Here is a 450,318-nt window from a genome sequence, read left to right as displayed (position 1 = left end):
ACTGTCCCCGAATTGGTCGGTTCGACATATAAATATTTAATACAGTTACCAAATACCACGGATCATGGCAACACGAGCCAATGGTGCTAGCGGAGGGACGAATCGTGGTGGCGACTCGAAACCAGGACTCTTCGAACGGGCCGGAAAAGGGCTCGCAGACGTCGTCGAACGGTGGATGCCGAGTCCGTTCCTGTTCGCGATTCTCCTGTCGTACATCGTGTTCGTCGCCGGCATGGTTTTCGAGGGATCAGGTCCACTCGAGATGACCACTTACTGGTTCGAGGGGTTCTGGGCGTTCCTCGGGTTCGCGATGCAGATGACGCTCATCCTGATGACGGGCTTCGTGCTCGCGTATCACCCGCGAGTGAACGCGTTGCTCAAGGGTCTGACCCAGCTTCCAAGTTCCGGGAAACAGGCCGTCGTCCTGGTGGGCGTCTTCTCGATGGCCGTGGCGTGGATTCACTGGGGATTCAGCCTCATCCTCGGGGCGATTTTCGCTCGAGAGATGGGGAAGACGGCCCATCGAAACGGAATGCCGGTTCACTACCCGCTGCTGTGCGTCGCTGGGTACATGGGCCTCGGCCTGACCTGGCACTGGGGGCTGTCGGCGTCGGCCCCGCTGTTGCTCAACACACCCGAAAACGAGTTCATCGAGGGGGGCTACATCGACGGAATCGTCCCGGCCAGCGAGACCATCTTCAGCAGCTACGCCCTCTTGCTGACGATTTCCTCGATCGTCGTCGCTGCCGCGTTCTTGTACCTGCTCGCGCCAGGGGCGGGGCGGACGCGCTCGATTACGGAATTCGTCGACGAGAAGAACCTGTTCGACGAGTCGGGGTCGGGCAGTGACACCGTCCCCGACGGCGGTGTGAAGACGTACGAAACGCCGGCAGAGAAGATCGACAACAGCCGACTCCTCGGCGGATTGATCGCCTTCGGCGGTGTGTTTATGGTCGGCTACCTCCTCGCGAGCGAGGGTCTTGACGCCTGGAACCTCGATCTCGTGAACTTCGCGTTCCTGTTCGCCGGCCTGCTCGTCTTCTTGCGCCCCGCCTACTATCGCGAACGGTTCGGCGAGGCGGCGGAGGCCGCCGCCGGCATCATCCTCCTGTTCCCGTTCTTCGCTGGTATCCAGGGAATGATGAACGCCTCCGGCCTCTCGTCGTCGATCGCCGAGGGCCTGTTCGCCATCTCAGAGCCGGCGACGTTCCCAATCGTCGCCTGGATCGCCGGCGGCATCGTCAATCTCTTCGTGCCCTCCGGCGGCGGCGAGTGGATCGTCCTCGGTCCCTCGGTCGTCGAGGCGGCACAGGGCCACGGCGTCCCCGTCGGCCAGGCCACCATCGCCTACGCGGTCGGCGACGCACACACGAACCTGTTCAACCCGTTCTGGGCGCTTCCGCTGCTCGCGATCACGGGGATCAAGGCGCGGGAGATGTTCGGCTACGCGATCGCGATGATGCTCCTGCTGACGCCGTTCCTCGCGCTCGCGCTCACGTTCATCCCGTACTGACTCGAGACGACTGGGCCGAGCGAAACGGTATCTTCTCTTGAGTTCGAGACCGAGAACCGCGAGGTTGGCTCGAGCGATCGGTGAGGAATTCGCCGCCCGAGGAATCGGTCCGTCCGACGACGAATCCACCGAGGCGGCGATGCCTGCTATCGACGGCACAACACGCTTCCGTGTCACCACCCCACATACTGATGATCTGCTTCCAACTGGTACAGATGGGACCACGGAGGCAGATCGTGTATCGACTCGAGAGACAGCGAGCGAGTGAAGCGAACTCGACGGCGATCACACGGACACGCGCGATCCCCAACGGACGCGATCCCCCACAGACACACCTTATCGCACCACGTGCTGGAACGGAGTGCGATACAATACTTTTCGCGGATCAATCTCCGAGAGAGGTCACACCATCGAGACAGCGTGATCGGCCGGACACGACCGGGACGGGCCAGAGGACCGAAACCGGCCGGCAGCCGATAGTATAAGAGACTCGAGTCCGACCCCACGTGTATGCGCCACGCACGGGGTCCACTGCTCACGGTCGACGTGAGCAACCGGACCGCAACTACGACCGACATCGACGACGTGCTCGAGCGAACCGTCGGCGGTCGCGCGACGGCCACCGCCCTCGCCCACGACCGCATCCCGTTCGACGCCGATCCGTTCGGCCCCGAGAATCGCGCCTACCTCTCGACGGGGCCGCTCCAGCAGAGCCGAATGTCCTTCACCGGCCGGATGAACATGACCGGCCTCTCACCGCTGACGGATGGCCTGGTCTCGACCAACGCCGGCGGCTACCTCTCCCGAAACTTCGTGGGAACGGGCATCAGCGTCCTCGAGGTCGTCGGCGAGAGCGACGAGTTGCTCGCGGTTCACGTCACGGACGGCGATAGCGACGGCGAGGGCGGCGTCGAAGTCGCGTTCGAAGCAGTGCCCGAACTCGAGAACGCGCTCGTGCCCGAAATCTCCGACTACATGGCCGACACCCGGGACCTCGGCCCCGAACACTGCATCGCCATCGGCCCCGCCGGCGAGAACCTCGTGCGCTTCGCGAGCGTGATGACCTTCGACTCGCGAGCGTTCGGTCGGGGCGGGCTCGGGGCCGTGCTCGGGTCGAAGAACGTCAAGTGCGTCACCTTCGAGGGCGACTCCGCGCCCGACGTCGAGTTCCCGCCGGTCCAGATGGACGTTCACAAAGAAGCCGCCGAGTCCGACGACCTGATGAAACGCCAGGGGACGACTGGCGGCACCGAGTTCATCAACGACAACTTCTCCTTGCCGACGCGGTACTTCCGGGACTACGAGTTCGAACACGTGGCCGACATCGGCGGCAACGCCGTCGAGGAGAAGAAGTACAAGCGCGCAGCCTGTTCGGCCTGCGCCTACGGCTGTAAACTCCCGACTCGGGACGAGGAGACCGGCCTCGAGACCGAGGGTCCGGAGTTCGAGACGGTCTACTCCTTTGGCTCCCTGCAGGGTGTGGGTGACGTCGTCGACGTGATGAAGGGGAACGAACTCTGTGACACGCTGGGGATGGACACCATCTCCGCCGGCGTGACGGTCGCCGCCTACCTCGAGAGCGAGGACGCCTTCGGCGACGCCGACCTCGCCCACGAGATCACCGAGCGAATTGCCTATCGCGACGGCATCGGCGACGTACTCGCCGAGGGCGTCCACCGCTGTCACGAGGAACTGGGCGTCGACGACTACACCGTCAAGGGGATGGAGTTCGCCGCTCACGACGGCCGCGTCCTCCACGGGCAGGGCCTCTCCTACGCCGTCGCCAACCGCGGCGGCGACCACATGTACGCCGGCATGCTGAGCCTCGAGTACAGCGGTGAACTCGACCCGGAGGGTACACTCGGGAAAGCCGAGACGCTGGTCGACGAGGAGAACTCGTCGGCGTTCCGAGATACGGGAATCGTCTGTGCGTTCGGCGGCGACTACGTGACCGACGAGCGACTCGAGGAACTGTTCGACGCCGACTACGACGACCTCATGGCCATCGGTGCTCGCACGGTCGAACGGGAGCGCCACTTCAACAACCAGCGCGGGTTCGGCGTCGACGACGACCGAACCCCGTACGACCTGCCGGACCTCGAGGCCGCAGTGGATGAGTACTACGAGGCTCGCGGCTGGAACGACGACGGGACGGTTCCGGCAGAGCGAGTCGATTCGGTCGCTCCCTCCGCGGACTGATCGTCCGCGGGTTCCGTATTCGGTAGGTGATCGACGAGGCAGAATCGATCTCGCCGTCAGCCCCCGTACACCGACGGCACGAGCCGATACACGTCGCCGTCCTCGAGTTCCGTCTCGAGGCCGTCGAGGTGTCTGACGTCCCGCTTGTTCTTCGTCACGACCGTCTTCCCGGCGAGGGATCCCTCCTCGTCGTCGAGCAGGCGGCCCTCGAGCACCGGATAGGCGGCCTCGAGTTCGACGAGCAGGTCGCGGACGGTCTCGCCGTCCGGCTCCCACTCGGTCGCCGTCTCGTCGGTGTCCTCGCGAAACGGTCCGAAGAAGACACACTCGAGTTGCACGTCTCGAGGGAGGGGCCGTTCGTTCTTGTACGTACGGGTTTCGGTGCCCGTTCGTCCGATCGTAGCCGGAGCCACTGAGTCGTATCCGGAGTCACCAGGTCACAACCGGAACCACCGGATTGGCGTAGCGGCGCCCTTTTAGTGATCTACGCGCAATGGAGTCTATGCGCCACGCGATGGAAGCGGCGACGGGGACGGTGCTGGCCGTCGGCACTGCGTCCTGGCTCGAGGGCATCGGCCCACCGGCTGAATCCGAGAGCGAGCGGACGTGGGCTGGCGAAGACGGGAGCCAGCGAGCCGATCACTCCGTTACCGTTTACGGCCCGGTTTCGGCCGTCGACGAGCGGCCGCCGGAACTCGAGTCGCTCGAGGCGGTCGACTGCGTCCTTACCGACGCCGTCGAGACCGTTTCGGCCGCCTCCGCAGCACTCGAAGACGTCCCCGTGGTCGTCGGTCCACCAGCCGATCGATCGACCGTCCCCGGCCGCAGTCGGAACCGAGACGGCGACTCGCTGGCGGCACACCTCGAGGCCGCGCTCGACGCCGGTGCGAGCGACGTCGTCGACGTCACGACGGCCGCCCACCCCGGTCTGTTCCGACGACGCCTCGCGGCCGTTCTCGAGCGCCAGCGAGCGACGGCGGCCGCAGAAGAAGCGAACACGTGGTGTCGGACGTTGATCGAGAAGTCGCAGTCGCTGTTCCTGGTCCTGGACGACGGCGGGCGAGTAACCTTTGCCGGGCCGTCCACGCCCCACGTTGTCGGCGCCGACCCCGATGCGCTCGTCGACCACCCCCTCGACGAACGCATCCACTACGACGACCGTGATTCGTTTTACCGGGCGTTCGAGGCCGTTCGCGATGCAGACGCTGGCACGTCGAAGACCTGCGAGTATCGGTATCGTCACGCCGACGAAACCTGGCACGTCCACGAGGCGGTCCTCACGAATCGCCTCGAGGACCCGGCCGTGGACGGAATCGTCGTTTCGGCGCGAGACATCACGGACTACCGGCGGATCGAACGCGAGCTAAACGAGTCGTTCGACCGCGTCACCGACGCGTTCTTTTCACTCGACACGGACGGAGAATTCACGTACCTCAACGACAGGGCCGAAGAGCTCCTCGAGACGCCGAAAGAGGAGACCCTGGGACGGTCGTTCGTCGACGTCTTCCCGGAAGCCGAAGGCGGTGACTTCCAGCGAGAGGCGATTGCAGCCCTGCAATCACAGGAGGCGCGAACGATCGAGAGCTACTACGAACCGTTCGATCGGTGGATCGAAGCCCGGATGTACCCGTCACCGACGGGGTTGTCGATTTACTTCAGAGACGTGTCGAGACGAGTTCGGCGCGAACAGGCGCTGGTCGAGCGGTCCGAGCGGCTCCAGGTGCTGGTCGAAAACGTCCCCGTCGTCCTGTTTGTCATCGACGACGACGGCACGTTCACCCTCTCGGAGGGGCGCGGCCTCGAACGAATCGGGGTCGAATCCGGGTCGGTCGCCGGCCAGTCGATATACGACGTGTACGCGGAGCATCCGTCGGTCATCGGCGACGTCAACCGAGCGCTCGGCGGCGAATCGGTCCACAGCTTCCAGCGGATCAAGGATCGAATCTTCGAGACCTGGTATCGACCGGTAGTCACCGGTGGAACGGTCGAACGGATCATCGGCATTGGCGTCGACGTCACCGAGCGCCGCCAGTACGACGAAACGCTCAACACGCTGTACGAAGCGACCCAGCACCTACTGACGGTCGAATCGAAACAGACCGCCTGTGAGTACATCGTCGACGTCGCCACCGACGTACTAAACCTGGAGAACGTCGTCGTGTTCCGGTTCGACGACCGGGAGAACGAACTCGTTCCGGCCGCGTACACGACGGACCTCCTGACTGACATCGGCTCGCCACCACGGTTAGGGCCCAACAAAAGCATCTCCTGGCAGACGTTCGTCGACGGCGAAGCGAAGGTCTTCGACGACATTCGAACGTCGCCACACGTCTACGACGAGGAGACCGCCGTCAGAAGCGGACTCTTCGTCCCACTCGGTGAACACGGCGTGCTGGCGACGCTGTCGACCGATGAGGGCCAGTTCACCGACGAAACGGTCGACCTCGCGCAGGTGTTCGGCGCGACCGCCGAAGCCGCTCTCGACCGGATCAGTCGAACCCAGCGACTGCACGAACGCGAACAGGAACTCAAACGCCAGAACGAGTACCTCGAGCGCCTGAACGAGGCCAGTTCCCTCCGCGAAGAGATCGAGTCGCTCCTGTTACGCGCGAGTTCGAGGGACGAAATCGAGACCGGGCTCTGCGATCGACTCACGGACCTCGAGGACTGTTCGTACGTCTGGATCGGCGAACCAGATCCCGGCGGCAACGAGATACTGGCTCGTCACGAAGCCGGGTACGGCCGCGGTTATCTCGAGTCGGTGACGGTGACGGCCGTCGACGATCCGGCCGCCGAACCGGCTGGTCGAACCGCTCGCACGCTCGAACCGACGAACGTCGACAACGTCGCCCAGGACCTCCGTCACGGCGCCTGGCGAACCGAAGCCCTCTCGCGGGACTTCCAGAGCGTCTACGCCGTGCCGCTCGTCTACGACGACTTCCTGTACGGCGTTTTGACGCTCTACAGTACGGACCGAACGGGGTTCGACGAACCCATCCGGTCCGTCCTGGACGACCTCGGCGAGACCGTCGCCTACACGATCAACGCCGTGCAGCGAAAACAGGCGCTCCTGGGCGGGGCAACGACCGAAGTCGAACTCGAGGTGACGACCGAGACGCCGCTGGCAGCGCTCTCCCGCGTCGCAGACGCCCGCGTCGAACTCGAGGGGATTATTCAACAGGACGACGGCACGTCGACCGTCTTCGCGAGCGTCGATAGTGACGTCGACCCCGACGACCTGGACTCGATCGAGACGGTCACCGACGGGACGATCATCAGTCGAACCGACGACCGAACGGTGATCCAGCCCGAGCTGACGGAGCCGTTCCTCGTCGCCGTCGTCGACGGCCACGGCGGCCTGCTTCGATCGTTTACGGTCCACCCCGAGACGGGAACGCGAACGACGCTGGAAATACCGAACTCCGTCGCCGTCCGCGAAGTTCTCGCCGAGATGAATCGACGGGGGTTCTCGGCGTCGATGGTCGCCCGCCGGGAGCGGTCGGGTGAAAACGAACGCCTGGCCGGGGACCCGAGGACGCGCGAACGTGACCAGTTCCTGTCGCTGTTGACCGATCGCCAGCGAGAAGTCGTTCAGACCGCCTATCACGGCGGCTTCTTCGAGTGGCCGCGAGAGACCACGGGCGAGGAACTCGCCGGGTCGCTCGGGATTTCGCCACCAGCATTCCACAACCACGTGCGATCGGCCGAGCGAAAGCTCTTCACCGCCGTTTTCGATCACGAGTGGAGTAGGGTTAACTGATTAACCCTCTTCCTACGACTTCGTTATAGAGTTAACAGCCAGACTCTTTACCCACACCTGCAAACGGTAAATTGTCTTCCCATCTCTACGGGGGGTTGAATTCACGATGACTGAAACATCTTCGCCACAAATTCGCGCTGGAACGACTGAATCGTACTCGGTTCAATTCGATCGACTCGACGACGAGCCGCTGAGCGTCACCGTCGCCGACGCCGTAGCGACATTTACTGGACTCGACGTCACGGAACTCGATCCGCTTCACTACGCGATCGACGCCGACGCGCTCGAGCGCCTCTTCGAGCCGCGCGCGGAGGGGCTTCGATCTGACGGAACGGTCTCGTTTGCGTACAACGAGTGTCTCGTAACCGTCTCTGCTGGCGGCGAAATCAACGTCGAGTCGCTCGACGACTGATCGGTTTTGGATTTTCTCGAGCGAGTGAGACGGGGAGCGACGCCATCGCTGTCGGAGAGCGAGTACCGAGTAGCACCTTACGAATACCGAGGAGTAGCAACTGACGAGAAACGAACAGCATGTAGCGAGTAATCGCCGCACTCAAAATATAGTGTGATATTAACACACTATATTGTATTCATTCCCCATAGGAAACGTCTTTATAGGACGTCTCGCTACGTCTGTGCATGTCATCGAAGACCCCCACATCCGAAACGATGAAAGACGTTAGCCACACCCCGCCAGCAGGAGACTCCGTCACGAACGTCTGGCACCGCGGCCGACCAGACGACGAATCGGACGAGTAAAAGCAACTGGCGTCTATCCGCTAACCTGGATCCATTCTCGCTCCGAAAACGAAACCACTGCCTTCAGAGCGACCGCCGTCTCCCCTTCGGAATCATCGACCTGAGTTCGCCGTGCAGGTAGAGTCCGACGCCGATCGGTTCGCGGTCGCCGTCGACCTCGTGTGCGGCGATGAGATACCCCCAGTCGCCGTCCCACTCGAGCAACTGGTCCTCGCCGTCGGCGAATCGGGTCGCTTCCACGTCCGAAAGGTCGACAACACACCGGGTGGCGTGACGCCCGAACCGCTGTACGAAATCCGTCGTCGGTTTCCAGTGCTCCTGTCGCGTTCGCAGACAGGTCATCCCCAGGGCCTCGATTTCGGCCGGTGACGGGCTTTCCCCACTGTATATCCAAATTTTCCCAGACCCTTTCTCCCAGAACGTGTGTTCCTCGAACGTCTCCGGCGGGATGCCGAAGCGGTCCTCGAAGTACTCGAGCACCGCTTCTCGCGAGGCCCGACGCTCGACGCTTCGGTCGGCGTCCGTCGCCGGGAGCCGATCGAACTGCTGACCGACGTTCGCCTCGAGGCCGTCGGCCATCAGGCGCCCACCTCCAGTTTCGCGACGAAGAAGCCGCCGGTGTCGTTGTGGTGGGGATAGATGCGGATCGCCCGCTCGAGGCTCGAGTCGTAGGTCTCGTCGTTCCACTCGGTGACGCCGGGAGCGTACTCGAGGTCGGGGTCGAGATCCACGTCGACGACGCGACAGTCCTCGGCATCGAGGGCGTGCTGAACGACCGCTTCGTTCTCCTCCGGCGCGAACGTACACGTCGAGTAGACCACGGTGCCACCCGGCCGGGTCGCCTGTACCGCTCGCCTGAGAATGCCCTTCTGAATGCCCGCCACCGAGTGCACGTGGTCCTCGGACCACTCCTCGAGCGTCGTCGGATTTTTGCGAATCGTCCCCTCACACGAACAGGGGGCGTCGACGAGCGCGTGATCGAACTGGTCGACCGCCAGCGGCGCGAACGAGAAATTCCGCGCGTCCTGGTGGGTGACCGCCAGCGACGTCGCGCCGAGACGCTCGGCATTGAATCGAAGCGCCGAAAGGCGACCGAGGTTGCTGTCGTTGGCGACGACCGTGCCCCGGTCGTCCATCAGCGCGGCCAGCTGGGTCGCCTTGCCGCCGGGGGCTGCACAGGCGTCGAACACGGTCTCATCGGGCTCGGGGTCGAGGACGACGGGCGGCACCGCGGAGACCTCCTCTTGCGTGTGGATGAACCCGTGAAACGAGGCCCACGTCGACCCTGGCGAGTCGGTCTTGAGGCGGAGTACCCGCGGATTCCACGCGGCCTGCTCGTACTCGATGTCGTCGTGCTCGAGGGTCGCTATTGCCCGTTCGACGGAGGCCTTGATTGTGTTCACCCGGACGGCGATTCCGAGCGGCCGCTCACAGGCCGCCCGAAACGCCTCGAAGTCGTCGACGATCGGCCGGTACCGCTCGAGTGGCTCCATTGAGACGTGATTCGAGGGCGCTTCGTTTGTGGGTTTCGAAGCGGTTGGCGCCACGGGGCTGGTGCCACAGGGTCGGCGCCTTGGGATCGACGGCCGCGGGCGCCTGCCGCGGCCGGTTTTAAGTCGTCGGACGGCGTCACCTCGACTATGTCAGAGATCCGTAGACAGGGGCCGGAAGCCGAACTCGAGGAGCCAGTGCTCGTCGAAGGGTTTCCCGGCATCGGTCTCGTCGGGAAAATCGCAACCGACCACCTGATCGACCAGCTTGAGATGCGCTACTACGCGAGCGTCCACTGCGACGGGCTCCCCCGAATCGGGATCTACCGCGACGGATCGACGACCATCCAGCCGCCCGTCCGTCTCTACGTCAGCGAGGACGAGGACGTCATCGCCCTCCAGAGCGACGTTCCAATCAGCACGCAAGCGCTCGAGTCGGTCGCCGGCTGTCTGACCAGCTGGGCGGTCGACCACGACGCGACGCCGGTGTACCTCAGCGGCTTGCCCTCCCAGCGAGACGAACCGCCCCAACTGTTCGGCGTCACGACCGGCGACGCCGACGCCGTCGACACCTACGACATCGATAGCCCGACGGAGGACGGCGTCATCAGCGGTCCGACCGGCGCCCTGCTCAACCGGGCGGCCGAACTCGGTACCGATTCGTTCGGACTCGTCGTCGAGTGCAGCCCGCAGTTCCCCGACCCCGAGGCAGCGAGCGTCCTTCTCGAGGACGGCATCTGTCCCATCGCCGATGTCGAACTCGACGTCGAGGCGTTGATCGAACGGGCGGGGGAAATTCAGGAACAGCGCCAGGCGTTCGCCGAACGGATGCGCGAGGTCGAATCCGCCGAGAGTACGCAGGCCCAGCCGTTGCGGATGTACCAGTAGCCGACGCATCCACGCCCAGCCCGTCACGAGAGGTGGCACCCGCAAACCCAACGCCTTTTCGACTCATCCGCTAGCGCTCGAGTATGGCTTCCGACACAGATCTGACCCCCGCTGACTGCCCTGCAGCGAACGGCATGCCCATCCTCGGCCTCGGCACCTGGCAGAACACCGATCCGGACCAGTGTGCGGACTCGGTTCGAACCGCCCTCGAGATGGGGTATCGCCACGTCGATACCGCCCAGGGCTACGATAATGAGGAGTACGTCGGTCAAGGGATTGCCGACGCCAACGTCGACCGCGAGGACGTCTTCCTGGCGACGAAGGTATCGACCTCCAATCTCGCCCACGACGACGTCCTCGAGACGACCGAGGAGAGCCTCGAGAAACTCGGCGTCGACGCCGTCGACCTGCTGTACGTCCACTGGCCGGTCAACACCTACGACGCCGAGGAGACGCTGGCCGCGTTCGACGAACTCTACGACGACGGCCTGATCCGCAACGTCGGCGTCAGTAACTTCGAGCCTCGTCACCTCGAGGAAGCGATCGACCTCCTCGACGCGCCCCTCTTCGCGAACCAGATCGAGTGTCACCCGCTGCTCCCCCAGGAGGAGCTTCGCTCGGTCTGTGCCGACCTCGACGTCGAACTCGTCGCCTACTCGCCGCTGGCTCGAGGCGAGGTCTTCGACGTGCCCGAGATGCAGTCCGTGGCGGAGAAGCACGATGCGAGTGAGGCCCAGGTCAGTCTCGCCTGGCTCCGAGAGAAGGGCGTCACCGCGATTCCGAAAGCGACCGGCGATGATCACATTTCGGACAACTGGGCGTCGTTAGGCGTAGAGTTGGACAGTGAGGATCTCGAGAGGATCGACGGGCTCGAGGAAGTGCATCGAGAGGTCGATCCGGGTATGGCGCCGTGGAATTGATCTTAATCCATTAATTCTTAAATGATATGGAGAAGACAGAAAGCGTCAATCGCAAAGCGAGCTACTCTATCGATATTTCTTGTATCTTGACATCGAAGAAGACGAACTCAGATGCACGAGCGAATCGAGGGTCTACGCCGTCTTCGGTGAGGAGTTGTTCGTCAAAGTAGATCCCACTGCCGCTGTCGAGCGTGACCTGGTTTCCAATGACTGCTCCGTATATCGCTGCCCCGTCGTGGATTTCAACTGAGCTATCTCGAGCATCGACGAGTCCAACGAAATCCTCGGAGATACTCACGGTATTCTTACTGTTTTTCTCAGTTTCCTCCACGATTACCTCAATCGCAGTCGAATCGTACGGCTCGTGAGGTCGCTCAACCGATGCCCCCGACGCGAGCTCGAAGTCCCCGGTAATATGAAGGATGATCACGCCATCGCTGGTGTCCAGTTCCAATGTGCCGTCATTTTCGACCACAAGCGAGTCTGCTTTGTAGATCCCGGACTCTACTGAACAAGTATCACCACCTTTCACAGAGATGCTTTCCGAATCGGTACATTCGTCCGGCAATTCGTCGTATTCGCCCTCAGTTGGATACCATCGTGTGCCCGGCTCTGATTGGATTTTGTCAGTTGGTTCTTCTGTTTCAGCGTCTTCAATTCCCTCCGAGGCATTTCCCTGGACTCCATCAGTTTCGCCGGTGATTTCGCCGGTAACGTACACATCGCCAGTGACGTTCGTACTAGCGTCAATTTCGAGATCGCCGTCTACTCGGACATCGCCACCGATTGTACTGCCCGACGTGATTATTGCACCATCGATGGCGTGAACATCTCCACCGACCGTTCCTCCGTCGATAGTTAAGCCGCCTGTAGTTCCAGTGGTGTTGATGAAGAGTGATCCTTCGACCGTCGCAGAACCAACGTCGAAGAGATAGTCGCTGTGGACGTCACCAGTGATTACTGCATCATCACCGAGTCGGATTTCGTCCCCCGAACCATTGGAATGCTGGCCGAGTGTGTTGTAGAAATCACCGCCGAGCGTGAAGGACATGTCCGAATTTTTCGCGGTACCGGACCAGGTTGCGACACTCGTGCTATTGGTGAAATCGGATCCATTTGGCGCCGTGTTGCCGGCCGTTGCCGAGTTGTAGCTGTTAATCTCGCTTCCGTTTTCGAATGCGACTGGCTGTGACCCTGCCTCAGAACTACCGATACGAGCGGAGTGAACCTCGGGAATAGAGTGGTCGATGTCCACTTCGAGTATCATCGTCTGCGTCGCGTCATCGACTTGTACTGAACCGATTTCGCCCTCTTCTCCTTTTTCAATTCCATCCTGGTTGGCAAAGTAATCGGCCCACCCGTCGTAGTACTCCGATTGGATTTCGAGTGTCATCGGGCCCGCAGGTAGTCGATCAGGTAAGCCAAGAGCCGTTTCGTTGAGACCATCCGATGTCGCCTTCAAATTATTCGATTGGGCCTCAGTACCACGCACGCTCGTCACGTCGACTCGTATACTCGAGAGCCCCTTCTCTGTCGTCTCGATCTGGATATCCGGGCTACTGACGAGTTGAGTTCGACCATCGGTTCGCTTCCAGACGCCACCGCCCTGGTACGCAACGTGAGATCCCTCGTGTTCGTAGATGATCGAACCCAGTTGGAACGATTCGTTTGAAATGGCGTCAAATCCTTCCACTGATATAGTCACCGACCCCGCGTCCGGCTCAACTCGCGTATCCCGTTGAATCGACTCACTGAACGTGAATTCTCGAGTTTCTCCAGTTTGAAGTGAGGCAAACTCCATTTTCGCCTGATCGAGCGATTGTGTGGCGGCCTCGTCGCGACTCTGTGATTCGAGTTGTGCGAGGGCGGTTTGCCCGACCGCAACGATGCCGATCGCGGCGATAATAACGAATCCAAGCAGAACAACAACTGCAATGACTTCGGCCTGTCCACGGGAATATCCCTTCGGCAGTAACGTATCGTCTCCGTGGTCAGCGTCGTCGCTCATACGCGTATTCGATAATCAGGCAATATGATAGTATCGGCCGATTTGGGGTACTATATCGTAGAACCAGTCTCGAAAGCACGTCAAAATACGAAACTCGAGAGCCCGCGTTACGCAACCGTAGCCATCACTCGCTCGGTGAGTAGTTCGGCGCCTCGTCCGTAATCACGACGTCGTGGGCGTGCCCCTCGGCCTGACCCGCCGAGGAGACACGAACGAACTCCGCTCGCTCCTTGAACTCGGGAATCGTCTCGGCACCGACGTACCCCATTCCCGACTGCATCCCGCCTGCGAGCTGGTGGAGTTCTGACTGGAGCGTTCCCTTGTACGGCGTCGCCGCTTCGACGCCCTCTGGGACGTACTCCTCGTCGTCCTCCGGATCGTCCTTCAGGTATCGGTCGCCGTCACCCGACTTCATCGCTCCGACCGACCCCATCCCGCGGTACTGCTTGTAGCGCTTGCCGTTCATCGTCACGACGCGACCCGGGGCCTCGTCAGTGCCCGCGAAGTACGACCCGAGCATCACGGCGTCGGCACCGGCGGCGATCGACTTGATCGCGTCGCCGGAGTACCGAATCCCGCCGTCGGCGATCACCGGGATGCCGTGCTTGCTCGCGACGTCTGCAACCTGTGCGACAGCGGTGATCTGGGGCATACCAGCGCCGGAGACGACCCGCGTCGTACAGATCGAGCCCGGACCGATGCCGACCTTGATGCCGTCGGCGAAGTCCACCAGGTCCTCCGCAGCCTCTCGCGTGCCGACGTTTCCAACGACGACGTCCGCGTCGACGGACTCTTTGATCTCGCGGGCCCCGTCGATGACGTTCAGGTTGTGTGCGTGGGCGCAGTCGATGAAGAGCACGTCCACGTCCGCCTCGTCGGCCGCAACCGCGCGGTCCGTTTCGAACGGACCGACGGCGACGCCACATCGCAAGCGACCGGTTTCGTCTCGAGCGGCTTGCTTGTACTCCCGGCGCTGTAAGATACCCTGCATCGTGACCAGGCCGACCAGCAAGTTCTCGTCGTCGACGACGGGAACGCGCTCGATCTTGTGCTCGTACATCAGGTCGAACGCGTCGCGCGCGTCGATGTCCTGGGGCGCCGTGATGACCTCGTCGGTCATCGCCTCCGTGACCGGGTCGTTCTCGCCGACCTCAAGGTGCGGGCGGATGTCCGTACTCGAGATGATGCCCAGCACCTCGCCGTTGGTGTTGACGACGGGGGCGCCGCCGACGCCCTCCTTGACCATCATCTCGTCGACTTCGCGGACGGTCATCTCCGGGTCGGCCGTCACCACGTCGTCGAAGGGGATGATGAGTTCGTCGGCGCGCTTGACGCGACTGATCTCCTCGACCATTTCATCGATATTCATGTTCCGGTGGAGGACGCCGAGTCCGCCGTGACGGGCCATCGCGACCGCCATCTCGCTCTCGGTGACGGTGTCCATCGCTGCCGAGATGATCGGAACCGAGACCTCGACGTTTCGAGACACTCGCGAGGTGAGATCCGCCTCGTCGGGCTCGACACGACTCTCCTTCGGCCGGAGCAAGACGTCGTCGAACGTCAGCGCTTCCGGTACGCGTAATTTCGCAGAATACGGCTCGTGCTCGGGAACGTCGTTCGCCATGTAAACTGTCCGGAACCGTCGGTAAAAAGCGTTCCGAGACTCCCTCGAGTGTGTGGTACTTATTGGCGTTCTCGATGGTCGACACCGATACCAGCGCTAACACAATTCGACGTTTCAGGTTCTGACGGGCAATTATTGCCCCTCGAGGACGGCCTGTGTTGAAAACTCTCATCCAATCACTCGTGCCAGGAACTATTCGTCGATACTACTCGCGTTTCAGTTACGATTTCACGGTTCGTGTTCAGCCATCTCACACAACGTTTAATAATACAGGTCCACTCGATTCGAGTATGCACGCTGTGAACTTCCGCGATTCCCGACTCGCCGGCCGGACGACGTTCGACTCCGTAGCCGCGATTTTCTTTGGGAATTGCCCACTCACAGCGCGAGGTCTTCGGTTCGGGCGGAAACGCTCCTCGTCGACGTCGGCGCCGACGCCGATGCCGATGGACTGGCTTCCGCTCCAGCAGTCGCTGCGGGACCGTTCACCTCGTTACCCCCATCCCCAGGCCTCGGGTCACGGCCATCGTTCGTGATCGATGAGTACGTCACAACACCCCGTCGCCCTCCGCCTCGAGCGGTTAGTCGGCGGTGACGCCAGACTCCTCGCCCTGGTGATGGCCCTCCCGCTGGTCGACGGCATCTTCGTCGCCCTGATCCTGGCCGGCGCCCTCGAGACGCCGACGAGCGCCGTTCAGGTCGGCCTCCTCATCTTCGGTGGCAGTGCGACCCTCGCCGTCATCCTCGCGGAGATGCAGGGGACCGTCCGCGAACAGGTTCGCGTCGTGCTGATCGTCGGCATCCCGCTGATCGTGCTCGCGGCTATCCAGGCCGCGCTCGCACCGGCGATCGAGAGCGTGATCGAGACGGCCACCTTCGAGCGATTCGCCGCGCTGGTCATCCTGGCGATCGCCGCCAAGACCGCGAGCGCCACCGTCGGCGAGTACCTGCCGAGCCCTGGCGTCATCATCGGACTGGGACTCGTCGCCAGTCTCGAGCCCACGGGTGCGGAGTTCGCGCTCATGGACGACCCGCAGTTGGTCGCCAACGCAACGCTGGCTGCCGTGATCGGCGTGGCGTTCGCCCTCTCCGTGGCCGTCAGCGGCCCGTACTTGCGCGAGTACATGGACCTCAACCGGTTCCGGTTCGGGAGCGCCGTCGCCCTCGGTCTGTTGCCCCTCTCGATTATGGGGATGGCCTTCGGGCAGGCCCCACTGGCTGCGCTGGTCGTCGCCGCGTTGTTCGCGCTGGATCCCGACACTGATGACGAAGCGTCCAACTCGTCAACCAGCTCCGGAACGCGGGCCGATGGCGGCGTCAGTTCGGAATCGGCGGCGGAAGCGACCGACTCCGAACACGAGGACGCGGACGTGACCGTCGACGAGTCGAACGGCGACACCGATCCGTACCCGGGCGACGACACGACGTCGACTGCTGGACGTGCCCCCTGGCTCTAGGCTCGAGTCGGATTTCGCCTGATGCTGAGCGCTCGAGTCGCTTGTTCGGTCCGGTCGCAAACTCTCACCTGAATCGTAACTGCTTTAGGCTGGATCACCCAACGATTGCTCGAGGGGTCGTGGCCAAGCCAGGCATGGCGACTGACTCCAGAGGTCCCGCGCCCGGGACGACACTCCAGACTGATATACTGATCGGGCACCTGATCAGTGTCCGTGTGATGACCCTCTGGAGTTCCGAGGCGCACCGGAGATATCAGTCGATCGGGGGTTCAAATCCCTCCGACCCCATCCTCACCTTAATTATATCTTAATACTGTGGATAGAAGGGGGCTTAGTACAAACCCTTCTACTACCACATCCATTATCTAATTCGACTACCCTGGCTCGGTTTTGGGTACCGAGGTGGTCGGCGTGACCGATTGGCATCGCCTCCAGAGCTACCGCTGTCGGAGCTGCCGATCTCAATGTCTCAACTACCTCGACGAGAGCTGCACACAAGCGGGCAAGTGTCGATACTGTCACAGTCCCGCTGACCTCGAACGCACCGATCACGAGCCCGGTGACCAGACTCACTCAGGGAACACTCCGGCGGTCACGTCCCGAAGGCGGTCTGTTTCCAGCATCGACCGAGAGGCGCGAGTGCCGGATGGGCAGATGCCCGGAACGCGCAGCGCTGAAAGCGCGAGCGGAAGCCCGGAATGCAGGGAGCGCAGCGAAGCGAGCGACCGGCCTCGTTCCGGCCAGGGAGCGCCTCGAGGGTGTTCCGTTTCTGTAGCTGACCAACCGCTAGCTGATGGCTGGTGGTCACGATGACACGGATCACCTGGGATCCGTCTCCTCGGTGGTCGTGTCCATTCTGCTCTTCGGTTAATCTACTCCGTGATCGAACTCGCCCTTGGTACTGTGAAACCTGTGGGTACCACGATCGCGACGTAGAGCTTCAGCTCGAGGTAATCGACCTGGCGGATCACGCCCCGCCCTTGAATCGTGACTAATGTCGGGCTCAAACGAGTTCGAAGCGGCGGGAGAGCTATCAGCATCTTCCGAAGGGCAGGGTACTTCGCGGTCTTGGCCTTCCCAGATTAACTGTGTAACCCACGGAGACGGCGCGACAACCGGAAGCGCCGTCGCGGCGGAGCCTGGTGTTACACCCTCTGGTGACTACCGCCCGACACCCCTCGATCGTGCCGAGGAGTTCGCGGAGGTTTACCCACACCTGGCGCACCTTCCGCTGACCAAAAAGCACGGTCGATCACTCCGTCGAGAGGTGACTGAAGCCGACTACGAACCGGAGTACGTCGAACCAGAACGCGAATGGGAGAACGGTTTCGTCACGTACCGCCTTCGCGAACGGCGCGCCGCGACATGGCAAGACGCTGTATTCGCGTTCCTCGATGCACACGAACGGTATGAGAAAGGAATGAGCGTGCGGTTTTCGGGCATCGACGATTCCGGCGAAGAGATCGAATTTGAGGTGCCGCTACAAGATAGCTGGGGGGAAGAGTACGCGAATAAGGAATACGCCAGGGCGATGGCGTTCGAACGACAGTTGACGGGCGGCAAACACCCTGACGGAACGGAAATCGAAGGAGAATGGGATAACCTCGTGACGGTGATGCTCACCAATACGGGATCGAGCATTCCGGATGGTGAACGGGTTGCTCCGGTCGACCACTTCGATGCCGTCTCAGACGCCTGGAGTTACGGCGCGACTCGTGATACAGTACGCAACATCTGCGAGACTGACCTTGGTCTTGAATCGCACGAATGGGGGTATCTACGGTTTGGTGAGCCACACGGAGTCGGTGCAGCTTCTGATCCAGACAAAAACCCTGGTCCGAACGCCTGTTATAGCCACAATCATATCGGCGTCTATCTCAATCTCGATCTCGAAGAGCGGTACGGAAGCGACCTCGAGCACGCAGAATTCAAGATCGAGAAGGCATTTCGAAAGGCGATAGATAAACACGTAGAAGTGTGCGATTTCGCGACGATTGAAGCCCACAACTACACCCATGAAAACCCCGATGAGCGCCCTATTTCAGTAAATTCGAATGTGGCAAACATGGGCTCCTATCTGAGCGCCTACGCACAGACGTACGGCGATGAAGACCTCATCGAGCGCCCGATTGAGTATGTCGCGTGGGGTGCAGTGATCTGGTCGATGAATCGCCAACGGATGGGCCGATCGAAAGTTCTGAACGAGGCCATCGCGGCTGATCAATGCGCGGCGGAGTACCGTGACTCCAGAAGTGAGCAGGAACACAATCACGGAGACCGTTTGAAACACTCGTCTGGTCGGGGATCGCAGATCGTCTGTGCCTGCTGTGGTAGTGGTTTTGGTATTGACCAGACCTCGGAAACGATTTCCGAACTCCGCCTCGAGGGCGATCGCGTCGATCGTGCCACCACCAACGGCGGTGACCAGCTCGTCGACGACGATCAAACGGACTGGAACGGCCTCGAGAAACGACCTGATACTGCCGGAGCGCGGTACGGTGAACCGGTCGTTGATGCAGATTTGAGAAACCAAATTGAACGCTATGTGGACGTACACGGAAGCGATACTACACCAGCTCATCTTCTCGGTGCGCTAGATCTCAATCCGAAACATCTGCCACTTGTGAAACAAGTGCTTTCAGGAGACTCGCCAGAACCGATACGAGATAGCTTTTCGGTTCCTGAAGAAAGTGGAAAATGGAAAATAGAGGCGTTCATCGACGAAGATGGGGAAGAACATTCACCTTCCTCGAGCGGTGGCGTCGATCTCGTCGAGACTCATCTCCCGATCACCAATATTCTCGAAACAACCCGGTTACAGTATTACGATGATATCGCGTCACCGAAAACACGCTGCCGACGCTGTAACGTAGCGTTATACGGGGCTTCCTCGATTGCGGGTCATTTCTATCATAAACACAATATTGAAGACCCTGCTATGGTTGATCATCTGGTGCAATTTGAATGGAACGGGAAACCGGTCCCTGAGGAATTTGAAACACCGGTTGTACCGGTTTCCGAATCATGACCGTTCCGTTTGTCGCTTTCACTTTCACCCAGGGTGTTTCAGGTTTATCACTAGATTCCTAGAATATCTAGCTGCATGGCAACGGAACCAGCCGAAGTCCCTGAAGGCTTCACGAAGGTTACTGCACCGCAACAGAACGACGACGACTTCGACACCGAATGGGTCGATCGCCCTGCGCTCGGCGAGCTGGTCCAGGGAACGCTCCTGAATCTCAAGCCGGACTGCGGCGATCACGACACGACTGTCATCGAAATGCGCCTCTCCGAACCGTACGGCGAGTTCGAAGATGGCGCACTCGTCTGCTTCTGGTCGACTAACGGCATCGACGCCGCCCTCGAGGAGAACGATATCTCTCGAGGCGAGGAGATCGCCGTCGTCTGTGATGACACGTTCGAGATCGACGGGGAAAGCCGGCGCGGCTACTCCGTCTACACTCGCGAATAACCGCTGCTGCTGACACACCACTTCATTACCCATGACTCACCGGAGCTACGGACGACAATCGATGAACGGACTGCTCAACGACTACGCCAACATGAGGACGCTCCCGGCGGCGCTCGGGATGTTCTTCGGACTGCTCTCGCTGTTCCAGTTCGGCGCAATCTCGGGCGACATCACGTTCGCCTGGATCGACTACACGCTGACCACAGAACACGCGGCGCTCGGCTCGATCGTCATCTACGCGGTGGCGTTCATGTCGTCCGAGACGACTTCATTCGATCACTACCAGGACTGGGAAAAGGCACTCATCGCTGGCTCCCCGATCGTCGTGCTCGGCCACGAGTACGTCCAGCCCGTTACGGACCTCGTGAACACCTCGGAGCCGCTGACGCAGATTCTCGCGTTCCTGATCGCGATGGGCGGATTAGCCGTCGCGACTCAATAAATTATGATCGGGAAACGCACCGTCGCCGCGCTGGTCGTGCTCGTCGCGCTCGTCGCGACTGGCGGGATCGTCGCTGCGGCAGAACTCCTCAACGAAACCGTTGACACGACGAATGACACCGAGTCGATCGACGTAACGATCGACGCGAACGAGACGTTCGCGGGCGCCGCAGCTGGGCAGAACTCGACCACTGCTGACGTGACGTTCTACGACGCCGACGAGTACGCCAACGACTCGGCGAATGCCACGGCGCTGCTCACTGACTCGATCTCCGTCGACGAAGGCGACTCGAACACGACGGCGTACGTGCTCGAGGACGAATCCGCGCTCGATCAGAACGCCTCGTATCAGGTCGTCGTCGACGGCGACGCTAATGACATCGCCAGCGCCTCGGTGGCGCTGAACGATGGCTCCTCGGGCGGTCTGCTGTTCGGCGCCGATGGTGGCCTCACGGGCACGGCGATCGTGCTCGGCATCATCGTCGGTGGCGCGATCATGTTCAGTGGAAAGAACGGCTCGAACGGAGGCAGCAGAGGACGTAGCTGATGGTCCCACTTCTGGCGCTCCGCGTACTGCCGATCAAGAAACTCATTGGCCTCGCGCTGATCGCCTACGTGGCGATCTCGTACGGCCTGATCTAGCGATCACTATGCAATTTTTCACGAAACCACAATCGAAAGCAGAGTGGTACAGCAAGACAATCACTGGCTATAACGTCACGGCCTCGGCGCTCGTCGTCGTGCTCGTCGGCCTCCGCGCAGCGGGGGTGATCTGAGTGTCTACCGACGCGTACGATCACGGCTGCACGCTGACGCGCCGACAGGCGCTCAAGGCAGCGTCAACGCTCGCGCTCGCGACGGCCACCGGGGCGGCCTCGAGCGGCTCGGCGCTCGCGGCTGATGGCCTCGTCGATGGCGTCGTCTCGTCGATCGCTGGCGCGGCCACGTCCGAAGGCGCTGGAGCTTACGCGGTCGCCACGATCTCGCCGGTCGGCTTCTTCGGCCTCGTCGGCTACACGCTGCTCAAAAACGACGTGAACGAGTCGCCGAGTGGCGACGAAGCAATCTTACACAACCTCGGTGTGTCCGAGTACGAATCGCTCACGACCCACGAGGTCACGTTCTCGAACCGGCTGACGGATACGCGCCCAGTCGCCTCGCTCGAGGCGCGTCACGGGATCGCGTCGGCCTGGGAGGATGGCGATAGCTCCAGTGTCGCCTACGACCGGGCGATGCAACGTATTCGCCAGTATTACGAACTCCCTGAGTACAACCACTACCATGTCACGGCTAAGTCGCTCCTGCAACTCGGTTTCGCGGCTGGAGTTGCGAAGGACGACCTCGACGACGACTCCTGGGCTGCCGCTGTCGGGACTGACGACGGCGGTAACACGATTCAACTCCGGCTACAGAGCACGACCGAGGCTGCCGACATTTCGCTCCACGATGGGACGGCCATCTGGAATGTCTCGCCGTCGGAGGAGGAAATCGAACCGGTCCTCGGCGACGGTAGCAAAACGCCGTATGAAATCCCTCGGGTCGAGTTCTACGACACTTCGAGCAGCACGGTGCTCGAGGAGGCGCCGATTCTCGACCAGTCGGTCGTCGACTCCTGGGACGCGACGAACGAGGAGGTCACGTATGAACTGAGCGACGGGACGACTGTCTCGACAGACCTGGACTTCACAATCAAGAGCGTCAGTGCTGCCGACCTGCAATCGGCTCGCGTGTTCGACGGACGGGAGTTCTTCAAACTGCTCGACGAAATCAAGTCGCTCTCGGATACGGTGACGGGCAACTACTCTGAGTCGTTCGTCTCCGACATCTACGCCGAGCTGGACGCTGGTAACATCACGCCCGACCAGGTACGTTCGCCGGAAGGTATCGCACGGTTCCTCTCGGGGACGGATGACGTGTCGGATGAACGATTCCGCATTTCGATGCTTCAGCAACTCGGGATGGTGCAACCGGACTTCTCGAAGATTCGTGGAATGTCGGTCAACTGGACGGGCGCGACCGAGACCTGGGTCGACCCGGACCCGAATCTCTCTGACCGCCACGCACACCCTGATGGATTCGTCGAGAACGAATCGTATTCTGGTGTGCTGTTCGGGGCCGATCTCCCTGGCTCCGGGTTCCAAACTGGTGGCCGGTACTACGTCGGAAACTTAGTTTACGGCGTTGGAGACGGTGAGATTCGGGCATACGACCATCACTCGTTGGAGTTCAAATTCGCGATCCAAACCGCCTATTCAAACGATGTGGCGGTCGGAGACGGCGTGATCTACGCGGCTGGTCCCGACGGTGTCGCCTGTTACAATATCTCCGATGGTTCCGAGGTGTGGACGAGTGCGGATACGACGGCTGTTGATCAGTTGGTCTATTCGGCCTCGACCGGCACGATCGCCGCTGGTCGGAGCACTGACAGCACTGTAGCCATAATCGGTGATGCAGATGGGTCTGTTCAGCAGACGATCAGCGCCGGGAACGTTGACGCTCTCGAGATGACGCCCGATGGTTCGATCGTGTACGTCTCGAACCAGGGTACGAACGAGGTGGAGGCATACGATACCTCTGATGGTTCTACAATTTGGATCAGTAATAGAAATATCTATTACGCGAGTAATCTCGCGTTGTCTCCTGACGGGAATTACCTCGGCTGTGACGGTCTCTCGAACACGACTTACCGATCCTATGCCGTCCTCGACACCTCGGACGGGACGGAAGTCTTCGGCAATGATGGTGCGGGTACGCGGAATGCTGTGGCACTAACAAATGACACTCTGTTGGTGAACGGTGACAGTCTCAGGGCTTACGATTTCACCAACACGTCGCTATGGAATGACGCCGATGCGCCGTCGGGGGGTCTGACGGTATCACCTGACGGCTATCTGGTCAGTGCGTCTGGTTCCAGTATCTCCGTCCGGGATATCACCACCGGCGAAGAACTCCGTTCGGGTAACTCTGGCGCTGACTCTCCAGCTTACCAACGGGTCGATGACCTCGACGGCATCGCGTCGAAAGCGATCATGTTCGATGAGTCGACCGACAAGACGAACGGCCAGGGGCCGGTCGACCTCTGGCACGGCGTGCTCGAGGTCACAGAGATGTGGGACGCTGGCAACGCCACGATCACCCACGTCGACGACCAGACGATCTCCGACCTCGAGGCGCTGTCTGGCACGCCGGACTCGATCGACACGATCGTCTCCGAGATGGACCAGTTCGACAGCGTTGATGATATCAAGTACACGAAACACGTCCTCGCGATTCTCGAGCACTACGGGATCGAGGACTCGACGAGCGTCGGCGAAGACGACTCGAACGACGTGGTAGTCGTCGAACCGGACTGGCGGGAGCCTGAGTATGATACTTATAATTCTGCCGAGTTCGCAGAGTACCTGAACAAACTTGAGACGTACCTCGAACAACTCCGAACGGAGGAAGACGATACGTCGTCTGGAGATGGCGACGGCTTCTCGTGGCCGTGGTCCGACTGGGGCGGTGGCAACACCGGCATCATCGTGATGCTCCTCGCGGGCGCTGCTGGCCTCGCGATGCTGTCCGACGACGGCGACGGCGGTCGCACCAACACCCGCAACTAACCATGTCTCGAACATTTCTTTCGCTGCTGCTCGCCGTAGCGATGGCGCTCGCGCTGCTCGCTGGCGGCGCAGCCGCACAAGAAAACAATTCGACGCCCGTCGATGACGATCTTCCCGGCGACCCCAACGGACCGGACGCTGGCGCACCCGGCCTCGAGGACGATCGCGACGACGACCAGAACGAGAACCGATCGGAGACGTACACCGAGATCGACCAGTACGCCTGGGTCGAATCGTGGTCGTACGATGACGGTCGCTTCACCGTCACCGTCGACGCCGACGAGGCTGTCGACGTGATCGTCATGGAACCACTGGACTCCGAGGACCAGGACTCGGGCACGCTGAACGCTCGCGTCATCGCCCTGGACGGCGAGAACTCGCGCACGGTCACGATCGAGGCTGACGGCGACGTGATGGTCGTTACCGAGAACGTCTTCACCACTCAGGAGTACGCCACGCTGGACAAGGGCTCGGACGCGCTGATCGGCGGCCCCTGGACGCACAAGGACTCGCAGTACTCGGCGATCGGCGCCGGGCTCGCTGTGATGAGTGGTGTGATCTGGAAGGTGTTGAAACGAAAGACGGGACTCGATCTCGATCCAAAGAGGTTGGCCTAATGACTGAACAAACTCAATCCACCGACTCACCGGGCCCGGATGATGAGCCGTCGCGCCTGAAGGTGTTCCGATATATCTCGAATAATATATTTAAGATACTATCGGTGCTCCTGCTCGGCGTCGCCGTGCTCATCGTGCTCGGCTACACGCCGTCGCTCGAACGGTGGCACAAGATTGTCGGGCTGGCGTTCCTTGCGTTCATCTTCCCTGGTCTCTATACTGGCGACGTAGTCAAAGAGCAGATTGAACCAACGTTCGTCTACCTCGTGGACGTCGAACGTGAGCTCACCGACGGTGGACTCATCGAAATAACGCCCAGTGATTTTCAGGCGATGACTTGTACGGATGGTTCTCCGCACCAGGCGGCTCCCATGTTGTACTGGGTTCGTGGTGTCGATCTCGACGAAAGTACATATGAAGGAACGTGGGTCGGAACGCTCTCCGATCGCGAGCTCCTGACTGGACTACAGGCCGTGGCTGAGTGTCGCGGAATGCTCGAGGAGGACGCTCGAAAATTATTCGCGCTCGAGGCTAACCTGTGGTCGATCGTCTATCGGGCGACGAAAGACGCGACCAAATCCGTCGTCGAAACCTTCGAGGAAGGGACGCTTCCCGATCGGGGCGAAGGCGTCGACGTGGCGGTCAACGACGCACTCGAAGACTTCGGCCTTCTCGAGAAGATGAACGAACTCGATCAGGACGACCTCGACCTCGAGGCTGACCTGGACGACCTCGATTTTGAGCAACCCGAAGAAACGTTACCGAGGCCTGCCGATGACTGATCTCGTTTCACTCGCGGCAATGCTGACAAATCTCGGTGACTATCATGTTTTGGTCGCTATCTCGATCGCGTTCGCGCTCGTGGTTCGTCCAGGAGACGTTCGGCCTCTGGTTTTGACACTCGGTGCTATTGTGCTGGTGACTGCACTTAAGACCCACTTCGCAGTCCCACGGCCTCCAGGTGCGACGGCTGGCGGCTACGCCTTTCCGTCCGGTCACGCGACGGTTTCGCTCGTGACCTATGCCTCGATCGCACTGCTCGAGGACCGATCGATCGGTTGGCGAACCACGATCGCGGCGCTGCTCGGTTCGTCGATCGCGCTCACTCGCGTAATCATCGGTGTGCATTACTGGAGTGATATCATCGCTGGCCTGCTGCTCGCGACGGCGGTGCTCGGCCTCGCGTTCGGACTGTCTCGGTACCTGAAACCGAAATTCACCCATGACTGATACCGACGAAAACCTGCTCACGATAGCCAAATTACAAGAACAAATTGCTGGTCGCCTAGACGGCGGTGACGATATTCGTCCGCACGCGGCCTACACGACTGAACACACGGCGGCGCTCTCATTCGTCGAGGACGTGCTCGCCGATGCCGACCAGGTCCAGTTTCGTGACTCAGATCTCGGGAGTGTCGTACTCCCGAATCTAAAAACGCAAGCGGCAACGCAGGCGGTGAAATCGAAAGACTTCGCGCTCGCATCCTACCTGGTCGGCGTAACGGAACAGGACCTCGACGCCTCGTCGGTGTCACTTCCTTCGAGGATCATCGCGCAGCTCGAGGCTGACGGCGCACTGGCGACGATTCTCGCTGCTGGAGCTCCGAACTCTGGTAAGACGAATAGCGTTTGGTTGCTCGGGGAGATCGCGAAGGCCTGGTGGTCGGACCTCCTCGTTATCTCGAACGCACGGGCAGATATCGTAGATCATCGCGTGACCTCAGCGCACGATCTCGTCATTACCCTGCTCGAGCATCGCGACGTCCCGAAAATGGTCGTCGTCGACGAAGGATCGACGCACTTCGACGCCCGAACGTATTCTTACGAGGTGGCGAATCAGTGGTCTCCGCTGATCAAGCGAATGAGCAAACTCGGTGTGGAGGTTTGCGCGGTGATCGGCCATACGGGAAAGGACGTCGACCCAGAAGTGAAGCGATTGACGAATCTGGCGCTGTTTAAGTCGGCTCCCGAAACGGCTGAGTTCTTCTCTGAGTGGCCTGCTGAAAGCGATTTCCCGGCTGATCGTCTGTTCGGTGGTTCGCTCGAGAACCTTGAGGCGACCTCGACGGGCTATGACCCGGATGAACCTGCACCCTGGGCGTGGAACCTCCGCGCTGGGCTGTTCGCTGAAGACTTGAACTGGAACGAACTGCTCGAATTGCTTCACGAATCGGGACCGGTTGACTCCTGATTGACCTTACTTAGATATTTACCCATATACCGGGAAAGCGAGCCAATATAACGGAGATTTGTTGGAACGCACCTCAAAGTTCGGAACTGATTGCTGCTGTTCACTGTTTCAGGAATGCGAGGATTCATATCGTCAGGATAGAATGTTTCGAGAGATGGCGGACTCTAACCGATTAGTTGATTTAATATTTGAGAAAAAGCAACCGGAGTCCGTTGATTTCGAGATAGCGTTCACTGCCTTAGTCGCAACAGCTACTCTTGCTTCCATCAATTCGGAAACAAGACATTCGTTGATAATTACCCTCTGTGCTCTTTTTTTGCTTGTGTTAACTCTCGTTCGTAGGATGGGAATTATTGGAAAATTTGCCGAAGAAGAGTCAATCCTAAACGGAACTGTACGACTGGTTGAGCTGTTAACAATCGTATGCGTGCTTCAGATTAGCACCACGGTTCTAAGTGTAGCGGGGGATTGGGCGACAAGGCCCATTGTGGTTTCCCTCATACTGATAGGGACGGTCTTGTTCGTTGTAGTGCTACAGGAACTTATTTTCAGAGACTATCGAATCTGGTGGGGTTCAGCGTTTTTCACGAAAGGATTGGCCGTTCAGAATGGGAAGGAGAAGACCGATAATCCGTTATATCACCTGTCACTGTCTGTACTGGCAACTTTTTACTATAAGTTTGCATACCTCATTTTGAAGGAACCCGGCGTTATCCCTGAGAAGGACATTAAGAAGTGGAATTCTCTTCGTGAATTTGTCGAAGAAATGGACAAGGATGAACAGTCGCACCCGAGTGCGGCTCGGATGTTTTTTGCAAGCGGAATTATACTCGTTACGGGATACGGTACGGTGAGTTGGATATTGTCGTTCACTGGATTCCCTATAGTAGGTGGTCTACTGTTACTGACCGCAATTATGGCCGTTCGACATCTTACTGGGTTCTGGTATCTGGCATACGGGTCTCAATCGCTCAGTCGGTTTCTCCAAGGAAACACACACCATCTTGCAACAATGGGGGTTTATGGAGGTGTCAGCTATTGGCTGTTCTTCTATGTATCATAGCGACGGAGAGACTTTTTCGATATTGCCGAATTTATAGAAATTCGACACGGAGAAAACTGCAAGACGCGCCCTGTATTCAGCACAATCATAAGAAACTATCACCGATTATGGACTTCAACAGAGTGTCCTGATTCGGTGTGGTCCCCTCCAGATTTTCTTGCGATATCCAGTTGGCCTCGACCACGATCGGCGCGCTTCCCTCCAGGAGCCACCCACCAACCCACCGACCCACTTCGTCGGTGTCGATCGTCAATACTGATCGAATCTAAAGGCCGAATTTGCGGCCGAAGTCCCTCCTTGTGGGGGCTGAGGCCGTTTCTCAAATGGTTTCAATCAACTGAAGTGATTCTAGTAGTTGTACCGGCTTTGTTTATTCCAATAACACCATCACCTGACTCACATTCGAATGATGATCCGGTACTTGTCCCTCCATTAACGCCGTCCTCGATGTCTGAAACGCTTTCTACGTCTGCGCTGCTACAGAATAGTCCATCTGCGTTTCCGAGGTCGGTTATAGTAACCGTGTTTCCGTCTACACTCGCAGCTGCGTTTACATGCTCTTCTTGAGGCTCGTCTTCGCTTTTACCTCCGTTTCCTTCATCTGTATCTCCGTTTCCTTCCTCCTCGTTTTCACTGTTATTGTCTTCGTCACTGAGACAACCTGCTAAGGAGCCAAGGAAGCCGCAGGCACCGATCAAGAGTGTTCGTCTTCGAACCATGAAATAACGGTATTCCAACAATACATGAACCCGTCGATTTTGCCCTCAACCAACTGCTTGTTTAAAATAGAAATAAACATTCGACCATATAATTTAACTCACGATATTAGAGCAGAGACGGTATTCGATATATAAAACCAATGACGAGAAATAGCGACCCAAATATTACATCAATCGTCCGATTAGTATCCCTTTCAACACCTAAGTCATTAACTCGCCAATTCCCATCTTCATCTCTTGTATTTACTGTAGATCTTGATTTCTGTTTAATTACATCATCTCCCTGAAATAGCCCGCGTGCAATGATCAAAGATCCTACTACTCTAATTGATAGAGCGGCCGTGTCTGTGTACCCAGGTAGTAACGACCCGGCTATGATTATAAATATTAACACTGATGCATATAGACAAAACTTTTTATGAAATGATTGAAGAAAAATCGTCCTAGGACTAAGACCTGAATCTTTGGTCAGCACGTTTCCGCCAATTGTGTCATGTTTTCTATTGAGAACTCTTATCAGAAACGTCCCTATTCGGTCGGTCAACCATTTTGAACCATCATATATTGAAGATCGAAATTTGAGTAAATAACCTACGCCATGATTCTTTAGACCCATTATTGTAGAGAGGTTGGAATTAGATTTCAATAAACATCTACGTTTCTCGTCCATTTATAAACGGGTTCTAAGTAGTTCGTCCAATTTAGTTCATTCAGCTTTTGAATCAATGATAGCGTAGCAGCTGCCTGAGTCTTGTAGTACCCTGATGTGGGATTAGAATCTTTATCTGAATACTTAGATATCATCCCACAGGGCTTCAGTGTCAGTTCTAATTATATCTCTTTTAATAACTCGTCCTGTGGGTTAAGAGTCATTGTTGGTTTTTGGCTTCTTGATGCTTTATAACCCGCACACCAAACAGTGTCTTTAAATGATTAAAGTTCAATGGATCAATCATTGGGAGACAACATGAGTTCCACAAGATCTGCTGTTCACAAGCCAAACCCAGATAATTCCGTAGAATTCGGTCAAGAAGAGCTAGGGGAGCAGATTGCTCAGCAAGTCAAGAAGGATCCTATGATTCATATTGCTGTCAATGGGCCATGGGGGACCGGAAAAACCACTATATTAGACTTAGCTCAGGAAAAATTCGATGAAGAGAATGGCGATATTATAACTATTTGGTACGAGCCGTGGCGATATGGACCTGATCAAACAACCCTACGCCGAACATTCCTAAAAACCTTAGACAACCAGGTAGCAGATGAAATTAACAAAGATCCGATCTTAGAGACAACCCAGTACCATTTTGAGTCTTCTAGGTCAGAACTGAAGTCGATGAGCGAGTTTCTCATTGACTTCTTGAAAACACTTCGTGCACAACTCACTTTTATTGCGACGTTCTCATTTATCATATCTGTATTTTTTATTGCCGGATTGCTTGTATTCTCTCTAAATTCAGGTATCTTAACCTCGGTTGGAGGAGGACTGCTTTTATTCTTATCCTATCTCCTATTTACTTCGCTTATCGTATACTCTCGAAACGATTTAGGTTCCGAATTGGCATCAAAAACCACCTTTGACGTTAAAGAACCAAAAATTAGTGAAATCGATCTGTTTGAAGACCGTTACAAAGAAGTTCTGAACAGAGCAGGAAATAACAACAAGAAGGTCGTCGTGTTTATTGATGACATCGATCGTTGCAGTAAGCAGGAAATTCGTGAAGTCATCACAGGATTATCAACTTACCTTAATCCAGATAACGGAGGTGCAGAAATTGCATTTGTCGCTGCAATTGACGGGCCAAAGGTAATCAGAGCCTTTGACTCAAATGTAGAGGACGAGATTGATCCTAATATTATTTATAAAACGTTTCAGGTTGTCATACCTGTGCCTCCTCTATCTCGAGAGAATATAGTGGAGTTGATTAATCACACCACACAAGAGATTGATTATAATATTACAGATGCTGAAGCTGAACGCATAGCAATGGCATCTGCTGCATACGCTGATTCCAATCTTAGGACAATTCGTTCGGCTCTTTGCGACGCCCAATGGATGAAAGAACTAGGCTCAGAGTACCTAGATAATTTCGATCTCGAGGATAGTCATTCGGTCAATGAGATTTTGGGCAGTGATTCTGCCCTTTATCGAATTGCATTGATTAAATTGCTGAGTGATGATAAAGACTTGAGGAATTTTGTTACTGATGCCTCAATGTGGGTCAATGAGAAACGGGAAGGCAACATAAGGTGGGGTCTATTTGATTTACAACCAAAATTTGATCGTAATGAGCTGGATCCGCGCCCATTCTTAGCTCTGAATTCTCCAAGCGATAGCGTGGCGGGAGTGGATGATATGAGGGATATTTTGAACCACATCAATAATGGCAATCTATCCAATGCAAGCAGACTATGTCAAAAATACGATTCACCAACTCGTCTGGATATATGCTATCGCATATTAGATAGTGTGACAACCAATGATACTGATGAAGACATCGCAAATGCTTTAACGTTTGTTATAGGGCGAATGCAAGAATCCTCGAGATCACTTGATTCTCGAAATAACGATATTTTCGAAGAGTGTCTGAATTTGCTTGATGATGGTGGGATAATTAATAAAATTAACAAAAACAAGTATCCGCAATGGCTCGAGGTAGCATCAATTATTGGTGACAGTGCATTGGACGAGATATTGGATACTAGGTCGGTGTTTATGAGAAGGGACAAACAACCCTTCCTTCAACAGTTAAGTAAAGTGGCTACTCAATATGACCATGAGATCGTAGACCGTATCTTGGAACTTGAAATTAGCGAATTATCCAACGATCCATTACGATCCTCTCAAAGAGTATCAAACATATTCAAAGATGATGTGGTAATGAAATCTAACAAGGCCCCGGACTATTTACTTAAACTCGTAGAGAACTGGGACTTTGATAATAGAGATCAGGGGCCAAACAAATCAATTTTTGTTGATGAAGTTGTTGGAAAACTACATAAAGAAGAGTATTCAGAGGAAGCCGAGAAGATCTATTCAACATCTGTCCCTCATGGCCTGGAATTCAAAAAGGATCTATACGATCTGAAATGGCCGGGAGCTCGCACTTCTGAGTATCAGGAAGAGTCTGAGCAGGATAATACGGAATAATTAGAATTGGCCTATTTCTCAATTATAAAATCATTCAGTGATATTTGCTTCAGGCCATCTGTTAGTTGCTGGTCATTATATTCACCGTTTTACCCTTCACTTATCTGAATAGAGTTACGAGAAGGTTTTGGGCGAAGCTGCATATCAATACATCCACTAAGATAGTCTGAACCATCCCCTGTGATCTCATACATATTACTTCCTTCGAAGATTGGGGCTACAAGTCCCACTTGAGTTAACATTGAGCAACGTTCAGCTACTCGCCTACGGGATGCATTGAATTTCATTGCTTGGGACATAACATAAGGAGTAGACCAATCTTCTTCTTCAAGATGTTCTAATATTCGCTCATCTAGTGTACACATCCATCTGGCAGATTTCCGTCCACTCATGATTTCGATTTCCCTCTAGCCGTTGGCCCATCGTTTGAACTGTTCTCGTTCAAATAGACCTCATTTTCTGCGTCATATTCTTCATCGAGATACGCTCTACCTCGATCTGTGATAGTGTAAACCCCATTTCCGAGAGGAGTGAGAAGCCCATGTTCAGCTAATTTTTTACAGCGTCTCGATACAGATGATTGAGAAATTCTGATACTATTCCGTTCAGCCAGATCGCCGACCCTCCCAGCATCCTCGCTTCTGATAATTTCTAGAATTCGGTCGTCCCAAATCGTCATCCATGTCCCAGATTGTCTCATTACTCCCGTATTAGGATAGTCTTACCTAACACTCCGCAATTAGCTACTTTGGTTCAAATATGGTAAGATCGAATAACCGATGCATTTATGCAATATTCCTCTAATCATGGTAATCGGAGCTACCAAATCGGCTGAAGATGACTCTCATTGTCATCTAAAGTCGAGCGGCGCTGGCACGCCGCTCAGAAAATAGCTCCGTTCGAACCATGAAGCACGGAACTATTGCGGGGCATCCGCCCCACAGACGGCAAGAGGAATCGCGCACCCATAATTTTGCTAGTTTTACGTCAGAGGCTACGTGCGCTTGCGGTGCTCGAGCACGCGGCCTCGACGCTCGCCTCGAGGAGCCAACGTGCAAGCGCTGCGCGAAACTCCAATCGAATAGCGTCGTTCGTCAACTCCTCCAGGAGCCCGCGCCGATCGGCCCGAAAGGAGGTGTCGATTCGTGAGCCACCGTTGCATCATCTGTAACGTTCTCGGTAATGCTCGACTCGCGGTCACTCGAGAATACGGCGCGTGCTGGCTCTGCGAGGAGTGCGAAGCTCGCGAGTACCCGAACGAAACGCCGATCGTGGAGGTACAGTGATGGCACCGAACCATCGCGATGCCCCCGACCTCGACATTCGCGAGGCCACGGAACTCTTCATCACTCGTCAGCGACCGAACTGGAAAGGCGAAACGGCTCGGTCGTACCGGAAGGGACTCGATTCGTTCGAGGACTTCGCCGCGGACCACGATCTCGAAACCCTCGACGACCTTGACCTCTGGGAGGTCGGCAAGTACACCGACTGGCTGGTGCAAACCGACTACGCACGCGCAACGATCTACAGCAAGCAGAAGATGGCGCGTACCTGGCTCAAGTGGCTCGAGTCTCAGGGTCTTGTCGATGTCGGGACTCACCTCGCCATCGAAACGCTGCGCCTCGAGGACAGCTAGCAGACCAGCTCGGATATTCTCCGACCGGACACTCTTCGCGAGTTCCTGGAGTTCTACCGCGACTCGATTCAGTGGCGGGCAAAGCGATGCCATGCGCTCCTCGAGGTCATCGGTCACACGGGCGCGCGGCGATCGTGCATCCGAGCGCTGGACGTCCAGGACTACGACCCGGAGACTCGAACGCTGAAGTTCATCAATCGACCCGAATCAGGAACTCGATTGAAACGCGGCGACACTCACCAGCGAAAGGTAATCCTCTCGGAAGAACCCAATCGCGTTCTGAACGAGTACGTGCAGCGTGACCGCTACAAGAAGCGAGACGATAACGGACGAAAGCCGTTGTTTTCGAGTATTCGAGGTCGACCCTCGAAGAGTACGATCACGAACTGGCTGTACGTCGCGACGCTTCCATGCGTCATGCAGGAGTGTCCGCACGGAAAACAGCGCCACAACTGCACCTGGACGGAACAAACCCACGCCAGTAAGTGTCCGTCGTCAACGTCTCCGCACCCGATTCGTCGAGGCAGTATCACCTGGCAGTTGAATATCGGTCGGTCGATGCAGGACGTTGCCGATCGGGCCGCAACGACTCCCGATGTGATTCGGCGGTACTACGATCGGCCCGATCTCGACGAGGAGCTGCGTCGACGGATCACGAAATTCGATGGCATCGATATCTGCGTTCATATGGATCCGACGGATTTCGAGGAGGTGGACGCATGATCGCCCGCTGTGTAGTCTGGGTTTGGCGAAACCTTCTCCCCAACGCCCTCCGACCCCATCCCTCTGCCGCGAACAAACACGTGAGCGGCAGGTATGTGATTTGGAGGGATTTGAGCCAGAGAGCAGCTTTTCTGCGACCGTGGTTCAAATCCCTTCGACCTACTTGATCCTCTCAGCGGTAATTTCATCCAAAATTATATTTCTCCTGGGTTATATCTTTGCTCGCATGGGTGTTGTACGTCGCGAAGGGAATTGGCGTCTGGAGAAAAAGGATAACGGCCTCTATGAAGCCACTTACAAAGAGAGAACAGAGGCAATTATTACCACGCCAAAGTACGACCCGGGAATGTTCGACGATCGAAACGCCGCTGGCGTTCCGATGTATGAGGCCGATTCAGCAGCAGAAGCCCGATCGGTCTTTGAAGATATCGTCGAAACCGATTCGGCATCCGTTCTCCCGAGTCTCGGGCTATCTGATGCTGGAATTGGACTGGGTTATCCGTCTGGTTCGACTAATGAGGGGCAGTCTGGTGTGGATAGTAAACTTCCGCCTGGTGGGATAGCGTTAGTAATGTTGCTCGCTGGTGGATTGTTTCTTTTCTCGTCTTCGTTCGACTTTGGAACGCCAGTGTTCTACATAAGCTCGGCGCTCCTCCTTGGAGGTCTTGCAATCTTCGGCTGGGCGATCGCGCTTTACAATCAAGAGGGGGCCGCCGAGGCTTGGACTTTTCTCACCACAGTAAACTCGAACGACGAATCAGATACCGCTGGTGACAACGAGGATAACGTTAAGCGAACACCGCCCGCTCCACAATCGTTGAAAGATGAACTGTATTTTGATCGTGCGAACCAGCATTGCGAATGGTGTGATAACCGGACGGATCACCCGGAGGTCCATCACATCAAGCCTCGTAGTGAAGGCGGTCCAAACGACCCTTCAAATCTGATCGTTCTCTGCCCTGACCACCACCGGAAGGCCGATAGCGGAGGAATTTCACGGACTAAGTTGCGAGCTAAGGTTAGACGACAGGCCAAATCAGCCACGTAGAATCGGCGTTGATCCCCAGTTTGAATTATTTTACTTGAGTTTGTGATACACACTGAGAACAGGAGGAGAAATCTATTTCCAACGTGGTAAGGGGCAGTGCTGGTATCTACTCGAGCCAAAACTTCGCCTCATTCTTCCGGTTCTTCCACTATCTTTGCGATTGTGAGCAGGGCATCGAATTCCTCGGGTGAACCCTGGACCTGGATGAGCCCCTGTTCCCGATCGTACTGGATGAAATCCACTTCAGCAGATTTTGGCAGGTGGACGTGTTTCAGATCGAGAGCGATCTCTTCGAATCGATCAAGACTCCCATCAGCCTCGGGCGGGTCATCTTCCCACGTCTCTATTTGTTCCACCACTTCAGAAACGGCTACTGGGCCGTCTTTTTCGTAGAGACAATACAAAGCATATCGCCGTCGTTGATCTTCCAACAGTTCAAAGATTTCGTCCAACGTAACCATATGCAATATTTGCCGTGTTAGCATTTAACGCTCTCCACCACCACCCTCTCACGTTATTCTCGTACAATTACATCCGATCGACCCACCTGCGTCGAATCAACTATTCGCCAGACGTGGATCGGGCAAAAATCGAGAGCTGGACTATTCGTCGCTGACGACGACCTCGTCTCCCTCGATCTGGACGTCGTAATCGGCGACAGAAAAAGAGATCGAAACGTGATCAGAAGCGGAGACGAGTGTATCGAGAGCGTCCGGATCGACTCGTTCGTACAACGTCGTATCGAGAGCGGACGAAACGTCGGTTATCTCGACGTCTTCAGCGTGCGCAACGGCGTCGATTACGGCGATGCTCGGCCTCGTCACCGACCAGTCGTACTCCTCCCGTACTGAACCGTCATCCGCATTGTGACCCCCCATGCATCTACTTGCGACTTCAGAGGGAAATATTTGCCGTCAAACGACAGAAAACGGCACTCTCAGCCAGGTAATACACAACTTCTAAACGATACTATTGCTACAGCTGGTCTCTTCTTTGCGCCTTCGCTACGCTCCCGACGAGTAGGTTCCGCACCAGTGCTCGGCGGGCGTCTCGCGAACCCGGTGTCAGTTTCCGTCACATGCGAAGTGCTGTCCTGGCAGCGGTCTCGACGTCCCGTACGCAACGCCCAGGGTGCGACGTCCTCGTGCGAGACGTCGAGAACGTCGTGCGACCAGAACCCACAGCGGCGCTCAACGAATAGGCGAGTCGCTGCTGGGTGCTGGTGGCAGCCGCGAGGAGCTATGCACCAGAAGCAGAAAATAACGCATCTGGATCGAGGCTCGAGTCGTCCGTCGCTCGACGGCACCAGTATTGACAGCACACAGAGTACTGCGCCCGTTACTTCACGAGCGACACGAGCACGAGCACCAGTCCGCTCGAGACGATCGCCGACTGGATGAGTCCGGCCGAAAGAATCGAGAAGCCGAACGTGTGATAGATGAGTCCCTCACAGATCGCCCCGGCGGCAATGAACACGAATCCCGCCGAGACGTAGAGCATCGGCTGACTCTGGTTCCGACGGTAGCCGTGGTACGCGAGCAACGCGACTGCCAGTCCCAGGATGAACGTGATCAGTTTAGCGGCGACGAGCGATGGCCCGATCATCGTGATACTCGCATATCGTCCCAGAGTTCCGTGAAATTGTCCGCCAACGTATCGCAGGTATCGACGGTGAGCGTAAACTCGCCTTCCGAGAGGTCGACGTGGAGTCCCTCGAGGACGGTTTCGAACTCGCGTCTGTGCGTTCCATCCGAATCGATCGACGTTCGCTCGTCGAGAAGTCCGTGGTCCTGTAGCGTAGAGACCCGACGGTACACCGTCGCGAGCGAGGCGTCACAGGCGTCACTGAGCGCTTTTGCGGTCATTGGCCCGTCGTCAGCCGCGACGAGGATTCGACGGGCGTAGTCGTCCGCCAGGACTTGAAACATATCCGATGAATCTCCCATTGCCTCCTGGTTCACGGCCAATCGGTCACCCAACGTCGGCAAATAAGCTGCGATTTTCCAGTCCAGCAAAAGACCACGGGTGTTTTGTGTGTCTCTCGATTCGGTACGAGTATCGAAACCAGTCGCCACCATGACGGATTATCTACTCGCATTTAAACCCGCGATCGGACTGTACGGCCAGCACGATCCCAGTGCGGTCCTCTTCGAGAACGGGGTCCCCGTATTCGGCGTCGAGGAAGAACGCTACACGCGAGAGAAACACGCGACGGAAACGTTCCCCTCCAATGCCATCGAGGCGTGTCTCGAGTACCGCAACCTGGATATTACCGAACTCGATCGTATCGTCTTGCCCTACGATCCGACGCTCCGCGGGAAGATCACCGCTCACTACGTGACCGACGCAATCCGTGCACCCGGATTCGGCCGGACGCTGTCTGCGCTCGAGGAGGCGCTCGTCACGCAGGTTCGGAGCCGATTCTTGCCGACTCGACAGATCGAACGTCGCCTCGAGGCCTTCGGTACGCCGTTGCCGCCGGTCGAGACGATCGCTCACCACCGCTGCCACGCGGCGAGCGCGTTCCATCCCTCGGGGTTCGACGAGGGGGTCGTTCTCACGATCGACGCGAAAGGCGAGTACGACTCGACGGTCGTCTGGCACGCCACCGAGGACGGCCTCCGACGGGCCCGGACGTACGAACACCCCAATAGCCTCGGACTGTTTTACGCCATCATCACGGAGTACCTCGGCTACCGCATGTTCAACGGCGAGGGGAAGGTCATGGGACTGGCACCGTACGGCGAGGACAACACCGAAATCGAACACACCCTCCGTACGCTGATCGAAACGGGCGTCGACTACGACGTGACCAGCCTGACGAAACGCTGGGGGACCGGTCACGGCGTGGAAGCGCTCGAGGAGGCGTTCGACCGCCCCCGAAGCGAGACGTCCGGCGAGTTCGACCAGTGGGAGAAAGACCTCGCTCACACGGCCCAGAAGTTGCTCGAGGAGACCGTCGTCGACATCGTCGAAGCGGCCGTCGACCGCCTCGGGACGAGAAAGGTCACCATGGCCGGGGGCGTCGCGCTCAACTGTAAGCTGAACCAGCGCGTTCGCGAGTTGCCCGTCGTCGAAGAGACGTTCGTCCAGCCAGTCGCTCACGACGCCGGCCTCGCACTGGGGGCTGGCTGGGCGCGTCAGCGACCAATCAACGTCGACCGGCAGACGCACGTCTATCTCGGCCCCGAGTACGAAACCGAGGAGATCAGGTCGACTCTCGAGACGAACAAACTCTCCTACGTCGAACCCGACGACCTCGAGCGCTACGTCGCCGAACGGATCGCCGATGGCGACCTGGTTGGCTGGTTCCAGGGTCGCATGGAACTCGGGCCGCGAGCCCTCGGCGCCAGAAGTATCCTCGCCGATCCGCGAACGGCAGCCTCGCGCGACCGAGTCAACCGGTTCGTCAAACACCGCGAGGAGTGGCGTCCCTTCGCGCCGTCGATGCTCGAGTCGGCCGCCGAGGAGTACCTGGTCGATGGGGAACCGGCCCCGTTCATGATCGACGCGTTCGACGCAAACCCGGAGACAATCGAGGACCTCGAGGCGGTCTTGCACCCCGCCGACGATTCGACGCGACCGCAAACGGTACGGGAAGACCAGCATCCACGATACCACCGGCTCATCTCCGAGTTCGCCGACATCACGGGCGTTCCCGTCGTCCTCAATACGTCGTTCAACGACCACGCCGAACCGATCGTCAGAACGCCGACACACGCGATCAAGGACTTCTACGGAATGGGACTGGACGTACTCGTCCTCGAGGACCTCGTCATGGAGAAAGAGTCGGCGTAGAACGCGAGTCGCCGACTACCGCACCCACGTCGGCAATCGAACGACCGAGAGCCAGAACGTCTCGAGCGACTGGATCGCCTCGATGAACTCGGTGGGATCGACCGGTTTGGTGACGTAGGCGTTCGCGTGGCGTTCGTACGATTGGCGCATGTCCTCGCGGCTCTCCGAGCTGGTGAGTACGATCACCGGAATCGTCATGAGGTCGGGGTCGGATTTGAGTTCCTCGAGTACTTCCACGCCGTGTTTCCGAGGTATATTGAGGTCGAGTACGACGAGATCCGGGCGCGGTGCGTCCTCGTACGCACCGCGCCGGTGACAGAACTCGAGCGCCTCGATTCCGTCTTTCGTGACGTGGAGCGTACTCTCGCTGTCGCCGGTCGCGAACGCCTCGGTGACGAGCCGAATATCACCCGGATTGTCCTCGACGAGGAGAATGTCGGCCGAGGGTTCGCCTTCTTTCATCGTTTCTAGTCGGTAGATGGGGTAAATGAGTATATCGGCCCGAATCGGGGAGTCGGCCAGGTGGAATACGATCAGGGACGCGTCGCCGCGGTCATCTACCATCGATGGAAGGAACTCGAGCAACGTAGGGGGATTGATCTGATCGATTCCTCTTCGACCTGCGTATCCTCAACACGGACTCTATCGATCGTGAAGAAAATTAGCGTCGAAACCGTCGGGAGAAATCCCGGTTCTCACAACAGCTATCATTGGCGACGTCATCGGCGGGTTCAACGTTGATACGTGAGCGGAGACGCTTCTGGCGAAGTAGTCTCATGAACAGTGGGTGGTATCGATCGGCTGCTCACTGGCCAACTGGAGGTCGGATGTCGGTCGGCACTGAATTTTGAGAATGCATTGACGGGTCACTCAACAGTATTCCTCAAAATATACAGGTAATAGATTATATACTACTGTAATGAGTCGGTATATGCATTATGCAATTAAAGATGCTGAAAGAAAGACTGTCGCGACGAACCGTATTGAAAGCGAGTGCAGGCGCACTCGGCCTTGGATTGCTAGGCAGTACTGGAAGCGCGCAGGGTGGTCGAGAAAAGGACCGTGGATCACGAGACGGGCCCTACATAACGGCCCACCGAGGGTACAGAGACGTGTTCCCCCAGAACACGCTTGCGGCCGTCGAAGGCTCGTCGCGGCTCGGCGCTGATAGGATCGAAATCGACACAGAGGCGACGAGCGACGGGGAAATCGTCGTCTTCCACGACGCGCGTCTCGATCACCTCACGGACAAAGAAGGGCTCGTCAGCGAAACGCACTCCGACACGGTCCTGGAGGCGGAAGTACTCGACTCCGGGGAGACGATCCCGACGCTGGCCGAAACGTTCGATGCGGCCAGACCAGACGTCACGATCAACATCGAATTCAAAGATCGAGGGCCCCTCTCCTGGGAGGAGTTCGCGGAGCGGACACTGCGTATCGCGTCGCGATATCCCGGCGACTACTACGCGTCCTCGTTCGATCCGGACGCGCTCAGAGCGGTTCGTAACGTCGACCCGAGCGTCGCCGTGGCACCGATTTTCGGGCGGAACAAGGACGAGAATCTGGCGATCGCTAGGGAGCTGGATGCTGAAGCAGTCAATCCATCGACCGGCGTGCTCGACCGTGACCTCGTGGAAACCGCACACGCGGAAGGTCGCGAGGTCAACGTCTGGACGATCGATAGCTGGCGAGAGGCACAGGAGCCAATCGAGTTGAACGTCGACGGCCTCATTGCGGACTATCCAAACATGGACACCTTCGCGACCAACAACTAACCCGGTCCTCGAGAGGTCACGATTACCGACCGAATTTCGATTTCGAAGGCATCGAACCTCGTAGACGCAAGTTTCACTCGAGTGGTGCGACTCGTCGATTCAAATCCAGAGCGTGTGCGTTTGGCTCCCTCGCAACACTCGGTCGAGTAGTGCTCCGTCTGGGATTTGAACCCAGGTCATCGGCTCGAAAGGCCGAAATGATTGGCCGGACTACACCAACGGAGCGGGTCGCATCCAATCGTTTCCCGGGGCTAGTAAAAAGCGTTCCGTTCCGCGGCGAGGGTGATAGCCCGTGACGAACGCCTCGAGTCCTCCGCTATCGTGTCGAATCATCCGCTGGCGCCTCGAGTCCCACTTCCGCCGGGAGCCTTCGCCACCTTCTCAACGCTTTTCGTCCAGGCGCGCGAGCACGCACGTACAGCATGAAGTTCGTCAGATTCCGCGACCCGGCCGGAGCGATTCGACGCGGCCGACTCGAGAACGACCGCGTCCAGTTCGGATCAGACAGTTACGACCTCGAGAGCGACGAAATCGACGTTCTCCCGCCGTGTGAGCCCTCGAAAGTCGTTTGCATCGGACGCAATTACGCCGACCACGCCGCAGAGATGGACTCGGACGTTCCCGATCGCCCGTTGCTCTTTCTCAAGCCGCCGAACACTCTGGCGGCCCACGGCGATACTGTCACCGTTCCCGGCGGGAAGGAGCGAATCGACTACGAGGCCGAACTCGGCGTCGTCATCGGCGAGCAGTGTCGCCACGTCCCAGTAGAGGACGCGATGGACGTCGTCGAGGGCTTCACCTGCGTCAACGACCTCTCGAACCGCGACGACCAGCGCCAGGAGAAAAACTGGGTCCGCGGGAAAGCGTTCGACGGCGCCGCGCCCATCGGTCCCGTGCTCGCGACGCCCGACGAGGTGCCCGCGGACGCGTTCGTCCGCTCGCGCGTCAACGGCGAGCTGAAACAGGACGGCTCGCGGTCCCAACTCATCTTCTCGATTCCAGAACTCATCGCGGAGATCACGACCTACCTCACCCTCGAGGCCGGCGACGTGATCGCGACCGGCACCCCCGAGGGCGTCGGACCGCTCGAAGATGGCGATACGGTCGAAATCGAGGTCGAGGGTGTCGGGACGCTCGCACATGACGTCCGGATCCCTGACGCGCCTCGCTGACGCTGCGCACGATGCTATAAATTTTGTAGTGTACACATCCGAGTCGGTGCCGCCGAGTTCGATTCCGGATCGTTCGCCGTCCGACCGACATTTATCGTCCCCGGGAACGAACTGAGACGTATGCGACGAGACACGGCCCCGAACTCGAGCCCGTTCGCTCCGAGTCGAGACGTGAATTCACGTGCGACGACGGAGGCGTGCTAATGCCGATAACGTTCGACGGCCCCATCCTCGTTCCGGTGGCCGACCCCGACGATGCCGAGCGAACGGCGAGGGCGCTCGCGCCGCGTATCGGCCCGGAAAATACCGTCCTGGTCGTCCACGTCGTCGAGAAGGCAGGCGGTGCGCCGGACAAGGCGCCACTCGAGGCTCGCCGGGAGTTCGCCGACGACGTCTTTTCGCGAGCGCGAGCCCCGCTCGAGGAGACGGGTGCCCGTGTCGAGACAGAGGTCCTGTACGGGACGGACGTGGTCGACGCCATCTTCGAGGCCGCCGACGACCGCGGGGCCGACGGGGTCGCGTTCGTCCCGCGCAAGGGGAGTCGGCTGGTCGAGATGCTGAGCGGCGATACGAGTCGGCGGCTGATCAGAGAGGCGACGCTCCCGGTGCTGGTGTTGCCGGTCGAGGAGTGAGTTGGCTCGCAGTCGGCCGCTGTCGGTCCACAGTCGGCGTCGAAACCTAGAGATACCCGTTCTCGAGCAACAGTTCGCCGTTCAGCACGCTCGCACCCGCCGCCCCGCGAATCGTGTTGTGAGCGAGGCAATTGTACTGCAGGCCGAAGGTCGACTCCTGGAGCCCGCCCACCGAGATTGCCATTCCCTCCCCCAGGGTACGGTCGAGACGAGGCTGAGGTCGCTCGAGGTCCTCGAAGACGTGAATCAGCGGGTCCGGCGAGGAGGGGAGGTCGAGCGAGGGGTACGCCTCGAGTGCCTCGGCGGCGGCTTCGGGCGTCAGGTCGTCGCCGGCTTCGACCCAGATGTTCTCGAGGTGGCCGTCCAGCGTCGGAATGCGGTTACACGAGGCGCTGACGTCGACGCCGTGGAGGTCGAGTTTCGCGCCGTCGAACGTGCCCAGGAGCTTCTTCGATTCGGTCTCGAGTTTCTCCTCCTCGCTCCCGATGTGGGGGATGGCGTTGTCGATAATCTCCATCGAGGTGACGCCGTCGTAGCCGGCCCCCGACACCGCCTGGAGGGTGGCGACGTGGACGCGCTCGAGGTCGAACTCGGCCAGGGCGGCGAGCGTCGGGACGAAGGTGATCGTCGAGCAGTTCGGGTTCTTGACCAGCGCGCCGTCCCAGCCGCGCTCGTCGCGCTGGACCTCAAGCAGGTCGAGGTGGTCGGCGTTGACCTCCGGGATGATCAGCGGGACGTCGTCAGCCATCCGGGCGTTCGAGGAGTTCGAGGAGACGACGTAGCCCGCCTCGCAGAAACCGGGTTCGACGGCGGCGCCGACGCTCGAGGGGAGCGAGGAGAAGAGGAGGTCGACGTCGTCGGGAACGGCGTCAGGGTCGGTTTCGGTGACGGTCGCGTCGGCGACGGCGTCCGGAATTGGCGTGTCGACGCGCCACTTCGCGGCCTCGCGGTAGGGTTTGCCCGCGCTCGCGTCGCTGGCGGTGAGCGCCGCGATTTCGAAGTCGGGGTGGGGCTCGAGGAGCTGGATGAGTCGTTGTCCGACGGCGCCGGTGGCGCCGAGGATGCCTGCTCGTACGGTCATTGTCGGCCCTGGGAACCGGGCGCGCAAAACGGTTTGGATGGTGTCACGGTTTGCAGTGGTTCGTGGGGTGTCACCTTGCAGTGGCTACAGTGATGTCACCGTTTGCAGCGACTCGAGGGGTGTCACGGTTTGCAGTGGTTCGGGGGCGCGTGACGTGGACGGCAGTCGCTCGAGGCGGGGAAATTCGCCGAGAACGAGTCACGAAAACGAGACAGCCGGGTCGCTCAGTCGTCTGCCGGCGCCGCTCGCGACTGTACCTCGAGGTCGCCGTCGTCGAGCCGTTGTTCGACGTTGCGGGCGGCTTCGACCATGTTCTTCATCTTGCCGTAAGCGACCTCACGGGGGAGGAGTTTCACGCCGCAGTCGGGCGAGACGACCAACTGTTCCGGGGGGACGATCTCGAGGCCCTTCTCGATGTTGCGCTCGATGTTCTCGACCGACTCGACCTCGGCGTCGTGGACGTCGACGACGCCGAAGGCCAGGTCCTTGGTGAACTCGGGGTCTTTGAACACCTCGAGCTGGTCGTAGTCGCCGTTGGCGAGTTCGAGGTCGAACTCGTCGACGGGGAACTCCAGTATTTCGGGGTAGATCCTGGAGTAGTCCCCGTAGCAGACGTGGAGGCCGATTCGCACGTCCTCGGGGATGTCGGCGACGATGCGCTCGAGACACTCGCCGACGATGGCGTGGTCGTCGGGCGTGGTCGCGAGGGCCGGTTCGTCGATCTGGATGTAGCGAGCGCCAGCCTCGACGAGCTTTTCGATCTCTTCGTTGACCAGGTCCGCGAGGTCGTACGAGAGCGACTCTTCGTCGTCGTAGGCTTCGTTGAACGACCAGTTCGCGAGGGTGTACGGACCCGTGATGGGGACCTTCACCGGGCGGTCGGTCGCCGACGCCGTGAACTCGTACTCGTCGACCAGCCACGTCTCGTCGTACTCGACCTCACTGACGACCGACGGCTTGTCGAAGTAGTTGTGGCCCCAGACCTTGACCGGGCCGTTGAACTCGTAGCCCTCGATTCGGTGGGCGAAGTACTCGACCATCTCGTTGCGTCGCATTTCGCCGTCGACGACCACGTCGAGGCCGGCGCGCTCGTGTTCGTTCGTGATGAGACGCGCCGCGTCGTCTTTGGCCTCCTGGTAGTCGTCGGCGTCGAAGCCGTGCTCCGGGTCCCGGTACAGCTCTTTCGCCCGGTTGAGCCACTTGGGCTTGGGGTAGCTGCCGACGACCGTCGTCAGCAGGAAGTGCTCGGCCGCGTGGTCCTCGGGTCGGAACTGGTCTTTGTTCGCGTTCTGGTGCTGGCTCATGCGTGGGTCACCTCCGCGAGCGCGGCGGCCTCGGCCAGCGCCTCGAGTTTCGACTCGAACTTCGCGTACGGCAGGTAGAACGTCTCGGTGTTCGTCGTCAGGTACGTCGTCTCGAAGTCGGTGACTGGAATCTGGTCGAACACCCAGTCGACCCGCTCGCGGATCGCTTCGGGCTCCTCGAGGAGGGTGTTCTGGCCGTCGGCCAGTCCCAGCGAAACGTCGTCGGTCGCGCCGTACTCCTGGATGTTGTAGAGGTTCTGGTCCTGTTCGGTCACGAAGTCGAACCCGAGCGCGTCGAAGTCGGCGTCGAGGAGGTGGGCGTAGATCTTCTCCTCGAGCGCGCCGTAGAACGGCTGGACGATGACCTTGGCGTCGGTCGCGTTCGCGACGGTGTCAACCGCCTCGCTCGCGAGTTCGTCGAGGCCGTCACCGGGTGGATTCTCGACGAGCGACGGCTCGAGCAGGAAGAGCGTCTCGTGGGCCGGGAACGCCTCGACTTCCCCGGCTAAGAAGTCGGCGACGGCCGACAGGAACGTCTCCTCGTCGCCGTAGTGGTCGTCGGTAGCCAGGTCGAAAAGCGAGTACGGGCCGGGGAGGACGGCCTGGAGCGGTTCATCCGTCAACGCGGCGGCGGCCTCGAGTTCGCCTGCGACGTCGCCCGAGAACGTTAGGTCGTCGGTGACGACGGGGTCGCGATAGAAGTTGTTGTTGTCGTAGTAGCGGACGATGCCCCCCGTGTCGACGGCGTCGTGCACGGTTAGCGGGTGAGCGAGCATGTCGTCCCAGCGAAGCTGGCCCTCCGAGATCAGGTCCAGTCCGGCCTCGACCTGGGTCTCGACGACCTCGGCGCGTGCCTCGTCGTAGATGTTCGTGACCGTCTCACCCTCGTCGCCGCTGATGAGGTCGTGTTTCTGGTGTCCTTTCGCGTCGGATAAATCGTCTTTCGCCCAGTCCGGGAGCGGAAACAGCCCCGGCGTGGTCGATACGTACTCGGTCATGCGTAGACGAGGCTAGGCTATGCCGGTGCTTAATATTTTCCATACACTCGTATGCCTACGAGTTATCTGAAGTGGGCTTGAGAAGGCATTCGATCTATTCGAGGACGGCGTCGAAACGGCGGAACTCTCGCTCGATGCAGTTACCTCGAAACGCGAATGGCCACAGAAGATACATTCCGGACCCAATTACCGAACCAGTTCGAGTACCGTCAGTGTCTCGAACGGGAACGACTCGTCAGCGACGGCGACCGCACTGAACCCCTCCTCGCCCGCGCGTTCGACCACCGCGTCGACCCCCGTGAGACTGCTGACCAGCAGGAGGACGACGCCGCCGCGGGCCAGTACCCGGGACACCGTCTCGAGGAACGGGTCGATCACCGCCCGGCCGTCCTCGCCACCCGAGAGGGCGCGCTCCATCCAGTCGTCCCACTCGTGGTCCGGGTCCGTGGGCAGGTACGGCGGGTTGAACGCGACGGCGTCGAAGGTGTCCGCTCGGAACGGCGAGACGAGGTCCGCCTGTACCGCCTCGAGCCCACGGTCGCGCGCGTTCCTTGTCGCGTGCGGATTGACGTCGGCGGCAACGACTCGAGCCCCTATCTCGGTGGCGATCCGGTCGGCGACGTATCCCGAACCGGTGCCGACCTCGAGGACCAGGTCCTCGCCCTCGAGTCGGTCACAGGCCGCGTCCGCGAGCAGTTGCGAATCCTCCGCCGGCTGGTAGACGTCGGTCTCGAGGCCGCGACGCTCGGCGAGATCCTTTCCCATCAGTCGTCCTCCGACGGTCGACTGGAGGCCGTCCCTCGAGCTGTCGTTTCGTTCACCGGTTCGTTCACTCGCATTCGAAAGCCGTCGGTCTCCTCGCGTCCGCTCAACTCCCGCTGTGGGTACGGAATCTTGACGTCGGCTTCCTCGAACTGGGTCTTGATCGCGCTGATGGCCTTCGTCCGGGCCGTCCAGCGCCGTCGCGCGCTCGGCCGATCGATCCAGAAGCGAACGCCCAGGACGACCGACGACTCGCCGAAGTGCTTCGTGACGACCATTGGCTCTGGGACGTCCATCACCTCCTCGATCGGCTCGAGGGCATCTCGAGCGAGGGTCGCCGCCTGATCGACGTCGACGCTGTAGTCGACGCCGACTTCGACCTCGATGCGAAGACGCCCCTTCTTCGAGCGGTTCGTCACGATGCTCGTCGTGACGACGTCGTTGGGAACGACGATGTACTCCCCGTCGAACGACTGAATTTGCGTATTGAAGATCGAGATGTTCGTGACCGTCCCCTCCCGGCCGTCGATCTCGACCCAGTGGCCAATCTCGAACGACCGGGAGAACATCAGGACGAACCCGGCGAGCAACGCACCGAGAGTCTGCCTGGCGGCCATACCGACGACGATCCCCAGGAACCCGGCCCCGACGAGGAGCCCGCTGAGGTCGTCGATCCAGATACTGAGGACGATTACGAGCGTGACGGACCAGATGAAGACCTGGATGACGCGATTCGACACCTCCTCCTGGTGTTTCGTAACCGTCGTCGAGGAGGCCACCACGTCGTGTAACAGCCGCCTCACGAATCGCCAGACGATGTAGGTCAGTACGACCATCACGAACGAGGCGGTCATGCGAGGAAGGAACGTCCCGTCCGGGTCGAACCGCGAGAGGACCGTCGACAGTTCCTCGGTCGCCCCCCAGACACCGACGGCCACGTATAGCGCCAATCCCCCCGTCCCGAAGAGGAGAATCGTCGCGACGATATCGGCGTACAGCGCCCTCGAGCGGTCGGAAATCCAGGACTGGAGTCGTCGATGGAAAATCAACACGAGCAGGAACAGCCCCGTAACGACGGCCGTCGCCACTCCCTTCTGGATCTGGGTGTGGAACGTGTTTTCGAGCCACTCGAGCCCGGTGAACGCGTCTACCACGGATTCTCACCCCTCACCCGAACGGCCCACCTCGTCGGCGAGGGTCGCCAGTTCGGCGAACTCGGTGGGCGTGACGGCCCCCGCCCGTTTACCCAGCAGATCCTCGTCCGCCGCCTCGACGACGGCGTCCGCGTCATCGAGCCCCGAGATGTGAGCCGTATTGCGAATCGCGTTCCGTATCGTCTTCCGTCGCTGGGTGAACACCGCCTTGACGAACCGCAGGAAGAACGCCTCGTCGGCGACCTCGTAGTCGGGCGTCCGCGGGGTCGACCGGACGACTGCACTCTCGACCTGCGGCGGCGGCGAAAACGCCTCCTTCGGGATCGTCTCGACGATTTCGACGGCCGCGAAGTGCTGGGCCGACACCGACAGCCGCCCGTACTCGGGCATCCCCGGCTCGGCGACCATTCGCTCGGCGAACTCCTGCTGGAACATCAGGACGAGCGGGCGCTTTTCGGGGAGGAGGCGAAAGGCAATCTGGCTCGACACGCCATAGGGTAGGTTCGAGACCGACGCCGAAAAGGAGGGCAAGTCGACCTCGAGGGCGTCGCCCTGGATGACGGTCAGGCGGCCAGCCGTGACCTCCTCGGCGAACTCTTCCTCGAGAAACGCGGCCAGCCGCCGGTCTCGTTCAACGACGGTCACTTCGTCGGCAACGGCGAGCAGTCGGTCCGTGAGCGCACCTGTCCCGCCGCCGATCTCGAGGAGGTGGCTCGTCACCTCGCGGGTCGATTCGATCGAATTCTCGCGCGTGTCCGGTGGGTCGTCGAGGTCGATCGACTCGAGATACGTCGGCAACCGGTCGAGGACGCGATCGTCGACGAGAAAGTGTTGATCGCGGTCGGGATCACCGCGAACCCCCGCCCTTGCGATTAACCCGTCTGGATCTCTCATTGCCCGGGCATAGGTGGCAGGGGGCCGTAAACGCACCGTCTCGAGAGCGCGTTACTCGCGTGAATAGTCGTTGGACAAAAGCTATCGCGTGAATAGTCGTTGCGTGAAGTCGTCGCGTGAATAGCCGTTGCTCGCAACCGGCAGTGAAGACGAAAAGGAGAGCACGCTACTCGTCGCGCTGGTCTCGGCCCACGAACGTCCGATACTTGAGGTCCTCGTCCCGCAACTCCTCGAGGATCCGATTCGCCAGCACCTCGTCGGGGTCGTGCAGTCCCGAAACCCGATCCTCGAGGTCCTCGAAGCTCTCGAAGGGCTTTCGCTTTCGCTGGTCGAGGATGTTGTTCCGGAGTTTCTTCCCGATGCCTGGCAACAGGTTGAGCTGGTGGAGCCGAAGCGTGATCGGCTGGGCATCGTTGTAGAAGTCCACGAACCGCTGTTCGTTCTCCTCGATGAGGTCGGCGATGACGTACTCGAGTTCCGACTGGGCACCCGAGGAGAGGTCGTCGTACTCGACGGGGTGACACTCCTCGACGACGTCGCGCTCTGCTGAGGGCTCGACGACGACTCGGGTGCCAATCGTGAGCCGAGCGTCCTCGTCGAAGGCGACCTGGTACAGCGTGAAGTCGTCCACGCCGAGGGCGTAGCCGGCCGGTGACTGCTGGTAGCGACGGCGGCCACCCGAGAGCCCGTGGGCCAGATAATCCAGCACGACCGCTCGGCGCACGTCCACGTCCGTCTCATCGCTGTCGGCTTCGCTCATTGACTCGCAGTACGGCGACGGAATACTTAAAGAGTCGGCTCAGCGACGGTTCGCGCGAACGACGTACAGCGAGCCGAAGTCGGACACGACGACGCCCTCGATGGGACCGTCCTCAGACGTACTTCGCGATGACGTTGAGAATCTCGTCGAGTTCGTCACCCGAGACGGAGTAGCGCTGCTGGGCGAACACGGTTCGAAGCTCCTGTCGGTCCCGCGGGAGCAAGTTCACGATCTTGTACGCCGTTGGCTCGTCGACCTTCTCGAGGTCCTGGAGGTCCTCGACGAGGGCGTTCGCGTCCTCGGTCTCGAGGATGGCGAAGCGGTTGACGTGCTCGATGGCGCGCGCGAGTTCGTATCGCAGCTCGCGCTCGTCGTCGAGCGCTCGTTCGGTCTCGATGTCCTCGAGGAGGTCCTTCGTCTCCGAGACCGTCAAGTACTCCTCGTCGACGATCTCTTTGAAGATCGTCATTCCTGGGCGCGGAGGTGGGCAGCGGTGACGATCAGCGTCTTCGCCTTCCCGCCGTCGGTGATCTCGACTTTGAAGGCTTTGCCCTGTTTGCCGACGACCTCACCGGTGTGGCCGTCGAACCGTGGGTGATAGCGCCCTTTCGGAACGCTCGGGTCGATCTTGAGGTGGACCTTCTGGCCCACGTCGTACTCCTGAATCGCACGTTGCGGCGGCGAGGTCCCACGATCGCGGGGATTGTTCGAGAGCTTTCGCCGGGTTCCCTGACGAGGTCCGTTCGAGTTCGGCATAGTCGTACGACGCTCTTGACCGGTGACGGTTATAAAACGCACGTTCTCGACCCGTCTCGTCTCGAGTCACGGCTGCCGCTCGAGGAAGCTACAGGTGAGGCAATTCGTAATCGAGGAGTCGGGAATCTCGACCGAGAAAGGGAACAGTAATCCCGCCGGCGGTTGCCTCCGTACGTATGAGTGACGATCGCGGTACCGACGATGGCAACGGTAATAGTAACGGTGCCGGTGACGGTGAAGATAACGCCACAGGGACGTTCCGCTTCGAGACCCGTTCGATCCACGCGGGCCAGGAGCCCGACGACGAAACCGGCGCTCTCATGACACCGATTTTTGCGAACTCGACGTACGAACAGGACGGCCCCGGCGACCACCGCGGCTACGAGTACTCACGAACCGGCAACCCCACGCGTGACGACCTCGAGGCTAACCTCGCGAGCCTCGAAGGTGCCGAGTACGGCCGCTGTTTCTCGAGCGGCATGGGTTCGATCAACACCGTCTGCAACCTGCTGGAGTCCGGCGACCACGTCGTCACCGGAAACGACGTCTACGGCGGCACCCACCGCATCTTCACCCAGGTCTACGAGCAGTACGAGATCGAATTCACCTTCGTCGACATGACCGATCTCGAGGCGATCGACGCGGCGTTCCAGGACAACACCGAACTCCTGTGGCTCGAGACCCCGACCAATCCGCTCATGTCCATCGTCGACATCGAGGGCGCTGCCGAGATTGCCCACGACCACGACGCCATCTGCGCCATCGACAACACATTCGCCACGCCGTACCTCCAGCGCCCGCTCGAGCTGGGCGCCGACGTGGTCAGTCATTCGCTCACCAAGTACCTCGGCGGCCACTCCGACGTCGTCGGCGGGGCGCTCCTGACGAACGACGCTGAGCTCGACGAGCGCTTCGGCTTCTACCAGAACTCCGTGGGCGCGACCCCCGGCCCGTTCGACGCCTTCCTCGTCCTCCGCGGAACCAAGACCCTCCCCGTCCGGATGGATCGCCACTGCGAGAACGCCCGCGTCATCGCTCAGTGGCTCGACGAGCACCCCGACGTCGACCGCGTCTACTACCCCGGCCTCGAGAGTCACCCCGGCCACGAGATCGCGGCCCGGCAGATGGACGACTTCGGGGGCATGCTCAGCTTCGAACTCGACGGCACGCTCGAGCAGGCCAGCGACGTCGTCTCGAACACGGAGGTGTTCACCCTCGCCGAGAGCCTCGGTGGCGTCGAGAGCCTAATCGAACAGCCCGCGCCGATGACTCACGCGGCGATCCCCCGCGAAGAGCGCATCGCGGCCGGTCTGACCGACAGCCTGATCCGCGTCTCGGTGGGCATCGAGCACGTCGACGACCTGATCGGGGACCTCGATCAGTCGATCGAAGTGGCGCTCGAATGAGCCAATCCGAATGAGCCAACTCGAACGATCACTCCCCATAGACGAATCCACCGCCCGACGTGTCGTCGCCGTCGCTCGAGAGAACGGCTTCGCTCTCGTCGCCGCGGGCGTCGCGTTCTACATCTTCAACACCCTGATCCCGCTGGTCATCTTCGTCCTCATCGGGATGACGACCGTCGGCTGGCTCGAGAGCATCCTCCAGCTCGCGGCACCCGCGTTCGGGGCCGACCCGGAATCGCTGATCTCCACGATGGACGGTATGATCGGCGAGGGGTCGGGTCGAGGGCGGGCCGCGGCGATCGCCGCCGCCATTCTCGCCTGGAGTTCGTTCACGACGTTCCAGTCGATCAACCGCGCGTTCGGTCACGTTTACGGCGTCCAGGCGGAACGGTCGCTTCGCCAGACCGCTCGAGACACCTGCCTGGTACTCGTGACGGTCGCCCTCGCCCTCGTCTCGATAATCGTCGTGCAGGTCGGCCTCCTGACCACTGCTGGCAAGACGGTGGCCCTAGTGGTGAGCCTCCCGCTCCTAGCAGTTGCACTGTTTGCCGTCTTCTTCCCGATGTTCTACCAGTTTTCGCCGTCAGCCGTGACGTTCAGGGAAGCGCTGCCCGGCGCCGTCCTCGTGGCGGTGTCCTGGACCGTGGGTGCGTTCGGCTTCCGGCTCTACCTGACGACCGCCGAAAGCGTCGAACTGTACGGCGTCGCCGGCGCCGTCATGTTACTCCTGACCTGGCTGTACCTGGGAGCACTGGCGCTGCTCGCGGGAATCGTCCTCAACGCCGTCAAAGCAGGCCGGGCCGAAGCCGAGGATCGATGGACGATCGATTGATCGCGCGATCACCGGCGCACCCTCTGCTGTAGTGGACGAACTATCTATTCTATAGTAAAATCGATTTGTGACGGCCAGTCGAAACGATCCGATGGGACCGCGCTGAGCGGTCGCTGACTCGAGTACACCGAGGCACACTCGCGCTCGGCGGTCATCGGTCGCGACGACACGAATCAATGGACGAACGTCGTCACTCGAGGTGGAGGCGATGGGACGAAAAATCGGTAAACGGGTCCTACTCAGATACGCCCGACGTTCTCGACGTTGACGCTCTCGACGCCCTCGACCTCGCTGAAGGCCTCTTCGACGCCCTCGGTGCCACCGGCACCGTCGGGGACGATGACGGTCGGGTAGAGCGCGACGAGGCCGAACGCGACTTCCTCGCGCTCGACGCCATTGATCTTCGCGCCCTCTGAGAGGGCGGTCTCGAGGCGCTCCTGGAGCGCGTCGAGGTCGATATCGGGACTCTGCGGCATGACTTTGATCTTGGCGGCTACTTTTCCCATGGTATCAGGGGCCGAGGAACCCACAGTCGGGGCACTCGTAGAGGTTGCTCTGTTTGCGACACTTGGCACAGCGGTAGATCTGTGCGCCACAGTCGGGGCACTTGAACGACGCGGCGTTCGTGCCCGCGATGTTGATCCCACAGGAGACGCACGAGCGAGTCTCCCGTCGGTCCGTGGAACTCATACTCGCTTCTTCCCGCCCGTCGCTTTTAACGGTTGTCTTTCGGATTACCGGCGGTCACTCACCCTCTCGAGCCTCGTCGCTTCTCAGAGCCCGGCGAGAGCTAACGGACCGATCAACACGCCCATCAGGTGGACGCGCCTGGCCTGCAGGCGGACGGGAACCAGCCCGACGACGGTGGCCACGCCGAACGTGAGAACGCCGATCGGACCTGCGAACAGGAACGCGAGACAGACCAGCATCGATAGCACCGCCGCCGAAATCCGCCAGTACTCGAGTCGACCGACCAGTTCGAGGTAGGCGTCCCCGACGACGATCACCAGCGCGAACCCAATGACGCCGGCCAGGACGATGCCGGAGAGGAGGATGGGAAGTTCGAGCGGTGCATCGACGCGTTGAAAGGCGACCATGACACCCGAACGTGGCTGGCCGATGGCGACGAGCGCGAAGAGCGCGAAGATCGTATTGGCCGTATCGACGCCGCTCGTCGCCACGATGTAACTCCGGGCAGTGGCCCCACCTGGGAGGACGACGAGAACGGCGACTGCGGCGATAGCCGCGGAGATGCCGGGGAGGTAACCGACGACGGCACCGGACAGCGCGCCGGCGACAGCTGTCACCAGAAGTAGCGGTCGGGACATCCGGAGAATCGTTCCTCCCTGTGGCGGGACGCCGCCGCCCCGAACGGCGTCGATCAACACCGGCGCACCGAAGAGGCCGGCGAACAGCGGCGCGAGCATCCCACCGGCCTCGAGGGGTGCATCGGGCGACAGATCGAGCGTCGCCCACCCGAGAGTCGCCGCGAGCGAAAACGAGAAGAGACCGGCGAAGCGACGCCGCCACGTGGACTCCGAGAGTACGAGAGCGAGAACGATCACCACGAGCAACACCGAGAGGTTGGCTCGTAGTTGGGGGTAGACGGCCGTGACGGCGGCGGTCACGGGAATCGCCAGCGGAATCGCCACGAGGACGGCCAACAGGCTCCCGACCGCCGAGAGCCGAATCGCCTCGAAGCCCCGGCCCTCGAGTACCAGCTGGTGGCCCGGTAGCGCCGTAACGGCCATCTCGGCATCGGGGACTCCGAGGGCCATCGCCGGGACGGCGTTCAGGAAGGTGTGGACGACGCCCGCCGAGAGCATCGCACAGCCGACGAACAGCGTTGGACCGGGAACCGACGGGGCGACGCCTGCGAGCAAGAGGGCGAAGTTGTTCGCGTGCAACCCGGGAATGAGGCCGCTGACCGAACCGAGGGCGGCACCGCCGAGGATCCAGCACAGGAGGGCGGCCGTGAACGTCGGATTTACGGTCACCTCGAGGAACGCCTGTGCCATTGGTCGCGTCTGGGCGCGTTTCAGTACTTAAACTCGAGTAGACCACTGGTCGTTCCCCGATCGGACTCCAGATAACGAAATTGTCTGAGTCTTTGTGGCAGAAAATCCCCGGACTCGAGTCTCGACCTTCCGATCAAGACGGACACGTACGAACCGGGTGGCGTTGCCTGTACCACCGAAGTGTCTCACGACAGGTATGGTCTCTCGACCACCCTTTCGACGGAACTGAATCGAACTTATCTCACCCTGATTGGTGTTCATATCGATTACGAACATACGTGGGCTGTGATTCTTGGATGGCTCGAGATTACCATCTCGAGGTCGAAGTTTGGTGTCACTCTCACCGGAGGAGCGAGTTGGAGACTCTACGAGGCGACGGGCCCGTGACCGATTGAGTTGATCTCGACGGGTGCAACGGAGGTCGCTGACTTAGACGTCGGTTTCGTAAAATAAATCCTCTTTCAGATATGGATAAACACATGGCTCAAACTGAGAAGTACCGAACGTACGTCATCCTCGTGATGGTGTGCGTCCTCGTCAGTATGAACGGATTCTTGCTCTATTACCAACTTGGATGGGGAGCCACAGTGGCAGCGGTCGTCGTCGGACTGGTTCTCGCGACCGGCGTGACCAGCCTGACGACGCCGCTTGACTGAGGCCTATCGTCGGCCAACGGTTTTAGGCAGTAACGGTGCTGTGGCTCTCACGTTAGTTTGACTCCGAAAAAATCAGTGTGAAACGTCGAAACCCGATTTAGCCGAAGAGTTCGCCGAGGCCCTCGCCGCTGGCCTCCTCTTCCTCGTCATCGTCGTCGTCCGTCGTGTCCGGCACGTCGCTGGTCTCTTCGGCTTCCTCGGCCTCGTCCTCGTCGGCGGCGGCGGCCGCACCGCCGGCGGCAGCGCCGGCAGCGGGGACCGCAGCGGCCTCGGAGACGGCCTCGTCGATGTCGACGTCCTCGAGCGCGGCGACGAGCGCCTTGACGCGGGATTCCTCGACTTCGACGCCGGCGGCCTCGAGCACGCCGGTCAGGTTGTCTTCGTTGATCTCTTCGTCGGTCTCGTTCAGGATGAGTGCTGCGTAAACGTATTCCATTGGTGTAATCCTCGTAGTGTGTTTGTGTCTGTGTTATCCGAACATTGCGCCGAGTCCTTCTGCGCCGTCACCGTCGTCATCGTCCTCGTCTTCGTCATCATCAGCGGCCTCGGACTCGTCGCCGTTCTGGTCGTCGCTCGATTCTTCCTCAGACCCTGCCGCACCCGCGTCCGCGGCGGGGGCCTCGACGCCCTGGAGTTCCTCCGGGAGCGCCTCCTCGTCGTCGATCTGGGCCGCGATCGCGCGCAGTTGCGCGTCGGCCTTGCGGACGAGGTCGGGCATGAGGTCGTCGTTCTCGATCGCCGCGTGGAGGCCGAGGCTCTTGGCCTCGCCCGTCGCCTTCGCGATGATCGTCGGCACGGTCTGGGCCGTCGGGTAGCCCGCGTTGATCGAGAGGTTGCGTGCGAAGGCCGCGGCCGTCTGCACGTCGCTCTCGTAGGCCTCGACGTCGATGTCGAGGTCCTCGGGGTCGAACAGCACGCCCTCGGAGAAGACGGCGCGCAGGTCGAGACCCACTTCCTTGGGCTCGATGCCGAGTTCGTTGAGGACGTTCGCGAGGTCCGCGGACACTTCTTCGCCGGCCTCGAGGACGGTCGAGTCCTCCATGACCTGGATCGAACCCTCCTCGATCCGGGCATTGGCCCCGACCTGCTGGAGTTCGCCCACGAACGGCCCGGGGTCGACCCCGGTGTCACCCTCGGGGATGACGATGTCGTTCGGGGCCACCTCGCCGGCGTTGATCGGCGCGGGCGTCTTCGAGGCCTCGAGTTCCTTGTACAGGGCGAACGGGTTCGCGTTCGTCGCGACCAGGCCGACCTGTCCGTCGACGTGCTCGACGAGGTCGTCGAGTCCGCCGGACTCGAGCGCGCGCGTCTGCAGGGTGTTGCGGCTGACGCGGACCACGGCGGTGCCGTGGAGGCCGCGACGCATGTCCTGCAGCTGCTTCGAGGGGATCCCGGTGATGCCGATGACGCCGACGCTCTCGTAGTCCTCGATGAGGGTCTCGAGTTCGTCGACCTCCTCGCGCTTCCACTCGGGAAGGTTCTCGGTCTTGCGTTCGGCTTCCGCCTGTGCTTCGGCGCTCATCTCAGGCCACCTCCACGGACGGCCCCATCGTCGTCTTCACGTAGACGGAGTCGATGTTCTGTGGGCCTTTCTCGAGGTCGGCGTGCAGACGCCGGAGGATGACGTCGATGTTGTCGGCGATGTCCTCGGCGCCCATGTCCTCGGCACCGACGCGCGTGTGGAACGTGCGTCGGTCCCGCGAGCGAACTTGCACGGTGTTTTTCAGTCGGTTGACCGTCTCGACGACATCGTCGTCGGGCGAGAGCGGGTCCGGCATCTTCCCTCGCGGGCCCAGGATCGTCCCCAGGTGCCGCGCAATGTCCTGCATCATCGCCTCCTCGGCGATGAAGAAGTCGGTTTCGTCCGCCAGATCTTTGGCGTCGTCGTCGTCCAGATCGGCCACGTCGCTCCCCGAAAGCACCTGGTCCGCGACCTCCTCGGCGCGGACGGCGGTCTCGCCTTCGGCGATGACGATAATTTGGGTCTCCTGGCCGGTTCCAGACGGCAACACGACGGACTCGTCGACACGATTCGACGGTTCGTTGAGGTCTAGATCGCGCAGATTGATCGCAAGGTCGACCGTCTCGGTAAAGTTCCGATCGGGCGCGTCCTCGAGTGCGCGAGTGACTGCTGTTTCGATATCCGAATTTGCCATCGTTCACCTCCGTAGTACGCAGGGTATGCTCCTACGGGTCAGTGAAACAGGCCATGCCTGTCTCGCTTTGAGAAAGTGTCATGGCGAACTTAAACCCGTCGAACTCCGCGCCTCGAGGAGCGAGGAGTTTCGTGGCCTCGAATTGGCCCAGGCGGTCGACGCAATTCGAGCGCGTGGTTCGCCCCGACCGATTCAGAAAAGACTACCAATTAGAAATTATGAATGTGCAATTGACCGAAATATACATTATCGTGGCAGATGTAGGACGCGACAATGGGGCCGATAGATTTATACGCTATCGTTGGGGGCGTCGGGGGAGAGGGCGAGAGCGGGTCCGTTCACGTGTACGAACAAGCGGTCGCGGCGTTTATCGGGCTGTCGCCGCTGGAGCAGGCCGTCATTCAGGCCGTCGCGATCGTCTTGGTCGGCGGGGCTGCGCTCGGAATCCTCCGGTATTCGGGGACGAAGACGCTCGAGGTTTCCAGACGGAGTCCGGTCATCTCCCTGTGTATCGGTCTTCCAGGTGCGCTCGTCCTCGGCGGCCTGTTCTACACCGGCATCCTCCTTTCGTCCTCGCCGGTCGGGATTTTCTTCGCGATTCCACTCGTCGGCATCGGCGTGATCGTACTTCCGGTGAGTGCGGCACTCGGCTACGTCGCCATCGGGGCGACGATTGCGACCCGAGTCGGCCTGTCTCGGACCGCCGTCTGGGTGATCGCAGGCGGCCTCCTCGGTGGGGTTTCCGCGCTCGTCCCGGTTCTCGGAATCGCATTCGTCACGATAGCCACCGCGCTGGGGGTCGGTGCCGGTACTCGAGTGCTCGTCGGGAACGGTGGCGTTCGCCAGCCAGAGGAACGGGTCGTTCCACCGGCGAACAAGGTGTAGGCACTCGAGCGATTGTTGCAGCATTCTGGACGTAACGGACAGTTTGACGCGGTGAGCCGAATTGGACGTGACTAGGCAAGGTGGACGTGGTGAGCCGAATTGGACGTAGTGAGACGAAGCGAGGACGGTAGCGGCTGCTACTCGAACCACCGAATGTGATGGAGAAGTGGGTGACAGCTCGGTGCTCGAGTCGTCACTCGACGAGAACGTCGTCGTACTCGCCGTCGTCGACTTTCGCTTTGAACTCGCGAGCGTCGACGCCTTCGATGGTGACGCCCATTGAGGCGCAGGTGCCGACGACCTCTTTGGCCGCGTTCTTCGTGTCGTAGGCGAGCAGGTCGGGCTTTTTCTGCTCGGCGATCGTTTTGACCTGATCGATCGAGAGGTCGGCGACGAAGTCCTTCTGCGGTTCGCCGCTTCCCGTGTCGAATCCGGCCTCGTCCTTGACGAGGGCGGCCGTCGGTGGGACACCGACGGCGATCGAATAGCTGCCGTCGTCTTCGTACTCGATGGTAACCGGCACTTCGGTGCCGTCGAAGGCCGCAGTCTGTTCGTTGATGTCGTTGACGACCGCCTGTACGTCGACGGGCGTCGGTCCGAGCTCGGGACCGAGCGGCGGGCCAGGATTGGCCTGGCCACCCGGTACGAGCGCTTCGATGGTTCCAGCCATACCCGAATGAATCCTCGCTCGAGTTTTAAGGGTTGCCATTCGGTCCAGTCCGGCCCGATAAACGTGTGAGAGGGTAACGTAGCGAGTGAGACGAGACGAGTAATCCTCAATGAGACCGTGCCGAGTCGGATCGAAGGGGAGCTACTCGACTTCCGTGACTCACCCACCCCACTGTGTCGAGTGTTTCCCTGCGTCGGCGGGGAACGGTCAGAATAGGAGAAGACGTCTAAAATATTCGGACATCTGGGTGACCTACCCCACCGTGTCGAGTGTTTAATCGGGCGACCGTCCGTCTCGGATCGCATTCAGGCGAACGAGAGTGAATATCCGTTGGCTCGAGGACAGGGGGTCCTGAAGATTACACCCCCACCCCACTGTGTCGAGTGTTCAGCCAACGCTAGTGGAGGGTCGAACGGAGGGCGACTCAAGAGACGATGGAAGATGGGAACAACTCGGCTGGCAGGTCGATGGAAAACGACAACTCGACGACTGGGATCAATGGAGGTTGACGGCGACTCGAGATAGCGAACTATTCGACCCGAACGGACGATTAGTTCACGATGGTGTAGCTTTCGTCCAGGCGGTTGTCGATCACCGTACCCTCGCAGTCACCGTACCCTCGCAGTCACCGTAACCCCCGCAGTTTCGCACCACGAACGGCCTCGAGCGAGATGTCGACGTCCTCGAGTTCGTCGACGACGTCGAGGGCCAACTCGAGTGTCACGTCGAGATCGTACTCGTAGTACTGCCCACCAGACCGACCGTGGTTGCGGGCGTACCGCTTCAAAATTCCCTGCATGGCCAGATCGGAGAGGTGATCGTGCATCCGTCGACGGACGAGGGGCTTCGTCCCGAACCGTTCGGCGATCGCCGAGTATTCGGGGTAGATTTCGCGAACGCGGGCGGGCGTCTCGTCACCGATCGCGATGCTGAGCACCGCCGCCAGCGCCAGGTGACCGTGTCGGGTCAACTCCATCATTCCCTGGCGGATCTGTCCGCGCTCGAGCGCCTGCTGGGCGTCGCGCACGTGCGATTCTCTGATGGTCGTCTCGTCCGCCGCACGCGTGATATCTCCGGCCTTGTAGAGCAGATCCAGTGCCTGCCTAGCACTCCCCGTGTCCTGGGCGGCGAGTGCTGCACACAGCGAGAGCACGTTCGTCTCGTAGGCGGTTTCGTACAGCGCGTTCTCCGCTCGCTGCTCGAGAATCGATCGCAACTCGCCGGCGGTGTACGGCGGAAAGTGAACCTCCTCCTCACAGAGCGTGTCCTTGACCTTCGGGGAGAGACTGTCGTGAAAGCTCAGGTCGTTACTGATGCCAATTATGCCGGGTTTGACCGACGAGAGGTAGCCGTTCGCTCGAGCGCGCGGGAGTTCGTAGAGGATGCCATCATCGTCGCCGATGTGGTCGATCTCGTCGAGGACGATCAGGACGGTACCACCGATGCTCTCGAGTTCGGTGTAGAGCATGTCGAAGACGGTCTGGCGCGGGTAGCCGGTAGTACTGATCTGTTGACTCGGCGGTCGCAGTTCGTTGACGAGGTTCGCGGCGACCTGGTAGGAAGAAGAGAGATTGTTACAGTTGAGCCAGACGACGGTCAGCGCGACGTCGTCGTAAGCATCGACGTCTCGCTCGAGGTGGGAGAGGAGATAGCGAGTGACGGCCGTCTTCCCGACGCCGGCCTTGCCGTAGAGAAACAGGTTCCGTGGCTGTGCTCCGTTGATGACGGGCTGGAGAGAGGCCATGTACGTGTCGATCTCTTCGTCTCGTTCCTGGATCGACTCCGGTTGATAGTCCTCCCGTAGCACGTCCTCGTCGGAGAAAATCGACGTGTCCCGATCGAACAGCGGCATTAGTTGGACTGCTCGCTGCAAGATATATAAAACCACCGTGTCGAGTGCGTCGAGTGTTCGGACGGATCGTCCTTGGTTGTCTCTGTCGTCCCCTGATGAGGCGGACACCCCACCGTGTCGAGTGTTTCGGCACGCCTCGGGATTTTGACCTGGTCGCCCTTTTGAGTCAAGTTCTGGCGCGTCGAGACGGGTCGTATCGAGATCCCAGATAGCCCACCTCGATAGCTGAATTCACACCCCGTCGATAGTCGAGTTCACACCTCGAGTTTTCCACCGCACGTGTAACCCGAAGACACCTTTTCAGTGACGTACACTCGATTCGAACCTCTCACTCGGCGATTCTGCTGAGGCGGTTCTGATGACGCATCCGAATCGCCGGTTTTGTTCCTTTGACGGGAGTTTGCGTTCGACAATAACTATCTTTTCGATATTCCAATATCGACGTGATTTTCTTCTCCGGTGACGTCATTATCCTACTCTTCTGCCAGATGCTCACCCTCGAGGCACCGTTCTGTCTCGAGTTTACTTCCTAAAGCTGCTTCGAACATCTTCCTGCTCCGGAGATGTCCCGAGGCTATCCTCCCGAAGAGGTCACAAGTCTCCCTTCCCGAAGACACCACTATCCCTCCAGCCCGAAACACTCGACAAAGTGGGGTCTCTCACCCCTCCACCCCTCGGCCGACCACCGCTCCCCACTCCCAAAAACACTCGACACGGTGGGGTGGGACACCTCACGAAAGGCCTATCGAACGGACAGACCACGAATTGGCCCCACTCTCTCTTTAAGTCATCTAGACGAACATCTTCGTTCGTATTCCCAGCGGTTAAGAACTGGCGTGGCCCGCTATACTACGGGAGTTCATACGGTCAAGTGTACATGACCGATCACATCGGAGCCCCTGGAACTGGCATCTCGCGGCGCGAATATCTGGCTGCAACCGGCGGAACTGGCGCTGCCGTCCTCGCCGGCTGTCAGTCACCGATGAACCTGAATTCGAAAGCCGCTGCCCAGTCAGATCTCCCGACGACAAGTTCGCCGTCGGTCGTCCAGGTCGACGAGCAGGGCGGTGAAGTCACGTTGCGGAGTGTCACTTCACGACATCCCGTCCACCCGCTCGAGTCGATGGGCGGCCCCATTGAGTTCCCGCAGGTCTGGGCGTTCCAGGCCGACGATCGCGAACCCAGCGTCCCGGGGCCGATCCTGCGGACGACCGAGGGCAACGACATGGAAGTGACGCTCGACAACACGGACGGGAGTCACCCCCACACGCTCCACTTCCACGGCTCACACAAGACCTGGGAGAACGACGGCGTACCGACGACGACGGGTATTCGCGTCGACCCGGGCGAGAAACACACCTACACGATCCCGGCGAACGTTCCGGGGACGCACCTCTACCACTGTCACTACCAGACGAACCGGCACATCGACATGGGGATGTACGGCATCTTCCGCGTCGATCCGAAGGGGTACGAACCAGCCGACAAGGAGTACTTCATGACGGTCAAGGACTGGGACTCGCGCGTCCCCAGGCAGATGAATGGTGAGGACGTCGACTACAGCCCTCGCCAGCGTAACCCCGACGTGTTCACGATCAACGGAAAGAGCCTTCCCCGGACGCTCCACCCCGAAGACGGCTCGCCGATGATCGTCGATTCGGGCGACACGGTCAGGCTCCACTTCGTCAACGCCGGGTACATGTCTCACCCGTTGCACACGCACAACCACCGTTTCCGTCTGGTCGAGAAGGACGGCGGCCAGATCCCCGAAGCGGCGCAGTACGAGCGCGACATCACTAACGTCGCGCCCGCGGAGCGCCACACGATCGAGTTCGAGGCGAACGCCGATCCCGGTATCTACCTGATGCACTGTCACAAGGTCGACCACGCGATGAACGGGAACTTCTATCCCGGCGGCATGGTCAGTGCGATCGTCTACCGAGACGTCATGGATACCGACATCTTCAGCGAACTCATGGGGCACGCAGGCTACGAGGGCTGAGCAAGTCGTGGCCTGATCTCAGACGCTCTTTCCTGTATCTACTCTTCCTGAATCGACTCTCCCTACATCTACTCTCACTGCATCTACTCTCACTGCATCTACTCTCTCCTCGAGTTCAACTCTCGCCCGAGTCTGGCTCTCCGCATCCTATTCAATCACCGACACCGCTCGAGACTGTTTCTCGAAGAAAAGGATCACTACCTCGACGAAGCCTCGATTACCCACCGTAACAGTCGCTTCACGTTATTCCGGTATCAGGAGTTGTTCTCGAAGGGACATGAAACCAAACGACAACGGACGGGCACCTGACAACGAGCAGGCGTCCGACACCGCACGGACGACACTCGAGAGAGAATTACGCGACGGGACGAGTCGACGAACGTGGCCGTCACGGCGAACCTTTCTTCGGGCGACCGCTACGGCGGGCGCCGTAGCCAGCCTCAGCGGACTTACCGTCGCCCAGGAAGAAACCACGATCGAACTCGGCGGCAACACCTCCGGCTGGGAGGGGCGGTCGCCAACCGATATCGAAGGGGAGACGAACCCGACGCTGACGCTCGAGGCCGGACAGACGTACTCGATAACCTGGGAGAACGTCGACGGCTTGCCTCACGACATCATCATCCTGGACGCCGACGGCAATGACATCGTCGGGACGGAAATCATGAGTGAGCAAGGCGAAACCCAGACCCTCGAGTTCGAGGCGACCGAGGAGATGGCCGAGTACTACTGTTCGGTCCACCCGGGGACGATGCGCGGCGACATCCAGATCGGAGAACCAGCCGACGGTGACGACGGCGAAGATACCGAGGAGGAGACGACCGACGTCATCGGCGAGGGACCCACGATCGGACTCGAGCGCGTCGCCGACGGGTTCGTCTCGCCGGTCGGATTCGAGGTGGCGCCCGGTCAGCAAAATTGCTACTACGTGCACGATCAACCAGGCCAGATCTACCACGTCGACAGCGACAGTGGCGAACCGACCGAGTTCCTCGACCTCAGCGATCGGATGGTCGACGTCGGCGCCGCGACGGATGCGGGATTCGACGAGCGCGGCCTCCTTGGACTCGCGTTCCACCCCGATTACCAGGAGAACCGTCGACTCTTCGTCTACTACAGCGCCCCACTGCGTGAGGACTCGAGCGATGGTGGCGTCGAGGGTGAGTCCGAAACCGGGGACGACTCGAGTGACGAGGCCAACGAGACCGACAGTACTACCGACGAGAACGCGAGTGACGACAACGACAGCGAGACCGACGACGACAACGGGACTGACGATGCCAACGGGACCGACGAGGAGAACGGCAGCGAAGACTCGAGCGAGGAGGACGAAGCGGAAGAGTCCTACGACCACACCGCCGTCCTCGCCGAGTTCCAGGCGACGGAGGACTTCGCGTCGGTCGACCTCGATTCGGAGCGGATTCTCATCGAGGTAGACGAACCGCAGTTCAACCACAACGGCGGCCCCGTCGTATTCGGGCCGGACGGCTACCTGTACTGGGCATTAGGCGACGGCGGCGGAGCGGACGACGTCGGCTTCGGCCACCTGGAAGACTGGTACGACGAGAACGAGGGCGGCAACGCCCAGAACACGACCGAAACCCTGCTCGGCGGGATTCACCGGATCGACGTCGACAACGAGGGCGAGGACGGGAAACCCTACGCCATCCCGGACGACAACCCGTTCGTCGACAGCGAGGACGGCTTCGACGAGTACTTCGCCTGGGGGCTTCGCAACCCGTGGCGGGCCTCGTTCGACGGCGAGGGTCGTCTCTTCGTCGCGGACGTTGGGCAAAACCTGTACGAGGAGGTCAACATCGTCGAGAACGGCGGCAACTACGGCTGGAACGTCAAGGAGGGCATCGAGTGCTTCTCGACGGCCGATCCGAGCCAGTCGCCCTCGGAGTGCCCGTCGCAAACCCCCGACGACGTTCGCGGCGGCGAACCGCTGCTCGATCCCGTCATCCACTACCCTCACCAGGTCGGCGACGAGACGCTCGGCATCTCGATCACCGGCGGTTACGTCTACGAGGGCGAGGCGGCACCGGCGCTCGAGGGTCACTACGTCTTCGGCGACTGGAGCGACGCGTTCGAACGACCTTCGGGGGCGCTCTTCGCGTCGCCGCTCGAGGAGTACGAACCGATGGCCGATCGAAGCGAGGAGGACCTGTGGGACATCAACCGACTTTCGGTTGCCAACGCGCCCGAGAACGCGATCAACCGGTTCATCCTCTCGTTCGGTCGGGATCACGACGGCGAGCTGTACGTCCTGACGACGGCACGGTACACTGACGGCGAAACGGGCGAAGTGTTCCGCATCGTCTCGGAGGAGGACGGTGAGGAGATCGAACCGCACGAGGACTCGATCGCACAGGAAATGGGTGAGGGAGAGGAAGGCAACGGAGAAGGTGAAGAAGGCGAAGGAGAAGAGGGCGACGGAGAAGAAAGCGAGACGGACGACGGTGAAAGCGACGCGGGTAACGATACGGAGCAGAACGAAGGAACGGACGACGATAACGAAACCGCCAACGATAACGAAACCGACTCCAACGGGGGTGACGGGAACGATACCGCGTGATCGTGATGGTTGCGTAACTTCGTCTCGGTAGGTGACGCAACTCAACGTTCGCCCCGGAGGACGGTGACGCAACTTCGTCTCGAGACCGGAGACGAAACGCTGCATCAGTAACGGCGACGAACCTACCTCGAGTTGGGACGACCAGGCTCGAGACGGTCTGTGAGCCCAGCACAACGATCGGGGAAATCTCGACCTGTACGACAGTATATCTGCGTGGCAGTTGAAGCGCCTGTCCATCAATTCCACCACGTCTGAAGAGGCAAGCCTGGGTATTACACAGCGGATTCCCATGGGAGAGAATATGCCGGATACCTTCTCGATCGACGCAGACTGGAACGCACTCTTCATCGGCGGCGAATGGGCGGAACCAGACGGCGACGAGGGGATCTCGGTCGAGGACCCCTCGACTCGAGAGGAGGTCGCCCGCGTCCCCGCGGGGACGGAAGCCGACGTCGATGCCGCGTTCGAGGCAGCCGCAGCGGCCCAGCACGAGTGGCGAGAGGCCCCACCCATCGAGCGCGAGCGCGTCGCCCTCGAGGTGGCGAACCTGCTTCAGGAGTACGAAGACGAAATCGTCGATCTCCTAGCGCACGAGGCGGGCGGGTCCCGGATCATGGGCGAAACGTCGGTCCAGATCGCTGCGGACCAGGCGATGGAGGCGGCCACGCTCCCTCGCCGCATGAAGGGCGAGCAGGTCGACTCGAACGTCCCGGGCAAGGAGAACCTCGTCAGGCGGGAACCGCAGGGCGTCGTCACGGTCATCTCGCCGTGGAACTTCCCCCTCAATCTCTCGGGGCGGGCCGTCGCGCCCGCCATCGCGACGGGCAACGCCGTCGTGCTCAAACCCGCGTCGAACACGCCGATCACGGGTGGGCTCCTCATCGCGAAACTGTACGAAGAGGCGGGCTTGCCGGACGGCCTGCTGAACGTCGTCACCGGGAGCGGCTCAGAGATTGGCGATCCGGTGGTCGCCCACCCCGAGAGCGACGTCGTCGCGTTCACCGGTTCGACCCCGGTCGGCCGTGGCGTCGCGACGACCGGCGGCGAGAACCTCTCCGTGATCGCCCTCGAGTTGGGCGGAAACAACGGACATATCGTGACCGCCGACGCCGACCTCAAGGCGGCCGTCGATTCGGCGGTCTTCGGGACCTTCGTCCACCAGGGACAGGTCTGTATCTCCATCAACCGCCACATCGTGCACGAGGACGTCTACGACGAGTACGTCGACCGACTCACCGACCGCGCCGAGTCGCTCCCGGTGGGAAGCGCCCACGACTCCGACACGGTGGTCGGTCCGGTCATCGACGAATCCCAGCGCGATGAGATGCTGGGCTACGTCGATGAGACGGTCGAGGCCGGGGCAACGCTCGAGACGGGCGGCGAGACGGTGCCGATGGATAGCGGCGATGGAGGACCTGACGAGCGCGAATACGAGACCAGCGACTCCTTGCTCGTCGCCCCGACTGTACTCTCCGGCGTCACGAACGACATGGCCGCCGCGTGCAACGAACACTTCGGCCCGATTGCACCGGTGATCAGCGTCTCGAGCGTCGACGAGGCGATCGAAGTCCACAACGACACCGAGTACGGCCTCTCGGGATCGGTCCACGCCGGCGACGTCGGAACGGGAATGCAAATCGCCGAGCGGATGGAGACGGGGATGGTTCACGTCAACGATCAGCCGGTCAACGACGAGGCCCACGTTCCATTCAGCGGAACGAAGGCGTCCGGCGTCGGCGGCTACAACAGCACTGACATTATGGACGAGATGACTGAGAAGAAGTGGATCTCGCTCCAGCACGACCGCCGGGAGTATCCGTTCTAATACGTACGCGTGAGCGACCTTCCGCTCGGGTTCGGTGCGAGCAATATTTCTCGAATCCGTACGCAGTCACACACTTCTCGACCCCGAACGCAGTCACAGAAAGGAGTGTCTCACTCGAGCGTGACACGACCGTCGGAGTGGACGGTGACGGCGTAGCCACGGTACTCGAAGCTCACCTGCCTGAACGGTGCCGCTGGTCCACTCTCCGGAAAGATTTGGTCGAGAGCGGACGGATCGACGACGTCGTTGAGCGGTGGATGACAGGCTTCCGGATCGATTCCATCGGCCTCGGCGACGGTTTCGATGACGCGCAAACTCGGATCCGTCGCCCACGAACCGGCTGCATCGTCTGGTGTCGTGTGCACGGTTAGACCAGCAGCTGGATGTCCGACTCGGCCATATGCTGGAGTGCCGTCGCGGCCCCGACGCCGGTCGTCACGCCGTCGTAGAAGTCGTCCTCGTCGTAGTCCATCAGCTCGATGGTCATCTGGCAGGCCTGGAGGTCGACCCCGGTCTCGAGTGAGAGGTCGATGAGCTCTTCGATGGTGGCCGTGCCGTTCTCGTCGATTTTCTTCTGCATCATCTTCGTCGCCATCGAGTCCATCCCGGGGAGCGCAGCGAGGGCGTTCGGCATCGACATGTTCGGGTTTCCGACGGCGCTCAGCTTGAGGTTCTGGGACTTCTCCTCGTGGAGAATGTCGAGCCCCCAGAACGTGTGGAAGACGACGACGTCCCAGCCGAAGGCTGCTGCCGTACTCGCGAGGATCAGCGGCGGGTACGCCATGTCGAAACTGCCCTGGGTCGCGACGATCGTCATCTTCTTCTGGTCGTCGTCCAGGTCGGCGACGGTGTCCTCGAGTTCCTCGACGCGCTCGAGCAGGGCCTCCACGTCGGCGGCGTCGAACTCGGTGTCGTCGATGGACGGGGTTGCGTTGTCGGTGCTCATTGTATGCTCACGCAGTCTTCTTCACGTAGTGCGTGTAGAGATCGTCCGATTCGACCTGGTCGAGGAGTTCGACGCCGTCGGTTCCCTCGGCCCAGCCTCGAATGTCGCTCATGCTACCCGAGTCGGTCGCCACGACCTCGAGGACGTCGCCGTCGTCGAGGTCGTCGATGGCCTGCTTGGTCTTCACGATAGGCATTGGGCAGGACTGTCCTTTCACGTCGAGCGTCTCCGTAACGGTGTACTCTGAACTCATTGATGATTGTGTGCTCTGTATTGGAGCTATCCCACAATACCGATTGGGAGAATAAAAGAGTATCGATTATTGCCCTGGTGATGAACCACCGCAATGCAGGGGTGATGGCTATATCTGCTTGTGCGCACTGCCACGTGCGTTATTCGAGATATCGTCGACCAAACGACGGAGGCAGTATTGCACAAATATGGAACTACCATACAAACCCTTAAGTGGGAGCACCCGGTACAGAGGGATGTACACCATGAGCGAAATGGACTTTCCAACGCCCGACGTTGCAGTCGATTCGATCACGCCTGCGGAGTTGAAAGCCAGCATCGACGAGGGGAATTCGGTCACGATCCTTGACGCTCGCATGCAATCAGATTACGACGAGTGGCGTATCGAGGATGACATCGTCGAGACGATCAATATTCCGTACTTCGAATTCCTGGACGACGAAATCGACGACGACGTGCTTGCACAGATTCCGGACGACCGCGAAGTCACCGTTCTCTGTGCGAAAGGCGGCGCCAGCGAGTTCGTCGCCGGGGCGCTCGAGGAACGCGGCTACGATGTCAACCACCTCGAGGACGGGATGAACGGGTGGGCGCGCATTTACGAAGCCCACGAAGTCACGAACTACGACGGCGCCGGTACCCTGGTCCAGTACCAGCGCCCCTCCTCGGGTTGTCTGGGCTACCTGCTCTACGACGGTGACGACGCCGCCGTGATCGACCCGCTACGTGCCTTCACCGACCGCTACCTCGAGGACGCCGACGACCTCGGCGTCGACCTGACGTACGCGTTCGACACGCACGTACACGCGGACCACATCTCGGGGCTTCGATCGCTCGCCGAGGAGGGCGTCGAGGGCGTTCTCCCCGTGCCCGCAACCGACCGCGGGGTCACCTACACTGACGACGTGACGCTGGCCGAGGACGGTGACGAATTCGCGGTCGGCGACGCCACGATCGAGGCGGTCTACACGCCCGGGCACACCTCCGGGATGACCTCCTACCTGATCGACGACGGCCTGCTCGCGACCGGTGACGGCCTGTTCATCGAGAGCGTCGCCCGACCGGACCTCGAGGAGGGCGACGACGGCGCGGAAGACGCCGCACGCACGCTGTACGAATCGCTGCAAGAGCGCGTGCTGACCTTACCCGAGGACACGCTCGTCGGCGGGGCTCACTTCAGCGACGCGGCCGTCCCCGCCGAGGACGGGACGTACACGGCGCCGATCGGCGACCTCGTCGACCGCATGGACGCACTCACGATGGACGAAGACGAGTTCGTCGACCTGATCCTCTCGAACATGCCGCCTCGTCCGGCTAATTACGAGGACATCATCGCGACGAACCTGGGACAGCAGACCGCCGAGGACGACGAGGCGTTCGAACTCGAGCTCGGCCCGAACAACTGCGCCGCCAGCCAGGATTCCCTGGCTGACGACTGATCCAGATACCCGTGATCGCTGAACTCCTGCCCCTACAACTGTACCCGCAACTGCCCTTACAACTGCACCTGCCACTGCAATTGGCGCCGCCCGCCAACCTCTTCCCGAACGGCATCTCGCGGTACGCCATCGGGGGATTATTCGTCGGTCTCGGCGCGGTCATTATCTACCTCGGGACGGGCATCGCCGCCGGTGCGAGTACGTTCCTCGAGTCGACGCTGTCGTACGTCTCGGACCAGTCCCGGTTCCAGCAGTATCGGGCGTCTCGAGACTGGCGCGTCGTCTTTACCCTCGGAATCGTCCTGGGGGCGGCGGTCTACGCCGTCGTCTGGCAGGGCAGTGCCTGGACGACCGACGTCCAGCCGTGGCGACTCCTGGTCGGCGGCGTGTTCGTCGGCATCGGCACGCGCGTCGGTAAGGGCTGTACGTCGGGCCACGGCGTCTGCGGCGTCGGCTCGGCCTCGAAGACCTCGATCGTCGGTGTCGTGACGTTCCTGGCGGTGGCAATCGTGACCGCACAACTGGTCTCCGCACTGGGGGTGAGCCCATGAGCGCGAGTGCACCCGAACGACACCCGCTGTTCATGCCGCTAATCCTCGTCGGCGGCCTGATCTTCGGGTTCGGTCTCGCCTACAGTCACATGGCCCGGCCGGAGGTCGTGCTGGATTTCCTCCAGTTCGACGACTTCGGACTGCTGTTCGTGATGTTCAGCGCGGCGATCATCTCGGGCATCGCGTTCTGGGTCACGCCGCGGCTCCGCGAACGGGCGCCGCTGACCGGCGACACCTACGGTCGCCGCCTGAAGTCGTTCGATCGGAACGTCCTGATCGGCGGCGGTATCTTCGGCGTCGGCTGGGGCCTCTCCGGAATCTGTCCCGGCGCGGCCTACGCCAGCCTCGGGATCGGGAACGTCACGATCCTGTGGGCGATCGTCGGGATGTTCGCCGGCGCCTACCTCCAGGGGGTCTGGCAGAGCCAGCGTGCCTCGAGCGGGACGACACCGTCGAGTGCGGACTGAGAGGCGACGACTGACGACTCACTCGAGTGAATGAGCACACTTTTTCCAGTCAACACGACACCAACGATGGACCCCACAACGATTGCGCTCTTCAGCGTCGCGGCACTCGCCAGCCTGTTCATGGCCTGGGTGATCGGCGCCGGCTCGAGCGGCGCGACGCCGTTCGCCCCGGCGGTCGGCGCGAACGCCATCTCGACCATGCGGGCGGCGTTCGTGGTCGGTCTCCTCGGATTCGCTGGCGCGGTTACACAGGGCGGAAGCGTCTCGGACGCCGTCGGCCGCGGCCTCGTGCAGGGAGTCACGCTCCCGCCCAGCACCGTCATCGTCGTTCTCCTGATCGGCGCCGGCCTGATGGCGATTGGCATCGTGACGGGGTATCCGATCGCGACCGCGTTCACCGTCACGGGCGCGGTGATCGGCGTCGGATTCGCACTCGGTGGACAACCCGTTCCCTCGAAGTACGCCGAAATCGGAGCGCTGTGGGTCCTGACGCCGTTCGTCGGCGGTGGGATCGCCTACGGAATCGCGAGCGTCCTGCCGCGCGCTGACGTCCCCGAACGGGTGAGCGTGCCGATCCTGGCCGTACTCGTCGGCGCCGTCGTCGCGAACCTCGAGTTCGCGTTCCTCGCGTCCGCAGGTGGGACGCTAGCGGCGGCCGGAAGCCGGTTTATCCCGCTCGAGGGACTCGTCGGATCGGGGGTCGCATCCGCGTTCGTCGCGATTCCAGTGGGCCTGCTGGTCCGCTGGGACGTCAGCCGTGACCAGGCCGGGGGCCTTCGCCGGTTTCTGCTCGCGCTCGGGGGACTCGTCGCCTTCTCTGCGGGGGCGAGTCAGGTCGGACTCGCGGTCGGCCCCCTGCTTCCGCTGGTCGAACAGGAGGCGGCGATGACCGTCTCGACCACGGCGATCCTCACCGGTGGCGGACTCGGGATCCTCGTGGGCTCCTGGACCGGCGCGCCGCGAATGATCAAGTCGATCTCCCAGGAGTACGCCTCGCTCGGCCCCCGGCGGTCGATTTCGACGCTCGTCCCCTCGTTTCTGATCGCCCAGACGGCCGTCGTACTCGGTGTTCCCGTCTCGTTCAACGAGATCATCGTCAGTGCGATCATCGGCAGCGGACTGGCTGTGGGTGGGAGCGGCGGAGTCAGTCCTCGAAAACTCGGCGTGACGGTCCTCGCCTGGATCGGGTCGTTCGTCCTGGCGTTCGGCCTCGGGTACGGAGTCGTCGTCCTGTAGCGGAGGTTCAACCCGTCCACCGACGTTCTCGAGCTTCTGGAACTGACGATTCGACTGACAAAATTGGGTTCGCGGCATTAGCGACTCGATTGACGGACTCGAGGAGCAATCGACACGAGGGCGTGCTCGAGTTCGACCGTGCCTTCTGAAGCGTCCGGCTGCCAGGTCGCTTCAGCATCATCGCTGCTAATCCAGTCAGCGTCATCGCCGCCAATCCAGGTCACTGTCACCACCTCCGGGCCGAACACAGCTACCGCCGTCGCGTCTCGACTGCGGTACCAGAAAGGTTGACCCAGAGCATTCCCTCGCCCATCTCCTCGTAATCGAAGGATGCGCCGACGATGCCGTCCGCACCGAGTTCCGCTGCGTCCGCTCGCACGTCCGCGATCGCCTCCCGGCGTCCCGCTTCGATCTTCTTCTCGTAGGACCCGCTCCGTCCGCCGACGACGTCGCGGATTCCCGCCGCGATGTCGCTGATCACGTTCGCGCCGATGACGGCTTCCCCGGAGACCACGCCCAGGTACTCCGTTACTTCCCGTCCCTCGAGTCCGTCCGTCGTCGTGATGGTGATGTCAGACATACGACTCTATCTTGGAATTGGACCGACAAGAAACTCACTCTCTCCATCGAACTCGTCACAGCATCCGACCCTACCCGATCGTCAGCACGCGGTCGGCGTCGGTTACCATCTCGAGTAAGTCGCTCATCGTCGAGACCGGACACACGTCGCTCCCCTCGCTGTTTCGGATCTCGAGACAGGTACCGCAGGCGAGGAGGTTGCCGCCGGCGTCGGCGAACGCCTCCATTCGCTCGCGGACGTCGAACTGCCCCCCGGAGATCGTTTCGGCCTCGACGCCCTCACCGAGGAGGAACACGGAGACGTCGTGATCGTCCTCGAGAGCGGTGATGCCGAATCGAAACGCGTTCCACGCCCGTTCGGGGTCGGCGGTCTCGAGGACGATGCCGATTCGATCGGCTGCGTCGGTTCGTGCGTGTGCTCGCTCGTTTTCGTCACCTGTATCGGACATAGTAGTGCATTATTTTCCCAATCCTATAAAACACTCGTTCCAGCACCTCACTCGTCGTTTGTGTGCGGCACACTGACGCTAGATGAACGCCAGGGGGACCATCACCAGAACCCCCGCGACGAGCCCGCCAGCTAGCTCCGGTTTTCCGCCACGTGGCAACGCCGAGCCGATGTCGAGCGCCTCGGGGATGAATTCGCTCACGACGAGGTAGATCATCGCTCCCGCGGCGAACCCAAATCCGAACGGGAGGAAGTCCCGGGCCACCTGGACGAACGCGAAGGCGATGACGGCGCCGATGGGTTGTGGGAGGCTCGAGAAGACGGCCCACCAGACCATCTTCCAGCGATCGACGCCCATGGCCTTCAGCGGGATCGAAATCGCTGTCCCCTCCGGGATGTTGTGGATGGAGATGGCGACCGTCATGAACACTGCCAGCAGCGGAACGGTGAATCCCAGGAATCCGAACCCGCCCTCGAGTCCCAGATCGGCGAAGGAGACGCCAACGGCGATACCTTCCGGAAAGCTGTGTACCGTTAGAATGCCGAGGATGAGCACGAGCTTTTTGAAGTCGGCCTCCTCGTACTCTCGAGGGTCGAGATCCGCGTCGAGGAGCACGTCGTGGGCCAAGACGACGAGGACGACCCCGACCGCCATTCCGACCGCAATCTCGAGGGCGGTTCCCTCGGCCAGCCCCTCTTCGATGAGGCCGAACACCGACGCCGAGACCATGATCCCGGACGCGAGTCCCCAGAGGACGACGTTGTGCCGGTTGCTAATCTCGTCGAAGAAGAAAAACGGGAGTGCCCCGAGTCCGGTTGCGAGGGCAGTCACGAATCCGGCGACGAATACCAGCGTCAGGTTCTCGAGGAGGCTCATCGTCGGTGATCGGTTCGGATTGGAGATACGTACCTGTTGTGTCTACTCGCCGCCGCGGGCGCGCTCGAGGGCGCGCTTCGTGGACACGGCGGTCGAGATTCGTACTATCTGTATCTACTGGTCATCGATCGAACCGGGACGTGACGTCGTGAGCACCGGAACCGGCGTAATCCGAAGCACGCGCTCGGTCCTGGAACCGAGCAGGCGTTGATCGAATCCGGATCGGCCGTGTGTCCCCATCGCGATCAGGTCGACCCCGTGCTCGACCGCATACGAGCGAATTCCGCGCGGAACTGATCCCGATTCGACCGCCGTCGTCACCTCGTCGACACCGGCCGCTCGCATCGTCTCGGCGGTTTCGGCCAGCGCGTCTCGAGCGCGGTCACGCGACGCCGTCGCGTTTTCGTCCGACGAGTCCGTTCCAATGGCGAACAGCGAGTCCTCGAGGACCGAGAGGACGTGGAGCGTCGCACCGTGCTCTCGAGCAATCTCGCCCGCCAACTCGAGGGCTCGTTCCGCGTGGTCGCTCCCGTCTGTCGGCACGAGCACGTCCTCGTAGGGGTACGGTTGGCTCGCGTCGCCGGCCGCTCGAACCGCGAGAACCGGCTTGTCGCTGGCGTTGACGACGTGTTCGGTGACGCTCCCGAGGACGTGTTCGGTCAGACTGCGTTCACCGCTCGTCCCCATCACGACCAGGTCGACAATGTCCTCGGCGGCCACCTCGGTGATGACCGTCCGCGGTTGCCCCTGTATCGTGTCGGTGACAGTCGAGACGCCGCGGGCCTCGGCCCGTTCGCGCGCGTCCTCGAGCACGTCCTCGCCCTCCTCTTCGAGCACGTCGACGACGTTGCCCTCGTATCGAACGAGACTCGGTTCGTTCGTGTCCGCGACGTACAACAGGTGGACCGTCGCGTCGTAGTCGACGGCGATTTCGAGGGCGTACTCGAGCGCGACGGTCGACCCGTCGCTCCCGTCGACCGGGACGAGGAGGAAGTCGTACATGGGGCGGAGTTCCACCGGGCCGACCATAATTGTGAGGCGTTTTCAGGCCGGTTCTGGATCGACGTCGACGAAGGGCTACTGAAGTCTGAAAACTACTAACCGATGTCCAGGAATTGCTGCAGAGATCCGACGAACGGCTACCGATGTCCGAGAACGGCTATCGGCGTGTGGCGGACTGGACCGCTAGAGCGAACGGACCACCCCAAACCCAGTGACGCTATTCGTGCCACTACTCACGTCTCGATTCGCGTCTACGCGAAGAATCTGGGTCGCCGGCCTGGAACTCTTCCGTCTCGAGCGGATCCTCGAACGCCCCGACGATTGCCTCGAGGGCGTCGGTCGCGGTCATCAGGCCGACGATCTGCTGGTCCGTCTCGGGATCCTTCCCGCCGCCAACGGAGTCGCTCTCTCGAGACGCACGTTCGTCACCTGCAGATGAGCTGGCCTCGGCCGACTCCTCATCGGACTTGACGGCCGTCTGAACGAGGCCCAGTTCCTGGTTCTCGGCCTGCAACTCGTCGATCGCCTCGCTCACCGGGGTGTCGGGCGCCAGCGACATCGGCGGCGTCGAGATGTCCTCGAACGAGGTGTCGCCCGACCGAAGCCCATCGATTCGATCGACGACCGTCGGCACGTAGACGATCCCGACGTATCGCTCGAGGTCCCCTTCGACCAGCGGGAATCGCGTGTGTGGGCTCGATCCCATCCGCTCGAGGTTCTCGGCGACCGAGACGTCCGTCGAGAGGAAGACGATGTCCTCTCGGTCGGTCATGACGTCGCTTACCAGCAGTTCGTCGACGGCGAGAGCGTTGAAGACCTCCTCTCGACGTTCCCTGGACAGTTCGCCACGCTCGAGGACGGAGCCGAGCTCTCGGTGGAGTTCGGCGCGCGTCTCGATCCGCTCGGTTTCGGCCTCGAGCCAGGCGCCGGTCATCTCGACGCCGAAGAGCTTGAGCGTCGCCTTCGCCACCCAGTCGCCAACGGCGATCAGCGGGGAGATCACCCACGCGAACCAGTACAGTGGCCCAGCTCCGTACCGTGCGACCTGCTTCGAGCGTTCGACGCCGAGGTAGGTCGGCGTCTGCTCGCCGTGAGTGAGGTGGATCATGTTGATGATGAAGAACGCCAGCAGGGAGCCGGCGCCGACGGACGCGAGAAACGAGTTCTGGAAGACGGGTTCGAAGATGGCCGCCAGCCCCGGTTCGGCGACGATGCCGAGTGCGATGCTGGTCCCCGAAATCCAGATCTGACAGGTCGTCAGGTAGAACTCGAGGTCCTCCGTCATCTCCCACGCTCGTCGCAGGCCTGGCTTGTCGAACTCCGATTCTGGGAACTGCCTGACTCGAGTGAGTGCAAACTCGGTGGCGACGAAGTAGGCGTTCACCAGAATCAATCCAGCCCCGGCGAGCAACCTGAGACCGATCTCGAGACTGTTCACTCGAGGACGGTTCAACGAGCGCGTACAAACGTCTTGGTGCCGCGACAGCCGCGGAGTGGACGGTCAGAGTGGTCAGGTGGGTATCCGATTACACGAGTCGGCCCGCTCCCGTTTTTTCGTTCGAGATACTGACGACGGTACCGTTTGCTCGACGGATTGAAAGGCGAAGCTGGCAGTACCCTTCCAGACTGATCGAACACGAGACTGCCTCCTCGAAACGAACGAACTCGAGACTGCCTCCAGAAGAGGGGGTGAAACGGTAACCACGGCATCTGAAGCGAAATTCAGCGATCGATAGCTAAAACTATTTGTCCATCCACTTTGTTTAGATACTGACGATACTATGGTCGCAATTCAAATAAATTCACTCACACGACGGTTCGGCGACGTCACGGCCGTGGACGGACTCGACCTCGAGGTCAGGCGAGGTGAAGTGTACGGCTTTCTCGGTCCGAACGGTGCCGGGAAGTCGACGACGATCAACATGCTCCTCGGGTTCACCCCGCCGACGTCCGGAACCGCGACGGTTCTCGGTCACGACATCGTGGACGAATCGCTCGCTATCCGACAGGCGACCGGGGTCCTCCCGGAAGACTTCGGCATGTACGACCGGTTGACCGCGCGAAAGCACGTCCAGTTCGCGATCGACACGAAAGGCGCGAGTGACGACCCCGACGTACTACTCGAGCGAGTCGGACTCGAGGACGCCGCTGACCGGAAGGCGGGCGGCTTTTCGACCGGGATGAAACAGCGCGTCGCGCTCGCGATGGCGCTCGTCGGTGAGCCCGACCTCCTCATCCTCGACGAACCCTCGTCGGGACTCGACCCGAACGGCGCCCGGGAGATGCGCCAGATCATCCTCGACGAAGTCGACCGCGGCGCGACGGTGTTCTTCTCGAGTCACATCATGGAGCAAGTTGAGGCGATCTGCGATCGGGTCGGGATCATGCGCGACGGCCAACTCGTCGCCGAGGACACGATCGACACGCTAAAAGATCAGTTCGACGCCGAATCACGGCTTGTCCTCACCGTCGATACGGTGCCGGACGGGATCCTCTCCTCTCTCCGATCCATGGCGAGCGTCTCCGACGCACAGGTCTCGGGAACCGACATCGTCGTCAGCCTGCGGGACTCGGACCAGAAGGCGGCCATCATCAACGCCGTCGAAGAACGGGGCGTGAAGATCACCGACATCACCTCGAAGGAACCGTCGCTCGAGGAACTGTTCGCCGTGCTCACGACGTCGGATTCCGGCCGACTCGAGAACGCCAATTCGGCGGAGGTCAACGCATGAGCTGGATGCACGTCGCCAGCAAGGACTTCGCCGACGCCGGTCGGTCGATGATGTTGTGGGCGCTCACCGTCCTGTTAGTCCTGCTCGTCGCCGGCGTGTCGGCGATCCCGTACCTGCTTGCTGAAGAGACGACGCCGACGTTCGAAGCGGCGCTTTACTTCCTCTTTACGCCGATCGGCTTGCTCATCCCGATCATCGGATTAGTCGTCGGCTACCAGGCGATCGTGAGCGAACGCGAATCGGGGAGCATTCGCTTCCTTCTTGGTCTCCCAAATACCCGTCGCGACGTGATTCTCGGGAAAGTTATCGGGCGCGCCGGCGTCGTCGCCGTTCCGACCCTGATCGGCTTCCTCGTCGGTGCGGTCGTGATCGGCGCGTTGTACGACGGTTTCATCGTTTCAGATTACCTCGGTCTCTTGGTCTTCTCGCTGGTTATGGGTCTCGTCTACGTGTCGGTAGCCGTGGGTATTTCGGCCAGCGTCAGTTCTCGAGCGAAAGCACTGGCGGGCGTGCTGGTGTTCTTCGTCATCTTCGACTTCCTCTGGGAGTTCGTCTTGATGGGCACGTACTGGGCCCTCGAGGGGAGCTTACCTGGACTCGACGGACTCCCTGCCTGGTACCTCTTCGTTCTTCGACTGAGCCCAGGGCAGGCACTGGGGGCGATCGCGCTGACCCTCATCGAGATCGCGGGGGCGGAGGATCTCGACCTCACCGCTGCTGGTCGCGTCGCGGGCGAAGTCCCGTTCTACCTCGAAAACTGGTTCGCGTGGATCATCGTGGTCCTCTGGATCGTCGTCCCGGTCAGCCTCGGGTATCTCCGCTTCAAAAACGCGATCCTGAGCTGAGCGTCGACTCGCAAAAACCGTGAATCGTCTCACCCGTCTTCTACTGGTCTTGCAGTTCGCCCCGTGAAGTCTTGAAACCGTTCTCCGAGCGGCCGAAGCCGATCCTCAATTGAGATGAGTCCACCTCAAACGCACAAATCCCACGTACGTCGGGACGGCGATCCACATCGTGATCGGGACGACGCAGATCCTGTCTTGCAGATTGGACGAATCCGATTCTGGGAAGAAACACACCTCGACGCAATTCTCTCGAGGTACGAAGCTACAAATACGCCTGTTCGACCATCTCGAGGGTAGCGGGACGAATTGACTACCTACGGACTCCTCGGAGCCCTTCCTTCCTCACCGACTCACTCGTAGAGTGGATTCGCCGCACACAGCTCGTCGACCGACTCGCTCACGTCGGCGATCACGTCCTCGTCGTCGGGCGAATCGATTACGCGCGCGATGAGGTCACCGACGGTTCGAAGGTCGTCCTCGTCGAAGCCTCGGGTCGTCAGCGCCGGGGTCCCGGCCCGGATGCCGCTCGGGTTGAACGCCGAGCGCGTCTCGCCGGGGACGGTGTTCGCGTTGAGGACGATGCCGGCGTCCTCGAGCGCCTCTTCGGCATCACCGCCGGTCGTTTCGGGATGGGACTCCCGGAGGTCCACGAGCACGAGGTGGTTGTCGGTGCCGCCCGAAACCAGCGAGAACCCGTGGTCGGCGAGGGTCTCGCCGAGGGCCTTCGCGTTGGCGACCGTCCGTTCGGCGTAGGTCTCGAACTCGGGCTCGAGCGCCTCGCCGAAGCCGACGGCCTTGCCGGCGATGTTGTGCATGAGCGGACCACCCTGGCCGCCGGGGAACACGGCGGAATCGACGTCGTCGGCGTACTCCTCGTTCGTCATGACGATGCCGCCCCGTCCGGAACGAATCGTCTTGTGGGTCGAACCGGTAACGAAGTCCGCGACGCCGACGGGCGAGGAGTGGACGCCCGCGGCCACGAGACCCGTGATGTGGGCGATGTCGGCGAGGTGAAGCGCGTCGGCCTTCTCGGCGACGTCCTGGATGCGCTCCCACTCGACCTCGCGCGGGTATGCGGAGTACCCCGAGACGATGACGTCCGGTTCGAACTCGGCGGCGTGGTCGGCGAGGCCGTCGTAATCGAGATACCCCGTTTCGGGGTCGACCTCGTACTGCTCGACCTCGTAGAGCTGGCCGGTGAAGTTCGCCGGGTGGCCGTGGCTGAGGTGGCCGCCGTGGGTCAGGTCGAGCGAGAGAATTTTGTCGCCGGGCTCGAGCATCGCGAAGTAGACGGCCTGGTTGGCCTGGGTGCCCGAGTGGGGCTGGACGTTGACGTGCTCGGCGCCGAAGAGTTCCGTCGCGCGGTCGATGGCGAGCTGTTCGACCTCGTCGGCGTACCGACAGCCGCCGTAGTAGCGCGCGCCGGGGTAACCCTCGGCGTACTTGTTCGTGAGCGCGCTCCCCTGGGCGTCGAGAACGGCGCGGCTGACGTGGTTCTCGCTGGCGATCATCGACAGCGTGTCCTGCTGTCGTTCGAGCTCACCTTCGAGCGCGTCGGCGACGGCGGGGTCGACCCCTCGGACGTGGTCGTGGTCCATATTTCGAGTGGCGCCCGGACGCTGTATAAGTGTACCTTTCCCCGGCAACGTGGGCCGCGAACGTTCGGAACCGTGCAGCAGAGCCGAGGCACAAAAATGAAAGATATACAACTACTAAGGCGATACAACTAACTTCACGGGCAGAGATTCAATAACTCGAATGATAGAGTGGGAGGTGGCCGACGATGACACCCACCTGCGAGTCGTCGACGCGGACAACGCCGAACTCCGCGTGCAGGGAATCGGTCTCGACGTCGAAGGCCCCGGCCCGGACATCTCGCGGCCCGTTGACAACACGGTCGCGGTGACGGCGACCGCCTTCCGATTCCCCCACGCCGTCGTCTACGCGTTCTCGCTCGGCCGCGACAAACGATTCCACCTCGAGCCGGATCAACACACGATGACGCTTCCGCCCGGGGAGTACGTCCTCGACATCGACACGGGCATCAAGACCTACCTCCGGCTCTCGGGGGAGGCGGTCGTCCAGCGCGCGCCGGACTATTCATCGCTGATCGTCTCCTTTCCCGAGCGCACGCGAACCATCCTGGGCTTCCGGAGCCGTCACGAACTACCAGCCGAGACGATTACGATCCCCGATACGCCCGCCGGATTCGCTCGCGGACTCTCCGCGCTCTCGTCGTCGATCAAGACCGACTCACCTGATCGGACGTACCCGACACTCCGCGGTCATCCGCCGCTGCTCGAGACCGGGCCCACGTTTTCGGCACCCGACTCAGTCCTCGAGCAGGCGACTCAGTCCGGCATCGAACTCGTCGTCCCGCCGTGTTACGATACGCTGTTCGTGACGGCACCGCTCGCGTACTACCTGCAGGCGACGGTCAGGACCGAACCCGACGCGACGCCACGGATTCGCCTCCCGTCGGTCGCTCGCGAGCACGAACTCGCGCCGATGCCCGACCTCGAGCGCGACGTCGAACAGTGCCTGCGTCAGTGGTTCTTCCTGGACTGTCTCGTTCGCAACGCCGGTCCCTACGGCACCACGCTCGCCGAATCGAGCCTGCTCGACGTCCTCGACCTCGATGCGGAGCGACTGTATCAGGCGACGCCTCAAGAACGGCTATCGACGTACCTCGACGTTCCCTACGCCGCGATCAAACATCGCCTGCCGGAGTGGCACCTCTCGACGTACGTCGAGCCAAACGCGGCGAGCGTCGAGGGGATTCCCTACCTGCTCGACCGCCTCAGCCTGATCTTCACGCCCAGGACGTCGACGCTCGAGGGGCGAGAACTGGTCGAACGCTCGCTCACCGACTTCTACCGCAGCGGGTCGTCAGGAACCGGGAAGGTCGCCTCCGTCAACATCGTCAAACCGGAACTCCGCGGTGGACGCGTCCACGGCTGGCTCGCAGATGGCGTCCCCATCGACGTGTTTAAATCGACCGTCGGCGCCTACCGGAATCGCCTCCGGTTCCTCGAGCGCGACACCGAGTCGACGTCGATCCGCGTCGTCCTGAACGATCCCGAGATGGCCGGCGAACGCGAACGGGTCGCCGAAATCTATCAACAGCGAGCGGAGGAACTCTCTCTCGACGTTCGCGTCGAGGAACACCTCACGACCGACGCGCTCGCGCGATTGCTCGAGGACGACCACGCGTTCGTCCACTACATCGGCCACTGCGAGACCGGCGGGTTCCGGTGTCCCGACGGATCGCTCTCGGTCTCGAGTCTCGAACAGTGCCGCGTCGAGACCTTCTTCCTGAACGCCTGTGGCTCCTACTACGAGGGAATGGAACTCATCGAGCGCGGGAGCGTCGCGGGGGCGGTGACGTTCACGCAGGTGCTCAACGACCACGCGCTGAAAGTCGGTGCGACGTTCGCGAAACTCCTCGTCCACGGCTTCAGCTTCGAGCGTGCGATGCGACTCGCTCGCCGGCGAATTATGATGGGGAAAGACTACGCCGTTGTCGGCGACGGCACGCACGCGCTGACGGGCGGCAACCTCGAGTTGCCGACGACGGCGACCATCGACCGGCTGGAGGACGGCCGGTACGTACTCGAACTCGAGTGTTACTCCACGCGGGTCAACGGCCTCTACTACTTCCCGCACGCGGCCGACAACGAGTACAGCTACCTCTGTGGGTCACCAGCGACGTTTACGCTCGATCGAGCAGAACTCGCGGCGTTTCTCGCGGAATCGAACGTCGCGGTCATCTACGACGGTGACGTCTACTGGTCGACCGAACTTGCCGGCGAGTTCGGCGGTCAAGGTCCTCCGTAAGTGCTGATTCGGCTGGACGCGTCGGTCGTCGTCTCGTGATCCTGAATCGGCTGTTCGAAGGATCCTCGCTCTCGTCTCCACGGTCGCGTATCCGTGACACCCATACGACAACAGGAATGGCATTCAGGGGAGTTAACTGTTGCTATTGTGTGACTATCTAGCATAGATGAGGGACTATCTGTCACTGTCGATGGAATTTCGGTACGGACCGGTGCCGGACGGCTTTCTGTATGTGGATTGCTAGCTAAACTCTCTGACGATCGGGAGAAATGCCGAGAAAACCGACAAAAATCACCTCATCTGGGCGTTAACCACAAGGTCTGGGGGAATTTGGGCCAATAATATTAAGTAGTTGGCGATCAATTACTTGTGTATACGCATGGCTTCGAATTTACTCAACCACCAGATTGACGATATCCTCGAGTCCGTTCTCGAGGAGACGACAGGCGACGTATACATGATCAACCCGTCCTGGGACGCCATCGACGAGTTCGTCACCGTCGCGACGGCCTTCGACGGCGACCTCCCAACCGTCCACATGCTCGCAGACGACCGCACGCTCAAGGACGTCATGGACGACTTCATCGTCGCCTCCAACGCCGCTGACCTCATCGCCGACGGCGCCCTCGAGCTGCGCACCCTCGAGCAGGCCCCCGAAAACTCCCTGCTCATCACCGAGGACAGCGTCGTCGCCGTCGTCCACGCGGGCGACCGCGTCGGCGGCCTCGTCACCGAAGACGAGGAGTTCGTCGAGGCCGCGTTCGACACCTACGCCGGCCGCTGGGAGGAGGCAGACGCCTTCAACCTCCGGACGCCGCCGATCACGCGCGTCCGTGAGACGCTCACTGACGAGATCAGCGCCGAGGCCGAAGAAGACTTCACGGCGATCCTCAACTCGCTCGAGACCGCCCGCGGCGACGGTGACGGCCTGGACGAGGTCACAATCTCGCTGCTCGTGGCCGCGAAGAACGAGGCCCTGCTCTACGACATTAGCAAGTGGGGCGAGGACGTCGGCATCGCCAGCAAGGCGACGTTCAGCCGAACGAAGACCAAGCTCGAGGACATGGGCCTGATCGACACCGAGAAGGTCCCAATCGACGTCGGTCGTCCGCGCCTGCGCCTCAAGATCGGCGACGAGCGCCTCGACGAGGCTGACAACGGCCAGCTCGCGACGGTCGCTCAGAGTATTCTGAACTAGAGCACCCACCTTTTGCGCTGCGGTCTTGCTTCGCTGACGGCTTCGCCGCCAGCGAAGCGTCCCTCGGCAAAAGCTGGACCAAAAACACTCCTCCTTCCGTTCGGTGAGCAAACTCACCTTCACATCAGTCGTCGGTCCGCTCGCTCACTGCGTTCGCTCGCGCTACAAACTGGTGTGGGGCCTGCCCTCCCCCGAAACGCGGGGCTCTCGCAGTGCTCGAGCCCCGCGTCCGGCCACGCCGGTTGTCCGGGGCTGTTCTCATCGGTGGCAATTCTCCACGTATACGGTCGCAAACCACAAGTCACCACCGTCCCTCGAGACGCGTATGTACGAGGCCGTTCGCGTAAACGCCGACGCCGATGGAGTCGAGACGGACGCCGAGGCCGTCTCCCGCGTCGTCGAAACTGCCGCAAGCTACGGCTTCGAGGGCGTGGTCGTTCGAAATCACGACGGCGCGCGACTCGAGTTCGATGCCGACGAACTCGGAGAGGAGCACGGCATCGACGTCGTCGACGGCATCGAAATTCGGGCCGACGACCCGCACCAGGCCAGCGGTTCGGTGGGGAACTACCGACCGCAGTACACGATCCTGGCTATCCACGGCGGCACGAACGCACTCAACCGGTTCGCCGTCGAAACCGACAAAGTCGACGTGCTCGCTCACCCAATGGACGGCTCCGGCGACGTCAACCACGTTCTGGCGAAAGCCGCCGCGGCCAACGGCGTTCGCCTCGAGTTCTCCTTCGGGGACGTTCTCCGAACCACGGGCGGTCGGCGGGTTCGGGCCATCCAGTCGCTTCGCAAACTCCGGGAGATCGTCGACTACTACGACGCGCCGTACGTCGTCAGCGGCGATCCCGAGGGGTCACTCGAGGTACGGGCGCCGAGAGAACTCTGTGCGCTCGGCGTCGAACTCGGCTTCGATCGGGAGTGGATCGTCGACGGCCTCGAAGCCTGGAAAACCCTCGCGGCGCGCAACCGACGGATCCAGTCCGATTCGTTCATTGAACCGGGGGTCGAACGTGGACGATATGAAACGAAGCGTGGCGGATCACGCGGCTCGATTCGACGAGAAGGCGAGTGAGTACGACGACTCGAAGAGCGACGAATACCGCGCGTGCGCGAATTTGGTTATCGAACACGCGGCCCCCGAATCCGACGAGACGGTCCTCGACCTCGGCGCCGGAACCGGGGCGATCGCCCTCGTGCTCGCCCCCGACGCCGAGGCTGTGATCGGCCGGGACATCAGTGAAGGCATGATGGACGAAGCACGCGCGAAAGCCGAGGAACGCGGCCTCGAGAACATCTCCTTCGACTACGGAACCTTCCGCGAACCCGACATCGACGACAGCGTCTCCGTCGATATCGTCACCTCGAACTTCGCCATGCACCACCTCGCGGACGACGAGAAGCGCGAAGCGATCGACGTCATCGCCGCCCTCGAGCCCCGACGATTCGTCCTCGGGGACGTGATGTTCTTCAGCGAACCGGACCCGAGCGAGCCGTTCTACGACCCCTCGGTCGACGACCCGGCGACGGTCGGAACGCTGGCAGACGCGCTCACCGACGCCGGCTTCTCGCTGACGGCCGTCGAGCGCGTTCACGACCAGGTCGGTGTCCTGGTCGCCGAGCGTGCCGAGAACCAGGAGTCGTGAGCCGCTGTACTTGCCCATGAAACACCTCCCCAAACACCTCCGGCCGCGCTGGCGATACCTCGCCGTCGCCCTCGAGACTCGGCCCGACGACGCTATCGGTCGGCGGGCCTTCCAGCGGGAGGTCTGGTACGCCGGCCAGAACCTCCTCGGCGATCCGGGGAGTGCGGACGCCGACCTGGCGGTCGTCCGATTCCGATTCGACGCCGATACAGGAAACGGGAAGGCGATAATTCGCGTTCGCCACGGCGAGGTCGAACGCGCTCGAGCCGCAGTCGCTTGCGTCCACAGCGTCGACGACGCGCCGCTGGGTCTAATCGTTCGGGGGGTGAGTGGGACGATTCGTGGGGCCGAGTCGCACCTGTGATGGGCCGCTCGTCGACGAGGTCCCTGTTTCTCAAGTTCGACGCTCGAGCCCGACGCTTGAACCCGACGCTCGGGACGAACACTCACGACGAATACGTCCCCGGACCGCGGTAAGCGAGGCCGGAGGAAGAAAACTATTTAGGACGCCGCCGGTAAGGTCGGGTAGAGAGATTCGTCGTGTTCGACATCGCTGACCGAGTCGTCGGGCGAACGAGCGTCGTTTCCATCCTGTGGCGATGACTGGTGCCGATAGCGGTCATCCGGGGGCAGTCACCCGTCCCGATGGAACCGGTGCCGACGCCGTTTCACCACGACTCGATGACGCGACCGTCACCACGACACCCCTCGATTCCGATCTAACGTTAACGTGATACTATGCAGGGACAAGCCCAACAGCAGGCGTACGACCGCGGCATCACGATCTTCTCGCCAGACGGCCGACTCTACCAGGTAGAGTACGCCCGCGAGGCGGTCAAACGTGGCACCGCGAGCATCGGCATCCGAACGGCTGGCGGCGTCGTCCTGGCCGTCGACAAGCGGATCCCGTCGCCGCTGCTCGAGGACTCGAGCGTCGAGAAGATCCACAAGGCCGACGACCACATCGGCATCGCGAGCGCCGGCCACGTCGCCGACGCCCGCCAGCTCATCGACTTCGCCCGCCGGCGCGCGCAGGTCAACCACCTCCGCTACGGCGAACCCATCGGCGTCGAGAGCCTCACGAAGGAGATCACCGACCACATCCAGCAGTACACCCAGGTCGGCGGCGCCCGCCCGTTCGGGGTCGCGCTCATCGTCGGCGGTATCGAGAACGGCGAACCCCGCCTCTTCGAGACCGACCCGTCGGGAACACCCTACGAGTGGAAAGCCCTCGCCGTCGGTGCCGAGCGCGGCGAACTCCAGGGCTTCCTCGAGGAGAACTACGACGAGGAGGCAGACCTCGACAGCGGCGTCGCGCTCGCGCTCGAGGCGCTCGCGTCGGTCAACGACGACTCCCTCCTCCCCACCGAAGTGGGTCTAGCGACGATCGACGCCGAGACGGAATCGTTCGTTCAGTTCGACGACGACCGCATCGAGGAGTACCTCGTGGAGAACGAACTGCTCGACGAAGGGGACGACGAAGCCGAAGGCGACGGCGACGAGTAACCTTCGCAATCGCGACCGCGACCCAGGACACGAAGGACGTTGCCCCGCCCCGCTCCCGCCCCCATCCCGACATCGCCACTGCCCGACGGGAAACACTCTTGTAACCGCCCGCGGATATCTTCGGGTATGATATCGCTCGACGAGGCAGTCACCGCGCGACTCGAGTCACACGGCGCGCGCTTCGAAGTGCTTGTCGACCCGGACGCAGCACTAGCGATCAAACGCGGCGAGTTCGACGGCGACCTTGAGGACGTCATCGCCGCGGAGGACGTCTTCGACAACGCCTCGACGGGCGACCGGCCGGCCGAGAACGACCTCGAGGACGTGTTCGACACCACGGACCCCCTCGAGATCATCCCCGAAGTCATCAAGCGCGGAGAAATCCAGATCACGGCCGATCAGCGCCGCGAGATGCAAGAACAGAAGCGAAGGGAACTGATCACGACCATCGCGCGAAACGCCATCAACCCGCAGATGGACGACGCACCCCATCCCCCCGAGCGGATCGAGAACGCCCTCGAGGAGGCCGGATTCACGGTCGATCCGATGGAACCGGCGAGCGAGCAGGTCGACGACGCCCTCGACGCCCTCCGTCCCGTCATCCCGATCCGGTTCGAAGAGATCACCATCGCCGTCCAGATTCCCCCGGAGTACGCCGGGAGCGCCCAGGCGAAGATCCGTCAGTACGGCGACCTCGAGCGCGAGGAGTGGCAGCCCGACGGCTCCTGGATCGGCGTCATCACGTTCCCGGCGGGGTTGCAGAACGACTTCTACGACGTCGTCAACGAGAACACGAGCGGCGAGGCCGAAACGCAGATCGTCAGCGACAAGGGAGAGTTGAGCACGCGGTAGCGATCGTTCGACGAATGAAATTCGAAAAAAACAGTTATCCGCGTCGGAACCCGATCAGGAAGCCAGCCGTGAAGCCAGCCCCGACGGACATCGTCGAGATGAACGACTCAAGGTAGGTCGGGTCCGCGTGTTCTGTCGTGTCGATCAGGCCAATCGAGAGGGCCTCCCAGTCGACGATGAGGATACCCTGTGATTCGAGGTACCGGAAGATGACCAGTTGCACGCCGATGATGACGGCGATGAGTTTCGCGATTTTCTTCGCGGCGAAGCCCATGAGAGCGCCGATGGCTGCACCACCACCGAACTCGAGTCCGAGGGCCGTTGGATCGATATTGACCATGATAGAGAGAATTCGAGTCGGTTACCATGACTTTTGTGGTAGGTGGATATTCTCGGGAATCAGATGGACGACCGCAGAGGGGATGGACGGCGACCACATTGCGGACTGGCAACGTGAATTACCGTTTAATACTACCAGCGTGAACTACCGTTCGAAACTGGTACCGCGAACCACCATTCGAAACTGGAACCACGAACTACCGCTCGAGCTCGTGTGCGTGACCGGCGTAGAGCGCCACCAGGTGGACGGCGAGCAGGGTGACGAACAACCCCGTTCGTGTCCCGTCTGAACCGATGGCCAGTATCGGTAGGTACGCGATCGGCAGTACGATTGCCGTCCAGAAACTCGCGACGCGAAGGCGGTCGACGAAACTCCCAGTCGTGGATCCGCGCTCGCCTTCCTGTCCGGGCGTGGAACCGGCTTCTTCGGGCGTTTCCTGGTCGGTTGCGAGGCGACTGTTCTGTGTCGCTCGAGGCCCTGGCATTGGTTACCTGATCGCCAATCCCTTCACCGCGGACGCGTAAATATCGGATACTGCGTTTCAGTGGAATCGGTTCAGTTCACTCGTGTAAGCCGTGATTACCGGGCCGAGTCGATTCGATGCCCGCGAGAAAGAACCGATTACGACCGGCAGGCATCCGAATTACGCCGGTCGTACGATCGTCCGTTACTGGAACCCGATACGACTGCCCCGGCGACCCGTGCCAGGTTCGACCCGGTTTCCACCGCCCTTGAACTGCTGTTCGATCTGGTCGTAGTACTCAAGGATGTCCTCGTTGATCGTCGGGCGCACGTTTTCCATCGCTTTCCGGAAGTGACGCATCTCGACGAGGTCGGCGTCGTCGTCCTCGCGAAGGGCCTCGATGGCCGCCTCCCGACCGATCGACTCGAGGTCGCTGCCGACGTATCCCTCCGTGATCTCGGCGATCTCGCGCAGGCTGACGTCTGCCGCCAGGGGCGTGTCGTCGGTGTGGATCTCGAGGATGCGTTCGCGACCCTCGGTGTTTGGTTCGCCGAGCATGACCAGCCGGTCGAAGCGACCCGACCGGAGGAGGGCGGGGTCGATCATGTCCGGCCGGTTCGTCGCGCCGATCACCATCACGTCCTCCATCTCCTCGAGGCCGTCGAGTTCGGTCAGGAGCTGGTTGACGACTCGTTCGGAGACGTTCGACCCGACCTCGCCGCCGCGGCCGGGGGCGAGCGAGTCGAGTTCGTCGAAGAAGATCACCGTCGGGGAGACCTGCCGGGCCTTCCGGAAGGTCTGACGGATGGCCTTCTCGGACTCGCCGACCCACTTGCTGAGCAACTGCGGGCCGCGCACGGAGATGAAGTTGGCGTTGGTCTCGTTGGCGACGGCCTTCGCCATGAGCGTCTTTCCGGTGCCCGGTGGCCCGTACAGCAAGACGCCCGCGGGTGGATCGATGCCCATCCGCTCGAACTTCTGTGGCTCGCGCAGGGGCCACTCGACGGACTCCTTGACCTGGTCTTTCGCTTCGTCGAGACCGCCGACGTCGTCCCAGCTAACCTTCGGCAACTCGACGAGGACTTCCCGCATCGCCGACGGTTCGACCTCGGCGAGGGCGCCGCGGAAGTCCTCGCGCTTGACGATCATCCGGTCGATCAGGCTCGGTGGGATGTCCTCTTCGTCGAGATCGATCTCCGGGAGGTACCGCCGCAAGGCCTTCATCGCGGATTCTTTCGTGAGCGACTCGATGTCCGCGCCGACGAAGCCGTGGGTCTCGTCGGCCAGATGCGAGAGGTTGACGTCGTCGGAGAGGGGCATCCCGCGGGTGTGGATCTGCAGGATCTCCTCGCGCCCGACCTCGTCCGGGACGCCGATCTCGATCTCGCGGTCGAACCGGCCTGGTCGTCGGAGGGCGGGGTCGACGCTGTCGACGCGGTTGGTCGCGGCGATGACGATCACCTGGCCGCGAGCCTCGAGGCCGTCCATCATGGTCAGCAACTGGGCGACGACGCGGCGTTCGACCTCGCCGGTGACGTCCTCTCGCTTGGGCGCGATCGAGTCGAGTTCGTCGATGAAGATGATCGCGGGTGACTCCTCGCTGGCGTCCTCGAAAATCTCGCGGAGCTGTTGTTCGGACTCACCGTAGTACTTCGAGATAATCTCGGGGCCGGCGATGGAGAAGAAACTGGCGGAGGTCTCGTTGGCGACGGCCTTCGCGAGCAGCGTCTTGCCCGTCCCCGGCGGGCCGTGCAGGAGCACCCCTTGCGGGGGCTCGATTCCCAGCTTCTTGAAGATCTGGGGATGTTTCATCGGCAGTTCGACCATCTCGCGGACGCGCTGGATTTCGTTTTGCAACCCACCGATATCCTCGTAGGTGATCCCGCCACCGGTCTTCTCGAAGCCCGAGATGGGCTCCTCGCGGAGTTCGACGTCGGTATCCTCGGTAATGAGGACGACGCCCTCGGGATCGGTTTCGACGGCGATCAGCGGGATCGCCTGGCCCGGCGAGCGCATGAACGGGTGGTTCGTCGAGCTCATCACGGGGACGATGTCGTGACCGACGACCGGCCGCTTGAGGATCTGGCGTTTCACCATGCCGGCGGCGTCGGAGCCGAACTGGACGGAGGCCTCCTCCGGGGGAGCGAGCACCAGCGTGTTCGCCTTCGTGGCCTCGGCCTTCCGGATCGTGACGCGTTCGCCGATGCCGACGTCGGCGTTCTGGCGGGTGAACCCGTCGATCCGGACGGTGTCCGTGTTCCAGTCCTGTCGGTCTGCACGCCAGACCTTCGCAGCGGTCGTCTCCGACCCTTCGATCTCGATGATGTCGCCCGGACTCAGCTTCAGGTGAAGCAAGGTGTCCGGGTCGAGACGGGCGATGCCGCGGCCCGAGTCGTTCGGGTACGCTTTCGCGACCTCCAGTTGCACTTCGTTCATGGTTTGGGGTAGACGGGGATGTTCCTGACTCCGACTCGGTGTCGGATAGGTGTTTTGCTCACAGCAGACGCATCGAACCGCAAACGCACCTGTGCTAGCGCCTGTCATATGAGACTGAGTCAGGGAGCTACATAGATGTACCGGCCTCGGTCGTTTTCCGAGACGGAACGACGGCCTTTCCCTGCGCGGGAGTGCGTGGGTTTTTGGTCACGCTGCCCGCCGTCCTAGCTATGACCAGGAGACTGCTCGCATTCGACGGCCGAATGGGTGCCAGCGGCGACATGCTGCTCGCCGCCTTGCTCGCCGCCGGTGCCGACCGGGCGGCCCTCGAGCCTGTCGAGCGCGCACTCGACGTCGAGTATCGTATCGGACGCACCTCGAAGTGTGGGATTCACGCGACGACGGTCGACGTCGTGATCCCCACCTCCAGCAGCCAGGATGCCCACCTCGAGGCGGCCCGTCACGACGATAGAGAGCGCGGGGACGAGCATAAGGACGACGGTGTGCACGAGCAAGGTTCGGAAAGTGAGGTTGCAGATGGTCACCGTCACCACGGCCACGGAGACGAACACAGCCACGCCGCCGATAATGGCCATGGTCACGATCACAATCACAGCCACGGTAACGGCCACAATCACAGCCACGACCACGGAGACGACGATCACGTCCACGCCGAAGGTCACGGCCCCCACCGGAGCTACCTCGAGGTCTGCGACATCGTCCGAACCATGGACCTCGCGGAGGCGGTCGAAGCCGACGCCCTCGCCATCTTCGAACGACTCGGCGAAGCAGAGGCGGACGTCCACGGAACCGACCTCGAGTCGATTCACTTCCACGAGGTGGGCGCCGACGACGCCATCGCAGACATCGTCGGTGCCGTCCTACTGATGCACGACCTCGAGGTCGACCGCATCGTCACGACGCCCATCTCGGGCGGCGGCGGTACCGTCTCGATGAGCCACGGCGAGTACCCGGTCCCTGCACCGGCCGTCCTCGAGCTCGCGGAGCGGGCCGACTGGGAACTCTCCGGCGGCCCGGTCGAGGCGGAACTCCTGACGCCGACGGGGGCCGCTATCCTGGCTCACGTCGCCGAGGGAGTCGAGACCCTGCCGACGATGAACGTCGAAAACTCGGGCTACGGAGCCGGTGGGTACGACCTCGATTCGCACCCAAACGTGCTCCGCGCGCTGGTCGGGACGACTCGCGGACGCCTCCAGCGCGAGGACATCGCCGTCCTGGAGACGAACCTCGACGACGCGACCCCCGAAGTGCTCGGCGGCCTCCAGGAGACGCTCGAGGACGCTGGCGCGCGCGACGTATCCGTCGTTCCGGTCACGATGAAGAAGTCCCGGCCGGGCCACCTGGTCAAGGTGATCTGCAGACCCGCCGACAGGGAACGCGTCGCCCGGCGACTCGCCGAGGAGACGGGAACGCTCGGCATCCGCGACGCCGGCGTCACTCACCGCTGGATCGCCCAGCGTGCATTCGAGACGGTAACGCTCGAGGTCGGCGGCGACGCCTACGAGGTAACGGTCAAGGTGGCCAGCGACGAGGCCGGCGACGTCTACGACGTGAGCGCGGAGTACGACGACGCCGCAGCCGTCGCCGCCAAAACCGGCGAGCCGATTCAGTCGATCGTGGCTCGAGCGGAGCGGGCGTTCTGGGCAGACAATTCGCCCTGACGACGAAACTATAACTGCTATAGTAAACGATGCATATATTGTATCAATTCACTATTTATTTTATATCATTGAGTGTGAGGGCTCTATACGTGACCTCGAGCTACGACTTCGAGCCACGACCTCGAAATCAGTTCGCGTCGCCGCTATCGCTGTCGTCTCCCCTGTCGCCGCCGTCTCTCCCGTCTCTCCCGTCGACATCGTTTCGATGCTCCGCGAGCGCCTCCTCGACCGTCAACTCCCCGCTCGCGACCCGCCTGGCCAGGGTCTCGTCGATCGCCCGGTTCGTCTCGCTTCGCTCGCGCGAACGGTCCTTGATCACCTGGAGCTCTCCCGGCGTCGGTTCGATCTCGCGCGTGTCGATCGCCTCTCCCTCGAGACGGGCGATGTTCACTGCCGCGAGGACGTCACCCATTCCCCTGGCGCCGGTGCCGAGGTACGGCGTCGTCCCCGTCTCGTCGACCATCTCGACGCGGACATCCTCGAGTTCGTTGATCAGTTTGGCTCCCTCGAGGCGCGACCCGTCGCCGATGCGGACGACCGGGTCGACGGCGTCGTCGCCGCGGACCTCCTCGAGGACGACGTCGACGGCGTCGCCCAGCGGCACCTGGAACGCGGCGACGACGGTCTCCCCTGCGAGCACGGCGATGCCGGGTTGGCGTCCAGGATCGACGCCGACGACGGTTCGGCCGTGCTCGCCGCGGATGGTCGCGAGCGCCTGATCGACCGCCTGTCGGCTGTCATCGGGGTCCACGACGATGGTCGGCGCGTCGGCGTCCCCGAACGACTCGGCGTGTTCCGCGCCGGTGAGGACGACGGCGGTTTTCGACGGGAGCGGATCGTCGGGCTCGATCGTCGTGAACGTCGCGCCTCGCTCGCGAAGGTCGGCGACGACCTCGTGATACACTTCGAAGTCCACGGTGGCGACGACGATCATAACCGTGCTTCGACCGCCACCGAATAAATTGCTCCGTCTCCGGACGAGCGATCGGTTCCGGGGGGTTTTTGCCCGTTACCTCCCAACTGAGCGCGTGAACGACGAGGCGATATCGACCGGTTGTCCCCCAGTCGACGCGTTGCTCGAGGGCGGGTTCGAACGCGGAGCCGTCACGCAGGTGTACGGCCCGCCAGCGTCGGGGAAGACGAACCTCGCGCTGTCGGCCGCCGTCGAGACGGCCGCCGACGGTGGGACGGCCGTCTTCATCGACACCGAGGGCGTCTCAGTCGACCGATTCGAACAGCTCCTCTCCGCTCGCACCGACGACGTCGAGTCGGTTGCCTCCCGGATCATCATCGAGGACGCCTACGACTTCGACGAGCAGGCCGAGGCGGTCCGCGACGCCGCGGACTTCGCGACCCAGGCCGACTTGATCGTCCTCGACAGCGCGACTGGCTTCTACCGAATCGAGCGCGCCGAAGACGGCGAGGCGGGCGACGCCCTCCGGCAGGTGGCCAGCCAGATCACCCACCTGCTCTCGCTCGCGCGCAAACACGACCTCGCGGTGGTCGTCACGAACCAGGTGTTCGCCGACCCCGACAGCGACCGGACGCGTCCGCTCGGGGGGAACACCCTGGAGCACTGGACGGGCGTGGTACTTCGACTCGAGCGATTCCGCGGCGGCAATCGACGGGCGACGCTCACGAAACACCGTTCGAAACCGGCGGGCGAGTCGGCGACGTTCCGGATCACGGGGTCGGGACTCGAGGGCGCCGACGACGCTCGGCCGTAGCAGCTTATGCCAGTCGCCGTACGACGACGAGCACGGTGATGGCGGCGACCACGACGCCGATGATCGTCGGCACGAGCTGGCCGGATCCCCACTCCCACCCGAGCACCTGGGTACCAACGATGGCGACGACGGCGGCAAGTAGGCTGAGCACGCCGACGAGCGAGGACTGGTCGCTGTATGCGGGCATAGTACCTGAGACGACGAGCCCTAACGTGATAAAAATGTATAACGTCTGCCGGTTCCGGCCGAGCTTCTACTGTACTCCGATCCTACAGTTCGTTCAACTTCCGGAGTAACTGCCCGCGGTACTCCTCGTCGCTCCGGACGCCCTTGAGCTCCAGGACGTTTCGCTCGAGTTTGTCCAAGGCGACGCGGAACGAGTTCTCCGCACCGTAGCCCTCGCCGGAGCCGGCGACCTGCGATTTGTTCGTCCGGAGGCGGATCTGACACTGGATCAGGGGTGTGCCGCGGAGCTTCTCCTTGTGCTCGTGGAATCGGACGTGGGCGTGGTGGACCTGCATGTCCGCGTACTTATCAGAGACCTGTTCGATGCTCTGGACGATGGACTCCCGGGAGATGGTGTCCATGAGCGAGATGTTCGTAATCTGGACGTCCATGTGCTCTTCCTCGGTGAACGTCAGCGCCCGGAGCACGTCGGTCTTGGTGACGACGCCGTCGATGAGGCGATCGTCGTCCGTCGGCGTGACGACGAGCCCGGCGTAATCGTCCTCGAGCATGGTTTCGACGGCCTCTCGGGCGGTCTTGTCGGCCGTCGTGGTGACCACGGGGCTGTTCATGATGTCGTAGATCGGGACGTCGAGCATCCGCTGGTTGTCGCCGACGCGGTCGCCGGTCGTCATGCGCTCGTTCTCCCGGATGACGAAGTCGGCGATGTCGTGGGTCGTCACGACGCCGGTCAGGTAGCCGTTCTCGTTGACCACGGGGAGTCGAGAGATGCCGTGTTCTCGGAGGTGATTGATCGCCTTGCCGACGCCGTCGTCCTCCGCGAGCGTGATCGGGTCGGTGGTGTAGATGTCGCCGACGGTGATCGCGTCGAGGTTCTCGAGGACGGCGGTGAGCAGGTCGTCCTCGGTGATGACGCCCCAGAGGTTGTCGCCCTCGAACACCGGCGCGACCTTGGTGTTGCCCTCGACGAGCATGCGGGCGACCTCCCGGACGTCCTCGTGCCGATCGACTTTCGGCGCCGGGTCGTTGCGACTCGGCTTGATCAACGCTGCCACCTTGGCGTCGTCTTCGACGTGTGACTGGAGTACCTCGCGTTCGCTGATCACGCCAGCGTACTCTCCGTCGTCGGTTACGATCAGGCCCTTGGGGTTGCCGTCCTCGAAGGTCGAACGGACTTTCCCCATTCGCGTCCCGACGTCGACCTCGATGTACTCCGTGGTGGCGATATCGGCGATATTCATCGTTCCACCTGCCCCTTCTCTCGCTGGACTATTTAACGTACCGCCCGCCCATGTAACCCGTGACTACCTGGTGTTTTTATGTACCGCCATCCTGGTCGTGACATGGCTCGAGACATTTCCGTCTTCGGTCGGTACACCTACCTCGCGACGGAGATTTTCTGGGGTGCCGTCGCGTTCGTATTGCTGCGACGGGTCGGTGCGCTCAAACGAGCCGCCGTGACCATCCTCGCGCTGTACCCAATTGCCTATTTCTGGGACTGGTACACGCTCGAGGTCGGCGTCTTCGACATCCAGTTGCGAACGGGCTACGAGGTCGGCGGCATCCCGATCGAGGAACACCTGTTCATGGCCGTCGTCCCTGGCCTGGTCATCGCGTTTCACGAGACGATTTTTGGCTCGAGTGCGGCCACCCGTCTCGAGGACAACCCATCGTCAGCCGAGCGGTAGTCCGCACGTCGTCGCGAACGACCGCCTCGGCGCGACCTATCTGGCCAGACGACACTCACAATCGGTAGTTAGTTACTGTCGTTCGTGGAGGTACACCTGTACCCATGAGCAGACGCGGTCGTCGCCTCGAGCGGACGAAGTCCTACAGCGAGCGCCAGACGAACAGAGCGAATTTGAACCTCACGTCGCTCGTGATGACCGCGGTTCTGATCGGTGCGCTCGTTCTCGCGGGCGTCGTGCTCGCCCCGCAGGTCATCGCGTTCGTCCAGGACGAACTCGGGCCCTCCGTCGAGCCACCGGAACCGGGCGACCGAAATCCGCCCGTCACCGATCCCGACGACCCCGGCCGGTCGAGCTACGAAACCGATACTGAACGGGTCGACTCGAGCGTCGTCGAGGACCGGGTTCACGAACTCATCAACGAGCGACGCGCCGAACACGGCCTCGAGCCGCTCGCGTGGGACGGGACGGTCGCCTCGGTGTCCCGCGCGCACAGTCGAGACATGCACGCGGACGATCGGTTCGCCCACGTCAACGCCGACGGCGAGTCGCCATACGACCGATTCGGCGACGTCGCCGACTACTGCCGAGCGTATGGGGAGAACATCGCGCTCACGAGCGTCGGGACGACGGTCGAACGCTCTCACGACGGCGAACACGTCGAGTACCAGACCGCGGACGAACTCGCCGAAGGGCTCGTCGAGCAGTGGATGCATTCCGACGAACACCGGGCGACAATTCTCGAGGAGAGCGACGAGATCGAGGGCTGGGACCGGGGCGGCGTCGGCGTCTACATCGACGACGACGGGCGGGTGTTCGCGACCCATAACTTCTGTACGGTGCGCAAACCGTTCGACTGGTAACACCTTCGTCGTCGATACTTCACATACTCTTAAGTTCTGCTCGTGGAAGCCGACGGCATGAGCCACCAGTCGGACCGCGACGTTCGTACCATCGTACGAGGGGTCGTCGGCACCGCGCGAGAGCGAGAGATAACGTTCCTCGCCGCCGGATTCGCCTACTACGCGTTCGTCTCGCTCTTTCCGATGATCGTGCTGGCGCTCGTCGTCGGCACCCTCGTCGGCGGCCAGCAGGTCGCGGAGGATTTGGTCATGCTAGCCGGCGATTTCCTCCCCGACGCCGGCGAGGACCTCGTGCTCGAGGCGCTCACTGCCGAGTCAGGACGAACCGAGGCAACCGTCGTCGCCCTCGCCGTCTCGACGTGGGGCGCGCTGAAGGTTTTCCGCGGGCTGAGCCTCGCGTTCGACCGCGTCTACGACACTGTCGCCGAAAACTCCCTGCTCGAGCAGATTCGCGACGGGATCACGGTCATCCTGACCATCGTCCTCGCGCTCTTGCTCATGATCCTCGTCGGGGCGGTGATCGGCCTCCTCGCCGGGCGGGTTCCCTACGTCGGGGTCCTCAGCTGGCTCGGCTTGCTCCTGGGGCTCGTCCTGGTGTTCCTGCCGCTTTACTACGTGTTGCCCCCGATTCCCGTCGACATTCGTGAGGTGATTCCGGGCGCGTTCTTCGCAGCGATCGGCTGGGTACTCCTCCAGGCCGGCTTCCAGCTCTACGCCGCGAACGCCGGGCAGTACGAAGCCTACGGAGCGATCGGCGCCATCCTGTTGTTCGTCACTTGGCTCTACTTCGCCGGCATCCTGATCCTGCTGGGGGCAGTCATCAACGTGGTGATGTCTCGACCGCGACTCGTCCCGACGTAGCCGCGACCGCAGGCTCAACAGGCTCAACAGGCGAACGAGAGGCGAGTTTCGTCCCCCTCGAACGGGGAAAATTTATGCCGACTCGAGCGCCAGACGTGAGCGATGAGCGAGCACGACGGCGCGGACGACGACTCGGGGGAGCAGGGGGCCGAAAGCGAAGACGACGACCCAGGGGAGCAGAGGGGCAAAAGGGAACACGAGGGACCTGGCGGCGGGCCGAAACGGGTCGTCTCGAACACGAGCGTCGACGACATTCTCAATTCGCTGAACGAGACGAACGCCGGCGACTCGAGCCCTCGACCGACTGGCGATACTTGCGCTCAGTCCGGGCCGTCCGCTAACTCGAGGGGGCAACTCGAGGACGAGGCGACCCTCGAGGAGGACGAAGAAGCCGAAGAAGCGGGTGCGGAGAACGCCGACGGAAACGGTGGAGAATCCGAACAGGCCCAGACCGCCGAAGGGGCCGATGGAGAAACGGAACCCGAGCAAGCACACCACGACGAACCGACCGAGAATACCCCGACCCCGGACGACCTCTCGAGTCGCATCGAACACGGAACCGTGACGGGCGCCGACGTCCGGGCCGCCGAAGCCGGCGAGGGTCGCGAGCGAACCCCCGATATCGACGAAATCGACCTCTCGCTCGACGACATCGAGACAAGCCAGGCGTCCGAATCCGCGGCGGTCGGGACGACGGCATCGCCCCCTTCCGACCGGGTCGACGACGCTGCTTCCTCGAGCGACGAAGCCGACGACCAGGCGGACTCGAGTGGACTGCTCGCTCGCCTACGCGACCTGTTCTCGGGGTGAGTCGACGTCCGCGGGTCGCGCGGCCTTCGAGATTTTCATTCAGGAACGCTCGACTGTCGCCTCCAATTCGTCGCCCTCGATTGTTGTTTTCGTCTGTTACCTCCGACTCATCGCGTCGGCTCGTCGCTCTCGATTCCCTATGCAACCGTATCACACCGTTCGGCTCGTACGAACCGTTAGGTTCCTCGAGCGACGACGTCGACCATGACGCGAATCGCACTGGTGTGCGTCCAGAACGCCGGCCGTAGTCAGATGGCGACCGCCTACGCCGAACGGGAGCGTGCGGTCCGCGGCCTCAAGAACGAGGTCGAGATCCTTTCCGGCGGAACCCGTCCGGCCGACGAGGTCCACGACGAAGTGCAAGAGGCCATGACCGAGGAGGGCTTCGACCTCGCCGGGCGGACGCCGACGTCTATCAGCACCGACGAACTCGAGTCCTGTGACGTCGTGGCGACGATGGGCTGTTCGACGCTCGACCTCGACGCGGAGGTCGACGTTCGCGACTGGGACCTCAAGGATCCTCACGGGAAAGCACCCGAGCGAGTGCACGAGATTCGCGAGGACGTCCGACGACGGGTCACCGCGCTGTTCGACGAACTCGAGTCGGGGCGGGATCTCGAGCCCGTCACGGAGTAGGTGCAAAAGCTCTGTTGAACCCTCTCTGATAGGTTTGTACTGCTGTGCTGTATTCAGAGAATATTACCGGTGGGGTAGCTGCACACCTCACGTGCGTTTACCGGTGCGGGTAACCATCCACCCCACGTGCGTACTGACCGTGCCATAGTATCGATTTATTATGTCACACGTGAAGCACTCAGATATCGAATCGCCAGTAGGTTCTCAGGCTTCTTCGGGTTCCTCTTGAATGAGCGCCATCCAAAACCCCTCGATTTCCTGGACGAATTCGATATAATCCTCTGGTTCAACTGGCTTTTGGACAAAGTGATTCACATCGAGCCCCTTCGATTTGAAAATGTCCGCTCCAACCTCCGAACTCGTGAGGACAACAACCGGGATCTCACGGAGTGAGGGTTCGTTCTTCAGTTCAGCTAGGACGTCCGTACCACTTCTTCCAGGTAACTTCGGTTCGAGCAGGATGAGGTCAGGACGCGGTTCGTCTGCATACTCTCCTCGCTGATTGACGAAATCGAGGGCTGCGTCGGCATCAGCGACGGTGTAGAGACTATTCTTGAGTTTCGCATCTTTGAACGATTCCGTAAAGAGGCGGGTATCCCCGGGATTTGGTTCGACCAGTAATATGGTTACCAGCCTCCCCTCGTGCTCACTGTCTGAAGCCATTGTAGATGATTTTAGACGAACAGTGAAAAGGCTGCGGCCAATTGGCATCGATCTGTGATTTCCCTGTATTAACCGCTCACCACGACGAAGCTCGAGCAAACTCTCGTGCCGCATTCGCGCTGTGCGTTCAGCACGCGACCCCTGTCAGGGTCGAAGAGTTTCGACAGAGGCGTGCAAAAACATCGGCAAGCGCGTAGCAACTATTCACGACCCAGCGTGTGAAACTCCTCGTTCGGGCGCATGTCCGCGAGCTGGGCCATCCGGTTCGAGAGGTTGAAAAACGCCGCTACCGAGCCGATGTCCCAGATCGCCTCGCGGCTGAACCCGTGGTCCTCGAGGCGCTCCAGGTCCGCCTCCTCGACGGTCGCCTGGTCGGTCGTAAGCGCGACCGCCAGGTTGAGCATCGCCCGGTGGCGGTCACTGACGTCGGCGTTCCGGTAGTTCGAGATGAGCTGATCGGCCAGCAGCGGATCGTCTCCGTAGAGGCGAACGAGCGCGCCGTGGGCCGTGTTGCAGTAGTAGCAGTCGTTAGCGCCGCTGACGGCCACGATGATCATCTCAATCTCGAAGCGCGTGAGTTCGGTGTCCTCGACCAGGGCATCGTAGTACTGGAAGAACGCCCGGAAGTGGGAGGGTCGGTAGGCGTAGGCGAGGAACACGTTCGGCGTGAAGCCGGCGCGTTCGGTCTCCTCTTCGATACGCTCACGGAGGTCATCGGGCAGGTCTTCGACGTCCGGTACTGGAAATCGCGTCATCGGATCGACGTTAGCCATGGTCTCGAGGACGGGCGCCTCGAGGAAAACGTTCCGGGTCCGCTGAGTCCGAGTCGTCAGGATGGTACCTCGAGCGCTCTCGATCATCGAACACCCCGAGCCGATCATTCGGAAACACGAGTCGGATCGAGAGGAAGGTTCAGAAAGATTATGCCACGGCTGTACGTGCCCTCGAGTAGAAGTAAATGTACCAACTCGGCCACTACGGCGTCGCCTTGCTCCTCTACGCACCCGTCGCCGTCTGGCTCGGTCTCGCCGGCGAGGAGTTCGTCGCCCTCCTGGGGGCCGTCATCTGTCTCTCCTTCTCGACGCTTCCGGACTGCGACCACAGCCTGCCGTTCGTCGCCCACCGGGGGATCACCCACACGATTGGGTTCGTCCTCCTGGTCCCGGCCGTAGTCGCCGGCGTAGCGTACGCGGCCCTCGAGGTGACGATGGGATCGCCCGATCCGACCGCCGTGGGGTTCGTCTACGGCGTTACCGCACTGTCGCTCGGCTCACACCTGCTGGCCGACGCGCTGACGCCGATGGGAGTCACTCCCTTCTGGCCACTCTCCTCGTACCACGTCTCGCTCCGGGTTACGACTGCGAAGAATCCGATCGCCAACTACGCCCTGTTCGCGCTCGGAATCGCCGCGAGCGTTGCGTCGATCGTCGTCGTGACGGGTGGCTGGTAGCCGATCCGGCAGGACAGATTCGTCGAGTCGGTTGTTCTGGTGCTCGGACTCGTCGACGATCGGTGACGCCCTCTCCTCGTCGACCCCCGACACCTTTCACCGCGGTTGTCGGAGTACACGCGGGATGAGCGCCTACGAAATCGCGTTGATCGTCGTCGCCTTCGCCATAGTGGGCGCTGTGTTGCTCCCGCGGTTTCTGACGGACAAACCGCTCTCGCTCCCGATGATCTACGTCGGGTTCGGCGCGGCCCTGTTCTGGCTCGTCCCCGGATTTCCGACGCTCGATCCGGTCGCCAACTCCGGCGTGACGGAACGACTCACCGAACTCGTCGTGATCGTCGCGCTGATGGGGGCCGGGTTGAAAATCGACCGCCCGTTCGACGTGCTGGGGTGGGGATCGACCTGGCGACTCCTCGCGATCACCATGCCGGTGTCGATCGCGCTGCTGGCCGTTCTCGGATGGTACGTCGCCGGACTGCTCGTCCCGACGGCGATTCTCCTCGGCGCGGTTCTCGCGCCGACCGACCCCGTTCTGGCGTCGGACGTCGAGTCCGGCGCCCCGCTCACCGAACTCGAGGAGGAACGATCGGACGAGCACGAGTGGGGATCCGTTCGATTCTCGCTCACGTCGGAGGCGGGTCTCAACGACGGGCTGGCTTTTCCGTTCACGTACCTCGCGATTGCGACCGCGTCAGCGAGTACGGCCGGGTACGGCTGGCTGGCCGACTGGTTCCTGGTCGACGTGCTGTACAGGATCGGCGCGGGACTCGTCGTGGGATACGTCGTGGGACACGTCATGGCCCGGGTGGTGTTCTACGCGCCGTCGCTGTCGCGGCGAGAGGAAGTGATGGCCGGATCGGAGGCGCTCGCGGCGACGCTCTTCGCCTACGGCCTGGCCGAGTTGCTCGGCGGATACGGATTCATCGCCGTGTTCGTCGCTGCCCTCGAGCTCCGCCGGTTCGAGTGGGAACACGACTACTACCAACACCTGCACGACTTCGCCGCTATCGTCGAACGGCTCCTCATGGCGACGGTGCTGGTGTTGTTCGGTGGCGCGATTGCGGGCGGGCTACTGACGCCGCTGACGTGGGATGGCGCAGCGCTCGGCCTCGCTTTCCTGTTCGTGATCCGTCCCCTCGCTGGCAGTATCGCCTTTCTCGGCTCCGACGCACCGACGGCCGACCGCGCCGTCGTCTCGTTCTTCGGCATTCGCGGTATCGGCTCGTTTTACTACCTGTCCTTCGCGCTGGCCCACGCGTCGTTCGAGGAACTCGAGTTGCTCATCGCCGCGGAGTGGTTGTGGGCCTTCGTCGGCTTCGTCGTCCTCGTCTCGGTGTTCGTTCACGGGTTCGCGGCCAGTCCCGTGATGCGGGCCGTAGACGAACGCCGCCCCGCGGATGGATAGTGGCAATCTCGAGCGTCGGTTTCACGCCCTCGTTCCGCGTATCCATCCCGTGTCCCGAGGAGCGTGCGCCCACGATCCACCGCTTTGCCGGTGGCGACTCACTCGAGGCTGACACTCTCGGCCAGGAGTTCGTGAGATCGCAATACGTCTTCGTGATCGGCGACGAGATTCTGGACCATCACCTCGGAGACGCCGACGCGGTCGGTCAGTTGCTCGAGGAGCCCCGCCAGCGTGTCCGGATCGCCCGAAATCGCCCGCGGCCACTGTCCGTCCTGGAGTTCTGCCGGCGTTGGCTCTGGTACCCCACCGAGCTCCGAAATCGCCGTCTCGACCGACGGCATCGAGCCGACGACGCCGCGTTGCATCCGTTTGTAGGAGGCTTCCGCGGTCGCTCGCAGACGGGCCGCCTCCCGATCGGTCTCGGCGCACGCGGCGTTGATCGCCAGTATTCCGTGGGGGTTGTCGGGTCCGGCACCGATCGAGGAGGGCTCGAACGCGTCCCGGTAGACCTCGAACGCGCGTTCGGCCAACGTCGGCCTGATGAACGCCGCGAAGCAGTAGCGGAGGCCCAGTTCGCCCGCGATCTTCGCGCTCGAGGGACTCGAGCCGAGCACCCAGAGGTCGGGCGGACCGGCGCCGGATCGCGCCAGGGTGAGGTCGGCGTAGGCGTGGTCGTCCCCGAACCCGTCGTAGAGGTGGTTCGCGACGGCCTCGATCTTCTCGGCGTGGTCGCGGTCGGGATTCTCGCTCACCCGCGAGGTCTGGAGTGCACTGTCGGCGGCTGGGATTCCGGTCGCGCGGCCGAGGCCGAGGTCGATCCGGTCGGGGGCGAGCGAATCGAGGACGCCGAACGCCTCGGCGACCTTGAACGGGCTGTAGTGATTGAGCAGGACCGTTCCGGACCCGAGCCTGATCTCCTCGGTTCGGGCAGCGAGGTGGCCGATCAAAACCTCGGGGGTTGTCCCTGCGATGGAATCGGCCATCCCGTGGTGTTCGGCGACCCAGAACCGCTCGTAGCCCACTCGTTCGGCCAGCTTCGCGAGTGAGACCGTGTTTTCGTAGGCGTCGGTTGCCGTCTCTCCCTCGCGAATGGGCGAGAGGTCGACGATGGAGAGGTCCATGTCTCGAGGCTAGCGAGCGCGGTGGAAAAGGGTTCTCGAGGCGGAAATCCGGACGTGCCAGACTCGGACGTTCGGACGCTCGGACGCTCGAAGTTCGAACGTTCGTCTACGGAAACGGCGAGAACGGCGCGAATCAACTCGAGCGCGGCACACCGGACCGTCCACCTCGAAGCTCCCTTCGACTCACCCAGGCGCCGGCGAGGAGCGTCACGATCAGGGCCCCCGCGGCGAGCACGTAGAGCAGATCGAGCGCCGGCGAGACGGTCATCACGGACTCGCGGCTAAGGAACAGCGTCACCGCGGTCAGCACGACGCCGGAACCGATCGCCACGCGAGGGAGCCGGCCCTCGAGAACGGCGCGGCCGACGACCGTCGCCAGCACGACGGCCCCGACGAGCGTCAGGAGCAACACCATCTGGATCGTCAGGGTCGTGGGCGTGTTCTGCGAAATGAACAGCGGGCTCAGGATCACCTGGGCCGGGACCGTGAGGGCCGCGACGACGAGCGCGGCGACGAGGTGTCGACCCTCGAGACGGTGTCCCAGGGCGATGACGAGCGCAAGGACGAAGCAGACGAAGATCACGATGGCCGTCCAGAAGTGGAGGTTGAGGATTTCGTACTCGTAGGTGAGGACGGTCTCTCGGCCGAGCAGTACCTGGATCGGCGTCAACAGGGCGCCGGTGACGACGAGGCCCGTGATCCGTCGGTCGACGGCCTCGTCGAAGAACCCGACGAGCGCGGAGGCGACGATGGCGAACCCGGCGAACATCGCAACGAGACGGTGGAACCACTCCCAGAAGCTCGGCCGTCCCTGCGGGAGCAGGTTCAGGAAGCCGCCGTCACAGACCGGCCAGTTGGCGTCACAGGCCAGTCCGGAACCGGTCGTTCGCGTGGCGACGCCGAGAACGATCGTTCCCGCCACGAGCGCGACCGTCACGGTGAGCAGGGCGGAGAACCCCCGTCGACCGAGGTCGATCGGCAATCGCGAGGAATCGGACGTGTGAGTATCGTACGACACGGTCTCTAAGCGGAGGTTGGGTGCGCCCGTATTTGAATCGTCCGCGTTCGTCCCACCGCGTGGGAACCGGGCCGAACGTCATCGACGCGGCGCGTCAGCGACACCGAGACGCGCCCTTCGTCGGATTCAAGAACCCGCCACCCGACCCACCGGCATGGAAAAACTCGAGCGACTGGACGCACTTCTCGAGGCGAAGGACCTGGCGTCGGTCTGGTTCGCCCGCCCGAACTCGTTCGCGTGGCTGAGCGGCGGTAGTTCGGTCGTCGACCGCGAGGGCGACCTCGGCGTCGGAGCCCTCGGCTACGACGGCGACGAGGTGACGCTGCTGGCCGACATCATCGAGATCGACCGTCTCTACGAGGAAGAACTGCTCGACCTCGAGGCCGCAGGTGTATCGGTAACCCGGGAATCGTTCCCCTGGTACGAACGCTCGCTCGTCGAGGCGATTGCCGAACGCGTGGAGGGCCAAGCAGCCGCGGACGTCGACGTCCCCGGCCTCGAGCGCTTCGACCCCGCAAGGGTTCGCCAGCCCTTGACGGCGACCGACCGCGAGCGTTACCGCGACCTCGGCCGGGAGACGGCGGCGGCCGTCGAGGCCGTCTGCCGGGAGCTCCAGCCCGACGACACGGAAGACGAGGTCACCGCGGCGCTCACGGTTTCGCTCGCCGCCCGCAACATCGAGGCCCCGGTCGTCCTCGTGGGTGGCTCTGAGCGCGCGCAGAAATACCGCCACTACACCCCCAAATCTGCCGAGTTCGGCGACTACGCGCTCGTCTCGGTGACCACCCAGCGCCACGGCCTGCACGCCAGTTGCACCCGCGCCGTCGCCTTCGACCCGCCGGAGTGGCTCGAAGAGCGCCACCGTCACGCCGCCCGGGTCGAGACGACGGCGCTGGCCGCGACCCGGGACGCTGCCGCGGCGGGCGGCACCGCCGCCGACGTCTTCGCCGAGATTCGGGCAGCCTACGACGCCCTCGGCCACGCTGGCGAGTGGGAACGCCACCACCAGGGGGGCGCCGCCGGCTTCGCAGGCCGCGAGTGGATCGCGACGCCAGACCACGAGGCGCCCGTGACCGCGCCGATGGCTTATGCCTGGAATCCGACCGTCCAGGGTGCCAAGAGCGAGGACACCGTCCTGGTCTCGGACAATGGTTTCGAGACGCTGACGGACGCCGGAACTGGAAACGGTACCGACGACGACTGGCCGACCGTCAAGGCCGAGGCAATCGGCGAGTACGACCTCGAACTCGAGCGGCCTGCGGTGCTCGGTCTCGAGTGAGTTGCGTCCGGTTCTGATTTCGATTTCGCTCTCGAGTGACCTTTAACTGGCTTTCCTCTCGAGCAAGTAGCCTCGCGCTTCGACGCAGATTCAGGTCATTATTCGCCGAACTACCGGCTCGGGCAACGCCTCGAACAGCCACGCGACCAGCCGCCAGCGCCGGGTGACGTAGACGTGCGAGCGTTCCCGACGGATCGCTCGAGCGATCTGTGCGGCCGCCGTCTCCGGCGAACTGACCCAGAACGGGTCGTCTGCGAGCATGAGGTCGGTGTCGACGAACCCGGGTTCGACTGTCGTGATCGTCACGTCGGCCGACCGTTTCGATTGCCGATACCGGAGTCCCTCGAGGTACGTCGAGACGAAGGCCTTCGAAGCGTTGTAGGCAGGCGAACTGGGGTTCCCGAACCGGGAGGCTACCGACGAGATGCCAACGAGGTGGCCGTCGCGCTCGCTCTCGAACGCCTGGCGGCTCTCGAAGTGCTCCATCGCCGCTGTCGCCAGCGCGGTGAATCCCCGGACGTTGACGTCGATCGTCTCCCGTTCGTGGTCCCACTCGAGACCGTGATTAGGGCCACCGACGCCGGCGCTGAGGACGACGAGGTCGACCGGGGGCATGGCCTCGATCAACTGGTCGAAGCCGGCCCTGGCGTCCTTGACGTCGGTGACGTCCATCGTCGCGACGTAGGCGCTCGTCGGCAGGGATTCGCCGATCGACGACAGCCGTTCGGTTCGCCTCGCCGCGAGGCCGAGTTCGTACCCTTCCGCGGCGAGTTCGCGGGCGAGCGCTTCTCCGATACCGGAGGAGGCGCCGACGACGATCGCCCCTCGAGTCGTGGACATGGGCGTGCATTCGGCGTAGAGGGTATAGTCGTGTTGACTCGAGCGGTCACTGACCAACAATCGATGCTTCCACCGGCCGTACCGACGTCTGGCAGTGGACGGCAGAAAGCGCTCACGTCTCAGGGGCCGGGAGCGTAACCGAGAACGTCGCCCCTTCTCCGGGTTCGGCATCGACCCAGATGTCGCCGCCGTGACGCTCGACGATGCGCTTACAGAGCGCCAGGCCGATACCGGACCCCGAGTACTCCTCGCGGCTGTGGAGCCGCTGGAAGACCTCGAAAACTCGACTGTCGTGTGCCGGGTCCAGTCCGATCCCTTCGTCGCAGACGGACACGACCCACTCCCTCCCGTCTCGTTCGGCCGAGACGTGTATCTGTGGCGGTTCGTCGCCGCTGTAGGTCATCGCGTTGTCCAGGAGGTTCTGGAACAGTTGGCGGAGTTGCGTACGGTCTCCTCGGACCTGGGGAAGTGAATCAGACGTGATGGTGGCGTTGCTCCGTTCGATCTGTCCCTCGAGATCGTCGAGTACGTCCTCGAAGACGGCGTCGAGATCGGTCGGCTCGAGCGGCTTTCCTCCCGTCTCGATACGGGAGTACTCGAGCAATCCCTCGATCATCGCCCGCATCCGGTCGGCACCCTCGACGGCAAACTCGAGGTAGTCCGTCCCGTTTGCGTCGAGGTCGTCTTCGTAGCGCTGTTCGATCAACTGGAGGTAACTCGAGACCATCCGAAGGGGCTCCTGGAGGTCGTGGCTGGCCGCGTGGGCGAACTGCTCGAGACGTTTGTTCGACTGTGTTAGCCGCTCGTTCGCTCGTTCGAGTTGTCGTTCCCGTTTTTTCCGGTCCGTGATGTCCCGGATAACGCCGGTGAAGTAGCGGTCGTTCTCGTAGACGATTTCGCTGAACGTGATCGACAGCGACACCGCCGAGCCGTCGGCACGCTGGCCCGGAATCTCGACGTAGTCCCAGTCGAGGGTTCGCTCGCTGGTCTCGAGATACTGCTGTAGTCCCGCCCGATGACGAGCCGCGAGGTCGTCGCGCATGAGCGTCGTAAGCGACTCACCGACCAGTTCGTCGGGTTCGTAGCCGAAGACGTCCTCCACAGCGGGGTTCACCGATCGGATCGTGCTCTCCGCGTCGATTGTCACGATGACGTCGTTGGCCGCCTCCGTCAGCGCCCGGTATCGCTCGAGTTCCAGTTCGTACTGTTTACTCTCGGTGATGTCGCGGAAATAGACAGAGACGCCCGTTTCGGAGGGGTAGAGGTTCGCTTCCACCCAGAAGTTGAGCGGGTCGAAGTACAGGTCGTAGCTGGTCGGCACCTGGTCGTTCAGCGCCGTGTGAAATGCGTCCCAGACCTCGTCCACCTCCGCCGCTTCGGGGAACATCTCCCAGAGTTTCTCCCCGAGTAACTCCGCTCTCGGTCGCTGGAGCAGTTCCGCGGCGCGCTCGTTGACGTGCGTGAACCGGAACTCGTCGTCGACGGCGTAGAACGCGTCGGTAACCCGCCCGAGCATCTCCTCGAATTCGCTCTCGAGGCGCTTCTGGTCGGTGACATCGGTAAGCGCGAGAACGGCGCCGGTCGCGTCGCTGCCGTCGCCATCGGCGTCCAGCGGGGCGCCGTTCACCGTCACCCAGATGCGCTCGCCGTCGGGACGGCCCAGGCCAATCTCCATGTCGAAGATCGGCTCACCGGTTTCGATTACCCGCATGAACGGTGTTTCTTCTCCGGAGAGGGGGTTTCCATCGGCATCGGTCAGCCTCCAGCGCGGATCGTCGTACGCGACCGACTCGATCTCTTCGCGGTCGCGTCCGAGGATGTCCTCGGCGTGTTCGTTCGCGAACTGCAGGTCGCCCTTCGCGTCGAATACCACGATTCCGACGGGGCTGGTCTCGACGATCTGTTCTTTGACCTCCTTTTCCGCCTCGACGGATCGCTCCGCTCGCCTGGTTTCGATAGCGGAGGCGAGTATGTTCGCGATGCTCTGGACGAAATTCACGTCGTATTCGGTGAACGCTCGGCGTTCCGTCGTGTGCGTGCCCAGTACGCCCCACGGGTCCTCGAGCGAGCCGATGATGACGCTGACCCCGCTGACGACGTCGTGATCGACCAGCAGGTCGGGCCCGGAGAAGCGGTCTTCGGTCCGCAGCTCGTCGACGACGATTGGCTCTTCGGAGAGGAGCGTATAGCCCGCTTGCGAGTCCAAGTCGGTCGGCGCCGTCGCGGTTCCGACGAGTCCGTCTTGCCAGCCGACCCCCTGCCGGAGGAGGACCTCGTCGCCGCCGGGGAGCAATTCGAGCACCTTACAGTACTCGGTCTCGAGCGTCTCCGCGACGGCGACCGAGGCGTCGTGCAGCAACCCATCGAGGTCGTCGGTCTCGAGCGCCTGCTGGCCAAATTCGGCGACGACTTCCTGCTGATGGACCCTCGTGCGGAGTTCGCTGTCCGCACCCGGACTCGATTCCATTGCTATTGAACTATTTGCGTCCGTCTGTAAATCCTTTCGTTCGGTACGACTGTCTTATAATACTGGACCGAGACGAACGATCAGTTGACGCTCTCGCTGATCGTCGAGTGTACCGTCGGCCGGTCGTGGGCCCTTCCCCTCGACGATACCCGGTCGACCCTATCCTTCGACGATACCCGGCCACCGTCACTCGTCGCTGCAAACAACGTCCTCGACGACGCGCCGCGACCGATCGCCGTCCTCGTCCGTCTCGTACACGTAGAGTTCGTCGGTTCGTTCGTCTCGCGTCGTCCGGTGGGTCCCGTCACAGAACGGGTACGTCTCCGCGAGTCCACACTGACAGATCGCGACGTTTCCTTTCTCGGGATCGATGTCGTCTTCATCGAGCTTTCGTGGGCCGGTCGCGTCGTGGCGGACGAGTCGTGCCATGTCGGGAGAGACAACCGTATCGTACAAAACGGTGGCCACGTCAGCCAGACCGAGCGCTCGAGCCGCGAAATCGGGAAATCCGTTACACGGCAGGCAATACGTCTTTCCCCCTGCCGAACGACTATCGAGCCATGGTCGACGCCCTCACTGTGCTCGCGGTCGTCCTCCTGGTCGGCGGCATCGCCGGCACCGTCGTCCCGCTCGTTCCCGGGGGTGGGCTCTCACTGGCCGGACTCTTCCTCTACTGGTGGCACACCGGGTACACCGAACCCGGCGTCGTCCCGTTCGTCGCGTTGACCGCGCTCGGCCTGGCCACGCTGTTCGCGGAGTTCTTCGCCGGGTCGGTCGCCGCCCGCGCCGGTGGCGCTTCCTGGCAAACGACCGCGCTCGCTGCCGCCGTCGGCATCGCACTGATGATCGTAACCGGGCCGCTCGGCTTCCTGGTCGGCCTCTTCGGCACCGTCTTCGCCCTCGAGTTCGTCGGGAACCGCGACCTGGAGAACAGCCTCCGGGCGGCCGGCTACGCCACCGCTGGAACGCTCGCGTCGACGGCGGTCCAGTTCCTGCTGACGAGTGCGATCCTCGTCGGATTTCTCCTCGCCGTGTTCGTCTTCTGACCGCCTCGACTGCGTGCCGCATCGCCGACCACCGAAACGATTGTGTCACTGGACCGCCCAGAGTCGGCATAATGCGCTGTAGCGAGGACGGCTGCGACCGGGACGCCGCCGTGGAGTTACACATCCCGTGGGCCGAAAACCGCGTCGTGTGCGCGGCCCACGCCCGCGTGCTGGGTCGCCAAGACGGTGTCGTCGCCGATCCGTTTCCAGACAGCGGGCCGGACCTGCTCGAGGAGTGAGGTGCTTCGACCGAAAGCGGGTCGCTCGAGACGTTGACGCCGATTACGGGTGGGCGTAGTAGGCAACGACCTCGTCGTCGACCTCGTCGATCCGGGCGAAGCCCACCCGCTCGAACTGGACGAGGTCGTCGGGAGAAAGGTCCCCGACCTCGGGTTCGGCTCGTCCCTCGACGTCGCCGTCCTTCGTTCGCAGCGTGAGCGGGACGCTCTCGGCCGCCGGTGCCCAGTGGATCACGTCGACGTCACCCTCGCGGACCACATCGATGGAGTCGCCCGTGTACTGCAGGACATCCCGGGTGTACTGGAAACAGCCGAGTCCCTTCAGCCAGATGCGCTCCTTTCGCTGGGGGAAGTCGTCCTGCTCGAGGACGACGGCGTCGCCGACGGGGATGTGGCGCACGCCGCGATCCTCGTGGTTCGGGTGGAGCGGCGGCGTCGCTTCGTCCGGTGGACTCCCGGCTAGCCCGACTTCGGCGCCCTCGCGAACGAAGAACCGCCGGTCGGTCTCCTCGTCGATCAGGTCTCGATTGGCCGCGTAGATGGAACTCATCGCGAGGTCGACGTCGCTCGTCGAGGTGCCGAGCTGGATCATGGCGTCGGTGATCGCTTCGCCGCGTATCCCGCGGCGCCGGAGGCTCTGGATGGTTGGCGCCCGCGGGTCGTCCCAGCCGTCGAGGTGACCGGCCTCGATCAACTCTCCGATTCGGGAGGTACTCATCTTCACGTCGTAGGCGTCAACCTGGACGTGGCCCCAGTGGACGACCTCGGGGTACGTCCAGTCGAAGTACTCGTAGAGGAACCGCTGGCGCTTCGCGGAGTCCTGGAGGTCGATTCCCCGGATGATGTGGGTGATGCCGATGCGGTGGTCGTCGACGCCGGACTGGAAGTCGAGCATCGGCCAGCACCGGTAGTCGGCGGCCCGTTCACGCGGGTGGGGCGTGTCGACCATCCGGAAGGCGACCCAGTCCCGAAGGGCGGGGTTCTTGTGTTCGATGTCCGTCTTGACCCGGAGGACCATCTCGCCGCTTCCGTACTTGCCTGCGACCATGTCCTCGAACTCCTCGAGGACCGTCTCCGGGTCCTTGTCGCGGTGGGGACACGGTTCGCCGCTGTTCTTCAGGTCGCTAAACTCGTCGCCTGGACACGAACAGGTGTAGGCACCGCCCATCTCGATGAGCACTCGAGCGTGGTCGTAGTAGCTCTCGACCCGGTCGCTCGCGCGGTAGACCGCGTCTGGGTCGAACCCCAGGTAATCGATGTCCTCGAGGATCCAGTCGTAGGCCTCGAGGTTCGGCCGCTTCGTCTCCGGATCGGTGTCGTCGAAGCGAACGCAGAACCAGCCGTCGTAGCGCTCCTTGTAGGTCCCGATGACGGCGGGCATCCGCGCGTGGCCGATGTGCCAGGGGCCGTTGGGATTCGGCGCACAGCGCATCCGGATCTCGTCGTACTCGTCGGCGTTCGGGAGATCAGGCAGGACCGTGTCGTCTTCTTCGTCCTCGGCCTCGAGTTCGGCCAGTTCCTCAGGTGCCAGTTCCTCGAGTCTGGCGCGGCGCTCGTCGGGGTCGAAGCCGTTGACTCGAGACACGACGCCACCGACGACGCCGGGGACGTCGTCGGCGTGTTCGCGAAAGTCGGGGTTGTCGCCCATCAGCGGCCCCATGACGGCGCCGACGTTGGCCTCGCTCCCGTGTTTGACCGCGTTCAGCAGTGCGTGTTTCTCGGCCTCGCGCTCGACGCGGCCTCGTAACTCCTCGTCCATGTTGGCGAACAGTTTCGCCCGCGCGTTCAAAACAGCCGCGGTGTGCGCCCGAGTTCGTGCTCGAGCGTGTCGACCAGTCCTCGGAGGCATCGATCAGTCCTCGAACGCTCTAATCTTCGAACGCGCTGATTAGTCCTCGGAGACGTTCGACGCCTCGGCAACATCCTCCTCGTACACCATCATCTGCTGGATGTTCATCCACAGCGCCATCTGCTGCATCTCGCCCTCGTTGTGGGCCTCGAGCCACTCGTTTTTGACGCCCCAGCCGTAGGCCTGCCCCTCGAGCGGGTTGACGATGTCGCCGACGAGCATGCCGTAGTCGCTGTCGCCGTTCGCGACGACGGTCTGGTTGTACGCCTGGACGACGACACCCATCTCGTCGAGGGTGGTCTGGTAGAGGTCGTGGTCGACGCTGGTCGCTGGCGGGTCGTCTGACTCGTTGGCGGATTCGTCGTCCGACGAGTTCGAATCGCCCTCGAGGTCGTCGCCGACAGTCGACTGATACTCGAGGATGAGGTCGCCGTCGTTCTCGTAGAGTGCTTCGACGGTGATGTCGTAGTCCTGGATACCGTTCTCGAGGACGTAGTAGAATTCTTCGGGCGTGCCCTGTGGCGGGTCGGATGGTTCGGTTGGTCGAATGTTCTGACTGGAACTGCCGAGAAACGAGCCGAGACAGCCGGCGAGGCCGGCCAGCCCCGCCGCCCCGACACCGCCTAGCAGACGGCGGCGAGAGAGCGAACCGTTCGAGTTGTCCATACCCTTCGTAGCGACAACACGGGCAAAAACCTCCGTTCCATTTCGAGCCGTGAGTCGTCGGCCAACTCGAGTGCTGAGTCGTCGATCAACTCGAGCAGCGAAAAATCGCCGAGGGACTACCCAACCGACCGGTTCAGTAACCGCGCTCGATCAGATAATCGGCGACCTGGAGGAGCAATTCGCGAGCCTCGTTGTCGGGGAGCACCTCGAGGCGGTTCTTCCCGCGGTCGACGAGGTCGCGCGCCTTGTCGTTCGCGTAGGAGATCGACCCGGAGTCCTCGAGCGTGGCGACGGCGTCGTCGATCTCGGCCTCGGTAACGGCGTCGACGTCGGTGGTGTCGACCAGCGACTCGACGTCGACGCCCTGCTCGCGGGCGTGAACCGTGATGAGCGTCTGCTTGTTCTCGACGAGGTCGCTCCCGCGTTGCTTGCCGAGCTTTTCGCTGGGGACGGTCAGGTCGAGCACGTCGTCCTGGATCTGGAAGGCACGCCCGACGTCGAGTCCGTAGCCGTAGAGTGCGTCGACGGTGTCCTGGTCGGCCCCCAGCAAGATTGCCGGGAGCGCCGCCGAGGCTGCGTAGAGGACGGCGGTCTTCTGCTCGACCATCTCGAGGTACTCTTCGGGCGTGACGTCCTCGCGCGATTCGAAGCTCACGTCGAGTGACTGTCCTTCACAGATCTGCGTGCAGGTGTTCGCGAGGACGTCGAGCGCCTGCACCGTTCGATCGGATTCGGCGCCCGTCTCGAGCATGATCTCGAAGGCCTTCGAGTACAGCGTGTCGCCCGCGAGAATCGCCGTCTCGAGGTCGTAGGCCTTGTGGACGGCGGGAACGCCACGGCGGAGGTCGTCGTCGTCCATGATGTCGTCGTGAATGAGCGTGAACGACTGGATGACCTCGACGCTGACCGCGGCGGCCATGAGGTCGACGGTCGACGGTCCCTCGACCGTCGGGAACTCCCGGTAGGGCGTCGACAGCGGCTCGACGTCGGTGAGCGCTTCCCCGGTGGCCAGCAGGACCGTCGGCCGAAGCCGCTTGCCGCCAGCGTCGAGCAGGTATCGGGACGCCTCGTAGAGACGTTCCGGCCGCGTGATCGGTAGCTCTTCGGGGATGGCCTCGTTGACGAGTTCGCGTCGCTCGCCGACGGCCTCGAGCACCGCTTTCTCGCGTGCCTCGGGTGATGTCATATCAGTCGACAAGCTGGATCAGGTTGCCGTTGCGCGAGACGTGGACGTCACGGCCCATATGGTAGCCCTCGCCTTCACAGAGCTTGACGTAGCCGGAAAGTCCCTTGAGGTCCTGGTGAGCCGGGACGATGTGCTGGGGCTGGAGCGCGTCGAGCATCGCGTAGTGACCCTCCTGGTTGAGGTGGCCGGAAACGTGGATGTCGTCGTAGATGCGCGCGCCCTGCATGCCCAGAAGCTTCTCGGCCTGGTAGCGCTGGCCCTCGTTGGTCGGTTCGGGGATGACGCGAGCGGAGAAGACGACTTTGTCGCCGTCGTCCAGTTCGTAGGGGGTCTCGCCGCGAGCCATTCGCGTGAGCATCGCGCGGGGTTCGCCCTGGTGGCCCGTCACGACTGGCAGGAAGTTCTCCTTGCCCTCGTTCATGATTCGCTTGAACGTCCGGTCGACGGACTTCCGGTGGCCGAACATTCCGAGGTCCGACGGGAAGTCGATGAAGTCGAGTCGTTCCGCGGTGCCGGAGTACTTCTCCATCGAGCGTCCGAGCAGGACGGGCTGACGGCCGATGTCGTCGGCGAACTCGACGAGGCTCTTCACGCGAGCGATGTGTGAGGAGAACGTGGTGGCGACGATGCCGCCGTCGTAGTCCTCGATGCTGTAGAGGACATCGCGCAGGTGCTCGCGGGCGACGTTCTCGGAGGGGGTTCGCCCCTTCTTGTTCGCGTTGGTGCAGTCTTCGATGTAACACAGGACGCCCTCGCCCTCGCGCCCGATCTCGCGGAAGCGCTTCATGTCGATGGGGTCGCCGATGACGGGCGTGTGGTCCATACGCTTGTCCAGGCCGTAGACGATGGCGCCCTCGGGCGTGTGCAAGACCGGGTTGATCGCGTCGATGATCGAGTGGGTGACGTTGACGAACTCGAGTTCACACCCGTGGTCGCCGATGGTCATCGACTCGCCGGGGTCCATCTTGACCAGGTCGTTCTCGACGCCGAACTTCTGCTCGCTCTCGATCTGCTGTTTGACCAGTTCGATCGTGAACGGCGTCGCGACGACTGGGGCGTCGTAGCGGTGGGCGAGTTTCGAGATCGCGCCGATGTGGTCGAGGTGGCCGTGGGTCGGGACGATCGCCTGGACGTCGCCCTCGAGATCGCTCATGATCCGATCGTCAGGGATGGCGCCCATGTCGATCAGATCGAGGCTGTGCATGCGTTCGGTTTCGACGTTGTCGTGGATGAGAACCTGCGAGAGGTTCAGACCCATGTCGAAGATGACGACATCGTTTCCTGCGCGAACGGCAGTCATCTGCCGTCCAACTTCTTCGTAACCGCCGATGGTTGCAATTTCGATTTCCATGGTTGTATACACTGAGCGCGGTGTGCGCGCTCGTCGAAACGGTCCGCGGACTCCCGGGTACGAAAGACCGCCACGGTGTCGCGTCGGTCGGGGTCCCGCTATGCGTTCGGGATCGATTCCGGACGTCGAACACGGCGAGGCCGTGTCCACGTCGCGCGAACGCACTTGCCCGCGGGTTTCGCTACCCCCGTCTACACACCCAGGTAGTATAAAGTCCGTGGGTTCGACGACCGGTCGGTGCAGGCACGTCACTGACTGTCGATGAACGCGACCACTGTCGCTCGAGTAGAGGGTTACGGATATCTTTGGCCGTATCTGAAATACACTCATTCAGGCGAACAGATAGAATAAACGGCTCGCACGTTGTCCCGAATGTTATTCTACTTGGACACTCACAATAACATTAATATTCAGGTGCATTGAAGCACGACCTATGCCACCACGACGCACGAGTGACGATGGCACGACCGATCGACCTGTTTCGCGACGAACTATCCTCCGCGGTCTCGGCGTCTCTGCCGTCGGTATTGGCACGCTTGGCGCGGCGACGTCGTCCGTCCAGGCGGGGAAAAGCGATTCCTGCGAGGACCCGCCGATGGACTTCCCGCGCGTGAGCACTCGAGGCCACTTCGACACGAACTGGTACGGGAGCGTCTACGTCACCGACGGAAACACCGAGACGAACTACGACCTCGCGGGCGATCCAATCCCTGGACTCGGCCGGCCGGCGAGTGGGGAACTCCTGATCCACGCCCACGGCTGGAACAACGACCGCGAGGGCGGCGTCTGCTCGACCAGCACCGCCGCGAACACGTTCGACCTCGAGGGCTACGACCACCCGGTCGTCGGCTACACCTGGGACGCCGACTACGGCTGGTACAACGCAACGGAAATTGCCGAACGAAACGGAGCCAAACTCGCGAGCTTCCTGGTCGATTACCGCGCCCAGAATCCCGACGTGACGGTCCGGCTGTGTTCGCACTCCCTCGGCGCCCGAGTCGCCCTCAGTGCGGTCGACGCGCTCTCGTCGTGGGGGTACCACGACCTCCTCGAGAGCGTGACGCTCCTGGGTGGCGCCGCCGACGACGACGCACCGTCGCTCGAGGGGAGTTACGGCTCCGCAATCGCAAACGCGACCGGCCGCCTCGACAACTTCTGGATGAACGACGACGCCGTGCTCGACTGGGCCTACGGCACTGCCGAGATGGGGACCGCGATTGGTGCGACGACGATCGATGGCACACCGCCGTGGAACTACACCGACCACAACGTCGACTACGTTCCGGATCACTTCACCCACTACAAGCCCGACGGCTGCATCCACGAGGTCGTCGCGACGTTCTGAACCCGTCCGCTTCGCTTCGTTTTCTCCAGCTGTCTGAGCGCCGCTGGGCGGTGAATTGTCTAGCTGCTAGTCGTACAATTTTAATTACTTATAGTCTAAAGTACCTTATTTCTTAGATGTTTCTCTCAAAACCCATCAAAACTTGAATATTGCTCAATACGGCGTTCTAATGCCCATACACGACAACAATAGGTGGCTATTTAGAAATAGGCTATGAGGCGGGGTGAAAAGATCGAATCCGCCTATATTGGTAAATTACGGGGGCATACCCGTAACATGGCTTCTTCAGTTCGAATATAGTTAACAACTAACATATATTTTTAGAGTATAGTTGTCTACTGAGAGATGCGTTCGGGATATCGTTGTACGTCTGCTCGAGGATACGCTTCTTTCCACTCCTTTCCCACGGTCGTCGCCAGGTGGTGAATCCGCTCGAGTTCTGCGACTGCGTCGTCGTGCTCGTCGACCCGGAGATCGTGAGCGAGACGGGGTTCGTCGGGGTCGAATACGCACAGGGCAGTGCTCTGGACGTGTTCGCCGCGTTTGTCGCCCCCGGCGTCCTCGCCCGCCCGGAGGGCGTCCAGGAGTCGCCGGTCTAGTGGACTCCCGCTCGAGGATTCGAAGGTGTCGGCCATAACCGCCAGTACGTCCGCCGATTCGAGCATGTTGCCTGCGACGGTGTATCCCTCCCCCTCGAGGTCATCGGCGACGGGTACGCACTCCGAACCGGTCACCGCGACCGTGTCGCCGCCAGCGTCGATGCCGTGAACCTGCCGAACGGCAGCGTGTGTGTCGTCCGCGAGCTGGGACTCGACGGCGTCCTTGATGGTCGTTCCTACCTCGAGGGCCCGGACCGCCCGCACTCCGAGAGGCGTGCTGGTCGTCGCCTGCGTGCAGACGGCGCCTCGCCGGCAGACGAACGGTGCGGTCGATCCGACGGCGATGGCCTTCGTCGCGACCGCGACGCCATGGCGACCGTCGACGGTCGCACAGATCGAGAACGTCACGGTTAGTCCGTCTCCGACGGTGCGGGTGACCAGCCGTGTACCGGGTGGCTCATCTCCTCGACCGAGAGGTGGCAGGCGATCCGGTGATCGCTCTCCGCGGTGACCGGCTCGGGGAGCGGCTCGTCCGTTTCGCACACCTCGCCGATCTTCTTCGGACAGCGCGTGTGGAACGGACAGCCGGTCGGCGGATCGATCGGGCTCGGAACCGTCCCCTCGAGCAGGATACGCTCGGTCTCCCGGTTCGGATTCGCGTGTGGGACCGCCGACAGCAGGCTCTCCGTGTAGGGGTGATACGGCGGCTCGAACACCTCCTCGACGGTGCCGAACTCGGCGATCTTCCCGAGGTACATCACCGCCACGCGGTCACAGAGGTGCTGGACGACGCTGATGTTGTGGGAGATGAACAGGTACGAGAGACCGAACTCGTCCTGGATGTCGTCGAGCAGGTTGAGGATCTGTGCCTGGACGCTCACGTCCAGCGCGGAGACGGGTTCGTCACAGACGATGAGGTCGGGTTCGACTGCGAGCGCGTTCGCGATGGCGATTCGCTGTTGCTGGCCGCCCGAGAACTGGTGAGGATACTTGTCGGCGTCGCTCGCCGAGAGCCCGACGCGCTCGAGCAACTCCTCGATCCGGTCGCGCTTATCGTCCCCCGTCGCGATGCCGTGTTTCGCCATCCCCCGGCCGATGATCTGGGCGACCGTCTTGCGCGGGTTGAGCGAACTCTTGGGGTCTTGGAAGATGATCTGCATCTCCTTGCGGAGGCTCCGAATGTCCTTCTTCCCGAGTTCGTGCAATGGGTGGCCGTCGAAGTAGACCTCGCCACCGGTGGGCTCGAGCAGTTGCATCACGGTCCGGGCGACCGTCGACTTGCCACAGCCGCTCTCGCCGACCAGACCGACCGTCTCGCCGCGGTCGATCGTGAAGCTCACGCCATCGACCGCCTCGACGTAGCGGCGCTCGAGCGTCAGCCCGCCGCTCTCGGTTCGGGCCAGCGAGAGATTCCCGAAGAATCCGTCCCCCGCCGAGAAGTGCTTCTGCAGGTCGCGAACCTCGAGCAACGGCTCCGTATCCGTTCGCGGCTCGCGCTGGCGACGCTCGACGCCCTCCTCGACGGCCGGCTCCGAGAGGTCGAGTTCGTCGGTTCGAATGCACGCCGCCTGGGCGCCCGGCGGGGCACCAGCGACCGGCTCGAGCGGCGGGTCACGGCCGGAACGGCACGCCTCGACGGCGTGTGGACACCGGTCGGCGAAGTTACAGCCGTCGGGCAAATTCTTCAGGTCCGGCATCGATCCACCGAGTGCGTAGAGTCGGTTCCGGTCCGAGTCGACCGCCGGAATCGCGTCGATGAGCGTGCGCGTGTAGGGGTGTCTCGGCTGCTCGAAGATGTCGTCGACGCGGCCCGTCTCGACGAGGTTGCCGGCGTACATGACGCCGACGCGGTCGCAGGTCTGGGCGACGACGCCCAGATTGTGGGTGATCATCAGGATTGAGACGCCGCGCTCCTCGCGGAGGTCGTTCAGCAGGTCCAGGATCTTCGCCTGGGTCGTCACGTCGAGTGCCGTCGTTGGCTCGTCGGCGATGATCAGGTCCGGCTCGCAGGCCAGTCCGATGGCGATCAGCACTCGCTGGCGCATCCCCCCGGAGAACTCGTGGGGGTACTCGTCGATGCGCGACGCCGGGTCCGGAATCTCGACTTCCTCCATCGCCTCGATGGCGATTTCGCGCGCCTCGCTCTCACCGACGTCCTGGTGGAGCCGGATGGTCTCGACGATCTGCTGGCCCACGGTGAGGACGGGGTTGAGCGAGGTCATCGGATCCTGCGGGATCAGCGTGATCCTGTTCCCGCGGACGCTGCGCATCTCCTTCTCGGTGAGCGTGAGAAGGTCCGTCCCGTCGAAGGTGACCGACCCGGAGACGATTTCTCCCGGATAGCGGATCAGGCGCATGATCGACTTCGCCGTCACGCTCTTTCCCGCCCCCGACTCGCCGACGATGCCCATCACCTCGCCGCGCTCGAGGTCGAACGAGACGTCGTCGACTGCGGTAACGACTCCGTCCTCGGTCCGGAACTGCGTGCGGAGGTCCTCGACGGCGAGGAGCGAGTCGCTGGCGATACCGTCGGCGTCTGTCGTCGGCGTGGTGTCGGTGGTCTGTCTCGAGGTCATTCGATGATCTCCCCCTTGGGATCGAGGACGTCGCGAAGGCCGTCACCCAGCAGGTTGAACCCGATGACGGCGACGGCGATCGCTCCCGCCGGGAAGAACACGAGCCACGGCGCGTCGCCCATGAACGACCAGCCCTGGTTGATCATCAGGCCCCACGAGGGGGTCGGCGGCTGGACGCCCAGCCCGAGGAACGAGAGGCTCGCCTCGAGCAGCATGGTGAACGCGACGTTGATCGACCCCTGGACGAGCAACGGGCCGACGCAGTTGGGCAGCACCTCCCGGAAGATGATGTAGCCGTCGCTCTCCCCGCGGGCGACGGCGGCTTCGACGAACGATTCGTTGCGCACCGACAGCGCCGCGCTGCGGGCGACCCTGGCGATGAACGGCGTATAGACGAACGCGAGCGCAAGGATCACGTTGTTGAGACTCGGCTCGAGGACGGCGACGATGGTCAGCGCCAGCAGGATCGGCGGGAACGACATCATCGCGTCCATGCCGCGCATGAGCCCCTCGTCGATCAGCCCCTGGTAGTAGCCGGCGACGACGCCGATGGTCGTCCCCATGACCATCGCCGCGCTGATCGAGGTGAACCCGACGTACAGCGAGATCCTGGCCCCCATTATCACGCGACTGAAGATGTCGCGGCCGAGGTCGTCGGTTCCCATCGGGTGCTCGAGCGACGGCGCGATTTCGCGGTCCTGGACGTTCGTCGCCTCCGGATCGTGGGGAACGACGAACGGCGCGAGTATCGCCGTCGCGAAGAGCGCGATGACGATGAGCAACCCGATCATCGCCTTCTGGTTCCGGCGGAACTGGCGGGCGAATCGGCCGTAGTGGGCCTTCTTCTCGTCGGTCAGCCGGAAGCGTTCGGTCGACATTACTCGGACCCTCCGTAGCGGATTCGCGGATCGACGTACGCGTAGAACGTGTCCGCGAGGAAGTTCGAGACCATGTAGATCAGTGCGATCACGATGATGCACCCCTGCAAGAGGGGGATGTCGCGGTTCTCGATGGCCGTCAGCGTCAACTGGCCGATGCCCGGCCAGGAGAACACCTGCTCGAGGACGACGACGCCCCCGAAGGCGTAGCTGAACTGGAACGCGATGACCGTGATGACGGGAATCGCAGCGTTTTTCAGCGCGTGACGAACCACGACCGCCCGCTCGCTGAGCCCCTTCGACCGGGCGAATTCGACGTAGTCCTCGCTCAGCTCGTCGATCATGCTCGAGCGAGTCATGCGCATGATGTAGGCCGTCAGTGCGACGCCCATCGCGCTCGCGGGAAGCGCGAGGTGGTGAGCCGCCGCCACGGGATCTTCCATCGGCGAGACGTACCCGCGGGTCGGGAAGCCGCCCAGGGTGAGCGCGAACACGTAGATGAACACCAGCCCCCACAGGAAGATGGGGAGCGAGAGGCCCACGAACGCGAGCATCGACGCCGTCAGGTCCGTCGGGGTGTTCTTCTTGACCGCGGCGATGACGCCAAGTGGGATCGAGAGGGTCACCGACACGATCGTCGCGGAGATGGCGAGCAGCAGCGACCGTGGCAGTCGGACGCCAATCAGGTCGACGACCGGCGTCCCGTACCGGAGCGACGTGCCCATGTTTCCCTGGAGCAAGCCGACGACCCAGTCGACGTACTGCAAATACAGCGGCTGATCGAGCCCGAGCTGCGCCTCAAGCTGGGCAATCGATGCGTCGTTCGCGTTCGGACCGAGGATCAACAGCGCCACGTTCCCGGGCAGGATGTTCGTGAGGCCGAAGGTGATGAGCGACACGAGGAACAGCGTGATCGCCATGAACCCGAGGCGCTTGGCCAGGTAGCTAACGAACGCCATCTATGCGAGTGATCTGTGTCGCGTGGGATTGGTCGTAGTGAGCACGTGAACTCACGGATTACTCCATCCAGGTGTTTTCGAATCTGAAGGTCGAGCCGTCGGGCGACATGACCTCGCCCTTGTAGTTGGGTTGACGGGCCATCAACGTTGGCATCCAGTACAGCAGAATGTGGCCCGACCGGCGCTCCTGCAGGATCTCGGCGGCCTCGTGGTACAGCGGCGCGCGCTCTTCGATCTCGTAGAGCTGGCGTGCCTCGTCGATGAGGTCGTCGTACTCCTCGTCCTCCCAGCCGGTGAAGAAGAACGCCCCCTCAGAGTGGAGCGGTCGGTGGAAGCCGGCGTCCGGGAACCACAGCGCCAGGTACGAACTCGTCGTCGCCTGGAAGTTCCGGTCGGTGTAGACGTCGCTGAGCCAGTTGCTCCAGGTGATGAGCTGAATGTTGAGGTCGATGCCGACCTCGGCCGCCTGGGATTCGATGACCTGCGCGGCAGTCACCTGGTCGTTGTACTGCTCCGGGATTTGGAACGTCGCTTCGAACCCGTCCGAGTACCCGGCGGCGTCGAGGTGCTCCTGGGCGAGTTCGTAGTCCTGCGGCCGCGGCTCCAGGTCCGGGTGTTCCCACTCGCTCCCCGGCGCGGCGGGACTGGTCGCGACCTGCCCCTGGCCGTACAGCGCCGCCTCCATGACTTCGTTCTTGTCGATGGCGTACTCGAGGGCCAGTCGAGCGTCCCGGCTGTCGAACGGCTCCTCCGTACAGTTGACGCCCAGGTAGACGAGCGACTTCGGGAACCGGCTGATGAAGTCGACGCTCGAGTCGCCCTCGAGGGACTCGGCGTGTCGCGGGGGGACGTCATTGATGAAGTCGACCTCGCCGGCTTCGAACGTGTTGAGGCGGTTGTCGTCGTCCGAAATCTCGGACTTGGTGACCCTGTCGAGGTAGGGGAGTTCGTCGTCCCAGTAGTCGTCGAACGTCGTCATCACGAACTCGGAGTCGAGTTCCATGCTCTCGAACTGGAACGGACCGCTCCCAATTGGTTCGCTGATCGAGTCCTGTTCGGCTTGCTCGGCTGTGAGGACGTGCATGTGCGAGGTCGCCATCCGCGAGAGCATCGGTGCGAACGGCTCGCTGAGTTGCATGACGAACGTGTGGTCATCCGGCGCCTCCATCGAGTCGACCAGCGCCATGTAATCCGCGGCCAGTCCCTCGTTCTCCTCGATCCGGGTAAAGGAGGCGAGCACGTCGTCAGCGGTCAGTTCGGTGCCGTCGTGGAACTGGACCCCCTGGCGGATAGTGAACGTCAACTCGAGGTTGTCGTCCGAACTCTCCCAGTCCTCGGCCAGCAGCGGCTCGAGTTCGTAGTCCCAGTTCACTCGCACCAGCCCCTGCGTGATGTTCTCGAGGACGCGTGCGCTCGCCGCTGCGCTCTCGAAGTGCGGATCGAGACTCTGGACGGGAACGCTGCCACCCCAGAGGAGTTCCCCGCCCTCGACCGGGTCGCCCTCCTCGGCGTCGGGTCCTGTCTGATTGCCGTTCCCGTTGCCGATGCCGTTTCCGTTTCCATTCCCATCGCCACCGCCACCGAGGCACCCGGCGAACGCGATCGGCACCCCGGCGGCGGCCGCCTTCACGAAGAGTCGACGGCTCGGGCCCGTCGACGAATCGGCAGTCTCCGGGCTACTGTTATGACTTGCCATGCCTGTTTATGAGTACCATAGTCATCACATATAAATGTACGCATTTTTGCGTTCGAATCCCATAGAAGGGCGTCTCGGCCACTCGAGACGTGGATTCGCTCGGCCACTAATTCACACTTGCACCTCCACGCGTCGGCTAAACGAGCGATTTCACGCGTTAGCCAGACGAGCAATCGTCTCGGCGAGGACGGCCGTCGCTCTGGCACAATCCGTCCAGTCGGTCCACTCCTGGGGGTTGTGGGAGAGCCCACCTCGAGACGGGGCGAACAGTAGTCCTGCGTCGGTTACCCGCGCCACGTTCATCGTGTCGTGGGCCGCGCCGGAGTGCATCCGGACGGTCCCGACGCCGGTCGCCGTTCCCGCCTCGAGCATCGCGTCACGACACCGAGGAGCCATCGGCTCTGGCGGGATGTCGTACGGCCGGGTCACCGTTACGTCGACGTCGCGCTCGGCCTCGACCCGACGCGCGCTCTCCTCGAGCGCCTCGACGAGTGCTTCCATCGATTCGAGTTCGACGTCCCGGACGTCGACCCCCAGTCTGACTGACCCCGGAATGACGTTCGTCGCGTTCGGCGAGACCGACGACTTTCCAACGGTGGCGACCGCGGACGCCGAGTCGTCGGCGACGATTCGATTGGCTGCGTCCTCGACGTCGAGGACGATCTCGCTCGCGGCGGCGAGAGCATCGCTCCGGTCGTCCATCGGCGTCGAGCCCGCGTGGTCGGCTTCGCCGGCGACATCGACGTAACAGTGGGTAATTCCCGTGATAGACGTGACGACGCCCGCCGACGCCCCCGCCCGCTCGAGCTTCGTCCCCTGTTCGACGTGCAGTTCGAGCCAGGCGTCCCACGCGGCGGCGTCGAGGCGACCCGACCCGCGATAGCCGATGTGCTCGAGGGCGTCCTCGAGCACTGTCCCCGAATCGTCCTCGAAGGTGAGCGCCTCGTCGACGCTCGTCCGACCCGTCGCGACGGACGAACCGAGCAATCCGTTGCCGAATCGCTGTCCTTCCTCCTCCGTGAAGCACACCACGTCGATCGGCTGGCCGAGTGATCGGTCGGACTCCTGGATCGCCCGGACGGCCTCGAGCGCCGCGTAGACGCCGAGTGGGCCGTCGAAGATGCCGCCGACTGGCACCGAGTCCAGGTGGCTCCCCGACGCGACGGGAGCCGCCGACGAATCGGCTTCGGGCGGGTCCCACCGGCCAACGACGTTACCGACGGCGTCGATTCGCACCTCGAGACCCGCGTCCTCGAGACGATCGACGAATCGGTCACGCGCCAGTTCGTTCGCCTCCGTTCCCGTCAGTACCGTTCGCCCGCGGCCGTCGACGTCCGCTAACGCGCCGAACTGGGCGTTCGCTTCGATGTCGGCCCGAAGCCTCTCCTCGGAGACCATCATGTACACCTGACCGATGCGAAGCCTGCTGTGTTAAGTGTTTGCGTTTGACAGCACCTTGGTTCCGATCCGAACGATTCGACGACACCCGAACAGTTATGCGACGTTCCGTTAGAACGTTGCGTACGCTCGAGCCCCCGACAGTCGGTCGAGCCGTGAATCCAAACCCGGTCGGCGTCCACGAGAGTGGACCGTCACCGGCCGTCGCGGGCCGGTCTCGAGACGAATTCGAACGCCCACCATGAGACTCGCGTGCATTCAACCTCCGAACCGGTTCGACTACGGAACGGCGATCCAGCGCATCGTTACCGATCGATTCCCGGACGTCGAGTTTCGCGTCCTCGATCCCCGACACGATCGGTTGCACCCGATCGTGACCGCCGATGCGGTGATCATCACTGGCTCACACGCACGCATCAACCGACGGCCCCCGTTCCTCGTCCACCTCGAGGACGCGATCCGCGCCGCCATCGCCGAAGCGATTCCGATCCTCGGCGTGTGCTTCGGCCACCAGGTCCTCGCGTCGGTCCTCGGCGGCACGATCGAGACGCTCCCGGAGCGTTCGGCCGGTTTCGAGGACATCGACCTGACCGCGGCGGGGTCGAATCACGACCTGTTCGCCGGTTTCGACCACACCTTCACGTCGTTTTGCTGGCACCGCGACCACGTCCGGGAACCGCTCCTGGACGCGCGAGTCCTCGCGACGAATCGAACCGGCGTACAGGCGTTCGAATCGACCAGGGTGCCCGCTTTCGGCATACAGTTCCACCCCGAATTCGACCAGTCCATGGTCGAGACTATTCTCCGCGACCGGTTGGCTTCGGATCGGTGTCGCCAGCAACTCTCGCGTTCGACCACACCCGACCGGTACGCGAAGGCACAGGAGTCCAGACGACTCTACACGCACTTCCTCGAGCGGTACGTGGTGGACTGAGTCGTCGCCGGCTGAACCATCGATATCGTCGGGTCGACCTCGACCGTCGCTTCCCTCGAAATGAGAACGTCGTCGTTCGTTTGATGGGAGCGTTATCGCGAGCGTGTGCACCCGAACCGTTCTCCGGATTGAGCTGACCACTGGCTAACGCTACCGGTGGTTCGCCAAATGCGAACAGTTTTGAGGTATGCTCACCAGTGACACATATGGACGACCACGAAACCGGTTCCGCCCGGACCCTCGAGACGGTCGCTCGAGCCTGTGACGTGATCGAAACGCTCGAAAAACGCGACGGCGTCGGCGTGACCGAACTGGCGACGGCGCTCGACCTCTCGAAGAGTTCGGCCCACTCCTACCTCAACACGCTCCGCGAGAAACGGCTGGTGGTCAAACGCGGCGACACCTACCACCTCAGCCTCGAGTTCCTCTATCTCGGCAAATCAGTTCGCCATCGGCACGTCCTCTTCGAGCACGGCAAGTCGACGGTCGACCGCCTTGCCGAGCGGAGCGGCGAGTACGCCCACCTGATGTGCGAACAGCACGGCCTCGAGCGGAACATCTACAAAGTCCCGGGGGAGAACGCCGTTGGCGACGACTACCACACGGCGAAAGAGCAGAAGCCGGACTTCCTCCACTTCACGTCGACCGGGAAGGCCGTTCTCGCCCACCTCCCCGAGAATCGGGTCCGATCGATCGTCGACAGGTATGGGCTCGTTCGGAAGACGGAACACACCATTACCGACGTGGACGCGTTGCTCGCGGAGCTCGAGTCGATACGCGAACGCGGATACGCGGTCAACGACGAGGAAGAGATCAAGGGAATTCGTGCTGTCGGCGCTCCAATTCGAAGCGCGAACGGCGAGGTGCTCGGGGCGATTAGCGTGTCTGGTCCGACCAGTCGACTCAACGACGAGTACTATCACGACGAACTGCCACGGATGGTCACGGAGAGTGCGAACGTGACCGAAGCGAGCGTCAACATGTCCACTGCCAGCGAGACGCTCTGAGACGTTACTTCGCTCGACTCGTCTGGGCATTACACGCTTAAGATTGTAATGGAGTGTAACGAAGCTCTCTGTTCTCATTTCGGGAACGACGATCGGTGAACGTGTGAGCCGACATCTGATCACGCTCGAGCGGTCACTATTCTATATCTTAATTCTGATCATATAGGGTTAGTATGTTATTTCTGTTATTTAACTCGTCGAAATGTTCAATTGCACACTCAATCATTTACGTGTTCTTAGTGCGAATAAAATCGTTTAAAGCTAATATTTGTGCTTTTGTTACGCATATTTGCATATATTGGTGATTTGTGGGAGGGAACATGACGAATTTAGGGTAGGGTGAACGAGATTATGTAGTCTAAATTTTTATAGTTTTATAGTGTCTATTTTCATCACACGGCACTGTCTAGTTTAGCATCTCCGTTGGTGTCTGTCCGGTGAGTGACTGGTACGGTTGATGTCGACCGACGTGATCGAGCGTATCACTCGCCGAGGCGGTCGCCGCCGAGCACGAGCTCTGGCTCAAGGTCTCCCTTTCGCAGAGTATATGAATACAGTTTTTCGTCACCCGGAAATCACAGCACCATAATAAATATGTGCCAACACAAAGGCTTTGACTAATACATCTAACACATAGGTATGAACCGGAGAACTATCCTCGTCAAAGCCATTACTGCCTGTTCTGTAGCGTCTGGTGGGTGTCTGAGTGGCCCCTCCAATGATTCAAAACCCGATCAGAACGGTTCAACAGACGGACCAGTCGAAGGTCGAGTAGATTCTGTGTTCATTGAGAATCTTAGCGAAACCGAAGTACGTGTGGGGATTGTTATCCACGATGAAAATAATAATAAGGAGATATCCAATCGATATAGGATTCCAGAAAAGACCGGAATTGAAATCCCGGAGGTTGGGATAGAAGGGGAAGAGTATGAAACTGCTGTTCAGTATGATGGTGACCTGGAAGAATATGAGTGGTCTGTACAAGATACCTGTGTCCATGAAAACGAATCGACAGACTTCTCAATACTCATAGAAGAAAACAGAACTCTTGTCCTATTTGCAGAAGGATGTGATGAGAAATCCACTGGAATTCGCGCAGGGATAGAGTACTTTGATCACGAGGAATACATTATTTGATCAGGAGAACTATCTAGTTTAACAGCTCTGCTGGCATCTGTCCGTTGAGTGATTGGTGCGGTCGTTGTGTGTTGTAGTAGTGTACGAACTGTTCAAGCCATTCTCTGACACTCGCCCGACTGCCCACCCACGAAGTGTGGAAGCGGTCAACTCGCATCTTCAGCGTGTGAAACCACTTCTCGATCAGATTTCGCTCGACGTAGTCGAGCTGACCGCTTAACCCTAACCGAGAGAGGACAGTCAGATACCCATAGCCATCGACGAGATACACGGTGTCGGAAAGATCATGTTTCTCGGTCAATTGATGCAGGAACGCAGCAGCTGGATCGGTACCCCGTCGTCCGAAGACTGCGACATCGAGGAGTAATCGAGAGTCGAGATCTATACCCGCATACACCCAAGACCAGTTGCCGTTGATCTTGACAGCGGTCTCATCAACCGCGACCCGCGAGGGCTTCGCCGATAGCGGATCTGGCACGCTGTCAGCCAGCCGATGCACCCACTGCCAGATGGCCTGATGAGAGCGCTTGACACCGATCAAACGAAGCATCGCTCGTGTCTCTCGAAGCGAAAAACCACTCGTGTGGAGGCGGACAGCGAACACCCTGACAGGCGTCGCCGTCCACTCACGCTCTCAACAACATCAAATTCCGCTGCGTAGGATTCGCTGAGCAGGTCTGCAAGCATTGTTCCAAACTATCTCCACGACCTACCCGTTCCTCAAACTGACCTAACAAGACACTGCCCACCATACCTACTGAACTCGAGCCACCAGGCCCGGTCAAATTTCACCAACACTAACTCGACTCCTCCCAAACGGTGGCCATGATCCGATCTTTCGACGGCCGAGAACCGACGATCGCGGATTCGGCATACGTCGACGAGCGCGCGGTCGTCATCGGCAACGTCACGATCGAAGCCGATGCCAGCGTCTGGCCAGGGGCCGTGCTCCGGGGCGACCACGGCGAAATCGTCCTCGAGGAAGGCGCGAACGTCCAGGACAATGCGACGGTCCACGAGGGGTCGACGATCGGCCCGTACGCGACCGTCGGCCACAACGCGATCGTGCACGCCGCGACGGTCGGCGAGCGGGCGATGGTCGGGATGGGGGCGATCGTCCTCGATCGGGCGACGGTCGGCGCAGAGAGCCTGGTCGCTGCAAATAGTGTCGTCACGGAGGACGCGACGGTCCCCGAGTCGGTGCTGGTCGTCGGCGCTCCCGCAGAAGTCAGGAAGGAGGTCGAGGATTCGCCGCGGGCAACCGCTGCGGACCACTACGTGGAACTCGCGGGGCGGTACGCCGAGACGTCCGAGGTTCTCGAGCGTGGGACGCTCGAGCCCGATGTCGGTACCGATACTGAGACAGATTCAACTATCGATACCGATTAGGTCGAATCCCCGATTACGTCGCCGGTGAGACGTCCGTCACCGTCCCGACGCCCTTGCTTCGACCCTCGCGGAAGACGAACTTCTGGCCCTCCTCGACCAGGTACGAGCGGAACTTGAACCGTACTCGGGTTTTCCCCTTGTCGCCCGGCAGGAGGCGACCGTCCTCGGGATAGAACGCCGCGGCCTCGCCGATGGTCTCGAGGTGGACGACGGGTTCGTAGCCGTCGCCGATTCGCGTGGGGTGGTTGAGTACCATCACCTCGGCCTCGAACTCCCTGACGGGCGTGGGATCGGCGTCGCCGGGCAGGAGGACCATCCCGCGCTCGATCTCCGCCTCCTCGACGCCCTTGAGCGCGATGCCGACGATCCGCCCGGACTGGGCCTGATCGACGCGGTGGTAGTGCATCTCGATGGATCGAACTTCGACCTCGCGGAACGAGCCGTCGGCCATCGGCCCGAGCAGGAGTTCGTCGCCGGCCTCGACCTCGCCGCGCATGACCGTCCCCGAAGCGACGGCGCCGACGCCGGTCACGGCGTAGCTTCGGTCGATGTACATCCGGAACTCGCCGTCGTCGCTGGCGGTCTTCGGCAGTCGGTCGAACAGTTCGTCGAGGACGTCGAGGCCGTCCATCGTGATCGCACTGGTTTCGACGATGGGGACGACGGTGTCGCCGATTTCCTCGACGGCGGCGTCGACACCGTGGCGGCCGACCCGGAGGGGAGACTTGCCGACGTCCCGGAGGAGGCGCTCGACCTCGAGGACGACCTCCTCGATGCGGTCGTCGTCGACGAGGTCGGTCTTGGTCAGCGCGACCACGGTGGGGAGTTCCGTGGCGAGCAACACTCCCAGGTGTTCGCGGGTCGTCCGCGTCGGCCCGTCGTCGGCGGCGACGACGAGCAGGCCGTAGTCGAGTTTCTGACCGACGAGACCGCGGATCGTGGTCCGGAGCCAGGGTTCGTGACCGACGGTGTCGACGAACGAGACGAGGCGGTCGGCCTCCTCGACGACGGCCGCCCGGTCCTGTTTCCGGTTCGGGTTCGTAACGTGCACCGGCCCCTCTTCGTCGAACCCGTAGACGGCGTAGGAGAGGTCCGCGGACAGCCCCCGCTCGACCTCGTGGGGCTGGACGTCGAGGAAGGCTCGCGTCGCACCGTCGCCGTCGTCCGGGCGGCCCGTGACGAGCGAGCCGACCAGGGTGCTCTTTCCGTGGTCGACGTGGCCGGCCGTCCCGACGACGACGTGCTGGTCGTCCGTCTCGAGGACGGCGCCCTCGCGGATCAGGGCGATGCCGACGACGCCGCCCTCGATGCCCCAGGTCTGGACATCCTCGATGTGACACTCGGCTTCCTCGGCGAGCAGCGAGAGCACGTCCATCGACTCCGAAAAGGTGTCGACGTCGATGCCGGCGAGGCCGCCGTCGTCGGTGACGCCGACGACGTACGTCGCCTCGCCGTCGCCCGAGAGGACGCGGTGACGGAGCTGTGCGGCGAGACTCTCCCGTCGCCCGCCCTCGAGGTGGATCGACTCGAGCAGCCGTTCCTTGAACTCGACGTTCCCACCGTCCTGTTCGCCACGTTCCAGGGCCCGCTCCAGCAGGGCCCGGTCACGGCTCATATCCGGTGATAGCGAGTCACACGGCAAAAGCCTTCCTGCCGAATGTCAACGTGTGTCTCTCGAGAGCGACTGTGACACAGAGTGTCATGTCTTCACTCGCGGAGGCGATCGTAGGCCGCTGTCACCCGCTTGAACTCCGCCTCGTCGCCGCCGCGGTCGGGGTGGACGTCCTTGACGCGGTCTCGATAGGCCCGTTTGATCGCCGCCTGGTCGGCCGTCGGATCGACGCCGAGCACGCTCCGGGCTTCGGCGGTCGTGGGACCGCTCGAGGTCGCGGACACTCGATTTCGGGGATCTTCGCCGTGCCAACCTGTGGGACCGGCTTTGGTTCCGGGTCCGCCCCCACCAAGACTGGCACCGAATCGAGCTTCGCGCTCCGCACGCGTTCGCGGGCCGCCTCGAGCACGTGGGCCTGCCCCGAAGCCGCCGCGGCCGTCCCGGGCGCGTCGCGTCCGCTCGCGTTGACGTTGCTGACTCCGTACCTCGCGACGGCGAAGTCGTTCCACGAGCTTCCCGCTGCCGTGGTAGTACATGAAGTAGGCCGTCGCTCCGAGCGGAACCGCGACGACGAACGGGATCGGCGAGCGCGAGACGAACGAGCCGATCACGAGCAGGGCGGTCATGCCCGCGAACAGCGCGGCGACGAGCAACACAATCGGTGACCGTTGCACACTCGAGATAGGGACTCGAGCGGCCTAAAGGATGCGGCGACCGAACACGCGTCAGTCTCGACTCGCAGTGTCGTCCGGCCGCCGCGTCGAATACGCGACCGTTTGTGTTCACCGAGGGATGCGGCCCAGAGTTGGTGAGGCGAGTAGTGGCGGGCCGAGGGGTGACGACGTGTAGCCGGGACGCGGCCTCGAGCTAAGAACGAACGGCCTTCAGTTCAACCTTCCGTTCAAACTGATCGTTGGGGCGGTCTGGCGGGCATTTCAGCCCATTGAGCACGGGAGCAAAACCGTTCACAAACGATTCTGAATCTCCAGAACGAACGGCACTGCTTTACCCGGTTCCTGTCTGGAAGGAGTAATGCCAAACGACCGAGCAAGCGACGAGTCGAGGCGGGCGAACTACCAATCGAAACCCGGCGTGGGACGCCGAGCGTTCATCGCCGCCGGCGGTAGCGTCGGTGCGACGGCACTCGCCGGGTGCACCTCCGGTGACGGTCCGGAGCAATCAGGCGACGATGGGACGCCCGACCAGGACACGCAGTCCGACGACGGGGCACAGACGGATGGCTCCGAGGAGAGCAGACAGCAGGGGAACTTCAGACTGCTGGTCAGCGACATGCCGGCCGACATCGGCGACTTCGAACGGCTGGATGTCACGCTCGATTACGCCCGAATCTTCGACGGTGGTGAGGGCGAGGGTGACGACGAGGACTCGACCGAAACCGATGGCGAGGACGGAGGCGAGGAATCGAACGAAACTGAAGAGGACATCGACGATCAGCAGAACTCGAGTGACGATGGCGAGGACGATGTAGACGCGGACGGGGAATCCGACGGCGACGAAGGCGACGAAGACGAGAACGACACCGCCGACGGCGTCGAACGAAAGCGCGGGTTCTACATCGTCGACCTCGAGGGAAGGACGGTCGACCTCACGGAGCTGGTCGGCGAGCGGGCAGTCTCCGTGTTCGAAGGAGAACTCTCTCCGGGAACGTACGAGAAGATCGAACTGCACGTCTCGGCGGTCGAGGGTATCGTCGATGGCGAGCAGGCGAACGTCAAGCTCCCGAGCGAAAAATTACAGATCACGCACCCCTTCGAGATCGGTGCCGACGACCCCGTCGATTTCGTCTTCGACATCAACGTGGTCAAACGTGGACAGGGGTCCGATTACAACCTGAAACCCGTAATCTCCGAAAGCGGGGTCGCAGGCAAGGATGTCGAGGTCGAGGAAGTAGAACGCGAAGACGAAACTGACGGTGGAGAAGAGACGGACGACCAAGCGGACGAGGAGGAATCCAACGAATCGGAAGACGCCGACGAAGATACCGGAGAGGAAGCCAACGAATCCGAAACGGACGGCGACGGGGACAGCGAAGACGAGTAGCGACGGACGAGTCCCTCGAGGGAACTCAACTTCGGCTCTCAGCGCCTCGCCAGCCCTCAGCGTTCCTGGGCCTCAGTTCCCGCCGGGAATCACCTCTCTTCGGGTCAACCTCGAGCGAATCGAACCGAAATCTCATCTCCTCGCGGATAATGGTGCACTTTCTGAAGTTGCTATAGAACGTGCACCATTGACCGTTTCTCCTGCTCGAGCGACGTCGCGTCCCCAGTGCCGGCACCGGTTTGAAGCCACTCGAGTCCGTACCTCGAGTATGAGCGTCAGCGGCCTCTGTCAGATCTGTGAAACGCGGTCGGCCGAGGAGCGGTGTGACAACTGCGGCGCCCTCGTCTGCCAGGTCCACTACCAGGAGGGGGTCGGCCTCTGTGCGAACTGCGCCAACACGGTGAATCCGAACGACCCTGACGACGTGGACATCAACCGTCTCTGAACCGATGACGTCGATTCGCGACCTGGTCAGCGGTTCACTCGGCATCGGGGAGCGCTACTGCCTCGAGGTCACGAGAGCCGACGACGGAACGCTGATCGCCGCGCACCCCTCCGATCGGAGCCCGATGGACGTCGTGGTCTGTGAGGGGCTCGAACGCCTCGATTCGCCGACGGAGACGTCCGAGGGACCGCTCGAGGTCGAAGTCGAGATACTCGGCCGCGTCGTGGACGGTCGTCTCGCCGGACGAGTCGTCTCCCCGTCGTGTGCGTCGCCGGAGAACGTGGACTGACACAGGTTCGGTTTCGAGACGAGTCGACAGCCAGGTCCGTGTGACGAGGAAGGTAGTTAGGTTCGACCTCGGGGCAGGCAGTTAGGCCCGTCTGGCCTCGAGGACCTCTCGCAACACGGTCCGGTGACAGCGCTTCTTGCCCGTGTTCTCGAAGCAGACGAGCGCGATCGATTCGCCCTCCTCGAGCCGTTCCTCGAGTTCTGCAAGCGCCTCCCGGGCTTCGATCTCGGTCTCGAGGTGCTCCCGGTACCGGTCCTCGAAACCCACCTGCTCCCAGGACGCGTTGTGGGCGCCCTCGTCGCACATGCCGGCCATCTTCAGGTCCTCCGTGGCCGTTTTGGCGTCCTCGAGCAACGTCGACGGCGGCCCGAGCGCCGGCAGGTTCTCGTCGACGGCGGCGTGAAACCAAGAGGTCGGCTGGCGAACGACGCCGACGAGCGTGGTCCCGGGCTCGAGGTCGACCAGGTCGTGCTGGAGGGCGGCGACGTAGGTGTCGGTGAACATGCTGTTCGCGGTGCCCGCTGTATCAGAGAGCGTCCGCTCCCCCGTGTCCGCTTCTCCGGTAGCGTTCCCCTCCGTTCCGGGTTCCGCTCCCGCCCCGGCGTCCGGATCGGTGCCCATACGCCCCGTACGGTCTTCCAGCATTTATATACAATGGCGCGACTATTCTCGAGTCTCTATGGCCGGCGACAGCGAAGACCCGAACGCCGACGTACAGTACCACCTCGAGGTCGCGGCCGACGACGTGGCCGACACCGTCCTCTTGCCGGGGAATCCTGAGCGTGTCGAGAAGATCGTCGCCCACTGGGACGACCACGAGGAGCGCGCACACCACCGCGAGTACCGCACGGCGACAGGTACCTACGACGGGACGTCGATTTCGGTCACCTCGACGGGAATCGGTAGCCCCTCGGCGGCCATCGCCGTCGAAGAACTCGCCCGCGTCGGCTGCGAGACGTTCATCCGGGTGGGGTCCTGTGGGGCGCTCCAGCCCGAGATGAGCGTCGGCGACCTCGTGATCACGACCGGTGGCGTTCGCCAGGAGGGGACGAGCGACGAGTACGTCCGTGAGGACTACCCGGCCGCGGCTGACTACGAGGTCGTCAGCGCGCTGGTCGCCGCCGCCGAGCGCCTGGACTACGACTACCACACGGGGATCACGATGAGCGCCGATTCGTTTTACGCCGGGCAGGGTCGACCCGGATTCGACGGCTTCGAGGCCGCCGGTGCCGACGACCTGATCGACGAACTCACCGAGGCCAACGTCGCCAACATCGAGATGGAGGCCAGCGCCATCCTCACCATCGCGAACGTCTACGGCCTCCGGGCCGGGGCGGTCTGCTCGGTCTACGCCAACCGCGTGACCGGCGAATTCCGCACCGAAGGCGAGTCTCGAGCCGCCGAAACCGCCTCGCTGGCGACGCACCTGCTGGCGAAGATGGACGCGGTCAAGCGCGAGGCCGGCGTCGACCGCTGGCACGCCGGGCTCAGCCTCGAGTAGGGTTCTATTACGAATCCGCCGACCCCCGCATCATCGTCAGTTACTTTTCAGATTGAATCTCGGTCGATTCCTCGTAGCGAACGCCCTCTAGCTGCTTGGTGTCTCGAAGAATGAACGGGCCGATTGCGAGCGTTCGTTTCATCACGGTGAGAACACGGAGCAGGTAGGCGAGAAGGACAGCAAACGGGATGAGCGTCAGTACGTAAACGGCGCTAACGACGAGATAGGCCGTACTAATGCCGGCGATAGTGCCGGTCATCTTTGCGGCGTCAAATTCCAGGACCATGTACCCCGCAACCGCCAGCGTGGGCATTGCTCCGTACAGCACTCCGCGCGAGATATTGATGATCTCCCACTGCACGTAGAGCGTCTTGAAATGTTCTCGTGCCGGACCGAAAAACCGGAGCGAATCGAGTAGCCTGCCGAACGCCTCGTCGGTGTCTTCCGAAATCGATTCGGCGTATTTGTTCCGAAGCGTTCGGGCAGCGAATATCTTCCAGGAATAGTTGTAGTTCAGGACGGGCAGTAGCGTCTGGAACGATCCGAACTCCGCTTCTTCGAGGTCGGCGCTAATCTTCTGGCTGTGCTCGACGAGACCGTCTACGAATTCTGTGATTTCATCGAGTTGGTCCGCGTTCGGACTCTCGGAAACGGTGTCGGCGATCTGTCGTGCGTGCGTATCCGAAATCTCGATAAGTGTTCGAAGGAACCGAGCCGGGTCCGCTGGGGCGACGCCGATGTCCCCCGTCTCTTCGACGGCTTCTCGAAAATCGACCTCGTTCGACATGCGGTCGCGCTGCTCTCCGAGGGGGCCAATTTCTTCGGCAAGCACGTACTGTGAGATCGTCAAAACGAGCGTGACGCTCGTGACGACGGCGATTACCATCGACCCGAATAGCGAACTGATCACGTTCGTCGAGATGAGTTTCTGCGAAGAACTCGGACCGAAAACGTGAACGAGAAGCATAACGAGATACGCAGCCACCAGTATAACTCCGGTAACGAACCACCGGTTTGCGTTGATCAAAAACCAGACCTTGACACGGGTTTCGCCGACCCGTTCTCGCATCGTATCTGCTGGGCGTAGGAGAGTATCTGACTCGCTCATGTGGCTCTGTGTTGCATTTTCGCTTTTTTCGTTAACCGACTTGAATCTGTATCTCGAGTGGCCATCCTGGCCACCAACTGAAGCCTCCGTCTAACTCGTCGTTTCCCTTTCCACTCGCTAGCTACTATACGTCTGTCCCTGTACTCTCCGCCGAGGATCATCGACGAGGTCGCTTCTGAAACGATTTTCGCGTCGAAAAACGACCATCGTCTCGGCCTTTCGAGCTTCGAATCGAAACGCATAGGTCGCCCGTGGCGAATCCACACTCGTGAGCAGATACCGAAACTTCGCCCTCTTTCTGGTACTAGCGGCCGTCTGGGGAACCGCGTTCGTCGCCATCGGGGCCGGACTCGAGTACTTCCCGCCCGTGCTCTTCGCCGCGCTTCGATACGACGTCGCTGGCGTCATTATGCTGGCTTACGCCGCGTACGTCGTTGACGGTGGTGACTTTTTCCCGAGCGGGCGCGACCAGTGGCTCCTCGTCACGATCGGGTCGGTGCTTCTCATCGCGGCCTACCACGCCTTCCTCTTCGTCGGTCAGCTAAACACGACGGCGGCCGCCGCCGCAATCGTAGTGTCGCTCTCGCCCGTCCTCACGACCGGGTTCGCCCGCGCGCTCGTCCCGTCGGACGCGCTCTCGGCGGTCGGACTGGTTGGCGTCGGGATCGGCCTCTGCGGAGTGATCGTCATTGCCCAACCGGATCCCAACGACTTGCTCTCGGCGAACGCCATCGCGACCGCCCTCGTCTTCCTTGCCGCGGCGTCGTTTGCCCTCGGAAGCGTCCTCACCCGTCGGCTCGACGCCGAGATGCCAATCGAGACGATGGAGGCCTGGTCGATGATCGGCGGCGCGATCCTCATGCACCTGCTGAGCCTCGGGCTGCGCGAACCGATCGAACCGGCGACGTGGCTCCACCCGAACGCGTTCTGGTCGCTCGCGTACCTCGCACTCGCCTCGAGCGCCTTCGGCTTCCTCCTGTACTTCACCTTGCTCGAGCGCCTCGGCCCGATCGAGATCAATATGGTGTCCTACGTCGCGCCGGTCTTCGCTGCGATTTTCGGCTGGTTGCTCCTCGACGAGGTGATCACCGGGACGACGGTGTTCGGCTTCGTCCTGATCGCGATCGGGTTCGTGCTGGTCAAGCGCCGGGCCATCCGCGACGAGTTCGTGAACCTGCGTGCGACGACCGGGAGCTAACGCTGGCTTTTGCTGGTTCTCAATGGCTCTCGTCACGACAGCCGGTGACCGTTGAATCGTTCACTGTCGCGGTCGAAGCTGACTGCTGACGACGTCGCGAGTCACGCACTCCATCACGAGGTAACAGAACGAACGGCTGCCGCTCAAGTCCGAAGAGTCCAAAGAGTCCCACGAGTGCGACGGGAGCGATCTGGAAAAGCGTACGTCCGAACCTCCACAACGTCGAATCCTCTATCAAACGGTGCCGAGGTATTCGCCCTCGAGGCTATCCGAACTTACCGGTGATGTAGTCCTCGACGCGCTGGCTCTCGGGGTTCTCGAAAATCTTCGTCGTGTCGTCGAACTCCACGAGTTCCCCGCCGGTGAGGAAGACGGCCGTCTTGTCCGAAATGCGAGCCGCCTGTTGCATGTTGTGGGTGACGATGACCACGGTATAGTCGTTCGCCAGCTCCTCGATCAGGTCCTCGATTTTCGAGGTGGCGACGGGGTCGAGCGCGCTCGCCGGCTCGTCCATCAGGATGACTTCGGGATCGGTCGCGATTGCACGGGCGATACAGAGGCGCTGTTGCTGGCCACCCGAGAGGTCGAGGCCGCTCGAGTCCAGTTGATCCTCGACTTCCTCGAGCAACGCGGCGCGCTCGAGGGCGCGTTCGACGCGCTCGTCGACGTTATCGTCGATGCCCTGGACCTTCAGGCCGTAGGCGACGTTGTCCCGGATCGACTTGGGGAACGGATTGGGCTGCTGGAACACCATCCCGATCTTGCGGCGCAGGGCGACCGGATCGACGTCGTCATCGTAGACGTTCTTGCCGTCGAACAGCAGTTCGCCTTCCACGCGGGCGGCGTCCACGAGGTCGTTCATCCGGTTGATACACCGGAGGAACGTCGACTTCCCGCAGCCAGAGGGACCGATAACCGCGGTCACCTGCTTCTCGGGCAGTTCCACGGAGACGTCCTGGAGCGCCTGGTCGTCGCCGTAGTAGACGTCGAGGCCGCGACTCTCGAGGATCGTCCGGCCGTCGGTGGTGGTCGACGAATCAGCGTCGGTGCCCCGGTCGGCCAGGCTGTCGGTCTTCGGCGTCGGGGAGGCGTGGTCGTCGCTCGATTCGGTCTTCGAGGTGGTCATGGGTTCTCGGGTCATTGGTCGTGCTGGTAGTGGTTCCGGATGAGGATCGCGACGGAGTTGATCGACAGCAAGACGACGAGCAGGGTGACGACGCCGGCGGCGACGACCCCGTACTGGAACTCGGCTTCGGGGTATTGCGCCCAGGTGTAGATCTGCATTGGCATCGCGCTGACCTTGCTGAGGAGGCTGTTCGGAACGCCGAAGACGGTCGTCGGCGCGCCGATCATGATGAGCGGGGCCGTCTCGCCGATGGCTCGACCGAGTGCGAGGATGGTTCCGGTCAAGATCCCGGGCATCGCCCGCGGCAGGACGACGTTGCGGATCGTCTGCCACTTCGTCGCGCCCATTCCGTATGAGGCCTGTCGCTGGGAGTCTGGAACGGCCCGGATCGCCTCCTGGGCGGAGATGATGACGATGGGCAGGATGAGCAGGGCGACGGTGAACGCGGCCACGATCAGGGTCCCGAAGCCGAGGCCGATGAGGCTCACGAACAGTCCAAGTCCGAGCAGGCCGTAGACGACAGAGGGGACGCCCGCCAGGTTGGCAATGTTGATCTGGATGAACGTCGTGAGTGGCCCGTCGCTCGCGTACTCCTCGAGGTAAATCGCCGCGCCAACGCCCAGCGGGAAGGTCACGAGCGCGATCAAGAGCATGAGCGCGATCGAACCGACCAGCGCCGGGAGGATGCCCGCCTCGAACGGGTTCGGGTGGGGCGGGCTGGTGAGGAACTGCCAGTCGAGCCAGCCGATCGCGTCGACGGCGACGTACGCCAGCAAGATCGCGAGCGAGAGGATGCCGACGAGCGCCGCCGCGAGAGTCAGCCAGCGGAAGGCGACGTCCTTCGTTCGACTCACGCGTCCGAACCCGGAGTCCTCGACCGACTGGTCGTTGGTGCCGGTTTCGGCCGCCATCACTGGTACACCTCCCGGTAGCGCGAGGCGATAAATTCACTCACGAGGTTCATCACGAAGGTGATCACGAACAGCGTCAGGCCGACCGCGAACAGGCTCTTGTAGGCCACCGACTGGCCGACGACGTCGTTCGTCCCGATCTGGACCATCGCCGCTGTCATCGTCTGGACTGATTCGAGAAACAGCCCGGCCGGATCGGTCAGGTCGATCAGCTTGGGCGTCTGCCCCGCCGCGATGGCGACGACCATGGTCTCGCCGATCGCTCGCGAGATGGCAAGGATGAACGACGAGAAGATGCCCGACAGCGCCGCGGGGACCACGACGGACGTGGAAACGGTGAACTTCGTCGCCCCCAGCCCGTAACTGGCCTGTCGGAGCGAGTCCGGCACCGCGCTCATCGCGTCCTCGCTGATCGAGGAGACCATCGGGATGATCATGATGCCGACCATGATCGAGGCCGACAGGGCGTTGAACGTCGATAGCTCCACGAACGGAATCGCGTCCAGCGCCGGCGTCACGTACACGAGCGCGAAGTAACCGTAGACGACCGTCGGGACGCCTGCGAGCACCTCGAGGGCCGGCTTCAGGTACGCTCGGCGGCGACTCGAGGCGTACTCGCTGAGGTAGATGGCCGTCAGCAGGCCGATCGGCAGGGCGATGGCGGCGGCCCCGAACGTGATGGTGAGCGTCCCTGAGATCAGCGGCAACACGCCGAAGGCGACGGGCTCGTTCGTCGGACTCCAGCGGGTGCCGAAGAGGAAGTCGATCGGCGAGACGGCGGCGAAGAAGTCCACCGCGTCGAGCAACAGCGTCAGGACGATGGCGACCGTCGTCAGGATCGACAGCAGCGCACACAGCGTGAAGAGGTATTTGAAGAAAACGCCACGGGCCGTCCGACTCCCGTCGTGGGAGAGGTCCATCGCGCTCATTCGGTCACCTCGTCGATGGACGCCTCGAGTTTCTCGAGGTTCTCGTCACGCACCTCTTCGGTGACGGGGACGTAACCGACCTCCTCGACGAGGTCGGTCGCCGACTGCTCGATGTAAAAGCGCAAGAAGTCTTGCACTTCGGGATCGGTGAGCGCCTGGTCGGACGCGTAGATAAACAACGGGCGCGATAGCGGGGTGTACTCCCCCTCCATGGCCGTCTGGAGCGACGGTTCGACGCAGCCGTCGCCGCTATCGATTCCGACGGCCTTGATCAGGTTTGGGTTTTCGGCGTAAAAGGAGAAGCCGAAGTAGCCGATGGCGTGTTCGGAGCCACGAACGCCCTGGACGATCGTCCGGTCCTTCTCGGTTCCGTGATAGTCGCTCCGGTGATTGGCGTCCTCGCCGATGATCGTCTCGACGAAGTAGTCGAATGTCCCCGAGGTGGTGTCGGCCCCGTACAGTTCGAACTCCTCGTCGGGCCAGTCGTCTCGCACGTCGCTCCAGCGTTGAGCGCCGTCGGTGCGCCAGATCTCCCGGAGCTCTTCGACGGTGAGACAGTCGACCCAGTCGGCGCCGGGGTTGACGACGACCGTCAGTGCATCCGTCGCGATGGTGAACTCGATCGGTTCGATTCCGTTCTCGCTACACTGTTCGCGTTCGATGTCCGCGACCTCGCGACTCGCGTTGTTGATCGCGGTCATGCCTGGACAGAAGAAGTTCGAGAAGCCGCCACCGGTCCCCGTCTGACTGATAGAGACGTTGACGTTCGGTCGTTCCTCGAAGTACGCCGCGGCGACGGCTTCGGTCACGGGAAAGACCGTGCTGCTTCCGGCGATCGGTACCTGTCTCCCCTCTTCAGCCAGTACGTCGGTACAACCGGCCAGCCCGGCGGTCGCCGCGACCCCCGTCGCGGCGAGCAGTTCCCGTCTCCCGAGAACGGGCGACGGCACGCCAGAGGCGTCTCTCGACATCACTGGATGGATACCCCAGACGAGGTAAATAGTCTACTATGATTGGAACATAGTGCTATATAGTCATACGTGGCGAACGGCGAATCTCCACGTGCCGAGCGCGTTCGAGGGTCGTACTGGCAGTGTGGGTCTTCTGTGAAAATGCCGAACTGTGACTCGAGGCGGGAGCGATCTCTGAACTCCCGAATACGCGGCCACGCTATATATGCCCGGATCCATCTGTCGCGAGTTCGACCTGGCGCGCTCTCGACGACGGATGGAACCTCGAGGGGAGCCCCGAGATGAGTGGTACTCGTCGATGCCGTCGTTTTCGGCGTGTCACCGTGCCGAACGTCTAACGGTTGTCGCGGTTCCATCGATCCCGGTTCCATCGCCCACGGTTCCGTCGAGCGCAGTTCAATCGACCGCACCGCCGTCGAACGCAACGAACAGGTTACCAGCGAGGTTCGAGACTGGCCTCTCGTCACTACGATCACCGTTTCTCGAGGCGGTTTCGCAGGATAATCGCGGCCGCGTTCATCCCCAGCAGGATGACGAGGAGCGTGATGACGCCCGCCGCCACGACGCCATAGCGGAAGTCCGGGTCGAAGTAACTCCGCCAGGAGAAGATCTGAAGCGGCATCGCGGTGACGGTCCCGAACAGCGAGTCGGGCGCGCTCGAGACCGAGGTTGCGGCGCCGATCATGATGAGCGGTGCGGTCTCCCCGATGGCTCGGCCGAGTGCCAGGATGGTCCCGGTCAGGATGCCGGGGAACGCCTCCGGGAGGACGACCTCTCGCGTCGTCTGCCAGCGACTCGCGCCCATTCCGTAGGACGCCTGCCGAACCGAGTTCGGTACCGAGCGGATGGCCTCCTGGGCGGAGATAATGACGATCGGCAAGACGAGCAGCCCCACGGTCAACCCCGCCGTGATGACCGTTCCCCGCCCAAATCCGAAGCGGCGGGCGATGATCGCCAGACCGAGCAGGCCGTAGACGACCGAGGGCACGCCCGCCAGGTTAGTGAGATTGATGCGAATGAGGCGAGTGAGCCAGTTGTCCGCGGCGTACTCCTCCAGGTAGACCGCCGCACCGACGCCGAGGGGGAACACGGCGACGATCATCACGATCAGCATGAATATCGAGCCGACGATCGGCGGGTAGAGGCCAGCGTTTTCCGGCGTCCGAGACGGACCTTGCTGGAAGAACTCCGGCCGAAGCCAGGAGTTGGGCATCGGCACGCCGAGCAACCAAGAGGCGGCAACGGCCGCGACCGCGGCGCCCAGGAGGATCGGAATCGCGAGGAGACCGATCCTGGCGGTGGGGCCGCGACGGTAGCCGTCCGCGAGGACGACTGTCGCCGGCACGACGAACCCGAGCGAAAAGACGATCGGGGCGCCGGCGCTCTCGAGCGCTCCGACCTCGACGAGGAGGCCGAGTCCGACGGTCGCCACGACGGTCAGTGCGGCGACGACGCCGGCCGCCCGGTCGTCTCGAGTCCTCGCCCACCAGAAGAGCGCACCGGCGACGGGGACGGCCGCCGTGAGCAGGTACAGGACCCACGGCTTCGCCATTTCGAGGACGGCGGTGATCGGGCCCAGCAGGGCGGTCGCGACGATCACGCCCAGCACGACGATCGCCATCACGAGCGGGCCGGAGTCGTCGAGTCGCTCGAGGCGGTCGCCGTACCGCGCTGCCGCGACAGTGGGCGCGACCGCCAGCAGAACGTAAGCCGCCCACACGTAGGGGGTGACGATCGTGAACGCGACGATCAGGAAGCCGCCGAGGCCCGCCGCGAGCAACACGCCGCCGACGCTCGTCTTCGCGACGTCGGCCGCTGTGGTCCCCCAGATTCGCCAGACGAACAGTGCGAACGGGAGGACGAACGTCAGCCCGACGATGGCGAACCAGGCGGGGTCGGCCTCGCGCAACTCGATCGCGTCGACGGTCACGTACGCGAGCAACACGAGGAGCGTGACGATGCCGAACAGAGCGGCGCCGAGGCAAGCGTACTCGAACGCGGCGCCGCGGACGCTCGCCAGGGTGCTCGAGCGGCCGACCCACTCGCGTTCGCCGGTGCGGGTTCCCATCTAGTACACCTCCCTGTAGCGACGCTGGACAGCGTCGGCGACCAGGTTCATTGCGAAGGTGACGACGAACAGTGCCATTCCGAGGGCGAACATCGACCAGAACACCGGCGTACCACCGGCCGTGTCGGAGCCCGCAGCCTGCACCATCGCGGACGTAATCGTCTGGATCGAGTCGTACAGGTTCTCGTCGAGCCTGCTCGGATCCAGGATCAGCATCTTCGGGTTCTGTCCGGCCGCGACGGTAACGATCATCGTCTCGCCGATCGCTCGCGAGATGGCGAGGATGAACGACGAGATGATCCCCGAGAACGCCGCGGGGACGACGACGCGGACCGAGACGTCGAACTTCGTCGCCCCCAGGCCGTAGCCCGCGTGTCGAAGCGAGTCCGGAACGGCACTCAGGGCGTCCTCGCTGATCGAGGAGACCATCGGGACGATCATGATCCCCATCATGATAGACGCCGACAGCGCGTTGAACGTCGATAGTGGCAGGAATCGGTCGAGGAACGGCGTGACGTACGCGAGCGCAAAGTAACCGTAGACAATCGTCGGGATGCCCGCCAGCACCTCGAGGGCTGGCTTCAGGTACGCCCTCGTCGTCGGGCGAGCGTACTCGCTCAGGTAGATCGCCGCGCCGAGGCCGCACGGGAGTGCGATGGCGGCGGCAGCGACAGTGACGACGATCGTGCCGCTCAGCAGCGGCAACAGGCCGTAGGCGTACGGCCGAATCGTCGGTCGCCAGTTCTTTCCGGTGACGAACTCCGAGAGGGCCTCCGTAATCGAGCCGTCGAGCAGCCCGGCGTACGCCTGAAAGAAGAACAGCGCGTCCGAAAAGAGGGTGTAGAGAATGCCGACCGTGATCGCCACGGTCAGGGTCGCACACCCGAGGAGCGCGTACTCGTAGAGTCGTTCGCGGCGACGGTCGGCCGCCGGGCGTTGCCACTCGTGCCTCGAGACGTCGCCGTTCATCGGCGTGCCCTCTCTTGCTGTGGTGTCGAAAACATTGGAGCGTTCTGGAGACGTGTCGACCGGTCAGTTCGCCGATGGAATCGCCGACTCTTCGCTAATGTCACCGTCGATAGCCGCCTGCAGGCGGTCGAGGTTGTCCTGGACGTCCTCGTCGCTCATCGCGACGTAGCCGATCTCCTCGGAGACGACCTCGAAGTCCCCCGAGAGTTCGATGGCGAACTCCACGAACGCCTGCACCGCTTCGTCTTCCTGGAGCTTTTCCTGGTTGACGTACCAGAAGATCGGCCGGGTGAGCGGGTATGATCCGTCGGAGGCGGCCTCGAGGCTCGGCGCCGTACACCCGTCGCCGCCGTCGATCTCGAGGGCCTTGATGCCCTCGGGGTTGTTGTCGTAGTACGCGTAGGGGAGATAGCCGTGCGCGTAGGGATTTCCGGACACGCCCTCGGCGATGAGGTCGTCTTCCTCGGTTCCCTGGAAGTCCTCGCGGATGCTCCGGAAGTCGTCGAGCACCTCACCCGTCCAGTAGTCGTACGTCCCTGACGTCGTGGCGGGGCCGTGGAGTTCGATCTCCTCGTCGGGCCAGCTCGAGTCAACGTCGGCCCACGTCTCGGGGGCACTGTCGGGCAACCAGATCTCCTGCAGGATGTCGAAGTCGGCGCAGTCCAGCCAGTCGTTTTCGGGGTTGACGATTACCGTCAGGGCGTCGCCCGCACACTGGAACTCGATCGGCTGAAAGCCGTTGTCCCGACAGTTCTGGATCTCCTCTTCGAGAATCGGCCGGCTCGCCCCGGTAATGGCGCTCTCACCGGGGATGAAGAAGTTCTCCATCCCGCCGGTGCTCCCGTCGCTCGAGAGTTCGTACTCGAACCCGTCGTGCATGGTGGAGAACTCTTCGCCGGCGGCCTCCGAGACGGGGAAGACGGTGCTGCTTCCGGAGATTCGGACGGTTCCCTCGACGGAATTTCCGCCGTTGCCGTTGCCATTCCCATTCCCATTTCCGTTTCCGTTGCCGCCGTTACCACCGTTTCCGTCGCTGCTCGCTTCGTTCTCTGCACATCCGGCAATCAGACCTGTCCCCAGGGCGCCAGTTGCCGCGATGAACTTCCGTCGCGTTGCCAGACTGCTCACCGTTCGAAGCTGGTTGTCGACCATCGAGTGAGGGATTTGCCTATCTCCGTAAGTACGATGCTATGACCGGTATATACGGCTACAGAGTCGTCAATACCGGTATCACTGAGACCGTAATCGGACGTATTGGACGTATCGGACATATCGGACATATCGGACATATCGAACGGAACTCGAGGGCCATCGTCAGTGTCGCCTCGGGATGCCTCCACCGGTGCCGATCGCTCGAGCGAACGTCGCCGGGACGGGTGGCTCGAGGCGCCGATCCGAAGAGGTGCATTCAAGTATGCGCCGCGACTTCGTGAGCGTATGAAAGATCAGGGACGCTCTACGCGCAAGCGCACCGGCGGACGACTGAAGTCCTTCAACAACCGGCGAAAACACCAGCTCGGTCGCCACCCGACCGAGACCCAGGTCGGCGAGCCTCGCTTTCGCACCATCGACGCCCGCGGCAACGGCGAGAAGACTCGCGCGCTCGCGACGAACGTCGTCAGCGTCAGCACGGGCGAGGAGACGGTGACCGCCGAGATCACGGACGTCGTCGAGAACGACGCCAACCCGAACTACGTGCGTCGAAACATCATCACGAAAGGTGCCGTCATCGACACGAGCGAAGGCCAGGCCCGCGTCACCTCGCGACCCGGGCAGGTCGGCCAGGTCAACGCCGTCCTTCTCGAGTAAGCGCTCGATCGTCGATTTACCGCCACTGTCACCGCATCTCCTCGAGGTCGACGAACACGTCTGCGTTCGCCGTGAGCCACGTCGTCATCGTGTCGAACCCGTCTTCCGCTGCAGACGCTTCCCTCGGTGCGATCGTACAGCGGTCGGGACGATCGTCGTAGCGGACGATAATTGCAGTGTACATCGGTGGTGCCGTCTTTCTATTGTCGGGCTCGGTCGCCGTTCGCGTCTCGGAACCGTTGGACACAGTCGTCATTGGCGTACCAGCGTCCTCCTGGGACCCTGTATTCGGAGCCTCGAGCGACCTCGTAAAAATCGCTGCTAATTGTACTCCCGACGCGGTCGGACGGCTACGTATCGCTATTGAGGGCTGGCGAGAACCTCGATCAGGGACGGGGCGCCGCCTTCTGGAGCGCCGTCTCCGCGATGTTCCCGCCGTAGTCGGCGCTTCGAGAGAGCGAGTCGACGATCAGGCCGAGCGACTGGGCCTGGACCGAGTCGAGGTCACGGAGCATGTGGTCGATCGATCGCGTGTGTTCGTCGATCTCGAGTACGGCCTCGAGCGCGTCGTGACCCAGCTCCGTCGCCTCGTCGCTGTCGTCGGCGAAGAGCGCGTCGAGGGATTTCTCGAAGACGTCGAACGTCTCGTCGTACAGCTCGACCAGCGCGTCGGCGACCTCCTCGGAGATGTCCTCGAGCTTCATCGCGAGTTTGCTGATCTTGACCGCGTGATCGGCGACGCGCTCGAGCTGGCGGGCGCTGGAGTGGTAGTCGAAGCAGTCCTCCCGCGAGACACCGAGTTCCTCGGAGGCCCGGGGCGAGCGGAGCGTCGCGCGAAAGATACGGGAGACGACGAGCCAGAGTCGGTCGACGTCGTCGTCGCGCTCGATAACGTCGCGAGCGATGTCGTCATCGTTCTCGATGAGCGCCGTGACGGCGTCCTCGAGCATGGAGGCGGCGATCAGGCGCATACGATTGACGGCGTTGACGATGGACAGCTCCGAGGAGTCGAGCAGGTCCTGGATGACGACGCTGTTGGTTGTTTCCTCGAGGACTTCGACGCCGACCAGTCCCTGGGTCGCGCTCCTGATCGCCCGGCGCTGGTCGGTCGTGATGCGGCTGGCCTCGAGTGCGATGATGTCGAAGCCGCTGACGTACATCGTCATGACCGCCCGCGTGAGGCGCTCGCCCTCGAGGTTGGAGATGTCGAGGGTCCCCTTCTGGCGGTCGCTCTCGCGCTGGGGCGTCAATAGGAGGGCGTCGTCCTCCGGGTAGCACTCGACGACCGATCCGGCGCTGACGTCGTTCGCGGTTGCCCAGGACTTCGGGAGCGAGACGGTGTACGTCGACCCGCCGGTCACCTGGACTTTTCGCGTCTCCATACCGGAACCACGCAATCACGAACATATAAATCTATACAAATCTATAGATCGTGCTCGTCTCAACAGTACACCCCCCGGTAGATTCGTACCGCCTGTGTGAATTTCGGCAGGCGTGCGTACGGAATAGGGCTGCCGGAAACCGTCACTTGTCAACCCGAGATTCTATACCGGACTATTTTGATCGTGAGGAGATACTCGAGAATACGTCACATACGTAGTGATATATAGACTGATGCAATCTATATTCTCTCGAGGAATCCGACCAGCGCTTCGTTGAACGCGGTCGGTCGCTCGAGCATCGAGAGGTGGGCTGCGTCGGGGATCTCGACCCCGTCGGCGTCCGGAATCTCCTCGACGAGGTACTCGTGGAACCATGGCGGCGTCAGCTGGTCGTGTTCGCCGTAGATTGCCCGGACGGGAACGTCGATTTCGTGGAGCCGGTTCCTGACGTCGAACTCGTGGCACGTGAGGAAGTCCCGTCGCGTGACCGTCTGCCCGCACTCGCGCATCGTCTCCATCGAGATCGTCCGCAGGCGCTGGTCCGGGTCGTGAAAGAGCCGATCCGGTTCGTGCAGGAACTCGATCGCCCGCTCGAAGTCGTTTTCGAGCCACCACCGGAGGTCCTCGAGCACGCCCAGTCGTGCCCCCGTTCCGGTCAGTATCGCTCCGTCGAGGTCGACTTCGTCCGCTCGCTCCAGGAGGACGTGCATGGTAATAGCCCCACCCAGAGAGTTGCCGACGAGCACGCGAGCGCCCGTCTCCTCGAGGACTGTGATGACGTCGTCGGCGTACGCCGAGAGCGTCGTGTAGCCCGCATTTGCCTCGACTTCTTCGGAATCTCCGTGACCGCTCAGGTCGAGCGCGACGATGGGTCGCTGGCTACCGAGTCGGTGCTGGGACTTCCAGACGGCGCTCGAACCGCCGCTTCCGTGAACGAAACAGATCGGATCCCCTGATCCGTCGCGGTCGGCACGCACGTATGCCGTTTCGCGTCCTTGGTGTTCCACCGTGTGCATGCGTAGATACACGACGGGCGCCCTGATAAGTGGGGATGACGGTGATCGTTCGCCCCGTCACTGTCGTCGTCGGTTCTCGTCGACCAGACGAAGTGGGGACCGCTACACCATCGGTATAGGGTGCTTCTACTCACGTATTGCGATTCCTTTGCGGAAGGTATTTATAGTAGCACAGCTTACCTGGGGTTAGTTACAATGAAAATAGCACAACTTGCTCGCGACGACGATCGGCTGGTCCGTCGGTTCGAGAACGACGACGGATCGAGAATCGTCATCGACTTCGGCGGCGACTCCGCCGACGCATCCGTCGAGGTCGTCGACGGGACCGTTCTCGTCGTCGCCGGTGACGACCAGTACGAACTCGAGGTGCCGGCACAGGCGAGTGACGCGCAAGCGTTTATGAAAAACGGCGTCCTCACTATCGACTTGGAGGCATCCCAATGAAACTCACCGTCAGACCCCTCAAGCAAAAAGACGCAGGTCGCGGACTGGCCGCCATCGACCGCTCGTCGATGAGCGAACTCGGCCTCGAGAACGGCGATTACATCCTGATCGAGGGCAACGGCGAGGACCGGGCCGTCGCCCGCGTCTGGCCAGGGTATCCCGAGGACGAGGGCCGAGGCGTCGTCCGCATCGACGGTCGCATCCGCCAGGAGGCCGGCGTCGGCATCGACGACCGCGTCACTGTCGAGAAAGCCGACGTGAAACAGGCCTCGAGCGTCACCGTGGCGCTTCCTCAGAATCTCCGGATCCGCGGTGACATCGGCCCGCTCGTACGCGACAAACTGAGTGGCCAGGCCGTCACCGAGGGCCAGACGGTGCCCTTCTCGCTCTCGTTCGGCCCGATGGCCAGCTCCGGTCAGTCGGTCCCTCTGAAGATCGCCTCGACGTCCCCGAAAGGGACAGTCGTGATCACGGACTCGACGGAGATTCAGATCTCCGAGACGCCTGCCGAACAGATCAGCGCCGGCAGCGGCCCTGGCCAGGAGGGAATCCCGAACGTCACCTACGAGGACATCGGTGGTCTCGACAGCGAACTCGATCAGGTTCGCGAGATGATCGAGTTGCCGATGCGCCACCCGGAACTGTTCCAGCAGCTCGGGATCGAGCCGCCGAAGGGCGTTCTCCTGCACGGCCCGCCGGGAACGGGGAAGACCCTGATGGCCAAAGCCGTCGCCAACGAGATTGACGCCCACTTCCAGACCATCTCCGGGCCGGAGATCATGTCGAAGTACTACGGAGAATCCGAAGAGAAGCTCCGCGAGGTGTTCGAGGAAGCCGAGGAGAACGCCCCGGCGATCGTCTTCGTCGACGAACTCGACTCGATCGCGGCCAAGCGCGAGGACGCCGGCGGCGACGTCGAACGACGCGTCGTCGCCCAGCTGCTTTCGCTGATGGACGGCCTCGAGGAACGCGGCCGCGTCACCGTGATCGCCGCGACGAACCGCGTCGACGCCATCGACCCCGCCCTCCGACGTGGCGGCCGGTTCGACCGCGAGATCGAGATCGGCGTCCCGGACAAGGACGGCCGGACGGAGATCCTGCAGGTTCACACCCGCGGGATGCCCCTCTCGGACAGCGTCGACCTCGATCAGTACGCCGAGAACACCCACGGATTCGTCGGCGCCGATCTCGAGAGCCTGACGAAGGAGGCGGCGATGAACGCCCTCCGGCGCATCCGCCCCGAACTCGACCTCGAACAGGAGGAGATCGACGCCGAGGTGCTCGAGCGCCTGCGCGTCACCGAGAAGGACTTCAAGGAGGCGCTCAAGGGCATCACGCCGTCGGCGCTCCGGGAGGTCTTCGTCGAAGTGCCGAACGTCACCTGGAACGACGTCGGCGGCCTCACACAGACGAAAGATCGGCTCCAGGAGACCATCCAGTGGCCGCTCGACTACCCCGAGGTCTTCCAGGCGATGGACATGGAGGCTGCGAAGGGCGTCCTCATGTACGGTCCGCCGGGGACTGGCAAGACGCTGCTCGCGAAGGCCGTCGCCAACGAGGCCCAGTCGAACTTCATCTCGATCAAGGGTCCCGAACTGCTGAACAAGTACGTCGGCGAGTCCGAGAAGGGGGTCCGCGAGGTGTTCGAGAAGGCCCGGTCGAACGCACCGACCGTGATCTTCTTCGACGAGATCGACTCCATCGCGACCGAACGCGGCAGCGGCCAGATGGACTCCGGCGTCGGCGAGCGGGTCGTCTCCCAGCTACTGACCGAACTCGACGGCCTCGAGGAACTCGAGGACGTGGTCGTCATCGCGACGACGAACCGGCCGGACCTGATCGACACGGCCCTGCTCCGGCCCGGACGGCTCGACCGCCACATCCACGTGCCCGTCCCGGACGAAGAAGCTCGCAAGAAGATCTTCGAGGTCCACACCCGCGACAAGCCGCTGGCCGAGGGAATCGACCTCGAGTGGCTCGCGAGCCAGACGGAGGGCTACGTCGGCGCTGACATCGAAGCCGTCTGCCGTGAGGCGTCGATGGCCGCGACGCGCGAGTTCATCGAGACGGTCGATCCCGAGGACATCGGCGACGCCGTCGGGAACGTTCGGGTCAGCGAGGCCCACTTCGAGCAAGCGCTCCAGGAGGTCCCGCCGAGCGTGACCCAGGAGACGCGCGAGCGCTACGAGGAGATCGAATCGCAGTTCCAGTCGAGCGAACCCCAGCCGAAAGAAGAGCAGGTCGGCCGAACGTTCCAGTAAGCCGACTGCTCTCCTTGCGAGCCTGAAGGCTGAAACGCGGTTTTGCGGCGATTTTTCATCGATTCACTGATGAACTACTGAGCGGAGTTACAACACACCTGCCGCGAATCAGGGTCCCTTACAGCACACCTGCCACGAACCCGAGTCCCATTACGATAAGCACTGCCGCCGAGAACGCCGGCAGGTACGGCGTGTACTTCTCGACCGTCTCTTCGTGACGTTCGTAACCCGCGACCAGGAGCATGGTCAGGGTGACAATCCCGATGATGACGGTGATCGCGTAGGCGGCCATCAACTCGAGGCAGTAGTTCGACCCCGAACAGAGGGCGATGATTTCGAACTCCTCCTCGTGGGCGAATCCGAGGAGGAAGGCGAACCAGGCGATGCCGAGGAGTCCACGGTCGGCGGCGTCCTCGAGGTTGCCGTGCCCGTGCCCGTGGTCGTGAGTGTGGTCGTGGTCGTGGCCACCGACGAACGGGAGTGCGCGTTTCAGTCGGGTCAGTGGTCCGGCGCTTTCGTGGTGGTCGTGTGTGTGGTCGTGGTGATCGTGATTGTCGTGAGTGTGGTCGTCGCCTTGGTGGTGCTCGTGATTCTCATGGTCGTGATCGGGGTGATGGGACTCGTGTGAGTTCCCGTGTCCATGACTGTGCCCGTGACGATACTCACGAATGCCGAGCCCAATGAGCAAGATGCCGGCGACCAGACTGACCGGACCGCCGATCTGCACACCACCAAGTATCGTCAGCGGTTCGTTCACCTGCGTGAGTTCGAAGTACGACTTCGCGTAGAAGAACGCCCCCACCATCGCGATGCTGCTCACGAGGTGGCCGACGCCGAGAATGAAACTCGCCGCGAATCCGTACATCCACTTGTTCGTCTGATCGAGGGCGTACGACGCCGCCACCGGCCACCCGTGCCCTGGCTCGATGCCGTGTATCGCCCCGAGGACGACCGCCCCGAGGAACAGCCCTGTCAGATCGGACGGAATCATTCGTGTCGCATATCGCAGGACCCCCTGCTTAACCGTTGTTACTACCGGAACGGGGGATTCATCATACGCGGTGCGCTTTTTCCACCAACGAATTACCACCATGCGAACGAGTTTTAGCATTCCCGACGACGTCGTCGACGCGTTCGACCAGGTCTGGCAGGACCAGGGACTGGACAACCGCTCTCGAGCCGTCAGAGAGGCGATGCTCGAATATATCGAGTCTCACTCGCGACTCGAGGAGACGACCGGCGAGGTGGTTGCCCTGATCGGCTTCGACTATCGCCACCACGAAGTCATCCGCGAACTCCACACCGCCCAGCACGAGTTCCAGGACGTCATCCTCAACACGAGTCACACCCACCAGCAGGAGTGGTGTCTCGAGTCGCTGTTCTGCCGGGGGAGCGCGGACCGCGTTCGAGAACTCACCTATCGACTGCGCGACTTCGACGGAGTACGCCGGGTGAAGGTGATGGTGATCCAGGACCAGGTTGACTGACTCGAGTCCAGAACGACGTTCCGACGGTTCACACTACGTCGGAACTCGAGGCACGAGACAGCAGGTAGACGGCGACGGCACCGAACGCGAGAGCCAACCCTGCCAGGACGGCGACACCGGGGACGACGGCATCGAGAGTTCCGTCGAACCAGGTCACGTCGATCACCGTCATCACGTCCCGATCGAGCATGAGCGAGCGCGCGGTATCGACGCCGTAGGTGACGGGGTTGTAGCGCGCGAAGGTCTGGATCCAGTTCGGCAGCACCTCGAGCGGGAGAAACGCGCTCGACAGGAACAACAGGGGAAACTGCAACAGGTTCGCGCCGATGATCGTCGATTCCTGGTCCCTGGTGAGGAGCGCCAGCGAATTCGAGAGGGCGACGAACCACAGCGAAAATAGAACGCCCACGGCGACGATGCCGACGGCACCAACGAACCCGGTGACGATTTCCGCCCCGAGGAGAACGCCGAGACCGAGGATGATGGTGATCTGGAGTGAGATTCGAAACACCTCTGCAGCGGTCTTGCCGACGAACACGGCCGTTCGGTTCATCGGCGTCACGAGGACCTTCTCGAACATCCCGTTCTCGATGTCGTTGACCAGGCCGATTCCCGAGGTGACCGCCGCGGCGAGGGCCACCTGGATAGCGATCGCCGGCACGAGGAACGTCTCGTAGTTGATGCCCGGAATGCCGCGGTCGACGGCGCTTCCGGCGACGTTTCCGAACACCTCCGTGAACAGGACGAGGAAGATTATCGGCTGAACGAGGGAGACGACCAGGACGAACGGATTTCGGACGGCCTTGAGGTTCCATCGCTTGAAGTTCACCCAGACGTCCCCGACGAACGTGTTTCCGGATTTGGCGGGCTGTTGCGCTTCAGCCGTCCCAGCAGAACCGTCGGTCTCGGAGGTGCTCACCGTGACACCTCCGTTCGCGCGGCGTCGCTCCCGTCGGAATCGACCGCCTCGCCGGTGATCGCGAGGAACACGTCGTCGAGCGTCGGCGCTCGAATGTTGAACCCCGTAACGATCAACTCGGCGTCTCGGAGGGCGACCAGGAGATCCGTCCCGTACTGGCGGGCCGATTCGGCGGTGACGCTGATCCCCTCGTCGTTTTCCGTGACGGCGGCGTCCGAAAAGGCGTCGAACGCTCGAGCGATCGTCGCGGCCCGTTCTCGACTGGCGGGTCCGCCCTCCAGTTCCACGTCGAGGACCTCGCCGCCGACCCGTCGTTTCAGCTCGGCGGGGCTCCCCTCGGCGACAATCTCGCCCCCCGAGATGACCGCCAGCCGATCGCAGAGCTGGTCGGCCTCTTCGAGGTACTGCGTCGTCAGGAAGATCGTCGTCCCCCGTCCATTGATGCGTCGGAAGTAGTCCCACAACCGGTTCCGAGCCTTCGGATCGAGCCCGGTCGTCGGTTCGTCGAGGAAGACCAGCGGCGGCCGGTGAACGAGCGCGGTCGCGGCGTCCAGGCGCTTTTTCATCCCGCCGGAGAACTCTTCGGCCCGCTTGTCGGCGACGTCCACGAGATCGACGAGGTCGAGTAGCTCGTCGACTCGTTCGGATCGCTCGCCTCGAGGGACTCCGTAGGCCTCGCAGGCGAATCGAACGTTCTCCTCGGCGGTGAGTTCAGGGTCGACGCTCGTCTCCTGGGCCATGTACCCGATGGTCTCTCGCACGCTTCGCGGTTCTGTTCGAACGTCGAACCCGTTGACGCGAGCGCTCCCGCTTGTCGGCGATAGGAGCGTCGCGAAGACTTTGATCGTGGTCGTCTTGCCGGCGCCGTTCGGACCGAGAAACCCGAAGAATTCCCCTTCCGGGACCGTCATGTCCACCCCCTGTACGGCGGCGGTCCCGTCGGCGTAGACGAGCTCGAGCCCCTCGACCTCGATAGCCGCTGGTGGGCTGGTTCGCCCGTCGTGGCGCGACTCGATTGCGTCGTCCGATCCCGACGATGGCATACCCGTACTAGTGGAGATAGCGTGATATAGGTTCGACCAAGAAGCGAAGGCTGGCTCGTTCGGAAAGGTGGTGGGAGGATGGGGGAGATCAGCCAGCAACGGGATCACCGTTTCATTGCTAGGCTGCTGTTTTGTCGTTTCTCACTAGCCCTGAACACAAACCACACGCGAAGAACCGATCTCCAAAATTGCATCTCCGCTGTTCCGCGTGTACTGACGTTGCCGAGTCTTACGCTGTTTTCACTTCGTTCAGGTGACTGAAATACCGTGAAATTTTAGCTAAAAGAACGTACTTGAACGACGACGGTCCCTCTCTAAAATACCTCCCGCAGACCGTGGGACGACTCGCACGAAACCGCCTGAAGATCGATACCGTCGATATCATTCACCCACTCGTGAAATCGGTGTGCACAAAACGGCACAAGAACTGTCAGTCTGTTCGGCCGTGCCGGCTGTCGAGCAATTCTGAATCCGCCCTGACCGAGTTGTACACACGTTCGGCCCACTCCATTGCAATCGGAGAATCAGTCTCGACGAACACCTGCATGAGCCCCGTCGTCTCGTCGTATCCTCCTATTCCGACGCACTCGTTGAAGAGAGCGAGTCCATACGGCAGGCGGTTGCGCGTTCGAAGGGCGAGGTAGCCGTTCTCGATCGCCTTCTGAGCACGCTCGGGATACGTGTCGAAGAGCTTCTCGGCGATGTGGGGGAGGTAGACGATTTCGGTGTCGGTTGCATCGAACAGTTGCTCGTGGAATCCACCGAGAGCAAGTGGTGCCATGTGTGTCGTATTGAACCCACGGAACGTCTCCGACTCCCGAACGAGTGAGATAAACCGCTCGACAGGCCGGTACGGGTCATCTGGTTCTGCGACGGTCACAGTCGCATCCACGAACGGCTCGACGACGAATTCCCGGTGATCCTCACAGATCACGTCGAGCAGTGGTGTCAGTTTCTGTGCAGTATGTACGTTCGCCTCGAACCGGAGCACCTCCTCTGCGACGACTTCGCCGCGACCGGTCAATTGCAATCGCCCGTCGACTTTCTCGGCGAATCCCTGTTCGTCGAGCCACTGTGTGAAGCGGTGACTCGTCGCTCGAGAAACGTCGAGACGGTCCTCGATCTCTCCCCGGTCGAGCGGTTCTTCCAGGAGCGCCTCGAGGACGGGGCCATGCCGGACGATATCGCCGAGTCGGTCCGTATCTATGCGATTACCTGCTGTGTTTAAGCGGTGGCCGAGCTGGCGACGGTTTCGCTCGTTTTCCAGAATGGCCTCGAAGATCGGCGAGCCTGGTCGGAGGCGACTATCGTCATCGTATCTGTCGTATTCGTCAGGCGCCATCTGGCTCACTCCTTAGAGAATTGGTGGCAACGACAGTAACTCTATCCCGTTCGTGCTTCGTAACTCCTCTCACGGTCTGAAACGGCACTCACTCCATCGAACAGTGCTCGACAGGTGAGGCCAACGACTGTGACGTCGTACAGGTGGGCATGACACGACAGAAGGTCGGCGACGATCAGATCGAACAGTTCGAAGGAGTATTCCACGGGTACTTGATCCGACCCGTTGATCCCACCTACGACGACGCACGAGCCGTCTGGAACGGGATGATCGACAAGCGACCCGCACTCATCTCGCGGTGTCGTGGAGTCGCCGACGTCATCAGCGCGGTGAACTTCGCCCGCGAACACGACCTGGCGGTGGCTATTCGTGGCGGCGGCCACAATGTCGCCGGGACTGCCGTCTGCGACGATGGGCTCGTTATCGACCTGTCCGAGATGAGGAGCGTATGGGTCGATCCTGACGAACGGACGGCGTGGGTTCAAGCCGGCGCTACGTGGGCAGACGTCGACCTTGAGACGCAGGCGTTCGGGCTGGCGACTCCCGGCGGCGTCGTCTCGGATACGGGCGTCGGAGGACTCACCCTCGGCGGTGGCATCGGCCATCTCCGGTGCAAGTACGGGCTCAGCTGTGACAACCTCCGCTCCGTAGACCTCGTTACCGCGGATGGCGAGTATCTGACTGCCAGCGAGGACGAGCACGAGGAGCTCTTCTGGGGCCTTCGCGGGGGCGGCGGGAACTTTGGCGTCGTCACTGGCTTCGAGTTCGAGCTCTACCCGGTCGGACCCGACGTGGCGGTCTGCCTGGTGTTCTATCCGAGTGACCAGCTGGCCGATTGCCTGCGAACGTACCGTGAATACGCCGAATCGGCGCCCGATGCGGTTAGCACGCTCGTCTTTGCGGGCGAACTGCCCGACGAAGAACTGTTCGAGGGCGACGACGTTCATCGGCAGAAATTCGCCATCATGGGGTGCTACGCCGGGCCCGTCGACGACGGGACACGAGTGCTGTCGGCCCTGCGTGAACTCGCGGAGCCGATCGCCGATTTCAGCGGGGTGGTGCCCTACACCGAACTCCAGCAGATACTCGACGAGGACTACCCCGACGGGATGCGCTACTACTGGAAGTCGCTGTATCTCGACGGCCTGTCGGAGTCCGCTATCGATCGCATTGCCTACTGGGCCGACGTGGCGCCCTCCCCGCTTTCGACGGTCGACGTCTGGCAGTTAGGGGGCGCAATTGCCCAAGATGGTGTCGAGGATAGTGCGTTCGCGGGGCGGCACGCTCCGTTCTTGCTCGGCGTCGAAGCGAACTGGGAACGTCCGGAGGCCGACGATGCCAACGTCGAGTGGGTGCGTGACTGTCTCGACGACATGCGACAGTTCTCGGACGGGTCGGTCTACCTCAACTTTCCGGGATTCCTCGAAGAAGGTGAGGACATGATGCGGACCACGTTCGGACCCTCGTACGAGCGATTAGTTGCGTTGAAGGACGAGTACGACCCGACGAATTTCTTCAGCCGTAACCAGAACATCCCACCGTCTGGAGTCGCCAGGGCTGACGAGCACGTTAGAGAGTGAACCAGTGGGAACCTTACGGCGATAATTGATCGTCTATTCCTCCTCCATTTTGTTCAGGTTTCGGACTGCGGTTACAGACTCCGTCTATATTGCCGATTTCTCCATAGCGCCCGAAATGGCAGTCGATACCGCGAATGTTCTCTCGTGAACCTACGCTGGAGTTCTTCGTCCGAACGCCAATTTAACCCCGAATCCGACGAGGGCGCTTCCGCTGGCCACACGAAGGACATCTCTCACGAGTTCGCGGTCAGTAATGACTTGTCTCGCTTGCGCCGAGAATACCGCGAGCATTGCTTGATAAAGGAATCCGAGACTCGCAAACAGCACGCCGAGCGTGAAAATTTGGAGGGCGGTAGAACTCCCTGGTCGGACGAACTGCGGCAGGAAAGCGAGGAAGAACACCGCCACCTTCGGATTCAAGACGTTGATCAGCAGAGCACTTCGAAACGACTCACTCGGCGTGTAGGTAGTGCTCTCCGACGAAATCTCGAATTCCTCCGAATTTCTCAACGTCTGCACGCCGAGATACACGAGATACACCGCACCGACGAATTTGACGACGGTGAATGCCAGCGCGGACGTTTGGAGAATTGCCGAGAGTCCGAGCATGGCCGCCGTCGTGTGTACGACACTCCCCGCCGAAGATCCTAATGCGGCGGTGACACCGACGGTGCGTCCGTCGCTGATACTCCGGGTTAGCGTGTAGATACTATCCGGCCCGGGTGAGACGATGAGGGCGATTGCGACGGGAACGAACGCAAGGACGGCACCTGGTACTAACATGCACTAGTGCTCGAGGATAAACACCTTATACCCAGACGCTAAGTGACATGTTACCGAGACTCGCGCTGTTCTACTTTGTTCAAGTCTCAAACTGACGTTCCAGATTTCGTCTACTTTGCCGCTTTCGGAGGAAGAGTCGGCGGAGTGAGTGACTACTCTCCACTCTCGAACTGCGGATTCCAGACTACTTCCCACAGGTGTTCATCCGGGTCTTGGAAGTGACCTGAATACCCGCCCCATTCGCGGTCACGAGGAGAGTCGGTAATCTTCGCACCGGCTTCTTCCGCCGTCTGCATTACGTCATCGACTTCTTCTTTCGACGCGACGTTGTGGCCGATAGTGAACTCCGCAGGACTCGACGCAGTTTCGTCGACGTTTGCGTCTTCCGCGATTTGATGTTTAGGGTAGAGTGCGAGTTGCAAGCCGTTATTCAGAGGGAAGAAGGCGACTGCTCCTCCTTCAAACTCCGTTCCGACGATTCCCTCTGTTGGCCATCCTAAGCCATCACGGTAAAAAGTGAGGGATTTTTCTAAGTCACTGACTCCCAAAGTAACGACGGTAATGCGTGGTTCCATGGTCACTGGTCTAGCGTGGGCTGAGAACCAACCGCTGACCAGTATCTAGATGGGAGGGTGATGAAATAGGCTTTCGTAAAAATTGGAGAGCTGTAACGTGGTTCATCGATCGGAAATCTAAAGAGCAACTGCCGGAAGATGATCTGACTAACCGACCGGCGATAGATGCTCTGTAGCGCCCGAATTCGGCTACCTGCTTTCGCGCTGTTCGACCTTGTTCAGGTAGCTGAAATCCGTAACACATTCGAGTGAAAAAAGGAGCTTTTCGAATCTGAAACCCACAAATACAGCAAGTAGAACCAATTACTCGCCGCCGCACATAAATAACAGAGTCCAGCGGTTAGCGGTCCGCCGCAAACTACTCTCAGAAACGCCTGTCGACCTACCGGCGATCTTACCCACGATGGTACGAGCTGTGGCTCTGTAGAACCTCTCAAACGGGGATATCTTTCGACACCCGTGCCGAATGCATGGTGCGTATCGAACGGACGCCAGAAATGCTGGTGTGATCAGTCGCCGATGGTTAGCTCTTTTTACGGATGAATGCAAGCATCTCGTCGATGAAGCGATCTGGCGCGGTGAGCATCGCTTCGTGTGCGTACCCATCGAAGGTAACGATCCGGTTGTTCGGGAGCGCGTGGTTGACCGGGGGCGTCGCATCTTTCATGAGTGGAGGGCTCTCGCTGCCGGATAACAGCAACGTCGGCGTCGTCACGTTGGCGAACCGGGCCGCGTCGAAACTCGTACTCGCCGACCGCTGATAAGCTGCGGGGCCAGACGTGTCCCGCGTCCACGAGATCCTGCCAGTCCGGGGCCGAGCGTTGCGCATCGATTTCTTCCGGCGTGGATTGGGCGATTTCTCGCAGAAACAGGGCGAGCATCTGCTCGTTCTCGCCGTTTTTCAACAGCCGCTCCATTTCAACGAGTACTTCATCGGAGTAGAGTTCGTGATCGCCGAACACAATCGGTGGTTCGTACAGAACGAGTTTGAGTAGGTCGTCGGTTCGCAGGGCCGCCTCCAGCCATAAGAGCGCCCTCGATGAGTGTCCAAGGAGGGTTACAGGTTCGTCGATCGCCTCGACGACCGCAGCCACGTCCTTGAACTCTCGTTCTAATGCGTACTCGTCGGCATCGCCGCTCTCGCCGACGCCACGACAATCCATCGCGTACACCGTATAGTGGTCCGCAAAAGCGGAACGAACCCCGGAGAGTTCCCAGAACCGGTGGTCGCAGGCGCCCCCGCGGACGAGCCCGAGCGGTGGTCCGCTCCCCGTCCGTTCGAATGCAATTGTGGTTCCATCTGCTGACGTAACTGTTCCCCTTTTCTTACCCGTGTCTGGTGTTGCGTTGACCATGGGACGGCTCACCACCATTCCCCTACGAACCGCAATGACACAGCGTCATCTCGTGAAAAACCTGCACGTCCCGCACAGAGAGCGTGACACGCTAGAAATTAGCCAGCGAATTTTAACCGTACTTTGGTTGCCTGCTCTGCGAGGCAGTTCTCGCTTCCAGAGACGAAGGAAAGAACAACTGCCGGAAGGAGAATCGGCTACCTGACCCGCAATAGGGCCCTTATACGCCTGAATTCGGTGTAGCCTCCCCTTGGCGAGATTGAGTTTCTGGCATGTGTGGACCACCACGTCGAGGTGCTCGATGCGATCTCGTCGTACGGCAACACTGCGTAGCGCACGTACGCCTCTAGAGAAGGCTCTAGTCACGCTTTACAGTACATGGGTGCAATTCTCGTTGTATCATATGACGCCTGATCCTGAGCGCAGCATCACCGGCGAATCGATATCGAACAACACCGACTTGATCGGCGATACGATGACTTGGTGGGAATCGCTCGAACAGTGGCGTGCGACGCTGTTTCTGATCGGCGGTCTAATTTTACTCCTCGACGTGCTCCCCGTAGTGGCAAACATCAGAACAGGCGCCGCCGATTGGCTGATACTGGGACAGACGTTTGTCGGTGCTGGATGGACCGCCGCCCTCGTCGGACTGCTCGGGTTATATCCAGAATTTGCCGACCGGAGTCGGTGGCTCTCCCGCGTCGGTGCTGTCTTCGCCGTCATCGGCGTGGTGACGTTCGGCGTCATGGCTATGACGTCGCTCCTCTACTACGTTGGGATTCCATCCGGGGATTACGATGCAATTAGCTGGTTCTTCCTCCCAGGAGTACTCATTGGGAGTGTGCTGGGGTTCGTCACGTTCAGTACTATCAGTCTTCGTACTGGTATCCCGTCACGGACCGTCGGCGTTCTCCTGGTGGTACCCGCCATCCTCGTTGTCACGAATATCCTCCGATTTATCGCCGGGATGGAATCTGCGACGATAACCCTCGGTATCGTCATCGGAGACGCGCTGGCGATGCTGGCCATCGGGTACGTCCTCCGTACTGAAGGTGTTCCGACCGACCGTGCGGAACCAACGCCAGCGGAGGTACGTCATGACTGATCGAGCCACTGGGACGTCGCGGTGGGGCACGCTCGAACAGTGGAGTCCAACGCTATTCATCGTCGGCTTCGCGCTTGAACTCGTCTTCGCCGTGAACCACGGGTTAGCGTATCTGGTAGAAGCCATCTCGTTCATTGATTGGCTTTATCCGACTGTCCTCCTCGGTCGGTTAGCTGTCCTCCTCGGGTTAGCAGGCCTCTCAGTACGAGTTGTGAACACCAATCCCCGATTTGGGAAGCTGAGCCGTGGGGTGGTCTCGGTCGCGGCTCTGTTCACCGTCGGATTGTTGGCGTTGTCGGTACTGGATATCGTCGGAGTCACCACCTCGATTATCGCAGTGTTCGGGATTGGAACGGTCATACTGACAATTCTCACGTTCCTTCTGTTTGGTGTGGCGGGACTCCGTACCGATGCATATCCCGCCGTTGTTGGAGCGCTTTTGCTGGTGGCCACCCTCGCCGTGATCGGCGTGTTGGTCAGCCAAGGAGTCTTCTCTACGAACGTGAGAGGGGCGGTCGGTGAGGGGGTGAACGCCATCGCCTTCCTTGCAATTTGGCGTTTCCTCAACGCCGAGTTGAAGGAAACCAAGAGAGCGGAGCCAGCACCGACGGAGGCTCGCTATGGCTGAGACAGCTCCCGACACGACGCGGTGGGAATCGCTCGAACAGTGGAGTCCGATTGCGTTTCTCGTCGCCGGGGTATTATTGGTCGTCTTCGCGGCGCTCCTCGGCTACGAGGCGTTCACGGACATGCCCGCCCCGGAAGACCTCTTTGGACCTCCCGGATTTTTCTTGGCGATGGTCGGGTTGCTCGGGCTGTATCCGGGCTTCGCTGACCGGGCCCCTCGGCTGGCGCGCGTCAGTGCCGTCGGAACAGGGATCGCCGCAGTGGGATGGTTACTAATCACGGTGTACGCTCTTATCGAGGTCGTTGGAAGCCTCCCCGCCCTCGAAGAGATGGGCGTGTTCGGATTTACTATTATCCTCGCCTCAGGTGCAGCGATGATTCTGGCGTACATTGGGACTGGTGTTGCCAGCCTCCAGACCGGCAACCACTCGCGGTATCTCGGCCTGCTTATGCTAACCCCACCAGCCGTCTTCGGCGTAATGCTGTCACAGGCAGTTCTCTTTGCCCAGTTCGGGCTGTTCTCGGAGACCTTCATGGCATGGTCGGCTGTCGGCCTGGCCGGGGGACAGGCACTCGCCCACATTGGCATCGGTTATTTCCTCCGGACTGAGGCTATCTCGACCAAACGGACAGAGCGAGCGCCGGTGGAGGTTCGCCATGACTGAGACGGCTACCAGCGTGACTCGGTGAGAAATTCTCGAAACTCGGTCGCTGATGGGTTCTCACGACTCGCCTCTTGCTTTTTATAGCCTTCGACGGGTTTCACGAATCAGCGGGGACTGAACGTTAATACCCATGCTAACGAATACCACGATATGGCAAACGCAGCCGAAATCGGTTGGGACGGAGAGCAAGTGTTGGCTGCGTCGATGAACCCGATGGCCATCATCGATGGCGAACAATACGTGTCGGTCAACCAGCCGTTCGCCGATCTGTACGGGTTTTCGCGCCCGGACGAACTCGCTGGCGAGTCGTGGGAGTACTGCCTCGCCGAGAACGAGCGCGAGCGCTTTGAAAGGAAAATCCTCCCGATGTGTCGTGCAGACGGACAGTGGCGCGGCAGGGTTGCCGGGCGCCGACGAGACGACGGTATCGTTTCGCAGGAACTCACAATAGCCCGTTTGGATGACCACTTCATCTATACCGCTCGGGAGATCGATAGCAACGGGCAAGCGGAAAATGAGCTAGCGGATTGCCAACGGCTTCTTAGGCGGGAACGCGAGTTGGAACGGTACAAAACCACCATCGAAACCGTGGATGATGGTGTCTACGCGCTCGACGAAGACCTCCGGTTCTCGTTCGTCAACGATAGACTGTGCAAGATGACTGAAATGTCTCGAGAGGATTTGGTCGGAACTCCCGTCACAGAGTTGTTCGAGTACGACGACGAGGTCGCAGCTGCCGCGGAGATCCGCCAGCGCGTCCTCGAGAGCGACACTAGCGTTGGAACTATTCAAGGGACGTTACCAACGTCCGACGGAGAGCGTATTCTGGAAGCGCGGTACCGACTTCATCCCGAACCTGACGGCGAGTACCGCGGGAGCATCGGGGTTGTCCGCGACGTGACTGAACGCGAAGAGCGTGAACGACAACTCGAACGCCGGCGCGACGAACTTGAGACGCTCAACCAAATCAATGAACTCCTCCTCCAGATAGCCCGTGACCTGTTTTCGTCACCAACACGGACGGAGATCGAGCAGATGGTCTGTGATCGCTTGGCTACTTCCCACCTGTACCAGTTTGCTTGGATCGGTGCCCCCGACTCGGTTAGGCAGCGAATCGCTCCACGCGCAAGTGCTGGAATCGACGAGGGCTATGTCGAGTCGATAACGGTTACGGCGACGGAAACCGAAACCGGTCAAGGACCCGGCGGTCGGGCATTCCGCACGAGAACGTGCACGTGTGTCAGGACGTCCGCACGGACCCGGCGTTCGAACCTTGGCGTGAAAAGGCTCTGGACCGTGGCATCAAATCGGCTGCTGCGATTCCGCTGGTTAACGGTAATACGACGTACGGAGTCTTAGCCGTATACGCGTCCCGCCCACTCGCATTTAGCCACCGCGAACAAGCGGGGTTTGAAACCCTCGGTAAGGCCGTTGGATTCGCCATCAACGCCATTGAAAACCGTAGGCTCCTGTTCGCCGATTCGATCGTCGAACTTGAATTCGGGGTCACCGATCCCAGATTAGTGTTCGTCCGGGCATCTGAACAGTTTGATTGTGAGCTCAACATCACTGGCTACGTCGAGTCGGAATCTGGCAATTGGAGTGTGTACCTCACCGTCGACGGTGCTCCACCGGCAACTGTTTGCGACGTCGCAGCTGACGATTCAGACGTGGACGAAACTCGGGTTATCGCCGACGAGGAGGACACCGGAGTTCTCGAGTTCGTCATGAAGGAACCAGCCCTGAACAACATCACCGAACACGGGGGTATCCTTACTTCAGGGCATGTCGATGACGGGCAAGGGCGGTTCTGCATTGAAGCACCTCAGACCTCAGATATTCGCAGGTTATCTGACAGACTTCAAGCCGAATACCCTGACTCGACGTTGATTGCGCAACGTGAATTCGACCGCCCCGCCCAGAAAGCGCATGAGATACGCCAATCAGTCAACGATCAACTGACTGATCGGCAACTGGAAGCGCTCATGCGCGCGTATCACGCCGGATACTTCGACTGGCCGCGTCAGAATACCGCGGGCGACATCGCTGCATCGATGGATGTCGCAGAAACCACGTTCCACTATCACCTGCGTAATGCCCTCGAAACACTCTCGTCGGCACTCATCGGCCTCGAAAAGGACTGGGAGGTTTGACTGGATCGGCGTGGGACACAACAGGGACGTGATGCAGCGAACGATCCGTCGTTTTTAGAGTTCTTCGAGCGTCACGTCTGAAAACGTCAATAGATGGTGGTCCTACAGCGAATTGTGGTTGCCCTGTTGATTTCGCAGCCGGTCGAGGGATTGCGGTTGACGCTGGCCGGATTCTTCAGTGCCTGCGCTGGTCATTGGTGGACCCCTTCCGGAGAGGGCGAGTCCCGATACACGCGGTGTTAATGAAAAGCACCTCCTCAAACCATCTCTAAATAAATCGGTAGTCGCTCCGATTTCGGTTCTCACTAACCGAGCGGCGGAGGGAAGAACTGCTGCCGAAAGAAAATTTAGCTAACCAGTCGGTGATAGAAGCCCTGAAACACCCGAATTCGACTACCGCTTGCTCCTTTGCTCCACCTTGTTCAGGTATCTGAAATCCGTGACACAAACTAATGGAATAAATTCATTTTGGTAAATTCAGCCTTCCGAAAGCAACCGATGTGGACGTTTTCACGAGCCCACAAATAAACAAGCGTGTGCCACCGGCGGTGAAACATCGTCGAAACCCTCAGTCGACTGGACATTGCCGCAGTGATGCTGAATACACGGTCTGCATTCATGGCAGATTTTGGTCGATTATTTACTGAATGAGGCGCCGGAGGCATCGATGATTACGCAAGACGTTCGCTCACCTCATCTGCCGCTCGGTTGCCTGATCGAATCGCGCCGTCCATATAACCACACCACTGTGTTGCCGTTTCCGTCCCCGCCCAGTGGATACGGCCTACAGGTTCACGGAGTACTGATCCATAGGCGGTCATCGTCCCTGGCGTCATGTTTCCGGCGTAACACCCAGCCGACCACTGCTCGTTCGACCACGATTGCTCGACGTACTCGACTGGTTCCACAGCCCGATCCCCGAAATAGCGGGCGAAATCGTCCAACACACGTTCGCGTCGGTCGGTCGCGTCTCTCTCACTCCACGTGCGTGCCTGGCTCCCCACGACGAAGCCGACCAGGGCCCCAGTCGTACTCTCGGCGGCCAAATCGTCGAATACGAAACCGACGACAGCGTCTTCAGTGAGGACGAAGCCGGAGTAGCCGTCGCTCCTCCAGAACGGCTCCTCGTACGTCGCGATGCATTTGATAGTCGCGCCCATCGGCATCCGCTGTGTGAGCGCGTCCCGTCGGGCCGGGAGTGTCGGAGTGTAGGCGATTCGCCCGGCGAGCGTCGGTGGAATCGCCACTATCGCGAACGTCCCGGTGTACGTCCCACCATCGGATTCGACGGTCACACCCGACTCGTCCTGTGTGATAGCTCGGACCGGCGCTTCAAGATGCACGACATCGGCCAATTCGTCAGCCATCAGTTGGGACAGTTGCTGGGCTCCGCCTTCGATACGGCGTTCCTGGGCACCCCCCTCCACGCCGGTTATCGTCTCGATCCCGCCAGCGGCGTGGATGTACGAGAGGAAAAACAGGAGCGATATTTCGGATGGCTCGGTGGTGAACAGTGCCCGCAGGACCGTATCGAAGGCTGCTCTCGCCGCCGCCGTCTCGAGCGTCTCTCGTTTCCACGATTCCACGGTGGTCGCGTCCCACTCCTCGGCGTTCGGTGCGTCGTACGGTGCCTCGAGTGGAATCTGCGCTCGAAGCGTTTCGATCGTTCCGAACGCCTCCATCAGTTCCGAATACGACTTCGGTGGTAACGCCTGGAGTGCATCGTCGTGTTCGCTCACAGTGCCATCGATGGAAAGCTGGTCAAGTCCGTCGTCGAACTGTGGGACAGTGTCGAGGCCGAACTCCGCAACGAGTTCGTTCACCCTGTTCTGTGTCGGACCGATCCACTGACCGCCGAGGTCGACGTGTTCACCGCTCGCCAACCGGTGAGTTACTGTCCGACCGCCGACTCGGTCCCGGGCTTCAAGTACTGTTACTCCGTGACGGTCGTTCACGAGGGACCGAGCCGCGCTAAGCCCTGCTAGGCCAGCACCGACGATGATGGCGTCGAAACGCCCATATTGCCGTTCTGTCATGGTTGCTCCTCTTCGGTCGTACTCATCTCACCGGTTCTGGAAACCGCTATGAAGACAATGAATACAAATCCCTGTTCTACGCCGCCCCTGTTAACTGTTCACACTAACCACTGATCGAATGTCTACCAGATGGCAGATGTGAGACAGTGGTGACCCGCCCTCGTGGCCAAGTGATATCCTCCATACACGGCGCGCATTTTACAATTTTCTCAGTCTTCTGCGGACTGTCCGGAGGTGCGTTTTATGAATTTGGGACGTGTATAGTTAGCATGGAACATACTCGATTCACTCCCGATCTCGAACTTAACGAGCTTTCCCCGGACGAGGCCTTCGCCACGTTGGGGAACGAAATACGGCTAGACATCATCCGCGTACTCTGGCGGGCAGGTGCCACCTACGAATACGACGACGGCTCTGACGCCGTCGAGACGGTGTCGTACTCTGAGTTACAAACCGAGATTGAGATCGACGATAATGGGAAGTTCAACTACCACCTCTCGAAACTCGCACCCCATTTCGTCCGACGAACTGACGACGGATACCGGCTGAGCAGTGCGGGTAAGCAAATCGCCAGAACGGTGATAGCCGTATCCGGAGCGGGGCGCCTCGACTTCTCTCGGGAACTCGACGAGAGCTGTCCGTTATGCGGGGCAGCCGTTGCGGTCACCTACGAGGATCAATGGCTCCGAGTCAGGTGTACCGAGTGCTACGGATTGTTCGGCGATCAGGCACCGGCTGGGACGCTCTTCCTCACGAGCTATCCAGCAGCAGGTCTGACGACCCGTGACTCTGAGCAAGCACTCGCAACCGGACTCTATCGGTGTGCCCTGGACATAACCTATCTGATGTATGGTATCTGTCGTGAGTGTGCAGGACAGGTCTCGTCGTCGGTGACGGTCTGTGACGTGCACGAAGTGAAAAACGGTCTGCCCTGCGATACCTGTGGAACACCGTTCCCGGTTTGGGCAGACATGAAGTGTGATACCTGTGGGTTCGCCAAGCGGTTACCGGTCGAGATGTTCGCGACTGGTCTCGTCTTGGCGACCGAACTGACCGGCAATCCCGAGTTGGACATCGACTCACCGGCGGTCGACGAGGCCATCGAACTGCTTCAGAACAACGTCGAGACCGATGTCTCGACGAAGCCCCTCCGCGTATCGCTCTCTATCGAGGTCGAGACGACGGTGTTCACTCTCACGTTGGACGACGAGATGAACGTCGTCGAGTTCGATCGGGAGCCACGGACTGACACCGTTATTTCGTAATCCGGAGACGTCTGGCCCTGTGAGAGAAATGTTGTTCTCCTAACACATAAGTTCGATCTCAACGCTAGCACTAGCTGCTCGGATCAGAGCACGATCCGGCAACGTGGCGTCCGTTACGTGGAGGTGCCTCGAGCCGACACGAGCGGTGGAACGGACGACACAGAAGGTGGTGAATGACCATGACAAGCAACTCGATGCCGATCAGTGGGTGTACCACGGGGATAACTCCATGACCGTAGTAGATCACGGCAAGCAGAATCGCGTCCTCGATTGGGGCGGTTTCCCTGGCCGCTGGGAAATCACGCGTTCGACGGCGGACACGGACGGCGAACTGTTGGAAATGCGATTCGAGATCGAAACCGTCCCGGAAGAAGGCCCGTTCGTCCACACCCATCCACACGCCCAGGAGCGCTACGAAGTGGTTTCAGGTGTGCTGGAAGTGTACGTAGACGGGGAATGGATGGAGGTAACGGCTGGTGAGGAGCACACCGTCCCTCCAGGCACGGCCCATACGTTCAGGAACGCGACCCCCGCCGAGATCATAAACGTCCATGAGCCCGCCCTACAGCACGAGGTGTTCTTCCGCCGGTTCCATCAGCTCGTCACGGAGCGGGGTGTGTCGTTGCCTCCGGAGGGATTCAACGACATCCTGCTGTTAGCGATGCTGACGACGGAACACGAGGACGATATCTACGCGGTGAGCCCGCCGCATTGGGTCTTCAAGGCCCTGACTGTCCTCGGACGGGTGTTGAGATACCGTCTGCCTGACTAACCGACACCACAGATAACACCAGTGACTTCCAGTAATGCGATTCGAAATCGACAATGACACGATCATCAGATCATCGAACGGAGAAACCAGACGAGTCGAACAGTCAACCGATCTGCCGACGCAGAACCGTCCTCAGAGCCACCGGACTCGGCGCGACACTCCCGATATTCGGAGAAGTTGCTACGGCGAAAGAGAGTGCCTCTGAACCGCCAAACGAGCGGGATGAGGCCGATACTGCCAGCCCACCGACTATCCACTCCCACTTCGGCTATTCAGGGACGACTGATGACGAGATTCCGAACCGTTTAGAGCCGGACGAAACCGTCGAACTCCACGCCGACGAGGACAAAATCGACGATTCGAATCTCCCGGCCCTGACGGTTGAGTTCGGTGCGTTCCACTTCGCTCCCGTGGGGCTTCACGTGGAGCCGGGGGCAATCGTCGAATTCGTATTCAACACTCCGGAGCACACGGCGACGGCGTACCATCCGGGTCAAGAACGTCAGCAACGCGTTCCCGACGGCGTTCCGGCGTTCTCTTCGACGGTCAACGAGCATCACGGGTTCTGGCTCTATCGCTTTGAGGAAGAAGGCGTATACGACCTATTCTGTGCCCCGCACGAATGGGGTGGGATGGGCATGCGAATCGTCGTCGGGGACGGTCCGGGTGGTGTCGTGCGGGCTCCCGGCCGTCCACCGCTTCCGATGACCGCCGCACTCCTCGGGACGGGACTAGGCGGAGATATCGGCCATCCAGCCCTGGAGCCGCAGAACATCATCGACAACGGGCCGATCTCTGGGCACGACTTGGGTATCGATCTCGAGGTGACGATAACGGCCCCAAGTCCAACCTGATATCTCGCCTATTTTGACTGCTGCTGTCTATAAACGAGTTGGAATGGGGTGAAGGATACAGTCACCGTATGCAGTACGTGAGGCCTGTCTGCTGAAAGATGCCTGTGTTATCGATGGTCGATCGACGACCGAAAGGGCAACTGTCGGAAGCAGAAACAGCTACTCAAACAGCAATAGAAGCCCTGAATCTCCCCAATTAGACTACCTGCTTTCCCGTTGCTCCACCTTGTTCAACTCTATCAGCAACCGAAAGATCGCCTTGACGAGGTTCGCGTCGACGTCGAACCGATCCGCGTTTTCGCCCGCTCGCTCCATCACTCGAGCCTCTTGCGTTTCGTCTGTCGTGGGTAAGTCCTCGGCGGCTTTTACTTTCGCAATGGTGTCTGCGACGTAGGTTCGACGCGCGATCAGCTCGACGAGGTCCTGGTCGATCTCCTGGATCTCCTCGCGTAGCTCCTCGAGGTCCATCTCCTCGGGCACCCGTCCCTCGTCGTCCGGTTCGTCGGCCGTTGTTTCTGAATCGTTCGTCATAACGTTGTGGCTCCCTCGGTTCGCGTTCGAACCAATCGCGTCGTCCCCGGTCTGTCTCGCCACCGCTCACTCACCGTCTCGAGTGCGTCTCGATCACCGACGGCCACGTAACTCGGGCCCGTCCCGGAGAGTGAGACGCCCGCAGCGTCCGGAAGCGCCTCGAGCATCGGTTGAGTCGAACACTCGAGGGCGCCACAGAAGGCGAAGCCGTTGACGGTCATCGCCTCGGCGTAGCGGCCGTCGAGGGCGAGTTCGGCGACGAGGTCGGCCATCGAGTCGATCCGTTTGCAGGCGTCGACGTCGGCGTCGGCGCTGAACGACTGTTCCGGTGGGGTGTAGATGGCGGCGTGCCGTGCGAAGTCCGATCGGTCGTGCTCGAGCAAGCGGTCCTCCGTGTTGTCGGTGATCGTGACGCCCCCGAGCATGCTCGCGCTCGCGTCGTCGAGCGCTCCGGTGACGGTGACGCCCGCGTCCCTGGCGGCCTCGACGCCGACCAGGCAGGCCTCGAGTCGGTCCACGTCGTCGGCGAGTCCGAGGGCGTCGAGCGTCGCGAGCACGGTCGCGTTGGCGGCGGCGCTCGAGCTCTTGAGCCCCGAGGCGAGGGGGACCTCGCTCTCGGTCGCGACCGTTCCGCCCTGGATCGACTCCTCAATATCGGCCGCCTCCCGGTAGTGCTCGAGCGTGCGTTCGACGCAGCGTTCGATCAGCGTAGTGTCGGCGTCGGGAGCGCTCTCGATTGTTCCGGAGACGCCCTCTGAACCGTCGAGTTCGACCGTCGCGGTCGTCTCGAGGTCGATCGCGAACGCGGCGCCCGTGCCGGTCGCCAGGGCGTTGAGTATCGTCCCAGCAGCGGGTGTGGTCGCCCGGCCGTCCATACGGTGTCTCTCTTGCACGGACTATTTACGGCTGATGGTCGGTGCGGTTCTGGCCGCAATCGCCGAGTCGCCGGTATCGGTCGGTAGCAGTACCATCGTGCGTCGCCAGTAGCAGCGTCTGGGTGCATCGCCGGTAGCAGCGCCATCGTACCGCCCTCGAGGGCCACGGGCAGTCCGTGGTGCTTTTGCCGCCCGCCCCCAAGAGGTGCGTATGAGCACGCGAAGCAACGTCGCCCCGAGCACGCTGCCGGTCGAACTGGTCGACGGTGGCGTCGTCGTTCGCTACCTCGACGGACGGGAGACGTTCTACAACGGCGTCCCGGAACCGAAGGCGGGAAGCGTTCGGTCCCCGCCGGGAAAGGAGGTGCACGTCCTGGTCACCGATCCCGACGGCGTCGAAGGCGTGATGACCTACGTCAACGATCGAAATACCCACGAGGACATCCTCGAGGCGACGGGTGTCGGGCGAGTGATGCTCGAGTCGACGGACGAGGAGGAGTTGTTTCCCGGGGTTACCGTGACGACCGAGGGGTACTCCGTTCGCGTCGAGGCGGATCACGACGTCGTCGACGGCCGGGTGTTCGTCTTCGCCGAGGACGAGATGAGCGAGCACGCGTACGAACTGGTCGAGGGAGACGGTCGAGACGAGCGAGGCGGGCCAGACGAGCGAAACGAACGAGACAGGTCCGAGTGATGCCGCTACGAAAACAGTGGCAACCCCTCGAGCGCTCGACCGTCGCGCAGGCGCCGGATCGTCCGGGTGTCTACGAACTCGGCGACGCGGACGGCGAGGTCCGAACGATCGACTCGGGCGTCCTCCAGGACGAACTCAAGACGGCGCTCGCCTACGAGAGCGCCGACCGGGTGCGCTGGGAGGCGACGCACACGCTCGAGGAAGCCGAGAACCGAGCCGCCGAGCACCGCGCTCGAGCCGGTCTCGAGGAGTAAGCGACGACGTCACTGCTGGCCGAGCGTGACTCGTACCAGACTCACTGGATGTACGACGGACCTTCGGCGTCGCAGTGTCGTTCGTGTTCCTCGGCGTCGTCCTGGAGGTCGAACAACAGGCCGCACTCCTCACACTCGTACCAGGTGGCGTCGTCGCGCTGGGTAGTGACCACCATACCATACCATGGCACGCGAAGGGGGAAAACCGTTACTCCGGCAGTGGGTCACGGACGGCGACCAATTATAGAATTCTAGCGCTCTTCATTCGAGCGGCCGGCCCGGTCCGCCGCGGTCTCGAACCCGAGTTCGGACTGCTCGAGCGACCGACGACCCTCGCGTTCGGCGAGTGCCTCCGGATCTGGGGCGACGTTGTCGGTGATCCGCGCCCACGAGTTGTGCACCTTCGCGTGACACCACCGACAGAGGTAGATCGTAATCTCGTGACCGACGGTCTCGCCGTCTCGAGCGTAGGATAGGTGGTGTTCCTCGAGTAGCGGGCGCTCGCCGGAGATGGTCGACTCGTCGGGAACCTGGCCGAGTCGGCGTTCCTCAAGCCCGCAGCGAGCGCACTCGCGTTCGGTCGTCCGGGACCGGAAGTGGGGACACGCGGCCCAGGAAGAGGGTTGGCTCGCGTCGCTCGCCTCGCCGTGATCGTTCGCGTCGAGCCCGTCGATACCATCGCTCGCGTTCGACGTCGGCTCGCTCGCACCGTGACATCCGATACGGTCGCCTTCCGCGTCGGCGACCACGCACGCGTAGTCGGCCTCGGCTCGCTCGCGGGCGAACTCGGGGTCGTGCTGGTAGTGATCGAAGGCGTACCGGCACTTCCCGTCGCTGGTGAGGTAATCGCAGACGCCGGCGAACGCGTAGGGATCGTCGACACCGACTGAGGTGCCCCGTGGCGTCTTCTCCATACCACTGTGTACGCTCGAGCGAAGTTGAATCTGTGGTCTGTGCCCACCCTCGGTGCCGATACGCCTTTTACCCTGCCGCCACCACTCGAGTCCGTGCCAGTCGTGTACGACCCCGATGGTGCGGCGCGGACGCTCGCGACGACCGTCGACATTGCCGACTCCCTCCTCGAGCAGACTCGCGGGCTGATGTTTCGTCGCTCACTGCCCGACGACTACGCGCTCGCCTTTCGGTTCGAGCGGGCGAAAACCCGCGACATCCACATGCTGTTCGTGTTCGTCCCGCTCGACGTAATCTGGGTCGCGGACGGCGTCGTCCAGCGGGTGGAAACCCTCCGGCTGTGGCGGGGTTTCGCCCGGGACCGGGCCGACCTCATCCTCGAGTTGCCGGCGGGTGCCGCCGACGTCGTCGAACCCGGCGAGCGACTCGTTCTCGAGGCTGATTCCAACCGAAACTGATCCGCCGTCGTGTCAGCCCGCCAGCGACGATTGGCAGGTAGTGCCGTGACCGGCGCCTTTAACCACCGACGGGGCCACGGCTGAGATACAATGACACGAGACTCGTTCTCACCGTCAGAGGATAGAGGAAGTCGGGGCGACCCGGCTGGCCGCGAAATTCGCCGATAACGCCTTTTCGACCGATCCTATGACCCGCCCACCTACCCCGATTACGGACACGTCCGTCGAACTGCTGGATACGACCCTCCGAGACGGCGAACAGGCCCCCGGTGTCTCGCTCTCGCCGGACGAGAAAGTCGAAATTGCCCGTGCTCTCGAGCGCGCCGGCGTCGGCGTCATCGAGGCCGGGAGCGCCTGTACGGGTGCTGGCGAGCGCAAAGCCATCTCGCGCGTGACCGACCTCGGCCTCGAGGCGCGCGTGACGAGTTTCTGCCGCGGCGTCAGGAACGACGTCGACCTCGCCCTGGAGTGCGACGTCGACGGCGTCCACCTCGTCGTGCCCGCGAGCGACCGCCACGTCGAGGGCAAGGTCGGAAGCACCCGCGAGGACGTCCTCGAGACGACCGCCGACCTGGTCGGGTACGCCGCGGATCACGGCCTCTGGGTCGAAGTGATCGGTGAGGACGGCTCGCGGGCCGACCTGGACTACCTCGAGACGCTCATGGCGACCGCCCTCGAGGCCGGAGCCGATCGAACCTGCTTCGCCGACACCGTCGGCCACACGGGTCCGGAGCGAACGGCGGAGGCCGTCTCCCGCTTGGCCAAACTCGGGCCGGTCAGCGCCCACACCCACGACGACCTCGGGCTGGGCGTGACCAATGCACTCGCCGCCGTCTCCGCGGGCGCCGACCTGGTTCACTGCACGGTCAACGGCCTCGGCGAACGCGCCGGGAACGTCGCCCTCGAGGAGGTTGCCATCGCGCTCGAGCACGTCTACGATGTCGAAACGGTCGAACTCGAGGAGCTCTACGACCTCGCCCAGCGCGTCGCCAGGGCGACGGGCGTGGAACTGGCGCCGAACAAGGCCGTCGTCGGGCAGAACGCGTTCACCCACGAGAGCGGCATCCACACGGACGGCACCCTGAAGGACGACAGGATGTACGAACCCTACCCGCCCGAGACGGTCGGGCGAGAGCGACGACTAGCGCTCGGCAAGCACACTGGCCGGGCCGGCGTCAGAGCCGCGCTCGAGGAACACGGCGTCGACGCGACCGACGAGCAGGTCGGGACAATCGCCACCCGCGTCACCGAACTCGGCGACCGCGGGCGGCGGGTGACCGACGCCGACCTCCTCACGATCGCCGAGGACGTCACCGGCGCCGACCGCGACCGGACGGTCGAACTGCTCGACCTGAACGCGACCAGCGGTGGCGCAGTGCCCACGGCGAGCGTTCGACTCTCCGTCGCTGGCGAGGAGCGCATCGCTTCGGGAACAGGGTCCGGTCCCGTCGACGCCGCCGTCTCCGCCGTTCGCGAGGCGATCGGATCCGCCGCGGACGCCGACCTCGAGGCCTACCACGTCGACGCCGTCACCGGGGGCACGGACGCGGTCGTCACCGTCGAGGTCACGATGGCTCGAGACGACCGCAGCGTGACGGTCGCCCGGAGCGAGGCCGACATCACCCGCGCGAGCGTCGAGGCGATGGTCGACGCGCTAGATCGGTTGCTCGAGGACGAAGACGAGCGGCAGGTCGTGGCGTCGGCCGACGACTGATCGACGTTGCCTGGCCAACTGGGCAAGGCTGGCCGTCTTTGCCGGGCAATGGAGCCGCGTCGTAACGGGTGACGAACGGGATCGAGTCGCGTCTCAGTAGATCCGATCCAGGTCAGACTGCTCGTAGCTGTGTTCCTCCGCGGGGAACGCCTCGCCCTCAACGGCTTCGACGTAGCCCTCGACGGCCGATTCCATCTCCTCGCGGACGTTTCCGAACTGCTTCGAAAACGAGGGACTCCACTCGCTGATCCCCACCGCGTCGTGGAACACGAGCACCTGTCCGTCGCAGTCTGGCCCCGCACCGATACCGATCGTCGGAATGTCGATCGCGTCCGTGACCTGCGCGGCGACGTTCGAGGGAACGTGCTCGAGGACGAGCGAGAACGCGCCAGCGTCCTCGTGGGCCTGAGCCAGGTCGACGATCGCTCGGGCGGACTCCTCGTCGGTTCCCTGGCGGGGGAAGCCACCGTACTGGTTGACGTGCTGGGGGGTCAGCCCGAGGTGGGCCATCACCGGGATGCCGAGCTGGACCATCTTCTCGGTGAGGTCGACGGTGTGTGGCCCCGACTCGAGTTTGACTGCCTCGGCGCCTTCCTCTTTGAGCATGCGTCCGGCGTTCTCGAGACTCTCTTTCTCGTCGACACCGAAGGAGAGAAACGGCATGTCAGCGACGACGAGGGCGTCCTCAGTCGCGCGGGAGACGGCGCCGACGTGGCTGGCCATCTGATCGACGCTCACCGGGAGCGTCGTCTCGTACCCGAGGGTCGTGTTGCCGACGCTGTCGCCGACGAGAATCACGTCGACGCCGGCTCGATCGACGATGCGGGCGGTGGGCGCGTCGTAGGCGGTGAGCATCGTGATCGGTTCCGTTCCGGCCTTCTCGCGAACATCACGAACCGTTGGCATACCACGACGGTCGCCCTCGAGCGAGTAAACGTCACTGTTTCTGGGCCAGAGCGGGCTCGAGACGGTCAACCGAGTTCCGAACCGAGAACTCGAAGCAGGCGCCGTCGAACCCGTTTCGTCCGCGTTCGCTACACTCGACGGTCCAGCCGTGTGCGTCGGCGATCTGGGTAACGATCGAGAGCCCGAAGCCCGTTCCATCTGCCCCGGTCGAATACCCCGAATCGAACACGCGTTCCCGTTCCTCCGGTGGTATTCCGGGCCCGTCGTCGACGACGTAGAAGCCCTCGTCGCTCGAGCCGACTGCGACCGATACCGTCGGTCCGGCGTGTTCTACACAGTTCCGAAAGAGATTCTCGAGGACCCGAAGCAATCGATCTCGATCAGCCTCGAGCGGCCGATCGTCGACGACCGTCAGCGTCGCCGCACCCGTGTCGACGCCATCCCAGGCCTCGCGGGCGACGGCCTCGAGCGACAGCGTCTCGGTCTCGGTTTCGTCGACGGTCGATCCCTCCCGTGCCAGGGTCAACGCGTCGTCGATGATCGCCTGCATTCGGTCGTGTTGCGTTCGAACGACGTCGAGGGTCTCCCGTTCGTCCTCGTCGACGGACGACTCGAGGATGTCGAGATACCCGGCCGCGACGTTCAGGGGGTTCCGGAGGTCGTGACTGACGACGCTCGCGAACTCGTCGAGGCGAGCGTTCGTCCGCTCGAGTTCGCGTTCGTGTTGCCGTCGGTGGGTCACGTCCTGGATCATCACCAGCGTGGCGTCCGACCCGGTCGTGATCGGTTCGCTTCGAATAGCTACGTGCTGTGTGGTTCCCGCCCGTTCGATGGCGAGTTCGTCACGACCGGTTTCGACGATCGCTTCGACAGTTTCGGTGCCGAGTCGGACTCGGTTGGCAGATGCGCCGATGAGGTCTGCATCAGGGTTGGACCCCTCGAGCATGCGCTCGGCCGTCGCGTTCACGTCGACAATGCGCCCCTGTCCGTCGAGCACGATGACGCCGTCGCGCATCGTCTCGACGACGGATTCCCGGGCGACTGGTACGATCTCGAGCAATTGATAGCGAAAGATGCTTCCGGCGATGGCCGCGCCGGTAACGGCGAACGCAACGGGTGTCCAGTTGACCATCTCGGATCCGGTTACCTGCGTGTAGAAGACGTTCACCAGGAACGGAATGAGCACGGCGGTGACGATGACGGCCGCCTGTTTTCGGTAGAGTCGACGGGAGGTGTAGGCAACGTGTGAAACGAGGGCGATTCCGGCGAGAACCAGGCCGTACGCGTAGACGAGGTGGAGGTCGTACGCCCACCCGGCAGTGAAGGTGATGAAGACGCGTCCCTCACCGAGACCGACGTCAGTCATGAACCAGCCGTGGTATCGATTCGTCAGCATCGCCAGGAACGCGAACGCCGGAACAGCAGCGAGCCAGCCAATCGTCCGCCGGGTGAGGTGTCGCCCGTACCCCGCGTACTGGGCAGCGAAGGCGAACCAGGTCAGGGGTAGCGCGAACGTCGAGAGGTAGCTCACGCCAATCCAGAACCAGGTCACTGACTCGCTCACGCTCGTGTACGCCCCTAGCGATCCGAGCGCCCAGACGCCGATCACCGACATCATCGCCGCCAGTAACGTCGGCAGTCGGTCGCTACGTTCAGAGCGGCTCCGAAGGGCGTACAATGCGACGCCGGCCGAAAGCATCGCTGCGACGAGAAGCGCGATCACGTACGCGATTCGCTGTTCACTCATCCGGGGCCCCGGCCGGAGTCGCCTTCATACCGATACGATTCACCGCCACCACATGAACCCGCTGGCCGTCCGAGGAAGAAGGGCGAAGCCAGTATCGTTAAGCCCGCTCACTCGAGACGTCCGCGTGTGCCTCAACGCGTCGAGACGAGTTCCCCGGAGGGCGTCGATTACGGCTGGGTGATGCAAGTCACGTTCGTCACGACGATCGTAGTCGGTGCCCCGCTCGTCGCCCTCGCGTCCACGACTGTCGACCTGCCGACGTGGAACGCTCGAGCGGAGTTCGCCATCCGGGTCGGCGCTGTCGTCTGGGTCTTCACCGCGCTCGCCGTCTTCGTCTATGCGAAGCGAGTGCAGGGTCGGTAGGCTGTCGGTGCAGGGTCGGCAGGCTGTCTGGACCTTTCCCATCCGTATTTTGCCGACTTCCCTCTGCGCAAACCGTCGACCTCGGGGGCTACCGACCGTCGACCTCGAGGGCTACTGACCGTCGACGTACTGAAATCTCGCACCCGCTCGGTTCGCCGTCTCTTCGTCGCGCGGAGAGTCGCCAATGAAGAGCGTCCGCGAGGGTACCGACTCGAGCGTGTCGATCACCGTGAGCAATGGGTCCGGGTGGGGTTTTCGCGTCTCGACGGTGTCTCGGCCGACGACAGTGTCGACGGCAGACGCGAGCCCGTGTTCCTCGAGAGCGATTCGACACGCCGCTTCGCAGTTAAGCGAACAGACGCCGACAGGGACGGACTCGGCTCGCCGCTCGAGGTCGTTGGCGTGAGCCAGTCGCGTGGATCGGCGCGCACCCTCGCGTTCGTGGTCGGCGATCGTCGACTCGACTTCGGCCGCGAGTCCGACGTCGGGCGCACTGGCCAACAGCGACCACAGGTTGGATTCCGGCGGGTTGACGTCCGCCGCGAGGTACACCTCGCGTACGTCTCGGGTGACTACGGCCCAGTCGACCATGAGGTGGACGAGCGTCCCGTCGAGGTCGTAGACGACCGCGTCGTATCCATCGGCGTTCACGAACGACGAGAGGAACGAGAGGGGGATAGTGGCTTCGGTCGCCGCCGGCACCCTGGATCGAGAACGGTGTTTCGAGGGGTGCTCGAGGGCTACTCGACGGCCATTCGGAACCGCCAGGAGAACGCCTTGAGGGCTGTGAAGGCTACTCGAGAACGCTGGGGGAACGCCTCGAGGCCAAGTCAGAGGCTACTCGAGCAGGTGACGGGCGATGATCTTCTTTTGTATCTCGGTCGTCCCCTCGTAGATCTCGGTGATTTTGGCGTCCCGGTAGAGGCGCTCGACCTCGCCTTCGGTCACGTAGCCGTAGCCGCCGTGGATCTGGACGGCCTCGTTGGTGACGGACATCGCCGACTCGCTGGCGAAGTACTTTGCCATGCTCGCGAACATCGCCGCGTCGCCCTCGTTCGCGGCTCGCTTGCGGGCCGCTTCCCGCGTGAGCAGGCGCGAGGCCTCGATTCTGGTCGACACCTCCGCGAGCTTGTGCCTGATCGACTGGATGTCGCCGATCGGTTGGTCGAACTGCTCGCGCTCCTGGCTGTAGGCGATGGCCTCGTCGAGGGCGCTCTGGGCGAGTCCGACCGACTGGGCGGCGATGGCGACGCGGCCGCCGGTCAGGATTTCGAAGGCCGCAGAGAGCCCCCGCCCCTCCTCGGTCAACCGATTCTCGGCCGGGATTCGAACGTCGTCGAAGTGGAGTCCCGTCGTGTCGCTCGCCCTGAGTCCGAGTTTGTCCTCCTTCTCGCCCACGGTGAGTCCGTCCGCGTCGGCGGGAACCAGGAACTGCGTGACCGTCGAGGGGTCGTTTCGATCGGTCTTCGCGAAGAGGACGATCACGCCTGCTCGCTGGCCGTTCGTGATCCACTGCTTGTCGCCGTTGATGACGTACTCGTCCCCGTCTCTGACGGCCTCGGTCGTCATCTCGGCTGGGTTCGACCCGGCGTGTGGCTCCGAGAGGGCGAAGGCGCCGACCGGTCGCCCGGTAGCCATCTCCGGTAGCCAGCGATCCTTCTGCTCGTCGTCGGCGAACGTGGCGATACACGAGGTCGCCAGACAGTGGACCGAGAGGGCCGTCGCCACCGCCAGCATCCCGTAGGCGACCTCCTCGTTGACGATGGCGTAGGTGATCGGATCGGCATCGTACCCGCCGTATTCCTCCGGAACCGTCAGACTCGTCAGGTCCATATCCGCGAGGCCGTCCCAGACGTCCTCCGGGAACGTCTCCGTCTCGTCGGCCTCGAGTGCCGTCGGCCGGATCTCCTCGAGGGCGAACTCGTGCACCACATCCCTGACCGCCTCCTGCTCGGCCGTGAGTTCCATGCCTCGTGATCCGTGGCAACGGCAAAAAATGCCTCCGGTTTGCGTTCCTCGCTTCCTTCTCCCCTCTCCTCTTCCCGCCGATCGGCAGCGAACCAACCTCCGACGAACGCGGGCGACGAGGAACCCGGCGAGTCTCCTACAGCAGGTCCAGCGCCTCGAGTTCGGTCTCGAGCTCCGCCGTACTCGCCTCGTCTTTCAGCCGCAGCGGACTCCGGAGCGGTCCTGCGTCGAATCCACGAAGCCGGAGCGCGGTTTTGACGCCCGACATGTACGCACCGCCGGTCTTGAGCGCGTCCCGGACGTCGTAGACGCGACTCTGGAGTTCACGGGCGCGGTCCTCCTCGCCAGCGTCGTAGGCCTCGTAGAGGTCGACCACGAGTTCGGGAAAGACGTTCGCGACCGCGCTCACCATGCCCGAACAACCGATCTCGAGGCCGGGGAAGAGCAGCGAGTCCGATCCGGAGAGGAATGTCAGTTCGGGGTGAGCGTCGATCGACTGGGCGAGCCACGGGACGTCCTTGCTCGAGTCCTTGAGACCCGCGATTCCGTCGATCTTCGCCAGTTCGTCGAGGGTCGACCGGGAGATGGCGTTCCCCGTTTTACTCGGGATGTGATAGATGTAGATCGGGAGGTCCGTCGCCTCGGCCACCCGACGGTAGTGCTGGAGGGCAGCGTCGTGGTCGACCGGGTAGTAGTACGGCGTCACGACGACCAGGCCGTCGACGCCGACGCGCTCGGCGTGGGTTGCGTGCTGGACCGTCTCGTGAGTGCTCGGTGCGCCGACGCCCGCGATCACGGGCACCTCACCGTTGATCTCCTCGACCACCGCTTCGACCACGCCCCGTTGTTCGTCGGCGGTCAGCAGGGGGAACTCGCCGTTCGTCCCGAGCGGAAACACGCCGTGGGCGCCGCCGTCGACGACGAACCGGGCGTGGGCCGCCGTGGTCTCGTAGTCGACCGACTCGTCCTCGTGAAACGCCGTGACCGTCGGGGGAACGACGCCGTGGACCGAGAGCGGGTCCGCCGTTCCAGGATCGTGATTCGACATACCCGCAACTCAGTCCGGCACGGCTATAAAGGACGGCGATGCCGGCAGGGCTTCCGGCGCGAGCGATGCCGGTGTCAGCTTTATACGGGCGTTCGTGATAGAACCGGCTATGGCAGACGAGGTCACCGAACTACTGACGAAGGCATACATCGACGAACTCGAGACCGTGATGAACTACCTGACGAACGCGATCGTCCTCGACGGCGTCCACGCCGAGGAGGTCAAAGAGAGCCTCGAGGCGGACGTCGAGGAGGAACTCGAGCACGCGCGGATGCTCGGCAACCGGCTGAAGCAACTCGACGAGTCCCCGCCGGGATCGATGGAGTTCGAGGCCCGCCAGTCGAGCCTCCAGCCGCCCGAGGACACGACCGACGTCCAGTCCGTCATCGAGGGCGTCCTGGAGGCCGAAGAGGACGCCATCGAGACCTATCGCGCGCTGTTCGAGGCGGCGGGCGAGGCGAACGACCCGGTCACGGAGGACGTCGCCGTGACGATTCTGGCGGACGAGGAGGCCCACCGGACGGAGTTCCGCGGGTTCCAGAAGGAGTTCCCGAACGACTGATCGGCTTCGACGTCGTCGCGAACGACTCGAGAATCGACACTCGAAACGAGTCGATCGGACCGACACGTGTTTTACCGATGCCCGAGCAGGTCACCTATGACCGTCGACGCCGTGCTCTTCGACTTCGACGACACGTTCTACCCCTACGAACCGTGTAACGGGGCGGGAAAAAACGCCGCTCACGAGGCCGCCCTGGACCGCGGCTACGACTTCGACGACACGGAATTCGAGGCGTTCTACCAATCCGGTCGCCGCGACGTGAAACGCGACCTCGCGGGGACCGCGGCGTCGCACAACCGCCTGCTGTACTTCAAGCGCGCGCTCGAGCGCCGCACGGGCGAGCCCCGACCGTCGGACGCGCTGGCCCTGGGCGACGCCTACTGGGAGGGGTACCTCGAGGCGATGGCGCTTCATTCGGGCGTCCGGGAGACGCTCTCGACCTTGCGCGAGGCCGGCGTCGACGTGGGAATCGTCACGAACCTCACCACCCGGATTCAACTCCGCAAGATCGAGCGGTTGGACCTCGCGGACGCCATCGACTTGCTCGTAACCTCCGAGGAACTTGGTCAAGAAAAACCCGCCTCGGCCATGTTCACCTACCCGCTGGCTCGACTCGAGTGTCACCCGAGCGATGCGGTGATGGTCGGCGATTCGATCCACTCGGACGTCGTCGGCGGAAACGCGATCGGTCTCGAGACGGTGTTGTTCGACGCTGCGGGCGAGGAGCCGGACGATTCCGATCCCTCTGAAATCGACGACCGAATTCCGGACCACAGGATAGATCACTTCGGCGACCTAACGGACCTGTTACTGTGACTGAGAACGTGATCCTCGAGACCCAGCGCGAGCAGGTGGTCGAGCACGCGAGCGACCTCGCGTCGCTGACCCCCGGCCGAACCGGCAATTTGAGTGTCCGCGGCGGCGACGGCGACGCCTTCGCGATCACGCCGACGGGCGTCCCCTACGACGCGTTCGACGTTGACGACGTGCCGGTCGTCGGCGTCGACGGCGAGCACCGCGACGGGGCGATGAAACCCAGCAGCGAGGTGCCGATGCACAGCGCCATCTACCGCCGCGAGGACGTGGGCGCCATCGTCCACACCCACTCGCCGTGGTCGACGACGCTGGCGATCGCCGACGAACCCCTGCCGCCGATTCACTACATGATCGTCGCCGTCGGCAAGCGCGTGCCGGTCGCCGAGTACGCCCCCTACGGCACCGACGCGCTGGCCGAGAACATCGTCACCGCAATGCGCGAGGCCGACGCCACCGCGAGCCTCATCGAGAACCACGGCCTCGTCGTCACCGCGCCGGACCTCGAGACGGCCCTCGAGAACACGGCCCACGTCGAGAGCCTCGCCAGGATTTATCTGGAAGCTCGCTCGGCCGGCCTCGAGCCCCAGCGACTTACCGACGAGCAACTGGAGACAGTGCTCGCGAAGTTCGAGTCCTATGGCCAGCAATAGCGAGCATCGGGCGTTCGATAACAGTTTGCCGTTTCATTCGACGACCTGCTGACCTACCAGCCTTGTTGTCATTGCTCGTTACGGATAGGTAGTGATTCGAAATTGGAATCACAACGATTACTTCGAAGGAGGCACACGAACGTGTTCATGCCCCCCGACCAGAGTCCCACTGTGGAGGACGCATACGACAAACTGGCGGAGACGTACGAGACGCAAGAAGAGGACCCGTACTGTGCGGATCTGGAGTTTCCTGCGACGACGGAACTCGTTCCAAACGTCGCAGGCAAACGAGTCCTGGATGCGGGTTGTGGACACGGTCGGTACGCAGCGTGGTTGGCCGAGAGGGGAGCGGACGTTCTCGCTGTCGACAGGAACACCGAGATGCTCGAACAGGCGAGACGACGAATCGGCGACCGAGCAGAAATTCGCCGGGCCGACATCATGTCGCCTCTCGAGTTCGCCGACGACGGGACGTTCGACGGTGTCATCTGCGGCCTTTCGCTCCATTACGTCGAAGACTGGCGACAGCCCTTCGCGGAGTTCGCTCGCATCCTCCGACCAGGTGGATTCCTCGTGTTTTCGGCACAACATCCAGTCGATGAGTACATCGCGTTCGAGGCCGAGAACTACTTCGACGTCGAACGGGAACGGATGACGTGGTCCGCCTCCGGCGAGGACATTGAGGTCCCCTTCTATCGTCGGCCCTTTTCTGAAGTCGTCAACCCGCTCGTCGAAACCGGGTTCCAACTGGACGAACTGGTCGAGCCGAAGCCGAGAGAGTCCTTCAGAGAGAAAAAGCCAGAATCGTACGAGAAACGATTGAGATACCCGACGTTCCTGTGTGTTCGGGCGTCGAAACCCGAATAACGAGCTACCGGAGTTATCGCAATTGATCCGTTTTCGACGCTCTGTCGAGGCCACCGCTCGAGAACCGCTCAGTCGCGGTCGGCCAGCAACTCCTCCGCCGTCACCAGCGCCTTCATCTCGAGGCCCGCGGCTTCGACGTTCTCGCGGCCGCCTTCCTGCCGGTCCACGACGACGAGCGCGCGCTCGACCGTCGCACCCGCCTCGCGTAGCGCCTCGACCGCCTCCACCAGGCTCGTCCCCGTCGTGACGATGTCCTCGACGACGACGACTTCCTCGCCCTCCTCGAGTCGGCCCTCGATCAGGTTCGCCGTCCCGTAGTCCTTGCGCTGTTTCCGGGCGATGACGTAGGGAACGTCCGCGGCGACGCTCGTCGCAGCCGCCAGCGGGACGCCGCCGAGGGCGACCCCGCCGAGTTTCGCGTCGGCCTCGAGTCGCTCGGCGAAGGCCTCGGCGATCAACTCGAGACAGCGTGGGTCGGTTTCGAAGAGGTACTTGTCGACGTAGTAGTCGCTGGTGCCGCCGTGGGAGAGTTCGAACTCGCCGTATCGAACCGCGTCGGCGTCCCGGAGCGCGTCGATGAGTGCCTGGTTCGTCATTGGCGAGAGTGGGGCGGCGAATCGAAATAAACGATGTGATGCGCGCTCGTGGCCGAAGGGGCTCGAGGTCAGATGCACGTTCGGAGGTCGAGGAGTGTATTTGCGGTCGGATGCACGTCCGGAGTTGACTCGTAGGGGCAACACTCGAGGCCGGCACTCCAAGTTGACTCACAAGTCGAAACTCGAGGCCGGCACTCGAGCGGCCGACCCGAAGAGCTGGACGCGACTCGCTACCAGGGCTCGTCCTTCAACCCGAGTCTGTACGCGATCATATTCGTCGAGACGTGCAACAGCGGCGTAATGACGACGACGACGAGGATGACTTCCCATGTGAATACGGACAGGAACCAGTCGATGTCGAGCAGGGCCGTCACCGGGAGCGAGACGATGACGAAATCCAGCTGGTCGACGACGGGAAACATCGCCCCGCGGTCCCGGCCCGTTCGACGCTTGAGAAACGACGCGAGAATGTCCCCGAGCATCGCCCCGCCGGCGAGTCCGAGCGCCGCGAGCGGCGTGAACGTCGGCACCTCGAAGTCGAGCGCGGCACTCGCGTCACTGGCGATTAGCGTCAACACCGCCGCCAGGATCAGGCCGATCGTCGTCCCCACCGCCGTTCCCCGCCAGGTCTTGCCGTCGCCTAGCAGTCGCTTACTGTTGAGGGTTCGACCGCCGTCGATCGGCCGACCGCCGCCGGCGAGCACCGCCGCGTTGTTCGGCACGTACGCGGGCACCATCGCCCAGAACGCGACTACGATCGTCTCGAGTACTGCCATGTCACCCTCGATGCACCGGTGGCTCTTAACCGCTGGTGGTTCTCGCGTGCCGGCCGGAGGCATCGATGACCGAAGACGGTCGCAGGCACGTCGATAACGGTTACAGGTGACGATCCCTCAACGAAGACGAATCACAAACTGCCAAATAAGAGGGGGACACACGTTCGATTATGATCCCGCCCATCGCGAATCGGTTCGTCGCCGGGGAGTCACCCGCAACGGCCCTCGAGCACGTGCGGACCCTGAACGACCGGAACATCAACGCCATCGTCAACCTGCTCGGCGAACACTACGACTCCCGGTCGCCGGCGGCGGCCGACGCGGCCGAGTACCGATCGCTCGTCGCGGACATCGGCGACTCGAGTCTCGAGGCCTGCATCTCGGTCAAACCCTCCCAGATCGGCCTCGACGTGGGCGAGGACGTCTTTCGCGACCTGCTCGAGGAAATTGTCGCGGAGGCCACAGATCGAGACGTGTTCGTCTGGATCGACATGGAGGATCACACGACGACTGACGTCACCCTCGACGCCTTCGAGGCGATGACGACGACCTACGACGGCAACGTCGGCGTCTGCGTGCAGGCGAACCTCGAGCGGACTCGCGAAGACGTCGAACGCCTCGCCGACCTGCCAGGAAAGGTTCGATTCGTCAAGGGGGCCTACGACGAACCGGCCGAAATCGCTTACAAGGACAAAGCGGCCGTCAATCGCGCCTATCGGGAGTTGCTCGAGTACGCCTTCGAACACTTCGAGGACGGCGTCGCCGTCGGCAGTCACGATCCGGCGATGATCGAGCACGCCATCGACCTCCACGAGGAGTACGGGACCGACTTCGAACTCCAGATGCTCATGGGCGTTCGCGAGGACGCCCAGGAGGAACTCGCGGCGGAGTACAAGATGTGGCAGTACGTTCCCTACGGTGGCCGGTGGAAGTCGTACTTCTACCGACGGGTCATGGAACGCAAGGAGAACCTGTTTTTCGCCCTGCGGGCGATCCTCGACCGGTAAAGGGAAGGGCTGATAACCCCGTAGTGTGACCCACAGCACATGACCTCGTGGAAGCGGGACTTTGCGAGCGGCCTCGTCGTTCTCGGTCCCATTCTCATCACCCTCTACCTCCTCTACTGGCTCTACGGGATCATCGCGGGGGTCACCCCGGAGTTGATCCTCGACGCCAACGTGCTCCGATGGCTCATTCCGGACGGCGCGTTCGAGGGTGCGGCCCGAACCCGCGAACAGGTCGCACAGTTCCTGCGTGTCGTCATCGTCCTCACGGTGCTCATCATCCTCACGCTCTCGATGGGGTACCTGATGCGAACGACGATCGGCGGTCTGGTCGAACGCGTCCTGGACAACGTCGCCAACCGCGTGCCTGGCCTCCGGGTCGTCTACAACGCCTCGAAGATGGCCGCCGAAACCGCCTTCGGGGAGCAGGAATCGCTGCAGAAGCCGGTCAAGATCGAGACCTGGAACGGGGCGCGAATGACGGCGTTCAAGACCGGAAAAACGGCCGACGACGGCCGCGAAGTGCTCTTCTTGCCGACCTCCCCGAACATCACGACGGGGTTCGTCATCGAGGTTGAAACCGACCGCATCACCGAACTCGACGAGGACGTCGAAGACGCCCTGACCCGGGTGCTCAGCGCCGGGTTCGGCGACGCAGATCGGGGCATGGACGCCGGCATCTCCATCGACGTCGTCGACGAACGCGTTGCACAGCACTTCGAGCCCGACTCCGACCAACCGTCCGAGGCGAACGACTGAAACCGAGCCGATTCCGGACAGATCACACCTATGTCGACGCTCTCCGAGGTCCTCGTAATCGCGACGCTCGCCGGTTGTGCGACCGGAATCGGTGCGCTGCCGACGGTCTACACCGACCGGGTGAGCCACAGCGTCTACGACAGTTCGCTGGGGTTCGCCGCCGGCGTCATGGTCGGCGCGGCCGTCTTCGCGCTGATCATCCCCGGTCTCAACCTCGGCTCGCCGCTCGAGGTCGTCACCGGCATCGTCGCCGGCGGGGCCTTCTTGCTCGTCGTCAACGCTGCGCTTCCCCACCTCCACATCAACACCGGATTCCGGGACGAAGCCAGCGGAATGGAGGGAATCGCCCTACTCCAGAGCGACGAGGCCGCGGCCGAACGGGCGGCGATGGACGACGACCGCCGGCGGGCGTTGCTCGTCGGCGCGACCGTCACGATCCACAACGTCCCCGAAGGACTCGCCGTGGGCATCGCCTTCGCCAGCGGGGAGGCGGGACTGGGACTCGCGATCGCGACGGCCATCGCCGTCCAGAACGTCCCCGACGGATTCGCGATGGCGATTCCGGCCATCAGAGCCGGAGTCTCTACCCCGAAGACGATTCTTTACACCACGCTCTCGGGCGGCCTTCCCGAACCGATCGCGGCCGCGGTCGGCTTCGCTCTCGTGGCGGTCGTCACCGGCATCTTCCCGATCGCGGCGGGCTTCGCCGCCGGCGCGATGATCGCGGTCGTGTTCCGCGAACTCATCCCCTCGAGTCACGGCCACGGCTACGCGGACACGGCGACGATGGCGTTTCTCGCCGGATTTTCGGTGATGCTGGTCGTCGACACCGTCCTGGCGGTGTGACTTCCAGTTCGAGTGGCGCTACGACGGGGGCGAATTGGAGACGACCACGCCGACATCCCATCCCGCTAGTCCCGATCGGCGGAAGCGTCGGTCTCGGAGTGGTCTGCTTCGGCGTCCATCGACGCCTGGATCTCCTCAAGCCCCGGGGCTCGTCGCCGGACGATCACCAGAACGAGTCCGAGCATGATCGCCGGAATAACGACCATCGCGACCAGGACGAAGAGGGCAATCTCGAGTTCCGGCGGGCCGGGGATGGTGGCGGGGGCGTGCTCGAGCGAGCGGCTGAATGGATGGCCGAACGAGGGGCCGAACGACCAGTACGGCACGAACATAACACACGTACTCGAGGCGCACATACAACAGTTGTCCTCGTTCTCAGTTCGAGAGGTATCGTCGTTTTCAGTTCACGACGCTCTCGCCCGTCGAGTACGTCCACCTTCCCCGAACCGCTCACTCGAGACCCCGGTCGCTCACTCGAGGTTCAGGCCGCCCACTAGAGACCCAGGAACGACTCGGCATTCTCCCAGAGGAGTTTTCGCTGCACGTCCTCGGGGAAATCAAGTTCGGCGAACTGCTCGAGCCAGGGCTTGGGCTCGAGCATCGGGTAGTCGGTGCCGAACATGACCTTGTCCTTCAGCAGGGACTTCGCGTAGTGGAGCACCTGGTCGTCGATGTAGCGGGGCATCCACCCCGAGAGGTCCATGTAGACGTTGCCCTTCTGCTGGCAGATGGCCAGTTGCTCCTGTTCCCAGGGGAACGCCGGATGCGCGATCAGGATCTGGAGGTCGGGGTAGTTCGCTGCCACGTCGTCGATCAGCATCGGATTGCCGTACTTGATCTTGAGGCCGCGGCCGCCGGGCGAGCAGGCCCCCAGCGTCGAGTTCCCACCGTGAAAGACTACCGGGACGCCCAGGTCCTCGATGGTCGCCCACAGCTCCTCGTGTTCTGGATCGGAGGGGTCGAAGCCCTGGGCGATCTGCTGGAACTTGAATCCCGAGAGGTCGAGGTCCTCAACGCAGCGGATCGCCTCCTCGACGCAGTCGTCCTTGAGCGGGTCGACCGAGCCGAAGCCGACGAAGAAATCCGAGTACGTGTCTCGAACCTCGGCGACGTAGTCGTTGGGCACCGGCGGATTGCCGGTATTGGTCTCGGCGTCCCACCCGAGGAGGACCGTCCGCCCGACGCCCGCCTCGCGGTACTCCTCGATCATGTTCTCGTAGGTGTCGGTCTCGAGGTCGGCCCCGAATCGGTCGGCCGCGTCGCGCATCATCTCCCCGCCCGCGTCGTGGAGGAACTCGCTGGTCGGTTGGTGAGCGTGGGTGTCGATCGCTCGCGGCCCGTCGGCGGCCTCGAGTGCTGCCGGAAGCGTCATACCCGACTTTCCGCTTGCGGCCGTAAAAACGGCGCCGGTTCGCGCTGACAGGCGGGCGCCACCGCATTCAAGACCCTTCCCGACGTAGGTGAGGTATGATTCGCGACCAGTTAACCGAGGTGACCGGCCGGCATCCCTGACGTGGTCAGGTACTGGGCGGATTCGAGAGACGGCGCTTCGAGGCGCGTCCTCGTCGATCGCGTTCGCGAGCGTTTACTTGCGCGCTCGCTCGACTGCTCGTTCGAGTGTCAGCCCGAGCGCTCATTCCTGCGTCCGTCCGAGCGCCCACTCGAGCGTTCGAATCGCGTCGACGCCTCTATCGACCACGATCAGCTACTCGTATGAACGAACGCACACACGAACGGACGAGTGCGGACGCGGCGGCGGACGAACGGGCGATCGTCGCCAAACGCGTCGACTCCGGCGTGCCCGACACCGAGGAGATTTCGGACCTCGCCCGCGCGGCCGGGTACACCGTCGTCGACGAAGTCACTCAGACCAGGACGGCGGATGCCGCCCTCCAGCTAGGCGAGGGGAAGGCGAACGAGCTGGCGGAGGCGGTTCGACGGACCGACGCCGGGACGGTCATCTTCGACAACCGGCTCGGGCCCTACCAGACGTACAACCTCGGACAGCTCCTGCCCGAGGGCGTCACGGTCATGGACCGGTTCACCCTGATCCTCGAGATATTCGGCCAGCGCGCCCAGACCCGAAAGGCACAGCTTCAGGTCGAACTCGCCGAACTCCGCTACGAACTCCCGCGCGTCGAGGCGAAGGCGAGCCTCGCCAAACGGGACGAACACCCCGGCTTCATGGGACTCGGCGAGTACGACGAGAGCCGCGAGCAGGACATCAAAGACCAGATCAGCCGGATCAGGGACGAACTGGCCCAGATCGAGCAGACCGAGGAACAGCGCCGCGAACGCCGACGCGACTCCGGATTCGACCTCGTCGCGCTGGCGGGATACACCAACGCCGGGAAGTCGACGCTGCTCCGACGCCTGGCGCGCGATCTCGAGGTCGAGGAGAACGAGGGCCTCCACCCGGACCTCGACGCGACGGCAGAGTCCCAGGACAGGCTGTTCACGACCCTGGGGACCACGACTCGACGGGCGGACATCGAGCCCCGGAACGTGCTCGTGACCGACACGGTCGGGTTCATCAGCGACCTGCCCCATTGGCTCGTCGAGTCGTTCAAGTCGACCCTCGATTCGGTCTACCGGGCCGACCTCGTTTTGCTCGTCGTCGACGTGAGCGAACCGGTCGAGGAGATCCACGAGAAACTTGTCACTAGCCACGACACGCTCTACGAGCGCAACGAGGCGCCCATCGTCACCGTCCTCAACAAGATCGATCGCGTCAGCGACGAGGACCTCGCCGAGAAACGCGAGACACTCTTGGCGCTGGCACCGAATCCGGTCGCCGTCAGCGCCCAAGAAGGGAGCAACGTCGACGCCCTGCTCGAGCGGATCGACGAAGAGCTCCCCGAATGGGAGCGCGAGCGCCTCGTGGTGCCGATGACGGACGACACGATGAGCCTCGTGTCCTGGATCCACGACCACGCCAGCGTCGACGACGTGACCTACGGCGACGACGACGTGGTAATCTCGTTCCTGGCCCGGCCTGCAGTGATCGACCAGGCACGGTCTCGAGCGAGTGACCTCCAGGCGGCGGAGGTCTGACTGATCGCGTTCGGCACAGATCCTCTTCTGGCACGGGCTCGAGATGAAGCGCTTGCCCCTGTCGAAATCCTCCTTCAGTATCGTATCGCTGTAGCGCGGAATACGCGCTCACGAGGCTTCCCAGGCGTACGTCCACATTTGGATTCAGTTGGTCTGGTTTCACCGTTCAGCTCACTGCTGCACGATTTGAATGAGGTTCCCGCACGTGTCGTCGAAGACGGCCATCGTAACGTCCCCGGCGGTCATCGGCTCCTGAGTGAACTCGACACCGTGCTCGCTCAGGCGTTCGTAATTCCGCGAACGGTGACTGCCATCGCCTGCGTCCCAGCGTTCCCGCCCATCCCAGCAACGACTGGCATGTACGCTGCCAGAATAGCGACGGCGGCAATGGTGGACTCGAACAGTCCAACGACCGCTGCAGCCATAAACGCAGTTCCAAGGTTGAGGATCAGCCACTTGTACCGCCTCCGTATCTTCGCTCCTGGACCGTCGAGGACGCTCTCCTCTTCTGCGACGCCAGTGAAGTCATAGAGCGTTTCCCCCCGCGCCTCTTCGAGCAGTTGCAACAAGTCCTCGGCGTATATCACTCCGAGAATGTCGTCCTCTTCGTCGAGTACGGCGACGGCGTGCTCGCGGTTTTGGCTGAAAATCTCGATCACCTCTTCGTCATCGTGGTCGTAGCGGACGTGTGGCGTCTCCTGTACGTAGTCGCTAACTGTTTCGGTGACGGTATCAGCTATCGACAGTGCCGCGCCGGGGAGTTCACCTTGTAATCTACCATCATCGGTAACGAAAATCGTCGGAACACGTCCCGTTCGCTCTTCGAATTGACGAACCCGCTCGGTCACTTCGGAGAATTGGCGGGTTTCGTCGACGGTAACGTAATCGAGGCTCATCAGCCCAGCTGCACTTTCTGGGTCGAACGAGAGCAAAAAATCGATTTTCTCGCGGCGCTGGTTATCGAGCGTAGCGAGGAGCGCCTCACGTGTCTCTTCATCGGTGTATCTGATAACCTCGGTCACCTCGTCTGGGTCGAGTCGGTCGATAAAGGTCTCCAGTTCCGACCGACTCATATCCACGACGAGGACTTCTTGTACCTCGTCCGGAAGTCCAAAGAAGACGTCCCGCCACTCCGTCCGTGGCAGAGCAGTAAAGGGATTAGACGGCGAAGAAGACATCGCAATCGTCTCCTGAACGTCTGTAGAATGCTGGGATATACACGGAGCGTACAGATCAACCCCTAAATTATAGTCGATAGCCGAATTCGCACACCAATCCTAACACCACCTGGAGAGATAGACAGCTGATCCAGAAACGACTCACACCCATTCTGCCAACATCCTCACCCTATAAATGCGTGACCTGACTCAGTGTGAGCATGGAACGCGTTGCGATCATCGGCGCGTCGATGACCCAGTTCGGCCAGCGCGAGGCGTGGATCCGTGACCTTCTCGCCGAAGCCGGCATCGCCGCCCTCGAGGACGCCGGCGTCGCCTCGGACGAGGTCGAGCACTGCTACGTCGCGAACATGTCCAGCGGCGAGTTCGAGGGCCAGGGTGGCATTATGAACATGCTCGCTCACGACCTCGACCTCCTGCCGGCGTACGCCCAGCGGGTCGATCAGACATCCTCGAGCGGCGGAGCCGGCATCTACGCCGCCTGGCAGTCCGTCGCCAGCGGCGCCAGCGAGATGACCCTGCTCGTGGGTGGCGAGAAGATGACCCACCGCACCACGGGGGAATCGACCGACATCATCGCCTCGATCACCCACCCCGAGGAGTACAAACACGGCGTCACCCTGCCCTCCTTCGCCGGGATGACCGCCCGCCACTATCTCGAGCGATTCGACGCGCCCCGGGAGAGCCTCGGGAAGGTCGCCGTCAAGAATCACAAAAACGGCGTCGACAACCCCCACGCGCAGTTCCGGAAGGAAGTGGACTTAGAGACCGTCCTCGAGTCGCCCATCGTGGCCGACCCCCTTCGACTCTACGACTTCTGTCCGATCACCGACGGCAGCGCCGGACTCGTCTTCTGCCCGGAATCCGTAGCGAAGGAGTACGCCGACGAGTACGCCGTCGTCGCGGGCGTCGCAGGCGCGACCGACACCCACGTCGTCCACGAGCGCCCCGATCCCACCGTGATGAACGGCGTCGTCGAGAGCGGCGAGGCCGCCTACGAGATGAGCGGGTACGGCCCCGAGGACGTCGACGTCGCCGAACTCCACGACATGTTTACCATCCTCGAGTTCCTGCAGATGGAGGGACTCGGCTTCGCCGACCACGGCGAGGCCTGGAAGCGCGTCGAGGCCGGTGAGACCGAGAAGACCGGCGACCTGCCGATCAACACCTCCGGCGGCCTCAAGTCCAAGGGCCACCCCCTCGGCGCAAGCGGCGTCGCCCAGGGCGTCGAAATCTACGAGCAACTCGTCGGCGAGGCCGGCCCGCGTCAGGTCGACGCCGACGTCAGCCTGTGCTGCAACGTCGGCGGGTTCGGTAACTGCGTCATTACGACGATCATGGAGGCTGCAGCATGACGATGGAGGCCTACCGCTACGCCGACGGGACGATCGGGTTCCCCGGCCACCACCTCGGCCCGGACGGCGAGGAACCCGTCGACACGGTCGACCTGAGCGAGTTCACAGCGACGGTCGTCACCTGGACGACGAGCACTGCCACCCCGCCCGGCGTCCGAGAACCGAATCACCTGGCCATCGTCGAGTTCGACCTTGAGGACGCGCTCGAGGTCGACCAGCCGCCCGTTCGCGCCCTGGGTCAGCTCACGACCGGGGACGTCGAGACCGGCGACGAGGTTCGGCCGGTCTACGTCGAGGAACTTCGAGAACCAGGTGTGGGGATCAAAGTGATCGAGAGTCAGGCGTGGGACGGTTACCGGTTCGAACCGGTCTGAGCGGTCGCTCGCTTGCGGACCTAGTCGTCGGCGTCTTCGTCTCTGCCGTCTCTGTCGTCTCCATTGTTTTCGTTTTCGTTGCCGTTTCGTTCGCCGTCATTCGAACCGTCACTCGAGCCGTCGTCCGCCCCCGTTTCGCCGGTACTCGAGTCGCGCATCCCACCTGGGTCATTACCAACTGACTCCCCATCGTCCGCCGACTCGCCGTCCTTCCCTGGCGGCGAGGATTCGTCCGTTTCAACCGTTTCGTCCGTTTCGTCCTCGTTCGAGGCTCCATACCGGTCTCGCAACGTCTTGAGTTCGGCGTCGACGTCCACGCCAGAGTCGGTGGATTCCTCTGGGAGCCGATGGCCGTCGTTGCGGTCTCCATCCTCGTCCCTCACAGACCGCTGGTTACCCACGGATCGCTGGTCGTCGTCCCCGGACTGGATGTCGATCTGATAAGGTTGAGATTCCGAATCCGACCCGGACGCTTCCATCCGGTCGACGCGCTCTGCCAGTCGCTGGTCGATATCGTCGCGAAGCCGTCTGGCATCCTCGAGCAACGTTCGGGTCCGGTCGTCGACCTCTATCCCGACTTCGTCGGCATCGCCCGAAACGGCGTTCTGCAACTCTCGAAGCGCGCGGTCGAGGTGCGTGAGCGTGGTGTCGCGGAGTTCGCTCGAGCGGTCGACCGTCCGATCGGCGGCGTCCGTCGCGGCGTCGCGAACCGCTCGCTGGCCTCGAGCGAGCTTGAGTCCGCGCCTGAGGGCCTCGAGCGCACGGATATTCGCCTCGAGGGTGGCGATCAGGGCTGGAATTGCGACTTCGTCACCGAACCGTGCGAGTTCGCCCGGCGTCGGCGGCCGCAACGGGAATTGCCGTCGACGGTGGTTCCGGGATCGAGCGTCGTCCTCGAGTTCGTCGCGGAGCGCGTTCAGCGTCGCGCTCAACTCCCGAAGCGCTTCGGCGAGGTCGTCGCGGTCGTTGCGGTCGTCGCGATCGTCCATGCGACCACTGCGTGGCCATTCGTGAAAAAATGGCCGATTGGATCTCTCCTGGCGAATTATACGCTGGGCTCGTGGAACGGATTTTGTTCGAGATGAACTTACTTAGATGAATAACGACCACAATGTTTATTGCGGTCGGCGGTGAGGCTGTAAATGGATGCAGACTGAGTCAGGTACCGGTGTGTCAGACGGCGTCACCTTCGCGCAGGCGCTCGACCGACTCAAACGGAACGGAAGTACTGTACTGGTCGTCGGGAGCAGCGAGCAAGCAGCGCACGAAGTCGCGTGTCAGCGCTTGCTCGGGACGCACACCGATAGCGAACGCCATCGGCTCGCCGTGACGGCTCGAGACGCGACGTACCGCGGCCACGGCTGTGTCTGTGAGTCCACGGACGCACGGACGCGTCACATCGAACACACCGTCCAACCAGCACAGGAACCGACCATCGATACGGCCGGTCGGCCGCTCGCCACCCTCGGAACGGACGTCATCGACGCGATTCGAGAAATCGAGTCGACGGAAGACGGACTCGATCCTGCCGAACTGCGCGTCTGCGTCGACTCGATCGTCCCGTTGCTGAGCGAGTACGACCCCGAGGACGTGTTCAAACTGCTCCACATCACGACGACGACCGTCAAAAGTACGACGGGAATGGGCCACTTTCACCTCCCGCTGGCGCGCGATCACGACGCGGTCAACCTGTTCGAACCGCTGTTCGACGCGGTCGTCGAGGTCCGACGCCGCGACGACCGCGTCGAGCAACGGTGGCACCTCCGTGACTACAACGTCCAGAGTGAGTGGCTCGAACTGTAGCCGTTCACTTTCACCCCGCTGACCAAACCCTCTTAGGCGACGGGGCCCCAGTGACTGACGATGGATGGGGACGAGTCGTCGCACTCGACGAGCCCGTCGTTGCCGCCCGCACTCGAGTCGTCCGACGTCGCTGACTGGGACGTCTTCGAGTTACTCGAGCCGGCAGTCCAGGCGTGGTGGCTCGAGGCCTTCGGCGAGTACGTCCCCGAGAACGGCGGCTTCTTCACCCCACCGCAACGCGGCGCCATCCCAAAGATTCACGCGGGAACGAACACCCTGATCTGTGCGCCGACGGGCTCCGGGAAGACGCTGGCGTCGTTTACGGCGATTATCGACGAACTCTTCAAGCGCGACCGGGACGGCGACGGACTCGAGAACGCGGTGTACTGTCTGTACGTCTCGCCGCTGAAGTCGCTGGCCAACGACATTCACCGGAACCTCGAGGTCCCGCTCGAGGGGATCGAATCGATTGTCGAAGAGCGGGGAGACTCGATGGGCGAGATTCGCCACGCGATTCGTCACGGCGACACCAGTTCGAGCGAGCGCCAGGCGATGCTCGAGACGACGCCCCACGTCCTCAACACGACGCCGGAGACGCTGGCTATCCTGCTCAACGCACCCAAGTTCCGCGAGAAACTGCGTAGCGTGGAGTACGTCATCGTCGACGAGATCCACTCGCTGGCGGCGAACAAACGCGGCACGCACCTGTCGGTGAGCCTCGAGCGACTCGAGGCACTGGTCGATCACGACGTTACGCGAATCGGCTGTTCGGCGACGATCGAACCCCTCTCACAGGTTGCAGAGTTTCTGGTCGGGTGTGAACCGTCGAACGAGCCGGGATCCGGCGCCAATTCTGCAGTCAATTCGGAGATCGATCTGGAACCGGAGGGTGAACGCACCCCTCGAGACTACGACATCGTCGACGCCCGCTTCGCCCGCGAGTTCGACCTCCGCCTCGAGTGCCCTGCCGATGACCTGATCAACACCTCGCGAGACCTCGTCCAGGACCGGTTCTACCGACTCTTACACGAGCACATCCAGAACCACACCAACACACTGGTCTTCACGAACACCCGTTCGGGTGCCGAGCGCGTGTTGCACACGCTTCGCGAGCGGTTCGACACCTACGACGAGGACAACTCGGGGTGTCACCACGGCAGCCTCTCGAAGGACGTTCGTCACCGGGTCGAAGGAAAGCTCAAAGCGGGCGACCTCGACGTGGTGACGTCCTCGACCAGCCTCGAGTTGGGTATCGACATGCCCTACGTCGACCTCGTCGTGCAGGTCGGCTCGCCGAAGTCCGTCGCCGCGTTGCTCCAGCGCGTCGGCCGGGCGGGCCACCGGGTCGGCCAGACCGTCACGGGTCGAGTGATCGCCCTCGACCGAGACGAGTTGCTCGAGTGCGCCGTAATGCTCAAGAAGGCCCAGGAGGGCTTCGTCGACGCCGTGTCGATCCCCGAGAACGCCCAGGATGTCGCCGCCCAGCAGGTCTACGGGATGGCGATCGCCGAGATTCGGCCAGAACGGGAGGTGCTCGAGATCTTGCGGCGGGCGTATCCCTACCGACGCTACGGCGACGACGACTGGGAGCAACTCCTCGCGTACCTCACGGCTGAGTACGCCGGTATGGAGGACCGAAACGTCTACGCGAAGGTCTGGCGAGACGCGAACGATCCGCCCGACGGCGAGCACCACTACCCCGAGTACCCCGTCGGTGAGGTGCTGATGGGCAAACGTGGCCGGCTCGCCCGCGTCATCTACATGACCAACGTCGGTACGATTCCGGATTCCTTTACCTGTGATGTCTACACCCGCGCCGATAGTGCGTGGGTCGGCCAACTCGACGAAGGCTATCTGGACACCCTCGAGAAGGGCGACGTGTTCGTCCTCGGCGGCGATCACTTCGAGTACCGCTACCGGCGCGGATCGAAGGTATACGTCGACCGGACGAGCGCGCGGCCGACAGTGCCGTCCTGGTACTCCGAGCGCCTGCCGCTCTCCTCGGACATGGGTCGCGAGATCCTCGCGTTCCAGCGGACGCTCCTCGATCACTACGCCGATGGCGGCTCCTCTCGCGTCCGCGCCTGGCTTCGTCAGTTCTCGCTGGACGACTCGAGCGTCCGCGCGATGTCCCGGCTGTTCGACTACCAGATTCGCTACGCGGGCACGGAGAGCGTGAGCACGCCCGACCGACTCGCCGTCGAGGTCGAACGCGACCGCGACGAGTACGAGCGCCACTACTACGTCCACTCTTGTTACGGCCGTCGCGTCAACGACGGCCTCTCGAGACTGCTCGCCTACCGATGTGCCCAGGAGGCGACAGCGGACGTCCGCGTCGCCGTCGCCGACAACGGGTTCGTCCTCTCGATGCCCCTGAACCGGAAGGTCGACCTCGTGGGCATTCTCGACGACCTCGAGGTCGAGGACGTGCGCCCGGACCTGCGAAGCGCGCTGTCGGGAACCGACCTCCTCCAGCGGTACTTCCGGATCAACGCCACGCGCTCGCTGATGATCCTCAAACGGTACAAGGGCTACGAGAAGTCCGCCAGCGAGCAACAGGTCTCGAGCGAGATGCTGCTCGGGTTCGCCGAGGGCCTCGAGGACTTCGCCGTCATCGAGGAAACCTACCGCGAACTCCTCGAAGACAAGTTGAACGTCGCGGAGATCGAAGGCATCGTCTCCCGCCTCGAATCGGGCGAACTCGAGGTCTCGAGACGACTCGTCGACTCGCCGACGCCGCGCGCGTTCGGGCTGGCGACGCTCTCGGCGAGCGACGTGGTGCTGGCTGAAGACGAGAGCGCCGTCTTGCAAGCGTTTCACGAGCACGTCCTGGAGGAGATCGGCGAGGGTGCGCTCGCCACGTCGGCCAAGGATCGATAGGCGGATCGCGTTTTCCGGCCAAAAACCCAGTTCGTGCTCGAGAAGCGTTCCCCGTCCCGTTTACAGCGACTATAATTTCAGTTTCTGCTGGTAAAATTGTTTCGCGAAACGATAACGACGGATATACCTCGACATTTAGGGACACCGCTTTCATAGGTGTTCGTTGGCCCGCTATCCGGAGACATGAGCAGCCAACTCGATAACGCACCCCAAGGAGAGATAGGACTCGACTCGACGGAGGACGAAACGGACGCGTTGACGGGAGAACTCGTCCAGGCAATCGCGGCCCTCGAGGAAGTGCCCGAGACCGACGTCGGACCGTTGTACGAATCCGTCGAGCTGGAATCGGTCGTGACGCTGCTGCGTCACGCGAGCGCGCACGATTCGACGGTCAATGTCGAATTCGAACACGAGGGCTACACCATCACCATCGGTTCCGACGGAACCGTTCGAATTTACGAGGGAGACCCACAGATCGGCCAGCAGAACGAATCTGCGTGAGAGGAATCGATGGAATGCGTAAACAGGAACTCATCCATTTACACGCTCTCGCAGTCGAACTTCGCAAAGACGTAACCGAACACGAGACGATGCCGCCAGACGCGTTCGAGGAGTACGATGGGTACGGGGTCGCTCCGACGTCGATTCACTACAACAAGCCTCGTCACAAAGAGAGTCTGCTGTTGCTTCTGGATGGAATTTGTCGCACTGTCCGTCGGCCGCCGACGCAGGACCTCCCCGACGGGATGCGGTGAGACCGGCCGAGCACGCGTGAAGACGTGCTGTCGTCTCGCTGGTGCCGTCAGCCACGACTCTGTTCGAGGACCGTGCGTGACATATGTCTAATTCGCTCGAGGGTGGCGCGTGACGCATGTCTAATCCGCTCGAGCAGTACACGGTCGAACGGTCGCGGCCGCGTACCAGAAAATTCAGAAATCTTACAAAAATTCGTAACCGCAATCCCCTAAGTACCATCGGTACGTCCATCCCACGACGTAGATGAGTCGAACCGGGATTTCCGCGCCAATCGGCAGGTACTATCTCTTCCAGGCCACCGACTCGGTCGGCTTCATCTGGCCGGTGTTCACCCTGTTCTTGCTCTGGAAGGATCTCACCTTCGCTCAGATCGGGACGCTCGGGGCCGTTTCGGCACTGCTCGTCGTCGTCCTCGAGGTACCGACGGGCTACGTCGCGGACCGACTCGGTCGTCGAAACGCGCTCGCGATTGGGATGGCGGCGATGACGCTGTCTATTGCCGGGTTCGTCGTCGCCGATTCGTTCCGCTCGTTTCTGGTTCTCTACGCCGTCTGGTCGGTCTCGCTCGCGTTTCAGTCCGGAACCGCGGACGCCTGGCTCTACGAGACGCTTCGAGCGGGAGACGGCGAAGGAAACGAGGCGGATTTTACTCGCATCCGCGGCCGAGGCGGGTCGGTCCACCAGTGGGTCTCCGCGGTGACGATGATCGGTGGCGGCCTCCTCTACGCGATTGAGCCGACCTATCCGTTTCTCGCTTCGGCGGCACTCAACGGCGCTGGCGTGGCCGCGGTGCTCACCATGCCGAAGAACGCCCAGTTCGATGGCACCAGTGAGACGAGCGTGGCGGACTCTCCTGGCGTGCTCGAGATGCTCTCGATGCTTCGACGGCTGTTCGCGGGTCCATCGTTTCGCGTCTTCGTCCCACTCGTCGCCCTGTTTTTCGCGCTGGTCAACGTGGCAGACACCTACATTCAGCCAATCACCGTTGAGGTGTTGAACGACGCTCCGCCGCTGTCGATCTTCGCCGGATCCCTGCCGGAGGAAGCTGCGCTCGGATTCCTCTACGCCGGATTCGCCGTCCTCGCGGCTATCGCGAGTTATCATGCGGAAACCGTTCGATCGCTGGTGGGCCTCCGGACGGCGCTGCTGACAGTTCCGGTGGTGACCGCCGCGGCCGTGCTCGTCCCTACCGTCGTTCCGGTGCTCGCCATTCCCGTCTTCTTCGGAATGAAGGGGGCTCGAGCCCTGTACGAACCGCTGGTCAATCAGTACCTCAACGACCGGTCAGCGTCGGTCGGTCGCGCCACGGTCCTCAGCGCCGCGTCGATGGGGTACGCGCTCGTGCGCGTCCCGTTGAAACCGCTCGCGGGATTCGTCGCGGACCTGACCTCGCCGATCACGTTGCTGGCACTCCTCGGTGGGGGCTTTCTCGCGTTCGCACTCCCGCTGATAGCCCTTCGGTCCCCGATCCCCGAAACCGCGTGCTCGAGCGAGGAACGGCCATCGTTCCAGGACGCGTCGGTCGATGGACGGCAATCGGGTCGAGACTGACTCCCCCGGCTCGTCAATCACTCCGGTGACACGGTAAACGTCACCCGCGCGTCAGCGCCGTCGGCGAGCGCCGCCACCAGGTCGCGGTCGAACCCCTCGGCGGCGAAGTCGGCCTCGAGCAGGACCGTCCGCTCGTCGACGTACTCGCTGGTTCGCCCGACGGCACTGCGCGCGCTGGCGAACTCGAGGTCGGGATCACCACGCCCCGTCATGCTCTCGGTGAGTCCGTCGACCTCAATGGTGACGGTGATTAGCGCATTGGCGTCTCGACAGGCCTCGACGAAGTCCGGATCGAAGTCGGCAGGGGCGCGGTCGGCGTCGATGGCGAGGATGCAGTCGCCGGCCGGCGTGAGGTAGTCGTCTGTCGTAATCTCGAAGGTGCTCGCGTGCCGGGCGGAGACGTGCTTGTGGCCGCGGGCGTGGACGACCTCCGTCAGGGTGCTCGAGTCGTCACTAACGTCGGCGTCGCCTTCCGCTTCCTCATGGCCGTCGCCTTCTACGTCGGTGGCGTCGCGCATACTCGAGCCAGCATCGGGACTGTCAAAACGGATTCGGAAACGTGCTAGCGATCGAAAACGCTCCACGAGGTGACAGTCACAATCGTCCAACCGCGAGCAAATCGCAAGACCGATACTCGCGGCGACACGTCGGATGACCGTGCAATCGACGCTCGTTCGGATTCTCGTCTGGATCGGCGTCGGGCTGTGGACCGTTTGGGCCGTGGCGGTCGTTCTCCTCGTACTCGGTCGATTCACGCCCCTCCCGTCGTTCGATCTCGTCGCCTCGACCGTTTTCGTCGGTGCCGTTCTGGCGACGGTCGTGGGTATCGGGCAACTACTCCGAAATGGATACCGGTGGCTCGTCGATCGGTGATGCCGTTCGATAGTCGGTATCCGCAGTAACGAGAGCTGTTGCCCCTCTATACCAGGCTCGCGCCGTCGAAGGCCGACCGTTTGACGTCGACCTCGAGCAGGTCGAGAATCGTCGGGGCGACGTCGTAGAGGTCGGCGTCCTCGATGGTGGCCTCGGGGTCGTCGATGAAGAGGCTGGTATCGTCGAAGCTGTGCATCCCGTTACGCGGGCCCGTAGTGAAGATGTCGCTGTCGGCTTTGAACCCCGACTTGAGGTCGAAGCCCTTGGCCGGAATCGCCACGAGGTCCGGTGCGATGTCGTCGTGGTCGCCGCGGAACGCCGTCTCCTTCTCGACGACGCGGTCGACCACCTTCCGACCGTCGGGACCCTCGAGGTCCTCGAGCATGGCCTTCAGTTCGTCCCGAACCGCGTCGTAGTCCTCCTGCGGGACCGATCCGCGCGGTTCTCGGCCCTCGAGGTTGAGGTAGAACCGGCCGGGGATGAACGAGTACGCGCGCGTCTCGTCGGCGATGTCACCGAGTTCGTCCGGGTTGTCGGTATCGAAGGAGAGCCACCCCTCCTCGCGGAGCCACTCGTTGAAGTGAACCTCGTAGTCGAGGCTAGTGAAGCCGTGATCGGAGGCGACGATCAGCGTCACGTCATCGGGCAACATCCCGCGAATGCGCCCGATGTAGTCGTCGAGCTTCTCGTAGAACTCGAGGAACTCCTCCCTGTACTCACCGTCGCGCTCGTAGTCCTTGAACAGGAAGTGGTTCACCCGGTCGGTCGTCATGAAGACGCCGAAGAAGAGGTCCCAGTCGTCCGCCTCGAGGTAGTGTCGGAACGCCTCGAAGCGAGCGTCGAGCGTCTCGTGTGCGTCCTGGATAAAGTCGGTCTTGTCCGCCTCGTGGCCGAGTTTCGGGTTGACGTCGATGCGGTAGTCGATCGATTCGAGGTACTCGCGTACGTCGTCGGGAAAGGCCGCCTTCTCGAGGTCGGGGGAGAGAAAGCCCGAAACCATCCGCTGGACATCCCGCTGTGGCGGGAATGTGACGGGAACGTTGAACACGGTTGCCTTGCGCCCCGCCTCCGTTACGCGGTCCCAGAGGCGAGTCGCCTGTACCTCCCGTCCCATCGGCACGTACGTCTCGTAGGTGCCGACCTCGCGGTCCTGGAAGCCGTAGACGCCGGTCTCGCCGGGGTTGACGCCGGTCGTGAGTGCCGGCCAGCAGGCGCTCGATTCGGGAGGGACGATGCTCGAGATCTCGCTCGCGGTCCCCTCGTCCGCGAGCGCGGCGAAGTTGGGGAATCGATCGCGGTTGTTCGTCAACAGACTGTACGGCACACCGTCGATACCGATAAACGCGACGCGCGGGTTCTCATCGCCGCGCAATCGGTCGAACAGACCCATGGGGGTCCGTAGTTCGACCGGCTACAAGAAGGTTCTTCTCGAGACACTGTTTTCGAGAACGATAGAGCCCTCGCATCCCGCCGAAAGCGATCGACGCCACTGCAGCCGATTCAATCTCGACGCTGATTCGGCGCGTCGGGGTCGAAGTTCGTTGGCACGACCGTCAGGTGGGCCATTCCGGCTCCATCCGTCGAGTCGTCCGCCGACGCCGCGTCGTGAGTCGGGTGCTGGTTGGTCGCCATCTCGACTCTAGCTACGCCAACGACACCCATAAAATTACCCATGCTCATAATGCATCGTTCGGACGGTGGAGATAACTCTCGAGTATCACTCGACGAACGGCCGCAAAACGGGGGTGGGCTACCCGAAGTGCTCCTCGTAGAGGTCCTGGGCGTGCTCGATTGCGTCGTAGGCAGCCTGCTTGTCCTCCCAGCCCTGCGTCTCGACTTCCTTACCCTCCTCGAGGTTCTTGTACGTCGAGAAGAACTCGTCGATCTCGTCGCGCTGCTGTTGCGGGATGTCCTCGAGGTCCTGGATGTGATCGTACCGGGGGTCCTCCTCGGGGACGGCGACGACTTTGTCGTCCTGTTCGCCGTCGTCGTCCATCTTCATGAGCGCGACGGGGCGGGCCTCGATGATACAGCCGGGGAACGTCTGGTCCTCGACGAGCACGAGCACGTCGAAGGGGTCCTCGTCGTCGTAGTAACTCTGCGGGATGAACCCGTAGTCCGAGGGGTAGTGGACGTTCGAGTGGAGTACTCGGTCCAGGACGACACCCGGCACGTCCTTGTCGTACTCGTACTTGTTTCGCTCGCCCTTGAGACACTCGACGACAGCGTAGATCGTTTCCGGTGCGTTCGGTCCGGTCTCGAGGTCTTCCCAGAGATTGACCATACAGGCAGGTCCGCGGTCGATCAAAAAGTACTTTCGTAATCCCGTGGAGCCACGACGTGCTGGTGTTTCACGTGGCAGCCGAACGAACCGAAATTCGCCCGCATACGGGCCTTCTGCCCCGCGTAGCACCTGTTATTGCGCACTGGCGCAAATTGAATAGTTGGTAACTCTTAAATATCTTGGTGACATTTGCACATCCATGTCAGAGGCACAAGCAATCACCGGCGAGCAGAGTATCGCACGTGAACTTACCGCGTTTCAGCGCAACATTCTGGTCATCCTGGCGAAGGAGCCAATGTACGGCCTGGCCATCAAGCGCGAGCTTGAGGACTACTACGGGACGGAAGTCAACCACGGTCGACTCTACCCCAACCTCGACGAACTCGTCGACCTCGGTCTGGTCGAAAAGAGCGAACTCGACAAGCGGACGAACCAGTACGAACTGACCGACGACGGCTACGAGGCCGTCCTCGACGGTCTCGAGTGGTCGCTTTCGAAGGTCGTCACGGGCGACGACCGCGCCGACGAGATCGGCGAGATCATCGAGAACAGCTACTGAAAACCCGTTCTGACATCACTGAGACGGTTCCGACCGGAACTCGGGCACCGGTTTTTCGGCCGTCTCGTAGATACGCTCGAGAGAGTCGTCTATAGCGTCGCGCTGTTCCTCGGAGGGCCAGGCATTGCGAACGAAGTACTCCGACCGAAACTCCGCGAGTTCGTCGCTCGAGGCGGATGTGATCGGTTTCGCGTAGTGGTTCCCCATAAAATCCGCGAGTGCTTCGGCGGTGTCGCCGTGGACGTCGCCGTGGACGGTGCGAACCTCGGCCGCGAGCGCCCGGTTTTGCTCGTCGACAGTGTCCCAGTCCTCGGGGTCGCCCGGCCCGTCGAGCGGAATTTCGACCGCGCGCGTGAGGTCCTCGATCCGGTCAGTTCTGATGACCCCGGCTTCCTCGTCGTGCCACTCCTCGGGATGTAAGACGAGTACCTCGTCGCCGTCGTCCGAGCGGACGTGGTCCGTGTAGTCGTGTTCTTCGAGCAAGCGTTCCCGGCGGTCGGCGTAGGCCTCGCGTTCCCCCTCGTCGATGGCGTTTCGCTCGAGACATCGGAGGCGTTCGGCCTCGTCGACGACCTCGGCGGGCAGGTCGTGTGCTGCGTCGGACGCACCGTCGGCGTCGTTCTCGCGCGGTTCGGACTCGAATGCGTCGTGGCCGGTCATTCGTCCCGAATTGAGGGGCTCGAGGCTATTGTGCGTGCTGTTTCTGCTCGCGTCGGCGCTACGATCGTCTGGAGTCGATACGTGTTCGGCTCGAGTTGGGCACGGATGAGGAACGGATGGCGCACCAACACCGCACTGGCGGGAGCTGTTCCCTGCCGACGTGCGTTCGAGTACCCGGATCAGTCGCTATCTGTGGACGGTCTTTTCGGTGCGTATTACTCGGTAGTGAACCTGTCTCGAATCTATACGACACCGTTTCACATGCGCTCAGCGAATGTACGAATGAACGGGTACGACAATGAGTGTTCACGTTGACATCGGCGAAAACCGAAACGTTCGATTGACCGACGAACGCATCGAGTGCCGACCGCCGAATCGGATCGCGTTCGCGGCCGAGGGGGTGATTACGGTGACCAGTGAGTTGCTGGGCGAATTCGAAGGCGCCTCCCTGAAACCGGTACGCGTCGATATTTCGGTCGACGAGTCACGCACCATCAGGACCGATCTCGAGGAGGAGGCCTCGCTTCGGCTCGAAACGGTGGACGTCGGCGTCGAAACGCCTGATACTGACGATCTCTCGCCAGGGATGGACACGGTCTCCGCTTCGTCAGGCGACGGCACCGGGTCGACCGACGCGTCGCCTGGAGCGATCGCGTTCTCCGTCGAAGGAGCGATAGTAGACGTGCCGACGGAGTCGTTCGACCCCATCACCGACGGCTCCCCGTCGCTCGAGTCGATCGTGTTCGCCGTCGACGCTTCGGTCAGGACAGACGGTGGAGCAGACGACGCCATTTTCTCACTCGATCTTCTGGGACGTCGCATCGTCATCTACCGAAACGGCGCCATCGACGTCGGTACGGGTGAGAACGGGGTGAACGTCGACATCCTGTGACGAGAGACGGTCGACGTTCCCGGCCGGCGAGAGCCGGAAGCCGAACAGATTTCGCGGCCCTCTCACTGAGACTGGTCCATCGCCTCGTTCGCCAGCGCGTCCGCTCGGTCGTTCACTTCCCGGGGAACGTGCTCGAGCGTCCACTCGTCGAACTCACGAAGGAGTTCGTGGACGGTCACCCGCTTTTCGCGCAGTTCGGGATTGTTGGTGTTGTACTCGCCGCGGACCTGCTTGACGATCAACTCCGAATCACCGCGTACGTGGAGCTCGTCGTAGCCGTAGTCACGGGCCGCCTCGAGCGCTGCGATCAGGGCCTCGTACTCGGCCTGGTTGTTCGTCGCGCGACCGATGGTCTCGCTCCCTTCCGCGACGATGCCCTCGCTCGTGACGATCACCCAGCCGATTCCGGCGGGCCCGGGGTTGCCGCGCGCACCGCCGTCGAAGTAGACGTGCGCGCGACCGCCGCCCTCGCGCAGGAGAGCCTCGAGGTCACGGGGCCTACCTCCCTGTATGACCACCTTGTTCTCGTAGGCGACGGCCGTCGCACCCCCGTGAGACACCCGCCAGCGCTCGTGATCGGTGTTTCCCGACTCGACCATCACTCCCGCATCCTGGAGACGTTCGCGGGCGTCTTCGACGTCGCACTCGATGACCGGCATTCGCCGAATTGTCGGCGTACTCCGGCTAAAACTGTTGTGGTTTCGATCCGAAAATGGGGCGTAAACCGGTCCGAGTCCATCGAATTCGGCTGATCCGATCCCTGCAACGAATATTGGGACCAAAGATTTATATAATACCGTGCTACTACTATAAAAGTGCGATGACACGGTCCACCCGCCAGCGGGAGCGAATGCGCGAGACGGACGAGACCGAGGATCAAGAGGGGGTACGTGCGTGCCCCGAGTGCAACTCGGACAATCTCGTCAAGGACTCCGACCGGGGTGAGCTCATCTGTGAAGACTGTGGGCTCGTCGTGGAGGAAGAACAGATCGACCCCGGCCCGGAATGGCGGGCGTTCAACCACCAGGAACGACAGAACAAGTCCCGCGTCGGCGCGCCGACCACGCAGACGATGCACGACAAGGGGCTCACGACGACGATCGACTGGAAGGACAAAGACGCCTACGGTCGATCCATCTCCTCGAAAAAGCGCAGTCAGATGCACCGACTGCGCAAGTGGCAAGAACGCATCCGGACGAAAGACGCCGGCGAACGCAACTTGCAGTTCGCCCTCTCCGAGATCGATCGCATGGCCTCGGCACTCGGCGTTCCGCGATCGGTTCGCGAGGTCGCGTCGGTCATCTACCGACGCGCGCTCAAGGAGGACCTGATCCGCGGACGATCGATCGAGGGCGTCGCCACGTCCGCACTGTACGCCGCCTGCCGAAAGGAAGGCATTCCGCGCAGCCTCGAAGAAATCTCCGAGGTATCCCGCGTCGAACGCAAAGAAATCGGTCGCACGTACCGGTACATCTCGCAGGAACTCGGCCTCGAGATGAAACCGGTCGACCCGAAAAAGTACGTCCCTCGTTTCTGCTCCGAACTCGAACTCTCCGAAGAGGTCCAGACCAAGGCCAACGAAATTATCGAGAAAACGGCCGAAGAAGGGCTCCTCTCCGGCAAATCACCGACCGGGTACGCCGCCGCGGCGATCTACGCGGCCTCGCTGCTCTGTAACGAAAAGAAGACCCAGCGAGAGGTCGCCGACGTCGCGCAGGTGACCGAAGTGACCATCCGGAACCGGTACCAAGAGCAGATCGAAGCGATGGGCATCCACGGCTAACGTCGGTTAGCCGTTCGTTTTCAGCAGAAAGAAGGCTCGAGAGTCCCTGGACCGTCCGGAGCGCCCGGGCCAACCGTATCACCCGGACCATTCGGAGCACTCGAGCCGCCCAGAAAACTAGTCCCGAGTCGCGTCACTGACAGCCGATTTCCTCGGCTCGCTCGAGCAACGCCGCTTCGCCGATCGGACTGCTCAACTGGTAGGTCAACTCGCCACAGTCCCACGTGACGAGGGTCGTCCCGTTGTAGGTCGAGACGGTCGCCTCGAGTTCGCCGACGTTCTCGCGGTCGGGGTCGTCGCCGCGGAGGCCGCCCTCCGAGACGCTAAACCAGAGGAGGTCCTCGCCAACGCGATACTCCTCGTGGTAGGTCTGGATGCCGTTCCACTGGTCGGCGGACACGGACTGTCGTTCGTACTCGGCGGGGAACGTCGCGTTCGGAACCTCGAATCGCAGGTACTCGTTCGCCTCCGAGCGGTCCTCGAACTCGTGTTGTTCGAACTCCGCCTCCTCGACCGACTGTTCGTCGTCAGTGTCGTTCTCCACTGGCGGGTCGAACAACTCGGCCTTGAGGTCCGCTTCGAACGTGACGGTCTCGAACGTGGTGGTGACCTCGAGTTCGGTACCGTCGACGTCCGTGTACGTTCCCTGCATTGCGAGTGGATACCCGTATTCCTCGTCGATCCAGAACGTCCCGCCCTCGAAGTCAGTCTCCTCATACGCACTCGTCTCGAGCGGATAGACGTAGCGGGTGTCGCCGACGAGCACGCCAACGCCACGGTCGACTGTTGTCTCCTTCGGCTCGACCGAGACGACGTGGGTCGTCCGATTCGCGACCGTCTCGGTCCCCTCGTAGGTCACGTCGTACCGATCGAGGCGTTCCTCCAGCAATCGTGCCTCGTCATCGGCTTCGCTCTCGCTCTCGGACTCGGTTTCGAGATCGTACGTAGTCACGTTGTCAGTCTCACCGTCGGTCATCCAGAGCGTCGAGCCGTTTCGAACGGCGATCCCGCCTTCGTGCCTCTCCTCGAAACCGCTCGAGTCGATCACTTCCGATCGCATCTTCGACGGCGGGCGTTCCCAGACGCGTTCTGTCGTCTCGTACGTTCCTGCACTGTCCGCGAACGTGACCGTTCGTTCCCCGGTCAGCGGCGGTACGTCGTCCGCCGTCACCGCCTCCTCGAGAAGCGTTTCCCCATCCGGTTGCGCCTCTCCGGAAATTGCTACCGTGCACCCGGCACAGACGACCACGAGTGTGATCGCTACGAGAACCAGTCCGTCGTGAGTCCACCCCATACGCATTCGTACGCTTACACTCTTATCTAAGCATTTCCATGTCGGGGAAAATATCAATGGGGGTGGATGCAGTTGAGCCGTCGAGTGTGTGCGTACACCTCGGGCGTGGATGGGTCGGATCGACGTGACGAACGTGGTGTCAGAGGCACGCTCGGCTTGATGGATGCAGTGGAGGGCCGACTCCGCCCAGCACGCCGGTTACGGCCTGCAACTATCCGTTGAGACCGATGTAATATCAATTCGGACGAGCAACTTCACGCAGAGAAAAGACCGTGGACTCTTTAAGAACCATCGCGTCCTTGATGTACGGTTTGGCCACCACTGAGTAATATATTCGGGGAATATATCCCAGGTTTTCGCAAAATCGGTTCTGTACCCTCGAGATGTCGTATAGGTCGAATCGGTCACTAGCGCCGCCCGAACGTCGTTCTATGGACTCTCTCGTTACTATCTACGTCACCCTCCCCCGCGGCCCCATACCCCTACCCCTATCCCTACTTCGTGCCGTACAGCGAGTACGTGATCGCCAACAGCCCGAGCAGTCGACTCACGTTCTCGAGGAAGACCGTCGTCGCCTGGTCGGCGGCGGTGAGCGTCGTCACCGAGACGTTGATCACGAACGGGCCGAGCGTCAGCAACAGTAAGCCGATGGCGAGATACTTCATCGCCCGGCTGTCGTTTCGCCGATAGCCGCGGTAGGCCTGGACGGCCAGAATCGTCCCAACGAGCGCGACGAGGAGCAGACTTGCGACCGTCAACAACTCGAACATCGACGCCTGGTCGAGGCGGACGACGCTCCCGGTCATCGCAATCCCTCCCACATTCGGGTGAACTTGTCGGCGACGTCTTCGTCTTTCCGGGTGATTTCGAGGGACAGTTCGCCGTCCTCGAGGGTCACCTCGAGTCGCTCGAGGCGGGCCGCGTAGACGCTGTAGTGGTTGCCGTCCGGTGCGAGTTCGGTCTGTTCGCTGATCAGGTCACACTCCCGAAGTCGCTCGAGGCGACGGTAGATCGTCGGGAGCGACGCGTCACAGCGGTCGCTCAGGGTGCTGGCGGACATGGGTTCGGCGCTCGTTTCGGTGAGGATCGCGCGGGCGTACTCGTCGTCGAGGAGAGCCAGTAGTTCGGGGGGATCGGCGTCCTCACTCACGTTTGATACGTCGTTCCCACACAGCTATCAAAAGCGCCCCGGTTTTTCTGGCTCAGAACATCCGCTCGAGAGCGTTCTGACTCGGACCAGCCGCTCGAGCGTGCCATCGAACCGTCAGTCGCGCGGGTGAAACCGCTTGACGGCCGTTCGAACGGCGTCTTCGCGACCGATGAACGTGACCCGATCGCCCTCTTCGAGGACGGTGTCGGCCTCGGGGACGTGCGTCTCTCCGTTACTGGCGATCACGGCGACGATACAGCCGTCGGGAATCTCCGAATCGAGGTCGCGAATGGTCGCCCCGACCAGTTCGGCCGCAGTGACGACGATCTCCTGGGCGTCGTGGCCCTCACCGAGTTCGTTCATCCAGTGGGCGAGCGCCGGGCGTTCGATCTCGTTGTCGATAGTCCAGGCCGTCGCGCTCGAGACGTCGATGGCGTCGACGTCGAGCGTCTCAAAGGCGTCGACGTTCTCCGGCGTGTTCACCCGGGCGAGGACGCGGTCGACGTCGAAGCGCGTGGAGGCGAGTTGAGAGACCAGCAGGTTGGTGTCGTCGTCGGCGGTCGTGGCAACGACCAGTTTCGCGTTGTCGATGCCGACCTCCTGGAGCGTCTCGGTTGAGGTTCCGTCGCCGTGGTGGGCCGAGAACCCTTCCTGACGGAGTCGTTCGACGGTCGCCGAGTCGTTGTCGACGAGGATGACGTTCTCTCCACGGTTCTCCAGTCGCGTGGCGAGCGTCCGGCCGACCCGACCGCCGCCGACGATGATGGTGCGCATTGGTTCGATTTCGAAGTATTCCGCGAGCTGGCGGGCGAGCCCCGCCTGCAGCACGACCGTGATGAAGATGACGAGAAAGACGGTGCCCGCGAGGGTCTGTGCGGCCACGGAGTTGCCGGCCGTCTCGAGTTCGATGGCGAACAGCGTGGCGATGGAGGCGGGGATGATTCCTCGCGGGCCGACGAGGCTCAGGAAGTACCGTTCGCCCGCGCTAAATCGCCAGTGGGTGGTCGCCGCGGCGACGATCAGCGGTCGAACGATCAGCGTGACGGCGACGACGACCGCGATGCCGCCGAACCCGAGGCCGAGGAGCGCCTGCACGTCGATGAGCGCGGCCAGCGAGATGAACACGAACGAGAGCACGAGCAACGTCAGGTCGCGGTTGAATCCCTCGATTTCCTCGCGGTGGGGTAGGTCCAAGTTGCCCAGGACAAACCCCGCCGTCCCGGCCGCAGCTACGCCCGTCTCGGGGAAGATCGAATCCGCGAGGCCATAGGCGGCCAGCGCGCCGGTCAACACGACGAGACGAGCGGTCTGTGGGGCGTCGCCCGCGGGCTGTCTGACCCGCGTCAGCAGGGCGTAGACGACGATGGCGACGACGATTCCCACGCCGATGCCGACCGCGTAGCGCTGGAGGAAGTACACCGGCACGTGCGAGCGCTCGTCCCCGACGACGACCGTCTCGAAGATGACGATGGCCAGGAGCGCGGCCGTCACGTCGTTGACGATGCCCTCGGCCTCGAGCGCGGCCTCGACGTGCTCGCGGACGGTGATCACTTCGAGGATGGGCGTCACCACAGTTGGGCCGGTCGCCACCAGCAGTGCGCTGATGAGGAAGGCGATTCCCCAGTCGGTGTGGAGGAAGTACCGGACGGCGAGGGCGGTCCCGCCGAGGGCGACGGCTGCACCGAGCGTCGTCAACCGGATGATCGCTCGAGGGGCCAACTCGAGCTTTTCCCGGCGGAGGTGAAAGGCCCCGTCGAAGATGATGATGGCGACGCTCAGGCCGACGACGGTCGAGAGGCCGGCGCCAAAGGTATCGATCGAGACGAACCCGAGCCCTTCGGGACCGACCAGCAAGCCGAGGAGGATGAGAAAGAGGACGCTCGGAATGCGCAGTCGATTGGCCAGCAACTGTGCGGCCAGCCCGAGGACGAGGATGCCAACGATGACGGGGAGGATCGACGACACTACGACGACGTATGTGATTCCACCTGATAAATCAATCCCGCGTGGGAGTTCGACGACCGTTCGTCGAGAGACCACGCCATTCGGGACCTCGAGACGAACATTCAAACCCTCGCCGCCCCTACCTCGAGTGAATGCGCCTCGACGACTACATCGAGGAATTAGAGCCCGACGAGGAGGCCGAGCGCCGGCGCCTCGCGAAGAAGAAGTCCTACGCCATCACGGACCACCTCCAGGACTTCGAGCGCAACTTCGAGCGGGCGCTCTCGGGTGACACCCTCGTCGGCTCGACGGCCCCCTCAATCTTCGTCGGGCGGTCTAACTACCCGGACATCCCCGTCGGCGTGCTCTCGCCGGTCGGCGACGAGGACGACGCCGAATCCTACGTCACGGACGGGAACTGGTACCAGCAGGGATACGGAATCGACGATGTCCTCCAGCGCCGGACCGGCCTCCTGAACTCGAACAAGCGCGCCAACGTCGACGCTCCAGGCATTGCCAGCCGACTCGCCCCTTCCGTCCAGGACGTCTGGGACGGCTTCGTCGGCGTCCAGCGTGAGGTGGCAATCGCCGACCGTCCCGTGGACCTCGAGATCGGTCTCGAGGGCAAGCCCGACCTGGGCCTCGACGCGGGCACCGACGTGGCGACCCCCCGGGGTCCCAGGGCGGCGGCCCGCTCCGCAGACCTGACCGAGAACCCGCACGTTCCCCGACCCGTCAAGAAGACTCTCGAGGACGACGACTGGCAGGCCCAGGGGGCGATGACCTACCTCTACCGGCGCGGGTTCGACGTCTACGAGATCAACTCGATCCTCTCGGCGGGGGCCCTCGGGGAGGCTGCCCAGCGCCGACTCGTCCCGACCCGGTGGTCGATCACCGCCGTCGACGACACCGTCGGCCAGTACCTCCGTGGCCGTATCCGGAACGCCCCGAGCATCGACGAGGTGCAGGTCTGGGCCAACGAGTACGTCGGCAACCGCTACTGGGTGATCCTCGCCCCCGGCACCTGGGAGTACGAACTCGTCGAAATGAAGGCACCGGGCAGCATCTGGAACCCTGATCCGGGCGCCGGAATCTGGATGGCCAGCGCCTCGGAGGGCTACCAGGGCCGCTCGAGTTACGTCGAGGAGACGGCAGGGGCCTACTACGCCGCCCGACTCGGCGTCCTCGAGCACCTCGAGTCGATCGGTCGTCAGGCCAAGTGCCTCGTGCTTCGGGAGGTGAGCGACGATTACTGGGCGCCAGTGGGGGTCTGGCAAGTCAGAGAGAGCGTCCGGAACGCGTTCGAGAGCGCACCGGGGGCCGCAAACGGTCTCGAGGACGGTAACCGCGCGGGCCTCGCCGGGGAGTACGGGACTGCCGAGACGTTCCACGACGCCGTCGCAACGGTCGCTCAGCAGTTGCCGGTCTCCCTCGACCGGCTACGGCGCAAGTCGGAACTCGCGGCCGGCGTGCAGTCGAGTCTGGCGGCGTTTTCCGGGCGAGAGTAACCCGGGGAATGCGCCGGTTCTGGCCCATTCGGTCATTGTTGGCTTCAGGGATTGAATCTCGAGCCTCAGGCCGCTGATCCAGGCCCCAGGCCGCTGATTTCACGTCTAGGTCTCGAATCTCGGGTCTCAGATGGTCCGCTCGTCGTCCTCGTCCTCGGTGCTCCGTCGCTTCCCACGGCGTCGCCGCTCGTCCTCTTCCTCACTGCGGTCGCCCTCAGAATCTGAAACCGCATCCATCTCCTCAGCCTTCCGTTTTCTGGCGCTGTCACCGTCCGCGTTGTTCATGCTTCGCCCGTCTGCCCCTCGCTCACGATCCGGTTCGTCGTCGCGGTCCCGCGCGAGGCCGCCGTGGTGCTGGTCGGCCGTCTTCGACCTCGAGTCGGGCTCGACCGTGGATTCCTCGTCGTCGAAGACTCCTTCGCCCTCGTCGAACAGATCTTCGTCCTCCTCGAATACCTTCGTCGTGTCCTCGTCATCGACTCTGCCGTGACCTTCGTCGATACCGCGGGTTCGATCCGGTTCCGACCGGTTCGGTTCCGTCTCTCGACTCCCCGGTCCCTCCTCGATCGGCTCTCGTTCGTCGGCACCGGTTCTGGTCTCAGTCTTCGGCTCCGCCTCCATCCCCGACCTCACCTCCGTCTCGTGCTCCCTCGAGCCATCGACGTCGCCGGCTCCCATCGCGCCCGGACTTCGGAGGTGAACCTCCGTGCGGGTCACGTCGGAGACGTCGGACTCCTCGAGCGTGATCGCCTCGTCGCTTGGCGACCCCCAGCCGAGAGCAGCCTTGATGCTGTCGGTGATCCCCGGATCGGGTTCGACGTAGGCGGTGGATCCCTCGACGTCCGTGACCATACCGACGTCGTCGCCGTGCTCGTTGATGACGCGCTTGCCGACGTCCTCTGGCGTAAATCGTGCGGACATAGCGCTCGAATCAACGGGCGGCAGACGGATGCAAGTGGACCTTGCATGCGCGTGCTATCTCTTGACACGCTAGAGGCGACGAGAAAAACGAACGGAAAACCGGCTCGAACCGGTTCAGATGTCGGTCGTTCGGTCCGTTCCTGTTCCGGTCGTGGTTCCGAGGTCGGATCGGAGGTGGATCTTGTCGTCGGTGACCCGCTCGATGGCGCTCTCCTGGAGGGGGTAGGTGTCTTCGTTAGTGTCGCCCCACCCGAGTTTCGCCTTGATCGTATCCGTCATTCCCGGGTCCGGTTCGACGTGGGCCGTGCCGTGTTGCATGGCGGAAACCATGCCGATCGTTTCGCCGTTCGCGTTGACCACTGTCTTGCCGATGTCGTCCTCTGTCAGGTTTCGTGCCATTGCATTCGAACAGTCCACGAAATTGATAAAGGGTCTGCTGCCTGCCGCTGCAGGCACTCGAGAAAGTCAGTCGAAATCCGGCTCTCTCCCCTCGAGAAACGCCGATACGCCCTCTTCGTGGGAATCGGAGGTGTACGCCTGCACCTGTAACAGGTTCTCGTACTCGAGGGCCTCACCCCAGTGACGACCGAGGTTTTCGTGCATCGCCCGCTTCATCAGCGCGATGGTTTCGGTCGGTCGGCGGCCGAGTCGGTCGACCGTTTCCTCGACGCGCTCCTCGAGGTCGTCGGGGTCGACGGATTCGTTTATCAGGTCGAGGTCGGCGGCCTCGTCGGCGTCGAAGAATTTTCCAGTAAAAGCGAGTTCCTTCGCCGTTCGCAATCCGACGAGTTTCGGCAGGAGGAACGTTCCACCGGTGTCGGGAATCAGCCCGACCCGCACGAACGCACACGAGAACGTCGCGTCCTCGACGGCGTACGCGAAGTCCGAGAGGGCGACGATCGCCAGACCGGCGCCGACAGCGTCGCCGTTGACCTTCGCGATGATCGGCACCGGACACTCGAGCATCTCCTCGACGACGCGGCCGAACGTCTCGGTGATCCGGTCAAACGCCTCCTGTGGGCCCTCTCGCCGTTCGGCCATCGCCTGAATGTCACCACCGGCGCTAAACGCCGTTCCCTCGCCCGTCAGGACGACGGCGTGGTGGTCGGCTGGCGACACGTCGGCTATTGCCTCGGCGAGCGTCACGGCCGTCTCCGTCGAGAAGGCGTTGAGCACGTCGGGTCGATCGAACGTGATCCGAACGACGTCGCCTGCATCGTCTACCTGCATGTCTCGAGCATTCGCCAGGAGGCGCTTAACGGTATGCGTTCGACGCTCGACGGCCGGGGACGCGACAGGCTGGAGGACAGTAACGAACGCCTACCAGTCTCCATCCAACGAATAACCATATGTGGTTGTCTGGATTTCTGACCTATGGTAGGGCTCACCGGCCGAATTGGGCGCTCAGACGAGGAACCGTTCGCGGCGTCGCTCGAGTCGCTCCGCCACACCGATCGGCTCGAGGCGACCGTTACCTACGACGAGGGCGTCGTCCAGTTGGGACACACGGCGTATCCCGAGTACCCCATCGACAGCTTCGAACGCGGACGATATCGAATTCGATTCGAGGGGAAACTGTACGACGTGCCCGATGAGAAACGTCGCGAGGAACTCGAACGGGTTGCGCCGTTGTTGTTCGAAGACGAGAGCGCCAACGCCGATACTGACGACGGGTTCAAAGCGCTTCGCGACTGGCTGCTGTCGGTCGACGGCGCGTTCGTGCTGTCCGTCCTCGACACCACAACTGGCGAACTGGCCCTCTGCAACGACGTTCTCGGTCGACTACCCACGTACTTCTATGCCGACGAGGAGTCCATGGTCTTCTCGAGAGAACTGCGATACGTCCTCGAGTCCGTCGACGTGGAGTTCGACCGCCTGGGGGCCGCGCAGTGTCTCCTCTTCGGCTACTCCCTGGGGGACCGAACGCTCGTCGAGAACGTGCGTCGACTCCGGCCGGGGTCGCTCGTTCGCGTTCGAACCGACACCGTCGAGACGAGCACGCAGTCAGTGTACACGTTCTCCTTCGACGACCCGGCGCACGCCCACCGGAGCCGAGAACAGAACGCTACTCAACTGGCGACCCGGTTCGTTCAGGCATGTGAGCGTCGTGCAGGCAACTTCGACACAGATCTCATCTCGTTGAGCGGCGGCCTCGACTCGCGGTCGGTACTCGCTGGCTACCACGCCGCGGGTTGTCCGGTCGAGGCGGCGACGATGGAGTCTCCCGAGTACGTCCCCGTCTCTGATGTCGACATCGCTCAGGAGCTAGCCGCGGACTTCGAAGTCGACTGGCGAACGTACGACGTCGGCCAGCCTCGAGGGGCCGACCTCGACACGCTCGTGAAGACGAAAAACGGCCACATCGGTCTCATGACGTCCTTTGTCCTCACCTTCTTGCGCCATCTCGAAGCTGACTACGGGGCGTCGATGGCCTACATCACGGGCGACGGCGGCGACAAGGTGCTCCCGGACCTGACTCCCACGGGTTCGGTTCGCAGAGACGCCCTCGTAGATTATATCGTCGAGGAAAACTCCATCCTGGACATAGATCAGGTGTCCCGAATCACCCGTATCTCTGAGGACGCGATCAGACAGAGCATTCGCGACCACGTCCGCACCTACCCCGAAACGACTGTCGACGGCCTCTACACCCACTTTTTGCTCTACGAACGAGCCGCGAACTTCCTCTTCGAGGGCGAAGACCGAAACCGGCTGTTTTTCTGGAGCGATACCCCATTTTACTCCCTTCCGTTCTTCCGCTATGCGATGAACTGTCCGCCAGAACAGAAACGACGGTACAACCTCTACCGCTCGTTCCTCGAGGCGCTGTCGCCGAAAGCGGCGAGTCGAACCCACGCCGTCTACGGTGCTCCGGTCAGTTCGAGACGCCACGCCGCAGCGGCCCTCCTCGACGACGTACTCTCGCGACATCCCGCCGTCCTGGAGGTCCTCAAGCCGATCATCAAAACCGTCAACGACCTTGAGACCGAGTCGAACATCGACGCCGACACTATCGACTGTATTCGACAACAAGTCGACCGAATCGAAGGAGTGGACGTCGGACTCGACACTAACGAACTGCACCGATTCCTCGATACTGCTGACGATCGGGAGAGATACGCCGTCTATCGCATCTTCGCGATCACTTCTATCGTCGACGACCTCTCCTCGACCGGTCGAAAGAGCGTCCTCGAGTCGCGAGAGGACGCCGTCTTTGCCTGAGTCTGGTGTATCATTTTTGCATAGATATCTATGATGCTTCTGCAGAATCCAAAAATTGTAATACCGCCATCTGCAATTTATGGGTATGCGAACCCTGGATAAAATCGACATCGAGATCCTCCACCACCTCGTCGCGGATGCCCGCCAGCCCTACAGCGAGATTGCCGAGCGGATCGACGTCTCCGCACCGACTGTGTCCAACCGGGTCGACCGGCTCGTCGATATGGGCGTGATCGATGGTTTTACCGTCGACGTCGACCGATCGACCGTCTCTGCCGGAACCGAGGTACTGATCGACTGCACGCTCTCGCCGGACGCAGACGACGGAATCGCCGACCGCCTGGCCTCGCTCGAGGCGATCGAACACGTCTTCGTGACGGCCGACGGCCGAGTGCTCGCGACCGCCACCGTCTCCCAGGCACGGATACGAGCGGTGCTCGCCGATGCAATAGACCTCGAGTCCCTCGACAGCTACCGGGTTCACCTGCTCGAGGATCGCCACTGGTCCCCGTCGATCGCCTCGTCCGATCTCGCCTTCACGTGCGACGAGTGTTCGAATCGGGTGACGGACGACGGCGTCTCGATCACCACGGACGACGATCGCTATCACTTCTGCTGTCCGTCCTGCCGGTCCGCGTTCGAGGAGAATGCGACGATCAGCGAGTCTGCGTAACTCGAGTCGAGAATTCACGTAAACCTGCGAGAGCCACGGGAAATGACCTTAGCCGAAGTTTTCGATACGTGCCTCGTCCGGGTCCCCGCCTGCCGCCTCGATCGCCTCGGCGACCCGGTCGACGAAGTCCGCGAATCCGAAGACGTAGCACTGCCCGTCCTCGAGATGGGCGTCGACGGCCATTTCGAGACCCTCGTCGTCGTCCGCCTCGAGTACCGTGACGGTCGCCCCCGCTTCAGAAAGTACCTCGAGTCGCTCGGTGTGGGCCGGTTCGTCGTCCTGGTAGATGACGGCCGCGTCGTGGCTGGCCCCCTGGGCAGCCTCGGCGATGGCGACTGCGGGGCCGATGCCGGGTCCGCCGGCGACCGCCACGACGTCACCGTCGCCCTCGTAGGCGATCGTTCCGAACGGGCCCTCCACGTGAACCGTTTCGCCGCCCTCGAGGGAGGCGAGCCACGGCGCGAGTTCGCCGTCGGGATCGACGCCGACGGTGATCTCGAACGTCTCCTCGACCGTCGGCGACGATAGGGTGTAGTGGCGTGCGACCTCCTCGCCCTCGGGCGCCGCTCGAAGGAGGACGAACTGTCCGGGGAGCGCCTCGAAATCTTCGGGCGTCGCGAGTTCGAGTGCGACGGTCGACGGTCCCACTTCGGTGACGGACTCGACGGTAACGGCCGTGCCTTCCATACGGGACCGTACCGGCGGGCGCCTCAAAGAAGTTCCTTTCCCCGCGGCGGTTTCAGTCTTCACGGTCCCGGGGTCTCGTTCAATCCTCGAGTTTCCGAGGATTCCTTCAGGCCTCGAGTTCGTCGCCGTATCGACTCTCCCACAGGCGGAGGTAGACGAACAGCGGGGCGAGCGTCGCCCCGGCGTCGGTCGGTTCGTACTCCACGCGCGGAGGAACCTCGTCATAGGCGGTTCGCTCGAGCAGCCCGGCCTCGACGAACTCGGAGAGTCGTGCAGAGAGCGTGTTCGGGGAAGCCGGGACCACGTCCTCGAGTTCGGAGAAACGACTCGGCCCACCCGCAGTCGTTATTGCCCGCAGAATCGAGAGCGCGTGTCGGCGCTCCAGGAGCGCGAGAACGTCTCGTTTAGCCGGCGAATCGTCCGTCGTCGTCTCGTCGATCGCTTCTTTCCCGCCTGCCGTTTCTACCCCGTCGGGAACTTCTCTCACGTCGGTCGCCGACTCGAGCGCCTCGGTCGCTGGAACGTCGAGGATTGTTTCGAGCGCGTCCGTGATGGTGTCTGAATCGGCCATACAGCCGCTACGCAATCTGTAGTATTAAACTCCTGGATGTATAGCGAACTATCGAGTCCTGCTGGGTCGTGGTTTCGGCTCTGGATCGTGTCCGAACACTCAAATGATTCCTGTGTGTGAGACGAATTATGTCTGAACGAGAGGCGATCGAAGCTGTGGACGAACCCGTGACAGTGTCGTCGCTCGTCGACGACCTCCGGGCGCTCGGGCTGACGCCGGGTGAGACGGTGCTCGTCCACTCTTCGCTCAGTTCCCTCGGATGGGTCTGCGTGGACGCCCAGACCGTCGTCGACGCGCTCATGGCTGCCGTAACCGAGGCGGGGACGCTCGTCATGCCAACCCACTCGGGTCAGTACAGCGATCCGGCCGCCTGGTCGAATCCACCCGTTCCCGACGACTGGATCGACACGATCCGGGGGGAGCGACCGCCCTACCGACCGGCGACTACGCCGACACGCGGCGTCGGCGCCGTTCCAGAGTGTTTTCGATCGTATACCGGCGTCTATCGGAGCCAGCACCCAACCGTCTCGTTCGCTGCCTGGGGCGCCGACGCCGATTCCGTCGTCGCCGACCACGCGTTTGACAACGGTCTGGGGGAGGGTTCGCCGCTGGCCAGCGTCTACGAACGCGCCGGCTCGATCCTCCTGCTGGGAGTCGACCACGGTGCCAACACCTCCCTCCACCTCGCCGAGTACCGGGCGGACATCGACCCGCCGAGGACCGACAACGTCGCCACCGTCCTCGAGGACGACGAGCCAGCGTCAATCACCTACCAGGACATCGAAACCGACGCCAGCGACTTCGCGACCCTCGGCGATGCGTTCGAGGACGAACGCGACTCGAGCGTCCGACGCGGATCGGTCGGCGCCGCCGACGCGCGGCTGATTCCCCAGCGAGCGATGGTCGACTTCGCCGTGGACTGGCTCGAGGCGAATCGGTAACGGGTTCGATATCGACTCGAGACCTTGCGACCCGATAAGCGCCCTCACTACCGACTCGAGACGGCCCCGCCCGATCGAAACTGGTATCGACGCGCGGTCGACTGATTCGGGCGAATTCTCATTCGTTCAAAACCGCATGCCCCAGTCACTCGAGGCTCGAATCTTCTGCGGGGTCGGCGGGTCCATCTTCCGCGTTCCGAACCTCAACCTGTGAGATGCGTGCTCCATCGACCGCCGCAACGATGAACTCGTAGCCGTCGATCTCGAACTCGTCACCGACGTCCGGGACGCGGCCCGCTCGAGACAGGATCAGCCCACCGACGGTCTCGACACCGTCGGCCTCGAACGCGGTCTCGAGCGTCTCGTTGAGCCTCGAGACCGTGAATCCGCCGTCGACGACGTAGGTGCCGTCGGCTCGCCGATCGACCGACGGTTCGTCCGTGACCACGTCGAAGTCGTCGCGAATGTCGCCGACGAGTTCCTCGACGACGTCCTCGACGGTCACGATGCCCTCGAACGCGCCCCACTCGTCGACGATGGCGACCATCTGTTTTCGTTCGCGTTGGATCTGCTCGAGGAGGTCGATGACCGAACCGGTTTCCGGATAGATGAGCATCTCCCGGGCGATGTCGCCAGCCGTCAGCGCATCGGCGTCGGGATTTTCGTGTGTGGCCCGGAGGACGTCTTTGGCGTCGAGGAAGCCCTCGATCTGATCGTCGGTGTCGGGATCGATGACCGGGTACCGGGTGTGGCCTTTCTCGACGATCCTGGACCGAACGGCCGGAAGCGGCTCGTCCGCGGAGATGGTGACCACGTCCGGTCGGGGAACCATGACCGCCTGGACCGAGAGATCGTCGAAGTCGAACACGCGTTCGATTAGTTCGACTTCCTCCATCTCGATGTTCCCTTTCCGACCGGCCGTCGACAGCACGGCGAGAATCTCCTCTTCCGTCAGTACCTCTTCGTTCTCGGAAGCCGGTGGGATGCCGATGAGTCGCGTGAAGAAATTCGCCGTCCCGTTGAAGACGACGAGTCCGGGGATAAACACGTAGTAGAAGAACTTCATCGGTCGCGCGACGATCAGCGCCACACGCTCAGCCTGGGCGATCGCGATCGTCTTCGGGGCCAACTCGCCGAAGACCACGTGCAGGAAGGTGATGATACTGAACCCGACGGCGAAGGCGACGAGGTGGATCAGTCCCTCGGGTAAGATCGGCGACAGTACGGGCTCGAGCAGGGCCGCCACGGCGGGTTCGCCGATCCAGCCCAGTCCAAGCGAGGAGATGGTGATGCCGAGCTGTGTCACGGCGAGGTAATCGTCCAGGTTGTCCATCGCGTCCTGTAAGAGGACTGCCCCCGACCGACCTTCCTCGACGAGCGCGTCGACGGCTGTCGCTCGAATCCGAACGTACGCGAACTCCGCGGCAACGAAAAAGCCGTTCAGGAAGACCAGGACGAACGCGACGAGGAGTCGACCGACGGAGAGGGCGACGTCTACCATCGACGACTCCATGACGTTCCCGCATCGGGCCGGGTGCTCGAGTCGCGAATGAAGCGACCACTGTACGGGCCAGGATCGTGCATACCACCATCTATGAGCTTCGAGCAGTTAATTCCTTAGAAATGCGTCCCTCGTTTGGATCAGCCATTGAACGACGCTCGAGACAGCTACCGATGCGGACTCTTTCCAGAAATCGGCCACGTCGGCGACCACACAGCCACGAATGGCCGCGAGGCGTGGCCGACTCGAGCATGAGTGATCCACCATGACACAGTATAGTGTCACTTGGCACCCGAACTGGGACGTTCGTGAGCCATTTGCACTCACAGGGGTCGTTGATGTGTCGATTCCTCAGTCGGCGGGGGATCCCGTCGACGATCTACTATTGGGAAGATCTCATCATAAATGCGTCTCAATGAGCAAATTTGGCGATATAATCGCATTTTTAGGTACGAATAATGCATAATACCTAAAAAGAATAAACGAACGTCAGAATAATATGGGTGCGTCGGTGCAGAACTATTCGGTTGATCACTGGCGGTACTCGAGACAGGTTCCATTGGCGATGCTCGAGACAGGGTACGACTGACGGTACTCGAAGCAGGATACCTACAACTGAACCCTCACATCCGCGACCCGTCGATCAAACCCCGCATTGGTCGACGATGTTCGATGGTAGTCACTCACCGCATGCATCTCGAGTGTCGCGTCACTCGAGTGAAGTGCGCGACCCACACGAAGATAGTCGAGTAGTAATCAGTCAGAGATCGACTTTCTGCTGGTCTCCATCGGCTAGTTTGGCACTCACGAGCGCCGCGTGGCTTCGCCGCAATCGTTCCGACAGCGCCTGGTGAGAGATACCGAGTTCGTCTGCGAGCTCTTTCAGGGTCACCTTTCGCGGTACGTCAAAGTAGCCCAGTTCGTGGGCCGTGACGATCGTCTCGTACTGGGTCTCCGTGAGCGGCGTCTCCTCGCTGAGGTCGCCGTCCAGTTCCGTCATGCGACGCACCGAGACGGAGAACTCCTGGTCCAACAGTTCGTCGTGCGCGGCCGATAGCGACTGTCGATCGTAAAAGAGCAGTTCGATCGTCCAGTGGTGGTCCTCGCCGGTCGTTTCGAGGATGGCTCCGCCGTGGTCGGCGATCACTTCCTGGAACTGCGTGATCGGCGCGTCGAACTCGAGGCGAAAGAGCCAGCGTTCGCGGCTGGCGTCGGTCAGGCTGGCGAGTACCGACAGCGTCGGATCCGCCTCGAGCGCCTCCTGAATCTCGTTGCGACTCGCCCCCGACACCCACACGAGTGGCGGGCCCTCCCCGACCACCCCTGCGAACTGGAACTCGAGCGACGGGATACGCTCGAACGCGGTCGCTGCAGCGAAGTAGCCGGCGGGGACCTCGAGTTCGGCGACTGTCGTCATCATCGACATTCACCACAACCGCATATAGACGGCTTCTGTTAGCGGTAGGTGTTCCCGCTACCATCGTTCGGGGACTATCCCGTTCGAAGATAAGTTACTCCGTTTTACCGCCTCCGCGCCGGGCGTTCACGACGGACCGGTCGAACGTACAACATACATCGTTAACTGATACCGTGCCCAACGCCAGCGCATTACGATGTCGACTTCATCTCGTCTACGTGGAGAAGTAATCGGACGATACACGGTGATGGGACTCGGTCTTCTGTACGTCCTGGTCGGCGCCGCGTACTTCGTCACGGTGGTGTCCGAAGGAATGTCGCTCGGGTCCGCGTTCGTCGTCTTCTCGTTTATCGCCGGGTCGGGCCTCGTCGTCTTCGTCGGCGGGTATCGCCTCCCGACGTCGTCCGTCGACCGTCGATTCTACTCGTCCGTCGCGCGCTGGTCGCTTCTCGGAATCGGTGGAATGATCGGTATTCTGGGGGTCTATCACGCACAACCAGACATGGCGCTCGAAGACCCTCAGCGGTCGCTCGCCGTTCTCACCGCGTTGAGTTGCGTCGCCGGGTTCGGCGTCGGAACCTACGCCGCCCGGGCCAAAACCAGCGCCCTCGAACTCGAGCGACGGAATCGGGCCCTCGAGCGAGTCCAGGACCAACTCGAAGAGACGAACGAACAGCTCGAGCGATCGAACGAGCGACTCGAGCAGTTCGCGTACGTCGCCTCACACGACCTCCAGGAACCGCTTCGAATGGTCACCAGTTACCTTCAGTTGATCGAGCGTCGCTACGCCGACGAACTCGACGAGGATGGCGAGGAGTTCATCGAGTACGCCGTCGACGGCGCCGAGCGAATGCGAGCGATGATCGACGGCCTCCTCGAGTACTCGCGCGTCGAGACGCAGCGGGAACCGTTCGAACCGGTCGACCTGGACGACGTCTTCGCTGACGTTCGCAAAAACCTCGAGCTCAAGCTTCGAGAGCGCGACGCCGATCTCGAGGTAGACGACCTCCCCCGCGTCGAGGGCGATCCGAGCCAGCTTCGTCAGCTCTTCCAGAACCTCGTCTCGAACGCGATCGAATACAGCGGCGACGAACCGCCGGTCGTCGACGTGACGGCCAAACGGAACGGCGACCGCTGGCTCGTCTCGGTTCGTGACGAGGGGGTCGGGATCGATCCGGACGAGACGGAACGTATCTTCGAAATTTTCCAGCGGCTTCACAGCGAAGACGAGGTCTCGGGAACCGGGATCGGCCTCGCGGTCTGTAAGCGAATCGCGGAGCGCCACGACGGCGACATCCGGGTCGATTCCGAGCCTGGGGAGGGCTCGACGTTTTCGGTTACGCTTCCGGCAGCGGGCGGCGACGCGTGAGTATCGGGCGACGGAGTGCCTGCTCGAGCCGTTATCTTTGCCGGCCGCGGTACGAAAGAGGTTCATAGACCGATGGCATTTCTGGCAAAACGAAGGGAATCAGACCGCGTCCGTTTCGTCGGTGGAGAGAGTAGCCGATTCTGAGGTACTTTCGTCGGTGGATTCATCGGATTCCACCGATGACCCGGGATGCGTCGCCGCCAGCACGTTCTGAACGTAGCGCATCCCGGTGGCGATTCCCATCACGCTGTCCATCAACGATTGCTGAGTCGCCTCACCAGGATAGATCCGGTGCTCTAACTGGAGCACCTCGGCGTTCCGAAGCTCACACGCACGGTCCTCCTCGTCGAGGAACGTGTAGAACCCGGGCGTCGCAGCAAGCACCGGCCCGATCTGGGTCAGTAGGTCCGTACGCGACTCCTCCTCGCGGATGAGTCGCTTTGCCCGTTCGGTGTCGAACGCGCTACGCCCGACGACCCGAATCGGACCCCGCTTATCCTCCTGGATGAGGTGTATCGGCAGGCGCGAGAGGGTCACCTGCAGGTTGAACTCCGTTTCCTCCTGAGAGTGAGGCGTAACGTCCTGGATGGCGTTCTCGTCGAGCCACCACCTAACCTGCTCGACGCTCACGTGGGTCGTCATGCCTCGACTCCGGCCTCGAGCCAAAAAAGGACTGACCTGGCAGGAGCCGACTTTTCGACTTCGAGAACGTACGGACTGACCGAAACTCGGGCTCCCCGGAAAGATTGCATTCGATGACAGTTGTAGTCGCGGGTTTCCTACTGCTTCGAGAATACTCGCTCGCACCGATCGAGGTTCCCACCGGGGCCTGTGGCTCGTCCACCTTCGAATGCGAGGTGTTCGGCGAGGTAGCTGTCGGACTCGAGAACGGTGAAATCAGCGTCCTTCCACGATTAAACGGTGTGCGGAGAGTCGTCGCAGTACGCCTGCCAGAGCGACAGTAGCCGGGAAAGTCGGATCAGGCTAACCACCCTGTACACCAGTGAGGAGACGCACAGCTCGGGGGCGTTAATAGTGGGCACCGTACAAATGGTAATATGCCCGGGGAGGGCTTTCTAACCCAAGGGTTCAGAACCCTTATTGCCTCTGCAACCGAATGACTACCATGCCGACGGTCGACTACGAAGCGAAGGTCGAAAGCGTGTTCGAGATGGTCGCCGAATCCGACGCCATCCATCCCGAGAACGCCGCCTTACTCCGAGCGTACCGCCGCGACAAGGAACTCAACGGGATGAGCGCGGCCACACAACAGCGGAATCTCTCATACCTGAAAATCGTCGCCGAACACGTCGGAGAAACTCGGTTCGAGGATATGGACACCGAGGACGTGAAAACGCTAATTGAGTGGATTCACGACCGGGACCTGGCTGATGCGACCGTCGAGACCTACAAGAAGGTCATACGACAGTTTTGGACATGGATGAATGATGGCGACGCGCCCGAGGAAGTCGCCTGGCTCACTATCTCGTCCGACGCCTCCAGCGGGACCTTGCCGCAGGATCTCTTAACCAAGCACGACATCGAGGACCAGATCGCCGCCGCGAAAAACCCCCGCGACAAGGCGTTCATCGCGATACTGTACGAGACCGGGGCGCGCATTGGCGAACTCATCGATCTGACGATCGGAGACATCGAGGACCGTAAGCACGGGAAGAAAATCACCATCAACGGAAAAACCGGTGCCCGCCGACTCCCACTCGTAGAGTCAGTCCCGTATCTCAACAAGTGGCTGAACGCGCACCCGAACCCGCAGAAGAACGCCCCACTGTGGTGCAAGATTCAGCAGGGCGACCCGGACGATCAGCTTGGCTACAACTACCTTCGGCAGAAGGTGCTCGGGAAGAACATGGAGCGGGCGGGCATCGACAAACCCTCGAACCCCCACCACTACCGTCACTCGCGGGCTTCGTATCTTGCCAACGAGATGACAGAAGCCCAGCTCTGTGAATGGTTCGGCTGGGTTCAGGGCTCTGACGTACCGGCCCGATACGTCCATCTGAGTGGCCGTGACATCGACAACACGTACGACGCGTTACACGGGCTCTACGAACCCGACGAAGACGAGGAGGAAACCAATGTCGTCGAATGTCCTCGGTGCGAGGAGCTGAACGTACCCAGCGCTGCGTTCTGTATGCGGTGTGGATTCGCACTTGACCGAGACGTGGCTAAAGAGATTGACCAAACGGAGACCGATCTCGCTGAAACAGCCACGAACGAGGACACGGCCCTGGCGCTCCGTCTCGTACAGGCGTTGGAGGGGCAGCACGAGGAAATTGAGGGTGTCCTCGATGCCATTGAAGCAAAATAGCGACGAGTGGGGTGAAAGCTGTAGCCGACCATTTTCTTCCGTCACGTGAAAATCAGAGTGTCTTGAGTGCTGCCTCAATCAGGTCGTCGGGGAACGTACTGAACGGGTGATGTTCCGGTGCGTAATCGAATAAGTAATAACTCAGCGCCTTCCCATACGCGGTCAACTCCCATCCATTTCGATCGCCCTCGAAGAGGGGGCGATCCTCCCACACGTCGCCGAACTCTCGATCTCGGGCACCAGCCAAATCCCTTGCCAGCGCCGTGACGGCACTCGAATCGTCGGGTACGCCGATCTTATCAGCTGCTTTTCGTGAAGATAGAGCGCCATCGTGTTCGAAGACGGCTCGGACCACCTCGACTGCATGCGCGTCGTGCCAACGCTGGTTCTCGAGACGGGTGCCGTCGTGATCCAATAGTTGCCGGAGTTGTTCCCGTTCAACGAGGCGATGCTCCTTGATGACCTCGATGACTCGTTCCTTCGTTACGTACGCGTCGAAATCGAGTCCGGCGTTACACTCTCGTATAAATGCTCGCCATTGTCCGAACGAGCCAGGTGTGCCCGAGTCAACTACTGAATCAACGAGATACCAACCCGCTCGTTCCATGATTACAGCGGGATCAACGCTGCTGTCGGCCTGTAGGTGATCTGCAAGAGGATCGTGTGTCCACTCCTGGAGTTCGTCCGCCTCTACCATTCTTTCGATTCGGACGCGGAGCGTCTGAGGTGTGATGTCCCAGTCGAGTGATTTCATCGTCGCCTCTATGCCCTGTTCAGCTTGGTGATCTTCATGGATGGCCTGCTGATTCTGATATTCAAGTCGTTCGATTAGGTCATCCATGCGGTTGGCTCGGCCGCCGTAAAGGCTGCTACCAGATGGCCCCCTCAGGTAGAAGGCATCGGTAATTCCCCAGAGAACGTCGTGGTAGACCTCGTCATCGGCCGTCAGCTCAGATGGGACCAGATGCTTGAGCATCGTTCCGATCCGTCGGCCCAACGCCACGCGCGCAGCTCGCTGCTGTTCGATGGATGTTCCGGTCGGCTCGTCCGTAAAATCGACTGTCTCGACGTTTTCGAGGAGTTTCTTCCAATAGTCAAGTCCAAACTCCTCGCGAAGATAATCACCTTTCGCCAGGATGTTAATGTCTGTGTAGAGCGCCTCGATTCGGGTAGGGAGGAGGCCGGCCTTTGTGTGAATATTGCGACGGAGCGTCCCCGGGTGGTACTTGCTGGTGGATGAACCTTCCAATGCGAACTCACGCTCGTAATCCGTTAACCTATGCACATCCTTGGGGCCTCGAGGATCTCGGTCGCCATTGGAGTCGTCGCTGGAAACCATATTTAAAGCAGTTCTAAATTATTCTCATAGATACTTAGCTCTATCCATCAGTGCGTAGCCATACGTAGCGGTTATGAGAACAACTCAGCGGGTATACGCCCGAGGCAAAGTTACGATTCCGGCGCAGATTCGGTCGGAACTCGAAATCGAAGACGGCGATCTGATCGAACTGGAAATCCGTACAATCGACGCTCAGGAGGTGTCTGCCAGCGATGGCTCGATGTAACCTCGACGACGAGGCACTACTGCTCGTTGCTCGGCACGGGAGCGGTCCAATCGAACGTGCTTTAGCCGCCGTACGGCTGGCGAAACGACGAGGACGAGAAGACGAGCTACGTCGAATCATCGAAGATGTGGCGAACGACGACCACTTCGAGAGGTCGCCATGAAAGATTGCGAACCCCAAACGGTTACCCCCGGGTATTGTCCTGGCGTCCGTCGGGAGGTCGATCTGAGAATGGGAATCGATGACTTCCCTACAGGGACGGCGATCCCCCTCCCACGATACGAAGGGACGGTGTCGTGGGTCTTCGAGTCGAACACCGACAGCAATGATCGGGATTCTGGAGGTGATTGTCGTGGCGAGTAACGACCTTGCCCTTGGAGCACGCGTCGTCGATCGCGAGGCCCTGTCTCCTGTCCGATCCGAGGCAGTCGTCGTCGCTCTCCACGATACGCCAGCCGACCACTACCCGATCGACACCTTCGGGGCCACTGTTGCGGACGTCAACCCCAGTTATGCGCCTGATGAATCAGTCGCGACTGTCGCGCTCGTCGCCGACCTCGAGACGTATGCACCCGATTGGTCCTCGGTTCCGATCCACAACCTTGCTGCCCAATTACAAATGTTGAATGTTGACCTCTACACTTGCCCCGTGGAACGACTCGCTCCTGTTGGAGGTGCTTGAGATGAGTGACGATGACTCGACGCTCGAGACCGCCCGGCTAATGGAGGCCGTCACCGAGGACAGCACCCTCACACCTGTGGAAAAGGAGACGTCGATTCATTTCGCGAAACACGACGAGGAAGCTCGCATGTTCACCGCCGAAGCTGGGCTTATGCGCCGGCTCCTCGCACACTCAGAAGCTGACGTAAAATCGCTCACTGTCCTCGACGGGGACGCGCACAAAACAGTTTCGCCGGAGGAGTATCGAGATGGCTCGATCGTCGGCATCACCGCTGATCTCCCCGTGGGGGTGCTCCAGGTGAAGCTGACGCCCCGTGCGAGCTCGTACCACGCTGAGATCATCACCGACCGCGTACTCACGAATCGTGAGGGCGAGGGCCCGTCCCATGATCGGTGATCGTCCGCCTCGGCCAACGTCTCTTTCGATCCAACCAACGTCGTTTCCCGACCAGCTGATCGAACGCGAACAGTGGGTCGCATGGCGGTACACGTTCGATACTGATCGCGACGAGTGGACGAAGGTGCCGATCAACGCGATGACCGGCCGATTCGCCAAGTCGACTGACCCCAACACGTGGACGTCGTTCGACGACGCGCTCGAGTACCACCGACGCGACGACACCGACACGGACGGGCTCGGGTTCGTCGTCTCAGACGACGACCTGCTCGTCGGGATTGATCTCGACGATTGTCGCGACCCGGACACCGGCACCTTTGCGTCGTGGGCCAACGAGTTGCTCGAGGACGTCCCGACCTACGCCGAGGTGTCGCCGAGCGGGACCGGCGCCCGACTGTTCGGGCTCGGGTTCGTTCCCGACGGTGGGACGCGAGCCGACGTCGACAGCGCCGACGGACACCTCGAGATGTACGAAACCGATCGATATCTCACCGTGACCGGCCACAAGATCGACGGCTCGCCCGACGACGTCGAGCAGGTGAACGACGCAATCGCCGACGTTCACGCTCAGTATATCGCCGACGACGAACCAGACCGGAACTCGACGGAAATGGGTGACAACGGTGGTGTAGAAGAGCATTCTCCGGAGTCACACCCATGGGGTGACGGTCACGAAACGGAGTCGCTCACCGACGACGACCTGCTCGACCGTGCTCGAACCGCCGAGAACGGCGACAAGTTCGATCGCCTATGGCGCGGGAATACCACCGGATACGGAAGTCACAGCGAGGCAGACCTCGCACTCTGTGGGCTGCTCGCGTATTGGGCTGGCGGCGATCGTGGCCGAATCGACCGACTCTTTCGACAGTCGGGTCTCTATCGTGAGAAGTGGGATCGCGACGACTACCGCGAACGAACGATCAAGAAGGCGGTCGAAGGTCAAACTGACTTCTACGAACCCGGTTCAGGCCGATCGCCGTCCATGACCGACGACCTCGGCCTTCCGGTGCCGGAGGCCTTCGATGTTCAGTACGGTGGATACTACAAGTACCACCCGCCGCGAGACGGTGACGGTGATGGCTACTACGAGCGTGTGACGAACTTCCAGCTCGAGGTGCTGGCCCGGCTCGCCCACGATGATGGCCGCCGGGAGTACCACCTTCGCGTTCACCCGAGCGACGGCGAGCCCTATTTCGTCGACGTCGAACCGTCGTCGTTCAATGAGCTGCGAACCTTCCGTCGCGACGTCCTCGAAGGGTGGTCTGTAACCTTCGTCGGCGGGCAGAAAAGACTCAACCAGTTGAAGGAATTCGTCGCTGGCCAAGAGGCGCCGATCCGCCGCGGGACGAAACAGATCGGACTCCACGGTGACGAATTCGTGACGCCGGCGGGATCGCTCACGGCCGACGGATGGGCCGACGAGCCCGGCGTCATCTACACCGACGACAGCTCCCAATTGATTCCCCTGTGGCAGCTCACGCCCGAGACGGCCGACCCTGACGATGTAGATCGTGACGCCGTCGCCGACATACTCAACCTACTCCCACGAACCCGCGACCCCACGCGATTCCTCCCGGTGCTAGGGTGGTTCTACGCCGCTCCCCTTCGCCCGTTGATCCAGGAGTGGGAAGGCGAGTTCAACTTGTTGAACGTCCTCGGGGACACCGGCGCCGGAAAGACCGCCACCCTCGAAACCATGTGGCGGCTGTTCGGCATGGACGGCGAACTACTCACCGCCGAGTCAACGCCGTTCACGATGCTCACCGCGCTCGCGTCGACGAACGCGCTCCCTGTCGTGTTCGACGAGTACAAACCGGCCGACATGAATCCGAACCGGAAGGACAAGCTCCACCGGTATCTTCGGACGTCGACGAAAGGCGGAATCGAATCGAAGGGGAACGCCGACCGAACCACCGACAACTACCACCTCCACGCCCCGGTGTGTCTCGCTGGCGAGCAGCCGATTCAGGGACCGGCCGAAGAACGCCGAGCGATCATGACGACGTTCACCCGGTCGGTCGTCGTCGGTGACACCCCACAGAGTCGGGCGTTCGCTCGGCTCGTCGGTGGGAAGGACGGCGACGAGTACCACGACGGCCTCCCATTCGAAGATCACGCGCTCGCGTACTACACGTGGCTTCTCGAGCAGGACACCGACGAGCTTCGCGACCTGTGGCGAGAGTCTCGCGAACGTGTGACCGAACTACTTGACGGGCGGGAGGTCGACGCCGACGTGCTTGACGATATGGTGGCCCAAGGTTTCCAGACCGTTCGATTCGGGTGTACGATCTACCGCGTGTTCGCGGCCGACCTTGGAGTTGATCCCGACACGACGCCCGTCACGCCCGCCGCTGTCGACGACGCGATCCTATACGTCGCGGGCGAGGGTGGTGGCGCCGATCACGTCTCACACCTCGATCGATTCGTCGGCCTGCTCGGGCGGGCAGCGTCGGCCGACTACCTCGCTCTCGGCGAACACTACACTGTCGTCGATGACGGCGTGAACGGCACCCGCGAACTCCGGGTGAAGCTCCCGACGGCATTCGACCAGGTTCGACGGTACGCTCGCGATCACGACGTACAGGGCGAGGACTTACTCGACACCGTAAACGACTACCGGGCGCGGCTTCGCGATAACGCCGACCGTCTCGACGGCTACGTGACCACGACATCGCAGAACACCCGACTCAACGAGTCGACGCAAACCCGCTGTATCGGGATCGATGTCGCGATCGCCGACGAGACGGTCGACGAGTTCGAACTCGGGATGTTCATCGACGACGACGGCGACAGTCCAGCCCGGCGAGACCGAGACTGTGATTACCCCACCATCGATGATCTCAGGCCGGGGTACGTCACCTTCGAGGCAACCATCGAGTCGGTCCTCGATCCCAAGCCGTGGCTCCAAGGCGAAGGGACGCTTCGCGACCGCTCCGGGGTCGTCGACTATGTGATTCGCAGCGGTTCGGGCGACGTCCCGCGACTCGAGGAGGGCGACCGCTACCGACTCGAGAACGCCCGCGTCACGACCAGTGAGGACGACGTGAGAGTCGTCGAGATACGCCCTGGAGCGACCACCGTCAAACCGGTAACGCAACAGACTGGGCTCGAACGCGATCGCGACGGGGAGGTGGATTATGATGGTGACCGCGGCGACGATCGCGATGGAGATGAAACCGACGTCGATGCCGATCCCAGCGCTGGGACCGACGACCCAGGCGCCGAGGGGCAGGCCGCCGACCTCGTGCCCCCGTCGGGTGAGTACGTTGGTGTGCAAGCGAACGTGATGGACACGCTACGACGCAACAGCGGTGAGGTATCGATCGCCCAGCTCGCAGGGGCGATCGGGAACGGCGACACCTCTCCCCACGATGTCCGCAACGCTGTCGGCCGACTCGAGTCGAAAGGTCGTGTAACGACCGACGATGTCGACGGCCGAACAATGGTCCGACTGTGACCCCTTAATACCGGTCTTGTTGAGGCCCTTAACCGGTAATAGGTTTCAGCAGCCGTGCTGAATACAGGGCGCGACTATAGCATGATATTCTGGTCAATTTGCGAGGGCGGTGACTGCTCAATATAGGAGAACTACTGATCGCCCTCAACTGGGACTAAATCGTGATGACGAAACGAGAGAGGGATTTCTTCGTTGGTTTCTACGTTACAAAGCGTATATGAGTATGCATCTGTGGCTCGCCCGGTTTCCTCGCCAAGACTGTCTACAAGAATTTCAACGATTTCACATATGGTACCATGATACCGATCATCAGGGTCGTCAGGGCCGAGATAAATCTGGACGTTATCTCCGACAGAGTACGGATCATTCGACGGTTGGGGGATGTTTTCCATTGTGCGACCTTTGGACTTACCAGCCGTATCAGTCCATCGCTATGTTAGCATATCCACTGAGCGCCTAGTTCAGCCTGACCTGGATGAAAGTAATCTCCTGGGATCGTTTCTATGACAGACTCTACTTTGAGCTATCGCAGTTCCCTACATTCAAGGTTCAGCCTCTGAGAGGAAGTCCCAGTATCGCTCTTTCAATTCGAGACCGATTACCCTCGCCGCCGGTTTTAAACTCCACGAATACCCTCCATGAGGGAGTCTTTTCGGGTTGGAACCAGCGAGATGGACAAACGGCTCCGTTCGACAGCATGACGAGCGCGACCGACTCCTGACTGGGGCGAATCTCACCATCTACATATGATCGCCCCTGGTGCCTCCAGATCGATTCCACCAGCGGTCCATGCCTCAAGCCGCGTCTGGTGAGTCTCCTCAAGCACAGGGTCGACGTGGCGCCACCGCGCCCGGCATCGGAGCCCGCAGAACTCGCGCATTCGATCGTTCGCCTGGCCGAACCCGAGCGACTCTCGAGCACGGCCAATCTCGTCCTGGGGCACCAGCGAAAGGGCCCGTCCGCAAGCGAAACACGTTGACGACGCCGTCATGAGCGTGTCACCCCTGAGGTCTGACCCTCGAAGATGGGGCCTTGGAACACCTCAACACCGTCATACCGGCGATTGCGTACCAGATGACCGCCTTCGCGGCAGGCGTCACATCGGAAGTGCTCGAGCACGCGGTGCGCGTTGAGGCCGTCCGCGCGGACGAACCGAACGGCGCCGCCGCACGCCCGGCAGTTCCGGGGGATCGCGTCGGTCATCATGCCCACCCGCCGCGGCGCTCGAGTACCCGTTCTCTCGCGGCGTCGAGCCCGGCCTCGTGTTCGATCTCGAGGCGGGCGTCGACGGCTTCCGCCTCGGCGTCGATTGCGGGCGCCATCCGCTCGAGGTCGCGGGCCGCCCGGAGGTCACGGGCGAACACGGGCTCGCCGTCAACGTGCTGGCCGTGCTGGGGGCAGACGTCGTCCTCCAGGCCCGCGGGAACGGGGAGGCGCCCCGTCGCCGTGAGCGCGGCATAGTAGTGCTTGCACCCCCGGTCGTCGCCGCGGCACTCGTTCTTCGCGTCCGGGCAGGTGCATCGGTCGGCGGGCTCGTCGGCCAGGACGTCCACCTGGTACTCCCGCCCCGAGACGCTCACGATGCGGTACTCGCCGTCAGCGAGGTGGCGGTAGACCGGGCGCCCCAGAACCGACATCTCCTGGGTGACACCACGGTAGCGGCGCGCGGTCACGTTGTGGTCGTCGGCTTTACGGTGGTCGCGGGCGTAGGTCGCGTTGGTCGTTGACATGGCTTGAACACCTGAAAACGGCCAGTCCGGGCGTTCCAGCGCCCGGGCGTTTCGACGCCCCGAGGGGACTGTCCGTCCTCATCTATACCTACAACGGAATAGATCATAAAGAGCTTTCACGACGCTCCAGACTATCGCCTTCGGTGATAGACCGTTAACGGCCTTGCCGTTGAAGGCAAGGATTAAAGCCGTTGTTGGCATAGACTGGACACGACAGCAATGACCCGTCCCTACCGAGTCGAGGCCGAGGACTGCCTGGCCGCGTTCATCGAGCGCGAGGATAGCGCCGAGCCGCTGGGCTCGTCCGAGGTCGCCGACCACGCGGGGATCGCGCGGCGGACCGCGCACAAGAAGCTTGAGGAGCTCGTCGATCGCGGGGTGCTCGCCTCGAAAAAGGTTGGTGGACGCTCGCGAGTATGGTGGGTACCCGACGACCTCGGGGTCGACCTCCGCCAGCTCGTTGCGAGCACCGACGATCCCGACGTCGACCCACCAGCCCGGTGACCGATCCCGATCGTCGTGAGAGCCCCCAGGAGGCCGCTGGGGATGCTGACACCGAACCCGACCCCAAAACCCGCCGGGTGGGGACGAGACGCCAGGAAGCGAACGTGCGGCCCTGGAGGACGTCGCTGACCAATTCTCGTCGACCGTTACCCTCGAGGAGGGGATCGCCGCGGTCTTCGCTGCCCGTGAGTTCCTTGAGGTCGGAGGGCAGTCTTTCCTGTTCTACTCCCCATCTCGATCTCGAGTCCGCGTCCTCTGGCCTGCGTTGGTCGCTGGCCAGTCCTTGCGCCGGAACTCGCCTGGATGGTCGGTGTTGACGTGCTCGGCGAGCTCGGCAGCGCCGCCAGTGGAGAACGAGCAGTCCGGTGACGGGCAGACGAACGATCGTGGTGGCATCGCTCTACGTTTCGCTCTGTTCGTCATTGAGTCCTCCGCTCCGTCTTCGACAGGATCTCGATATCGGGATCGCGACTCGCCTCGTCGATCCGGTCGAGTGCGTGGCGCTCACAGTAGTACTCTACGCGCTGGTTCTGTCGATGGTGGAGTTTGACGTTGAACCAGTGGTCGTGCCACTCCTCACATTGGGCGTATTTCATACGCCCGCGTTCGCGACGCTGGATAGATATACTCCGCCTACGACCGAAAGTGGAGAAGAACAGGCAACGGGCTGAATCCATTCGAAAACACCCAATTTTAGTTTTGTTGAACCCCTCAAGTGGTGACCGGTTTCTGAGAGCATGCTGAATACAAAGCGCATACTCATCAGATCAGCACAAGGAATCAATTATAGAACCATGTGACAAAGACCGTCGAAGAAGCGTAGTTTTAAGAAAGAGGCTCTGTGAGTAGTATACAACGATCAGTATGACTTCGCCTTGGGAGCAGAATCAGATCCTCATTGATATCATGGATGGTCTTGGTGTGGCGATCCATGACGAGGACGCAGACATCGCTAATCTCACCTCTATCAAGCTGAACAAGCTGCTCTACTTAGCCGTCAACAAATTCGATCTACCAATCACATACAGCTGGTACAAATATGGTGCCAGTCTCAGTGGTGGTCAGAGCGACGTCGCCGTCGATTCTGTCGAACCACGGGCGCTTGCCGACCTACCTTCACCTGACGAGCCGAGCATTGGGAATTCTTGGGACTACCCCTCTCCAGAGGAGTATGCATACTTTTTCAAGAGCGACATAGAGCTCACGAAAATCCTCCAAGAGGAAACGAAATCCTATCTACGTGAGTTCTACACCGGCTACGCCCCTAAAGAATATCGGGATCTCTACGTTGCCTCGGCGGTATTGCAGAAGTCTCTGGATACAATACTAGACATGAATACCGGGGAGTTCAACGAGAACTCTACTGAGTGTCTGGACACTATTGAAGAAGAACTGCGGGATTTGGATCACCAGATTCTCCTAAACAGCCATATTGAGGCTGATGAAGAGAACGCACTCACGGCGTATACAGACCTCCTCCGGCAGGTTATCAACAATCTGGACAACCAAGCGACTGACCTATCCCGGAAACAGTTTCAAAAATTCAGGCGATTACTCAAGTTCTATTATTCGCATGCGTGGAAGTACGTCTCGCTCGGTATTTCGGAAAAAACTGCGAGCGGTCCCAGTAGACGTGATCTGATCGGTGGGGCCGTCAGTGATTTGGATTCGTTAGAAAAGAACTACACTGACGAGCTACAAGCGCTCAGGAAAAGTTGCGAAGACGCAGGATTGGTTCCTGCGGTGCTGGAGCAGTCAATTATGGTTGACGCTGAAGAGTCTGCTGACCCAGATGCCGAGGCTGTTGACGCGGCATTCGAAAGCATCCGATCCAATATGCAGTCACGTGAGTATGAGTCGTTAGATCCCGAAGAGTTTACCAAGTGATCGGATGACAGTTCAGCCGATTCTCGCGGATTCTTCAGCCTTGATCGGGCTAGCCGCTTGTAATGAGGAATATGCGGATACGGTGTTCTCCGAGATCGCCGTCAGTACGACATGGACGTGTTTCCGTGAGATTCGAGATAAAGCCAGAAACGGTGGCTCTCACTGGTTACAAAAATCCGCAGAAAGAATCCTGGATTACGTCGAAGACGGTGAAATCGCGTACCCGACTCGGGTGAACATCCCAGGCGCGCCCAACAGTGGCGTACCTGATGCTGGGGAGAAATCTGTCCGCATCGCTCTCGGACAATATGAAGAGATCTCCAGCATCTTGTTATTCGACCGAGGTGCTGCAGTATTACTAGAGCGAACACAACAGGAGCTCGCAGGGACACCGAATGAGTTTACGATTGAACCACCAAACTTTCCACTGTATCTCTTGACGCGCCGGGATAGTGACGAGCAGAATATGTCAAAAGACACGTTCTGCGATCAGTCGGAAAAGATCCTGCAGCGGATGGATTGGAAAGGATCTCGGCAAGAAAACCTCTTTTGGGAGTTCCCGATTGACTGCTAAAGCCTCCTTGCGATATTCACCCTCAATATTCAGCACACTCATTATATCAACTGTTGAGGGTTTCAATAGACCCAACTATCGTAACGACCGATCAACGGTGACTGGTTACCATCCTCAGCGATCGCCAGAATCGACGGTCTTGGTTACGCCCGTTACGTTGTGTTACGGTGTAGTTCGAGAAAGCCGTAACAGGCCGAAACCCGGCGAAATCCTTCGATTCCACTTCTATTCACACTTCATGTTACGATGTTGCGGTTTCTCAAAGAGCGTGTGTACGTGACGTGACAACGAAGCGTCCGTACCTCCACGATACACATCCCTCCAGAATCCGTAACATCGTCACAATCGAATTCTCACGCTGCAGTCCCGTGGTTTTCTGTTACAATTGAAGTGTAACAACGGCGGTTTGTTACGGTTCCGGTGACGGGAGCCGATAATATGACAGCCACATCACTCCAATTAGGAGACGAGCGGCGACAACCGATGATCATTGCCATCGAACCGGCAGACGGCGGTGGAATCGTATGGTGAAGTCACTCGATGTAGCCTAACGATTTATGTTAAAACAGACCCGAGATATAGTATGGCACCCGCCGACGCCACTGATCGCCCTCCCATTGACGACGCCCGCGACGAACTCCAGGCCGCTGTCCCCGAAGCCGCCCAGACCCTCCGCGAATTACTGGACGCCGAAGATGAGCGCGTTCAGATTCGTGCCGCCGAAGCCATCCTCGACCGTGCTGGGGTGACGAAAGCAAAGCAGGTCACCACCACAGCCGCCGAACAGAACGTCGGCGGCGTCGATCCCAAGACTCGAACCGAACGGATGTTCGATGAACTCACCTACTGAGAGATCATGGGTGGACTGGGCTCCGGCCGATATGAGTACGCGGCGACCCCCACCGTCGAGGAGTGTCGTCACCTGAACGTTGACCGACTCACTGAGTTAGTTACCTCGCCGGGGGAGACGACGACCCTCTGGTGGGGACGCCGTGAAAACCCCGACGCGAGTTCGACCGTCGACGTTGGCTCCCCCGAGGAGGGAGATCACGCCCCGTGGATTCGCCTCAGATACACGGTCACCGACTGTCGAACGAGTGAGCGACGTGACTACGACTACCCGATCGCCCTCGAGTACACCGAGTGTAATTTCGGGGGTGTCCGCCCCTGGTTTCGATGTCCTGGTAGCGATAGTGAGCCCTGTGACCGTCGCGTCGGCAAACTCTACTGTCCGCCGATGGCCGATCGCTACCGCTGTCGGCACTGCTACGACCTCGGATACACGTCGAGCCGGACGTCGGGCGACGACATGAAACAAGCCGAGTTACGGTATCGGCGTGCGTATGCGAAGCTCGACGAAGAAGGGCGGCAGCCGCACCCAAACAATGATCTCGTCCCGTATATTCCCGATCAACCGATGGGGATGCACCACGATACGTACGATGCGCTTGTAGCTGATCTTGAACACGCCCGACGGGAATGGGAAGAAGAATGGTATGTTCGACTCCAATCAATGATACGAAGCCTCAGCGACGGGTAACGTCAAAAGGTGAGCAGACTTGTCTCGTGTCGCGGATAACCGCGACAAGAGTGTACTTGTCCTCTGGGAGTTTAGTCATTTGTTCGGTGCCAGTTCGTCGGGGGTGCGGGCGATCAAAGGATCGAATGTAAGGAAATGCACACCATATATTATATTTTGATCACCGTCAATTTCTGGAGGAGAAGAGACACGATACTCGAAGGGTTCGGACCAGTATAAGTGCCGTTGCGGTCTCCAGAAGAGGGTGGAGGGAGGATTCGCTGGGCCCGAGGTAATGGTTTTGAAGATATCGAGTGTGTCAGTACGGATTCGTAATCCTTATGCAGGCTATCGGGCGTACGTAGATTACGTCGTGCCAGTGTAGCTCAGCCGGCAGAGCGAATCCTTCGTAAGGATTAGGTCGAGGGTTCAAATCCCTCCACTGGCTTAATTACTCGATTTTGAGGCCGTTCGATACGATGTTGGTTTCGCCGCGACCGCCCGTTTCGAACAAAGAATCGGAGTGAGCTATCGCCAGGGGTAATTTTATGCCGGTCGTCGCCTGCTTATTCGATATTATGGGATCCGGATCGCTGGTCACATCGAACTCCTCCGACTGTGAATCCGTGAAAGATGGGTATAGTCGGTTAGAAGATCTGTCGCCGAGTGCGAAGCTGGTCTACTTGGTGCTGGCCAACGAGCAGAAAATGTCGCGTAAAGCACTTGAAGGCCACACGCTGCTTTCCGGGAGGACGGTACGCCATGCGCTCAGCATGCTCAGAGACGAGAATCTTGTCGAACAAGAAGTGGACATCCGTGATGTCAGGATCAACCTGTACAGAGCGTTACCGGTCGAAGATCCGGACGAATAGCGCTTCTCATTATTCAATGAGGTTGGTCCAGAACGCGTCTTCATCGGTCGAAATTACCCCGCTCGGCTTCCCAATCAGGTCGTCGGTGATTGCAACCTCCACCATCACGTAGAACTCCATCTGATCGAGGATTTCGGTCGGAACCGATGTGACCCGGTTGCGCGTAATTTTACTCTGCTCGAGATAGGTCAGGTCGTCGGCAGCCCGAAGTTCGTCACCCCACTGCGTGAACACTGCCGCAGTGTTAGATGAATCGTAGGCCCAGAAGACCGGTGAGTCAATACTGACCACATCCTTCTCGATCATCTCGGCTGGTAAGGTGATGACGTTGGTCCGCGGTTGGTAGGATGCTTTCAGCATATACCGGTGATTGCCACGACCGGTGCTAATAGCGTTTCGTCGCCGTCCCATGGAGGGGTGAACAACCGATTTATGCCTATGCGATTGCAATCTACGGCAAGACCAGTAGAGCATTGATATGTCGGATATAAGGCCGCGCCGAGATTTTATGATAGACGATGAATTGGCCGATGAGATCGCCGACATGGTCGGCATCGATACATACAATTCTGCAAGCTACAACTCACAGTATCGAGCATCGTTCACCAAGGAGGAGCGTCGTCAGATTTACGAGGAAATCACCGGGGAACCCGGAGACGAGCTACTTCGAACAGAATTGAATCATCTTATCATGGAAGCATTGGGTTCAGAACTGCATTCCAGTTATCCGTACGAGTTCATACGGACGGACCTGAAGCTGATTCATAAACACCTATCCGAAGAACGCTCTGAAACACAGCAATGAAGAGATCCGACGCTACAAGCGATAGTACGGACGAATTGGACTCCGTATCCACGTTTCTCTGGCTCAATCAAAAGTCGGAGGAGAACTCGGGGTACAGTGATGCACACGGACAGGTCTACCATTTTCGCGGTGGTATTCCAGGATATAAAATCATTGGCGAAAACTGCCGGTTCGTGTACTATCAACCGGAGATTCAATCGTTTACCGGGACCGGGCAGATCTCACAGATCGAAACCCGGATCCCGGATGCGTTTGAGGATCAACCCAAAAACGACATTCCGCCGTCGATGATCAACTATTATGCACATATCGACGATTACTGCCCATCTGACCCTCCGATCCCTGCCCGGGTAGTAAAGGAACAAATCCCGATGCTTGCCGATAGAGAGGGACTTCGCGGTGTACCGCAGCACGGGATTACAGAGATAGACCGGGAGAACTTTGAGGCGATTCTGAATCTTGCCGAACGCGAAGCGGCCCTGGAGTAGGTGACTCTGGAGATGACTGATACTGTTTCGCTCCCGTTCGGTCAAACCGATCTCAATCCAAAAGAGGCAGCCGATTTGATCGACATCGACCGGGCAGTGGAACTCGCCGCAGAAGGCGGCGTTACCGACCCGGAAGCCCGCGTAGGCGAGTTTGTGGCGGCGATCCCGGGCCTGGTAGACTGGCTAGAAGATAAGGGCCGGTACCTGTCGTGGCGCTGTACCACGGATCCGTGGGAAGTCTACATAGCCGAAATCCTGCTTCAGCGGACACGCGCCGATCTGGTAGAAGCAGTGTACCCTGAGTTCGTCGAGAAATATCCGTCGCCCGCCGTACTCCGTGACACGACGTTTGAGACTGTCCGAGAGGACGTTGAGTCGTTGGGACTGGGTGAGAAACGGGCGACATCGTTGACCGATGCAGCCGAATTGTTCTGCACCGAATACGACGGCCGGGTTCCACAGTCGCTTGATACGCTCATGGAGCCGCGGTATGTCGGTGATTATTCGGCGCGTGCAACGCTTCTGTTTGCGTTCGGTAAGCCGCAGCCGCTGGTGGATGCGAACTTTGCTCGAGTGATCGGGCGTGTTCTCGGCTATAATATGCCGTCACGGCCGCACCAGAGCAGCAGGGTATACGACCTGTGTGACGCACTGGTGCCTGATGAGCCAGCAGCAGCTCGTGCTTACAGCCTTGCAATTCTTGACGTCGGTGCAGCAGTCTGTACTGCGACCGATCCGGAGTGTGCTGTCTGCCCGTTGAACGACTGCTGTCTGTATGCGTTGCAGCAACAGCCCGACTCGGCGTAAGGCCCTGTCCCCCTGAAACAGATTCTACGACGGTTCTGAATCATCGTCGATCGGATCTACCGTCCACGCTTCAATATCAAGTACAAGACGGTGATGAGGAACCGAATAGACTAGGCCGCGATTCTGGCGGTATTCTTTTTCGACAATCCCGGCCTCCACCAGGGTTTCGAGGTACCGGTAAATGGTTTCTCGGTGTTTTTCGTCTTCATACGCCTCGAGATACTGTTCGTGTGTTTCGGTCGCGGTTTTTGGATCCGACAGCAGTAGCTGTAGAATTTTCCTGCGGGTATCGTTCGCCAATGCATTTGCGACTGCCTCCGGATCCATCTGTTCCTAGTAACATTCAGTCTTACTTTGATATTCGTTACGATATACTGATTTAGACAATAAGACTTTGTAACAAGTTGCTGTTTATCGATGCCGACAACATTCCCACGTAACAAACATTCGTGTTAGTTGAGTGTTTCTTCCCGAAGTAGATGTCGAAGGATTTCGCCGAGGCGTACGCCGAAGTGCTGGAGAACGCGCAGACGATGGTCGAAGAACTTGAGGAAATTGATACAGAATCGGTGACGCGTGACAACTGGGAAGACCAGTTCGCGGGCTACATGGAGGCGCTTGACGAGTTGGAAGACGTTGAAAAAGATATGTATGCCGCGATTTTCGACGAAACAAGCGGCAAAGGCCGTATCCGTGAATACCTCCGAGATAAGATCGGGGAGCCGGTGAAGTCCGATCGGTTGGCCCGGATCAGCGGGATCAGCGAGTACGCACGTCGTGTGCGTGAGCTGCGGAACGAGGAAGGGTTCGTGATCGACAGCACACGGACGCGAGCGGAACTGGGACAGAACGACTATTTCATGGTCGAAGTCCAGGACGTGGACGTCAAGTCGCGGATCACTGCCCAGACACGGTTCGAGCAGCTGGAGCGGCAGGGAAGTTGCGAGGTGTGTGGTCGGGATCAGGAGAACGAAGGGGTCCGGTACATGGAGGTCGATCATATCGAGTCGTTCGTCGATTACGATGATCCGGAAGCGGTCAACGACCCGTCCAATCTCCGGACGCTGTGCAACGAGTGTCACCACGGGAAGAGCGCGTCAGACAATATTGCGAATCGCAGACGTGGCGGCCGGATCGAAGACGGCCCGAAAAGCGAGTAATCAGTTGCCTCTCGCGTGGCTGTTGCTACGGTCCGTCGTCGCTGGTTTGCCGGGACTCAATCATGTTGTTGATGTCGTCGATGAGATTGGTGAAGTCCTTCATTTCTTCGTGGAGTTTGAAATACCGGTACGCTTTCGTGATATCTGTTGGTGATGCGTCCTCGACCAGTTCTAGAAGGGAGCCCGATTCTTCGTCGAACGGGCGTATGGTCTCGAGGACCAGTGGTTTGTGGACATGGTAGACGCGGTCGATTGCATGGTGGTCGATCAACGTGGTCAGGTAGTTCTCGTCACAATCGTTGGTGAGGACGGTCATATTGAGGTCCGGTGTCCGTTCTTTCAGGAATTCTGCTTCGAACAGGTACTGTTTGAGACGATCGCGGCGCAACGTCCATTTGGTCGAGATCACCATGCGGAACTCGCCGGGAGAGAACAATGCCAGGTCAAGAGTTTCTACATCACCTTCTTGGATCATCTCGTATCCCCGCATCGGTGCATTGGTGCCGCCGGACAGCTGTGGGCCGACCATTGGTTCGACCCCGCAGAATGTTTCGATGAGATACGAGGTTGTATGCTCGAAACCGTTTCCACGCGTATTCTGACGGTCGCCGCCAAGTCCACTGTACAGAAGGTCGAAATCGTCGTCGTAGGCGTCGCCGATTGCGTCCTGGATGTAGTTGCGGGCTCGGACACCGCGGTCCATCCATTTGAAGCTCTCGATCGTTGATGATTCCTTGATGGTTGGAATGTTCTCGACCTCCTCGCTCCGCTTCGTTGTTTCGTGTTCAACAGTGTCGTATTTGTCCCATAGAATCTTGTATACGTGCTGCCAGGCATCGTCCTCTTCCACCTCCTGATCTGCAAAATAGTCCTCAACGAACTCCCGATAATCGTTTGTCACACGGAATGACACTCAGTCACAGCACAAAGTAGTGTCGACCAATACGGCAGAAGAAACGGGGACTCCGTGAGAAGTGACTATTCGAACGCGGCCAGCTGCGACTGTTTGCCTTCACCGATCGGAAAGGACTTCTTGAAGATCTCGTGCTCGGTTTCGGCATCGTGCTTGATCTGGCTTTCTTCGCCCTCGAGATGCATCTTCATCGCCTGACCGAGGTGGTATGCCAGTTTCGGTGGGACAGCGTTCCCTATTTGTGGAGCAACTCGGGTGCGGGCACCGGAGAACTCGAAGTCGTCGGGGAAAGTCTGTAACCGGGCGCCTTCCCGGATGGTGATCGACCGGTTTGCTTCGGGATGGAGATACCGGCCTTTCTCGGGTTTGTAGAACTCGGTGCGGATCGTGACGGAGGGACGGTCCCACCACAGCCGGCCGAACAGATCGGTGCCGCCGGTCGGCTTGTTTTTCCAACAGTTCGGTAGAAGTTCTTCAGGGATGTCGAATCGGTTGCCGCCGGGTGGTACCTCTTCCATCCGGTTTTTACTGAGTTCTGTGACGTGCTTCCGGGAGACATGCCAGTTCTCTCCGGACGGTTCCTCTGGGAGATCACCGATCGCATCTTCTACGGTGCGCTCGGGTTCGTCGAGTGGTTCTGGGAAGAACGGGACACCGTGTTTGCTGCCGAGGATGAAACCGCGTTTCCGTTTCTGGGGGACCCCGTAGTCGTGTGCCCACAGTGTGTCGACGACGGTTGTGTACCCGTTGTCTTCGGCGATTTCAACGGCGCGGGCGCCCTGGGTGGATTTGAGGAAGCGCGGTACGTTTTCGATGAGGAATATATCGGGTTCGATCTCTTCGACCGCCCGCATGAAGTGTCGCCACAGCGTGTTGCGTTCGTCGTCTAGTTCGTCGGTTTTGACGCTGTTGAGATTTGAAAAGCCCTGACATGGTGGTCCGCCGACAACGATATCGGCATCGCCCCATTCTCCGAAGGACTCGATTTCCCGGATGTCGGTTTCGAGTACTTCGGCATTGAAGTTCATGCGGAAGCTTTCGGCGGCTTCATCGTCGAGTTCGACGGCTAGTGTGGTTTCGAATGCCTGCTCGTCGAAACCGAGATCGGCGTAATCCAGGTTACCGAGGCCGTTGAGGCGTTCCGGCATTTCAAGGCCGATTGACATACCACCTGCACCGCTGAAGAGATCGACGACTTTGTACGGCGTCCTACTCATGCACGAAAGAAATTGCCGACGAGATCATTGTATGGTCGTTCAACATGGTTTTCAGTGGGATCCGGCTAATGGGTTTCCCTTTCTCCGTTGGTATCCGGACTGTTTGTACCGGGGGGTCAAAATGGTTTGTTAACCGGAGTGAAAGTAGAGTGGTGTACGGTAGGGGGATTAATACTTGTGAATGTTTATTCAATCAAAATCCAAATTCATTGTGGAATGAAAGATGGGTGCCAGTGATGACTAAAGAGTCGATAGAGGTGCGTGTAACAGATTTTGTAGACTCCACATAGATATACTGACTGATAAGAATTTCGTAGTCAGGAACAAGGGGACCCTAGAGTGTTAGGCTTGATCCCTAGCTTCTTTTTTTTTTACATATTTTAGAGCAATCTATGACAGGGTATAAATGAAATTTTTTATATATTTTAGGTAGTGAAGTTCCGGTAAACTTTTGTAAGTACAATGTGATGATTCGAAAATAATGCCGAGTATCCTTGATGGCGATATCGACTGGACAGACGCTCAACAACGGGTTATCGAGCATCAAAGTGGTCCGATTCAGGTTGCTGCCTGCGCAGGGTCAGGAAAAACGCACACCATCTCTGCCAGAATTGCGTACATGGTTTCCAACGGAGTTCCTCGAGAGAATATCGTCGCGTTCACCTTCACAGAGAATGCCGCTAAGGAACTCAAAGTCCGGATTCGAGACTGGATGAGCAAAGCCGATCTCGAGGATCCATCCCTCGGCGACATGTTCGTCGACACGATTCACTCGTTCTGCCAGCATCTTCTCCACGAGTACCGAGAGGAGACTCTCAGCTACGATGTCATGGGAGATAATGAGCGTCGTGCCTTTATCCAGAACCACTTCTTCGACCTTGATCTCCACCAAATTGAGCCGAGACATCCAAACAACAATTATCGGAAAGTGAAGTGGTTCATGGAGGATATCGATACCCTTCGCCGCGAACGGATTATCGGCGATGCCGAGGCGTCACAAGACGAGGACACTCAGGCATTAATGGAAGCATATCAAGCATACCAGGAACTCTTGGACGAGTACCATTTCTTCGATCACCAGGAACTCGTTTACCGAGCCGTCCAGATGTTGGAAAATGACCGTGAAATTCGTGAAGCGGTCCGAGAACAATACCAGTATCTCATCGTCGACGAATATCAAGATGTCAATAATATTCAGGAGGATTTAATCGAACTGCTCACAGGGGACGATCCGAACCTGTGTGTTGTCGGCGACGACGATCAGTCCATTTTCGGTTGGCGTGGGGCACAGCCGGAGAACTTCATCAATTTCACCGATCGTTACGATGCAGAACAGGAGGTTCTCGCTCAAAATTTCCGATCCACGGAACCAATTGTCGATCAGGCTCGAGCAGTTATCGAGCGGAATAATGATCGTGTAGAGAAACCGATGGAAACCGACCAGGGCGGACAGGTCGGCGACATCTACCAGTGTTTCTTCGATACGCAAGATGAAGAGATTGACTTCATCCTCAACCGAATCGAGGAAGTCGTGGGAACAGTCTACGAGGATCAGCAAGGAAACAGGCACACCATTCGATACGGAGATGTCGGGATTCTCTTCCGGAAAAAGAAGTTTATGGAGCGGATCCAGGATGGTCTCCGTGACAGAGATATCCCATATACTGTGCAGGGGGATAACGGGCTGTTTGCGCATCCGATGACCAACTTCGTTCGACTGGCGTTCGGATACGTAGCTCAAGGTGACGACGAGGACTTCGAAATCATCGACGGTGACGCCTCCAATGCAAATCAGGGCGATATTCAGACGGTCCAAGTAACGGAACAGCAACTGCGCAGGGAAATCAACGGTATTGATGCGCTGCGAGACCGTGAAGACGAAATCATCGAACAGTTGGATGATCTTCAAGAATGGTATGAAGACCCGTCCAGTCGGCGAATCGAACCGCAGGCGGAACTCCATAAAATCCTGTCGGCAATGGGAATCAACGAGGCAGGCGAAACTGATGAAAGGGTCGCGGAAGGTTTCGACGAACCGGTTATGTACTCGCTTGGCCTCGTCAGCGAGCTCATCAAGGATTTTGAATCGGTGAACGAGATAATCTTCCCAGATCAGATAACCGATCTGGTCGAGTTCCTTGACCTTTCCTCGTTTTATGGTCGTTCACAGGTCGACGATCCTACGCTGGTGGATGCAGTCGATTTGACGACGATTCACGGCTCCAAGGGGCAGGAATATGCGGCGGTGTTTATCCCGGCGATGTTCACCTACGGATTCCCGAACGCGGGCCAGAGTATGTCAAGGAATTTCGCTCGATACACGGAGTGGATTGACAATGGCGTGTTCGATTACGGTGTATACCAGGACAGCGATGAAGCGCTTCGACGGCTGTTCTATGTGGCACTTACTCGTGCGAAAAAGTATCTTGCTGTGACGGGTGCCGAATCGAATCCGACGTACGAGCAGAATCACTCGCCGTCACAGTTCTTTGATGAGCTGGAGGCTGTTGATCATCCGGCGGTATTGCGCGACCCTCTCCCGGATCCAGCACCGCGGGAGGTGCGTGATCTGCCAGCAACCGGTCGGGAGATTGTGTATCCGACGTCGTTCAGTGATCTTCGATATTATCAGCGGTGCCCGTATGATTATAAGCTCCGACAGGTCTACGGCTTTGCGCCGCCGATTGATCAGGCGTTCGGATTTGGTTTTGGTGTTCACGATCTGCTTCGGGAGATGCATCAGCGACACACGGAAGATAATAACGAATTCCCTATTTCGCCGGGAGAGATACGTGAACGCGTCCAAGACGAGGATCGTTTCCATCTACGTTATGCCTCTGGTCAGATTGAAGATAATCTCCGGTCGGCCGCTGAAGATATGCTCATCAATTATGCCCAGAATTACCGGGAGGATATGATAAGCGCGTATCGTGCAGAAGTCCCGTTCGAGATCCTGGTCGGAGAAGATAACGATGATGGGGCCACCGCGTTAGTCTCTGGAGAGATTGATCTTCTGGAGCATAAGGATCCGGAGACCCAGGATGTTCGTGAAGTCGATGTAATCGATTTCAAAACCAGTGAGCGGCCGGAGGAGAACACTACTGAAGCTCAGGAGAACGCGTTCCAGGTGCGACTCTATGGCGTTGCGACTCGCAGTGATTTCGATCCTGATACGACAGAGGGGTATGTTCATTATCTGCAGCAGAATCCTGAAGAAGATGGGACGCTCGGGGAAGAGAACGAGAGAAGAGAACCGGTTGATCTCTCCAATACGAACCTTGATCAGGTCGAGCTTGTGGTAGAGAATCGGGTCAACCAGATTGCCGACCGTGAATTCTATCCTCAGCCGTCTGAAGAGAAGTGTGCAGAATGTGACTTTAGAAACATCTGTCCGCACGCCGAAGACTGATTCACGGCGTCGTGAATACCTTTGATAGGTGTGCCAGGCTATTGGGTCCAGGAGTCACTCGGATTCGGCCAAGCGAACGACCGGTTCATGGAGTTCTGCGAGTTCCGGTGCCGAGCATGGCCTTGAGTACGTCACCCACGCAGAGTGGCTCAAAGAGCACAGTAGTCAGTTGGTCTTCTCACCCACAGATCTGTAGTAGGGGATCAAGGTGAGTTCGTGAGTCGGCCAATAGGTGGAGATCCTTCGGCGATGAGTGAATACTTGTTGTGCAGTACCCCCAGGTCACAGTCCACAGGAACGGTTGTTTTCTCCCTCTAGCAGAGGTGGAAGCGTTATTGATCGGGTTGGTCTACGATACGTATCCTGAGCAGCTACTCAACCACAAAGAGGTCCCAAACGAGGCGCCTGCCAACCGGAAAGAGTTGCAGTTTCGGCCCATTTCTTGACGATCACAGTGCGCGACTGATCTCACGGTGGGGACTTGTAACATAGCAGCGTTACTGTCGCGCCTGCTGCATTGTGAGGGGCTAGGCCTCCCCCGAGGAGGGAGTTATTCATAGCGTTACACATGAAAAGCGTGCCGGGGCCCTTCTGTGAGTGGAATTCGCCATAGATCCTCTCAGAGGGACCTGGGTATAGCGAGGTAAAAGTGTGCGACACGGGGATCCCAGTACGAAGCGTTATTCGTCGTCTCGGTTGAGTTGTCTCGCCGCATAGAACACCGGGATAAGCAGGATGACCACAACCGAAGTGGTCCAATGGAAGAGCGACAGCTCTGCCCAGACTACCGCCATCACTGCGAACACTTCGCATGTTAGGTTAAAGAGACGCCGAGTCGTAGTACTACCGTTCCACCGGAGTTTCAGCAGAATCAGGGGAGGTTGAAACACAACATGACCGACGACAGCAATCAGTCTCAAATCGCGGAACTCGAGCTGCTGGCAGAACTCATCCATCTCGGTGGCGGGCCCGAGGATCCGCCGTCGGTGAAAGGGGTGGAAGAAGATGGCGCTTACTCCGTAGAGACGTATCGGCGCCGCTTTGGGTCATGGAACGCGGCAGTTGAGGCCGCTGGGTTCCAGCCGCGATCGCCGACCGAGAGAATTCCGAACAAGGATCTGCTCGAGGAGATCAAGCGGTTGGCTGACGGTGACAAGCCACCAACGATGCAGGAGATGAACAATAAAGGGGCCTACTCTGTGAAGACGTTTCAAGAGCGTTTCGGCTCGTGGAACGAAGCGGTCGAGACAGCTGGCCTCGAACCACAGCGTAGTTCTGAACGGATTCCGAATGAGGATCTGGTTGCGGAAATCAAACAGTTGGCTGACGGAGACAAACCACCAACACAGATACAAATGACTGCGGAGGGCGCCTACTCCCCCCGAACAATAAAGAGCCGCTTTGGTTCGTGGAACGCGGCAGTCGAAGCTGCTGGATTCAATCCTCGGAGGCCCGGTGAGCAAGCAACACGAAAGAATCCCTCCACAGGGGAACTCCTCACGGAGATCAATCGGTTAGCAGATGGTGATGAACCGCCGACGACTCACGAAATGAATGCGGAGGGCCGATACAGTTCGGGGATATACGTCGATCGCTTCGACTCATGGAACGAGGCGGTTAAGGCCGCTGGGTTCGACCCTCGGCCGGGAAGGCCACGCGGAGGTCCAATCCCGGATGAAGCGTTACTCTACGACGTGCGGTGTGGTGCGGCTGTCCTTGGCGTGTCACCATCTCACGACGATTACAAAGATTTCGGAACCCACTCGACGCGGACGCTGCGCCTACGGTTTGGCTCGTGGGATGAGGTCCTTAAGGCCGCCGACCTGCCGCCGACCCACCGGAATGCCGATCTCAATCTCGAAGACCTTGAGGTCCCCAGCTACTACCTCGACGAGCCCGCGGAGGTAGATACTAACGAATGATGAATTACCGTATATGATCGTCGAGCACATCTGGTGGCAGTTCAATTACACCTCTGGCACGACGGCGATACGATATAGACTAACCTTTAAATACTAAAAATGGCAAAGGGCGTTGAATCTTTTTAAGTATAACGGGGCGACTGTTCATGGGAGCGTTACAGATACCATGAGTTCACTAAATCTTCGTTCTCGTTATATATTTCAATCCAATATATTCCCTCTCCGCCATCAGTAGTGGAGAACGGCAGTTCAGGGTTTTCATATGTCCGTAGTTCTGGACCTCCCCCAAACGAGTAATATACCTTAATAACGTGGATTTGATGGGGGTTTCCTGTTATCCGTACATGCTGTTCAAGTTGACCAGTCCACATTCGGATTGTTGTTCCATTCTGATTTGAAATGATCTTCTCGGATTTCCCTTTTGGTCCATTCTCTTCGGGACCGTTCCATTGGTCTGGATCTCCTTGTTTTGTCGCCCCTATTCCCATTGCTCCGACTCCACCTATGGTACCGATTCCTGCTATCACTGTGCGTCGTGTGATCTTATTTTGCGTCATCACGTTCTATCCTCATTCGGGGTAATGTTATGTAGCTTACACTATGACAAATAAGCTAACAGTCGGACGCAGTTATAGAGAAGGTACTGACCCTATGGTACTCATTTCGGCTGTTGACTTTCACGGTCTAGCAAAAAAAGCTGGTGAATCTCAACCTTGTCGTTCGCCTCCTCGTTCACACCGGTATCATTGATGCACTACATCCTACCGCTCAAAGTGTTGGGTTTCAGATACACCGCCAATAACTCTTCACGTGGTGTATTGTACGGTTGTTTAAATAGGAGAAACGCAGGAGGGTGTTGAACCCTTTTTAAGTATGCCCGGGGAGGGCTCCGAACCCTCGATCTCCGCATGTCCCAGGTTCGAGGCTCGGCAGAGTCCTCGAGGGACACGGAGGCTTCCAAGGCGAAACCGCACCGAATCTCTGAACCCTATGAGTGCGGCGCTATGTCCAGCTAAGCCACCCGGGCTTGCTGCAGTAGGGGGTTGTTCGCTGTGTTTCTTTAACCTTCCCATTCGCCGACAGCGTGTAATCCCTACCCACGGATTTATCACCAGCCCATACGAACCACGGTGCATGACCGTTCCCGGTATCGTCCAGTCGACGCTCGAGGGCGAGGAAATCGCCGCTCGAGTGCCACTCGGTGGTGACGACGAACTGTTCATCACACCCTCCAGGACCATCATCTATCGCGCCGAAGGACTGCTGAGCGACGAATCCGTCGACACGTTCCCGCACGACGCCGACCGCCTCTCGCTCTCGGAAGGCCGCCGAAAGACCCGATTTACGCTCGAGTACGCCCTCGACGGCGAACGTGAGTTCACGATTCCGGGAAATCGAACCGACGAGGTCCTCCACCCCGTGCTCGCCGGCGTCCTCACCGGCAACGACATCACCGACTCGGGCGAGTCCGTCCTCAAGACGTTCCGGTTCAGCGAACTCACCCTGATCATCACGAGCGACCGACTCGTCAAGCACATCGGTGAGGCCGTCTGGGACAGCGACTTCGAGCAGTACCACTACGCCGACGTGACGAACCTCTCGTTCGAGGATGGCAGCGTCGCCACGCAGGTCGTTCTCGAGGTGGACGGTCGCCAGCAGCGGATCAAAGCCCCGAACGACCAGGCGGACGAGGTTGCCGAACGCCTCAAGCGCGCGCTCTGTTCATTCCACGACGTCGAGACGCTCGAGGAACTCAACGCACTCCTCGCAACAGACGAGGACGACGCGGACGAACCGACCACCGAGTCGCCGTCGGGCGTCGACTTCGGCATCGGCGTCGACCCACTGGATGCGAACCCGCCGGAACCAGACGACCTCGGCGGAGAGACGGCGGCGAGCCAGGAACCGACCGAGACCGACTCATCCAGCGACCCGCTCGGCTCCTCGAGCGCTTTCGATTTAGGGTCAAACACGGACGAGGGGGCTGGGCAGACGGCCCAGCAGCAGACCGCCGACGACCCCCTGCACGACGAATCAAGTGTGACTGATCGATCCTCGGCTTCGACCGGCGCAGTTCAAGATGTGGCGACGGCCGACTCGTCCTCAGCTAACCCGGAACTGCCCGAGCGGATCGAGTCGCTCGAGTCGGCCGTCGAGGCCCAGACCGAGTTGCTCGAGGCCCAACAGGCGACCATTGAGCAGTTGATCGAGGAGCTTCGGCAGGGTCGATAATCGTTGCTGACAGAGCTATCGAGAGTATAGTAGCTATCGAAGAAATAGCAACTATAAACCGTATAGTTGTAGCGTTATAGTGGCGTTTCAGACGTGACCACCGGCCTCACTCCCGCCCCGTGACTTTCCTGATACACGACGAGCCAAACGGCCCGAGTTCGCCGGCCTCGAGTTTGATGAAGTGACCCGTCGAGAGTCCGGCGCCACAGCGTCGACAGGAGAACTCGCCCTCCTTGGTGACGACCTGTTCTTCGAACCGGACGTACTGGCGGCTCTTCACGCGAACGATACCGTCCTCCCGGTCGATGATGCCACGTAGTTCCGCCTCGTCGAGGATCGTTCGCGTCACCGCGGGATCCGTGGTGATCGTCTCGATTCGGTCGACGACCGCCGGGAGCGGGAGCGACTCGTGCTCGAGTCGCTCGAGGAGAGCGAGTCCGAGGTCGACGCGGTCGTCTTCGGCCATCGTGCTCGCTCTGGAGTGTTCCGTGGACGGTGATAAACGTTGTGTCGACGCTCGGCCCTGTCGCCCGGTTTGGTGCTCTCGTTACCGAAGAACACGGAGATTAGAAGGAATGGAACCGCTGCTATCACCTCGAGAGAACGTCACGAGACAGAAAGGTTTCAACCCCGGCGTTCGAACCTCCGGTCAATCGATGGCGTCGCCGATCACCACTCGAGCCCTCCTCGGGACGGGACTCGTGAGTCTCGTCTTCCTCGCGAGCCTGCTCGTCTCGCCGTCGATCACGATCGGCGTGCTCGAATCAGTCTCCGGCGACCCGTACCGATTCGGACTCGCCGTCGTCGTCCTGTACGCTGTCCGGCCCCTCTTCGCGTGGCCGACGACGCCGCTCGCCGTCCTGGTCGGCTACGGCTACGGCGCGGTTCTCGGCCTCCCCGTCGCCCTGTTCGGCGTCTCGCTGACCGTAATTCCGACCTTCCTCGTGGTTCGCTGGCTCGTCGGGGGAAGCGACCGGTCAGCTGGCGAGGGACGCCCGCTCGCCGGCGTCCTCGGGCGGAGTCGTGACGTGATCGACCGATACTACGACGCCGTCGGTCCCGTTCGTGGCGTCGTCACGTCGCGACTCGCCCCGATTCCATCGGACGTCGCGACGGCCGCTGCAGCCGTCAGCGGGGTCCGGCTTCGACACCTCGTCGTCGGAACGGCCCTCGGCGAGCTGCCGTGGACGGTCGCAGCCGTTCTCGTCGGTGCCTCGGCGGCCAGGCTCACGAACGACGTCCTGATCGACGGAGTCGGTCAGTACGGGCTCGTCCTCGCCGGGTCGGCAGCGGTCGTCGCCGTCGCACTGTTCGCACCGTCGATCTACAACCTTCTCCGGACTGGGCCGACCGCGAGAACGTCGCTCGAGTGAATGAAGACGCGTCTCCGTTCACGTCGTCTACGCGCCTATTCACGGTATTCGGGCTACCCGTCCCTGGCGAATCCTTACGGTCTCGTCCTCAGCGAACTCCTGCGCTATTCCCCTTCAGCGAACCCATCTCCCATCGAGTCACCGAGTTCCTGCAGATCCGCTTCGAGGCGCTGATATCGATCGGTTCCCTCCAGGTCGTCGATCGAGAGGGAACTGTCGAGCGCTTCCTTCTTGTTCGAGAGGGCCGCCACTTCGCGGCGACCGTGCTGACCGTATCGCGATTTCGCGCGGAGGGCTTCGATCAGACGCGTCAACGTCGTTCGCGAGACCGGCTTCGTCACGTAGTCGTCGACGTCGAGGTCGATGATGTCGAGTCCGGGGTCGACGGCGGTAACCATGATGACCCAGCAGTCGTGGCCTCGACGGCGGAGTTCGTCGAGGACCTCGTCGCCGGTGAGGTCGGGCATCTGTCGATCGAGCAGCACGACGTCGACTTCGTCGCTCAACTGTTCGAGCGCGCCGCGACCCGTGTAGGCAGTGCGAACGGCGTAGCTGTCGCGCATCCAGCTCGTGTAGAGGTCGACCAGTTCGCGCTCGTCGTCGACGACGAGAATCGTCGGTTTGGTGGCCATGCGACGGGAATCGTCAGAACGTGGGGCACTCGAGGGGGTAGTCGTTTCGGTGAACTCAGTCGGTGAGTCGTCCGCCGATGTGGGACTATCGAAACGGATCGGAACAATCGTAGACGACGCCGTGTTGCGGACAGACGTATTTGCAGTGACGTTTGTAGAGGTGGGCCCCGCAACTGGGACACGCGGGTCCAGCGTCGGTCATTGGCTAGTTTTCGGCGTCGGGCATGCTAAGTGTTCCGTCGGAGGCACCGTTGAAGGCTGTTTCTCGCGTCTTTTGCGTAAATGGTGCGTAGAGTTAGGGGTTGTCTCCGCCGCATATCGTGTTCGCGGAAGCGAATCTTTTTGACCGCGAACGCCTGGGTACAGGTATCGATGTACCTGGTTACGTTTCGCCTGGATCCTGGGGAGTACGATGCGGAGTTCCACGAGTTGAACGACTCGATCCAGGCCGTTGCCGAAGAGACGGACGGGTTTCGCGGCAAACGAACGTGGAACGACCCAGAGGGTGACGAGGTACTCGTCGTCTACTACTGGGAATCACTCGACGCGCTCGAGGCGTTTGGTGTGGATGCAGACCACAAACGAGCGAAACAGCGGTGGAGCGAGTGGTACGACGCGTACGAAGTCACCATCACGGAAGTCATCGAAACGTATGGAAACGGATTCGGTGACTCCGCAGACCCGCCCGAGTAGGGTATCGACTGTACCAACTATACCGACGGTAGACCGCATCCAGATCCGCAGTATCACTTGGCAAGTATTCAACGGAGCCCCGCAGGTCAGTCACGTCGTCGGATTCAGGCCTGACACGGACGTTCGCCGATCATCTCGAGAACCTCTCGACGGGCGCGGTAGGCGTTAGAAACGATTCGATTTTCGGTGTGGCCGCTGGCTCGAGAGTCAATCCACCCGTACAGTCGAACCCATCGTCGAAAATCCGGAAAGGTACAAATCCGAATCGGCGTCGGACGCTATTCGTACTCGATCAACACTCGCTCCAACCGCAGGACTCGCAGGTCTTACAGCCCTCCGAGAAGTAAAGCGAGAGTGACCCACAGGAGGGACACTCCGGAGATTCGCCGGCGTCGATGAGGTCCTGCGTGGCGTCCCGTTCGTCCGCAGTCGCCGCCCCACCGTCGGTCTCGTGGTCGTCCGCGTCGACGGTCTCCACGTTGGTCTCGAGGCTAGCGTCTGCGTCAGCGTCAGTCTCGGCGTCCGCTGACTCCTCGAGCGTCTGCTGTTTCGGGTACGGCTTGTCGATCTCGTCGTCGAGATACCGGCGCATCGCGGTGCCGATGGCGTCCGGGATCGACTGTATCTGTTCGCCCTTGTCCCAGGCGACTTTCGGACTCCGAGTTCCACAGAGTTCGTCGATGACCTCCTCGGGATCGACGCCCGAGCGCAGTGAGGTGGAGATGACCTTCGCGAGCGCTTCCGTGAAGGAGTTCGTGAAGCCGCCGGAGTGGCCGATGTTCGCGAAGAGTTCGAACGGCTGGCCGGTCTCGGGGTCCTCGTTGATCGTCACGTACACCTTGCCGTAACCGGTGTCGATCCGCTGACTCACGCCCTGGAGCGAATCGGGGCGTTCGCGCTTCTCGGCGAAGTCGACCGTGACGGGTTCGTCCTCGTCGCCGAGGGTCGCCCCGTCGGCCTCGAGTACGTCCCGGACGTCCGCGCTCTCTAAGAACTGTTCGAGGCCGCCGAAGATGTCGTCTATCTGCTCGAGCAACGCTTCGGCCGCTTCCTGCTCGTCGGCGAACTCCGTGTTGTCGGCTCGCGTCGTTAACACCTGCTTCGTCCGGGTGCCGTCGCGGTAGTAGGTGACGCCCTTGCCGCCGTGCTCGTAGACCCACTCGAAGACGTCCTTGGCGTCCTCGAGCGTGGAGTCATTGGGCGCGTTGACTGTCTTCGAAATCGCGGAGTCGACGCCCTCCTGGCAGGCACACTGGACCGCGGCGTGATCTTTCGCCGAGAGGTCCGCGGTGATGACGAACAGTTCGCCGATGGCATTCGGGACCGTCTCGAGGCCGTCGACGCCGTCGAACTGGTTCGTGGCCATCTGTTCCTGGGCTTCGCGTTTTGCGGCCTCGACGTCGACGTCGTTGGCCTCGAGCGTCCGAAGGAAATAGTCGTCGAACTCGACGAGCATCTCGTCGCCCTGGACGTCGTCGGTGACGTTCTTGTAGTAGGCGACGTTGTAGATGGGCTCACAGCCGCCGGTCGTGTTGCCGACCATCGAGGTCGTCCCGGTTGGCGCGATGGTCGTCACGTTGTGGTTTCGGATAGGGTAGCCGTCCGCCCAGTCGTCGGCGGACTCGCCCGTCTGGTGTTCGAACCACTCGCGGTACTCGGTCGGGTTCGCGTACTTCGAGTCGTCCCAGTCGGCGAAGGAGCCGCGCTCTTCGGCGAGTTCGTGGCTGGTCGCCTTCGCGCCGTGGTTGATGTGGGTCATCAGCTGGCGGGCGACCTCGTTGCCCTCGTCGCTGCCGTACTTGATGCCGAGCTGGATGTACAGCTGAGCGAGGCCCATGATGCCCAGTCCGATCTTGCGCATCCGGCGAACGGTCTCCTCGATCTCCTCGACCGGGAAATCGGACATGGTGACGACGTTCTCGAGGAAGCGCGTCCCGTACTCGATGCGTTCGTCGAATTCTTCCCAGTCGATGGCGTCCTTGAGGAACGCGGCGACGGCGTCCTGGTGGGAGTCGTACTCGTCGGCGTGTTCGGCCGACCAGACCCGCCAGTCGGGGGCGTCGAAGTCCGCCAGCGTCGAGAGGTTGATGTGACCGAGGTTGCAAGCCTCGAACTCCTCGAGCGGCTGTTCGCCGCAGGGATTTGTCGCCAGGATTCGGTGGTCCGGATGCTTCTCCACGTCGAAGGAGTGTTCCTTGTTGACCCGCTCGAGGTAGATGACCCCCGGTTCGCCGTTCTCGTGGGCACCCTCGACGATGCGTTCCCAGACGAGTTCGGCGGGCACCGAGAGCGGTTCGCCGACCTCGACGTACTCGCCGAGGTCGTAGCGGCCGTACATCTCCTTGGTTTCCTCGGTGGCGATGTGGGGCTCTTCCGTGCGCGGGTTGGTGAACGTGTACTCCTCGCCGTTCTGGACCGCCTCCATGAACGCGTCCGTGACGCCCACGGAGATGTTGAAGTTCGAGAGGTGGCCCTCGACGGCGTTGCGCAGGTGTTTCGGTACCTTCCCGTCGTCGTCGATCAGTTCGCGGGCCTCCTCGAGCGCCTCGGCGAACGTCGTATACGTGTAGTCGTCGGGATCGTTGAGCCGCAGCGTGTGTGCCAGCGAGACGTCCTTGTTCTTCGCGTGGATGAATTCGATGACGTCCGGGTGCGAGACGCGCATGATGCTCATCTGGGCGCCTCGCCGCGTCCCGCCTTGCGCGATGGTTTCACAGAGTTGGTCGTACGTCCGCATGAAGGTGATCGGTCCGGAGGCGATGCCGCCCGTGGAGCCGACGCTGTCCCCGAACGGGCGAAGCTGCCAGAAGCCGTAGCCGACGCCGCCGCCGGACTGGAAGACCTCGGCGGCCTTCTTCGCGGTTTCGTGGATGTCTGCGAGGTCGTCGTCGGGGCTCATGACGAAACACGCTGAGAGCTGCTGAAGTTCGTCGCCGGCGTTCATCAGTGTCGGCGAGTTCGGCATGAACGAGAGGCTCTCCATCCCCTCGATGAACGTCTCGGCGACGTCTTCGACGTGCTCGCGCACGGGTTCGGGCAGTTCGGGAACGATTGTGTCGTAGGCGAACTTGTTGACGTTCCGCTCGGTCAGCGTCGTCTCGCTGTCGTCGTCCACGGTGGTCCCCTCCCCGAAGACCTCCGCCGCGAGTTCGTCCCGTCGCGGGTGACCCGGCTTGAGCTGATCGGGCGTAACCGTGATCTCGAGATCCTGGTTGTTCGCTTCGTACAACGCTTCAGCCAGCGCGATGTTCTTCCCGACGCGCTCGAACAGTTCCTCCTGGGTCTCGGTGAGTTCGCCGTCGGCGTTCTTCCGGAGGTAGCGGGCAGGAAGGATGTTCTGGTAGGCGTTGGCCGTCATTCGCTCCTCGAGGGTCTCTCCCTCGGTGCGCTTGATCGGTAACGTGAGGTCGTCCGCGGTGAGTTCGGACTCGCTCATGCGCGTGCCACCTCGAGCACGCAGGAGTCTCCTGACGCGAGTTTCCCCGAAAATTGAGTGTTCCGTTCCATGAGTAGTGACGACGGTTTGGTGTTCTCCCAACCCTATAAATCTACCTGAGTTGTAAGAACGCAATTTCAGTTGTGTTTATACCAGTCGGTGTTCGCAACTGAAACCGGCGACTGAGACTGCCGCCGTGGCGTCTGTGAGTCGATACGGACCCAACGGCCTTAACGATTTCCAGAGTGGACCGAAAGTGATCGAATTCCCGTTCAGAACGGCGACGTACGGTGGTTTTTAGTTTTTCGATTGGAGGAGATGGCGGTCTCGCGAACACACGACACGGTGGGGTGCCTAGCCGGTTCGTGGTTTCGACGCGTTACGTCGTATAGAGTGACTCGAGTACCTCGAGCGACTCGACCGGCTGTCGCCGACGAAACGTTCACCTCCGAATTACTGTCAAGATGGTCGGAAGTATTAGGTGTCTCTAGCGTGCGTAGGTAGGTATGCTAGATCCGATTACAGGTTCACCGGTGCTCATGGTGCTCGCGGCACTCGTCGTCCTCTTCGTCGTCGTCGCCGCGGTCAGGTTCGCGATCAAGATGGCGATCCGAGTCGGTCTGGTCGCCGCCGTCGTCCTCGCCGGACTGTACACCGTCGGCTATCTCGACGTCCTTCCGTTCTGAGAACCGATTCCGTCGAGGAAGTTCTCGATGACGTCGTGGCCGACGGCGGTGAGCACGCTTTCTGGGTGAAACTGCACGCACTCGAGCGCCACCTCCGGATCGGCGTGGCGAACGCCCATCACGAGCGACTCGCCGTCGTGGTTGGCCGTCGCCGTCACCTCGAGACAGTCGGGCACGTCCACCGCGACGAGCGAGTGGTACCGGCCGGCCTGGAACCCCTGTTCGAGCCCCGAGAAGACGCCCTGCCCGTCGTGGGAAACGGGTGAGGCCTTCCCGTGAATCGGCGCCGGAGCGCGGTCGACCGTCCCGCCGAGGGCGTAGACGGCGGCCTCGAGGCCGAGGCAGACGCCAAGGATCGGAACCGTCGAGCGCAGTTCCCGAATGACGTCCATCGAGACGCCCACGTCCCGGTCGTTCTTCGGATGGCCGGGGCCGGGGCTGACGATAATCGCGTCGGCCTCGACCGCGCGGACGTCCTCGAGCGAAGCGGTATTCTTGAGGACCGTCGTCTCGGCGTGCTCGCTGACGTACTCGACCAGATTGTACGTGAACGAGTCGTAGTTGTCGACGACGAGGACGTGCGGGCGGGATGGCTCGGCTTCGGTGTCGGCGGGTGCACCGACGTCGCGACCGTCGCGCGAGGAACTCATCGGCGAGCCTCCGCGACGGCGTTTTCATCGTGGTCGTCCTGTTCGTTGTGCTCGCCTTGCACGTTGTGTTCGCCCTGCTCGTCGTGCTCACCATACTTGCCCCGCTCGCACCGATCCCGGTCGCCGCCTTCGCCGCCGCGCTCCGACCCCCCGCTCGCACTCGAGTCCGCGTCGATGCGCTCGAGGGCGCTCACTACGCCGCCCATCTTCTTCTCGGTCTCGTCGTACTCGGCGGCCGGGTCGCTGTCGGCGACGAGTCCCGCGCCCGCCCGAACCGTGATCAACTGGTCGTCGTCCCGTTCCTCGACCGTCGCCGTCCGGATGACGATCGCGACGTCGGCGTCGCCCGTCCACGAGAAGTAGCCGACCCCGCCGCCGTAGAGCCCGCGCGGTTCGTCCTCGAGGTCGTCGATGACCTCCATGGCCCGGACCTTGGGCGCCCCCGAGAGCGTCCCGGCAGGGAACGCCGCGCGGGTCGCGTCGAACGCGTCCAGGTCCCCCCGGAGCGTGCCGGTGACCGTCGACTCGATGTGCTGGACGTGGCTGTACTTGAGGACGTTCATGAACTCGTCGACGCGGACCGATCCCGCCTCGGCGACCCGTCGAACGTCGTTTCGCGCCAGGTCGACCAGCATCGTGTGCTCGGCGCGTTCTTTCCCGTCAGCGAGCATCTCGCCGGCCAGTCGACGGTCCTCGACGGGGCTCGAGCCTCGGTCGCAGGTGCCCGCGATGGGGTTCGACATGATCTCGCGCCCGCGAACGGAGATGAGCGTTTCCGGACTCGCACCGACGACGGTGAGGTCGTCGTGCTCGAGCAGGTACATGTACGGCGAGGGGTTCACGGCCCGCATCGACTCGTAAAAGCCCAGCGGATCGATGTCGCCGCGGAGTTCCCGCCGACGGGAGATCACGCCCTGATAGATGTCGCCGTCGAGGACGTGCTCTTTGGCCTGCTCGACGTGAGCCTCGTACTCTTCCTTCGATCCAGCGGTCTCGCCCCGGCAACGGAAACCCCCGGTCTCGAGTGCCGTCGCCGATTCCAGCGTCTCCTGGACGCGCGTCGCTTCGGCCAGAAGTTCGTCGTACACCGCGTCCGGATCGTCGTCGGCCTCGAGGACCGGCGTGAACACGAGTGAAACGGACCCGTCCCGTTCGTCGAAGGCCAGCGTCTTCGTCGTCAGGACGAACTGGGCGTCCGGGAATCGCGACTCGGGTCGCTCGCGACCGACCTCCTCGAGCCAGAGGTCGTAGACGGCGTCGTAGGCGAGGAAGCCGACGAGTCCGCCGTCGAAGTGCTGGCGGTCCCGGTCTGGCACGTTCTCGAGGCGGACGTCGGGGAGTGCGCCCCGGAGCGCGTCGAGGGTGTCACCGGCCCCGGTCCCGGTCTCGGTCCTGACCCCGGACCCGGCCCCGCTGCTATCGATTTCGATCGCCTCGAGCGGCGCCTCGTCTGAGAGCGCCTCTACCTCGACTCCCTCGGGCCCGACCGTCACGACGGCGTCGGGATCGTAGCCCACGTACGAGAAGCGAGCGTGGCGCTCCGCCGTGCTCGCATTCGGCTGGAAGGCCCCGTCCGGGTCGCTCGAGGGCGTCTTCTCGGCGCTTTCGAGCAGGAACGCGTAGGGCGTTCGCTCGTTTGCTCTGTCGCCTTCGTCGGCTTCGGTGCCCTCACTGCCTTCGATCCGGTCCGTCGCCGTTCTCCCGGTAAGCGCGGCGTAGGCGGCGAGTGGCGTCGTCTCGACCTCCAGCGTCGCCTCGACGCGCACGATGGCCGGCCGTTCCGTACGGTCGTCAGCGTTCGCGTAGGCACGAAAGCTCTCGCGGTCGGTCTCGAGCGTCACCGTTTCGGCGGATTTCGTCGCGGTCGTCGTCGTTGAATCCGTCATCGCTTCCTCGTGACTGCTCGTCTGGCGTTTCTCACGGCTCGACCACTCGCTGGCGAGGTTCGTTCGGCGCCAGCGCCGTTCGTCGACCGTGCTCGACGAACGCCCTGACGTCGTCGTGATCTTTGACGCCGGGACGCGCTTCGATGCCGCTCGAGACGTCGACGGCGTACGGCGAAACGGTCCGAATAGCGTCCTCGACGTTGTCGGGCGTCAACCCGCCGGCGAGGATCACGGGCGACTCGAGGTCCGCGGTCGCCGTTCGGGTCCGTTCCCAGTCGTGCGTCTCGCCAGTCCCGCCCGCTCCCTGGTCGTCCACGGAGTCCACGACCAGCGCGTCCGCGAGGTCGTCGTACCGCGAGGCGGCCGTCACCCGTTCCGCGTCGACCGCGAGGAACACCTGCGCGTCGGCCTTGGCACGGAGGTACGCGAGGTCGCCGGGGCGCATCCCGCCGTGGATCTGGATCGCGTCCGGGTCGACCCGCTCAACGAGTTCGATCGCTCGCTCCGGGCCGGTCGGCATGGTTACCAGGACGGTCGTCACGAACGGCGGCGCGGCGGCGACCAGGTCGGCCGCCCGCTCGGGAGCGACTTCGCGCGGCGTGTCGATCGGGACGTCCGAGACGATTCCGACGGCGTCAGCACCGGCGTCGACGGCCGCCTCGAGGTCTGTTTCTCGAGTGAGGCCGCAGATCTTGACGCGCGTCACGTCACCGGACCTCCGGGGCGACCCCGCACAGTCGCTCGAGCGTCGCGCTCGCGTCTCCGCTCCGGATCGCCTCGAGCGCGCGGTCAGCGCCGGCCTCGAGGGTCGGCGCCTCGCCGGCGACGTAGATGGCAGCCCCGGCGTTCGCCAGGATGACGTCGCGTTTGGCCCCGTCGACGTCTCCCTCGACGATACCGCGCAGGTCGGCGGCGTTTGCCGCGGGCGTACCGCCCGAGATGTCGTCGATGGCGTGGCGCTCGAGACCGAGGTCGGCCGGCTCGAGGGTGTACTCCTCGACCGTTTCGCCCTCGACTTCGGCGACTCGCGTCTCGCCGTGGATGGCGATCTCGTCGGTGCCGGTGCCGTGGACGACGAGCGCGCGGTCGACGTCCATTCGCGCGAGCGAGCGAGCGAGGATCGGAACCAGGTCGGGGTCGTACACGCCGACGACCTGGGCGTCCGCGCCGGCGGGGTTCGTGAGCGGGCCGAGGACGTTGAAGATCGTCCGAATGCCGAGTTCCTGGCGTGGCCCGATCACGGCCTTCATCGCGGGGTGGAAGACCGGTGCGAGCATGAACCCGATGCCGTCTTCCTCGATGGTCCGCTCGACGGCCGGCGGTTCGGCGTCGATGGTGACGCCGACCTCCTCGAGCACGTCGGCGCTACCGGACGAGGAGGATACCGAGTAGTTGCCGTGTTTGGCGACCGGGACGCCCGCGCCCGCGGCGACGATGGCGCTCGTTGTCGAGACGTTGATCGTGTCATAGTCGTCGCCACCGGTGCCGCAGGTGTCGACGAGCGGTTCGCGGTCGGGGTCGATCGTTCGTGCGGCGTTTCGCATGCCTTCCGCGAAACCCGCGATCTCGGCTTCCGTTTCGCCTTTCGCGCGCAGGGCCGTCAACAGCGCACCGATCTGGGCCTCGGTCGCACCCTCGAAGACCGCGTTAGAGGCGGCTCGAGCGTCGGCTTGCGTCAGGTCGTGACCGTCAGTTACGTGTTCGACGTATGGTTTCATAGAGGACACCAATGTATGAGTCTGTCTTGTAATGATCAAACAAGTACATCGACTTAAGCGTGTCGGAGCCTCGTCCGTGGTGACATCTCGCGCACGGCCACCGATTCGAAACCTTCAATTAGGGTGGCGGGCAACGATTGACTGCAGGACGAAGACACGAACCGGACGGGTTGGTGGTCTAGTCTGGTTATGACACCTCCTTGACATGGAGGAGGCCGGCAGTTCAAATCTGCCCCAACCCATTTCTTCCGCGCTGTTAACTCAATGAGCAGACGCCGTCGGGTTCTTTATTAGTAGTCGCTTTTCGTGGGTGAGTCATTTCAGGTGGATGCCCGTTGTTCGTGTGGGATCGTCGTCTCGTCTCGTGGTTCACTCTCAAGGAAATGTGACAGAGTGATAAAACTATGCACCAGCGCGCGGCTTTCAAACCGCTGCTCTGGTGACGCCGACCCGGGGTAGTTTGTGAGCTGAGGCGATCCCGACGTGTCTCACGGGCACGATTCCGCGGGTATTTACGAAAGCGGTGGTGAGTGTCGAGTGCTGGCGCAGGCGGTCAGGTAACCGACTCAACGGACATGAGTATTTGCGCCAGCATTCCACGTCTTCGAGTAGCGACGCTAGCCGTCCAGCGAGTCGCAGAATGCGCGGTAGGCACTCCAGATCCTCTCGGGTGTCTCTGTCGGTGTGATGGTTTTCCGATCCTGATCGTAGGCAACAATGCTATTCTCGAGCGTCGTCATGTGCTGCTGGTAAAGGGCGATATAGACGCGCTCACGTTGCTTCGAACTAAGTTCCGAGATTGTACAGTCGTTTTCGCGCGCGGCCACCTCCTCTGCCAGGTCGGACACTGTGACGGTACTGTCCGAGGGCTGGTCGGCCAGATGTTCGATTGCCCAGCGGCGCCGGTCGGACGACAGGATGTTCATCGCGTCATTGGGATCGATGGGTGTGACGTGTGACTGTGATGTGTGACTGTGACGTGCGCGTGTGATGGCTTCTCGGATGCGACTAAGTGGATTGCGGAGTGATTGCATTTTCATTGGTGTCATCTCGGGCGCGGGTCGTCCCGACGCACTACCTGCCTACTGTCGGGGCGACCCGCACCCGGTTCGGCTAAAGGCAAAGACCAGGATGCACACGCCTTTGTCAATGGGATATCTCAGATAAGAAGAATGGCTGATAACGACAAGCGAAACTTTGTGTTGCGCGACAGTGATGGTAACGAATCCAGCGTTTTTAGCGGTAGTTCTCCGCGTCAAGCAGCACTAAAGGCTGCCCGACGACTCCCCAGTGGGGAGTCTGAAGACGAAGCTGATCATATAGATATTCGACTTCGTGAGCGTGGCACCGATGATGTGCACGTGTACGATGCTTGGGCGTGGAAGGTCGATGCTGACGAGGATGCGCCTGAGTGGGTTGGTGACTCGGTGACTGAAGCGAACGTATCTAAACTGCGGGTTGATCACGTGGATAACGACTAACAATCGGTAGTGGCAGGGCTGCTCTCCAGCTTTAAACGGGTGGTTCTCGTATGTTTAGGTATGATGAACGATACTGCAATGCTCCCGTCAGATTGGCGCCGGAATCCGGGCATGGCCATGCGAACAGCTCGCTACGCTTGCTTCGAACACGATTCGATGACGGCTTTCATCGACGTGTGCCCACCTGCTAACTCGGAGGGTCTGTTCGATGTCGACGAGACCTCGTGGGCAATCGCGAAACTGTACACCAGCCACGACACGCTCGAGGGCGTGCAGTTCCGCGACCAACGAGAGATCGAGCACCAGGAAGACATGGCCATCGTCGTACGATCACTGGCCGACGCCTTCTACAACGAGTTCTCCGACAACCTCGCTGTAGAGGAGCGCGAAGAGCCCAGTCCCGGACTGACAGTCCCAGACGACTGGCCTGAGGATGCGGAGCACCGAACGCTCGACGAGTTCTGACCCATCAACTGTTTTGACCTTCGACACTGAAATATCAGGCATGACCGACACCCCACCTGTAGACTCAGAGCGGTACGATGAAATGATCATTAAGTACAAAGATGGGGAGGTGAGCGAGAGAGAAGCGCGGGAGTTCTTCGGTGAGGAGTTTGAGAAAGCGAGAGAGACTGTGGTAGCGCTCCGTCATATCGATGCATCGGACGAAGCTCTGGATGAGCTAAGCGAGATGGATTTCGAGTTCTAGCTTACCAACTGAACCGCAGAAGTCCGGATGTCAACACGCGTGCGCTGTGACCGCACGTGCTTGTCAGGCCAGTCCCCGCCTCAAAGGCAAGGGCGTGGCCTGCATCCATATTGAGGTACGTGCGCACCCCTGTTAAATGGTGTCGGCGAGGGTTTCACCCGTGACGTTGCCTGAAGAATTCTTTCTGATGCTTCTCGCATAGCCACTCCTTGCCTGGCCCGCGAACTGCATCACGGTCACACCCCTCTCTTTCACACGTCTGCCCTTCCGGAGGCGAGTCTGCCATACTGTCGCCCATCTCTCGTGACTCCTCGATGATTTTCCGAGCTTCTTCATTAACATCAAAATCGTCATCCTCGGCGTTCTGCTGTTTTATCATCGCTGTACCGACCGCGTCAAGGACTTCGTCCGGGGTCATCTCCTCGAGATCGTTCTTGGTGATTCCCTCTTCGGATAGGGCATTCCGGATTTCTTCACGTTTTTGTTCGATGTGTTCTTCGTCGAACTGTGGGTCGGTGGTCATGAATAGGTGTTTGTGGGGTTGCTTCAAGATGGTATCGACCAGGGAGATGTGGCCATCGTCATGCACAGTCTCATCGGGCAACAAAAACCGACTGGAGGTACGAGGGTTTATCAGTGAAGCCGCGGCCAGCACAGTCCATGCCAACGTGCATTGATTCCACACAGGATTTGCACCCACAGGACTGGATGATCATCGCGGAAGCGCTGGTGACGTTAGCTGGCAACCCCACCCAGATATCGTCGCCTCGAGAAGAGAGGGCGTGGGAGTTGATTGATGTGATCGCAGCAGAGCAGGGAATGCCTGCGTCCGAGTTGATCCGGCAGATAGACTCAGAGTGGCCGACTCAGTAGTTTCTCTTACTTCTTTTGTTTAAACGACTGTAGGGCGTATTTTTAGTTGTAATGTCAGAAACAGACGCAGACGCAGAACCGATAGTGAACGGCAGTGCAGTAACCGAAGACCGCGCAGCCTTCAACCTCCTATTCGTAGCGATGGGAATCCTGACCGGGAGTGCAGGCACGCACCTGTGGACTCAATTGGACGGATGGGTTCTGGAAACCCCGACGTGGATGCTTGTCGCGTGTGTAGTCATCTATGGGACTCTCTCGATTGTTGGTGCAGTCGTGATCTCCCCAGACGACGTTTACTAAGTCTCGTTTTACTTGAGAACCGGGTAGTTCAGTGGTAGCAGTCTTTCCGAACCGTGCTATAGAGAGATTCTTCTTGACACCTAGGTTTATAATACTGGGGTTGTCAGTCAGGTATAAGAATGAGTACGGGTGAGAGTAGCCAGGAAATTGGCCCTTCATCGGAAACTATCCAACAACGAACGCATTGGATTCGGGCCAAAGAAATCAGACAGGTAGCAATCAAGGACTACCTGCGAAGCATTGACAAGGAGGTTCCTGACTACGAAAAGGATGTTCGGGAACATACTGCGAAAATACTAGATGAAGACGAGTTCAAGGAATTCAAACGCCAATTCCGATTCGGAGGCCAACAGAGCCTGAACTTCTTCGTCATCACTGGCATTTCCAACGAATTTGATGACTTAGAGTCGAAGGTTATCCGCCAATTCCCTCGATCAGAAGAAGTGGAGGGAATGAAGAATGAACCATTCATTGCTAATGCACGTCAGTTCAATGACCGACTTTATCTCGTCTTGGGTCGGCACGTTACGACCAAGTGGACTGATCCTGAGACTGGTGAACCACAACGAGAACTCTACCCGGACGAGTGCATCGCGGTGATAAACCGAGATACCGACCTGGTACACGTGAGAACCGCGGATGTCGCATTAAGTCGGAAAATCTGCAAAACAGTCGCACGGGCAGTCGGTATCGATGTCACTCGGGACGATGTCTTGTACAAACCAGACTTCGACCAGCAGTTCATTGAGGAGTTGGGTGATGAGATCCAGAAGTACATCAATATGAGTCTCCATATCAACGAGTCCTCGGATCGGACTGCTGGATCAGTTAGATTCACATCACAGAAGTCCGACGATGGAAAGTACATGGATCTCCGGGATGACAAACAGGTTCAGAACGAACTCACCCAAGGCGATGGGAACATCTCACGGGGTTACGTCAAGTTGAAAGAAGGTGGTTTCTCCTTCGACCTGAATCGCCCGCAGAGTAAAATTTGGTTCAGAAGTTACGAACGCGAAGAACGAATTAACAAGATAGAGGAACTCATTAACGATGTTCTCGGACAAAGTGGAGGATATCCCCAGCAAAAATTACAAGAATTTGGAAACGTCTCTAAGCGAGATTCAAGCTGAGCAGGGGAGATTCACTCGGACGACGTTAGCAAAACGGTCTGGAGTTGATGAGTCACAAGTCCTTGTCTTCTTATCCGAGTTGTGTGATGAGGGTGCGTTAGCAGCGAAAATCAAGGTGCGGTGTCCATATTGTGGTCAAGATCATGGGACATTCGCATCTCAGGATAGTGTTCCAACGGAGTCTGAGCGGTGCTTCTGTGGGGAGGAGTTTCGCCCTCATGAAAAGACAAATTGGTCTGTTGTATACGAGTTCACGGAGAGCCCCGATTTTTTTCTAACCTCAAGTTGGAGTTTGAAACCTTCATAGAGTCTTCTAGCGATTTGAACCCGAAGTACTTTGAGACAAAGTTCTCTGAGCTGGAAAGTCTAGACAATAGTGCAACGAGAGGCAGGTATTTCGATTACTTTGTGGGACTGCTGTTCAATCAACTGCCGGGTGTTGACGTAGTGATTGGCCGGGAGGTGGCGACAGGGGAGGTTGATGTGTTTGTCACATGTCTAGATGCACCCGAATGGCTGCATCGGCTAGTAGGAGACGCAACCCTATTGGAGAATAAGTGGCGTGGAGATGCGACTGGGACGAACGATATCAGCGTGTTCCATGACAAGGTGGGGATGGCCACTGTATCCTGCAAAGTTTGTTACTTCATCAGTATGGGTGGATTCACATCAAGTCGAAATATTGGGGCTGAGCAGTTGATTCAGTCGAAGCGAGATCCGAAGATGGTTGGATTGACTCGAGAGGATGTGGAACAGATGGTTGAGGAGGGATCTCCTGAGAGCCTCCTTCGGGGGCATGTAATGTGAACTACTGGCTTCTGTTTCACTTGGGGAAGCGTACTAGCCGGGCAGTGCGATAAGGCGAGATCGTGCTTTGTGGGTCGTTTTCTTGTTCACGGGGTGGGAACCTCTTGAACAGATGTTGTTCTTGGCAACTGATCGTGGAATGAGTATCACCCACGGTGTACTGTCTAATTCAGGAGTAATGCGACCGATGGAGGCTAACTGGTTGCTTGACATTGAACCCACTTTTGTGCACATAGAGGGGAATCATTAAGTGAATAGTCTGAGTACGCATGAGTCGAAGCCAATGTCTGAAGAACGAGAGCGGGCAAGCATTACGCTGCCCACGTCGCTGAAAGAGAAGCTCAAGGAGGATGGAAACATGTCTGAGACGATTGAGGAGGCGCTCGAACGATACTTTGAGACATCGACTATCCACTATGTGAATACCAACGCCCAGTACGTGCCCGGAGATGGGACGAAGATCTACTCCAATGGAGTCGTCGCGACGTACGGTGCCGAACGGTTTGGAGAATCACTCCGCGAACTAGAGCCAGGTGATGGTGTCGTATCGTACGTGAGTGACTCTTCGGTCAAGTACGACGGTGGAGCACGGGCCTTTGGCGTCGTGCAGGCTTCGTGGAGCGGCTCGAGAGTTCCTGCTGAGGAGAACCTGTACAATCCTGGGGAGGAGGAGTTTCGAGAGTACCACGTCCCTGTGAAGTGGCTCGGGGTGCTCGGAGAGGAGTCAACGATCAGTCCGGAAGACATCCGCACCACCACGGGGCGAAAAACACCACAGCGAACGCTGGAGACTCCCGGAAATGAGTATCAGCACGGAATGCAATTGCTCGCGGAGGTCATCCTCGGGCGGACGATCCTTGCTGACCTGTTCCGAATCGAGTGAACACTGTCAACCAGATTCAATATATGTCATCCAGACCAACCTACCCGCCTGAAGAGCAGATCATGATCGAGAGCGCCGCCCTAACCGGACGGACGCAGTTCTTCCACCACTGCTCCGGCTCAGCGCTTCCCGTACGCGATATCCCCGATCGTGGGAAGACCGAACCGAACATCGAGTACGGCGCTGAGCAAGGCCTCAACACCGATGGTGAGATCATTGCCGCAGAGAACTATCACCACAGCTGCGTGCCACAAGCGATTGCATCATTCCTCACCTCCGATGAGCAGTTCCTTGTGCTCATCACGAACCCCGACCAGTTGTCTGGCGGGAAGCAGATTGTTGGGTACATTGAAAAGAGAGACTACCTGGATATGGGCGATCGATATGCGGTGACTGGCCCCGTGAAGCTGTACGGCCTCGCAGATGCAATCCCGGTGAATGAGGTCGGGGTCAGCCCCCGGAGTGAGGCAAAACTCGGAGAAGCCGAGATGGAGACCATCCTTGACCACTTTGCCGGTTATGAGGAGGTAACTGAGGAATGCCTTGAGGAGACGCTCCGGCTCAAAGAGAAGCATTCAGATACACCATCTACTGTTGGTTGTGGATGCAGTTCTGACTCCGGCTCCGTCGAAGACGATACTGGCGGTTGTTGAGCCGGGGTGTGCTTTCCAAGTGTGACAGCCAGTCGCGTGGCTCTGAAGTCAGTAAAAGTAGCTGTGAGCCTGACCGATGTCGGCGTAACTATGACTGGTAATTCTAGTGTTTTGACAAATGCGTAACTGTGATGCGTAGGTGTGAACCGACAGTGTAATGTTTGGTTGTATGAATTATCAGACAACAGATGGCACGACTCTACCAGTACGCCGCCTCCAACACCAAGTCGGGCTACTTCCTCTACGGTGGCTCCAGCGAAGGCAACTATACTATGCGGGCAACCGATATGGGTAAGCGACTCTTCGACCGATTGGCCTACGACCCTGGAATCATCAATGTGGAGCGAGGCCCGCGTATTCCATCCCAACTACAGTGGGCGATGTATGATGTGGGGCTGCTCAAGACTGGTGACTCTGAACCGTCTGGTGCCGGAATTGACGGAGATCTCGATGCTGAGGACGCGGAGATCACCGAGGAGATGATCGCCCAACTCGAAGAGTTCGTTCTCGGCGAGGACTCCGATCGTGAGGAAATACAGAAACTTGCCGAAATTCTAGACATCGACCCCAAAGGGGACTCCCCCACTCCGATCTGGGAACTTTCCAAGTTCGAAGGGCAGGGTATCGTGAGCATGTTCGAGAGCAAGTTGGATGAGTTAATTTGCACCGAAGACGTGCCAGACTGGGACATTGATGTAAGGCACACACCCGAAATTCCTGGCCCTGAAGGTACGACGACTTTCTACGTTGACATCGAACACCCCGAAGACAAAGACGAGGTATACACACATCAGATGTACTATGTTGCCGATGAAAACTCGGATACTCCGGGGTTGGCAACAATGACGAAGCTACCCGTGGATGTCAACCGCCGCGTTCGAATTGACCGGCAGCGCGGGCGGATACTAGAGGCTATGAGTCACGTCCCTCGGCTAGTCAGTATCTATGCCGGCAATCCGACGGAGGAATTGAACTGTATCATTCTAGAAGAAGTGCTGGACTGATTGTCCCACAAACTAAAACCCGCCAGGCGGATTTTGTGGATTAGCATTCCACAGTTTATACTCTGTGTGTGTTTGTTGGGCGAGTGATGTGACCGCTACTTGCCACGTAGGCTGTTGCGGTGGTTGTTGACTGCCTCAGATCCCGCCTGCTGTATCGCCTATTCTCATGACTTCCACTGGCACCGATGTTCTCTCGAGGAGACGACCGATCGACAAACAATGTGAGTGTCCATCTCTGTTGAAATCCTCAGCGGATAACAAATTCTGATAGTGATCGATGAGTGTAATGGAACGCCATATCATTCGGTATACTAGAATAGTTGATTAAGCTCGTTCGTTAGGAGCTGAAAGCTAACGCGTTCTGTTCGTGTAGTGCATCGCGCACATCACCGAACTCAATCTCTAATCTTTCACCACTATTCGCATAGGTGAGTCTATGTAGGTCGATGTTGGGGGGTATTGGTTCACTGATTATCGCCCAATATTGAGTCTGGCCGTGGGATATTTCGAATTTCGATGAATTCCACTTATCCTTGAAATGGACGGACGTAATTGCCATTACAGTGTCACTGGCAACTGAATACTGGTAGTCATCCTCAGTTTCGAAGGAGAAGTACTTGGTTCGAGCATCTACTTTGTCACCCATATTAGTGATCTCTATGAATACTACTACCCTGCCCTCAAAGGTCTTCTTTCCACCCAAACTTATCTTCTCCTCCACCACTGAAATATCGTGAGTCAGATAGTGTTCAAGAGAACGGCCCCGCGATAATCCAACAGCCTTCATTGAAATATCGACGCCTTCAGCCGTTACGGAGACGGGTTCAGGGGTACTCGTCGTTGGAACTTCACCGAGTTGTTGGTCATTTGATTCCTGACTGGGATAACTCGGGCGTTCAACTGTAGGCGAGGGTGCATCCTCTGAGGCATAATCCCTTACCAACTGTTCTGCCTCCAGACGGTGGATGAACTTGAGCAATTGTTTCCCATTGATGCATTTAAGATTGAACTCTTCTGCGATTGACTTTGCTTCCCCAGTGAATTCGCTTGTCGTTACAATTATAACTGAATCGACCTCGTCACGTTGTTTTAGGGAAGCATATTTTTGCATTTCTGGACTACTCACCCGACTCCTTTCTCCGTATTTCTTAGCCTGGATTAATATTTTCTGCTTATATGGGAAATCCTGTGTTGCTACTACGTCGATTCCCTTATCATTACTTTGAGCGGTGACCTGCGTATTCCAGTCTTGGAGAGTCCATAGGTCTGCAATGAGGTGTTCAAATTGATTCGGTGAGAAGTCCTTACGGAGGATTTGGAGGAGACCTTGATTCATATCTATACTCTATGATGAACTCTCACTAAGCCTATAAAGCGATTCGATAGTAGGAGATTTCAAACCGTCATGGTATAATTTAGAGGTATTATTCTCTTCGCATATGTGATGGGTAGTAGTTTCACAAGAGTAGATGTCTAAGAAAGAGGGTTTCAACAGAGTCGAGTGTTCTTCTATCGGTCGCGGAGAGAGTCGCGCACCTCGGCGACACCTTGGGTGGAAGGACGATGATCTCGAAGAGTGGCGACCGCTCAGAGGGGTAATCTTCCTGAATGCGCGTCGGGGTGCGCGGAGTCCGTTGTGATCAAAGTCGACGTGATCGATGTCGAGAGTGCCGGGTTCAGAGACGCGGAGCCCTCCATGTGTAGAGAGCGCGGATGAGGCGTTGGTCGCGGGTCTGGAAGTAGGGCGGGCTGGCGTCGTAGACACTCTATTCCGGAACCGGGTTTGCCAGGTCTGTAGGTGGGGAAATCATGGTCAGAGTACGAGATAGACGGCTTTGTGTGTCGATTATCCTGAATATCGAGGAAAAGACGACGATGTCCGACCGACCGCTTGGACGGCTAGGGAGATATTGTATCTGCGTCAAGAATGATCTCACGTTCTTCGGCCTCTTTGAGGTATTCGTCACGCCGGCCAAGGATATTCGCAATTGTTCCTTCAGGCACGCAAGTCTCGTTGTTGATAGCTGCATACGTCTTTCCCCGGTCACGAAGTTGAATCACTCTGAGCGCTCGTTGGAACTCTTGGGTGTCCGGAATCTGCTGTGTCTTCTCCGCGTTGTAGGTATACCCGAACCGGGGACGACCGAAGTCGTCACCTCGTTCTTTCTTGATTTTGAGGGCACGCTTCGCCTTCCGAATTTCTTCCTCCTTGGTGTCGCGTTCGATACGACGCTTCAGGTCGAACGTGAGGTCGTCTTCGTCCACGTCGGCGTAGTAGACAATCTCACAGTCACCTTGCTTGCAGGCGTATTCGATGATGGTGAAGTATTCGTCACGGCAGACCCGCCGATCGTCCCATGCGACGAGGTACTGGTGCTCGCCGTTCCGAATGCGTTCAACAGTGTTTGTAACGCGGTCGTTCTGGTCAAGCAGGCCTGCTGGTTCGTCTCGAGTCATCGAACTGAAACCTGTGTGTACGCCGAGGTCGAGGATCTCACGTTCGTCGGCGATTTCATCGGCGAGCGCTTTGACTTTCTCGCGTTGGTCTTCGAGGCCGATGTCGTCATCGCTACCTTTGGATTTGCGTATCCAGACGAGCGCCTTACTCATCGTCCTCGTCCTCTTTTTCGCGTTCGTGGAACTCGACCTCGACGACTCCGGTGTTGGGGTTAATGCTCCACCTGAGTTCGAGGTCTTCAGCTGGGGGAGCGCCCTTGATCATCCGGATTTGCTTCGGTATGGTTGATGCGACCGAAGATTGGCCACGTGGCCAGGCTTTGGTTTTGTAGCAGATTCGGTCGTTGGTCATCTATTTTGCCTCCTCGGGAGTGACGATCCAGGTAGTATCATCAATCTGTAAGCTTTTGCTGCCGTCGCTCCAGTGGGAGATGCTGTAGTCTTCGTCGTATCCGGTTTGCTGCTCATGAGCGGCGTCGTGGTCGTCGGCGAGGGCGTCTTTCTTGTCGGAGTAGACTCCGTGGATGGTGGTGCCTTCGTAGGAAATCTTTTCGGTGAGGGTGTACACGACTGAGTCTGAACTGTAGTTCATGTTTGGAGGGTGATTTCGGGCCGTTTCGAATTTGCCTTACTCTGTGTATTACTACATGCCTTATCTTTATATGCTTAAGGGAGAGTGGTGGTCACTCAGAAACTCCCGACATTCTGAGTGACGAAGCCAGCCATCCAAGCGTCGGAATAATGGCTAAAGCCGGAGTCAGATGAGACCCGGATTCCAGGTTCTTTCTCAAGAAGGGGCTGTGCCACAAGAGGCAGGCTGGTCTTCACTTTCAGTCCGAGGCAACAACCTTTCACCGTCCCTGCTGAACACGATAGTAAGAACAGCACTCACCAGCAGGTATCGAACTCTCCCAAACCAGTACCACAAAACATATCGGCATCATAGCGAGTATATTCCAATCATGACTCCTCCCACACCGGGCTCGAACAACCCATTTCGTGAGGAGGAACTATATGCAGACGCCCTTTTACGAGGCATTGAGCTTGCAGTAGAGGACGTTTTCGACGACCCAGGCCGACATGTCACACGAACAGAGCAAGAGAAACTCTGCTACTTCGCAATCAAAGAGTTCGACATCCCGGTCACCTACAGCTGGTACCTTGCTGGAGCCTACACCAAAGTCGCCGGCGAGCCTGATAACGCCCCCGGACGAATTACCACCAACACAGCAGGGATTCAACGTGATCATGGCGAGGATGAGCGCGTTCAACAGTACCGAGATTACTTCGCGTCAGAAGTCTTCTTCGACGATTACGACTTACGAAAAGTTTGGTACACTGGGAAATTCGAATTCCTCCGCGATTTCTACCGGGAATGCGCTCCCGACGAGTACACCGACCTGTATCTCACATCGACGGATATTCGAGAGCATCTCGAAACCCTTGATGAGACAATTGAACAGGAAACAACGAACCGTTCGCTGTCGGATTTCGGCGGAGGATCTCAAGAGGGACTACTTTCTGAGTCGGACGAACGAGAATTTCGTCTGCTCATTTCCGACCTCCATCTGGAACTTTCGCAAATAGATGAGCTGTCCGAGATAGTGGATATAGTTACTCGAGGAACAGATGTGATTGAGCAGGTGTTTGCTCAGCTCACTACCCTCGAATCGATATCAAGCGAACAAAACGTTGTGTTGCAGGATCTCGCACCGTACTTCTACTACAGCGTCTGGCGTTACCCGGCAATGTATATTTCTACCCAAACCGCAGAGGGCCCGAATCGGCACCACTTGATTGGGGAACATGCAGACCGCTTTACGGACTTCCACGAAGAACTGCTGTCGAGGCGTTCTCGGTTGAGTGAGCGATGTACCGATGCGGGTCTCTATCCGCGTGCTGGTCATCACTCCCGGCAAGTAGACGAAGAACAGATGGCCCATCTGCACGAGATGGCGAGGGAAGTTCTGGAGGGGGTTGAATGAGCGGAGCTTCCCAGCTCAATCTGGACACGTCAGTGGTGGTGAACTACGTGTATTCTCAACTTCCTGGGGATCTCGAAGAGGATCGGGGATGTCAGCGACTCATCGATGGTGAGTCGTTCTACACGGTGATTGGTGGGAAGGCCAATGGGGAGTTCGATGCACTTTGTGAACGTCGGTACAATCTCTACGATGACGTGGTTTCGTACCTTCGTGATACTGATAACGATATTTTTGAGTACGACCCGCGCGACCGAGATGTCCACGTCAGCCGGAATGACCGGCGACATTTCCGGAACGATATTCAGATGAGTTGGTACGATATGGAGAAGCGAGAGCAGTTGTCCACTCTGCGTCGCTGCCTTCAGGACATTGAATTGTACCAGATTCAGCTACCGGACGAATTGATTGACCAGTGTTTCCCACAACAGAGCAACGACCAGTTGTTAAGCCGATTCCGGAGCGATCTCGGTATTGGCCATGATTGTGAGATCCTCGTAGATGCGGTCGAGGTCTCTCGTCAGCACTCAATATCTACCCTTGTTGCTGTAGATTCCGATATTACTGAGGGGGAGCACATTGATATTGTGCATGAAATCATCGAGGATGTACTTGGTGTGTCGGATTTGCTCCGTATTTCTGAGCCTGAAGGGGTGAGCACTGTGAGCGGCGATTGAATTGCTTTAGCTGGCTGTTCTAGCGTCGATGAACACTCGGTTGTGGCGTTCTTCGAAGGTCATCTTGGCAAGAAACTGGATTGTTCGCTGTTCAACTGATGGATGAAGCCGGTCTCAAGTAGACTCTCCACCACACACGATCCCGGACTAGAGTTTATATGATGAAAGGAGAGACAGTTCATCGTGCAAGGAGAACTGGAGAACCGAGAGGAACCCGATCCAGAGGTAGTATCTGAGGAGAATCTACGGGAAACTCTCTACGATCAGTTCGACATCTCCACAAAGGGCCGAGTAGGGATTCGATGGATTCTCCCTCTCCTCGAGAGGTCTGTCGAAACGGAATCACGATACGACGTCGATGACCGCTCCAAAATCCTCGCCGAAATCGCCCTGTTCCAAGCATACGAACGAGAACCCAAGTTCAAAATGTTTGCTTGGGCCGCTGTACTTATCGGCGGTTTCGACCTTCTACACACTCTCAACCCGGGAGTGTACAGCGTCTTGTTCATCGCTCTCGCAACAATCAACGGGTTCGTGTCTTCCCTCCGCTCACCAGCGATGATGGCTGCCGAGCTGGAAGGGGCGACTGACGAAGATGGCATGCCAGCCAATTATCGGACTAAAGCACTCTCCAGCGTCAACACGAACGTTACACTAGTGCTGTTCGTTATCGCTATCGGGATTCAACTGCTCATGACTGGTGAGTTCATACAAGGAGAGGTTGTTGCGAGGAACGTTGCCGATGGAAGGGTGAGCCCGGCTGTCTCTGCGATCGTGTTGATTGCCATCCCGTTGGTGTACAACCGGATTCGTGGAGAGGATTGAATCGCTCTGGCGGCGACACCTCCGGTCGAAATTATCTCGGCAAAGAGCCCGACCATCTGGCCGTCGAAATGATGGATGAAGCCGGACTCAAGTAACGCTCCACCCCGGGGTTTCTCGTTGATGAACGTTCTTTCGCCAATCCGTTAGATAGGTTCTCTGACCATTCTTGATAGAGAACGTTGCTGTAATGACCATTCGTCCTGACTATCTGTGTCAAAGGGCGATCCTTGCAACAAGTACCCCACTCCGAATATACCGGTTCGTAGCTTTTCCGCTTCCAACCTAACTGGCGTTATCTACCCCAGTAATCCATATATCGCTCATCTAGCCATTGGCGGAGGTCTTCAGTATTGTCGAAGTCATCGCTGTTGAATCGGCTTACCTCGTCGCTGGTATCAGCGTCTACAACCGACCATTGCGGCACAACCACAGGTGAATCATCCAGATTGTCCGATGTTAGTAATAACGTATTCGCCTCTGAGGTCGGCTAGTGCGTCGAGAAGTACGCAGGGGTAGTTGTGGGCCGGTTTGATTCCTTCGATGCCACAGGCACCACCATACTGTCGCGAGGTTGTACGGTGCGTGGAAGTACCCCTGGTTGGTAGATTGGTCATCGAGTAGCGCAAGAGCATCATCAAGGAGTCGGTCGACGTAGCGGTTTGAGACATGTCGACGTACGCGTGGTTTCAGAGCGGTCGTATCATCATTCTATTCTGTTTGATAATTATTGCATGACACGCTCATCGTTAGTGTGATAAGTGTTCAATGCCGTCGAACGTTGCCTGCTTTGATTCCGTCTTGTCGTTAACCACACCGTCATCAGCTTCGCTTTCTTTTACATCGTCGCTATCGTCAGTATCATCGGTTTCCGATTCTCTGAGTTGGTAACTATCCTTATCTAGTGAGAACGACGTTTCGAGATGGTGCACGAGCGCGTTTTTGTGGTCATCCTGTGCTGCATTAACAAATTCTCTGCTAGGAACGCGGGCGCATTGCACCCACTCACCGTCGCGTCGTTCGTGTAGACTTGCGCGGGTTACCAGATCTCCATCCATATCCAGTTCGATACGAGCAACCCGTTCAGAATGCTCATACACACGCTTATTAGGCGTTTTTGACTGGATTTCCCACGTGTGCCACAACGGGATCAGAGACTCGAGGTCGCGCGGCATTAGAAGTCGCCCCTGTTGATGTGCGGGTGGTAGTCGGGTTCGCTGTATTCCGCGATGACAATGTTGCTTGGAATGTGTTTCGTCCAGACGCAGTGTGCTTTGTCGTTGTCTACGCTTTGGGTGTAGGTCATCCGGATTTATAGGCCCATACCGGACGTAAAAGGGTTCGTCACTGCGTTTTAATAACCTACAACACAGGCTGTCTCAGACGTCGCACTAGCTGTCCAGCCTGTCGCAGAAGTTTTGGTAGGCAGACCAGATGCGTACGGGTACTTCGGTTGGCGTGATGGTGAAGAGAAGCTATCGAAAATTCGAGCGGCTGATATCGATAACTTGGTGATCGCTGTGTCGGAGCGATTGGACTGCGCCGAGGAGGACTTCGGCGAGGCCGCTGATCACGTGCTCTGGTTCAAAACCGGCATCCACGTCTATGATGTCGTCGAGCTAATCGAGGATATGCAGCCCCGGTTGCTGCCCAGTCCTGACACCTATACCGATCTCTCTCCCGGCGTGGGCGACTCGTCGTCGACGAATTTCAAGGCGTGAGTAATCAATATATTTGGTTGCGGTTGTAACGCTATCTCTTTTTGTTATGTTGATTATGGATCAGGATACACACACAGTGTATCAGTTCCAGTCTGCGGAGTTTCAGAAGGGGGGCGGGTGCACCGCAGGATTTCTCAGGATAGTCAGCGACAACAACCTACGCACCAAGCTGCGAAATTAACGCTCGTTTCTACCCACTACGGTAACGTTGGTTGTGATTTGTAATAAGGTCTTTGCACGTGAAAACCACCGTGGCTCACTCCCCACCCCCTCTCAGAACGCTCAGACTGGAAGTGACACTCTGTGTGTGTTTGTTGGGTGGTTGATGTGAATTCTATTTGATACGCGGACTGCTGTGGCTGTTGTTGACTACCCCAGATTCCTTCTGCTGTACCGCCTGTTCTCATAACTTCCACTGGAACCGATGTTCTCCCGAGGAGCCGATCGGACGGCAACAGTGCGCGGGTGTCATTCTGAGGAGGAGACCGTGTTGCCGCTCGAGCAGGGTTAGAGTCGAATCCGTTCCTCCTCTACGTCCACTTCTTCGCCGTCCTCAAGAAGGGTAACTGATAAAGTAGGCATGAAGGTATCCTCTGCACCCTTGGGGAGCTCGATTCCCAACCCGTCGAGGCCAGGATACCAATCACGGACTTGTTTGAGTTGTTTCGAAGTCTCGTTCGTGTCTTCGTCGGAATCGACTCGTATGTGGGCAGTATATTCTTTGGAATGATCGGCCACGTCGTAGTAGAAGATGACTGAGAGATGATTTTTATTAATGATGCCTACTGGCGAGGCGATGACATCGCTTAGTTGAGGATCTTTGCCAGTCTCCTTGCTCAGAATGTCGAAATCAGGCTTTTCGATGTCCGGCGTCTCGATGTCGGTGTCAGGATTTTCGTCTCTTCCCGAGCAACCAGCGACGAGGGCCGTGCCAACGCCGGTGATGGTGGCAAGGACGTCTCTACGCCGCATAGCCCGCAGGAGGAATTCATATGGCATAACCTTTCTGGTGATTGAGATTATGGTTATCCGGACGCACTGGGGTGACGCGTAGACGGTTAGCCCCTGTATGTATTTTAAACAGGGTTTTGATGGCTCGTCAGAGACACTCGCTATGCTGCCTGTGCTTCTGTAATGAAATGCAGAAACTACACCACGTACATAGTGCTGAAATAGGGAAAGTATGAAGACATCTTAATTAGAGAGACTATTCAACTGATGTTACCCTCGCTTGACGCGCTTGTAGATAACTCGAACAACACGCTCGAAGACGTTTACAAGACTGTCGTCCCCGAATGCGAGGAAATCCGCATCGCAACGGGCTACTTCTACTTATCTGGCTTCGATCTCTTCAAAGAAGATCTCGAAAATCTCCGTGATCCGGAAGAACTCGAACAAGCCCCATTTCGTATCCTCATGGGGCGAAAGACTGACCAACGTACCGTCGACGAAGTCAGCGAAGGCCAAACGCTACACGAGCAGTTCGAGCAGGAAGTGAAGGAAGACGTTGAAGATCTGAACAACGCGCAAATTGAACGACTTGACCGACTGCGAGACTTCATTGCAGAGGGGCTCGTTGATGTTCGCGTTCGAAATCCCGACTCGGGATATTTCCATGCGAAAGGCGGTTGCTTCCGCGGTGCGACGGACGACCCGAGTCTACGCAACGGTGACCGCGACCAGCGAGGCGCCGTCACTATCGTCGGATCATCGAACTTCTCACAGTCAGGCCACCGTCACAATGTTGAACTCAACCTGACCAGTCAGAACGGAAGCGACGCAGAAGCGTTTGAAGAATGGTACGACAACCAATGGGCCAACGGCGAGGAATTCTCCGAGGAAATCATCAACATCATCGAGGAGACCGATCGCTACCAACAGTGGAAGGAACAGCAGGATGAGGACGATGATGAAGTCGAGGATAAAGCAAATCTCGGAACGTATCTCGAACCGTTCGAGATGTACAAGCTCCTTGCGTACGACGAGCTGAACGGCAACGTCAGTGTCCGCGACAGCCCACTCTACTACTTCCAGACGCTTGGCTACGAAAGTGCCAAAACCAAGCTATCACAATATGACGGCTGCATCATCTCCGATTCTGTCGGCCTAGGGAAGTCGTTCATCGGAAGCGAACTCCTCTACGACTACCGGGAACAAGGTGACCATTGTCTCCTTATCGTCCCGGCCAACCTGACCGACCAGTGGCGTGATCTCCTTCAAGACGCGACAGACGAAGACGGAGACCCGTTCTTCGGACTCGAGGTTGACGGAAAACACTTGCAGGTCATGAGCATCAGCAAATTCCAGAACCTCACCCATGAAGAAGTGACCACTCTCGACGACCGATTCGATGTAGTGCTCATCGACGAGGCACACCGATTCCGGAACCACGGGAAGTGGCGACCAAACCCGGTTGACGACGACGATTACAAGGGAACTCGTCGGCATGCGAACGTGCGTCTTCTCCGGAACAACACGATGATCATGCTGACTGCGACGCCGATCAACAACTCAGCTAGCGACCTCAAGAACCTCATCGGATTGTTCACCGACGAAAACGAGCTGATGAACAAGGCATCGCTGAAATTCAGTGCTTTTGACGACTATATCGACCTCGCTGCGGAGCGTAAGCGAGTTGCTGCCGGAAAAGAGGAGGCCTCTGAGGAGGAGCAGCGCCAGATGACAGAGCAACTGAAGCGCCACTCGGATGAGATATCCGAGATACTAAACGAGGTGATGGTTCTCCGAACTCGAAAGCACGTCAAAGAGACGCTGACAGATCAAGACGAGTTCGATATGAGCTTCAAGCCGCCAGAACTCCACAAGGAACAGTACTCGCTTCCTCCCGCATACCAGCCCATTTATCGAATGTTGCCGGACGTGATGGATGCGCTCCACCTTCCACACATCACCATCAAGAATCCACAAGCAGGGGGTACACTGAAAGCACTCTACAAACTCAATCTCTTGAAACGCCTTGAGTCGTCTACCTACGCGTTCGTCCAATCGGTGCAGACCCTCCACGAGAGTGAACGGGCGCTCCTTGGGTTCCTAGATGGGTTACCGGAGGACGAAGATATCGACGTCCTACGTACGTTTGGCACCGACGAGCCTGGATCGACGCTAGAGGATTTCGTTGAAGGATCTGACGCAGCTGAAGATCTGGAGCAAACGCTTGAGGAGTTCGGCTTCGATAGTGGTGCCCTCCAGGCAGATGGGGGCGATGCAGACGACGAACTAGCCGATGCCACAGTGGGAGAAGTAAAAACGTACATCCGCGAAGACCTGACACTCCTCGCGTACTTCCTCACCCGGTTCATCGGTCGTGTAGCCCGCGACTCCGGGGCGATAGCGGACATGGAGGTCGAGCTGGAACAGTGGCTCGCTGACCATGGTGCCGCGGTTCTTCCAGACGTGCCAGAAGACGACCCAAACCCTATCCTCTATCCCCGGCATGATTTGAGCGAAGCCGATAGCGCCACCCTGGACTTCTACGAGGCCGTATTCACGCTCCGCGAGTTCCGTGACCCCAAGATTGACCGATTAGCTGATGTCCTGAACGGGTACGACCAGAAGGTACTCATCTTCACCCAGTATCGCGCGACTGCGGACTACGTTCACCGAACACTCGTCGACAACGAGTCATCACCGATGACGATGGAGAACAGTGCCGTGGTGAAGGGCGGTGACGAGAACAAGCAAGACATCATCAAACGGTTCGCTCCAGAGGCGTCAGGATACCAGCAGACGCTGGCTGAAAGTGACGAGACAGAGTTGCAGTACGTCGTCGCCACGGATACTCTCAGTGAGGGTGTGAATCTTCAAGATATCTCAGTGGTCGTAAACTACGATCTGCCGTGGAACCCCATGCGAATTGTTCAGCGTGTTGGTCGTGTCGATCGCATTGGTTCGACGGCGGACAAATACGTGCACAATTTCTACCCCGACGGAGATATCGAGGCTGCAATTAAGCTCCTTCAGCGCTTGCAGGCGAAGATCAATGACATCGCGCTCATCGTGGGCAAGGAGAACAACATCCTCGACCCGAACGAGGATGCGGTGCTGGAGAAGGCGGGGGTCGAGACGGAGAAGACAATCGGGGAACTGGAGATCGAGGAGATCGAGTCGTCAATTCGAGAGTCCCGTGAAGCGACCGACTACAACGAATTGGATGATACCTCAAAGAATCCGCTGCTACGGAACGCCGGTAGTGACGAGAACGCGGCATTCGAGCGTGTGCTACTCAAGGAAGAGCTGAACGACGACTATGGGCTCTCTTCAGAAGACTTCGAGTTTGCGGAGGACTATTTCGAGGAACAGACCGACGAGCGAGAGTTCCTCTACACGAATGCCATTGGCCACAATAGTGGCCCACGTCCGGGTGTGTTCGGCCTTGTCCATCTGTGGTTCGAGAACGAAGAGACTGGAGAACCCGAAGATGCGCCGCTCGGGCGTGTGCGGCGAGCGTTGTATTACAAGCCGTTCAGTGGTGATCTGAAGGAGCGACCTGTTGGTGCATTGGCCATCACACCGGAAACCCAAGGTGAGCAGCTTTCCGGGAACACCGACAGAGTGATTGCGAACAGAGAGTCGGTCGAGGAGCATCTCTCCCAGCGGTTAGAAGAGATACGTGAAGGCCAGGTTGAGGAGGTGTTCAGTGGCGGTGGCCAGTCCGCCACGCAGGAGATGCTCCTCGATATGATGCAGATGCGAATCCTGCCACAGTACGGTGATCAACCCGCACCCGTAGATGAGCACGATACGGTTGGGGAGTGGACGAATGCGCTATTCGACCAACTCGATCGAGTGAAGCTGGAACACACAGACGAAGACAGAGTATTGCGGGAGACCTTCCGGGAACACCCCGACTACACTTCGCTCGGCGACTGGCCGGTCGAAGAGTTCCTCATCGAACTAGGGGCATTCATCGAGGACAATATCGAAGCATCTGCGGAGTACCAGACCACTCTTGTGGGTGAGAGTGCCGTCCAGGCTCGGCTCATTTGTTGGGGCGTTATCGGCCAATAACTTATACCAATAATGTAGCCAGTAGCGCACTCGCGATTCAGTCAGCCATTGTGTCTTGAGGCTAATTCCACTCTGTATCGAGGTTTCTAATACACCCCGCCGAATTATAAGGTATTATGACAATAGACTCCGCTACACTCGATTCGTGGGCGAGTTACGAGAGCGGCGCGATACAATCGGCTCAAACGACTCATCAGCGCATTCGAAACGTCCTCAATGGAAGCCGTTCTCTGGATAGCAATGATTTCGACGATTTCCTGCAAGGCTCGTACAGAAACTACACCATTGTGCGCGGCTCAAGTGACGTTGATATAGTGGCTAAGCTCACCTCGAGCTACCGGGCAGATCTCTCTGGGCTATCAGCCAGTGAGAAACAACGATGGCAGAACCAGAAAACTGGGGTGAGCTACAGCTGGCAGGAGTTCCGGTCAGATGTCGTTGGTACGCTCGAAGATCGGTATGGGAGGGGTGCAATCAAAGAAGGCAACAAGGCTATTGAGGTGAACACTTCAGCGCTTCCCCTGAACGCTGACGTGCTGGTCTGTCAACAGTACCGTAAGTACTACTCATATCCTACCGGTTACTACGAGGGTGTCGTTTTCTGGGATACTAGTGGAAACCAGGTTGTTAATTATCCAAAGCGCCATATTGGACGAGGCAGTTCAAAAGAGTCCGACACTGGAGGCCGATTTAAAGAAACAGTTCGTATGTTCAAACGTGCCAGAAACTACCTCGTGAAGCAGAGCGAACTCAACAAAGACACCGTAGCGTCGTACTTCCTCGAGAACTTGCTCTACAACGTGCCAGACGGAAGATACACCTACGACAAACGCGACCGATTTGAGAAGATTCTCAGCTATCTTCAGGTCACAGATTATTCCAATTGGGAATGCCAGAATGGTGTAACAGACCTGTTCGGCAGTGGGGATACAAAATGGAGCACTCAACATGCAGACAACTTCGTGTACAAACTCACTGACCTTTGGCAGAGGTAGTGACTGACGATGCATACCTACTCTACTGACAACGACAAACGGCCACTGGTATACGCGATTCTCGGTGTCACTGCCTACCTTGCCCTCGGGTTCGTTGGATCGCTAATCACACAACTCTCTGCATACCTACCTATCGTAGCCGGCATTGGTGTAACTTGGACACTCCTCTTCGGAGTTGCTCTTGCTCTCTTTAATTTCTGGGGTTGGAAGACTCGCGTACCTCGTTGGATTAACCTCGTCAGAGTTCCCAATTTGAATGGACGCTGGGAGGGATACATTCAGACATCATACCAGGGAGACGACATCCCCGATGCTGCTCTCCACGAGTTGAACAACCCAGAGACAGATATGACCAAACTGACCGCGGCAATTGAAATCGATCAAAATTGGCGTAAGCTCAACGTTCGGTTGGAAACTGAGTCCTCGTCGTCGGATAGTTCTGGGGCAACGATTCTTACGGACGATGGGAAGTGGCCCTCGCTATCATACCAGTACGAAAACGAACCAGATCCAGACACACCGGGGGAGATGGTACTGCACTACGGTACAGCGAACTTAGAGCGGAAGCGAGAAGGCAATTGCGAAGTCTTAGAAGGAATCTACTACACAGGCCCTGGTCGTGGGAACTATGGCAAAATGCGTTTTGAACGTCCAGCGGAGTAACTTTAACACTGTACACTCAAACGATAACTATGGCTGATACGAAGCTCTGTCCGCGGTGCGACGGGAGTGGTTCCCTCGTCCAGAATGGCCAGTTCAATCAGTGTCCAAAGTGTGACGCGAGTGGAGTAGTTGAGAAAGGAGCGCACGAAAAGCTCCCCAAGGAACAACGACAAGCTCTCGGAACGGGTGGTGGAGCATTAGCAGGGTTTGCTGCTGGTGGGCCAGTTGGTGCTGCTATTGGGGGTGCTCTGGGGCTCTGGCTTTCCTCTGACGACTCAGATGAGGGTGTTTCTGGAAGATAGTACTGTACGATTCGGACGTAGCACAAACACGGTTCTATTCAAGGGGCGGTCGTAAGTCACGCCACCGAAAATCCAACTGTACGCCTGAGTCCAATTGAACACGGTAGAGGAACGAATCCCGCTCATCACCAGTGGAAGCGCCTGCATCGTCCAGAAGTACCTCAGTAACTTCTCCATGCTCACCGTGGTGCCGGTAATCCGGATCGTCCTTATCGGGGATATCAATTCGCACTCTATCCCCAGTTTTGATACTTTGCATACTCGAACTCACCAGTCGATATCACCAACCTCTGACCGTCGGATTCGGACAGGCTCATCTCGTGTCCAGAGTGTAGCCAGTACGGGTATCCATTGACATTGAATTCACGACCGGTCGCTTGTTCGAGTACTTCTTGGGCGAGAGCAGTGAACGAGTACTCTACACCGTTTTCTAGCCACTCGACGTTGTCACTCCGTCCCGTCTTCCCAGTGATCCGGCCTCGCCAGAAGTCGTCCTTTGGGTTGTACTCGCGCTCAGCGTCGTCGGGTAGGCTTTCATCGTCGAACAGGACGATGTCCCCCTCCGCGACGAGACCTGCCTCAAGCAGGACAGTGATTGCCCTCTCGGCTCGACTCGATGACCGGCTCTGTTGACGTTCCTTCTGTCGGCGCTTGGCCATGTACTCCTCGGCCTCTGGGATGGGGAGCACTTGACGGGCACTGACGAAGGCCTCTTCGCCGCGTTGGTGGATGTCTAGTTCGATGCAGGTGATGTCCATGCCGTACTCGCGTTCAAGCCAGACGACGGGGGTTGTGATCTCGGGGCCAAAGCTCCCCGCGGCGAGCAAAATCCGTGGTCGGTCATCTAGGACGAAGTCGGCGTAGCCGTCTTCGGTGGTGGCGACATCCTCACCGAGGAACTCCCTGAACTGCTCGCCCACCTCCTCGGGTGTGAGCTGGTCGTCCTTATCGCGGCGGTTGTTCCAGAACGCCCGGTAATCCTGCTGGAGTTCCTCTGCACTGATAGTTGAGCAATAGCTCGCGTATTTGATGGCTTGGAGGTCAGTCGTCTTGTCTGCACTGTCTCGCTTAAGTTCAATTATGACGAGCTTCCCATCAGGGTCGAGCGCCAACACGTCGGGGCGTTCGGCAGTTCGGTCGAACTTGGCGTACTGGGAGGCAACCACAAGTAGGTCTTCGCCGAGTATCGACGGCGTCTTAATGATCCATTCCTCAATATCGGCCTCGGTCAGGCTGAGGGCACCGAAGCTAGTGGGTTCGAGTGCTGTGACACCTTCATTGTTAACATGATAGACCATTCGTTGGTGAACAGTGTTGTTGTTGGTTTTATTTGAACGGCCCGTCCGACTCTAACTGATCAAACTTCTCGAACACCATATCGAAGTACTCCTCGGTCATCATGCGCGGATTCGATACTCGGTGGAAATCATCAAGAATGAATTCTACATCCCGTCGTTCTAATCCGTATGCATGGAATGCAGCAGCGTCAATCTCGGCTTGCAACTCATGTCGTTCCTGTTGGTCAGTCGCAGGCTCAATGGCACCGAGTCGTTCACGCATCTCCGCGAAGTCGTCACCATAACAGTTCAGACGAGCAGCACGCGTGGAAATATACTCGAAATAGTCGTCACTCTCCGTCAGGTGAGGAACCTGAGACTCTTTAAATTTATAAGTGACAACGTGAGTGTCCACCTTGGTTCTCAGGAGGTAATCAAACGGAAGCGAGTTAATCAATCCCAAGCCCGCAAACAGTTCACGGTCTGTGAATATTTTCGTGTAGAACTCGTGTAGATACTCATCGCCAAGTCCCTCTTCATACGGCTCAATTCGATAGTTCCGGATTGTACGAAGCGAGTTGTGGCAGACGACTCCCTTTGGAATTACAGCTGCAATCAGGGTTCGCTCGTTAGTCGCATTAGTAATATCTCTAAGAACGATTCGGTACTCCGTGCAGTCCAACCGCACATCATCTTCGGAAAGGGGTTTGTCTCGATGGTCTTCCAGTAATTGGTTTACAAATCCCTTCTGCGAGCCAGTGCCATCGAATTCTTCGTAGATGGCTGTTTTGAGATCACGAATTGTCTTTTCACGCATTCGTTGCTTGGCACTTCGTTCTGGATCGGTTGACTCCTCCACACTCCAGAATTCGGGAGTGGCGATATCTATGAAATCTGAGGTGTAGCTGTACTGGTAGATATTTTTGCCTCCGTAGACGGGATACTCACCCTCCTCTTCGTCAACAAAGCGATCGGAGTCGCTTGTCCGTCGAAGCCCCTGATATGGCTCCATGTACCAACCTGAGGCCTCTCTGTCTCCAAGTGGGGGGTTTTCAATGATTTGTTGTAGAACTTCGAGTTTACGATCGGACTCAATATAGGGAAATATGCCTGCTTCGGGTGAATACTGTTCAAGCACAGCTCGCGGGATTTCTATAGCTTTACTATCGAAGCTCTCGAGAATGCTTAAGTCTCCTTTTGAATACTTACCAGCAACAGAGTCGGTCGAACCTTGATTTTTGAAGGTAACGATTCCAAATTTGTACCGGTTGTCTACTTGATCAAAAATACCGTGGTTCTCATAGATAGTCAGTACGTCTAACCTGGTATTGTTTAATAGGTTGTTCCGCAAATCTTTGCACGAAGCGCCATTGAAAATGGCTCCTGGGAGAATCTGGGCGACATACGAGGATTCCCCAGCTAGGCTAAACACTCGTTCAAAGAATAGTGACGAAAGGTCGTTTGGATTGGGCTTGACACGACCGTCAATTTCGGGCCTTTGAAGAGTGTATTCAGGGCTGTTTTTGAAGTACTCTGCCCGTGTCTCCATTTCTTCCTGATACTCTTGCCATCCCTCCGAAATCTCCTCGTTAGAGAGAAGTTCCTCCTCTTTCTTATCTTTCTCGTCCGGCGGTCGTGTCCGGAACGTTTCATCAAACTTGGAAAAGTAATCGTCACGAAGAGGCTTGAGGCGATCCCACGGGGGATTTCCTATTACAACACTAAACCCACCGTCTTTATAAACAGGAGCGAACTCCAGCACCCAATGGAACGGGTTGAAATCAGCAAGCTCGTTTAGACCAACGTTCTCTAATCCCGCAGAATGGAATTGCTCCAGAATTTTCTGGTTTAATTCCTCACTATGGGCCTCAATGCACGACTCTGCGAGGTGCCGTGCATTCATTGCTTCAGTCCCACTGGTTGCCTTCCGATGACGTTCAATCGCCTCTATTACGTCCTCATAAAGCTCCTGAACACTAGTTCCGGTTCCCCCACCCCAATTAGTAAGCGAGGCATCTCCATCATCGGTCATTTCAAGCAGATCGGTGAACCCGATCAGGGAGTTCCCTTGACGAATGTTGAAGTCGATGTTGGGCAGTGGCTCCACCTCACTGGGCTCATCCTCAATGTCAGCAACCATCGAGAGCCATAAACGCAGCTTACAGATTTCGACCGCTCCGTCGTCGATGTCCACTCCGTAGAGGTTGTTGAGGATAATTGATCGCTTCGCGTACAGGGAAGCACCCCCGTGTCCCTCTCCAATCGTCTCCAGTTCCTCGACAGTGCGCTCCTCCAGTTCCCAGGTTTTCCCTTCGTCGTCCATCTGCTGGAAGAACTCGATGCACTGCATGTAGATGTCCAGCAGCACTTCTTGAGCGGCGAGCAGGAACGCCCCGCTCCCAACCGCTGGGTCGAGGATTCGAGCTTCCTTCAGGAAGTCGTGATACAGCGTCTCCACGTGCCGTGTCTCGACGTTCTCGGTTGGAACCTGCGTCGTGACCACTCCCCCATCGGCTAGTGCCTCCACGCAGCTCTCAGCGTCCGGAGCGGGGAACCCAAACACATCGTCTATCTCTTCGTAGTTGGCGCCAACTTCCTCGTTGAGCTGGTCGAGAAGATACGGGTGAATCGTACGTCGGGACATGAACCCGGTGATCTCCTCGGGCGTGTAGTACGCCCCCATCTCCTTCTGGTTGACCGTCTGCTCGAAGATATGGCCGAGGATGGCCGGCGAGAGGTTCTTCGGATCGACGATGTCGAGCCGCTCGTCGACGTTCCAGTTCCAGTCCGAGAGGAAGTCTAGGATGTCACCGAACAGTTCGTTGGTGCGCTCGGTCGTATCCCCGAGGCGAGCGTCCTCGAACTCCTCCTCGATTGGGTTCTTCGAGAACAGGCCGCCGTTGAGGTACGGGAGTGCCCCGAACTCCGTGCTCTTCTTGTTCTCGGCGAGGAAATCGAAGAACAGCGGCTCGTAGAACTCCTCGTAGACGTCCTCAGCCTCGTCTACGCGTTGATTGTGGTGGTCGTGGAGATAGTTCGGGTCGCGGTCGAGCAGGCGTTTCTCCTGGATGAAGTAAAGGAAGATCATCCGGTCGAGGGTGACCTGGACGTACCGCTGCTTGGCGTCACCACGGTCGTCAGGGATACCGGCGACTTCCTGCACGAGGTCGGTTCGAAGGGTCTCGAACTGCTGGTAGAACTCCTTGACGACCTGCTTGGTGTCGTAGAGGTCGTCATATATCGCAGCTGCTGAGCCGTATTCGAGGCTGTTGAGCTTCTGAAGGATTGTGTTCTTCTCGCCGCCTTCGCTGGTCATCTGTTCCTTCGTGAAGGAGAGCTTCTGGTGCTTGATGCGCCCGTGTTGTTGTCCGTCGAGCGCTCGAATGCGAGTGAGGAATGTGAACTCCTCGTAGTCGTTGGTGGCGACGAGGTTAGTTCGACGGCGTCGGTCGTCTGGTTTGAAATCTGAAGCAGATTCGCCCGCACCAGCCTCGATGAGCACAATGAACTCTCGGTCGGTCAGTTGGAGGACGAGTTCGTTGTCTTCACCGAGGTTTTCACGGACTTTCAGACCACGTTTTTCGAAGGTAGAGGCGACATCGGAGAGCGAATCCCAGCCAGCGATGTCCTTCGCTGTAATCTGCTGGAGTGTATCCATGGGCTAAACTTCTACCAGGGATACATAAAACTAGACACACTGGGATGCTGGTGGTACATCATCGTAGGAAAATAATGTTCTCAGATGATATGTGTCTTGAATCCGATAGACCACAAGTACTAATCCAATTCGTTGGCGAACGCTTCGTGAGCCCGGTACACTGCATGTAGTTCAGGCCTGATTTTCACTGTTTTCGCTCGTTCATCATACTCGAGGAGACAATTTCTGTTGTCATCCTCGCTATTGTCGAATTTGGTCAGGTGTGACTGAATGAGAGACACGTAACAGGCATTTCTGTCGCCCTGAGAAATGGCGTCTGCGATGTCCCTGACATCGACTATGGTACCAGGTTCAAATTCAACGAGAAACTCGATGATGCGCCGCCTCCTCTCGTTTGCGAGGAGGTCGTAGGCATAGGCAGGATCGATTTTACTAGCTGACTGGTTAGGCTGTGGTTCGATAGCGTCTCGTAGGCGTTTGAGCAGTTGCATCAAGCGATTCCTATCCACAACTGCTCAATGCGTTGGTATAAAAGCGAAGACCAGGAGACTCTTTCCACCAACCAGACTCGACCAACTCATCTGTCGCGCACACCTCACAAACCGCTGCTTCCCGTGTCTCGACATCAGTGGGGTGTCGAGGAGTCTTACCACCAAGGTGAGACCAACCCCGCTCAGTGATGTGGACATATTCGTGGGCGATCCCAGGTTGCTCGATCATGCCCAGTTCTTTCAGGTTTTTCAGTACGGTGCGATGTCTTTCGGTATCGTACTCTCCATCAAGACGCTTGTCGACGAGACGCTTGAGCTTATGATAGTCGACTGGATCGTAGTGGGCGACGATCTTGAGCATCACTAGTTCTGCTGGTTGAGGAGTCGAAGGCATACATGTGGTTAGTATCGATAGCGTATCTATACGATGGGTCTAAGCGTTATTACAGGATGACCTCGATACATAGAGTTGGTCTAAAAATGTCAACCTATTGTTTTGTTCGGGTCTAGCTATACAGGTGGAGGGCAATACTCAATAAGATGTCCTCGTTGGTCGATATTCACCCAACACTACAGTTGGATCATACTGTCGAGCGAAAAAACGAATCACAACAGCATTGGGCAATCAAGGCTGCAATCAGCGACAGACTCCATTCAGATCCTGCTTGCGTGGGTGCCATCGAGACGGAGAAGAAAACGTCCGATTTGATTGGAGATATCCGCTGTAAGCTCTCCGAGTCTCCACCCGATATGCCGCACCGGTTTGTCGTCGAGATCGAAACTCCCGCGTCGAACAAAGATCGGTTGCGAGCTACTATTGACCATCTCCGGTTTGGATACGCTGTTTACTGGGTATTCACTATAGCTGCTCACGAAGCTCGACGGGAGGTAGAGGATCTTTTGGCCGAATTTATGACCACGAGGCCGTCACTGGGCGTTGCCTCGCTTGCGGACGGCGAACTCGCGCTGGGCACTCCAATTGTCTGGGATGAATTCTCTTCACCAGATCCATGGCTGGGGCGGCACGAACTGTATGTTCCGACCTACAACCGACGGGTCGACTGTTTTGACCATGGTGACTTCGTGGTCGATGGTGACCGTGTGGCGATCTTTCGCCAGCCCGGCAGCGAAGAACTGTACGCAAGTCGGTATCTTGAAAACGGTCAGCAGACGCTTCCTGAGCGTTCTCCTTGGCAAAAAGTCCAATTTCAGGAGAATATTCGAGAGGGCGTGATTGAACGAGTCTCTCCGGTACGAGGCCCGCCATGATGCAATTAAAGCTACAGGGAATTACTGTTCAGGATTCCGGAGCTGTTGGCTGAAAAGGATATCGCGATTCGATCGAAACCGCCTACTTATTGGAACATATCCACTCATAGGTTGCCAACACTCCGTGACAGAATCTGGTCTACGACGCTACAGCTGATTGAATTCCAACGATCGTTTACCGCCTCTGATGTTCGGGACGCCATTGACGGCGAGCCACCTTCCGAACGGACAGTGCGGAACACTCTCAATGCGATGGAAACTCTGGGTCTTCTCGGAAGTGAAGGTGGAACTGGAAGCGCTCCACACCGATACTATCCTCAAGACCCTGGCCCAGCAGAGGTGAGCTCTGGATACACGCCCCGAGAAAGTACCCAATCAGGTACGTTTCCGTATCCCGGTGGGAAAGGAGGGATCTCCGACTGGATTGTCGACACGATGCCAGCTCACGATACGTACGTCGAGGTGTTCGGTGGTGGAGCAGGTGTTATGTTCAACAAGCCCCGGTCGAAGTACGAGATTTATAACGATCACAACGAAGATCTGACGCAATTCTTTACAGTCCTGCGAGACCAACCTGATGAACTATCCGAATGGCTTCGGGCAGTTCCGTATTCACGGGCGCAGTACGAGCAATGGGTAGCAGAATTTTATAACGGGGTGCGTCCAGAAGATCCAATCGCACGTGCAGGCCGATTCTTCTCACTGCGTTATATGCAGTTTCTCGGCATCGCATCAACACCAAATGGTTTCAAAACACGCGCACGCCGGTCACCCGCACGTACGTTCGACAATGCACGAAAACGAATCCACTCACTTGCTCGCCGGTTCGATCAAGTCACTATCGAGAGTCAGGACTTCCAGGCAATCCTTGAGAAATACGATGATTCCGCTGTAGATGTCCTCTACTACGCTGACCCTCCTTATGTTGGTGGAGAAGATCAATACAATGGGGAATTCGACCATGACGTCTTCGTCGACTGTCTCCGCGATATTGAGAATGACTGGATGGTTTCGTGCTCGACGATTCCTGAGGGACTCTCCGAATACACGATTGTAGAGCAGCAGAGTCGTCATCGCATGACACGAAGTTCGGACGAGGTCAGCGAGAGGGTCGTCTGCAATTTCGACCCCGAAGAGCGATCGGCATTCGCCAGCACCACCAGTAACTGATCGTTATTCGGTCTCCATTTGATACTCCTACACCACTATTCTTGTTGGACTGAAAATCCGGATTTATCGCGTCAATACGGATGTAACCCCCTCGAAAGCAAGATACAGTAGTGAAAGCACGAGGAGTGAAAGGAGCTGGACTGAAACCGGATGACCAGTTTCCATAGAGAAGAGTTTTATTTTCGGATGTATTAATCTGAATAGATGTCGCTGAATAGTCCCTCCAAACCACCTGCTTCAGAACGGCCAAATCGTTTGTCGACGGTAACAACGACCCAAGATCGGCAGCCAGAACTCTGGGAAGACAGCCAACACGACTTCGACGGATTTGCACGGCTACTCAATACTCTCGCTGAGAAAACGACCACCGATGAAGCGGTCAACATCTGTCTCCTCGCCGAATGTATTGCAGACCACTTTGCACGAGGATACACGACAATCGAAGCTGAGACCACTACTATTGACCTCGCCCGAGGACATAGTGATCTAAATCAGCTCATTTCACCAAGCACATTAGAACGGGCAGAAGCCTTGGATGTCATCGAATCCCCGACGATATACGATGGATCGATCAAGGTTCCTCGTCACAAAATTGCGCGACGAACTCTTTGGGACTTGGGCCCGATGGCGAAGAAGCACCTCGACATGCAGGCGATTCGGGGGTTTGATGAAGAAACCGCTACCCTCCGATCTGATGCGAACGAAGGGATCGCCCATCGATACATCCTCCGCCTTACTGAACATACATACGTTGGTTCCGGCAAGCGGGTGGAAACGTACGTCAAAGCAGACTACGTCGCGGACGTTTCTCAAAACCTCGAAGAGAAAGTCTACGATATGGTTGCCTACAACGAGAACGGTTCAGTGTACGCAACCTGTGAGATCGAGATGCGACCGGGTGACCGAGCCCACGTCACAGATGACGCTCGCCTTCAAGCGGCGCTCCCGGGCGACAGTGACTGGGTGGTATATCGTAAGCAGGACGTCAACAGACTGCTCCACACGTTGGTTCAGGATGGAGCAATCGTTTTGCCACCTGGCCATCCTGGGTGGGGTGACGCACTGGATTTGAGTACGACCAGTGCTATGGAGCGTCTCCAACGAGTGTTTGAGGCCTCAGATGGGACTGTCCCCACGCTTCAAAGCCCGATCATCACCTCAGTGAACACCGCGGATAACGTCCGGGCAATGGCACAAGATCGGCGCCCAGACGTGTTCCAGGAACTTACTCTTGAATAGACTCTCATTCATGACTGACGACTCGTACGATAGCGCCGATGAAAACGACGGGAAGTACAGTACCGAGACGGAGATGACCTTCGAGGGTTTGCTAAAAACAAGTCTTCGAGAGCGAGCTGAACACAAACAAATACTATCTGATGCTGCCGAGAATCCACAGCAATCATCTGAATCAAAATTCGGTGAAAAGACCACTCGAACCTCTGACGAGCAGGAGCGAGAAGAATCGGCTAGTAATCAGCGAATGGCCTTGGCGACGTCAATTGGGAAGGCACACGTATCGAATCGTCCATCTCTTACACTCGCAGGTGGTGAAACGAAAGCGATCGGCCACCATACCACCTACGAACTTGCTCGGACGGATGTTAACAACCGAACGTACTACTACGTGGCTCAGACGACCGACCAGTCCTACGAGCGCCATCATGCGGAACTCGCAATCAAAGATTTTGGGACGACTTGGTCGTACGATGTCCCCGAAGCAGATCAGGAGGCTATCCAGCAGGCAATCAGGGAACAACGGCAACGAGACCTTCGAGCGGGCCGAGAGCCCGTTGAGTGGCTCACAAGCGCTCAACTTGACACTGTTTCCGAGTGGTATCGAAGCCGAACAGAGTTGGAATTCCTCAATTTAGAAGAGAGGCATCGAAAGGACGAGGAGAGCATTCACGTCGTCGACCAGTACTTGATCGCAGATATGGACAGAAAGATGCTGCTTTCTGGTGGTGACCTTCGAGAACTTACTGACAGGCAGGTCACCGTTGTGCTTGAAAACCTCATAGACATAGTTCATCCCAATATTGAGCTCCTGCCTGCGCTGGATACCAATCTTCGTCAGAGGATGGAATATCCACTTCTCGCCAGGATAACGTTTGACGAGTGAATATTCTTAGCATAGGTCAATAATAACCAACACTCGTCAGTTAGCGCTGTTCTACCAGTCTTCAACCCAGTACTTGTGGTCAGCCCATTCATCTCGCACTAACGAACGCCAGGACTCGTTTCCAATATCTTTCTCCTCCGCAAAGTGAATGAGATACGAGAGATAGATCACGCCAGCTCTTTTTGATCCATGCGTCGTCATATAGTTTGTCGTCCGGTCGGCCATCCCAATCAACATACTGTCACGATTATCGATATTAGAATAGAACACGGTTTTCTTGACCACAGGTGATTCCTTTTCTCCATCATTCAATCCATCAGTTGCTTTTGGGAAGCACGACTTCAAATCTGGATGCTCATCGGTGACTTTCGACTTGTTAAATCTCGTCGCTTTTTGTTTTTCCTCAATAATCCGATCATAAGCCTTGTTCGGCTTGAAATCAGGATCAATCGACGGGTGCGGATACCAAACATCGAGATCCTCACCATACTGAAATTTGTACCGGCGCTTGGACGACGAATGCCGATCAAGAGCATCAATAGCCTCGTCAAGGAACCGTTCCGGAATGGTGTCAAGGTTCGCCAACCGATGATGCAGAAATCCACGTAGAGCCGCCACACTCGGCTCCTTTCGTTCCTTTACTATCTCGTTCCAATCTTGCGCGTCGGGGTCAAGCTCGAGGTCGTGATCGACGGGCAGCTTGTTTGGATCTATTTCCAGCTCGGCACCATCAGCATTGCCCGTTGTATTCCTACTCTCATCGGTCTTACTCGACTCAGCACTGTTATTCGTGCTGGCCGTATCCGTACCGTCCAGTAGTGCCTCACATAGTCTATCGAGCTGCTCTGTCTGCCTCTGGTTCATTTTCAGTAGCTCGCCGCGGTCGTCATAGGCAGAAATCATCTTCTCAAGCATTTCGCGTTTCGAGCAGCCCTGTTGCTCAGCATGAGTATCGACGATCTCGGCAGCGTCAGCGGAGATCCGCCGACGCTTAGGTTTTCCAGACATACCTAATCGAGTCTACCAAGCCTTCTACCAAATATAAGGACTTTCAAACGTCAACTGATGCTCAACTAGACACTCAGTTTCAATCTCGCTTCAACGACCCCATTAGTGTCCCACAACTCACGACCGGCATTATATGAGGTATCCGAACTGAAACAGTTGTCTGAATAATCTGAACTCACTTACATCGCTTGATTCAACTCAAGTAGGACGAGATAGTGGGACGGCTATTTAAGTTAGATGGGACTTGGTAGAGAACTGAAGATGAAGGAGATACTGGCCAATAGGTAGGCAGAGGGGTCAGGGGGTTCTCAGGAATCCGACTACTACAGCACCGCACGCGCCAAAACTAGATCTCGGATAACGCAACCGGAGAACGTCTCGGAAGGCAGCCTTCGGTTCGTACCTCTCCTCTCTCTACCTTGCAGGACAGCCTACAGTATCTTTTAGATATATGAGTATATAAACGTTTGTGAATAGAGTATTCAAAAAGATTAAAACGAAAATCAGCTGATATAACAAACACAGCCAAGCCGACAAAGATGATTGATCCCTCTCGAAAACTTCAGCGTTAATTCTTTGTCAAAATCTATCGGACTAAACTCTCGATACAAGTATTAACAGCACACCCGACCGACTAGTACTTTTGACCCCCTCTCCCACTAACTCTGCCGTATTTTCTTCATCTTCAATTTCCTAATCTATCCCATCCAACTTAAATACCCATTCCATATTTGTCAATACCTACAAAAGCGATCTCCACTTACTTTCCAGACTACTTTGAGTACCTAGTGCTGGGTCTAGTGAGGTTTTGTCTGGTAACATGCCTTCACCGAGATAGCAGTCTGCTCAAAGAATGACCGAGAAATATTTGCCAAGGATGAATCAATTAACGTGGTAGTGACGATTGACGACATACCGTGGATCACGTTTGCCCTCACGCTGGGGATGGTGGTCATCTATTTCGTTTCGCCCGCTATCACGCCTCTTTCCTACACTGTTCTCGCCCCGTGGATGCACGCGAGTTTTAACCACCTGTGGCAGAACCTACTCGTATTCGTTCTGGTCGGTACGTGGGTTGAGAGGCGTGTGGGCTGGGTCACGTTCCTATTTTTCGCGGTGATGATTCCCTACCTCGCCCTCTATCTACCAGTAGTGCTCAAGTACGGCGAACTGTCGAGAGGTGCGAGCGGGCTGACTATGGCGTTGACTGGATACATTGTTCCGGTCTTGCTCGTCCTCCTTGTGGGGCACATTGACTCCTTTGAGTTCGATGCCAGGGAAGTGGCCGTCGGACTCGGAATTCTGCTCATCTTGGTCTACCTGACCGCAGACTCTTGGGTTACAGTCCAGCGGTTCGTAGGTCTTGAGCCACGACCTGATGGCGTGGCGGTGTCGGCGCATACGACCGGGCTTGTTCTCGGAGTACTGTGGTTTGGGTGGCGGGCATGGCGGCACGAGCTGGCCGGCGGATGAGAACTTCTCGTGGGGCATACTATGCAAGAAATCGAGGGGTCGGTGAGACGCTATCGGTGTGGATGACATCCGAGATCACCTGCCGAAAAACTTGCCGTCCTCGTTTACGAGGCTCTACTTCTCTTCCTCATTCGAAATCGAACACCTGATCATCAGCCCAGTCCACAACCCAGTTAGCGAAATCAATGTAGAGCGTGTATGCAGCATGACAACATCGTCTGTTGTACAATTAAATCAGTGAATCATCGACCCACTATACGTGCCTGCGGTCAATCTATTTTCAGATGTGGTTTGCACCCTTCTTGCATACTAATCCACCTGTTCCATCCTGCTTTTATTCCTTGCTCTTGTGAGAACCCCTTCAAATGATCAGCCAATTTCTCTGGCTCATCCCAGTGAGAATAATTGCTGAACTCTTCCATCTGTTGGGCCTTTCTAATTTTCTCCATGACGGTATTAAGAGCGGAGCTATCCGGATCGAATCGGGTTTTCAATTCGGATTCTATTTCGTCGCCGTTTTTTTCCGGGTAGACCATACCATGTCAATTAATTTCTGTCAAATAAAACTACTGGACTGAGCGATCACCCCTTCGTAAACTGGGCTATATCCCATGCAACATTCGCGCTGTCTATTCAGCACGACTTCTCGAAGAGATACGCTGATTGGTAGGAATTCCAGCGGTCAGTTTGCAGACATAGTTACCGAATCACCTGTTTCAGTTTCAGGTGCGAGACTGAATAACGAAATCGTGCTACTATCTACTGTTACCCTCGTTTTCGACGAACGTCTTGTGAACTGTACCGACGATTTTCCTTTCTGTCGAGCGTAGTCTTCGTCCTCAGGTCTTGTATCGAGTAGTTCGCCGATATCTTCGTTTGGTTCGTGAGGATGCAAGTTATCGAGGAATGGGGTGTTTCCCGGTAAGTAGGTGCTGGTTAGATGCTAACCATCAATCCCAAATTCCTCTCGTCGCAGCTTACGTTTCTCTGATTTTGTACGCTGATCGTAGTGTTCCTTCATTGTCCGCACCGACATGTCGACCCGATCTGCAACCAATTCTTCCCGATGCCCCTCATCCAGCAGATACGTCACACTGGATCGGCGGAGATCGTGCGGGGCAATACTTGACGGGCAGCGCGCGGCGTGCAGACGTGTTGTGGCTTCACACTCAGTGATTTCACGATCGTGAGGACATTCATTGGTGTAATCGCATGGGCGAGTGATCTGGTTCACATGATCTCGAAGATTTGAGTGACTCGCTCTTCCTTGTTCAGTAGTGAAGAGTGGTGTCCGGTCATAGTCGTCTGTGACATCATCACGTCGACCATCAATGTAGTCGTCCAAGAACGAACAACACCAGAGTGCCAGATTGACTTCGCGTTCACTGTTCTTCTGGTTTTTCAGCGGCGTTTCTGTCTCGGGCCGATGATGCAACTCCACGTAGTGATCTTCGGGATGGTAATCATCCAAATCGATTGATCGGAGCGCGCCGAGTCGCATCCCAGTGTGCCAGAGGAACGCAAAAGCGGTGTGTCGAAGGGACGCATATTCGTATTTCTCGAGGTGCGATAGGATTTGTTGTGCTGTCTCGACAGTGATTTTCGAGTTACGACTTGCGTCGTCGGGTTGCGCGACTGTCATTCCATCGGCAAGACCGTTAGTGACCAATCCTCGGCTTTGTAGCCAGCGAACAAACACACGAAGAACGGTCATCTGGTTATAGAGCGTGACTTCGCCGACCTCGAGCTGTCGCTCAAGTCGAAAATCGGAAATATCGAATCCGTCGATGTCGTTCACGTACTCGATGTTCTGGTCGTCACACCAGTGCCACCACTGCTTCAGGAGCGATCGGTGGTTGTACAGTGTGGCGCGCGCGACGTCGGGTTCGCGTTCTTTGATGTAGCGTTCCGCGGCTTCTTTCGGGGTTAGCTGTCGTGTCATAGTGGTCGTGCGACCACGAGATTGTGAGTCCCACGCTGCGACGGCATCACCCAATTACCCACGTGACTCGACCGCATTGAGTGCAAGCGCGCGGTGGCGTGATCGCCACGGGTCTGCGATGCCTGCCTGGTTGGTCAACTGCGATGGTCGATACACCTCCAGACACGGAAGCGCAGGCGCGCAAGCGCCGAGAACCGTGGGAGGCCCGGCAGTTCGAGGTGCAGCGAGCGGAGCGAGCGATCCTCGAACGTAAGAAAAGGCGTGAAATGCGGTTTATTTCACGACTTTTCATGCAGTTCAAATCTGCCCCAACCCACTTTTCAGCGACACAACGCGACGAGCGTAGCGTGGCGCGTAGCGCCACGGAAATGCGAACGACGAAGTCGTGAGTGTAGCGAGTCGCTCGTCGTTGAAAAGTTGTCACGGGTAGATTTGAACCCTGAAAGTCGCAGTTCGCACAGCGAACGGAGTGAGCGAGCAAGAACGTCTTCCTTCGGTTCAAATCTGTCCAACCCCCGTCCTCACGCTGTAATCTTGACCAGACGGCGTCGGACTCTTTAGAACCGTTCGTCGTCCATGAGAACCACCTCGAGTGAGCGCCAGTCGCCTATTGGGTGTGCTCCTCGAGCACGAACCCCGAAGTATATAGGCTCGAGGAGTCACTACCCATATAACCGAAAGACGCGCTGTCCCTCACACGGATGCGGGTGACCGTCAAGACGACGAGCACGCTCGTTACCGCGACCGACGCCTCTCACTGACGCTGTACTCGCTCTATTCCATTCCCTGTGGCTGGACCGCTATGATCGGCTAAACTATGGAAATCGAAATTGCAACCATCGGCGGTTACGAGGAAGTTGGACGGCAGATGACTGCCGTACGTGCAGGAAACGATATCGTCATCTTCGACATGGGTCTGAACCTCTCGAAGGTCCTCATTCACGACAACATCCAGACGGAGAACATGCACAGCCTCGACCTGATCGACATGGGCGCCATCCCCGACGATCGGGTCATGAGCGACCTCGACGGTGACGTCCAGGCGATCGTCCCGACCCACGGCCACCTCGACCACATCGGTGCCATTTCCAAACTGGCACATCGATACGATGCGCCGGTCGTCGCGACGCCATTTACGCTCGCGTTAGTCGAACAGGAACTCGAAGACGAGGACAAATTCAGTTCGGACAGCGAACTCGTCGAGATGGACCCTGGCGAGTCGATGACCATCGGCGACCACGGGTGTGAACTCGAGTTCGTCAACGTCACCCACTCGATCATCGACGCGATCAACCCAGTCCTGCACACGCCCGAGGGCGCCATCGTCTACGGCCTGGACAAGCGTATGGACCACACGCCCGTCATCGGCGACCCCATCGACATGAAGCGCTTCCGCGAGATCGGTCGCGAGGGCGAAGGCGTCCTGTGTTACATCGAGGACTGCACCAACGCGAACAAGAAGGGGCGAACCCCCTCCGAAAACGTCGCTCGCGAACACCTCCGGGACGTCCTCTACAGCATGGAGGATTACGACGGCGGCATCGTCGCCACCACGTTCTCCTCACACATCGCTCGCGTGAAGAGCCTCGTCGAGTTCGCCGACGACATCGGCCGTCAGCCCGTCCTGCTCGGGCGCTCGATGGAGAAGTACTCCGGCACCGCGGAACGACTCGGCTTCGTCGACTTCCCGGACAACCTGGGCATGTTCGGCTACCGCAGATCGATCGATCAGTCGTTCGAACGGATCATGAACGATGGCAAAGAGGACTTCCTGCCCATCGTGACGGGCCACCAGGGCGAACCCCGCGCGATGCTCACGCGTATGGCCCGCGGCGAGACTTCCTACGAACTGGACGACGGCGACAAAGTCGTCTTCTCCGCTCGCGTCATCCCCGAACCAACCAACGAGGGCCAGCGCTACCAGGCCGAGAAACTGCTCGGCATGCAGGGTGCCCGCGTGTATTCCGATATTCACGTGTCGGGTCACCTCTGCCAGGAGGGCCACTACACGATGCTCGACGCACTTCAGCCCCAGCACATCATCCCCGCTCACCAGGATCTCAAAGGCTTCTCCGGATACGTCGACCTCGCCTCGAATCAAGGATATGCACTCGGGCGCGATATTCACGTCACGTCGAACGGGAATATCATCCAGCTCGTTTGAATTGAAGCACGACCCACCCGGTCGAGTGATTCGCTCCTGAAATATCTGCGGGCGATATTTATTGCTGTGTAAATTAGCAATATAGTTTCACTGAACGGTAGGCCGATCCAACAGCGGCTTCACTCGTCGTCCTGTGCCTTCTTGTCTTTGATGTCTTTGAGTTGTCCGAGTAGGTCGTCGGTCGAACTACCGTTTTCGACAGTAATCGTTCCCTCGTGTTCGTGTTCGTGGACACTCACGGCAGCATCTTCGTCATCTTCTGTATCCGCGTTTTGATGCTGTTGCTCAGACTCATCGTAGCTTCCAAAACCCATAGTAACAGGATGAGAGCCCAGTGGTATAGTTCCAGCGGTTCAACTATGTCGTTATGAAGGGACGTCAAAAATGGACGAAAAATACTTACGCGTCGCTAGAAAACTAGAATTCAGCTTCAGTGCGGCCAGGTTATCTTCACCGTTCGTAGCTGCCCCATATCGGATCTGATCGGTTTGGCCGCACATTTGCTCGAGACCGCTCCGTTGATCTCCGCTGAGCGGTCTACCAGACGTATCTTGTGAATCATGACTTCAGAACGTGACCTTCCCTGTGCAGCCCGCGGGGGTGAACTCGAAGAAGCGATGGTTGACCCGTTGGAAGCGGGGGCTTCAGTGACGACGACTGATTCGACCGTCGTCACAGTATGCCAATCGAGTGGTGAACGGTACTACCCCGAACAGACACTCCGTACGCTCGATCAGTCATCGACTCCAGAATCGAACAGTGAGTGACTAACCCAGATTCGAAAAACACCTATGCCAACACCCAACTCCGACGAACACCTCCGAACAATCGATTTCGAGGGACTTCCAGACAGTCTTACCGAGGATTCAGTGATCCTCGTCGCAAAACCTGCTCCACTGGAGGAGCACGCCGTCTCGCACCGGATTTTGGATCGTTATACGTCTCCCGAAGAACGCCGAATTGTCGTCACGACGGCTATTTCTGCTGAACGAACGATCCGCCAGCAAACAGCTCTCGCATCACCTGAATCGGGTCGATTCGGGGTCGTCGATGCGACTCCGCAAAACCATCCTTCCTCCCCGTTTCAAAAGTATCCAGTCGTCTCGTTACCGCACTCGGTCGAATTGACTCGGCTCGTACTCGCACTCTGGGAGCTAGAAGCCTCGATGGCGAGCGATAGCCGGACGACCCATTTTGGGATTCGATCACTCACGCCGCTACTCGTAGACGAGGGTCTGGAACGCACTATCAGTGTCCTCGAACACCTCATCGAGGGGCGGACTGACTCGGGGCTCGTCGTCCTCGGTCTCGAGTACACCAGACACGACGAGGCCACGCTCTCTGCACTGAGGGAGATCGTCGATGGAATCGTCTGGATTGAAGAACGAACGGATGGTTCAATTTCGGCGGAGTACCGGCGAGTACACGAACAACTCAGTGGCATCTGATCTTGCTTTTCTTCAAGCTACCTATACAGTCAATTGCAAGAGTATCTCACGGTCTCCTGTAAGATTCCTACGGGAGACAACGAGAATTCGAATCGATTTTCTTCACCACTCCATGAGCGCGCTTCGTCCATGGAAACGCACGAGAATAACGAGAAACGTCGTCACGCCAGTCAGCGCGAACGCACCACCGACGTAGAAGACCGACGCCATACTCACCTCAATCATCAGCCAACCACCGAGCAGCGGAGCGATCACGCTTCCCGGACGCCAGACGAGTTCGCGGATACCGAAACTCGAGGCGACACCACCTTCCTCGGTGCCTTCGTCGGCGAACAACGCCATGCTTGCTGGTTCACGAAAGCTATCCGCGATGCCGAGGAGTCCGGAGAGGAAAACGAGCGGGAAAAATGCCGGAGATACCTCGCCAATCAGGACGAGTTGATCGGTAACCGAGTCGTATGGCAGCCACGCAGGGAGCGTGCTTCCGGCGAGCACACCGGGAACTGCTACGACGAGTTCAGATGGAAGTCCGAGTATTGCCCCCAGCCATGGTGAGAGAGGGACGACCAACGCGATGAGTCCGTAGGCCGCCCCACCTGCAAAGACGAACAGTGCCCGTCCGTATCCGTCCGAGAGCCGTCCGGTAAACGGTTGGCAGCACATGTTAGTGAACTTTTCAGCGACGACCGTCAGCGCGACGGCGAAGCCGCCGTAGGCGAGTCCGCCTTCAGCAGCGGAGAGACCGGCAAAGATCGGCACCCACGTCCGAACGAGGGTTACAGCGAACGCGTACTGAAAGCGAAACGTCGAGAGCGTCAGGATGCGCCGATTGAGTGCCAAACCCGAAAACGGGAATCCTTCGATCCGCGTTTCGTCCGGGTCCAGGTACCAGAACGTTCCGACCCAGGCGACGACCATAATGCAGACGATGACGAGGAAGATCGGACCGAACCCGAACGCGTCGTAGAGCGTGCCCGCGCTGATGCTGCCGAGTATCGACGCCCCAAAGCTCGCCGCGTTTGCTTTTCCGATGTAGTTCGCTCGCGTTCCCACGTCGGCAATCTGGCCGACGAGCGACAGTGTCATCAGACCAGTGCCCGTGACGGCGATCCCCTGCAGCGCACGGATCGCGATGAAGGAAGCGCTCGAGTCGACGACCGGAAACAGCGCGTAGACGCCAACGCCGACGCCGAGGACGACGAGCAGGACGAGCCGTTTATCGAAGCGGTCACCCGCCCAGGCGAGCGGGACGATGGCGACGGTCTGTGCGAGGGTGAACCCGGTCGTATACAGTCCGATGATGAGACCGGCGCTAATCGTTATCCCGAGAATGGTCGTACTCGACGGATCGAGCGCGTTGATGTAGTACGGCAGCAGCGTGATCAGCGTAATGAAGCCGAATCCTTCCGCGAACCGTGTGAGATAGAGCACCCAAAATTGGGCTCGTTTGTCGTCCACACCCTGATTTTTGACGATCCGAGTAAAGACATTTCGATAATCGCAGGGTGTGCATTCCACCGATACCAGAAAGGGGCTCGCGAGTACATGCCGTTTCCAGCACGTGGGAAGTGGGTAAGGGCTATCACGCGCTGGTCGAAGTGGTATCGGCCGATGCCCGAAGAAGAACTCTTCAAAACGGAGGAATCGCGAACTCGAGGAGAGGTCGCCGAGGCCCTCGTTGCTGCTGCCGAACAGATCGAAACCGGCTCCGTCCACTTAGAGAGTGCGACGGAGGACGAGCACGTGACGATTCCCGAAACGACGACGCTCGAGGTCGAACTCGAGTGATTCACCGATTCCGAAACCAGCGAGCAGCGATACGAACTCGAGTACGAGATTCGGTGGATCGAGTAACGTTGGTTGCACCGACTTCGGGAGCTCAAGTAGCACACTTGCACGGTAGTGAGCGGTTCCCAGAGTGACGGTTTTGGAGAAAGGTTCTACATCGAAACACCCATTACAGTATTCACACATTATACAGATGAATAGAATATGTCTCGGTGGTCTCGTCTTCGGATCACGTACGCTCTTGCTGTCGTCGGTATCCTTGCCCTGTTCGTCGCACCGTTTTACCCGGGTATCTTTGGGAAATCGTCGGAGTCCTTTCTGGGCCAGCTTATTATAGCGAACCTGATCGCGTGGCCGTATTGCATCTTTCTTGCCGTTTTTCTCGGTGTATCAGGTGGAATGTATCCCCTCCGCGTCTATCTCGGATTCGTTGGGGTGGGTTACGCCATACTCACGCTCGGCCTCGTACCGCCGCACGTAGTGACGAACGACGGTGTCCCCTCCAGTGGAGCGATCGTGCCTGTTGCGATTATCGCGGTGTGGGGAACGATAGTGGTTGGGTTTGGCTATTTCGTTGGGTACGGGCTAGTTCATGGGGAACGCTGACTACTGGTTCGCGCTGTTGAGCGCCTCAAAACGAAGAGCGGGTTTCAGGGGAACCGGAACGTCTCCAGATTCTTCGGCTGATAGGTCCTGACGTTGTAGTTCTGGTACAGTGCAGAGGAGAGTTGGTCCGTCGCCTGTTCGTCGCCGTGGACGCACAGAATCGTCTCCGGTCGTGGATTCATCTCGCCGACGTACTGCTCGAGCCCGGCTCGGTCGGCGTGACCGGAGAAGCCGCTCACCGATTCGATCCTGAGTTCGAGCGTCAGGCGATTCGCGCGGTCGGCCCGTCCAGGAAGGGTGATTTCCACGTTCCCACCCTGGATTCTGCGCCCGAGCGTCCCCTCGGCCTGGTACCCGACGAACATGAGGGTGTTCGCCGGGTCCGGTCCGAGCAGTTCGAGCCAGGACATGATCGGCCCGCCGGTCACCATCCCGGACGTCGAGAGGATCACGCAGGGCTCACCGCTCGCAATCTCTTCGCGCATTTCCTGTCCACCGTCCACCTGCTGGAACTGGTCTGCGACGAACGGATTCTCGTCTTCGTGTAAAATGCGCTGTTGTAGCCCATCTCTGAGGTACTCGGGGTACGCCGTGTGAATCGCGGTCGCCTCCCGAATCATCCCGTCCAGATAGACCGGCATCGTCGGAATCGTTCCCTCCCGCATCGCCTCCTCGAGGACCAACATGAGTTCCTGGGACCGACCAACCGCGAATGCGGGGATGACGACGATCCCGTCCTCCTCGTACGTCTCCCTGATGATTTCGTGGACCTTCGCTTCGCTCTCCTCGGTGTCCGTCTGATAGTCGCCACGGCGACCGTACGTCGACTCCATGACCATCGCCTCCGCACGGGGGAAGTTGTTCACGGCACCGTTGAACAGCCGAGTCGGCTCGTAGTGAACGTCGCCCGAGAAGAGGACGTTGTAGAACCCGCTTCCGATGTGAAAGTGAGCGGAGGCGCTTCCCAGAATGTGGCCCGCATTGTGCATCGTCAGTTTGACGTCCGGGGCGATGTCGGTGACGTCGCCGTACTCGACCGGAATCGTGTGCTTGATCGCCTGTCGAACCTGCTCGCTCGAGTACGGCGGGGTTCGCCCCTCCTTCGAGGCAACGGTCAGGTAGTCGAGTTGCAACAGCCCCATCAGATCCCGCGTCGGTTCCGTCGTGTAAATCGGCCCGTCGTAGCCGTACTTGAACAACAGCGGAAGCAACGCGCTGTGGTCGAGGTGAGCGTGGGTCAGCACGACGGCGTCGATACCCGTTAGCGGCATCGCCTCGGGCGCGTGAAGGTAAGGTACTTCTCCCTCGGCTCCGGGTTTGTCGCCGCAATCGATGAGAATCCGCGTATTCGGGGTGTGGAGCACGAAACTCGCGCGACCGACTTCGCGACAACAGCCCAGCGTCGTGATCCGCACCCACTCGAGGTCCTTCTCGGGCTCTCCGTGAATCTTCTCGCCGACTTTTGCGAGGAACTCGCGTCGTTCCCCGCGTTCCTGGGTCAGGAAGTTCCTGACGTTGTCGACGGTCGAGGACTCCATCGGCGGTGTTCGAACCACTTCCAGGTTCCAGCCGATTTCCCGGGTGATTTCGCGGAGGGTACTTCCTCGCTGTCCGATGACGAGCCCTGGCTTCTCGGCTTCGACGATCACCTCCCCGATCGTCGGATAGAACTCGAGATCCCGAATTTGGGCCTCGTCAGGAGCGATTTCACGGATCTTCGTCTCCGCTTCCGATGGGCTCGACTGGGCCCCCGGCGCTGGCCGTATCGTCACCCGTTTTCGGAGTGTCCGTGCGAGGTCTCCGATGAGGTCGCTGTTTTCAGCGAACTTGCGGGGGGTCTCGGTGTAGATGACGAGGTCTGGGCCCTCGTACTGGACTTCCGTAACGTCCAGATGTGAGGGCACCTGCGTGACAATGCGTTCGTGTAAGTCTGAGTGGGTCGTATCGTCGCTCATAGGGGAGAGGATCGCTGTCTCGTCGCAATGTGACCGAAATCCACTGGGTGGTCTACGGCAGCGGCGTACTCGGGATCGACGGGCCAACTGGCCGAAATTGCCAGGAAGAATCGGTCAATCGAGTACCGAGCGCCCGGTCAACGCCGTCGAGAGACGCGATGAACTGCTACTATTGACTTTGTAACGAAGGTTAAAAACCTTCCTGCTGTGGCAGTACTGGTGTCTGCACTCACCGGAATGAATAGGGTCTGGTCATACCATCGTGTTCAGGTAGGCGAATTCCACCAGATGGCGAAGGCTTGTGACCACATGTCGGCGATTGCTAGAACGACGTGATTGACGCTATTGCTGAACGAGGGGTCTCTCTCGAAGACACGTTCGACACCGTTCCGATTGCTGTGACGTTCGGTTTGAAATCGGCACCCAGATTGGTACTATGCAACTTTGTCGACCGATGCGGTGTCCGCGTCCCACAACGTCTCCTTCGAGCCAGTTGCTACAACCACTGATGCGGGCGATTCTCGGTATAGATGAGCTGAAATCACCCCACCTCGACCGTTAGCTTCGACTGATCACGACCACGATTCCCGAACGAGAGTTTTTATACCGAAATGAAATATGTGGAGAAGACTGGTCGACTATGAATCTCGAACGATTCGATTTCAAGGGATTGACGGCCAACGCCCAACCCCCCGACGAGATTATTTCGTCCGACCGCTATGGACCACCAGACGACGAGGCACCACCTCGAGTCCTGCGATGTGCCGTCTGCGGAATTCAGGAACACGACGCGACCAACCTGCCCGTCGGCTACGCAAATCCCGTGTGTAGCGCCTGTGGCGAACTCGCCACCGACGAGGCCGGGGACGACGCGTGGGTGGGCTGGCAACCCGGTGACGAACCCGACCCGAAACCGGGGACCATCCAGCTGGCACCGGATACCGGAACGAATCCGGTGTACGTGGCGGGCGAGAAGTGTTGGCGACGGTACAATTTTGGCGGCTACGTGACCCGCCGCGATGCCTTCGACTGCGACACAATCGACGAATTCGAGGAGAAACATCGAAACGGAACCGTCTGGATTCACGTGTTCAATACTCCGCGGCCGAATGGGGTAGCCGTCTCGCGAGAGCGGTACGAATCCGTCTCCGCACAGGTGACCAATCTCGAGAACGCCATCGAGCGGATCGAGCCGTTCGAACGCAGCCCGCTCCCGTCGAAAGACGTCAGCAACGTTCGGGAACCGGTTCGTGAGCTGAGCGGCGTGGTCCAGAATCGCATCCCGGAACCGGGTGATAGCCACATCACGGAGTACGCGAGAGTAGTGACACGAACGCTACGGAGCGAACGCGACCGGTCGCAGGAGTTCCTCAGACTGTGTGAGCGGTATTACGGGGATTCGTTGTAGGGTGTCGAACTCTGAGACAATTGACTGGAGATTGGCACCGCTGCGGATGCTGGATCCCTGGCTCGAGTCGCCGTTCGTGACGGTTTTCGGTCCCAGCCTCGTCCTCGCTCAGGCCAGCCACTCCTCGGGCTTCGTATCGTAGTCGACGTCGTCGGCGGTGAGGTGCTCGACGGCCTCCCAGGGTACGTCCTCCACCGTCACCTCCTCGCCGTCGTACCGGATGCGCTTGCCCACCTCTTTAGCTTCGGGCTCCCGATTTCGTCGCCTGGCCACCTCCACGTCGTGGTCGTCGACTTCCTTGACGATGGTCAGCAGGTTCACGGGCCGACCCCACAGCTCGAACACCCGCTCGAGCGTGGCTGTCGCCTGCGGAATGTCGAGCATCACGCCGTTGTACCGGTGGCCCAGCAGGAGTTCGTTCGCGTTGTCGTAGTTGCCGTCGTAGACGGCGATACTCGGCTTCCCGAAGTTGGTGAACTGTAACAGGAGCTTCTTCTTGACGTCCTCGGCGTCGACGCTCGAGACGTGGAACTGGCCGGTCGCCCGCGAGTGCTCGTAGGTGAAGTAGTCGTTCGCGGTGATGAACTCCTGGGTCAGGAAGGCGTCGAGGAAGGTGACGTCGTTGTGGCTCTCCCGGACGTCCAGCATTCGATCCCAGCCGGCACTGAAGTCGACGTCCGCGAGCGCCTCCTCGACCGACGCGTAGCGGGCGTCGTCGAACAGGTAGCGTCCGATCGACTCGAGGTCGTTCTGGCTGACGCGAGCCAGGAACCCGCGATTCTGGGGTTTCACGAGCGAGTAGTGGCGCCGGGCGAGTCCCTCGTGGGTCAGTACCTTCCACGGGTAGCGATCGACGTCGATCTCGCCGTCGCGAGCGGCCTCGAGAGCCTCCCGGTCGACCCAGGACTCGGGCACGTCCTCGAGCGCATCGAGTGAGTCGCCGGTGATCGAGGCGATGGCGGATGGCGGCTCGAGCGCCTCGAGCACGTCCTCGAAGTCGACGACGTCTGCGAGGTTGCGCCAGGAGATCCCCTCCACGCGGAGCAGGCGCTCGAGCACTTCCCGTCGGTTCGTCGTGTTCTCGACGTACTCCCACAGGGCCATGCCCAGGCTGTAGGGGTTGAGCCCCGGCGAGGCGAGCACCTTCGCCATGTGGTCGGCGTAGTTGAGGAACTCGTCGTCGCCGGCGAAGCCCTCGTCGGTCATCATCGTGGACTCCCAGTAGGCCGCCCAACCCTCGTTCATGATCTTCGTCATCTTCTGGGCGGCGAAGTAGTACGCCTCGGTGCGCATCATGTCGAGGACGTCGCGCTGCCAGGGTTCCATCTCGCGGGCCTTCCCCGACTCCTGGTCGTACTGCTTGCCGTACTCGCGGACGAACGCGAGCACATCGGACTGCGGTTCGCTCGGAAATTCGGCGCCCGCATCCGAATCCTCGAGTCCCGCCAGCCACTCGTCGTCGAAGACCTCGCCTCTTACCTCGTCGGAGAGCCCCAGCTGGTCGAGCTTTTCGGCGAGGTCGTCGTCGAGGCCCTCCTCGGGACCGTCCATCTCGAGGCGACGCTCGAAGACCGCGTGCTGGTCGATCGTGTCCTCCAGGACGAGCGCGTTGTCGATCCACTTCTCGACCTCGGCGCGGTCGATCTCGGGGTCGGCCATGTAGTCGGCGATGGCCCGGGCGTGGCGCTCGAGTGTGGCGGCGGCGTTGACGTCGCCGTCGCCCGCCTCCCCCGTGAAGAGGCCGAACCACTCGTTGTTCGCGAAGAAGTCCGAGTGTGCTTCGACGTGGGTGATGACGGCCTTCTGGTCGGCCGTCGTGTTCGACTCCTGGAGGAAGGCGTGGGCCGGGTTGTCGTTGTTGACGATCTCGAAGGCCTTGCCGCCGCCGTACTGACCCTGCTTCTGCTGGCGGTCGTACTGCATGCCCCAGCGCCAGTGGGGATAGCGCGACTGGAAGCCCCCGTAGGCGATGAGTTCGTTCATCTCGTCGTAGTCGACGATCCAGTACTTCACCGGGTAGGGCTCGAGGCCGAGTTTCTGCGCGAGGTTGCGCGCCTCGCGGACTGGTTCCTCGAGGTCGGCGGCGACCGCTTGCTTGTGGAATCGATCCGAATTACTCATCTGAATCACCCGCTTCGGTGCTGAGGATACGGTAGATCGCGTCGGTGACGTCCTCCTCGCTGTTGACGTACGCCACCGCGACGTCGTCGGTGTCGCCGAAGTGGCGCTCGAGTTCCTCGGCGTGAGTCGCGTTGATGGCGTTCCCGCTGGGCTGGGTCTCCACGTAGGCGTGGAGGTTCGCCGGAATCGATTCCATCAGCGGGATGACGCCCTCCTCGGTGTCGTTGCTCGAGTTCTCGGAGTCGCCAGCGGCGAAGACGTAGCGGTTCCAGTCGTTCCAGGGGTACTCCTCGAGGAGTTCCCGGGCGAGTTCGTACGCACTCGAGATGCGCGTTCCCCCACCGGAGCGGATGCCAAAGAACTCCTCGCGTTCGACCTCCCAGGCGTCGGCGTCGTGGGCGATGTAGACGAACTCGGCGTTGTCGTACTTCCCGGTGAGGTACCAGTCCAGCGGGGTGAACGTCCGCTCGACGAGTTCTCGCTTCTTCTCACGCATCGACCCCGAGACGTCCCGGATGTTGACGACGACGACGTTCTTCTCTTTCTCCTCGATGATCTCGGGGTAGCGGTAGCGCTCGTCCTCGCGCCGGAACGGCACGTGCTTGATGCCGTCGCGTCGAATCTGCTCGTGGATCGTCTCGCGCTCGACGTTTTCCTCGACGTCCTCGATCGACGCCCATTTTCCGCGGGCGTCGGCTGCCTCGGCGTGGGCGTCCTCGATCCAGGCCATCGAGACGGGGAGGTTCTCGCCGCGGGCCCACTCGAAGACCTCCCGGGGAGTGATCCCTTCGACCTTGCAGACCTCGCGGACGAACTCCTCGTCGAAGTCCATCGTCAGCTTGCGCTTGAGCCCCTCCTTGAACATGCGCTCGAAGTCGAGGGTGCTGTCCGGGCCCGATCGCGTGAGGTCCGTGTACGGCCCCTCTTTCTCCTCGATGACGCGCTTGCCCTTCGGCTCGAGGTCCAGGCCGAGTTCCTCGTCGAGTTCCTGGGCGAACTCCTCGGGGTCCATCTCGTAGTACTCGTGTTCGCCGCCCTCCTCGCCTGGCTCGCCCTCCTCGCCATCGTCACCGTCGCCAGGCTGGGGCTGTGGCTGACCGACCGGCTGGCCGACGTCCGGGGTGCCGCCGTCGCCCTGGCCGACGCCGCCCTGGTCGCGCTGATCGTACTCGAATCCCGGCAGGGAGACGATCTTGATCGGGATCTGGATGTCGTTTCGATTGCCACCGCTCAGGTCGCCGTACTGGATAAACTCCGAGAGGTCCTCGCGGCGCTCTTCGCCGACTTCGCGGAATCGATCGAGGTCGTCTCTCAGTCCCATCGGTAACTCACCTGTCCCATGACGTGTCTGCTGGTCAACTCGGCCGACGCCGGGGAGTAATCGAAGTCCGCGACCAGGCGCTCGAGCGTCGCCTCCTTGACGGCCTCGGTCTCGGTGCCGCTCGGCGGGTCGTCCCACTGGTGGGGGTCGAGGTCCTCGAAGGTCCGCCTGACGTCGTCCCAGTCGTGGCTCTCGAGGACGGACCTGATGACGGGAATCGACGCGAGGTCGACGTCAGACACGGAGAAGTCCTCGTCGCGGTGCTCCCAGGCGTGGCGGTTGAGTGCGGTGATGACCTTCTCGCGGCGGAACTCCCTGACGATCTCTCGCGGCAGGTTCGACTCGTAGGCCTCCTCGGAGAATCGGCCGAGATGTTCGACCTCGAAGAGCTTCATCTTCAACGGGTCGGGGTCGATCTCTTCCCCGCGGTCGTTATACAGCGCCTCGTCGGTCTCCCAGGCGTAGACGTGCTCGACGTACTCGGCGACGGTCGCCTCGTCGACGCGTTGTTCGTGCATGATGGCCTCGATGACGTCCGACTCCTGCTGGTCGTAGACGTAGTTCTTCACGGGGACGACCCGGTTCTCGAACTCCGAGCGCTCGCCCGTCGAGAACACCGGGGCGTCGGCCAGTCCCTCGGCCATCGCGTTCAGCACGTCGCGCGGCATGACCACGTCGGCGACCGGGAGGTCGGGGTGATGGCGGTCCGCCTCGTGCTGGATGAGTTCGGCCAGCGTATCGCGGGTATAGGTGACGGGAATCCCGTGCTCACCGTCGTGGCTGTGCTCGTCGAACTCGAACTCGTCTTTGTCCCGGCGGGTGTCGCCCTCCTGCAGGTACCCCCGATCGTAGAGCAGCGCCTTGTCAATCAGGTCGAGTCCGGCGGGCGTTCCGTCCTCGTCGAGGCGTGTGACGACTGCGTAGAGGGCCGCCGCCTCGAGCGCGTGCGGAGCGAACTCGCGTTCCCGGAACTCGCCGTCGCTCTCCTTGACTGTAATGGTGATCGGCGCCCTGATCTTCTCGGCCACGTCGTCGTAGTCCTCGGCCTCCCAGATGGTCGTCTCGCCGGTGAGTTCCCGGCGGATCAACTCGGTCTCGAGGCTCAGGTTCGTCAGGTAGCCGAACTCGTGTTTGTCGAGGCGGCGCTTGAGTGCCTTCAGCGGGTCCATGCCGTTTCGGTCGGCGTGCTGGTTGAGCTGGGCCTCGAGGTCGGGGTTCGAGATGATGAGCATCTGGGTGTCGACGTCCATCGCGATGCCCTTGTCGAGTTTCACCGATCGCTCGTCGGGTACGTTGAGCAGCTTCTGGAGCAAGTCGGCGTGCTGGGCGGCGTCCTCGACCACCGTCAGGACGCCGTTGCCCTGCGAGAGGACGCCGTCGTAGCTGAACGCCTGCGGGTTCTTCCGGCCGCGGGAGTCGAGTTCCTGGAGCATCCCGTGCATCCACGACCCCACCAGCCGTTCCTTCGGGCGACCGTCGTCCTCCGCGTGGAGGACGCCGATTCCCGATCCCACGTCCACGACGTAGTTCTTCACCCGGAGGTGACTCTCGTCAGTGATCGCCGAGAACAGCCCCTCGGTGCCGCGGCGGCGGTACTGCTCCTCGAGGTAGTCGTAGGCCTCCCTGGAGAACGGATCGAGTCGGGTGTCGACCGAGATCGGGACGTGGTCGTCGAGCCGGTCGTTCAGCGTCGCGAGCAGCTCCTCCCGGACCGGCTCGGGAAAGACGGCCAGCGGGTGGACCTGGACCGGGCTCTCGTACCAGTGGTCGTCGTCGGACGGCGCGGGATTGCCACCGTAGCTCAGCCCCCGCTCGTCCGGGTCGGTCGCGTCGACGTTCCACTCGAGGGTGTAGCGACGACCCACGGGCGTCTTCGAGTACTCGCGAAGCCCGTTGACCAGGCACCGCTTGAGTTCAGACTTGCCGGTCGCGGTTGGCCCCTCGAACCAGATGATCTTCTCGTCTTTCGCCCGGCCCGCGGCGATCGACTGCAGATCGTCGACGAACTCGTTGAGCACCTCGGTATTGCCGAGGATCGCGTGCTCGCCGTCGTTTCCGGGGTCGTCGAAGAAGCGATACCGTCGCTTCTCCTCGCCCTCCTCGATCACCTCCCGGGTTCCGGCGGCTTCAATGGCCTCGAGCAGGTACTTCGAGGCGTGAGAGGCCGTCGACGGCGTCTCGAAGATCCGGTCGACGTACGCCGCGAGGGTCATCGGCTCCTCGTAGGTCTCCTCGAGCGTGCGGTCGGCCGCGTCGACGTAGTCGGTGCCGCGCATGTTAGTCCTCAATTTCGGCCTTGGCGACCTCCGCGCCAGCGAACTCGAGCACCTCCTTCGCGCCGGCTTCGGAGTAGCCCTGTTCCATCAGGGCGTCGATCCAGGCGCTGCGCTCGTCGTCGTCGAACTCGTTGGCGCTCACCAGCGCGGAGAAGTTGATGTTGTGCTTCTTGTCCTCCCAGAGCTTGCGCTCGAGGGCGCGGCGCAGACGCTCGTTGTCCTGCGGGTTGAACGTGTCGCCCTCGCGGGCGCGCCGGGAGACCCAGTTCGACACTTCCTGGCGGAAGTCGTTCTTGCGGTCCTCGGGCACGTTGAGTTTCTCCTCCACCGAGCGCAGGAACGTCTCGTCGGGCTCTTGCTCGCGGCCCGTCAGGGAGTCCTCGATGGTGTCGTCGTCGATGTAGGCCATGACGTGGTCCATGTACTTCTCGCCTTGGCGCTGAATCTCGTCGACGTCGTAGGCCAGCGCGTGGCGGACGTCCTCGATGGCGCGCTCCCTGTACTCCTCGCGAACCATCTCGAGGTAGCGGTAGTAGCGCTCGAAGTTCTCCTCCGGAATCGAGCCGTGGTGCTCGAGGTTTTCCTCGAAGAAGTTGAACACCGTCAGCGGCGAGAGGAATCCCCGCGAACGGTGCTTGGAGTCCATGATCGCCTCGGCAATCTCGTCGCCGATGAACCGCGGGGAGACGCCGACCATTCCCTCGCCGATTTCGGCTTTGCGGGCGGCTTCCTCGCGGAGCTTTTTGATGTCCAGGTCGTCACCTTCGTCGATCTCGCCGTTGTAGGCCTTCGCCTTCGAGAGTAGATCGACCGTTTCGGTGTCGGGTTCCTCGATCCGTGTCAAGACGCCGAACAGGCCCGCCATCTCGAGGGTGTGGGGCTCGACGTTGATGTCGGGCACGTCGGCGTTAGCGAGCATCTTGTCGTAGATCTGGGACTCCTGTTCGTAGGAGAGGACGTACGGGAAGTCGATGCGCTTGGTCCGGTCGTTGAACGCCTCCATCTTCTCGTCGCCCTTCTTGTCCTTGTACTCGGGCATGTTCGTCCGGCCGACGATCACCTGGTCGATGTCGATCCGGGGGTTGTTCTTCGGCTTGATCGTCATCTCCTGGGTGGCGTGCAGGAAGTCGTAGAGGAACTCCCGCTGGAGCTTCAGGAGCTCTTCACCGGAGAAGATGCCGCGGTTCGCGTTACAGAACGCTCCAGAGTAGTCGAACGCGCGCGGATCGGACTCCCCGTAGATGGCGATCTTCGAGTAGTTGACGTCGCCGGTCAACTCGGTCTCGTCCTGGTTCTTCTTGTCCTTGGGTTCGAACGTCTCGAGACACTGGCGCTTGTTCTCGTCGGCGACGAGGCGAACGATGTCGACGTGATTCGCGAGCACCTGCTGGAGGTCGTCGTCGTAGTGAGCGAGCAACTTGTCCATGTAGAACTCGCTCTCGGGATCGAGGCTCTGCTCGTTGCGGATCGTGTACGGCGCGTCGAGTCGCTCGTTCAGGTCGTCGATCACCGTCTGGCGCTGCTCGAGTGGCAGGAGGACGAGCGGGTCCTGGTTCATCGGCGAACGGACCGTGTCGTCGGTCGGGTCCTGGTCGCGGATCACGTCGCCGAGGTTGGTCCAGCGGAAGGTGTACATGCGACCCTCTTCGCGGAGCGTGTAGTCCTCGAAGTACTTGCGCACCTGTTTGTCGAAGTGCGATTTCCCGGAGCCAACCGGGCCGAGCAGGAGTTTGATCCGTCGTTCCGGACCCAGACGCCGGGCGCCGGATTTGACCTTGTTGACGAACTCGTGGATCGACTGGTGGATCACGGTCCCGTAGAACGTGTTCTCGCCGTCACCGAGGGGATCCTCGCTCGCGAGGAGGTACTCGACGACGCCTTCGGTCTCGTCGTAGGACGTGCCGTAGAAGTCGAACATGTCCGCGACGCGCTGGTGGGCGTTTCGCGTAATCTTCGGGTCTTCGTAGCACGCCTCAAGGTACCAGTCGAAGGATTGCGTCTCCCGAAGGTCTTCGGGCACGGATGCTTTGTAATCGCTGCTCAGCGTCTCGAGGGTTTCGATGTCACTAGTCATGGATTGTGTTGGGCTGGGAACCACGGGCGGGTCCGTCTGCACCGATTCGGTTCACGTTTCGATCGGTCCGACTGGGCGACCGAAACCGGCGGTCGGCACTCGGGTTCGGACTCGGTCGTCGGTCGTCTCCCGGGCGACGACAGCGCTTCGATCCGTCGAGACTCGCCGCTCTCGGTACCGGTCGGATGGGCGAAGTCGCGCGGGCGGCGTTCGCAGGGATTGTCATGTGTGAACCTTCACCACTCCGTCGACGCGGCGACTCGTTCATCGCCTGTGTCGACAGTGCACCGTGTGAAGTGAATCGATCCGTCGGTCGGATATCGATAGTGTTTAATGAGTGTGTATTCGAGACACTTAAGCATAGCCCCAAAAGATATTTACCAGGACCTTTTTCCGGCAATTCTATTCACGAACGATTGTATGTTGACACGGAACATGATCGAATAGTGCCGAGCCGTATATAAGTAAAGAGGCGCCAGTGAGCCAATTTTGCTCGCGCGCACGCTCTGACATCGCGCTCTCGAGTCCGCGTTCAAGCACCGGTCGGTGTCAGTACCGCTTTAGGGCTCGTGTGCGTACACCGAGACAATGAGCGACTTCGCGGACCTCCCCGAGGGCTGGGTCGTCTGGAGCGACCAGGACGACGGTCGAGTCGTCCTCGCCTATCGGCCCGACGTGTTCGACGCTGACGAGTATCCGGCGGCGTGTCTCCCGACGCTGTATCTCACTCACGGTAAACGGTCGCGCCGTCCGGGTGTCAATCCGGGCGACCGGTCCGCCGAACGCGACTGGCACGTCACCCTCTACCTCGAGCCAGAGGTCCACCTCCGGGAGACGAACAGATACCCGACGAGGGAAGAGGCCGTCGACTGCACGCTCGACCTCGCCGAGCGCTTTGCTGTGGGCGAGATCGACTTCCGCGAACTGTATCAGGTGCCTCGCGAGCGGTATCTCGATGCGCTCGAGGAGTTGACCGGCGACGGTGACGGCGACGACGACTGATCAGCCTGACAGCGCAACCCGTGTGAGTCGCGTCACTTACTCCGACTCAACACGCTACTCGCTTCGGCGCAATACCCCACCGCCCAGCCCTTCCCACTCGACTCGATACCCCAGCCGCGAGAGGGCGGCGCTCGTCTCCGCGAGTCCGACCCCCTCGAGGACCGTCTCCGCCTCGGCCAGCGAGAGCCCGGCCTCAAGGTCCTCCCGCAGCTCAGTGAGCACGCCGGGACGAACGAGCGACCGCCCGACGCGCTCGTGGTCGGGAAACGCCACCGCCTTGAGGGCGTCCTCCCCGACGCCGTGGCGGGCGGCGAGGTCGGCCAGCGAGATCACGTCCTCGTCCGGGACCAGTTCGTCCGGGAGGCTCGCCGCGCTCGCCGCGACCAGATCCGTCTCGTACTCGCGGAGCACGTCGGCGACGTCCTTCAGGCGAACCGTTCCGCGAAACGGAATCGCCCGGTGGTCTCTCGCCTCGATGGCCTCGCCGGCACCGAGTGACTCGTCGACGGCCACGATCATGTCGACGTCCTCGAGGCCCTCGAGCTGGCCGAGTTTCTTCTCGACGTACTCGGGCGTCCAGAAGCCCATGATCTCGAAGTAGAGCCGAAAGTCGTCGTGGCGGTAGTCGAACGCGAAGTCCGGGATCATCGCCCGCGTCCCCGTCGAGAGCGGTTCGGGCTCGCGGACGAGATCCCACTCGAGGTCCAGGTTCGTGAACCGGGCGGCGAAGTCGACCTCGACGCCGCTGTCGAAGGACACCTCGGCGACCGGGTCGGCGTCGGGCACCCGAACTGGATCGGCGTCCGACAGCGTGAGCATCCGCTCGGTTCCCCGGTCGTTGATCGTCGCCTCGAGCGACCACGCCTCGGCTTTCGCAACGGTACGCAGGAGGCGCGCGAATCGGGTCCCGTAGCGTCTGGTGGCTCGAAAGAGTGCGGTGGGCCCGGTGACGACGACGATCCGGTTTCCAGTATCGGGGACCTCGATCTCGTACATCAGGCGAAGCCGCTTGACCGCCGAGATCAGCGCCTTCGGATCGGACGACCGAACGTTGACCTCGGTCGCGTCGAACAACGCCGTCTGGGCCAGCGAGAGGTTGTACTGGGCGAGGAGACCGTCCGGATCCCACGGGACGTCCAGGTCGGCGAGCACCTGGCGCTCCTCGAGGTCGGAGAACAGACCCGCCTCGAGGTCGTCCGCCGACACGTCGCGACTTTCCGCGGCGCCCACGAGGGCCATCGCCCGCTCGTCTTCGGTGACGACGCCGACGGCTTCGGCCGCCTCGAACACCGCCGGGCGAAGCCGTTCGGGATCGAAGGGCGCCTCCGTCTCGAAGGTCGCCTCCCGCTCGCACAGGGCAGCGAATCCCCGAACGAGTTTGAAGTCGGGTGCGTCGGCCTCGAGACCGGCCAGCGCGTCCTCGAGCGTTCCCCGCTGCTCCCCGACGTGACCCTGGAACGTCCCGATGACGCGGGCGGCCAGCGGACGGTGTTCCCGGTCGGCGAACTGGAGGTGGTAGCCGCCGCCGGCCCGAGAGACGCGGAGCAGTTCCTTGCGCAGCATTCACTCGAGGTGGGCGGGCAGGGGGCAAAAATCGTCCGCTCGCACGACGCCACGGAGGCGGTGAACGACAGATTGGGGTGATTCGACTCGCCTTAATACTATAAAATCTATACTAATAATTCGATGCCCGTGCCTCGCCTGCCGCTTTCGACCGACGTCGACCGCTCCAACGACCTGCTCCCGACGGATACCCAAAACGTTTCCTCCGTTCGTGACGTTCGTCTCGAGCACATGAATCGCCGTGTTCGTCGCCGCGCTCCGCAGCGCGGACTCGCCGGGCGAGTCGCCTCGCGTCCGATTACCCCCATCGCATCGACGACCAATGCTCGAGTTGAGGAGGGTCGGTGACGATGCGACCGACGCAAATCGACGCCGCGGTGGACATCGCCTACGGCGTGTTGATCTTCCTGGCGATCGCCCTCATCGCGATGCTCGAGAACTCGCGAATTGGGATCGCGTTCGGGATCGGGGTCTTCGTGGCCTACGTCATCCACGTCGTCTGGAAGATGGCCCGGTTCGACCCCGAGTGGATGACCCAGGTTGTCGAGGAGACGGTCGAACAGACGGTTGGCGAGACAGTAGAGGAGACAGTCGGTCAGCAAGTCGGCCAACAAGTCGAAGCGTCGCTCGAGGAGACCGTCGAGAAAACGGTCACTCCGCAGGTCGAACGGACAGTCGAGCAGACAGTCGAGGCGCAGGTCGGCCAGCAGGTCGAAAAGAGCGTCGGGGCGGCCGTCGAGGAATCCGTCGGCAAGCAGGTGAGCGAGGTACAGGCCCAGGTCGAGTCGGTCGAAGAGCGCGTCGACCGGCGACCGCGCGAGGACCAGGTCGAGGAACTGATCGAGGAGTCGGTCGACAAGGCGAACGACGACCGGACGAACGATGAGGACGCGTAGGCGCCTCGAGTTCGCAGAACGAGTGCGTTGGGTCTACCCCTCCTCCCTGTAATATACCACCACTTCGGTACGTTGGGACTCGACGAGCGACCCCGTCGGAAGGCGTATCGCTGATTCGGTGTGGATACTCTCTCGAGATTCCAGTGCTTCGGCGACCTGTGGCGGGTCGGTGCCGACCGGGTAGCCGACCATGACGACGACGCGTTCCGGCTGACGGGGTGGGACCGGATCGGTGTATTCGACCGTCACGTCGATGAGCGTGAGGTCGGCATATTCGGGCGAATCGAGCACGGCGGCCACGTCGTTGGTGACGTCCTCTTCGTACATCCCGGTTCGGTAGGTATCATAGGTTACCCCGCCGAGAATCACCGAAAGCACGACGATCGTGACGGCGAGCACGACGGCGCGTTTTTTGGTGGTAACGCGCGCTTCGTCCTGCTGAAACCAGTTCTCCGGCCGATAGCCCTTGTACCAGAGAACAGCGAGACTTGTGATATTGATCACCAGAATGTTGACCAGAACGAGGACGCCTGCGGCAAGTGCGACGTTCGGAAGGCCCCATGCGATACCGATGCCGACGACACCCAGTGGCGGAACGAGAGCCGCTGCGATCATGACGCCGACGAGGGCGGCGGACGTGCCTGCAGTGAGCGTCCATGCTCCCGCTACCCCGGCGCCGGCCGCGATGACGAGTGAGAGTATATCGGGGCTTAGCCGCCCCTGGATCTCCGAAATTTCGAAGATTTCGATCATCGGTGAGACGAGTCCGGTCGTCCGGGCGACGAACGCGAAGACGGCGGCCGTGACGACGCCGATGCCAAGCCCGATCGCCTGGAGCTTGATCCCGCGACGAAACAGCGCGCGATCGTTGATGACCGTGCCGACGCTCGCACCGAGGGCCGGTCCGATCAACGGCGCAATCACCATCGACCCGACGACGACCGCCGGTGAATCGAGTAACAGGCCGGCGGTCGCGACGACCACACTCATAACCGTCATAACGAGATACGTGCTAAACCGGGGAGTGAGGTCCTTCGCCTGAGCCTGGAGCTCCTCACGGGAGATGCGCGCGGTGTTCTGCGCGTACCGCTCTTCGAGCTCGTCGTACTTCTCTGAGACGACGGTTTCTGCCTCGAGGATCACCGTGTACGACTCCTCGTCGATCCCTACGTCTCGAAGTTCATCGAGGACAGATTCGACTGCGGGAGCCGGCAACGGGAACGTGATGACGACCGAGGGCTCATCACGACTCCCTTCCTCAACGAGGGTGAATGCGATATCTTCGTCTTTGAGCGTCTCCTCGACGGCTTCACGCTTTTGCTTCGGGATCAAAAGCTCCACGAGTCGCATGCTGTCACGACCACAATGTCATGGATAAACGTTCGTCCTGACTTTAAGCCGTGTCCGCGGAACGGTTCTGGAGTGACTGGGCCCTGCTCACCCACGTCCCGGTTGAATCACTCCTCTATTGGCCGTCTCTCGAGCCTCGAACTCACCGAGTCACCGGACGACCGTCACGGGAACCGGCGACCGCCGGAACACCGTCTCGGCGACGTTCCCGACGATGACTCGATCCACGAGCGACCCGCCGTGGCTCCCGAGCACGACGACGTCGTAGTCTTCGGCCTGGTTCACGATCGCCCGCGCGGGATGGCCGAGTTGCACCGTCGTCGTAATCTCTCGACCGTGGTCGGCCGCGACGGCCGTCGCGCGCTCGAGTACCGGTTCCGCACACGCCTCGGCGGCCGCCTCGAGGTCGTCAGCCAGCGCGAGTCCGGCCGCTTCCCCCCCCCCAACATCGGCGACGGCTCGCCGACGACGTGCAGCACCGTTACCTCGGCGTCGGGGTACACCTCGAGGGCGTGCTCGAGGGCGTGTTCGGCCATCTCTGAGTCGTCGAACGGGACGAGAATGCGCGAAATCATGCCCGATCCTACGGTGGGAATCCGGATAAAAGGCGCCCGAGTCGGGCGATCAAATACATTGACATTGTTCCGTCGACACGTTCAGGGGGAGCCAACGCTATCAGGTGCTAATCGGAACCAGGACGAAGAACAGATAGGAGAGAATCGTCGCGAGCGACGGGCCGATGATCCACATCGAGACGTACTTCATGATCGCTCGGGGGTTGAACAGATCGCCCGCGTTCAGTACCTCTGGGGGCTCTCGCTCGCCAATTTTCGTCACCGGCGTCTCCGGTTCCGCGGTCAACGCACCCATCTCGATTTCGACATCGGTGTCTCCGCGAATAACGTCTCGAGCGGCGATTGGACGCGTCGCTCGCCCCCAGCCGAGGCCGACGATGGTCATCACCGACCCCATGACGAGACTGATCGGGATGCCCATGTACGACAGCGTCGTCGTAATCGTCGAGGCCGTGATCATGACGATCAGGGCCGCCAGCAGCGGGATGTCGCTGAGTTCGCTCCCCACTGACTCCATCGTCCGTCTGGCGATCGTGAAGCCGCCGATCCCAATCGCGATCGTGGCGATGATGATCGCGGTGTCGTCCGGAAGAGCGTTGCTACTGACGAGCGGGGCGACGGCGTTCGGGACATTGCTGGCACCGGCGCTGAACGCCATGTAACAGCCCACGACGAAGACGACGACCGTCCCGGCCAGTTCCTGCCGAGTCGTGTTCGGTCCGAGGGCGGGCTTGGGGAACGAGCCGCTCCGGTCCAGGGCGAGCAACGGCCCCGGCGTCTTTCGAATTGCGTACCGCCGATTGAGTTCCGGGTAGACGTAGCGGCCGAGCACTGCCCCGACCCAGAGGCCGACGACTGGGGTGACGATCCACCAGGTCACGATCTCGCCGATCGTCGCGAAATTGAGCGTGTCCGTCGCCAATCCGAGGCCGGCGATGGCCCCGACGGTGGTCATCGACGTGGGGACGGGCACGCCGAAGACGTTCGCCACGAGGATGCCGAAGCCGATGAAGAAGAGCACGGCGACGCCGGCCTCGAGGCTGATCTCGGTCGTGATGATTCCTTCGCTGAGGGTGTCCATCACGTTTCGGCCGACTGTCGTCCCGCCCAGAAAGACGAAGAACGTCATCAGTGCCGCGGCGGTCGTTTTCTTGAGCAGTCCAGCACCGACGGCGGGCCCCCAGGCGATCCCCGTCGACGACCCGCCGATGTTGAACCCGACGAACAACGAGGCGACGACGCCGACGACTAACACGGCAGAGAGCATCACGGGGCTGTACCGGGATCAGACAGAAATAGATTGTGAGACGGGAATTCGAGAGCGGGGACTCGAGGCCGTGAGATCTGGGCTATCGCACGAGGAGAACGATACGCGAGGTGGACAGTGAACCGCGGAAGGAACGGTATCGCGACTCGTCACTCCCCCTCGTCGGTCCGTTCTCGACCGTTCCCCGGATTCGCACCGCTCGAGTCCCCGTCGCGGTCCTCGATATCGTCGCCGTCCTGGGCGCGTTCGTCGTCGAGACTCGAGTACTGCTTCTCGCGTCCCGTTTTGCCTTCGAAGTCGCTCGAGTCGGCCAATTCGTCCGAGTTATTCGAGTTGTTCGAGTGGCTCGAGTCGTCGACGACGATCGTAACGGGGTCAGTCACCGCCTCGTCGTTCGCCCCCTCGCGGTCGAGGAGACGGTCGAGGGTGAATATCGTGTTGAGTTCGCGCTGGACCTGATCGAGGACGCCGCCGACGAGTTCGCTCGGCTGAATCGCCGTGTACTCGTAGGGGTTGTTGCCGGCGCCGCCACTCGCCCGTTTCTGCCGGCTGACGCGGTCTTCGTCGTGCAGCTCCGCCAGCGCTTCGCGAACCGTACTCGGGTACAGTCCCGTCCCTCGAGACACTTCCTCCGACGTGCTCCCGGGGTTGGCCAGCAGGTGAATGTAAATCTTCGCTCGTGTCTCGGTATCGAGAATCCACGAGAGGAGGTCGACGATTCGCTGGTCGACTTCGTCGGCGGTCTTCGTTCGATCCGTGACGTCCGCTTCGCTCCGGGGGGTGTCGCCAGGTGGCGCCGTCGAGTCCCGTGGCGACGCGTCGGTCGCCTCGCCCTCGCCCGCCTCGAGATGGGCGTCGGATTCGTCGGGTACCCGACGCTCATCGGTATTGTCGGAAGTCATGTGTCCTCTCGGCTAGGACAACGGTCACGGCGCTGTTAAACGTTTGCGGGGTATTGACACCGCTTCGGGACTCCGTCTACTCGAGGCACAGCTCTATGCTACCAAAGCACATACGTCGAGTATGACTACAGAACCACTACCCTCAGAGGAGCGAGCGAAGCGCGTGTGGTCGCTGGGCTCCTATCCCGACATCGCGCCACACTTCCTGTCGATGGCGGCTCACCTCGTCGACTCCACTGCCGTCACCGAGGGCGATACCATCCTCGACGTCGCGTGTGGAACGGGGAACGTCGCCCTCACCGCCGCCAGACGCGGGGCGACCGTGACCGGTCTCGATCTCGTTCCAACGATGCTCGAGGTGGCTCGAGAGAACGCGACGATCGCTGACGTCGACGTCGAGTGGCACGAGGGATCCGCAACGGATCTGCCGTTCGAAGACGGTGCGTTCGATGTGACGCTCTCCTGTGTCGGCCACGTATTTGCAGACCCGCCCGACGCTGCCGCACGCGAACTGCTTCGCGTCACGCGTTCGGGTGGGACCGTCGGGTTCACCTCGTGGACGCCCTCGAGTGTCGTCCCCGCGATGGGTGCCGTGATTCGCGAGTACCTCCCCCCGAATCCAAACGCCCCGGACTCACCGTCACTGTGGGGCGATCCCACCGTCGTTCGCGACCGAATTGGCAGCGGAGTCGACGAGACTACGTTCGAAACCGCCTCGGTGGTGATCCCCGCTCTCTCACCGCCGCACTACTGGGAGCGCGCGACGACCGAGTCCGGACTGTTCATCGTCGCACTCGAGGACGTCGACCAGGCGGACCGTCCTGTGCTTCGCGACGAAACCGTCGAGACGATCGAGCACTACTTCGATGAGCACCGAAACTGCGTCTCGATGGAGTACTTGCTCACGAAGGCGACCGTGGCGTAACCACTCAGAACGAACGGTCTCGAATCGTTCCCGTCTCGAGGTCGAGAGTAGCTGAATGGCGTCCAGATCGGAGCAGGCGCGAGGCGGTGTGACGGCTCAAGCTTCGATCAATAACGACTCACAGAGCGCGTCGGCACCCTCCTCCTCGCGAATCCGCCGCTGTCGCTCGGCGCCGCTCTCGCGGTCGTACACTCGCTGGATGCCGTCGATCCCGAGTCGCTCACACTCCCGGTCGACCAGTTCGCCCAGCGAGACGGTTCCCTCGAGGTTACGGTCGATGAACGCGGCGTCGTGACCGTGGCGAATCGCTCGCCACTTGTTCTCGTCGAGTAGTTCGCGCCGGTGACGGCGGGCCGTGCCAGGGTCGCCGTCCTCGTAGGCCTCGGCGAGACTCGTCACGAGCGCGTGGGTGTACTCGACGAACGCCATTACCACGTCGGGGTCAGCCTGGCCGTCCGGCGTGCGAATTTCGACCGTCCCGTGGCCCGTGTGGGGGCGCACGTCGAACCAGAGTTCGCCGCGGTCCCCGATCGAATCGGTCTCGAGCATCCGCCGTTCGTAGGCGTCGAAGGCTTCGAAGTCCTCGAAGTACGTCGGCATGCCGGTGTTCGGCAATCCTTCGAAGATCTTGGCTCGAGCGGAGTGCAAGCCGGTGTCGAACCCGTCCCAGAACGGCGAGTTCGCCGACAGTGCGAGCATGATCGGGACGTACCAGCGCAGTTCGTTGGCGATCCACACCGCCTTGTCCGCGTCGTCGACGCCGACGTGAACGTGGACGCCAGCGGTCGTGTTCCGGTGTTGCGTGTACTGGATGCGATCCAGTTGCGATCGGTAGCGCGACTTCTCCGCGTGCTCGAGTTCGCGCCAGCGCGCAAGTGGATGGAGGCCGGCGGCGGCGATCTGAAAGCCGTGATCGTGAGCGTGCTCGAGGAGCGCCCGACGCACCTCGAGCAGGGCGTCTTCAGCCTGTGCGGGGTGCTCGATCAGCGGCGTCTGGGTCTCGATGACGAACTTGAAGAGTTCGTGGTCGAGGCGGTCCTCGAGTATGTCCGGAGGATCGTGTTCGTATACCAGTTCGTCGCTGCCGCTCGTCGGGCGCCCGCGATCGTCGACGACGAAGTACTCCTCTTCGATCCCCAGCGTCCCCATTCGCGTGAACGATTCCGGCGACCCGCGTTCCATTGCCCCACTGTTATCCATCCGGGAGTAAATACCGTTTGGAGTCGGCACGCTGGGGCGGTTTCGGTTTCGAGCCCGCTAAAGGGCCGAATCCTGGCCCTCACTCCAATCGTGGTCGGGCGACGACCCCAAGATGATCGACGTGGTACGCATCCAGGCGTCGCACCTCGAGCACCTCGTAGGACTCCTCGAGTTCCTCGCGAACCCGGTCGAACACTGCGTCGGGATCCGCGGTCACGTCCTCGCTCCGGGCTTTCACCGCGAGGAGGAGTCGTCCGTCCTCGGCCAAAAATCGGCGATTCCGCGTGGCGACGTCGGCCTGTCCGCGGGTGGCGACGTCCTGGACGACGACGTCGACGTCCGATTCAACGACGTGGGCGTAGGTCGCCGGTTTGCGGGCGTCCTTCAACAGTGGAAAGAGCCGCGGACGGGACGCGGCGGCCTCGAGCAGATCCCGCGTCGGGCGCGGGGCGAACTCCACGGCGTAGGTTGGCCCCGAAAAGTCGGCGACGTGGCTCACCGTCGTGCCGCTGGCCGCCCCCAGGTAGAGGACGGTCTCACCACCCTCGAGGCCCGTGTCCATGCCCAGCTCGAGCATCGCGCCGAGTTTCGACCGGGACGGGTCCCAGGCCCGCCACGGGCCGTCGGTCGGCTCGCCATAGACGGGTTCGCCGCGCGTCGCGAGCCGTTCTTGGCCGCCGATCTCGCGGCGTTCGACGCCATCGGGGAGTGGTGGCGACGCGTCACTCATCGTCCTCACCTCTACCTCTATCTCCATCTCCACCACCACCCCCGTCGCCCTCCGCTCGAGCCCGAATCGTCTCGAGCCGCTCGGCGAGTTCGGCCTCGAGTTCCGGGCGATAGTCCCCGGAGTAGTGGTCGATCCGGGCCGCGATGGTGAGTTTGCCGGCGAGGGCGCGAGCGGCCGAGCCGCGGTCCTCGAGGCGGGTCCCGCGGACGGCTTCGTGGGTGAAGATGATCCCGTGTTTGGGCGATGTGGCGTGGCCCCGAAGGTGGGCGAACAGGGCCTCTTCGGCGCCGAGCACCTGCACCGTCCCGGAAGGTTTCTTCGCCAGCGTCTCGAGGCCGCCGGCCAGCGAGAGCAGCCGGGCGGCGAGCAGGGGCCCGGCGAGCGCTGAGAGGTTGGGGGCGACTGTCGGTGCCCGGCGCTCGACGTACGCCTCGAGGGAGTCGGCTTCGTCGGCCAAGTCGGTGACGCGGGCGGCCAGTGACTGGATTGGATCGCTCACGTCGTCCCCGGAACGCTCATCTCCGGCCAGCGACCGCGCGTACTCGACGCCCGACCCGGCGTCGGGGTCGACCGTCCCGGCCCACTCGGCGAGCCGTTCGGCGAGTTCGTTCGCCGTCCGCCGACAGTCGTCGAGCGCCCTGATCGCGTGGACTAGTTGCTGGTCGTCTGCTCGTTCGCGTTCCCTGACGGCCGCCGTCGTCGCCTCGACGGTCGCCTCGTGGAGCGCGTCGTAGTACGCCGACCGGTCGGCGGCGAATCCTGACGCCACCGCCTCGGTCGGCCAGTCCGCCGGTTCGGCGGCCGTTCCGGTCCGAATCCGCGCTCGAGACGCCTCGAAATCGCCGTCGACGAACCACCCATCGCCACTCATGGGTTCCTCTTTCGGCCGGTTCCGATTAACTCTTTCAACTCGTGGGCGCGGTCGTCGTTCGTGGAGCGTTTAGTTCGTGCTCACTCGTGGAGCGTCCCGTTCGTGCTCATTCCGTCGACGTTCGTTCGTGCCCCACTTCGCCGAGTAATTCGTCCCACGCACCTGACGGCGATCGACCGAAAACCCGGCCCTCTTTCCAACCGACCTAAACCGCACTGAACGCATTTTTCGATGAGATACTGGCGAACGCAACCCCTAAGTCACCCGAGGCAGAACGTCACGAATGTTCACATGGACGAGTACGTCGACGAGTTGACGACACTGGGACTCTCGAGTTACGAGGCTCGAGTCTACGTCGCTCTCGTAGAAAACGGCGTGATGACGGTCGACGACGTGGCGACCGAGGCGGACGTCCCGATCGGGCGGATCTACGACGTGCTCAACTCCCTCGCAGATCGATCACTCGTCAGAGCGGACGACGGCCGCCCGCGGACGTACGCCCACGTCGAGCCGTCGATGGCGATCGACCGCGTCCTCGGGCGCCGTCGAAACGAACTCGAGACGAAACGCGGCGAGTACGAACGGACGGCCTCGAGCGCCCGCCGGAACCTGACGGCGCTCGTCGAGGAGGTACAGACCGAACAGTTCGCGACCAGCGCGTTTCACGACGTCGCCGCCCGCGATCTCCTCGTCGAGCGCTTCGGATCGGCGGCCATCGAAATCCGTATCTACGTCGACTCGGTCGCGTTCCGGTCGGAGATCTGCGACGCCTTCGTCACACAGCTCGAGGCCTGTCTCGACGACGGGATCGACGTCCGACTCCTCGCGACCGAGTTCGATCCGGCCTCACCACCGTTCACGCGGTTGCTCGATTCCGGGGTACGCATTCGTCGAACGGAGACTGTTCCTCACCAGCGGTTCGTCGTCATCGACGACCGGGAGGTCTGCGTCGAGATCCTCGATCCGGTTCACGCCGACGACCTCCTCGCCGTCGTCAACTTCCGGGACGACGGAATTGCCGCCGACCTCGCCTCGAGTTTCGACGAGTGTTGGCGACGGACGGGACCGGGATACTGACCCGATCACCCGTCAACGAACTACCCGCAGGGCTTAGATCCCGAACGTCGCTCGAAGCATGTCTCGCGTTCCCGGCCCGAGACCGACGGCGACCACCGTGATCAACAGCAAGATGGCGTACCGGGGACTCTCCTCGAAGATCGACTCGTCGAATACCCAGATGATGAACACAGCAGCGATGACTTTGACGATGAGGAACGGCCACGCCGCGCCGATCACGTCGACGATCGACGCCGGGAGCACCGCTTCGGTCGTGGCAACGATCCAGGCGTTGACCGGGTGTTTCGGATCGTACCCAAGGCCGAACGCGCTGGCCCAGTCGAGGCCGATGACGTTGGCGATGCCGTCGACGCTGTGCGCCCAGATGACGACCGCTCCCATGAATCCGGTGCCCCGGTTGAGATCTGGTGCGAACCGCGTGATCGCCCCGTAGGTGACGGCGGTGACGACGGTCGCCCCGACGAGCGTGATGAGCGGGATGAGCGGGTGGAAACTCGCCAGTTCGTAGGTCGCTGCGAAGTAGCCGAGGTAGGCCACCGTCACCGTCAGCGCGGCCGTCCCGATTCCGGCGAGGGGGTACTCGTAGCCCGAGACGTACCCGTTTCGGTCGAGCCAGACCGAGACGACGACGGCGAGCACCGCGACGAAGAAGACGGTCCCGTAGATGAAGGGACTGATGAGTGCCGCTACCCACGGCAATTCCATCTGCATCTCACCGGTCTCGACGAGCGCGCGGACGTTGGCATCCTCGACGACGCGCAGCGCCCCGCCGAACAGCATGAATGGGAACAGGCCGTAGAAGCCCGCGCGGTAGCGATCGATCTCGAGGTGCTTGATCAGGAGGATGATCCCGACGAGCATGAGCACGAGGGTCGGAATGTACCCCGCGTAGGACTGCCAGGTGTAGCCCGGGCTGGCCTCCGGTCCAGTCGTGTTCGGCCCGCACTCGGTCGGTGACCCACCGTTCCAGGCGATACAGCCGTAGTTCTGGGCGTCGGCGGCGACTGGACCCCAGTAGTAGTGCCAGAGGATCTCGGCGGCGACTCGATCCGGGAATACCACCGCCGCTAGCGTGATCAACGCGACAAGCGACCCCACGACCGCTAGCCAGATTCGTCCTGCGCCGTAGCGGTCGACGTACGCTTCCATACCACCACACCGGAGTGGTCGTCGCTTACCGTTTGCGGTTTTTCGCTGCGCGAGCAAACGTCGGCCGAGACGGCGTCAGTTCCCGTCCGGCGCGATCGGCAGTTCCTGGCTGTCGTAGGTCGTCCCGAGAATAACCATGGTTTGCGAACGCGAAAAGCCGTCCATCTGTGCGATCTGGTTGAACATCAACTCGCGCAGGGCATCCGCGTCGGCGGCGTAGACGCGCATCATGACGTCCCACTCACCGGTCGTGAGGTGGACCTCCTGGACTCCCTCGATGTCGGTCAGTCGCTCGAGGGTGTCCTGTTCGCGCCCCTGTTCGACTCGCAGACCGACGAGCGCGGAGATGCCGAGCCCGATCGATTTCGGCTCGACCTGCGCGTGGTAGCCCTCGATGACGCCCGCTTCCTCTAAGCGATTGACCCGGTCGTGGACGGTCGCGCTCGACATGTCGATCTGGCGGGCGATTTCGCTGAACGGCGTACGGGCGTTTTCCTGTAGAATCCGGAGGATCGCCCGATCAGTGTCGTCGAGGTCCATACTATCGATGGACGTCAGGTCGACAAAATTCTTTGTACATCCGCAACTCGACCAATGTCGGCCTGTTTATGGGTGTTCACTCGAGATTCGTCGTATGAGCGTTATCACCGAGTTTACCGTTCCTGCGAACGCGTTCGCGCTCGAGCACACGCTCGAGACCCTCACGGACGCGACCGTGGAGGTCGAACGCCTCGCGACCCACAGCAGGGAGTGGGTGATGCCATTTCTGTGGGTGGCCACTGACGAAGACGACCTCGAGACCCTGGAGACGACGCTTCGAAACGATCCTTCCGTCGATGAACTCACCCTGCTCGATTCGGACTCGAACGTCCACTACTTCAACGTCGACTGGGCCGAACCCGTCCAACACCTGGTCGACCAGATCGTCGACCGCCACGGCGTCATGCAGGAGGCGGAAGCCGCGAACGGCACCTGGTACCTCAAACTTCAGTTCGTCGACCGGGAGGCGCTCGAGGAGTTCCAGATGTTCTTTCACGAGCAAGGCTACGCGTTCGAACTCCAGCGGATGTATCCCGGTTCCGCGCCGAAAGAACGCGAGTACGACCTCACGCCTGAACAGCGAGAAGTGCTCGTGACCGCGCTTCGGATGGGATACTTCGAGGTTCCTCGTGATGCTCAGATCGAGGACCTGTCGGCGGCCCTCGACATCTCAACGAACGCCGTCTCCGAGCGGTTGCGCCGCGCGACGGGGAGCCTGACCAGGAACGCGCTCGCCGTCTCACTCCCCACTTCTGCGGACGTGGCGGTCGAACGGTAGCGAGTCTGCCCCTCGAGGCCGATTGCAAGTCGCTACGTCTCGATGGCTCGAGTCGCCGCGAGTACCTCGTCGTGGACTTCGTCTTCTCCGTTGGAGGCGACCAGCCCTCGAGAATCGTAGCGCCAGGGTTTGCCGTCGATGTCGGTGACCGTTCCGCCGGCCGTTCTGATCAGGTGGACACCGGCGACGGAATCCCAGGGGTTCGCCCTGAGGTTCGTGATGACGCCGTCGAGTGCACCCGCAGCGACCATCGAGAGGGCCGCTTGCGCGCAGCCGTACCGGCGCATGTCGCCGAAGCGCTGGACGATCTCCCTGGTCGCGGCAGCGTACTGGTCGCGCTCGCCGAAGTCCCACCAGATGGTCGGACAGACCGCGCAGGTCTCGGGGTCGTCGCGGTCGCTGACCGAGATGGGCTCGCCGTTGCGGGTGACGCCGTCCGGCCCTGCCCAGTACGTATCGCCCAGCGCGGGCATGACGACCGCCGACCCGACCGGTTCGCCGTCCACAACGGCGGCGACAGCCGTCCCGAAGATTCGGATCCCGCGGACGTAGTTGTTCGTCCCGTCGATGGGATCGATGATCCAGGCGGGTCCCTCCGGCGGGACCGTCTTTCGCTCGTCGTCCTCCTCGCCGACGATCGGATCGTCGGGGTAGGTCTCCCGGATCACCTCGATGACCGTCCGCTGGGCGTCCCGGTCCGCCTGCGTGACGACGTCAGTCTTCCCGCCCTTCAACTCGACCGGAATGTCCTTCCGGAACGAGTCGTGGGCGACCTTGGACCCGGCCTCGGCCGCTCGAGCGGCGACCGCGGCACGATCCGCTGGCGACCCTACTTCGAGGCCCTCCTCTCGTTCGCTCATACCTCGTCTTCGGTGGACGAACGGTCAAATGGATGCCGGTTCGGGGTCACTCGAGACATCAGACCACGGAAACGCAGAAACTGGGTACTCGTACGCTGACCACACTGTCGAAACAAACCCAGTTCGGCCGAGCGTCTACCTCGGGAGTAGACGTCACCAGGAAAACATATGTGCGGCCGACGAGAGTGGGAGATATGAACCGCCGCCGATTCCTCACCGGGGTCGCGATGGGGTCGGTAAGCGTCGCGGGGTGTCTGGGGGCGGGAGAGAGCCCTGCCCTCCCTGACGGGATGACGGTCGAGACGCACCATCGCGTCGGCAGTCACCTGGTTGACGACGGTCTCGACCCGTCCGGAGAGCGACCCCACTCGTATCAGACGATTATCACGGACCGACCGACGGCTCGAGAGCGGATGCGAGACGGTGACGGAAACGAGAACGAGGACGAGGACGAGATTACGGAATTCGTCGCGGAGACCGAGTTCGACCGATCGTATCTCATCATCGTGGTGGCACGATCCTGGTCGAGCCAGCACTGGCTCGAGGTCCAGGAAATCGAACGAACCGAAGACGGTATTCACGTCTTTATCGCCTCCGATTCGGACGAGCCGACCGTCGACGATGCCGCAGTCCATTCGATTGCGATCCAAATTACCGACGAGGAGAGCGAGGAACCTGACGCCGTCGCCGTATCAATCGACGGCGAGTCGATGGGGACCGCCGAAAACACTTCGTGACCGGCCACAGACGCCTTCGGTCACGGCGACCGGAGCCGTTCGACGCGCTCGAGTGAATCCGCCTCGGACGGCGTCTTGTCCTCCCTGATCCCGAGAAACCGTGGGAACCGGAGCGCATAGCCCGAACTGTACGTCGGCGAGGTCTGGATTTCCTCGTAGCCCACCTCGAACACGACCGCTGGCTCGAGGTCGACGTCCTTGCCGTCCTCGGCACGAATGTACGGCTCGAGGCGCTCGGTCAGGTCCGCGAGGGTCTCGTCGGTGATTCCCGTGGCGACCTTGCCGATGGTCTCGAACACGCCATCTCCGGAGGCGTCCGTCGCCCGCACGGACAGCAGGAACGTGCCGAGGAAGGTTCCCCGTCGACCCTCGCCCCACTCCGCGCCGGTGACGACGCAGTCGAGCGTCTCGACGTCGGGTTTCCGCTTCAGCCAGTGCTTACCGCGCCGGCCCGGCGAGTACGTCGAGTCGGGGTCCTTGAGCATGATCCCCTCGTGTCCGGCCTCGAGCGCGTCGGCGTCGATCGATTCGATCTCGTCGGGGTCGTCGGTGAGCCAGAGGAGTGAGAGGCCCTCGGGCGTCTCGTCCCCTGTCGTCTCGGTCGCTCCCGTTTCGGCGGCGTCCTCGGGCGCTTCGGACGCGCCCGTCTTCGTTTTGGGGTCGACCCCGGGGGCGAGCACCGCCTCGAGTCGCCCGTGGCGCGCCGTGAGCGGGACGTCGAGCAGGTCCTCGCCGTCGGCGTGGAGACAGTCGAAGAAGACCGGCCGGACGGCCACATCCTCGCGCGCTTTCGCCACGTCGTGTTTTCGACGGAACCGCCGGAGCACCTCCTGGAACGGGAGCGGGTTTCCGTCGTCGTCGACGGCGACCACCTCGCCGTCCAGGATCGTCGGCACCTCGAGGGTCGCCTCGGCGAACTCGACGACCTCCGGGAGCGCGTCGGTCACGTCCTCCATGTTCCTCGAGAAGACGCGCGTCGTCGAGCGTTCGTCTCCCGATATCCTGTTGGAGGCACCCGTCGTCTCGACGCCGTCCGGCGCGTAGTGTAACTGGACGCGCGCCCCGTCGTACTTCCACTCGACAGCCGCCTCGTCCCAGGCCTCGAGCGCGTCGGTCACGCTCCCCGCTTGGGCGAGCATCGCCTGCACCGGGCGCCCGACCTCGAGGGTGAGCGCGTCCAGTCCCTCGAGCCCTTCGTCTCGCGCGACGAGGGCGACGAGGCCGTAGTCGTTCGACACCTGTAACGCGCGTTCGACGCGGTCGGCGGGGACGTCGAACGCCTCCGCGACGGCGTCGCGGACGGTCCCCTCGCCGACGCCGATGCGCATCTCCGAGAGGACGAGGCGAGCGAGGTAGCGGGCCTCGTCGGCCTCACACCGGTTGAACAGCGAGAACAGGAGGTCGACTTTCGTGTCGTGACTGCCCGAGCCGTCTGTTTCGGCCAGATTTGTGAGCGTGTCGGACACCGTCGCGACGGTGAGTTCGTCCTGGCCGCCGCCACTGCCGCTATTGTCACCCCCACCACCACCGGCGAACGCCCCCAGCCCCCGCTGGCCGCCGAACTCGTAACTCGCGGCGACGGCGCCGATTTCGCCGATCTCGGCGACGGCGTCCTCCACGTCGTCCGGGCCGACGTTCGTCCCGGCCGCGCGAGCGATCGCCTCGTAGCACGTCCGCGGGCCGATATCGAGCTTTCGGGCGTCCCAGGCGGGGAAGACCCGCCCCTGGACGAAGCGGGCGACGACCTCGAGGTCCGGGCTGGCCGCCTCGAGGAGCGACCGGACATGCGCGACGGTCTCGAGATCAGAAGGCTCGGCCTCGATGGTGGCGGCGTGGTCGGCGAACGTGGCGAAGTCCATGTCGTGGGTGTAGGCGACGGCGATCGCTTAAGGGGTTCGAGAGGCGTCGGCCGACGGTGTGATCGGCCAGTCCCCTTCCAGGCGTCGACTGGTACTAGGGCTTGTGGGTAAACAACACCGGCTTCCCGTCCTCGACGCCCGTACAGATGTCGAGCGGGATGGTCTGGTTCAGGCTCGTGTGTTCGTCCTTGCAGACGACCATGTCGTCGAACGGCTGGTCGCAGGCCGGACACGCCAGACCGACCGTGTTCTGGTACTGCTTGATCGACTCGTTTTCCTCGCGAAGCGTCGCCGAGGAGACGTACTTCTCGAACTGCTCCATGGGCTACGTGGGAAAGAACAGAGGTAAAGTGTTTCCCTGGTGGGTCTCGGGAATCAGAAAACACCACAGCGACGCCAATTCGAAAATTCCGACGGGGAGATGGCCGCTTCGATGCGGTTACTGCACCGCAGCACCCTCACCAGCGCGATCAGTAGGTCGTGTTGTTCGACAGTTCGAGGCTCGAGGAGCCGAGGTCGCGCACGCCGTTGACCAGCCGACTGTTGCGCATGGTGATATTGTGACTCTGATCGTACAGGCAGGCTGCCTGTTTGCCGCCGGTCGACTCGGCGTCAACGTCCAGGTAGAGCGAATCGGAACCGAGTTCGACGATGGGGAACTTGCTTGCGCGAAGAGTGCTCTCCCAGACCGTCAGGTCGTCGGCGGTCGACGTGATCGCGTTTCGGGTGGCGCCATTCCGCCCGGGCTGGTCAACCTCGATCGCGTTGAATCGGCAGTTGTCTCGCCCGACGCGGATGCCGTCGCGGAGTCCGGAGGCGTCGCCTGCCTTGCCGGTGATCGTGAGGTATTCGGCGAGCACGCGGTCGGTCGCGCTCGTGTTTCGGATCCACACCGGGTAGCCGCCAGCGGTTTCGTGATTGATCTTCGTATCGACGATCGTGACCTCCCCACAGTTAGGGGAGACGACAATGCCGTGATTAACGTCGTTGCCCTGCATGTCAATGTGGACGCGCTCGATTCGAGCACTCTCACAGGTGGGCATCGTCGAGATCGCGTGACTGGTCGGCATCGGGGAGGTGATGTTGACGGCCGCTCCCTTGATACGCAAGTTCTGGCCGTTCTCGATGCGGATCCCGCGCTGGCCCTCGTCCTCCGGACGGGTGTCGTCGACGGTGACCGTCGGCCAGTTAATCTCGCTGCCGTTGCCGCCGACGCGGATGTTCGCGCCGTTGCTGTTCCGGTAGGTGCCGCCGCTGACTATGATCTTCCCGGTGCCGCCGGCGGCGTAGAGCCCGTTGTCCGGGAACGCGCCGATCGTACAGTGTTTGAACTCGAGGGTACCAGCGTTCTGGTTGGCCAGGATGCCGGTCGGACCGCGCCAGCGTTCGCCAGCCGTCGGGGTATTGTTTATCCACTCGCCGCCGTGGGGAGCGCTGAAGCGCTCGACGATCCCGTAGCCGCTCGAACTGGTGACGTTGAACAGACCTGGGCCCCACGTTCCACTGTCGTGCTGACCCTTGATGTTGATGTCGCGCACCTCGAGGCGGTCGGAGACGTGCGCTTCGATGACGCGAATCCCGGTGTCGGGGGCCGTCTGGTCGACGTCGAATCCCTCGAACCGCAGGCGCCGTCCTGGTCTGTAGCCGACGCCGAGACGGAAGAGCCGGTACTTCGGGCCGTCGAAGTTGTAGTGGTTCGCGGGCACGAGCGTCGCGTCGTTGCCGATGAAGGCGACGTTATCGAAGCCGGTAAACCGGAGCTGGCTGTCCATCGCGTAGCGCCCAGGGGGGAAGTAAAACAGCGTGTTGTCGTTCCGAATGTTCCTGAGTACGGGGGTGATCGATCGATTCCCGGTGTTGTCGGCGCCGGCCTCGACGACGTTGACGACGTGTCGGTACTCTCCGTCGTACTTCGTGTACGAGCCCGAGGCCGCGGCGGTCGAAGAGAGACCGAGCGCAGAGATACCCGCAATGGCCGCACCCTTCACGAACGTCCGCCTCCCTGGCTGATAGGTGTCGGTGTCGGTGTCAGATGCTTGTTCAAAGTCGGTAGATCGCCCATCGTCTGGGTCGCGTTCGTTTGCTATTCCAGTCATGAAATTCAATTATACGTACTGGTTCTACTGGAAAAGAGAGCGTAGCTAGTCACGAAGCCATGCAAATCGTTGTCAGTGGCTAGAATAGCAAAACCGATGCTCGAGTCTCAGTCCGATTCGAAGACGAGTTCGAAGAATTTTCGCTGGGCGGCGCGGAGGTGATTGTTGAACGTCGGCTGTGAGACGCCGAGTGCCTCGCTGATCTCGCTGCCAGTGCGTTCTCGTGGCGACTCGAAGAATCCGCTCTCGTAGGCGGTCTGGAGCACCTCTCGCTGCCGGTCGGTCAGTATCTCGTCCATGTCCGCCGTGAACCCGCTCGTCGTTCGGCGGTCCCTCTCTCGGGGCTGTTCGCGTCGCGCCAGCAACTCCGAGTGGTCGTACGTCGCCTGGATCGTGTCGATGAACAGCCGAACGTCCGCGCTCTCCGGGAGGGCGACGGCGATCGTTCCTTCGCCGCCTTTCGCCCTGAATCGCTGGGGGATGGCGCCGTGACCGAGGAGCGTTCCGAAGAAACTCGACTCGTCGACCGTACATTCGAAGAGGCACTCCTCGTCGCTCTCCGAGATGAGTCGCGTGTCGTCCACCGCGAACGCTCGCTCCATGTGCTCGAGGACGGGTTCCGGCGGCGTCTCGTGGGTGGTGAAGAAGACGCGGTACCCACCGTTCGAGCGGGCGACCACGCTCTCGAGTTCGACGACACAGCCGACCTCGGCAGTCACTGAGAGGAACGGGATGGAGTCGTCCCGAATCTCGAACTCGACTTCGACGAACTCGTCGCTCACGAGCGCTTTCTTGCTCTCGACGGCGTTGATCGCATAGGCGATGGTCTCGCCGAGCTCCACGAGAACGGTACGCTCCAGATCCCCGAACGTCTCGAGCTGGTCCGAATACACCGTCAACACGCCGTAGCGCATCTCGCGGTACACGAGCGGAATCGCGATGCAAGCGCGATAGCCGCGCTTGAGCGCCTCGCGACGCCACCGGGGGAGTGGCGGCTCGCCCAGCAGGTCCTCGATAACCTGCGGTTCCTGCGTCTCGTTCGCCAGTTCCGTCGGTTCCCGTTCGCTCGAGTCGGCGTTTCTCGGATCGATCGCATCGAGGTACCCCTCGTTGGCGCCGCCCCACTCCTGGGGAGTCACCGCGTCGTGTACCGCGTCGTACTCGCCGATCCAGGCGAAGGTGTACGGTCCGGCGGTCGTCAACTGGGTGCAGACGGCCTGTTCGATCGCCGTGCGCGAATCCGCCGCCACCAGCGCCTGGTCGATGTGACGGATGACGTCGTTGACCTGGTTCAGTCGCGTGAGCCGCTCGTTCTGTTCGTGCAGGCGTTCGTCGCGTTCGATCAACTGGCGTTCCCGTTCGGCCCGATCGAGCGAGGATTCGGCGTTCGTCGCCAGGAGGCGAGCCAGCGACGGTTCCGTGCTCGCGGCCAGTATCCGGGCGAGCGACAGTCGCTCGTCGTGTACGTCGTCGCTCGTCCTCGAGCCGATGACGAGCACGCCGTGTCGCCCGAGCGGGAGGATCGCGACGCCGTAGGTGTCGGCGTCGGCGTCGGCCCCGGGGGCGACTGCCATCTCGTCGTGAACCGTCACCCGTTTCTCGGCGAACGCCTGCCACGCCAGTTCGGCCTGCGGGTCGAACATCTGCTCCGCGTCGACGATCGTTTCGGCCATCGCCGTCTGTGCGCGTGGTCTGAGCGTCCCCGTCTCGCTATCGTAGACCGCGATCATCGTAATCGGGAGGCCGAGCGCCGATTCGGCCGTCTCGACCACGGTATCACAGACCTCTCGTACCGTCTCCGCTCCGAGCAACTCCCCCGTCGCCTCGACGAGCCCCTCGAGTTGCGCCTCACGCCGGCGTCGCCGTTTCTCCTGTTCGACCCGGTCGAGGGCCGCCTCGGCGGTAGCCGCGAGCAGCCCGGCAAGCTGGCGTTTGTCCGCGTCGAACACCCCAATCTGGTCGGAGACGGCGACCATGACGCCGTGAGACCCGAGCGGAAGCCAGATGCCGCTGGGAAACGCCGCCTCGAGACCTTCGTCGCGGTCGGTCATACCGTCGTCCATCACGATGGTCTCTCCCTCGGCGAACGATCGCCACGCGACCGAGTCGTCTCCGGGACGCACGGGCGAAAGGGCTCCAAACCGGTTCTCGACGTACTCGGTCGTCGCGGCTGGCGAGAGCCGGGTTCCGTCCTCGCTGGCGAAGTACACCCCGGCGCCGGGAATGCCGAGGACTTCGTTCGTCGTCTCGAGGATGAGGTCGCACACGTCCTCGGCGGTCTCGGCGTGGAGTAGTTCCCGGCTCGATTCGTGGAGTGCCGTCAGCGTCCGTTCGTGTTCCTCCCGCTCGAGGGTGAGCGCGAGGAGCCCCTCGTTCGTCTCCCTGAGTTCCGCTTGCAGCGCCTGGATCATGTCCTGGTCTGCGTCCGAGGGCTGTTCGTCACCGTCCTGGCCGCTCATCGCGACCCCCTCGTGACCACCAGCACGGTCGCGTCGTCGTTCTCGTCTGCCAACTCCGCCAGGAGTCGGTGGGCGAGCGTCGAACTCGGTTCGTCCACGAGGTGGACGAATTCGTCCCACTTCCAGAGCGACCGTACGCCGTCAGAATACAGCGCCAGGGCGTACTCGGGGTCCCACTCGTTTTCCCTGATCAGCGGTTCCGGGGCGTCGTTCCCGAGCACTCCCCGTCGAGTCACGAACTCGAGTGGCACCGGGGCATCGACCTTGTGAGAGATATTGCCGACGCTGGCGTACGAAATCGTCTCTCTGGACCAGTCGAAACGAGCGAGCGCCATGACGACTCCGCGCGTCCTGGCACACACCCGTTCGACGCCCTGAAAGATGGCGGTGAGCGACTGGTCGAAGTGGCTCGTGACGTACCGTTTTGCCGCCGCCGCGGCAGTGTGTGCATCCCGTCCGTGCCCCAGTCCGTCGATCACGCCGACGAGGGCGCTGTGTCCCCACCGTTTGATGACGAACGCGTCGCCGTTCGGATCGCCGCGCGAACGGGGACGCGTCGCCGCTCCGAACGTGAGCGGAAACGGCTTCTGTGAACGCGTTCGAGTCCGAAATTCGCGTTTGGCGACGATGTGTGTGCCGGCGTGTGAATCGGGGCGAGGAACGACTTCGAATTCGTCCATGAGGCGATCGACCGCCCCGAGGCCGGACCCCAGGCTCCCCGCCGTCGAATAGCCGTCGGTGATCGCTCGATCGACGTCGCCGATTCCCGGCCCCGAGTCCTCGGCGTGAATCTCGATACCGTGATGGTCGTCCGACGACGTGGGCACGAGCGTGATCGTCCCTTCGCCGGCGTGTTTGACGATGTTCGAGGCCAGTTCGTGGATCACGAGGACGACCTCTTCGATGGTCGACTCGTCGAGTTCGAACGCTGCAAGGATCGGCTTCGCCCGGCGGCCAGCGAGGATGACGTCGGCCTGTTTGGAAATCGTGATCGACGTCTCGTCGTCACCCGTCATTGGCGACCACTCGTGGCACGTACTTGCGAATGGTGACGGTCGTCCCCGTCTCGGCACTCGTGTCGATCTCGAACTCGTCCATCATCTTCCGGGCGCCGGAGAGGCCGTGGCCCATTCCGCTCGACGTCGAGTACCCCTCCTCGAGGGCGCGATCGACGTCCGGAATTCCCGGGCCATTGTCGTCGAAGACGATTTCGACCACGCGCCGACTCCCCTCCGAGCGGACGCGCCAGCGCATTGTCCCGACCTCGGCGTAGAGATAGATGTTCCGGGCGAGTTCGGAGACTGCGGTCACAATCCGGGTGGTGTCCGTCAGCCCGAAGCCGACGTTCGAAACGACGTTGCGAATCGTGGTCCGGGCGGTGACGATGTCCGATTCGGAGGCGATCTCGAGGACCCCTTCTTCGCTCACCATGTGACTCATCTCGAATCTATCTCGAGGGCGTCTAGCGCCGCATCGATACTCTTGGCCGTCTGCACACCACCCAGGTCGAACCCGAGTTCGGTCACCGTGATGGCGATGGCAGGGCTGATGCCGACGAGAATCGGTCGAACGCCCATCAGTTCGACCATCTTTGCCGTCTCGACGATCACCCGGGCGAAGAACGAGTCGACCGTTTGCACGTCGGAGACGTCGAGCACGACTCCCTCGATGCGCTCGAGGTTCGTCTGGTTGATACGCTCGAGAATGCGCTCCTGGAGGTCGTCGATCGTACTGTCCGACGGGTGTGGGGGGAGGGTCGCGATCAGCGTTCCTCGCACCTGGATAACGGTGACGCGATCTGTGTGGGTCATATTACTGGGATTGGGACGCATTCGTCACGATGTCGATGTTCTGGGTGAGGTGCAATCCGAGTTCCAGCCCCTCGCTCAACGTGGACCTGGTTCGGATGTCGTCCATCGTGATCCCGAGCTGGACCAGCGTCTGGGCGATGTTGGGGTTGATCCCGGTGATGATGACTTCGCTGCCTAGCAGCGACACGGCGTTCACCGTATCGGTGAGGTGCTGTGCCGTCGCCGTGTCCACGTTGGGAACACCAGTGATGTCGATCAACGCAATCTCCGACCCGTTCTCTGTGAGTTCGATGAGCAACTCCTCGGTGAGCCGCTGTGCGCGAGTCGTATCCAGCGTTCCGACCACGGTTGCGAGCGTGATGCAATCCCAGATCTCGACGATCGGCGTCGACTGTTCGAGAATCGCTTCGGCCTGTTCAGCCGTCTTCCGCTCGAGTCGCTTGCGCTCGGAGATGTCGGTGACGTAGGCGATGAACTCCCCGTCGTCGATAGTTCCAGAGACGAGAACGTCCACCGTTTCCCCGTCGTTCGCGATCAGTTGCGTCTCGAATGCATCCACGTGACCCGTTCTCTTGAGCTGTTCTTCGAGTCGCTCACTGTCCTGTGGATCCGCGTATTCGATGGACGAGATCTCTGAGCGTAACTGTTCGACCGAATCGAAAGAGAGCATTCTGGCGAGTTGCTGATTGGCGTACTGATTCTCCGAGTCGACCTGGGACGCTTCGAGATCCAGATCGTCGACCGGAACCCGAAAGATGCCGATAGGAGCATTTTCGATTAATTTCTCGTAGGGGGGATCACTCGGTGACATCCGTAATCCGGTAAAAGTACAAAATCTGGCCTATTAACGTTTAGGACGAATTAGGTGTTATATTTCCGTCACTACTGTTGGTTGCCGATGGGTGTCTTCCTCGAGGAGCGAGTTTCTGGTTCAAACGGCTCGGAGACCGTTCGATGGGGCATTCGTGCCTCTGGCAGGAGAACGACGAAATCCGACCAACTCTCACATTCAGTGATGGTCCGATTCTGAAGAGTGTTTTGGTGGCTTGCCAATAGATCGCTCGCGTCAACGAGTAGGTATGCGCTCTCGAGACGTTCCCACTCGAGCTAGCTGAAAGCGCGAACCGTGAGACCCGCCAGCGGGTCGCGAGACGCGAGACGCCAACCGCGAAACGCTAGACACCACCCGCACCCTTCCGTGGCGCAATCGCACCGCACCGGACCAGTCGTCCGAGAACGCAGGCCACCACTCTCCGGAGCGAGCCGAACACTCGAGTACAGTGTCCGCTCGAGGGATAACTGCATTTAACCCACTGGAAAGCAGACCCGGTGGTATGGGAGCCGAGGAACTCGCGTCGCGTCTCGAGGAGGTACTCGCCGTCGATGCCGAGTCGTTTCGCGACCGCGCGATCGAGGAAGCCGACGTCATCGTCGAGGGAATCGAGTCGGGCGCGTTTGACAACCCACAGGCGATCGTCGGCTTCGAGTACGAATTCTACGCCATCGACGCCGAAACGGCCGCGCTCAAGCGCGTTCCTCGGCGTCTCCTCGAGTTGATGGGCTTCGAGAAGGAACTCGGCCTCCACAACGCGGAGATGACGACGAGTCCGCAACCGCTCAACGCCGACGGACTTCGCGCCCAGGAGTCGGAGATTCTCGCCCGCCTGCGCGCGGCGGAGAACGTCGCGAAAGCAGAGGGGATGCGCCTGGTCAGCGACGGACTCTGGACCCTGCCGCCGGCCGGCGAATCCGCCTACGAGTACCTGACGGACACGGTCGAACGGACGCTCGAGGTCGGCGATTCCTCAGGCGACAGCGAGGAAGCGGGCACCAACTCGCGCACCGTCACGCTCGCAACGAACATGAGCGACGCCGCGCGCTACCACGCGATGGCCAACACCGACCGTGCCGAGGCCGCCGGGATGGTCCTCGACTGCCCGCACGTCTCGCTCGCTGCCGAGACCGCGATGCCCGAGAGCCTCATCACCTCGATTCAGCCTCACTACCAGGTCCCCCACGCCCCGGACCTGCCGACGTACTTCAACTACGCCGTCAGGATCGCCGGTCCACTGCTCGCACTGGGAGTCAACTCGCCGTTCCTTCCCGCCGACCTCTACGACGACGGGGCGGCCGCCGAGGACGTCCTTCGCGACGCCTGGATGGAACACCGGATCAGCATCTTCGAGACCGTCCTGAACGATCCCTCGGCCGGGACCGGCAAAGTTCGCTTCCCGTACGACCTCGAGAGCGTCGAGAAAGCCGTCGAGCGAATCGCCACCGACGACACCCTCGTGCCGATGCCGGTCGGCGACGGCGACCGGTTCGACGACCAGTTCGCCCACTTCCGGCGCAAGCACGGCACCTACTGGCGGTGGGTGCGCCCGGTCTTCGACGGCTCGAGTCGGTCGGCGGCGAACGCCCGCATCGAGTTTCGCCCGATTCCGGCCCAGCCGACCGTCCGGGACTCCGTCGCGTTCCTCGCGGCGTACGCGGGGCTTCTGGAGAGTCTCACTCACCTCGAGCACCCCGTTCGCGAACTCGACTGGGAGATCGCCCGCGAGAACTTCTACGCCGCGATGCGCGACGGGCTGGCGGCCGACCTCGAGTGGATCACGAACGACGGACAGACGACGAGCGACACGGAAGCCGTCTACGCAGACCTTTTCGCACACGCCGAAGACGGCCTCTCGAGTCGCGGCCTGACCGACGAGGAGGTCGCGGCCTACCTCCACCCGCTTCGGCGTCGCGTCCGCCAGGGTCTGACTCCCGCCCGCTGGAAACACGAACTGGTGGCCGACGAGGTCGCCTCGGGGGAGTCGCTCGCGGGCGCCCTCGAGGTGATGCAACGTCAGTACGTCGAACAGCAAGCCGAGACGCTGTTCGAGGGGAGTTTCGCGGACTGGGCGTGACCCACGCCAGCCCGGGACGCAAGCGTTGCGCTCGAGTCGGTCGAGCAGTCGATGATCGGTATCGGGCCACAACTGCTTAAGCCCCGCAGTGGAAACTGACGCGTATGGTTACGTTCCTCTCCGGGGGTACCGGCACGCCGAAGCTGTTAGACGGGGCCGGAGCGGCGTTCTCGCCGGACGAGATTACCGTCGTCGCCAACACCGGCGACGACATCGAACTCGGCGGTCTCTTCGTCTCTCCCGACGTCGACACGCTTCTCTTCCAGGGCGGTGGCGTCCTTGACCGCGAACGGTGGTGGGGGATCAGGGGCGACACGCACCGCACGCACTCGGCGCTCTCCGACATCGCCGCAGCGGCCGACCTCCCCGACGGCCCGCAGTATCTCGAGGCCTCGAGACAGACCGAGGGCCGCGACATCGCCCGGTGGCGTCGGTTCTCGGGCATCGCGGAGTTCATGACGATTGGCGACCGCGACCGAGCAGTTCACCTCACGCGGACCAGCCTCCTCGACCAGGGACACACGCTCTCGGAGGCTACCAACGTCCTCGCCGACGGATTCGGGCTGACGATCGACGTCCTGCCGATGAGCGACGACGCCGTCGCGAGCCTGATCCACACCGAGGACGGCCTAATGCACTTCCAGGAGTACTGGGTCGCCCACCGCGGGAAACCGACGATCACGAACGTCGAGTTCCGCGGTTCGTCGAACGCCGAACCGGCACCGGGGGTGCTCGAGGCGCTCTCCGACCCCGTCGTGATCGGGCCCTCGAACCCGGTGACGAGCATTGGGCCGATGCTCGCGCTGCCCGGCGTCGCGAGGGCGCTGATGGAGACACCCGTCGTCGCCGTCTCGCCGTTCCTGGGTGACGAGGCGTTCTCGGGCCCGGCCGGTGACCTGATGGAGGCCGTCGGTGCGACGCCGAACACGGCTGGTCTGGCGACGGCGTATCCCTTCGCCGACGCGTTCGTCATCGACAGCGACGACCCGACCGAGTTCGACCGGCCGACGATCCAGACCGACATCCGGATCGACTCACCGGAGGACGCCGGTCGCGTGATTCAGGCCATCGACGAGGCGCTCTCGATCCTCGCCTGACCGATGTCATCGCACTCGCTCTCCGCACCACTCTCGCTCTCCCCGCCACTCGCACTGGCCAGTCTCTCGGGACAATCGGACGCCGAATGGGCGCTCGCAGCCGCCGAGTGGGCCGGCTGTGCGTTCCTCGGCGGTATCGCGCTCGACGGCCCGTCCCGCGAGGCCGCACGCGAACTCGTCGCCCGCGACCGGACCGAATTCCTGCCCGACGACCCGGTCGCATTCGTCGACGATCAACTCGCCGCCCTCGAGGACGAGTCCCTGCAGGCGGGAATCAACGTCAGGAGCGCCAGCGTCGACGCAATCCCGGCCGTCGCCTGCGTCTGTCGGGAGCGGGACGCGTTGCTCGAGATTAACGCCCACTGCCGCCAGCCCGAGCTCTGTGCGGTTGGCTGTGGTCAAACGCTCCTCCGAGACGCAGACCGACTCGGCGAGTACGTCGCCACCGCCGCCGACGACGGCGCGACCGTCGGTGTCAAGGTTCGCGCCGAGGTTTCGGGCGTCGACCTGTCGGCGCTGTGTCGCTCGCTCGAGGCCGCCGGCGCGTCGTTCGTCCACGTCGACGCGATGGACTCCGAATCAGTCATCGCCGACGTCACCGACGCCTGCGACCTGTACGTGATCGCCAACAACGGCGTCCGCGACGAATCGACCGTTCGCGAGTACCTCGCCTACGGCGCCGACGCGGTCAGCGTCGGTCGGCCCAGCGACAATCCGGTCGTCCTCGAGCGGGTGCGGCGGGCGCTCGAGAGGGAGGAGAGCGAGGCCTGAGTTCGCGGTCGACGATTGATAGTTCTCACACGCGCTGGTAGGGCCCGAGTCGAGTCCCGTCGAGCAGGTACGACTCCGTCGAGGCGAGGGCCTCCGGCAAAAACGGTGCGAGAAACGACTGGTTCTCGCGGTTGGTCCACGTCCCGCCCGCCAGGTCGTTGAACGCCGGCACGACCACGACCTCGGGCGGATCCGCGTCGCCCTCGAGCCACGGCAGTCCGTCGTAGGCCTCGCCGTCGCGTCCACGAAACGGAGCGGGGTCGAGCCGTCCGCGAAGCCAGACGCGCTCGACACGGGCGCCGCCGACGTCGTCCTCGAGTCGGACGGTGGGGTGTTCGTGGCCGAGGCAGACAATGTCGGCCTCGAGCACCGATCGGTCGGGCCAGGTGTGACCGTGACAACAGCCGAGACTATCGAGCCGGACGCCGCTGCCGTCCGTGATCCGAAGGGGTGTACCGCCCAGTTCGCCCTCAACGGTGGCGTTGCCGTCGCCGTCATGGTTCTCGAGGTCGCCAGGTTCGTCGTACCCCGTCCCCAGCCACCCCTCGATGGCTCCGTCGTGGTTACCCCGGACCAGCGTCACCGAGACGCCATCTGGAAGCGACTCGAACAGCACCTCGAGTTCGCCACGCTCCGCACCGCCAGGATCACCGATGGCGTGCATCAGGTCGCCGAGGACGATCAGCCGATTCGCGGCGGTTCGCTCGAGCAGCGAGCACAGTCGGGTTCGACGCTCGGCCGCTCGACTGGGGACGTCGACGCCGCGCTCGTAGCGCAACCCGACCTCGTAGCCGGCGTGGTAGTCCGCGACCACGAGCGCGCGCTCGTCGCCGAGTTCCGCGACGGCTGCCGGTTCGTCGGGCACGGGCTCGAGGCGGGCCATCGGCTCAGATAGCCTTCAATTTGCCGTCACCGGGCTCGTAACACTGCCCGCCCATCAGGGCGTCGTCGATGGCCTCCTCGACGTCGTCCTCGTCGGCACCGGTCTCGTCGGTGACAGTGTCGATCACGGCCGAGCGATCCGCGCCCTCGCCGTCGTCGAGGTCCGTCATCGTCTCGACGACGAGATCCTGGAGGTCGACGTCCTCGAGGTCGGTCTCCTCGTCGCCGTCGTCTTCGTTTTCGTCTTCGTCGACTCCCTCGGCCTCCTCGGTACTCTCTTCGTCGACTTCGGGTTCCGCTTCGTCGTCTTCGTCGTCTTCGACGTCCTCGACCGACTCGTCGCCCGCTGGCACGTCGATATCTGCCTCACCCGGCTCGTCGACGTCCGCCCCCGTCGAGAACTCGGTCCCGAACTCGGCCTCGAGTTGCTCGCGTTCCTCGTCGTCCATCTCGTACATGCCTGAGGCGTCCTCGAGTTCGTCTTCCTCGAGGTCGCCGTTCTGGCCGACGTCGACGGATTCCTCGTCGACGGGCTCTTCGTCAACGGATCCATCGTCGGCCGTCGAATCCGATTCCTCGGCGGTGGCTGCCTCGTCCTCGCCCTTGCCCTCGGCCTCGACACGGGCGTCGAAATCGCCGAGTTCGTCGGCCGTCGAATCCGATTCTCCGGCGTCGAAGTCACCCAGTTCGTCGCCTCCACTCGCGTCGTCTCCGCTGGCGTCGTCGGCCTCGAGATCGGCGGATTCGGTCCCGGTGTCGCTCGTCACCGCGGAGTCTGTGGTTTCGGCTGCCGCCGGCGCCTCGGGTTCGTTCTCATCCCGAGCAGGGGCGTCCTCAAGGTCGCTGTCGCCATCCACATTCACATCCACATCCACGTCCAGGTCGACGGACTCGGCGCTCGCCAGCGCGGCGAAGCTCGGCGCACCCGGTTGCGAATCGCTCGGCTGTCGGTTCAATCCGCGCACCTCGTCTCTGTCGCCGGCCACGACTGCTGCTGCATCGAGCGCGAGGTCGCGAACGCCCTCGAGGTAGGCGGGCGTGGTCCCGTAGTGGCCCTGGGCGAGCGGGATGCCGGCGGCGAGGCCGCGTTCGACGCCCGCCTCGCGCAGAGCCGTCTCGAGCGCGTCACCCGAGGCCTCGAGGTCGGCCGCCGCCGCGTAGGTGCCGACGCGCTCGAGGGTCTGTTCGGCCGCCGACACGACCCAGCGATCCCGCGTCTCGGGGTCGACCGTGGCGATACTCTCGGGGCGAATCGACGTGTAGACGACGTCCGAATCGTCGGGCTGGAACGTGCGTGCCTTACCCGTGACGGCCACGAACGCCGGCGGGTCGATCCGCTCGAGGAAGGCGAGTTCGTCGGGCTGGTACTGGCCGGCGTAGACGACGAACGCGCCGGTCGGATCGACGACGCGTGCGCGGAGCATCTCGTCGTTGACCGCCGTGACCTCCGTGAGCGCCCCGACGACGAACACTCGGTTGAGTCGCGCCCCCGTTGGAGTGATGACGTAGTTCGGCGCCCGCTCCTCGTCGCTCTCGGCGTGGGAGTAGTCGGCGTCGTCGAACTCCGCTGCGAAGACCCGGTAGGCGACCTCGCGTCCCGGCACCTCCTCGCCGTCAACGGAACTCATGCCTCCACCTCCGAGGCTCGGTCCCGCTCATCCAGGACCGCTCGAGCACGTTCGACCGGATCGTCGTCGCTCTCCTCGAACGTGCTGGCGTCCAGGTTTGCGCCGTACTCGTCGACCGAGAGGTGGCCGCGAACGCGGTACTCCGTGCCGACGACGTTTTCCCGGATGGTGTCCGCGACGGCCTCCTGGTCCATCGCCTCGCGGGCCTCGTCCTTCGCGTCCTCGAGGTCGCCGCCGTAGACCGCTTCGGTGAGTTCGTCGTCCAGGATCACCGTCACGGCGCCGGTGCCGTCGTCCAGGATCGCCTTCACTCGGAGGTCGTCGACGCCGTCGACGTCGCCGTGGGTCCGACACTGCCCCTTCTGGACCACGCGATTGCACTCGGGACAGCGCTGGATCAGTCCGGAACCGTCGCGGACGGCCAGCAGGTTCCCGACGAGTTCCACGTCGTATACGCCGCCGGTCGCGACGGCCTCCCCGATGGGGAGTCTGGGTGCGTCGGAGCCGACGTCGACGTTCGTCTCGAGGGCCGTCACCGTCGAGAACTCCGAGACGTTCACTTCGGGTACGCCGCGGAACTCGCGGACGTAGGCGTTCTCGATGCGAACCGAGGCGCCCTCTTCGATCTCTGGGACGGGATCCCAGTTCGTAAACGGCAGTCGACCACTCTCGTCGCCGAAGACTCCGCTGAGGATCTCGGTCTCGCCGTCTCGCCCGTTGATCGTCCGCTCCTCGCACTCGAGGACGGCGACCTCGATCGTCTTCGCGCGGTCGCCGGTCCGGAGATCGGCGAGATTGGCGTCTCCGCCGACCTCGTAGGGGACCTCGAGGGAGTCCTTGAGGAACGACAGCGAGGTGCTCTCCCCGAGGTTGAGTTCGGGTTCGCCGTCCCACTCGCGGACGCCGGCGTTGCCCGCGGTGATCGTGTCGCCCGGCGAGAGGCCGAAGTCCTCCCAGGCGGTGAAGTCGATCACGCCGGTTTCATCGGCGAGTTCGCCCTCGACGATGACGTGGTCCGAGCCCTGGTAACGGATTGACCGTTCGCCCGCGCTCAGGACGACCCCGGTGACCGTCACCGATCCGTCGTCGGGCGTGATCTCCCCGACGTCTCTGGCCGAGGGTGCGCCGCTCGAGCCGCCACTCGAGCCGTCCCCATACTTTCGACGGAGGCTCTGTGTGGCCTCCTCGAGCGGGACGCTGTACTCGAGTAGGTTCTGCAGGTCTGCTTTGACCTCCTCTTTGTCAACACCGAGATCGGAGGCGAGATCCTCGGCATGGGTATCGATATCCATCGGGTTCACTTCGAACGGAGAGGTAAAAAGCGTTCCCGGAACGGAGTGAAAGTAAACGTCGTCGTCGAAGGCCCGGGGATGGTAACCAGATGGGTCGAACCGCCGTGTTCTACTAGTGGTTCTGCCGATTTCGATTCGCCTGGACTTGGTTATAGTCTTCTAATTTGAGAGGATTGGATCGACTGTGCCCAATACAGCGCGTAGATTGACCGACGACGAACCCAAATCCTCATAACACCCTGATACAATACAGCGCTCAATGGGGTACTTCTCACGTGGAATCACCTCCGTTGGGGGCCAGCGCTTCATCTTCAGTCTCGGAAGTGTCTACCTCGCGGGTGCTATCGGATGTGCGCTCATCGCTATTGGTGGGATCCATTCGTTCGACGACCTCTTCACTAATTGCGTGCTACTTGGTGCAAGTGGAATCGTTCTCGTATCTGGTGCCTATCATCTCCCACGCACCGACCTCCGCCCCGACCTCTACGCAGACGTCGCCAGTTGGTGTGTCCGGGCCATCGGCGCCATGCTCGGTATCGTACTGTTTAGCGCATTGACGGGGGGAGTCAACGACCCCATTGCTGGCTTCGTCGTGCTCCCGGCGCTCGCCAGCATTGCTGGGCTTGGGTTAGGGTACAAGGATGCACGGGCCAAAACTCGTGCGTTAGACGCCGAAGATCGCCAGCGTGAACTCGAACAGGCAAACCGAAAACTCGAGCAGGTGAACCACGACCTCGAACGGGCGAACCGCAACCTCGAGCGCTACGAAACGATCGTCGAGACCGTCAACGATGGCATCTATCTCGTGGATGAAGACGGCTACTTCACGCTGGTCAACAGCGCCTACTGCGAGATGGTCGGCTACGATCGCGAGGAGCTGCTCGGCAGCCATGGCTCGCTCGTCGTGGACGAAGAGACGGTCGAAGCGGCGTACGACTATCAAGAACAGATGGTTGTGGGTGAGGAGCAGGAAGAGGAGACGGTCACGTTCGAGGCTGACGTTCATACTGCGAATGGGGAGACCATTCGGGCGGAAGCCTCGTTTGCAATTATCCGGGACGATGGCGAGTACGAACGAGTCGGCGTTGTCCGTGACGTAACCGAGCGGAACAAACGCGAACAGCAACTCGCCGAACAGAACGATCGACTGGACAGGTTCGCGGGAATGTTGGCCCACGAACTCCGGAACCCCGTGAGCATCGGCCAGATATACAGCCGAGAACTCCCGACAGAAACGAAACCAGAAGTGAAGGAGTACATCACCGAAGCGTTCGACCGCATCGAAGACATTATCGACGCCATGTTGGTTATCACGCGGGGGAGCGACGCGCTGTCTGAACCAACGCCAGTCTCAGTAGTGGAAACGGCACAGGAGACGTGGAGAGAGGTGGACGCCCCCGAGGCGAGACTGGAGGTGGAGGCAAACCAGACGATCGAAGCTGATAGCACGTATCTCCGCCATCTCTTTCGGAATCTGTTCGAGAACGCGGTCAACCACGGCGGAGCGGACGTCACAATCACGGTCGGTGACCTCCCCACCGGGTTTTTCGTTGCCGACGATGGGGTCGGAATCCCTCCAGCCGACCGCGATGAGATTTTCGAGGAGGGATATACGACGGCGAGCACGGGAGCGGGGATGGGATTGGGGTTGACGTTCGTCAAAGAGTTAGCGGACGTGTACGGTTGGACGTGTTCGGTGACGAAGAGCGATACTGGTGGGGCTCGATTCGAGTTCGAGAACGTGTCGATGACGCAAACTGCCACTGACTAGCCGTCTAATTCGCACCACACGTTGCTCACGTCCGCTACTGTCAGGGACGACGAACTTCGACGGAGCAATCCGTTTCGGTCTGGGCTGCGGTGAACGCTTTACCGCTCGCGCCCGTTGAACGAGCATGGCCGATACCCTGACCTGTCCGGAATGCGGGGACACGATTCGCTCACGAGAACACCTGGAAGCGGGCCACGAGGTCGCCGAACTGGAACCGAACGAGGATGGACTGACCCTCTACGGAAATCGCGACCTTTTCCTCTGTCGGAACTGCAAGCGTCCCCTCGGCGTCGGGCGCTGAGCGACACGACTCTCCATTGGTCTCCCGGACCGATGGTCGATTCTCGACGTCGACGAGCCTCGCGGTGCTTTCTTTACCCACCGCTCCGGAGAGAGCGTATGCACGTCGTCGTCAACGCTGCGATGAGCGCCGACGGGAAACTCTCCTCAAGGCGACGGGAGCAGGTCCGTATCAGCGGCGAGGCGGACTTCGACCGGATGGACGCGCTCCGGACGGCGAGCGACGCCATCGTCGTCGGCGTCGGGACGGTGCTGGCCGACGATCCGCACCTGATCGTCAAGAACGACGAACGGCGACAGCGACGGCTCGAGGCTGGCGAATCACCGTCGCCCGCCCGCGTGGTCGTCGACTCGAGTGGTCGAACGCCGCCCGACGCAGCTGTGCTCGACGACGACGCCGAGACCTACGTCTGCGTGACCGAGGACGCACCCGCCGAGACCGTCGATGCCCTCGCCGAGCGTGCGACGGTCGTACCCGCGGGAACGGGCCGTGTCGACCTCCGCGAGGCGTTCGCTGCTCTCGAGTCGGTCGGTCTCGAGTCCATCATGGTCGAGGGCGGCGGCGAACTCATCTTCTCGCTGGTCGAAACCGACCTGATCGACGAGTTGCGGGTGTTCGTCGGTCCGCGACTCATCGGTGGAAGAGACGCCCCGACCCTGGCCGACGGCGAGGGCTTCGTCGCAGACTTCCCGAAACTCGAACTCGAGGACGTCGAACGACTCGACGGCGGTGTCGTCCTGTCCTGGCGACTCGAATCGGACGCGGCTGTGTGATTCGTTCCCGCGTCACTGGGATAGCCAACAGGTATATACCCCACCGTGTTCTGCACCCACCAACGACCGGTGCACGACGTGAGCGCTTTCCGCACACACTCGGTTCGACCCCTACTCGCCCTGTCCCTCGGCGCCTTCGGCGTCTCGGGACTGGTAACTGCAGGAACCGCTTCTCTGGAACCCACGACGCTCGAGACGACGCTGGGCGCCGCCCTCGCCGTCGTCGGCGTCTACGGCGTCGCGTGCTACGCACGACGCGTTTCCAGACCGACGCTGGCGCGCCTCTCGATCGGGCTCTGGCTCGCGTTCATCGCCATCGCCGCCCTCCACCTGCCGGGGCTCGAGGCGACCGGCGCGGCCCTTCCGGCGCCCACCGGCGGCATCGTCGCCGGGTTTACCGCACTGACGTGGGCGACCCTCGTCGGCGCCGCCTCGACGACAACGTTCCTCGCCTTCCAGGAGTACAACGCCGGCACTGACGCGATTCCGGCCGAGGAATCCGTCGTCGACCAGGACTACGACTACTAGCGCCGCCGTTTTTCTGTACCCCTCCCCTCTCGAGCAGCGATTCCGAGCGACTGGTGGGGACGCTCCGCGCCGAGACGTTGGTCGACGATTGGCTATGCTATAAAAATAATAGTAAATTGGTGCACATTCGATAGTATAGAATCGGGGCGATTCGCATCGAATCCCCCGCGAATCTGTGTCTTGCTCCGAACAGAGAGAGGGACTCGAGACGTCGCCGTCGCAGCCTGCCACGGCTACCGAACTCGATAGCTCACCGCGATTCCCTCCCCCAGCGGAAGCACCACCGTTTCGAAGTCCGGATCAGCACGAACCGTCTCGAGGTACGTCGCAATACCCCGCGTGTGCTCGTTGACGTCGTCCGGATCGCCACCCTCGACGATCTCGAGGAGTTTCTCGAACTGTATGATCCCCGCTCGCATCGCGTTGTCCGCGACGATCACGCCGCCGACGGCGAGCTTCGGCTTGATGGCCTCGAACGCCTCCGTGTAGCGGTGTTTCTGGTAGTCGATCAACGCCACGTCGAACGGCCCCTCGTAGTCCTCGACCGTCTCGAGCGCATCACCGAGTTCGTAGCTGGCGAGGGCGTCGTAGCCACCGCGCTCGAGGTATGACTTCGCCAACTCGAGTTCGTCCGCGTCCACTTCGGTGAGCACGATCTCGCCGTCGTCGGGGAGCGCCTCGGCGAACCAGTACGCGGAGTAGCCGTAGCCGGAACCGAACTCGAAGATGCGCTCGGCGTCGGCGAGGCGAGCGAGTAGGCGGAGGAAGCCGCCGACTTCGGGACCGACGTGGGGGAAGCCCTCGGCGGCCGCGTACTCGTCCATCTCGGCGAGCGTCTCGTCCGGTTTCGGGCCGGTCGCCCGGACGAACCGGGCGATTTCGTCTGCAAGAACGTCGACCATAGCCGATGATACGCTGCGACGAGAATAAAAGGCCGGGTGAGACGGGCGCCCGAACGACGTATCGATGGGGCCGACTATCGATACTTCCATATACGACCCCGTCTGATACGAATACATGACGATAAATTGTCACCTCTCGAGCCACACCCGGCATATTTCTCCCCAAAACGTTTCAACGCCCACCGTTGACAGTTCATCCACTCCGCGATCCCTCCACTAACTATCCGCAATGGCCCTCCTCACCGTCGTCTTCGTCACTGGATTGATCGTCGCAACCGGTCTCGTCACGACCTGTGCGTTCAGTACGAGTATCGAGCAGTTCCGTCACGCCGTCGCCGACTTCGACCGACGACTCGGCGACATCGCGCCATACCTCGCCGTGGCGGGGCTCTTTTTCGTAGCGAAGCAGGCGACGAACGGTCTGAGTCTCCGTATCTCCCGCGCGCTCGGCTGGGACATCACCGACTCGCTGTACGAACTCGAGGGACTGTTCGTTGCCGACCTGCAGGCAGCGGTTCCCGAGCCGCTCATCGGGTTCTTCTCGGCGATGTACATGTTCGGGTTCCCGTACCTGCTCGTCGTCCCGCTCGTGCTGTACTTCGTGCACACCTCGAGCCGGCACCTCAAGGGAGTCCTTACCGCCTACGTCCTCAACTACGCCGTCGGGGCGATTCTGTACACACTCTTTATCGCCTACGGCCCTCGAAATCGAGTGCCACATCACGTCTCCGGGTTGATGTACGACGTCTACCCGGAGACGCAGACGTTGACGGCCGCGGTGTCCTCCAACACCGACGTCTTTCCGTCGCTACATACTTCGCTCGCAGTCGTCGTCGCGCTGTTCGCCTGGCGGACCCGAAAGACGTACCCGCTGTGGACGTACGTGTCCTCGATCACGGCCGCGGCAGTCGCCCTTTCGACGATGGTGCTCGGCATCCACTGGCTCACGGACGTCGTCGCCGGCCTCGTGCTCGGCACCTGGAGCGTCGTCGTGGCGACGCGCGTCGTCGAAACCGTCGAGGGTGAATCCGACGCGCCGTCGCCGCTTGAGGACGGCGAGGAGAGCGTCGCCTCCGAACTCGGTGATTGAGGCGATTGGCGTCTCGTATCGGCTCCTACCAATGACCGATGGTGATGGTCGAACGGGGAAATAGAGAACCGACACCCGACGACGAATGGATCAGGCGACCGTCCAAATCCCCATCGCGGCCGTCGAACTCCCACCGATGAGCACCGGGAGCCAGTAGACGGCTCCACGGAAGATGAGGACGGCGGCGGTAATCTCGGGAAGCGGAACGGCGGTCGTCGGGACGAGCAGGAGGACGAACGCCGCTTCGATGCCTCCGAGTCCACCCGGGAGCGGCGCGGCGCCAGCCAGATTCGCCAGCGGAATCGCAAAGAGAACGACCGAAACGTGGACGCTGTACCCGACGGCAGCGAACGCCGCGAGGAGGGCTGCCGCCTGGAAAAGCCAGCCGAGGAGCGAGAGGCCGACGATGAACGCGAGCTGTCGGCGACTCGTCCCGACCTGGCGGAGGTTGGCGAAGAAGTGCGCCACCCGTCCCGCGATCTCGCGCTCGAGCGCGACCGGATTGAGTCGTCCGCCGCCGAATCGACCGGCTACCTTCGCGATGGTCGCCGGCACGTGCGCCTCGATACGCTCTCGAACGGCCCACCCGAGCGCGAGCACCAGGCCGAGGACGGCGACGAGCGCGATCGCACCCGTCAGTGCGTTTTCGAGGCGTGGACCGACCGTGGCGGTCGTCGCGTAGTAGCCGACGCCCACGAGCGCCAGGAGGACGGACGGGGCGACGTTGGAGACGTCGACGGTGGCGATGCCGGCGAGGCCGGTCTCGTACTTCGCACCCGTGCTCCGCGAGATGAGCAACGCGGAGAAGGGCTCCCCGCCGGCCTGTCCGAACGGCGTCACGTTGTTCGCGAAGACGGCCCCCGCGTAGACCAGGAACGCCTTTCCGACGGTGACGCCGACGCCCAGTGTCTCGAGCACGGTTCGGAGCATGAGACTCCAGGAGGCGAGCCAGGCGAGGCCGAGGACGATCGTCGCCGCGACGAACGCCGGGTCGGCCGCCAGCAGCGCGTCGACGACGTACTCGGCGCCGACGACGACGAACAGGACGACGAACACCGCGAGCGCGCCGAACGCGCCGAGAAGCAAGGCCCGCCGACTCCCAGGTGCCATACCTGAGAGTACGGACCGATCCCCTTGAACGTCCTGATTCGCCTCGAATCCGGCGCAAGTACCGGTTTTTTGCCGCCAGGCGACGAACCAGTAAAGATACGTCGATTGGATAGCAAACGGGACATAACAGATGAAAAGTCAGCGTTTCCTCGACTCACAGTGGGACTACTGTCTCGTCCTGGACGCGTGTCGGTACGACGTGTTTAGCGAGGTGTACGACGAGTACCTCGAGGGCACGCTCGAGAAGCGACGGAGTACGGGGTCGTCGACGCCGGAGTGGGCGTCTCGAACGTTCACCGGCGACCACGACATCGCGTACTTTTCGGGGAACCCGTTCATCAACGACCTCGGGATTCCGCTGAACGAACTCAAGTGGGGGGCCAGTTGCGACTACGAGTGGACGGCGAACGAACACATCAGCGACGTCGTCGACGTCTGGAAGCACGGGTGGGACGACGACCTCGGTACCGTTCCGCCCGACAGCGTAGCGGAGTCGTTCGCCGAGCATCGGGACCTGGTCGAGACGGCCGATCGGACGGTCCTTCACTACATGCAACCCCACGCGCCGTACCTCGCCCGTGGCACGGGGCAGAAACTGAAACAGATCCAGAAGGGCATCCGACGGCAGGACGAAGCCGACGAGGACGACGACGGGGGCGTCCTCGACTCCCTCGGCGAGACGGTCAGGCCGAAGGTGGAGTCGACCCTCGAAGGGAGCGAACTCGCCCAGAAGGCCGGCCTCTGGCTCGAACTCGACCCGGCGGATCTCGTCCGCAACGGCACCCGCGACGCCGCGATGGCCCTCTACGAGGAGAACCTGCGAATCGCCCTCGAGTCCGTCGCGGCCCTCGTCCCGGAACTCGAGGGGCGGATCGTCGTCACTGCCGATCACGGGGAGGCCTTCGGTGAGGAGGGCGTCTGGGAGCACCACATCGAAACACACATTCCGCCGCTCGTGGAGGTCCCGTGGCTCGTCCTCGAGTGAGTAGGCGGGGCGGTCCGTCCGCGGGGACGAACCAGTCGCCATCGGATCGGCCAGCGTCGAACCGGTTGCCACCAAACGGGTCGGCAGCGAGGGGTGACATCGCGTGAAGGTCTCCCACTACTTCGAGTTCGAAGCGCACGTTACGGGCGGCATCCGGGAGTCGGTCGCCCACCAGCGCAAGATGCTGGACCGACTGGACGTCACGTACACGACCGAACCCCGCCTCAACGTCGACGTGTTTCACTGCAACCTCATGGGGCCGCGGTCGGTCTGGTACGCCCGGCGCGCTCGCTCGAGGGGAGTTCCGGTCGTCGCCAACACCCACGTCACCGCCGAGGACTTCGGCGACAGCTTCCGGTTCACCAACGCGCTGGCGAAGCCGTTGCGGCCGTACCTCGAGCGGGCCTACGGCCTGGCCGACGCGCTCGTCTGTCCCTCGGCGTACAACCAGCAACTGATCGAATCGTACGCCGACGTGCCGACGACCGTCATCTCCAACGGCGTCGACGTCGAGAAACTCGAGGGGTTCGAGTCGCTCGAGGAGACCTACCGAGAGCGCTACGACCTCGAACCTCCCGTCGTCTTCCTCGTCGGTCACGTCATCAAGCGCAAGGGGCTCGAGACGTTCGTCGAGACGGCGCGGCGGCTTCCGGACGTCGATTTCGTCTGGTTCGGCCCCGTGGATCGCTCGCTGAAGGGTCGGGAGACGCTTCGTCTCGTCGACGACTCCCCGTCGAACTGCACGTTCACCGGCTACGTCGAGGACATCCGTGGCGCGTTCGCGGCGGGCGACGTCTTCTTCTTCCCGACCCACGAGGAGAACGAGGGCATCGCCCTGCTCGAGGCGATGGCGGCCGGCAAACCCGTCGTCGTCCGCGACATCGAGACGTTCGCGTGGCTCGAGGATGGCGAGGACTGCCTGAAAGTCGACGCGGACGGCACCGAGGGGTTCGAGCCGGCGATCGAACGGCTTCGCGATCCCGACGTCCGTCAGCGATTGGGCGACAACGCCGCGAAGCGAAGCGAGGCGTTCTCGCTCTCGGCGGTCGCGGGTCGCTACGAGACCCTGTACGCGGAGGTGACCTGAATGAAGATCGGCTTCTTCACCGACAGCTACTTCCCCGGCATCGACGGCGTCACGTACACGATCGACCTCTGGCGGGCGGAACTCGAGGCGAAGGGACACGAGGTGTACATCGTGTATCCGGACGGCGAGTACGAACCGGACGAGAACGAGATTCCCGTCCGGTCCCTGCCGAACCCGTTCTACCGGGGGTATCGGATTCCCCTGTTCAAGCGAACCTCCAAACTACCGGATCTCGACGTCGTCCACTGCCACGGGCCCGCTCCGGTGGGCATCCTCGGGCGCTACTACGCCCGGAAGCACGACGTGCCGTCGATCTACACCCACCACACGCCGCTCGAGGAGTACTTCCACCAGAGCGTGAAGTCGAAGACGGTCGCTCGCGGCCTGAGCAAGCTGTACGTCCCCTGGGAGAACGCCCTGCTCGGGAGTTTCGACGTCGTCACCGCCTCGACGAGTCGGATCAACCGCGCCGTCGAGTACATCGAACTCCCGGTCGGCATCGACATGGAGTTCTTCCAGCCGACCGACGAGGACTGGTATCCCGACCCGGACCAGACCGTCGTCGGGTACAGCGGTCGGCTGAGCATGGAGAAGAACGTCGACGAGATCCTGCGCGTCGCCGCCGAACTGCCCGAGTACGAGTTCGTCGTCGTCGGCGAGGGGCCGTACCGCGAACCACTCGAGGCGCAGGCGCCCGAGAACGTCACCCTGCGGGACTTCCTCCCGCGCGAGGACGTCCCTACCTTCTACTCCTCCATCGACGTCTTCGTGACGGCCTCGACGGGCGACACCCTGGGCCTGTCGACGCTCGAGGCGAACTCCTGCGGGACGCCGGTCGCCGCCGCCGACGTCCCGCCGTTCGACGAGACCATCAGGCCCGAGAACGGCGACCGGTTCGCCCTGGGGGACCTCGAGGCGATGGCCGGGGGGATCGAGTCCTGTCTCGAGACCGACCGCGATACACGGGCGGCCGTCGAGCGCTACGCCATCGACCGGACGCTGGTCCACCTCGAGCAACTGTATCACAACGTACCGCTGACGACGCCGGCGGCGTCCGCGCTCGAGGATTTGCAGTGGGGGCCATCCCACGAGGATTGATTGTCAGTAGTTCGACGGCAGTTCGACGGTAGTTCGACGGTGCCCCGAGCACCGCTCGACCACAGGCCGAGCGCGGCCCGCACGCGACGATACGGGCAATCAGCATTCAGCAATCAGTATCCCTATATGACGAAGGTCGGAACGATATTTTATGAACGGAAAGCGAGTCCTCGTCACCGGCGGCACGGGGTTCATCGGCTCGAACCTCGCAAACGCGCTCGCCACGGACAACGACGTCGTCGCCCTCGACAACGGCTTTCTCGGCACGGTCGACAACCTCGAGGACGAGGTTACATACGTCGAGGCGGACGTCCTCGACGACGACCTCCCTACTGACGTCGACATTGTCTACCACCTGGCGGCGCTCTCGAGTCGGCAACTGCTCGAGGACCACCCGCGGGAGGGGACGCGAGTGAACGTCGAGGGGTTCGTCAACGTCGTCGAGCAGGCGATGGCCGACGGCTGTGAGACGATCGTGTACGCGTCGACCTCCTCGATCTACGGCGACCGGACCGAACCGACCCCCGAGGACGTCCCCATCGACGCCTCGACCGGCTACGACGCCTCGATGCTCGCCAGGGAGCGCTACGCGGAGTACTACAACGACTTCTACGACGACCTCGCGCTGGCCGGCATGCGATTCTTCTCGGTCTACCAGGGGTACGGCGGGGCCGAGAGCCACAAAGGGACGTTCGCGAACACCGTCTCGCAGTTCGCCGAGAAGATCGCCAGCGGCACCCCACCGGTCCTGTGGGGCGACGGCAGCCAGACCCGGGACTTCACGCACGTCGAGGACGTCGTCCGTGGCCTCGAGCTCGCAGCCGAAAACCGGCTCGAAGGCGTCTACAATCTCGGGACCGGGGAGTCGTACTCGTTCAACGAGGTCGTCGACCTGCTCAACGACGCCCTCGGAACCGACGTCGAACCGGTCTACGAACCCATCCCACTGACGAATTACGTTCACGACACCTGCGCCGACAGTTCGACGTTCAGGGATGCGACTGGATGGCGCCCCGAAATCGACTTCGAGGACGGCGTCGAGCGGGTCTGTCGGCCGTACCTCGAGGCTGACGAGAACGACGAGCGATAACGCCTGAGCCCCGGAGAAATCGGCAAATGGGCCTCAGACGTCCCGATCGACGACGAATTCGGTAAACTCGAGCAGCTGCTCTCTCGGTTCCGTCTCAAGGTCGACTGGCAGGTCCTCGAGCGCCCCCCGTGCCTGTTCCGAGAACTCGAGCGCGCGCTCGCGGGCGTACTCGATGCTCTCCGCGGCCTCTATTATCGCGAGCGCCTCGGCGATCTCCTCGTCGGTGTTGGCGTCCGTTTCGAGGATCTCCTCGAGTCGACCCGCTCGGTCGGGGCTTGCGTTTTCGATGGCGTGTAACACCAGCAGCGTCGTCTTCCCCTCCCGGATGTCGTTGCCGAACTCCTTGCCGAAGTCACCGGCCCGTCCCAGCGAGTGCTCGACGTCCAGGATGTCGTCGCCGATCTGGAACGCGATGGCGGTCAGTTCGGCGTACCTGGCGAGCGCGTCCTCGACGGCCGTCGACTGGTCGGTGACGATAGCCGCCAGTCTGGCGACGATCCGGCTCAGACACCCGGTCTTGCAGGCGCACATCTCGAGGTACTGCTCGGTCGAGATGCGGACCCCGCGCTCGTTGTGCCAGCAGATGTCCATCCCCTGGCCGAGGTGCGTTCGGTTGAGTTCGTACAGCAGCATCTCGTAGGCTCGAAGCCGCGTTTCTGCATCGAGGTCAGCGGGATCGTGCGTCAGGATCTTCAGCGGGAGAAAGTACATCGCGTTGCCGGCGTTCAGGGCAACGTCCTCGCCGTGGACGTGGTGGAGCGCCGGTTCGCCGCGTCGAATCGACGCCCCGTCCTCGACGTCGTCGACGATGATCGTCCCGTTGTGGAGGATCTCGGGAATGCAGGCGTAGGAGAGGAACGCTTCGGGATCCTCGCCGAGCGCCTCGACGAACACGAGAAACAGGACGGCCCGCCACCGTTTGCCGCCGCGGTCCAGGAGGTCCCAGAGCGGATCGGCGAGCGCGCGCTGGATCCCTTCCGGATCGTACGCGAACGTTGGCTCACCGAAGAACGCCTCCAGGTCGTCGCCGTCGACCTCCCGTGGGAGTATCTCGGCGATGGCGTCGTCGATCACCGGCCGCCACTCGGCAAGCGCCTCTCGCATACGTCTCACCCTCGCTCGGTGTGGACAAAAAGCTTCAGTTTCTGATGAATCGGTCGTCGTTCTGACGGTGAATGCAGGCGGTGACCGTCGCTCACGTACTCACCTACTCGAGCCGGGCGATTCGTACTCGCGTGATGACAATCGCTCGCGTGACGACAGTCATCGGGACGATGTCGACGCAGCCCTTACTCGAGTCCCTCGGCGTAGGCGACGTCGACCTCGGTCGCTTCCGGGTGCCGACCGTCGAGCGGGAGTTTCCACCCGTCGAGGACCGACGGGTCGTTCTGCGCGTTCGTCAACGTAGTCCGGACCTCGAGCAGGTCGACGCCGTAGAAGTCGTTCGGAACGCCGTGGAGGTACTGCAGGGCGGTGGCGAACAGGCTTCGCATCCCGTCGTCGTCCTCGAAGTCGACGTACTTGTAGACGCCAGCGGCGACCTGTACCATGCCGTGGAGGAACTGGCTCTCGACCGTTCCGCGGCCGTAGTTGTACCACTCGTCCTCGAAACAGTCGTGGCTCGCGTGGTAGTCGCCGGCATTGAATAGTCTGACGCCGTGAACCGTCGCCTGCCGGAGCGTTCCGTGTTCCCAGCGGTCGAGTTCGGGCCGCCAGCCCGTCGGCGCGCTCGAGTCCGACGGCGGGTCCACGTCGGGGGCTCGTGTGTGTTCGTCCACGGGCGGATAGAGGAGGGGCAGGGTAAAACGTCTTGGCGCCTCCGCGCGAACCGCCGAGCCGTTCCCGGGGTCGTAGATTGGCCGGAGCGCTTATAGGATTCGATTGACGAATGGGAGTAATGATCTATCCGTCGCAACGGTGTGTGGCGTGTGGCGAACGGCTGTTCGCCCACGTCGACGGCGGGGTCGTGTGTCACAATTGCGGGGCCCGGTACGACCAGGACGATTCCGACGGAAGGGGCGAATCCTCGGACGGTCCTTCGTCCCCCGACTCCGGCGGTTCCCGAGGGAGCGAGACGGAACTCGTCGTCGAGGCCGTCTCGCACATCGACCCGCCCGAACCGACCGAGCGTGCTCACGAACGGGACGATAAACGTAACCGCAACGCGACGCCGATTCTCCTCGAGACGCCATCGTCCTGAGCCGTTCCCGGGGTCCTCGCGAGTAGCGTACCGCCACTCGTTTTCTGCCGTTCGTATCGCGTTCAGTCCTGCTATCACCGACGTTACCGCAGATCAATTTCACGCGGATCGTGACTCAACTCGTCCACCTCGCCTCGAGCACTCGCCAGGTAGATCGCACTGTTGACGAGGCCGATGTGGCTGAACGCCTGCGGGAAATTGCCGAGGAGTTCGCCGGTCTCGGGTTCGATTCGCTCCGACAGCAACCCGAGCGGCGAGGCGTGCTCGAGCACGGTGTGGAAGATGTCCTCGGCCGCGTCGACCCGGTCGGCCAGCACGAGCGCGTCGACGAGCCAGCAGGTACAGAACACGAACGTCCCGTGGACGTCGGGGACGGCCTCGCTCCCCTTCGTTCGGTAGACCAGCCCCTCGTCGGTCGCGAGCTCCTCCAGGACGGTGTCGAGCGTCGCCGTCACCCGGGGGCCGTCCGGCGGGAGGAACCCGTACAGCGGGATCAGGAGACAGGACGCGTCGAGTGCGGTGTCCGTGTCGAAGTGCTGGACGAACGACCCCGCGCGCTCGCTGTAGCCGTGCTCGAGGATCGCCTCGCGAACCGCCCGGCGCTCCGATCGCCACCGCTCGAGCGGCGCCTCGACGTCGTGGTCCTCGGCGAGCGTGATCCCGCGCTCGAGAGCGACCCAGCAGAGGAGCTTCGAGTGGACGTAGTGACGCTGCTCGTCGCGGTACTCCCAGATGCCGTGATCGGGCTCCGACCAGACGGAGCACACGTGATCGACCAGCGCTTCGATCGCCGCCCACTCGTCCTCGTCGAGGTCGCCGTCGCGGACGAGCGTCTCGTAAATCGCCTGCACGATGGCGCCGTAGATGTCGTGCTGGTTTTGCGTCGCGGCCGCGTTCCCGACTCGAATCGGCGTCGAGTGGCGATAGCCCGAGAGTCCCTCGAGTTCGTGCTCGGTGAGGTCCGTCTCGCCGTGGACGCCGTAGACGGGTTGCATCTCACCCGGTGGTTCGGTGACGATGTCTCGAAACCACTCGAAGTAGTCGCGGGCTTCCTCGTCTCGACCCAGGTTGTGCAGGGCCTGAACCGTGAACTTCGCGTCCCGGATCCAGTTGTACCGGTAGTCCCAGTTGCGGTCGGTGCCGTACTTCTCCGGGAGCGACGTCGTCGCTGCAGCGTAGATGCCGCCCGTCTCCTCGTTGATCAGGAGTTTGAGCACCAGTCCCGACCGGAGGACGTACTCGCCCCAGGGGGTGTCGTCGACGAGTGGGGCCGCGTCGTTAATCAGCGAGTCCGTCCAGGATTGCCAGTAGTCGACGGTCGAGGCGAGCGCGCTTCGACACGAGGCGATCGACCTTGGTTCCTGTCTCTGTGCCTCTTTTCCTTCCCCTTCGTCGTCGCGATCGCTCACCCCGTATCGGAGACGGAACCAGACCTCGTCGTCCGCGACCAGCGTTCGCGTGCCGACGACGCGGTCCTCGAGCGCGCGCGGTTCGAACTCGCCACGGACCTCGAGGACGAGGTCGTCCTGGCGCTCGATCCAGTCGGGGCTCGTACTCGAGTCCCCGGTCGCCACGTAGCCGGTCTCCGTCCGCGAGACGGTCGTTGGCGCCTGGCCGTACTCGAACCGCGGCTCGAACTCGAGTTCGACGGTGAGTGTCCCGTCCGTACACCGGACGCGTCGGTAGATTGCGAGCTGGTCTCGGTCGTCGTGGTTCTGATCGCCATCGTATTCGTGGTCGTCGTCACCCCAAACCGGCATGAAGTCCGTAATCTCGAGCGTCCCCGAGCGTGTCGAGAACGTGGTCTCGAGGACGTTCGTTCGGTCGCGGTAAGCCTGTTGGACCTCGTAGCTGTCCGTCGGCCTGACGGCGAAGTGACCGCCGCGTTCGTCGTCGAGCAGGCGGGCGAACACGCTCGGTCCCGCGCTGTGGGGGAAACAACACCAGTCGATCGATCCCGATCGATCGACGAGGGCCATCCGGTCGTCGTTACCGATGATTCCGTACTCGGTGAGTGGCGTATATCCCATGCTCATCTGGTCCCTGCATCGGTCGTTCTTCGAAGCCGTCGCATCTACCCGACCCGTTCCACGACGTCGTGGATAAACGTGGCTCCTGAAATGTCTGCCCGACCGTGCACGGCACGGGAACGGTTTCGACCGCCTTCCGTATGCGTCCCCGACTTATACGGTCACCGTCATTGAAACCGCACTCATCTCGAGACGGTTTCCGTCTCCGGAGTGATCCACATGACCATCGGTTACCACGCCTCCCACGAGCAGTTCGCCCCGAGCGAGTTGCTCGAGTACGTTCGACGCGCCGAAGCGCACGGTTTCGAACACTGCCTGGCCTCAGACCACTTCCACCCCTGGAGCGAGCGACAGGGGGAATCCGGGCACGTCTGGTCCTGGCTCGGCGCCGCCGCCCAGGCGACGTCGATGACTTTCGGGACGGTCAACGCACCGGGCTACCGCTACCACCCCGCCGTGATCGCTCAGGCGGCGGCCACCCTCCGCGAACTCCACCCGGATCGGTTCTGGTTGACCGTCGGCAGCGGCCAGTTGCTCAACGAGGGCATCACCGGCGTCGACTGGCCGGTCAAAGACGAGCGTAACGCTCGCCTCGAGGAGTGCGCCGACGTGATGCGACGGCTCTGGGACGGCGAGGAGGTGACCCACCAGGGCCGGGTGACGGTCGAGGCGGCGAAACTCTACTCGCGACCCGAAACACCGCCGCCGCTCGTCGGTGCCGCCCTCTCGCCCGAGACCGCCGCGTGGCTCGCGGAGTGCGAGTGGGCCGACGGCCTGCTCACGCTCGGGACGCCCGACCACGACGCCGACGCCGAGCGCGTCCGGGCGTTCAAAGAGCGGGCGCCGGACAAACCCGTCTACCTCAAGGTCCAGCTCGCCTACGACGAGACGGACGAGGCCGCCCTCGAGGGGGCCTACGACCAGTGGCGAACCAACTGCGTGCCGGGGCCGGTGACCCAGCAACTGCGGACGCCCGGCGACTTCGACGAACTGGCCGAAGGCGTCGACAGAGAGCAGGTCGAGGAGAACGTCCGCGTCTCGGCCGACCTCGACGAGCACGTCGCGTGGCTCGAGGCTGATTTCGACCTCGAGGTCGACCGGGTGTATCTGCACAACGTCACCACGAACCAGACGGCGTTCGTCGAGGACTTCGGGGAGCACGTGCTTTCGGCGCTCGAGGACGAGGGGTGAACGAAACCGTAGAGTATTCAAAGGCCACCTGCCTACTCGCTAGCGCGTGCGAGGGTAGCCAAGCGGCCAACGGCGGCGGACTCAAGATCCGCTCGTGTAGACGTTCGTGGGTTCGATTCCCTCCCCTCGCATCGCAGTGAGGCGCATGCCGCGCCGAACGAGATGCGGAAGATCACACGGAGCGATCTTCCCTCGCAAAAATTCTATTGAAGCAAACGTACCGAGTAACTCACTCCAAAACCTCGAGACCGGCCATTTCGGCCACCATCAATGCGGTAGCGACGTTGAATGCAAGGCTGATCGGTGCGGCGACGATTGCCGCTATGATCGCACCACCAATCCCGGAGTGAGCAAGAACACTCAACGGGATCGCACAGACGAGCGTCGCGACGACGAGGGTGAGAAAGAACCAGATCGACTGGTGCTCGCTAACGAGGTCGTACGCTCGTTTAATGGCGGACTCGATCCCGATATCTTCCAGCACCAGAACGTACACAGTCGGGAACAGGAGGTACCCGACGACCAGCAAGAGGAAAATCGAAAGGACGAACAGCGGAGGCACGACGAGCAATGGGAGGAAGACGACGAGTATCCCGACGACGACGAGCACTTCCAGCGCGATTATTCGAACGGCGAATTTACGCAGGTTGGCGATGAAATCGAACGACCCAGTCGTGATGCCCGAGGCGATACTCCCGAAGTACCCCGCACTGAGCACACCGGAAATGACGAGATACGTGACGAGCAGTGGGACAGCAAGCACGATTGACTCCATCGTTCCGAATGGCACTGAAACTGTGAGGCCGCCGCCATCGGGCGCATTGACGAAACTCCAGAGATCGTACCGGTAGATAGGAAATGACGCGGAGACGGACATACCATGACTCTGGGCTGTGGCCAGCAGATCACTCACGTTCAGCACCGACGTCACAAGTGGCACGAGTGCCAGTACGAGGAGACGGTCAAGGTGCGCGAACGTACGGGAGAGTAGACCGTCAAGTGAGGGCGGGTTACTACTGGGGGCCTCTCTAGAGGGCGGTGTCATAATCGTATCCTAACAACTCCTCTACAAAAAACTTCTTTATTTTCAATGGGGAGAAACGTTTTACGTCGTATTTTATGCTCTCGAATCACTGATGGCCTCGACAACGACTTCCCTGGAATGCGCGTTTCTGGTTGGTGTTCCATTCGCACCCTGCCTGACCGAATACGAATCTTCGCTGACCCACTCTCAACTCGTGCAACAGTCGCGCCCCGTGTTCAGCGCGGGTGGCGATTGATGTCTCCCGTTTAGGGTTTCAACTGGACCGTTTCCTCCAGTTTGCGTTCGCTTCGGCTTCCGCTGCCCAGGCCTCTACGCCGAACGTCAACCCGCCGCCGTCTTGAGGAGATTAGGACGGAAGTGGGCCCGTGACGTGTGGTAGACGTATGAGACAAAGGACCAGGAAGATCCACAGACCGGTATAGAACTACTATCGACTGTCACCCCTATCGGAACCACGGTTACGATTGGCGTCGTCGTGAGTACGTGTGCGAGACTCTCGAGAACCCTCGAGACCGGCGGCTTCGGGACCAGGACGCCGTCGCGGTGAGAGGTGCGACGAACCGTACACGAGGACGAGTCCAACGGCAATCGCGACCAGAACGACACCGGTGGTAGCTTCGGCCAGCAGATTCAGCCACGGATCTGGAACCCCACCGGGAGCGAGTGCGTCCCTGTCCGCAGGGTGGAAGATTCCCATGGCGTTGATGCCTGCGTGAAAGACAGCGACGGCGAGGACGCTCCCGCCCGTGCTGTTGTACATCCACGTCCAGAGCACCGATCCGGCGAGGATTGTGACGACCCAAATGAACTGCTGAGAGAGCGGCCACCCGCCGTGGGTAGTGTTGGCATTGAGGAACAGTGGCAGGTGCCACCCTGCCCAGGCGACCCCAACGACGAGACTCGACGTGAGCGCGCTGTAGCGCGCTTGCAGGACTGGGAGCATGAAGCCGCGCCAGCCGAGTTCCTCCTGGCCGCCACCCCAGATAATGCCCCATGCCATCGCGAAGACGTAGATGCCGACGAACGGGAGCGAGCCGACGTCGACTGGACCGCCAAAGAGCGCGTACAGGGCGCTTCCCGCAGCGAGAATAGCGATCGGAAGACCGAGCGCGAGGACCCACCATCGTACTCCGATTCGCCACATGAATAACTGTGAAATCCAGGAACGCAGGTCGCCGCCGCTCGCCCAGAGGACCACCGCCGCACCGACCGGTGGCCCGAACGCACCGAAGCCGACCAGAATTGACAGCGTCCACGAGGCCTCCATGTCCGTCGCTGCGAGGACTGCCTGAATCGCCTACGTGAACGCGTACGTGATGAGAAGGAAGCTCACAATACGGTGCTGGGCGATCCAGGATCGAGCAGCCGCGATCATACCTGTTTCTTCGTTCGCGACGATTGTTTATCGACCGGCGATTCTCCCGCCATGAGAGTCATCATCCGTCATGCTTCGATCGTATCCGCAGCACTGATTCCGTGCTGAAGGGGTCCATTGGTTCGGACAACAGTGAACGGTTCGTCCCTGACCGGTCGCAGTATTGACTCTCTCGGCCGTTTTCGAGCGCATCTCGAGCGGTTAGCTGAAAACCACATCACCAGGGAGCGACGCCCATCGACTCGAGCCGAGTTCACTCCGGTCCAATCACGCCCCTTCCTCGAGTCGGGCGTACCGATTCTCGAATCGCTCCCGACACGATGGGCAACAGAAGTGGTAGGCGTCGCCGCCGATGGTCGCCGATTCGCCCTCGCTGTCGACGGTGTTCCCGCACTCCGCGCAGGTTAGCGCGAACGCGGTCCCACCGAGCGACGGGCGCCACTCGACGTCGTCCATCAGCGTGACGCGATACTCGAGGTCGCCGTTTCCGAGCAACTCCTCGAGCCAGCGACGGACGTTTCGCCCCTCTGCACGGGCGTAAAACCAGATGTCGCCCTCGGCGGTCACGAAGAGGTGTTCGACTGCGTCGGCGTCGCCGATCCGTTCTCTGAGCGAATCGACGTCCGCACTCGCGCCCCCAACGTCAACCTGGACGAAGACGGGAACGCCCCCCTGGATCGTCGATCGGTCCACGTCGATCGTGAACCGGTTGATGACGCCGGCGTCCTCGAGGCGGGCGACGCGGTCGGAGACGGCCGGTCCGGACAGTCCGACCGTCTCTGCGATGTCGCTGAACGGACGGCGAGCGTCCTCCCCTAAGAGCGACAGAATCTCCACGTCGATTTCGTCGAGCGTGTGCATACTCCGTCTAGCGATTCGTTCCCTAATAGCGCATCGATGGGGTGCTATCCTCGGGGTCCATACGCATCCCACCCCCGATGCTGGATCGGCTCGCCTATAGCCGGAAATAATTGCCTAAATACATCATCCAGACACATATTATTTTTGGCGACTTTCAGAATACGACGACTGTACGTCTCTTTACTATATTCGGGTGAGGCGGGGTTCGTATGGTTCCCAGACCAGTCGATAACAGATGACAGAGCGTCCCCCCAAAGGAGTAGACGAATCGCCATCCGTCGTGTCGCGCCGGCAGGTCCTCCAGGGAACGGCGGGCGCCGGTCTACTCGCGCTCTTCCCGACGGCGAGTGGTAGCGCCGGCGAGACGACCGAAGTCGTCGTCCGTGCCGAGGACGTGGACGTTCCACTCGTCGCATCCGCGTCCGTCGTCGACGAACTCAAGGCGACGGCCGAGGAGAGCCAGGCCCCCATCGTCGAGTACGTCGACGAAACGGACGGACTCGCGGTGAAAAACCGCTTCTGGCTCGCGAACGCGCTCCTCCTCGAGGTCGACACCAGCGTCGTCGACCTCGAGCAGGTGACCGCCCAGGATGGCGTCTCGGAGGTCCACCCCAACTTTCGCTACGAAATCCCAGAACCAGACGCCGGAACTACCAACCAGGAGACGGGCGACGTGACGTACGGCCTTGAGCAAATCGACGCGCCCGCGGCCTGGGACGCGTACGATGCGCGCGGCGAGGGCGCCCGGATCGCCGTGCTCGACACTGGCGTCGATCCGACCCACCCGGACATCGACCTCGAGTCCGAGCACTTCGCCGAGTTCGACGGCGACGGCGAGCAAGTCGATTCAGAGCCCCACGATTCGCACTATCACGGCACGCACGTGAGCGGAACGGTCGCGGGTGGAAACGATTCCGGCACTGCAATCGGCGTCGCTCCAGACGCGACGTTGCTCGGTGGACTCGTCCTCCCGAATGGGGGCGGGTCGTTCGCCCAGATTATTGGCGGCATGCAGTGGGCGGTCGAGGAAGACGCCGACACGATCAACATGAGCCTCGGGATCGACGGCTACGTGGGCGAGCTGATCGAACCGGTGCGGAACGCGGATCGAGCTGGCACGGTCGTCGTTTCTTCGTCGGGCAACAGCAGGGTCGGAACGTCCGGGTCGCCCGCCAACGTCTACGACGCCTTCGCCATCGGGGCCTCCAACGAGGACGAGGCGATCGCCGAGTTCTCGAGCGGCGAATCGATCTCGACGGAGAGCGCCTGGGGTCACCTCGCTCCGGACGACTGGCCGGACGAGTACGTCGTCCCGGACGTGTCGGCGCCGGGTGTGGACGTAACCAGCGCGTTCCCGGTCGACCATTCGGACGGGCCGTACCACGCCATCTCCGGGACGTCGATGGCGTCGCCACACGTCGCGGGCGTCGTCGGCCTCATCAGGTCGGCGGCCCTCGAGGAAGCCACGCCAGAGCGGGTGAAACGCGCCCTCGCCGCCACTGCCTGGAAACCCGAAGGCGAGTCGGACGACCCCGACATTCGGTACGGGCGCGGGATCGTCGACGCGTTCGCCGCCGTCGGTCGCGTCGCCGCTGATGGCGGCGTCACCGGGACCGTAACCGACTCCGACGGCGCCCCCATCGACGAAGCAACCGTCACGCTCGACGGGTTCCCGGTCGAGACGAACGCCGACGGCGAGTTCCAGGTCCGGGCGATCCCCGGCGCGTACGAACTGACCGCCGACGCGTTCGGCTTCACCGCCGACACCGTCACCGTCGAGGTCGACGACGGCTTTCAGCCAGTCGACTTCACGCTCGGTGACAGCTTCGCAATCGCCGTCGTCGACGGCCAGCCCGAGGGCCTCGAGGCCGGCGAGTCGTTCGACGTGACGGCGAACGTCGCCCACGTCGAGTCGGTCACCGTCGAACAGGTCGGAGACTACGTCGGCGAGGCCTGGCTCGAAGTCGACGGCGAGCCAGCCGCGTTCGGCGAACGCGTCGACTTCGAATCCGCCCGCTCGGACGAGATCACGACCACCGTCGGGACCGAATCCGACGGCGTCGGCAACCTCGAGCTCGAGCACACCTTCGCAGGGCTCGGCGACTCCGTCACCGTCTCGACGGGGCCGACGTTCGTCTACGACGAGCCGGTTCCGATCGGCATCGTCGACGCCGGGAGCGGCTACGCGGCCGACCTCGAGACGATTCTCGCCGAAGCGATGCACCCGCGATACCGGTTCGACCGTCTCGAGCCCGCGGAAGCCCTCGACGCAGCCGAGAGCCGCGAACACGAGGGCTACGTCGTGCAGAACCTGGGCGACGACGCTGACCTCGTCGCCGACTTCGTCGACGTCGCCTCGGCGCCGGAAATCGGAACGGTCTATCTCGACCAGTTCGGCGACGCGAGCGACGCCGTCTCCCAGGTGTCCGATGCCACCGGCGACCCGCGCGAGACGAGCGAGGTCGCCGCCCAGGTACCGTATCCGATCGCGTATCCGATCGAGTACGACGTTTCGGCAGCACACCCCGTGTTCGAGGGAATCGCCGCCGAAGGCGAGAGCATCACCATCACCGAACCCGAGCCAGTTTCGGTCGGGATCGGCGTGTACTACAGCGGGTTCCACAGCTACTTCGAGGGGTACAGCGGCGGCGTCGCCGGCTCGACGGTAGCCTCGACGGCCGTCGCGTCCACGGAGACGGGCGACGGCCTCGCGACCGACGACCTCTCTCGAGTCGTCCACGCGTCGTCGCTCGGCCTCGGGACGTTCGTCGACCGAGACGCCGTCACCGACGCTGGACAATCGCTGCTGGGCAATCTCGTCGCTCACGCCGCCACGACGCCGCCGATCGACGTCGTCACCGCGCCGGCCGAACGGGTGGCTCCCGGTGAGTCAGTCTCACTCGAGGTCGCCGTCGAGAACCTCGAGGAACTGGAAATTGGCGTCACCGGGCTCCAGTTCCTCGACGAGAGCGACCTCTCGCTCTCAATCGATGGCGAGAGCGTCGCCTTCGACGACCCGCTCGAGTACGACGCCTTCGACGGGACGGTCGAGATCACGGTCGACACGTCCGACCGGGTCGGCGAATTCGCGATCAGTACCCGATTCGTCACGCTCGGCGAGCGCGGTCAGTCGATCGAGACGGCGGCGACGTTCCGGCCGACGACCGTCTACGAGTCGCCGCTTCGTGTCCCGGAGCAGGTCGACGACCTGCAGGCGGCGGTGGACTTCGTGCGCGAGGGCGACACCGTCGAACTCGCCGACGGCGTCTACGAGGTCGACGCGCCGGACCGCGGCTTCCAGACCGGTCTGTACGTCGGTACGCCCGGAATCACGATCCGGGGCGTCGGCGGTGCGACGCCCTCGATCGTCCACGAACGGGACCTGCCAGGGCCGCGGATTATCCACATCGGCGCCGACGACGTCACCCTCGAGAACGTCGAGGCGAACGTGATCGACGGCGAGGTGGACGAGAAGAACGCTATCGGCACCGGAGTGCTCGCCGGTGACGGCGCGCGCGACGTGACGATCAGGAACGTGACCGCGGCCGGGACGTTCGGCGTCCAGCTCCGCGAGACGACCGACGTGCTCGTCGAGGACGTCACCGCGTTCGGGACGGTCGTCGGCGTCGGTACCGACTCCGGGTTCTTCGGCACCGTCGACGGTGCGACGATCCGGAACGTCACCGTGACCGATAGCCCCGACTACTCGTTCCAGGGCGGCGTGATCGTCAACGGCGCGACCCGCGTCACCGTCACCGACTGCCACCTCGAGCACGAGGACGGCGACCAGGCCAGCGTGGCGCTCTTCGGTCCCTTCGACGGCGGTGAGGACTGCCGCATCGCGAACAACACAATCGTCGGCCCCGACGAGGAACCCTATTCGGACGATCGGAACAACGGCATCTACGTCGACAGCGTTAACGTCGAGATCGAGGACAATCACATCGTCGACTCCTACACGGGGATTCGCGTCGCGGAGTACGGGTTCGGTACCGACCCGCCAGCGGTCACCGTCGAACGGAACACCATCGAAAACGCCGGGATCGGCTTCCGGCAGTTCGGCGACACGGCGCTGTTCGCGTTCAACGACGTCGAGGCCGCGACCGGTCTCGACCTTGGACCCGGCTACTTTGGCCTCGACGCCGACGCGGTCCTGGCGCGGTACAACGACCTCTCTGCCACCGATCTGCCGTTCCGCGGTGAGCCCGGCGACGGGTGGAACGCACCCGAGGGACCGTTCGACTGTCGCGAGAACTACCTCGGTGATCGGAGCTACGGTGACACCATCGTGGACGGCGACGTCGCGTACGATCCCTACCTGACCGTCCCGCCAGCGGAATTCGAGTCGGGTACCGGGGATGCAGGAGCCCTCGACGTCGACGCACTCGAACCGACAGAAATCGCGACAGACCTGTCCCTCGATCCGGGTGGCTCGTACGCCATCGGCTTCCCGGGACCGACCGATCAGACGATCTACGACGTCCTCGGCGTCGACGGGTACGGCGAGTTCGCCGGCGAAATCGAGATGTGGAACCACGACGCCGGCAAGTGGAAGTCGGTCACCGGCGACGGGAACCTGCAGTACGTCGACACGCTCTACGCGTTCAGGGTGACGCCGGTGGAAGGCGTGCGCGCCGAGGTCCACTTCCAGCGAGCGGACGACCCGCCGGTCGGGCCGGACGGAACGCCACCGGGTCACCGTGATTCCGACCTCGAGAAAACTCACCTCCAGGAGGGCTGGAACTTCGTCGCTGCGCCGGCGTACGGCGACGAGGGAGACGTCTTTGAGATGGACGTCGTCGACTCGATCGACGACTCGCTGCACGCACCCGGTGGGCAAATCGGCGACGGCCAGCTGACCGCCTTCACCGGCTACCTGGTCGAGGCGACGGACGCCCACTGGCTCGACGCCGGGATTACAGCGTACGATCCGACGATAACGGACCTCTACGAAGGGCTCGGTCTCGACCCGCAGATTCACGCGAATCCCGGCCCCTCGACCGACGCCGGTGGGATGGATCGGACGCTCGAGAGCGTGCTCGAGGCTCCCGGCGACGAGGAGACTGTCGTCGACCGGGTAGCCGCCTTCGTCACGGAACGGTTCGCGACCGTCGACCTCGACGCCGAGCTGGACGACGTGCTCGAGGAGTTCTCGACGACGGTGGAGACGACGGCCGCCGAGGCGCCGTCGGCGCACGCCGACCTCGTGGCTGAGGCGACGGATCTCGCGGCCGAGCGGGCCGTCGAGACGTTGATCCAGGCCGATTTCCTCGACGAGGAGGGTGACGAAACGGACCCCGATCGAACCGTAGAGTCACACGAGGAGAAGTACGGAGGCTCGACGCTCTCGAGTATGCGACGATCGGTCGCCACCGACGACTGAGCATCCGATTGGACGGAGCACCGCGGTGACCTCGTTCGGATGGGGCTCCGCGGTGACCTCCGTCCGTGCCGATATCGAATCGCTCGTCGGTTCTCGAGGACGAAGCGGATTAGCCGCCCCGTACCTGACGGTGGGCGTCCGTTCACGTTGCCGGAACGCGTTCATCTCTCTCACGAAGTGTGTAACCGCCCATCCGTCCGGTGGCGTGTCGTATCACGCCTAAATAAACCAAAATATTCGGTAGTTGTTTTACGAGCTCGTTAGATTAATCCCATAGGAGATTTTCATCACCCTCACAGAATGTAACCCAAAATTATATTACGAAATCTTCGAAAGGTGTGGTGTGGTTGATAATGAGTAACAGTGAGGAGCGGACGAATCGTCCGAATGACGCGATATCGGATTCCCGAGGGCACGGCCGTCGAGAATTTCTTCAGACCACGAGCCTGCTCTCTCTCGGTTTGCTTCTGTCGGCCGAACCGACGCGGGGCGAAGGCCCAGGGCCAACCGCAATCCAGGCCGAGAAGCGCCGATCGAATCTGTACACGCCGGAGCGGCGAAACGCGGCGCTCGAGAACGTCCAGAACTACACCTGGGCGGCCGACCGGCGAGCGTCGGCCGTCGAAACCGCGACCGCGTACCTCGAGGCCTACGGCGGGCTGGACGGGCTGTGGCAGGCCGTTACCGGGCAATCCGTTCCTCGGAACGTGGCCCTCTCCGCGACGGCCGAGGGAGATCGCCCGCTCAACGACGCGGGCGTCTACGAGTCGTTCGACGAGGTTCCGTTCGAGGCCGAGTCGACGCGACGGCCGTGGGAACTGATCGACTCGACCCCGGGCGTCGAGCGCCAGGACGTGACGTTCGCGACCGACGAACCGTGGACCGTCGTCGAACCCTCGAGCGGCCGGGAGTTCCCGACGAACGACTTCGGGGCCTACCGCGAGAGCGGCCGCGACGACCGCGGCGTCTTCGACCCGGACCTGGCCGACAACTCGCTGCTCGTCAACGAGCGACGGCCCGACAAACCCGACGACTGGGGTGTCGACGACGGCACGGGCTGGGTCGACGAGGACGGCTACCTCGGCGTCGAAGGCGCCCGCTACCACTTCGTGGCCTACTACAATCGGGTCTACCGCTGGGAGCAACTGCTCGAGGCGCTCCGGGCATTTCGCGACGCGTACCTGTTCACCGAGGACGTGGAGTACGCGCGGGCCGGACTCGTCCTCCTGGACCGGATCGCGGACGTCTACTCCGAGATGGATCTGTCTACCCATCGCTACGACGACGGCTACGCCGGCGTCCACCAGTGGACCGGCCAGGGGAAAATCTGCGGATGTGTCCAGGAGACGATCACCATTCGCGTCCTCCTGAGCGCGTACGACGCGTTTCTCCCCGCGACGGACGACGAGGAACTGCTGGCGTTCCTGGACGAGCGGGCGACCGAGTACGAGATCGGCTCGAAAGGGACGGCCGACAACCTCCGCGAGAACGTCGAATCGAACGTCGTACAGGCGGTGCTACCCGCCGTACGGAACCACCAGATTCACTCGCCATCGGGCGGTCACCGAACGGCCCTCGCGATGGCCGGCGCCGTCCAGAACGACCCCGAGGGCTACACCGGCGACATCCTCGAGTTTCTCCTTCGACCTGGCGAGCGAACCCACCGCGACGACGGCTCGTACTGGGGCGAGTGGGGCGTCACCGGCGGCAACCTGCGCGCCGAGCTGGTCGACGCCGTCGATCGGGACGGCAATGTGCCGGGATCGCCAGCGGCCGCCGAACGGGCGTATCGGGCGCTCGAGCGAGTGACGGCCGTCCTCGAGGAGTACGAGGGAGACGACGGTTCGGCGCTGGCCGACCACCCGAAACTCGAGCTGGCGGCTGCCGGCCGACTCCCGCAGGTGCTTCGCGAAGCGTACCTGCCCAGTATCGGGGCGATGGGACGAACCGGCGTGCCGTGGCTGCCGATCGAGACTGAAGCGATGACGACCGCCCTGGAGTCGTTCGGCGACAGCCAGTTCGCGAAGGGGGCGTTCCTCGCGAACGGGTACGGCTACGACGACCTCCACGGCAGCATCTTCAGCCCGGATCCGGCGGGCACTGCGGAGGCAGTGCGCGAGGTGATCGACGCCGATGGCCCGCTGGAACTCACGAGCACGAACCAGGCGGGAACCGGGTTCGCCGCGCTCCGGGACGGCGAACACTACATCCGCGGCGGCTACCGCGTCGTCGATCAGTTCCCCTCGATGACCGTCCTCGAGCACACGACCGACTACACCGTCTACAGCAACAGCGGCACGGTCCAGTTCGAGGCGAACACGGCGGGCCAGTCGATCTCGTTCCAGTTCTCGATTCCGGTCGCCGAAACCTACGAGTTCAGCCTGAAGCCGTTCAGGTCGTCGGGGTACGGCACCTACGACGTGCTGATCGACGGAGAGCGGATCGCCGAGTACGACTTCTACGACGAGGTCACGGGCGCGAAGGAGTTCATCGTGCTCGCCGACGAGGTTGACCTCTCGAGGGGCGAGCACCGAATCACGTTCGAGAACACCGGCAAGCGACCTGCCGCCACGAACTACAAGATGGGCGTCATCGAGTGCAAGTTCCTCGACGAGCGCGCCCAGCGCGAGGAGGAACTCGAGGCGGAACGCGGGAACACCCAGCGATCGTTCGCCCTCCGGTACGGAGCGTCGACGCCGGACGGCGAGGGATCTGACCAGTCGTATCGAGACGCGTTACACCTGGACGTCCACGCCTACGGCGGCGACCTCGCTCCGGCCCCGGGCTACCCCGAGCACACCGGTTTCTGGCCGGACCCCGACTCGCCTGGTGAGTCGCCGGCGTGGCCCAGGGGCGAACACTGGACGTCGAACACGATCAGTCACAACACCGTCGTGGTCGACGAGTCACCGCAGTCGGAAACAGAGGGCGGGTCCCCGCACCACTTCAGGGAGACGGAACGAGTACGTCTCGCCGACGTCGAGTCGGCGGACGCGTACCCGACGACGAGTCAGTACCGCCGAACCACTGCGATGGTACGAATCGACGACCACCACTCGTACGCGGTCGACTTCTTCCGGGTCGTCGGTGGCGACGACCATCGCTTCAGTTTCCACGGTGCGGCCGGGTCGGCCACGGCCAGCGGGCTCGACCTCGAGGCTCAGGACAGCGGAACCTACGCCGGACCAGACATTCCCCGGCCCGCCTACGGCGAGGAATCCGACTACGACAGCGCGGCCAGCAACGGCTTCGACTACCTTGACGCCGTCGCCCGCGACGACGACCCAGCGGACCGATTCAGTGTCGACTGGGAGGTCACGGACACGCCGGGAATCGTCCAGGACGAGGGTGATGCCCACCTCCGGCTGACGATGGTCGGCGACGTCAACGAGCTCGCGCTCGCGGACGGCCGGCCGCCGCGTCACACCGGGAACCCCTGGAGCCTCCGGTACGCTCTCGCCCGACGTCGGGGATCGAATCTCGAGAGCACGTTCACCTCCGTTATCGAACCCTACCGCGGATCGCGGAGCGTCGAGTCGATCGAACCGGTGCCGGCCCACTCGGACGACGGTGTTGCGAGGGCCGTCCAGGTGACGCTGACGAACGGCCGTACCGACTACGTCGCCTACGCACCCGGCGATTCGACCTGCCGGGTCGGGGACGTGTTCCGGTTCGACGGATTCCTGGCTGTCTACTCCGAGCGCGAGGGCACCGCGGAGTCGGCGTTCCTCGAGGACGGATCGATGCTGGCGCCCGCTCGCGATGGACCGCCGCTGATTCGCGATCAACCCGACGCATTCGAAGGTCGCGTGGCGGACTTCACGCGCGAACTGTCGCGGACGAACGAGATTCAGGTCCGACTGACGTCGGAGCACCGACCCGACGACGCCGACGACCTCGTCGGCGAGTGGCTCCACGTCGAGACGGGAACAGGCGTCGAAGCGTACCGAATCGAGGGCGCGACGAGCTACCGGGGCAATCAACTCTCGCTCGATATCGGCGACGCGACGACCGTCGAGGGGTACGTCGACCCGTCGAACCCCGATGCCGGCTACGAGTACACGATCGAAATGGGCGCACCGTTGCGCATTCCGCTATCGCACACCTGGGAGCGCACCGACTGACCGTTCGAAAACAACAACGAGAACACACGAATGACACGAATTCAACCATTGACAGAAACGCACCACGACGGCTTATTCGGCGACGCACCGCTCGGCACCGACGCGACCTCCCGCGACGAAAAACATCGACCCTACGCTGAACTACAGCGGGTGCTCGACCACCTCGAGATGGCCGGACGCCCGTTCTCGAGGACGACGGTCGGGACGTCGAACCAGGGCCGAGACATCGACATGATCTCGGTCGGTCGCGGCGACACAGACATTCTGTTCGTCGGACAGCAACATGGGAACGAATCGTCCGGTTCGACGAGCCTCGTCGCGCTCTTGCACTACCTCGCGAGCGGCAAGTCCAAGGCGCACCTGGACGACGTGACCGTTCACGTCGTCCCGCGGGCGAACCCGGACGGGGCGGAGATCGAGTTCCGGGGGAACGTCGATCCGGACGCGCCGGATCCTGATACTGACGAGGGAATCTTCACGACGACTTACCAGGGTCGTGGCTGGGATCCGAACCGGTATCACTTCCCCGACTGGACCGAGAGTCGCCTCTACAAACACCATCCGGAGCAGTTCCCGGAGAATCCGGTTCCAGAAGCGCGAGCAGTAACCGAGGCCGTCGATCGCGTCGACCCCGAATTGTTCGTCGACATCCACGGACAGGGCGAGAAAACGACCGAGGACGGAGCAGCCGTCACGCACTCGGTGATGTGGCCCGTCCTGGGAGAAAAGCCGATTCCCGAGGACGGGCTCGCACTGTCCAAAAAGATGTGCGTCCAGGTCTACGATCACCTCAGCCGATTCGATCGCGTCGTCAGCCGGTATCCGGCGACGGCGGCGTATCCCGGCGTCGCACACAAGGCGTACGGATTACAGGACCGGGGGAGCATCATCTACGAAGTCGTCGAACCGAAGTCGGTCGATCAGTATCGAACTCGAACGCGCACGACGCTGCCGTCGCTCCTCTCGCTGATCGGAACGGCGGCCACCGGTGGCATTCACTATCGCGATCCCGATCGCGTCGAAGAAATTCCACACATCGGGTAAGTGTCCAGTCGGTTAGAACGGTGAACGGAACGGTGAAGCTCGTCGTTCGAGGCAATCATACGACCCGCCATCGATTCGAGCCTCTCTATGTAGCTCGAAGAGATTGACGCCGTTCTTCCGGTGTCACCACTCGGACAACGCGTCCCCTCGAGGACGACGGGCCCGTTTCAACTCGTCGAAAACGGACCCCCGGAAATATGTGTAGATTCTACGAGTTTCGACTATTACTCTGAATTCTGAGGGAATCGTTCCTTTCCGACTCGAGTCTCAAGCAAGCGAGGCGTCAGCTAAATCAGGGACTGTCATCGGCGAGTGGGGGTGTCGCTGGTCCCCAGGTCGAACGGGTAACCAATCAGATACGGTAACGGACGGATAGACTCCTGTGGACGGATTCTGGCGGTCGGTTTGGACGTACGATTCAGACCACTGTATCCTGCTTGACGCATCCAGAAATCGAACTACTTTCGGGTCGTTGGGAGGCGCCGACGAGGGTTTCATCAGTCGATTGTCGTTGGTAGTGGTGACCTCGAACGGATCGTCTCGCTCTGAAAATGAAGCGTATTATCAATCCACAATCTATCTCATGGACTCGACATGACTGGCATGCAGTTATCCGTACCCGCCAACATCGTTCCGTATCGTTCGACCGCTCGAGCGACCTCACTCGCGGGCGGTTCGAGCCAGCAACTGCTGTGCTTCGTCGCGGATCTCCGGGGTCCGCCTGTCGATCCCTTCGCCGGAGAGCACCTCGAGCGCCGTGGTCGTGAGCCACCGGTGGGACTCCGCCCGGATGACGTTCAACAGGACGAAGAGTTCCGCCCGTCGGGTTTCGGGATCCCAGATCGATCGCTGGAGTCGCGGGTCGTTCGGCGCCGACCGCGCACGCGAGAGGTTCGCCCCGACGCCGGTGTGGAGCCAGTTGGAGTACCGTTCGTAGAATACCTGAACGGCGATTTCTTGCCAGTAGGCCTCGAGCGTCGCCGCGTCGGTGGTGATCTCGGCGAGACGGTGGAGGTACGACAGGTAGTCCTCGCGATCTCGAGTTAGCCCGAGCGGGTGAACGACTCCGTCGACGGTTTCGGTCGGCACGAGTTCGACGGCGACCGGCGTCGACCCGTCGAATTCGACCTCCAGAACGAGCCCCCAGGAGGTGTTCTCCTCGTCGGTCATGCTGTCGAACAGGAAGTTACCGAGGCTGTAGAAGATCGCTCCGTCGTCGTACCGTTCCCAGCCCTGGGGGACGTGCGGGTGGTGCCCGACGACGAGGTCGGCCCCGATGTCGACGAACTCCCGCAAGAGCCCCTGTAGTTGGGGTGCCGGGAACGGGACGTACTCCACGCCGCTGTGGGCGACGACGATCACGCAGTCGTACTCGCGATCGGCCGCACGGATGGCCTCTCGAGCGCGACGATCGGAGAGCCACGCCGCTCCGTGGCCCCGTTCGTCGACGAGGTTGAACTCCTGTTCACAGACGTTGACGACCGCGACCGGCCCGTCGGGCCCGACCGCGAGCGATTCGTACGCTTCATCGGGCGTCGAGCCAACGCCCACGGTCGCGAGGTTGGCGTCGTGAAGCGCCTCGAGCGTCGTCACGACGCCCTCGGGTCCGTAGTCGCGGACGTGGTTGTTCGCGAGCGTGCAGACGTCGAAGCCGACGTTCGCTACCGTTTCGGCCGTCCCGTCCGGGTTCTCGACGCACGGCCCACTCTTGTCGATCGGCGTCGCCTTCTCGGAGACGATGGGGGCTTCGACGTTAAGGATCGAGACGTCGGCCGCGCCGATCCGTTCCCGAAGGGGCGACGACACCGTTCGATCGGCGGTCGGCCTGGCGTCCCGATTGAGCGCGCAGTCGCCGGCGACGACCATCGACCAGCGGTCACCGCCGGATTGGTCGGGACCCGTTCCGGGGTCGGGGTCGATCACCGTTTCCAGGTCGTCGCTCACGACGGTCGCGCCTTCGTCGCTCGTGTCCTTCGAGCGGTCGTCGCTCGTGCCCCTCGAGCCACCGTCACTCATTGACTTCCTCGCTTCCCTGGCCAGCGGTTTCGGGATCGATTCGGAACCGGCTCTCGAGCGATCGGACGTCCATCGGCCACCGGTTTTTTCGGCTCGACCATATACCTTTGCTCGAGCGAACGTTCAGGCCTGGTCGGCGATCCAGTCGAAGACGGCGTCCCGTCGGTCCGTGGAGAACGCCTCGGGTGACTCCCCGGACCCGCCGCCGAGACGAGCCTCGTGGTAATCGAAGCTCAACAGGTCGTCCGGTGCGCGGACCTCGAGGGCCTCGGGCACCCCGTAGAGGTCGTAGACGGACCGGGCTTCGGAGACGCATCGAAGGACGTCCGCCTGTGGGTGGGTCCAGTCGAGCGACGGGGCCACCGCGAGCGTCGGTCGGGGTGCGATCAGTCCGAGCACCTCGTGGAAGCCGAACGGGACTCGTTCGGGGTCGTCCCGGAACAGTCCGAGACGGGGTTGCAGCCCGTGCATCTGAGACAGTCGTCCGATCACCGCGTTCGCTCGTTCGGTTTCGGAATCGCTCGTCCGAAACGGCGCGAACCCGCAGACCGAGGCGACGCCGGCGATGCGCTCGTCGAGCGCCGCCGCGTACAGACCGACGGTGGCGCCGAGGGAGTATCCGAGGACGAAGATCCGGTCAGAGTCGATGCACTCGAGCCCCGAGAGCGTCTCGACGGCGGCCAGCGCGTCGTCGACCAGTTTGCCCATCTTCGACCAGTTCGGGTGGCGCTCGTAGAAGTGCTCGCCCTCCTCGATCCGGGTGCCGAAGCCAAGCTGGTCGTACGCGTACAGCGCGAACCCGCGGTCGGTGGCTCCCTCGATCGGGACCTGTCCGCGTCCGCCCGCCCCGTAGCCGGTGTTGTAGGCGTAGGGGTGCAGCCAGACGATGGCGGGCAACTGTTCGTCCGGGCGGTCACTATCGGCCGATTGCGGATAGTAGAGGTCGCCCTCGACGCGTTCGCCGTAGGTGCGCGACGGTGACAGCCACCGTTTCTCGACGCCATCCGGCGGGTCGGGTCGACCGATGACGTCCGCGAGGTAGTCCGGTTTCCCGCCTCGACCCGCCTCCTCGAGCGAGGACGCCGGCGAGTTCGACGCGCGCGGCGGTCGCTCGCCGAAGCTCCAGCGGAGACGGTCCCGGACAGCCGGTTTTCGATCGGTCCACTCCTCGATCGACTCGGCCCGGTTACCGTCGTCGTCTACCAGGGGGTCATCGAGCCCGCGCTCGGGGAATTCGCCGACGTCGACGTCCTCGGCAGCCGTCCGACGCCACTCCTCGAACGAAAAGTCGTGGTAGAGCCGCGTCGGATCGTCGTACTCGCCGCGTCCGAACGCGTCGTCGAAGAAGTCCAGGATCTGGTGAACGTCTCGGGTGGTCCTGGCGTGACGACCCTGGCGATACTGCAGGGCGAGTCGGTCGTCACCCTCCAGGAGGTCGTAGACGGAGTTGGCGGATCGGTACACCTGCGCGACGGCCCACGCGCTCGTCGTCCGCTCGTTCAGCGCCGTGTGGAGCAGACAGGCCCGTGGCGCAACGAGCGAGACGAGGTGGTTGGCGTCGACGGGGAGGCGATTCTCCCGGCCCACGAAGAAGCGCCAGCGCGGGTGGAACCAGCTGCGCCGAAGGCGCGCGTGGACCGACATGTCGCCGGCGTAGCAGTCGTCTCTATCGAACCGCGCCGGGACGACGGCGCCGCTCCCGGCGCTACAGGGGGCGACCGCGTCGATTCGCTCGTCGAACGCCGCGGCGATCAGCGACTGCTTGCCGTTTCGCGAGGCGCCCGTGATCGCGATTCGATCGTCGTCGGCCTCGGGCACCATCTCGAGGTAATCGACGACGCGATGGGCGGCCCACGCCCGCCGAGCGAGCAACTGGAAGTCGTAGTCGGGGTAGTACTCCCCGTAGTCGGCCGCGTCGTCCCGGGCGTCGGCCGCCGCGTAGACGACGGCCGCGTAGCCCCGCTGGAGGGCGAGCAGCGCCCACTTGCGGTGGTTCCACTGGGTCATGAACACCGGAAACGTCCCCGTCCCGTCCGGAACCATGAGTTCGAGGTCGAGCGTCAGGTTGTGGTCCGGACCGAATTCGAGTCGGACGTCGCGTATCGTCGCTCCCTCTACCGTTCGAGAGTCGAGTTCGCTCGCCCGAACGTTTCCCGGCGCGGGGGGCATCCGTCCGTAGAGCCAGTACTCGAGCTGGTGTTTGTATCGCTCACGTTGCTGTTCCCACTCCTCGCTGGTCGTGACCTCGGCCTGGCGTTCCCCTCCGAGTCCGTACTGAACGAGGGGGTCGGGAAGCTCGGCGAGTGCCGGCAACCGCTCGAAGTCGGGCGGAAGTTCGCCCGTTCGTTCCTGCCACGCAAGCCAGCTGTCGTCCCGGTGAGAGAGGCGCGGGTCGGAGCCGTACTCGTCGGCCTGGGGCGCGAGTAGGGGGCGCAGTTCCTCGAGGTAGTCCCGTCGCCGCTGTCTCTCCGCGGCGGACGATGGCTGCCCGTGAATCCGTTCGGGGTGGAGTGGATAGTCGTCGGAAGGTGTGTCGGCTGGCATGGTGTCGTCTGGGTTCGATGGGTACTGGTCGGGCTCGAGACTAAAGTCATTGGGTCGGTTGGGTCGACGTCCTCGGACTGACGTCCTCAGATCAGTGTCCGTAGCCCGACGTCCTCGAGTCGAGGTATTCGGATCGGTGTTCGCGGCTCGACGCACTCGCCCATTCGAACTCGGTGGACGTCCCCGTCTATCTCACTGGACCTGATGCGCCGGTCTCCATCTATTGAACCTATTGCACCTATTGCACCGTTCTCGAGCCGCCTACCCGCTCGCCTAGCGCCTGCGCGTGCTGTAGGATCCGATCCTCGGCGTTCGGGTCGAGTGGCCCCGAAAACGTCGACCGACGGATCGCCCCCTCGCTCTCGTAGCCACCCTCGGCTCTCACTCTGGCCGTCGGCACGTACGTGAACTCGTCGTTCGCGTACCCGGCTACCCATACCGGTCCCTCGAGGCGATCCTTCAATTGAATCCCGTACTCGACGAGAACTTCGCCGCCGAGGGCTACCAGCGTGAGATCGCCGCCGAAGCCGAACGCCTGTATCGGATACGGGTGTTCAGTTCGAATCGTGCCGGTCTCGTCGAGTTCGTCGAGGAGCGCCTCCGCGCGGACGCGTAGGTGTCGCACGTCGCCTCGCCGCATCGCCTCGAGTTCGTCCCTGCTCGGCGGGTCCTCGAACTCGAGTTCACAGTTCTCGAAGCCGGTTCTGAGCGGCCCTCGAACCGGCCGTCTCCGGGATTCGATCGCCGCGCGGACGGTCGTGGCCATCGTGCGGCCGTGGTGTTTCGCTAAGTCGACGTCACCGCGTGGATACGGATTCTGGTCGCCGGCACAGCCCAGGAGACAGAGTACGGTGGCTCCCGAATAGCGCTCCTCGAGATATCGGCGGGCGAACCCGGCCCAATCGCCGCAGTACTTCGTGAAAGAGAGGGTCGTCGTGTGACACGCATAGCCGAACACGATGGCCGAGGGCGTCGCTCCGTCGGTTGGGTTGCCCCCTCTGTCAGTCCTATCGAGCCCGTCGTCGGGTTCGACGACGAGAACCGGAGCCTCGTGATCGACCGGCGCGTCGGGGTTTTGCTCGTGGGCGATCCCGTCCTCGACCGGCAGTCGTCGACTCATCGCGAACCCACACCGGGCGTGGCTGTAGCTGATCCGTACTGGCGCTCGACCGTCGAGGGCCTCCCCGATCACGGCGACCAGTTCGTCCTCGAGTCGCTCGCGATAGTCGGCCGCGTTCATTCGATACCGCTCGACGTCGTCGGCGTACATTCGCACCTTGAAATCCCGGAATTCCGGTCCGCAGTGGGTGTGCGTCGCCGCGAGCACGATGGAATCGGGATCGATACCGTATTTCGCCTCACAGCGGTGCGTGACGGCGTCCCGGATCGCTCTCGGGACGAACAATACGTCGGCGGAGACGATGGCCGCGATCGTTCCCGACTCGTCCTCGAGCGCGAGCGCCGTCGCCTCGAGGTCGTGCTCGACGCCCGTGGCGGGGTCGTCGCGCTTTGCGAAGCCCGCCATCCACATCGGTTGCTCGGGCGTAATGACGCGAGTGGCGGTGCCGGCTTGCCACCCGTAACTGCTCGAAGACGTATCGCGTGCGTCCCGTGGCATCGAAGATCGGTTGTCGGTTGGTTCCGATCCCATATGGGTGTGGCGGCGTTTCGTGCTCGGAGCGCTCTAGCCGCTACGTTGTCTGCGTCGAGGCACCCTGCTGCTCGAAGATCGACACGATCTCCTCGGCAAATTCGACTGCCCGCTCCGGCAGTCCGTACTTCTCCTCGGAGCGATCGATCGCCCGCATCTTTTCGACGAACTCACGCCGGTGGTCGAGGTCGACGATGGTCTCACGGACGTCGAACGTCACCCTTCCGTCCTCGTCGGTCTCGAGCCACGTCTGGGTTCGTTGCTTCTCGTCGTAGGTGATCGTGTACGTCTCGTTGCCGATCACGTCCACGATGGTATCGAGGTCACCGATCTCGAGGTCCCCCCCGTCGGTCTCGAGGTAGACCGTGCCGCCCTCGACGCGCGTTTCGTAGCGTTTCATACGTTGGCGTAGCGTGGGTCACGCAAAAGTACGTTTGGGTCGCCAGGCCGTATGATCGATCTTCTTTTGGATCTCTAATTAGGCGACCGATCTCCTACCACTCTGGTCAGCCGGTGACGTACTCGAGCAGTGCCTCCCAGAGGGTGGGAAGGCCGTCCCACTCCAGAAAGGCCGGCGGCGCCCAGTGGGGCGCACAGTCGGTGGTGAACGCGAACGATCGTCCGTCCCCGTACGAGCCGACGGCGACCAGGGGATCGTCGCCGACCCTCGCCCAGACGTCTGCGTCGGCGTCGGCGACGACCCGGTTGTAGCCGAGAACGGCAGGCCACTCGTCGTCGAGGTCCGCTCCTGGAACCCCTTCGTTCGTCGGTCGAACGCCGGCCGGCGCCTCCACCCGGTCGTCGCCGGGACCGATCGAGACCGGCAGGACGTCGGCGAGCGCGGTGCGGTCGTACCGCGCCTGGCCGTTGACGCCCCCGAAACTCATGTAACCGCCGATCATCCCCAGTGCGCCGCCGTCTTCGACGTACGACGCCAGGAGTTCACAACGGTCGACGTCGGCCTCGCCCCGCCGGACCTGCGGCGTAAGCTGGAGGGTGTCCGCGCCGATGTCGCTCAGGATTACAAGGTCGTACGCCTCGAGGTCGGCCCGCGTGCGAGGGAACTCGCGGGTCGCGACGTGACAGGGCTGATAGGTCACCGACGCGCCCGCGACCTCGAGGGCCGCCACGAGGTGATCCGGCGCTTCGTCGTACGACGCCCCGGTGAGGACGTCCTGTCCCTTGATCTCGAAGGTGAGCAGTTGCCAGGACTCACCAGCGAGGAGTACGTTCGTCATGGGTCGCTCGATACGAGGGAGCGTCCGGGTATCAAGCCACCGGTCGTTGGTCGTCGACCACCAACGTTAGTCACTGGCCGTCGAAGTCGGTCACCGACCATCGACGTCGGTCCTGGTCGAGTCGTTTCCGATCGTCAAACACCTATTCCTCTCTCCCCGTCCGAGACGCCGACCCGATCCTGCCCGTCTGGTCCGGCTACAACGGCGACGGGACGGTCGCCTGGGAGGGTGATACACGAATGACCAAACTACGGTGTGGGCACCTGAAACGGTTCGAATCACCTCGAATTGGGCTCAGGTTCGCAGACGAACCGACGAAGTCGACGGTGCTGACGAACGAGTACCTCAGAGGGACGGTACGTTCGAAGAGTTCCGGCCACTGTTTTACATAACAAAACAGAGAGTGTGAAATAGTCACAGGCTGTTACAGACGTATGAGAGTCACGTTATGGTTCTCTGTGGCAGTCATTACCGATATAATGGCGAAATACGGCAGTAACGACGTTCGTTCTCGAGCGTGAATGGCTGTTTACGTGTGCAAAACGATTTCCGGTTTGTCCACGTTCGCTGTTTGGTCGTAACGGCGTCTTCGACCGCTCTGGCTCGAGTACGGTACTATCGCGACCGGCACCCTCCATCATCCGTGGTAAAGTGTGTTCGAATTTGGATTCCCGAAACACCCGTCCATCGAGTCGTGACACGTCTCTCACCACAACGTACATTACAACTTGCCACCATGAACCGAGTGATAACGATGCAGCTATGCGAATCGGATCTTCCGCAGGTGAGCCTGACGTGATCCCTCATGGTCCCCGAACCGGACACGTCACTGGACCGTGCGAATCGAATACCGTCGCCAGGCAGACAGCAATGCCGACAATCCTCGTCCGCTACCGGTGGCGAACGACTCGGTGCAACAGGAACGAGGGCCGTCATCGCATCGGTCACACGTTCGACCGAACTGGCGACGGCCTGGAGGCAACGAAATGACGGACCGAGCCGTCGGCTACGTCGGCCTCGATCACCACCACGCAGAGCCCTATCTGCAGACCCTCGACGCCCTACAGGCGAAGGCGACGGTGACGTGCGCGTGCGAACCGAATCCGGCTTTCGATCTGTCCACCGTCGACTCCCTCGGCGACGTCCCCATCTACGACTCGCTCGAGGCACTACTGTCAGCCGAGTCGGTCGATACTGTCTTCCTCACGCTGCCGAACCGCGATACGCCCGACGCCATCGAACGGGCACTCGACGCCGGAGTCGACGTCTACACGGAGAAGCCAGCAGCCCGCCAGGTCGCCGACCTCGAGCTCGTGCTCGAGCGAGCCGCCACTGCCGACGAAACTGTCTGCGTGTCGTATCCGTGGCAATCGCACCCGATCACTCGAGACCTTCGTGGACTGGTCGAGGACAGCTTCTTCGGCGACGTCCGCGCGTTCGAGGCGCGCTACGTCGCCTCCCAGCTGTCGTTCCGGGACACCGACCACTTCATCTTCGACGAGGACGCGAGTCGCGGTGGCATCCTCCAGTGGCTCGGCATCCACTGGCTCCAGCTGATCGACTCCCTCCTCGAGGAACCCATCGTACGCGTCAACGCGAACATGGTATCAGGTACCGAGGGGATCACTGTCGAGGACGTCGCGACGCTCCAGCTCGAGACGGCCGGGGGTGCGATCGGCACGCTCCACTGCGGCTACCATCTCGGCGAGGGCGTCTACGACACCAGAATCGACCTGTACGGAAGCGACGGTCGGAGTAGCTGGGATCCGATGGGACGGAAGTTCGGGTTCGAGGGCGAGACGACGCTCGAACTCGACGACACGAGCGGCGAGTGGGCGTGTACGCCCCACCGGAGGATCACCCACGAGTACGACCCGACCCCGGGCTACGGCGGATCGTGGGGGAAGGACTTCGTCGAGGAATTCTTCGAGGCCTGCGACGGAAAGGGCGACCCACCAGTCACGCTCGAGGACGCCGTTGCAGTTCTTCGCATTCTCGACGCCGCCTACGATTCCGCGGAGACGGGCGAGTGGGTCGACGTCGATACCGACGCGTCCGCGACGTAGCCGTCCTCGAGGCCACCGGCACGCTTATAGGACGGTCGCCGGAACTACGACCCGTCACACCATGAGCGACTACACGGTTGGAATCGTCGGAACCGGGCCACACCCCGAGGACTCGGATCACGACGGCTACTCAATGGGTCACCGTCACGCACGGAGTTTTCGACGGGCCGACGGTTGTCGGGTGGCCGCCTGCGTGGATATCGTGGCCGATCACGCAGCCGCGTTCGGGGACGAGTTCGGTCTCGACGACGACCAGGTCTTCACGGACGTCCAGGCGATGCTCGATGGGGCAACCCCCGACGTCGTCAGTATCTGCACCCCACCGTCGACGCACGGGGAGCTGGTCGAAACGTGTGCCCGCCACGAGTCGGTGCAGGCGGTCCACTGCGAGAAGCCGATGGCCGAGACGGTCGGGGAGAGCCGGCGTCTCGTCGAGGTCTGTGAAGACGCTGACGTCCAGTTGACGATCAACCTCCAGAACCGGTGCAGCGACGCCGCTGGCGAGATCAAGCGGGTCATCGAAAACGGGGCGATCGGCGACCTCGAGCGCGTCGAGATCGGTCGCCAGGACCTGCTCCAGACGGGGCTTCACCACATCGACCTCGCGAACTACGTCCTCGGCGACGAATCGGTGGCGTGGGTGCTCGGGCAGATCAACTACCCGGACGAGCACGTCTGGTACACGAACATGCCGTCCGAACGCCAGGGACTCGGCATGTGGGCGTACGAATCCGGCGTTCACGCACTCTGCTCGACGGGTGCGGGTGCCGAGGCCGTCGGCCACCACACCAATCGCTTCGTCGGGACCGATGGCGAGATCGAGTTCCAACTCGGCGACGAGTATCGCATCCGAACCGACGGCGAGTGGCGGACCGTCGAGGTCGGCGGCGACGCCGCCCAGGACGCGGCCATCGTGACGCTCCTCGAGGCCCTCGAGACCGGCGAGGAGCCGATCATCAGTGGCCGACGAGCGCTCGGATCGACGGAGCTCGTCTTCGGTATCTGGGAGTCGGCGCGCAAACGGGGGCGCGTCAGCCTCCCGCTGGAAATCGAGGACAATCCGCTGGCTGCGCTCATCGAGTCGGGGGAGTTGCCGCCGGACGAGTGAGTGAGTCGAGCAAGTGAGCGACTTGAGTGAGTCGAGCGAGCGATGGCGAACGGTACCCCTCGAGAATCGATAGCCGCGAGGCGACACACCAGCGACCGACCGCGTACCCTGCCGCTCCCCCTATCTCTTTGGTGGCGGGGTCACAGTACCCACACATGGAGTACCGACGACTGGGCTCGACCGGGCTGACGGTGTCGCCGCTGTGTCTTGGCACCTGGCGGTTCGGCAAGGAGTCGAACGGGACGCTCGAGACGGACCGCGAAACCGCACACGACCTGCTGGATGCGGCCTGGGAGCAGGGGATCAACTTCGTCGACACGGCCAACAGCTACGGCGGCGGGCGAAGCGAACGCTGGATCGGCGAGTGGCTCGCCGACCACGACCGCGAGGACGTCGTGATCGCCAGCAAAGTCTGGTGGCGAACGCGCGGCGTGCCCGAGACGAGCCTCTCGCGAAAGTCGATCCGCTCGGAGATCCAGGACACGCTCGAGCGACTCGACACGGACTACCTCGACGTCTACTACATCCATCGATTCGACGACGGGACGCCCCTCCGGGAGACGCTGCGAACTCTCGACGACCTCGTCCGGGAGGGCACCGTCCGCTACCTCGGGGCGTCTGCAGGTGCGGCCTGGAAGCTGACGAAGGCGCTCTGGCAGAGCGACCGCGAGGACCTCGAGCGCTTCGAGATTACCCAGCCGCGATTCAACGCCGCCTACCGGGACGAGGTCGCCGAGTACCTCGACGTCTGTGCCGACCAGGGCCTGGCGGTCTGTCCGTACTCGCCCCTCGAGGGCGGTTTCCTCACGGGGAAGTACGACCGCGACAGCGAGGTGCCCGCCGGATCGCGGGGCGACCTGGACGGGTGGAACGACCGGTTCGACGAGCGGCAGTGGCGCGTCCTCGAGGCCGTCCGGTCGGTCGCGACCGAGACCGAGGCGACGCCCGCGCAGGTCGCCCTCCGGTGGTGTATGGATCGCGACCGATTCACCTGCGTCCCCATCGTCGGTGCCCGGACGGTCGGCCAACTCGAGGAGAACGCGGGGGCGATGGACCTGTCGGTGACCGACGACCAGCTGGAGCGTATCACGGACGCCTACGTTAACGTGGAGGGAGAGCGATGACGATCCGCGTCGGCCTGTGTACAATCTCCGCCAAGGAGCGCCCCCTCGAGGAGATCCTCGAGCTGGCCAGCAACGCCGGGTACGACGGCGTCGAACTCTGGGGCCGCGATCACGTCGGTGACGGCTCCGAGGCGACCTGCGAGCGGATCAACGAGGCGGCGAGCGCTCGCGGCCTCGAGATTGCCTCCTACGGCTCGTACCTGCGCTGTGGCAGCGACGACTTCGCCGACGACCTCGAGCACGAACTCGCGGTGACGGATCGCCTCGACACGGATATCATCCGGGTCTGGGCGGGCAGCCAGGAATACGGTGATCACGACGAGGACCACTGGGATCGAGTCGTCGCCGACCTCGAGCGACTGACCGAACGGGCCGCCGACTACGACATCGAGATCACCGTCGAGAAGCACAACAACACGGTCACGCACACCCGTGAGGGTGCCAGACGGCTGATCGAAGCGATCGACGACGAGCGCTGTCGCCTGAACTACCAGCCAGGCTTTTCGATTCCAGCACCCGAACTCGAGCGCGAGGCCCGGGAACTCGCGCCGCTCTCGAATCAGCTCCACCTCCAGACGACGCGCGAGCGAACCGAACGCGCTCGCGCCCCGCTTGCGGAGGCGTACTACGACCTCGAGGCGATCCTGGAGCCGTTCCTCGAGGGTGGATTCGACGGCTTCGCGAACGTGGAGTTCGTGACCGACGAACGTCCCTACCGGGAGGCGATCGAGGCCGACCTCGAGACTATCCGATCGATCGTCTCGACGGGACGGTAACGTATTTCCCCCTCCAGTGTTTCGTACCGGTCAACAAATATGGACGCACTCCGAGTCGCGCTGTTGAACGCCTCGTACCACGACGAGGCGACGGCGCGGAACTTCGATCGAGACGTACAGGCCAACCTCCGCTCGTTCGCGGTGGACGAAGGCGATCTCCCCGAGACCTACGACTACGACGCCGTGATCGTCAGCGGGTCGGGTGCGTCGGTTTACGGCGACGAACCGTGGATTCCGCCACTGCTCGAGTGGGTAGACGAGGCGATCGACCGCGACCTCCCCGTGCTCGGCGTCTGCTTCGGCCACCAGTTGCTCGCGCACGTCCTCGACGGCCGGGTCGAACCGATGGGAGAGTACGAGATTGGCTACCGGGAAATCGAACGCGTTGGCGACTCGCAGTTGCTGTCGGGACTCCCCGACCGGTTCCTGGCGTTCACGACCCACTCTGACGAGGTGACGAAACTCCCGCCTGGAGCCGAACTCACGGCCGAGAACGATTACTCGATTCACGGCTTCCGTGCCGGGCGCGTCTTTGGCGTCCAGTTCCATCCCGAGTACGACCGCGCGACCGCCGAGCGGATCACCCGCGAGAAGGACCTGCCCGAGGATCGAATCGCCGCCGTCCTCGATGGAATTACCGAAGAGAACGTCGTCACGGCGGCCGACGCCAAAGTGCTGTTCGACAACTTCCTCGAGTACGTCGAGACGCTGTCGGCTGATCGGCCGACGAACGAATCGCGAGCCTGACCGTTTTTCGAGCGATCCGCCGTTCCAGCCGAGCCCCGCTCGAGCACTCCGCCGTTCCAACTGATCTCCGCTCGAGCGCTGTAATGTTTCGACCGAATCCCACTCGCTCGAGCGCCGGAACACGAGACGACGTGCGAGCCAGATGCACCGACTGGAAGTCGGGAGGGGCTCGGCGAGGGTCGGGAACACGAACGCGAGGGAAGAAAATCGAGACTACGAACGTGAGAAGAGAAAATCGAGACCGTGAACGCGAGGACAGAAAAACGGGAACCGCGACCGCCTACTCCCGCGACCACACCGACGTCAACGGAATCCGAACGTCGTCGCCTTCCTCGATAATGTAGTTGTACCCGCCGTCCTCGAGCTGGTCGGGGTCGACGAAGTCTCGGGTGAACGTCTTCTCGCCGACGTCGACCGTCAGCAGGTTTCCACGCCCGTCCTCCAGGGCCTCAACCGGGTAGGAACCGTTCCCTCGGCCGCGCTGATCGCGACCCAGGACCGGGTTCTCGGGGTCGGGTTCGCCTCGCCAGGGGTCGCGCTGGTCGTTGTCGACGTAGACGAACCCGGTGTGGCGCTCGAGGAGGCTGCTATCGGCAGCAACCCGGATCGTCAGGTCGTTCTCGAGACTCATTTCGCGGGTGAAGTCCTCGACGGTGCCCCGGACGAACCCCTCGGCCTCCCGGATGAGCGGTGATTCGTCGAGGGGCTCGAGGTGTGTCCCGTCCTGGACGTAAGCGTACTCGGACTCGCCGTCTTCGACCGAGTAGAGGCCGAAGAAGCCCTTGAACTCGAAGGCGTCGTCGACGGTCAGCGTGTCGGTCTTCTCGAACGCGCAGACCACGTAGTCGGTGCGCCCGTTCGTCAGCTCGACCCTGACGGCGTGGCCCGGCCCGCCCGAAACCGGAACTTCCTCGATCGACTCGACAACCCGGTCGCCGTCGTAGTGTTCGATCACGGAGGTGTACGTCGTCTCGAGGTCCGACCCGCGCCGGTTGAGGAAGGCGTACCTGAGACTGGACTCTGGCGCGGCGCCGCCGGAGCTGTTCGGTGGATACCCGTTGGCCAGTTCGACGTCGTCGAAGTCGCCGAACGACGTAAGTCGCAGGTGAACGCCGTCGGCGTCGTCGTCACGCAGATTGAAGTGGTCCTCGACATCCCAGTCGAGGACGACCCGGTCTGCGGGGTCGTCGTCGCGCTCGACCTGATCGAAGTAGTTGAGCCCGGACCCCCGCGAGTCCGGCGACCGCGCACTGTTGTACGACGAATCTGCATACGGAACGCCCTCACCGGCTAACGTCCCGCCGTCCTGGGCCTCGAGATCGAGGCCCTCGGTGGAAAGGTCGGCTTTCGTCGTGTGGAAGCTGTAGCGGTGGTCGTCGCCGCCGGCGACGCGGAAGAAGTCCACGGCGTAGGAGTGTTCTTCGTCGACGGTGATCGACGCGGTCGTTCGCCGGTATTCGTCGGCTTCCTCGTAGACGTGGGGTGCCTCGACGTCGATCAGGTTCACCCGCTCGTCGTCACCCTCGAAATGTCGAGGCGTGCCGACCCAGTGGTGATCCTGGCCGCGCTCGTTGACCACGACCGTGTTGTGGCTGATCGTGTTGTCCGTGAAGAACTGCCGAGGCGGATAGGTGCCAGTGGCTTCCGGATAGCCGAGGTCTCGCGAGAGTTCCATCTCGTGGGCCGCGACGCCGATCTGTAGCGTGTCGCGGTGGGCGTGGGGGGTTCCACCACCGCCGATTCCGTTGCGGCCGTAGTACATCCAGAACGCGCGCTTCGCGTTCCCCAGTTCGGCCGCGTCCCGACGTTCGCGTGCTTCTTCGTCGAGCAACGTCAGGTAGTACAGCGCCATCTTGTAGCCCCCGGAGTCGTCGTTGTTGCCGACGCACTCGAAGCGCATCGTGTTGGTTCCCGCGGGCAACTCGAGCAGGTACGAGATGGTGTCTCGACCGCTGCCGTCGGCCATGAAGTCGATGGTGTCGACGTACTCGCCGTTGACGGATAGGTCGTAGATGCCGTAGGTACTGACGAACAGCGTCTCGAGCTCGAGTTCGTACTCGTCGGCGTCTGCGACGTCGAACTCGAACGTCCACCACTCGCCCGCCTGGCTGGCTTCGAACTGGATCGCCTCGTCGAAGCTGTCGTTGATCGGCGCGGAGGCCTCAGCGAACAGGTCGGACGTGTCGTAGGTCTCGCCGAAGGATTCGGTCGTGTAGTTCTCGCCATCCCGGAGGGCCGCAAAGCCGAAGCCGGCGAGGTTCTGGCTCGGCAGGTCGAGGGGTCCATCGGCGTCGATGATCGACTGGATCTCCTCGGCGAGTCCCTCGGGTTCGGCGTCGTAGATCGAGCCCCTGATTCCGGCCGTGGAGTAGCCGTTCGAGTAGTGCCACAGCTTGGCGAATCGGGAGTCGCCCGTCACCTCGTAGCCGTCCGAAATGCCGCTCTGGCTCATCTCGTTGCCCGCCGGGTGGTGGGTGTCCCCGAGTGCGGGCGAGAACTCGTCCAGAAGGAGGAGATCCGAGTTGATCTTGAGTGCGCTCTGGAACTTCGGATGCTGGTAGAGATCGGCGCCGTCGAACCCGTCGTAGCCTTGCAGGTTCTGGGCGACCTGCAGGATAGAGGACATCCGGATCCGGTTGTAGCCGAGTGAGCCCTCGTGCCAGTACCCATCGCGGTCGCACTGGTCGACGACCGGAGCGAGTACGTTTCCACCCGTCGTGTACCAGTTCTCGGGTTCCTCGTTCCAGACGTCGCCGTCGAAGTACTCGTTGCCGGGCTGGAATATCCACTCGATGGCCTCCCGCGTATAGCCGTTCTCGCGCGTGTCGTCGAGCACCCGGGCCGAAATTGCGAGTGCCGACAACTGACCCCGCCCAGGGGCGATCTGGGAGGCCTTCGCGGCCGGGAAAATCTCCTGGATGTAGTTCTCCTCGATGTTCTCTCGGATACGCGCGACCGAATCCTTGTCGGCCAGTCCGGGGTATTCGTCGGTCTTCCCGTCCAGGAAGCTCACGACTTCATCCGCGACGGACGGATCGTCGAGCGCGGGGAAGAACGCGTCGTAGGCGACCAGCAGCCGCCGGGCGAGGTTGCCCTCCCAGTGCGACCCGATGATGCGACCGGTCTGGCGGCCGCCGTGGCTGTTCCAGAAGCCGTGGGCGTTCTGCTGGTAGTCTGCAATCGTCATCTCGGGGTATACGTCCGCGATCCGATCCATGAGTACTAGCCCCGCGACCGCGTACTTCGATTCCTCGGTGAGCAGGTAGGCGTCGACCAGCGCGTCGAGAATCCGACGAACCCCACCGGGGCGCCAGACGAACCAGTGGTTGTAGTAGGCGACGAAGTTCCACCGATTGCCCTCGCCCATCCCGAGATCGTCGTTCTCGTCGACCCAGCCCCAGCCGTCGTCGACGCCCCAGCCTTCGCCCATCTCGGGATGTTCCTCGTTGACCAGCAACGAGTCGTCCGCGAGGTCCGGGTCGAACATTCCCCGGTCGTCCAGGCCGCTCTCGCGGTAGGCGCCGAAGTCGTTCGTCGGCACCGTCAACTTCCCGTCGCCGTGGGGGTCGTCGTCGTTCGTCTCTATCTTCCACAGGCGGTCGGTGCCGGGGTCGCTGTCGCCACCCAGGATGAGACGTTCGTTCGAGAGGCCACCACCACGGGGGACCTGCTGGGACGTAACGAGACTCCAGAGGCTGTCGAGATCAGGGCCGTACTTCTCGAGGTAGCTATCGGCCGATTCGACGGCGTTGTCGCGCTGGCCCGCCGCCCAGTCGTAGCGGTCGATGTTTCGCTGTGCGTTCGACCGCATCGCTTCGGTCCACATCGTCGGTCGCGTTTTGCGGTGATAGCGCTCGTCGTCTTCGGCTGCGGTGGCAGTACCCGCTGGCACCAATCCGGCGAGCAACCCGGCACCGGTCGCCGTCAGGACCGATCGTCGCGAGAGATTCGGATTCGTCGGGGGGTTCCGAACCGTGCCCAGCTGATCGATTTCCCATTGGTGGTCGTTACCCGTTTCGGAGGGGGACTCCTCACGCTCACGCTCACGCTGCTTGCGCTGTGACATCAAATAACACTCGGACTCGTAGGATATATAGATTTTCATTACAAGAATACATTTTTACGATAACACGAAAGGAAGGCTCACTCAGCGCGAGGACAGGTGGCCCGAGGCCGATCAAGGGAACGCGACTGGAGCCCACTCAGCGAGCCATTTGCCTCGTCCGAGCGGTGGATTTAGGACGCGGGCAACGAATTGGGTGAGCATGAGCTTCGATTTACTCGTCGAGAACGCCCGGATCGTCGACGGCACGGGCGCGCCCTGGATCCGCGGCGCGGTCGGCGTCGTCGACGGTCGCATCGACCGAATCGCGACGGCCCCCGACCACGGCCTCGACGCCGACACGCGGATCGACGCCGACGGGAGCGTCGTCTGCCCGGGCTTCATCGACGCCCACTCCCACTCCGACCTCGAGCTGTTCGCCGACCCCTCGCTCGCGCCAAAGACCCGGCAGGGAATCACCACCGAGATCCTCGGCCAGGACGGGTTCTCGATGGCCCCGCTCTACCGCGAGGAGGGGATCGGCCCGTGGCAGGAATACCTCAGCGGCCTCGCAGGGAGACTCGAGCGCGAGTGGTCGTGGAACTCCCTCGGCGAGTACCTCGACGCGGTCGACGACGCCGACATCGCGCCAAACGTCGCGACGCTCGTCGGCCACGGCACCGCCCGCTACGACGTGCTCGGCATGGACGACGTCCAGCCGACCGACGACGAGCTCGAGGAGATGGCAGCGCTCGTCCGTGAGGGCCTCGAGGACGGCGCCATCGGCTTCTCGACGGGACTCGTCTACACACCGCAGGTGTACTCGGAGACCGAGGAAGTGTCCCGACTCGCGGCCGAACTCGCGCCGTACGGGCGGCCGTTCGTCGCCCACATTCGCAGCGAGGGTCGCTGGATCTGGGAGGCCCTCGACGAGTTCGTCGACATCGGTGCCGAACACGACATTCCGCTCCAGATTTCGCACTTCAAAGTTACCGGCAGCGAACAGCAGGGAAAGGCCGACCGCCTGCTCGCACAGGTCGAAATCGCCCGCGAGCGCGGTATCGACGTCACCGCGGACCAGTACCCCTACACCGCGGGAAGTAGCATGCTGACGTCGCTATTGCCGCCGTGGGTGCAGTCCGGTGATGCCGACGCCCTCCGCGAGACGCTCTCGGACCCCGACCAGCGCGAAGAGATTCGCCGTGACATCGAGGAGTGGCGCATCGACGGCTGGGAGAACGTCGGCGGCAAGACCGGGTGGGACCGTATCGAGGTGACGAACCTCACCTCCGAGGCGTTCGGCGAGGAGGGTGGACGCGACATCGCGACCATCGCGACCGAACGCGACAGCACGCCGATCGACGTCCTCTGTGACGTCCTGCTCGCGGAGGACTTCGAGGCGTCGATGATCGCTCACGGGCTGATCGAGGAGGACGTCCGAACGATCATGCAGAGCGAGCGCGTCATGGTTGGCACTGACGGCCTGTTCGGGGCCCGTCCCCACCCCCGCGTCTACGGATCGTTCCCTCGCATCCTGGCGAAGTACGTCCGTCAGGAGAACCTCCTGTCGCTCGAGGAGGCCGTCCGGTCGATGACGTCGCTCCCCGCTCGAGCGATGGGACTCGATTCGAAGGGCGTGCTCCGTCCGGGCCTCGACGCGGACCTGGTCGTCTTCGACCCGGCGGTAGTCGACGACCGCGCGACGTTCGACGACCCGGAGCAGTACCCGCTCGGGATCGAGCACGTCGTGGTCGACGGGACACCGATCGTTCGCGACAGCGAGGACACCGGCGCTCGGCCCGGCGGCGCGATTCGGGCCTGAGTACCGGTTCGACCGGCCGATTACTGGCGGGATCGAAAGAACGTTGGTGTCTCGCGGGAATGCTCGAGTGACAATGCGAACTGTACGATTCAGCGACCAGACTGGCTACGCACGACGCGGCGAGTGGACCGACGACGGTATCGTCGCCGACGGCAAGACGTACGATCCCGACGAGGTGGACGTCCTCCCGCCGTCGGAACCGACGAAGATCATCTGCCAGGCCGGCGGCTACATGGACCACCGCCGGGAGTCCGGTTTCGACGACCGACCGGAGCGCCCAGAACTCTTCCTGAAGACGCCCAACTGTGTCGTCGCTCACGGCGACGCCATCGAACTGCCGCCCGGACGCGAGAGCGTCGAGTTCGAGGCCGAGTTCGGCGTCGTCATCGCCGAACAGTGTCGCGACGTCTCGGTCGACGAAGCGATGGACGTCGTCGAGGGCTTCACCTGCCTCAACGACATCTCGAACCGGGACGACCAGGCCGAGGAGCGCAACTGGGTGCGCGGGAAGGCCTTCGACGCCTCGCTCCCGATGGGGCCCGTGGTGGCCACACCGGACGAGGTGCCCGACGACGCCACCCTCGAGTTGCGCCTGAACGGCGAGACGAAACAGGAGAGCACCCGCGAACACCTGATCTTCTCGGTGCCGGAGTTAGTCTCGGATGTCTCCGAACTCATCACTCTCGAGCCGGGCGACGTCATCGCGACCGGGACGCCGTTCGGACCAGACGAGTTGAGCGAGGGTGACGTCGTCGAGGTCGAGTTCGAGGGCGTCGGTGTCCTCGAGAACCGGGTGATCGCCCGATGACGTTAGACGGGGACACGATCTACGACGACTTCGGCGTCCCACCGGTTGTCAACGCGACCGGTACCAAGACGCGGATCGGCGGCACGCTCATCCGAGAGGAGTCCCTCGAGGCGATGAACCGCGCGGCGGAGGCGTTCGTCCGCCTCTCGGACCTGCAGGCGGCCGCCTCCGAACGTATCGCCGAGGCGACCAGCGCCGACGCCGGCTACGTCACCAACGGTGCGAGTTCCGCGCTCACGCTGGCGGCAGCCGCGTGCATCGCCGGCGACGACCTCGAGGTCATGGCGCAGTTGCCCGACACCGAGGACGTGCCGAGCGAGATCGTGATGCCCCGGACCCACCGCAACGGCTACGACCACGCCCTGCGCGTCGCCGGCGCCGATATCGTCGACGTGGGGGCGAACGACTACACCCTTGGGACCGGGTCCGAGAACACCGAGCCGTGGGAGATCGAGGCGGCGATCACCGACGAGACGGTCGCGGTGGCCTACATGGAGAAACCCTACACGCGCCCGCCGCTCGAGACGGTCGTCGAAATCGCACACGACCACGACGTCCCGGTCATCGTCGACGCGGCGGCCGAGTTGCCGCCGACTGAGAACCTCTCGAAATTCGTCGAACAGGGCGCCGACCTCGTCGCCTTCAGCGGCGGGAAGGCGATCCGCGGCCCGCAGTCGTCGGGCATCCTCGCCGGACGCGAGGACCTGATCAAATCGGTCGCCCGCCAGCACCTCGACATGCACGCCTCGGAGCCGGTGTACGACCCGCCCGAGAGCCTCGTCGATGTCGACGACCTCCCCGGCGTCCCCCGACAGGGGATCGGCCGATCGATGAAGGTCGGCAAGGAGGAACTGGCCGGACTGATCGCCGCCCTGGACGCGTTCATCGAGCAGGACGACCAGGCGGTACTCGACGAGTGGCACGACCGCGCCGAGCGAATCGCCGGCCGACTAGAGGGGATCGGCTGTCTCGACGCCTCCCTCGCCAACGCCGGGAAAACCGACGCCGTCACGAGCGTCGTCGTGACCGTGGACGAAGAGCGGTCGCCGGTCGACACCGTGTCGCTGGTCGGGGGGCTCCGGGCGGAGAACCCGCGAATCTTCGTCGGTGCCGACGACGTCCACCAGTCCCAGTTCACGATCAACCCGCGGTGTCTCCCGGACGACCAGGCCGAGTACGTCGTCGAGCGGATTGCTGCTCACGTCGGTTCCGGGGCCGAGTAAGGGCGCCTCGAGGACGACCTTCGGGGGTCGCCCGACTCGAGACGTCACCGATGGACGACGACGTCGAGCCGGCAACAGACCAAACACCTATTCTCCTGGGTGAGAATCTCATCACATGCGGATACTGTACGTCGACGTCGATTCGTTGCGACCCGACCACCTCGGGTGTTACGGCTACCACCGAGAGACGTCATCGAACATCGACGAGATTGCCGCCGACGGGCGCCGGTTCACGAACGTCTACGCGTCCGACGCGCCGTGTCTCCCCTCGAGGACGGCGTTTTACACCGGTCGGTTCGGCATCCACACCGGCGTGATCAATCACGGCGGGCTGAACGCCGACCCGCGCCGACACGGTCCCGCACGCGGCGAACGCTACCCGCGGCGCTTCCAAACGCTCGCCACGATTCTCGGCGAACAGGGGCTGGACACGGCGATGATCAGCCCGTTTCCCGCTCGTCACGACGCTTGGCAGGTCGTCGAGGGGTTCGACGAACTCTACGACACCGGCGGCAACGGCTCGGAGCGGGCCGACGAGGTCTACCCCTACGCCCACGACTGGCTTACCGAGCACGCCGCCGAGGACGACTGGTACCTCCACGTCAACTTCTGGGACCCCCACACCGAGTACACGACGCCGCTCGAGTACGGCCACCCGTTCGCGGACGACCCCGCCCCGGAGTGGCCGACTGAGGACGTGATCGAGCGCCACTACCAGGGGACCGGCGCCCAGAGCGCACAGGACCTGTGTAGCTGGGGCGACAAGCGAGACGCGCCCCGGATGCCCCCGGACGTCGCCTCGCGCGAGGACTTCGAGACCATGGTCGACGGCTACGACGTGGGCGTCCACTACATGGACTACCACGTCGGGATGCTGTTCGACCTCCTGCGGGAGGCCGGCGTCTTTGAGGAGACGCTCGTCGTCGTGAGCGCCGATCACGGCGAGAACCTGGGCGAACTCAACGTCTACGGCGACCACCAGACGGCCGACGAACCGACCTGTAACGTCCCGCTGATCGTTCGCGGCCCCGGCATCGAACCGGGCGTCGACGACGAGTTTCGGTACCAACTCGATTTCCCGCCAACGCTCGTCGACCTCGTCGGCGGCGACGTCCCCGGGGGCTGGGACGGGCGGTCGTTCGCCGGATCCGTCACCGGCGACGAAATAGACGACGGAAGCGGCCGCGAACGCCTCGTGCTCAGCCAGGGCACCTGGACCTGCCAGCGGGCCGTTCGCTGGGACAACTGGCTGCTGATCAAGACCTACCACGACGCGTTCAAGAGCGACCTCGAGGACCTCATGCTGTTCGACCTGGCCCACGATCCCCACGAGACGACGAACCTCGTCGACGAGCACCCCGACGTCGTCCGCGACGGATTGAGCACGCTCCAGCGGTGGGTCGACGACCGCCTGCTCGAGGCCGCCCGTGGCGAGCGGGGCGGCAACCCCGGTGCCGAAAACGCCGTCACTGATCCGCTGTGGCAGGTCCTCCGCGGCAAGGGACCGTACTACACGTGGGACGCGCTCGAGGACTACGCCGAGCACCTTCGACGGACGGGTCGGGGCGAGCACGCGACGGCGCTGCTCGAGCGCCACGGCTGACCGTTCGAGACGTATCAGGGACCGCTTCCAGCGGCTCTCGGCTGCTTTTCAGCCACTGTGATGAATTGTAGATGAGGCAGCGCTCGAGCGTCGAGACCCGCTCGACCCCCTCGAAGCGTTGGAATCAGGGAGACACGAGATCCGAGGCGAGAGGCGACGTAAGGTCGCCGCCGTACTCGGACACCTCGAACGCCTCGGCGTACTCGATCTCCCGGCCGCGTTCGGGTCCGTGCTGCTCGATCAGGTCGTCGCGGAACCGATCTGCCGTCGCGCGCATCTCCGCGAGTCCCGGAATCGGGTCCGTCTCGAGCCACTCGCGGCGGTCGTCGGGGTCGTCGGGAACGGCCTCGAGTTCGCCTTTGTTGTACGGTAACCACTCGTACATCTGGGACTCGTGGCAGTCGAGTGCGTCGTACTTGCAGTCGACGTGTTCGTCGTCGATCGGGACGATTACGTCCGGCGTGAACGGGTACGGCCGCTCGAACGTGTCGAGCAGGTACGCGAACACGGGGTTGTCCTCGAGCGCCGGCGTCTCCGGGCATACGTTCGGGACGGTGACCATGTACGCTGCGTCTCGAACCAGTTGCGAGGTGTACCGGTGATCCGGGTGATAGTCGTTGGTCCGGTGGGTCAACACGAGGTCGGGGTCGTACTCCCGGATCAGCTCGATGACCGTCTCGCGGTTCTCGAGGGTCGGCTCGAGCCGACCGTCCGGGTTATCGAGGACGCGGTACTCTATTCCGGCGGTGTCGGCGGCTGCAGCGGCCTCCTGTCGACGTCGCTCGGCGAGTTCGCTCCCGCCCTGTTCGTGGTGGCCGCTACGGCCGTCGGTCATCGAGACGAACCGGACGTCGTGGCCGGCGTCCGCCCACGAACACGCCAGTCCGCCGGCGCGAATGTCGGGGTCGTCGGGGTGGGCGCCGATCACCAGCAGTCGTCTGGACATGGCTACAGTACGGCCTGTGGGTGACGAAAACGTTCCGGTCGCTCGAGGCCGTGGTCGGAGCCGAGTGAGCGGTCAAGGTAGAGGTGGCCGTCGATGCTCTGGACGGCGACGAACGCGTCCCGCTACGCGAGCGTCTCGCCGATCCACTCGAGGTGCGCCTCTGTCAGCAGGGAGTGGTGATAGATCGAGAGGCGGCCGTCGGTCGCCGACCGGATTCCCTCCACGAGGGCGGCCACCTGATCGGCTCCGGAGACGACGGCCGGATCGAGTGTAATACCGGCATCGATCGGGCAGTCGACGACGCGCTCGAGCGCCTCGATTCGCTCGCGGGCCGTCTCGGTCTCGGCGACGTAACACAGCGCGGTCACTCGGTCGAGGTGGGCCTCGAGGCGCGCCAGATCGACGCCCGCCGCGGGGAGTGCCGACGGCGCCTGGCCGTACGCCTCCATCGCGTAGTAGTTGAGCGGCGTCGATCTGGACGCCGTGGCGAGTCGCTCGATCAATGCCTCGATCACGGTCGCTCGGAACTCGAGCAGGTCGTCCACGAGCGGGTCTTGCTCGCGAAGGTCCTCTACCGGTGGAAGCGAGGCGTTTGGATCGGCGAGTGAAGGGCGAACGAGCTCCTGGACGCGCTCTCGCGCTCGCTCGAGGTCGACCCGGTGCGACGCGGCGGCCGATCGACAGCCATCGCAGAAACACTGCGAGAGGAGTACCGATTCGCTCTCGGTCGTCACCGTCTGACGCTTGTCGTGGCCGTACTTCGATCCGTGGTCGTGGAACGCGCTCGGGAAGCCGATCGACTCGAGCTGAATCTCGTCGACGCCATGGTCACGGATCGATCCGACGACTGCAGCGAAGTAGTCCTGTACCGCGGGGTGAGACGGACACAGCGAGTGGTCGTGGGCGTCGCCGAACGCGCTCTCGAACCGGTAGTCGGGGTTCGTCGATCCCAGCCGCGTGTTGTGGAGACAGACCGTCCACGCGTTGACGGCTATCCCGTGTTCGTGTGCCCCGTCGACGATTTCCGCAAGCGGATCGTCCCACGAGCCGACGCGGTTGACCGGCGGCTCGATCGGCAGATCGTCGAAGCGCTCGCCCAGGTCGAAGTAACAGCCGCCGCCGTAGGCGCGAAACAGGTCGTCGGGAAACCGGGGCTGCATCGATCGAACCGAGTGATAGTGGCTGGCCACGTTGACCGCGTCGATGCCGTGATCGCGGAGCCGTTCACAGGCCGATTCGAGTCCCTCGTGCTCGAGCGTCCAAGGATATGTCCAGAGTGCTGGCATGCCGCAACAGTCGAAGAGGGCCGGCATAAAGATGGGCACCTCGACCGTCGAACAGACCGGTGTCCTCGAACCCCAGCTAGTACCGACTCGCGGTATCTTTATGCCCGCACAGAAATGAGAGAGGTAACTATGGTCGAACTTGCCATCGACGGCGGACCGAAAGCAGCCGAAGCACTCTCGATTCCGGAGTGGCCACAGCCGACCGATACCTGTCGAGCGTATCTCCTCGAGGCGTTCGAGGGCGGCAACTGGTGTCGCGGACCGTGGATCGAACGCCTCGAGGACGAATTTGCCGCGTACCACGACGCCAAACACGCGATCGCCGTCAGTAACGGGACCGTCGCGATCGAACTGGCGCTCCGAGCCGTCGGCGTCGAGCCCGGCGACGAGGTGATTGTCCCCTCCTACTCCTTCATCGCGAGTGCCAGCGTCGTTCCTGCCGTGGGAGCGATCCCGCGATTCGCGGATACCGACCCCGAGACGTTCAATATCGATCCCGATTCGGTGCGCGAGAAGATCACCGACGACACGGTTGGGATCATCGGCGTCCACTTCGCGGGATATCCGATGGACATGGACGAACTGTTGCCGATCGTCGAGGAACACGACCTCTTCCTGATCGAGGACGCGGCCCACGCGCAGGGATCGGAGTGGCGCGGCCAGAAGGTCGGCACCTTCGGGGACTTCGGGACGTTCTCGTTTCAGGAGTCGAAGTCACTACCCAGCGGCGAAGGCGGCATCGTCGTCACCGACAACGACGTGCTCGCGGAACGAGCCCGGGTCATGCAGAACATCGGCCGTTCGCAAGGTGAGACGGGATATCGTCACTACAAACTCTCCTCGAACTCCCGGATGTCCGCGTTCCAGGCCGCCGTCGCGATCGGCCAGCTCGAGAAGCTACCGGAGGAGAACGAGCGCCGCGAAGCGAACGAGGAATTGCTTCTCGCAGAACTCGAGGAGATCGACGGAATTCACACGAAACCGCGAGACGATCGCATCACCGCTCGCGGCTACTGTCTGGAGAACGTTCGCTACGACGCTGAGGCGTTCGGTGGGCTCAGCCGCGACCGATTCATCGAGGCCGTGCGCGCCGAGGGCGTGCCGGTCTACGACGGCTACGAAGTGCCGATCTACAAGCAACCGGCGTTCTTCCGCGATCAGGTTCGGCGGCTTCTCCCACCCGGAACGGACGTTTCGGACTACTGGAACCTGTACCTTCCCGGTGCGGAGCAACTGTGCAGGGAGAACGTCGCCTACAGCCATCCGGTGTTGCTCGCCGACGAGGAGGGCATCCGGACGATCCCTGCTGCGATTCGAAAGGTGAAAGCCCACGCCGACGAACTCCGTGAGCGGTAAGATTGCCGACAGCCACGACGATCGACCCTTTGGAGATCGAGCGGACGTCGATTACTCTGCCGACCAGGTCGACGTCAACGGAATCTGCACGTCGTCGTTGTCGTCGATGATGTAGTTGTAGCCGCCGTCCTCGAGCTGGTCGGGGTCGACGAAGTCCCGGGTGAACGTCTGGCGACCAGTGGCGACCGTTACCAGGTTTCCGTTGCTGCCTCCGAGTGCCTCGATTAGGTAGGCGCCGTTGCCCTGGCCGCGCTGGCCGCGCCCCTCGATCGGGTTCTCGGGGTCAGGTTCGCCTCGCCACGGATCGGAGTCGTCGTTGTCGACGTAGACGAAGCCGGCGTGGCGCTCGAGGTGACTTCCGTTCCCCCCGACCCGGATCGTCAGTTCGTTCTCGAGGCTCATCTCGCGGGTGAAGTCCTCGACGATTCCCTGCACGCGACCGACCGATTCCTGCACGAGCGCGGGTTCGTCGAGGGGCTTGAGCCGCGTGCCGTCCTGGACGTAGGCGTACTCGGACTTGCCGTCTTCGACCGAGTAGAGGCCGAAGAAGCCCTTGAACTCGAAGGTGTCGTCGACGGTCAGCGTGTCGGTCTCCTCGAACGAACAGACGACGTAGTCGGTGCGCCCGTTCGTCAGTTCGACTTTGACGGCGTGGCCCTGCCCGCCCTCAACGACTACCTTCTCGACGTTTTCGACGGCGCGCTCGCCCTCGTAGTGCTCGACCGTCGAGACGAAGTCGCTCTCGAGGTCGCTTCCCTGTCGACGCAAGAGCGCGTAGCGCAGGAAGTCGGGGTTCCCGCTTCGGTCGGGCGGGTGGCCGTTGGCGAGGGCGACCTCGTCGAAGTCGCCGAAAGACGTCAAGCGCAGGTGGACGCCGTCGGCGTCGTCGTCGCGATGATTCCAGTAGTCCTCGACGTCCCAGTCGACGGCCACGCTGGAACCGGGATCGGTGTCGCGTTCGACGTTCGTGAGGTAGTTGAAGCCGCTTCCGACCTCGCGGTTGTAGTCGGTTTCCTCGCCGTAGTCCGGCTTCCGGATATCCTCACCCGCGTAGGTGCCGCGGTCCTGGGGGACGAGGTCGACGTCCTCGGCCGTCGCCTCGCCGACCTGTCCGTGGAAGCTGAACACGTGGTCGTCGCCGCCGGCGACGCGGAAGAAGTCCACGGCGTAGGAGTGTTCCTCGTCGACGGTGATCATCGCGGTCGTTCGGCGATACTCGTCGCACTGCTCGTAGGCCCGGTAGGCGTCCACGTCGATCAGGTTCACTCGCTCGTCCTCGCCCTCGAAGTGGCGCGGCGTGGCGACCCACCGTTCGTCCTGGCGGGACTGGTCGACCGTCACGGTGTTGTGGCTGATCGTCCCCTTCGTGAAGTCGTGTTTCGGCCAGTTACCGGTCCGCTCGGGGTAGCCGAGGTCCGGCGAGAGCTCGAGCCGGTGGGCTGCCACGCCGAGGTTGAGCGCGTCGCCGTGGTTGTGGGTGCTGCCGCCCGCGTCGATGCCCGTTCGGCCGTAGTACATCCAGAACGCGCGCTTGGCGTTGCCAATTTCTTTGGCGTTCTCCCAGTCCTCGCGTTCGTCCTCGCCGACCACCGTGAGGTAGTACAGCGCCATCAGGTAGTTGCTCGACTCGTCGTTCCTGCCGACGCACTCGAAGCGGAGATCGTTGGTCCCAGCCTTGAGGTCGACCGTATACGTGATGGTGTCGCGGGTGAACGAAGGGCTGTAGAAGTCGACGGTGTCGACCTGCTCCCCATTGAGGAAGAGGTCGTAGATGCCGTAAGAGCCGACGAACAGCGATTCGATCTCGAGGTCGTACTCGCCGGCTTCGTCGGCCTCGAACTCGAAGGTCCACCACTCGCCGGGTTCGTAGCACTGGAACTGAATGGCTTCGTCGAAGCTGTCGTTGACTTCGGTACTGGCGTCGGCGAACAGCTCTGACGTGTCGTAGGTCGTCCCGAACGACTGGTTCAGGTAGTTCTCGCCGTCCCGGAGCGCGGCGAAACCGTAGCCCGCGAGGTTCTGGCTCGGGAGGTCGAGGGGACCCTCGGCGTCGATAATCGCCTGTACGTCGTCGCTGAGGTTCTCGGGTTCTGCGTCGAAGATGGAGCCGTTGATCCCTGCCGTCGAGTAGCCGTTCTGATAGTGCCACAACTGGGCGAAAATCGGCTCGCCCGTCAGTTTGAACCCTTCCTCGACTGAGGGCTGGCTCCACTCGACGGCGGACGGGCCGTGCGCGTCGCCGAGTTGCGGGGTGAACTCGTCGATCAACAGCAGGTGCGTGTTCTGCAGGAGCGACTGCTGGAGTTTTGGGTGCTGGTAGAGGTCCGCGCCGTCGAACGCGTCGTACCCCCGGAGGTAGTCGGCCACCTGTCGAACCGAGCTGTGAGGGATGCGGTTGTAGTGTGGGGCCTCGATCTCGAAGTACCCGTCGCGGTCGGCCCGGTCGACCAGCGGGGTGAGGATGTTTCCGCCGGTGGTGTACCAGTTCTCGGGCTCTTCGTTCCAGACGTCGCCGTCGAAGTACTCGTCGCCGGGTTGGAAGACCCACTCGATCGCTTCTCGGGTGTAGCCGTCGGGTTCGTCGAGTGTGCGAGCGGCCTGTACGAGTGCGCTCCCCCCGCCGCTCGCGACGATCATGTTCGAGTTCTTATTCGCTGGCAGAATCTCGCGGTGAATACCGTCCTCGATGTTCTTTCGGATCTTCTCGACCGAGTCCTTGTTCGCCAGACCGGGGTACTCGTCGGTTTTGGCGTCGAGGAACGCGACGAGTTCGTCGTCGTCCTCCATGCCGGGGAAGAACGCGTCGTAGGAGCGGACGATTGGCCGCATGAGGTTCGACTCCCAGAACGCGCCGACCACCTTCCCTGTCTGGCGGCCGCCGTGGCTGTTCCAGAACCCATCGAGCGTGAACGTGTACTCGGTGAGGTCCATCTCGGGGTAGACGTCCGCGATCCGGTCGAGGAGGACGGCACCCGCCCTCGAGTACTTCTGGTCGCCAGTGTAGAGATAGGCGTCGGTGAGGCGGCGAACGAGCCCGAGAATGCCCCCGGGCCGCCAGATGTGCCAGTGGTTGTAGTACGCGACGAAGTTCCACCTGGTGCCGGCGCCGCCGCCCAGGTCGTCGTTCTCGTCGACCCATCCCCAGCCGTCGTCGACGCCCCAGCCCTCGCCCATCTCGGGGTGTTCCTCGTTGACCAGCAGCGAGTCGTCGGCCAGCTCGGGGTCGAACATTCCTCGGTCGTCGAGGCCGCTCTCGCGGTAGGCGCCGAAGTCGTTCGTCGGCACGGTAAGCTTCCCGTCGCCGTGCGGATTGTCGACTTCCGTCTTCATCTTCCAGAGGCGGTCGTCGCCCGAATCGTGGTAGCCGCCGAGGATCTCGCGCTGGTTCACCAGTCCGCCGCCGCGGGGGATTCCCTGGGCGGTGACTAGACTCCAGAGGCTCTCGAGGTCGGGGCCCAGCCGGTCCAGACGCGCGTCGGCTTCCGCGACGGCGGTGTCTCGTTGACTCGCGGCCCAGTCGTACAGGCCGATGTTCCGTCGGGCGTTCGCTCGCATCTCGTCGGTCCAGATCGTGGTTCGGGTCTTCGCGTTGAGCGCATCGGACTCCGCGGCGCCGACCGTCCCCGTGCTCGAGAAGAGCCCGCCGAGAATGCCGGCGCCCGTCGTCGCCAGCATCGATCGCCGTGAGACGTCGAAGGCGCTCGACCGTTCGATTACTGAATCCTGTTCCTCTCGAGACCGCTCGCTACAGTCCCGACGTGGCTTGTCATATGACATCCACCCACACGTTATTTTATAACACAATATAATTTTCGCAAACTATTGTATCGTTATCACATATCTCGAGTATATAAAACAGCCGTCTGCTCTGGCTAATGATTTTGCCGTTGCTCCCGGTTCTAATTTGTCAAAATCGATCTGGTGTACTCGTCGCGCGCCGATCGTTTTGCACCCGAATCCACTCCCCAGGGAATTTCGCTCCGATAGGGGCTCAAATTCGGTCGCGAGGCCACGAGGGGGCTCGGAGAGGACTTGAAGGTGCCACGAGGGAGCCACGAGAGGACCGCCGAAGGGACTACGAGAGGGACTCGAGGAGTGCTCAGGGCCGGTCGAGAACGCCCCGACCGTCTCGCTCGGCAACCTCGACCAGCCATTCGAGTGACGATTCGTACGCCGACGCGGTCTCGGGATAGATCGTCCGATCGGTCTCGCGCAGCCTCGAGAGCGTCTCGACCGCTGATCGGTAGTCTTCCTCGGCCTGGGCGGGCGTTCGATCCCGGAACGAACGATTCACGTGGGCGAGCAGCGTTCCGGACGGGCGCTTCCACCACGTCGGCAGAATCAGTCCGCCCAGTTCGCGATACACGTCGAACCCTTTCGGGACGAACGGGCCGAGTGCGTGTCGGGTCACCGACAGCGAGTAGGATTCCCGGTCCTCGACGCTCGTCGAGTTCCAGAGTCGATCCGCGAAGATTGGCATCGCCGACGGGAGGGCGCGCTCGAAGTACGCCCGCTCCGCCTCGTCGGACGGTTCCCACGCGAGCAGCCCCCCGCCGCGTACCTGCGACGCCCGTTCGTCCGGGACCGTCGGCCGACGCGTAGACGCCCACCCGAGCATGTAGTCCTCCGTGATCCAGCCCCGGACGTAGGCGGCGTGGACATAGGAGTTGATCACGTCGAACCCCTCCTCGAGGAATCGCTCCAGGCTGCACCCCTCGACCGGACCCCGGTCGGGTGCCGCGACGCGCCAGAAGTGGATCAGCAGGTCCCGGGGCAGGTCGGGTGACGCCGAGATGTCGATCTGGTCGTTCCAGACGATCGTCCGGCGGTCGTGCTGGGCGAGGAAGTCGTGGAGGTGGCGAACGAACGCGTAGAAGTGCTCGGTGTCCGTCTCGGAGCCGTCCGCGGCCATCTTCGCCTGGCAATCGACGCACTCGTTCCAGGAGTATCCCTGCATCTCCCACTCGTCGCCACCGACGTGCACGTACTCAAAGGGGAACTGCTCGATCACCTCCTCGAGCAACGTCTCGACGAACTCGACGGTCTCCTCGGAACCGATACAGATCGTCCGATCGGCGGGGTCGCCGTCCTCGACGGTACACCGGAGTTCGGGATACCGCTCGAGGAGGTGACTGGCGTGGGCTGGAACGTCGACTTCGGGAACGACGTCGATCCCGCGGTCGCCCGCGTACGTGACGAGTTCGTCGATGTCCTCCGGCGAGTACGCAGGGCGGGGAGTGCCGTCCGCATCCTGGTTCAATTTGGGATAGGCCGCGGACTCGAGGGCGTATCCCTCGTCGTCGAGCAGGTGGAGGTGGAGTCGGTTGTACTTCGCCCGGGCGGCCTGGTCGATCCGTCGTTTCACCTGCTCGACCGGGAAAAAGCCGCGGGCCGGGTCGAGCATGAACTCGCGCCAGGATGACTCCGGCCAGTCGTGGATTTCGCAGGCGGGCAGGGTCCACTGCTCGTGGCCGTCGCCCGCATCGACTCGTGAAATTCCGGTCACGAACGTCTGGCAGCCGTGTCGGAGGCCGTCAGCGGTCGCGGCTCGAATCGTTACCGTCCCTGCGTCGGCGTTCGCCTCGAGGACGTACCCCTCCGGATCGTCGACCGCGTCGGTGGGATCGTCCTCGAGGCGCAGTTCGACGTCCGCGTCGTCGGTTCCCCGCCGTACCGGGGCGTTCGTCTCTCGCTCGAGGAGCGTCTCGAACAGGGAGCCGACGACAGGGGGGACGTCCGCCTCCGTGGCGAGCGTAAACGGTGGCTCGAATCGGACGGTTCCGCTCGTCGCCTCGACGCGACGCGGTCGAGGAACGACGCGTAGCTCGGTCGCTGTCATGTGCTATCGGGTCCGATGGAGGCGAGGGTCTTAATCGTTTGTACCGCCGATCGTCACGCAATCGCTCGACCGAACAGGATGGCTGATCGTCACGCACCCGCTCGAGCCGCGACGCCTCGTTTCATTTTTGGCGCCGACGACGAACCGATACCGTGCCAGTATTTATAGTGACTCGAGAATACCGTACACCAGATGGCGATTCAACCAGCCCTGTTCAGCAAGGTTCTGCGTGACCAGAGCCTCGGGGAAGCCGTCGATCTGACGGCAGAAATCGGCTACGACGGGTTCGAACCGATGTGCCGGGCCCCCCACCTCGACGTCGACCGAACGACCGACGAGGTCGCTGCCCTCCGGGAACGACTCGACGATCACGACCTCGACGTCCCGTGTCTCGCGACCTATACGGGTGCGTACGTCGACAAGCCCCGATCCAAGTGTGAGGCCCAGCTCGAGGCACTCGAGCGATTCCTCGAGTTCGCGACCCTGCTCGACTGTGACCTCGTTCGGCACAATCCCGGCGGGCCGGCCCCGTGGAAGGCGACCGATGAGGACGTCGAGACGGCCGCGACGTGGTACCAGCGGGCCGCTGATCGGGCCGCAGCGTACGACGTCACTCTCTTGATCGAAATTCACGCTCGCTGGCTCTCCGAGACGGTTTCGGGAACGAAGCGGTTATTGTCGGCTATCGACCGGGACAACGTGGGCGTCATCCACGACGCCGGAAACATGTTCCTCGTCGGTGAGGAGTATGGTGTCGACTCGGTCGACCGACTGGGCGACGACCTGCGGCACGTCCACGTCAAGGACGAGCAACGGGTCGTCGATGCCGACGAATTTCCCGGATCGTTCCGCCTCGAGACTGCCGACGGTCTACAGACCTATCGACCCCGCCGGCTCGGCGAGGGAGAGGTCGATCACGCGCCTCTGTTCGAGGCGCTGGCGGCGGCCGAATACGACGGATTCGTCACTGCCGAGTGTAGCGTTCCCCAGGACGAACCCGGCGACGACGTCGCCATTGCAACGCACGAACTCGACCAACTCACGACGCTCATCGACAATGCCAACTGACAACTCCACGACCGACGCTCGTATCGAAACTGACCGACTAGCAAAGCGGTGGTCACGATGACTGACGCCGGCATCCCGCGGCTCGTGACTCCGGATGAGTTCTCGGAGATGATGGGCCTGCTCGATCGCTACTTCGCCTACGAGCGCGGTGGGATGCAGGCCAGCCTCCCGTTTGCATACGACTCGGACCACAGCGACCACCACGCGATCATCGTCGAGGACGACCGCATCGTGAGCCACATCGGCGCAGTCCCACAGACCCTCTCGACCGGTGTCGACGGCGAGACGATAGAGTGCTGGGGCATCGGCGGTGTCGCCACCGACAGACGGTACCGGGGCAACGGCTACATGAGTCAGTTGCTCGAGTTCTGGTTCGACCAGATGGCCGACGAAGACGTTCCCCTCTCCGATCTGAGCGGCAACCGCCAGCGATACGCCCACTTCGGCTACGAGAACGTCGGCACCGAGTACCAGTACAAACTCACCGAGCGATCGTTCGACGGCGACGCGACCGCCTCGGAAGCCGTCGTCGGCTACGAGGCCGACGCCCACCTCGAGACGCTCCACGAGATCCACGAAGCCGAACCGTACCGCGTGGTCCGTGACCTAGACGAGACTCGGACCGTCCTCGGACAGCGCGATCTGGAGACGTTCGTCTACGGCGGAAACGGCAACGGAGACGGGGGCAACGATAATACAAACGGCCCGGCGTACGTGAGCCTCACTCGAACCAGCCGCAGCCGTACGATCGAGGAGTTCGGCGGCTCGGAACGCGGCCTCGAGACACTGCTCTCGCACGTCCTGGCACTGCTCGACCTGAACGAACTGACGGCGTGCGTCCCGCCGAGGCACCCGCTCGAGCCGATCGTCTCTCGTCACAGCCGATTCTGGACGGCGCGCCCGCATCGAAAGTTCCGCATCAACGACCTGCAGGCCGTACTCGAGGCGTTCGAGGGGCAACTCGAGGACCGCTGGCTCGAGAGCGGGCGCTCCGACGAGGGAAGCGTCGAACTCGCCATCGCGGGCGAGCAGTCGGTTCGGATCGGCTACGGTCCCGACGGAGTGTCGGTCGAGCCCGGAAGCGACGGGCTGGAACCAGACGTCGAGTGCGAGCGAACGACGATGTCCTCGCTCCTGTTCGGCATGCACGACCGGTGTGCCCACCTTCGAGTGGGCGATCCGCTGCTCGAGACGGCCCTTCCGCTCAGGTTCTTCGTGTGGGCCTCCGAGCACGTCTGACGTTCTCCGAGCACGCCTGACGAATCCGGTCCGCAGCTCGACTCGACGCGGACTCCGTTTCGAACCCGTTTTTCGGCGCGACGACACGCCTCGAGGCGCGCCTACCGTTTGCTCGGTCGGGTCGGCGTCTCCTCACTCCCGAAGATTTGCTGCTGGAAGCTCCAGTCCAGGCCGGCGGTGAGTCCGCCGTCGACGACGAGGTGGGTGCCGTTGACGAACGAGGACATGTCCGAGGCGAGAAAGAGCGTCGCGTCGGCGACCTCCTCCGGCCGGCCGAACCGCCCGGTGGGGTACTGGTCGATCCACTGGTCGCGCTGGGTCCACTCGCCGTCGTGTTCGTCCGACGCGCGGCTCTCGCCGGTCTCGTCCATCTGGCCGCTCCGTCGGTCGGTTTCGATGGTCCCTGGACAGACGACGTTCGATCGAACGCCGTGACGACCGTACTGCGTTGCGATGAGTCGCGAGAGGCCGAGGACGCCGCTCCGGGCGGAGGAGTAGGCGATCTGCCCGATTCCGTCCAGGCCGTTGACCGAGGACATGTGGACGATCGAGCCACCGCCACTCTCGACCATCGGTGGGAGCACCTCCCGAGAGGTCAGAAAGAGCGACTTCAGGTTGAGTTCGACGGTACGATCCCACGCCTCCTCGTCGATTCGATGGAGGTTGTCGTCGTTGATCGAGCCGCCGGCGTTGCTGACGAGGGCGTCGATCCCGCCGAATCGCTCGAGGGTCGCGTCGACCAGCACCTCGATCTCGTCGGCGTTCGTGACGTCACAGGGGACGCCGACGGCGTCGACGTCGTACTCCGCGCGAAGTTCCTCCGCGACGGTCGTCACGTCGTCTTCGCTCCGCGAAGAGACGACCAGGTTCGCTCCCTCGGCCGCGAATCGGTCGACGATGGCTCGGCCGATTCCGCGCGTTCCGCCGGTGACGATCACCGTCTCGTCTGCGAGTAGTCCCGACATCGTACTCGAGGTATGCGATGCTATCGTCTTAACCGATTGGGTCTCGCCAGTACCCACCTGAGTCACTCGTCGTCTCGGTCGACTGGCCGCGGCGTCAGGTCGCCGTCTTCGACCATCGAGAGCAGCGGATTGTCATCGAACTCGAGCGGGAAGTCGACTCGACCGCGACGGCGGGACGATTCGTAGGCAGCGAAACTAATCTCGAGGGCCGCGAGCGCGCGATCGGCGCTCAATTCCGGCTCGCTGTCGGTTTCGAGGCCCTCGATGACGTCGACGATGGCAGCTGGAATATCCGCGAGCGGTTCGCCGGTGTCGAGTTCCTCCCACGGGTCGGTCGGGCCCGATTTGAGACGAATCTGGGCGTCGCCATCGGGGTTGAGTTCGACTTCGCCACCGGTCCCGAGGACACGGAGACTGCAGTCGATGAAATCGGCGTCGTTCCCGGTCGCTGCGACGGCGTCCACGCCGTTTCGGTAACCCCACCGGACGAACGCTTCGTTCTCGTTGTGGTGGCCGTAGCGCACGTTCTCCGTCCGATAGTCGATCTGTCCGATCACCCACTCGACGGCGGGCTCGCCGAGAACGAGGTTGCAGAGATCGATCAGATGCGTTCCGGAGTCGAAGACGTTCTTCGTCGTGAGCTCGACTCGAGTCGGGTCGCCGATGCTTCCAGCCTCGACGATATCGGCAACGCGCTGACTCGGCGTCGCGACTCGACGCTGGTGATTGAACGTCAACTGTACGCCGTTCTCCTCGCAAACCGTCTTCATTCGGCGGCTGTCGCCCGGCGTGGCGGCCATCGGCTTCTCGCAGTGGATCGCCTGCAGCGTTTCGCCGCCTTCCGCGCAGTCGACGACGATGTCCGCGTGCGTTGGGACCGGCGTACAGACGCTGGCGACGTCCGGATTCACGACCTCGAGCATTCGTTCGTGGTCCGTGAACACGTTCGCGTCGTCGATTCCGTTTCGATCGGCGAACGCACGGGCATTCTCCTCGACGATGTCCGTACACGCAACGGATACGCAGTCGGGGTGTTCGTCGTAGCCGCGGGCGTGACGATAGGCCATCGCTGCGCTCTCTCCCCACACTGGGTTATCCGGTTCCGGCCCTGTTCCGATATACGCAACCTCGTACTGGCTCATGTCAGAGACGATTGCTGGAGTGACGGGAAGTAGGTTGTGGTGACTGTCGCTCGACTGCGATTCGTGCGCTCGAGCGGCGTCTCGACCGCCGACTCACCACGTGGCACGAATGCCCGCTCCAGAAAGACCTTTGAGCCATCGCTCGAGAGAAGGCGTATGGCCGACTCACCGACGACCATCGAAGAGCTATCTTTGGAGGCGAAGGTCGGACAGTTGATTCACGCGGGAATCGGACTCGGGAACTTCGAGACCGACACCGGGTGGCCCACCGAGGAGATGAAGACGGTCCTCGAGACCGTCCGACCGGGGGCACTGCGGATCTACGGAAACCACCGGGTGACACCCCACTTCATGGCCCATTACACGAATCAGTTACAGGAGTGGGCCGCCGACGTGGACCCCGGAGTACCGCTGTTGATCTCCGCGGACTGCGAATACGGGACCGTCGACATCGTCAGACACGAGACCCGCGCCTACCCGGCGCTCATGGGACGGACGGCCGCCGGCGACCTCGACCTCGCGAAGGACGTCTCGGCGGCCATCGCCCAGGACATGCTGGGGATGGGACTCAACATGAACCACCAACCGGTCGTCGACGTCAACACCAACCCCGACAATCCCGTCATCGGCGTTCGCTCTCCTGGCACCACGCCTGAGACGGTCGCCACGTACTCGACGGCCACGCTCGAGGGAATCCACGCGGAAGACCAGGTCGCCGTCGCCAAACACTTCCCGGGCCACGGCGACACCGAACTCGACTCCCACATGGAGTTACCGCACGTCACCTACGACCGCGAGACCCTCGAACGCGTGCACCTGCGGCCGTTCGAGACGATGATCGAGGAGGGCGTCGACTGTATCATGACCTCCCACATCGTCGTCGAGTGTCTCGATCCCGAGCTTCCGGCGACGCTCTCCCCGACAATTCTCACGGACCTCCTACGGGACAACCTCGGCTTCGACGGCGTCGTCGTCACCGACGCGATGATGATGGACGCCATCGCCGACAACTACCCCGTCGGCGAGGCTGCCGTCCAGGCGATCGAAGCCGGGACCGACCTCGTCCTCACTGGGTTCGTTCCCGCCGACGCCCTTCTCGAGACGCGAGACGCGATTCTCGAGGCGGTCAAATCAGGTCGTCTCTCCGAATCTCGAATTGACGAATCCGTCGAACGCATCCTGGCACTGAAAGCCCGCTACGACGCCGGGGAGCGCCGGTACGTCGATCCGCTCGAGGCCATCGAGTCGATGGCGAGTGTCGAGCACGAATCGATCGCTCGCGAGGCCTACGAGCGGTCGTTCTCCGTTCTGGGCAACGGTGACGTCTTCCCGCTTTCGCCGGACGCGTCCGTCCTGTTGACTGGCATCAGAGGCGTCCCAGAACTGGAACCACACCTCGACGCCGCCTTCGGGGACGTTCTCACTTGCTCGCTCGCCCCCGGCGACGTTCGCACGCTCGACGATCCGAAGCCGACGATGGAACCCGAGTCGCCGGAACGATCCCTCGAAACGCTCCGGTCGGTCGCCGATGGCGTCGACGTCGCTGTCGTCACGACGTACGCCCGCGAGGCGTTCCCGGCGGACCAGCGACGGATCGTCGAGGAACTCGCGACGACGGTGCCGGTCGTCGTCGTCTCGCTCGGCCTCCCGAACGAGTACCGGGACCTGCCTGACGACGTCGCTTACGTCGCGACCTACGCACAGGACCGCCTCGGACTGCCCTCGCCGCTGCCGGACACGGCCGGGGAGGCACTCGCCGACGTACTCGCCCGGGACCCCGACGTGCTCGAGTCGCTTCCGGTGGAGTAGGGTTCACAGGGTGTCCTCCCTCGAGCGTCGACCGTCGAGGCGAACCGGCCACGAACGATCGGTTCGCATCACTTCGGGGCACGACGCGACGCTACTCGTTCCGTAATAGCGATTTTTTGCTACGCGAACGGTCGTGGTGACGTTCGCCTCGTCTCTCGAGAACGACCTCGGCTATCTACATTAGCCATCGTGCGTCCGACCATCGTTAACGGAACAGGCTCACCGGATGCGACGAAATTCGAGGGATCAAGAACGACGACTCGAGGACGGTGACGTGGAGAACGGCGACACAGGGAAGACGACGCGAGAATAGCAAATGTAGACGGCCAGTGCGACCCCGTCGACCGTTGGTCGATCGACGTGAAAATGGTGGCCGCTATCGGTCGGTCGTCACTTCGGGGAGATGTGCCCGCGCATCGCGGCGTGGAAGGCACCACGGTAGGCCTGCCAGTCCTTGTTGTCGGTTGCGAACTCCCACTTCTCGGTGTTGCCCCAGGAGCCAGACATCGGCTGGAACATATCGATTCCGGGGAGATAGAAGTTCCAGAACCAGGTGAACGTTTCGGCGATCTCTTGACTCCGTTCTTCGGTATCGGCGGTCAACCACTCCTGGAAGAGTTCGTACAGGTTGACCTCCTGGGTCGATCCCGAGAGGTCCTCCTGGCCAACTTCCTCCGGAAGCTCGACGATGATTTCCTTGCCGCTGTACGGCGAGCGTCGCTCGCCGTTCTCCAGCGCGTTCACGACGACGTCCTGCGTTCCCAGTTTGTTGCCGGCGTCGTGGGTCGGCCGGAAGTACGCGTACGGGTGAGCGATGAGCGAACCGTGGTTGAACATAGAGAGGTCGAAGTCGATGCTCTCCTCGGTGTTGTCGTTGAACGCCGTGCCCTCGAGAACGGACAGGTCCGTCTCGAAGCCGAAATTGTTGAGCTTGTCTGCCACCGTACGAGCGGGGTTAGAGGCCCACGAGGGGACGACCATCTCGAGCGAGATGGGTTCGCCTTCGTCGTCCACCCAGCTATCGCCGTCTTGCTCGTAGTCGATCGAATTGAGGAGCTCCGCTGCCCCCTCGTTGTCCGCCTCGACGGGATACTCGATGAAGTCGTCGACGTAGTCACCCATTCGCTGCTCGGTGACCGCCTCGGGAAGGCCGGTCTGTGCGGTTCGCACCGTGTTCGGCGTGGCGAAGTTCTCGGAGATGTCCTCGAGACTGAGCAAGTGGGCGATCGCTCGCCGGAACTCGACTTGCCGGATGTGTTTGGAGGCCGACCCGTTCATCATAAACTCGAGCTTCCGCATGAACGTGTTCTCGTAGGTGCCGATCGTCTCCAGGTGGTCGGGGTTCTGATCCCCGAGCCAGTTCGATAGCTGTGCGAACCCGAAGTCGAGGTCGCCGCCCATCATCTGCTGGGCGATGGCGTCGCCGGAGGCGAGCACGTACTCGAGTTCGTCGATCTCGATATTGTCGGCGTGCGGGTGGTCCTCGTACAGTTCGCAGTAGATGCCCTGATCGTCGTAATCGACGGCCTGGAACGCACCGAGACCGAGTCCATCCTCGATGAAAGTGTCCATGTCGAGCGGCATCTCCTTGCCCATGCGCTCCTCGATGCTGACCCGCTCGTCGTCGGTCGTCGCATCCTGGAGCTCTTCGGCCCACGGGCGGAACTTGTCACGGCGCCCTCGCATCATCTCACCAAGGTAGCCGCCGAGCCAGTTCCCGACGAGTTCGGGGTTCTGGGGCTCCTTGTACTCACGGACGATCGTCCCTCCGTTGTTTTCGAGGGTGAGCGCCGCGAAATCACTCGATTCCGGGTTGAGCAGGCGTGCGACTTCGCCGTACCAGTACTTGTCTTCGGCGGTCGCCGTGTCGCCGTTCCACCACGAAAACTCTTCGTTATGATGGACCGTCAGCTCCTGGCTATCGGCGTCGTACTCCCAGTCCTCGATGAGCTCGAGGGACATCGATCCGTCGGCGTAGTACCGCTGGACCGGTTCGAGGAGCAACCACGACGGGGTCCACGGGTAGCTCGGTGCCCACGTATTCCAGTTGAGTTCGGAGGGAACCGATTGCATGAACGTTCTGATCGTGGCGGTTCCACCATTGCCGTTTCCACCGTTGCCGTTTCCACCATTGCCGTTTCCACCATTGCCGTTACTCGTGTCCTCGCTGAAGCACCCGGCAACGCCACCGGTGACCATTGCTGAGGCGGCCGCCATCATCTTCCGACGAGTGAGATACTCCTCTGCGGAAGTGATAGTCTCATCTTTGTTACCTTGCGGCATACGGTGCTTACGTTGCGAACAATAGCATAAATACATTTCCATAATAAACTCTACATTATTGCTTTAGAATAACTCGTGGCCGATACGGTCCCTCGATGGCTTCGGAAAGACGACGTACCGACCGGTTATCCGTTGCGACTCGTTTCAGTGCGAGCCGATTACTCGAGAGCGAGAATTAGGATCAACGGTGGAGTGTCGACTGGCTACGTAACGTGCTGAGCTCCGTTCGAATCTACTGGCGTTGCAGCAGTTTGATCACGAGGTAGGACAGACCACCCGCGAGAACTGCCGAAATGCCGAAGACACCGAACATCGCCGCAAAAACGCCGTCGTGTTCGGTCAGCATCACGCTACTCTGGTTGACCACCTCGAGGAACACCGCCACGAGGAACAGGATAATCCCGATCAAGACGGTAGAGAGGAGGAGGGATCCCCGGAGGACTTTGAGACCCCGATATAGGTGCTCGGTCGCCTGAGCCGAATCTGTGGTCGTTTTGGTAGACATCTCGTACCAAACGTTTCACAACAGACCGATATAAATCTTGGCTCAGCACTGAAACCAGCGAGACACTGGCCTGAGAGGGGGTCCGTCAGGGTTCCTGGTCTTCGCCTCCAGTGCCGACCTTCTTCGAGTGTCGTGCCCTGATTCGGGGATTGAACACGCGGTCCATTCCCTGGGAGAAGAGGATCAATCCGAACGAGATGATGACGACCGCCATCATCGGCCAGAAAATCTGGTAGAAGTTCGCCATGTTGACCAGCGCGAACCCTTCGCTGTAGGCTGTGTCCATCATGATCCCCCAGTTCGCCGTCGTGAACGGCAACACACCGAGGAAGTACAGCGCGACGGACTCGAAGATGACGCTGCGCCCCGCCTGTGCGGCGTTGATCAGGATGTACGGCATCAACTGCGGCGTGATGTCGCGACTCAATATCGTCGTCGACGGGATGCCCATCGTTCGAGACGCCTCCACGTAGGACTCCTCCCGGAGCGTCAGCACCTGCGAGCGAAGCGCTCGAGCGAGTCCCGGCCAGGCGTCGATGGCGAGGATGACGCCGACGAGCCAGGCCTCGCGGGGCGGGTAGATCGCCGCGATGACGATGACCAGTGGGATTGCCGGCATCGTCATCACGATGTCGGTGATCGACATCAGCACGGAGTCGATCTTGCCGCCCTTGTAGCCGGCCGTGATGCCGATCAGTATCGCGAGGCCGACGGAAACGAACGCGCCCGCCACGACCATCTCGATCATGTCCGGCGTCGAGTGGATCAACTGTCGGCCGATCGGTTCGCCGTAGTTGGTCGATCCCAGGGGTGCGTTGAATTCGACCCACGGGAACGACGCGGTCGTATCGATCCAGCCGCCCTCCTCCGTGATCGCAGCGAACCCGCCGTCGAACGGCTGGTGATTCGTCGGCGCCTGGTTCGTTGCCGGCGACTCGACAATCGTCACGTCTTCCAGAACCCACCAGTTCGAGGTCGATACCTTCGCGGCGAGTCCCGTGAGCAAGAACAGCGAGATGACGAGGATGCCGATACGGGTCCGCCAGTCGCTCCAGGCGACACGGCCGGGCGTGAGCACGTACGCGTCGAGGAGCAATCCGAACCGTTCTCTCCGTGAGAGTTGCACTCTGTCGGCCTCGGCGAGTTGGCCGAATAACTGATCGTCGCTGAGCTGTTCGCCACCGTCCGTTGCCGTTTCGTCAGTATGCTTCACTCTGATCACCTGAACCTGCCCGTGGATCGACGATTCCGTACGTGAACTCCGCGATGAGGATGCCGATGAGCGTGACGATTGTGAAGAACAGGAACGATCCCATGAGCAGCGGATAGTCACGCCGCATGATCGCGTCGTAAGTGTACCAGCCGACGCCGGGGTACGTGAAGATGTACTCGAGAACGACGCTGCTCGAGAAGATGGCGGCGATGCCGATCATCATCTGGGTGTACAGCGGCAAGATCGCGTTCCGTGCGACGTACCGCGTCGCGATACGAGTCGAGCTAATCCCCCGCAACCTGGCAACGCGAAGGTAGTCCTCACCCAGAATACGCACGGAATTGCCACGCATCGCGAGCGCACCACCCCCGAAACCGACGATGAAACTCGACATTATTGGGAGCGTTCCATGGTGAACGATGCTCCACATGAACTCGGGATTGAGTCCCTCGGTGACGCCCCTGCTGTATCGTCCGCTTCCAGGGAACCAGCCGAGATCGTACGCGAAGAACGCCAGGAAGAAGAATGCGCCGACGTAGTACGGAACCGAGTTGAGGAACGTGGCGCCCACCGTGGAGTAGCTGTCGAAGCGCGACCCCTCCTTGTAGGCCATCGCCGCTCCCAGCAGGATGTTCGCGGTGTATCCGAACGCCAGGCCGTAGACGCTGATGAAGATGGACCACGGCATCGCGGCGAACAGGATGTCGAACACTGGGTCGCCGTACTGGATCGACTGGCCGAAGTCCTGGTAGATGATGACGTCCCGTAGATACTCGACGTACTGGATGTAGATGGGTTTGTCAGGGTCGAACCCCGTATGAACTCGAACCATTTGGTCGATAACCTCGGGATCTGCAGCCTGTCCTTGTCCTGCCAGCCGACGCTCGAACTCCGCGCGCATCGCGTCAGCCGGACTACCGGGCATCAGCCGAAACAGGGCGAACGTGATCGTCGTCACCGCGAAAAGCGTCACGAACGCGTGAGCAATGCGTTCCCAGTAGTAGCGTAACCCGACGAGCACGCCGAAGAGCGAGACGAGCCCGTTACGGATCCGGTCTAGATACTGTCTCATGTACTGCTATCGTGTGTCGTCCCAATACTAATATAGTTTGTCCCACCGGTGGGTTTTCGGACCGGTCGACGAGCCGACACCAACTTGCAGCGTGGCCACCGCGTTACCGACACCGGGTCAGCACGAACCCGCTCAGCAGGGAGAGGATTGACAGTCCAACGACGTTCATCACGGTGACGACGTAGGTCGGACTCCCTGGATCAGCGGCGACGAGCCACAGGACGGAGAGGCCGAGAAATCCGACCGAGAACGTGAACAGGAAGCGCCAGCCCTGCTCGTAGTCACAGAGGTGCTCGAGGAAACTTTTGTCGTATTTACCGGTCATGTGCCATACGATTCGTTGGGGCATGAAAACAGTTGCCCCGCCGTCGGGCTCGAACTCAGTGCAACTCGTCGACCGACACCGACTCGTCGTCGTACAGCGGGTCGCTCTCCCAGTACTCGTGTGTCTCGTCCTCCCGGAAACAGGCCGCAACCGAGGCGCCGTCGGTTTCGAAGAGCGCCGGTTCCTCGCGTTGGCAGACTTCGCGGGCCTCCGGACAGCGCGTGTGGAACTCACAGCCACTCGGCGGATCCGTCGGATCGGGGATGTCAATCTCTCGAACCGGCGGTTTGGTCGACTGGGCCTCCTTCGCCGCGTCCGGGTCGAGGGGCGGCGTCGCCCACCGGAGCACCTTCGTGTACGGGTGCTTCGGCTCGTGAATAATCTCCGCTGCCGGACCGATTTCGACGAGGTTACCCAGGTACATGATCCCGATTCGACCGCCGGACTTCTCGGTGAGGTACCGCGCGTTCGAGAAGTCGTGAGAGATGAACAGGTAGGAGGTATCGAACATCTCCTGGAGGTTGAGCATCAGGTCCATCATCTCCACGCGGAGCGACACGTCGAGCGCGCTGACGGCTTCGTCGGCCAGGATGAGGTCTGGGCTCATCAGGAGTGCCCGCAGGAGGACGACGCGCTGTTTCTCCCCGCCCGAGAGCTGGTGGGGGTAGCGAAGGGCGTAGTCCTCCGCCGGCTTCATGCCGACGCGCTCGAGCAGGTTGTACACCACGGTCTCCCGATCCGTGGCGTTGAGGTCCGGTCGCCATCGCTTCAACGGCGCCGAGAGGCTCGTCCGGACGGTCCGGGTGGGGTTGAGCGAGCTACCCGGGTCCTGGTGGATGATCTGCAGCGAGCGCCGAATCTCGTCGAAGTCGATCTCGCCGTTGCCGCGTCTGGCCTCCCAGATGTCCTGCCCTCGATACTCGACTGTTCCACCTGTCGGCTCCTGGAGACCGATGGCGGTCTTCCCGAGCGTCGTCTTGCCGCACCCGGACTCGCCGACGAGCGCGATGACCTCGTTCTCCTTGATGTCGAGCGAGATGTCGTCAACTGCACGGACCGTCATGTCCTTGTCGAAGAGCCGGTCGATGAACCCAGACTGGTCGAAGTGCACCTCGAGGTCGGTCAGCGAGACGACGGCGTCTTCCTCGGAGACCGTCACTTGATCTAGCTGGGCATCGACGTTCTCGGTCCCGAGCGTGTAGGGAATCGCCTCCGCCGACTGTTCCCAGTGGAAACACGTCGCCTTCTGTACGCCGTCGACGTCGTGATACCCCGGGTCCTCGTCGATACACTTCGGTGTCGAGATCGGACAGCGCGGGGCGTACGAACAACCTGCCGGCGTGTCGACCGGATCCGGACTCTCGCCTTCGATCGGGTGCATCTCCTCCAGCGGGGCGTCGACGCTCGGGACGGACTTCAGCAAGGCCCGCGTGTACGGGTGGGCCGCCTGGCGAATAATCTGCTCGCTGGGGCCGTACTCGACGAACTCGAACGCGTACATCACCGCCAGTCGATCCGCCAACCCGGCGACGAGCGGCAGGTCGTGGGTGATGAAGACGATGGTCAGATCGTACTCGTTCTGGAGCGTGTCCAGGAGGTTCATGATCGACCGCTGCATGAGCAAGTCGAGCGCGGCGGTCGGCTCGTCCATGACCAGCACCTGCGGTTCGAGGACGAGACTCAGGGCGATGAGCGCGCGCTGTTTCATGCCGCCCGAGAGCTCGTGGGGGTAGGAGTCGAGCACGCGATCCGGGTCGAGATAGAGGTCTGCGAGAAGTTGCCGGGCGTGGGCCATCTGCTCGTCCATGTCCGCCCGGTGAGCGTGGATCGTCTCCTCGAAGTGGTCCCTGATTTTCATCGTCGGGTTGAACGAGCTCATGGCCCCCTGGAACACCATCGCGATCTCTTCCCAGCGGAACTTCTCGAGCTGGTCGTCGGTCAACGAGAGGACGTCCACGGGCTCTTCGCCAGGGGGACGGTAGGTGATCTCGCCGGTGGCGACACCCGGATCGACGACCGCGTTGAGCAACGCCGACGCGAACATCGACTTGCCGCTTCCACTCTCGCCGATGATGCCGAGCATCTCGTCGCGGTGGACGTCGAAGCTGACGTTATCGAGGACGCGAGAGGTTCCCCGATCCATGTCGAACGTTACGGAGACGTCGCGTGCCTCCAGAATCGGTTCATCGGTGGCGTTTCGATACTCGAGTTCGGATTTAGACTGTGTCATTTCGTTACCATCGATCTAATTTTGGCCGTGATAAGTTGCGTGTTATCGGTGTTCACTGCGTTCGTCTTCCTGAGGTACGTGTTTGAATATGAGCTATATAAACTTTGTCTGCGTGGCAACGATGACTTCTGTTGGTTCTTCCTCAGGTGGTCGGTGACGAGGATGATTACTCGCTTCCAGGCGACCCGTCGAACCGCCCACAGACACGGGTAGCGGTCTCTCGAACCCGTTCGTCAGGGTCCGAGTCGGCGAGGTCGGCGACAGTCGACCGATCGCTCTCGGTCCCGGCGGCGCCGAGGGCAATTACCGCGTTCATCCGAACGGACGCGTCGTCGTCCGAGAGCAGGTCCCGAAGCGTCGGGCGCATCGACTCGATCGATTCCGGACGAGCCAACGCTGCGTCGGCGACCAACGCGACGCCCGCCCGCCGCCGGTCGGCGTCCGCCGACTCGAGAAACCGGGACAGGTCGCTCGCGAACGGGGCCACTGCCTCACCGACGCACTCGGGTCGGTCGGCGTCGAGGGCGACCAGTGCATCCGCCGCACGCCACGGAACTGGGTGTTTCGTGTCGGTAGCCGCCCGTTCGGCCAGCTCGGGTGCGAACGGCTCGACGGACGCCGGATACACCGTCGCGAGGTCCTCGAGCACCTCGCAGGCGCCGGCTCGAATCAGGTGGTGGTCGTCCTCGAGGAGGGAGGCGATCGACGGCGCGGCGGATCGGACGGCTGCCGGATCGTCGGCGGCGAGCAGTGTGAGCGCCGCGATCGCGTGGAGGCGCGCCTGATCGCGTCGCTCTCGTTCCGGCTGTAGTGCCGCCGCCGCGTCCGATTTACCGGGGCCGCCAAGGTCGTCTCGAGCCGACGAAGGTGTGGAAACCGGATCGTCACAGATTGCGACGAGGGCATCGACTGCAGGGGTGATCGATGCCAGCCGCACGTGTGCGAGTTTTGCGATAGCGACGATGGCCGCCTCTCGCCCGGGTTCGGCCGGATCGATGCCGATCGATCTGAGCGCAGGGACCAGCCCGTCGACGACGCCAGGATTTTCGTCGGCGAACGCGGCAGTCGTCAACGCCGCTCGCTCGCGAACGTCGGCCGCGTCGTCAGTGAGGTGGGTCTCGAGGCGGTCACCGACGTCGTCGGCGACCGATGATCGGTCCGAGGCGAGGGCCTGATAGGCCTCGAACGCAGCCCGGCGGGCCTCCCTGGATTCGGACACGAGGAGGTCGGTGAGTTCGTCGACGTCGACCGCCTCCGGGTTCGACTCAACGACGGTACGAACCGCCTCGGCACGCTCCCGGCGATTTTTCGACGACATGGTACGCAATTACGGCCATCTCGACTTATAATTGCTGCTCGGAACGCGGGCGAGGTGCCACCGTGCCAACGGCCCCGACGGGCGCGCGCTCGAGTGCGCAATACCCGTCCGAAGGCGTGCCACTGCGGGATCCGTACGCTTCGAAAGTCGATCTGACCGGAACAATAATGAATGGGAGTTTCTAATACGTCTGCTATGGCGACCGCATACGGTGACTTACGCGAAAGTCTGCAAAGCGTAGCGTTCACGACACCGACGCCGTTTAGCGCCGACCGTGATCGAGTACTCCACGAGAAAATCGAGCAGAACGCTCGAACGCTCTACGACGCCGGGGCTCGAACGTTCATCCCCTGTGGAAACACGGGCGAGTACTACTCGCTCTCCCAAAACGAACGAATTAACGTGATCCAATCGACGGTCGACGCCCTCCCCGACGACGCGACGGTCGTCGGTGGCGTCGGCGGCAGCGCGAAGAACGCTGTCGAACTGATCGAGGCGTACGAAGCGGCCGGAGTCGACGCCGTCATGGTCATGTACCCGAGACACACCTACATCCACGAGCAGGGGTTGATCGAGTACTACCGCACGCTCACCGCGGCCACGGACCTCGGAATCGTCCTGTACAAACGTGGCGACCTGCTCAGCGAGACGGTGCTCGACGAACTCTCGACGATCGACAACGTCGTCGCCGTGAAGTACGCCGTCAACGACGTCAAGTTGTTCTCCCGGCTGGTCCAGACGGTCTCGGGAGATGTCGAGTGGCTCAACGGCGTGGCCGAGCGATACGCACTCGCGTACGCCATCGAAGGTGCCGACGGATTCACCACCGGAATCGGGAACTTCGTCCCGAAACCAGTTCTGGCGCTCGACGAGGCGCTCTCGGCCGGCGACTGGGCTCGCGCCAGACAGCTCAAGGACGCGCTTCGACCGTTCGAAGATTTTAGGGAAGAACACGGCGGCGGGTCCGCGTTCAGTTCGGCGAAGAACGTGCCAGTGGTGAAGTACGGACAGGAGTTACAGGGAATGGCCGGCGGTCCCGTCCGCGAACCCCTCGTCGAACTCTCGAGCGACGACCGCAATCGCGTCGAACGCTACCTCGAGCGACTCGAGAGCCAGAACGAGTCGACCTCTCTCGAGGCGTAACTCGAGCGAAGGGCTGTACAGTACGGCAGGGTAGGTCCCTGGAGCACTCGTTCGCTGACCGCCCGCGGATCGATAGCCGCTGAACAGACAGGTGGTCGCACCATCCGGTCGTTCTGTGTGTCGTTTCGCGAGGACACTGGGTCAAACGTGCGTTCCCCGCCCCGTAAGATTGTTCCTCGATACCGAACGAAACGAACCTATCCTGGCTCTCTTGGCTCTTTACGGTAGATACCCCAGTCGAACCCCACGAACCCGATCCGCTCTTCGATCGGCCTGAGATAGCACACTGAAAGGTACTCGAGGTGACGATGTCGGCCTCGAATTGGATCGAACGTACCGAAAGTACCTCACTGTTCTCTCATACCGAACATACATACCTTTGTGGGGAACAAAAATTGTAGATGGCGTTCCGATTAGCGTCGTCGGCCCGGTAGAGGCGAGAACGTTACATACCTAAGTTAGTAACGGGTGTGGTACCGTCTCGCAATAGTGGCTCCCGGAGTATGGCGCGATCCATCGTTCGAGCAGACGAGAGTCAGGCGGACACAACCCAAATACCGGACGGTCCGACAATGAGGGGCGATTACGAATAGGTCACGTTGATTTCGATGACGCGAGCGGTATCCCGTACCAGTTCCGGGAGCGTCGATCGGAAAGTTTCGTCGTCGATTCGCTTCTTCGGACCGGAGACGCTGATCGAACCCAGCACCGCTTCGTCCGATTTGATCGGGGCGGCGACACACCGCAGCCCTTCGATGCGTTCGCCATCATCGAACGCGAAGCCACGCTCCCGGATATCCTCGAGTCTAGCCGTGAGTGCTCCTCGATCGGTGACCGTATTCGGGGTCACTTCGGGGAGTCCGTACTCGTCGAGGATGGCCTCCCGCCGCGATTCGTCAAGGTAGGCGAGAATCGCTTTACCGACCGCGGTCGAGTGCAAGTACACGTGCGTTCCCACGTGAGAGTCCGTGGTGACCGCCTGCTTCGACCGAGCTTGATAGAGGTAGACACCTTTTCCACCCTCTTCGACGACGATCTTGGCCGTTTCCCCCGTCTCTCTTGCGAGTTCGTCTACTTCGTCTTTCGCCATCCGGTAGAGGGGATGTTTGACCCTGGCGTGACCGCCCAGCTGGAGGGCTCGAAGGCCGACGGTGTAGAACCCGTCCTCGTTGACCAGGTATCCCTCGCTCGTCAGCGTCCGCAGGTGGCTGTGAATCGTGCTCTTCGACCGATCGAAGTGGGTGGCGAGTTCGGTCACGCCGGCCCCGTCTCGGCGACGAATCTCGTCCAGGATCTCGAGCGAAAGGTGCGTCGCTTGCACCTGGCCGCCGGGGGGGAGAGCTTCTTGGTTCATAACGGGGAATGGGACTCGATCACAATAAACGTTCCTTACTGCCGAACACTTTCCGCGACGTTTCATCATCTCAAACCCGATGTGTGCGAAACAGGGTCATTCCAGGCTCGAGAACTGTTCGCCGGGAAGTCCGTCGTGTCTGGCTCCGTATTTGACGGGGTGAACGGACGATAATGGAGTCGACGTCACCGCTGGAATTGCGGTCCATCGATGCGACCGGGACCGTCGTCTCGTCTCGGCTACCCTCGAGTCGACGGTGGTGAGCGCTACAACGCCGCGACGACTTCGATTTCGACGCCGATGTCGATCGGGAGCTCGGACACCTCGACCGCACACCGCGCCGGGAACGGTTCGGACATGTACTCGGCGTACACCTCGTTGACCGCGTCGTAGTTGTCCATGTCGGTGACGTACACGTTGGCCTTGATCACGTTGTCGAGCGACGTCCCTGCTGCCTCGAGGATGGCGCCGATGTTCTCGAGGGTCTGGGCCGTCTGGTCCTGGATGTCGTCGACCTCGACTTCCCTCGATTCGGGGTTCGCTGGCCCCTGACCGGAGACGTAGACCGTGTCGCCGTGGACCATCGCTTGTGAGTACGGGCCGATACTGGCGGGCGCATCGTCGGTACTGATCTCTTCCATACGCTCTCGCAGACGGAGGCCCGAGGAATAAATCCTCCTACTCGCCTCTCGCCTCTCGCCCCGAGGGCCAGTCGGTCCCCGCGCTACTCGCCGACACCGCTGACGGGTACGCTCCTGGAAGCGACGGCTACTGGTAGTCCTCACCTCGCCGACGTTCACGTGAGCCGAAGAGTTAAGCCGCATCGATCCATCGAACCAGAGCGATGACGAAGGCCAGCGTCGACACCATGACGTACGAAGAGGCCGTCGACCGAATCCCCGACGACCCCGTTCCCGAGTTCTGGGTCGGAAACCTCGAGGCGCTCGAGGATCAGTTGCGGTCGCTCGAGCGCGGGTCGATCGCGGAACTCCCCGATTCGGCCGGCGGTCGACCGATTCAGCTGGTCACCTACGGGGCGTTCGAGGAACCCGAGTCGCGGGCGAACTTCAATTCGGCCGTCGCCTCCCGGGATCCGACGAACTACGCTGACAGAGAGCGGCGCGAAAAGCCCGTCGTCTGCTTCGTCGGTCCCGTTCACGGCCACGAGGTCGAGGGGCTGACCGGACTCTGTAACCTGCTGTCGATCCTCGAGACGGGCCGGGACCTGCGGGGACGAGCACAGCCGACCCTCCACAAGCTCGCCGACGAGTGTCGGGTCATGATCCTCCCGTGTGGGAACCCCGACGGACTCGCTCGATTCGAACCGGACTCGTTACAGGGGCTCACGCTGGCTGACCTCGAGTTCTGGGGGCAGGGAACGTGGGCCGACGACCGCCTCATCGGGTGGCCCGACGCGAAACGACAACACCCGATGACCGGCGACGACGTCGGCTTCCTTGGGTGTTACTTCAACGACGACGGGGTCAACCCGATGCACGACGAACCCTTCGCCCCGATGGGGGTCGAAGCACCGGCGATTCTCGACGTCGTTCGCCAGGAAGCGCCGGACGTGACGGTGTCGCTCCACAGCCACGGCTACCCGCCGACGCTACACCGGCCGCAGTTCGTTCCCCTGCACAAACAGTCGGATTCCCGATCGATTCACCGGACGTACAATACGCTCCTCGCGGACCTCGACGTTCCCCGACTGTACCTCCACGACGTCACTGGTGAATCCGGGCGTCCGGGGCCGTACTTCAATCTCGTGAGCGCAGCGTATCACGCCAGCGGCACGACCGGCGTACTCCACGAGTGTCCCCACGGCCTCTCCGGTGACGACGTGTTTCAGATTAGCCACGAGGGCATCCTGGACCTGCAACTCGCCCTCTACGAGGCGGTCCTTCGGCACGCGGTCGAACCGGCCGAACCAGCTGAATCGTAGGCGTTAACGGGCATTATCGAGGGTCTCGAGGCCGGGAACGCCGATTCCGGGAACTGGACGGCGTGTCCCGCTGGCGTCACTCAGCCATCGTGACGACGTAGCCGTCGAAGTTGAGGATGACCGACTGGGCCGTGTCCCCGAACAGCGCCTTTCCGGTCGGGCTTCGTTTGCGTCCCAGGAGGAAGACGTAATCGCAGTCGTTCGCCGCCGCGACGTCGAGAATCGCGTCGGCCCGGTCACCGTCGTCTTCCACGTACTTCCCGACCGCTTCCGTCTCGAGAGCGAGGTCGGAGAGGAGGTCGTTGATCGCAGTCTGGGCGACTTTTTCCGCGTATTCTCCGGGATTCGGCTCGAAACCCGACCGTTCAATCTGATCGATGGTTCCGAGTACGTCGACGTCCTTCTCGTACTCCGATTCGGTTACGACGGTCAAGACGAGCAACGGCGCGTCGGCCGCAGCCGCGAGTTCGCCGGCCTCACGAATGACCTCGACGACTGCGTCGCTCGAGTCCGTCACCACGAGTGGTCGTTCCATGCGGTCACATTGCCCATTACGTACTAATCACTTGTGGCGGGGACGAAACATGTTTGGTCCTCGGTCGCGCTCGAGACGTCATTGGCCACTCTGCTAGTGTTAGTTCTCTGCCAATCTGTACAGCAGTACTGGGCGTTCGTGGTTAGACGTGACGCGACCCCTGTCCAGGTGGTCGGTAAGTTTATGGTCGAACTCGCGGTTTCTCTGGACGAAGCGAGACCCACTGACACACAGAGTTATGAGTAACGGAAATTCGATTTCATCGACGATAACGAGTGAAGCACAGCTAGAGGACCTCCTCTCCGAACCATACCCCGAGGACGTCGAATTCGCGGAACGACTCGAGGGCGATATTATGGTTCTCGGTGCGGGCGGGAAAATGGGACCGACGCTCATCAGGCGAATGCTCAGAGCGATCGGGGAGGCGGGATCCGATTCGACCGTGTACGCCGTCTCACGGTACTCCGATTCCGCTGTCGAGGAGAGACTCCAGTCGTGGGGCGCCGAGACGATTCGGGCGGACCTCCTCGAGGAGGGCGCGCTCGAGTCGCTTCCGGACTGCGAGAACGTCATCTACCTGGTCGGCATGAAGTTCGGGACGACCGGCCAGGAGCCCAAAACCTGGGCGATCAACGCCTACCTCCCCGGCCGTGTCGCGAGCCGGTACGCGGATTCGCGGATCACCGCGCTCTCGACCGGCAACGTCTACCCGCCAGTGCCGGTCGACTCCGGCGGCTCGGTCGAGACGGACGAGACGGGGCCGGTGGGCGAGTACGCCCAGTCGTGTCTGGGTCGCGAACGCGTCTTTCAGCACTTCTCGAAGGAAAATGGGACGCCCACGTGTCTATTGCGATTGAACTACGCCGTCGAACTACGCTACGGCGTCTTGCTCGACCTCGCGAAGCGAGTGTACGCCGAAGACCCGGTTCCGCTCGAGATGGGCCACGTCAACGTCATCTGGCAGGGTGACGCCAACTCGGCATGTTTCCGCTCCCTGGAACTGGCCGATTCCCCCGCAGAAATCCTGAACGTCACCGGGCCGAACGTCCTCTCAGTGCGCGACCTCGCCGAACAGTTCGCCGACGAGTTCGGCTGCGACGTGACGTTCGAAGGCGAAGAGAAGGAGACGGCGCTTCTCAACGACGCGAGTCGATGTCAGGAGCGGTTCGCGGTTCCGAAGATGCCGGTTGACGACGTCGTCGAACTCGTCGCCTCGTGGGTCGAACAGGACGGTCCCACCCTCGGCAAACCCACGAAGTTCCACGTCCGGGACGGCGAGTTCTGATCCTGACGCCGTCGTATCGGCTTTGGTTACCAATTCGACCACCGTCTCGAGGATTCGAACTGGAAGACCGCCCCCGATTCGAGTCCAAAAATGGCTGCCTCGAGTGAAACAACTCACCACTCCGCAATACTCTCGAGCACCGAAAACGTGTAGTCGTTCGCGTCGGTACTGACGAGTGGATGGCCGACACCTATCTGAACTTCGTCGACGGGACGTGGACCGAAGCGTCTACCAGCGAAACGTTCGAGAACACGAATCCAGCCGACGTGAACGACACGATCGGCGTCTTCCAACGATCGGACGTTGAAGACGCCGAACGAGCGGTTGAGGCGGCCAACGCGGCCAAAGACGAGTGGGCAGCTACGCCGGGCCCCGAGCGCGGGCGCGTCCTCCGAGAGACGTCGACACGGCTCGCAGACCGCAAGGACGAGGCGACGACGGCGCTCGTCAGGGAAGAAGGAAAGACCGAACCAGAGGCAGCGGGCGAGGTCCAGCGAGCGATCGACATCTTCGCCTACTACGGCGAGAAGGCCGCCGATATCGGCGGCACGGTGAAGTCCTCGAGTAGCCAGGACACCCGCCTGTACACGGTCGACGAACCGCTGGGCGTTGCGGCGTTGATCACGCCGTGGAACTACCCAATCGCGATCCCGGCCTGGAAACTCGCGCCCGCGCTGGCCGCCGGCAACGCTGTCGTCTTCAAACCCGCCTCGCTCGCTCCCAACGTCGCGAGGATCCTCGTCGAGTGTCTCGAGGACGCCGGACTGCCGGACGGCGTCGTCAACTACGTCACCGGCCCCGGGAGCGCGGTCGGGTCGACGTTCGCGACCCACGAGGACGTCGACGCCGTCTCGTTCACCGGTAGCGCGAAAGTCGGAGACACGGTGCATCAGCAGGCGACCGAGGACCAGAAGCGCGTCCAGCTCGAGATGGGCGGCAAGAACCCGGTCGTCGTCACCGCCAGTGCCGGCGTCGAGGAGGCTGCCGACATCGCCGCCGGCGGCGCGTTCGGAGTAACCGGTCAGGCCTGTACCGCGACCTCACGGGCGATCGTTCACGAGTCGCTCTACGACGAGTTCGTGGATGCCGTGGTCGACCGCGCGGAATCGCTGACGGTCGGCGACGGGCTCGACGGCGCGGACGTCGGACCGCACGTGAGCGAGAGCGAACTCGAGAGCACCCTCGAGTACGTCGACGTCGGGACGAGAGAGGGTGCGACCCTCGAAACGGGCGGGGAGCGACTCTCCGAGGGCGATCACGCGAACGGCTACTACGTCGAGCCGACGGTGTTCTCCGACGTCGCACCCGAGATGCGAATCGCCCAGGAGGAGATTTTCGGCCCCGTTCTCGGCATAATCCCGGCGGCGACGTACGACGAGGCCGTCGAAATCGCCAACGACGTCGAGTACGGCCTGTCCGCCAGTATCGTCACGAACGATCTCCGCGAGTCGAACCAGTTCGTCGACGACGTCGAGGCGGGCGTCGTCAAGGTGAACCAGCAGACGACCGGGCTGGAACTCCACGTGCCCTTCGGCGGCATGAAAGCGTCCTCGAGCGAAACCTATCGCGAGCAGGGAGACGCCGGTCTCGACTTCTTCACCATCAGCAAGACGGTGTACGTGGGCTACTGAGGGCTGTAAACCGATCACACTCCTCGAACGACTGATCTCCTCGTCGTTCGTTTGGACGAGTCTCACTCTCTCGAGACTCGTCTCAGCGAGGAGGTACACGCAATCCAGTGGAACGCTCCGATCAGCAGCCGTCATCAACGGTCTCTGCTCAAGTGCGACTGTTCGCAAACGCGGCGCTTCCACGTTCGAGCGACGCGAGGGGCTCCTCGGTGAGGCCGTTCTCGCAGATGAGCCACTCGGTGCCCGCCGACGCCACTGCTGACGCGCAAGCGTCGACGTCTACGGCACCGTCCCCGACGTCGACGTGAAGGAGGGACTCGTCCCCTGGTACCGTGTCCGTGAGGTGAACGAGCGGCGCGTTCCCCGCCGTAAGCTCGAGCAACTCGAGGGGGTCGTAGCCAGCGTGCGCCGCGAGGCCGACGTCCGGTTCGAATCCGAAGCGCCCGTCGGCGTAGTCGACGAACCGCTCGAAGGCGACCCTCCCGTCGACGACGTCGAACTCGAACGTGTGATTGTGATAGAGCAGGTCGAGGTCGTGCGCCTCGAGTTCGTCGGCGACGTCGGCGAGGTGATCCGCGGCCGCTTCGATTCCCTCGACCGACTGGAAGGCACTTGCGTCGTACGACGGAACGACGACCCTGGAAACGCCGACCGACTTGCACACGTTCACGACGTCGTCGAACTCGTCTTCGATCCGGTCGACGCCTACGTGTGCACCGGCGACGACGAGGTCCGTCTCGGCAATTGCGTCCACCGTTCGCTCGAGCACCGATTCGTCCGCGAAGGAGTCGAAGTGAGCGTCGTAGAGTTCGACGCCCTCGAAGGTGGTGTCAGCCACGCGCGCGAACGTCTCCCAGATCGGTTCCTCGAAGCCTCGCAACGTATACAGCTGTATCGCTGTGCGTACCATACGCCGAAGATATCGAGGCGGGGTAAAAATACTATACCACGGGCCCACTTCTGTCGGTAGTTGACTACGAGGAGCGCACCACACTCGCGTGTTCGAAGTAACGGCAAGGTCGCCGCTGCTTCCGTTCGAGGCGTGAGTCGACAATTAGCTGTCCGAACTACAGTCGTCCGGATCCCCGATATCACCTGGCCCGGCATTCGTCGGGACGAGTTCCCCGTCCTCGACGAATCCCTCCGGTCTACCCGCAAGCCGGTCGATCATCGCGATTCGGGCGCGCTCGAGATCGCTCGCGTGTCCGGCCTCGCTCGAGAGGTCGTGCTCCTCGCCTGGATCGTGTGCGAGGTCGAAGAGCAGTTCGCTGTCGGTTACGGGATTCCAGACGTACTTGAATCGACCGTCGATCAGGTACTGGGTGCCGTTCTCCGGATCGTAGCTCCCGGCGGCGTGCTCGCCGTGGTACCACTCCCGCCAGTCCCCCCGGTCGGGGTCGCGAACGAGGTCGAGCAAATTTCGTCCCTCGACAGCGTCCGGAACGTCGACGCCGGCGACCGACAGGAGCGTCGGCATCACGTCCTCGAGTCCCACGGGTCGGTCGATGAGCTGCTCTTGTGGGAGTCCCATCGAGTCGGGGAACCGCAGCAGGAGTGGGACGCGAGCCGACCCTTCGTAGGCGTAGGTCTTTCGCCACATATGGTGGTCACCGAGCATCTCACCGTGATCGGAGCAGAAGACGACGAACGTGTTCTCGCGTTCGCCGATCAGGCGGAGTTTTTCGAAGACGCGTTTGATCTGATGATCGATGTGGGTGATGAGACCGTAGTAAGCCGCCCGCGCTCGGTGAACGACCGTCGGCGGCAGATCGGCGACCCAGGCGCTGATCCCCGGATAGTCGGGTATCTTCTCGCCGTGTTCGTCGTCGATCCAGTCGCCCATGTACGGCTCCGGGGTGTCGCGGTCGACGTACATGTCCCAGTACACCTGCGGCGGGTCGAACGGTGTGTGCGGACGGACGTAGGACAGGTTGAGGAAGAACGGGCGGGTGTCGTCCCGCTGATCGAGGAATTCGATCGCTCGTCTGGTCGTCCAGTTCGTCGGATGCTGGTACTCCTCGAGGTGCCACGGCCGCGAATCCCAGGAGTTTCGCCCGAGTCCGTGGGAAAGCTCGTCGCACTGGCCGTCGGTCTCTTGCTCGAGCCAGCGAGCGTAGTCGTCGTCCGGGTGGGCGTGGAGCGCCTCGTGCTGGTCCATGCTCTCGAAGCTGACGTGATTGCGAATCGGGAGCGAGTGGAGCTTGCCGGTGAGCTTGGTCTGGTAGCCCGCGTCGCGAAGCTCCTGCGGGAGCGTGTGCTCGAACTCCCACGGCGTCGTCACCCACCCGGGCGCGCCGTTGGTGTACGGCGTCTGTCCGGTAAGCAATGATCGGCGTGCGGGGATACACGATGGAGCGGGCGTATACGCCCGGGTAAACATCGCCCCCTTCCGAACGAGACTGTCGATGTTCGGCGTGTAGACGAGCGATCGGCCGTCGGCATCGGTCGGCGCGTGCGGATCCGCACCGATGCAGTCGCCTCGATGCTGATCGGTAACGATACACAGGATGTTCGGCCGTTCTGACATACTGTACCGCAGTGACGATGGCGACATAAGTTTACGCCTCCTTCAGACCTTTCCCGGCGGCCATTTGGGGCGTTTCCGACTCGAGCGTACGCAACTGCGACGTACGCATCTCGAGAATTCTCGACGGAGAACGGCTGGGAACCGGACCGACCGTCTATGACGCCGGCTCACGGTCGTCCTGACGGCGTCATTCGGCGCGTCGACTCGATTCTCGACTGAGCGGTTCAGACCAGGGATCGACGATTAGTGCGCGAGGGTCTATTTCGGTGGTGCGATTCACTCCACTTCAGGACCGGCGACCTCCCTTCATTCGAGTCGTCGCTCGAGTGGCGACCACCGGTAGGTACTCACGAGGCTAATCGAGGACGGAGCGTCCGAACTGTCCATAACGGAACTGGTCCAAAATAGTAGTCGTGGAAACGATTCACCCATAGGTTGCAGGCAGTCGGTCGGAACCAGCCGTTCCGGCCCTCCAGTCGCGACCGAGGGTGCAATGACGTTCAACGCCTGCTCTAGTCGAACGCGGTAGCAAACTGTTAGGCCTCGTTCGGATTCATGTCTTCGTCCTCGTTCACCCTCGTCAAACGGTGCTGGACGTAGAACCGGAAGTAGATCGTCCAGATCAGGGCGAACACGAACATGATTCCGAAGAACGGTGGTCCCTCGACGTCATAGGTCATCACCACGAATCCGCCACTGATCAGGACGCCGAGATTGTACATGAACATGGCTCCGTCAGCTATCGTGAGGTTCATGGGATACGTAGTCCGGAAGCCCGTAAAAAGGAGGGGGTTCTTCGAACCTACATTCTCCGACGGATAGCCCCGGCCAGTCGAGAATCTCCCAGGTCCTCACGGTGTGATTGCCCTCGAGTGACCGAAGGCGATCACAGCGACGTAAGATTAATCTCGATGACGTTGACGCTTTGTCTGATCATCTCCGAGAGGTCGCCACGAAGCCGATCCTCGCCCATTCGGCTGGCCGGTCCGATGACGCTCAATGTACCCAGCACCGTCCCCGACTGGTCCGTGACCGGCGCACCAACGCCAACGAGCCCTGTATCATTTCCTCTTCGTTGTACGCAATACCGCGTTCTCTCACCGCCTCGAGTGTCTCGAAGAGGTCGTCGGTATCGGTGATCGTTCGGTCCGTCTGCTGAGCCAATTCCCGTTCCTCGACGATCTCGAGCGTCGTCTGCACCGCCTGGATCCGTTTTTTCTCGCTCGAGTTCTCTCGTCGCTAGGGCATGTTCTCGCGATTCGTTCCCGGTTTCCTTCACTGTCCAGCTCTGGTAAACAGCTGTGGCACGAGGCTCGAAATTCGAGGCTCCAGATTCAAGACCGTACTCTTCGATTCAACGACGAGGAAGTCGAAATCGGAAACCGATAATCGAAAACGAAATACTGGAAACCGGGAACCGGAACCGCCTCACTACGGCCGGAGAACCGCCTTGACGACGCCATCGCGCCGTTCACGAACCGTCTCGAGTGCCGTCTCGAACTCCTCGAGCGGGAACTCGTGTGTGACGACGCCGTCGATTGTGAGGTCGTCCCGCCGGAACAGTTCGATCACCTCGTCGACCGCGTGGGAGGCAGTCACGCCACCGACGACGGTCAGTTCCTTCGCGACGATCTGGTCCGGATCGAGTTCTTTTCGCTGGCCGAAGACGCCCGTCAGGACGATCTTCCCCTGCTTGGCGGCGCTCTGGACGCACGTGTCGAGGACGTCGCCAGCCCCGGCGGCCTCGACGCAGACGTCGACGCCCTTCCCGTCCGTGTGCTCCATGATCGCCTCGACGGGGTTCTCCTCGTAGACGTTGACCGTCCGCGTCGCTCCAAGACGTTTTCCCGCCTCGAGCCGTGCATCGCGCGTGCCTGTCAGGACGATGTCCTTCACGCCCTGTGCTCGCAGGAGTTGCACCCCGTAGAGACCGAGCGATCCCGGCCCGAGGACGGCGGCGGTGTCGGTGAACGACGTCTGAATACGCTGGAGGGCGTGGAGCGTACACCCTGCCGAGTCGATCTGGCTCGCCTCGACGTCCGAGACGTCGTCCGGAAGCGGCGTCAGCGTGTACGCTGGCCAGGCGGCGTACTTTCGATAGCCGCCGTCGACCGTGAATCCGATCTCCTGCAGGTCCGTACACTGGTAGTACCGGCCGTCTCGACACGCCTCGCAGGTGCCACAGTAGACGAACCCGTGGAGCGCGACTCGCTGGCCGACCTCGAGGTGGTCGACGCCCTCGCCGAGTTCGACGACCTCGCCGGCGACTTCGTGACCGAGCACGACCGGGTAGTCGGTCCACGGCGGTCCCTCGCCCTCGATGAGGCCGATGTCGCTGCCACAGATACCGATCGCACTGACGCGAACCAGCGCCTCGCCGGGTGCTGGTTCGGGAATTTCGCGTTCTTCTGCCCACACGTCTCCGGTCCCGTCGGTGACGACTGCCTGTTGTCCCTCCGTTCGATCGACGCTCATGTCGTCGCGATCACCTCGTTACCCTGCTCGCTCGCGTCCTCGGCTGCCACGCGAACGGCGTCCGAAACGGCCGTTTCGAACGACGGTCGAAGGGAGTCGTTCAATCGACGTTTGCCACCAGAATGACGACTGCCTTTGCCGACAGTTCTGGTGAACAAACCGATCACTCCTGGAGCGCTGCTCGTGTGAATTACTTCCATAGTCCGGCTCAGTCTGGTGGTGACGCTCGACGTCGATAATACTACCGATGCTCCCAACCCCTCTCGACGTGGTGTTTCGCCTCGTGAACCATCTCGAGACGTGCGCTGTTCACAGAAAGCCAGCACGACCGCCAGGCTGACCGGGCTAAACCGAGCGAGGACGAGAGAACGGACGCTCTCACGACCTGTGCCGGCTTCGGGTCTCGAGACTCGCGTGTAGCGTCAGTAATAGGGCTGGTAGTCCTCGAGGAACGCCCGCCCGTCCACGCTGTAGGCCGCTAACGAGTCGGACGTCGGCGTGATCGTTCGGCCCGTTTCGAGTGCGGCGTTCGCTCCGAGCAAGAGGGTCGCAGCGTCGAGAATTCGTTCGCCGGTCGCCTTACGCGCTCCAGTTATGGCCTCGACGAACGCGTTCAGGTAGACCCGATACATCCCCTTGAGGTCGCCGTCGCTGGTTCCGACCTTCCGGACCATCGTCTCGTCGCCAACGCCGACGAACGTGAACGTTTCACGGTCGCTTTCTCCATCGAGTCGGACAGTAGCATGCGAGCCATCGACGAAGACGACGTCGACCGATTGCCCCGGGCCATCAGCAGGGGCGACGCTCGCCCACCGATGGCCGACGAGAAAACAGATCGCGTCGACGACGTGACAGCCGTAGTAGAACGGATTACCGTATCCGACGCCGTAGAACAGCCGACTGTCGCCGGCAACCTCAACCGAGCGAAGGGAGGGATGGTACGGTACCGCGGAGCCGCCGAACAGAGGCGTCTCGCCGGCGGCCGTCCGGATCGCTCGAACGTCCTCGAGCGACCCAGCGATCGGCTTGTCAACGGCCGTCGGAACGGCGTCACGTAAAAAGGGGACGGCGAGGTCACGGTGCGTGGTCCAGTCGACGGTCAAAATCATGACCGCGTCGACGTCGTCAGCCATCTCGAGCGGTTCGTCGTACAACGTCGCTCCGTTTCGTTCACTGTAGGCTCGAGCGTACACTCGATCTCGAACGGCTCCCCCGTCCCAGACGCCCGCGAGCGAGGTTTCCGGGTGGTTTCGTATCGCCATCGCGTACGACTCGGCGTGGCTCGTATCTAACCCGACGATGCCGATTTCGACCATTGCCGGCCACTGACGGTTCATCGACTTAAATTGCTCGCGAATAGGGATGCAGTGTTACGTGAGCAAGGGAATTTGTATAGCACAATATAGTATATGGGGTCGTGGTTTATATACTGCATCGGTCGAATTGCGCCTGCTCGTGGAGGAGTACGAACGAAGCGTTCTCGAGCGGAGGCGTCATCGGGCAATTCGGAACCCAGACTGTTGGCGAGAACGACGACATTTACTTCTCTCTCTCTGGGAGGGCCGGTCGTGAGTCGAGCCCTCTGCCGAGTTCCGGGCGTCCAGGTTGTTGACCTTCGAAGACTGGCTCACTGGAGAGTCGAAACGTGCCTTGAGGCCAACTCCCACTCGAATTTACCACGAGACGGTAGCTTTCCCATGGCTCAACCTACTTCGATGAAGACCTACGTTCAGCCAAAATCTCTGTAGCTCACGGTTCGATACGATACCGGGAGACGTCGTCCCAAGTTCGGGGGGAACGTGACGCCCAGTGGGGACCACCTGTATCGCCAGCCATTATCGTGCATTCCGCTGTGCGAGATGCGTACGCAATCAAATGAGTCCCCGTCACTCGCCCGACGTCCACATAACTGTCGGTGGCGTGGCCTCGGATGACGCCGAACTCCCTCCTCAGACCGCAGCACCGAGTTGGGGTGCTACCCAACCTGGGGCCCCAACAGTTCCTGAGGCACTAGAATCAGCGAGGGTGCCTATGCTACCTTACTAATCTGCTTACTCTGAGCTATCTTGGTGACCTGGCCACCCTTCTTTTGACGAGCTACCTAAGTCAGCTACCTCAGGTAACTTCCCCAAGTTGCCTACTCTACCTATTCGACCCGACTTACCCAAACCACCTATTCCGACTATTATTCCTGTTTGACCCATTGCGCCTATCTAGGCCATACTGCCTGCTTGAACTATCGCACCTACTCAGCCTATTGTGCCTATTCAACCTCGGGAAGGCCCCTACGGTAGTTTTAAGCGGACCACGTGTGAGGATGCAACCGACAAGCGTGATGGTCCAGAAACGAGGAATAGGCACAATAGGTGACTATTCCAATTTCCGATTCGAAGCACGGAGGGGAGCGCATGAGTGACACAGAAACGACTCGAGCAGTCAGCGTCGTCATCCTGAAAGGCGGCGTCGGGAAATCGACGATCTCGATGAACCTCGCGCGCCAACTGACCGAACGCGGGCGAGTCCTGTTCGCCGACCTGGATCCGAACGGTCACGCGACGAACGGCCTCGGATTCGGAGACGCCTATCGCGACGAACTCACGCTCGGCGACGTGATCCTCGACCAGGGAGACGCGACCGCCGGGGACCTCATCGTCGAGACGCCGTTCGGATTCGACCTCCTCCCGTCGTCGAACACGCTCGAGGACGTCGAAAAAGATCTGGCCGGAGCCCTCCAGGGGTCGGCTCGAGTCAAAACCAAGATCGTCGACCCGCTCCTCGGCGAGCGCTACGACTACATCGTGTTCGACTGCCCCGCGTATCCAGGGATGCTCAACAACAACGCGCTGGTCGCTACACAAAACGTCATCATCCCGCTCGAGCCAGGCTCGAGTTCGATCGGCGGGTACAAACGAACGATGGATCGGCTCATCAAACCAGCGCGGGAGTACATCGACATCGAGGTCCTGGCGCTGGTTCCGAACAAGCTCCGCGAACGGATCGACCAGCGGACCGAGGACCGCGAACTCCTCGAGAACCTGAACACCGCCGAGGCGACCCAGGGAAAGATCCCGAACTTTGCGCGGATTACGCCGGCGGAGTTCGACGCGATCGACGACGGCGAGATGAAACCACCCAAACCAGGCGTCCGATACAGCGCAGCGCTCTCGAAGTCACTCAAGGCCAACCAGCCGCTCCTCGATTACGACCCGGAGAATAGTCAGGTCGAGAACTTCGAGGAACTCGCGACGATCGTCGCCAACGGGGGCGTCGAGCGGTGAGCGACGAGAACCCGTTCGATGATCTCGGTGGGCTCGAGACCGAGGAGACAGATTCGGCGGACGAACAGTCCGAGCCAGCGGCCGAAGTCGCTTCGCAGGCGCCGTCCGACCCATCGTCGGCCGATCGAGTGCAGTCGGACACGTCGAAACAGGAGGATACGGGCACGGACGCGGCGGAGAACACAGATACCGAGACGGACGCGAACGCGGACCTCTCGGGGCCGTCGTTCGAATACGCAGAAGTCCAGCAGCGACCGCTATACGTGCGTGAGCGCACGTGGGACGAATTCGAAGACGCGGTCGGAATATCCGTGGTTCCCGAGTTGCGACGGGAGGGCGTTCGGGACGAAGCGAAACGCGAGATACACGACGCCGTCATCTCCCTCGCGGTAGAAGAACCGGAACGATTGGTCGAACTCATCCTCGAGCGTCGGCGAGACTGAATTCTCGCCTACCTACCGTTTCGCTAGACTAATCGGGTATGAAATAGTTCAGTGTCGGGTACGTGCCCAGTTGCCCGATAGAGTATCGAAAACGGGCGAATATAGCTGGCGACGTCTCGGCAGTACACATTTCGATCGATAGAATCGCGATTCGGATCGATGGGGTGTAATATGGAGATAATACGATCCATATCAGGCGTTGGCGGCGCTTGCAACATTCGCAATCCTGGACGAGAACGCTCGATAGGGAACGACTGCTTCACCACGTATCTCGGTAACTCAATTCAGTTGCAGCGTACTTCTCGCCGAGGACTTCGGTACGAATTCGAGTATAATCGCTAGTCACTCTCTCTGGTAATACGTCGATATCATCTGTTTTCGAACAGGCATCCGAGAAGTGTAATGAGCGCGTCTCTTACGTCGAATTGCATTTGTAGAAGTAGATTCAAACGGAACCCGTCACTACTCGAGGCGCGGCGCTATCGGACGTGGACGCGCGTCACGTGTCCGCCACACCCACATTGCTCGACGTACTCCCAGTCGACATCGCCGTCAAATCCTGTCTCGAGGGTCTCGTACAGGTACGATTCGGGGTGGCCGTGGGCGCCGTGAGTCACGAGGTTGACGTGGTGGCCCGAGGTCGTATGTTCAATTGCCTCGAGGGCCTGTCGCCGGACCAGCTCGGCGTCCTCGCCGTGGGCGGGTTTCTCGAGGTTGGCCGACCAGGAGTTGTCGTGGACGCGGTCGGTGATCGGTTGGGCGTCGTGGTCGTGGTCATGCTCGTGTTCGTGGTCGTGGTCGTGGTCGTGATCTCCACCGGAACCGTCCTGGTGACCGTGATCGGTACCGCTTGTGGTGGTCATACCCGTAACTAGTGCCTCGAGCGGGAAGACATCAGTCCCGAATATATTCGCACGGCTCGATTCAGACTCAGGCGTGTTCGATCCGGACTTCCCACTCGTCCGCGGCAACCTCGGTCGTTTCGTGGGTGAAGCCCTTTCCCTCGAGGACGCCATAGAGCGGGGCCGGCTCGAAGCTATTGATCAACAGGAGCGTCTCGCCATCCTCGAGCGCCTCGAGTTCGTTCATGATGTCGCTGAACGGTTCGCCGTCGATCTCCCGGGCGTCGAGAACGCGGTCTGCGTCGGTATCGTCGCTCGTCATCGGTTCACTGTACGAAAACCACCGTGGTAGGGGTTTCGGCGATCATATTCCCCTCGTCACGGTTCAGCAACTGCCCTCGTCTCGGCCCAGTAACCGAATATGTTCGTCGCCAGTTACTGGGCGCGTCCCCACCCATTCAACGTATGCCACGCGCAACGCTCCAGATCGCGATTCCCGAGGCGATGTGGATCGCTCGCCTCTCACGGACCGACCTGCTCGAGGAGGTTCGCATCCTCTCGGCGATCCCGAGCGGCGCCCGCGGGACCGCCGTCGTCGAACTCACGGCACCCGATCCGTCGGCGACGATCGATGCGATTCGCGACGTCGAAACCGTCGCCGACGTCGAGGTGCTACAACTCGAAAACGACCGCGCACTCCTCCAGCTCGAGACGCAACTCCCGGTGTTGCTCAACGCCGCCCGCGAATCGGGCGTGCCGATCGGCATGCCGTTCACGATTCGGGACGGGACGGCGACCTGGGAGATCACGACCTCGCACGACCGGCTCTCGGAACTGGGAGCGCAACTGGAGGCCTTCGGCGTCGAGTACGCCGTCGACTCGATCACGCCGGAGATAGACACGTCGCAACTGCTGACCGATCAGCAGTTTCGCGTGATGGAGACGGCGCTCGAAGCGGGGTACTACGACACGCCTCGCACCTGCACGCAGTACGAACTCGCCGAGGCCGTCGGCGTGGCTCGCTCGACGTGCAGCGAGGTCCTTCATCGGGCCGAGGAACGGATCGTCAAGGCGTTCATGGGCGCGACCGCCGAACCAGTTCCAGTCGACGCCTAACAGCAGAACATAAACGGGTTCATCAACGCGACGCGATCACCCTCCTCGAGTCGCGTCTGGAATCCCTCGTTGTGCTCGTTGAATCGGCCGTTCACCAGAATGCGCGCGTACGCTCGCGTCTGCTCGCCTTCGGGGTTCTTCCGCCAGGTGCCCGGCAGTTCGGCGGGTGCTGGAGCCCATCCCCTGGCCGTCGACTCGGCCTCCGTCTCGGCGATGAGGAGGTCGGCGACATCGTACTCCGCGAAGAAGGCCTCGAGGAACTCCGCGAGCGTCGTTCCCTCGAAGGTGAACGGGAAACGGTGTCGACCGACAGTGGTTCGGACGTGGCCCGTACAAGTGACCTCCACCGTCGTCGATTGCGTCGCCTCAGCGTGATCCTCAGTCGTCGTTCGTGTCGCCATAGCGTTCGATACGGTGGCCAGGAGCAAACGTCCGGCTCCGAATATGTTCGTGGCGAACGAGGCCGCCCGCCGGTCACTTCCCTCGCCGCTCGAGGAACACCGCGAACACGACGGTCGCGTACACGACCGATCCGGCGAGAACGACGAGGCGACCACCGCGTTCGACTACTGGAGCCGAACGGAGCAAGCCGCTGACTTCGACGAGGAGACCGCCGGCGAGCAGCGCGATTGAGAGGCTGGCAGTCCGATCGTCGACGAGGGAACTCGAGGCGACAGCCGGCGGGTAAAACTGGTAGGTCACGCCGACGACGGACAGGCCGAGCAACCCGACGAGCGCCAGCCGGTAGTGCGCGTCGAAGGGGTTGCCGGGGATGCCGAACCAGTCGGTGGCGAAACTCAGACCGAGGAGGGCCACGCCGGCCCCGCTGAGGACGCCGAGGGTGACGGCGTAGAACCCCACCCGACGACGGTCGCTCCGGGAGAACATGTCGACGTAGGCGAACGCGAATCCGATCAGGGCGGTCGCCTCGAGCACTGCGCCGACGAGAAAGAGCGAGTCGCCGAGGAAGTCGCCCGCCAAGAGCACCGGGCCGAGCGCGCCGGCCGGTAGGACGAGGGCGACGAGCCACGTCCGGGGCGAGACGACCAGAAATCGTGGGAGGAGCCGAAACCCGACGGCGAATAACAACAGGGCGGCCCCACCTGCCGTGAGGAGGTGCGTCACCGGCGGCCCGCCCGCGACGAGGGACTGGTCGAACTCGAGCCACTTTAGGACGGGAATCGTCGCCCCCGCGAAGACGTAGAGGGCAACCACGGGGACGAACGCGTTCGCGTAGCGATCGACCCACCGGCGGTCGGCGTTCGCGTCTCCGGTCCCGGTTTCGCGTCCCGAGAGGTTGTCACGGATCGTCCACCCGATCGTGGAGACGAAGACCAGACACCCCGCGAGCCAGAGGGAGGCGCCGATTCCGGTCAGCGTCTTACCCGTCGCCGTGGACAGTGGACCGATGCTGAGGTCGATACCGGCGCTCGAGGCCGCACCGAGTGCGAGACAGACCGTGCCGACGGCAGCCAGGGGCAGGTGGACGGCGGGTG

Annotated in this window: 418 protein-coding genes, 6 tRNA genes and 7 pseudogenes (2 of these 431 running past the window's edge); 204 read left to right on the top strand and 227 right to left on the bottom strand. The window is 61.5% G+C overall.

What is annotated here, in order from left to right; genetic code table 11:
• Positions 1-2: a 2-nt sliver of an MFS transporter gene (locus AC6I65_RS11210; RefSeq protein WP_497901967.1), read on the bottom strand. The gene continues 1,258 nt to the left of window position 1, outside the view; just 2 of its 1,260 coding nucleotides fall inside the window; the start codon is cut by the window's left edge — 2 of its three bases fall inside, at positions 1-2; the stop codon falls past the left edge of the window.
• Between the two features lie 173 nt (positions 3-175).
• Here AC6I65_RS11210 and AC6I65_RS11205 point away from each other — a divergent pair, with 173 nt between their 5' ends.
• Both AC6I65_RS11205 and AC6I65_RS11200 read left to right on the top strand, forming a co-directional pair.
• Positions 176-1,513, top strand: a complete 1,338-nt coding sequence (locus tag AC6I65_RS11205; RefSeq protein ID WP_497903200.1) for a short-chain fatty acid transporter — start codon at positions 176-178, stop codon at positions 1,511-1,513.
• 510 nt (positions 1,514-2,023) lie between these two features.
• Positions 2,024-3,712 (top strand): aldehyde ferredoxin oxidoreductase C-terminal domain-containing protein, encoded by a 1,689-nt coding sequence (locus tag AC6I65_RS11200; protein ID WP_497901966.1) that lies wholly within the window; start codon positions 2,024-2,026, stop codon positions 3,710-3,712.
• Between the two features lie 56 nt (positions 3,713-3,768).
• Here the strand turns inward: AC6I65_RS11200 and AC6I65_RS11195 are convergent, their stop codons facing one another.
• Positions 3,769-4,125 carry a ubiquitin-like small modifier protein 1 gene (locus AC6I65_RS11195; protein ID WP_497901965.1) on the bottom strand — a complete coding sequence of 119 codons (357 nt, stop codon included), beginning with the start codon at positions 4,123-4,125 and terminating at the stop codon, positions 3,769-3,771.
• An 80-nt stretch (positions 4,126-4,205) separates the two neighbouring features.
• On the opposite strand from AC6I65_RS11195, the gene AC6I65_RS11190 reads away from it, so the two are divergent.
• The 3 genes from AC6I65_RS11190 (at position 4,206) to AC6I65_RS11180 (ending at position 8,231) form a co-directional block, all read left to right on the top strand.
• Positions 4,206-7,472, top strand: a complete 3,267-nt coding sequence (locus AC6I65_RS11190; RefSeq protein ID WP_497901964.1) for a PAS domain-containing protein — start codon at positions 4,206-4,208, stop codon at positions 7,470-7,472.
• Positions 7,473-7,578: 106 nt separating this feature from the next.
• Complete coding sequence (locus AC6I65_RS11185; RefSeq protein ID WP_254156908.1) at positions 7,579-7,884, top strand: HalOD1 output domain-containing protein; 306 nt, start codon at positions 7,579-7,581, stop codon at positions 7,882-7,884.
• A gap of 227 nt (positions 7,885-8,111) precedes the next feature.
• A complete protein-coding gene (locus AC6I65_RS11180; protein ID WP_497901963.1) occupies positions 8,112-8,231 on the top strand; it encodes a DUF7989 family protein in 120 nt (39 codons plus the stop codon).
• A 63-nt stretch (positions 8,232-8,294) separates the two neighbouring features.
• Here AC6I65_RS11180 and AC6I65_RS11175 read toward each other — a convergent pair whose 3' ends face one another.
• A complete protein-coding gene (locus AC6I65_RS11175; RefSeq protein WP_497901962.1) occupies positions 8,295-8,810 on the bottom strand; it encodes a DUF7122 family protein in 516 nt (171 codons plus the stop codon).
• Positions 8,810-9,724, bottom strand: a complete 915-nt coding sequence (locus AC6I65_RS11170) for an RsmB/NOP family class I SAM-dependent RNA methyltransferase (protein WP_497901961.1) — start codon at positions 9,722-9,724, stop codon at positions 8,810-8,812. Before AC6I65_RS11170 ends, AC6I65_RS11175 begins: the two co-directional genes overlap by 1 nt.
• Before the next feature lie 147 nt (positions 9,725-9,871).
• Between AC6I65_RS11170 and AC6I65_RS11165 the strand changes: the two genes are divergently transcribed.
• A complete protein-coding gene (locus AC6I65_RS11165; protein ID WP_497901960.1) occupies positions 9,872-10,609 on the top strand; it encodes a proteasome assembly chaperone family protein in 738 nt (245 codons plus the stop codon).
• Between the two features lie 83 nt (positions 10,610-10,692).
• Entirely contained in the window at positions 10,693-11,529 is an 837-nt protein-coding gene (locus AC6I65_RS11160) for an aldo/keto reductase (RefSeq protein ID WP_497901959.1), read from the top strand.
• Positions 11,530-11,590: 61 nt separating this feature from the next.
• Here the strand turns inward: AC6I65_RS11160 and AC6I65_RS11155 are convergent, their stop codons facing one another.
• Positions 11,591-13,537, bottom strand: coding sequence for a DUF7289 family protein (locus AC6I65_RS11155; RefSeq protein WP_497901958.1), 1,947 nt, complete (start codon positions 13,535-13,537; stop codon positions 11,591-11,593).
• A 124-nt stretch (positions 13,538-13,661) separates the two neighbouring features.
• The gene (guaB, locus tag AC6I65_RS11150; RefSeq protein WP_497901957.1) at positions 13,662-15,161 is read right to left on the bottom strand and encodes an IMP dehydrogenase; all 1,500 of its coding nucleotides are present in this window, start codon (positions 15,159-15,161) and stop codon (positions 13,662-13,664) included.
• Between the two features lie 539 nt (positions 15,162-15,700).
• On the opposite strand from guaB, the gene AC6I65_RS11145 reads away from it, so the two are divergent.
• From AC6I65_RS11145 to AC6I65_RS11085, 13 genes are all read left to right on the top strand, one after another.
• On the top strand, positions 15,701-16,618 hold the full coding sequence (locus AC6I65_RS11145) for a DUF5794 domain-containing protein (protein WP_497901956.1): 918 nt from the start codon (positions 15,701-15,703) through the stop codon (positions 16,616-16,618).
• 113 nt (positions 16,619-16,731) lie between these two features.
• Positions 16,732-16,906 (top strand) — tRNA-Trp (locus AC6I65_RS11140).
• Positions 16,907-17,264: 358 nt separating this feature from the next.
• The gene (locus AC6I65_RS11135; RefSeq protein WP_497901955.1) at positions 17,265-17,393 is read left to right on the top strand and encodes a hypothetical protein; all 129 of its coding nucleotides are present in this window, start codon (positions 17,265-17,267) and stop codon (positions 17,391-17,393) included.
• Between the two features lie 492 nt (positions 17,394-17,885).
• Positions 17,886-19,646, top strand: coding sequence for a hypothetical protein (locus tag AC6I65_RS11130; RefSeq protein WP_497901954.1), 1,761 nt, complete (start codon positions 17,886-17,888; stop codon positions 19,644-19,646).
• A gap of 75 nt (positions 19,647-19,721) precedes the next feature.
• Positions 19,722-20,090: a hypothetical protein gene (locus AC6I65_RS11125; protein WP_497901953.1), complete on the top strand. Its 369-nt coding sequence runs from the start codon at positions 19,722-19,724 to the stop codon at positions 20,088-20,090.
• Between the two features lie 61 nt (positions 20,091-20,151).
• Positions 20,152-20,532, top strand: coding sequence for a DUF8023 family protein (locus tag AC6I65_RS11120; RefSeq protein ID WP_497901952.1), 381 nt, complete (start codon positions 20,152-20,154; stop codon positions 20,530-20,532).
• Positions 20,533-20,535: 3 nt separating this feature from the next.
• On the top strand, positions 20,536-21,078 hold the full coding sequence (locus AC6I65_RS11115; RefSeq protein WP_497901951.1) for a fibronectin type III domain-containing protein: 543 nt from the start codon (positions 20,536-20,538) through the stop codon (positions 21,076-21,078).
• Between the two features lie 229 nt (positions 21,079-21,307).
• Entirely contained in the window at positions 21,308-24,136 is a 2,829-nt protein-coding gene (locus AC6I65_RS11110) for an Env/VP5 family phage fusion protein (protein ID WP_497901950.1), read from the top strand.
• A 2-nt stretch (positions 24,137-24,138) separates the two neighbouring features.
• Positions 24,139-24,753, top strand: coding sequence for a DUF8063 family protein (locus AC6I65_RS11105; protein ID WP_497901949.1), 615 nt, complete (start codon positions 24,139-24,141; stop codon positions 24,751-24,753).
• Positions 24,754-24,857: 104 nt separating this feature from the next.
• Positions 24,858-25,535: a DUF8125 domain-containing protein gene (locus AC6I65_RS11100; protein WP_497901948.1), complete on the top strand. Its 678-nt coding sequence runs from the start codon at positions 24,858-24,860 to the stop codon at positions 25,533-25,535.
• Complete coding sequence (locus tag AC6I65_RS11095; protein WP_497901947.1) at positions 25,492-25,983, top strand: phosphatase PAP2 family protein; 492 nt, start codon at positions 25,492-25,494, stop codon at positions 25,981-25,983. Before AC6I65_RS11100 ends, AC6I65_RS11095 begins: the two co-directional genes overlap by 44 nt.
• Positions 25,976-26,944, top strand: coding sequence for a hypothetical protein (locus tag AC6I65_RS11090; RefSeq protein ID WP_497901946.1), 969 nt, complete (start codon positions 25,976-25,978; stop codon positions 26,942-26,944). The genes AC6I65_RS11095 and AC6I65_RS11090 overlap by 8 nt, the downstream gene beginning before the upstream one ends.
• Positions 26,945-27,098: 154 nt before the next feature.
• Positions 27,099-28,007 carry a hypothetical protein gene (locus tag AC6I65_RS11085; RefSeq protein WP_497901945.1) on the top strand — a complete coding sequence of 303 codons (909 nt, stop codon included), beginning with the start codon at positions 27,099-27,101 and terminating at the stop codon, positions 28,005-28,007.
• Positions 28,008-28,336: 329 nt separating this feature from the next.
• On the opposite strand, the gene AC6I65_RS11080 is transcribed toward AC6I65_RS11085, so the two are convergent.
• The gene (locus AC6I65_RS11080; RefSeq protein ID WP_497901944.1) at positions 28,337-28,726 is read right to left on the bottom strand and encodes a hypothetical protein; all 390 of its coding nucleotides are present in this window, start codon (positions 28,724-28,726) and stop codon (positions 28,337-28,339) included.
• A 967-nt stretch (positions 28,727-29,693) separates the two neighbouring features.
• Here AC6I65_RS11080 and AC6I65_RS11075 point away from each other — a divergent pair.
• Entirely contained in the window at positions 29,694-31,877 is a 2,184-nt protein-coding gene (locus AC6I65_RS11075; RefSeq protein WP_497901943.1) for a P-loop NTPase fold protein, read from the top strand.
• 388 nt (positions 31,878-32,265) lie between these two features.
• On the opposite strand, the gene AC6I65_RS11070 is transcribed toward AC6I65_RS11075, so the two are convergent.
• A complete protein-coding gene (locus AC6I65_RS11070; protein WP_497901942.1) occupies positions 32,266-32,577 on the bottom strand; it encodes a winged helix-turn-helix domain-containing protein in 312 nt (103 codons plus the stop codon).
• 585 nt (positions 32,578-33,162) lie between these two features.
• Between AC6I65_RS11070 and AC6I65_RS11065 the strand changes: the two genes are divergently transcribed.
• Positions 33,163-33,513, top strand: coding sequence for a site-specific integrase (locus AC6I65_RS11065; protein WP_497901941.1), 351 nt, complete (start codon positions 33,163-33,165; stop codon positions 33,511-33,513).
• 823 nt (positions 33,514-34,336) lie between these two features.
• The gene (locus AC6I65_RS11060) at positions 34,337-35,284 is read left to right on the top strand and encodes an HNH endonuclease (RefSeq protein ID WP_497901940.1); all 948 of its coding nucleotides are present in this window, start codon (positions 34,337-34,339) and stop codon (positions 35,282-35,284) included.
• A gap of 128 nt (positions 35,285-35,412) precedes the next feature.
• Here the strand turns inward: AC6I65_RS11060 and AC6I65_RS11055 are convergent, their stop codons facing one another.
• From AC6I65_RS11055 to AC6I65_RS11040, 4 genes are all read right to left on the bottom strand, one after another.
• Entirely contained in the window at positions 35,413-35,745 is a 333-nt protein-coding gene (locus tag AC6I65_RS11055) for a DUF7344 domain-containing protein (RefSeq protein ID WP_497901939.1), read from the bottom strand.
• Between the two features lie 141 nt (positions 35,746-35,886).
• Positions 35,887-36,162, bottom strand: coding sequence for a HalOD1 output domain-containing protein (locus tag AC6I65_RS11050; protein WP_497901938.1), 276 nt, complete (start codon positions 36,160-36,162; stop codon positions 35,887-35,889).
• A gap of 460 nt (positions 36,163-36,622) precedes the next feature.
• Entirely contained in the window at positions 36,623-36,889 is a 267-nt protein-coding gene (locus AC6I65_RS11045; protein WP_497901937.1) for a DUF7521 family protein, read from the bottom strand.
• The gene (locus AC6I65_RS11040) at positions 36,886-37,212 is read right to left on the bottom strand and encodes a helix-turn-helix domain-containing protein (RefSeq protein WP_425499148.1); all 327 of its coding nucleotides are present in this window, start codon (positions 37,210-37,212) and stop codon (positions 36,886-36,888) included. The genes AC6I65_RS11045 and AC6I65_RS11040 overlap by 4 nt, the downstream gene beginning before the upstream one ends.
• 148 nt (positions 37,213-37,360) lie before the next feature.
• Between AC6I65_RS11040 and AC6I65_RS11035 the strand changes: the two genes are divergently transcribed.
• Entirely contained in the window at positions 37,361-39,082 is a 1,722-nt protein-coding gene (locus AC6I65_RS11035; RefSeq protein ID WP_497901936.1) for a carbamoyltransferase family protein, read from the top strand.
• 15 nt (positions 39,083-39,097) lie between these two features.
• Here AC6I65_RS11035 and AC6I65_RS11030 read toward each other — a convergent pair whose 3' ends face one another.
• Complete coding sequence (locus AC6I65_RS11030; RefSeq protein ID WP_497903199.1) at positions 39,098-39,544, bottom strand: response regulator; 447 nt, start codon at positions 39,542-39,544, stop codon at positions 39,098-39,100.
• A 650-nt stretch (positions 39,545-40,194) separates the two neighbouring features.
• Here AC6I65_RS11030 and AC6I65_RS11025 point away from each other — a divergent pair.
• The gene (locus AC6I65_RS11025) at positions 40,195-40,857 is read left to right on the top strand and encodes a glycerophosphodiester phosphodiesterase (RefSeq protein WP_497901935.1); all 663 of its coding nucleotides are present in this window, start codon (positions 40,195-40,197) and stop codon (positions 40,855-40,857) included.
• A gap of 150 nt (positions 40,858-41,007) precedes the next feature.
• On the opposite strand, the gene AC6I65_RS11020 is transcribed toward AC6I65_RS11025, so the two are convergent.
• A tRNA-Glu gene (locus tag AC6I65_RS11020) sits at positions 41,008-41,082 on the bottom strand.
• Between the two features lie 197 nt (positions 41,083-41,279).
• Here AC6I65_RS11020 and AC6I65_RS11015 point away from each other — a divergent pair.
• A complete protein-coding gene (locus tag AC6I65_RS11015; RefSeq protein WP_497901934.1) occupies positions 41,280-42,029 on the top strand; it encodes a fumarylacetoacetate hydrolase family protein in 750 nt (249 codons plus the stop codon).
• Between the two features lie 203 nt (positions 42,030-42,232).
• Positions 42,233-42,661: a universal stress protein gene (locus AC6I65_RS11010; RefSeq protein ID WP_497901933.1), complete on the top strand. Its 429-nt coding sequence runs from the start codon at positions 42,233-42,235 to the stop codon at positions 42,659-42,661.
• Positions 42,662-42,707: 46 nt separating this feature from the next.
• Here AC6I65_RS11010 and asd read toward each other — a convergent pair whose 3' ends face one another.
• The 9 genes from asd to AC6I65_RS10965 form a co-directional block, all read right to left on the bottom strand.
• Positions 42,708-43,742, bottom strand: coding sequence for an aspartate-semialdehyde dehydrogenase (asd, locus tag AC6I65_RS11005; RefSeq protein WP_497901932.1), 1,035 nt, complete (start codon positions 43,740-43,742; stop codon positions 42,708-42,710).
• A gap of 224 nt (positions 43,743-43,966) precedes the next feature.
• Entirely contained in the window at positions 43,967-45,046 is a 1,080-nt protein-coding gene (locus AC6I65_RS11000; RefSeq protein WP_497901931.1) for a methionine synthase, read from the bottom strand.
• The gene (locus AC6I65_RS10995) at positions 45,043-46,044 is read right to left on the bottom strand and encodes a 5-methyltetrahydropteroyltriglutamate--homocysteine methyltransferase (protein WP_497901930.1); all 1,002 of its coding nucleotides are present in this window, start codon (positions 46,042-46,044) and stop codon (positions 45,043-45,045) included. The genes AC6I65_RS11000 and AC6I65_RS10995 overlap by 4 nt, the downstream gene beginning before the upstream one ends.
• A 186-nt stretch (positions 46,045-46,230) precedes the next feature.
• The gene (locus tag AC6I65_RS10990; protein ID WP_497901929.1) at positions 46,231-46,809 is read right to left on the bottom strand and encodes a HemK2/MTQ2 family protein methyltransferase; all 579 of its coding nucleotides are present in this window, start codon (positions 46,807-46,809) and stop codon (positions 46,231-46,233) included.
• On the bottom strand, positions 46,809-47,960 hold the full coding sequence (locus tag AC6I65_RS10985; RefSeq protein ID WP_497901928.1) for a mechanosensitive ion channel family protein: 1,152 nt from the start codon (positions 47,958-47,960) through the stop codon (positions 46,809-46,811). Before AC6I65_RS10985 ends, AC6I65_RS10990 begins: the two co-directional genes overlap by 1 nt.
• 6 nt (positions 47,961-47,966) lie before the next feature.
• Positions 47,967-48,854, bottom strand: a complete 888-nt coding sequence (locus tag AC6I65_RS10980) for a 16S ribosomal RNA methyltransferase A (protein ID WP_497901927.1) — start codon at positions 48,852-48,854, stop codon at positions 47,967-47,969.
• 166 nt (positions 48,855-49,020) lie between these two features.
• Positions 49,021-49,614 (bottom strand): DUF655 domain-containing protein, encoded by a 594-nt coding sequence (locus AC6I65_RS10975; RefSeq protein WP_497901926.1) that lies wholly within the window; start codon positions 49,612-49,614, stop codon positions 49,021-49,023.
• Positions 49,615-49,726: 112 nt separating this feature from the next.
• On the bottom strand, positions 49,727-50,083 hold the full coding sequence (locus tag AC6I65_RS10970; protein ID WP_254156851.1) for an RNA polymerase Rpb4 family protein: 357 nt from the start codon (positions 50,081-50,083) through the stop codon (positions 49,727-49,729).
• A complete protein-coding gene (locus AC6I65_RS10965) occupies positions 50,080-50,370 on the bottom strand; it encodes a 50S ribosomal protein L21e (RefSeq protein ID WP_253436045.1) in 291 nt (96 codons plus the stop codon). Before AC6I65_RS10965 ends, AC6I65_RS10970 begins: the two co-directional genes overlap by 4 nt.
• 176 nt (positions 50,371-50,546) lie before the next feature.
• On the opposite strand from AC6I65_RS10965, the gene AC6I65_RS10960 reads away from it, so the two are divergent.
• Positions 50,547-51,776 (top strand): cystathionine gamma-synthase, encoded by a 1,230-nt coding sequence (locus AC6I65_RS10960; protein ID WP_497901925.1) that lies wholly within the window; start codon positions 50,547-50,549, stop codon positions 51,774-51,776.
• Positions 51,777-51,786: 10 nt separating this feature from the next.
• Positions 51,787-52,608: a YihY/virulence factor BrkB family protein gene (locus AC6I65_RS10955; RefSeq protein WP_497901924.1), complete on the top strand. Its 822-nt coding sequence runs from the start codon at positions 51,787-51,789 to the stop codon at positions 52,606-52,608.
• 239 nt (positions 52,609-52,847) lie between these two features.
• Here the strand turns inward: AC6I65_RS10955 and AC6I65_RS10950 are convergent, their stop codons facing one another.
• From AC6I65_RS10950 to AC6I65_RS10940, 3 genes are all read right to left on the bottom strand, one after another.
• Positions 52,848-53,114: an elongation factor 1-beta gene (locus tag AC6I65_RS10950; protein ID WP_254156846.1), complete on the bottom strand. Its 267-nt coding sequence runs from the start codon at positions 53,112-53,114 to the stop codon at positions 52,848-52,850.
• Between the two features lie 4 nt (positions 53,115-53,118).
• Positions 53,119-53,298 carry an HVO_2753 family zinc finger protein gene (locus AC6I65_RS10945; protein ID WP_253436037.1) on the bottom strand — a complete coding sequence of 60 codons (180 nt, stop codon included), beginning with the start codon at positions 53,296-53,298 and terminating at the stop codon, positions 53,119-53,121.
• An 83-nt stretch (positions 53,299-53,381) separates the two neighbouring features.
• Positions 53,382-54,626: a tripartite tricarboxylate transporter permease gene (locus AC6I65_RS10940; protein ID WP_497901923.1), complete on the bottom strand. Its 1,245-nt coding sequence runs from the start codon at positions 54,624-54,626 to the stop codon at positions 53,382-53,384.
• Positions 54,627-55,105: 479 nt separating this feature from the next.
• Between AC6I65_RS10940 and AC6I65_RS10935 the strand changes: the two genes are divergently transcribed.
• The gene (locus AC6I65_RS10935; RefSeq protein WP_253436028.1) at positions 55,106-55,282 is read left to right on the top strand and encodes a hypothetical protein; all 177 of its coding nucleotides are present in this window, start codon (positions 55,106-55,108) and stop codon (positions 55,280-55,282) included.
• A gap of 97 nt (positions 55,283-55,379) precedes the next feature.
• Here the strand turns inward: AC6I65_RS10935 and rpl12p are convergent, their stop codons facing one another.
• From rpl12p to AC6I65_RS10920, 3 genes are read right to left on the bottom strand one after another with little or no spacing between them, the layout of a single operon-like run.
• Complete coding sequence (rpl12p, locus tag AC6I65_RS10930) at positions 55,380-55,718, bottom strand: 50S ribosomal protein P1 (protein WP_497901922.1); 339 nt, start codon at positions 55,716-55,718, stop codon at positions 55,380-55,382.
• A 33-nt stretch (positions 55,719-55,751) separates the two neighbouring features.
• Positions 55,752-56,804: a 50S ribosomal protein L10 gene (locus AC6I65_RS10925; RefSeq protein WP_497901921.1), complete on the bottom strand. Its 1,053-nt coding sequence runs from the start codon at positions 56,802-56,804 to the stop codon at positions 55,752-55,754.
• Position 56,805: 1 nt separating this feature from the next.
• Positions 56,806-57,438 carry a 50S ribosomal protein L1 gene (locus AC6I65_RS10920; RefSeq protein WP_254156754.1) on the bottom strand — a complete coding sequence of 211 codons (633 nt, stop codon included), beginning with the start codon at positions 57,436-57,438 and terminating at the stop codon, positions 56,806-56,808.
• Positions 57,439-57,711: 273 nt separating this feature from the next.
• Between AC6I65_RS10920 and AC6I65_RS10915 the strand changes: the two genes are divergently transcribed.
• Positions 57,712-58,323: a hypothetical protein gene (locus AC6I65_RS10915; RefSeq protein ID WP_497901920.1), complete on the top strand. Its 612-nt coding sequence runs from the start codon at positions 57,712-57,714 to the stop codon at positions 58,321-58,323.
• Positions 58,324-58,516: 193 nt separating this feature from the next.
• On the opposite strand, the gene AC6I65_RS10910 is transcribed toward AC6I65_RS10915, so the two are convergent.
• Positions 58,517-58,993: a 50S ribosomal protein L11 gene (locus AC6I65_RS10910; RefSeq protein WP_497901919.1), complete on the bottom strand. Its 477-nt coding sequence runs from the start codon at positions 58,991-58,993 to the stop codon at positions 58,517-58,519.
• Positions 58,994-59,618: 625 nt separating this feature from the next.
• Positions 59,619-60,845 carry an orc1/cdc6 family replication initiation protein gene (locus AC6I65_RS10905; protein ID WP_253436010.1) on the bottom strand — a complete coding sequence of 409 codons (1,227 nt, stop codon included), beginning with the start codon at positions 60,843-60,845 and terminating at the stop codon, positions 59,619-59,621.
• An 877-nt stretch (positions 60,846-61,722) separates the two neighbouring features.
• Here AC6I65_RS10905 and AC6I65_RS10900 point away from each other — a divergent pair.
• From AC6I65_RS10900 to AC6I65_RS10890, 3 genes are all read left to right on the top strand, one after another.
• Positions 61,723-62,847, top strand: a complete 1,125-nt coding sequence (locus AC6I65_RS10900) for a multicopper oxidase domain-containing protein (RefSeq protein WP_497901918.1) — start codon at positions 61,723-61,725, stop codon at positions 62,845-62,847.
• 277 nt (positions 62,848-63,124) lie between these two features.
• The gene (locus AC6I65_RS10895; RefSeq protein WP_497901917.1) at positions 63,125-65,425 is read left to right on the top strand and encodes a PQQ-dependent sugar dehydrogenase; all 2,301 of its coding nucleotides are present in this window, start codon (positions 63,125-63,127) and stop codon (positions 65,423-65,425) included.
• Positions 65,426-65,726: 301 nt separating this feature from the next.
• A complete protein-coding gene (locus tag AC6I65_RS10890; RefSeq protein WP_497901916.1) occupies positions 65,727-67,250 on the top strand; it encodes an aldehyde dehydrogenase family protein in 1,524 nt (507 codons plus the stop codon).
• Positions 67,251-67,360: 110 nt separating this feature from the next.
• On the opposite strand, the gene AC6I65_RS10885 is transcribed toward AC6I65_RS10890, so the two are convergent.
• Genes AC6I65_RS10885 through AC6I65_RS10875 form a run of 3 tightly spaced genes read right to left on the bottom strand, consistent with a single transcriptional unit; the run spans position 67,361 to position 68,449 of the window.
• Positions 67,361-67,615 (bottom strand): HalOD1 output domain-containing protein, encoded by a 255-nt coding sequence (locus tag AC6I65_RS10885; protein WP_497901915.1) that lies wholly within the window; start codon positions 67,613-67,615, stop codon positions 67,361-67,363.
• A gap of 2 nt (positions 67,616-67,617) precedes the next feature.
• Positions 67,618-68,196: a DsrE/DsrF/DrsH-like family protein gene (locus AC6I65_RS10880; RefSeq protein WP_497901914.1), complete on the bottom strand. Its 579-nt coding sequence runs from the start codon at positions 68,194-68,196 to the stop codon at positions 67,618-67,620.
• A gap of 7 nt (positions 68,197-68,203) precedes the next feature.
• Positions 68,204-68,449: a sulfurtransferase TusA family protein gene (locus tag AC6I65_RS10875; RefSeq protein ID WP_497901913.1), complete on the bottom strand. Its 246-nt coding sequence runs from the start codon at positions 68,447-68,449 to the stop codon at positions 68,204-68,206.
• A 244-nt stretch (positions 68,450-68,693) separates the two neighbouring features.
• Here AC6I65_RS10875 and AC6I65_RS10870 point away from each other — a divergent pair, with 244 nt between their 5' ends.
• The 4 genes from AC6I65_RS10870 to AC6I65_RS10855 all read left to right on the top strand — a co-directional run bounded on the left by AC6I65_RS10870 (position 68,694) and on the right by AC6I65_RS10855 (position 72,141).
• Positions 68,694-69,887: an MBL fold metallo-hydrolase gene (locus AC6I65_RS10870; RefSeq protein WP_497901912.1), complete on the top strand. Its 1,194-nt coding sequence runs from the start codon at positions 68,694-68,696 to the stop codon at positions 69,885-69,887.
• Positions 69,888-69,949: 62 nt separating this feature from the next.
• Positions 69,950-70,438, top strand: coding sequence for a YeeE/YedE family protein (locus AC6I65_RS10865; RefSeq protein ID WP_497903198.1), 489 nt, complete (start codon positions 69,950-69,952; stop codon positions 70,436-70,438).
• Positions 70,439-70,470: 32 nt separating this feature from the next.
• Positions 70,471-70,905 (top strand): DUF6691 family protein, encoded by a 435-nt coding sequence (locus tag AC6I65_RS10860; protein ID WP_497903197.1) that lies wholly within the window; start codon positions 70,471-70,473, stop codon positions 70,903-70,905.
• A 66-nt stretch (positions 70,906-70,971) separates the two neighbouring features.
• Complete coding sequence (locus AC6I65_RS10855; protein WP_497901911.1) at positions 70,972-72,141, top strand: inorganic phosphate transporter; 1,170 nt, start codon at positions 70,972-70,974, stop codon at positions 72,139-72,141.
• A gap of 77 nt (positions 72,142-72,218) precedes the next feature.
• Here the strand turns inward: AC6I65_RS10855 and AC6I65_RS10850 are convergent, their stop codons facing one another.
• The 6 genes from AC6I65_RS10850 to AC6I65_RS10825 form a co-directional block, all read right to left on the bottom strand.
• Entirely contained in the window at positions 72,219-72,365 is a 147-nt protein-coding gene (locus AC6I65_RS10850) for a hypothetical protein (protein WP_497901910.1), read from the bottom strand.
• A 26-nt stretch (positions 72,366-72,391) separates the two neighbouring features.
• A complete protein-coding gene (locus AC6I65_RS10845; protein WP_497901909.1) occupies positions 72,392-72,721 on the bottom strand; it encodes a YbjQ family protein in 330 nt (109 codons plus the stop codon).
• Positions 72,722-72,791: 70 nt separating this feature from the next.
• A complete protein-coding gene (locus AC6I65_RS10840; protein ID WP_497901908.1) occupies positions 72,792-73,169 on the bottom strand; it encodes a DsrE family protein in 378 nt (125 codons plus the stop codon).
• Positions 73,170-73,247: 78 nt separating this feature from the next.
• Complete coding sequence (locus AC6I65_RS10835) at positions 73,248-74,045, bottom strand: ZIP family metal transporter (RefSeq protein ID WP_497901907.1); 798 nt, start codon at positions 74,043-74,045, stop codon at positions 73,248-73,250.
• A gap of 114 nt (positions 74,046-74,159) precedes the next feature.
• Positions 74,160-75,047 (bottom strand): universal stress protein, encoded by an 888-nt coding sequence (locus AC6I65_RS10830; protein ID WP_497901906.1) that lies wholly within the window; start codon positions 75,045-75,047, stop codon positions 74,160-74,162.
• A 229-nt stretch (positions 75,048-75,276) separates the two neighbouring features.
• The gene (locus tag AC6I65_RS10825; protein ID WP_497901905.1) at positions 75,277-76,485 is read right to left on the bottom strand and encodes a CNNM domain-containing protein; all 1,209 of its coding nucleotides are present in this window, start codon (positions 76,483-76,485) and stop codon (positions 75,277-75,279) included.
• A gap of 343 nt (positions 76,486-76,828) precedes the next feature.
• Here AC6I65_RS10825 and AC6I65_RS10820 point away from each other — a divergent pair, with 343 nt between their 5' ends.
• Together AC6I65_RS10820 and AC6I65_RS10815 are read left to right on the top strand one after the other, a co-directional pair.
• The gene (locus AC6I65_RS10820) at positions 76,829-77,779 is read left to right on the top strand and encodes an ABC transporter ATP-binding protein (protein ID WP_497901904.1); all 951 of its coding nucleotides are present in this window, start codon (positions 76,829-76,831) and stop codon (positions 77,777-77,779) included.
• Entirely contained in the window at positions 77,776-78,624 is an 849-nt protein-coding gene (locus tag AC6I65_RS10815; protein ID WP_497901903.1) for an ABC transporter permease subunit, read from the top strand. Before AC6I65_RS10820 ends, AC6I65_RS10815 begins: the two co-directional genes overlap by 4 nt.
• 350 nt (positions 78,625-78,974) lie before the next feature.
• On the opposite strand, the gene glyA is transcribed toward AC6I65_RS10815, so the two are convergent.
• Positions 78,975-80,222 (bottom strand): serine hydroxymethyltransferase, encoded by a 1,248-nt coding sequence (gene glyA / locus AC6I65_RS10810; protein ID WP_497901902.1) that lies wholly within the window; start codon positions 80,220-80,222, stop codon positions 78,975-78,977.
• A 160-nt stretch (positions 80,223-80,382) separates the two neighbouring features.
• On the opposite strand from glyA, the gene AC6I65_RS10805 reads away from it, so the two are divergent.
• The 7 genes and pseudogenes from AC6I65_RS10805 (at position 80,383) to AC6I65_RS10775 (ending at position 87,672) form a co-directional block, all read left to right on the top strand.
• Positions 80,383-82,461, top strand: coding sequence for a hypothetical protein (locus tag AC6I65_RS10805; protein ID WP_497901901.1), 2,079 nt, complete (start codon positions 80,383-80,385; stop codon positions 82,459-82,461).
• Positions 82,462-82,840: 379 nt separating this feature from the next.
• A complete protein-coding gene (gene tbsP, locus AC6I65_RS10800; RefSeq protein WP_497901900.1) occupies positions 82,841-83,659 on the top strand; it encodes a transcriptional regulator TbsP in 819 nt (272 codons plus the stop codon).
• A gap of 325 nt (positions 83,660-83,984) precedes the next feature.
• Positions 83,985-84,743, top strand: a complete 759-nt coding sequence (locus AC6I65_RS10795; protein ID WP_497901899.1) for an RNase P subunit p30 family protein — start codon at positions 83,985-83,987, stop codon at positions 84,741-84,743.
• The gene (locus tag AC6I65_RS10790; protein WP_497901898.1) at positions 84,691-85,314 is read left to right on the top strand and encodes a class I SAM-dependent methyltransferase; all 624 of its coding nucleotides are present in this window, start codon (positions 84,691-84,693) and stop codon (positions 85,312-85,314) included. The genes AC6I65_RS10795 and AC6I65_RS10790 overlap by 53 nt, the downstream gene beginning before the upstream one ends.
• A 16-nt stretch (positions 85,315-85,330) precedes the next feature.
• Positions 85,331-85,672: pseudogene (locus AC6I65_RS10785) on the top strand (Rpp14/Pop5 family protein); the annotation flags it as partial.
• 380 nt (positions 85,673-86,052) lie between these two features.
• Positions 86,053-86,820: an archaeal proteasome endopeptidase complex subunit alpha gene (gene psmA, locus AC6I65_RS10780; protein ID WP_254156725.1), complete on the top strand. Its 768-nt coding sequence runs from the start codon at positions 86,053-86,055 to the stop codon at positions 86,818-86,820.
• A gap of 126 nt (positions 86,821-86,946) precedes the next feature.
• Positions 86,947-87,672: a ribosome assembly factor SBDS gene (locus AC6I65_RS10775; protein ID WP_497901897.1), complete on the top strand. Its 726-nt coding sequence runs from the start codon at positions 86,947-86,949 to the stop codon at positions 87,670-87,672.
• A 34-nt stretch (positions 87,673-87,706) separates the two neighbouring features.
• Here the strand turns inward: AC6I65_RS10775 and AC6I65_RS10770 are convergent, their stop codons facing one another.
• The 3 genes from AC6I65_RS10770 to AC6I65_RS10760 form a co-directional block, all read right to left on the bottom strand.
• On the bottom strand, positions 87,707-88,012 hold the full coding sequence (locus AC6I65_RS10770) for an FUN14 domain-containing protein (protein WP_497901896.1): 306 nt from the start codon (positions 88,010-88,012) through the stop codon (positions 87,707-87,709).
• A 196-nt stretch (positions 88,013-88,208) separates the two neighbouring features.
• Positions 88,209-88,496, bottom strand: a complete 288-nt coding sequence (locus AC6I65_RS10765; protein WP_497901895.1) for a DUF8028 family protein — start codon at positions 88,494-88,496, stop codon at positions 88,209-88,211.
• A 183-nt stretch (positions 88,497-88,679) separates the two neighbouring features.
• The gene (locus AC6I65_RS10760; protein ID WP_253435949.1) at positions 88,680-90,911 is read right to left on the bottom strand and encodes a CDC48 family AAA ATPase; all 2,232 of its coding nucleotides are present in this window, start codon (positions 90,909-90,911) and stop codon (positions 88,680-88,682) included.
• Between the two features lie 230 nt (positions 90,912-91,141).
• Here AC6I65_RS10760 and larC point away from each other — a divergent pair, with 230 nt between their 5' ends.
• Positions 91,142-92,593: a nickel pincer cofactor biosynthesis protein LarC gene (gene larC, locus AC6I65_RS10755; protein ID WP_497901894.1), complete on the top strand. Its 1,452-nt coding sequence runs from the start codon at positions 91,142-91,144 to the stop codon at positions 92,591-92,593.
• 127 nt (positions 92,594-92,720) lie between these two features.
• Here larC and AC6I65_RS10750 read toward each other — a convergent pair whose 3' ends face one another.
• The gene (locus AC6I65_RS10750; RefSeq protein ID WP_497901893.1) at positions 92,721-93,527 is read right to left on the bottom strand and encodes a hypothetical protein; all 807 of its coding nucleotides are present in this window, start codon (positions 93,525-93,527) and stop codon (positions 92,721-92,723) included.
• A 94-nt stretch (positions 93,528-93,621) separates the two neighbouring features.
• On the opposite strand from AC6I65_RS10750, the gene radB reads away from it, so the two are divergent.
• Positions 93,622-94,320: a DNA repair and recombination protein RadB gene (gene radB / locus AC6I65_RS10745; RefSeq protein WP_497901892.1), complete on the top strand. Its 699-nt coding sequence runs from the start codon at positions 93,622-93,624 to the stop codon at positions 94,318-94,320.
• A 4-nt stretch (positions 94,321-94,324) separates the two neighbouring features.
• Here the strand turns inward: radB and AC6I65_RS10740 are convergent, their stop codons facing one another.
• Both AC6I65_RS10740 and AC6I65_RS10735 read right to left on the bottom strand, forming a co-directional pair.
• On the bottom strand, positions 94,325-94,507 hold the full coding sequence (locus AC6I65_RS10740) for a multidrug transporter (protein WP_497901891.1): 183 nt from the start codon (positions 94,505-94,507) through the stop codon (positions 94,325-94,327).
• A gap of 82 nt (positions 94,508-94,589) precedes the next feature.
• Positions 94,590-95,747, bottom strand: a complete 1,158-nt coding sequence (locus AC6I65_RS10735) for a CBS domain-containing protein (protein ID WP_497901890.1) — start codon at positions 95,745-95,747, stop codon at positions 94,590-94,592.
• 102 nt (positions 95,748-95,849) lie between these two features.
• On the opposite strand from AC6I65_RS10735, the gene AC6I65_RS10730 reads away from it, so the two are divergent.
• The 5 genes from AC6I65_RS10730 to AC6I65_RS10710 all read left to right on the top strand — a co-directional run bounded on the left by AC6I65_RS10730 (position 95,850) and on the right by AC6I65_RS10710 (position 99,364).
• Positions 95,850-96,194: a lycopene cyclase domain-containing protein gene (locus AC6I65_RS10730; protein ID WP_497901889.1), complete on the top strand. Its 345-nt coding sequence runs from the start codon at positions 95,850-95,852 to the stop codon at positions 96,192-96,194.
• A 104-nt stretch (positions 96,195-96,298) separates the two neighbouring features.
• Positions 96,299-97,057, top strand: coding sequence for a CAP domain-containing protein (locus AC6I65_RS10725; protein ID WP_497901888.1), 759 nt, complete (start codon positions 96,299-96,301; stop codon positions 97,055-97,057).
• A gap of 57 nt (positions 97,058-97,114) precedes the next feature.
• Complete coding sequence (locus tag AC6I65_RS10720) at positions 97,115-97,918, top strand: YihY/virulence factor BrkB family protein (protein WP_497901887.1); 804 nt, start codon at positions 97,115-97,117, stop codon at positions 97,916-97,918.
• 102 nt (positions 97,919-98,020) lie between these two features.
• Complete coding sequence (locus tag AC6I65_RS10715) at positions 98,021-98,728, top strand: hypothetical protein (RefSeq protein WP_497901886.1); 708 nt, start codon at positions 98,021-98,023, stop codon at positions 98,726-98,728.
• A gap of 204 nt (positions 98,729-98,932) precedes the next feature.
• The gene (locus tag AC6I65_RS10710) at positions 98,933-99,364 is read left to right on the top strand and encodes an arsenate-mycothiol transferase ArsC (RefSeq protein ID WP_497901885.1); all 432 of its coding nucleotides are present in this window, start codon (positions 98,933-98,935) and stop codon (positions 99,362-99,364) included.
• A 204-nt stretch (positions 99,365-99,568) separates the two neighbouring features.
• Here AC6I65_RS10710 and AC6I65_RS10705 read toward each other — a convergent pair whose 3' ends face one another.
• On the bottom strand, positions 99,569-100,027 hold the full coding sequence (locus tag AC6I65_RS10705) for a response regulator (RefSeq protein ID WP_497901884.1): 459 nt from the start codon (positions 100,025-100,027) through the stop codon (positions 99,569-99,571).
• A gap of 200 nt (positions 100,028-100,227) precedes the next feature.
• Positions 100,228-100,800: a peroxidase-related enzyme gene (locus AC6I65_RS10700; protein WP_497901883.1), complete on the bottom strand. Its 573-nt coding sequence runs from the start codon at positions 100,798-100,800 to the stop codon at positions 100,228-100,230.
• 185 nt (positions 100,801-100,985) lie between these two features.
• On the opposite strand from AC6I65_RS10700, the gene AC6I65_RS10695 reads away from it, so the two are divergent.
• On the top strand, positions 100,986-101,477 hold the full coding sequence (locus tag AC6I65_RS10695; RefSeq protein WP_497901882.1) for a metal-dependent hydrolase: 492 nt from the start codon (positions 100,986-100,988) through the stop codon (positions 101,475-101,477).
• Positions 101,478-101,601: 124 nt separating this feature from the next.
• The gene (locus AC6I65_RS10690; protein ID WP_497901881.1) at positions 101,602-102,882 is read left to right on the top strand and encodes a cation:proton antiporter; all 1,281 of its coding nucleotides are present in this window, start codon (positions 101,602-101,604) and stop codon (positions 102,880-102,882) included.
• 98 nt (positions 102,883-102,980) lie between these two features.
• Here the strand turns inward: AC6I65_RS10690 and AC6I65_RS10685 are convergent, their stop codons facing one another.
• The gene (locus tag AC6I65_RS10685; protein WP_497901880.1) at positions 102,981-104,003 is read right to left on the bottom strand and encodes an LLM class flavin-dependent oxidoreductase; all 1,023 of its coding nucleotides are present in this window, start codon (positions 104,001-104,003) and stop codon (positions 102,981-102,983) included.
• Positions 104,004-104,136: 133 nt separating this feature from the next.
• Positions 104,137-105,021 carry a COX15/CtaA family protein gene (locus AC6I65_RS10680; RefSeq protein WP_497901879.1) on the bottom strand — a complete coding sequence of 295 codons (885 nt, stop codon included), beginning with the start codon at positions 105,019-105,021 and terminating at the stop codon, positions 104,137-104,139.
• Positions 105,022-105,175: 154 nt separating this feature from the next.
• Here AC6I65_RS10680 and AC6I65_RS10675 point away from each other — a divergent pair, with 154 nt between their 5' ends.
• On the top strand, positions 105,176-106,300 hold the full coding sequence (locus tag AC6I65_RS10675) for a M24 family metallopeptidase (protein ID WP_497901878.1): 1,125 nt from the start codon (positions 105,176-105,178) through the stop codon (positions 106,298-106,300).
• Between the two features lie 90 nt (positions 106,301-106,390).
• On the opposite strand, the gene AC6I65_RS10670 is transcribed toward AC6I65_RS10675, so the two are convergent.
• The 3 genes from AC6I65_RS10670 to AC6I65_RS10660 all read right to left on the bottom strand — a co-directional run bounded on the left by AC6I65_RS10670 (position 106,391) and on the right by AC6I65_RS10660 (position 110,036).
• Positions 106,391-107,140, bottom strand: a complete 750-nt coding sequence (locus AC6I65_RS10670; protein WP_497901877.1) for an SDR family NAD(P)-dependent oxidoreductase — start codon at positions 107,138-107,140, stop codon at positions 106,391-106,393.
• A 112-nt stretch (positions 107,141-107,252) separates the two neighbouring features.
• A complete protein-coding gene (locus tag AC6I65_RS10665; RefSeq protein ID WP_497901876.1) occupies positions 107,253-109,607 on the bottom strand; it encodes a PAS domain S-box protein in 2,355 nt (784 codons plus the stop codon).
• A 186-nt stretch (positions 109,608-109,793) separates the two neighbouring features.
• The gene (locus tag AC6I65_RS10660) at positions 109,794-110,036 is read right to left on the bottom strand and encodes a CDGSH iron-sulfur domain-containing protein (protein ID WP_497901875.1); all 243 of its coding nucleotides are present in this window, start codon (positions 110,034-110,036) and stop codon (positions 109,794-109,796) included.
• 131 nt (positions 110,037-110,167) lie between these two features.
• On the opposite strand from AC6I65_RS10660, the gene AC6I65_RS10655 reads away from it, so the two are divergent.
• Both AC6I65_RS10655 and AC6I65_RS10650 read left to right on the top strand, forming a co-directional pair.
• Positions 110,168-110,653 (top strand): DUF456 domain-containing protein, encoded by a 486-nt coding sequence (locus tag AC6I65_RS10655; RefSeq protein WP_497901874.1) that lies wholly within the window; start codon positions 110,168-110,170, stop codon positions 110,651-110,653.
• Positions 110,654-110,724: 71 nt separating this feature from the next.
• Positions 110,725-110,892, top strand: coding sequence for a DUF8014 family protein (locus AC6I65_RS10650; protein WP_497901873.1), 168 nt, complete (start codon positions 110,725-110,727; stop codon positions 110,890-110,892).
• Positions 110,893-110,935: 43 nt separating this feature from the next.
• On the opposite strand, the gene AC6I65_RS10645 is transcribed toward AC6I65_RS10650, so the two are convergent.
• The 4 genes from AC6I65_RS10645 to AC6I65_RS10630 form a co-directional block, all read right to left on the bottom strand.
• Complete coding sequence (locus AC6I65_RS10645) at positions 110,936-112,651, bottom strand: glutamate--tRNA ligase (RefSeq protein ID WP_497903196.1); 1,716 nt, start codon at positions 112,649-112,651, stop codon at positions 110,936-110,938.
• 129 nt (positions 112,652-112,780) lie between these two features.
• Positions 112,781-113,407 (bottom strand): DUF8159 domain-containing protein, encoded by a 627-nt coding sequence (locus tag AC6I65_RS10640; RefSeq protein ID WP_497901872.1) that lies wholly within the window; start codon positions 113,405-113,407, stop codon positions 112,781-112,783.
• A gap of 133 nt (positions 113,408-113,540) precedes the next feature.
• The gene (gene idsA3 / locus AC6I65_RS10635) at positions 113,541-114,593 is read right to left on the bottom strand and encodes a geranylfarnesyl diphosphate synthase (RefSeq protein WP_497901871.1); all 1,053 of its coding nucleotides are present in this window, start codon (positions 114,591-114,593) and stop codon (positions 113,541-113,543) included.
• A gap of 1 nt (position 114,594) precedes the next feature.
• Entirely contained in the window at positions 114,595-115,944 is a 1,350-nt protein-coding gene (locus AC6I65_RS10630) for a ribonuclease J (RefSeq protein WP_254156682.1), read from the bottom strand.
• Between the two features lie 433 nt (positions 115,945-116,377).
• Between AC6I65_RS10630 and AC6I65_RS10625 the strand changes: the two genes are divergently transcribed.
• Positions 116,378-117,289 (top strand): DUF726 domain-containing protein, encoded by a 912-nt coding sequence (locus tag AC6I65_RS10625; protein ID WP_497901870.1) that lies wholly within the window; start codon positions 116,378-116,380, stop codon positions 117,287-117,289.
• 335 nt (positions 117,290-117,624) lie between these two features.
• Here the strand turns inward: AC6I65_RS10625 and AC6I65_RS10620 are convergent, their stop codons facing one another.
• From AC6I65_RS10620 to AC6I65_RS10595, 6 genes are all read right to left on the bottom strand, one after another.
• On the bottom strand, positions 117,625-118,296 hold the full coding sequence (locus AC6I65_RS10620; protein WP_497901869.1) for a DUF1028 domain-containing protein: 672 nt from the start codon (positions 118,294-118,296) through the stop codon (positions 117,625-117,627).
• Between the two features lie 2 nt (positions 118,297-118,298).
• Positions 118,299-120,464: a dipeptide ABC transporter ATP-binding protein gene (locus AC6I65_RS10615; protein ID WP_497901868.1), complete on the bottom strand. Its 2,166-nt coding sequence runs from the start codon at positions 120,462-120,464 to the stop codon at positions 118,299-118,301.
• Positions 120,461-121,342, bottom strand: coding sequence for an ABC transporter permease (locus AC6I65_RS10610; protein ID WP_497901867.1), 882 nt, complete (start codon positions 121,340-121,342; stop codon positions 120,461-120,463). Before AC6I65_RS10610 ends, AC6I65_RS10615 begins: the two co-directional genes overlap by 4 nt.
• Complete coding sequence (locus AC6I65_RS10605; protein WP_497901866.1) at positions 121,342-122,301, bottom strand: ABC transporter permease; 960 nt, start codon at positions 122,299-122,301, stop codon at positions 121,342-121,344. The genes AC6I65_RS10610 and AC6I65_RS10605 overlap by 1 nt, the downstream gene beginning before the upstream one ends.
• 58 nt (positions 122,302-122,359) lie before the next feature.
• Positions 122,360-123,997 (bottom strand): ABC transporter substrate-binding protein, encoded by a 1,638-nt coding sequence (locus AC6I65_RS10600; protein ID WP_497901865.1) that lies wholly within the window; start codon positions 123,995-123,997, stop codon positions 122,360-122,362.
• 150 nt (positions 123,998-124,147) lie between these two features.
• On the bottom strand, positions 124,148-125,398 hold the full coding sequence (locus tag AC6I65_RS10595) for a Zn-dependent hydrolase (RefSeq protein WP_497901864.1): 1,251 nt from the start codon (positions 125,396-125,398) through the stop codon (positions 124,148-124,150).
• 238 nt (positions 125,399-125,636) lie between these two features.
• Between AC6I65_RS10595 and AC6I65_RS10590 the strand changes: the two genes are divergently transcribed.
• From AC6I65_RS10590 to AC6I65_RS10580, 3 genes are all read left to right on the top strand, one after another.
• Positions 125,637-126,329: a type 1 glutamine amidotransferase gene (locus AC6I65_RS10590; protein ID WP_497901863.1), complete on the top strand. Its 693-nt coding sequence runs from the start codon at positions 125,637-125,639 to the stop codon at positions 126,327-126,329.
• A 206-nt stretch (positions 126,330-126,535) separates the two neighbouring features.
• Positions 126,536-127,336: an IclR family transcriptional regulator gene (locus AC6I65_RS10585; RefSeq protein WP_497901862.1), complete on the top strand. Its 801-nt coding sequence runs from the start codon at positions 126,536-126,538 to the stop codon at positions 127,334-127,336.
• A 639-nt stretch (positions 127,337-127,975) separates the two neighbouring features.
• On the top strand, positions 127,976-128,473 hold the full coding sequence (locus AC6I65_RS10580; RefSeq protein WP_497901861.1) for a hypothetical protein: 498 nt from the start codon (positions 127,976-127,978) through the stop codon (positions 128,471-128,473).
• A 13-nt stretch (positions 128,474-128,486) separates the two neighbouring features.
• On the opposite strand, the pseudogene AC6I65_RS10575 reads toward AC6I65_RS10580, so the two are convergent.
• A pseudogene (locus AC6I65_RS10575) lies at positions 128,487-129,160 on the bottom strand (IS6 family transposase).
• 138 nt (positions 129,161-129,298) lie between these two features.
• Here AC6I65_RS10575 and AC6I65_RS10570 point away from each other — a divergent pair.
• Positions 129,299-129,862: a gamma carbonic anhydrase family protein gene (locus AC6I65_RS10570; protein WP_497901860.1), complete on the top strand. Its 564-nt coding sequence runs from the start codon at positions 129,299-129,301 to the stop codon at positions 129,860-129,862.
• A 13-nt stretch (positions 129,863-129,875) separates the two neighbouring features.
• Here the strand turns inward: AC6I65_RS10570 and AC6I65_RS10565 are convergent, their stop codons facing one another.
• Positions 129,876-131,477 (bottom strand): GTPBP1 family GTP-binding protein, encoded by a 1,602-nt coding sequence (locus AC6I65_RS10565; protein WP_497901859.1) that lies wholly within the window; start codon positions 131,475-131,477, stop codon positions 129,876-129,878.
• Positions 131,478-131,569: 92 nt separating this feature from the next.
• On the bottom strand, positions 131,570-132,148 hold the full coding sequence (locus AC6I65_RS10560; RefSeq protein ID WP_497901858.1) for a J domain-containing protein: 579 nt from the start codon (positions 132,146-132,148) through the stop codon (positions 131,570-131,572).
• A gap of 358 nt (positions 132,149-132,506) precedes the next feature.
• On the opposite strand from AC6I65_RS10560, the gene AC6I65_RS10555 reads away from it, so the two are divergent.
• From AC6I65_RS10555 to AC6I65_RS10545, 3 genes are all read left to right on the top strand, one after another.
• Positions 132,507-133,535 carry a DUF4382 domain-containing protein gene (locus tag AC6I65_RS10555; RefSeq protein WP_497901857.1) on the top strand — a complete coding sequence of 343 codons (1,029 nt, stop codon included), beginning with the start codon at positions 132,507-132,509 and terminating at the stop codon, positions 133,533-133,535.
• A 268-nt stretch (positions 133,536-133,803) separates the two neighbouring features.
• Entirely contained in the window at positions 133,804-133,980 is a 177-nt protein-coding gene (locus tag AC6I65_RS10550) for a hypothetical protein (RefSeq protein ID WP_497901856.1), read from the top strand.
• A 4-nt stretch (positions 133,981-133,984) separates the two neighbouring features.
• A complete protein-coding gene (locus tag AC6I65_RS10545; RefSeq protein WP_497901855.1) occupies positions 133,985-134,269 on the top strand; it encodes a hypothetical protein in 285 nt (94 codons plus the stop codon).
• 81 nt (positions 134,270-134,350) lie between these two features.
• Here the strand turns inward: AC6I65_RS10545 and AC6I65_RS10540 are convergent, their stop codons facing one another.
• Positions 134,351-134,773, bottom strand: coding sequence for a DUF488 family protein, N3 subclade (locus AC6I65_RS10540; protein WP_497903195.1), 423 nt, complete (start codon positions 134,771-134,773; stop codon positions 134,351-134,353).
• A 175-nt stretch (positions 134,774-134,948) separates the two neighbouring features.
• Here AC6I65_RS10540 and AC6I65_RS10535 point away from each other — a divergent pair, with 175 nt between their 5' ends.
• Complete coding sequence (locus tag AC6I65_RS10535; RefSeq protein ID WP_497901854.1) at positions 134,949-135,770, top strand: nucleoside phosphorylase; 822 nt, start codon at positions 134,949-134,951, stop codon at positions 135,768-135,770.
• 40 nt (positions 135,771-135,810) lie between these two features.
• On the opposite strand, the gene AC6I65_RS10530 is transcribed toward AC6I65_RS10535, so the two are convergent.
• Positions 135,811-136,839 carry a DUF7972 family membrane protein gene (locus tag AC6I65_RS10530; RefSeq protein WP_497901853.1) on the bottom strand — a complete coding sequence of 343 codons (1,029 nt, stop codon included), beginning with the start codon at positions 136,837-136,839 and terminating at the stop codon, positions 135,811-135,813.
• Between the two features lie 307 nt (positions 136,840-137,146).
• Between AC6I65_RS10530 and AC6I65_RS10525 the strand changes: the two genes are divergently transcribed.
• Entirely contained in the window at positions 137,147-138,076 is a 930-nt protein-coding gene (locus AC6I65_RS10525; protein WP_497901852.1) for a DMT family transporter, read from the top strand.
• Positions 138,077-138,341: 265 nt separating this feature from the next.
• Here the strand turns inward: AC6I65_RS10525 and pstB are convergent, their stop codons facing one another.
• The 7 genes from pstB to AC6I65_RS10490 form a co-directional block, all read right to left on the bottom strand.
• Positions 138,342-139,217, bottom strand: coding sequence for a phosphate ABC transporter ATP-binding protein PstB (gene pstB / locus AC6I65_RS10520; protein ID WP_497901851.1), 876 nt, complete (start codon positions 139,215-139,217; stop codon positions 138,342-138,344).
• Positions 139,214-140,113, bottom strand: a complete 900-nt coding sequence (pstA, locus tag AC6I65_RS10515; protein ID WP_497901850.1) for a phosphate ABC transporter permease PstA — start codon at positions 140,111-140,113, stop codon at positions 139,214-139,216. The genes pstB and pstA (AC6I65_RS10515) overlap by 4 nt, the downstream gene beginning before the upstream one ends.
• Positions 140,113-141,042: a phosphate ABC transporter permease subunit PstC gene (pstC, locus tag AC6I65_RS10510; protein ID WP_497901849.1), complete on the bottom strand. Its 930-nt coding sequence runs from the start codon at positions 141,040-141,042 to the stop codon at positions 140,113-140,115. The genes pstA (AC6I65_RS10515) and pstC (AC6I65_RS10510) overlap by 1 nt, the downstream gene beginning before the upstream one ends.
• Complete coding sequence (locus AC6I65_RS10505) at positions 141,039-142,013, bottom strand: PstS family phosphate ABC transporter substrate-binding protein (protein ID WP_497901848.1); 975 nt, start codon at positions 142,011-142,013, stop codon at positions 141,039-141,041. The genes pstC (AC6I65_RS10510) and AC6I65_RS10505 overlap by 4 nt, the downstream gene beginning before the upstream one ends.
• Positions 142,014-142,485: 472 nt before the next feature.
• Positions 142,486-144,081 carry a phosphate ABC transporter permease PstA gene (gene pstA, locus AC6I65_RS10500; RefSeq protein WP_497901847.1) on the bottom strand — a complete coding sequence of 532 codons (1,596 nt, stop codon included), beginning with the start codon at positions 144,079-144,081 and terminating at the stop codon, positions 142,486-142,488.
• A complete protein-coding gene (gene pstC, locus AC6I65_RS10495; RefSeq protein WP_497901846.1) occupies positions 144,082-145,050 on the bottom strand; it encodes a phosphate ABC transporter permease subunit PstC in 969 nt (322 codons plus the stop codon). It abuts the gene before it with no gap.
• A 63-nt stretch (positions 145,051-145,113) separates the two neighbouring features.
• Positions 145,114-146,202, bottom strand: coding sequence for a PstS family phosphate ABC transporter substrate-binding protein (locus tag AC6I65_RS10490; RefSeq protein ID WP_497901845.1), 1,089 nt, complete (start codon positions 146,200-146,202; stop codon positions 145,114-145,116).
• Positions 146,203-146,487: 285 nt separating this feature from the next.
• Here AC6I65_RS10490 and AC6I65_RS10485 point away from each other — a divergent pair, with 285 nt between their 5' ends.
• Entirely contained in the window at positions 146,488-146,859 is a 372-nt protein-coding gene (locus tag AC6I65_RS10485; RefSeq protein ID WP_497901844.1) for a 30S ribosomal protein S8e, read from the top strand.
• A gap of 28 nt (positions 146,860-146,887) precedes the next feature.
• Here the strand turns inward: AC6I65_RS10485 and AC6I65_RS10480 are convergent, their stop codons facing one another.
• The 3 genes from AC6I65_RS10480 to AC6I65_RS10470 form a co-directional block, all read right to left on the bottom strand.
• On the bottom strand, positions 146,888-147,115 hold the full coding sequence (locus AC6I65_RS10480) for a DUF7511 domain-containing protein (protein ID WP_497901843.1): 228 nt from the start codon (positions 147,113-147,115) through the stop codon (positions 146,888-146,890).
• A gap of 130 nt (positions 147,116-147,245) precedes the next feature.
• Positions 147,246-148,241 (bottom strand): PhoU domain-containing protein, encoded by a 996-nt coding sequence (locus tag AC6I65_RS10475; RefSeq protein WP_497901842.1) that lies wholly within the window; start codon positions 148,239-148,241, stop codon positions 147,246-147,248.
• A gap of 239 nt (positions 148,242-148,480) precedes the next feature.
• Positions 148,481-149,257: an alpha/beta fold hydrolase gene (locus tag AC6I65_RS10470; protein ID WP_497901841.1), complete on the bottom strand. Its 777-nt coding sequence runs from the start codon at positions 149,255-149,257 to the stop codon at positions 148,481-148,483.
• 195 nt (positions 149,258-149,452) lie between these two features.
• Here AC6I65_RS10470 and AC6I65_RS10465 point away from each other — a divergent pair, with 195 nt between their 5' ends.
• Together AC6I65_RS10465 and AC6I65_RS10460 are read left to right on the top strand one after the other, a co-directional pair.
• Positions 149,453-149,701, top strand: coding sequence for a DUF7127 family protein (locus AC6I65_RS10465; RefSeq protein ID WP_497901840.1), 249 nt, complete (start codon positions 149,453-149,455; stop codon positions 149,699-149,701).
• Positions 149,698-151,962, top strand: a complete 2,265-nt coding sequence (locus tag AC6I65_RS10460; RefSeq protein WP_497901839.1) for a CDC48 family AAA ATPase — start codon at positions 149,698-149,700, stop codon at positions 151,960-151,962. Before AC6I65_RS10465 ends, AC6I65_RS10460 begins: the two co-directional genes overlap by 4 nt.
• A 118-nt stretch (positions 151,963-152,080) precedes the next feature.
• On the opposite strand, the gene AC6I65_RS10455 is transcribed toward AC6I65_RS10460, so the two are convergent.
• Positions 152,081-152,953, bottom strand: a complete 873-nt coding sequence (locus AC6I65_RS10455) for a hypothetical protein (RefSeq protein WP_497901838.1) — start codon at positions 152,951-152,953, stop codon at positions 152,081-152,083.
• 100 nt (positions 152,954-153,053) lie between these two features.
• Here AC6I65_RS10455 and AC6I65_RS10450 point away from each other — a divergent pair, with 100 nt between their 5' ends.
• Entirely contained in the window at positions 153,054-153,449 is a 396-nt protein-coding gene (locus AC6I65_RS10450) for a CopG family ribbon-helix-helix protein (RefSeq protein WP_497901837.1), read from the top strand.
• Positions 153,450-153,477: 28 nt separating this feature from the next.
• On the opposite strand, the gene AC6I65_RS10445 is transcribed toward AC6I65_RS10450, so the two are convergent.
• The 3 genes from AC6I65_RS10445 to AC6I65_RS10435 form a co-directional block, all read right to left on the bottom strand.
• Positions 153,478-154,368, bottom strand: coding sequence for an ABC transporter permease (locus tag AC6I65_RS10445; protein WP_497901836.1), 891 nt, complete (start codon positions 154,366-154,368; stop codon positions 153,478-153,480).
• Entirely contained in the window at positions 154,365-155,411 is a 1,047-nt protein-coding gene (locus tag AC6I65_RS10440) for an ABC transporter ATP-binding protein (RefSeq protein WP_497901835.1), read from the bottom strand. The genes AC6I65_RS10445 and AC6I65_RS10440 overlap by 4 nt, the downstream gene beginning before the upstream one ends.
• A gap of 430 nt (positions 155,412-155,841) precedes the next feature.
• A complete protein-coding gene (locus AC6I65_RS10435) occupies positions 155,842-156,753 on the bottom strand; it encodes a helix-turn-helix transcriptional regulator (RefSeq protein ID WP_497901834.1) in 912 nt (303 codons plus the stop codon).
• A 149-nt stretch (positions 156,754-156,902) separates the two neighbouring features.
• Here AC6I65_RS10435 and AC6I65_RS10430 point away from each other — a divergent pair, with 149 nt between their 5' ends.
• Positions 156,903-158,333, top strand: a complete 1,431-nt coding sequence (locus tag AC6I65_RS10430; RefSeq protein WP_497901833.1) for an FAD-binding oxidoreductase — start codon at positions 156,903-156,905, stop codon at positions 158,331-158,333.
• 150 nt (positions 158,334-158,483) lie between these two features.
• On the opposite strand, the gene AC6I65_RS10425 is transcribed toward AC6I65_RS10430, so the two are convergent.
• The 3 genes from AC6I65_RS10425 to AC6I65_RS10415 form a co-directional block, all read right to left on the bottom strand.
• Positions 158,484-159,116, bottom strand: a complete 633-nt coding sequence (locus AC6I65_RS10425) for a LysE family translocator (protein ID WP_497901832.1) — start codon at positions 159,114-159,116, stop codon at positions 158,484-158,486.
• Between the two features lie 152 nt (positions 159,117-159,268).
• Positions 159,269-159,691 (bottom strand): VOC family protein, encoded by a 423-nt coding sequence (locus AC6I65_RS10420; RefSeq protein ID WP_497901831.1) that lies wholly within the window; start codon positions 159,689-159,691, stop codon positions 159,269-159,271.
• A gap of 533 nt (positions 159,692-160,224) precedes the next feature.
• A complete protein-coding gene (locus AC6I65_RS10415; protein ID WP_497901830.1) occupies positions 160,225-161,046 on the bottom strand; it encodes an alpha/beta fold hydrolase in 822 nt (273 codons plus the stop codon).
• A 403-nt stretch (positions 161,047-161,449) separates the two neighbouring features.
• Between AC6I65_RS10415 and AC6I65_RS10410 the strand changes: the two genes are divergently transcribed.
• From AC6I65_RS10410 to AC6I65_RS10390, 5 genes and pseudogenes are all read left to right on the top strand, one after another.
• Positions 161,450-162,151 carry a hypothetical protein gene (locus AC6I65_RS10410; RefSeq protein WP_497901829.1) on the top strand — a complete coding sequence of 234 codons (702 nt, stop codon included), beginning with the start codon at positions 161,450-161,452 and terminating at the stop codon, positions 162,149-162,151.
• Complete coding sequence (locus tag AC6I65_RS10405) at positions 162,144-162,779, top strand: hypothetical protein (RefSeq protein ID WP_497901828.1); 636 nt, start codon at positions 162,144-162,146, stop codon at positions 162,777-162,779. Before AC6I65_RS10410 ends, AC6I65_RS10405 begins: the two co-directional genes overlap by 8 nt.
• On the top strand, positions 162,772-163,443 hold the full coding sequence (locus AC6I65_RS10400; protein ID WP_497901827.1) for a hypothetical protein: 672 nt from the start codon (positions 162,772-162,774) through the stop codon (positions 163,441-163,443). Before AC6I65_RS10405 ends, AC6I65_RS10400 begins: the two co-directional genes overlap by 8 nt.
• A gap of 150 nt (positions 163,444-163,593) precedes the next feature.
• Positions 163,594-164,313: pseudogene (locus AC6I65_RS10395) on the top strand (PAS domain-containing protein); the annotation flags it as partial.
• A 365-nt stretch (positions 164,314-164,678) separates the two neighbouring features.
• Positions 164,679-165,596 carry a bacterio-opsin activator domain-containing protein gene (locus AC6I65_RS10390; RefSeq protein WP_497901826.1) on the top strand — a complete coding sequence of 306 codons (918 nt, stop codon included), beginning with the start codon at positions 164,679-164,681 and terminating at the stop codon, positions 165,594-165,596.
• Positions 165,597-166,267: 671 nt separating this feature from the next.
• Here the strand turns inward: AC6I65_RS10390 and AC6I65_RS10385 are convergent.
• The gene (locus AC6I65_RS10385) at positions 166,268-167,632 is read right to left on the bottom strand and encodes a flavin monoamine oxidase family protein (RefSeq protein ID WP_497901825.1); all 1,365 of its coding nucleotides are present in this window, start codon (positions 167,630-167,632) and stop codon (positions 166,268-166,270) included.
• Positions 167,633-167,802: 170 nt separating this feature from the next.
• Between AC6I65_RS10385 and AC6I65_RS10380 the strand changes: the two genes are divergently transcribed.
• The 3 genes from AC6I65_RS10380 (at position 167,803) to AC6I65_RS10370 (ending at position 170,523) form a co-directional block, all read left to right on the top strand.
• Positions 167,803-168,897: a DUF7351 domain-containing protein gene (locus tag AC6I65_RS10380; RefSeq protein ID WP_497901824.1), complete on the top strand. Its 1,095-nt coding sequence runs from the start codon at positions 167,803-167,805 to the stop codon at positions 168,895-168,897.
• 145 nt (positions 168,898-169,042) lie between these two features.
• On the top strand, positions 169,043-169,669 hold the full coding sequence (locus AC6I65_RS10375) for a cupin domain-containing protein (protein ID WP_497901823.1): 627 nt from the start codon (positions 169,043-169,045) through the stop codon (positions 169,667-169,669).
• A gap of 53 nt (positions 169,670-169,722) precedes the next feature.
• Complete coding sequence (locus tag AC6I65_RS10370; protein ID WP_497901822.1) at positions 169,723-170,523, top strand: cupredoxin domain-containing protein; 801 nt, start codon at positions 169,723-169,725, stop codon at positions 170,521-170,523.
• A 201-nt stretch (positions 170,524-170,724) separates the two neighbouring features.
• Here AC6I65_RS10370 and AC6I65_RS10365 read toward each other — a convergent pair whose 3' ends face one another.
• Together AC6I65_RS10365 and AC6I65_RS10360 are read right to left on the bottom strand one after the other, a co-directional pair.
• Positions 170,725-171,054, bottom strand: a complete 330-nt coding sequence (locus tag AC6I65_RS10365) for a chorismate mutase (RefSeq protein ID WP_497901821.1) — start codon at positions 171,052-171,054, stop codon at positions 170,725-170,727.
• Positions 171,051-171,929 carry a shikimate kinase gene (locus AC6I65_RS10360; RefSeq protein WP_497901820.1) on the bottom strand — a complete coding sequence of 293 codons (879 nt, stop codon included), beginning with the start codon at positions 171,927-171,929 and terminating at the stop codon, positions 171,051-171,053. The genes AC6I65_RS10365 and AC6I65_RS10360 overlap by 4 nt, the downstream gene beginning before the upstream one ends.
• A 211-nt stretch (positions 171,930-172,140) precedes the next feature.
• Between AC6I65_RS10360 and AC6I65_RS10355 the strand changes: the two genes are divergently transcribed.
• Positions 172,141-172,623: a DUF5796 family protein gene (locus AC6I65_RS10355; RefSeq protein ID WP_497901819.1), complete on the top strand. Its 483-nt coding sequence runs from the start codon at positions 172,141-172,143 to the stop codon at positions 172,621-172,623.
• Positions 172,623-172,877: a DUF7508 domain-containing protein gene (locus AC6I65_RS10350; protein WP_497901818.1), complete on the top strand. Its 255-nt coding sequence runs from the start codon at positions 172,623-172,625 to the stop codon at positions 172,875-172,877. The genes AC6I65_RS10355 and AC6I65_RS10350 overlap by 1 nt, the downstream gene beginning before the upstream one ends.
• A gap of 41 nt (positions 172,878-172,918) precedes the next feature.
• Here the strand turns inward: AC6I65_RS10350 and AC6I65_RS10345 are convergent, their stop codons facing one another.
• Both AC6I65_RS10345 and AC6I65_RS10340 read right to left on the bottom strand, forming a co-directional pair.
• Positions 172,919-173,053 carry a DUF7128 family protein gene (locus AC6I65_RS10345; RefSeq protein ID WP_312908162.1) on the bottom strand — a complete coding sequence of 45 codons (135 nt, stop codon included), beginning with the start codon at positions 173,051-173,053 and terminating at the stop codon, positions 172,919-172,921.
• 75 nt (positions 173,054-173,128) lie between these two features.
• Positions 173,129-173,791, bottom strand: coding sequence for a DUF7097 family protein (locus tag AC6I65_RS10340; protein ID WP_497901817.1), 663 nt, complete (start codon positions 173,789-173,791; stop codon positions 173,129-173,131).
• A 93-nt stretch (positions 173,792-173,884) separates the two neighbouring features.
• Between AC6I65_RS10340 and AC6I65_RS10335 the strand changes: the two genes are divergently transcribed.
• Both AC6I65_RS10335 and AC6I65_RS10330 read left to right on the top strand, forming a co-directional pair.
• A complete protein-coding gene (locus AC6I65_RS10335; protein ID WP_497901816.1) occupies positions 173,885-174,247 on the top strand; it encodes a DUF192 domain-containing protein in 363 nt (120 codons plus the stop codon).
• Positions 174,248-174,434: 187 nt separating this feature from the next.
• Positions 174,435-175,961, top strand: a complete 1,527-nt coding sequence (locus tag AC6I65_RS10330) for a (R)-citramalate synthase (RefSeq protein ID WP_497901815.1) — start codon at positions 174,435-174,437, stop codon at positions 175,959-175,961.
• Between the two features lie 93 nt (positions 175,962-176,054).
• Here the strand turns inward: AC6I65_RS10330 and panB are convergent, their stop codons facing one another.
• Entirely contained in the window at positions 176,055-176,867 is an 813-nt protein-coding gene (gene panB / locus AC6I65_RS10325; RefSeq protein WP_497901814.1) for a 3-methyl-2-oxobutanoate hydroxymethyltransferase, read from the bottom strand.
• Positions 176,868-176,898: 31 nt separating this feature from the next.
• Entirely contained in the window at positions 176,899-178,614 is a 1,716-nt protein-coding gene (locus AC6I65_RS10320; RefSeq protein WP_497901813.1) for a sensor histidine kinase, read from the bottom strand.
• 126 nt (positions 178,615-178,740) lie between these two features.
• Here AC6I65_RS10320 and AC6I65_RS10315 point away from each other — a divergent pair, with 126 nt between their 5' ends.
• Positions 178,741-178,977, top strand: a complete 237-nt coding sequence (locus AC6I65_RS10315; protein ID WP_497901812.1) for a DUF5822 domain-containing protein — start codon at positions 178,741-178,743, stop codon at positions 178,975-178,977.
• Between the two features lie 111 nt (positions 178,978-179,088).
• Here AC6I65_RS10315 and AC6I65_RS10310 read toward each other — a convergent pair whose 3' ends face one another.
• From AC6I65_RS10310 to AC6I65_RS10300, 3 genes are all read right to left on the bottom strand, one after another.
• Positions 179,089-179,568, bottom strand: a complete 480-nt coding sequence (locus AC6I65_RS10310; protein WP_497903194.1) for an HAD family hydrolase — start codon at positions 179,566-179,568, stop codon at positions 179,089-179,091.
• Positions 179,569-179,814: 246 nt separating this feature from the next.
• The gene (locus tag AC6I65_RS10305) at positions 179,815-180,945 is read right to left on the bottom strand and encodes an acyl-CoA dehydrogenase family protein (RefSeq protein WP_497901811.1); all 1,131 of its coding nucleotides are present in this window, start codon (positions 180,943-180,945) and stop codon (positions 179,815-179,817) included.
• Between the two features lie 136 nt (positions 180,946-181,081).
• On the bottom strand, positions 181,082-181,993 hold the full coding sequence (locus tag AC6I65_RS10300) for a dihydrodipicolinate synthase family protein (protein WP_497901810.1): 912 nt from the start codon (positions 181,991-181,993) through the stop codon (positions 181,082-181,084).
• A 109-nt stretch (positions 181,994-182,102) separates the two neighbouring features.
• On the opposite strand from AC6I65_RS10300, the gene AC6I65_RS10295 reads away from it, so the two are divergent.
• From AC6I65_RS10295 to AC6I65_RS10280, 4 genes are all read left to right on the top strand, one after another.
• On the top strand, positions 182,103-182,555 hold the full coding sequence (locus AC6I65_RS10295; RefSeq protein ID WP_254156588.1) for a ferritin-like domain-containing protein: 453 nt from the start codon (positions 182,103-182,105) through the stop codon (positions 182,553-182,555).
• 96 nt (positions 182,556-182,651) lie between these two features.
• Positions 182,652-183,371 (top strand): ribulose-1,5-bisphosphate 5-phosphatase, encoded by a 720-nt coding sequence (locus tag AC6I65_RS10290; protein WP_497901809.1) that lies wholly within the window; start codon positions 182,652-182,654, stop codon positions 183,369-183,371.
• Between the two features lie 8 nt (positions 183,372-183,379).
• Positions 183,380-184,021, top strand: a complete 642-nt coding sequence (locus AC6I65_RS10285) for a ribulose-1-phosphate aldolase (RefSeq protein WP_497903193.1) — start codon at positions 183,380-183,382, stop codon at positions 184,019-184,021.
• Positions 184,022-184,168: 147 nt separating this feature from the next.
• Positions 184,169-184,888: a class I SAM-dependent methyltransferase gene (locus tag AC6I65_RS10280; RefSeq protein WP_497901808.1), complete on the top strand. Its 720-nt coding sequence runs from the start codon at positions 184,169-184,171 to the stop codon at positions 184,886-184,888.
• Between the two features lie 68 nt (positions 184,889-184,956).
• On the opposite strand, the gene pyrE is transcribed toward AC6I65_RS10280, so the two are convergent.
• Positions 184,957-185,484 (bottom strand): orotate phosphoribosyltransferase, encoded by a 528-nt coding sequence (pyrE, locus tag AC6I65_RS10275; RefSeq protein WP_497901807.1) that lies wholly within the window; start codon positions 185,482-185,484, stop codon positions 184,957-184,959.
• Between the two features lie 230 nt (positions 185,485-185,714).
• Positions 185,715-186,260, bottom strand: a complete 546-nt coding sequence (locus AC6I65_RS10270; protein WP_497901806.1) for a CDP-2,3-bis-(O-geranylgeranyl)-sn-glycerol synthase — start codon at positions 186,258-186,260, stop codon at positions 185,715-185,717.
• 170 nt (positions 186,261-186,430) lie between these two features.
• Here AC6I65_RS10270 and AC6I65_RS10265 point away from each other — a divergent pair, with 170 nt between their 5' ends.
• The 3 genes from AC6I65_RS10265 to AC6I65_RS10255 are packed head-to-tail and all read left to right on the top strand — an operon-like array spanning position 186,431 to position 188,869.
• Complete coding sequence (locus AC6I65_RS10265) at positions 186,431-187,267, top strand: proline dehydrogenase family protein (protein ID WP_497901805.1); 837 nt, start codon at positions 186,431-186,433, stop codon at positions 187,265-187,267.
• A 39-nt stretch (positions 187,268-187,306) separates the two neighbouring features.
• Complete coding sequence (locus tag AC6I65_RS10260) at positions 187,307-188,023, top strand: DUF502 domain-containing protein (RefSeq protein ID WP_312908138.1); 717 nt, start codon at positions 187,307-187,309, stop codon at positions 188,021-188,023.
• 30 nt (positions 188,024-188,053) lie between these two features.
• A complete protein-coding gene (locus tag AC6I65_RS10255) occupies positions 188,054-188,869 on the top strand; it encodes a ZIP family metal transporter (protein WP_497901804.1) in 816 nt (271 codons plus the stop codon).
• Between the two features lie 65 nt (positions 188,870-188,934).
• On the opposite strand, the gene AC6I65_RS10250 is transcribed toward AC6I65_RS10255, so the two are convergent.
• Together AC6I65_RS10250 and AC6I65_RS10245 are read right to left on the bottom strand one after the other, a co-directional pair.
• Positions 188,935-189,201, bottom strand: a complete 267-nt coding sequence (locus AC6I65_RS10250; protein ID WP_497901803.1) for a hypothetical protein — start codon at positions 189,199-189,201, stop codon at positions 188,935-188,937.
• A 161-nt stretch (positions 189,202-189,362) separates the two neighbouring features.
• Positions 189,363-190,241 (bottom strand): amidohydrolase family protein, encoded by an 879-nt coding sequence (locus tag AC6I65_RS10245; RefSeq protein WP_497901802.1) that lies wholly within the window; start codon positions 190,239-190,241, stop codon positions 189,363-189,365.
• A 341-nt stretch (positions 190,242-190,582) separates the two neighbouring features.
• On the opposite strand from AC6I65_RS10245, the gene hflX reads away from it, so the two are divergent.
• Positions 190,583-191,923 carry a GTPase HflX gene (gene hflX, locus AC6I65_RS10240; RefSeq protein ID WP_497901801.1) on the top strand — a complete coding sequence of 447 codons (1,341 nt, stop codon included), beginning with the start codon at positions 190,583-190,585 and terminating at the stop codon, positions 191,921-191,923.
• 171 nt (positions 191,924-192,094) lie between these two features.
• On the opposite strand, the gene AC6I65_RS10235 is transcribed toward hflX, so the two are convergent.
• Complete coding sequence (locus AC6I65_RS10235) at positions 192,095-192,169, bottom strand: hypothetical protein (protein WP_497903192.1); 75 nt, start codon at positions 192,167-192,169, stop codon at positions 192,095-192,097.
• Between the two features lie 41 nt (positions 192,170-192,210).
• Positions 192,211-193,101, bottom strand: a pseudogene (locus tag AC6I65_RS10230) (magnesium transporter); the annotation flags it as partial.
• Positions 193,102-193,301: 200 nt separating this feature from the next.
• On the opposite strand from AC6I65_RS10230, the gene AC6I65_RS10225 reads away from it, so the two are divergent.
• Positions 193,302-194,456: a thiolase family protein gene (locus tag AC6I65_RS10225; RefSeq protein ID WP_497901800.1), complete on the top strand. Its 1,155-nt coding sequence runs from the start codon at positions 193,302-193,304 to the stop codon at positions 194,454-194,456.
• Complete coding sequence (locus tag AC6I65_RS10220) at positions 194,453-194,830, top strand: nucleic acid-binding protein (protein ID WP_497901799.1); 378 nt, start codon at positions 194,453-194,455, stop codon at positions 194,828-194,830. Before AC6I65_RS10225 ends, AC6I65_RS10220 begins: the two co-directional genes overlap by 4 nt.
• A gap of 20 nt (positions 194,831-194,850) precedes the next feature.
• Here the strand turns inward: AC6I65_RS10220 and AC6I65_RS10215 are convergent, their stop codons facing one another.
• Positions 194,851-195,819: a DUF7547 family protein gene (locus AC6I65_RS10215; protein WP_497901798.1), complete on the bottom strand. Its 969-nt coding sequence runs from the start codon at positions 195,817-195,819 to the stop codon at positions 194,851-194,853.
• A gap of 157 nt (positions 195,820-195,976) precedes the next feature.
• Here AC6I65_RS10215 and AC6I65_RS10210 point away from each other — a divergent pair, with 157 nt between their 5' ends.
• The 5 genes from AC6I65_RS10210 (at position 195,977) to AC6I65_RS10190 (ending at position 201,820) form a co-directional block, all read left to right on the top strand.
• On the top strand, positions 195,977-196,633 hold the full coding sequence (locus tag AC6I65_RS10210) for a DUF7504 family protein (RefSeq protein ID WP_497901797.1): 657 nt from the start codon (positions 195,977-195,979) through the stop codon (positions 196,631-196,633).
• Positions 196,634-196,693: 60 nt separating this feature from the next.
• Positions 196,694-199,513, top strand: coding sequence for an ATP-dependent helicase (locus AC6I65_RS10205; protein WP_497901796.1), 2,820 nt, complete (start codon positions 196,694-196,696; stop codon positions 199,511-199,513).
• A 183-nt stretch (positions 199,514-199,696) separates the two neighbouring features.
• Positions 199,697-200,014, top strand: a complete 318-nt coding sequence (locus tag AC6I65_RS10200; RefSeq protein ID WP_497901795.1) for a HalOD1 output domain-containing protein — start codon at positions 199,697-199,699, stop codon at positions 200,012-200,014.
• A 14-nt stretch (positions 200,015-200,028) separates the two neighbouring features.
• Positions 200,029-200,268, top strand: a complete 240-nt coding sequence (locus AC6I65_RS10195; RefSeq protein WP_497901794.1) for a UPF0058 family protein — start codon at positions 200,029-200,031, stop codon at positions 200,266-200,268.
• A 244-nt stretch (positions 200,269-200,512) separates the two neighbouring features.
• Positions 200,513-201,820 carry an MFS transporter gene (locus tag AC6I65_RS10190; protein ID WP_497901793.1) on the top strand — a complete coding sequence of 436 codons (1,308 nt, stop codon included), beginning with the start codon at positions 200,513-200,515 and terminating at the stop codon, positions 201,818-201,820.
• Positions 201,821-201,837: 17 nt separating this feature from the next.
• Here the strand turns inward: AC6I65_RS10190 and AC6I65_RS10185 are convergent, their stop codons facing one another.
• Positions 201,838-202,257, bottom strand: a complete 420-nt coding sequence (locus AC6I65_RS10185) for a DUF371 domain-containing protein (RefSeq protein ID WP_497903191.1) — start codon at positions 202,255-202,257, stop codon at positions 201,838-201,840.
• Between the two features lie 214 nt (positions 202,258-202,471).
• Between AC6I65_RS10185 and AC6I65_RS10180 the strand changes: the two genes are divergently transcribed.
• The gene (locus AC6I65_RS10180; RefSeq protein WP_497901792.1) at positions 202,472-202,693 is read left to right on the top strand and encodes a hypothetical protein; all 222 of its coding nucleotides are present in this window, start codon (positions 202,472-202,474) and stop codon (positions 202,691-202,693) included.
• A gap of 46 nt (positions 202,694-202,739) precedes the next feature.
• Here AC6I65_RS10180 and AC6I65_RS10175 read toward each other — a convergent pair whose 3' ends face one another.
• From AC6I65_RS10175 to AC6I65_RS10165, 3 genes are all read right to left on the bottom strand, one after another.
• Positions 202,740-204,083, bottom strand: coding sequence for an alkaline phosphatase family protein (locus AC6I65_RS10175; protein WP_497901791.1), 1,344 nt, complete (start codon positions 204,081-204,083; stop codon positions 202,740-202,742).
• A 110-nt stretch (positions 204,084-204,193) separates the two neighbouring features.
• Entirely contained in the window at positions 204,194-204,325 is a 132-nt protein-coding gene (locus AC6I65_RS10170) for a hypothetical protein (protein WP_256548162.1), read from the bottom strand.
• Positions 204,326-204,443: 118 nt separating this feature from the next.
• Positions 204,444-204,977 (bottom strand): inorganic diphosphatase, encoded by a 534-nt coding sequence (locus tag AC6I65_RS10165; protein WP_254156555.1) that lies wholly within the window; start codon positions 204,975-204,977, stop codon positions 204,444-204,446.
• 199 nt (positions 204,978-205,176) lie between these two features.
• Between AC6I65_RS10165 and AC6I65_RS10160 the strand changes: the two genes are divergently transcribed.
• Positions 205,177-205,536 carry a PadR family transcriptional regulator gene (locus AC6I65_RS10160; RefSeq protein WP_254156554.1) on the top strand — a complete coding sequence of 120 codons (360 nt, stop codon included), beginning with the start codon at positions 205,177-205,179 and terminating at the stop codon, positions 205,534-205,536.
• A 15-nt stretch (positions 205,537-205,551) separates the two neighbouring features.
• Here AC6I65_RS10160 and AC6I65_RS10155 read toward each other — a convergent pair whose 3' ends face one another.
• A complete protein-coding gene (locus AC6I65_RS10155; RefSeq protein ID WP_497901790.1) occupies positions 205,552-206,196 on the bottom strand; it encodes a DUF7108 family protein in 645 nt (214 codons plus the stop codon).
• A gap of 298 nt (positions 206,197-206,494) precedes the next feature.
• On the opposite strand from AC6I65_RS10155, the gene AC6I65_RS10150 reads away from it, so the two are divergent.
• Positions 206,495-207,088, top strand: coding sequence for a hypothetical protein (locus AC6I65_RS10150; protein ID WP_497901789.1), 594 nt, complete (start codon positions 206,495-206,497; stop codon positions 207,086-207,088).
• Between the two features lie 62 nt (positions 207,089-207,150).
• On the opposite strand, the gene rnhA is transcribed toward AC6I65_RS10150, so the two are convergent.
• On the bottom strand, positions 207,151-207,747 hold the full coding sequence (rnhA, locus tag AC6I65_RS10145; RefSeq protein ID WP_497901788.1) for a ribonuclease HI: 597 nt from the start codon (positions 207,745-207,747) through the stop codon (positions 207,151-207,153).
• Between the two features lie 161 nt (positions 207,748-207,908).
• Between rnhA and AC6I65_RS10140 the strand changes: the two genes are divergently transcribed.
• Complete coding sequence (locus tag AC6I65_RS10140; RefSeq protein ID WP_254156548.1) at positions 207,909-208,871, top strand: transcription initiation factor IIB; 963 nt, start codon at positions 207,909-207,911, stop codon at positions 208,869-208,871.
• 133 nt (positions 208,872-209,004) lie between these two features.
• Here the strand turns inward: AC6I65_RS10140 and AC6I65_RS10135 are convergent, their stop codons facing one another.
• The 4 genes from AC6I65_RS10135 to AC6I65_RS10120 form a co-directional block, all read right to left on the bottom strand.
• Entirely contained in the window at positions 209,005-210,165 is a 1,161-nt protein-coding gene (locus AC6I65_RS10135) for a LolA family protein (protein ID WP_497901787.1), read from the bottom strand.
• Between the two features lie 494 nt (positions 210,166-210,659).
• Positions 210,660-210,971 (bottom strand): DUF7521 family protein, encoded by a 312-nt coding sequence (locus AC6I65_RS10130; RefSeq protein ID WP_497901786.1) that lies wholly within the window; start codon positions 210,969-210,971, stop codon positions 210,660-210,662.
• Entirely contained in the window at positions 210,968-211,315 is a 348-nt protein-coding gene (locus AC6I65_RS10125; protein ID WP_254156545.1) for a winged helix-turn-helix domain-containing protein, read from the bottom strand. Before AC6I65_RS10125 ends, AC6I65_RS10130 begins: the two co-directional genes overlap by 4 nt.
• A 114-nt stretch (positions 211,316-211,429) precedes the next feature.
• Positions 211,430-213,298 (bottom strand): cation:proton antiporter domain-containing protein, encoded by a 1,869-nt coding sequence (locus tag AC6I65_RS10120; protein WP_497903190.1) that lies wholly within the window; start codon positions 213,296-213,298, stop codon positions 211,430-211,432.
• Between the two features lie 113 nt (positions 213,299-213,411).
• On the opposite strand from AC6I65_RS10120, the gene nreA reads away from it, so the two are divergent.
• The gene (gene nreA / locus AC6I65_RS10115; RefSeq protein ID WP_497901785.1) at positions 213,412-214,767 is read left to right on the top strand and encodes a DNA repair protein NreA; all 1,356 of its coding nucleotides are present in this window, start codon (positions 213,412-213,414) and stop codon (positions 214,765-214,767) included.
• A 126-nt stretch (positions 214,768-214,893) separates the two neighbouring features.
• Here the strand turns inward: nreA and AC6I65_RS10110 are convergent, their stop codons facing one another.
• The 3 genes from AC6I65_RS10110 to AC6I65_RS10100 form a co-directional block, all read right to left on the bottom strand.
• Positions 214,894-215,688, bottom strand: a complete 795-nt coding sequence (locus AC6I65_RS10110) for a DUF8593 domain-containing protein (protein WP_497901784.1) — start codon at positions 215,686-215,688, stop codon at positions 214,894-214,896.
• A 114-nt stretch (positions 215,689-215,802) separates the two neighbouring features.
• Complete coding sequence (locus tag AC6I65_RS10105; RefSeq protein WP_497901783.1) at positions 215,803-216,087, bottom strand: DUF8593 domain-containing protein; 285 nt, start codon at positions 216,085-216,087, stop codon at positions 215,803-215,805.
• A 66-nt stretch (positions 216,088-216,153) separates the two neighbouring features.
• Entirely contained in the window at positions 216,154-216,918 is a 765-nt protein-coding gene (locus AC6I65_RS10100; protein WP_497901782.1) for an enoyl-CoA hydratase/isomerase family protein, read from the bottom strand.
• Positions 216,919-217,062: 144 nt separating this feature from the next.
• Here AC6I65_RS10100 and AC6I65_RS10095 point away from each other — a divergent pair, with 144 nt between their 5' ends.
• Together AC6I65_RS10095 and AC6I65_RS10090 are read left to right on the top strand one after the other, a co-directional pair.
• Complete coding sequence (locus AC6I65_RS10095; protein ID WP_497901781.1) at positions 217,063-218,910, top strand: asparagine synthase-related protein; 1,848 nt, start codon at positions 217,063-217,065, stop codon at positions 218,908-218,910.
• Positions 218,911-218,995: 85 nt separating this feature from the next.
• Complete coding sequence (locus AC6I65_RS10090) at positions 218,996-219,583, top strand: AsnC family transcriptional regulator (protein WP_497901780.1); 588 nt, start codon at positions 218,996-218,998, stop codon at positions 219,581-219,583.
• A gap of 48 nt (positions 219,584-219,631) precedes the next feature.
• Here AC6I65_RS10090 and AC6I65_RS10085 read toward each other — a convergent pair whose 3' ends face one another.
• Together AC6I65_RS10085 and AC6I65_RS10080 are read right to left on the bottom strand one after the other, a co-directional pair.
• Entirely contained in the window at positions 219,632-220,270 is a 639-nt protein-coding gene (locus tag AC6I65_RS10085; protein ID WP_497901779.1) for an FAD-dependent oxidoreductase, read from the bottom strand.
• Between the two features lie 106 nt (positions 220,271-220,376).
• Positions 220,377-220,841 (bottom strand): winged helix-turn-helix transcriptional regulator, encoded by a 465-nt coding sequence (locus tag AC6I65_RS10080; protein WP_497901778.1) that lies wholly within the window; start codon positions 220,839-220,841, stop codon positions 220,377-220,379.
• A gap of 128 nt (positions 220,842-220,969) precedes the next feature.
• Here AC6I65_RS10080 and AC6I65_RS10075 point away from each other — a divergent pair, with 128 nt between their 5' ends.
• Positions 220,970-221,782 (top strand): AAC(3) family N-acetyltransferase, encoded by an 813-nt coding sequence (locus AC6I65_RS10075; RefSeq protein WP_497901777.1) that lies wholly within the window; start codon positions 220,970-220,972, stop codon positions 221,780-221,782.
• A gap of 145 nt (positions 221,783-221,927) precedes the next feature.
• On the opposite strand, the gene AC6I65_RS10070 is transcribed toward AC6I65_RS10075, so the two are convergent.
• Positions 221,928-223,283, bottom strand: coding sequence for a hemolysin family protein (locus tag AC6I65_RS10070; RefSeq protein WP_497901776.1), 1,356 nt, complete (start codon positions 223,281-223,283; stop codon positions 221,928-221,930).
• A 760-nt stretch (positions 223,284-224,043) separates the two neighbouring features.
• Entirely contained in the window at positions 224,044-224,700 is a 657-nt protein-coding gene (locus AC6I65_RS10065) for a helix-turn-helix domain-containing protein (RefSeq protein WP_497903189.1), read from the bottom strand.
• Positions 224,701-224,947: 247 nt separating this feature from the next.
• On the opposite strand from AC6I65_RS10065, the gene AC6I65_RS10060 reads away from it, so the two are divergent.
• Positions 224,948-226,069: a sensor histidine kinase gene (locus AC6I65_RS10060; RefSeq protein ID WP_497901775.1), complete on the top strand. Its 1,122-nt coding sequence runs from the start codon at positions 224,948-224,950 to the stop codon at positions 226,067-226,069.
• Between the two features lie 99 nt (positions 226,070-226,168).
• Here AC6I65_RS10060 and AC6I65_RS10055 read toward each other — a convergent pair whose 3' ends face one another.
• Complete coding sequence (locus AC6I65_RS10055) at positions 226,169-226,711, bottom strand: type III secretion system chaperone family protein (protein ID WP_497901774.1); 543 nt, start codon at positions 226,709-226,711, stop codon at positions 226,169-226,171.
• Positions 226,712-227,195: 484 nt separating this feature from the next.
• Between AC6I65_RS10055 and AC6I65_RS10050 the strand changes: the two genes are divergently transcribed.
• Positions 227,196-228,398 carry a tyrosine-type recombinase/integrase gene (locus AC6I65_RS10050; protein WP_497901773.1) on the top strand — a complete coding sequence of 401 codons (1,203 nt, stop codon included), beginning with the start codon at positions 227,196-227,198 and terminating at the stop codon, positions 228,396-228,398.
• 52 nt (positions 228,399-228,450) lie between these two features.
• On the opposite strand, the gene AC6I65_RS10045 is transcribed toward AC6I65_RS10050, so the two are convergent.
• On the bottom strand, positions 228,451-229,737 hold the full coding sequence (locus AC6I65_RS10045; protein ID WP_497901772.1) for a hypothetical protein: 1,287 nt from the start codon (positions 229,735-229,737) through the stop codon (positions 228,451-228,453).
• Positions 229,738-229,810: 73 nt separating this feature from the next.
• On the opposite strand from AC6I65_RS10045, the gene AC6I65_RS10040 reads away from it, so the two are divergent.
• The 4 genes from AC6I65_RS10040 (at position 229,811) to AC6I65_RS10025 (ending at position 234,499) form a co-directional block, all read left to right on the top strand.
• Positions 229,811-229,963 carry an AbrB/MazE/SpoVT family DNA-binding domain-containing protein gene (locus AC6I65_RS10040; protein WP_497901771.1) on the top strand — a complete coding sequence of 51 codons (153 nt, stop codon included), beginning with the start codon at positions 229,811-229,813 and terminating at the stop codon, positions 229,961-229,963.
• 352 nt (positions 229,964-230,315) lie between these two features.
• Positions 230,316-230,645, top strand: coding sequence for a hypothetical protein (locus AC6I65_RS10035; RefSeq protein WP_497901770.1), 330 nt, complete (start codon positions 230,316-230,318; stop codon positions 230,643-230,645).
• Between the two features lies 1 nt (position 230,646).
• Positions 230,647-231,042 (top strand): hypothetical protein, encoded by a 396-nt coding sequence (locus tag AC6I65_RS10030; RefSeq protein WP_497901769.1) that lies wholly within the window; start codon positions 230,647-230,649, stop codon positions 231,040-231,042.
• Positions 231,032-234,499 (top strand): phage NrS-1 polymerase family protein, encoded by a 3,468-nt coding sequence (locus tag AC6I65_RS10025; RefSeq protein ID WP_497901768.1) that lies wholly within the window; start codon positions 231,032-231,034, stop codon positions 234,497-234,499. Before AC6I65_RS10030 ends, AC6I65_RS10025 begins: the two co-directional genes overlap by 11 nt.
• Before the next feature lie 131 nt (positions 234,500-234,630).
• On the opposite strand, the gene AC6I65_RS10020 is transcribed toward AC6I65_RS10025, so the two are convergent.
• The 3 genes from AC6I65_RS10020 to AC6I65_RS10010 form a co-directional block, all read right to left on the bottom strand.
• Positions 234,631-234,891, bottom strand: a complete 261-nt coding sequence (locus AC6I65_RS10020; protein ID WP_497901767.1) for a DUF8139 family protein — start codon at positions 234,889-234,891, stop codon at positions 234,631-234,633.
• Positions 234,892-235,486: 595 nt separating this feature from the next.
• Complete coding sequence (locus AC6I65_RS10015) at positions 235,487-235,702, bottom strand: hypothetical protein (RefSeq protein WP_497901766.1); 216 nt, start codon at positions 235,700-235,702, stop codon at positions 235,487-235,489.
• Entirely contained in the window at positions 235,702-236,229 is a 528-nt protein-coding gene (locus AC6I65_RS10010) for a hypothetical protein (RefSeq protein ID WP_497901765.1), read from the bottom strand. The genes AC6I65_RS10015 and AC6I65_RS10010 overlap by 1 nt, the downstream gene beginning before the upstream one ends.
• Before the next feature lie 219 nt (positions 236,230-236,448).
• Here AC6I65_RS10010 and AC6I65_RS10005 point away from each other — a divergent pair, with 219 nt between their 5' ends.
• Positions 236,449-236,733, top strand: a complete 285-nt coding sequence (locus AC6I65_RS10005; protein WP_497901764.1) for an HTH domain-containing protein — start codon at positions 236,449-236,451, stop codon at positions 236,731-236,733.
• A 222-nt stretch (positions 236,734-236,955) separates the two neighbouring features.
• On the opposite strand, the gene AC6I65_RS10000 is transcribed toward AC6I65_RS10005, so the two are convergent.
• Both AC6I65_RS10000 and AC6I65_RS09995 read right to left on the bottom strand, forming a co-directional pair.
• Positions 236,956-237,156 carry a hypothetical protein gene (locus AC6I65_RS10000; RefSeq protein WP_497901763.1) on the bottom strand — a complete coding sequence of 67 codons (201 nt, stop codon included), beginning with the start codon at positions 237,154-237,156 and terminating at the stop codon, positions 236,956-236,958.
• On the bottom strand, positions 237,153-237,329 hold the full coding sequence (locus tag AC6I65_RS09995) for a hypothetical protein (protein ID WP_497901762.1): 177 nt from the start codon (positions 237,327-237,329) through the stop codon (positions 237,153-237,155). Before AC6I65_RS09995 ends, AC6I65_RS10000 begins: the two co-directional genes overlap by 4 nt.
• A 268-nt stretch (positions 237,330-237,597) precedes the next feature.
• Here AC6I65_RS09995 and AC6I65_RS09990 point away from each other — a divergent pair, with 268 nt between their 5' ends.
• The 6 genes from AC6I65_RS09990 to AC6I65_RS09965 all read left to right on the top strand — a co-directional run bounded on the left by AC6I65_RS09990 (position 237,598) and on the right by AC6I65_RS09965 (position 241,585).
• Positions 237,598-238,620, top strand: a complete 1,023-nt coding sequence (locus tag AC6I65_RS09990; protein WP_497901761.1) for a DUF8098 family protein — start codon at positions 237,598-237,600, stop codon at positions 238,618-238,620.
• Positions 238,621-238,624: 4 nt separating this feature from the next.
• Positions 238,625-239,194, top strand: coding sequence for a hypothetical protein (locus tag AC6I65_RS09985; RefSeq protein ID WP_497901760.1), 570 nt, complete (start codon positions 238,625-238,627; stop codon positions 239,192-239,194).
• Positions 239,195-239,777: 583 nt separating this feature from the next.
• A complete protein-coding gene (locus AC6I65_RS09980; RefSeq protein WP_497901759.1) occupies positions 239,778-240,044 on the top strand; it encodes a hypothetical protein in 267 nt (88 codons plus the stop codon).
• A gap of 6 nt (positions 240,045-240,050) precedes the next feature.
• On the top strand, positions 240,051-240,734 hold the full coding sequence (locus AC6I65_RS09975; RefSeq protein WP_497901758.1) for a hypothetical protein: 684 nt from the start codon (positions 240,051-240,053) through the stop codon (positions 240,732-240,734).
• Between the two features lie 354 nt (positions 240,735-241,088).
• Positions 241,089-241,161, top strand: a tRNA-Thr gene (locus tag AC6I65_RS09970).
• Positions 241,162-241,261: 100 nt separating this feature from the next.
• Positions 241,262-241,585 (top strand): hypothetical protein, encoded by a 324-nt coding sequence (locus AC6I65_RS09965; protein WP_497901757.1) that lies wholly within the window; start codon positions 241,262-241,264, stop codon positions 241,583-241,585.
• Positions 241,586-241,594: 9 nt separating this feature from the next.
• Here the strand turns inward: AC6I65_RS09965 and AC6I65_RS09960 are convergent, their stop codons facing one another.
• Positions 241,595-241,945, bottom strand: a complete 351-nt coding sequence (locus AC6I65_RS09960) for a hypothetical protein (protein ID WP_497901756.1) — start codon at positions 241,943-241,945, stop codon at positions 241,595-241,597.
• Positions 241,946-242,093: 148 nt separating this feature from the next.
• Here AC6I65_RS09960 and AC6I65_RS09955 point away from each other — a divergent pair, with 148 nt between their 5' ends.
• Genes AC6I65_RS09955 through AC6I65_RS09945 form a run of 3 tightly spaced genes read left to right on the top strand, consistent with a single transcriptional unit; the run spans position 242,094 to position 243,685 of the window.
• Complete coding sequence (locus AC6I65_RS09955; protein WP_497901755.1) at positions 242,094-242,390, top strand: hypothetical protein; 297 nt, start codon at positions 242,094-242,096, stop codon at positions 242,388-242,390.
• Positions 242,387-242,878, top strand: a complete 492-nt coding sequence (locus AC6I65_RS09950; RefSeq protein WP_497901754.1) for a hypothetical protein — start codon at positions 242,387-242,389, stop codon at positions 242,876-242,878. Before AC6I65_RS09955 ends, AC6I65_RS09950 begins: the two co-directional genes overlap by 4 nt.
• A gap of 12 nt (positions 242,879-242,890) precedes the next feature.
• Entirely contained in the window at positions 242,891-243,685 is a 795-nt protein-coding gene (locus AC6I65_RS09945; RefSeq protein ID WP_497901753.1) for an HhH-GPD family protein, read from the top strand.
• Positions 243,686-243,709: 24 nt separating this feature from the next.
• On the opposite strand, the gene AC6I65_RS09940 is transcribed toward AC6I65_RS09945, so the two are convergent.
• Complete coding sequence (locus tag AC6I65_RS09940; protein WP_497901752.1) at positions 243,710-244,012, bottom strand: ArsR/SmtB family transcription factor; 303 nt, start codon at positions 244,010-244,012, stop codon at positions 243,710-243,712.
• A 152-nt stretch (positions 244,013-244,164) separates the two neighbouring features.
• Between AC6I65_RS09940 and AC6I65_RS09935 the strand changes: the two genes are divergently transcribed.
• On the top strand, positions 244,165-244,845 hold the full coding sequence (locus tag AC6I65_RS09935) for an HNH endonuclease (RefSeq protein ID WP_497901751.1): 681 nt from the start codon (positions 244,165-244,167) through the stop codon (positions 244,843-244,845).
• A gap of 25 nt (positions 244,846-244,870) precedes the next feature.
• On the opposite strand, the gene AC6I65_RS09930 is transcribed toward AC6I65_RS09935, so the two are convergent.
• Positions 244,871-245,746 carry a hypothetical protein gene (locus tag AC6I65_RS09930; RefSeq protein WP_497901750.1) on the bottom strand — a complete coding sequence of 292 codons (876 nt, stop codon included), beginning with the start codon at positions 245,744-245,746 and terminating at the stop codon, positions 244,871-244,873.
• Positions 245,747-245,823: 77 nt separating this feature from the next.
• The gene (locus AC6I65_RS09925) at positions 245,824-246,924 is read right to left on the bottom strand and encodes a DNA cytosine methyltransferase (protein ID WP_497901749.1); all 1,101 of its coding nucleotides are present in this window, start codon (positions 246,922-246,924) and stop codon (positions 245,824-245,826) included.
• A 532-nt stretch (positions 246,925-247,456) separates the two neighbouring features.
• Between AC6I65_RS09925 and AC6I65_RS09920 the strand changes: the two genes are divergently transcribed.
• Positions 247,457-250,384: an ATP-dependent helicase gene (locus tag AC6I65_RS09920; RefSeq protein WP_497901748.1), complete on the top strand. Its 2,928-nt coding sequence runs from the start codon at positions 247,457-247,459 to the stop codon at positions 250,382-250,384.
• A gap of 893 nt (positions 250,385-251,277) precedes the next feature.
• Positions 251,278-252,306, top strand: coding sequence for a homing endonuclease associated repeat-containing protein (locus AC6I65_RS09915; RefSeq protein WP_497901747.1), 1,029 nt, complete (start codon positions 251,278-251,280; stop codon positions 252,304-252,306).
• Between the two features lie 155 nt (positions 252,307-252,461).
• Here AC6I65_RS09915 and AC6I65_RS09910 read toward each other — a convergent pair whose 3' ends face one another.
• Positions 252,462-252,833 carry a hypothetical protein gene (locus AC6I65_RS09910; protein WP_497901746.1) on the bottom strand — a complete coding sequence of 124 codons (372 nt, stop codon included), beginning with the start codon at positions 252,831-252,833 and terminating at the stop codon, positions 252,462-252,464.
• A gap of 347 nt (positions 252,834-253,180) precedes the next feature.
• Positions 253,181-253,333: transfer RNA gene (locus AC6I65_RS09905), tRNA-Met, on the bottom strand.
• A 107-nt stretch (positions 253,334-253,440) separates the two neighbouring features.
• On the opposite strand from AC6I65_RS09905, the gene AC6I65_RS09900 reads away from it, so the two are divergent.
• Positions 253,441-254,538 carry a DUF7115 domain-containing protein gene (locus tag AC6I65_RS09900; protein WP_497901745.1) on the top strand — a complete coding sequence of 366 codons (1,098 nt, stop codon included), beginning with the start codon at positions 253,441-253,443 and terminating at the stop codon, positions 254,536-254,538.
• Between the two features lie 106 nt (positions 254,539-254,644).
• Here the strand turns inward: AC6I65_RS09900 and AC6I65_RS09895 are convergent, their stop codons facing one another.
• Entirely contained in the window at positions 254,645-255,004 is a 360-nt protein-coding gene (locus AC6I65_RS09895) for a DUF5830 family protein (protein WP_497901744.1), read from the bottom strand.
• Positions 255,005-255,194: 190 nt separating this feature from the next.
• Between AC6I65_RS09895 and AC6I65_RS09890 the strand changes: the two genes are divergently transcribed.
• Positions 255,195-255,911 (top strand): TVP38/TMEM64 family protein, encoded by a 717-nt coding sequence (locus AC6I65_RS09890; RefSeq protein WP_497901743.1) that lies wholly within the window; start codon positions 255,195-255,197, stop codon positions 255,909-255,911.
• A gap of 104 nt (positions 255,912-256,015) precedes the next feature.
• On the opposite strand, the gene AC6I65_RS09885 is transcribed toward AC6I65_RS09890, so the two are convergent.
• Both AC6I65_RS09885 and AC6I65_RS09880 read right to left on the bottom strand, forming a co-directional pair.
• Positions 256,016-256,543: a response regulator gene (locus AC6I65_RS09885; RefSeq protein ID WP_497901742.1), complete on the bottom strand. Its 528-nt coding sequence runs from the start codon at positions 256,541-256,543 to the stop codon at positions 256,016-256,018.
• Positions 256,544-256,628: 85 nt separating this feature from the next.
• Positions 256,629-256,745: an HVO_2523 family zinc finger protein gene (locus tag AC6I65_RS09880; RefSeq protein WP_305882003.1), complete on the bottom strand. Its 117-nt coding sequence runs from the start codon at positions 256,743-256,745 to the stop codon at positions 256,629-256,631.
• 170 nt (positions 256,746-256,915) lie between these two features.
• On the opposite strand from AC6I65_RS09880, the gene AC6I65_RS09875 reads away from it, so the two are divergent.
• Positions 256,916-257,236, top strand: coding sequence for an antibiotic biosynthesis monooxygenase family protein (locus tag AC6I65_RS09875; protein WP_497901741.1), 321 nt, complete (start codon positions 256,916-256,918; stop codon positions 257,234-257,236).
• A gap of 292 nt (positions 257,237-257,528) precedes the next feature.
• Here AC6I65_RS09875 and AC6I65_RS09870 read toward each other — a convergent pair whose 3' ends face one another.
• A complete protein-coding gene (locus AC6I65_RS09870; protein ID WP_497901740.1) occupies positions 257,529-260,672 on the bottom strand; it encodes an adenosylcobalamin-dependent ribonucleoside-diphosphate reductase in 3,144 nt (1,047 codons plus the stop codon).
• A 506-nt stretch (positions 260,673-261,178) separates the two neighbouring features.
• Between AC6I65_RS09870 and AC6I65_RS09865 the strand changes: the two genes are divergently transcribed.
• Entirely contained in the window at positions 261,179-261,358 is a 180-nt protein-coding gene (locus AC6I65_RS09865; RefSeq protein ID WP_497901739.1) for a DUF8029 family protein, read from the top strand.
• Here the strand turns inward: AC6I65_RS09865 and trpG are convergent.
• Genes trpG through trpD form a run of 4 tightly spaced genes read right to left on the bottom strand, consistent with a single transcriptional unit; the run spans position 261,334 to position 265,612 of the window.
• A complete protein-coding gene (gene trpG / locus AC6I65_RS09860; protein ID WP_497901738.1) occupies positions 261,334-262,008 on the bottom strand; it encodes an anthranilate synthase component II in 675 nt (224 codons plus the stop codon). The genes AC6I65_RS09865 and trpG overlap by 25 nt on opposite strands.
• The gene (gene trpE / locus AC6I65_RS09855) at positions 262,005-263,894 is read right to left on the bottom strand and encodes an anthranilate synthase component I (RefSeq protein ID WP_497901737.1); all 1,890 of its coding nucleotides are present in this window, start codon (positions 263,892-263,894) and stop codon (positions 262,005-262,007) included. Before trpE ends, trpG begins: the two co-directional genes overlap by 4 nt.
• 31 nt (positions 263,895-263,925) lie before the next feature.
• Positions 263,926-264,600 carry a phosphoribosylanthranilate isomerase gene (locus AC6I65_RS09850; protein ID WP_497901736.1) on the bottom strand — a complete coding sequence of 225 codons (675 nt, stop codon included), beginning with the start codon at positions 264,598-264,600 and terminating at the stop codon, positions 263,926-263,928.
• Position 264,601: 1 nt separating this feature from the next.
• A complete protein-coding gene (gene trpD, locus AC6I65_RS09845; protein ID WP_497901735.1) occupies positions 264,602-265,612 on the bottom strand; it encodes an anthranilate phosphoribosyltransferase in 1,011 nt (336 codons plus the stop codon).
• Positions 265,613-265,779: 167 nt separating this feature from the next.
• On the opposite strand from trpD, the gene AC6I65_RS09840 reads away from it, so the two are divergent.
• Positions 265,780-265,854, top strand: a tRNA-Val gene (locus AC6I65_RS09840).
• 375 nt (positions 265,855-266,229) lie between these two features.
• On the opposite strand, the gene AC6I65_RS09835 is transcribed toward AC6I65_RS09840, so the two are convergent.
• Entirely contained in the window at positions 266,230-266,652 is a 423-nt protein-coding gene (locus tag AC6I65_RS09835; RefSeq protein ID WP_497901734.1) for a DUF7344 domain-containing protein, read from the bottom strand.
• A gap of 132 nt (positions 266,653-266,784) precedes the next feature.
• Between AC6I65_RS09835 and AC6I65_RS09830 the strand changes: the two genes are divergently transcribed.
• The 3 genes from AC6I65_RS09830 to AC6I65_RS09820 are packed head-to-tail and all read left to right on the top strand — an operon-like array spanning position 266,785 to position 267,802.
• The gene (locus AC6I65_RS09830; RefSeq protein ID WP_497901733.1) at positions 266,785-267,093 is read left to right on the top strand and encodes a non-histone chromosomal MC1 family protein; all 309 of its coding nucleotides are present in this window, start codon (positions 266,785-266,787) and stop codon (positions 267,091-267,093) included.
• A 60-nt stretch (positions 267,094-267,153) separates the two neighbouring features.
• Complete coding sequence (locus AC6I65_RS09825; protein ID WP_497901732.1) at positions 267,154-267,558, top strand: hypothetical protein; 405 nt, start codon at positions 267,154-267,156, stop codon at positions 267,556-267,558.
• Positions 267,559-267,598: 40 nt separating this feature from the next.
• Positions 267,599-267,802 carry a hypothetical protein gene (locus tag AC6I65_RS09820; RefSeq protein ID WP_497901731.1) on the top strand — a complete coding sequence of 68 codons (204 nt, stop codon included), beginning with the start codon at positions 267,599-267,601 and terminating at the stop codon, positions 267,800-267,802.
• Positions 267,803-267,956: 154 nt separating this feature from the next.
• Here AC6I65_RS09820 and AC6I65_RS09815 read toward each other — a convergent pair whose 3' ends face one another.
• Positions 267,957-268,325, bottom strand: a complete 369-nt coding sequence (locus AC6I65_RS09815; RefSeq protein WP_497901730.1) for a hypothetical protein — start codon at positions 268,323-268,325, stop codon at positions 267,957-267,959.
• A 401-nt stretch (positions 268,326-268,726) separates the two neighbouring features.
• Here AC6I65_RS09815 and AC6I65_RS09810 point away from each other — a divergent pair, with 401 nt between their 5' ends.
• From AC6I65_RS09810 to AC6I65_RS09785, 6 genes are all read left to right on the top strand, one after another.
• A complete protein-coding gene (locus AC6I65_RS09810; protein ID WP_497901729.1) occupies positions 268,727-268,975 on the top strand; it encodes a hypothetical protein in 249 nt (82 codons plus the stop codon).
• Between the two features lie 119 nt (positions 268,976-269,094).
• Positions 269,095-270,108: a hypothetical protein gene (locus AC6I65_RS09805; protein ID WP_497901728.1), complete on the top strand. Its 1,014-nt coding sequence runs from the start codon at positions 269,095-269,097 to the stop codon at positions 270,106-270,108.
• Positions 270,109-270,429: 321 nt separating this feature from the next.
• Entirely contained in the window at positions 270,430-270,915 is a 486-nt protein-coding gene (locus tag AC6I65_RS09800; protein WP_497901727.1) for a hypothetical protein, read from the top strand.
• A 283-nt stretch (positions 270,916-271,198) separates the two neighbouring features.
• On the top strand, positions 271,199-271,798 hold the full coding sequence (locus AC6I65_RS09795) for a hypothetical protein (RefSeq protein WP_497901726.1): 600 nt from the start codon (positions 271,199-271,201) through the stop codon (positions 271,796-271,798).
• A 23-nt stretch (positions 271,799-271,821) separates the two neighbouring features.
• Positions 271,822-272,451 carry a hypothetical protein gene (locus AC6I65_RS09790; protein WP_497901725.1) on the top strand — a complete coding sequence of 210 codons (630 nt, stop codon included), beginning with the start codon at positions 271,822-271,824 and terminating at the stop codon, positions 272,449-272,451.
• 188 nt (positions 272,452-272,639) lie between these two features.
• Positions 272,640-273,455 (top strand): hypothetical protein, encoded by an 816-nt coding sequence (locus tag AC6I65_RS09785; RefSeq protein ID WP_497901724.1) that lies wholly within the window; start codon positions 272,640-272,642, stop codon positions 273,453-273,455.
• Between the two features lie 337 nt (positions 273,456-273,792).
• Here AC6I65_RS09785 and AC6I65_RS09780 read toward each other — a convergent pair whose 3' ends face one another.
• The 4 genes from AC6I65_RS09780 to AC6I65_RS09765 form a co-directional block, all read right to left on the bottom strand.
• Complete coding sequence (locus AC6I65_RS09780; RefSeq protein ID WP_497901723.1) at positions 273,793-274,791, bottom strand: restriction endonuclease; 999 nt, start codon at positions 274,789-274,791, stop codon at positions 273,793-273,795.
• 563 nt (positions 274,792-275,354) lie between these two features.
• Positions 275,355-276,065 (bottom strand): serine integrase family protein, encoded by a 711-nt coding sequence (locus AC6I65_RS09775; RefSeq protein ID WP_497901722.1) that lies wholly within the window; start codon positions 276,063-276,065, stop codon positions 275,355-275,357.
• Complete coding sequence (locus AC6I65_RS09770) at positions 276,058-276,264, bottom strand: hypothetical protein (RefSeq protein WP_497901721.1); 207 nt, start codon at positions 276,262-276,264, stop codon at positions 276,058-276,060. The genes AC6I65_RS09775 and AC6I65_RS09770 overlap by 8 nt, the downstream gene beginning before the upstream one ends.
• The gene (locus tag AC6I65_RS09765; protein ID WP_497901720.1) at positions 276,265-276,504 is read right to left on the bottom strand and encodes a DUF7336 domain-containing protein; all 240 of its coding nucleotides are present in this window, start codon (positions 276,502-276,504) and stop codon (positions 276,265-276,267) included.
• Between the two features lie 370 nt (positions 276,505-276,874).
• On the opposite strand from AC6I65_RS09765, the gene AC6I65_RS09760 reads away from it, so the two are divergent.
• The 3 genes from AC6I65_RS09760 to AC6I65_RS09750 all read left to right on the top strand — a co-directional run bounded on the left by AC6I65_RS09760 (position 276,875) and on the right by AC6I65_RS09750 (position 279,396).
• Positions 276,875-277,897, top strand: a complete 1,023-nt coding sequence (locus AC6I65_RS09760) for a DUF8098 family protein (protein ID WP_497901719.1) — start codon at positions 276,875-276,877, stop codon at positions 277,895-277,897.
• Positions 277,894-278,571 carry a DUF8169 family protein gene (locus AC6I65_RS09755; protein ID WP_497901718.1) on the top strand — a complete coding sequence of 226 codons (678 nt, stop codon included), beginning with the start codon at positions 277,894-277,896 and terminating at the stop codon, positions 278,569-278,571. Before AC6I65_RS09760 ends, AC6I65_RS09755 begins: the two co-directional genes overlap by 4 nt.
• Before the next feature lie 183 nt (positions 278,572-278,754).
• Positions 278,755-279,396, top strand: a complete 642-nt coding sequence (locus AC6I65_RS09750) for a hypothetical protein (protein WP_497901717.1) — start codon at positions 278,755-278,757, stop codon at positions 279,394-279,396.
• Positions 279,397-280,142: 746 nt separating this feature from the next.
• Here the strand turns inward: AC6I65_RS09750 and AC6I65_RS09745 are convergent.
• Positions 280,143-280,568 carry a hypothetical protein gene (locus tag AC6I65_RS09745; protein WP_497901716.1) on the bottom strand — a complete coding sequence of 142 codons (426 nt, stop codon included), beginning with the start codon at positions 280,566-280,568 and terminating at the stop codon, positions 280,143-280,145.
• Positions 280,568-280,699, bottom strand: coding sequence for a hypothetical protein (locus AC6I65_RS09740; protein ID WP_497901715.1), 132 nt, complete (start codon positions 280,697-280,699; stop codon positions 280,568-280,570). The genes AC6I65_RS09745 and AC6I65_RS09740 overlap by 1 nt, the downstream gene beginning before the upstream one ends.
• 160 nt (positions 280,700-280,859) lie before the next feature.
• Between AC6I65_RS09740 and AC6I65_RS09735 the strand changes: the two are divergent.
• Positions 280,860-281,114, top strand: a pseudogene (locus tag AC6I65_RS09735) (DUF790 family protein); the annotation flags it as partial.
• A 507-nt stretch (positions 281,115-281,621) separates the two neighbouring features.
• Here AC6I65_RS09735 and AC6I65_RS09730 read toward each other — a convergent pair.
• A complete protein-coding gene (locus AC6I65_RS09730; RefSeq protein WP_497901714.1) occupies positions 281,622-282,086 on the bottom strand; it encodes a hypothetical protein in 465 nt (154 codons plus the stop codon).
• Positions 282,087-282,332: 246 nt separating this feature from the next.
• Here AC6I65_RS09730 and AC6I65_RS09725 point away from each other — a divergent pair, with 246 nt between their 5' ends.
• The 3 genes from AC6I65_RS09725 to AC6I65_RS09715 all read left to right on the top strand — a co-directional run bounded on the left by AC6I65_RS09725 (position 282,333) and on the right by AC6I65_RS09715 (position 287,800).
• Complete coding sequence (locus AC6I65_RS09725) at positions 282,333-286,142, top strand: helicase-related protein (RefSeq protein ID WP_497901713.1); 3,810 nt, start codon at positions 282,333-282,335, stop codon at positions 286,140-286,142.
• A 314-nt stretch (positions 286,143-286,456) separates the two neighbouring features.
• A complete protein-coding gene (locus AC6I65_RS09720; protein ID WP_497901712.1) occupies positions 286,457-287,137 on the top strand; it encodes a nucleotidyltransferase-like protein in 681 nt (226 codons plus the stop codon).
• Positions 287,138-287,146: 9 nt separating this feature from the next.
• Positions 287,147-287,800, top strand: a complete 654-nt coding sequence (locus tag AC6I65_RS09715; RefSeq protein ID WP_497901711.1) for a Cap15 family cyclic dinucleotide receptor domain-containing protein — start codon at positions 287,147-287,149, stop codon at positions 287,798-287,800.
• Positions 287,801-288,136: 336 nt separating this feature from the next.
• Here the strand turns inward: AC6I65_RS09715 and AC6I65_RS09710 are convergent, their stop codons facing one another.
• The 5 genes from AC6I65_RS09710 to AC6I65_RS09690 all read right to left on the bottom strand — a co-directional run bounded on the left by AC6I65_RS09710 (position 288,137) and on the right by AC6I65_RS09690 (position 293,889).
• Positions 288,137-288,361: a DUF8139 family protein gene (locus AC6I65_RS09710; RefSeq protein ID WP_497901710.1), complete on the bottom strand. Its 225-nt coding sequence runs from the start codon at positions 288,359-288,361 to the stop codon at positions 288,137-288,139.
• Positions 288,336-289,400, bottom strand: a complete 1,065-nt coding sequence (locus tag AC6I65_RS09705) for an endonuclease NucS domain-containing protein (protein ID WP_497901709.1) — start codon at positions 289,398-289,400, stop codon at positions 288,336-288,338. The genes AC6I65_RS09710 and AC6I65_RS09705 overlap by 26 nt, the downstream gene beginning before the upstream one ends.
• Positions 289,401-289,428: 28 nt before the next feature.
• Positions 289,429-293,037, bottom strand: a complete 3,609-nt coding sequence (locus tag AC6I65_RS09700) for an Eco57I restriction-modification methylase domain-containing protein (protein WP_497901708.1) — start codon at positions 293,035-293,037, stop codon at positions 289,429-289,431.
• A gap of 119 nt (positions 293,038-293,156) precedes the next feature.
• Complete coding sequence (locus AC6I65_RS09695) at positions 293,157-293,528, bottom strand: DUF7344 domain-containing protein (RefSeq protein ID WP_497901707.1); 372 nt, start codon at positions 293,526-293,528, stop codon at positions 293,157-293,159.
• Between the two features lie 10 nt (positions 293,529-293,538).
• Positions 293,539-293,889 carry a hypothetical protein gene (locus AC6I65_RS09690; protein WP_497901706.1) on the bottom strand — a complete coding sequence of 117 codons (351 nt, stop codon included), beginning with the start codon at positions 293,887-293,889 and terminating at the stop codon, positions 293,539-293,541.
• A 179-nt stretch (positions 293,890-294,068) separates the two neighbouring features.
• Here AC6I65_RS09690 and AC6I65_RS09685 point away from each other — a divergent pair, with 179 nt between their 5' ends.
• The 4 genes from AC6I65_RS09685 to AC6I65_RS09670 all read left to right on the top strand — a co-directional run bounded on the left by AC6I65_RS09685 (position 294,069) and on the right by AC6I65_RS09670 (position 298,089).
• Positions 294,069-294,797, top strand: a complete 729-nt coding sequence (locus AC6I65_RS09685) for a hypothetical protein (protein WP_497901705.1) — start codon at positions 294,069-294,071, stop codon at positions 294,795-294,797.
• A 252-nt stretch (positions 294,798-295,049) separates the two neighbouring features.
• On the top strand, positions 295,050-295,967 hold the full coding sequence (locus AC6I65_RS09680; RefSeq protein WP_497903188.1) for a DNA adenine methylase: 918 nt from the start codon (positions 295,050-295,052) through the stop codon (positions 295,965-295,967).
• A 204-nt stretch (positions 295,968-296,171) separates the two neighbouring features.
• A complete protein-coding gene (locus tag AC6I65_RS09675) occupies positions 296,172-297,206 on the top strand; it encodes a hypothetical protein (RefSeq protein ID WP_497901704.1) in 1,035 nt (344 codons plus the stop codon).
• 10 nt (positions 297,207-297,216) lie between these two features.
• Entirely contained in the window at positions 297,217-298,089 is an 873-nt protein-coding gene (locus AC6I65_RS09670) for a hypothetical protein (RefSeq protein ID WP_497901703.1), read from the top strand.
• Positions 298,090-298,140: 51 nt separating this feature from the next.
• On the opposite strand, the gene AC6I65_RS09665 is transcribed toward AC6I65_RS09670, so the two are convergent.
• Positions 298,141-299,097, bottom strand: a complete 957-nt coding sequence (locus AC6I65_RS09665; RefSeq protein WP_497901702.1) for a hypothetical protein — start codon at positions 299,095-299,097, stop codon at positions 298,141-298,143.
• A gap of 897 nt (positions 299,098-299,994) precedes the next feature.
• On the opposite strand from AC6I65_RS09665, the gene AC6I65_RS09660 reads away from it, so the two are divergent.
• The gene (locus tag AC6I65_RS09660) at positions 299,995-300,570 is read left to right on the top strand and encodes a rhomboid family intramembrane serine protease (RefSeq protein ID WP_497901701.1); all 576 of its coding nucleotides are present in this window, start codon (positions 299,995-299,997) and stop codon (positions 300,568-300,570) included.
• A gap of 269 nt (positions 300,571-300,839) precedes the next feature.
• On the opposite strand, the gene AC6I65_RS09655 is transcribed toward AC6I65_RS09660, so the two are convergent.
• Positions 300,840-301,106, bottom strand: coding sequence for a hypothetical protein (locus AC6I65_RS09655; RefSeq protein WP_497901700.1), 267 nt, complete (start codon positions 301,104-301,106; stop codon positions 300,840-300,842).
• 407 nt (positions 301,107-301,513) lie between these two features.
• The gene (locus tag AC6I65_RS09650; protein ID WP_497901699.1) at positions 301,514-302,512 is read right to left on the bottom strand and encodes a tyrosine-type recombinase/integrase; all 999 of its coding nucleotides are present in this window, start codon (positions 302,510-302,512) and stop codon (positions 301,514-301,516) included.
• A gap of 817 nt (positions 302,513-303,329) precedes the next feature.
• Here AC6I65_RS09650 and AC6I65_RS09645 point away from each other — a divergent pair.
• Positions 303,330-304,676 (top strand): RNase J family beta-CASP ribonuclease, encoded by a 1,347-nt coding sequence (locus tag AC6I65_RS09645; RefSeq protein WP_497901698.1) that lies wholly within the window; start codon positions 303,330-303,332, stop codon positions 304,674-304,676.
• 119 nt (positions 304,677-304,795) lie between these two features.
• Here the strand turns inward: AC6I65_RS09645 and AC6I65_RS09640 are convergent, their stop codons facing one another.
• Positions 304,796-304,990, bottom strand: coding sequence for a DUF5786 family protein (locus tag AC6I65_RS09640; RefSeq protein ID WP_254156513.1), 195 nt, complete (start codon positions 304,988-304,990; stop codon positions 304,796-304,798).
• Between the two features lie 477 nt (positions 304,991-305,467).
• Here AC6I65_RS09640 and AC6I65_RS09635 point away from each other — a divergent pair, with 477 nt between their 5' ends.
• Complete coding sequence (locus AC6I65_RS09635; protein WP_497901697.1) at positions 305,468-306,124, top strand: DUF7504 family protein; 657 nt, start codon at positions 305,468-305,470, stop codon at positions 306,122-306,124.
• Between the two features lie 102 nt (positions 306,125-306,226).
• Here the strand turns inward: AC6I65_RS09635 and AC6I65_RS09630 are convergent, their stop codons facing one another.
• Positions 306,227-307,582 carry an MFS transporter gene (locus AC6I65_RS09630; RefSeq protein ID WP_497901696.1) on the bottom strand — a complete coding sequence of 452 codons (1,356 nt, stop codon included), beginning with the start codon at positions 307,580-307,582 and terminating at the stop codon, positions 306,227-306,229.
• 153 nt (positions 307,583-307,735) lie between these two features.
• Here AC6I65_RS09630 and AC6I65_RS09625 point away from each other — a divergent pair, with 153 nt between their 5' ends.
• Together AC6I65_RS09625 and AC6I65_RS09620 are read left to right on the top strand one after the other, a co-directional pair.
• Entirely contained in the window at positions 307,736-307,912 is a 177-nt protein-coding gene (locus tag AC6I65_RS09625; protein WP_497901695.1) for an amphi-Trp domain-containing protein, read from the top strand.
• A 204-nt stretch (positions 307,913-308,116) separates the two neighbouring features.
• The gene (locus tag AC6I65_RS09620) at positions 308,117-308,518 is read left to right on the top strand and encodes a hypothetical protein (RefSeq protein WP_497901694.1); all 402 of its coding nucleotides are present in this window, start codon (positions 308,117-308,119) and stop codon (positions 308,516-308,518) included.
• Between the two features lie 44 nt (positions 308,519-308,562).
• Here AC6I65_RS09620 and AC6I65_RS09615 read toward each other — a convergent pair whose 3' ends face one another.
• Positions 308,563-310,473, bottom strand: a complete 1,911-nt coding sequence (locus AC6I65_RS09615) for a beta-CASP ribonuclease aCPSF1 (RefSeq protein WP_497901693.1) — start codon at positions 310,471-310,473, stop codon at positions 308,563-308,565.
• Between the two features lie 640 nt (positions 310,474-311,113).
• Here AC6I65_RS09615 and AC6I65_RS09610 point away from each other — a divergent pair.
• On the top strand, positions 311,114-311,881 hold the full coding sequence (locus AC6I65_RS09610; RefSeq protein WP_497901692.1) for a hypothetical protein: 768 nt from the start codon (positions 311,114-311,116) through the stop codon (positions 311,879-311,881).
• A gap of 108 nt (positions 311,882-311,989) precedes the next feature.
• Here AC6I65_RS09610 and AC6I65_RS09605 read toward each other — a convergent pair whose 3' ends face one another.
• From AC6I65_RS09605 to AC6I65_RS09590, 4 genes are read right to left on the bottom strand one after another with little or no spacing between them, the layout of a single operon-like run.
• Complete coding sequence (locus AC6I65_RS09605; RefSeq protein WP_497901691.1) at positions 311,990-314,002, bottom strand: SpoVR family protein; 2,013 nt, start codon at positions 314,000-314,002, stop codon at positions 311,990-311,992.
• Positions 313,995-315,323, bottom strand: a complete 1,329-nt coding sequence (locus AC6I65_RS09600; protein ID WP_497901690.1) for a YeaH/YhbH family protein — start codon at positions 315,321-315,323, stop codon at positions 313,995-313,997. The genes AC6I65_RS09605 and AC6I65_RS09600 overlap by 8 nt, the downstream gene beginning before the upstream one ends.
• The gene (locus tag AC6I65_RS09595) at positions 315,314-317,599 is read right to left on the bottom strand and encodes a PrkA family serine protein kinase (protein ID WP_497901689.1); all 2,286 of its coding nucleotides are present in this window, start codon (positions 317,597-317,599) and stop codon (positions 315,314-315,316) included. Before AC6I65_RS09595 ends, AC6I65_RS09600 begins: the two co-directional genes overlap by 10 nt.
• A 1-nt stretch (position 317,600) precedes the next feature.
• Positions 317,601-319,673 (bottom strand): PrkA family serine protein kinase, encoded by a 2,073-nt coding sequence (locus AC6I65_RS09590; RefSeq protein WP_497901688.1) that lies wholly within the window; start codon positions 319,671-319,673, stop codon positions 317,601-317,603.
• Between the two features lie 588 nt (positions 319,674-320,261).
• Here AC6I65_RS09590 and AC6I65_RS09585 point away from each other — a divergent pair.
• A complete protein-coding gene (locus AC6I65_RS09585; RefSeq protein ID WP_497901687.1) occupies positions 320,262-320,675 on the top strand; it encodes a DUF5820 family protein in 414 nt (137 codons plus the stop codon).
• 54 nt (positions 320,676-320,729) lie between these two features.
• Here AC6I65_RS09585 and AC6I65_RS09580 read toward each other — a convergent pair whose 3' ends face one another.
• On the bottom strand, positions 320,730-322,238 hold the full coding sequence (locus tag AC6I65_RS09580; RefSeq protein WP_497901686.1) for a DUF790 family protein: 1,509 nt from the start codon (positions 322,236-322,238) through the stop codon (positions 320,730-320,732).
• 350 nt (positions 322,239-322,588) lie between these two features.
• On the opposite strand from AC6I65_RS09580, the gene AC6I65_RS09575 reads away from it, so the two are divergent.
• Entirely contained in the window at positions 322,589-323,134 is a 546-nt protein-coding gene (locus AC6I65_RS09575) for a hypothetical protein (RefSeq protein WP_497901685.1), read from the top strand.
• A gap of 33 nt (positions 323,135-323,167) precedes the next feature.
• On the opposite strand, the gene AC6I65_RS09570 is transcribed toward AC6I65_RS09575, so the two are convergent.
• The 4 genes and pseudogenes from AC6I65_RS09570 to AC6I65_RS09555 all read right to left on the bottom strand — a co-directional run bounded on the left by AC6I65_RS09570 (position 323,168) and on the right by AC6I65_RS09555 (position 327,228).
• Positions 323,168-324,484, bottom strand: coding sequence for a TIGR00341 family protein (locus tag AC6I65_RS09570; protein ID WP_497901684.1), 1,317 nt, complete (start codon positions 324,482-324,484; stop codon positions 323,168-323,170).
• Between the two features lie 150 nt (positions 324,485-324,634).
• Positions 324,635-325,059: pseudogene (locus AC6I65_RS09565) on the bottom strand (universal stress protein).
• A gap of 100 nt (positions 325,060-325,159) precedes the next feature.
• The gene (locus AC6I65_RS09560; protein ID WP_497901683.1) at positions 325,160-326,326 is read right to left on the bottom strand and encodes an inorganic phosphate transporter; all 1,167 of its coding nucleotides are present in this window, start codon (positions 326,324-326,326) and stop codon (positions 325,160-325,162) included.
• Between the two features lie 149 nt (positions 326,327-326,475).
• Positions 326,476-327,228, bottom strand: coding sequence for a helix-turn-helix domain-containing protein (locus AC6I65_RS09555; protein WP_497901682.1), 753 nt, complete (start codon positions 327,226-327,228; stop codon positions 326,476-326,478).
• Between the two features lie 121 nt (positions 327,229-327,349).
• Here AC6I65_RS09555 and AC6I65_RS09550 point away from each other — a divergent pair, with 121 nt between their 5' ends.
• Entirely contained in the window at positions 327,350-328,153 is an 804-nt protein-coding gene (locus AC6I65_RS09550; RefSeq protein WP_497901681.1) for a class I SAM-dependent methyltransferase, read from the top strand.
• A gap of 96 nt (positions 328,154-328,249) precedes the next feature.
• Here the strand turns inward: AC6I65_RS09550 and AC6I65_RS09545 are convergent, their stop codons facing one another.
• From AC6I65_RS09545 to AC6I65_RS09535, 3 genes are all read right to left on the bottom strand, one after another.
• A complete protein-coding gene (locus tag AC6I65_RS09545) occupies positions 328,250-329,335 on the bottom strand; it encodes a glutamate--cysteine ligase (protein WP_497901680.1) in 1,086 nt (361 codons plus the stop codon).
• A gap of 97 nt (positions 329,336-329,432) precedes the next feature.
• The gene (locus AC6I65_RS09540) at positions 329,433-330,083 is read right to left on the bottom strand and encodes a fibrillarin-like rRNA/tRNA 2'-O-methyltransferase (RefSeq protein WP_497901679.1); all 651 of its coding nucleotides are present in this window, start codon (positions 330,081-330,083) and stop codon (positions 329,433-329,435) included.
• Positions 330,076-330,954: an NOP5/NOP56 family protein gene (locus AC6I65_RS09535; RefSeq protein WP_497901678.1), complete on the bottom strand. Its 879-nt coding sequence runs from the start codon at positions 330,952-330,954 to the stop codon at positions 330,076-330,078. The genes AC6I65_RS09540 and AC6I65_RS09535 overlap by 8 nt, the downstream gene beginning before the upstream one ends.
• A gap of 291 nt (positions 330,955-331,245) precedes the next feature.
• On the opposite strand from AC6I65_RS09535, the gene AC6I65_RS09530 reads away from it, so the two are divergent.
• Positions 331,246-332,031, top strand: coding sequence for a TrmB family transcriptional regulator (locus AC6I65_RS09530; protein ID WP_497901677.1), 786 nt, complete (start codon positions 331,246-331,248; stop codon positions 332,029-332,031).
• Between the two features lie 33 nt (positions 332,032-332,064).
• Here the strand turns inward: AC6I65_RS09530 and AC6I65_RS09525 are convergent, their stop codons facing one another.
• Together AC6I65_RS09525 and AC6I65_RS09520 are read right to left on the bottom strand one after the other, a co-directional pair.
• A complete protein-coding gene (locus AC6I65_RS09525) occupies positions 332,065-333,180 on the bottom strand; it encodes a DUF63 family protein (RefSeq protein WP_497901676.1) in 1,116 nt (371 codons plus the stop codon).
• A 75-nt stretch (positions 333,181-333,255) separates the two neighbouring features.
• Complete coding sequence (locus AC6I65_RS09520; protein ID WP_497901675.1) at positions 333,256-333,720, bottom strand: Lrp/AsnC family transcriptional regulator; 465 nt, start codon at positions 333,718-333,720, stop codon at positions 333,256-333,258.
• 94 nt (positions 333,721-333,814) lie between these two features.
• Between AC6I65_RS09520 and AC6I65_RS09515 the strand changes: the two genes are divergently transcribed.
• A complete protein-coding gene (locus tag AC6I65_RS09515; protein WP_497901674.1) occupies positions 333,815-334,498 on the top strand; it encodes a helix-turn-helix domain-containing protein in 684 nt (227 codons plus the stop codon).
• A 32-nt stretch (positions 334,499-334,530) separates the two neighbouring features.
• On the opposite strand, the gene AC6I65_RS09510 is transcribed toward AC6I65_RS09515, so the two are convergent.
• On the bottom strand, positions 334,531-335,358 hold the full coding sequence (locus tag AC6I65_RS09510; protein WP_497901673.1) for an inositol monophosphatase family protein: 828 nt from the start codon (positions 335,356-335,358) through the stop codon (positions 334,531-334,533).
• 194 nt (positions 335,359-335,552) lie between these two features.
• On the opposite strand from AC6I65_RS09510, the gene AC6I65_RS09505 reads away from it, so the two are divergent.
• Positions 335,553-336,095, top strand: coding sequence for a hypothetical protein (locus AC6I65_RS09505; RefSeq protein WP_497901672.1), 543 nt, complete (start codon positions 335,553-335,555; stop codon positions 336,093-336,095).
• A gap of 20 nt (positions 336,096-336,115) precedes the next feature.
• On the opposite strand, the gene AC6I65_RS09500 is transcribed toward AC6I65_RS09505, so the two are convergent.
• From AC6I65_RS09500 to AC6I65_RS09465, 8 genes are all read right to left on the bottom strand, one after another.
• Positions 336,116-337,954 carry an ATP-dependent DNA ligase gene (locus AC6I65_RS09500; RefSeq protein ID WP_497901671.1) on the bottom strand — a complete coding sequence of 613 codons (1,839 nt, stop codon included), beginning with the start codon at positions 337,952-337,954 and terminating at the stop codon, positions 336,116-336,118.
• 94 nt (positions 337,955-338,048) lie between these two features.
• Positions 338,049-338,276, bottom strand: a complete 228-nt coding sequence (locus AC6I65_RS09495) for a DUF7385 family protein (protein ID WP_253435531.1) — start codon at positions 338,274-338,276, stop codon at positions 338,049-338,051.
• Positions 338,277-338,424: 148 nt separating this feature from the next.
• Positions 338,425-340,050 (bottom strand): right-handed parallel beta-helix repeat-containing protein, encoded by a 1,626-nt coding sequence (locus AC6I65_RS09490; RefSeq protein ID WP_497901670.1) that lies wholly within the window; start codon positions 340,048-340,050, stop codon positions 338,425-338,427.
• 107 nt (positions 340,051-340,157) lie between these two features.
• Positions 340,158-342,509: a bacterio-opsin activator domain-containing protein gene (locus tag AC6I65_RS09485; protein WP_497901669.1), complete on the bottom strand. Its 2,352-nt coding sequence runs from the start codon at positions 342,507-342,509 to the stop codon at positions 340,158-340,160.
• Positions 342,506-343,525, bottom strand: coding sequence for an ATP-binding protein (locus AC6I65_RS09480; RefSeq protein WP_497901668.1), 1,020 nt, complete (start codon positions 343,523-343,525; stop codon positions 342,506-342,508). Before AC6I65_RS09480 ends, AC6I65_RS09485 begins: the two co-directional genes overlap by 4 nt.
• On the bottom strand, positions 343,515-343,940 hold the full coding sequence (locus AC6I65_RS09475) for an anti-sigma regulatory factor (RefSeq protein ID WP_497901667.1): 426 nt from the start codon (positions 343,938-343,940) through the stop codon (positions 343,515-343,517). The genes AC6I65_RS09480 and AC6I65_RS09475 overlap by 11 nt, the downstream gene beginning before the upstream one ends.
• A 5-nt stretch (positions 343,941-343,945) precedes the next feature.
• A complete protein-coding gene (locus AC6I65_RS09470) occupies positions 343,946-344,320 on the bottom strand; it encodes an STAS domain-containing protein (RefSeq protein WP_497901666.1) in 375 nt (124 codons plus the stop codon).
• A gap of 1 nt (position 344,321) precedes the next feature.
• Complete coding sequence (locus AC6I65_RS09465) at positions 344,322-345,131, bottom strand: STAS domain-containing protein (RefSeq protein ID WP_497901665.1); 810 nt, start codon at positions 345,129-345,131, stop codon at positions 344,322-344,324.
• Between the two features lie 523 nt (positions 345,132-345,654).
• Here AC6I65_RS09465 and AC6I65_RS09460 point away from each other — a divergent pair.
• From AC6I65_RS09460 to AC6I65_RS09450, 3 genes are all read left to right on the top strand, one after another.
• Positions 345,655-347,229 carry a glutamate-cysteine ligase family protein gene (locus AC6I65_RS09460; RefSeq protein WP_497901664.1) on the top strand — a complete coding sequence of 525 codons (1,575 nt, stop codon included), beginning with the start codon at positions 345,655-345,657 and terminating at the stop codon, positions 347,227-347,229.
• 104 nt (positions 347,230-347,333) lie between these two features.
• Positions 347,334-348,326: a 2-phospho-L-lactate transferase gene (gene cofD / locus AC6I65_RS09455; RefSeq protein WP_497901663.1), complete on the top strand. Its 993-nt coding sequence runs from the start codon at positions 347,334-347,336 to the stop codon at positions 348,324-348,326.
• 3 nt (positions 348,327-348,329) lie between these two features.
• Positions 348,330-349,097, top strand: coding sequence for a tRNA-dihydrouridine synthase (locus AC6I65_RS09450; RefSeq protein ID WP_497901662.1), 768 nt, complete (start codon positions 348,330-348,332; stop codon positions 349,095-349,097).
• A 25-nt stretch (positions 349,098-349,122) separates the two neighbouring features.
• Here AC6I65_RS09450 and AC6I65_RS09445 read toward each other — a convergent pair whose 3' ends face one another.
• The 3 genes from AC6I65_RS09445 to AC6I65_RS09435 are packed head-to-tail and all read right to left on the bottom strand — an operon-like array spanning position 349,123 to position 352,899.
• Complete coding sequence (locus AC6I65_RS09445) at positions 349,123-349,980, bottom strand: metallophosphoesterase (protein WP_497901661.1); 858 nt, start codon at positions 349,978-349,980, stop codon at positions 349,123-349,125.
• Positions 349,981-349,984: 4 nt separating this feature from the next.
• Positions 349,985-351,607, bottom strand: coding sequence for an RPA family protein (locus AC6I65_RS09440; RefSeq protein ID WP_497901660.1), 1,623 nt, complete (start codon positions 351,605-351,607; stop codon positions 349,985-349,987).
• On the bottom strand, positions 351,604-352,899 hold the full coding sequence (locus tag AC6I65_RS09435; RefSeq protein WP_497901659.1) for a Single-stranded DNA binding protein: 1,296 nt from the start codon (positions 352,897-352,899) through the stop codon (positions 351,604-351,606). Before AC6I65_RS09435 ends, AC6I65_RS09440 begins: the two co-directional genes overlap by 4 nt.
• A gap of 259 nt (positions 352,900-353,158) precedes the next feature.
• Between AC6I65_RS09435 and AC6I65_RS09430 the strand changes: the two genes are divergently transcribed.
• The 4 genes from AC6I65_RS09430 (at position 353,159) to AC6I65_RS09415 (ending at position 356,272) form a co-directional block, all read left to right on the top strand.
• Positions 353,159-354,670 (top strand): PAS domain S-box protein, encoded by a 1,512-nt coding sequence (locus AC6I65_RS09430; protein ID WP_497901658.1) that lies wholly within the window; start codon positions 353,159-353,161, stop codon positions 354,668-354,670.
• A gap of 124 nt (positions 354,671-354,794) precedes the next feature.
• The gene (locus tag AC6I65_RS09425) at positions 354,795-354,971 is read left to right on the top strand and encodes a hypothetical protein (protein ID WP_497901657.1); all 177 of its coding nucleotides are present in this window, start codon (positions 354,795-354,797) and stop codon (positions 354,969-354,971) included.
• A gap of 98 nt (positions 354,972-355,069) precedes the next feature.
• Positions 355,070-355,744 (top strand): 2,5-diamino-6-(ribosylamino)-4(3H)-pyrimidinone 5'-phosphate reductase, encoded by a 675-nt coding sequence (locus AC6I65_RS09420; protein ID WP_497901656.1) that lies wholly within the window; start codon positions 355,070-355,072, stop codon positions 355,742-355,744.
• Between the two features lie 78 nt (positions 355,745-355,822).
• Positions 355,823-356,272, top strand: a complete 450-nt coding sequence (locus tag AC6I65_RS09415) for a hypothetical protein (protein WP_497901655.1) — start codon at positions 355,823-355,825, stop codon at positions 356,270-356,272.
• A gap of 233 nt (positions 356,273-356,505) precedes the next feature.
• On the opposite strand, the gene AC6I65_RS09410 is transcribed toward AC6I65_RS09415, so the two are convergent.
• Complete coding sequence (locus AC6I65_RS09410) at positions 356,506-357,174, bottom strand: O-methyltransferase (protein ID WP_497901654.1); 669 nt, start codon at positions 357,172-357,174, stop codon at positions 356,506-356,508.
• Between the two features lie 229 nt (positions 357,175-357,403).
• Between AC6I65_RS09410 and AC6I65_RS09405 the strand changes: the two genes are divergently transcribed.
• Positions 357,404-358,264 (top strand): phosphatase PAP2 family protein, encoded by an 861-nt coding sequence (locus AC6I65_RS09405; protein ID WP_497901653.1) that lies wholly within the window; start codon positions 357,404-357,406, stop codon positions 358,262-358,264.
• Positions 358,265-358,354: 90 nt separating this feature from the next.
• Here AC6I65_RS09405 and AC6I65_RS09400 read toward each other — a convergent pair whose 3' ends face one another.
• Positions 358,355-359,374 carry a lysylphosphatidylglycerol synthase transmembrane domain-containing protein gene (locus AC6I65_RS09400; RefSeq protein WP_497901652.1) on the bottom strand — a complete coding sequence of 340 codons (1,020 nt, stop codon included), beginning with the start codon at positions 359,372-359,374 and terminating at the stop codon, positions 358,355-358,357.
• A 130-nt stretch (positions 359,375-359,504) separates the two neighbouring features.
• Here AC6I65_RS09400 and AC6I65_RS09395 point away from each other — a divergent pair, with 130 nt between their 5' ends.
• The 4 genes from AC6I65_RS09395 to AC6I65_RS09380 all read left to right on the top strand — a co-directional run bounded on the left by AC6I65_RS09395 (position 359,505) and on the right by AC6I65_RS09380 (position 363,634).
• Positions 359,505-360,359 carry a hypothetical protein gene (locus tag AC6I65_RS09395; protein ID WP_497901651.1) on the top strand — a complete coding sequence of 285 codons (855 nt, stop codon included), beginning with the start codon at positions 359,505-359,507 and terminating at the stop codon, positions 360,357-360,359.
• A 103-nt stretch (positions 360,360-360,462) separates the two neighbouring features.
• Positions 360,463-361,446, top strand: a complete 984-nt coding sequence (locus AC6I65_RS09390; RefSeq protein ID WP_497901650.1) for a glycosyltransferase family 4 protein — start codon at positions 360,463-360,465, stop codon at positions 361,444-361,446.
• Positions 361,447-362,544 carry a glycosyltransferase gene (locus AC6I65_RS09385; protein WP_497901649.1) on the top strand — a complete coding sequence of 366 codons (1,098 nt, stop codon included), beginning with the start codon at positions 361,447-361,449 and terminating at the stop codon, positions 362,542-362,544.
• A gap of 151 nt (positions 362,545-362,695) precedes the next feature.
• Positions 362,696-363,634: an NAD-dependent epimerase/dehydratase family protein gene (locus tag AC6I65_RS09380; protein ID WP_497901648.1), complete on the top strand. Its 939-nt coding sequence runs from the start codon at positions 362,696-362,698 to the stop codon at positions 363,632-363,634.
• A 33-nt stretch (positions 363,635-363,667) separates the two neighbouring features.
• On the opposite strand, the gene AC6I65_RS09375 is transcribed toward AC6I65_RS09380, so the two are convergent.
• Together AC6I65_RS09375 and AC6I65_RS09370 are read right to left on the bottom strand one after the other, a co-directional pair.
• Positions 363,668-364,738 carry a polyprenyl synthetase family protein gene (locus AC6I65_RS09375; RefSeq protein WP_497901647.1) on the bottom strand — a complete coding sequence of 357 codons (1,071 nt, stop codon included), beginning with the start codon at positions 364,736-364,738 and terminating at the stop codon, positions 363,668-363,670.
• A 185-nt stretch (positions 364,739-364,923) separates the two neighbouring features.
• The gene (locus tag AC6I65_RS09370; protein WP_497901646.1) at positions 364,924-365,412 is read right to left on the bottom strand and encodes a DUF309 domain-containing protein; all 489 of its coding nucleotides are present in this window, start codon (positions 365,410-365,412) and stop codon (positions 364,924-364,926) included.
• A 119-nt stretch (positions 365,413-365,531) separates the two neighbouring features.
• Here AC6I65_RS09370 and AC6I65_RS09365 point away from each other — a divergent pair, with 119 nt between their 5' ends.
• Positions 365,532-365,834 carry a hypothetical protein gene (locus AC6I65_RS09365; RefSeq protein WP_497901645.1) on the top strand — a complete coding sequence of 101 codons (303 nt, stop codon included), beginning with the start codon at positions 365,532-365,534 and terminating at the stop codon, positions 365,832-365,834.
• Between the two features lie 83 nt (positions 365,835-365,917).
• Here the strand turns inward: AC6I65_RS09365 and AC6I65_RS09360 are convergent, their stop codons facing one another.
• Positions 365,918-367,864 (bottom strand): glycoside hydrolase family 15 protein, encoded by a 1,947-nt coding sequence (locus tag AC6I65_RS09360; RefSeq protein WP_497901644.1) that lies wholly within the window; start codon positions 367,862-367,864, stop codon positions 365,918-365,920.
• Positions 367,865-368,083: 219 nt separating this feature from the next.
• Between AC6I65_RS09360 and AC6I65_RS09355 the strand changes: the two genes are divergently transcribed.
• Entirely contained in the window at positions 368,084-369,055 is a 972-nt protein-coding gene (locus AC6I65_RS09355; protein ID WP_497901643.1) for a TIGR03885 family FMN-dependent LLM class oxidoreductase, read from the top strand.
• Between the two features lie 48 nt (positions 369,056-369,103).
• Positions 369,104-369,186, top strand: a tRNA-Leu gene (locus tag AC6I65_RS09350).
• A 98-nt stretch (positions 369,187-369,284) separates the two neighbouring features.
• On the opposite strand, the gene AC6I65_RS09345 is transcribed toward AC6I65_RS09350, so the two are convergent.
• From AC6I65_RS09345 to AC6I65_RS09335, 3 genes are all read right to left on the bottom strand, one after another.
• Complete coding sequence (locus AC6I65_RS09345; protein WP_497901642.1) at positions 369,285-369,932, bottom strand: hypothetical protein; 648 nt, start codon at positions 369,930-369,932, stop codon at positions 369,285-369,287.
• Between the two features lie 595 nt (positions 369,933-370,527).
• Entirely contained in the window at positions 370,528-371,367 is an 840-nt protein-coding gene (locus AC6I65_RS09340) for a CPBP family intramembrane glutamic endopeptidase (protein ID WP_497901641.1), read from the bottom strand.
• A 375-nt stretch (positions 371,368-371,742) separates the two neighbouring features.
• The gene (locus AC6I65_RS09335; RefSeq protein WP_497901640.1) at positions 371,743-372,336 is read right to left on the bottom strand and encodes an AsnC family transcriptional regulator; all 594 of its coding nucleotides are present in this window, start codon (positions 372,334-372,336) and stop codon (positions 371,743-371,745) included.
• Positions 372,337-372,571: 235 nt separating this feature from the next.
• Here AC6I65_RS09335 and AC6I65_RS09330 point away from each other — a divergent pair, with 235 nt between their 5' ends.
• The 3 genes from AC6I65_RS09330 (at position 372,572) to AC6I65_RS09320 (ending at position 382,887) form a co-directional block, all read left to right on the top strand.
• Positions 372,572-377,719, top strand: a complete 5,148-nt coding sequence (locus AC6I65_RS09330; protein ID WP_497901639.1) for a S8 family serine peptidase — start codon at positions 372,572-372,574, stop codon at positions 377,717-377,719.
• A 461-nt stretch (positions 377,720-378,180) separates the two neighbouring features.
• Positions 378,181-381,843 (top strand): carbohydrate-binding protein, encoded by a 3,663-nt coding sequence (locus tag AC6I65_RS09325; protein WP_497901638.1) that lies wholly within the window; start codon positions 378,181-378,183, stop codon positions 381,841-381,843.
• Positions 381,844-381,873: 30 nt separating this feature from the next.
• Positions 381,874-382,887 (top strand): M14 family zinc carboxypeptidase, encoded by a 1,014-nt coding sequence (locus tag AC6I65_RS09320; RefSeq protein WP_497901637.1) that lies wholly within the window; start codon positions 381,874-381,876, stop codon positions 382,885-382,887.
• A 660-nt stretch (positions 382,888-383,547) separates the two neighbouring features.
• Here AC6I65_RS09320 and AC6I65_RS09315 read toward each other — a convergent pair.
• The 5 genes from AC6I65_RS09315 to AC6I65_RS09295 all read right to left on the bottom strand — a co-directional run bounded on the left by AC6I65_RS09315 (position 383,548) and on the right by AC6I65_RS09295 (position 390,336).
• A complete protein-coding gene (locus AC6I65_RS09315) occupies positions 383,548-384,903 on the bottom strand; it encodes a CapA family protein (protein ID WP_497901636.1) in 1,356 nt (451 codons plus the stop codon).
• 123 nt (positions 384,904-385,026) lie between these two features.
• A complete protein-coding gene (locus AC6I65_RS09310) occupies positions 385,027-387,447 on the bottom strand; it encodes an alpha/beta hydrolase (RefSeq protein WP_497901635.1) in 2,421 nt (806 codons plus the stop codon).
• Positions 387,448-387,685: 238 nt separating this feature from the next.
• Positions 387,686-389,065 (bottom strand): neutral/alkaline non-lysosomal ceramidase N-terminal domain-containing protein, encoded by a 1,380-nt coding sequence (locus AC6I65_RS09305; RefSeq protein ID WP_497901634.1) that lies wholly within the window; start codon positions 389,063-389,065, stop codon positions 387,686-387,688.
• 73 nt (positions 389,066-389,138) lie between these two features.
• Positions 389,139-389,498: a hypothetical protein gene (locus AC6I65_RS09300; protein WP_497901633.1), complete on the bottom strand. Its 360-nt coding sequence runs from the start codon at positions 389,496-389,498 to the stop codon at positions 389,139-389,141.
• A 106-nt stretch (positions 389,499-389,604) separates the two neighbouring features.
• Positions 389,605-390,336, bottom strand: a complete 732-nt coding sequence (locus AC6I65_RS09295; RefSeq protein WP_497901632.1) for a glutamine amidotransferase — start codon at positions 390,334-390,336, stop codon at positions 389,605-389,607.
• A 986-nt stretch (positions 390,337-391,322) separates the two neighbouring features.
• On the opposite strand from AC6I65_RS09295, the gene AC6I65_RS09290 reads away from it, so the two are divergent.
• From AC6I65_RS09290 to AC6I65_RS09270, 5 genes are all read left to right on the top strand, one after another.
• Positions 391,323-392,402 carry a Gfo/Idh/MocA family protein gene (locus AC6I65_RS09290; protein ID WP_497901631.1) on the top strand — a complete coding sequence of 360 codons (1,080 nt, stop codon included), beginning with the start codon at positions 391,323-391,325 and terminating at the stop codon, positions 392,400-392,402.
• A gap of 61 nt (positions 392,403-392,463) precedes the next feature.
• Positions 392,464-393,510: a Gfo/Idh/MocA family protein gene (locus AC6I65_RS09285; RefSeq protein ID WP_497901630.1), complete on the top strand. Its 1,047-nt coding sequence runs from the start codon at positions 392,464-392,466 to the stop codon at positions 393,508-393,510.
• A 155-nt stretch (positions 393,511-393,665) separates the two neighbouring features.
• Entirely contained in the window at positions 393,666-394,634 is a 969-nt protein-coding gene (locus AC6I65_RS09280) for an aldo/keto reductase (RefSeq protein ID WP_497901629.1), read from the top strand.
• A complete protein-coding gene (locus AC6I65_RS09275) occupies positions 394,631-395,410 on the top strand; it encodes a sugar phosphate isomerase/epimerase family protein (protein ID WP_497901628.1) in 780 nt (259 codons plus the stop codon). Before AC6I65_RS09280 ends, AC6I65_RS09275 begins: the two co-directional genes overlap by 4 nt.
• 39 nt (positions 395,411-395,449) lie before the next feature.
• The gene (locus AC6I65_RS09270) at positions 395,450-396,157 is read left to right on the top strand and encodes a type 1 glutamine amidotransferase (protein WP_497901627.1); all 708 of its coding nucleotides are present in this window, start codon (positions 395,450-395,452) and stop codon (positions 396,155-396,157) included.
• A gap of 280 nt (positions 396,158-396,437) precedes the next feature.
• Here AC6I65_RS09270 and AC6I65_RS09265 read toward each other — a convergent pair whose 3' ends face one another.
• Positions 396,438-400,223: a carbohydrate-binding protein gene (locus AC6I65_RS09265; protein WP_497901626.1), complete on the bottom strand. Its 3,786-nt coding sequence runs from the start codon at positions 400,221-400,223 to the stop codon at positions 396,438-396,440.
• A gap of 199 nt (positions 400,224-400,422) precedes the next feature.
• Between AC6I65_RS09265 and AC6I65_RS09260 the strand changes: the two genes are divergently transcribed.
• The 4 genes from AC6I65_RS09260 (at position 400,423) to AC6I65_RS09245 (ending at position 405,655) form a co-directional block, all read left to right on the top strand.
• Positions 400,423-402,021 carry an N-acyl-D-amino-acid deacylase family protein gene (locus AC6I65_RS09260; RefSeq protein ID WP_497901625.1) on the top strand — a complete coding sequence of 533 codons (1,599 nt, stop codon included), beginning with the start codon at positions 400,423-400,425 and terminating at the stop codon, positions 402,019-402,021.
• A gap of 73 nt (positions 402,022-402,094) precedes the next feature.
• Positions 402,095-402,829, top strand: coding sequence for a fumarylacetoacetate hydrolase family protein (locus AC6I65_RS09255; RefSeq protein ID WP_497901624.1), 735 nt, complete (start codon positions 402,095-402,097; stop codon positions 402,827-402,829).
• On the top strand, positions 402,826-404,052 hold the full coding sequence (locus tag AC6I65_RS09250) for an aminotransferase class V-fold PLP-dependent enzyme (protein ID WP_497901623.1): 1,227 nt from the start codon (positions 402,826-402,828) through the stop codon (positions 404,050-404,052). Before AC6I65_RS09255 ends, AC6I65_RS09250 begins: the two co-directional genes overlap by 4 nt.
• Positions 404,053-404,167: 115 nt before the next feature.
• Complete coding sequence (locus AC6I65_RS09245) at positions 404,168-405,655, top strand: sulfatase family protein (protein WP_497901622.1); 1,488 nt, start codon at positions 404,168-404,170, stop codon at positions 405,653-405,655.
• A 124-nt stretch (positions 405,656-405,779) separates the two neighbouring features.
• Here AC6I65_RS09245 and AC6I65_RS09240 read toward each other — a convergent pair whose 3' ends face one another.
• On the bottom strand, positions 405,780-406,601 hold the full coding sequence (locus AC6I65_RS09240) for a PIG-L deacetylase family protein (RefSeq protein ID WP_497901621.1): 822 nt from the start codon (positions 406,599-406,601) through the stop codon (positions 405,780-405,782).
• A 122-nt stretch (positions 406,602-406,723) separates the two neighbouring features.
• Entirely contained in the window at positions 406,724-407,887 is a 1,164-nt protein-coding gene (locus tag AC6I65_RS09235; protein ID WP_497901620.1) for a hypothetical protein, read from the bottom strand.
• 129 nt (positions 407,888-408,016) lie between these two features.
• On the opposite strand from AC6I65_RS09235, the gene AC6I65_RS09230 reads away from it, so the two are divergent.
• On the top strand, positions 408,017-409,243 hold the full coding sequence (locus tag AC6I65_RS09230) for a DegT/DnrJ/EryC1/StrS family aminotransferase (protein ID WP_497901619.1): 1,227 nt from the start codon (positions 408,017-408,019) through the stop codon (positions 409,241-409,243).
• Between the two features lie 51 nt (positions 409,244-409,294).
• On the opposite strand, the gene AC6I65_RS09225 is transcribed toward AC6I65_RS09230, so the two are convergent.
• Both AC6I65_RS09225 and AC6I65_RS09220 read right to left on the bottom strand, forming a co-directional pair.
• Positions 409,295-413,020, bottom strand: coding sequence for a heparinase II/III domain-containing protein (locus AC6I65_RS09225; protein ID WP_497901618.1), 3,726 nt, complete (start codon positions 413,018-413,020; stop codon positions 409,295-409,297).
• A gap of 322 nt (positions 413,021-413,342) precedes the next feature.
• The gene (locus AC6I65_RS09220; RefSeq protein WP_497901617.1) at positions 413,343-415,082 is read right to left on the bottom strand and encodes a family 20 glycosylhydrolase; all 1,740 of its coding nucleotides are present in this window, start codon (positions 415,080-415,082) and stop codon (positions 413,343-413,345) included.
• Positions 415,083-415,274: 192 nt separating this feature from the next.
• On the opposite strand from AC6I65_RS09220, the gene AC6I65_RS09215 reads away from it, so the two are divergent.
• Together AC6I65_RS09215 and AC6I65_RS09210 are read left to right on the top strand one after the other, a co-directional pair.
• Entirely contained in the window at positions 415,275-416,150 is an 876-nt protein-coding gene (locus tag AC6I65_RS09215; protein ID WP_497901616.1) for a sugar phosphate isomerase/epimerase family protein, read from the top strand.
• Positions 416,151-416,207: 57 nt separating this feature from the next.
• Entirely contained in the window at positions 416,208-417,389 is a 1,182-nt protein-coding gene (locus AC6I65_RS09210; RefSeq protein ID WP_497901615.1) for a GNAT family N-acetyltransferase, read from the top strand.
• Between the two features lie 101 nt (positions 417,390-417,490).
• Here AC6I65_RS09210 and AC6I65_RS09205 read toward each other — a convergent pair whose 3' ends face one another.
• Positions 417,491-418,354 carry an SDR family NAD(P)-dependent oxidoreductase gene (locus AC6I65_RS09205; RefSeq protein WP_497901614.1) on the bottom strand — a complete coding sequence of 288 codons (864 nt, stop codon included), beginning with the start codon at positions 418,352-418,354 and terminating at the stop codon, positions 417,491-417,493.
• Between the two features lie 62 nt (positions 418,355-418,416).
• Positions 418,417-419,496: a Gfo/Idh/MocA family protein gene (locus tag AC6I65_RS09200; protein ID WP_497901613.1), complete on the bottom strand. Its 1,080-nt coding sequence runs from the start codon at positions 419,494-419,496 to the stop codon at positions 418,417-418,419.
• 156 nt (positions 419,497-419,652) lie between these two features.
• Between AC6I65_RS09200 and AC6I65_RS09195 the strand changes: the two genes are divergently transcribed.
• Entirely contained in the window at positions 419,653-421,305 is a 1,653-nt protein-coding gene (locus AC6I65_RS09195; protein ID WP_497901612.1) for a glycoside hydrolase family 3 protein, read from the top strand.
• A gap of 390 nt (positions 421,306-421,695) precedes the next feature.
• Here AC6I65_RS09195 and AC6I65_RS09190 read toward each other — a convergent pair whose 3' ends face one another.
• The 7 genes from AC6I65_RS09190 to AC6I65_RS09160 all read right to left on the bottom strand — a co-directional run bounded on the left by AC6I65_RS09190 (position 421,696) and on the right by AC6I65_RS09160 (position 430,251).
• Positions 421,696-423,588 carry an ABC transporter substrate-binding protein gene (locus AC6I65_RS09190; protein WP_497901611.1) on the bottom strand — a complete coding sequence of 631 codons (1,893 nt, stop codon included), beginning with the start codon at positions 423,586-423,588 and terminating at the stop codon, positions 421,696-421,698.
• Between the two features lie 232 nt (positions 423,589-423,820).
• On the bottom strand, positions 423,821-424,093 hold the full coding sequence (locus AC6I65_RS09185) for a hypothetical protein (RefSeq protein ID WP_254156394.1): 273 nt from the start codon (positions 424,091-424,093) through the stop codon (positions 423,821-423,823).
• 85 nt (positions 424,094-424,178) lie between these two features.
• On the bottom strand, positions 424,179-425,306 hold the full coding sequence (locus tag AC6I65_RS09180) for an ABC transporter permease (protein WP_497901610.1): 1,128 nt from the start codon (positions 425,304-425,306) through the stop codon (positions 424,179-424,181).
• Entirely contained in the window at positions 425,293-426,378 is a 1,086-nt protein-coding gene (locus AC6I65_RS09175) for an ABC transporter permease (RefSeq protein ID WP_497901609.1), read from the bottom strand. Before AC6I65_RS09175 ends, AC6I65_RS09180 begins: the two co-directional genes overlap by 14 nt.
• 103 nt (positions 426,379-426,481) lie before the next feature.
• On the bottom strand, positions 426,482-426,703 hold the full coding sequence (locus AC6I65_RS09170; RefSeq protein ID WP_254156391.1) for a hypothetical protein: 222 nt from the start codon (positions 426,701-426,703) through the stop codon (positions 426,482-426,484).
• A 55-nt stretch (positions 426,704-426,758) separates the two neighbouring features.
• Entirely contained in the window at positions 426,759-428,933 is a 2,175-nt protein-coding gene (locus AC6I65_RS09165) for an ABC transporter ATP-binding protein (RefSeq protein WP_497901608.1), read from the bottom strand.
• 166 nt (positions 428,934-429,099) lie between these two features.
• Positions 429,100-430,251, bottom strand: coding sequence for a HEAT repeat domain-containing protein (locus tag AC6I65_RS09160; protein ID WP_497901607.1), 1,152 nt, complete (start codon positions 430,249-430,251; stop codon positions 429,100-429,102).
• A 195-nt stretch (positions 430,252-430,446) separates the two neighbouring features.
• Here AC6I65_RS09160 and AC6I65_RS09155 point away from each other — a divergent pair, with 195 nt between their 5' ends.
• Entirely contained in the window at positions 430,447-431,394 is a 948-nt protein-coding gene (locus AC6I65_RS09155) for a dihydrodipicolinate synthase family protein (protein WP_497901606.1), read from the top strand.
• Between the two features lie 583 nt (positions 431,395-431,977).
• Here AC6I65_RS09155 and AC6I65_RS09150 read toward each other — a convergent pair.
• Together AC6I65_RS09150 and AC6I65_RS09145 are read right to left on the bottom strand one after the other, a co-directional pair.
• On the bottom strand, positions 431,978-432,748 hold the full coding sequence (locus AC6I65_RS09150; RefSeq protein WP_497901605.1) for an IclR family transcriptional regulator: 771 nt from the start codon (positions 432,746-432,748) through the stop codon (positions 431,978-431,980).
• A 266-nt stretch (positions 432,749-433,014) separates the two neighbouring features.
• Entirely contained in the window at positions 433,015-433,389 is a 375-nt protein-coding gene (locus tag AC6I65_RS09145; protein WP_497901604.1) for a Rid family detoxifying hydrolase, read from the bottom strand.
• A 203-nt stretch (positions 433,390-433,592) separates the two neighbouring features.
• On the opposite strand from AC6I65_RS09145, the gene AC6I65_RS09140 reads away from it, so the two are divergent.
• Entirely contained in the window at positions 433,593-434,690 is a 1,098-nt protein-coding gene (locus AC6I65_RS09140) for a M14 family zinc carboxypeptidase (RefSeq protein WP_497901603.1), read from the top strand.
• Positions 434,691-434,766: 76 nt separating this feature from the next.
• On the opposite strand, the gene AC6I65_RS09135 is transcribed toward AC6I65_RS09140, so the two are convergent.
• Entirely contained in the window at positions 434,767-435,225 is a 459-nt protein-coding gene (locus tag AC6I65_RS09135) for a universal stress protein (protein ID WP_497901602.1), read from the bottom strand.
• A gap of 238 nt (positions 435,226-435,463) precedes the next feature.
• Between AC6I65_RS09135 and AC6I65_RS09130 the strand changes: the two genes are divergently transcribed.
• Both AC6I65_RS09130 and xacF read left to right on the top strand, forming a co-directional pair.
• The gene (locus tag AC6I65_RS09130; RefSeq protein WP_497901601.1) at positions 435,464-436,510 is read left to right on the top strand and encodes an NAD-dependent epimerase/dehydratase family protein; all 1,047 of its coding nucleotides are present in this window, start codon (positions 435,464-435,466) and stop codon (positions 436,508-436,510) included.
• Positions 436,511-436,689: 179 nt separating this feature from the next.
• A complete protein-coding gene (gene xacF, locus AC6I65_RS09125; RefSeq protein WP_497901600.1) occupies positions 436,690-438,141 on the top strand; it encodes a 2,5-dioxovalerate dehydrogenase in 1,452 nt (483 codons plus the stop codon).
• 148 nt (positions 438,142-438,289) lie between these two features.
• Here xacF and AC6I65_RS09120 read toward each other — a convergent pair whose 3' ends face one another.
• The 6 genes and pseudogenes from AC6I65_RS09120 to AC6I65_RS09095 form a co-directional block, all read right to left on the bottom strand.
• Positions 438,290-439,051: a sugar phosphate isomerase/epimerase family protein gene (locus AC6I65_RS09120; RefSeq protein ID WP_497901599.1), complete on the bottom strand. Its 762-nt coding sequence runs from the start codon at positions 439,049-439,051 to the stop codon at positions 438,290-438,292.
• Between the two features lie 144 nt (positions 439,052-439,195).
• Positions 439,196-440,668 carry an arylsulfatase gene (locus tag AC6I65_RS09115; protein WP_497901598.1) on the bottom strand — a complete coding sequence of 491 codons (1,473 nt, stop codon included), beginning with the start codon at positions 440,666-440,668 and terminating at the stop codon, positions 439,196-439,198.
• 536 nt (positions 440,669-441,204) lie between these two features.
• The gene (locus AC6I65_RS09110; protein ID WP_497901597.1) at positions 441,205-441,423 is read right to left on the bottom strand and encodes a DUF8074 family membrane protein; all 219 of its coding nucleotides are present in this window, start codon (positions 441,421-441,423) and stop codon (positions 441,205-441,207) included.
• A gap of 131 nt (positions 441,424-441,554) precedes the next feature.
• Positions 441,555-441,868: pseudogene (locus AC6I65_RS09105) on the bottom strand (IclR family transcriptional regulator domain-containing protein).
• Positions 441,869-442,099: 231 nt separating this feature from the next.
• Positions 442,100-443,143: a zinc-dependent alcohol dehydrogenase gene (locus AC6I65_RS09100; RefSeq protein ID WP_497901596.1), complete on the bottom strand. Its 1,044-nt coding sequence runs from the start codon at positions 443,141-443,143 to the stop codon at positions 442,100-442,102.
• A 422-nt stretch (positions 443,144-443,565) separates the two neighbouring features.
• The gene (locus tag AC6I65_RS09095) at positions 443,566-444,480 is read right to left on the bottom strand and encodes a Gfo/Idh/MocA family protein (protein ID WP_497901595.1); all 915 of its coding nucleotides are present in this window, start codon (positions 444,478-444,480) and stop codon (positions 443,566-443,568) included.
• 1,071 nt (positions 444,481-445,551) lie between these two features.
• On the opposite strand from AC6I65_RS09095, the gene AC6I65_RS09090 reads away from it, so the two are divergent.
• Complete coding sequence (locus AC6I65_RS09090; RefSeq protein ID WP_497901594.1) at positions 445,552-446,421, top strand: ParA family protein; 870 nt, start codon at positions 445,552-445,554, stop codon at positions 446,419-446,421.
• On the top strand, positions 446,418-446,864 hold the full coding sequence (locus tag AC6I65_RS09085; RefSeq protein WP_497901593.1) for a DUF7970 domain-containing protein: 447 nt from the start codon (positions 446,418-446,420) through the stop codon (positions 446,862-446,864). The genes AC6I65_RS09090 and AC6I65_RS09085 overlap by 4 nt, the downstream gene beginning before the upstream one ends.
• Before the next feature lie 479 nt (positions 446,865-447,343).
• Here AC6I65_RS09085 and AC6I65_RS09080 read toward each other — a convergent pair whose 3' ends face one another.
• Complete coding sequence (locus tag AC6I65_RS09080) at positions 447,344-447,727, bottom strand: CGCGG family putative rSAM-modified RiPP protein (RefSeq protein ID WP_497901592.1); 384 nt, start codon at positions 447,725-447,727, stop codon at positions 447,344-447,346.
• A 67-nt stretch (positions 447,728-447,794) separates the two neighbouring features.
• Positions 447,795-448,028, bottom strand: a complete 234-nt coding sequence (locus AC6I65_RS09075; protein WP_497901591.1) for a DUF2249 domain-containing protein — start codon at positions 448,026-448,028, stop codon at positions 447,795-447,797.
• Between the two features lie 143 nt (positions 448,029-448,171).
• Between AC6I65_RS09075 and AC6I65_RS09070 the strand changes: the two genes are divergently transcribed.
• A complete protein-coding gene (locus tag AC6I65_RS09070; protein WP_497901590.1) occupies positions 448,172-448,822 on the top strand; it encodes a helix-turn-helix domain-containing protein in 651 nt (216 codons plus the stop codon).
• On the opposite strand, the gene AC6I65_RS09065 is transcribed toward AC6I65_RS09070, so the two are convergent.
• Together AC6I65_RS09065 and AC6I65_RS09060 are read right to left on the bottom strand one after the other, a co-directional pair.
• Entirely contained in the window at positions 448,819-449,223 is a 405-nt protein-coding gene (locus tag AC6I65_RS09065) for a MoaD/ThiS family protein (protein ID WP_497901589.1), read from the bottom strand. The two genes, AC6I65_RS09070 and AC6I65_RS09065, sit on opposite strands and share 4 nt — an antisense overlap.
• Before the next feature lie 73 nt (positions 449,224-449,296).
• On the bottom strand, positions 449,297-450,318 hold the 3' portion of the coding sequence (locus AC6I65_RS09060) for a hypothetical protein (RefSeq protein ID WP_497901588.1). 211 nt of this gene lie beyond the right edge of the window; 1,022 of the gene's 1,233 nt are visible here — the last part of the coding sequence; the start codon falls outside the window, past its right edge; the stop codon is at positions 449,297-449,299.

This window comes from Natronosalvus sp. KLKA75 (assembly GCF_059736265.1).
The sequence above is the reverse complement of the archived record's forward strand: the minus strand, read 5'-3'. Positions and strand labels throughout refer to the sequence as shown.

What these genes read in the sequence shown, in the direction of transcription:
- AC6I65_RS11120 (WP_497901952.1), top strand. Translation starts at nt 20,152, where the DNA reads ATGAACGGACTGCTCAACGACTACGCCAACATGAGGACGCTCCCGGCG.
- AC6I65_RS09605 (WP_497901691.1), bottom strand. Translation starts at nt 314,002, where the DNA reads ATGAGTAATTCGGATCGATTCCACAAGCAAGCGGTCGCCGCCGACCTC.
- AC6I65_RS09975 (WP_497901758.1), top strand. Translation starts at nt 240,051, where the DNA reads ATGGGTGGACTGGGCTCCGGCCGATATGAGTACGCGGCGACCCCCACC.
- AC6I65_RS11000 (WP_497901931.1), bottom strand. Translation starts at nt 45,046, where the DNA reads ATGAGCCAGCACCAGAACGCGAACAAAGACCAGTTCCGACCCGAGGAC.
- AC6I65_RS10890 (WP_497901916.1), top strand. Translation starts at nt 65,727, where the DNA reads ATGCCGGATACCTTCTCGATCGACGCAGACTGGAACGCACTCTTCATC.
- AC6I65_RS10665 (WP_497901876.1), bottom strand. Translation starts at nt 109,607, where the DNA reads ATGGAATCGAGTCCGGGTGCGGACAGCGAACTCCGCACGAGGGTCCAT.
- AC6I65_RS09480 (WP_497901668.1), bottom strand. Translation starts at nt 343,525, where the DNA reads ATGACGGGTGACGACGAGACGTCGATCACGATTTCCAAACAGGCCGAC.
- AC6I65_RS09440 (WP_497901660.1), bottom strand. Translation starts at nt 351,607, where the DNA reads ATGAGTTCCGTTGACGGCGAGGAGGTGCCGGGACGCGAGGTCGCCTAC.
- AC6I65_RS10905 (WP_253436010.1), bottom strand. Translation starts at nt 60,845, where the DNA reads ATGCCGCTGTTCGATCGGGACACGTCGATTTTCTCCGACGAGGACGTG.
- AC6I65_RS11035 (WP_497901936.1), top strand. Translation starts at nt 37,361, where the DNA reads ATGACGGATTATCTACTCGCATTTAAACCCGCGATCGGACTGTACGGC.
- AC6I65_RS09925 (WP_497901749.1), bottom strand. Translation starts at nt 246,924, where the DNA reads ATGTCAATCGGCCTTGAAATGCCGGAACGCCTCAACGGCCTCGGTAAC.
- AC6I65_RS10085 (WP_497901779.1), bottom strand. Translation starts at nt 220,270, where the DNA reads ATGGAAGGCACGGCCGTTACCGTCGAGTCCGTCACCGAAGTGGGACCG.
- AC6I65_RS10840 (WP_497901908.1), bottom strand. Translation starts at nt 73,169, where the DNA reads ATGTCCGATACAGGTGACGAAAACGAGCGAGCACACGCACGAACCGAC.
- AC6I65_RS10955 (WP_497901924.1), top strand. Translation starts at nt 51,787, where the DNA reads ATGAGCCAACTCGAACGATCACTCCCCATAGACGAATCCACCGCCCGA.
- AC6I65_RS11165 (WP_497901960.1), top strand. Translation starts at nt 9,872, where the DNA reads ATGTCAGAGATCCGTAGACAGGGGCCGGAAGCCGAACTCGAGGAGCCA.
- AC6I65_RS10400 (WP_497901827.1), top strand. Translation starts at nt 162,772, where the DNA reads ATGGCTGAGACAGCTCCCGACACGACGCGGTGGGAATCGCTCGAACAG.
- AC6I65_RS10660 (WP_497901875.1), bottom strand. Translation starts at nt 110,036, where the DNA reads ATGGCACGACTCGTCCGCCACGACGCGACCGGCCCACGAAAGCTCGAT.
- AC6I65_RS09130 (WP_497901601.1), top strand. Translation starts at nt 435,464, where the DNA reads ATGAGTAACGGAAATTCGATTTCATCGACGATAACGAGTGAAGCACAG.
- AC6I65_RS10765 (WP_497901895.1), bottom strand. Translation starts at nt 88,496, where the DNA reads ATGCCAGGGCCTCGAGCGACACAGAACAGTCGCCTCGCAACCGACCAG.
- AC6I65_RS09270 (WP_497901627.1), top strand. Translation starts at nt 395,450, where the DNA reads ATGGACGCACTCCGAGTCGCGCTGTTGAACGCCTCGTACCACGACGAG.
- AC6I65_RS09820 (WP_497901731.1), top strand. Translation starts at nt 267,599, where the DNA reads ATGACCGACACCCCACCTGTAGACTCAGAGCGGTACGATGAAATGATC.
- AC6I65_RS10260 (WP_312908138.1), top strand. Translation starts at nt 187,307, where the DNA reads ATGACCTCGTGGAAGCGGGACTTTGCGAGCGGCCTCGTCGTTCTCGGT.
- AC6I65_RS10685 (WP_497901880.1), bottom strand. Translation starts at nt 104,003, where the DNA reads ATGGACCTCTCCATCGTCGACCTCTCGCCCATTCGCGAGGGAGAGACG.
- AC6I65_RS10420 (WP_497901831.1), bottom strand. Translation starts at nt 159,691, where the DNA reads ATGGAACCACGCATTACCGTCGTTACTTTGGGAGTCAGTGACTTAGAA.
- AC6I65_RS10450 (WP_497901837.1), top strand. Translation starts at nt 153,054, where the DNA reads ATGCGAACGAGTTTTAGCATTCCCGACGACGTCGTCGACGCGTTCGAC.
- AC6I65_RS10190 (WP_497901793.1), top strand. Translation starts at nt 200,513, where the DNA reads ATGAGTCGAACCGGGATTTCCGCGCCAATCGGCAGGTACTATCTCTTC.
- AC6I65_RS09825 (WP_497901732.1), top strand. Translation starts at nt 267,154, where the DNA reads ATGATGAACGATACTGCAATGCTCCCGTCAGATTGGCGCCGGAATCCG.
- AC6I65_RS09865 (WP_497901739.1), top strand. Translation starts at nt 261,179, where the DNA reads ATGCTAGATCCGATTACAGGTTCACCGGTGCTCATGGTGCTCGCGGCA.
- AC6I65_RS09550 (WP_497901681.1), top strand. Translation starts at nt 327,350, where the DNA reads ATGACTACAGAACCACTACCCTCAGAGGAGCGAGCGAAGCGCGTGTGG.
- hflX (WP_497901801.1), top strand. Translation starts at nt 190,583, where the DNA reads ATGAACGAACGCACACACGAACGGACGAGTGCGGACGCGGCGGCGGAC.
- AC6I65_RS10565 (WP_497901859.1), bottom strand. Translation starts at nt 131,477, where the DNA reads ATGAGCCGTGACCGGGCCCTGCTGGAGCGGGCCCTGGAACGTGGCGAA.
- AC6I65_RS09870 (WP_497901740.1), bottom strand. Translation starts at nt 260,672, where the DNA reads ATGAGCGAGTCCGAACTCACCGCGGACGACCTCACGTTACCGATCAAG.
- AC6I65_RS10960 (WP_497901925.1), top strand. Translation starts at nt 50,547, where the DNA reads ATGAGTGACGATCGCGGTACCGACGATGGCAACGGTAATAGTAACGGT.
- AC6I65_RS09475 (WP_497901667.1), bottom strand. Translation starts at nt 343,940, where the DNA reads ATGGTGAGCGAAGAAGGGGTCCTCGAGATCGCCTCCGAATCGGACATC.
- AC6I65_RS11205 (WP_497903200.1), top strand. Translation starts at nt 176, where the DNA reads ATGCCGAGTCCGTTCCTGTTCGCGATTCTCCTGTCGTACATCGTGTTC.
- AC6I65_RS09950 (WP_497901754.1), top strand. Translation starts at nt 242,387, where the DNA reads ATGAAGAGATCCGACGCTACAAGCGATAGTACGGACGAATTGGACTCC.
- AC6I65_RS09790 (WP_497901725.1), top strand. Translation starts at nt 271,822, where the DNA reads ATGTCATCCAGACCAACCTACCCGCCTGAAGAGCAGATCATGATCGAG.
- pstC (WP_497901849.1), bottom strand. Translation starts at nt 141,042, where the DNA reads ATGAGCGCGATGGACCTCTCCCACGACGGGAGTCGGACGGCCCGTGGC.
- AC6I65_RS09940 (WP_497901752.1), bottom strand. Translation starts at nt 244,012, where the DNA reads ATGGATCCGGAGGCAGTCGCAAATGCATTGGCGAACGATACCCGCAGG.
- AC6I65_RS10920 (WP_254156754.1), bottom strand. Translation starts at nt 57,438, where the DNA reads ATGGCAAATTCGGATATCGAAACAGCAGTCACTCGCGCACTCGAGGAC.
- AC6I65_RS09590 (WP_497901688.1), bottom strand. Translation starts at nt 319,673, where the DNA reads ATGACTAGTGACATCGAAACCCTCGAGACGCTGAGCAGCGATTACAAA.
- AC6I65_RS10805 (WP_497901901.1), top strand. Translation starts at nt 80,383, where the DNA reads ATGATAGAGTGGGAGGTGGCCGACGATGACACCCACCTGCGAGTCGTC.
- AC6I65_RS10595 (WP_497901864.1), bottom strand. Translation starts at nt 125,398, where the DNA reads ATGATGGTCTCCGAGGAGAGGCTTCGGGCCGACATCGAAGCGAACGCC.
- AC6I65_RS09250 (WP_497901623.1), top strand. Translation starts at nt 402,826, where the DNA reads ATGACGTTAGACGGGGACACGATCTACGACGACTTCGGCGTCCCACCG.
- AC6I65_RS10100 (WP_497901782.1), bottom strand. Translation starts at nt 216,918, where the DNA reads ATGCAGGTAGACGATGCAGGCGACGTCGTTCGGATCACGTTCGATCGA.
- AC6I65_RS10255 (WP_497901804.1), top strand. Translation starts at nt 188,054, where the DNA reads ATGTCGACGCTCTCCGAGGTCCTCGTAATCGCGACGCTCGCCGGTTGT.
- AC6I65_RS09655 (WP_497901700.1), bottom strand. Translation starts at nt 301,106, where the DNA reads ATGGTCTACCCGGAAAAAAACGGCGACGAAATAGAATCCGAATTGAAA.
- AC6I65_RS09785 (WP_497901724.1), top strand. Translation starts at nt 272,640, where the DNA reads ATGGCACGACTCTACCAGTACGCCGCCTCCAACACCAAGTCGGGCTAC.
- AC6I65_RS10170 (WP_256548162.1), bottom strand. Translation starts at nt 204,325, where the DNA reads ATGGCGACCAACCAGCACCCGACTCACGACGCGGCGTCGGCGGACGAC.
- AC6I65_RS09500 (WP_497901671.1), bottom strand. Translation starts at nt 337,954, where the DNA reads ATGGACTTCGCCACGTTCGCCGACCACGCCGCCACCATCGAGGCCGAG.
- AC6I65_RS10590 (WP_497901863.1), top strand. Translation starts at nt 125,637, where the DNA reads ATGAGACTCGCGTGCATTCAACCTCCGAACCGGTTCGACTACGGAACG.
- AC6I65_RS10485 (WP_497901844.1), top strand. Translation starts at nt 146,488, where the DNA reads ATGAAAGATCAGGGACGCTCTACGCGCAAGCGCACCGGCGGACGACTG.
- AC6I65_RS11185 (WP_254156908.1), top strand. Translation starts at nt 7,579, where the DNA reads ATGACTGAAACATCTTCGCCACAAATTCGCGCTGGAACGACTGAATCG.
- asd (WP_497901932.1), bottom strand. Translation starts at nt 43,742, where the DNA reads ATGACCGTACGAGCAGGCATCCTCGGCGCCACCGGCGCCGTCGGACAA.
- AC6I65_RS10225 (WP_497901800.1), top strand. Translation starts at nt 193,302, where the DNA reads ATGGAACGCGTTGCGATCATCGGCGCGTCGATGACCCAGTTCGGCCAG.
- AC6I65_RS09725 (WP_497901713.1), top strand. Translation starts at nt 282,333, where the DNA reads ATGTTACCCTCGCTTGACGCGCTTGTAGATAACTCGAACAACACGCTC.
- AC6I65_RS09260 (WP_497901625.1), top strand. Translation starts at nt 400,423, where the DNA reads ATGAGCTTCGATTTACTCGTCGAGAACGCCCGGATCGTCGACGGCACG.
- AC6I65_RS09495 (WP_253435531.1), bottom strand. Translation starts at nt 338,276, where the DNA reads ATGGAGCAGTTCGAGAAGTACGTCTCCTCGGCGACGCTTCGCGAGGAA.
- AC6I65_RS09935 (WP_497901751.1), top strand. Translation starts at nt 244,165, where the DNA reads ATGTCGAAGGATTTCGCCGAGGCGTACGCCGAAGTGCTGGAGAACGCG.
- AC6I65_RS10625 (WP_497901870.1), top strand. Translation starts at nt 116,378, where the DNA reads ATGCCACCACGACGCACGAGTGACGATGGCACGACCGATCGACCTGTT.
- AC6I65_RS10440 (WP_497901835.1), bottom strand. Translation starts at nt 155,411, where the DNA reads ATGCCATCGTCGGGATCGGACGACGCAATCGAGTCGCGCCACGACGGG.
- AC6I65_RS09185 (WP_254156394.1), bottom strand. Translation starts at nt 424,093, where the DNA reads ATGTCTACCAAAACGACCACAGATTCGGCTCAGGCGACCGAGCACCTA.
- AC6I65_RS10950 (WP_254156846.1), bottom strand. Translation starts at nt 53,114, where the DNA reads ATGGGAAAAGTAGCCGCCAAGATCAAAGTCATGCCGCAGAGTCCCGAT.
- AC6I65_RS10305 (WP_497901811.1), bottom strand. Translation starts at nt 180,945, where the DNA reads ATGGAACTCACGGCCGAGCAGGAGGCGGTCAGGGATGTGGTGCACGAG.
- AC6I65_RS10610 (WP_497901867.1), bottom strand. Translation starts at nt 121,342, where the DNA reads ATGTCGACCGAACGCTTCCGGCTGACCGACGAGAAGAAGGCCCACTAC.
- AC6I65_RS09170 (WP_254156391.1), bottom strand. Translation starts at nt 426,703, where the DNA reads ATGACCGGTAAATACGACAAAAGTTTCCTCGAGCACCTCTGTGACTAC.
- AC6I65_RS10945 (WP_253436037.1), bottom strand. Translation starts at nt 53,298, where the DNA reads ATGAGTTCCACGGACCGACGGGAGACTCGCTCGTGCGTCTCCTGTGGG.
- AC6I65_RS09505 (WP_497901672.1), top strand. Translation starts at nt 335,553, where the DNA reads ATGAACCGCCGCCGATTCCTCACCGGGGTCGCGATGGGGTCGGTAAGC.
- AC6I65_RS09245 (WP_497901622.1), top strand. Translation starts at nt 404,168, where the DNA reads ATGCGGATACTGTACGTCGACGTCGATTCGTTGCGACCCGACCACCTC.
- tbsP (WP_497901900.1), top strand. Translation starts at nt 82,841, where the DNA reads ATGGCTTCGAATTTACTCAACCACCAGATTGACGATATCCTCGAGTCC.
- AC6I65_RS09330 (WP_497901639.1), top strand. Translation starts at nt 372,572, where the DNA reads ATGACAGAGCGTCCCCCCAAAGGAGTAGACGAATCGCCATCCGTCGTG.
- AC6I65_RS09080 (WP_497901592.1), bottom strand. Translation starts at nt 447,727, where the DNA reads ATGACCACCACAAGCGGTACCGATCACGGTCACCAGGACGGTTCCGGT.
- AC6I65_RS10995 (WP_497901930.1), bottom strand. Translation starts at nt 46,044, where the DNA reads ATGACCGAGTACGTATCGACCACGCCGGGGCTGTTTCCGCTCCCGGAC.
- AC6I65_RS09830 (WP_497901733.1), top strand. Translation starts at nt 266,785, where the DNA reads ATGGCTGATAACGACAAGCGAAACTTTGTGTTGCGCGACAGTGATGGT.
- AC6I65_RS09265 (WP_497901626.1), bottom strand. Translation starts at nt 400,223, where the DNA reads ATGTCACAGCGCAAGCAGCGTGAGCGTGAGCGTGAGGAGTCCCCCTCC.
- AC6I65_RS09575 (WP_497901685.1), top strand. Translation starts at nt 322,589, where the DNA reads ATGCGACCGACGCAAATCGACGCCGCGGTGGACATCGCCTACGGCGTG.
- AC6I65_RS10815 (WP_497901903.1), top strand. Translation starts at nt 77,776, where the DNA reads ATGAGCTGGATGCACGTCGCCAGCAAGGACTTCGCCGACGCCGGTCGG.
- AC6I65_RS10295 (WP_254156588.1), top strand. Translation starts at nt 182,103, where the DNA reads ATGGCAGACGAGGTCACCGAACTACTGACGAAGGCATACATCGACGAA.
- AC6I65_RS10580 (WP_497901861.1), top strand. Translation starts at nt 127,976, where the DNA reads ATGAACCGGAGAACTATCCTCGTCAAAGCCATTACTGCCTGTTCTGTA.
- AC6I65_RS09670 (WP_497901703.1), top strand. Translation starts at nt 297,217, where the DNA reads ATGACTGACGACTCGTACGATAGCGCCGATGAAAACGACGGGAAGTAC.
- AC6I65_RS09195 (WP_497901612.1), top strand. Translation starts at nt 419,653, where the DNA reads ATGGCCGACTCACCGACGACCATCGAAGAGCTATCTTTGGAGGCGAAG.
- AC6I65_RS10310 (WP_497903194.1), bottom strand. Translation starts at nt 179,568, where the DNA reads ATGGTCGACTGGGCCGTAGTCACCCGAGACGTACGCGAGGTGTACCTC.
- AC6I65_RS10640 (WP_497901872.1), bottom strand. Translation starts at nt 113,407, where the DNA reads ATGGACAACTCGAACGGTTCGCTCTCTCGCCGCCGTCTGCTAGGCGGT.
- AC6I65_RS11105 (WP_497901949.1), top strand. Translation starts at nt 24,139, where the DNA reads ATGTCTCGAACATTTCTTTCGCTGCTGCTCGCCGTAGCGATGGCGCTC.
- AC6I65_RS09235 (WP_497901620.1), bottom strand. Translation starts at nt 407,887, where the DNA reads ATGCCAGCACTCTGGACATATCCTTGGACGCTCGAGCACGAGGGACTC.
- AC6I65_RS10165 (WP_254156555.1), bottom strand. Translation starts at nt 204,977, where the DNA reads ATGGTCAATCTCTGGGAAGACCTCGAGACCGGACCGAACGCACCGGAA.
- AC6I65_RS10670 (WP_497901877.1), bottom strand. Translation starts at nt 107,140, where the DNA reads ATGTCCACGACTCGAGGGGCGATCGTCGTCGGCGCCTCCTCCGGTATC.
- AC6I65_RS10555 (WP_497901857.1), top strand. Translation starts at nt 132,507, where the DNA reads ATGCCAAACGACCGAGCAAGCGACGAGTCGAGGCGGGCGAACTACCAA.
- rnhA (WP_497901788.1), bottom strand. Translation starts at nt 207,747, where the DNA reads ATGCCGGTCATCGAGTGCGACGTCGAAGACGCCCGCGAACGTCTCCAG.
- AC6I65_RS09695 (WP_497901707.1), bottom strand. Translation starts at nt 293,528, where the DNA reads ATGCAACTGCTCAAACGCCTACGAGACGCTATCGAACCACAGCCTAAC.
- AC6I65_RS09140 (WP_497901603.1), top strand. Translation starts at nt 433,593, where the DNA reads ATGACGAAGGCCAGCGTCGACACCATGACGTACGAAGAGGCCGTCGAC.
- AC6I65_RS09255 (WP_497901624.1), top strand. Translation starts at nt 402,095, where the DNA reads ATGCGAACTGTACGATTCAGCGACCAGACTGGCTACGCACGACGCGGC.
- AC6I65_RS09760 (WP_497901719.1), top strand. Translation starts at nt 276,875, where the DNA reads ATGACTCCTCCCACACCGGGCTCGAACAACCCATTTCGTGAGGAGGAA.
- AC6I65_RS09775 (WP_497901722.1), bottom strand. Translation starts at nt 276,065, where the DNA reads ATGAGTAAGGCGCTCGTCTGGATACGCAAATCCAAAGGTAGCGATGAC.
- AC6I65_RS10280 (WP_497901808.1), top strand. Translation starts at nt 184,169, where the DNA reads ATGCCCCCCGACCAGAGTCCCACTGTGGAGGACGCATACGACAAACTG.
- AC6I65_RS09240 (WP_497901621.1), bottom strand. Translation starts at nt 406,601, where the DNA reads ATGTCCAGACGACTGCTGGTGATCGGCGCCCACCCCGACGACCCCGAC.
- AC6I65_RS11125 (WP_497901953.1), top strand. Translation starts at nt 19,722, where the DNA reads ATGGCAACGGAACCAGCCGAAGTCCCTGAAGGCTTCACGAAGGTTACT.
- AC6I65_RS10200 (WP_497901795.1), top strand. Translation starts at nt 199,697, where the DNA reads ATGAGCAGCCAACTCGATAACGCACCCCAAGGAGAGATAGGACTCGAC.
- AC6I65_RS10150 (WP_497901789.1), top strand. Translation starts at nt 206,495, where the DNA reads ATGAGTGTTCACGTTGACATCGGCGAAAACCGAAACGTTCGATTGACC.
- glyA (WP_497901902.1), bottom strand. Translation starts at nt 80,222, where the DNA reads ATGGACCACGACCACGTCCGAGGGGTCGACCCCGCCGTCGCCGACGCG.
- AC6I65_RS09555 (WP_497901682.1), bottom strand. Translation starts at nt 327,228, where the DNA reads ATGACTTCCGACAATACCGATGAGCGTCGGGTACCCGACGAATCCGAC.
- AC6I65_RS10935 (WP_253436028.1), top strand. Translation starts at nt 55,106, where the DNA reads ATGGCTCAAACTGAGAAGTACCGAACGTACGTCATCCTCGTGATGGTG.
- AC6I65_RS11030 (WP_497903199.1), bottom strand. Translation starts at nt 39,544, where the DNA reads ATGAAAGAAGGCGAACCCTCGGCCGACATTCTCCTCGTCGAGGACAAT.
- AC6I65_RS10715 (WP_497901886.1), top strand. Translation starts at nt 98,021, where the DNA reads ATGAGCGAGCACGACGGCGCGGACGACGACTCGGGGGAGCAGGGGGCC.
- AC6I65_RS10055 (WP_497901774.1), bottom strand. Translation starts at nt 226,711, where the DNA reads ATGACGACCCACGTGAGCGTCGAGCAGGTTAGGTGGTGGCTCGACGAG.
- AC6I65_RS10880 (WP_497901914.1), bottom strand. Translation starts at nt 68,196, where the DNA reads ATGAGCACCGACAACGCAACCCCGTCCATCGACGACACCGAGTTCGAC.
- AC6I65_RS09540 (WP_497901679.1), bottom strand. Translation starts at nt 330,083, where the DNA reads ATGAGTGACGCGTCGCCACCACTCCCCGATGGCGTCGAACGCCGCGAG.
- AC6I65_RS09070 (WP_497901590.1), top strand. Translation starts at nt 448,172, where the DNA reads ATGCCACGCGCAACGCTCCAGATCGCGATTCCCGAGGCGATGTGGATC.
- AC6I65_RS10405 (WP_497901828.1), top strand. Translation starts at nt 162,144, where the DNA reads ATGACTGATCGAGCCACTGGGACGTCGCGGTGGGGCACGCTCGAACAG.
- AC6I65_RS10775 (WP_497901897.1), top strand. Translation starts at nt 86,947, where the DNA reads ATGATATCGCTCGACGAGGCAGTCACCGCGCGACTCGAGTCACACGGC.
- AC6I65_RS10000 (WP_497901763.1), bottom strand. Translation starts at nt 237,156, where the DNA reads ATGACGAACAGAGCGAAACGTAGAGCGATGCCACCACGATCGTTCGTC.
- AC6I65_RS11085 (WP_497901945.1), top strand. Translation starts at nt 27,099, where the DNA reads ATGGCGGACTCTAACCGATTAGTTGATTTAATATTTGAGAAAAAGCAA.
- AC6I65_RS10860 (WP_497903197.1), top strand. Translation starts at nt 70,471, where the DNA reads ATGCCGCTAATCCTCGTCGGCGGCCTGATCTTCGGGTTCGGTCTCGCC.
- AC6I65_RS11200 (WP_497901966.1), top strand. Translation starts at nt 2,024, where the DNA reads ATGCGCCACGCACGGGGTCCACTGCTCACGGTCGACGTGAGCAACCGG.
- AC6I65_RS10415 (WP_497901830.1), bottom strand. Translation starts at nt 161,046, where the DNA reads ATGGTCAACGCAACACCAGACACGGGTAAGAAAAGGGGAACAGTTACG.
- AC6I65_RS10290 (WP_497901809.1), top strand. Translation starts at nt 182,652, where the DNA reads ATGACCGTCGACGCCGTGCTCTTCGACTTCGACGACACGTTCTACCCC.
- AC6I65_RS09175 (WP_497901609.1), bottom strand. Translation starts at nt 426,378, where the DNA reads ATGAGACAGTATCTAGACCGGATCCGTAACGGGCTCGTCTCGCTCTTC.
- AC6I65_RS09740 (WP_497901715.1), bottom strand. Translation starts at nt 280,699, where the DNA reads ATGACCTACACCCAAAGCGTAGACAACGACAAAGCACACTGCGTCTGG.
- AC6I65_RS09880 (WP_305882003.1), bottom strand. Translation starts at nt 256,745, where the DNA reads ATGACCGACGCTGGACCCGCGTGTCCCAGTTGCGGGGCCCACCTCTAC.
- AC6I65_RS09990 (WP_497901761.1), top strand. Translation starts at nt 237,598, where the DNA reads ATGACTTCGCCTTGGGAGCAGAATCAGATCCTCATTGATATCATGGAT.
- AC6I65_RS11115 (WP_497901951.1), top strand. Translation starts at nt 20,536, where the DNA reads ATGATCGGGAAACGCACCGTCGCCGCGCTGGTCGTGCTCGTCGCGCTC.
- AC6I65_RS10965 (WP_253436045.1), bottom strand. Translation starts at nt 50,370, where the DNA reads ATGCCGAACTCGAACGGACCTCGTCAGGGAACCCGGCGAAAGCTCTCG.
- AC6I65_RS09190 (WP_497901611.1), bottom strand. Translation starts at nt 423,588, where the DNA reads ATGCCGCAAGGTAACAAAGATGAGACTATCACTTCCGCAGAGGAGTAT.
- AC6I65_RS09755 (WP_497901718.1), top strand. Translation starts at nt 277,894, where the DNA reads ATGAGCGGAGCTTCCCAGCTCAATCTGGACACGTCAGTGGTGGTGAAC.
- AC6I65_RS11170 (WP_497901961.1), bottom strand. Translation starts at nt 9,724, where the DNA reads ATGGAGCCACTCGAGCGGTACCGGCCGATCGTCGACGACTTCGAGGCG.
- AC6I65_RS09090 (WP_497901594.1), top strand. Translation starts at nt 445,552, where the DNA reads ATGAGTGACACAGAAACGACTCGAGCAGTCAGCGTCGTCATCCTGAAA.
- AC6I65_RS11180 (WP_497901963.1), top strand. Translation starts at nt 8,112, where the DNA reads ATGTCATCGAAGACCCCCACATCCGAAACGATGAAAGACGTTAGCCAC.
- AC6I65_RS10910 (WP_497901919.1), bottom strand. Translation starts at nt 58,993, where the DNA reads ATGGCTGGAACCATCGAAGCGCTCGTACCGGGTGGCCAGGCCAATCCT.
- AC6I65_RS10545 (WP_497901855.1), top strand. Translation starts at nt 133,985, where the DNA reads ATGACGTCGATTCGCGACCTGGTCAGCGGTTCACTCGGCATCGGGGAG.
- AC6I65_RS09810 (WP_497901729.1), top strand. Translation starts at nt 268,727, where the DNA reads ATGTCAGAAACAGACGCAGACGCAGAACCGATAGTGAACGGCAGTGCA.
- AC6I65_RS09295 (WP_497901632.1), bottom strand. Translation starts at nt 390,336, where the DNA reads ATGACGAACGTACTCCTCGCTGGTGAGTCCTGGCAACTGCTCACCTTC.
- trpD (WP_497901735.1), bottom strand. Translation starts at nt 265,612, where the DNA reads ATGAAACCATACGTCGAACACGTAACTGACGGTCACGACCTGACGCAA.
- AC6I65_RS10410 (WP_497901829.1), top strand. Translation starts at nt 161,450, where the DNA reads ATGACGCCTGATCCTGAGCGCAGCATCACCGGCGAATCGATATCGAAC.
- AC6I65_RS10135 (WP_497901787.1), bottom strand. Translation starts at nt 210,165, where the DNA reads ATGGGGTGGACTCACGACGGACTGGTTCTCGTAGCGATCACACTCGTG.
- AC6I65_RS10075 (WP_497901777.1), top strand. Translation starts at nt 220,970, where the DNA reads ATGTCTGAACGAGAGGCGATCGAAGCTGTGGACGAACCCGTGACAGTG.
- AC6I65_RS09995 (WP_497901762.1), bottom strand. Translation starts at nt 237,329, where the DNA reads ATGAAATACGCCCAATGTGAGGAGTGGCACGACCACTGGTTCAACGTC.
- AC6I65_RS09960 (WP_497901756.1), bottom strand. Translation starts at nt 241,945, where the DNA reads ATGCTGAAAGCATCCTACCAACCGCGGACCAACGTCATCACCTTACCA.
- AC6I65_RS10645 (WP_497903196.1), bottom strand. Translation starts at nt 112,651, where the DNA reads ATGGACGAGGAGTTACGAGGCCGCGTCGAGCGCGAGGCCGAGAAACAC.
- AC6I65_RS09900 (WP_497901745.1), top strand. Translation starts at nt 253,441, where the DNA reads ATGACCGTTCCCGGTATCGTCCAGTCGACGCTCGAGGGCGAGGAAATC.
- AC6I65_RS10140 (WP_254156548.1), top strand. Translation starts at nt 207,909, where the DNA reads ATGACACGGTCCACCCGCCAGCGGGAGCGAATGCGCGAGACGGACGAG.
- AC6I65_RS09200 (WP_497901613.1), bottom strand. Translation starts at nt 419,496, where the DNA reads ATGAGCCAGTACGAGGTTGCGTATATCGGAACAGGGCCGGAACCGGAT.
- AC6I65_RS10705 (WP_497901884.1), bottom strand. Translation starts at nt 100,027, where the DNA reads ATGGCTTCAGACAGTGAGCACGAGGGGAGGCTGGTAACCATATTACTG.
- AC6I65_RS09600 (WP_497901690.1), bottom strand. Translation starts at nt 315,323, where the DNA reads ATGGGACTGAGAGACGACCTCGATCGATTCCGCGAAGTCGGCGAAGAG.
- AC6I65_RS09430 (WP_497901658.1), top strand. Translation starts at nt 353,159, where the DNA reads ATGGGGTACTTCTCACGTGGAATCACCTCCGTTGGGGGCCAGCGCTTC.
- AC6I65_RS10770 (WP_497901896.1), bottom strand. Translation starts at nt 88,012, where the DNA reads ATGGTCAATATCGATCCAACGGCCCTCGGACTCGAGTTCGGTGGTGGT.
- AC6I65_RS09335 (WP_497901640.1), bottom strand. Translation starts at nt 372,336, where the DNA reads ATGCACACGCTCGACGAAATCGACGTGGAGATTCTGTCGCTCTTAGGG.
- AC6I65_RS09485 (WP_497901669.1), bottom strand. Translation starts at nt 342,509, where the DNA reads ATGAGCGGCCAGGACGGTGACGAACAGCCCTCGGACGCAGACCAGGAC.
- AC6I65_RS09710 (WP_497901710.1), bottom strand. Translation starts at nt 288,361, where the DNA reads ATGCAAAGTATCAAAACTGGGGATAGAGTGCGAATTGATATCCCCGAT.
- AC6I65_RS09835 (WP_497901734.1), bottom strand. Translation starts at nt 266,652, where the DNA reads ATGAAAATGCAATCACTCCGCAATCCACTTAGTCGCATCCGAGAAGCC.
- AC6I65_RS11065 (WP_497901941.1), top strand. Translation starts at nt 33,163, where the DNA reads ATGGCACCGAACCATCGCGATGCCCCCGACCTCGACATTCGCGAGGCC.
- AC6I65_RS10360 (WP_497901820.1), bottom strand. Translation starts at nt 171,929, where the DNA reads ATGGACGGCCGGGCGACCACACCCGCTGCTGGGACGATACTCAACGCC.
- AC6I65_RS10175 (WP_497901791.1), bottom strand. Translation starts at nt 204,083, where the DNA reads ATGGGTCTGTTCGACCGATTGCGCGGCGATGAGAACCCGCGCGTCGCG.
- AC6I65_RS11090 (WP_497901946.1), top strand. Translation starts at nt 25,976, where the DNA reads ATGACTGATACCGACGAAAACCTGCTCACGATAGCCAAATTACAAGAA.
- AC6I65_RS10470 (WP_497901841.1), bottom strand. Translation starts at nt 149,257, where the DNA reads ATGCACACGGTGGAACACCAAGGACGCGAAACGGCATACGTGCGTGCC.
- AC6I65_RS10675 (WP_497901878.1), top strand. Translation starts at nt 105,176, where the DNA reads ATGGAAAAACTCGAGCGACTGGACGCACTTCTCGAGGCGAAGGACCTG.
- AC6I65_RS09805 (WP_497901728.1), top strand. Translation starts at nt 269,095, where the DNA reads ATGAGTACGGGTGAGAGTAGCCAGGAAATTGGCCCTTCATCGGAAACT.
- AC6I65_RS09205 (WP_497901614.1), bottom strand. Translation starts at nt 418,354, where the DNA reads ATGTCGGGACTACTCGCAGACGAGACGGTGATCGTCACCGGCGGAACG.
- AC6I65_RS09765 (WP_497901720.1), bottom strand. Translation starts at nt 276,504, where the DNA reads ATGAACTACAGTTCAGACTCAGTCGTGTACACCCTCACCGAAAAGATT.
- AC6I65_RS09635 (WP_497901697.1), top strand. Translation starts at nt 305,468, where the DNA reads ATGCCAACACCCAACTCCGACGAACACCTCCGAACAATCGATTTCGAG.
- AC6I65_RS10475 (WP_497901842.1), bottom strand. Translation starts at nt 148,241, where the DNA reads ATGGAGACGCGAAAAGTCCAGGTGACCGGCGGGTCGACGTACACCGTC.
- AC6I65_RS11055 (WP_497901939.1), bottom strand. Translation starts at nt 35,745, where the DNA reads ATGGTTACGTTGGACGAAATCTTTGAACTGTTGGAAGATCAACGACGG.
- AC6I65_RS10695 (WP_497901882.1), top strand. Translation starts at nt 100,986, where the DNA reads ATGTACCAACTCGGCCACTACGGCGTCGCCTTGCTCCTCTACGCACCC.
- AC6I65_RS09470 (WP_497901666.1), bottom strand. Translation starts at nt 344,320, where the DNA reads ATGACCCACACAGATCGCGTCACCGTTATCCAGGTGCGAGGAACGCTG.
- AC6I65_RS09100 (WP_497901596.1), bottom strand. Translation starts at nt 443,143, where the DNA reads ATGAGCGTCGATCGAACGGAGGGACAACAGGCAGTCGTCACCGACGGG.
- AC6I65_RS10735 (WP_497901890.1), bottom strand. Translation starts at nt 95,747, where the DNA reads ATGAATATCGCCGATATCGCCACCACGGAGTACATCGAGGTCGACGTC.
- AC6I65_RS10790 (WP_497901898.1), top strand. Translation starts at nt 84,691, where the DNA reads ATGAAACGAAGCGTGGCGGATCACGCGGCTCGATTCGACGAGAAGGCG.
- AC6I65_RS09225 (WP_497901618.1), bottom strand. Translation starts at nt 413,020, where the DNA reads ATGTCATATGACAAGCCACGTCGGGACTGTAGCGAGCGGTCTCGAGAG.
- AC6I65_RS10585 (WP_497901862.1), top strand. Translation starts at nt 126,536, where the DNA reads ATGGACGACCACGAAACCGGTTCCGCCCGGACCCTCGAGACGGTCGCT.
- AC6I65_RS09450 (WP_497901662.1), top strand. Translation starts at nt 348,330, where the DNA reads ATGTCATCGCACTCGCTCTCCGCACCACTCTCGCTCTCCCCGCCACTC.
- AC6I65_RS10990 (WP_497901929.1), bottom strand. Translation starts at nt 46,809, where the DNA reads ATGGGAAAGGATCTCGCCGAGCGTCGCGGCCTCGAGACCGACGTCTAC.
- AC6I65_RS09620 (WP_497901694.1), top strand. Translation starts at nt 308,117, where the DNA reads ATGTCTCGGTGGTCTCGTCTTCGGATCACGTACGCTCTTGCTGTCGTC.
- AC6I65_RS10835 (WP_497901907.1), bottom strand. Translation starts at nt 74,045, where the DNA reads ATGAGCCTCCTCGAGAACCTGACGCTGGTATTCGTCGCCGGATTCGTG.
- AC6I65_RS10320 (WP_497901813.1), bottom strand. Translation starts at nt 178,614, where the DNA reads ATGAGTGAACAGCGAATCGCGTACGTGATCGCGCTTCTCGTCGCAGCG.
- AC6I65_RS09965 (WP_497901757.1), top strand. Translation starts at nt 241,262, where the DNA reads ATGCCGGTCGTCGCCTGCTTATTCGATATTATGGGATCCGGATCGCTG.
- AC6I65_RS10650 (WP_497901873.1), top strand. Translation starts at nt 110,725, where the DNA reads ATGCGCTGTAGCGAGGACGGCTGCGACCGGGACGCCGCCGTGGAGTTA.
- AC6I65_RS09435 (WP_497901659.1), bottom strand. Translation starts at nt 352,899, where the DNA reads ATGGATATCGATACCCATGCCGAGGATCTCGCCTCCGATCTCGGTGTT.
- AC6I65_RS09530 (WP_497901677.1), top strand. Translation starts at nt 331,246, where the DNA reads ATGGACGAGTACGTCGACGAGTTGACGACACTGGGACTCTCGAGTTAC.
- pstC (WP_497901846.1), bottom strand. Translation starts at nt 145,050, where the DNA reads ATGAACGGCGACGTCTCGAGGCACGAGTGGCAACGCCCGGCGGCCGAC.
- AC6I65_RS10105 (WP_497901783.1), bottom strand. Translation starts at nt 216,087, where the DNA reads ATGGCACGAAACCTGACAGAGGACGACATCGGCAAGACAGTGGTCAAC.
- AC6I65_RS10265 (WP_497901805.1), top strand. Translation starts at nt 186,431, where the DNA reads ATGATCCCGCCCATCGCGAATCGGTTCGTCGCCGGGGAGTCACCCGCA.
- AC6I65_RS10540 (WP_497903195.1), bottom strand. Translation starts at nt 134,773, where the DNA reads ATGTTCACCGACACCTACGTCGCCGCCCTCCAGCACGACCTGGTCGAC.
- AC6I65_RS09425 (WP_497901657.1), top strand. Translation starts at nt 354,795, where the DNA reads ATGGCCGATACCCTGACCTGTCCGGAATGCGGGGACACGATTCGCTCA.
- AC6I65_RS10155 (WP_497901790.1), bottom strand. Translation starts at nt 206,196, where the DNA reads ATGACCGGCCACGACGCATTCGAGTCCGAACCGCGCGAGAACGACGCC.
- AC6I65_RS10045 (WP_497901772.1), bottom strand. Translation starts at nt 229,737, where the DNA reads ATGGTTTCCAGCGACGACTCCAATGGCGACCGAGATCCTCGAGGCCCC.
- AC6I65_RS09890 (WP_497901743.1), top strand. Translation starts at nt 255,195, where the DNA reads ATGGCGTCGCCGATCACCACTCGAGCCCTCCTCGGGACGGGACTCGTG.
- AC6I65_RS11160 (WP_497901959.1), top strand. Translation starts at nt 10,693, where the DNA reads ATGGCTTCCGACACAGATCTGACCCCCGCTGACTGCCCTGCAGCGAAC.
- AC6I65_RS10195 (WP_497901794.1), top strand. Translation starts at nt 200,029, where the DNA reads ATGCGTAAACAGGAACTCATCCATTTACACGCTCTCGCAGTCGAACTT.
- AC6I65_RS10090 (WP_497901780.1), top strand. Translation starts at nt 218,996, where the DNA reads ATGCGAACCCTGGATAAAATCGACATCGAGATCCTCCACCACCTCGTC.
- AC6I65_RS09955 (WP_497901755.1), top strand. Translation starts at nt 242,094, where the DNA reads ATGATAGACGATGAATTGGCCGATGAGATCGCCGACATGGTCGGCATC.
- AC6I65_RS10330 (WP_497901815.1), top strand. Translation starts at nt 174,435, where the DNA reads ATGACCCGCCCACCTACCCCGATTACGGACACGTCCGTCGAACTGCTG.
- AC6I65_RS10830 (WP_497901906.1), bottom strand. Translation starts at nt 75,047, where the DNA reads ATGTACGACTTCCTCCTCGTCCCGGTCGACGGGAGCGACGGGTCGACC.
- AC6I65_RS09650 (WP_497901699.1), bottom strand. Translation starts at nt 302,512, where the DNA reads ATGACACGACAGCTAACCCCGAAAGAAGCCGCGGAACGCTACATCAAA.
- AC6I65_RS09675 (WP_497901704.1), top strand. Translation starts at nt 296,172, where the DNA reads ATGTCGCTGAATAGTCCCTCCAAACCACCTGCTTCAGAACGGCCAAAT.
- AC6I65_RS10030 (WP_497901769.1), top strand. Translation starts at nt 230,647, where the DNA reads ATGAGTGACGATGACTCGACGCTCGAGACCGCCCGGCTAATGGAGGCC.
- AC6I65_RS09980 (WP_497901759.1), top strand. Translation starts at nt 239,778, where the DNA reads ATGGCACCCGCCGACGCCACTGATCGCCCTCCCATTGACGACGCCCGC.
- AC6I65_RS10370 (WP_497901822.1), top strand. Translation starts at nt 169,723, where the DNA reads ATGACACGATCATCAGATCATCGAACGGAGAAACCAGACGAGTCGAAC.
- AC6I65_RS09795 (WP_497901726.1), top strand. Translation starts at nt 271,199, where the DNA reads ATGTCTGAAGAACGAGAGCGGGCAAGCATTACGCTGCCCACGTCGCTG.
- xacF (WP_497901600.1), top strand. Translation starts at nt 436,690, where the DNA reads ATGGCCGACACCTATCTGAACTTCGTCGACGGGACGTGGACCGAAGCG.
- AC6I65_RS10355 (WP_497901819.1), top strand. Translation starts at nt 172,141, where the DNA reads ATGAGCACGCGAAGCAACGTCGCCCCGAGCACGCTGCCGGTCGAACTG.
- AC6I65_RS11175 (WP_497901962.1), bottom strand. Translation starts at nt 8,810, where the DNA reads ATGGCCGACGGCCTCGAGGCGAACGTCGGTCAGCAGTTCGATCGGCTC.
- AC6I65_RS11155 (WP_497901958.1), bottom strand. Translation starts at nt 13,537, where the DNA reads ATGAGCGACGACGCTGACCACGGAGACGATACGTTACTGCCGAAGGGA.
- AC6I65_RS10740 (WP_497901891.1), bottom strand. Translation starts at nt 94,507, where the DNA reads ATGCCCGCATACAGCGACCAGTCCTCGCTCGTCGGCGTGCTCAGCCTA.
- AC6I65_RS09515 (WP_497901674.1), top strand. Translation starts at nt 333,815, where the DNA reads ATGAGCGTTATCACCGAGTTTACCGTTCCTGCGAACGCGTTCGCGCTC.
- AC6I65_RS09705 (WP_497901709.1), bottom strand. Translation starts at nt 289,400, where the DNA reads ATGGTCTATCATGTTAACAATGAAGGTGTCACAGCACTCGAACCCACT.
- AC6I65_RS10180 (WP_497901792.1), top strand. Translation starts at nt 202,472, where the DNA reads ATGACCGTGCAATCGACGCTCGTTCGGATTCTCGTCTGGATCGGCGTC.
- AC6I65_RS09075 (WP_497901591.1), bottom strand. Translation starts at nt 448,028, where the DNA reads ATGACGAGCGACGATACCGACGCAGACCGCGTTCTCGACGCCCGGGAG.
- AC6I65_RS10005 (WP_497901764.1), top strand. Translation starts at nt 236,449, where the DNA reads ATGACCCGTCCCTACCGAGTCGAGGCCGAGGACTGCCTGGCCGCGTTC.
- AC6I65_RS09360 (WP_497901644.1), bottom strand. Translation starts at nt 367,864, where the DNA reads ATGGGATATACGCCACTCACCGAGTACGGAATCATCGGTAACGACGAC.
- AC6I65_RS09095 (WP_497901595.1), bottom strand. Translation starts at nt 444,480, where the DNA reads ATGAACCGTCAGTGGCCGGCAATGGTCGAAATCGGCATCGTCGGGTTA.
- AC6I65_RS10505 (WP_497901848.1), bottom strand. Translation starts at nt 142,013, where the DNA reads ATGTCGAGAGACGCCTCTGGCGTGCCGTCGCCCGTTCTCGGGAGACGG.
- AC6I65_RS09520 (WP_497901675.1), bottom strand. Translation starts at nt 333,720, where the DNA reads ATGGACCTCGACGACACTGATCGGGCGATCCTCCGGATTCTACAGGAA.
- AC6I65_RS09380 (WP_497901648.1), top strand. Translation starts at nt 362,696, where the DNA reads ATGAACGGAAAGCGAGTCCTCGTCACCGGCGGCACGGGGTTCATCGGC.
- AC6I65_RS10465 (WP_497901840.1), top strand. Translation starts at nt 149,453, where the DNA reads ATGAAAATAGCACAACTTGCTCGCGACGACGATCGGCTGGTCCGTCGG.
- AC6I65_RS10345 (WP_312908162.1), bottom strand. Translation starts at nt 173,053, where the DNA reads ATGGTGGTCACTACCCAGCGCGACGACGCCACCTGGTACGAGTGTGAG.
- AC6I65_RS09110 (WP_497901597.1), bottom strand. Translation starts at nt 441,423, where the DNA reads ATGAACCTCACGATAGCTGACGGAGCCATGTTCATGTACAATCTCGGC.
- cofD (WP_497901663.1), top strand. Translation starts at nt 347,334, where the DNA reads ATGGTTACGTTCCTCTCCGGGGGTACCGGCACGCCGAAGCTGTTAGAC.
- AC6I65_RS11015 (WP_497901934.1), top strand. Translation starts at nt 41,280, where the DNA reads ATGAAGTTCGTCAGATTCCGCGACCCGGCCGGAGCGATTCGACGCGGC.
- AC6I65_RS10700 (WP_497901883.1), bottom strand. Translation starts at nt 100,800, where the DNA reads ATGGCTAACGTCGATCCGATGACGCGATTTCCAGTACCGGACGTCGAA.
- AC6I65_RS09445 (WP_497901661.1), bottom strand. Translation starts at nt 349,980, where the DNA reads ATGGCCCGCCTCGAGCCCGTGCCCGACGAACCGGCAGCCGTCGCGGAA.
- AC6I65_RS09220 (WP_497901617.1), bottom strand. Translation starts at nt 415,082, where the DNA reads ATGACAGCGACCGAGCTACGCGTCGTTCCTCGACCGCGTCGCGTCGAG.
- AC6I65_RS09385 (WP_497901649.1), top strand. Translation starts at nt 361,447, where the DNA reads ATGAAGATCGGCTTCTTCACCGACAGCTACTTCCCCGGCATCGACGGC.
- AC6I65_RS10795 (WP_497901899.1), top strand. Translation starts at nt 83,985, where the DNA reads ATGTACGAGGCCGTTCGCGTAAACGCCGACGCCGATGGAGTCGAGACG.
- AC6I65_RS09285 (WP_497901630.1), top strand. Translation starts at nt 392,464, where the DNA reads ATGAGCGACTACACGGTTGGAATCGTCGGAACCGGGCCACACCCCGAG.
- AC6I65_RS11190 (WP_497901964.1), top strand. Translation starts at nt 4,206, where the DNA reads ATGGAGTCTATGCGCCACGCGATGGAAGCGGCGACGGGGACGGTGCTG.
- AC6I65_RS09215 (WP_497901616.1), top strand. Translation starts at nt 415,275, where the DNA reads ATGGCGATTCAACCAGCCCTGTTCAGCAAGGTTCTGCGTGACCAGAGC.
- AC6I65_RS09135 (WP_497901602.1), bottom strand. Translation starts at nt 435,225, where the DNA reads ATGGAACGACCACTCGTGGTGACGGACTCGAGCGACGCAGTCGTCGAG.
- AC6I65_RS10600 (WP_497901865.1), bottom strand. Translation starts at nt 123,997, where the DNA reads ATGGCAAGTCATAACAGTAGCCCGGAGACTGCCGATTCGTCGACGGGC.
- AC6I65_RS10530 (WP_497901853.1), bottom strand. Translation starts at nt 136,839, where the DNA reads ATGCGAGAACGGGTCGGCGAAACCCGTGTCAAGGTCTGGTTTTTGATC.
- AC6I65_RS09275 (WP_497901628.1), top strand. Translation starts at nt 394,631, where the DNA reads ATGACGATCCGCGTCGGCCTGTGTACAATCTCCGCCAAGGAGCGCCCC.
- AC6I65_RS10385 (WP_497901825.1), bottom strand. Translation starts at nt 167,632, where the DNA reads ATGACAGAACGGCAATATGGGCGTTTCGACGCCATCATCGTCGGTGCT.
- AC6I65_RS10975 (WP_497901926.1), bottom strand. Translation starts at nt 49,614, where the DNA reads ATGAGCGAAGCCGACAGCGATGAGACGGACGTGGACGTGCGCCGAGCG.
- AC6I65_RS10025 (WP_497901768.1), top strand. Translation starts at nt 231,032, where the DNA reads ATGATCGGTGATCGTCCGCCTCGGCCAACGTCTCTTTCGATCCAACCA.
- AC6I65_RS09115 (WP_497901598.1), bottom strand. Translation starts at nt 440,668, where the DNA reads ATGTCAGAACGGCCGAACATCCTGTGTATCGTTACCGATCAGCATCGA.
- AC6I65_RS10110 (WP_497901784.1), bottom strand. Translation starts at nt 215,688, where the DNA reads ATGTCCGCACGATTTACGCCAGAGGACGTCGGCAAGCGCGTCATCAAC.
- AC6I65_RS09420 (WP_497901656.1), top strand. Translation starts at nt 355,070, where the DNA reads ATGCACGTCGTCGTCAACGCTGCGATGAGCGCCGACGGGAAACTCTCC.
- AC6I65_RS09595 (WP_497901689.1), bottom strand. Translation starts at nt 317,599, where the DNA reads ATGCGCGGCACCGACTACGTCGACGCGGCCGACCGCACGCTCGAGGAG.
- larC (WP_497901894.1), top strand. Translation starts at nt 91,142, where the DNA reads ATGACCAGGAGACTGCTCGCATTCGACGGCCGAATGGGTGCCAGCGGC.
- AC6I65_RS09690 (WP_497901706.1), bottom strand. Translation starts at nt 293,889, where the DNA reads ATGCTCAAGATCGTCGCCCACTACGATCCAGTCGACTATCATAAGCTC.
- AC6I65_RS10535 (WP_497901854.1), top strand. Translation starts at nt 134,949, where the DNA reads ATGGCCGGCGACAGCGAAGACCCGAACGCCGACGTACAGTACCACCTC.
- AC6I65_RS09150 (WP_497901605.1), bottom strand. Translation starts at nt 432,748, where the DNA reads ATGAACCAAGAAGCTCTCCCCCCCGGCGGCCAGGTGCAAGCGACGCAC.
- AC6I65_RS11135 (WP_497901955.1), top strand. Translation starts at nt 17,265, where the DNA reads ATGGGCAGATGCCCGGAACGCGCAGCGCTGAAAGCGCGAGCGGAAGCC.
- AC6I65_RS10870 (WP_497901912.1), top strand. Translation starts at nt 68,694, where the DNA reads ATGAGCGAAATGGACTTTCCAACGCCCGACGTTGCAGTCGATTCGATC.
- AC6I65_RS10970 (WP_254156851.1), bottom strand. Translation starts at nt 50,083, where the DNA reads ATGACGATCTTCAAAGAGATCGTCGACGAGGAGTACTTGACGGTCTCG.
- AC6I65_RS09770 (WP_497901721.1), bottom strand. Translation starts at nt 276,264, where the DNA reads ATGACCAACGACCGAATCTGCTACAAAACCAAAGCCTGGCCACGTGGC.
- AC6I65_RS09580 (WP_497901686.1), bottom strand. Translation starts at nt 322,238, where the DNA reads ATGCTGCGCAAGGAACTGCTCCGCGTCTCTCGGGCCGGCGGCGGCTAC.
- AC6I65_RS09345 (WP_497901642.1), bottom strand. Translation starts at nt 369,932, where the DNA reads ATGTCCGTCTCCGCGTCATTTCCTATCTACCGGTACGATCTCTGGAGT.
- AC6I65_RS10210 (WP_497901797.1), top strand. Translation starts at nt 195,977, where the DNA reads ATGCAGACTGAGTCAGGTACCGGTGTGTCAGACGGCGTCACCTTCGCG.
- AC6I65_RS10040 (WP_497901771.1), top strand. Translation starts at nt 229,811, where the DNA reads ATGAGAACAACTCAGCGGGTATACGCCCGAGGCAAAGTTACGATTCCG.
- AC6I65_RS09780 (WP_497901723.1), bottom strand. Translation starts at nt 274,791, where the DNA reads ATGAATCAAGGTCTCCTCCAAATCCTCCGTAAGGACTTCTCACCGAAT.
- AC6I65_RS10750 (WP_497901893.1), bottom strand. Translation starts at nt 93,527, where the DNA reads ATGATCGTCGTCGCCACCGTGGACTTCGAAGTGTATCACGAGGTCGTC.
- AC6I65_RS09700 (WP_497901708.1), bottom strand. Translation starts at nt 293,037, where the DNA reads ATGGATACACTCCAGCAGATTACAGCGAAGGACATCGCTGGCTGGGAT.
- AC6I65_RS09645 (WP_497901698.1), top strand. Translation starts at nt 303,330, where the DNA reads ATGGAAATCGAAATTGCAACCATCGGCGGTTACGAGGAAGTTGGACGG.
- AC6I65_RS10130 (WP_497901786.1), bottom strand. Translation starts at nt 210,971, where the DNA reads ATGACCGGGAGCGTCGTCCGCCTCGACCAGGCGTCGATGTTCGAGTTG.
- AC6I65_RS10300 (WP_497901810.1), bottom strand. Translation starts at nt 181,993, where the DNA reads ATGTCGAATCACGATCCTGGAACGGCGGACCCGCTCTCGGTCCACGGC.
- AC6I65_RS09510 (WP_497901673.1), bottom strand. Translation starts at nt 335,358, where the DNA reads ATGAGCGAACGAGAGGAGGGCCTCGAAGTAGGGTCGCCAGCGGATCGT.
- AC6I65_RS10925 (WP_497901921.1), bottom strand. Translation starts at nt 56,804, where the DNA reads ATGAGCGCCGAAGCACAGGCGGAAGCCGAACGCAAGACCGAGAACCTT.
- AC6I65_RS09920 (WP_497901748.1), top strand. Translation starts at nt 247,457, where the DNA reads ATGCCGAGTATCCTTGATGGCGATATCGACTGGACAGACGCTCAACAA.
- AC6I65_RS10875 (WP_497901913.1), bottom strand. Translation starts at nt 68,449, where the DNA reads ATGAGTTCAGAGTACACCGTTACGGAGACGCTCGACGTGAAAGGACAG.
- AC6I65_RS09290 (WP_497901631.1), top strand. Translation starts at nt 391,323, where the DNA reads ATGACGGACCGAGCCGTCGGCTACGTCGGCCTCGATCACCACCACGCA.
- AC6I65_RS09375 (WP_497901647.1), bottom strand. Translation starts at nt 364,738, where the DNA reads ATGCGAGAGGCGCTTGCCGAGTGGCGGCCGGTGATCGACGACGCCATC.
- AC6I65_RS09945 (WP_497901753.1), top strand. Translation starts at nt 242,891, where the DNA reads ATGACTGATACTGTTTCGCTCCCGTTCGGTCAAACCGATCTCAATCCA.
- AC6I65_RS10730 (WP_497901889.1), top strand. Translation starts at nt 95,850, where the DNA reads ATGGCTCGAGACATTTCCGTCTTCGGTCGGTACACCTACCTCGCGACG.
- AC6I65_RS10895 (WP_497901917.1), top strand. Translation starts at nt 63,125, where the DNA reads ATGAAACCAAACGACAACGGACGGGCACCTGACAACGAGCAGGCGTCC.
- nreA (WP_497901785.1), top strand. Translation starts at nt 213,412, where the DNA reads ATGCGCCTCGACGACTACATCGAGGAATTAGAGCCCGACGAGGAGGCC.
- AC6I65_RS09715 (WP_497901711.1), top strand. Translation starts at nt 287,147, where the DNA reads ATGCATACCTACTCTACTGACAACGACAAACGGCCACTGGTATACGCG.
- AC6I65_RS09355 (WP_497901643.1), top strand. Translation starts at nt 368,084, where the DNA reads ATGACCATCGGTTACCACGCCTCCCACGAGCAGTTCGCCCCGAGCGAG.
- AC6I65_RS09875 (WP_497901741.1), top strand. Translation starts at nt 256,916, where the DNA reads ATGTACCTGGTTACGTTTCGCCTGGATCCTGGGGAGTACGATGCGGAG.
- AC6I65_RS10455 (WP_497901838.1), bottom strand. Translation starts at nt 152,953, where the DNA reads ATGATTCCGTCCGATCTGACAGGGCTGTTCCTCGGGGCGGTCGTCCTC.
- AC6I65_RS09895 (WP_497901744.1), bottom strand. Translation starts at nt 255,004, where the DNA reads ATGGCCGAAGACGACCGCGTCGACCTCGGACTCGCTCTCCTCGAGCGA.
- AC6I65_RS10490 (WP_497901845.1), bottom strand. Translation starts at nt 146,202, where the DNA reads ATGGTCGACAACCAGCTTCGAACGGTGAGCAGTCTGGCAACGCGACGG.
- AC6I65_RS09625 (WP_497901695.1), top strand. Translation starts at nt 307,736, where the DNA reads ATGCCCGAAGAAGAACTCTTCAAAACGGAGGAATCGCGAACTCGAGGA.
- AC6I65_RS11045 (WP_497901937.1), bottom strand. Translation starts at nt 36,889, where the DNA reads ATGATCGGGCCATCGCTCGTCGCCGCTAAACTGATCACGTTCATCCTG.
- AC6I65_RS10215 (WP_497901798.1), bottom strand. Translation starts at nt 195,819, where the DNA reads ATGGACGATCGCGACGACCGCAACGACCGCGACGACCTCGCCGAAGCG.
- AC6I65_RS09405 (WP_497901653.1), top strand. Translation starts at nt 357,404, where the DNA reads ATGGCCCTCCTCACCGTCGTCTTCGTCACTGGATTGATCGTCGCAACC.
- rpl12p (WP_497901922.1), bottom strand. Translation starts at nt 55,718, where the DNA reads ATGGAATACGTTTACGCAGCACTCATCCTGAACGAGACCGACGAAGAG.
- AC6I65_RS10015 (WP_497901766.1), bottom strand. Translation starts at nt 235,702, where the DNA reads ATGACCGACGCGATCCCCCGGAACTGCCGGGCGTGCGGCGGCGCCGTT.
- AC6I65_RS10760 (WP_253435949.1), bottom strand. Translation starts at nt 90,911, where the DNA reads ATGAACGAAGTGCAACTGGAGGTCGCGAAAGCGTACCCGAACGACTCG.
- AC6I65_RS09585 (WP_497901687.1), top strand. Translation starts at nt 320,262, where the DNA reads ATGAGCGACTTCGCGGACCTCCCCGAGGGCTGGGTCGTCTGGAGCGAC.
- AC6I65_RS10435 (WP_497901834.1), bottom strand. Translation starts at nt 156,753, where the DNA reads ATGGCGCCTGACGAATACGACAGATACGATGACGATAGTCGCCTCCGA.
- AC6I65_RS10425 (WP_497901832.1), bottom strand. Translation starts at nt 159,116, where the DNA reads ATGTTAGTACCAGGTGCCGTCCTTGCGTTCGTTCCCGTCGCAATCGCC.
- AC6I65_RS09915 (WP_497901747.1), top strand. Translation starts at nt 251,278, where the DNA reads ATGACCGACGACAGCAATCAGTCTCAAATCGCGGAACTCGAGCTGCTG.
- AC6I65_RS09145 (WP_497901604.1), bottom strand. Translation starts at nt 433,389, where the DNA reads ATGGAAGAGATCAGTACCGACGATGCGCCCGCCAGTATCGGCCCGTAC.
- AC6I65_RS10245 (WP_497901802.1), bottom strand. Translation starts at nt 190,241, where the DNA reads ATGACGCTTCCGGCAGCACTCGAGGCCGCCGACGGGCCGCGAGCGATC.
- pstB (WP_497901851.1), bottom strand. Translation starts at nt 139,217, where the DNA reads ATGACCCGAGAACCCATGACCACCTCGAAGACCGAATCGAGCGACGAC.
- AC6I65_RS10080 (WP_497901778.1), bottom strand. Translation starts at nt 220,841, where the DNA reads ATGGCCGATTCAGACACCATCACGGACGCGCTCGAAACAATCCTCGAC.
- AC6I65_RS09745 (WP_497901716.1), bottom strand. Translation starts at nt 280,568, where the DNA reads ATGCCGCGCGACCTCGAGTCTCTGATCCCGTTGTGGCACACGTGGGAA.
- AC6I65_RS11050 (WP_497901938.1), bottom strand. Translation starts at nt 36,162, where the DNA reads ATGGGGGGTCACAATGCGGATGACGGTTCAGTACGGGAGGAGTACGAC.
- AC6I65_RS10220 (WP_497901799.1), top strand. Translation starts at nt 194,453, where the DNA reads ATGACGATGGAGGCCTACCGCTACGCCGACGGGACGATCGGGTTCCCC.
- AC6I65_RS10050 (WP_497901773.1), top strand. Translation starts at nt 227,196, where the DNA reads ATGCCGACGGTCGACTACGAAGCGAAGGTCGAAAGCGTGTTCGAGATG.
- AC6I65_RS09640 (WP_254156513.1), bottom strand. Translation starts at nt 304,990, where the DNA reads ATGGGTTTTGGAAGCTACGATGAGTCTGAGCAACAGCATCAAAACGCG.
- trpG (WP_497901738.1), bottom strand. Translation starts at nt 262,008, where the DNA reads ATGAGTTCCTCGCGCGACGGTCGCGACGTCGGTGCACCCGCCGACACC.
- AC6I65_RS10655 (WP_497901874.1), top strand. Translation starts at nt 110,168, where the DNA reads ATGGTCGACGCCCTCACTGTGCTCGCGGTCGTCCTCCTGGTCGGCGGC.
- guaB (WP_497901957.1), bottom strand. Translation starts at nt 15,161, where the DNA reads ATGGCGAACGACGTTCCCGAGCACGAGCCGTATTCTGCGAAATTACGC.
- AC6I65_RS10615 (WP_497901868.1), bottom strand. Translation starts at nt 120,464, where the DNA reads ATGACCTCGAGACAGACCACCGACACCACGCCGACGACAGACGCCGAC.
- AC6I65_RS09525 (WP_497901676.1), bottom strand. Translation starts at nt 333,180, where the DNA reads ATGGAAGCGTACGTCGACCGCTACGGCGCAGGACGAATCTGGCTAGCG.
- AC6I65_RS09120 (WP_497901599.1), bottom strand. Translation starts at nt 439,051, where the DNA reads ATGGTACGCACAGCGATACAGCTGTATACGTTGCGAGGCTTCGAGGAA.
- AC6I65_RS10160 (WP_254156554.1), top strand. Translation starts at nt 205,177, where the DNA reads ATGTCAGAGGCACAAGCAATCACCGGCGAGCAGAGTATCGCACGTGAA.
- AC6I65_RS10845 (WP_497901909.1), bottom strand. Translation starts at nt 72,721, where the DNA reads ATGTCTGACATCACCATCACGACGACGGACGGACTCGAGGGACGGGAA.
- pstA (WP_497901850.1), bottom strand. Translation starts at nt 140,113, where the DNA reads ATGGCGGCCGAAACCGGCACCAACGACCAGTCGGTCGAGGACTCCGGG.
- pyrE (WP_497901807.1), bottom strand. Translation starts at nt 185,484, where the DNA reads ATGACGAACCAGGCACTCATCGACGCGCTCCGGGACGCCGACGCGGTT.
- AC6I65_RS10250 (WP_497901803.1), bottom strand. Translation starts at nt 189,201, where the DNA reads ATGTTCGTGCCGTACTGGTCGTTCGGCCCCTCGTTCGGCCATCCATTC.
- panB (WP_497901814.1), bottom strand. Translation starts at nt 176,867, where the DNA reads ATGCCAACGGTTCGTGATGTTCGCGAGAAGGCCGGAACGGAACCGATC.
- AC6I65_RS10720 (WP_497901887.1), top strand. Translation starts at nt 97,115, where the DNA reads ATGAGCCACCAGTCGGACCGCGACGTTCGTACCATCGTACGAGGGGTC.
- psmA (WP_254156725.1), top strand. Translation starts at nt 86,053, where the DNA reads ATGCAGGGACAAGCCCAACAGCAGGCGTACGACCGCGGCATCACGATC.
- AC6I65_RS09680 (WP_497903188.1), top strand. Translation starts at nt 295,050, where the DNA reads ATGGAAACTCTGGGTCTTCTCGGAAGTGAAGGTGGAACTGGAAGCGCT.
- AC6I65_RS09730 (WP_497901714.1), bottom strand. Translation starts at nt 282,086, where the DNA reads ATGCGGCGTAGAGACGTCCTTGCCACCATCACCGGCGTTGGCACGGCC.
- AC6I65_RS10270 (WP_497901806.1), bottom strand. Translation starts at nt 186,260, where the DNA reads ATGGCAGTACTCGAGACGATCGTAGTCGCGTTCTGGGCGATGGTGCCC.
- AC6I65_RS09210 (WP_497901615.1), top strand. Translation starts at nt 416,208, where the DNA reads ATGACTGACGCCGGCATCCCGCGGCTCGTGACTCCGGATGAGTTCTCG.
- AC6I65_RS10690 (WP_497901881.1), top strand. Translation starts at nt 101,602, where the DNA reads ATGAGCGCCTACGAAATCGCGTTGATCGTCGTCGCCTTCGCCATAGTG.
- idsA3 (WP_497901871.1), bottom strand. Translation starts at nt 114,593, where the DNA reads ATGACATCACCCGAGGCACGCGAGAAAGCGGTGCTCGAGGCCGTCGGC.
- pstA (WP_497901847.1), bottom strand. Translation starts at nt 144,081, where the DNA reads ATGGGAACCCGCACCGGCGAACGCGAGTGGGTCGGCCGCTCGAGCACC.
- AC6I65_RS11070 (WP_497901942.1), bottom strand. Translation starts at nt 32,577, where the DNA reads ATGAGACAATCTGGGACATGGATGACGATTTGGGACGACCGAATTCTA.
- AC6I65_RS10570 (WP_497901860.1), top strand. Translation starts at nt 129,299, where the DNA reads ATGATCCGATCTTTCGACGGCCGAGAACCGACGATCGCGGATTCGGCA.
- AC6I65_RS09310 (WP_497901635.1), bottom strand. Translation starts at nt 387,447, where the DNA reads ATGCCAGCCGACACACCTTCCGACGACTATCCACTCCACCCCGAACGG.
- AC6I65_RS09160 (WP_497901607.1), bottom strand. Translation starts at nt 430,251, where the DNA reads ATGTCGTCGAAAAATCGCCGGGAGCGTGCCGAGGCGGTTCGTACCGTC.
- AC6I65_RS10550 (WP_497901856.1), top strand. Translation starts at nt 133,804, where the DNA reads ATGAGCGTCAGCGGCCTCTGTCAGATCTGTGAAACGCGGTCGGCCGAG.
- AC6I65_RS09300 (WP_497901633.1), bottom strand. Translation starts at nt 389,498, where the DNA reads ATGAAACGCTACGAAACGCGCGTCGAGGGCGGCACGGTCTACCTCGAG.
- AC6I65_RS10915 (WP_497901920.1), top strand. Translation starts at nt 57,712, where the DNA reads ATGGGGCCGATAGATTTATACGCTATCGTTGGGGGCGTCGGGGGAGAG.
- AC6I65_RS09320 (WP_497901637.1), top strand. Translation starts at nt 381,874, where the DNA reads ATGACACGAATTCAACCATTGACAGAAACGCACCACGACGGCTTATTC.
- AC6I65_RS09065 (WP_497901589.1), bottom strand. Translation starts at nt 449,223, where the DNA reads ATGGCGACACGAACGACGACTGAGGATCACGCTGAGGCGACGCAATCG.
- AC6I65_RS09305 (WP_497901634.1), bottom strand. Translation starts at nt 389,065, where the DNA reads ATGCCACGGGACGCACGCGATACGTCTTCGAGCAGTTACGGGTGGCAA.
- AC6I65_RS10900 (WP_497901918.1), top strand. Translation starts at nt 61,723, where the DNA reads ATGACCGATCACATCGGAGCCCCTGGAACTGGCATCTCGCGGCGCGAA.
- AC6I65_RS11145 (WP_497901956.1), top strand. Translation starts at nt 15,701, where the DNA reads ATGAGTACGTCACAACACCCCGTCGCCCTCCGCCTCGAGCGGTTAGTC.
- AC6I65_RS10480 (WP_497901843.1), bottom strand. Translation starts at nt 147,115, where the DNA reads ATGACGACTGTGTCCAACGGTTCCGAGACGCGAACGGCGACCGAGCCC.
- AC6I65_RS10020 (WP_497901767.1), bottom strand. Translation starts at nt 234,891, where the DNA reads ATGGAAAACATCCCCCAACCGTCGAATGATCCGTACTCTGTCGGAGAT.
- AC6I65_RS10460 (WP_497901839.1), top strand. Translation starts at nt 149,698, where the DNA reads ATGAAACTCACCGTCAGACCCCTCAAGCAAAAAGACGCAGGTCGCGGA.
- AC6I65_RS10430 (WP_497901833.1), top strand. Translation starts at nt 156,903, where the DNA reads ATGACACGACAGAAGGTCGGCGACGATCAGATCGAACAGTTCGAAGGA.
- AC6I65_RS09230 (WP_497901619.1), top strand. Translation starts at nt 408,017, where the DNA reads ATGGTCGAACTTGCCATCGACGGCGGACCGAAAGCAGCCGAAGCACTC.
- AC6I65_RS10060 (WP_497901775.1), top strand. Translation starts at nt 224,948, where the DNA reads ATGGGACTCGGTCTTCTGTACGTCCTGGTCGGCGCCGCGTACTTCGTC.
- AC6I65_RS10725 (WP_497901888.1), top strand. Translation starts at nt 96,299, where the DNA reads ATGAGCAGACGCGGTCGTCGCCTCGAGCGGACGAAGTCCTACAGCGAG.
- AC6I65_RS09315 (WP_497901636.1), bottom strand. Translation starts at nt 384,903, where the DNA reads ATGAGTGACGGTGGCTCGAGGGGCACGAGCGACGACCGCTCGAAGGAC.
- AC6I65_RS09155 (WP_497901606.1), top strand. Translation starts at nt 430,447, where the DNA reads ATGGCGACCGCATACGGTGACTTACGCGAAAGTCTGCAAAGCGTAGCG.
- AC6I65_RS09535 (WP_497901678.1), bottom strand. Translation starts at nt 330,954, where the DNA reads ATGAGTGGCGATGGGTGGTTCGTCGACGGCGATTTCGAGGCGTCTCGA.
- AC6I65_RS09665 (WP_497901702.1), bottom strand. Translation starts at nt 299,097, where the DNA reads ATGTCTGGAAAACCTAAGCGTCGGCGGATCTCCGCTGACGCTGCCGAG.
- AC6I65_RS10340 (WP_497901817.1), bottom strand. Translation starts at nt 173,791, where the DNA reads ATGGAGAAGACGCCACGGGGCACCTCAGTCGGTGTCGACGATCCCTAC.
- AC6I65_RS09400 (WP_497901652.1), bottom strand. Translation starts at nt 359,374, where the DNA reads ATGGCACCTGGGAGTCGGCGGGCCTTGCTTCTCGGCGCGTTCGGCGCG.
- AC6I65_RS09490 (WP_497901670.1), bottom strand. Translation starts at nt 340,050, where the DNA reads ATGACTGGAATAGCAAACGAACGCGACCCAGACGATGGGCGATCTACC.
- AC6I65_RS09615 (WP_497901693.1), bottom strand. Translation starts at nt 310,473, where the DNA reads ATGAGCGACGATACGACCCACTCAGACTTACACGAACGCATTGTCACG.
- AC6I65_RS10710 (WP_497901885.1), top strand. Translation starts at nt 98,933, where the DNA reads ATGACGCGAATCGCACTGGTGTGCGTCCAGAACGCCGGCCGTAGTCAG.
- AC6I65_RS10605 (WP_497901866.1), bottom strand. Translation starts at nt 122,301, where the DNA reads ATGGCGTTCGTTAGCTACCTGGCCAAGCGCCTCGGGTTCATGGCGATC.
- AC6I65_RS10205 (WP_497901796.1), top strand. Translation starts at nt 196,694, where the DNA reads ATGGATGGGGACGAGTCGTCGCACTCGACGAGCCCGTCGTTGCCGCCC.
- AC6I65_RS09410 (WP_497901654.1), bottom strand. Translation starts at nt 357,174, where the DNA reads ATGGTCGACGTTCTTGCAGACGAAATCGCCCGGTTCGTCCGGGCGACC.
- AC6I65_RS09815 (WP_497901730.1), bottom strand. Translation starts at nt 268,325, where the DNA reads ATGACCACCGACCCACAGTTCGACGAAGAACACATCGAACAAAAACGT.
- AC6I65_RS10365 (WP_497901821.1), bottom strand. Translation starts at nt 171,054, where the DNA reads ATGACGAACGATTCAGAAACAACGGCCGACGAACCGGACGACGAGGGA.
- AC6I65_RS10065 (WP_497903189.1), bottom strand. Translation starts at nt 224,700, where the DNA reads ATGACGACAGTCGCCGAACTCGAGGTCCCCGCCGGCTACTTCGCTGCA.
- AC6I65_RS11080 (WP_497901944.1), bottom strand. Translation starts at nt 28,726, where the DNA reads ATGGTTCGAAGACGAACACTCTTGATCGGTGCCTGCGGCTTCCTTGGC.
- AC6I65_RS11040 (WP_425499148.1), bottom strand. Translation starts at nt 37,212, where the DNA reads ATGTTTCAAGTCCTGGCGGACGACTACGCCCGTCGAATCCTCGTCGCG.
- AC6I65_RS10630 (WP_254156682.1), bottom strand. Translation starts at nt 115,944, where the DNA reads ATGGAAATCGAAATTGCAACCATCGGCGGTTACGAAGAAGTTGGACGG.
- AC6I65_RS09280 (WP_497901629.1), top strand. Translation starts at nt 393,666, where the DNA reads ATGGAGTACCGACGACTGGGCTCGACCGGGCTGACGGTGTCGCCGCTG.
- AC6I65_RS10940 (WP_497901923.1), bottom strand. Translation starts at nt 54,626, where the DNA reads ATGGCACAGGCGTTCCTCGAGGTGACCGTAAATCCGACGTTCACGGCC.
- AC6I65_RS09985 (WP_497901760.1), top strand. Translation starts at nt 238,625, where the DNA reads ATGACAGTTCAGCCGATTCTCGCGGATTCTTCAGCCTTGATCGGGCTA.
- AC6I65_RS09560 (WP_497901683.1), bottom strand. Translation starts at nt 326,326, where the DNA reads ATGCTCTCTGCCGTGTTAGTCGTCGGCGTCGTCGCCTCGTTGTTCGTC.
- AC6I65_RS09610 (WP_497901692.1), top strand. Translation starts at nt 311,114, where the DNA reads ATGAATCTCGAACGATTCGATTTCAAGGGATTGACGGCCAACGCCCAA.
- AC6I65_RS09395 (WP_497901651.1), top strand. Translation starts at nt 359,505, where the DNA reads ATGAAAAGTCAGCGTTTCCTCGACTCACAGTGGGACTACTGTCTCGTC.
- trpE (WP_497901737.1), bottom strand. Translation starts at nt 263,894, where the DNA reads ATGACGGATTCAACGACGACGACCGCGACGAAATCCGCCGAAACGGTG.
- AC6I65_RS11010 (WP_497901933.1), top strand. Translation starts at nt 42,233, where the DNA reads ATGCCGATAACGTTCGACGGCCCCATCCTCGTTCCGGTGGCCGACCCC.
- AC6I65_RS09885 (WP_497901742.1), bottom strand. Translation starts at nt 256,543, where the DNA reads ATGGCCACCAAACCGACGATTCTCGTCGTCGACGACGAGCGCGAACTG.
- AC6I65_RS10095 (WP_497901781.1), top strand. Translation starts at nt 217,063, where the DNA reads ATGGTAGGGCTCACCGGCCGAATTGGGCGCTCAGACGAGGAACCGTTC.
- AC6I65_RS09545 (WP_497901680.1), bottom strand. Translation starts at nt 329,335, where the DNA reads ATGGAACGCGGGTCGCCGGAATCGTTCACGCGAATGGGGACGCTGGGG.
- AC6I65_RS10010 (WP_497901765.1), bottom strand. Translation starts at nt 236,229, where the DNA reads ATGTCAACGACCAACGCGACCTACGCCCGCGACCACCGTAAAGCCGAC.
- AC6I65_RS09365 (WP_497901645.1), top strand. Translation starts at nt 365,532, where the DNA reads ATGATCTATCCGTCGCAACGGTGTGTGGCGTGTGGCGAACGGCTGTTC.
- AC6I65_RS09460 (WP_497901664.1), top strand. Translation starts at nt 345,655, where the DNA reads ATGGGAGCCGAGGAACTCGCGTCGCGTCTCGAGGAGGTACTCGCCGTC.
- AC6I65_RS10855 (WP_497901911.1), top strand. Translation starts at nt 70,972, where the DNA reads ATGGACCCCACAACGATTGCGCTCTTCAGCGTCGCGGCACTCGCCAGC.
- AC6I65_RS09165 (WP_497901608.1), bottom strand. Translation starts at nt 428,933, where the DNA reads ATGACACAGTCTAAATCCGAACTCGAGTATCGAAACGCCACCGATGAA.
- AC6I65_RS09340 (WP_497901641.1), bottom strand. Translation starts at nt 371,367, where the DNA reads ATGGAGGCCTCGTGGACGCTGTCAATTCTGGTCGGCTTCGGTGCGTTC.
- AC6I65_RS10980 (WP_497901927.1), bottom strand. Translation starts at nt 48,854, where the DNA reads ATGAGAGATCCAGACGGGTTAATCGCAAGGGCGGGGGTTCGCGGTGAT.
- AC6I65_RS10820 (WP_497901904.1), top strand. Translation starts at nt 76,829, where the DNA reads ATGGTCGCAATTCAAATAAATTCACTCACACGACGGTTCGGCGACGTC.
- AC6I65_RS11075 (WP_497901943.1), top strand. Translation starts at nt 29,694, where the DNA reads ATGAGTTCCACAAGATCTGCTGTTCACAAGCCAAACCCAGATAATTCC.
- AC6I65_RS10070 (WP_497901776.1), bottom strand. Translation starts at nt 223,283, where the DNA reads ATGGTAGACGTCGCCCTCTCCGTCGGTCGACTCCTCGTCGCGTTCGTC.
- AC6I65_RS09570 (WP_497901684.1), bottom strand. Translation starts at nt 324,484, where the DNA reads ATGCGACTCGTGGAGCTTTTGATCCCGAAGCAAAAGCGTGAAGCCGTC.
- AC6I65_RS09685 (WP_497901705.1), top strand. Translation starts at nt 294,069, where the DNA reads ATGTCCTCGTTGGTCGATATTCACCCAACACTACAGTTGGATCATACT.
- AC6I65_RS10350 (WP_497901818.1), top strand. Translation starts at nt 172,623, where the DNA reads ATGCCGCTACGAAAACAGTGGCAACCCCTCGAGCGCTCGACCGTCGCG.
- AC6I65_RS09465 (WP_497901665.1), bottom strand. Translation starts at nt 345,131, where the DNA reads ATGTCACCGAGTGATCCCCCCTACGAGAAATTAATCGAAAATGCTCCT.